Source organism: [Rhizobium] kunmingense (assembly GCF_977018605.1).
Map to the genome: position 1 here is coordinate 512,781 of NZ_CDRNXG010000002.1, position 455,854 is coordinate 968,634.

The 455,854-nt window shown below is 59.0% G+C and carries 432 protein-coding genes, 22 pseudogenes and 1 riboswitch (2 of these 455 only partly in view); of the genes and pseudogenes, 211 read left to right on the plus strand and 243 right to left on the minus strand.

What is annotated here, in order from left to right; genetic code table 11:
• Positions 1–90, minus strand: partial view of an aminotransferase class V-fold PLP-dependent enzyme gene (locus AC0JZ4_RS20715; protein ID WP_471888380.1) — the start only. 1,065 nt of this gene lie to the left of the window's left edge; the window shows 90 of its 1,155 coding nt (coding positions 1–90); its start codon is at positions 88–90; its stop codon lies beyond the left edge, outside the window.
• A gap of 14 nt (positions 91–104) precedes the next feature.
• Complete coding sequence (locus tag AC0JZ4_RS20720; protein ID WP_471888381.1) at positions 105–569, minus strand: RidA family protein; 465 nt, start codon at positions 567–569, stop codon at positions 105–107.
• Positions 570–657: 88 nt separating this feature from the next.
• Between AC0JZ4_RS20720 and AC0JZ4_RS20725 the strand changes: the two genes are divergently transcribed.
• Positions 658–1,503 (plus strand): LysR family transcriptional regulator, encoded by an 846-nt coding sequence (locus AC0JZ4_RS20725; protein WP_471888382.1) that lies wholly within the window; start codon positions 658–660, stop codon positions 1,501–1,503.
• 139 nt (positions 1,504–1,642) lie between these two features.
• Here AC0JZ4_RS20725 and AC0JZ4_RS20730 read toward each other — a convergent pair whose 3' ends face one another.
• Together AC0JZ4_RS20730 and AC0JZ4_RS20735 are read right to left on the minus strand one after the other, a co-directional pair.
• Complete coding sequence (locus AC0JZ4_RS20730) at positions 1,643–2,833, minus strand: IS481 family transposase (RefSeq protein WP_471885655.1); 1,191 nt, start codon at positions 2,831–2,833, stop codon at positions 1,643–1,645.
• Between the two features lie 246 nt (positions 2,834–3,079).
• The gene (locus AC0JZ4_RS20735; RefSeq protein ID WP_471888383.1) at positions 3,080–3,661 is read right to left on the minus strand and encodes a DUF1349 domain-containing protein; all 582 of its coding nucleotides are present in this window, start codon (positions 3,659–3,661) and stop codon (positions 3,080–3,082) included.
• A 394-nt stretch (positions 3,662–4,055) separates the two neighbouring features.
• Here AC0JZ4_RS20735 and AC0JZ4_RS20740 point away from each other — a divergent pair, with 394 nt between their 5' ends.
• Positions 4,056–5,279: an MFS transporter gene (locus AC0JZ4_RS20740; RefSeq protein ID WP_471888384.1), complete on the plus strand. Its 1,224-nt coding sequence runs from the start codon at positions 4,056–4,058 to the stop codon at positions 5,277–5,279.
• Between the two features lie 19 nt (positions 5,280–5,298).
• Here the strand turns inward: AC0JZ4_RS20740 and AC0JZ4_RS20745 are convergent.
• A pseudogene (locus AC0JZ4_RS20745) lies at positions 5,299–5,627 on the minus strand (transposase); the annotation flags it as partial.
• Positions 5,628–5,947: 320 nt separating this feature from the next.
• Here AC0JZ4_RS20745 and AC0JZ4_RS20750 point away from each other — a divergent pair.
• The 6 genes from AC0JZ4_RS20750 to AC0JZ4_RS20775 all read left to right on the plus strand — a co-directional run bounded on the left by AC0JZ4_RS20750 (position 5,948) and on the right by AC0JZ4_RS20775 (position 14,181).
• Positions 5,948–6,331 (plus strand): response regulator, encoded by a 384-nt coding sequence (locus AC0JZ4_RS20750; protein ID WP_471888385.1) that lies wholly within the window; start codon positions 5,948–5,950, stop codon positions 6,329–6,331.
• A gap of 134 nt (positions 6,332–6,465) precedes the next feature.
• Complete coding sequence (locus tag AC0JZ4_RS20755; protein ID WP_471888386.1) at positions 6,466–7,479, plus strand: sensor histidine kinase; 1,014 nt, start codon at positions 6,466–6,468, stop codon at positions 7,477–7,479.
• Between the two features lie 96 nt (positions 7,480–7,575).
• Complete coding sequence (locus tag AC0JZ4_RS20760) at positions 7,576–10,719, plus strand: type II toxin-antitoxin system ParD family antitoxin (protein ID WP_471888387.1); 3,144 nt, start codon at positions 7,576–7,578, stop codon at positions 10,717–10,719.
• A gap of 388 nt (positions 10,720–11,107) precedes the next feature.
• A complete protein-coding gene (locus AC0JZ4_RS20765) occupies positions 11,108–12,217 on the plus strand; it encodes a sensor histidine kinase (protein ID WP_471888388.1) in 1,110 nt (369 codons plus the stop codon).
• 219 nt (positions 12,218–12,436) lie between these two features.
• Positions 12,437–12,886, plus strand: a complete 450-nt coding sequence (locus AC0JZ4_RS20770; RefSeq protein ID WP_471888389.1) for a MarR family winged helix-turn-helix transcriptional regulator — start codon at positions 12,437–12,439, stop codon at positions 12,884–12,886.
• A 53-nt stretch (positions 12,887–12,939) separates the two neighbouring features.
• Positions 12,940–14,181, plus strand: a complete 1,242-nt coding sequence (locus AC0JZ4_RS20775; RefSeq protein WP_471888390.1) for an FAD-dependent monooxygenase — start codon at positions 12,940–12,942, stop codon at positions 14,179–14,181.
• 64 nt (positions 14,182–14,245) lie between these two features.
• On the opposite strand, the gene AC0JZ4_RS20780 is transcribed toward AC0JZ4_RS20775, so the two are convergent.
• From AC0JZ4_RS20780 to AC0JZ4_RS20790, 3 genes are all read right to left on the minus strand, one after another.
• On the minus strand, positions 14,246–14,683 hold the full coding sequence (locus tag AC0JZ4_RS20780; RefSeq protein ID WP_471888391.1) for a BLUF domain-containing protein: 438 nt from the start codon (positions 14,681–14,683) through the stop codon (positions 14,246–14,248).
• Between the two features lie 2 nt (positions 14,684–14,685).
• Positions 14,686–16,113, minus strand: a complete 1,428-nt coding sequence (locus tag AC0JZ4_RS20785) for a putative bifunctional diguanylate cyclase/phosphodiesterase (protein ID WP_471889053.1) — start codon at positions 16,111–16,113, stop codon at positions 14,686–14,688.
• 445 nt (positions 16,114–16,558) lie between these two features.
• Positions 16,559–16,795, minus strand: a complete 237-nt coding sequence (locus tag AC0JZ4_RS20790; RefSeq protein WP_471888392.1) for a hypothetical protein — start codon at positions 16,793–16,795, stop codon at positions 16,559–16,561.
• 219 nt (positions 16,796–17,014) lie between these two features.
• On the opposite strand from AC0JZ4_RS20790, the gene AC0JZ4_RS20795 reads away from it, so the two are divergent.
• From AC0JZ4_RS20795 to AC0JZ4_RS20815, 5 genes are all read left to right on the plus strand, one after another.
• Positions 17,015–18,832 carry a PAS domain S-box protein gene (locus tag AC0JZ4_RS20795; protein ID WP_471888393.1) on the plus strand — a complete coding sequence of 606 codons (1,818 nt, stop codon included), beginning with the start codon at positions 17,015–17,017 and terminating at the stop codon, positions 18,830–18,832.
• Between the two features lie 61 nt (positions 18,833–18,893).
• Positions 18,894–20,021, plus strand: a complete 1,128-nt coding sequence (locus AC0JZ4_RS20800) for a PAS domain-containing protein (protein ID WP_471888394.1) — start codon at positions 18,894–18,896, stop codon at positions 20,019–20,021.
• Complete coding sequence (locus AC0JZ4_RS20805; protein ID WP_471888395.1) at positions 20,018–20,443, plus strand: response regulator; 426 nt, start codon at positions 20,018–20,020, stop codon at positions 20,441–20,443. The genes AC0JZ4_RS20800 and AC0JZ4_RS20805 overlap by 4 nt, the downstream gene beginning before the upstream one ends.
• A gap of 883 nt (positions 20,444–21,326) precedes the next feature.
• Positions 21,327–21,797 (plus strand): Hsp20 family protein, encoded by a 471-nt coding sequence (locus AC0JZ4_RS20810; RefSeq protein WP_471889054.1) that lies wholly within the window; start codon positions 21,327–21,329, stop codon positions 21,795–21,797.
• A 98-nt stretch (positions 21,798–21,895) separates the two neighbouring features.
• Positions 21,896–22,192 carry a DUF982 domain-containing protein gene (locus AC0JZ4_RS20815; protein ID WP_471888396.1) on the plus strand — a complete coding sequence of 99 codons (297 nt, stop codon included), beginning with the start codon at positions 21,896–21,898 and terminating at the stop codon, positions 22,190–22,192.
• 29 nt (positions 22,193–22,221) lie between these two features.
• Here the strand turns inward: AC0JZ4_RS20815 and AC0JZ4_RS20820 are convergent, their stop codons facing one another.
• Positions 22,222–22,440 carry a hypothetical protein gene (locus tag AC0JZ4_RS20820; RefSeq protein WP_471888397.1) on the minus strand — a complete coding sequence of 73 codons (219 nt, stop codon included), beginning with the start codon at positions 22,438–22,440 and terminating at the stop codon, positions 22,222–22,224.
• 127 nt (positions 22,441–22,567) lie between these two features.
• Between AC0JZ4_RS20820 and AC0JZ4_RS20825 the strand changes: the two genes are divergently transcribed.
• Positions 22,568–23,935 carry a diguanylate cyclase gene (locus AC0JZ4_RS20825; RefSeq protein WP_471888398.1) on the plus strand — a complete coding sequence of 456 codons (1,368 nt, stop codon included), beginning with the start codon at positions 22,568–22,570 and terminating at the stop codon, positions 23,933–23,935.
• 300 nt (positions 23,936–24,235) lie between these two features.
• Here AC0JZ4_RS20825 and AC0JZ4_RS20830 read toward each other — a convergent pair whose 3' ends face one another.
• Both AC0JZ4_RS20830 and AC0JZ4_RS20835 read right to left on the minus strand, forming a co-directional pair.
• Positions 24,236–24,472: a hypothetical protein gene (locus AC0JZ4_RS20830; RefSeq protein ID WP_148148537.1), complete on the minus strand. Its 237-nt coding sequence runs from the start codon at positions 24,470–24,472 to the stop codon at positions 24,236–24,238.
• Positions 24,473–24,810: 338 nt separating this feature from the next.
• Positions 24,811–25,728, minus strand: a complete 918-nt coding sequence (locus AC0JZ4_RS20835; RefSeq protein ID WP_471888399.1) for a PhnA-like protein — start codon at positions 25,726–25,728, stop codon at positions 24,811–24,813.
• A gap of 370 nt (positions 25,729–26,098) precedes the next feature.
• Here AC0JZ4_RS20835 and AC0JZ4_RS20840 point away from each other — a divergent pair, with 370 nt between their 5' ends.
• Complete coding sequence (locus AC0JZ4_RS20840) at positions 26,099–27,262, plus strand: zinc-dependent alcohol dehydrogenase (RefSeq protein ID WP_148148539.1); 1,164 nt, start codon at positions 26,099–26,101, stop codon at positions 27,260–27,262.
• Positions 27,263–27,418: 156 nt separating this feature from the next.
• Here the strand turns inward: AC0JZ4_RS20840 and AC0JZ4_RS20845 are convergent, their stop codons facing one another.
• Positions 27,419–28,285, minus strand: a complete 867-nt coding sequence (locus AC0JZ4_RS20845; protein ID WP_471888400.1) for an SDR family oxidoreductase — start codon at positions 28,283–28,285, stop codon at positions 27,419–27,421.
• Between the two features lie 323 nt (positions 28,286–28,608).
• On the opposite strand from AC0JZ4_RS20845, the gene AC0JZ4_RS20850 reads away from it, so the two are divergent.
• Both AC0JZ4_RS20850 and AC0JZ4_RS20855 read left to right on the plus strand, forming a co-directional pair.
• Positions 28,609–28,845 carry a DUF6894 family protein gene (locus tag AC0JZ4_RS20850; RefSeq protein WP_471888401.1) on the plus strand — a complete coding sequence of 79 codons (237 nt, stop codon included), beginning with the start codon at positions 28,609–28,611 and terminating at the stop codon, positions 28,843–28,845.
• A gap of 101 nt (positions 28,846–28,946) precedes the next feature.
• Positions 28,947–29,873: a manganese catalase family protein gene (locus tag AC0JZ4_RS20855; RefSeq protein ID WP_132281129.1), complete on the plus strand. Its 927-nt coding sequence runs from the start codon at positions 28,947–28,949 to the stop codon at positions 29,871–29,873.
• A 183-nt stretch (positions 29,874–30,056) separates the two neighbouring features.
• Here AC0JZ4_RS20855 and AC0JZ4_RS20860 read toward each other — a convergent pair whose 3' ends face one another.
• The 5 genes from AC0JZ4_RS20860 to AC0JZ4_RS20880 all read right to left on the minus strand — a co-directional run bounded on the left by AC0JZ4_RS20860 (position 30,057) and on the right by AC0JZ4_RS20880 (position 31,929).
• On the minus strand, positions 30,057–30,224 hold the full coding sequence (locus tag AC0JZ4_RS20860; protein WP_471888402.1) for a DUF2934 domain-containing protein: 168 nt from the start codon (positions 30,222–30,224) through the stop codon (positions 30,057–30,059).
• Between the two features lie 54 nt (positions 30,225–30,278).
• Complete coding sequence (locus tag AC0JZ4_RS20865) at positions 30,279–30,782, minus strand: YciE/YciF ferroxidase family protein (protein ID WP_471889055.1); 504 nt, start codon at positions 30,780–30,782, stop codon at positions 30,279–30,281.
• Positions 30,783–31,004: 222 nt separating this feature from the next.
• Complete coding sequence (locus AC0JZ4_RS20870) at positions 31,005–31,148, minus strand: hypothetical protein (RefSeq protein ID WP_471888403.1); 144 nt, start codon at positions 31,146–31,148, stop codon at positions 31,005–31,007.
• 48 nt (positions 31,149–31,196) lie between these two features.
• On the minus strand, positions 31,197–31,406 hold the full coding sequence (locus tag AC0JZ4_RS20875; RefSeq protein WP_471888404.1) for a hypothetical protein: 210 nt from the start codon (positions 31,404–31,406) through the stop codon (positions 31,197–31,199).
• Between the two features lie 52 nt (positions 31,407–31,458).
• On the minus strand, positions 31,459–31,929 hold the full coding sequence (locus AC0JZ4_RS20880) for a hypothetical protein (protein ID WP_471888405.1): 471 nt from the start codon (positions 31,927–31,929) through the stop codon (positions 31,459–31,461).
• Between the two features lie 138 nt (positions 31,930–32,067).
• Between AC0JZ4_RS20880 and AC0JZ4_RS20885 the strand changes: the two genes are divergently transcribed.
• Positions 32,068–32,376: a hypothetical protein gene (locus AC0JZ4_RS20885; RefSeq protein WP_471888406.1), complete on the plus strand. Its 309-nt coding sequence runs from the start codon at positions 32,068–32,070 to the stop codon at positions 32,374–32,376.
• A 124-nt stretch (positions 32,377–32,500) separates the two neighbouring features.
• Here the strand turns inward: AC0JZ4_RS20885 and AC0JZ4_RS20890 are convergent, their stop codons facing one another.
• The 8 genes from AC0JZ4_RS20890 to AC0JZ4_RS20925 form a co-directional block, all read right to left on the minus strand.
• A complete protein-coding gene (locus AC0JZ4_RS20890; protein ID WP_471888407.1) occupies positions 32,501–32,737 on the minus strand; it encodes a hypothetical protein in 237 nt (78 codons plus the stop codon).
• Between the two features lie 344 nt (positions 32,738–33,081).
• Entirely contained in the window at positions 33,082–33,348 is a 267-nt protein-coding gene (locus AC0JZ4_RS20895) for a DUF1488 family protein (protein WP_471888408.1), read from the minus strand.
• Positions 33,348–33,638 (minus strand): hypothetical protein, encoded by a 291-nt coding sequence (locus AC0JZ4_RS20900; RefSeq protein ID WP_471888409.1) that lies wholly within the window; start codon positions 33,636–33,638, stop codon positions 33,348–33,350. The genes AC0JZ4_RS20895 and AC0JZ4_RS20900 overlap by 1 nt, the downstream gene beginning before the upstream one ends.
• A gap of 260 nt (positions 33,639–33,898) precedes the next feature.
• A complete protein-coding gene (locus AC0JZ4_RS20905; protein ID WP_471888410.1) occupies positions 33,899–34,402 on the minus strand; it encodes an SRPBCC family protein in 504 nt (167 codons plus the stop codon).
• 369 nt (positions 34,403–34,771) lie between these two features.
• Positions 34,772–34,960, minus strand: coding sequence for a CsbD family protein (locus AC0JZ4_RS20910; RefSeq protein WP_471888411.1), 189 nt, complete (start codon positions 34,958–34,960; stop codon positions 34,772–34,774).
• Between the two features lie 300 nt (positions 34,961–35,260).
• Positions 35,261–35,623, minus strand: coding sequence for a response regulator (locus AC0JZ4_RS20915; protein ID WP_471888412.1), 363 nt, complete (start codon positions 35,621–35,623; stop codon positions 35,261–35,263).
• Positions 35,624–35,887: 264 nt separating this feature from the next.
• Complete coding sequence (locus AC0JZ4_RS20920; RefSeq protein ID WP_471888413.1) at positions 35,888–36,199, minus strand: hypothetical protein; 312 nt, start codon at positions 36,197–36,199, stop codon at positions 35,888–35,890.
• Between the two features lie 22 nt (positions 36,200–36,221).
• A complete protein-coding gene (locus AC0JZ4_RS20925) occupies positions 36,222–36,668 on the minus strand; it encodes a hypothetical protein (protein WP_471888414.1) in 447 nt (148 codons plus the stop codon).
• A 495-nt stretch (positions 36,669–37,163) separates the two neighbouring features.
• On the opposite strand from AC0JZ4_RS20925, the gene AC0JZ4_RS20930 reads away from it, so the two are divergent.
• The 3 genes from AC0JZ4_RS20930 to AC0JZ4_RS20940 all read left to right on the plus strand — a co-directional run bounded on the left by AC0JZ4_RS20930 (position 37,164) and on the right by AC0JZ4_RS20940 (position 38,742).
• Complete coding sequence (locus AC0JZ4_RS20930; RefSeq protein WP_471888415.1) at positions 37,164–37,373, plus strand: cold-shock protein; 210 nt, start codon at positions 37,164–37,166, stop codon at positions 37,371–37,373.
• 131 nt (positions 37,374–37,504) lie between these two features.
• Complete coding sequence (locus AC0JZ4_RS20935; protein ID WP_471888416.1) at positions 37,505–37,720, plus strand: hypothetical protein; 216 nt, start codon at positions 37,505–37,507, stop codon at positions 37,718–37,720.
• Positions 37,721–37,743: 23 nt separating this feature from the next.
• Positions 37,744–38,742, plus strand: a complete 999-nt coding sequence (locus AC0JZ4_RS20940) for a sensor histidine kinase (RefSeq protein WP_471888417.1) — start codon at positions 37,744–37,746, stop codon at positions 38,740–38,742.
• A gap of 8 nt (positions 38,743–38,750) precedes the next feature.
• Here AC0JZ4_RS20940 and AC0JZ4_RS20945 read toward each other — a convergent pair whose 3' ends face one another.
• From AC0JZ4_RS20945 to AC0JZ4_RS20955, 3 genes and pseudogenes are all read right to left on the minus strand, one after another.
• On the minus strand, positions 38,751–38,951 hold the full coding sequence (locus tag AC0JZ4_RS20945; RefSeq protein ID WP_471888418.1) for a hypothetical protein: 201 nt from the start codon (positions 38,949–38,951) through the stop codon (positions 38,751–38,753).
• 546 nt (positions 38,952–39,497) lie between these two features.
• Positions 39,498–39,872 (minus strand): ArsR/SmtB family transcription factor, encoded by a 375-nt coding sequence (locus AC0JZ4_RS20950; protein ID WP_471888419.1) that lies wholly within the window; start codon positions 39,870–39,872, stop codon positions 39,498–39,500.
• Between the two features lie 467 nt (positions 39,873–40,339).
• Positions 40,340–41,372: pseudogene (locus AC0JZ4_RS20955) on the minus strand (IS110 family RNA-guided transposase).
• Between the two features lie 108 nt (positions 41,373–41,480).
• On the opposite strand from AC0JZ4_RS20955, the gene AC0JZ4_RS20960 reads away from it, so the two are divergent.
• Positions 41,481–42,253, plus strand: a protein-coding gene (locus AC0JZ4_RS20960; RefSeq protein ID WP_471888420.1) for an IS5 family transposase whose coding sequence is annotated in 2 segments (ribosomal slippage) — positions 41,481–41,817 and positions 41,817–42,253 — 774 coding nt in all. Because the reading frame shifts where the segments join, the coding sequence is not laid out codon by codon here.
• Between the two features lie 137 nt (positions 42,254–42,390).
• On the plus strand, positions 42,391–42,543 hold the full coding sequence (locus AC0JZ4_RS20965; RefSeq protein ID WP_471888421.1) for a hypothetical protein: 153 nt from the start codon (positions 42,391–42,393) through the stop codon (positions 42,541–42,543).
• Here the strand turns inward: AC0JZ4_RS20965 and AC0JZ4_RS20970 are convergent.
• The 6 genes and pseudogenes from AC0JZ4_RS20970 to AC0JZ4_RS20995 form a co-directional block, all read right to left on the minus strand.
• Positions 42,540–42,941: a PAS domain-containing protein gene (locus AC0JZ4_RS20970; RefSeq protein WP_471888422.1), complete on the minus strand. Its 402-nt coding sequence runs from the start codon at positions 42,939–42,941 to the stop codon at positions 42,540–42,542. The two genes, AC0JZ4_RS20965 and AC0JZ4_RS20970, sit on opposite strands and share 4 nt — an antisense overlap.
• 214 nt (positions 42,942–43,155) lie before the next feature.
• Positions 43,156–43,368: a hypothetical protein gene (locus tag AC0JZ4_RS20975; RefSeq protein WP_471888423.1), complete on the minus strand. Its 213-nt coding sequence runs from the start codon at positions 43,366–43,368 to the stop codon at positions 43,156–43,158.
• Between the two features lie 136 nt (positions 43,369–43,504).
• Complete coding sequence (locus AC0JZ4_RS20980; protein ID WP_471888424.1) at positions 43,505–44,146, minus strand: outer membrane protein; 642 nt, start codon at positions 44,144–44,146, stop codon at positions 43,505–43,507.
• 529 nt (positions 44,147–44,675) lie between these two features.
• On the minus strand, positions 44,676–44,918 hold the full coding sequence (locus tag AC0JZ4_RS20985) for a hypothetical protein (RefSeq protein ID WP_471888425.1): 243 nt from the start codon (positions 44,916–44,918) through the stop codon (positions 44,676–44,678).
• Positions 44,919–44,953: 35 nt separating this feature from the next.
• Positions 44,954–45,121, minus strand: coding sequence for a hypothetical protein (locus AC0JZ4_RS20990; RefSeq protein ID WP_471888426.1), 168 nt, complete (start codon positions 45,119–45,121; stop codon positions 44,954–44,956).
• A gap of 52 nt (positions 45,122–45,173) precedes the next feature.
• Positions 45,174–46,026: pseudogene (locus tag AC0JZ4_RS20995) on the minus strand (alpha/beta hydrolase).
• A gap of 275 nt (positions 46,027–46,301) precedes the next feature.
• Here AC0JZ4_RS20995 and AC0JZ4_RS21000 point away from each other — a divergent pair.
• From AC0JZ4_RS21000 to arsH, 6 genes and pseudogenes are all read left to right on the plus strand, one after another.
• Positions 46,302–46,655 (plus strand): ArsR/SmtB family transcription factor, encoded by a 354-nt coding sequence (locus tag AC0JZ4_RS21000; RefSeq protein WP_471888427.1) that lies wholly within the window; start codon positions 46,302–46,304, stop codon positions 46,653–46,655.
• Positions 46,649–47,086: an arsenic resistance N-acetyltransferase ArsN2 gene (arsN2, locus tag AC0JZ4_RS21005; protein ID WP_471888428.1), complete on the plus strand. Its 438-nt coding sequence runs from the start codon at positions 46,649–46,651 to the stop codon at positions 47,084–47,086. The genes AC0JZ4_RS21000 and arsN2 overlap by 7 nt, the downstream gene beginning before the upstream one ends.
• 14 nt (positions 47,087–47,100) lie before the next feature.
• Positions 47,101–47,628, plus strand: coding sequence for an arsenate reductase ArsC (locus tag AC0JZ4_RS21010; protein WP_471888429.1), 528 nt, complete (start codon positions 47,101–47,103; stop codon positions 47,626–47,628).
• Positions 47,628–48,680, plus strand: a pseudogene (arsB, locus tag AC0JZ4_RS21015) (ACR3 family arsenite efflux transporter); the annotation flags it as partial. The gene AC0JZ4_RS21010 and the pseudogene arsB, both read left to right, overlap by 1 nt.
• A 7-nt stretch (positions 48,681–48,687) precedes the next feature.
• A complete protein-coding gene (gene arsC, locus AC0JZ4_RS21020) occupies positions 48,688–49,113 on the plus strand; it encodes an arsenate reductase (glutaredoxin) (RefSeq protein ID WP_471888430.1) in 426 nt (141 codons plus the stop codon).
• A gap of 13 nt (positions 49,114–49,126) precedes the next feature.
• Positions 49,127–49,816: an arsenical resistance protein ArsH gene (gene arsH, locus AC0JZ4_RS21025; protein WP_471888431.1), complete on the plus strand. Its 690-nt coding sequence runs from the start codon at positions 49,127–49,129 to the stop codon at positions 49,814–49,816.
• A 4-nt stretch (positions 49,817–49,820) separates the two neighbouring features.
• Here arsH and arsK read toward each other — a convergent pair whose 3' ends face one another.
• On the minus strand, positions 49,821–51,059 hold the full coding sequence (gene arsK / locus AC0JZ4_RS21030) for an arsenite efflux MFS transporter ArsK (RefSeq protein WP_471888432.1): 1,239 nt from the start codon (positions 51,057–51,059) through the stop codon (positions 49,821–49,823).
• A complete protein-coding gene (locus tag AC0JZ4_RS21035) occupies positions 51,016–51,375 on the minus strand; it encodes an ArsR/SmtB family transcription factor (RefSeq protein ID WP_471888433.1) in 360 nt (119 codons plus the stop codon). The genes arsK and AC0JZ4_RS21035 overlap by 44 nt, the downstream gene beginning before the upstream one ends.
• A gap of 42 nt (positions 51,376–51,417) precedes the next feature.
• Here AC0JZ4_RS21035 and AC0JZ4_RS21040 point away from each other — a divergent pair.
• Positions 51,418–51,774 (plus strand): annotated as a pseudogene (locus AC0JZ4_RS21040) (DUF6428 family protein); the annotation flags it as partial.
• 56 nt (positions 51,775–51,830) lie between these two features.
• On the opposite strand, the gene istB reads toward AC0JZ4_RS21040, so the two are convergent.
• The 8 genes from istB to AC0JZ4_RS21080 form a co-directional block, all read right to left on the minus strand.
• Positions 51,831–52,643 carry an IS21-like element helper ATPase IstB gene (gene istB, locus AC0JZ4_RS21045; protein WP_471888434.1) on the minus strand — a complete coding sequence of 271 codons (813 nt, stop codon included), beginning with the start codon at positions 52,641–52,643 and terminating at the stop codon, positions 51,831–51,833.
• Positions 52,633–54,162 carry an IS21 family transposase gene (istA, locus tag AC0JZ4_RS21050; RefSeq protein ID WP_471888435.1) on the minus strand — a complete coding sequence of 510 codons (1,530 nt, stop codon included), beginning with the start codon at positions 54,160–54,162 and terminating at the stop codon, positions 52,633–52,635. Before istA ends, istB begins: the two co-directional genes overlap by 11 nt.
• A gap of 176 nt (positions 54,163–54,338) precedes the next feature.
• A complete protein-coding gene (locus AC0JZ4_RS21055; protein WP_471888436.1) occupies positions 54,339–55,487 on the minus strand; it encodes a glycosyltransferase family 4 protein in 1,149 nt (382 codons plus the stop codon).
• 535 nt (positions 55,488–56,022) lie between these two features.
• Positions 56,023–56,262, minus strand: coding sequence for a DUF4167 domain-containing protein (locus AC0JZ4_RS21060; RefSeq protein ID WP_471888437.1), 240 nt, complete (start codon positions 56,260–56,262; stop codon positions 56,023–56,025).
• Between the two features lie 479 nt (positions 56,263–56,741).
• Positions 56,742–56,915 (minus strand): hypothetical protein, encoded by a 174-nt coding sequence (locus tag AC0JZ4_RS21065; protein WP_471888438.1) that lies wholly within the window; start codon positions 56,913–56,915, stop codon positions 56,742–56,744.
• Between the two features lie 465 nt (positions 56,916–57,380).
• Positions 57,381–57,647 carry a DUF1488 family protein gene (locus AC0JZ4_RS21070; protein ID WP_471888439.1) on the minus strand — a complete coding sequence of 89 codons (267 nt, stop codon included), beginning with the start codon at positions 57,645–57,647 and terminating at the stop codon, positions 57,381–57,383.
• Entirely contained in the window at positions 57,647–57,937 is a 291-nt protein-coding gene (locus AC0JZ4_RS21075) for a hypothetical protein (RefSeq protein WP_471888440.1), read from the minus strand. Before AC0JZ4_RS21075 ends, AC0JZ4_RS21070 begins: the two co-directional genes overlap by 1 nt.
• A gap of 322 nt (positions 57,938–58,259) precedes the next feature.
• Positions 58,260–60,617: a hypothetical protein gene (locus AC0JZ4_RS21080; protein ID WP_471888441.1), complete on the minus strand. Its 2,358-nt coding sequence runs from the start codon at positions 60,615–60,617 to the stop codon at positions 58,260–58,262.
• Positions 60,618–60,869: 252 nt separating this feature from the next.
• Here AC0JZ4_RS21080 and AC0JZ4_RS21085 point away from each other — a divergent pair, with 252 nt between their 5' ends.
• A complete protein-coding gene (locus tag AC0JZ4_RS21085; protein ID WP_471888442.1) occupies positions 60,870–62,051 on the plus strand; it encodes a Fic family protein in 1,182 nt (393 codons plus the stop codon).
• Positions 62,052–62,152: 101 nt separating this feature from the next.
• On the opposite strand, the gene AC0JZ4_RS21090 is transcribed toward AC0JZ4_RS21085, so the two are convergent.
• The 5 genes from AC0JZ4_RS21090 to AC0JZ4_RS21110 form a co-directional block, all read right to left on the minus strand.
• On the minus strand, positions 62,153–63,007 hold the full coding sequence (locus AC0JZ4_RS21090; RefSeq protein ID WP_471888443.1) for a helix-turn-helix transcriptional regulator: 855 nt from the start codon (positions 63,005–63,007) through the stop codon (positions 62,153–62,155).
• Positions 63,004–63,153 carry a hypothetical protein gene (locus AC0JZ4_RS21095; protein ID WP_471888444.1) on the minus strand — a complete coding sequence of 50 codons (150 nt, stop codon included), beginning with the start codon at positions 63,151–63,153 and terminating at the stop codon, positions 63,004–63,006. Before AC0JZ4_RS21095 ends, AC0JZ4_RS21090 begins: the two co-directional genes overlap by 4 nt.
• A gap of 13 nt (positions 63,154–63,166) precedes the next feature.
• Positions 63,167–63,874 (minus strand): formylglycine-generating enzyme family protein, encoded by a 708-nt coding sequence (locus tag AC0JZ4_RS21100; RefSeq protein WP_471888445.1) that lies wholly within the window; start codon positions 63,872–63,874, stop codon positions 63,167–63,169.
• The gene (locus AC0JZ4_RS21105) at positions 63,844–64,740 is read right to left on the minus strand and encodes an aldo/keto reductase (RefSeq protein WP_471888446.1); all 897 of its coding nucleotides are present in this window, start codon (positions 64,738–64,740) and stop codon (positions 63,844–63,846) included. Before AC0JZ4_RS21105 ends, AC0JZ4_RS21100 begins: the two co-directional genes overlap by 31 nt.
• Positions 64,741–65,127: 387 nt before the next feature.
• A complete protein-coding gene (locus AC0JZ4_RS21110; protein ID WP_471888447.1) occupies positions 65,128–66,051 on the minus strand; it encodes a LysR family transcriptional regulator in 924 nt (307 codons plus the stop codon).
• Between the two features lie 110 nt (positions 66,052–66,161).
• Here AC0JZ4_RS21110 and AC0JZ4_RS21115 point away from each other — a divergent pair, with 110 nt between their 5' ends.
• Together AC0JZ4_RS21115 and AC0JZ4_RS21120 are read left to right on the plus strand one after the other, a co-directional pair.
• On the plus strand, positions 66,162–67,511 hold the full coding sequence (locus AC0JZ4_RS21115) for a carboxymuconolactone decarboxylase family protein (RefSeq protein WP_471888448.1): 1,350 nt from the start codon (positions 66,162–66,164) through the stop codon (positions 67,509–67,511).
• A gap of 22 nt (positions 67,512–67,533) precedes the next feature.
• Positions 67,534–67,956: a putative quinol monooxygenase gene (locus AC0JZ4_RS21120; protein ID WP_471888449.1), complete on the plus strand. Its 423-nt coding sequence runs from the start codon at positions 67,534–67,536 to the stop codon at positions 67,954–67,956.
• A 96-nt stretch (positions 67,957–68,052) separates the two neighbouring features.
• Here the strand turns inward: AC0JZ4_RS21120 and AC0JZ4_RS21125 are convergent, their stop codons facing one another.
• Positions 68,053–68,940, minus strand: a complete 888-nt coding sequence (locus AC0JZ4_RS21125; protein WP_471888450.1) for a LysR family transcriptional regulator — start codon at positions 68,938–68,940, stop codon at positions 68,053–68,055.
• 114 nt (positions 68,941–69,054) lie between these two features.
• Here AC0JZ4_RS21125 and AC0JZ4_RS21130 point away from each other — a divergent pair, with 114 nt between their 5' ends.
• A complete protein-coding gene (locus tag AC0JZ4_RS21130; protein WP_471888451.1) occupies positions 69,055–69,654 on the plus strand; it encodes a YncE family protein in 600 nt (199 codons plus the stop codon).
• Here AC0JZ4_RS21130 and AC0JZ4_RS21135 read toward each other — a convergent pair.
• Together AC0JZ4_RS21135 and AC0JZ4_RS21140 are read right to left on the minus strand one after the other, a co-directional pair.
• Entirely contained in the window at positions 69,640–70,401 is a 762-nt protein-coding gene (locus AC0JZ4_RS21135; protein ID WP_471888452.1) for an anti-sigma factor family protein, read from the minus strand. The genes AC0JZ4_RS21130 and AC0JZ4_RS21135 overlap by 15 nt on opposite strands.
• Positions 70,394–70,924, minus strand: a complete 531-nt coding sequence (locus AC0JZ4_RS21140) for a sigma-70 family RNA polymerase sigma factor (RefSeq protein ID WP_471888453.1) — start codon at positions 70,922–70,924, stop codon at positions 70,394–70,396. Before AC0JZ4_RS21140 ends, AC0JZ4_RS21135 begins: the two co-directional genes overlap by 8 nt.
• 578 nt (positions 70,925–71,502) lie before the next feature.
• On the opposite strand from AC0JZ4_RS21140, the gene AC0JZ4_RS21145 reads away from it, so the two are divergent.
• From AC0JZ4_RS21145 to AC0JZ4_RS21190, 10 genes are all read left to right on the plus strand, one after another.
• Entirely contained in the window at positions 71,503–72,021 is a 519-nt protein-coding gene (locus AC0JZ4_RS21145; RefSeq protein ID WP_471888454.1) for a DedA family protein, read from the plus strand.
• A gap of 259 nt (positions 72,022–72,280) precedes the next feature.
• Positions 72,281–72,955: a class I SAM-dependent methyltransferase gene (locus AC0JZ4_RS21150; protein ID WP_471888455.1), complete on the plus strand. Its 675-nt coding sequence runs from the start codon at positions 72,281–72,283 to the stop codon at positions 72,953–72,955.
• Positions 72,956–72,990: 35 nt separating this feature from the next.
• Positions 72,991–73,184, plus strand: a riboswitch (cobalamin riboswitch).
• A 145-nt stretch (positions 73,185–73,329) separates the two neighbouring features.
• Positions 73,330–74,346, plus strand: coding sequence for an ABC transporter substrate-binding protein (locus AC0JZ4_RS21155; RefSeq protein WP_471888456.1), 1,017 nt, complete (start codon positions 73,330–73,332; stop codon positions 74,344–74,346).
• 5 nt (positions 74,347–74,351) lie between these two features.
• Positions 74,352–75,404: a FecCD family ABC transporter permease gene (locus AC0JZ4_RS21160; RefSeq protein WP_471889056.1), complete on the plus strand. Its 1,053-nt coding sequence runs from the start codon at positions 74,352–74,354 to the stop codon at positions 75,402–75,404.
• The gene (locus AC0JZ4_RS21165; protein ID WP_471888457.1) at positions 75,401–76,162 is read left to right on the plus strand and encodes an ABC transporter ATP-binding protein; all 762 of its coding nucleotides are present in this window, start codon (positions 75,401–75,403) and stop codon (positions 76,160–76,162) included. The genes AC0JZ4_RS21160 and AC0JZ4_RS21165 overlap by 4 nt, the downstream gene beginning before the upstream one ends.
• 7 nt (positions 76,163–76,169) lie before the next feature.
• Positions 76,170–76,595 (plus strand): pseudoazurin, encoded by a 426-nt coding sequence (locus tag AC0JZ4_RS21170; protein ID WP_471888458.1) that lies wholly within the window; start codon positions 76,170–76,172, stop codon positions 76,593–76,595.
• Between the two features lie 141 nt (positions 76,596–76,736).
• Complete coding sequence (locus tag AC0JZ4_RS21175) at positions 76,737–76,991, plus strand: type II toxin-antitoxin system prevent-host-death family antitoxin (RefSeq protein WP_471888459.1); 255 nt, start codon at positions 76,737–76,739, stop codon at positions 76,989–76,991.
• A complete protein-coding gene (locus AC0JZ4_RS21180) occupies positions 76,988–77,410 on the plus strand; it encodes a PIN domain-containing protein (protein ID WP_471888460.1) in 423 nt (140 codons plus the stop codon). The genes AC0JZ4_RS21175 and AC0JZ4_RS21180 overlap by 4 nt, the downstream gene beginning before the upstream one ends.
• A 193-nt stretch (positions 77,411–77,603) precedes the next feature.
• The gene (locus AC0JZ4_RS21185) at positions 77,604–77,858 is read left to right on the plus strand and encodes a FitA-like ribbon-helix-helix domain-containing protein (RefSeq protein ID WP_471888461.1); all 255 of its coding nucleotides are present in this window, start codon (positions 77,604–77,606) and stop codon (positions 77,856–77,858) included.
• Complete coding sequence (locus tag AC0JZ4_RS21190; protein ID WP_471888462.1) at positions 77,855–78,274, plus strand: PIN domain-containing protein; 420 nt, start codon at positions 77,855–77,857, stop codon at positions 78,272–78,274. Before AC0JZ4_RS21185 ends, AC0JZ4_RS21190 begins: the two co-directional genes overlap by 4 nt.
• Before the next feature lie 61 nt (positions 78,275–78,335).
• Here AC0JZ4_RS21190 and AC0JZ4_RS21195 read toward each other — a convergent pair whose 3' ends face one another.
• The 3 genes from AC0JZ4_RS21195 to AC0JZ4_RS21205 all read right to left on the minus strand — a co-directional run bounded on the left by AC0JZ4_RS21195 (position 78,336) and on the right by AC0JZ4_RS21205 (position 80,099).
• Positions 78,336–78,767, minus strand: a complete 432-nt coding sequence (locus tag AC0JZ4_RS21195; RefSeq protein WP_471888463.1) for a PIN domain-containing protein — start codon at positions 78,765–78,767, stop codon at positions 78,336–78,338.
• Positions 78,767–79,066, minus strand: a complete 300-nt coding sequence (locus AC0JZ4_RS21200) for a hypothetical protein (protein ID WP_471888464.1) — start codon at positions 79,064–79,066, stop codon at positions 78,767–78,769. The genes AC0JZ4_RS21195 and AC0JZ4_RS21200 overlap by 1 nt, the downstream gene beginning before the upstream one ends.
• A gap of 214 nt (positions 79,067–79,280) precedes the next feature.
• Positions 79,281–80,099 carry an alpha/beta fold hydrolase gene (locus tag AC0JZ4_RS21205; protein ID WP_471888465.1) on the minus strand — a complete coding sequence of 273 codons (819 nt, stop codon included), beginning with the start codon at positions 80,097–80,099 and terminating at the stop codon, positions 79,281–79,283.
• Positions 80,100–80,264: 165 nt separating this feature from the next.
• Here AC0JZ4_RS21205 and AC0JZ4_RS21210 point away from each other — a divergent pair, with 165 nt between their 5' ends.
• From AC0JZ4_RS21210 to AC0JZ4_RS21240, 7 genes are all read left to right on the plus strand, one after another.
• On the plus strand, positions 80,265–80,561 hold the full coding sequence (locus tag AC0JZ4_RS21210; RefSeq protein ID WP_471888466.1) for a PRC-barrel domain-containing protein: 297 nt from the start codon (positions 80,265–80,267) through the stop codon (positions 80,559–80,561).
• A 79-nt stretch (positions 80,562–80,640) separates the two neighbouring features.
• Positions 80,641–81,519: an SDR family oxidoreductase gene (locus AC0JZ4_RS21215; protein ID WP_471888467.1), complete on the plus strand. Its 879-nt coding sequence runs from the start codon at positions 80,641–80,643 to the stop codon at positions 81,517–81,519.
• Positions 81,520–81,676: 157 nt separating this feature from the next.
• On the plus strand, positions 81,677–81,856 hold the full coding sequence (locus AC0JZ4_RS21220; RefSeq protein ID WP_471888468.1) for a hypothetical protein: 180 nt from the start codon (positions 81,677–81,679) through the stop codon (positions 81,854–81,856).
• A 12-nt stretch (positions 81,857–81,868) separates the two neighbouring features.
• Positions 81,869–82,504: a glutathione S-transferase family protein gene (locus AC0JZ4_RS21225; RefSeq protein ID WP_471888469.1), complete on the plus strand. Its 636-nt coding sequence runs from the start codon at positions 81,869–81,871 to the stop codon at positions 82,502–82,504.
• Between the two features lie 322 nt (positions 82,505–82,826).
• Positions 82,827–83,195, plus strand: coding sequence for a response regulator transcription factor (locus AC0JZ4_RS21230; protein ID WP_471888470.1), 369 nt, complete (start codon positions 82,827–82,829; stop codon positions 83,193–83,195).
• Between the two features lie 88 nt (positions 83,196–83,283).
• Positions 83,284–86,448 (plus strand): type II toxin-antitoxin system ParD family antitoxin, encoded by a 3,165-nt coding sequence (locus tag AC0JZ4_RS21235; protein ID WP_471888471.1) that lies wholly within the window; start codon positions 83,284–83,286, stop codon positions 86,446–86,448.
• Positions 86,449–86,509: 61 nt separating this feature from the next.
• A complete protein-coding gene (locus tag AC0JZ4_RS21240) occupies positions 86,510–87,814 on the plus strand; it encodes a GAF domain-containing sensor histidine kinase (protein ID WP_471888472.1) in 1,305 nt (434 codons plus the stop codon).
• 23 nt (positions 87,815–87,837) lie between these two features.
• On the opposite strand, the gene AC0JZ4_RS21245 is transcribed toward AC0JZ4_RS21240, so the two are convergent.
• Positions 87,838–90,027, minus strand: a complete 2,190-nt coding sequence (locus AC0JZ4_RS21245; RefSeq protein WP_471888473.1) for a GAF domain-containing protein — start codon at positions 90,025–90,027, stop codon at positions 87,838–87,840.
• Between the two features lie 149 nt (positions 90,028–90,176).
• On the opposite strand from AC0JZ4_RS21245, the gene AC0JZ4_RS21250 reads away from it, so the two are divergent.
• The 4 genes from AC0JZ4_RS21250 to AC0JZ4_RS21265 all read left to right on the plus strand — a co-directional run bounded on the left by AC0JZ4_RS21250 (position 90,177) and on the right by AC0JZ4_RS21265 (position 92,936).
• A complete protein-coding gene (locus tag AC0JZ4_RS21250; protein WP_471888474.1) occupies positions 90,177–90,791 on the plus strand; it encodes a flavodoxin family protein in 615 nt (204 codons plus the stop codon).
• Between the two features lie 209 nt (positions 90,792–91,000).
• Positions 91,001–91,990, plus strand: coding sequence for a PAS domain S-box protein (locus tag AC0JZ4_RS21255; RefSeq protein WP_471888475.1), 990 nt, complete (start codon positions 91,001–91,003; stop codon positions 91,988–91,990).
• Complete coding sequence (locus AC0JZ4_RS21260; RefSeq protein ID WP_471888476.1) at positions 91,942–92,388, plus strand: sensor histidine kinase; 447 nt, start codon at positions 91,942–91,944, stop codon at positions 92,386–92,388. The genes AC0JZ4_RS21255 and AC0JZ4_RS21260 overlap by 49 nt, the downstream gene beginning before the upstream one ends.
• Before the next feature lie 164 nt (positions 92,389–92,552).
• Positions 92,553–92,936, plus strand: a complete 384-nt coding sequence (locus AC0JZ4_RS21265; protein ID WP_471888477.1) for a response regulator — start codon at positions 92,553–92,555, stop codon at positions 92,934–92,936.
• Between the two features lie 99 nt (positions 92,937–93,035).
• Here the strand turns inward: AC0JZ4_RS21265 and AC0JZ4_RS21270 are convergent, their stop codons facing one another.
• The 5 genes from AC0JZ4_RS21270 to AC0JZ4_RS21290 all read right to left on the minus strand — a co-directional run bounded on the left by AC0JZ4_RS21270 (position 93,036) and on the right by AC0JZ4_RS21290 (position 100,420).
• The gene (locus tag AC0JZ4_RS21270) at positions 93,036–95,318 is read right to left on the minus strand and encodes a xanthine dehydrogenase family protein molybdopterin-binding subunit (protein ID WP_471889057.1); all 2,283 of its coding nucleotides are present in this window, start codon (positions 95,316–95,318) and stop codon (positions 93,036–93,038) included.
• Between the two features lie 50 nt (positions 95,319–95,368).
• Positions 95,369–96,355: an FAD binding domain-containing protein gene (locus AC0JZ4_RS21275; protein WP_471888478.1), complete on the minus strand. Its 987-nt coding sequence runs from the start codon at positions 96,353–96,355 to the stop codon at positions 95,369–95,371.
• Positions 96,352–96,858 (minus strand): (2Fe-2S)-binding protein, encoded by a 507-nt coding sequence (locus tag AC0JZ4_RS21280; RefSeq protein ID WP_471888479.1) that lies wholly within the window; start codon positions 96,856–96,858, stop codon positions 96,352–96,354. The genes AC0JZ4_RS21275 and AC0JZ4_RS21280 overlap by 4 nt, the downstream gene beginning before the upstream one ends.
• 127 nt (positions 96,859–96,985) lie before the next feature.
• Positions 96,986–99,262, minus strand: coding sequence for an FdhF/YdeP family oxidoreductase (locus AC0JZ4_RS21285; protein ID WP_471888480.1), 2,277 nt, complete (start codon positions 99,260–99,262; stop codon positions 96,986–96,988).
• An 81-nt stretch (positions 99,263–99,343) separates the two neighbouring features.
• The gene (locus tag AC0JZ4_RS21290) at positions 99,344–100,420 is read right to left on the minus strand and encodes a catalase family protein (protein WP_471888481.1); all 1,077 of its coding nucleotides are present in this window, start codon (positions 100,418–100,420) and stop codon (positions 99,344–99,346) included.
• A gap of 366 nt (positions 100,421–100,786) precedes the next feature.
• Between AC0JZ4_RS21290 and AC0JZ4_RS21295 the strand changes: the two genes are divergently transcribed.
• Positions 100,787–101,173: a hypothetical protein gene (locus tag AC0JZ4_RS21295; RefSeq protein WP_471888482.1), complete on the plus strand. Its 387-nt coding sequence runs from the start codon at positions 100,787–100,789 to the stop codon at positions 101,171–101,173.
• Between the two features lie 6 nt (positions 101,174–101,179).
• Here AC0JZ4_RS21295 and AC0JZ4_RS21300 read toward each other — a convergent pair whose 3' ends face one another.
• On the minus strand, positions 101,180–101,422 hold the full coding sequence (locus tag AC0JZ4_RS21300; protein ID WP_471888483.1) for a hypothetical protein: 243 nt from the start codon (positions 101,420–101,422) through the stop codon (positions 101,180–101,182).
• 297 nt (positions 101,423–101,719) lie between these two features.
• Here AC0JZ4_RS21300 and AC0JZ4_RS21305 point away from each other — a divergent pair, with 297 nt between their 5' ends.
• On the plus strand, positions 101,720–101,890 hold the full coding sequence (locus AC0JZ4_RS21305) for a hypothetical protein (protein ID WP_471888484.1): 171 nt from the start codon (positions 101,720–101,722) through the stop codon (positions 101,888–101,890).
• A gap of 12 nt (positions 101,891–101,902) precedes the next feature.
• Here AC0JZ4_RS21305 and rpsU read toward each other — a convergent pair whose 3' ends face one another.
• The 7 genes and pseudogenes from rpsU to AC0JZ4_RS21340 form a co-directional block, all read right to left on the minus strand.
• Positions 101,903–102,145: a 30S ribosomal protein S21 gene (rpsU, locus tag AC0JZ4_RS21310; protein WP_471888485.1), complete on the minus strand. Its 243-nt coding sequence runs from the start codon at positions 102,143–102,145 to the stop codon at positions 101,903–101,905.
• A gap of 121 nt (positions 102,146–102,266) precedes the next feature.
• Complete coding sequence (locus AC0JZ4_RS21315; RefSeq protein ID WP_471888486.1) at positions 102,267–102,563, minus strand: hypothetical protein; 297 nt, start codon at positions 102,561–102,563, stop codon at positions 102,267–102,269.
• An 11-nt stretch (positions 102,564–102,574) separates the two neighbouring features.
• Positions 102,575–103,033: an NUDIX hydrolase gene (locus tag AC0JZ4_RS21320; RefSeq protein WP_471888487.1), complete on the minus strand. Its 459-nt coding sequence runs from the start codon at positions 103,031–103,033 to the stop codon at positions 102,575–102,577.
• 74 nt (positions 103,034–103,107) lie between these two features.
• On the minus strand, positions 103,108–103,527 hold the full coding sequence (locus AC0JZ4_RS21325; protein WP_471888488.1) for a DUF4174 domain-containing protein: 420 nt from the start codon (positions 103,525–103,527) through the stop codon (positions 103,108–103,110).
• A gap of 354 nt (positions 103,528–103,881) precedes the next feature.
• A pseudogene (locus tag AC0JZ4_RS21330) lies at positions 103,882–104,550 on the minus strand (DinB/UmuC family translesion DNA polymerase); the annotation flags it as partial.
• 198 nt (positions 104,551–104,748) lie between these two features.
• Positions 104,749–105,522 (minus strand): SOS response-associated peptidase family protein, encoded by a 774-nt coding sequence (locus AC0JZ4_RS21335; RefSeq protein ID WP_471888489.1) that lies wholly within the window; start codon positions 105,520–105,522, stop codon positions 104,749–104,751.
• Between the two features lie 36 nt (positions 105,523–105,558).
• Entirely contained in the window at positions 105,559–106,125 is a 567-nt protein-coding gene (locus tag AC0JZ4_RS21340) for an ATP dependent DNA ligase (RefSeq protein WP_471888490.1), read from the minus strand.
• Positions 106,126–106,407: 282 nt separating this feature from the next.
• Between AC0JZ4_RS21340 and AC0JZ4_RS21345 the strand changes: the two genes are divergently transcribed.
• The 5 genes from AC0JZ4_RS21345 to AC0JZ4_RS21365 all read left to right on the plus strand — a co-directional run bounded on the left by AC0JZ4_RS21345 (position 106,408) and on the right by AC0JZ4_RS21365 (position 113,526).
• The gene (locus AC0JZ4_RS21345) at positions 106,408–107,184 is read left to right on the plus strand and encodes an ImuA family protein (protein WP_471888491.1); all 777 of its coding nucleotides are present in this window, start codon (positions 106,408–106,410) and stop codon (positions 107,182–107,184) included.
• Positions 107,105–108,616: a Y-family DNA polymerase gene (locus AC0JZ4_RS21350; protein ID WP_471888492.1), complete on the plus strand. Its 1,512-nt coding sequence runs from the start codon at positions 107,105–107,107 to the stop codon at positions 108,614–108,616. Before AC0JZ4_RS21345 ends, AC0JZ4_RS21350 begins: the two co-directional genes overlap by 80 nt.
• On the plus strand, positions 108,613–111,870 hold the full coding sequence (locus AC0JZ4_RS21355; protein WP_471888493.1) for an error-prone DNA polymerase: 3,258 nt from the start codon (positions 108,613–108,615) through the stop codon (positions 111,868–111,870). Before AC0JZ4_RS21350 ends, AC0JZ4_RS21355 begins: the two co-directional genes overlap by 4 nt.
• A gap of 327 nt (positions 111,871–112,197) precedes the next feature.
• Positions 112,198–112,887 carry a superoxide dismutase gene (locus AC0JZ4_RS21360; protein WP_471888494.1) on the plus strand — a complete coding sequence of 230 codons (690 nt, stop codon included), beginning with the start codon at positions 112,198–112,200 and terminating at the stop codon, positions 112,885–112,887.
• A gap of 18 nt (positions 112,888–112,905) precedes the next feature.
• Complete coding sequence (locus AC0JZ4_RS21365; RefSeq protein WP_471888495.1) at positions 112,906–113,526, plus strand: LysR substrate-binding domain-containing protein; 621 nt, start codon at positions 112,906–112,908, stop codon at positions 113,524–113,526.
• A gap of 156 nt (positions 113,527–113,682) precedes the next feature.
• Here AC0JZ4_RS21365 and AC0JZ4_RS21370 read toward each other — a convergent pair whose 3' ends face one another.
• Positions 113,683–114,621 carry a LysR family transcriptional regulator gene (locus tag AC0JZ4_RS21370; protein ID WP_471888496.1) on the minus strand — a complete coding sequence of 313 codons (939 nt, stop codon included), beginning with the start codon at positions 114,619–114,621 and terminating at the stop codon, positions 113,683–113,685.
• A gap of 151 nt (positions 114,622–114,772) precedes the next feature.
• On the opposite strand from AC0JZ4_RS21370, the gene AC0JZ4_RS21375 reads away from it, so the two are divergent.
• From AC0JZ4_RS21375 to AC0JZ4_RS21445, 15 genes are all read left to right on the plus strand, one after another.
• Positions 114,773–115,759, plus strand: coding sequence for a Bug family tripartite tricarboxylate transporter substrate binding protein (locus AC0JZ4_RS21375; protein WP_471888497.1), 987 nt, complete (start codon positions 114,773–114,775; stop codon positions 115,757–115,759).
• Between the two features lie 94 nt (positions 115,760–115,853).
• Positions 115,854–116,300: a tripartite tricarboxylate transporter TctB family protein gene (locus tag AC0JZ4_RS21380; protein ID WP_471888498.1), complete on the plus strand. Its 447-nt coding sequence runs from the start codon at positions 115,854–115,856 to the stop codon at positions 116,298–116,300.
• Between the two features lie 21 nt (positions 116,301–116,321).
• A complete protein-coding gene (locus AC0JZ4_RS21385; RefSeq protein ID WP_471888499.1) occupies positions 116,322–117,848 on the plus strand; it encodes a tripartite tricarboxylate transporter permease in 1,527 nt (508 codons plus the stop codon).
• A 143-nt stretch (positions 117,849–117,991) separates the two neighbouring features.
• On the plus strand, positions 117,992–119,404 hold the full coding sequence (locus tag AC0JZ4_RS21390; protein ID WP_471888500.1) for an NAD(P)H-dependent oxidoreductase: 1,413 nt from the start codon (positions 117,992–117,994) through the stop codon (positions 119,402–119,404).
• Positions 119,405–119,423: 19 nt separating this feature from the next.
• Positions 119,424–120,098, plus strand: coding sequence for an aspartate/glutamate racemase family protein (locus AC0JZ4_RS21395; RefSeq protein ID WP_471888501.1), 675 nt, complete (start codon positions 119,424–119,426; stop codon positions 120,096–120,098).
• A 4-nt stretch (positions 120,099–120,102) separates the two neighbouring features.
• Positions 120,103–121,380, plus strand: a complete 1,278-nt coding sequence (otnK, locus tag AC0JZ4_RS21400) for a 3-oxo-tetronate kinase (protein WP_471888502.1) — start codon at positions 120,103–120,105, stop codon at positions 121,378–121,380.
• Complete coding sequence (otnC, locus tag AC0JZ4_RS21405) at positions 121,377–122,012, plus strand: 3-oxo-tetronate 4-phosphate decarboxylase (protein WP_471888503.1); 636 nt, start codon at positions 121,377–121,379, stop codon at positions 122,010–122,012. The genes otnK and otnC overlap by 4 nt, the downstream gene beginning before the upstream one ends.
• Before the next feature lie 23 nt (positions 122,013–122,035).
• Positions 122,036–122,770: a TSUP family transporter gene (locus AC0JZ4_RS21410; RefSeq protein WP_471888504.1), complete on the plus strand. Its 735-nt coding sequence runs from the start codon at positions 122,036–122,038 to the stop codon at positions 122,768–122,770.
• 233 nt (positions 122,771–123,003) lie between these two features.
• Positions 123,004–123,507: an RNA polymerase sigma factor gene (locus AC0JZ4_RS21415; protein ID WP_471888505.1), complete on the plus strand. Its 504-nt coding sequence runs from the start codon at positions 123,004–123,006 to the stop codon at positions 123,505–123,507.
• A 32-nt stretch (positions 123,508–123,539) separates the two neighbouring features.
• Entirely contained in the window at positions 123,540–124,526 is a 987-nt protein-coding gene (locus tag AC0JZ4_RS21420) for a FecR family protein (RefSeq protein WP_471888506.1), read from the plus strand.
• A 162-nt stretch (positions 124,527–124,688) separates the two neighbouring features.
• Positions 124,689–127,082: a TonB-dependent siderophore receptor gene (locus tag AC0JZ4_RS21425; RefSeq protein ID WP_471888507.1), complete on the plus strand. Its 2,394-nt coding sequence runs from the start codon at positions 124,689–124,691 to the stop codon at positions 127,080–127,082.
• An 11-nt stretch (positions 127,083–127,093) separates the two neighbouring features.
• Positions 127,094–127,930, plus strand: coding sequence for an ABC transporter ATP-binding protein (locus tag AC0JZ4_RS21430; RefSeq protein ID WP_471888508.1), 837 nt, complete (start codon positions 127,094–127,096; stop codon positions 127,928–127,930).
• Entirely contained in the window at positions 127,923–128,951 is a 1,029-nt protein-coding gene (locus tag AC0JZ4_RS21435; protein WP_471888509.1) for a FecCD family ABC transporter permease, read from the plus strand. Before AC0JZ4_RS21430 ends, AC0JZ4_RS21435 begins: the two co-directional genes overlap by 8 nt.
• A complete protein-coding gene (locus AC0JZ4_RS21440; protein WP_471888510.1) occupies positions 128,948–129,997 on the plus strand; it encodes a FecCD family ABC transporter permease in 1,050 nt (349 codons plus the stop codon). The genes AC0JZ4_RS21435 and AC0JZ4_RS21440 overlap by 4 nt, the downstream gene beginning before the upstream one ends.
• Complete coding sequence (locus tag AC0JZ4_RS21445) at positions 129,994–130,950, plus strand: TroA family protein (RefSeq protein ID WP_471888511.1); 957 nt, start codon at positions 129,994–129,996, stop codon at positions 130,948–130,950. The genes AC0JZ4_RS21440 and AC0JZ4_RS21445 overlap by 4 nt, the downstream gene beginning before the upstream one ends.
• A 95-nt stretch (positions 130,951–131,045) precedes the next feature.
• On the opposite strand, the gene AC0JZ4_RS21450 is transcribed toward AC0JZ4_RS21445, so the two are convergent.
• Both AC0JZ4_RS21450 and AC0JZ4_RS21455 read right to left on the minus strand, forming a co-directional pair.
• The gene (locus tag AC0JZ4_RS21450; protein ID WP_471888512.1) at positions 131,046–131,867 is read right to left on the minus strand and encodes an alpha/beta fold hydrolase; all 822 of its coding nucleotides are present in this window, start codon (positions 131,865–131,867) and stop codon (positions 131,046–131,048) included.
• Between the two features lie 758 nt (positions 131,868–132,625).
• Positions 132,626–133,279, minus strand: coding sequence for a TetR/AcrR family transcriptional regulator (locus AC0JZ4_RS21455; protein WP_471888513.1), 654 nt, complete (start codon positions 133,277–133,279; stop codon positions 132,626–132,628).
• A 436-nt stretch (positions 133,280–133,715) separates the two neighbouring features.
• On the opposite strand from AC0JZ4_RS21455, the gene AC0JZ4_RS21460 reads away from it, so the two are divergent.
• From AC0JZ4_RS21460 to AC0JZ4_RS21470, 3 genes and pseudogenes are all read left to right on the plus strand, one after another.
• Positions 133,716–134,105, plus strand: a complete 390-nt coding sequence (locus AC0JZ4_RS21460; protein ID WP_471888514.1) for a limonene-1,2-epoxide hydrolase family protein — start codon at positions 133,716–133,718, stop codon at positions 134,103–134,105.
• Between the two features lie 227 nt (positions 134,106–134,332).
• Positions 134,333–135,472: an epoxide hydrolase family protein gene (locus AC0JZ4_RS21465; RefSeq protein ID WP_471888515.1), complete on the plus strand. Its 1,140-nt coding sequence runs from the start codon at positions 134,333–134,335 to the stop codon at positions 135,470–135,472.
• 129 nt (positions 135,473–135,601) lie between these two features.
• Positions 135,602–135,816, plus strand: a pseudogene (locus tag AC0JZ4_RS21470) (TetR family transcriptional regulator); the annotation flags it as partial.
• Positions 135,817–136,094: 278 nt separating this feature from the next.
• Here the strand turns inward: AC0JZ4_RS21470 and AC0JZ4_RS21475 are convergent.
• A complete protein-coding gene (locus tag AC0JZ4_RS21475; protein ID WP_471888516.1) occupies positions 136,095–137,237 on the minus strand; it encodes a Fic family protein in 1,143 nt (380 codons plus the stop codon).
• A gap of 410 nt (positions 137,238–137,647) precedes the next feature.
• On the opposite strand from AC0JZ4_RS21475, the gene vapB reads away from it, so the two are divergent.
• The 3 genes from vapB to AC0JZ4_RS21490 all read left to right on the plus strand — a co-directional run bounded on the left by vapB (position 137,648) and on the right by AC0JZ4_RS21490 (position 142,130).
• Entirely contained in the window at positions 137,648–137,878 is a 231-nt protein-coding gene (gene vapB / locus AC0JZ4_RS21480; protein WP_471888517.1) for a type II toxin-antitoxin system VapB family antitoxin, read from the plus strand.
• A complete protein-coding gene (vapC, locus tag AC0JZ4_RS21485; protein ID WP_471888518.1) occupies positions 137,878–138,279 on the plus strand; it encodes a type II toxin-antitoxin system tRNA(fMet)-specific endonuclease VapC in 402 nt (133 codons plus the stop codon). Before vapB ends, vapC begins: the two co-directional genes overlap by 1 nt.
• Before the next feature lie 368 nt (positions 138,280–138,647).
• Positions 138,648–142,130, plus strand: coding sequence for a GAF domain-containing protein (locus tag AC0JZ4_RS21490; RefSeq protein WP_471888519.1), 3,483 nt, complete (start codon positions 138,648–138,650; stop codon positions 142,128–142,130).
• 213 nt (positions 142,131–142,343) lie between these two features.
• Here the strand turns inward: AC0JZ4_RS21490 and AC0JZ4_RS21495 are convergent, their stop codons facing one another.
• The 3 genes from AC0JZ4_RS21495 to AC0JZ4_RS21505 form a co-directional block, all read right to left on the minus strand.
• The gene (locus AC0JZ4_RS21495) at positions 142,344–142,712 is read right to left on the minus strand and encodes a response regulator (RefSeq protein ID WP_471888520.1); all 369 of its coding nucleotides are present in this window, start codon (positions 142,710–142,712) and stop codon (positions 142,344–142,346) included.
• On the minus strand, positions 142,712–144,172 hold the full coding sequence (locus AC0JZ4_RS21500; protein WP_471888521.1) for a PAS domain-containing sensor histidine kinase: 1,461 nt from the start codon (positions 144,170–144,172) through the stop codon (positions 142,712–142,714). The genes AC0JZ4_RS21495 and AC0JZ4_RS21500 overlap by 1 nt, the downstream gene beginning before the upstream one ends.
• Before the next feature lie 86 nt (positions 144,173–144,258).
• A complete protein-coding gene (locus AC0JZ4_RS21505; protein ID WP_471888522.1) occupies positions 144,259–146,838 on the minus strand; it encodes an HWE histidine kinase domain-containing protein in 2,580 nt (859 codons plus the stop codon).
• A 314-nt stretch (positions 146,839–147,152) separates the two neighbouring features.
• Between AC0JZ4_RS21505 and AC0JZ4_RS21510 the strand changes: the two genes are divergently transcribed.
• A complete protein-coding gene (locus tag AC0JZ4_RS21510; protein ID WP_471888523.1) occupies positions 147,153–147,323 on the plus strand; it encodes a lipase family protein in 171 nt (56 codons plus the stop codon).
• Positions 147,324–147,334: 11 nt separating this feature from the next.
• Positions 147,335–147,952 carry an alpha/beta fold hydrolase gene (locus AC0JZ4_RS21515; RefSeq protein ID WP_471889058.1) on the plus strand — a complete coding sequence of 206 codons (618 nt, stop codon included), beginning with the start codon at positions 147,335–147,337 and terminating at the stop codon, positions 147,950–147,952.
• A 56-nt stretch (positions 147,953–148,008) separates the two neighbouring features.
• Here the strand turns inward: AC0JZ4_RS21515 and AC0JZ4_RS21520 are convergent, their stop codons facing one another.
• Positions 148,009–148,212 carry a cold-shock protein gene (locus AC0JZ4_RS21520; protein WP_471888524.1) on the minus strand — a complete coding sequence of 68 codons (204 nt, stop codon included), beginning with the start codon at positions 148,210–148,212 and terminating at the stop codon, positions 148,009–148,011.
• Between the two features lie 204 nt (positions 148,213–148,416).
• On the opposite strand from AC0JZ4_RS21520, the gene AC0JZ4_RS21525 reads away from it, so the two are divergent.
• Positions 148,417–149,580: a sensor histidine kinase gene (locus tag AC0JZ4_RS21525; RefSeq protein WP_471888525.1), complete on the plus strand. Its 1,164-nt coding sequence runs from the start codon at positions 148,417–148,419 to the stop codon at positions 149,578–149,580.
• 67 nt (positions 149,581–149,647) lie between these two features.
• On the opposite strand, the gene AC0JZ4_RS21530 is transcribed toward AC0JZ4_RS21525, so the two are convergent.
• From AC0JZ4_RS21530 to AC0JZ4_RS21545, 4 genes and pseudogenes are all read right to left on the minus strand, one after another.
• On the minus strand, positions 149,648–149,995 hold the full coding sequence (locus tag AC0JZ4_RS21530; RefSeq protein ID WP_471888526.1) for a response regulator: 348 nt from the start codon (positions 149,993–149,995) through the stop codon (positions 149,648–149,650).
• Positions 149,996–150,727 (minus strand): sensor histidine kinase, encoded by a 732-nt coding sequence (locus AC0JZ4_RS21535; RefSeq protein WP_471888527.1) that lies wholly within the window; start codon positions 150,725–150,727, stop codon positions 149,996–149,998.
• Positions 150,714–151,331: a PAS domain-containing protein gene (locus tag AC0JZ4_RS21540; protein WP_471888528.1), complete on the minus strand. Its 618-nt coding sequence runs from the start codon at positions 151,329–151,331 to the stop codon at positions 150,714–150,716. The genes AC0JZ4_RS21535 and AC0JZ4_RS21540 overlap by 14 nt, the downstream gene beginning before the upstream one ends.
• 421 nt (positions 151,332–151,752) lie before the next feature.
• Positions 151,753–152,016 (minus strand): annotated as a pseudogene (locus tag AC0JZ4_RS21545) (SDR family oxidoreductase); the annotation flags it as partial.
• Between the two features lie 256 nt (positions 152,017–152,272).
• Between AC0JZ4_RS21545 and AC0JZ4_RS21550 the strand changes: the two are divergent.
• Genes AC0JZ4_RS21550 through AC0JZ4_RS21565 form a run of 4 tightly spaced genes read left to right on the plus strand, consistent with a single transcriptional unit; the run spans position 152,273 to position 157,858 of the window.
• Positions 152,273–154,522, plus strand: coding sequence for a TonB-dependent hemoglobin/transferrin/lactoferrin family receptor (locus AC0JZ4_RS21550; RefSeq protein WP_471888529.1), 2,250 nt, complete (start codon positions 152,273–152,275; stop codon positions 154,520–154,522).
• A gap of 56 nt (positions 154,523–154,578) precedes the next feature.
• Complete coding sequence (locus tag AC0JZ4_RS21555) at positions 154,579–156,300, plus strand: ABC transporter ATP-binding protein/permease (RefSeq protein ID WP_471888530.1); 1,722 nt, start codon at positions 154,579–154,581, stop codon at positions 156,298–156,300.
• 11 nt (positions 156,301–156,311) lie between these two features.
• The gene (locus AC0JZ4_RS21560) at positions 156,312–157,049 is read left to right on the plus strand and encodes a hypothetical protein (RefSeq protein ID WP_471888531.1); all 738 of its coding nucleotides are present in this window, start codon (positions 156,312–156,314) and stop codon (positions 157,047–157,049) included.
• Positions 157,046–157,858, plus strand: coding sequence for a ChaN family lipoprotein (locus AC0JZ4_RS21565; protein WP_471888532.1), 813 nt, complete (start codon positions 157,046–157,048; stop codon positions 157,856–157,858). Before AC0JZ4_RS21560 ends, AC0JZ4_RS21565 begins: the two co-directional genes overlap by 4 nt.
• Positions 157,859–157,892: 34 nt before the next feature.
• On the opposite strand, the gene AC0JZ4_RS21570 is transcribed toward AC0JZ4_RS21565, so the two are convergent.
• Positions 157,893–158,819 carry a helix-turn-helix domain-containing protein gene (locus AC0JZ4_RS21570; protein WP_471888533.1) on the minus strand — a complete coding sequence of 309 codons (927 nt, stop codon included), beginning with the start codon at positions 158,817–158,819 and terminating at the stop codon, positions 157,893–157,895.
• A gap of 525 nt (positions 158,820–159,344) precedes the next feature.
• The gene (locus AC0JZ4_RS21575) at positions 159,345–160,691 is read right to left on the minus strand and encodes an FG-GAP repeat domain-containing protein (protein WP_471888534.1); all 1,347 of its coding nucleotides are present in this window, start codon (positions 160,689–160,691) and stop codon (positions 159,345–159,347) included.
• A gap of 177 nt (positions 160,692–160,868) precedes the next feature.
• On the opposite strand from AC0JZ4_RS21575, the gene AC0JZ4_RS21580 reads away from it, so the two are divergent.
• Positions 160,869–161,768, plus strand: coding sequence for a LysR family transcriptional regulator (locus AC0JZ4_RS21580; protein WP_471888535.1), 900 nt, complete (start codon positions 160,869–160,871; stop codon positions 161,766–161,768).
• 266 nt (positions 161,769–162,034) lie between these two features.
• Here the strand turns inward: AC0JZ4_RS21580 and AC0JZ4_RS21585 are convergent.
• Together AC0JZ4_RS21585 and AC0JZ4_RS21590 are read right to left on the minus strand one after the other, a co-directional pair.
• A pseudogene (locus tag AC0JZ4_RS21585) lies at positions 162,035–163,164 on the minus strand (efflux RND transporter permease subunit); the annotation flags it as partial.
• 206 nt (positions 163,165–163,370) lie between these two features.
• The gene (locus AC0JZ4_RS21590; RefSeq protein ID WP_471888536.1) at positions 163,371–165,797 is read right to left on the minus strand and encodes a membrane-bound PQQ-dependent dehydrogenase, glucose/quinate/shikimate family; all 2,427 of its coding nucleotides are present in this window, start codon (positions 165,795–165,797) and stop codon (positions 163,371–163,373) included.
• A gap of 132 nt (positions 165,798–165,929) precedes the next feature.
• Here AC0JZ4_RS21590 and AC0JZ4_RS21595 point away from each other — a divergent pair, with 132 nt between their 5' ends.
• On the plus strand, positions 165,930–166,865 hold the full coding sequence (locus AC0JZ4_RS21595) for a LysR family transcriptional regulator (protein ID WP_471888537.1): 936 nt from the start codon (positions 165,930–165,932) through the stop codon (positions 166,863–166,865).
• Positions 166,866–166,983: 118 nt separating this feature from the next.
• Here AC0JZ4_RS21595 and AC0JZ4_RS21600 read toward each other — a convergent pair.
• Both AC0JZ4_RS21600 and AC0JZ4_RS21605 read right to left on the minus strand, forming a co-directional pair.
• Positions 166,984–167,256, minus strand: a pseudogene (locus tag AC0JZ4_RS21600) (sulfate adenylyltransferase subunit CysN); the annotation flags it as partial.
• Between the two features lie 602 nt (positions 167,257–167,858).
• Complete coding sequence (locus AC0JZ4_RS21605) at positions 167,859–168,149, minus strand: Ldh family oxidoreductase (protein WP_471888538.1); 291 nt, start codon at positions 168,147–168,149, stop codon at positions 167,859–167,861.
• A 314-nt stretch (positions 168,150–168,463) separates the two neighbouring features.
• On the opposite strand from AC0JZ4_RS21605, the gene AC0JZ4_RS21610 reads away from it, so the two are divergent.
• From AC0JZ4_RS21610 to ku (AC0JZ4_RS21620), 3 genes are all read left to right on the plus strand, one after another.
• On the plus strand, positions 168,464–168,715 hold the full coding sequence (locus AC0JZ4_RS21610; protein WP_471888539.1) for a type II toxin-antitoxin system Phd/YefM family antitoxin: 252 nt from the start codon (positions 168,464–168,466) through the stop codon (positions 168,713–168,715).
• Positions 168,712–169,170: a PIN domain-containing protein gene (locus AC0JZ4_RS21615; RefSeq protein WP_471888540.1), complete on the plus strand. Its 459-nt coding sequence runs from the start codon at positions 168,712–168,714 to the stop codon at positions 169,168–169,170. The genes AC0JZ4_RS21610 and AC0JZ4_RS21615 overlap by 4 nt, the downstream gene beginning before the upstream one ends.
• Before the next feature lie 98 nt (positions 169,171–169,268).
• Positions 169,269–170,075 (plus strand): non-homologous end joining protein Ku, encoded by an 807-nt coding sequence (ku, locus tag AC0JZ4_RS21620; protein WP_471888541.1) that lies wholly within the window; start codon positions 169,269–169,271, stop codon positions 170,073–170,075.
• Positions 170,076–170,078: 3 nt separating this feature from the next.
• On the opposite strand, the gene ligD is transcribed toward ku (AC0JZ4_RS21620), so the two are convergent.
• Genes ligD through AC0JZ4_RS21635 form a run of 3 tightly spaced genes read right to left on the minus strand, consistent with a single transcriptional unit; the run spans position 170,079 to position 173,745 of the window.
• The gene (gene ligD / locus AC0JZ4_RS21625) at positions 170,079–172,610 is read right to left on the minus strand and encodes a DNA ligase D (RefSeq protein ID WP_471888542.1); all 2,532 of its coding nucleotides are present in this window, start codon (positions 172,608–172,610) and stop codon (positions 170,079–170,081) included.
• A 3-nt stretch (positions 172,611–172,613) separates the two neighbouring features.
• A complete protein-coding gene (gene ku, locus AC0JZ4_RS21630; RefSeq protein WP_471888543.1) occupies positions 172,614–173,462 on the minus strand; it encodes a non-homologous end joining protein Ku in 849 nt (282 codons plus the stop codon).
• Between the two features lies 1 nt (position 173,463).
• Positions 173,464–173,745, minus strand: coding sequence for a hypothetical protein (locus AC0JZ4_RS21635; RefSeq protein WP_471888544.1), 282 nt, complete (start codon positions 173,743–173,745; stop codon positions 173,464–173,466).
• Between the two features lie 292 nt (positions 173,746–174,037).
• Between AC0JZ4_RS21635 and AC0JZ4_RS21640 the strand changes: the two genes are divergently transcribed.
• Complete coding sequence (locus AC0JZ4_RS21640) at positions 174,038–174,916, plus strand: 3'-5' exonuclease (RefSeq protein ID WP_471889059.1); 879 nt, start codon at positions 174,038–174,040, stop codon at positions 174,914–174,916.
• 266 nt (positions 174,917–175,182) lie between these two features.
• Here the strand turns inward: AC0JZ4_RS21640 and AC0JZ4_RS21645 are convergent.
• Positions 175,183–175,504, minus strand: a pseudogene (locus AC0JZ4_RS21645) (DinB/UmuC family translesion DNA polymerase).
• Positions 175,505–175,536: 32 nt separating this feature from the next.
• Here AC0JZ4_RS21645 and AC0JZ4_RS21650 point away from each other — a divergent pair.
• A pseudogene (locus AC0JZ4_RS21650) lies at positions 175,537–176,139 on the plus strand (OB-fold nucleic acid binding domain-containing protein); the annotation flags it as partial.
• A gap of 947 nt (positions 176,140–177,086) precedes the next feature.
• Here AC0JZ4_RS21650 and AC0JZ4_RS21655 read toward each other — a convergent pair.
• Complete coding sequence (locus tag AC0JZ4_RS21655) at positions 177,087–179,045, minus strand: ABC transporter ATP-binding protein/permease (protein ID WP_471888545.1); 1,959 nt, start codon at positions 179,043–179,045, stop codon at positions 177,087–177,089.
• 162 nt (positions 179,046–179,207) lie between these two features.
• Between AC0JZ4_RS21655 and AC0JZ4_RS21660 the strand changes: the two genes are divergently transcribed.
• From AC0JZ4_RS21660 to AC0JZ4_RS21670, 3 genes are read left to right on the plus strand one after another with little or no spacing between them, the layout of a single operon-like run.
• Positions 179,208–180,443 carry an NAD(P)/FAD-dependent oxidoreductase gene (locus AC0JZ4_RS21660; RefSeq protein ID WP_471888546.1) on the plus strand — a complete coding sequence of 412 codons (1,236 nt, stop codon included), beginning with the start codon at positions 179,208–179,210 and terminating at the stop codon, positions 180,441–180,443.
• Positions 180,444–180,480: 37 nt separating this feature from the next.
• Entirely contained in the window at positions 180,481–181,362 is an 882-nt protein-coding gene (locus AC0JZ4_RS21665; protein WP_471888547.1) for a TIGR02587 family membrane protein, read from the plus strand.
• An 11-nt stretch (positions 181,363–181,373) separates the two neighbouring features.
• Complete coding sequence (locus AC0JZ4_RS21670; RefSeq protein ID WP_471888548.1) at positions 181,374–181,775, plus strand: TIGR02588 family protein; 402 nt, start codon at positions 181,374–181,376, stop codon at positions 181,773–181,775.
• A gap of 137 nt (positions 181,776–181,912) precedes the next feature.
• Here AC0JZ4_RS21670 and AC0JZ4_RS21675 read toward each other — a convergent pair whose 3' ends face one another.
• The 3 genes from AC0JZ4_RS21675 to AC0JZ4_RS21685 all read right to left on the minus strand — a co-directional run bounded on the left by AC0JZ4_RS21675 (position 181,913) and on the right by AC0JZ4_RS21685 (position 183,466).
• Positions 181,913–182,239 carry an antibiotic biosynthesis monooxygenase family protein gene (locus AC0JZ4_RS21675; protein WP_471888549.1) on the minus strand — a complete coding sequence of 109 codons (327 nt, stop codon included), beginning with the start codon at positions 182,237–182,239 and terminating at the stop codon, positions 181,913–181,915.
• Between the two features lie 49 nt (positions 182,240–182,288).
• Positions 182,289–182,540, minus strand: a complete 252-nt coding sequence (locus tag AC0JZ4_RS21680; RefSeq protein ID WP_471888550.1) for a glycine zipper family protein — start codon at positions 182,538–182,540, stop codon at positions 182,289–182,291.
• Between the two features lie 173 nt (positions 182,541–182,713).
• Positions 182,714–183,466 (minus strand): endonuclease/exonuclease/phosphatase family protein, encoded by a 753-nt coding sequence (locus AC0JZ4_RS21685; RefSeq protein ID WP_471889060.1) that lies wholly within the window; start codon positions 183,464–183,466, stop codon positions 182,714–182,716.
• A gap of 243 nt (positions 183,467–183,709) precedes the next feature.
• Here AC0JZ4_RS21685 and AC0JZ4_RS21690 point away from each other — a divergent pair, with 243 nt between their 5' ends.
• Entirely contained in the window at positions 183,710–184,462 is a 753-nt protein-coding gene (locus tag AC0JZ4_RS21690) for a UPF0104 family protein (RefSeq protein ID WP_471888551.1), read from the plus strand.
• On the opposite strand, the gene AC0JZ4_RS21695 is transcribed toward AC0JZ4_RS21690, so the two are convergent.
• Positions 184,400–185,890, minus strand: a complete 1,491-nt coding sequence (locus AC0JZ4_RS21695; protein WP_471888552.1) for a phospholipase D-like domain-containing protein — start codon at positions 185,888–185,890, stop codon at positions 184,400–184,402. The two genes, AC0JZ4_RS21690 and AC0JZ4_RS21695, sit on opposite strands and share 63 nt — an antisense overlap.
• Before the next feature lie 306 nt (positions 185,891–186,196).
• On the opposite strand from AC0JZ4_RS21695, the gene AC0JZ4_RS21700 reads away from it, so the two are divergent.
• A complete protein-coding gene (locus tag AC0JZ4_RS21700) occupies positions 186,197–186,430 on the plus strand; it encodes a hypothetical protein (protein WP_471888553.1) in 234 nt (77 codons plus the stop codon).
• 146 nt (positions 186,431–186,576) lie between these two features.
• On the opposite strand, the gene poxB is transcribed toward AC0JZ4_RS21700, so the two are convergent.
• Both poxB and AC0JZ4_RS21710 read right to left on the minus strand, forming a co-directional pair.
• Positions 186,577–188,304 (minus strand): ubiquinone-dependent pyruvate dehydrogenase, encoded by a 1,728-nt coding sequence (poxB, locus tag AC0JZ4_RS21705; protein ID WP_471888554.1) that lies wholly within the window; start codon positions 188,302–188,304, stop codon positions 186,577–186,579.
• A gap of 598 nt (positions 188,305–188,902) precedes the next feature.
• Positions 188,903–189,334, minus strand: a complete 432-nt coding sequence (locus tag AC0JZ4_RS21710) for an OsmC family protein (protein ID WP_471888555.1) — start codon at positions 189,332–189,334, stop codon at positions 188,903–188,905.
• 158 nt (positions 189,335–189,492) lie between these two features.
• Here AC0JZ4_RS21710 and AC0JZ4_RS21715 point away from each other — a divergent pair, with 158 nt between their 5' ends.
• Both AC0JZ4_RS21715 and AC0JZ4_RS21720 read left to right on the plus strand, forming a co-directional pair.
• Positions 189,493–190,095 (plus strand): DedA family protein, encoded by a 603-nt coding sequence (locus AC0JZ4_RS21715; protein WP_471888556.1) that lies wholly within the window; start codon positions 189,493–189,495, stop codon positions 190,093–190,095.
• Positions 190,092–190,553 carry an MgtC/SapB family protein gene (locus AC0JZ4_RS21720; RefSeq protein WP_471888557.1) on the plus strand — a complete coding sequence of 154 codons (462 nt, stop codon included), beginning with the start codon at positions 190,092–190,094 and terminating at the stop codon, positions 190,551–190,553. The genes AC0JZ4_RS21715 and AC0JZ4_RS21720 overlap by 4 nt, the downstream gene beginning before the upstream one ends.
• Before the next feature lie 99 nt (positions 190,554–190,652).
• Here AC0JZ4_RS21720 and AC0JZ4_RS21725 read toward each other — a convergent pair whose 3' ends face one another.
• From AC0JZ4_RS21725 to AC0JZ4_RS21735, 3 genes are all read right to left on the minus strand, one after another.
• Positions 190,653–190,949 carry a PRC-barrel domain-containing protein gene (locus AC0JZ4_RS21725; protein WP_471888558.1) on the minus strand — a complete coding sequence of 99 codons (297 nt, stop codon included), beginning with the start codon at positions 190,947–190,949 and terminating at the stop codon, positions 190,653–190,655.
• 102 nt (positions 190,950–191,051) lie between these two features.
• On the minus strand, positions 191,052–191,276 hold the full coding sequence (locus tag AC0JZ4_RS21730; RefSeq protein ID WP_471888559.1) for a hypothetical protein: 225 nt from the start codon (positions 191,274–191,276) through the stop codon (positions 191,052–191,054).
• A 1,160-nt stretch (positions 191,277–192,436) separates the two neighbouring features.
• Positions 192,437–192,619: a DUF2934 domain-containing protein gene (locus AC0JZ4_RS21735; RefSeq protein ID WP_471888560.1), complete on the minus strand. Its 183-nt coding sequence runs from the start codon at positions 192,617–192,619 to the stop codon at positions 192,437–192,439.
• Between the two features lie 317 nt (positions 192,620–192,936).
• Between AC0JZ4_RS21735 and AC0JZ4_RS21740 the strand changes: the two are divergent.
• From AC0JZ4_RS21740 to AC0JZ4_RS21760, 5 genes and pseudogenes are all read left to right on the plus strand, one after another.
• Positions 192,937–193,405, plus strand: a pseudogene (locus AC0JZ4_RS21740) (PAS domain-containing protein); the annotation flags it as partial.
• A 416-nt stretch (positions 193,406–193,821) separates the two neighbouring features.
• Positions 193,822–194,955: a PAS domain-containing protein gene (locus AC0JZ4_RS21745; RefSeq protein WP_471888561.1), complete on the plus strand. Its 1,134-nt coding sequence runs from the start codon at positions 193,822–193,824 to the stop codon at positions 194,953–194,955.
• Positions 194,952–195,395, plus strand: a complete 444-nt coding sequence (locus AC0JZ4_RS21750; RefSeq protein WP_471888562.1) for a response regulator — start codon at positions 194,952–194,954, stop codon at positions 195,393–195,395. The genes AC0JZ4_RS21745 and AC0JZ4_RS21750 overlap by 4 nt, the downstream gene beginning before the upstream one ends.
• 244 nt (positions 195,396–195,639) lie before the next feature.
• A complete protein-coding gene (locus AC0JZ4_RS21755) occupies positions 195,640–196,356 on the plus strand; it encodes a Crp/Fnr family transcriptional regulator (RefSeq protein ID WP_471888563.1) in 717 nt (238 codons plus the stop codon).
• 52 nt (positions 196,357–196,408) lie between these two features.
• Entirely contained in the window at positions 196,409–196,654 is a 246-nt protein-coding gene (locus AC0JZ4_RS21760; protein WP_471888564.1) for a DUF6894 family protein, read from the plus strand.
• 2 nt (positions 196,655–196,656) lie between these two features.
• Here AC0JZ4_RS21760 and AC0JZ4_RS21765 read toward each other — a convergent pair whose 3' ends face one another.
• A complete protein-coding gene (locus tag AC0JZ4_RS21765) occupies positions 196,657–197,370 on the minus strand; it encodes a Crp/Fnr family transcriptional regulator (RefSeq protein ID WP_471888565.1) in 714 nt (237 codons plus the stop codon).
• 179 nt (positions 197,371–197,549) lie between these two features.
• Here AC0JZ4_RS21765 and AC0JZ4_RS21770 point away from each other — a divergent pair, with 179 nt between their 5' ends.
• Positions 197,550–197,924 carry a response regulator gene (locus AC0JZ4_RS21770; protein ID WP_471888566.1) on the plus strand — a complete coding sequence of 125 codons (375 nt, stop codon included), beginning with the start codon at positions 197,550–197,552 and terminating at the stop codon, positions 197,922–197,924.
• A gap of 135 nt (positions 197,925–198,059) precedes the next feature.
• Here the strand turns inward: AC0JZ4_RS21770 and AC0JZ4_RS21775 are convergent, their stop codons facing one another.
• Both AC0JZ4_RS21775 and AC0JZ4_RS21780 read right to left on the minus strand, forming a co-directional pair.
• Entirely contained in the window at positions 198,060–198,560 is a 501-nt protein-coding gene (locus tag AC0JZ4_RS21775; protein ID WP_471888567.1) for a YciE/YciF ferroxidase family protein, read from the minus strand.
• A 572-nt stretch (positions 198,561–199,132) separates the two neighbouring features.
• Positions 199,133–200,230 (minus strand): annotated as a pseudogene (locus AC0JZ4_RS21780) (PQQ-dependent sugar dehydrogenase); the annotation flags it as partial.
• 668 nt (positions 200,231–200,898) lie between these two features.
• Between AC0JZ4_RS21780 and AC0JZ4_RS21785 the strand changes: the two are divergent.
• The 4 genes from AC0JZ4_RS21785 to AC0JZ4_RS21800 all read left to right on the plus strand — a co-directional run bounded on the left by AC0JZ4_RS21785 (position 200,899) and on the right by AC0JZ4_RS21800 (position 203,953).
• Positions 200,899–201,675 carry an SDR family oxidoreductase gene (locus AC0JZ4_RS21785; RefSeq protein WP_471888568.1) on the plus strand — a complete coding sequence of 259 codons (777 nt, stop codon included), beginning with the start codon at positions 200,899–200,901 and terminating at the stop codon, positions 201,673–201,675.
• Between the two features lie 37 nt (positions 201,676–201,712).
• Positions 201,713–202,003, plus strand: a complete 291-nt coding sequence (locus AC0JZ4_RS21790; RefSeq protein ID WP_471888569.1) for a DUF982 domain-containing protein — start codon at positions 201,713–201,715, stop codon at positions 202,001–202,003.
• Positions 202,004–202,025: 22 nt separating this feature from the next.
• Positions 202,026–202,682, plus strand: a complete 657-nt coding sequence (locus AC0JZ4_RS21795) for an MOSC domain-containing protein (RefSeq protein WP_471888570.1) — start codon at positions 202,026–202,028, stop codon at positions 202,680–202,682.
• A gap of 176 nt (positions 202,683–202,858) precedes the next feature.
• Positions 202,859–203,953, plus strand: a complete 1,095-nt coding sequence (locus AC0JZ4_RS21800) for an alpha/beta hydrolase (protein WP_471888571.1) — start codon at positions 202,859–202,861, stop codon at positions 203,951–203,953.
• A 73-nt stretch (positions 203,954–204,026) separates the two neighbouring features.
• Here AC0JZ4_RS21800 and AC0JZ4_RS21805 read toward each other — a convergent pair whose 3' ends face one another.
• From AC0JZ4_RS21805 to AC0JZ4_RS21875, 15 genes and pseudogenes are all read right to left on the minus strand, one after another.
• Entirely contained in the window at positions 204,027–204,233 is a 207-nt protein-coding gene (locus AC0JZ4_RS21805) for a hypothetical protein (protein WP_471888572.1), read from the minus strand.
• A 204-nt stretch (positions 204,234–204,437) separates the two neighbouring features.
• Positions 204,438–204,653 (minus strand): annotated as a pseudogene (locus AC0JZ4_RS21810) (IS630 family transposase); the annotation flags it as partial.
• Between the two features lie 214 nt (positions 204,654–204,867).
• Positions 204,868–206,283 (minus strand): acetyl-CoA carboxylase biotin carboxylase subunit, encoded by a 1,416-nt coding sequence (locus AC0JZ4_RS21815; protein ID WP_471888573.1) that lies wholly within the window; start codon positions 206,281–206,283, stop codon positions 204,868–204,870.
• Positions 206,284–206,303: 20 nt separating this feature from the next.
• Positions 206,304–206,735, minus strand: coding sequence for a biotin/lipoyl-containing protein (locus tag AC0JZ4_RS21820; RefSeq protein ID WP_471888574.1), 432 nt, complete (start codon positions 206,733–206,735; stop codon positions 206,304–206,306).
• 7 nt (positions 206,736–206,742) lie between these two features.
• Positions 206,743–207,756 carry a 5-oxoprolinase subunit C family protein gene (locus AC0JZ4_RS21825; RefSeq protein WP_471888575.1) on the minus strand — a complete coding sequence of 338 codons (1,014 nt, stop codon included), beginning with the start codon at positions 207,754–207,756 and terminating at the stop codon, positions 206,743–206,745.
• Positions 207,753–208,478: a 5-oxoprolinase subunit B family protein gene (locus AC0JZ4_RS21830; RefSeq protein ID WP_471888576.1), complete on the minus strand. Its 726-nt coding sequence runs from the start codon at positions 208,476–208,478 to the stop codon at positions 207,753–207,755. The genes AC0JZ4_RS21825 and AC0JZ4_RS21830 overlap by 4 nt, the downstream gene beginning before the upstream one ends.
• Before the next feature lies 1 nt (position 208,479).
• Positions 208,480–208,953, minus strand: a complete 474-nt coding sequence (locus AC0JZ4_RS21835) for an acetyl-CoA carboxylase biotin carboxyl carrier protein (protein WP_471888577.1) — start codon at positions 208,951–208,953, stop codon at positions 208,480–208,482.
• The gene (locus tag AC0JZ4_RS21840) at positions 208,950–210,167 is read right to left on the minus strand and encodes a pyridoxal phosphate-dependent aminotransferase (protein ID WP_471888578.1); all 1,218 of its coding nucleotides are present in this window, start codon (positions 210,165–210,167) and stop codon (positions 208,950–208,952) included. The genes AC0JZ4_RS21835 and AC0JZ4_RS21840 overlap by 4 nt, the downstream gene beginning before the upstream one ends.
• A 64-nt stretch (positions 210,168–210,231) precedes the next feature.
• Positions 210,232–211,203: an NAD(P)-dependent oxidoreductase gene (locus AC0JZ4_RS21845; protein ID WP_471888579.1), complete on the minus strand. Its 972-nt coding sequence runs from the start codon at positions 211,201–211,203 to the stop codon at positions 210,232–210,234.
• Between the two features lie 40 nt (positions 211,204–211,243).
• On the minus strand, positions 211,244–212,593 hold the full coding sequence (locus AC0JZ4_RS21850) for an MFS transporter (protein WP_471888580.1): 1,350 nt from the start codon (positions 212,591–212,593) through the stop codon (positions 211,244–211,246).
• A 39-nt stretch (positions 212,594–212,632) separates the two neighbouring features.
• Positions 212,633–213,730 (minus strand): ABC transporter ATP-binding protein, encoded by a 1,098-nt coding sequence (locus AC0JZ4_RS21855; protein WP_471888581.1) that lies wholly within the window; start codon positions 213,728–213,730, stop codon positions 212,633–212,635.
• A gap of 9 nt (positions 213,731–213,739) precedes the next feature.
• Positions 213,740–214,804, minus strand: a complete 1,065-nt coding sequence (locus AC0JZ4_RS21860; protein WP_471888582.1) for an ABC transporter substrate-binding protein — start codon at positions 214,802–214,804, stop codon at positions 213,740–213,742.
• Between the two features lie 67 nt (positions 214,805–214,871).
• The gene (locus tag AC0JZ4_RS21865; RefSeq protein ID WP_471888583.1) at positions 214,872–215,663 is read right to left on the minus strand and encodes an ABC transporter permease; all 792 of its coding nucleotides are present in this window, start codon (positions 215,661–215,663) and stop codon (positions 214,872–214,874) included.
• On the minus strand, positions 215,660–216,598 hold the full coding sequence (locus AC0JZ4_RS21870) for an ABC transporter permease (RefSeq protein WP_471888584.1): 939 nt from the start codon (positions 216,596–216,598) through the stop codon (positions 215,660–215,662). The genes AC0JZ4_RS21865 and AC0JZ4_RS21870 overlap by 4 nt, the downstream gene beginning before the upstream one ends.
• Positions 216,599–216,637: 39 nt before the next feature.
• Positions 216,638–217,465, minus strand: coding sequence for a LamB/YcsF family protein (locus AC0JZ4_RS21875; RefSeq protein ID WP_471888585.1), 828 nt, complete (start codon positions 217,463–217,465; stop codon positions 216,638–216,640).
• 272 nt (positions 217,466–217,737) lie between these two features.
• Between AC0JZ4_RS21875 and AC0JZ4_RS21880 the strand changes: the two genes are divergently transcribed.
• Both AC0JZ4_RS21880 and AC0JZ4_RS21885 read left to right on the plus strand, forming a co-directional pair.
• Positions 217,738–218,967 carry a LysR substrate-binding domain-containing protein gene (locus AC0JZ4_RS21880; RefSeq protein ID WP_471888586.1) on the plus strand — a complete coding sequence of 410 codons (1,230 nt, stop codon included), beginning with the start codon at positions 217,738–217,740 and terminating at the stop codon, positions 218,965–218,967.
• Entirely contained in the window at positions 218,964–219,146 is a 183-nt protein-coding gene (locus tag AC0JZ4_RS21885) for a hypothetical protein (RefSeq protein ID WP_471888587.1), read from the plus strand. The genes AC0JZ4_RS21880 and AC0JZ4_RS21885 overlap by 4 nt, the downstream gene beginning before the upstream one ends.
• On the opposite strand, the gene AC0JZ4_RS21890 is transcribed toward AC0JZ4_RS21885, so the two are convergent.
• The 6 genes from AC0JZ4_RS21890 to AC0JZ4_RS21915 form a co-directional block, all read right to left on the minus strand.
• Entirely contained in the window at positions 219,107–220,258 is a 1,152-nt protein-coding gene (locus AC0JZ4_RS21890) for an aldo/keto reductase (protein WP_471888588.1), read from the minus strand. The genes AC0JZ4_RS21885 and AC0JZ4_RS21890 overlap by 40 nt on opposite strands.
• A gap of 45 nt (positions 220,259–220,303) precedes the next feature.
• Positions 220,304–221,299, minus strand: a complete 996-nt coding sequence (locus AC0JZ4_RS21895) for an alpha/beta hydrolase (RefSeq protein WP_471888589.1) — start codon at positions 221,297–221,299, stop codon at positions 220,304–220,306.
• A gap of 96 nt (positions 221,300–221,395) precedes the next feature.
• Complete coding sequence (locus tag AC0JZ4_RS21900) at positions 221,396–222,289, minus strand: FAD:protein FMN transferase (protein ID WP_471888590.1); 894 nt, start codon at positions 222,287–222,289, stop codon at positions 221,396–221,398.
• Between the two features lies 1 nt (position 222,290).
• On the minus strand, positions 222,291–223,280 hold the full coding sequence (locus AC0JZ4_RS21905; protein WP_471888591.1) for an aldo/keto reductase: 990 nt from the start codon (positions 223,278–223,280) through the stop codon (positions 222,291–222,293).
• Between the two features lie 16 nt (positions 223,281–223,296).
• Positions 223,297–224,283, minus strand: coding sequence for an aldo/keto reductase (locus tag AC0JZ4_RS21910; RefSeq protein ID WP_471888592.1), 987 nt, complete (start codon positions 224,281–224,283; stop codon positions 223,297–223,299).
• 33 nt (positions 224,284–224,316) lie between these two features.
• Complete coding sequence (locus AC0JZ4_RS21915) at positions 224,317–225,735, minus strand: MFS transporter (protein WP_471888593.1); 1,419 nt, start codon at positions 225,733–225,735, stop codon at positions 224,317–224,319.
• Between the two features lie 134 nt (positions 225,736–225,869).
• Between AC0JZ4_RS21915 and AC0JZ4_RS21920 the strand changes: the two genes are divergently transcribed.
• The 10 genes and pseudogenes from AC0JZ4_RS21920 to AC0JZ4_RS21965 all read left to right on the plus strand — a co-directional run bounded on the left by AC0JZ4_RS21920 (position 225,870) and on the right by AC0JZ4_RS21965 (position 232,681).
• The gene (locus AC0JZ4_RS21920; protein WP_471888594.1) at positions 225,870–226,763 is read left to right on the plus strand and encodes a LysR family transcriptional regulator; all 894 of its coding nucleotides are present in this window, start codon (positions 225,870–225,872) and stop codon (positions 226,761–226,763) included.
• 121 nt (positions 226,764–226,884) lie between these two features.
• Entirely contained in the window at positions 226,885–227,964 is a 1,080-nt protein-coding gene (locus AC0JZ4_RS21925; RefSeq protein WP_471888595.1) for an alpha/beta hydrolase, read from the plus strand.
• A gap of 53 nt (positions 227,965–228,017) precedes the next feature.
• A complete protein-coding gene (locus AC0JZ4_RS21930; protein ID WP_471889061.1) occupies positions 228,018–229,121 on the plus strand; it encodes an alpha/beta hydrolase in 1,104 nt (367 codons plus the stop codon).
• A gap of 148 nt (positions 229,122–229,269) precedes the next feature.
• On the plus strand, positions 229,270–229,611 hold the full coding sequence (locus tag AC0JZ4_RS21935; protein WP_471889062.1) for a carboxymuconolactone decarboxylase family protein: 342 nt from the start codon (positions 229,270–229,272) through the stop codon (positions 229,609–229,611).
• A 40-nt stretch (positions 229,612–229,651) separates the two neighbouring features.
• On the plus strand, positions 229,652–230,122 hold the full coding sequence (locus AC0JZ4_RS21940) for a (R)-mandelonitrile lyase (RefSeq protein ID WP_471888596.1): 471 nt from the start codon (positions 229,652–229,654) through the stop codon (positions 230,120–230,122).
• A gap of 33 nt (positions 230,123–230,155) precedes the next feature.
• On the plus strand, positions 230,156–230,629 hold the full coding sequence (locus AC0JZ4_RS21945; RefSeq protein WP_471888597.1) for a cytochrome P460 family protein: 474 nt from the start codon (positions 230,156–230,158) through the stop codon (positions 230,627–230,629).
• The gene (locus tag AC0JZ4_RS21950; RefSeq protein ID WP_471888598.1) at positions 230,626–231,318 is read left to right on the plus strand and encodes a DUF4405 domain-containing protein; all 693 of its coding nucleotides are present in this window, start codon (positions 230,626–230,628) and stop codon (positions 231,316–231,318) included. Before AC0JZ4_RS21945 ends, AC0JZ4_RS21950 begins: the two co-directional genes overlap by 4 nt.
• Before the next feature lie 13 nt (positions 231,319–231,331).
• Positions 231,332–231,505: a hypothetical protein gene (locus tag AC0JZ4_RS21955; protein WP_471888599.1), complete on the plus strand. Its 174-nt coding sequence runs from the start codon at positions 231,332–231,334 to the stop codon at positions 231,503–231,505.
• A 12-nt stretch (positions 231,506–231,517) separates the two neighbouring features.
• Positions 231,518–231,811: pseudogene (locus AC0JZ4_RS21960) on the plus strand (cyclophilin-like fold protein); the annotation flags it as partial.
• Between the two features lie 90 nt (positions 231,812–231,901).
• Positions 231,902–232,681 (plus strand): SDR family oxidoreductase, encoded by a 780-nt coding sequence (locus AC0JZ4_RS21965; protein ID WP_471888600.1) that lies wholly within the window; start codon positions 231,902–231,904, stop codon positions 232,679–232,681.
• 123 nt (positions 232,682–232,804) lie between these two features.
• Here AC0JZ4_RS21965 and AC0JZ4_RS21970 read toward each other — a convergent pair whose 3' ends face one another.
• From AC0JZ4_RS21970 to AC0JZ4_RS21990, 5 genes are all read right to left on the minus strand, one after another.
• Complete coding sequence (locus AC0JZ4_RS21970) at positions 232,805–233,920, minus strand: c-type cytochrome (RefSeq protein WP_471888601.1); 1,116 nt, start codon at positions 233,918–233,920, stop codon at positions 232,805–232,807.
• Positions 233,921–234,276: 356 nt separating this feature from the next.
• The gene (locus AC0JZ4_RS21975) at positions 234,277–236,544 is read right to left on the minus strand and encodes a xanthine dehydrogenase family protein molybdopterin-binding subunit (protein ID WP_471888602.1); all 2,268 of its coding nucleotides are present in this window, start codon (positions 236,542–236,544) and stop codon (positions 234,277–234,279) included.
• Positions 236,541–236,963 carry a (2Fe-2S)-binding protein gene (locus tag AC0JZ4_RS21980; RefSeq protein WP_471889063.1) on the minus strand — a complete coding sequence of 141 codons (423 nt, stop codon included), beginning with the start codon at positions 236,961–236,963 and terminating at the stop codon, positions 236,541–236,543. Before AC0JZ4_RS21980 ends, AC0JZ4_RS21975 begins: the two co-directional genes overlap by 4 nt.
• A 377-nt stretch (positions 236,964–237,340) precedes the next feature.
• Positions 237,341–238,330 (minus strand): Gfo/Idh/MocA family protein, encoded by a 990-nt coding sequence (locus AC0JZ4_RS21985; RefSeq protein WP_471888603.1) that lies wholly within the window; start codon positions 238,328–238,330, stop codon positions 237,341–237,343.
• 65 nt (positions 238,331–238,395) lie between these two features.
• Positions 238,396–239,742, minus strand: a complete 1,347-nt coding sequence (locus AC0JZ4_RS21990; RefSeq protein WP_471888604.1) for an FG-GAP repeat domain-containing protein — start codon at positions 239,740–239,742, stop codon at positions 238,396–238,398.
• Between the two features lie 177 nt (positions 239,743–239,919).
• Here AC0JZ4_RS21990 and AC0JZ4_RS21995 point away from each other — a divergent pair, with 177 nt between their 5' ends.
• Positions 239,920–240,816, plus strand: a complete 897-nt coding sequence (locus AC0JZ4_RS21995; protein WP_471888605.1) for a LysR family transcriptional regulator — start codon at positions 239,920–239,922, stop codon at positions 240,814–240,816.
• A gap of 56 nt (positions 240,817–240,872) precedes the next feature.
• On the opposite strand, the gene AC0JZ4_RS22000 is transcribed toward AC0JZ4_RS21995, so the two are convergent.
• The 10 genes and pseudogenes from AC0JZ4_RS22000 to AC0JZ4_RS22045 form a co-directional block, all read right to left on the minus strand.
• On the minus strand, positions 240,873–241,301 hold the full coding sequence (locus tag AC0JZ4_RS22000; RefSeq protein ID WP_471888606.1) for a hypothetical protein: 429 nt from the start codon (positions 241,299–241,301) through the stop codon (positions 240,873–240,875).
• A 68-nt stretch (positions 241,302–241,369) separates the two neighbouring features.
• On the minus strand, positions 241,370–243,568 hold the full coding sequence (gene paoC, locus AC0JZ4_RS22005; protein WP_471888607.1) for an aldehyde oxidoreductase molybdenum-binding subunit PaoC: 2,199 nt from the start codon (positions 243,566–243,568) through the stop codon (positions 241,370–241,372).
• Positions 243,565–244,524: an FAD binding domain-containing protein gene (locus AC0JZ4_RS22010; RefSeq protein ID WP_471888608.1), complete on the minus strand. Its 960-nt coding sequence runs from the start codon at positions 244,522–244,524 to the stop codon at positions 243,565–243,567. The genes paoC (AC0JZ4_RS22005) and AC0JZ4_RS22010 overlap by 4 nt, the downstream gene beginning before the upstream one ends.
• Positions 244,521–245,162, minus strand: coding sequence for an aldehyde dehydrogenase iron-sulfur subunit PaoA (paoA, locus tag AC0JZ4_RS22015; protein ID WP_471888609.1), 642 nt, complete (start codon positions 245,160–245,162; stop codon positions 244,521–244,523). The genes AC0JZ4_RS22010 and paoA (AC0JZ4_RS22015) overlap by 4 nt, the downstream gene beginning before the upstream one ends.
• A 436-nt stretch (positions 245,163–245,598) precedes the next feature.
• The gene (locus tag AC0JZ4_RS22020) at positions 245,599–245,850 is read right to left on the minus strand and encodes a hypothetical protein (protein ID WP_471888610.1); all 252 of its coding nucleotides are present in this window, start codon (positions 245,848–245,850) and stop codon (positions 245,599–245,601) included.
• Positions 245,851–246,025: 175 nt separating this feature from the next.
• On the minus strand, positions 246,026–246,619 hold the full coding sequence (locus tag AC0JZ4_RS22025; RefSeq protein ID WP_471888611.1) for a hypothetical protein: 594 nt from the start codon (positions 246,617–246,619) through the stop codon (positions 246,026–246,028).
• 171 nt (positions 246,620–246,790) lie between these two features.
• Positions 246,791–247,036: pseudogene (locus tag AC0JZ4_RS22030) on the minus strand (SDR family oxidoreductase); the annotation flags it as partial.
• A gap of 151 nt (positions 247,037–247,187) precedes the next feature.
• Complete coding sequence (locus AC0JZ4_RS22035) at positions 247,188–247,370, minus strand: hypothetical protein (protein ID WP_471888612.1); 183 nt, start codon at positions 247,368–247,370, stop codon at positions 247,188–247,190.
• 180 nt (positions 247,371–247,550) lie between these two features.
• Positions 247,551–248,447, minus strand: coding sequence for a helix-turn-helix domain-containing protein (locus tag AC0JZ4_RS22040; RefSeq protein ID WP_471888613.1), 897 nt, complete (start codon positions 248,445–248,447; stop codon positions 247,551–247,553).
• The gene (locus AC0JZ4_RS22045) at positions 248,444–248,953 is read right to left on the minus strand and encodes a helix-turn-helix domain-containing protein (protein ID WP_471888614.1); all 510 of its coding nucleotides are present in this window, start codon (positions 248,951–248,953) and stop codon (positions 248,444–248,446) included. The genes AC0JZ4_RS22040 and AC0JZ4_RS22045 overlap by 4 nt, the downstream gene beginning before the upstream one ends.
• Positions 248,954–249,532: 579 nt before the next feature.
• On the opposite strand from AC0JZ4_RS22045, the gene AC0JZ4_RS22050 reads away from it, so the two are divergent.
• The 10 genes and pseudogenes from AC0JZ4_RS22050 to AC0JZ4_RS22095 all read left to right on the plus strand — a co-directional run bounded on the left by AC0JZ4_RS22050 (position 249,533) and on the right by AC0JZ4_RS22095 (position 259,244).
• On the plus strand, positions 249,533–250,762 hold the full coding sequence (locus AC0JZ4_RS22050) for an efflux RND transporter periplasmic adaptor subunit (RefSeq protein ID WP_471888615.1): 1,230 nt from the start codon (positions 249,533–249,535) through the stop codon (positions 250,760–250,762).
• A pseudogene (locus AC0JZ4_RS22055) lies at positions 250,759–251,049 on the plus strand (efflux RND transporter permease subunit); the annotation flags it as partial. The gene AC0JZ4_RS22050 and the pseudogene AC0JZ4_RS22055, both read left to right, overlap by 4 nt.
• A 37-nt stretch (positions 251,050–251,086) precedes the next feature.
• Positions 251,087–251,686, plus strand: a pseudogene (locus tag AC0JZ4_RS22060) (NAD(P)-dependent oxidoreductase); the annotation flags it as partial.
• A 59-nt stretch (positions 251,687–251,745) separates the two neighbouring features.
• Positions 251,746–252,612 (plus strand): D-amino-acid transaminase, encoded by an 867-nt coding sequence (locus AC0JZ4_RS22065; RefSeq protein WP_471888616.1) that lies wholly within the window; start codon positions 251,746–251,748, stop codon positions 252,610–252,612.
• A gap of 447 nt (positions 252,613–253,059) precedes the next feature.
• On the plus strand, positions 253,060–254,028 hold the full coding sequence (locus AC0JZ4_RS22070) for a LysR family transcriptional regulator (RefSeq protein ID WP_471888617.1): 969 nt from the start codon (positions 253,060–253,062) through the stop codon (positions 254,026–254,028).
• Between the two features lie 81 nt (positions 254,029–254,109).
• On the plus strand, positions 254,110–255,072 hold the full coding sequence (locus AC0JZ4_RS22075) for a Bug family tripartite tricarboxylate transporter substrate binding protein (protein ID WP_471888618.1): 963 nt from the start codon (positions 254,110–254,112) through the stop codon (positions 255,070–255,072).
• 2 nt (positions 255,073–255,074) lie between these two features.
• The gene (locus tag AC0JZ4_RS22080; protein WP_471888619.1) at positions 255,075–255,578 is read left to right on the plus strand and encodes a tripartite tricarboxylate transporter TctB family protein; all 504 of its coding nucleotides are present in this window, start codon (positions 255,075–255,077) and stop codon (positions 255,576–255,578) included.
• Positions 255,579–255,588: 10 nt separating this feature from the next.
• The gene (locus AC0JZ4_RS22085; RefSeq protein WP_471888620.1) at positions 255,589–257,088 is read left to right on the plus strand and encodes a tripartite tricarboxylate transporter permease; all 1,500 of its coding nucleotides are present in this window, start codon (positions 255,589–255,591) and stop codon (positions 257,086–257,088) included.
• Positions 257,089–257,116: 28 nt separating this feature from the next.
• Entirely contained in the window at positions 257,117–258,511 is a 1,395-nt protein-coding gene (locus AC0JZ4_RS22090; RefSeq protein WP_471888621.1) for a Rid family hydrolase, read from the plus strand.
• Positions 258,504–259,244: a sulfite exporter TauE/SafE family protein gene (locus AC0JZ4_RS22095; RefSeq protein ID WP_471888622.1), complete on the plus strand. Its 741-nt coding sequence runs from the start codon at positions 258,504–258,506 to the stop codon at positions 259,242–259,244. The genes AC0JZ4_RS22090 and AC0JZ4_RS22095 overlap by 8 nt, the downstream gene beginning before the upstream one ends.
• A 362-nt stretch (positions 259,245–259,606) precedes the next feature.
• Here the strand turns inward: AC0JZ4_RS22095 and AC0JZ4_RS22100 are convergent, their stop codons facing one another.
• From AC0JZ4_RS22100 to AC0JZ4_RS22155, 12 genes are all read right to left on the minus strand, one after another.
• Complete coding sequence (locus AC0JZ4_RS22100) at positions 259,607–259,825, minus strand: hypothetical protein (protein ID WP_471888623.1); 219 nt, start codon at positions 259,823–259,825, stop codon at positions 259,607–259,609.
• A 59-nt stretch (positions 259,826–259,884) separates the two neighbouring features.
• Positions 259,885–261,342, minus strand: a complete 1,458-nt coding sequence (gene cysG / locus AC0JZ4_RS22105; RefSeq protein WP_471888624.1) for a siroheme synthase CysG — start codon at positions 261,340–261,342, stop codon at positions 259,885–259,887.
• Complete coding sequence (locus AC0JZ4_RS22110) at positions 261,314–263,971, minus strand: nitrate reductase (RefSeq protein ID WP_471888625.1); 2,658 nt, start codon at positions 263,969–263,971, stop codon at positions 261,314–261,316. Before AC0JZ4_RS22110 ends, cysG begins: the two co-directional genes overlap by 29 nt.
• Positions 263,972–263,978: 7 nt before the next feature.
• A complete protein-coding gene (nirD, locus tag AC0JZ4_RS22115) occupies positions 263,979–264,317 on the minus strand; it encodes a nitrite reductase small subunit NirD (protein ID WP_471888626.1) in 339 nt (112 codons plus the stop codon).
• 5 nt (positions 264,318–264,322) lie between these two features.
• Positions 264,323–266,773 carry a nitrite reductase large subunit NirB gene (gene nirB, locus AC0JZ4_RS22120; RefSeq protein WP_471888627.1) on the minus strand — a complete coding sequence of 817 codons (2,451 nt, stop codon included), beginning with the start codon at positions 266,771–266,773 and terminating at the stop codon, positions 264,323–264,325.
• A 5-nt stretch (positions 266,774–266,778) separates the two neighbouring features.
• Positions 266,779–267,576, minus strand: coding sequence for an ABC transporter ATP-binding protein (locus AC0JZ4_RS22125; protein ID WP_471888628.1), 798 nt, complete (start codon positions 267,574–267,576; stop codon positions 266,779–266,781).
• Positions 267,577–267,587: 11 nt separating this feature from the next.
• A complete protein-coding gene (gene ntrB / locus AC0JZ4_RS22130; protein ID WP_471888629.1) occupies positions 267,588–268,484 on the minus strand; it encodes a nitrate ABC transporter permease in 897 nt (298 codons plus the stop codon).
• Between the two features lie 61 nt (positions 268,485–268,545).
• On the minus strand, positions 268,546–269,844 hold the full coding sequence (locus AC0JZ4_RS22135; RefSeq protein ID WP_471888630.1) for a CmpA/NrtA family ABC transporter substrate-binding protein: 1,299 nt from the start codon (positions 269,842–269,844) through the stop codon (positions 268,546–268,548).
• A 349-nt stretch (positions 269,845–270,193) separates the two neighbouring features.
• Entirely contained in the window at positions 270,194–271,483 is a 1,290-nt protein-coding gene (locus tag AC0JZ4_RS22140) for a CmpA/NrtA family ABC transporter substrate-binding protein (RefSeq protein WP_471888631.1), read from the minus strand.
• A gap of 37 nt (positions 271,484–271,520) precedes the next feature.
• Positions 271,521–272,108: an ANTAR domain-containing response regulator gene (locus AC0JZ4_RS22145; RefSeq protein WP_471888632.1), complete on the minus strand. Its 588-nt coding sequence runs from the start codon at positions 272,106–272,108 to the stop codon at positions 271,521–271,523.
• A gap of 12 nt (positions 272,109–272,120) precedes the next feature.
• Positions 272,121–272,420 carry a hypothetical protein gene (locus AC0JZ4_RS22150; RefSeq protein ID WP_471888633.1) on the minus strand — a complete coding sequence of 100 codons (300 nt, stop codon included), beginning with the start codon at positions 272,418–272,420 and terminating at the stop codon, positions 272,121–272,123.
• Positions 272,421–272,744: 324 nt separating this feature from the next.
• Positions 272,745–273,626, minus strand: coding sequence for a LysR substrate-binding domain-containing protein (locus AC0JZ4_RS22155; RefSeq protein ID WP_471888634.1), 882 nt, complete (start codon positions 273,624–273,626; stop codon positions 272,745–272,747).
• 217 nt (positions 273,627–273,843) lie between these two features.
• Here AC0JZ4_RS22155 and AC0JZ4_RS22160 point away from each other — a divergent pair, with 217 nt between their 5' ends.
• From AC0JZ4_RS22160 to AC0JZ4_RS22175, 4 genes are all read left to right on the plus strand, one after another.
• Positions 273,844–274,248 carry a GNAT family N-acetyltransferase gene (locus tag AC0JZ4_RS22160; RefSeq protein ID WP_471889064.1) on the plus strand — a complete coding sequence of 135 codons (405 nt, stop codon included), beginning with the start codon at positions 273,844–273,846 and terminating at the stop codon, positions 274,246–274,248.
• A gap of 7 nt (positions 274,249–274,255) precedes the next feature.
• Positions 274,256–274,909 carry a metallophosphoesterase gene (locus AC0JZ4_RS22165; protein WP_471888635.1) on the plus strand — a complete coding sequence of 218 codons (654 nt, stop codon included), beginning with the start codon at positions 274,256–274,258 and terminating at the stop codon, positions 274,907–274,909.
• 580 nt (positions 274,910–275,489) lie between these two features.
• Entirely contained in the window at positions 275,490–276,953 is a 1,464-nt protein-coding gene (locus AC0JZ4_RS22170; protein ID WP_471888636.1) for an aldehyde dehydrogenase family protein, read from the plus strand.
• 91 nt (positions 276,954–277,044) lie between these two features.
• Entirely contained in the window at positions 277,045–277,542 is a 498-nt protein-coding gene (locus tag AC0JZ4_RS22175; RefSeq protein ID WP_471889065.1) for a MarR family winged helix-turn-helix transcriptional regulator, read from the plus strand.
• A 10-nt stretch (positions 277,543–277,552) separates the two neighbouring features.
• Here AC0JZ4_RS22175 and AC0JZ4_RS22180 read toward each other — a convergent pair whose 3' ends face one another.
• The 16 genes from AC0JZ4_RS22180 to AC0JZ4_RS22255 all read right to left on the minus strand — a co-directional run bounded on the left by AC0JZ4_RS22180 (position 277,553) and on the right by AC0JZ4_RS22255 (position 294,168).
• A complete protein-coding gene (locus AC0JZ4_RS22180; RefSeq protein ID WP_471888637.1) occupies positions 277,553–278,677 on the minus strand; it encodes a zinc-binding dehydrogenase in 1,125 nt (374 codons plus the stop codon).
• A gap of 3 nt (positions 278,678–278,680) precedes the next feature.
• Positions 278,681–279,925: a fumarylacetoacetase gene (fahA, locus tag AC0JZ4_RS22185; RefSeq protein WP_471888638.1), complete on the minus strand. Its 1,245-nt coding sequence runs from the start codon at positions 279,923–279,925 to the stop codon at positions 278,681–278,683.
• 16 nt (positions 279,926–279,941) lie between these two features.
• Positions 279,942–280,571 (minus strand): maleylacetoacetate isomerase, encoded by a 630-nt coding sequence (gene maiA, locus AC0JZ4_RS22190; RefSeq protein WP_471888639.1) that lies wholly within the window; start codon positions 280,569–280,571, stop codon positions 279,942–279,944.
• Positions 280,571–281,929, minus strand: a complete 1,359-nt coding sequence (gene hmgA / locus AC0JZ4_RS22195) for a homogentisate 1,2-dioxygenase (protein WP_471888640.1) — start codon at positions 281,927–281,929, stop codon at positions 280,571–280,573. Before hmgA ends, maiA begins: the two co-directional genes overlap by 1 nt.
• Positions 281,930–282,091: 162 nt before the next feature.
• A complete protein-coding gene (locus tag AC0JZ4_RS22200) occupies positions 282,092–282,529 on the minus strand; it encodes a nuclear transport factor 2 family protein (protein WP_471888641.1) in 438 nt (145 codons plus the stop codon).
• Positions 282,526–283,461 (minus strand): NAD-dependent epimerase/dehydratase family protein, encoded by a 936-nt coding sequence (locus AC0JZ4_RS22205; RefSeq protein ID WP_471888642.1) that lies wholly within the window; start codon positions 283,459–283,461, stop codon positions 282,526–282,528. Before AC0JZ4_RS22205 ends, AC0JZ4_RS22200 begins: the two co-directional genes overlap by 4 nt.
• A 3-nt stretch (positions 283,462–283,464) precedes the next feature.
• Complete coding sequence (locus tag AC0JZ4_RS22210; protein WP_471888643.1) at positions 283,465–285,213, minus strand: FAD-dependent oxidoreductase; 1,749 nt, start codon at positions 285,211–285,213, stop codon at positions 283,465–283,467.
• Between the two features lie 37 nt (positions 285,214–285,250).
• A complete protein-coding gene (locus tag AC0JZ4_RS22215; protein ID WP_471888644.1) occupies positions 285,251–285,424 on the minus strand; it encodes a hypothetical protein in 174 nt (57 codons plus the stop codon).
• The gene (locus AC0JZ4_RS22220; protein ID WP_471888645.1) at positions 285,417–287,066 is read right to left on the minus strand and encodes an FAD-dependent oxidoreductase; all 1,650 of its coding nucleotides are present in this window, start codon (positions 287,064–287,066) and stop codon (positions 285,417–285,419) included. The genes AC0JZ4_RS22215 and AC0JZ4_RS22220 overlap by 8 nt, the downstream gene beginning before the upstream one ends.
• A gap of 112 nt (positions 287,067–287,178) precedes the next feature.
• Positions 287,179–288,093, minus strand: coding sequence for an NAD(P)-dependent oxidoreductase (locus AC0JZ4_RS22225; RefSeq protein ID WP_471888646.1), 915 nt, complete (start codon positions 288,091–288,093; stop codon positions 287,179–287,181).
• Positions 288,094–288,177: 84 nt separating this feature from the next.
• Positions 288,178–289,170: an ABC transporter substrate-binding protein gene (locus tag AC0JZ4_RS22230; RefSeq protein ID WP_471888647.1), complete on the minus strand. Its 993-nt coding sequence runs from the start codon at positions 289,168–289,170 to the stop codon at positions 288,178–288,180.
• A gap of 63 nt (positions 289,171–289,233) precedes the next feature.
• Positions 289,234–290,079 carry an ABC transporter permease gene (locus AC0JZ4_RS22235; protein WP_471888648.1) on the minus strand — a complete coding sequence of 282 codons (846 nt, stop codon included), beginning with the start codon at positions 290,077–290,079 and terminating at the stop codon, positions 289,234–289,236.
• A 12-nt stretch (positions 290,080–290,091) separates the two neighbouring features.
• Positions 290,092–290,895 carry an ABC transporter ATP-binding protein gene (locus AC0JZ4_RS22240; RefSeq protein ID WP_471888649.1) on the minus strand — a complete coding sequence of 268 codons (804 nt, stop codon included), beginning with the start codon at positions 290,893–290,895 and terminating at the stop codon, positions 290,092–290,094.
• Positions 290,896–291,523: 628 nt separating this feature from the next.
• Positions 291,524–292,705 (minus strand): acetyl-CoA C-acetyltransferase, encoded by a 1,182-nt coding sequence (locus tag AC0JZ4_RS22245; RefSeq protein ID WP_471888650.1) that lies wholly within the window; start codon positions 292,703–292,705, stop codon positions 291,524–291,526.
• An 85-nt stretch (positions 292,706–292,790) separates the two neighbouring features.
• Positions 292,791–293,456 (minus strand): 3-oxoacid CoA-transferase subunit B, encoded by a 666-nt coding sequence (locus AC0JZ4_RS22250; protein WP_471888651.1) that lies wholly within the window; start codon positions 293,454–293,456, stop codon positions 292,791–292,793.
• Position 293,457: 1 nt separating this feature from the next.
• Positions 293,458–294,168 (minus strand): CoA transferase subunit A, encoded by a 711-nt coding sequence (locus AC0JZ4_RS22255; RefSeq protein WP_471888652.1) that lies wholly within the window; start codon positions 294,166–294,168, stop codon positions 293,458–293,460.
• 151 nt (positions 294,169–294,319) lie between these two features.
• Between AC0JZ4_RS22255 and AC0JZ4_RS22260 the strand changes: the two genes are divergently transcribed.
• Positions 294,320–294,829 (plus strand): helix-turn-helix transcriptional regulator, encoded by a 510-nt coding sequence (locus AC0JZ4_RS22260; protein ID WP_471888653.1) that lies wholly within the window; start codon positions 294,320–294,322, stop codon positions 294,827–294,829.
• Positions 294,830–294,940: 111 nt separating this feature from the next.
• Here the strand turns inward: AC0JZ4_RS22260 and AC0JZ4_RS22265 are convergent, their stop codons facing one another.
• From AC0JZ4_RS22265 to AC0JZ4_RS22280, 4 genes are all read right to left on the minus strand, one after another.
• Positions 294,941–295,960, minus strand: a complete 1,020-nt coding sequence (locus AC0JZ4_RS22265) for a LacI family DNA-binding transcriptional regulator (protein WP_471889066.1) — start codon at positions 295,958–295,960, stop codon at positions 294,941–294,943.
• Positions 295,961–296,078: 118 nt separating this feature from the next.
• Positions 296,079–297,092, minus strand: coding sequence for a zinc-dependent alcohol dehydrogenase family protein (locus AC0JZ4_RS22270; RefSeq protein WP_471888654.1), 1,014 nt, complete (start codon positions 297,090–297,092; stop codon positions 296,079–296,081).
• 18 nt (positions 297,093–297,110) lie between these two features.
• A complete protein-coding gene (locus AC0JZ4_RS22275; RefSeq protein ID WP_471888655.1) occupies positions 297,111–297,881 on the minus strand; it encodes an L-iditol 2-dehydrogenase in 771 nt (256 codons plus the stop codon).
• 139 nt (positions 297,882–298,020) lie between these two features.
• Positions 298,021–299,334 carry an ABC transporter substrate-binding protein gene (locus tag AC0JZ4_RS22280; protein WP_471888656.1) on the minus strand — a complete coding sequence of 438 codons (1,314 nt, stop codon included), beginning with the start codon at positions 299,332–299,334 and terminating at the stop codon, positions 298,021–298,023.
• A gap of 323 nt (positions 299,335–299,657) precedes the next feature.
• Between AC0JZ4_RS22280 and AC0JZ4_RS22285 the strand changes: the two genes are divergently transcribed.
• From AC0JZ4_RS22285 to AC0JZ4_RS22305, 5 genes are all read left to right on the plus strand, one after another.
• Positions 299,658–300,641: a tagatose kinase gene (locus AC0JZ4_RS22285; protein WP_471888657.1), complete on the plus strand. Its 984-nt coding sequence runs from the start codon at positions 299,658–299,660 to the stop codon at positions 300,639–300,641.
• 1 nt (position 300,642) lies between these two features.
• On the plus strand, positions 300,643–301,914 hold the full coding sequence (locus tag AC0JZ4_RS22290; protein WP_471888658.1) for a D-tagatose-bisphosphate aldolase, class II, non-catalytic subunit: 1,272 nt from the start codon (positions 300,643–300,645) through the stop codon (positions 301,912–301,914).
• Between the two features lie 73 nt (positions 301,915–301,987).
• A complete protein-coding gene (locus AC0JZ4_RS22295; RefSeq protein WP_471886051.1) occupies positions 301,988–302,860 on the plus strand; it encodes a carbohydrate ABC transporter permease in 873 nt (290 codons plus the stop codon).
• An 11-nt stretch (positions 302,861–302,871) separates the two neighbouring features.
• A complete protein-coding gene (locus AC0JZ4_RS22300; protein WP_471886052.1) occupies positions 302,872–303,696 on the plus strand; it encodes a carbohydrate ABC transporter permease in 825 nt (274 codons plus the stop codon).
• 12 nt (positions 303,697–303,708) lie between these two features.
• Positions 303,709–304,713: an ABC transporter ATP-binding protein gene (locus AC0JZ4_RS22305; RefSeq protein WP_471888659.1), complete on the plus strand. Its 1,005-nt coding sequence runs from the start codon at positions 303,709–303,711 to the stop codon at positions 304,711–304,713.
• A 180-nt stretch (positions 304,714–304,893) separates the two neighbouring features.
• Here the strand turns inward: AC0JZ4_RS22305 and AC0JZ4_RS22310 are convergent, their stop codons facing one another.
• The 5 genes from AC0JZ4_RS22310 to AC0JZ4_RS22330 all read right to left on the minus strand — a co-directional run bounded on the left by AC0JZ4_RS22310 (position 304,894) and on the right by AC0JZ4_RS22330 (position 310,809).
• Complete coding sequence (locus AC0JZ4_RS22310; protein ID WP_471888660.1) at positions 304,894–305,196, minus strand: DUF2218 domain-containing protein; 303 nt, start codon at positions 305,194–305,196, stop codon at positions 304,894–304,896.
• A gap of 59 nt (positions 305,197–305,255) precedes the next feature.
• Positions 305,256–307,424: a TonB-dependent receptor gene (locus AC0JZ4_RS22315; protein WP_471888661.1), complete on the minus strand. Its 2,169-nt coding sequence runs from the start codon at positions 307,422–307,424 to the stop codon at positions 305,256–305,258.
• A 248-nt stretch (positions 307,425–307,672) separates the two neighbouring features.
• Positions 307,673–308,686, minus strand: a complete 1,014-nt coding sequence (locus tag AC0JZ4_RS22320) for a FecR family protein (RefSeq protein ID WP_471888662.1) — start codon at positions 308,684–308,686, stop codon at positions 307,673–307,675.
• A gap of 75 nt (positions 308,687–308,761) precedes the next feature.
• On the minus strand, positions 308,762–309,268 hold the full coding sequence (locus AC0JZ4_RS22325) for a sigma-70 family RNA polymerase sigma factor (RefSeq protein WP_471888663.1): 507 nt from the start codon (positions 309,266–309,268) through the stop codon (positions 308,762–308,764).
• 650 nt (positions 309,269–309,918) lie between these two features.
• Positions 309,919–310,809: a LysR family transcriptional regulator gene (locus tag AC0JZ4_RS22330; protein ID WP_471888664.1), complete on the minus strand. Its 891-nt coding sequence runs from the start codon at positions 310,807–310,809 to the stop codon at positions 309,919–309,921.
• 190 nt (positions 310,810–310,999) lie between these two features.
• Between AC0JZ4_RS22330 and AC0JZ4_RS22335 the strand changes: the two genes are divergently transcribed.
• The 16 genes from AC0JZ4_RS22335 to AC0JZ4_RS22410 all read left to right on the plus strand — a co-directional run bounded on the left by AC0JZ4_RS22335 (position 311,000) and on the right by AC0JZ4_RS22410 (position 325,266).
• Positions 311,000–312,187 carry a CaiB/BaiF CoA transferase family protein gene (locus AC0JZ4_RS22335; RefSeq protein ID WP_471888665.1) on the plus strand — a complete coding sequence of 396 codons (1,188 nt, stop codon included), beginning with the start codon at positions 311,000–311,002 and terminating at the stop codon, positions 312,185–312,187.
• The gene (locus AC0JZ4_RS22340) at positions 312,187–313,404 is read left to right on the plus strand and encodes a CaiB/BaiF CoA transferase family protein (protein WP_471888666.1); all 1,218 of its coding nucleotides are present in this window, start codon (positions 312,187–312,189) and stop codon (positions 313,402–313,404) included. The genes AC0JZ4_RS22335 and AC0JZ4_RS22340 overlap by 1 nt, the downstream gene beginning before the upstream one ends.
• Before the next feature lie 26 nt (positions 313,405–313,430).
• Positions 313,431–314,594, plus strand: coding sequence for an acyl-CoA dehydrogenase family protein (locus tag AC0JZ4_RS22345; protein ID WP_471888667.1), 1,164 nt, complete (start codon positions 313,431–313,433; stop codon positions 314,592–314,594).
• Positions 314,595–314,607: 13 nt separating this feature from the next.
• Positions 314,608–315,021 carry a MaoC/PaaZ C-terminal domain-containing protein gene (locus tag AC0JZ4_RS22350; protein ID WP_471888668.1) on the plus strand — a complete coding sequence of 138 codons (414 nt, stop codon included), beginning with the start codon at positions 314,608–314,610 and terminating at the stop codon, positions 315,019–315,021.
• Between the two features lie 4 nt (positions 315,022–315,025).
• Complete coding sequence (locus tag AC0JZ4_RS22355; protein WP_471888669.1) at positions 315,026–315,460, plus strand: MaoC family dehydratase; 435 nt, start codon at positions 315,026–315,028, stop codon at positions 315,458–315,460.
• A gap of 9 nt (positions 315,461–315,469) precedes the next feature.
• Positions 315,470–316,423 (plus strand): dihydrodipicolinate synthase family protein, encoded by a 954-nt coding sequence (locus AC0JZ4_RS22360; RefSeq protein ID WP_471888670.1) that lies wholly within the window; start codon positions 315,470–315,472, stop codon positions 316,421–316,423.
• 10 nt (positions 316,424–316,433) lie between these two features.
• Entirely contained in the window at positions 316,434–316,727 is a 294-nt protein-coding gene (locus AC0JZ4_RS22365; protein WP_471888671.1) for a hypothetical protein, read from the plus strand.
• Between the two features lie 115 nt (positions 316,728–316,842).
• Positions 316,843–317,682 carry an ABC transporter substrate-binding protein gene (locus AC0JZ4_RS22370; RefSeq protein WP_471888672.1) on the plus strand — a complete coding sequence of 280 codons (840 nt, stop codon included), beginning with the start codon at positions 316,843–316,845 and terminating at the stop codon, positions 317,680–317,682.
• A gap of 113 nt (positions 317,683–317,795) precedes the next feature.
• Positions 317,796–318,497, plus strand: coding sequence for an amino acid ABC transporter permease (locus AC0JZ4_RS22375; protein WP_471888673.1), 702 nt, complete (start codon positions 317,796–317,798; stop codon positions 318,495–318,497).
• Positions 318,498–318,518: 21 nt separating this feature from the next.
• The gene (locus AC0JZ4_RS22380) at positions 318,519–319,289 is read left to right on the plus strand and encodes an amino acid ABC transporter ATP-binding protein (protein WP_471888674.1); all 771 of its coding nucleotides are present in this window, start codon (positions 318,519–318,521) and stop codon (positions 319,287–319,289) included.
• Between the two features lie 44 nt (positions 319,290–319,333).
• A complete protein-coding gene (locus tag AC0JZ4_RS22385; protein ID WP_471888675.1) occupies positions 319,334–320,092 on the plus strand; it encodes an HpcH/HpaI aldolase family protein in 759 nt (252 codons plus the stop codon).
• Positions 320,089–320,502 carry a DUF3830 family protein gene (locus AC0JZ4_RS22390; protein ID WP_471888676.1) on the plus strand — a complete coding sequence of 138 codons (414 nt, stop codon included), beginning with the start codon at positions 320,089–320,091 and terminating at the stop codon, positions 320,500–320,502. The genes AC0JZ4_RS22385 and AC0JZ4_RS22390 overlap by 4 nt, the downstream gene beginning before the upstream one ends.
• A gap of 31 nt (positions 320,503–320,533) precedes the next feature.
• A complete protein-coding gene (gene hydA, locus AC0JZ4_RS22395; protein ID WP_471888677.1) occupies positions 320,534–321,943 on the plus strand; it encodes a dihydropyrimidinase in 1,410 nt (469 codons plus the stop codon).
• A 41-nt stretch (positions 321,944–321,984) separates the two neighbouring features.
• Entirely contained in the window at positions 321,985–322,932 is a 948-nt protein-coding gene (locus AC0JZ4_RS22400) for a dihydrodipicolinate synthase family protein (RefSeq protein WP_471888678.1), read from the plus strand.
• A gap of 589 nt (positions 322,933–323,521) precedes the next feature.
• A complete protein-coding gene (locus tag AC0JZ4_RS22405; RefSeq protein WP_471888679.1) occupies positions 323,522–324,412 on the plus strand; it encodes a DUF3991 and toprim domain-containing protein in 891 nt (296 codons plus the stop codon).
• Positions 324,413–324,954: 542 nt separating this feature from the next.
• Positions 324,955–325,266: a hypothetical protein gene (locus AC0JZ4_RS22410; protein ID WP_471888680.1), complete on the plus strand. Its 312-nt coding sequence runs from the start codon at positions 324,955–324,957 to the stop codon at positions 325,264–325,266.
• 31 nt (positions 325,267–325,297) lie between these two features.
• Here AC0JZ4_RS22410 and AC0JZ4_RS22415 read toward each other — a convergent pair whose 3' ends face one another.
• A complete protein-coding gene (locus tag AC0JZ4_RS22415; RefSeq protein WP_471888681.1) occupies positions 325,298–326,767 on the minus strand; it encodes a sensor domain-containing diguanylate cyclase in 1,470 nt (489 codons plus the stop codon).
• A gap of 414 nt (positions 326,768–327,181) precedes the next feature.
• Between AC0JZ4_RS22415 and AC0JZ4_RS22420 the strand changes: the two are divergent.
• The 5 genes and pseudogenes from AC0JZ4_RS22420 to AC0JZ4_RS22440 form a co-directional block, all read left to right on the plus strand.
• Positions 327,182–327,822 (plus strand): annotated as a pseudogene (locus tag AC0JZ4_RS22420) (plasmid partitioning protein); the annotation flags it as partial.
• 903 nt (positions 327,823–328,725) lie between these two features.
• Complete coding sequence (locus AC0JZ4_RS22425; protein ID WP_471888682.1) at positions 328,726–329,313, plus strand: hypothetical protein; 588 nt, start codon at positions 328,726–328,728, stop codon at positions 329,311–329,313.
• Between the two features lie 84 nt (positions 329,314–329,397).
• A complete protein-coding gene (locus AC0JZ4_RS22430) occupies positions 329,398–329,586 on the plus strand; it encodes a hypothetical protein (RefSeq protein WP_471888683.1) in 189 nt (62 codons plus the stop codon).
• A gap of 283 nt (positions 329,587–329,869) precedes the next feature.
• Positions 329,870–330,796: an ArdC family protein gene (locus AC0JZ4_RS22435; RefSeq protein ID WP_471889067.1), complete on the plus strand. Its 927-nt coding sequence runs from the start codon at positions 329,870–329,872 to the stop codon at positions 330,794–330,796.
• Between the two features lie 511 nt (positions 330,797–331,307).
• A complete protein-coding gene (locus tag AC0JZ4_RS22440) occupies positions 331,308–331,616 on the plus strand; it encodes a DUF736 domain-containing protein (protein WP_471888684.1) in 309 nt (102 codons plus the stop codon).
• A 61-nt stretch (positions 331,617–331,677) separates the two neighbouring features.
• Here AC0JZ4_RS22440 and AC0JZ4_RS22445 read toward each other — a convergent pair whose 3' ends face one another.
• Positions 331,678–332,292: a hypothetical protein gene (locus tag AC0JZ4_RS22445; protein ID WP_471888685.1), complete on the minus strand. Its 615-nt coding sequence runs from the start codon at positions 332,290–332,292 to the stop codon at positions 331,678–331,680.
• Between the two features lie 137 nt (positions 332,293–332,429).
• Entirely contained in the window at positions 332,430–332,825 is a 396-nt protein-coding gene (locus AC0JZ4_RS22450) for a transcriptional regulator (protein WP_471888686.1), read from the minus strand.
• 334 nt (positions 332,826–333,159) lie between these two features.
• On the opposite strand from AC0JZ4_RS22450, the gene AC0JZ4_RS22455 reads away from it, so the two are divergent.
• Entirely contained in the window at positions 333,160–333,381 is a 222-nt protein-coding gene (locus AC0JZ4_RS22455; RefSeq protein WP_471888687.1) for a hypothetical protein, read from the plus strand.
• Positions 333,382–333,395: 14 nt separating this feature from the next.
• Here the strand turns inward: AC0JZ4_RS22455 and AC0JZ4_RS22460 are convergent, their stop codons facing one another.
• Complete coding sequence (locus AC0JZ4_RS22460; RefSeq protein ID WP_471888688.1) at positions 333,396–334,598, minus strand: DUF1173 domain-containing protein; 1,203 nt, start codon at positions 334,596–334,598, stop codon at positions 333,396–333,398.
• A gap of 275 nt (positions 334,599–334,873) precedes the next feature.
• On the opposite strand from AC0JZ4_RS22460, the gene AC0JZ4_RS22465 reads away from it, so the two are divergent.
• Entirely contained in the window at positions 334,874–335,044 is a 171-nt protein-coding gene (locus AC0JZ4_RS22465; protein ID WP_471888689.1) for a hypothetical protein, read from the plus strand.
• A gap of 8 nt (positions 335,045–335,052) precedes the next feature.
• On the opposite strand, the gene AC0JZ4_RS22470 is transcribed toward AC0JZ4_RS22465, so the two are convergent.
• Positions 335,053–335,484, minus strand: coding sequence for a hypothetical protein (locus AC0JZ4_RS22470; RefSeq protein WP_471888690.1), 432 nt, complete (start codon positions 335,482–335,484; stop codon positions 335,053–335,055).
• Complete coding sequence (locus AC0JZ4_RS22475; protein ID WP_471888691.1) at positions 335,481–336,191, minus strand: ParA family protein; 711 nt, start codon at positions 336,189–336,191, stop codon at positions 335,481–335,483. The genes AC0JZ4_RS22470 and AC0JZ4_RS22475 overlap by 4 nt, the downstream gene beginning before the upstream one ends.
• A 471-nt stretch (positions 336,192–336,662) precedes the next feature.
• Between AC0JZ4_RS22475 and AC0JZ4_RS22480 the strand changes: the two genes are divergently transcribed.
• The 3 genes from AC0JZ4_RS22480 to AC0JZ4_RS22490 all read left to right on the plus strand — a co-directional run bounded on the left by AC0JZ4_RS22480 (position 336,663) and on the right by AC0JZ4_RS22490 (position 340,157).
• Positions 336,663–337,064 (plus strand): plasmid mobilization protein, encoded by a 402-nt coding sequence (locus tag AC0JZ4_RS22480; protein ID WP_471888692.1) that lies wholly within the window; start codon positions 336,663–336,665, stop codon positions 337,062–337,064.
• Positions 337,065–337,288: 224 nt separating this feature from the next.
• Positions 337,289–339,379, plus strand: a complete 2,091-nt coding sequence (locus AC0JZ4_RS22485) for a relaxase/mobilization nuclease domain-containing protein (protein ID WP_471888693.1) — start codon at positions 337,289–337,291, stop codon at positions 339,377–339,379.
• A gap of 328 nt (positions 339,380–339,707) precedes the next feature.
• Complete coding sequence (locus AC0JZ4_RS22490) at positions 339,708–340,157, plus strand: hypothetical protein (protein ID WP_471888694.1); 450 nt, start codon at positions 339,708–339,710, stop codon at positions 340,155–340,157.
• Positions 340,158–340,377: 220 nt separating this feature from the next.
• On the opposite strand, the gene AC0JZ4_RS22495 is transcribed toward AC0JZ4_RS22490, so the two are convergent.
• The 13 genes from AC0JZ4_RS22495 to AC0JZ4_RS22555 are packed head-to-tail and all read right to left on the minus strand — an operon-like array spanning position 340,378 to position 353,214.
• The gene (locus tag AC0JZ4_RS22495) at positions 340,378–342,375 is read right to left on the minus strand and encodes a type IV secretory system conjugative DNA transfer family protein (RefSeq protein ID WP_471888695.1); all 1,998 of its coding nucleotides are present in this window, start codon (positions 342,373–342,375) and stop codon (positions 340,378–340,380) included.
• On the minus strand, positions 342,372–343,412 hold the full coding sequence (gene virB11, locus AC0JZ4_RS22500; RefSeq protein ID WP_471888696.1) for a P-type DNA transfer ATPase VirB11: 1,041 nt from the start codon (positions 343,410–343,412) through the stop codon (positions 342,372–342,374). The genes AC0JZ4_RS22495 and virB11 overlap by 4 nt, the downstream gene beginning before the upstream one ends.
• The gene (gene virB10 / locus AC0JZ4_RS22505; protein ID WP_471888697.1) at positions 343,375–344,631 is read right to left on the minus strand and encodes a type IV secretion system protein VirB10; all 1,257 of its coding nucleotides are present in this window, start codon (positions 344,629–344,631) and stop codon (positions 343,375–343,377) included. The genes virB11 and virB10 overlap by 38 nt, the downstream gene beginning before the upstream one ends.
• A complete protein-coding gene (locus tag AC0JZ4_RS22510) occupies positions 344,631–345,422 on the minus strand; it encodes a TrbG/VirB9 family P-type conjugative transfer protein (protein WP_471889068.1) in 792 nt (263 codons plus the stop codon). Before AC0JZ4_RS22510 ends, virB10 begins: the two co-directional genes overlap by 1 nt.
• 32 nt (positions 345,423–345,454) lie before the next feature.
• Complete coding sequence (locus tag AC0JZ4_RS22515) at positions 345,455–346,147, minus strand: VirB8 family type IV secretion system protein (RefSeq protein ID WP_471888698.1); 693 nt, start codon at positions 346,145–346,147, stop codon at positions 345,455–345,457.
• 29 nt (positions 346,148–346,176) lie between these two features.
• The gene (locus AC0JZ4_RS22520; protein ID WP_471888699.1) at positions 346,177–347,199 is read right to left on the minus strand and encodes a TrbL/VirB6 family protein; all 1,023 of its coding nucleotides are present in this window, start codon (positions 347,197–347,199) and stop codon (positions 346,177–346,179) included.
• Positions 347,200–347,206: 7 nt separating this feature from the next.
• Positions 347,207–347,410 carry a hypothetical protein gene (locus tag AC0JZ4_RS22525; protein WP_471888700.1) on the minus strand — a complete coding sequence of 68 codons (204 nt, stop codon included), beginning with the start codon at positions 347,408–347,410 and terminating at the stop codon, positions 347,207–347,209.
• Position 347,411: 1 nt separating this feature from the next.
• Positions 347,412–348,119 carry a type IV secretion system protein gene (locus tag AC0JZ4_RS22530; protein WP_471888701.1) on the minus strand — a complete coding sequence of 236 codons (708 nt, stop codon included), beginning with the start codon at positions 348,117–348,119 and terminating at the stop codon, positions 347,412–347,414.
• A 14-nt stretch (positions 348,120–348,133) separates the two neighbouring features.
• The gene (locus AC0JZ4_RS22535; protein ID WP_471888702.1) at positions 348,134–349,240 is read right to left on the minus strand and encodes a lytic transglycosylase domain-containing protein; all 1,107 of its coding nucleotides are present in this window, start codon (positions 349,238–349,240) and stop codon (positions 348,134–348,136) included.
• The gene (locus tag AC0JZ4_RS22540; RefSeq protein ID WP_471888703.1) at positions 349,237–351,651 is read right to left on the minus strand and encodes a VirB4 family type IV secretion/conjugal transfer ATPase; all 2,415 of its coding nucleotides are present in this window, start codon (positions 351,649–351,651) and stop codon (positions 349,237–349,239) included. The genes AC0JZ4_RS22535 and AC0JZ4_RS22540 overlap by 4 nt, the downstream gene beginning before the upstream one ends.
• Before the next feature lie 2 nt (positions 351,652–351,653).
• A complete protein-coding gene (locus AC0JZ4_RS22545) occupies positions 351,654–351,953 on the minus strand; it encodes a VirB3 family type IV secretion system protein (RefSeq protein ID WP_471888704.1) in 300 nt (99 codons plus the stop codon).
• 3 nt (positions 351,954–351,956) lie between these two features.
• Entirely contained in the window at positions 351,957–352,310 is a 354-nt protein-coding gene (locus AC0JZ4_RS22550) for a TrbC/VirB2 family type IV secretion system protein (protein ID WP_471888705.1), read from the minus strand.
• A gap of 25 nt (positions 352,311–352,335) precedes the next feature.
• Positions 352,336–353,214, minus strand: a complete 879-nt coding sequence (locus AC0JZ4_RS22555; protein ID WP_471888706.1) for a lytic transglycosylase domain-containing protein — start codon at positions 353,212–353,214, stop codon at positions 352,336–352,338.
• A gap of 139 nt (positions 353,215–353,353) precedes the next feature.
• Here AC0JZ4_RS22555 and AC0JZ4_RS22560 point away from each other — a divergent pair, with 139 nt between their 5' ends.
• The 3 genes from AC0JZ4_RS22560 to AC0JZ4_RS22570 are packed head-to-tail and all read left to right on the plus strand — an operon-like array spanning position 353,354 to position 355,283.
• A complete protein-coding gene (locus AC0JZ4_RS22560) occupies positions 353,354–353,986 on the plus strand; it encodes a hypothetical protein (RefSeq protein WP_471888707.1) in 633 nt (210 codons plus the stop codon).
• Positions 353,983–354,759, plus strand: coding sequence for a thermonuclease family protein (locus AC0JZ4_RS22565; protein ID WP_471888708.1), 777 nt, complete (start codon positions 353,983–353,985; stop codon positions 354,757–354,759). The genes AC0JZ4_RS22560 and AC0JZ4_RS22565 overlap by 4 nt, the downstream gene beginning before the upstream one ends.
• Positions 354,760–354,782: 23 nt before the next feature.
• Complete coding sequence (locus AC0JZ4_RS22570) at positions 354,783–355,283, plus strand: hypothetical protein (RefSeq protein ID WP_471888709.1); 501 nt, start codon at positions 354,783–354,785, stop codon at positions 355,281–355,283.
• 50 nt (positions 355,284–355,333) lie between these two features.
• On the opposite strand, the gene AC0JZ4_RS22575 is transcribed toward AC0JZ4_RS22570, so the two are convergent.
• Together AC0JZ4_RS22575 and AC0JZ4_RS22580 are read right to left on the minus strand one after the other, a co-directional pair.
• Complete coding sequence (locus AC0JZ4_RS22575) at positions 355,334–355,666, minus strand: type II toxin-antitoxin system HicB family antitoxin (RefSeq protein ID WP_471888710.1); 333 nt, start codon at positions 355,664–355,666, stop codon at positions 355,334–355,336.
• Positions 355,667–356,355: 689 nt separating this feature from the next.
• Complete coding sequence (locus AC0JZ4_RS22580) at positions 356,356–356,661, minus strand: hypothetical protein (RefSeq protein ID WP_471888711.1); 306 nt, start codon at positions 356,659–356,661, stop codon at positions 356,356–356,358.
• A 136-nt stretch (positions 356,662–356,797) separates the two neighbouring features.
• Between AC0JZ4_RS22580 and AC0JZ4_RS22585 the strand changes: the two genes are divergently transcribed.
• Positions 356,798–357,268 carry a helix-turn-helix domain-containing protein gene (locus AC0JZ4_RS22585; RefSeq protein WP_471888712.1) on the plus strand — a complete coding sequence of 157 codons (471 nt, stop codon included), beginning with the start codon at positions 356,798–356,800 and terminating at the stop codon, positions 357,266–357,268.
• Between the two features lie 89 nt (positions 357,269–357,357).
• Here the strand turns inward: AC0JZ4_RS22585 and AC0JZ4_RS22590 are convergent, their stop codons facing one another.
• Positions 357,358–358,368 carry a class I SAM-dependent methyltransferase gene (locus AC0JZ4_RS22590; protein WP_471888713.1) on the minus strand — a complete coding sequence of 337 codons (1,011 nt, stop codon included), beginning with the start codon at positions 358,366–358,368 and terminating at the stop codon, positions 357,358–357,360.
• 270 nt (positions 358,369–358,638) lie between these two features.
• Between AC0JZ4_RS22590 and AC0JZ4_RS22595 the strand changes: the two genes are divergently transcribed.
• Entirely contained in the window at positions 358,639–359,520 is an 882-nt protein-coding gene (locus AC0JZ4_RS22595) for a helix-turn-helix domain-containing protein (RefSeq protein WP_471888714.1), read from the plus strand.
• 106 nt (positions 359,521–359,626) lie between these two features.
• On the plus strand, positions 359,627–360,838 hold the full coding sequence (locus AC0JZ4_RS22600) for an MFS transporter (RefSeq protein WP_471888715.1): 1,212 nt from the start codon (positions 359,627–359,629) through the stop codon (positions 360,836–360,838).
• 393 nt (positions 360,839–361,231) lie between these two features.
• Here AC0JZ4_RS22600 and AC0JZ4_RS22605 read toward each other — a convergent pair whose 3' ends face one another.
• Entirely contained in the window at positions 361,232–362,251 is a 1,020-nt protein-coding gene (locus tag AC0JZ4_RS22605) for a glycosyltransferase family 2 protein (RefSeq protein ID WP_471888716.1), read from the minus strand.
• Between the two features lie 300 nt (positions 362,252–362,551).
• Between AC0JZ4_RS22605 and AC0JZ4_RS22610 the strand changes: the two genes are divergently transcribed.
• Positions 362,552–363,709 (plus strand): glycosyltransferase, encoded by a 1,158-nt coding sequence (locus tag AC0JZ4_RS22610; RefSeq protein WP_471888717.1) that lies wholly within the window; start codon positions 362,552–362,554, stop codon positions 363,707–363,709.
• A gap of 23 nt (positions 363,710–363,732) precedes the next feature.
• Positions 363,733–364,653 carry a glycoside hydrolase family 16 protein gene (locus AC0JZ4_RS22615; RefSeq protein WP_471888718.1) on the plus strand — a complete coding sequence of 307 codons (921 nt, stop codon included), beginning with the start codon at positions 363,733–363,735 and terminating at the stop codon, positions 364,651–364,653.
• Between the two features lie 189 nt (positions 364,654–364,842).
• Here the strand turns inward: AC0JZ4_RS22615 and AC0JZ4_RS22620 are convergent, their stop codons facing one another.
• From AC0JZ4_RS22620 to AC0JZ4_RS22635, 4 genes are all read right to left on the minus strand, one after another.
• Positions 364,843–365,064 (minus strand): hypothetical protein, encoded by a 222-nt coding sequence (locus tag AC0JZ4_RS22620; RefSeq protein WP_471888719.1) that lies wholly within the window; start codon positions 365,062–365,064, stop codon positions 364,843–364,845.
• 274 nt (positions 365,065–365,338) lie between these two features.
• On the minus strand, positions 365,339–366,991 hold the full coding sequence (locus tag AC0JZ4_RS22625; RefSeq protein WP_471888720.1) for a Wzz/FepE/Etk N-terminal domain-containing protein: 1,653 nt from the start codon (positions 366,989–366,991) through the stop codon (positions 365,339–365,341).
• Positions 366,991–369,018 (minus strand): glycosyltransferase, encoded by a 2,028-nt coding sequence (locus tag AC0JZ4_RS22630; RefSeq protein WP_471888721.1) that lies wholly within the window; start codon positions 369,016–369,018, stop codon positions 366,991–366,993. The genes AC0JZ4_RS22625 and AC0JZ4_RS22630 overlap by 1 nt, the downstream gene beginning before the upstream one ends.
• A gap of 180 nt (positions 369,019–369,198) precedes the next feature.
• Positions 369,199–369,924, minus strand: coding sequence for a sugar transferase (locus AC0JZ4_RS22635; protein WP_471888722.1), 726 nt, complete (start codon positions 369,922–369,924; stop codon positions 369,199–369,201).
• Positions 369,925–370,250: 326 nt separating this feature from the next.
• Here AC0JZ4_RS22635 and AC0JZ4_RS22640 point away from each other — a divergent pair, with 326 nt between their 5' ends.
• Both AC0JZ4_RS22640 and AC0JZ4_RS22645 read left to right on the plus strand, forming a co-directional pair.
• Positions 370,251–371,321: a glycosyltransferase gene (locus AC0JZ4_RS22640; protein ID WP_471889069.1), complete on the plus strand. Its 1,071-nt coding sequence runs from the start codon at positions 370,251–370,253 to the stop codon at positions 371,319–371,321.
• 51 nt (positions 371,322–371,372) lie between these two features.
• Positions 371,373–372,674 carry a polysaccharide biosynthesis/export family protein gene (locus AC0JZ4_RS22645; protein ID WP_471888723.1) on the plus strand — a complete coding sequence of 434 codons (1,302 nt, stop codon included), beginning with the start codon at positions 371,373–371,375 and terminating at the stop codon, positions 372,672–372,674.
• Between the two features lie 523 nt (positions 372,675–373,197).
• On the opposite strand, the gene AC0JZ4_RS22650 is transcribed toward AC0JZ4_RS22645, so the two are convergent.
• Complete coding sequence (locus tag AC0JZ4_RS22650; protein ID WP_471888724.1) at positions 373,198–374,514, minus strand: UDP-glucose dehydrogenase family protein; 1,317 nt, start codon at positions 374,512–374,514, stop codon at positions 373,198–373,200.
• 256 nt (positions 374,515–374,770) lie between these two features.
• Here AC0JZ4_RS22650 and AC0JZ4_RS22655 point away from each other — a divergent pair, with 256 nt between their 5' ends.
• The gene (locus tag AC0JZ4_RS22655) at positions 374,771–375,064 is read left to right on the plus strand and encodes a hypothetical protein (protein WP_471888725.1); all 294 of its coding nucleotides are present in this window, start codon (positions 374,771–374,773) and stop codon (positions 375,062–375,064) included.
• Here the strand turns inward: AC0JZ4_RS22655 and AC0JZ4_RS22660 are convergent.
• The 3 genes from AC0JZ4_RS22660 to AC0JZ4_RS22670 are packed head-to-tail and all read right to left on the minus strand — an operon-like array spanning position 375,061 to position 379,254.
• Positions 375,061–376,074: an NAD-dependent epimerase/dehydratase family protein gene (locus AC0JZ4_RS22660; RefSeq protein ID WP_471888726.1), complete on the minus strand. Its 1,014-nt coding sequence runs from the start codon at positions 376,072–376,074 to the stop codon at positions 375,061–375,063. The genes AC0JZ4_RS22655 and AC0JZ4_RS22660 overlap by 4 nt on opposite strands.
• A complete protein-coding gene (locus AC0JZ4_RS22665) occupies positions 376,064–377,704 on the minus strand; it encodes a GMC oxidoreductase (protein WP_471888727.1) in 1,641 nt (546 codons plus the stop codon). The genes AC0JZ4_RS22660 and AC0JZ4_RS22665 overlap by 11 nt, the downstream gene beginning before the upstream one ends.
• A 38-nt stretch (positions 377,705–377,742) precedes the next feature.
• Complete coding sequence (locus AC0JZ4_RS22670; RefSeq protein ID WP_471888728.1) at positions 377,743–379,254, minus strand: hypothetical protein; 1,512 nt, start codon at positions 379,252–379,254, stop codon at positions 377,743–377,745.
• 519 nt (positions 379,255–379,773) lie between these two features.
• Here AC0JZ4_RS22670 and AC0JZ4_RS22675 point away from each other — a divergent pair.
• On the plus strand, positions 379,774–381,228 hold the full coding sequence (locus AC0JZ4_RS22675; protein ID WP_471889070.1) for a phosphohexomutase domain-containing protein: 1,455 nt from the start codon (positions 379,774–379,776) through the stop codon (positions 381,226–381,228).
• Positions 381,229–382,656 carry a mannose-1-phosphate guanylyltransferase/mannose-6-phosphate isomerase gene (locus AC0JZ4_RS22680; protein ID WP_471888729.1) on the plus strand — a complete coding sequence of 476 codons (1,428 nt, stop codon included), beginning with the start codon at positions 381,229–381,231 and terminating at the stop codon, positions 382,654–382,656.
• A gap of 259 nt (positions 382,657–382,915) precedes the next feature.
• Here AC0JZ4_RS22680 and AC0JZ4_RS22685 read toward each other — a convergent pair.
• A protein-coding gene (locus tag AC0JZ4_RS22685; RefSeq protein WP_471889071.1) for an IS5 family transposase occupies positions 382,916–383,688 on the minus strand; the annotation gives its coding sequence in 2 pieces (ribosomal slippage) (positions 382,916–383,365 and positions 383,368–383,688; 771 coding nt in all).
• A gap of 108 nt (positions 383,689–383,796) precedes the next feature.
• Here AC0JZ4_RS22685 and AC0JZ4_RS22690 point away from each other — a divergent pair.
• Positions 383,797–384,595, plus strand: a pseudogene (locus tag AC0JZ4_RS22690) (IS110 family RNA-guided transposase); the annotation flags it as partial.
• Between the two features lie 665 nt (positions 384,596–385,260).
• Here AC0JZ4_RS22690 and AC0JZ4_RS22695 read toward each other — a convergent pair.
• Genes AC0JZ4_RS22695 through AC0JZ4_RS22705 form a run of 3 tightly spaced genes read right to left on the minus strand, consistent with a single transcriptional unit; the run spans position 385,261 to position 388,876 of the window.
• Positions 385,261–386,406 carry an acyltransferase family protein gene (locus tag AC0JZ4_RS22695; protein ID WP_471888730.1) on the minus strand — a complete coding sequence of 382 codons (1,146 nt, stop codon included), beginning with the start codon at positions 386,404–386,406 and terminating at the stop codon, positions 385,261–385,263.
• Between the two features lie 30 nt (positions 386,407–386,436).
• Entirely contained in the window at positions 386,437–387,510 is a 1,074-nt protein-coding gene (locus AC0JZ4_RS22700) for a glycosyltransferase (RefSeq protein WP_471888731.1), read from the minus strand.
• Positions 387,511–387,550: 40 nt separating this feature from the next.
• On the minus strand, positions 387,551–388,876 hold the full coding sequence (locus AC0JZ4_RS22705) for an NAD(P)-binding protein (protein ID WP_471888732.1): 1,326 nt from the start codon (positions 388,874–388,876) through the stop codon (positions 387,551–387,553).
• A 238-nt stretch (positions 388,877–389,114) separates the two neighbouring features.
• Here AC0JZ4_RS22705 and AC0JZ4_RS22710 point away from each other — a divergent pair, with 238 nt between their 5' ends.
• A complete protein-coding gene (locus AC0JZ4_RS22710; RefSeq protein WP_471888733.1) occupies positions 389,115–391,091 on the plus strand; it encodes a hydrolase in 1,977 nt (658 codons plus the stop codon).
• A 109-nt stretch (positions 391,092–391,200) separates the two neighbouring features.
• Complete coding sequence (locus AC0JZ4_RS22715; RefSeq protein WP_471888734.1) at positions 391,201–392,637, plus strand: oligosaccharide flippase family protein; 1,437 nt, start codon at positions 391,201–391,203, stop codon at positions 392,635–392,637.
• Between the two features lie 183 nt (positions 392,638–392,820).
• Here AC0JZ4_RS22715 and AC0JZ4_RS22720 read toward each other — a convergent pair whose 3' ends face one another.
• Positions 392,821–393,945, minus strand: coding sequence for an acyltransferase family protein (locus tag AC0JZ4_RS22720; protein ID WP_471888735.1), 1,125 nt, complete (start codon positions 393,943–393,945; stop codon positions 392,821–392,823).
• A 574-nt stretch (positions 393,946–394,519) separates the two neighbouring features.
• On the opposite strand from AC0JZ4_RS22720, the gene AC0JZ4_RS22725 reads away from it, so the two are divergent.
• From AC0JZ4_RS22725 to AC0JZ4_RS22755, 7 genes are all read left to right on the plus strand, one after another.
• Entirely contained in the window at positions 394,520–395,029 is a 510-nt protein-coding gene (locus tag AC0JZ4_RS22725; RefSeq protein WP_471888736.1) for a helix-turn-helix domain-containing protein, read from the plus strand.
• Complete coding sequence (locus tag AC0JZ4_RS22730; protein ID WP_471888737.1) at positions 395,026–395,922, plus strand: helix-turn-helix domain-containing protein; 897 nt, start codon at positions 395,026–395,028, stop codon at positions 395,920–395,922. The genes AC0JZ4_RS22725 and AC0JZ4_RS22730 overlap by 4 nt, the downstream gene beginning before the upstream one ends.
• Before the next feature lie 88 nt (positions 395,923–396,010).
• The gene (locus AC0JZ4_RS22735) at positions 396,011–396,832 is read left to right on the plus strand and encodes an amino acid ABC transporter ATP-binding protein (protein ID WP_471888738.1); all 822 of its coding nucleotides are present in this window, start codon (positions 396,011–396,013) and stop codon (positions 396,830–396,832) included.
• Positions 396,829–397,506, plus strand: coding sequence for an ABC transporter permease (locus AC0JZ4_RS22740; RefSeq protein ID WP_471888739.1), 678 nt, complete (start codon positions 396,829–396,831; stop codon positions 397,504–397,506). Before AC0JZ4_RS22735 ends, AC0JZ4_RS22740 begins: the two co-directional genes overlap by 4 nt.
• Before the next feature lie 10 nt (positions 397,507–397,516).
• Positions 397,517–398,272: an ABC transporter permease gene (locus AC0JZ4_RS22745; RefSeq protein ID WP_471888740.1), complete on the plus strand. Its 756-nt coding sequence runs from the start codon at positions 397,517–397,519 to the stop codon at positions 398,270–398,272.
• Positions 398,269–399,417 carry an alanine racemase gene (gene alr, locus AC0JZ4_RS22750; protein WP_471888741.1) on the plus strand — a complete coding sequence of 383 codons (1,149 nt, stop codon included), beginning with the start codon at positions 398,269–398,271 and terminating at the stop codon, positions 399,415–399,417. The genes AC0JZ4_RS22745 and alr overlap by 4 nt, the downstream gene beginning before the upstream one ends.
• Positions 399,418–399,452: 35 nt before the next feature.
• On the plus strand, positions 399,453–400,283 hold the full coding sequence (locus AC0JZ4_RS22755; protein WP_471888742.1) for a transporter substrate-binding domain-containing protein: 831 nt from the start codon (positions 399,453–399,455) through the stop codon (positions 400,281–400,283).
• A gap of 69 nt (positions 400,284–400,352) precedes the next feature.
• Here AC0JZ4_RS22755 and AC0JZ4_RS22760 read toward each other — a convergent pair.
• The 12 genes and pseudogenes from AC0JZ4_RS22760 to mdoH form a co-directional block, all read right to left on the minus strand.
• Positions 400,353–400,672, minus strand: a pseudogene (locus AC0JZ4_RS22760) (integrase core domain-containing protein); the annotation flags it as partial.
• A gap of 48 nt (positions 400,673–400,720) precedes the next feature.
• Positions 400,721–401,722 (minus strand): IS30 family transposase, encoded by a 1,002-nt coding sequence (locus tag AC0JZ4_RS22765; protein WP_471888743.1) that lies wholly within the window; start codon positions 401,720–401,722, stop codon positions 400,721–400,723.
• Positions 401,723–401,844: 122 nt separating this feature from the next.
• Positions 401,845–402,870 carry a c-type cytochrome gene (locus AC0JZ4_RS22770; protein WP_471888744.1) on the minus strand — a complete coding sequence of 342 codons (1,026 nt, stop codon included), beginning with the start codon at positions 402,868–402,870 and terminating at the stop codon, positions 401,845–401,847.
• 26 nt (positions 402,871–402,896) lie between these two features.
• Positions 402,897–403,538, minus strand: a complete 642-nt coding sequence (locus tag AC0JZ4_RS22775) for a cytochrome c oxidase assembly protein (RefSeq protein WP_471888745.1) — start codon at positions 403,536–403,538, stop codon at positions 402,897–402,899.
• Positions 403,535–403,918 (minus strand): hypothetical protein, encoded by a 384-nt coding sequence (locus AC0JZ4_RS22780; protein WP_471888746.1) that lies wholly within the window; start codon positions 403,916–403,918, stop codon positions 403,535–403,537. Before AC0JZ4_RS22780 ends, AC0JZ4_RS22775 begins: the two co-directional genes overlap by 4 nt.
• The gene (gene ctaD, locus AC0JZ4_RS22785) at positions 403,915–406,428 is read right to left on the minus strand and encodes a cytochrome c oxidase subunit I (protein ID WP_471888747.1); all 2,514 of its coding nucleotides are present in this window, start codon (positions 406,426–406,428) and stop codon (positions 403,915–403,917) included. The genes AC0JZ4_RS22780 and ctaD overlap by 4 nt, the downstream gene beginning before the upstream one ends.
• Positions 406,428–407,444, minus strand: a complete 1,017-nt coding sequence (gene coxB / locus AC0JZ4_RS22790; protein WP_471888748.1) for a cytochrome c oxidase subunit II — start codon at positions 407,442–407,444, stop codon at positions 406,428–406,430. The genes ctaD and coxB overlap by 1 nt, the downstream gene beginning before the upstream one ends.
• A gap of 108 nt (positions 407,445–407,552) precedes the next feature.
• Positions 407,553–408,338, minus strand: a complete 786-nt coding sequence (locus AC0JZ4_RS22795; RefSeq protein ID WP_471888749.1) for a class I SAM-dependent methyltransferase — start codon at positions 408,336–408,338, stop codon at positions 407,553–407,555.
• Positions 408,335–409,372, minus strand: a complete 1,038-nt coding sequence (locus AC0JZ4_RS22800) for a glycosyltransferase family 4 protein (protein ID WP_471888750.1) — start codon at positions 409,370–409,372, stop codon at positions 408,335–408,337. Before AC0JZ4_RS22800 ends, AC0JZ4_RS22795 begins: the two co-directional genes overlap by 4 nt.
• Positions 409,373–409,394: 22 nt before the next feature.
• Complete coding sequence (locus AC0JZ4_RS22805; RefSeq protein WP_471888751.1) at positions 409,395–409,793, minus strand: 6-pyruvoyl trahydropterin synthase family protein; 399 nt, start codon at positions 409,791–409,793, stop codon at positions 409,395–409,397.
• Between the two features lie 21 nt (positions 409,794–409,814).
• Entirely contained in the window at positions 409,815–410,792 is a 978-nt protein-coding gene (locus AC0JZ4_RS22810) for a zinc-dependent alcohol dehydrogenase (protein WP_471888752.1), read from the minus strand.
• Entirely contained in the window at positions 410,789–412,675 is a 1,887-nt protein-coding gene (mdoH, locus tag AC0JZ4_RS22815; RefSeq protein ID WP_471888753.1) for a glucans biosynthesis glucosyltransferase MdoH, read from the minus strand. The genes AC0JZ4_RS22810 and mdoH overlap by 4 nt, the downstream gene beginning before the upstream one ends.
• Positions 412,676–412,855: 180 nt before the next feature.
• Between mdoH and AC0JZ4_RS22820 the strand changes: the two genes are divergently transcribed.
• Together AC0JZ4_RS22820 and AC0JZ4_RS22825 are read left to right on the plus strand one after the other, a co-directional pair.
• Positions 412,856–413,296 (plus strand): DUF2231 domain-containing protein, encoded by a 441-nt coding sequence (locus tag AC0JZ4_RS22820; protein WP_471888754.1) that lies wholly within the window; start codon positions 412,856–412,858, stop codon positions 413,294–413,296.
• A gap of 40 nt (positions 413,297–413,336) precedes the next feature.
• Positions 413,337–414,815 (plus strand): PQQ-dependent sugar dehydrogenase, encoded by a 1,479-nt coding sequence (locus tag AC0JZ4_RS22825; RefSeq protein WP_471889072.1) that lies wholly within the window; start codon positions 413,337–413,339, stop codon positions 414,813–414,815.
• 120 nt (positions 414,816–414,935) lie between these two features.
• Here AC0JZ4_RS22825 and paoC (AC0JZ4_RS22830) read toward each other — a convergent pair whose 3' ends face one another.
• From paoC (AC0JZ4_RS22830) to paoA (AC0JZ4_RS22840), 3 genes are read right to left on the minus strand one after another with little or no spacing between them, the layout of a single operon-like run.
• Positions 414,936–417,134 carry an aldehyde oxidoreductase molybdenum-binding subunit PaoC gene (gene paoC, locus AC0JZ4_RS22830; protein ID WP_471888755.1) on the minus strand — a complete coding sequence of 733 codons (2,199 nt, stop codon included), beginning with the start codon at positions 417,132–417,134 and terminating at the stop codon, positions 414,936–414,938.
• A 3-nt stretch (positions 417,135–417,137) separates the two neighbouring features.
• Entirely contained in the window at positions 417,138–418,088 is a 951-nt protein-coding gene (locus AC0JZ4_RS22835; RefSeq protein ID WP_471888756.1) for an FAD binding domain-containing protein, read from the minus strand.
• On the minus strand, positions 418,085–418,732 hold the full coding sequence (gene paoA / locus AC0JZ4_RS22840; protein WP_471889073.1) for an aldehyde dehydrogenase iron-sulfur subunit PaoA: 648 nt from the start codon (positions 418,730–418,732) through the stop codon (positions 418,085–418,087). Before paoA (AC0JZ4_RS22840) ends, AC0JZ4_RS22835 begins: the two co-directional genes overlap by 4 nt.
• A 532-nt stretch (positions 418,733–419,264) precedes the next feature.
• Here paoA (AC0JZ4_RS22840) and AC0JZ4_RS22845 point away from each other — a divergent pair.
• Both AC0JZ4_RS22845 and AC0JZ4_RS22850 read left to right on the plus strand, forming a co-directional pair.
• A complete protein-coding gene (locus tag AC0JZ4_RS22845; RefSeq protein WP_471888757.1) occupies positions 419,265–419,489 on the plus strand; it encodes a hypothetical protein in 225 nt (74 codons plus the stop codon).
• 127 nt (positions 419,490–419,616) lie between these two features.
• Positions 419,617–419,913, plus strand: a complete 297-nt coding sequence (locus tag AC0JZ4_RS22850) for a PRC-barrel domain-containing protein (RefSeq protein WP_471888758.1) — start codon at positions 419,617–419,619, stop codon at positions 419,911–419,913.
• A gap of 151 nt (positions 419,914–420,064) precedes the next feature.
• Here the strand turns inward: AC0JZ4_RS22850 and AC0JZ4_RS22855 are convergent, their stop codons facing one another.
• From AC0JZ4_RS22855 to AC0JZ4_RS22865, 3 genes are all read right to left on the minus strand, one after another.
• On the minus strand, positions 420,065–423,229 hold the full coding sequence (locus AC0JZ4_RS22855) for an efflux RND transporter permease subunit (RefSeq protein WP_471888759.1): 3,165 nt from the start codon (positions 423,227–423,229) through the stop codon (positions 420,065–420,067).
• Between the two features lie 12 nt (positions 423,230–423,241).
• The gene (locus AC0JZ4_RS22860; RefSeq protein WP_471888760.1) at positions 423,242–424,429 is read right to left on the minus strand and encodes an efflux RND transporter periplasmic adaptor subunit; all 1,188 of its coding nucleotides are present in this window, start codon (positions 424,427–424,429) and stop codon (positions 423,242–423,244) included.
• 211 nt (positions 424,430–424,640) lie between these two features.
• Positions 424,641–424,772, minus strand: a complete 132-nt coding sequence (locus AC0JZ4_RS22865; RefSeq protein ID WP_471888761.1) for a hypothetical protein — start codon at positions 424,770–424,772, stop codon at positions 424,641–424,643.
• A 384-nt stretch (positions 424,773–425,156) separates the two neighbouring features.
• Between AC0JZ4_RS22865 and AC0JZ4_RS22870 the strand changes: the two genes are divergently transcribed.
• Positions 425,157–425,390 (plus strand): cysteine rich repeat-containing protein, encoded by a 234-nt coding sequence (locus tag AC0JZ4_RS22870; RefSeq protein ID WP_471888762.1) that lies wholly within the window; start codon positions 425,157–425,159, stop codon positions 425,388–425,390.
• 93 nt (positions 425,391–425,483) lie between these two features.
• Complete coding sequence (locus AC0JZ4_RS22875) at positions 425,484–425,819, plus strand: hypothetical protein (protein WP_471888763.1); 336 nt, start codon at positions 425,484–425,486, stop codon at positions 425,817–425,819.
• 210 nt (positions 425,820–426,029) lie between these two features.
• Here the strand turns inward: AC0JZ4_RS22875 and AC0JZ4_RS22880 are convergent, their stop codons facing one another.
• Both AC0JZ4_RS22880 and AC0JZ4_RS22885 read right to left on the minus strand, forming a co-directional pair.
• A complete protein-coding gene (locus tag AC0JZ4_RS22880) occupies positions 426,030–427,394 on the minus strand; it encodes an ATP-binding protein (protein WP_471888764.1) in 1,365 nt (454 codons plus the stop codon).
• Between the two features lie 7 nt (positions 427,395–427,401).
• Positions 427,402–428,139, minus strand: a complete 738-nt coding sequence (locus AC0JZ4_RS22885; RefSeq protein ID WP_471888765.1) for a response regulator — start codon at positions 428,137–428,139, stop codon at positions 427,402–427,404.
• Between the two features lie 155 nt (positions 428,140–428,294).
• Between AC0JZ4_RS22885 and AC0JZ4_RS22890 the strand changes: the two genes are divergently transcribed.
• Positions 428,295–428,810 (plus strand): HdeD family acid-resistance protein, encoded by a 516-nt coding sequence (locus tag AC0JZ4_RS22890; protein WP_471888766.1) that lies wholly within the window; start codon positions 428,295–428,297, stop codon positions 428,808–428,810.
• Positions 428,811–428,827: 17 nt separating this feature from the next.
• Here the strand turns inward: AC0JZ4_RS22890 and AC0JZ4_RS22895 are convergent, their stop codons facing one another.
• Positions 428,828–429,532, minus strand: a complete 705-nt coding sequence (locus AC0JZ4_RS22895) for a DUF3313 domain-containing protein (protein WP_471888767.1) — start codon at positions 429,530–429,532, stop codon at positions 428,828–428,830.
• Positions 429,533–429,772: 240 nt separating this feature from the next.
• Between AC0JZ4_RS22895 and AC0JZ4_RS22900 the strand changes: the two genes are divergently transcribed.
• Positions 429,773–430,531, plus strand: a complete 759-nt coding sequence (locus AC0JZ4_RS22900) for an SH3 domain-containing protein (RefSeq protein WP_471888768.1) — start codon at positions 429,773–429,775, stop codon at positions 430,529–430,531.
• A gap of 325 nt (positions 430,532–430,856) precedes the next feature.
• On the opposite strand, the gene AC0JZ4_RS22905 is transcribed toward AC0JZ4_RS22900, so the two are convergent.
• Both AC0JZ4_RS22905 and AC0JZ4_RS22910 read right to left on the minus strand, forming a co-directional pair.
• Positions 430,857–431,888 (minus strand): alpha/beta hydrolase, encoded by a 1,032-nt coding sequence (locus AC0JZ4_RS22905; RefSeq protein ID WP_471888769.1) that lies wholly within the window; start codon positions 431,886–431,888, stop codon positions 430,857–430,859.
• Positions 431,889–432,061: 173 nt separating this feature from the next.
• On the minus strand, positions 432,062–432,955 hold the full coding sequence (locus AC0JZ4_RS22910) for a LysR family transcriptional regulator (RefSeq protein WP_471888770.1): 894 nt from the start codon (positions 432,953–432,955) through the stop codon (positions 432,062–432,064).
• Between the two features lie 130 nt (positions 432,956–433,085).
• Here AC0JZ4_RS22910 and AC0JZ4_RS22915 point away from each other — a divergent pair, with 130 nt between their 5' ends.
• Genes AC0JZ4_RS22915 through AC0JZ4_RS22940 form a run of 6 tightly spaced genes read left to right on the plus strand, consistent with a single transcriptional unit; the run spans position 433,086 to position 439,060 of the window.
• Positions 433,086–434,504 (plus strand): MFS transporter, encoded by a 1,419-nt coding sequence (locus AC0JZ4_RS22915; protein ID WP_471888771.1) that lies wholly within the window; start codon positions 433,086–433,088, stop codon positions 434,502–434,504.
• Between the two features lie 35 nt (positions 434,505–434,539).
• Positions 434,540–435,532: an aldo/keto reductase gene (locus tag AC0JZ4_RS22920; RefSeq protein ID WP_471888772.1), complete on the plus strand. Its 993-nt coding sequence runs from the start codon at positions 434,540–434,542 to the stop codon at positions 435,530–435,532.
• A gap of 1 nt (position 435,533) precedes the next feature.
• Positions 435,534–436,427, plus strand: a complete 894-nt coding sequence (locus AC0JZ4_RS22925) for an FAD:protein FMN transferase (RefSeq protein ID WP_471888773.1) — start codon at positions 435,534–435,536, stop codon at positions 436,425–436,427.
• 13 nt (positions 436,428–436,440) lie between these two features.
• The gene (locus tag AC0JZ4_RS22930) at positions 436,441–436,824 is read left to right on the plus strand and encodes an FMN-binding protein (RefSeq protein WP_471888774.1); all 384 of its coding nucleotides are present in this window, start codon (positions 436,441–436,443) and stop codon (positions 436,822–436,824) included.
• A gap of 38 nt (positions 436,825–436,862) precedes the next feature.
• Positions 436,863–437,858, plus strand: coding sequence for an alpha/beta hydrolase (locus AC0JZ4_RS22935; RefSeq protein ID WP_471888775.1), 996 nt, complete (start codon positions 436,863–436,865; stop codon positions 437,856–437,858).
• Between the two features lie 44 nt (positions 437,859–437,902).
• Positions 437,903–439,060 carry an aldo/keto reductase gene (locus tag AC0JZ4_RS22940; RefSeq protein WP_471888776.1) on the plus strand — a complete coding sequence of 386 codons (1,158 nt, stop codon included), beginning with the start codon at positions 437,903–437,905 and terminating at the stop codon, positions 439,058–439,060.
• A gap of 480 nt (positions 439,061–439,540) precedes the next feature.
• Here the strand turns inward: AC0JZ4_RS22940 and AC0JZ4_RS22945 are convergent, their stop codons facing one another.
• The 7 genes from AC0JZ4_RS22945 to AC0JZ4_RS22975 all read right to left on the minus strand — a co-directional run bounded on the left by AC0JZ4_RS22945 (position 439,541) and on the right by AC0JZ4_RS22975 (position 451,264).
• Positions 439,541–440,878, minus strand: a complete 1,338-nt coding sequence (locus AC0JZ4_RS22945; protein ID WP_471888777.1) for an HlyD family type I secretion periplasmic adaptor subunit — start codon at positions 440,876–440,878, stop codon at positions 439,541–439,543.
• A complete protein-coding gene (locus AC0JZ4_RS22950) occupies positions 440,859–442,673 on the minus strand; it encodes a type I secretion system permease/ATPase (protein WP_471888778.1) in 1,815 nt (604 codons plus the stop codon). Before AC0JZ4_RS22950 ends, AC0JZ4_RS22945 begins: the two co-directional genes overlap by 20 nt.
• Before the next feature lie 17 nt (positions 442,674–442,690).
• The gene (locus AC0JZ4_RS22955; protein WP_471888779.1) at positions 442,691–443,476 is read right to left on the minus strand and encodes a hemolysin; all 786 of its coding nucleotides are present in this window, start codon (positions 443,474–443,476) and stop codon (positions 442,691–442,693) included.
• A 118-nt stretch (positions 443,477–443,594) separates the two neighbouring features.
• Positions 443,595–446,381 carry a TonB-dependent receptor gene (locus AC0JZ4_RS22960; RefSeq protein WP_471888780.1) on the minus strand — a complete coding sequence of 929 codons (2,787 nt, stop codon included), beginning with the start codon at positions 446,379–446,381 and terminating at the stop codon, positions 443,595–443,597.
• Between the two features lie 126 nt (positions 446,382–446,507).
• Positions 446,508–447,509 carry a FecR family protein gene (locus tag AC0JZ4_RS22965; protein ID WP_471888781.1) on the minus strand — a complete coding sequence of 334 codons (1,002 nt, stop codon included), beginning with the start codon at positions 447,507–447,509 and terminating at the stop codon, positions 446,508–446,510.
• A gap of 75 nt (positions 447,510–447,584) precedes the next feature.
• Positions 447,585–448,094, minus strand: a complete 510-nt coding sequence (locus AC0JZ4_RS22970) for an RNA polymerase sigma factor (RefSeq protein ID WP_471888782.1) — start codon at positions 448,092–448,094, stop codon at positions 447,585–447,587.
• A gap of 380 nt (positions 448,095–448,474) precedes the next feature.
• Positions 448,475–451,264, minus strand: a complete 2,790-nt coding sequence (locus AC0JZ4_RS22975) for a bifunctional aconitate hydratase 2/2-methylisocitrate dehydratase (protein ID WP_471888783.1) — start codon at positions 451,262–451,264, stop codon at positions 448,475–448,477.
• 360 nt (positions 451,265–451,624) lie between these two features.
• Between AC0JZ4_RS22975 and AC0JZ4_RS22980 the strand changes: the two genes are divergently transcribed.
• A protein-coding gene (locus AC0JZ4_RS22980) for a glutamate synthase-related protein (protein WP_471888784.1) crosses the window boundary here: on the plus strand, positions 451,625–455,854 show its 5' portion. 1,263 nt of this gene lie beyond the right edge of the window; the window shows 4,230 of its 5,493 coding nt (coding positions 1–4,230); its start codon is at positions 451,625–451,627; its stop codon lies beyond the right edge, outside the window.

A 455,854-nucleotide genomic window follows, 5' to 3' on the forward strand; every position in this document is an offset into this window, starting at 1 on the left:
AGCCTCCAGTTGTAACTGCGCTATAATTGCCTGGAGCGTTTCTGTTGTGGGCATGCCGGCACCGGCGTGATTGAAGTGAATGCGTTGCATCTGCTTTGCTCCAATCATCGAATCTGGAAGACTGCTTCCACCTCAACCGGAACATTTGCAGGCAAGCCAGCGACGCCGATTGCCGAACGTGCATGCTCGCCGCGTTCACCGAAAAGGGCATTCATCACCTCGGAGGCTCCATTGCCGATCTGCGAGAAGGCACTGAAGCCCGCGGCGCCGTTCACGAATACGGTCAGTTTGGCCAATTCGACGACACGATCAAGGTCGCCATCCAAGGCATGATCTACCCAAAAAACGACATTCGCCGCACACAGTCGTGCGCTCTTAAGCGCGGTCTCGACGTCGATTTCTGCGCCCACCTTTCCGGCAAAAGCGATCTCACCGGCCACTTCAGGTATCTGGCCTGAGACATACAGTGTATCGCCGATGCGTTTGGCAGGGGTGAAGGGGAGATTAGGCCGTACGAGCTGAGGCCATGCAATGCCCTGGTGTTCAATAATGGTCCTGTAATCGGTCATGAGCTTTCCTTTTTGCGTGAAAGGACATTGCCAGAACGAGTATGACGCGCGTACCCTTATAATGCTTGCCTCACCATCAGGAAAATTTATGGCTACCAACATCGATATGCGTCTTCTCAGGATGTTCATCGAGGTCGCGGAGACCGGCTCAGTCAGCAAGGCCGCTGATCGCTTGGCGCGAACTCAGGCGGCCGTGAGCATGCAACTGCAACGCTTGGAGCAGGATTTGGGCGCGAAGCTTCTTGATCGCTCCTCAAAAGGCGTCACTCTCACCGAGGCGGGTCGCTCGTTTCTCGCCTATGCGCGCAAAACCCTGGCTATGACGGATGATATGCAGAGAGGCATAGCCGGTTCCCGGCTCTCCGGCAGAGTGAAGTTCGGAATGTTCGAGGATCTTGCATTCACCGATGTTCCGGCAGGTCTTGCCGAACTCCGACGTAGACATCCGCATCTCGAAATCCAGCTGACATCGTCGCACTCAGAGGATTTAGCCAGGATGTTGCGCGAGGGGCAAGCCGATATAGTCATCGCTGACCCTGCGAGATTTACCCAGCCACCAGTCAGCAGTAATTCGCAACGTTTGGTCTGGTCAGCGAGCAGCCTGCTCGACCTGGATGATACGCGTTCCGTACCCATCATCCTGTTTGAGACAAGTTGCTCTTGGCAGGATCGAATGCTCTCTTCGCTAGCGGACCATGGCACTGCGTGGCATGTCGGATGCAAGGTCAAGACCCTGCCTGCCATGATCTCAGCGTTGCGTGCGGGGTTAGGATTGAGCCTTCTTTTTCCGGCAGCAGTGCCACTGGATTGCGAAGTCATTGCCGGGCAGATGAGATTGCCAATCGCTCCAACTGCCGAGTTTGGCGTGTTTTTGACCGAAGGCGCTCCCCAACTGGTCCACGACTTGGCTTCCTTTATGAACCCCAGCTACTAGGCGATCGTTGAAACAACCGCATGATTTCTATGTCTGATCTCGATGAATGAACTCTGAACGTAGGGGTCGACGGTTCGAGTCTGTTCAAGGCGAAGGCGCCCGCCATGTCCAACCCGGACACATAGGTAACAATCTGTTCCTAAGACATAGGTAACAACCTCGTGCCGAACGGGTTGTCGATTGTTTGCAATGTCCTCTGTTCCAAGTCGATGTATCCGAGATCATAGCTCAAGAAGCTGACGAGCCAAATACCATCGTCGACTTCCTTGAGCCCGAGCCTCTGTCCTGCCAGCACCGTCGAGATATTGATCTTCTTGCGATGGATGCAAAGCCGCCCGCAGTTAGTGACGATGGCGTCGCGATCGTGGAAGGGGTAGTCGATGTCCGGTAGGCCCTGATAAGGTCTTGGCGATGTGGTGTAGAGCTCGGCCGGGACCTTCATGGACAGCGCCTCATGCGGCCGTTCTTCATTGAATTCACTGACGAAAGCGTCGAAACGCATCTGCTGCTGCAAGATATTGCGGCCCGGCGGCCTCGTCGCTTCCTTCTTGAGCGTTAGATGCATGCGCTCGTGACGGCCGTTCTCCTGCGGGTGACCGGGACGGATGCGCTCGATAGCGATGCCGAGCCTGAGCCACCAGACCGATAGCTTTGACAGATTGTAGAGCCCGTTGGGACTGGCGAAAGGCAGGCCGTTGTCGGAGCGGATCGCGGCCGGCAGGCCCCGCTCGGCAAAAACCCGCCGGAAGGCCTCGAAGACACCCTGTTCGCGCGTCGATTCGAAGGCCTCGCAACACAGAAGATAGCGCGAGAGCTGGTCGGTGATCGTCAGTGGGTAACAGTATTGGCCGTTGCCCAGCTTGAACTCCCCCTTGAAGTCGGCGCACCAGAGATCGTTGGGACCAGGTACTGCCGAAAGCGGCGTGCCGACGGCCTTGTTCGCAGGGTTCCTCTTGCGGGCCTGGCTTACAAGGCCGTAGCGGTCCAGCACGGCATGCACCGTACTTTTGGCCGGAATACGCACGTCGCCAGCCAGCCGCCGCACAAGCAGCTCGCGAATCTTGCGTGCGCCCCAGTGCGGCTTTTCCTTCTTGAACCGCACGATCATCGCCTCCACCGGCTCAGGCAACTGATTGGCATAGCGCACTGGCCGTCGAGACCGATCCGTAAGCGCCTCGAGCCCTTCATCCTTGTAGCGATTGAAGATCTTGTAGCCAGTCTTGCGCGAAATGCCGAACGAACGGCACACATCGCTCATGCTGTCGCCTTCCAGCAAGCGGGCGACAAATCGAAGACGCTCATCCATGACCGAAGTCTCTCTCCACGGCATCGACACCTCCCGATAAAGTCGAAAAGTGTAACCCATGTCTCCGGTACGATTTGTCACCTATCTCTCAGGTCGGGCACCGGCCAAATGGCTTTAACTTCTGTGGAGTTCCGCTGAACGGTGGCTTTCACCTCCGGAGCAGCTGTGCCGTCCTTTGCCGTTCCTGAGAGCCGTCATCATTCTCGGCGAAGTATCGTCGGTTTCGCACCATAAGTAGACGCTCTGCTTCTGTATAGAGCGCCCTGGTGGCTACGTCAGATCGTGGAGCTCTCTGCCCAAAGCCCGCCCCAATTGCCACTCACTAAATCTCACCTCCAAACCTGCACGTTCTGGAGTGCAGCACATTGGGCCAACCAGGTAATGATCCGCTTCTGGGAATGGGCAGAGGCGGACCAATGGCCAAGCTAGCCCATCGTATGAGGCTTGTATTCTCAAAACGCCGCTCTGGACTGTCACCCTAATCCAAAAATCTGATGGGTCGCCGTCATATCGCCCCGTTGCCCAGTCGGAGGTTTCATTAGTCAGCACACTGCCGAGTAAGCCATATCCGTCCGAGAACTCGATCCCGGTCTTGACCCAACGTCTTTCGTCGAGCCTGACCATGAGGCCAGCTTGGTCGTAAAGATGGTTGAAATGTGCCTGGATCCGAACCTGGGCGGTGAAATCGCGTTGAGCCTGGAATGCGTAGAAGTGGCCGCTGTCGCGCACAAAGCCATAGTGGGTCTCTCGCCAAAAGTCCGTGTTGGCGTCGGTCGTTACGGAAAGTTCGGTATTCGACGCTTCTGCTTTTGTGGGCTCATTGAGCCACCGACCATTTTCAAGACTCTGCAACGGTGTCTCCTTACGACGACTAGCGGACTTGCTCAGCGCACATCCCCTGCAAAGCGGTTAGTTCCTAGAGAGCCCAATTGCTGCCAACAGGCAAGCTCTGAAAAGGCGTATTACGCTCTGGGCGGCCGAGTCGGTCATTTAAGCCGCCGCGACCGACTTGAGAGCGGGCCTCGTGTTGACGGGAGTTTGTCCGGTTCGCGTAAGAGCGGACGGCTGAGTAGGTCGGCCTGCGCAACTTTGGAAGAGGGCACGCCAGACCATAACCTCGGATGTCGGTTAAGCGTCTTCATTCGTCATCGCGCCAATGGCGAATCAACGCGAACACTTCGATCATGACCGAAGCTTCTGGTCGTTGAGCCTGCGATAAGGGCTCAATAACCAATGGAACGCTTTCATGACATCTAAAGCCTCATCATTTTTCGGCTGGCATGTGGTCGCCGCCACTTTCCTCGTCGCCATGTTTGGCTGGGGTGTCGGTTTTTATGGACCGCCCATCTACTTGCTGATGGTGGTTCAGCGGACTGGATGGCCGGTCGCGTTCGTATCCGCCGCTGTCACGTTGCATTTTCTCATTGGAGCGGTCGTCGTCGCAAACCTGCCCCGACTTTATTGGCGTTGGGGCGTTCCAGTGACAACGTTTGCCGGAGCGGTTGTGTTTGCCATCGGTGTCGGCGGGTGGTCACTGGCCAGCCAGCCCTGGCACCTTTTTGCGGCCGCTCTCCTGAGTGGGTCAGGTTGGGTTGCCATGGGAGCTGCGGCGGTGAATGCAATTGTCGCTCCATGGTTTATCCGCAAACGTCCGGCAGCACTGTCCATGGCTTACAATGGAGCGAGCGTGGGTGGCGTAGTTTTTTCGCCCTTGTGGGTCGTTCTCATCGCTTGGAGCGGGTTTTCACAGGCTGCGATTATTATCGGGATTTCTATGACCGCCACAGTCGCCGTCCTGTCTGCTCTGGTGTTTTCCAAATCGCCTGAAGCCTTGGGGCAGTCTCCAGACGGAGCGAAGTCAAACCAAGTGGAGACGTTGGCAGCGTCTTCGCCGGCTCCATCCCTGCCACGCAGTTTACTGTGGCGCGATCGTCGCTTCATAACGCTCTCAGCGGGTATGGCCGCCGGACTGTTTGCGCAGATAGGACTGTTGGCACATCTGTTTTCGATCGTTGTTCCGGTCTTTGGTCCGCAAGGCGCGGGCGTACTGATGGGTGGCGCAACCGCTGCTGCAGTTGCGGGGCGCACTGGCATGGGCTGGTTTATGCCGGTTTCGGCGGACCGCCGTCTTATCGCTTCCGCAAGTTACGGCGTCCAGGTCATCGGCTCCGTCACGCTTCTGCTGGCAGGTGGAGACCATTCGGCTGCAATGATTGCCGGGGTCCTCCTTTTCGGACTGGGCATTGGCAACGCTACGTCGCTCCCGCCTCTCATCGCACAGCTGGAATTTGACAAGGCTGATGTTTCACGAGTCGTGCCGCTGATCGTGGCTCTTAGTCAAGCGACGTATGCCCTTGCACCCGCCGTGTTCGGCATCGTCAGGACAATCTCCGAACCTAGCGTTTTTATACTGGCGGCGGCGATCCAACTTGTTGCGGTAGCGACCTTTGTTCACGGCCGCCAGAAATGACCGCTTCGGGTCGAGTGGGCTTTGGAAGAACTTCGCGGGGAATATCGTTCTCCAATGTCTCGCGCCCGAGGATGCGCTCAAGCTCGAGCACTCGATCTTCCAGCTTCTTCACCTCGGAATTGCCGATCACTGGCTCGTCAGAATCCACGGCGACCGCACCTCCCTCGCTCAGGAGCCTACGCCAGCGATACAGAAGATTTGGCGCAACTCCATGTCGCCGAGCCGCAGAGGAAACGGTCTCCCCTTGGGCATAGCTTTCCTCGATGATTTGCAGTTTGGTTCCGTTGTCCAGCGTCGCCGCCGGACGTCACCGATCATCAGATCAACCTGTCGAAACTCGTTAGAGATAAGCTTATCCTCAAGCCTGTGCTTGAGCCCTGCTGCTTATGCTGGGTGTCCGGTCGAAAGTGGAGGCAGTTCACGGTATCCCTTTTTGCTCCTTGTCTAAATCGGCAAACGGGTCTGGTTTTGATGAAACTGCACGATGAGCTGACTATTTTGGGAGTGAGTTCGTCGTCCACCCCATCATGCTTGCTTCTTGGCTATGGACAACTGGAGGAAGCCTCCTAATTCAGCACGAACTAAGGCTCGCCGTTGGTGAGCCTTTTCTTTTTGATCTTTGACGCGCAGCTAGAAAGCTCACGGTCGGACACTGAGGAGCAGAGCGATTGCAGCAGACCACGCATGAAAAGCCAATCGTGGTCCTCATCGTCGAGGACGAGGCGCTGATACGCATGGACGTGGCGGATTATATCTCCAGGCCGGATATCACCACCTTGGAAGCTGCGAATGCTGATGAGGCGTGGCAGATCCTTTCCGAGCGAAGCGACGTCGACGTCATTTTCACAGACGTCAACATGCCCGGCTCCATGGATGGGTTGCAACTTGCCGAGCGGGTGAGAGAATTGAAGTCCGAGATCGGCATCATCATTGCCTCGGGCATGGTGCGGGTTGCGCGATCGAAGTTACCGAGCAACGCCGTTTTTTATGAGAAGCCTTACGATCTCGAAGCGGTCTCGGCGTCGATCAGAAAGCTGGCTCACGCCGCATAAGGTCTAAACCTGACCTGAAATCATCGTCGTGCCAAAGAAACATTCTTAACGATTATCAGTTCTTTGGAGTGGTACCTGCGTGGCAGATGCGATTCAGCGGGCAGGAAGCCGCTTACGGAGTGCGGGTCGAGTGAATGTCTGAGAGGAAGCTTTCCAAGCGTCGGCAGAAAAACCATAGCGCTGCACGGCTTGCGGCGATCGTCGACTCATCATTTGATGCTATCATCAGTAACGATCTTGACGGGACGATCGCCAGTTGGAACAAGGCGGCGGAACGCCTCTTCGGGCTGCCTGCTGATGAAGCGATCGGACGATCCATCTACGTTATCATCCCCGAAGACCGCCACATTGAGGAAGTTGATATTGTCCGGCGACTGAAGTTGGGAGAAAAAATCGACACCTTTGAAACCGTGAGGATGAAGAGCACCGGCGAACCCGTTCAGGTCTCCATCACGGTCTCGCCTATCTCCGATAAGCGCGGGAAAATCGTCGGTGCCTCGAAGATCGCCAGAGATCTTTCCGAGGCCAAGGAAAACGAACGCCGGCTGCGCCTGCTGATGCGCGAGATCAATCACCGGGTCAAAAACCAATACGCCGTGATCTTGTCAGTGATCTCTCAGACCGCGGCTCGGAGCCAGGATATCCAGGGGTTTGAGAGACGTGTGCGAGAGCGCATCATGGGACTTTCGCATTCCCACGACCTTTTGTCCTCCGTCGACTGGGCGGGTGTTGAGTTGCGGTCTCTGCTTTCCCATCAAGTGAAGCCGTTCAATGGTGCCGGCGAGTTCAGGCTGTCCGGGCCCGATATGCTTCTCGATGCCAACGCCGTGCTCAACATTGGGATGGCGCTTCACGAGCTGATCATCAACCGGGTTCAATTCGCAGATATTGATCGATCAAGCGTCGATGTGACTTGGGAAGCCTGTCAGGGCGACACACTCAACGAGCCGACCTTCCATCTAGCCTGGAGAGAATCAGCGATCCGAAATCCTGATCTCCTGGCGCAAGGCAATGGCTTCGGGTCGCTCGTGTTGAGACGGATCGTAGCCTCTTCTCTTGGGGGTGTCAGCGAGTGGAAGTTCATCGATGACGTTTTGACATGGACCTTGGCCGCTCCATTGTCGAAAGTACAGGTCAGAGGCGATTAAGCCTACTTCAATCGCTATAGAAGGCGGCTTTTACCGAGCCATCGGTCGCGTTGTGACACAGATTGACACAGGCCGAATTCTGTGGGACGAGCAGCCATGGCCAAACGTCTCACACGCAATTTTTCGCTGACCCCTGAACTCGAGGGTTTCATCTCCGACTGCCTGATCTCCGGGGACTATGGCAGTGCCAGCGAGGTCGTCCGTTCGGGGCTGCGCTTGCTACGGGAAGGCGGCAAGCCGGCCGCGACCTTGGCCCAGGCCTGGCCGATCGGCGGCGGAGAATGCGGAAGGATTATCCGCGAAAAGGATTGGTCGGAGACGGCGCTCGGATCGATGAGCGGATGGTCCGTCGAATTACGCACCACGGTCGCCAACATCGTCAATTCGCCCGTCGCGAAGGTGCTGATGTGGGGACCGGGCCATGTCATGGTTTACAACGATATCTATGCCAAGATCGCGGGAGAAAAACACCCAAGCGCTCTTGGCAGCAATGTTGCAGAAGTCTGGCCGGAGATCTGGGATTGGAACCGTGAGATGATCGAAGCCGCCCTCCGCGGCGAGCTTCGCTCATACCACGATCAAAGCATGACGCTCATCCGGGATGGTCGTTCCGAGGAGTTCATCTTCGATCTTTTCTACACGCCGGTATACGAGGCCGACGGAAAGATTGGCGGCGTGATGTGCACTGTCGTCGATAACAGCGACCGCGTCGCGATGGAAAAGCGTGTCAGCGACAGCGAGGGTGAACTCCGGCGGGTGACAGATGCCGTGCCGATGCTGATCTCGTATGTTGATCGCAGCCACGTCTACCGCTTTGCCAATGGCGCCTACGAGTCATGGTTTGGTATGAAGCCAGATGACATGATCGGTAAACACATCGCCGCGGTGATCGGTGATGGGCCGTACGAAAACCGCCGACCCGATATCGATCTTGCGCTGACCGGTGAGGTCGTTACCGCTGAGACCGATATGCCGGTGCTTGGTGGCGCGCCGAGGCGCCTGGAAATTCGTTACGTACCGCACGTCGAGGCAGATGGATCAGTGCCCGGTGTTTACATCCTTGGCATCGATATCGAAGAGCGAGCGGTGCGCGAAGCCGAGCTCGAAATGAGCAACAGTCGCTTTCACACTGCCATGAACGCGGTTCACGGCGTTCTCTGGACAAACAGTGCCGATGGACGAATGGTCGGTGACCAACCGGGCTGGGCCGCTTTGACCGGTCAGAGCTTCGATCAGTATCAAGGCTTTGGCTGGGCAGAAGCGGTGCATCCCGACGACATGGAAGCGTCTGTCGTAACCTGGAATGCTGCGGTCGAGGCAAAATCCATGTATGTGCATGAGCACCGGGTTCGTCGGGATGACGGTGTCTGGCGTCAGTTCGCCATCCGGGCATTGCCGATCATTGGCTCGAAGGGTGACATCGTCGAGTGGGTGGGTGTGCACACTGATATCACTCATCAGCGCGCGGCCGAGGCAGCCCTGCGTGAGCAGGCGGAGACCCTTTCGAGGCAGGTCCGCCATCGTGAACGCGCCGAAGAACAACTCAAGATGCTCAACGAGAACCTGGAGACGAGGGTTATCTCGGAAATCGCAGAGCGTCGCCAGGCCGAGATCAAATTGGCCCAGGCGCAGAAGATGGAAACCGTCGGCAAGTTGACCGGCGGGGTGGCGCACGACTTCAACAACCTGTTGCAGGTGGTATCCGGCAATCTCCAGCTTCTGTCGAAGGAAGTCGCTGGCAACCAACGCGCCGAGGCCAAGATCAACAATGCCATGGCAGGGGTGTCGCGCGGCTCCAAGCTCGCCAGCCAGCTCCTGGCATTCGGCCGGCGCCAGGCGCTGGAGCCGAAGGTGGTCAACATCAGTCGCTTTGTCCGTGACATGGACGAGATGATCCGCCGTGCGATTGGCGAAGCAATCGAGGTCGAGACCGTCGTCGGCGGGGGGCTGTGGAATACATTCATCGACCCGACGCAGATCGAGAATGCGTTGCTGAACCTTGCCATCAACGCCCGCGATGCGATGGAAGGGCAGGGCAAGCTGACGATCGAGCTGTCAAATGCCCATCTGGATGACGCCTACGCCCGCACGCATGACGAGGTGACCCCCGGTCAATATGTGATGATGGCGGTAACCGATACGGGGTCGGGGATGGCGCCAGAAATCATCGAAAAGGTATTCGAGCCGTTCTTCTCGACCAAGGCTGAAGGCAAGGGCTCCGGTCTTGGGCTGTCGATGGTCTACGGCTTCGTCAAACAATCTGGCGGCCACGTCAAAATCTACTCGGAAGTCGGCCATGGCACGACGATCAAGCTCTACCTCCCGCGAGCAATCGAAGCGGAAGACGTCGAAGTTGCCGTCGATAACGGTCCCATCGTCGGTGGCACGGAGACGGTTCTTGTCGTCGAGGACGATGCAGAGGTGCGCGAAACGGTTATCGCGCTGCTGACGGATCTGGGATATCGCACGCTGAAAGCCGTTGATGCGGGAAGCGCCCTGACTGTGATCGATAGTGGAATACCGATCGACATTCTGTTCACCGACGTTGTCATGCCGGGCACGCTGAAAAGCCCGGAGCTCGCCCGTAAGGCGAAAGAGCGGCTGCCGAACATTGCCGTACTATTCACGTCCGGCTACACGGAAAACTCGATCGTCCACGGCGGCAAGCTCGATGCCGGCGTCGAACTGCTGTCGAAGCCATACACGCGGGAAGCCCTGGCGCGGAAATTCCGTCACGTCCTCGGCAATCAGGCACAGCGTTCTAGTGCCAAAAGCCGGCGTCCGTCTATGGCTCCATCACCTGCCGAGCCGCGCTCAAACGACGTGTCGCTCCAAGTGACAGCGACACCTGTTACCGAGAAGGTCGGACGCCAGACCGTGCTACTGGTGGAAGACGACGCGCTCATCCGCTTGAGCACCGCTGAGATGCTGCAGGATGCAGGGCTGATTGTCGTGGAAGCGGGCAGTGCCGAGGAGGCCAAAGCTGCTCTCCAGACTATGGCAATCGATGTTCTTGTAACCGACCTCAACTTGCCCGGTGCGTCCGGCTCGGAGCTTGCTGCGGAGGCGAGAAAGCTTAGACCATCCACTCTGATCATCTACGCCACTGGTGATCCGTCCTCCGTTCGTGGTGAACAGGATGCGATTGTTGTTTCCAAGCCCTACGACGCGACTAACCTTGCGAAGGCTATCGCCGACGCGCAAGCCGATGATCGGATAAAGGTCCAGGGCCTGCAGTAAGAAGAATAACGAGGGCGAAGAGTGTAGCCGTTCGTCTATGTCATACTTGAGATCAAGCGATGCCCACCGTGATCCGATATCCGTTAAAAAGAAGTCAAAGGAAGTGCGTGAAAAAGCGAATTGGGCGTCGTTGGTCTCGATAATTCTGGGCGGCGGTCTGCCGAGAGAAAATGTGTTCTCGCTTGAGCGCAAGCCAGGAACGGTCAAGACACAATCGCGTTGCAATTTCTGGTCGACGGCGACTAGCTCGGAGAGCAGGGCCTTGACGTGAGCCCGCCGGAGACCGAGCATGGATTGCAAAAGGGCAATCAAGTACATGGTATGACCGCTAGCCGATCATATTAGAGATAGGTCAATAAGAAAGAACATTGTTGTTTTGAGTGAAGGATTGAACGAAGTCAGCCAACTACTGCCGCGAAGATCACTGATCGTCCGTCTGCAGGATCTCGTCACACGCGAGAGGTCTGCGCCGTTTCGGTGGACGCTCGCCCTGACCTTGTTCGCCGTGGCGCTCATCGTGAGACTGATCATAAACGACGACCTGCCCTCTGGGTTTCCTTATCTGACGTTTTTTCCAGCAGTCATTATCGCGACTCTCATTTGTGGATTGTGGCCCGGCATAATAAGCGCCATCCTCAGTGGTTTTGCGTCATGGTATTTCTTCATCGCGCCGGCCTACACCTTTGAACTTACCCCGGGGTCTGTATTGGCCCTGCTGTTTTATGCGTTCATCGTCAGCGTCGACATATTCATTATCCACACGATCAGCGTCACATCGATTTCGCTAAGGCAGGAGCGACAGGCGCTAGCAGCACTTGCGGCTACAAAGGAGCGCGAAAATGTCCAGCTGCTTGAAAACGATGCTTATCAGAAAGAGATGAGCCTCGAGCTCGCCCATCGCATGAAGAACCAGCTTGCACTGGTTCAGGCGATAGTGTCCCAGACACTGCGATCCGCGACCGACATGGAAACAATAGCGACGACCCTCAATGGCCGCATTGGTGCCTTGGGTAAGGCGCATGACATGTTGATCCATGGTGCCGCCGGACATGCATACGTTGAGGACATTGTCGGCGACACGCTCGCTCTTTATGACGATACTCGCTTAAAGTTTTCTGGTCCAAAAGTGGAGATCGCACCGCGCTCAGCACTGTCCCTTTCGCTTATCCTTCACGAGCTCGGAACGAATGCAGCCAAGTACGGTTCCTTATCAACCAGTGAAGGTATGATCGAAATCCAGTGGACTGTGTCGAATGACGCTGAGCCAGTTTTCGAAATAGTTTGGCAGGAAATCGGCGGGCCACAAGTGGCCGAGCCGAGCCGGCGGGGCGCAGGGTCTCGCCTGATCATGGCAGGCCTCGGCGGGGGAAGTCAGGTGAGCCTTAACTACGAACCGACGGGCCTTCGATGCACTGCTGCACTTCCTCTTGGCGAACTGCAGAACAAACATGACGCCAAAACCTGCTTAACAGGGGCAGATCGGCCTACTCTGATGTGACGGAGAGCGCTATTCTCCAGCGCCACGAGGGGACCGAAAAGAATCAGACACTTCGCCATGGATATACGTGCGTCCGGTTCAACTGTCATCAAGGCGAGCATCGGCGGCGCTACGAAAGGCCCATCGATCTGCCTGAAGCGATGACTTTTCGATTTGGCGAGGCGTTGCGTCGACCAACTTGCGCTGGCAACCTGGCTGTCCATGTCCTAGGAAATACCCATGCCAGAACAGGACGACCATATCCACCCGGAGGCAGCAGTTGCTCCCGGCTATCTAGCCAACCATGCCGCCCGCGTGTTCAACCGATTGGTGGATACGGCCCTTCGACCATACGGACTTTCGCTGGCTCTGATCGGTCCAATCATGCTTCTGTCATGGAAGGGACCGATGCTCCAGCGCGATCTTGTGCGTTCCTCGGCAGTCAAGCAGCCGGCAATGGTTGCGCTCCTCGACAAGCTGGAAGCAATGGCCCTGATCCGCCGATCACCTTCGTCTACCGATCGCAGGGCGGCGATGGTCGAGTTGACGAGCGAGGGGCAGGAGGCAGCCTTGCACGGGCGCGATGCGCTACTCGCTGCAAATGCCAAAGGCCTGGAGGGCTTTTCGTCCGACGAGGCAACGTCGATCGTTCAGCTTTTCCAGCGACTGATTGATAACTTCGAGCGCTGACAGCGGAACAAATATATCATCAGTGATGTTCTTTGCGAAAAGGAGATCATCGCATGTCCCGTCGCATCCTCATCACCGGCGCAAGCGTCGCCGGGAACACAGCCGCCTGGTGGCTAGGCCACTACGGCTTCGACGTGACAGTCGTCGAACGCACCCCGGAGTTTCGAGATGGCGGTCAGAACATTGACGTCAGAGGCGTCGGCCGTGAAGTGCTCCACCGGATGGGGCTTGAACAGACGGCGCTCGATCATGGGACGGGGGAAGAGGGAACCGTCTGGATCGATGAGCAAGGCGGAGAGGTTGCCAAATTTGTCACCGCCGAGCTCGGTGGTGACGGCCCAACGGCGGAGATGGAAATCCTGCGTGGAGATCTGGCTCGCCTGCTCTACGAGCCAGCCCGTGAACGCGCGACGTTTCGCTTCGGCGATTCCATCGATCGGGTTGAAGATGGCGCAGATGCTGTCTCGGTCACTTTTGCCAGTGGGCAGACTGAACAGTATGATGCGGTCGTCATTGCGGAGGGCGTAGGCTCATCGACACGCGAGCTCGTTTTCCCTCAAGAAAACGACCCGCGATGGATGGACCTCACGACCGCCTATTTCACCATACCGCGGCAGGTCGACGACGATCGGATGTGGCGCTGGTACCACGCGACTGATGGCCGGAGCATATCGCTGCGACCGGACACACACGGGACCACGCGGGCCATGCTGACGCTGCAGCAGCCACCGAATGGCGAACATGAATGGAGCGTTGAACGGCAGAAGGCCTATTTGCGTGAGCGCTTCGCGGACGCTGGCTGGGAGGCGCGTAGGGTGCTGGCGGCCATGGAGGAAACCAAAGACTTCTACTTCGACGTGCTGCGGCAGGTGCGAATGAAGCGATGGTCGAAGGGGCGCGTCGTTCTGACAGGCGACGCCGCCTGGTGCGCGACACCGCTTGCAGGCATTGGCGCTACGCTCGCGGTAACCGGCAGCTACGTGCTTGCCAGCGAATTGATGCGCAGCAGCGATATTGAGCAGTCTTTCTCGGCTTACGAGGAGGCCATGCGGCCGATGGTCGAAAAGGGGCAGGGCGTACCGAAGATTGCTCCTCGCCTAATGAACCCCCATACCAGACTTGGCATCAACCTGCTGCACAACGTCCTCGACATCGCAAGCAAGCCGGCTATCCGCGGCCTTGCTACGAAACTGTTTGCAAGCGAACCGGACGGACCTGATCTTTCGCGTTATGATGCACTATTGGTGGGCATCGATCAGATTGATCGAAACAATAAACGCAACGAAATCCGTTAATTTTCAGTTGAGCCGATCGTCGCTTCAAGCGCCTGATGGCTCTCCTTCATCGATAACCACCCAGTCAGGCTGCCTCCTCCTCGATCGCGAGGTCTCTCAGCAGGGCATGGATTTCGTCGCCACTCAGGTGGGAAGGGTCAAAACCACTGGAGACGCCGATGCCGGCAAAGCGCTTGGCGTGTATGTCCGACGTGCCGATGAAGCCCATTGCCCAGTTCGGAAAAGACCGGCGATCGATTGGATCCAAGGCGAGCAGCGACACATCTCCGTGCCGTTCGTCTTGCTGGATGCGCTCAAAGGCTGCCTCGACTTTATCGAGAGGGCCTTCCAAAACTTGGGCAAAGCACCCGGCGTTGAATAAGAGTGCTCCCGTAATTTCATCGCGCCGGTTGTTCACCTGGCTCTTCGCGAGGATTCCGTCCACTTGCGAGCCAAAGGTCGCTTCATTGTGGGCAATGTGATTGCGACTGTAATAAACGAGCCGGTACATCCCAGCAGCCATGGTTAAATCCTTTGTCGTTCTAAATCATTTTGCGCGAGGAACGCAGGGATCTGATCCATGCCCATTGGCCGGCCGGTAAGATATCCCTGCACATGCGTGCAACGCTCTCCGCGGATCCGAGCCAATTGTTCGGCGGTCTCCACGCCTTCGGCTGTGATGGCCATGCCAAGGCTGGTGCCGAGACCTGCGATGGAGCGAAGAATGGCTTCGCTGTCGGCGTCGTCACTGGCAACGAAGGACCGGTCGATCTTGATCTTGTTGAAGGGAAACTTCTGCAGATAGCTCAGTGACGAATAGCCGGTGCCAAAGTCGTCCATCGAGATCTTAACGCCGAGCTCGCGCAGGGAATTGAGCGTCTGAACGACGTTGTCGGTATCGTCGAGAAGCGCGCCTTCGGTGATCTCGATTTCCAGCCGGTGGGCTGGCAGTCCGGACCGTTTGAGCGCGGTAGCCACCATGTCGAGCAACGTGTCGGCTTTGAACTGCAGCGGCGAAACGTTAACAGCCACGATCATCTCGCCAGGCCATGACATGGCTTCAATACACGCGGTTCTCATTACCCACTCGCCGATCTTCACGATTAGGCCATTCTCCTCGGCAAGTGAGATGAAGGAGAGAGGAGGGATATTGCCCTTGACCGGGTGTTCCCAGCGCAGGAGCGCCTCAAACCCGTCTACTCTGTTGCTGGTGACATTGATAAACGGCTGGTAGTTCAGCTTGAACTGCTTCAGTGCCAGCGCACGGCGCAGATCGTTTTCCATCTCCCGGCGCGCGAAGAGAAGCGCGTCCATGCCGCTCTTGAACATGCTGTAACGGCCTCTTCCGGTCCTCTTCGCCTCATACAAGGCGAGGTCACCGTTGCGAAGGAGGTCGCGCGCCTGAACCGCATCTGTCCCGATCGCTACGCCGACGCTGGCGCCGATATTGATGGTGTGACCATCGATGACATACGTGCGGCCGATAAGGTCGACAATACGAGAAGCCAAGGTCTCTGCTGTTCCCTCCTCATCGAAGTTCCGCTGCAGCACGACAAATTCATCCCCACCTAGACGAGCGACAATATCACCCTTGCGGCAGGTAGCTGTAAGCCGGTCCGCAACCTTCTTCAGAAGAAGGTCGCCGACCGCATGTCCGAGCGTGTCGTTGATCATCTTGAAACGATCGAGATCAAGGCAGTGAACTGCGAGCGAAGACGCCGGTCCGCTGCATAACGCCGAAGATAGATGCTTCAGCAAGGCGTTGCGTTTGGTAAGGCCGGTCAGTTCATCCAGATCATCTGGCATGTCGGCGGTTCGTGCATCTAGGGAGGGCCGCAAATCGATGAGAAACTGCCCTGCACCTAATACTGCAGTGGCGGCATCGAACCTCTCGCCGTCCTTGGATATCAGGAGATAGGAGGGGGCGCCGGTCATGGTGGCGAGGCTCAACACGCATCCCGGAAAAAGGTCGTGCATTTGGCTCCCTACGACCGCTGCCAATGATAACATGCTGGCCCTATTCGCATATGTGACGACCCCGTTAGAGCCGACGACCAAAACTGAGCGCGGCAAGGACTCCAGGATCTGCTCGGCACTTGGCATACCAGCTGGATGGGCTTCGGTTATGTGCGGAAACGACGTTGCGACATTCATGGTGGCCTACCAATACGAGTTGGCCACAAGGTAAGCGTTGGAGGTTACTCAACAACGGATCGGTCCAATAAACGTGGATGTTTCACGCGAGACGGTTATCGATTGCTGAACATTGATAGTGCTGCAGGAGAAATTGGCGCCACGACAAGGGGCATGGTTGAAGAGTGCGACGTTCGATAGTCAGGCATCATCTGTCGACCCCATGGTCCAGTAGCGGCCCTTTGAGGTCTGCAACTTTTTTGCATTAAGAGCCTGATGGCAGATCGGTCAGGTCCTCGAGACCGCGATGTTGGGACATGGCAGTGTCCAATGCTTGTCTGGTAACGTGGCCCTCACGATAGAGGGTTATGATGATCGCAGCTCCAAGCTCAGCCTCAGGACTATCTTTGGTAAGACGGTGAGCTGCCAGCCAGTCGCTGAACGCCTGATCAACGACCGACAATTCGTTCGGTCCAAATGTCGTTTCCAGAAATGCCCGCATGCCCTTCCCCTTTCTCGCGGCGTCCATATGGGAGAGCACTATGATGCGGTCAAGGCCATAGAGGCTGGCTCCAGACCGGTCTGATCTTCACTTCCGGCAGCTTCGAAGCTGATTTCACTGCGAAAAGGCCTTGTTGAAGCCCGCTTCTGCTATAAGTTTGAGCCGGAACAAATGGGAACGATGTTTGCGACGTCGCAATAAGCAGTAGAATGGGCGCCGATGCAGGACGAAGGAGGGACAAAGTTCTGGGGGCAGGACGCGATTTCCCGGATGATGGAAGGCGGAGATTGGGACGATTCCATCCTCGGCCCGCCGTCGACATGGCCCCTCTGTCTCAGATCCGCCGTCGATATCATGCTGCCGGCAATGGCCCAGATCGTGATGTTCTGGGGCCCCGACCTGGTCGCGCTCTACAACGAACCCTATGCGCCGACGATCGGCCAACGGCACCCCAATGCGTTTGGCCGACCGGCGCGAGAGAACTGGGCCGAGCTCTGGGATGATCTCGAGCCGCTCCTGCGCCGGGTGATGGAGACCGGCGAGACGGTCGCGGCAAAGGATCGTCCCTTCTACATCGAGCGGCACGGCTATCCGGAAACCGTCTATTTCGACATATCCTATTCGGCCATTCATGATGAACATGGCGGGGTCCGCGGCGTCTTCTGCATCGTCAACGAGACGACCGATCGCGTCCGCGCCGATCAGGCATTGCAGGCAAGCGAGGAAAGGCTTCGGGCAGTCATATCCCAGTCGGCCGCCGGCATTGGCCAGGGAAGCCTGGAAGGCAAGATCCTGCACATCAACCGGCGGTTCTGCGAGATCGTCGGCTATGAGGAGGGCGAACTTCTCGGCAAAAACATCGCGGACATCACTTATGCCCATGACATGCCTGAGCAGGCCCGCCTGTTCAACCGTCTGGCCACGACCGGCGAAAGCTTCGACATGGAGAAGCGCTATGTGCGGAAGGACGGTAGCCTGGTCTGGGTGAACAATACGGTCTCTGCTCTGCGCGATGACGAAGGGCGGATCCACCAGGTTGCTGTCATCTCGGTCGATATCACCGAGCGCAAGCAGGCGCAGGAAGCCGAACGCAGACTGGCCTCGATCATCGCGTCCTCTAACGACGCCATCCTCGGCATCGATCTGGCCATGAACATCACGGCCTGGAACGGCGGGGCTGAACGCCTTTATGGCTACAAGGCTGAGGAGGTCCTCGGTCAATCCGTCCTGATGCTCGTGCCGGAAGACAGGCTCGATGAAGAGCCGGCACTTTTACAACAGATCAGGGCAGGGGCCCCGGTTGATGCGTATGAGACGAAGCGCCGGCGTAAGGACGGACGTTTGGTCGACGTTCTGCTCAGCGTCTCACCGATCTATGACTCCGCCGGCAGGATTGTTGGCGCCTCGAAAATCGCCCATGACATCTCCGCGAAGAAGGAGGCGGAGCGGCTTCAGGCTGTGCTGATTGGCGAGCTGCATCACCGGGTGAAAAACGTCTTTGCAACGGTCATCGCCATTGCTCGCCAGACATTGGCCAAGGCGACAGACACCCAGGATGCTGTCGCGGCGTACGAAGCACGCTTGTCGGCAATGGCGCACGCCCACGATCTGCTCGCCGAAGGGGACTGGCAGAGTGCCGATCTCAGGGCGGTGGTCGAGCAGGCCGTTGCGCCATACCCGCCGGAGCGCTTCGAGATTTCGGGGCCGCCGGCTCTCCTGCCACAAAAGGCTGTCGCCACACTGTCGCTCGCCCTTCACGAACTTGGAACCAATGCCGCTAAATACGGCGCGCTGTCCGTTCCAACGGGACGGGTGTCAATAATCTGGACCTATGACCCCAAAACCTCGGCTCTCAGCCTCCGCTGGCAGGAAAAGGGCGGGCCGACGGTCGCTCAACCGACCAGGAAGGGTTTTGGATCTCGCCTGGTCGAGCGCTTGCTGGCGGCGGAGCTCAACGGTACGTCGGCAATCGTCTATGACGCTGCCGGCGTCGTCTGCGAAATAGAGGCGGTTTTGCTTCCGCACCCCACGGAATGACCGGCAGGAACGAATTCTTCCGCCAAGACTTCTGTCGTGGGGCAACACAATCAGGATCATGATGCAGGAAAAGGATCAAAATCGACGTGACGCTCGCAGCGCCGGAGATCGCCTGGTCGCCGGGCATGTCAGCGAAGACCCGTTTGCGGCGGCGTTCAAAGCCACGCGCATGCCGATGATCGTCACGGATCCCGGCCAGGCCGATAATCCGATCATCTTCTGCAACGAGGCATTCAGAAAGCTGACCGGTTACAGCGACGAGGAAATCATCGGCCGGAACTGTCGCTTTCTGCAGGGGCCTGAAACGGACCGGGAGACCGTCGCCAAGATTCGCGACAGCATCGCGGCAGGGCGGGATGTGGCTGTCGACATTTTGAACTACCGCAAGGATGGCAGCACGTTCTGGAACGCCGTCTTCATCAGCCCCGTGAGGGACGAAGCGGACAAGATCATCTATTTCTTTGCCTCCCAGCTTGATTTCACGACGGTCAAGAGCCGGGAAGCGGACCTTGCCGCGGCTCGCCACCAAGCCGAGGCCGAGGTCGCAAAGCATACGGCCAACCTTCGTGCGGCGCTGGATGCTCGAACGATGCTGGTCCATGAGGTCGATCATCGGGTGAAGAACAACCTCTTGACGATGGCCTCGATCGTCAAAATGCAGGCGCGGATCACCAAAGACGATCGGCAAAGACACACACTGATGTCGGTCCTCAACAGAATTGAGGCTCTGAGCACGGTGCAGCGCAAGCTGTTCACGCTCGACGACGTCTCGAAATTCGACATGTCGGAGTTCACCCGCGAGTTGGTAACCGATCTGGTCGATGCCACCGGCCGCAAGGACATTCGCCTGTCTCTGGATCTCTCCCCGCTGCTCGTGCCGGCCGTCAAAGCGACGCCGCTGTCCTTGATCGTCAACGAGCTGGTCGGCGACGCCGTTCGACGCGGATTGAGCGACGGCGGCGGTGACATCCATGTTGTCGTCCGGCGGCTGAACGGTCACTTCCTGATCCGTGTCGAAGACACGTCGGAACCCGTCGAGCCCGATAGCGAGAGCGCCCAGCTCGGAAAAATGTTGCTTGAAGCATCGGCCTTGCAGCTGGGCGCCGAAATCGAACGGAAACAGCACGGCCGAAAGACGGTCGTCGATGTGGTGCTGCTTGTCGGCGACCATCAGGAGAATACGCATTGAAAGTCATGATCGTCGAAGATGAAATGCTACTCGCCATGGAGCTTGAAAGCGAAGTAGAGATGGCGGGCCATCAAGTCACAGGTGTTGCCATGAGCAGCACCCAGGCACGCGAGCAAATCGGTGCTTCAAAGCCGGACTTTGCATTTGTCGACATCCATCTCATGGACGGCCCGACCGGGATCGATGTCGGGCGCGAGCTGGCGGCCGCCGGCATCCCCTATGTCTTCGTCAGCGGAAACATCAAGCGGATCCCGCAGGATTTTGCCGGCGCGCTCGGTGCAATCGAAAAGCCCTACTCGATGAACGGCATGAAGAATGCGCTGGTCTATGTCTCGGCAATCATCCAGGGGGACGACAGCGGTACCCCGCCAGCGAGCCTTGTCTTGGCTGAAGATGCAAATGTTGGCCGACGTTCTGCCTGAACGCCGGGGACGCGGTTACGTCCTGGGCGTGCCCTTTAAGTGCTCCGAGAGCGAGAATGAGATGGGAACAATCCGATGACCACTCGGGTTACTGATGGGCCTGTCCCTGCGATCGAAAGATCGCTCGCTGTTAACAAACCTTTGCATTGGAAAACCGATGACTGAACTTTGGGGATACCCTGTCGAGATCGCAACCGGCGCAGCCGGCGGTTTGAAATGCGTCAGGATAAGCCGAGAGGCGGTTGCGTCCTTGGCAACAGACTTCCCAAAAGGTGGCCCGGATGCCAGCGAGGCCAAAAAAGCCTGCCTCAAGGCAGTGTCGGGTGTCATTCCAGGAGACAGCGCCGCGGCGGATTTCAACAGCTACAGGTCACTGAGTGCTTTCCATGAGAGCACGTAGCTCCAGCCAGCCGGAAATTCCTGCCGCTCTCCATTCTTTTTTTGCCAAGAACTGATTTGCCGCGACAAATGTCGCTTTGGTCTTTCTCGCAGGGTCAAGGCGCCAAGCATTCGTCACAAATGCCGCAGCCGTCTTCATCCATGGCGGAGTTGGGACGCTGGCGACAGCAACAAAGGCAAATACCCATCTCGTGTTGAGGGGCGTGCTGCGGAGGCAAAATCTCAGTATCGGCGTCCGAAAACATCTCGGTTAATCCCTCATCCATTCCGATGCTCCCAAAGCGAAGATCGCGACTCGAAATAGGACCGGATTTTCAGCGAACAAGATGATTTCAGGGAGGTGGAAAAATTTTCGAGCGGGGTCTTGAACGACAAAAACTCAAAAACCAAATCGGTCAACGCCGACGGCCCAACGAGGGGGTCGGCTGACCGAGGAGGCGGATTTGAACGCTTCCTTCCATGTTGCTTTACGGAGGATATGGTTATGAGAACTGAACTTGATTTTGCCCCGCTCTATCGTTCGAGCATCGGCTTCGACCGCGTGTTGAATCTGCTCAGCAGTACGCAGCGCCTCAACGCAATCGAGACCTGGCCGGCCTATGACATCGTCAAGACTGGTGAAGACGACTACCGCATCACGATGGCAGTGGCAGGCTTTGGCGAAGGCGATCTCGATATCACTCAGGAGCGCAATGTTCTGGTGATCAAAGGCGGGAAGGCTGAAGAGCTGCAGGGCGAATATCTTCACCGCGGCATCGCCGGTCGTTCCTTCGAGCGTAAGTTTGAGCTTGCGGATCATGTAAGGGTGGAAGGGGCCGATCTAAAGAATGGCCTGCTGACGATTGCCTTGAAGCGCGAGGTGCCCGAAGCCATGAAGCCGCGCAAGATCGAAATCGGCGTCGCTTCATCCGGCGGAGAGCCGCTCCGGCTTGGAGCTGACCGCAAGGTCGCTTGACCCGAACACCTAAGAAGAATTAGCGATTGCTATCAGCCGGCCCGATCCAGGGCCGGCTTCAGTTATCAGTCGGTATCGAGCAAACGAAGGAGGTTGCCATGTTGCTCGCTCAATTTGACAAGCCCGTCTACGCACAGCGCCGGTATTTCGTGCAGGAGATCACCGGACTGGATGACGTATTCGATTTTCTTGACGAGTGGCCCAAGGAGACGCGCAATCTCGCTTACGAGACCCTTGTTCGATACTGTCGTGAAGCGGCAAACGGGCATTGGCCGATCGACGCGGTCCGAGAGAACTTTCGAATTTTTCTGAAGCAGAACGGCAAGCTTGCCGAGCTGGAAGGCGTTCCGCCTCATCTACGGCGTGATACGAGCGCGAAGATCGGCGGGGCGTAACAGCCAGAAAAGCTGCGACAGTTTCAAAGCTAGCGGCCGGCGTAGATCCGGTGCATTGTCTCTGCGGCGGCCTGTTCAACTGGAATTTCGAAGAAAATCTCAGGGTTGCTCGCCAACTCCTGAAACGTTCGCTCGATCAAGTCGTCTTTCTCGGGGCCAGCGAGATGATAGCGTGCCGCATAGCGGCCCAGCAGCGTTCTCAGTATGTGCATGTCGCTCGTGGAAAGACGCCGGCTCTTGCTATCCATTTATTCCTCCCTGATCTTACCGGCCTCGAAGGTCGACCCTTATCGGGGCCTGCGATTATTCCGATAAGGCCCGAGATAATTTCGGAGGTGTCTGACATCAAGGAGCCAGCGCAGATGTGGCCTGCCGTTGGGCGGCAATGCTGACCGCCACCTTGATTATCATCCCCTAAAACACACCTATCGCCGTAAAGCTCTTGTCTTTGGAGGAAAGATGGTAGCGGAACCGTATACGGCCGACGACCCCGAAACCCGCCTAGCGTTGTTCGACTTTGCCTTCGAGAATGCTCCGATCGGGATCGCTCTGGTCGATCTTAAGGGACACATCATTCGTGGCAATGCTGCCTTTGCCAAGCTGCTGTCGCTTCCCCTCGAAAAGGTGTTGGGGACGCATTTCAGGGACTTTACCCATCCAGACGATATCGAGGCGGACCTCATCCTGTTTCAGCAGGTCTTGCAGGGAAGGCGGGACGGCTACACGATCGAGAAGCGTTATCTCCGCCCATTCGGCGAGATCGTTCACGTCCTGATCCATGTTGCCGCGATGCGCGATGCTGCGGGCAAGGTCGTGCGCTTCATATCGCAGATCGAGGATATCACCCGCCACAAGGAGCATGAGCGTCAGCTCGCCGAGCGAGCAGCGCAGCTCGAGCTGGCGCTTGAAGCCGTCCGTGGCGGCTTCTGGCAAATGGATATTGTCACAGGCAAATTCGAAACCTCGGATCGACTGGCTCAGTTCATAGGTGGGCCGACGGCTGCGCGGCTCGACCTTGAGCGCTACGTCAACAGGGTCAATGTGAATGACGGCGCCCAGGCCGATCTGACGCCGCTGATTGCCGGCACGCTCGATCAGAATGTTGCCGAGTATCGTCTCGACACCATTCACGGCGAACGTTGGATGCGTTGTGATCGGCGGCTGTTGCGTGATAGCGACGGCCGTCCGGTCAAGATCGTCGGAATGGCAATCGATTTTACCGAAGATCGACGCCGGATAGAGATGCTGGAAGAGACGGCGCGCACGGACGCGTTGACTGGGCTGCTGAACCGGCGTGGGCTGTCGATTGAATTCGCGGCTTTGCAGTCTGCCGATGGCTTTTCTGTCCTTGCGCTCGACCTCGACGGGTTCAAGGAGGTGAACGATGCTCATGGCCATGCGATGGGAGATCTCGTCCTGCAGACTGCAGCTGCGCGCTTGACCTCAGCCGTCAGGGACCATGATCTCGTTGCACGGACAGGTGGCGATGAATTCGTCGTGGTCGTCGCGGGCGATCGTTCCACAGGGGAGGCGGCCGCAGAGCGTATTCTTGCGCGGATGAGGGAGCCGATCGTGATTGCCAATGAAATCGCCGATGTCCGCGCGAGCATTGGGGGAATTTGGGCGGGCGAGAAGCGTGATATGTCCGAGCTTCTCAAGGAGGCCGACGCGCTTCTTTACGATGCGAAGGCGGCCGGCAAGGATGTCGTCAGATTTCAGTCTGCATCCGGGGCGATGCGTTGACGTGGATCAGCATCTTCCCCCGCGCCGCCAAACGTCTCCGCTTGATTGGGCGTCGTTTCCAATGCGTGACGGACAGACCTTGATCGCTGTGCTCTGCGGGCTGTAAGGTCGTTGTATCGAGACCTGAGCTCTGGCATCTCGTACTCGCCGCTGATCCAGAGATCGACCAAGGCTATAAATTCGGGGTCACTGTCGATAGGCATTCCCCGCAACAGTGCCGTAGTGCGCACCCGATCAAAAATCGTTCGCCGTCTGTCGCTGTCGATCGCCAACCTACATCTCCGGTGGTGTTGAAAGCGTCTAGAGGAAGACCGAGAGACCTTCCGTACTGACGACATAGATGAACTCTTCCCATGCCTCATGGGCAGAAGCGAAAGATTCATTCCATTCGGTGAGCTGGTCTTCTAGGCTGGTTACCTCCATCCGCCAATCGTCACTGCCTGAAGGGCGGAAGATTTCCACAACGACGGTGATGCCGTTCTCAGTATAGCGGCCGGAGAATTCTGAGCGTTCGGACAGCGGCTGATGTTGGTTCATTGGGTCACTGTAAATGTTGGCGCTTATCCAATATTACGTCTGCGCGTCGCGGCCGCAAGACGAATGCCCAGCTGAATCTCAATCTATCGATATACTGGAAGAGCCCCATGTCTCGGGTTCGTGCCCATACAATAGCTCAATGGTGGCCGCCGCAGAGACGTTGGCGGTCGAATGGATGAACACATCGCTCAAGCTGCCTGAGCGTCGCGCTTGCCTCAACCGCTATCCAGAGCGCAGGAGAGGAAGCTGCCTCATTGATGCCAATGATTCAAGCTGCTTGGTTTTAAACAAGGTTCGCCGGGAGCGTTTCGCTCCCGGCGATGTCGTAGACGGCTGCATCAGACGCGATGCGTAATGGTTTCTGAAACGACGACGTTGCGCTTCGTGCCATACGAACCCCCGAACCATCCCGCAACCGCACCGAGTGCGAGCGCAAGAAAGCCGAGGATCGCACCCGCAGATATGGCAGCAGTTGCGGTCTGGGCAGCCTCGATCGCCTGCTGCTTGGCGGCCTGCATGTTATCCCAATAGGACTTTTCATACTGCTCGACCTGGGTCCGGGCCTGATCGACCGGAATGCCCTGGGCTTTTGCGACGGCGTCGGCGGCGCGAGCGCGGGCCTCCTCGGCCTTCGCCTGATCTCCAGTCACCAGAGCCTGCACGGAGGACACAGCCGCAGTCTGTAATGCCTGGGGGTCATTACCAGTTGAAGACCTGATTTGCTGTTCGATCCCAGCCATCGGATTTGTCGAGTTGGCAAGTGAAGGCACCGCTGTCGTGGCGGCGGTGGCGGCGGTCTGACCAACGCCCCCGACGACACTTGCAAGACCGCTGAATGCACCGCCCACCAGCGCTCCGACAGAGGTCGTGAGCAGATAGAGCACGACAAGGGTCGTGACCGCCCAGGTGGTCAATCCATGATAGCCCCCCGTCGAGTTGCTTGGTCGGCCTGATAGTCGGCTCGAAACGTAGCCGCCGAGGAACGCTGCAATGATGCCCGCGAGCACGAACCAGATCCCGCCGCCGATGGAAAATGAACTTGCTGTCGGGTTGTCGGACGTCGCTGGGTCGAGGACAGCCGCGCCGATACCGACGCCGAGAAGATTGAGGAGGAACTGCGCCGCAAGCGCGATTGCCACACCTGCGAAGATCGCGCCCCAGCTCACCTTGTTATATGCCGCCGTCGCGGGTGCGCCGCCCCTTAACGTGTCGTGGAGGGTATCGTGGGGAAGATTGGTTGATACTGGGGTTGTCATGGTAGCCTCCGGCTAATTCATCACGGGTTCGTGAGTGTGGCCACAACTCGCCGGTGGACCACATGTTCCGGATGCGGGGAAATCGGAATGTTTCGGGTGACTTGTTACGATCTCTCCGCGCTTGGTGAGGCGGGGGCGCATAAGGCGGAGGCTCCCCGGACCGTCGAACTCCATATCCTTAGGGGACCCGCATCCTTGAAGACCCGCGCTATCGCTTGCCATTATTTTCCGCGCAGGCCGAATGCGGAATCCTCTGCCCGAACGGAGCTGGAACAGTTGATCACGCCGCGAGTTCCTGACGGGCTGACGGCGGCTGATTGCCCTGATGAGATTGAGGCAACGACCGACCGTAAATTGGGAGAGACCGCAGATGAAAGCTCTTACGTGGCATGGTAGCGGCGACATACGCTGCGAAACGGTAGACGACCCAGTAATCCAAGACGATCGCGACGCGATCATCAAGGTGACCAGCTGCGCGATTTGCGGCTCCGATCTGCATCTCTACGGCGGCTTCGTTCCCGGCATGCATGCGGGGGACGTCATGGGCCATGAGACGATGGGGGAGGTCGTTGAAGTCGGCCGCGGCAATTCCAAACTCAAGATCGGCGATCGCGTCGTAGTGCCCTTCACAATTTCCTGCGGTGAGTGCCGGCAGTGCAAATGGGGGCAGTTCTCTCTGTGCGAACGATCGAACCCCGCGGGCGCGGAGCAGGCAAAGCAGATCGGCTATCCGACCGCCGGCCTGTTCGGTTATTCCGAAATGTATGGTCGCTTCCCAGGCGGTCAGGCGCAGTATCTTCGCGTTCCTTATGCCGATGTTGGCCCAATCGTTGTGCCTGACGGCCTGAGCGACGAACAGGTCCTGTTCCTCTCCGATATCTTTCCAACCGGCTACATGGCCGCCGAAAACTGCGACATCAAGCAAGGGCAGACAGTCGCTGTATTCGGCTGCGGGCCGGTTGGCCTGTTTGCCATCAAATCGGCGTTCCTGTTAGGCGCGGAGCGAGTTATTGCAATCGACACCGTACCGGAGCGACTAGCCCTTGCCCGAGCATCCGGTGCAGAAACGCTCGATTATGCGGATGACGATCTGCAGGAGCGTATTCTCGCCATCACCAATGGGCTTGGACCGGACGCCGTCATCGAGGCAGTCGGGATGGAAAGCCACGGCGCGGGCGGTGTGTTGGAGACCCTCCAGACAAAGCTGACGTCAACCGAACGGCCTTACGCCCTCAGCCAAGCGATCCTCGCCTGCCGGCCTGGCGGGACCGTTTCGCTGCCCGGTGTCTTCGTGGGTCCAGCAGTTCCAGCACCTCTCGGAGCCGTCGTGGGCAAAGGTCTCACGCTGAAGACAGGCCAGACCCATGTGCAACGGTATCTCGAGCCGCTGTTGAACCTGATCGTCGAGGGCAAGATCGATCCGTCTTTCCTGATCACCCACCGCATAGGCCTCGAAGAGGGACCGGAGGCATACAAGACTTTCCGCGACAAAGCAGACGGCTGCGTCAAAGTTGTCATCCGGCCGAATGGATAAGTCGCGGCTTGGCTCAGGGCCTTTCACTTGGCTTACGCATCAAACCCCATTTCGAGAGGTGAGGATCTTGTAGCATCGACGAGATGCTGCCTCTGATGCAAAGAACCACCGAGGCTGGAGGAAACATGTTTCCGTCCGGCCTCGGAGTCAGAAGTATTAAATCATGATCTCGCCGCCGGTGACCGGAATGACAGCGCCTGTCATGTAGCTTCCAAGTTCAGAAGCCAAAAGGACATAGGCCCCTGCGAGTTCGGCAGGCTGGCCAGCGCGGCCGATCAGGGTCTGTTGCCCAAACTTGGCGGCTTTTTCTGCCGGCATGGTAGACGGGATAAGGGGCGTCCAGATCGGGCCGGGGGCGACCGCATTCACGCGAATGCCCTTTTCAGCGAGCATTTCGGCGAGGCCGGCCGTGAAATTGGAAACGGCACCCTTGGTGGATGCATAGGCCAGAAGCTGCGGCGATGGCTGCCGCGACTGAATGGAGGTCGTGTTGATGATTGCACTTCCAGGTTTCATATGCGGGGCGGCGGCCTTTGACAGAAAGAACGGCGCATAGATATTCGTTCGGAACGTCGTGTCCCACTCATCAGCAGATATATCGGCGATATCTCCGTAGGTGCGCTGAAAAGCAGCGTTGTTGACCAGAATGTCGATACCGCCGAGCTCATCGACCGCGCGCGCGACCAGCTCTTGGCAATGGTCTTCCGATGTGATGTCTCCGGCGATGACAAGCGCCTTACGGCCGGCGTCCTCGACCCATTTGGCGGTGTCGGCCGCATCATCGTCTTCGTTGAGATAGGAGATCAGAACATCGGCACCTTCACGCGCGAAAGCAATGGCCACGGCCTTGCCAATTCCCGAATCCGCGCCGGTAATCAGTGCGACCTTGCCTTCGAGTCTTCCATTGCCGCGATAGGATTTCTCGCCATGATCCGGGGCCGGTTGCATCGACGCGGTTTTGCCAGGCGGTTGTTGCTGCTGTTCTGGATAAGGCGGGGTCGGGCGGCGTTGTTCTTCGGTCATGATCTTCCTCCGTTGAGTGACGGAGGCTTAACCGGCTGGAAGGGTAAGCGTTCCGCGATGTGCCGCCGCCAATGCCGCAAACTGCGTGATTTCAATCCCCCTGGATCTATCGTCTACGTCAGGGCGAAGCTTTAGCCAATTGTGTCGGATACAGAATGCTCTGGGTAGGATATCAGCGGGCCGCCTCGATCGTCGATGGTCGCAGAGGCGCCGAACATCTCGGACTCGCTTAGCCGGGTCACGGCAAGGTTGCCGATATTTCCGCGATTGTCGAAACCTTAGGCGATTTCCAAAGTTGTCAGCTCGAACAAGGAGCACTTTGCATGCCGAAATATTATTTCCATATTCGAGACGGACAGGATCTGGCGCATGATCCCGAGGGTGCGCAATTCGAAACGCTTGAAGCTGCGCGGAAAGAAGCCACCAACTCCGCCCGAGAACTTCTCGCGCAACGGCTCCTGCGTGGCGATGTCATCGACGGACAGGCATTCGAGCTGACGACGGAAGATGGCGATATTGCTGACATAGTTCGGTTCAAGGACGTCATGCGCTTGGAGTGATGCGAATTAAAATCCAGCACGATATCGGACACTCACATAATCTGAGGAACTATCGCGATCGCCGTAGGTTGGGCGCTTGTCTCCAACCGAAAGGAATTCTCATGTTCATGAGAGTAGACCAGCTCCAGGCGGAGCTGCCCGCGCCGAAAGCCGCGGATCCGAATGCTGCAGCCGCCCTCCAGGAGTTGCTTGGCGGAAAATACGGGGAAATGTCGACGCTGGGGAACTACATGTTCCAGTCGTTCAACTTCCGCTCGAAGTCGAAGCTCAAGCCCTTCTACAGCCTGGTTGCCAGCATCACGGCAGAAGAGCTCGGGCATGTCGAGCTCGTCAGTAACGGCGTCGCGATGCTGAATAATGGGCCTGACATCCCCGACGGTGACGAGGGCGACGGTGGAGACATATCCGGTGCTCCGTTCAAGGATATGGCAGATATCCGTTTGGCCGCAAGTTTTCTGTCGGGCGGCGGCGGCGCGATGCCGATCAACAGCAACGGCCAATCCTGGAACAACGATTTCATCACCACGACTGGCAATGTCGTTCTCGATCTGCTGCACAACTTCCACCTAGAGTGCGGCGCTCGCCTTCATAAGCTGCGCGTCTATGAGACAGTGACCGACCCGACGGGTCGAGAAGTCTGCGGCTATCTTCTCGTTCGCGGTTCGGTGCATGCGCATGCCTACGCGCTGGCGCTGGAGAAGATCACGGGAGTGGACGTAAAGAAATTTCTGCCTACCCCCAACATCCCGCTTGCCAACATTCCCGAATGCCAAAAGTATCTCGACGAAGGGTCGCATCGGCGCCTCTACACTTGGAGCCCGAACGACTACAAGGAGATTGCGGGCATCTGGAGCAATGACGAAGTCGCGCTGCCGGGTGATCCTCCGGGCGAACTTGAGGTCGTCGATGGAATGCCGGATGGCGGCAAGATCCAGCAGCTTGTCGGCGTGCCGTCGGCCTTCACTCCGGACTATGCTCCCGAGGAAATGTTCGAGATCGCCGAAAAACTCTACAAGAAGTCTCGCTAAACGTTGACACGTATCACAGACTAAGGGAGCCCGCCTTGGCGGGCTTTTCTGTAACTAGGGTGTGGTAGCCGTGGTTGATTGCGACCAGGAAGCTGTTGGTACGCATAACAAAATCGGCCCTCCGAACAAAAACTCAGAGGGCCGATTTTCATGTCAGGTATGGTCATTCGGGACGTTCACGGCTTATTCGGCTTCGTCGTCCCAGGAGCCGCTCCGCGAGGTGGCACGTTTCTCGTCCCATTCAGCGCTTGCCTGCGCCCAGTGCTCGTGCTCCTGCCCATCTGGGTTTCCGGCCAGTTCCCAAAGTTCGTATGCCCTTCGGGCAACCCAGTCGTCGCGTTCGGTTTCCATGCTTCCTCCCTTAGCTGCAGCGGGACCGCGCTTTCCTGCGCGGCCCCGGTTACATTACGCGGCCTTCTTCGAACCCTTGGGGTTTGCCGATGTTTCGCCGAGCTGGGTCAAAAGCTGATCGGTCTCGAGCTCTTCCTGCAAGGTTGCATCTAGCAGCTCGACGACTTCGGTCAGGCCAAGCTGTTTCGCCCAGCTTTTCAACGTGCCGTAGCGGGCAATCTCATAGTGCTCGACGGCCTGCGCGGATGAAATTAGGCCGGCGTCCAGAGCAACAGACCCCTTGAACTCGTCCATGATCTCCTCGGCCTCCGAGATAATCCCTTGGATGGCTTCACAGGTCTTGCCGCGTGCTGGCTTGCCGATCAGTTCAAATACCTGCTGTAGGCGTTCGATTTGGCCTTCTGTCTGCTCCTTGTGCTTCAGAAAGGCCGCCTTGCCTTCCTCGGACTGTGAGGCGCGGGCCATTTTCGGCAATGCCTTCAGGATCTGCTTCTCGGCGTAGTAGATATCCTTGAGCGTGTCGAGAAACAGGTCGTCCAGTGTCTTCTCTGCCATGATAGTTCTCCTGAGTTACGGGAAGCCGGGCACTTCGATGCCCTGCCGTGTGCGGGCCGATAACGTGATCTCGCAGACGTTGTTCCGTCGTAATAGGGACGCTGTGTCTACGGTACGTTGTCGTACAAAACCCATTGCTTCTGGTCGTTGCTTAGTAGGATGGCGAAGGGCCGAGAGGCTGAGCTCGGCCTGTCAAAAGCAGACGCTTTCCGGTTCGGATGAGGCCTAGACTTCACTCTTTGGTAGCTTGCCTTTGGCGTCACGCAACCCATCCTCAGCCGCTTTCTCCAGCTTTTCGCGATCTTTGTCCGCGACTGCGGGATCGCTGCGGGCGGCGTCACTGGTCGGATCGGTCTTGTCTTCAGTCATAGTGGGCTCGTCCTTTCGGTCAGATCGTTTCGGAACCCCATTCGTATCCTAGCGCTTTGTATCCTTGCTGCTCTCCGATGGATTGAAATTGATGTCCCAATCCTTTTCGGGGCCTTTTTGACCCGGCGGGACCTTATGCTCCGTCGCGTCCTCGGATCCGGTGATTACAGTTGGCTTAGCGCTATGGACGCCTGATGCATGTGGATCCGCCTGGGACGGCGCGTATTGACCTTTTGCATCGTCTTCCGGATTGGCCATTTTTTCCTCCATTTGGGTTCACATTGAACGGTCTGGGCTACTTAAGGTCACATCAACGCGTCATGCCCCAGACGAAGCCGATGACGGCGGCGATACCAACCGCCGGCAATGGCTTGCGACGGATGCGCTCCTTCAGGTCAACGAGGACATCAGAGGCCTGCGCCTTCGCGACGCGCAATGTTGCCGAGCCGATCTCGCTGGCGCTCTCGCGCAGGCGCGCTACCTCCGCCTTCAGAGCTTCGAGCTCTTCGCGGGAAGATGCAAATGTGGTCCCATCAGTCTGCTCCGGCTCCCTTGTCGCGGCCAGAGCCTTATCGACGAGCGGCGCGTCCGAGCCAAAGCTAGCCTCCTGGGAAGGAGACGGCGCGATTCCGGTCGGAGTTGAGGCTGTTGTCGCCGAGACCGGGTCGGAAGCCGGGAATGTGGCCTTGAGACCATCCTCCAGTTCAGATCCAACTTCACGGGACTGCCGGGCTTGCTCTTGATCAAGAGCTTCGACTGCGGGGGATTTCGGCGGGGTCATTGGTGTTCCTCCTGGGTTGCATCCACGAACACTTGCTGAGGCGTAAGGTTCCGTTTGTTTCAATCATCGTCGGTCAACGAAACCAGCCGCTCTTCCCCGCGTTTGTAGCTGTGACCTCAGGAAACAGGAGCGAGCCTCATGGCTGACGATAGCACCACCACCATCCGCGCTACGTTTGATACGCGCGAAGCAGCAGACCTTGCCGTCGAGCACCTGGTGCAGCAACACGGGATTTCGCGCCCGGACATCTTAATCCAGTCTGCGACCGATCGAAACACAACGGGCTCCAAGCCTTCCGGTGGCGACGCGTCGCACGATTGCCGATCACGCAATGACGCCGCGCTCGAAGGGGAAATCGAGGTCTCGGCTGATATCGCTTCCGACCAGATTGCGGCTGTTCAACGCAGCCTCGGTGACGCGGGCCCGATCCGCGTGTCTGCACGCTGAAAAGTTTTGTGGGGCCGCCATAGTGCTGGCCCCACTCGTTTGCACATCAATGCGTTGAAGATGAAAAACCAGAAACCTCGGTAGTTTATTGCGATCCAACTATGGGTCGTCGGTTCGAATCCGCTCAAGGCGGCGAAATGACACCTGAAATTCTTTGAAGTACCTCGTCAGATATCGGCCACATTTCGGTCAGGCCATTCGAGCTCAAGACTAGCGTCATCGTCCGATGGTAGGCCTCCCACACAACATCGATCGGATATTCATCGATCTGCAGCTCGAACGTACCAGGCGCATGCGGTTCACGCATGCCTGCAAGCTGGAAAGGTTGAAGGATGGTGATGCTTTTCGTGGTGGTTTTCATGACCGTGATCCTTTTCGACAACACGGACAACCCATCGGGTCGGAGGGGCGATAACAGTAACGAGGCACTGTAGGGTCATCAAAGCCCACGGCTACCAGAGTGGACATGCGACCGATCCCGAAAGGGCGAAACCACCGCTCCTCGCCTATCGGCCTGCGTTTCTGAGGAGGTCAATTTCCTTGGCGATCGGACCGAGGAGCTTCCGCAATCTATTCTCCTCGACCCGATCGAGCCGAAACCGTCTGGCGAAGTCGCTGACGAGAACCATTTTTCCTGTGCTCGGTACTCTGGTTCCTGGAATGCTTGGCTGACGCATGATCATATCCTTTAGGAAGACACTCTGCTCAACGGAAATCCTGTAAGCTCAGGGAGATGGCACTTATTTGCGCTTTCGAGTAAGCACTCGCGGCCACTTTCAGAATTCTGGGCCGCAACGCGTCGAAGGAGGTCAGATAGTCGCTCTCGCTGGCATTCCGGTGCGATTTCTCACAGGCGAGTACCTCGGTCGCCAGATAGAACTTTACCTCGAACATTCCGTCATAGCCACTGAATCGGACGCATCGGTTCTTGTCATCAAAACTCCGAGCTTCATTTGGAAACCTGACGCCCATCAACGGCCACCTTCATCCCGCCACCGGTCGATGGCGTCTTCCTTCGACGAGCGTCCGAACCGGGCGCCGACCGTTGAAGGTCGGCTCCGCCGCGTGAGCGCTTCCAAAAGGCTGGCTTTGGTCCTGACCCCATCGCGAAATTCGGAGGTGAGAAAAATCAGTGCGTCGCGCTTCATGTCGGAACTCGCCTCGGCTTCCACACCCCGAAGGCCGGCGGTCCTCAAGACGTCCCGGATCAGCTTGAAGCCGGCTTTTTCGATCTGCGTGATTGCTGCTGGATTGGAAGACATGCTGTCCTCCTTTGTTGGGGCAAGGTTCTGCACCCTTGGCGACAGCGCCCTGAAGACATGCCGTCACTACACTGTAAGTCGTGCATTTATATTCGATTACAAGGCTGGGTCGTGGTAATTGATCGCCAGCGAAACCGCGATAAGAAGGAGGCTGGGTCGCTCGTCGCATTCGAATTGCAGCCTCACGCATCTGACCTGCCGGAGAGCAGGTGGGGCTGGGCTTTCAACAACATGGAATTCGCGGGCCTGTTTGTCGCCAGCTACCCGGCATTGATGGAAAGCAATGCTGCGAGTTGTTCGAGCTGTTCCGGTAGTGCTGAAGCAGAACCGAGCATGGCTTTCTCAAGCGTCTCTTTGGATGGGTAGACTTCGTGGAAGCTCAGTAGCGTCTTGTCGCCCTGGTCCGAGAAGGACACGGTGGTGACCGCACCTTCTTCGCCTTCGTCGTTGGTCCAGACGATGCGCTCATTCGGCGTCACTTCGAGATACTTGCCGTAGAAAGCCATGGTGTCCGAACCACCGGCGCCGAATTCCAGCCTGTACTTTCCGCCGGTGCGGACGTCCATGCCACACGATACAAGCGAAACGCCGGAAGCGGATTTCGGCACCCACCAGAGCTGGAAAAGATCAGGCTGGCTCCAAGCCCTGTAAACCAAGCTCGGCGGCGCGTTGAAAATCCAGGTTACGACAAGTTCGCAATCTCCTATGCGGCTAACATAGACGCGGTTCTGATTACTACCCGCAAGTTCCGCTTGTCCGTTCATGTCTCCCTTTCTTTTTATTTCCCGGATAATTTTTGCAGGTGCAATTCAGGCCTCGCGAGCCTTTAAAACCGTACAGTAGCCTTAGGTGCTCGGGAGCTTTCAACCGTCAAGTCCACTGACGCGGTATATATTCCTGCAAACTCAGACGCTTAGACTTTTCTAAAGGATAACAGTGGCCCGAATCTGTTCAAGAGCTTTCCTATTCGCACGCATCATATGCCGCCTCATGGAACACCGTTTTCGCACGGAACACCGCCCCTTGAACCACACTAATCTCTCTGCTGGATACTTCCAGCTTTACGTCATGTCGCAACTGCACGAAAAAGCCCGCCAAAGGCGGGCCGTTTTACTGTCTCAGCGAAGGCGAGGCTATTTGCCCACGGCTTTCTTTACCGCGTCTTTGGCATCGCCTTTGGCCTGCTGCATGTCGCCCTTGGCTTCCTGCGCAGCGCCTTTAGCCTGAAGCTTATGGCTGCCGGTTGCATCACCAACAGCCTGCTTCGCCTTGCCGGTGAGCTCGTTGGCTTTTCCAGAAACTTTATCAGCGGTAGAACCCATTTTTCGATCTCCTCTTAGGACGGAAACGCACAGACTACCGAGTCGCTATCCGGTCAGAACGCCGGGAAAGTCCACCAGTTGACCGCTTCACGATCCGCTTGAGTAGAGAACACTTTAGCCCGCTCTTCGTTCCAGATGCCAAGCCGGAGCAGGGCATCAATCTCAAATGGGAACGCGGCTAAGGCTGAACGTTAGCTGCTTTTTTCACGACCTCCTATGAGATGGCGCGCGATTCGCGGCCAAGGTCGCGCCTAAGCTCAATCATCGTAGCTTTTGGGGATGCCCATGTATATCCGTCCGTCAGACGAGGCATGATTTGATGCTGTCCAGCAGTGCTCCCGGCGCATGAGGCTTTGGGATGAAACGCTCAGCGAATGTCAGCTCTTGCTGCTCAAACGACCAGTTACCCGAGGTGAGGATGATCCTTATGGGCGGCCAACGGTCTCGAACCAATTTGGCAAGTTCAACACCTTCGGCCTCGGAAAACAGGTCAATGTCGGTGAGCATGAGACGAATATCAGGCTGTGTTTCCAGAACGCCGATCGCTTTTGCAGCATTGTCGGCTTCAAATACTTCGTATCCCGCCTCTTCAAGTTCCTCGACCAGCAGGAACCGTGAGACAGGATCGTCCTCAACGACAAGAATGGTCTCAGCACTCGGCATAAATGGTAACGCCCATCGGTTACTTCGTACGGTATCGTACGCTCAGAACTGGTCACGGCGATATCGGTTCCCTAGCTGGTCCACAGAGTTGTGGCGTAGTCGTCAGAACAGATCGTGGATGATGAGGCCCCTCCGGAGCCAACTCCACGGACCAGGTTGGGGAGGAGATGAGGGTGCCACTCAAAGCGAAGCGGCCGATCAGTGATAATCGGCCGCTCCGCATTTCGAACTCATATCGCTCCGGAGTTTGCTTTCCACAAACAATCACCGCTCAGGCGAGGGCTCGGCGGCTTCGGCCCCTGGTGAAGATCCTTTGGTGGTCGGCTCGGCCGTGACGGTTTCGGCGTGCGACTGTCCAGCCTTGTCTATTCGGGCGCGGTCACGTTCCACGGTTTCACGAGACCCTTCTGCTGGGTCTTGCTCAGGATGATCGTCGGAGCCGGTTGAGGCGTCGCCGCGCATCGCTTTTTCGATACCTCGTTCGGCTTGCCTCTTTAGTTGTTCGCGCGCGCTATCGGCCGTCTCGGGATCTGTCCGCGACGCATCGCTTCCAAGATCTTTGTGTTCGTCTGTCATATTCGGTCTCCTCTTTTCGGATTCAGCGGTCGCTGATGGAAGGAAGATGGAGGATGATCTCGCGCTGGGCTTTTTCATCCAGTGGCTCAACCTGCGCCTCCCAGAACTCCGCTGCTTCCGCAGGCTCGACCTCCCAGCTCCGGGTGCTGACGATATTGTCGTCCACTTTCGCAAGATGGCGCCCGCCCAGACGCAAATACTCCACGGCAATCTGGTGGGATAGGGTCTCCACGTCGTCTTCGCCGAGCTGATGCTCGACTTCATCCTGTGATTGACCGAGAACCTGCAGGAGCGCTGCGTGTTCGGGTTTTCCTGCTCGATCCTTCAGGAAATCGGCGAGCGGCGTCCTGCTCTCATGCCCTCCGGATGGTTCGTTCCCCATATGGAGGACAACTGTCTCGCCGCCGCTCATATCCAAAGACCAACGATCGCCGTTGGCGCTTACGGAAAACTCTTTGATTTCGCTCATATCTGGTGGTTCCTTCTGCTGCCGCAGGCAGCACTGGTCACGACCCTAACTGCGCAACTAAGATAAGAGTTGCGGAGACATCGGTCGAAAGTGGTTGGGCACTCGCGATACGCGGACATGCCAACAATTGCTGCGCGAACCGGTCTGTCGCGCAGGACGCCATAGCCCACCAAACCCCACCATGCAGGCTGCAAATATCCGCGACTGGAACGATTTGCGAAACCGAGGATCCTTAATAGTGATGCCGTAAGATCCGCTCGTATCGTTGATATGGCGCATCGCGCCCGGGCTTCAATGGCGCGCTGAAACTAAAGGTTGACTTTGTGCGCATTGTCTCTAGTTTTGGTTTTATCGATCTTTTGCTTGCTAAGCTTTGGTTACCGCGCGATTAGCACCGCGTTTTGAACGAACCTTCCTTTCAAAAACATCGCTATCTCCATCCGCGCAACGCAGGTTTCGCGGTCGATCAATCCTGCTTTGAAAGGGATCATCATCATGACCACAGGCACAGTAAAATGGTTCAACTCCACCAAGGGCTTTGGCTTCATTCAGCCTGACAACGGCGGCGCTGACGCTTTCGTCCATATCTCGGCCGTGGAACGCGCCGGAATGCGCGAGATCATTGAAGGTCAGAAACTCGGTTACGAACTCGAGCGCGACGTGAAGTCGGGCAAGATGTCGGCCTGCAACCTTCAGGCTGCCTGATTTTAAAGCGGTTTCGTTCTTGACCACGGATGTACTGGCACTGACGAGACCGAGTTAGCTAAGAGGCCAGGCGAATAGCCTGGCTTTTTTGTTGCTTACGCTGAGTGCGCACCCTCCACAGGATCCTATCCATGACAGAGACCTATTCCAAACCCCGGCAGCAGGCAGAAATCGCCTTCAGTCATACCCAATCGCAGTTTCTCGCTCGTAATCATGCAGTCGAGGGAGTGGACCCAGTTGTCCAGGCGCGCGAGGCGAAAACCACGCGCTTACGAGGGGCGCGCATGGCGAAGGAAGCACACAACATTTCAAAAGATTCCGACGGTATGATCTCGGGCGGCCGCTAGGACTGAGATGGAAGGTTTAGGCATTGCCGGATCACGACGAAAACGCAGAGTGGAATTCAAGTCAACTCCAGCGCGCCATAAAGGCTGCGGGGGTGGCTTTGTGGACATGGAATGTCGATACCGACGCGTTCGTGATGGATCGACGCGGGTACGAACTTTGGGACGTCAGGATTGATGGCACCCTGTCCTTTGAGGATCTGTCGGAAAAAATACACCCGGCTGACCGGGACCAAGTAAGAGCGGCATTCATCGCAACACGTGCGGTCGTTGGACTTTATGAGATCGATTTTCGAATACTATGTGGCCCCGATATCCGCTGGGTATCGGCGCGCGGACAAGGAAACGACGAAGACATCTTGGCCCGATCAATGACCGGGATTTTTCTCGACGTGACATCTCGTAAGCAGGCGGAAGAAGGACACGAGCTTCTTGCAGGTGAAATGAGCCACCGGGTGAAGAACCTGCTCGCCATCGCAACCGGCCTCACGCAGATTACCTCGCGGTCCGCAAGCTCGATAACGGATATGACCTCCCAGCTAACCCAGCGCCTGACCGCGCTAGGGCGCGCCCATGACCTTGTTCGACCATTACCTGGAGATCAGGGGAAGGCGGCGCTGCTTGGAGATCTAATTACGATCCTGCTTGCGCCATACGAGGAGACCGCTGCGTTTTCTGGGCGCATCAGAGTGGCGGTTCCGCGCATGGGCGTCGGTGAAGGCGCGGCAACAGGGCTGGCGTTGGTCATTCACGAGCTCGCGACCAATTCGCTGAAGTACGGTGCATTATCGTCAGCGACTGGGACGCTGGATCTCTCGGGCAAAAATGCCGGCGAGGACGTGGTTTTGACATGGACAGAGCAGGGCGGTCCGGAGGTCGTCGCTCCTGATGGGAACGGCGGGTATGGCAGCCGACTGCTCAAGCGAACGATGTCCGCTCATCTGGGTGGGACGATAGCATACAACTGGACACTGAGCGGAGCTCAAGTGACGCTGACCATCGATGGGAACCGTCTCTCCGTCTGACTGTTGATCTAATCGTCATTCATTCGTCTTGCATCGGCGTCTGCCGAGGACGGGAGCTCGATTTCCGTTGGTGGGATGCGGCCAGAAGCGCCGATGATGCCAGCCTCCAAAAATCGAGCGGCAACCTCATGGGCAAGAGCTACCGCGGTCGCCATAACCCGCATCTGGACGTTAGTGAACAGGAAGTGGATGGCTTGCTCGCCGAACATCTAGAGTTTCGTCCGCCGTCCTGGCCTACATGACTTCGAAGCCGGCGTCTTTCAGAGCATTGATCACCTTCGCGCCGCTGAGCGAATTCAGCGCGTTAGCGCTCCTCAAATAACCGGGTCGAAGGTTCTGATCCCTTCAAGAGCGGACCAATCCAGGAAGCTGCAAACATACGAGGTTGCAATTTCGCGTTACAAACCGTGTGCTCTTCGGGGCGATCCGACATCCTTCTCAACGACGTGGGTCAGTCTTCCTCTAGCCGTCTCGCATCTGCATCCGCGCAAGCGGCTATGAAATGAGACCGGGAGATTTCGGGATGAACACCGTTGGTGAGGGCGTGCTGACAGAGATCGAAAGCGCGCCAGTATATCGGACCGGACCTATGGCTCAGGGTTTTCATATGCCGCAGGGCGTCCGCGGGACCCGAGATTGTCTTGGTCAAAAGCGGGCCATCGCCGACATAGACGGGGGACTTCCAACGCACTGTGAAGTCGACTGCGACTAATCCCATCGCGTCCTCATGAGGTTGTAGACTGACTGATGGGAGGTCATGCAGGGAGCAACGATAAAGTGCTAGCCGATGAAAGTTTCCGGTCCGCGATGTCGACAATTTCGGATGTTCTTTGAGGTTTGCCGAAGATGCACGAAAGCGTTCCAAGCACTTGTATGACCCCTACCGAGTCGCATCTGTAGAAGATTGTTTGTGCGTCCCGTCTGGTCTGTACCAGGCTCGCACCCCTGAGCTTCCCGAGATGTTGCGAAAGGGCCGATTGGCTGAGCTCCGTCATGACGGCAAGCGAGCCGACTGAAACCTCCTCCTTGCTGATGATATCCAGTATCAGCATTCGCTTGTGGTTGGCCATGGCGGACAGCAGTTCGGCCGCCTTCGCCAGGAAGGTCTCCGAGTGTATGGTTGTCGGCATTGGTAGCTCCGGGCGCACAACATCCTCCCCATCATGGGACAGGCACGTCTGCGGGATATACGAAAGCGCCATCGAGAACCGCTGTTCTCGAGAATGGCCGCAGCTGAGCGGCGAGGCATACACAGTCTCACCTATCGTGAGCATATGCAACATAAGTGTTTTAGGCAGTGTCCCCATAAACGGGGTTCATCTTATTGACGGTGTGTGATTCATATGTGGAACGGCCCGGTTAGCAAGGTGTTTTCCTCGTAAGTCTCCATCGGACGGTGCATTCATATGTTCGGCCTGTTGATGCGGTATAGACCGCTGGCCACGATGAAGTCCGCAATGTCGATCGCCTAATCAATCTCACGCGCACTACGGCGCCCTGAATCACACGGTCTGATCGATATTGAGGTTGCGTTCCGTTGGTTCATCACGCTGTTGTACCTTGCCGCTATCCCGACGCCTGACGCCGAGAATCCCGTCTACGCTTTCATCATGATCGCCGGAGTCTGATATGTCCCACCTTTCACGAGAAGCGCCCATATCGTACGCGCTATTTTGTTAGCCAGCGCTACTGCTGCGACCTTATAGGGCCTCCGCTCCAGCACAGAGGCGATCCAGGCTGGTAGTTTCGCTCCTCGTCGAGCCTGCTTCAGGATCGACGTCGCGCCAACAACTAACAATGTCCTCAACTGTTTGTTGCCACGTTTCGATATTTTACCAAGCCGCTCTTTTCCCCCCGCTGGAGTTCGCTCTTGGCGTGATGCCAATCCAGGCAGCCAAGTCGCGCCCTGTCCGAAAGCCTGCGGGGTCGGGAACTGAAGCCCGGACAGTCGCTGCAATGATGGGCCCGACGCCTGGGATCGTTGTCAGACGGCGAGCGGCATCATCTGCTTTCACTGCGGCGACAATCTTGCTGTCGAGCTTTTCGATCCTCTCCGTCAAGATTTCGATTTGCTCAGCCATTTCCAAAAGCGCCACCCGAGCTGAAGGGGGAAGTCGATGATCCTCTTCGTCACGTACGATGACAACGAGCTTGGCGATGCTGGGCATCCCGGTTGCGGCAATGATGCCAAGTTCGGCCATGTGGGAGCGCATGGCATTTGACATCTGGCTGCGCTGCCGGACTAGCAACTCTCGCGTCTTCAAAACCATACCGGCGGCTTGTTCTTCTGCGGATTTAACGGGTACGAAGCGCATTGTCGGACGCGTCACCGCCTCACATATGGCCTCTGCATCTGCGGCGTCCGTTTTATTTCTTTTCACGTAAGCTTTCACATAGGCAGGTGGCATCAGACGAACCGTATGACCGAATGCTCCGATCGCGTTCGCCCAATAGTGGGCGGTGCCGCAAGCTTCGATACCGATCAGGCAAGGCTCGATGGAGCGGAAAAAATCAAGCACCTGCGAACGCCTCAAGGAACGGCGAACCGCGACTTTTCCATCTCCAGTCACGGCATGGACCTGAAAGATCGACTTGGCTAAGTCAAAACCGATTGTGGTAATCTTCTCCATGGAACGGTTCCTTCAAAAGTGTGGTGATTAGCGTCCCCACAATAGGCATCCTTGATGCCGGTTCGAAGGGCCGTTCCACACCATCAATCTCCCAGAAAGGAGATTGCCATGCGCCGTCACGAATTGAGCGACGAAGAATGGGCCGTCATCGCACCACTGCTGCCGAGCAATAGCCGTGGTGTTGAACGCGTCGATGACCGCCGGGTGATCGACGGCATCCTTTGGCGTTTCAGGACTGGTTCGTCCTGGCGAGATGTGCCGGAGCGTTATGGCCCACGCACGACGCTTTACAATCGGTTTTCCCGCTGGCGCAAGGCGGGCGTCTGGGATCGTCTTCTGGACGCGGTTTCAAAGCGTTACGATGGAGACATCGTGATGATCGACAGTTCTTGTGTTCGCGTTCACCAGCATGGTGCCAACGCTAAAAAGGGGGCTCTGCCGATCCTTGCATGGGACGTTCTCGTGGCGGCCTGACGACAAAAATACATGCTCTTGTCGATGCAGGCGGCAGACCGGTTCGGCTGGAACTCACCGCTGGCCAAGCTGCCGATTCACCCATGGCTGAAAAACTGTTGAGCGACCTACAACCCGGCGCGACGATCCTTGCCGACAAGGCATACGACACCGATGCAATTCGAAACTTTGCCAAGCAACACAAATGCTGGGCGAATATCCCCGCAAAGGCCAATCGAAAGCAGACATTCAGCTTCAGCCGCTGGGTCTACCGTCAGCGCAATCTCGTGGAACGGTTCTTCAACCGTATCAAGCAGATGCGGGGCCTTGCGACGAGATATGACCGGCGCGCTGACAATTACCTCGCCGCCCTCAAACTTGCGGCGACGAGGATATGGATTGCATCAGCTAATGAGTCCGTGTCCTAAGTCCAGCATTGCACATCCATTCGACTTGCCTTTCATTTGTGCACATACCTTTGCCAGATTGTTCCGCGATATGTATACATCTCGCATTCTGTGCCGACATTAAGGGGAGCGGCATTCTGTTGGAAAGGTGTTGCTCCGTGGGTGAGGTGCAGGCGTTACAAAAACTTATCGCCGGGCTGAAGCGCACCGGCGGTAAAGTAGAGATGACACCCGATCAGAGACGAGCGAACGTAGAAAGCGTTCTTTCGAAGCTTTCAAAGTTCATCCGGCACCACGAAGATAAAATCTAGTGGTCGCGATTAATCGCAGGAATGTTGTTGTCGGCTCGAAACGAATGATTGACTGCAACGCCGCCGGTGAAAAACGATGGGACTCCGTCAGGATCACGTAGACATCTACCATACGCTGACACCTGCTTCAGGCGTCCATTGACCGTCACCCTATAATCAATTGTGCCAAAGCGACCATTCAATATCGATGCATGTGTAGCGCGAGCGGCGCGCTCTTTGTCTTCATTCAAAAGACAGGCGATTATGCGCTCGATCTCCATGCCTTTCGTTAGTTCATCGGGGTCAAGATCGTATATCTCAGCATATGTTTCGTCAGCAAAAAGCAAGTTGTCAGGCACTACCCAAGTGAACAGTCCAATCTTCGGCAAGATCAAATTGCTTTGAACGGCAGACCGCATTACATCAACCCCTTCGTTTATGAAGAATTGAAGCTTAAGTCCTTAAACTTTGACACGTTCCAAGCGGTGATTCGCAAGTCTTTGTGATCAGTTTTACGTCCTGAAAATGAGTTGAATGCTCATGGCTGAGTGCTATCTGAGTGAGTTAGCTTGGCACCTTCGCCGCAAACTATGAGCTGCTGACAAACGCCCGATTGAAGTCGCGGGTTTCGCACTAGATTAGGTGGCTATCCAGCGGCTTCAGCATAGCTTTCAGCTCGTCTGTGCCGCGAAAACCAGCCAGCCATAAATCGAATAGTTCTCGCGCCAAGTCTTGCAGTCGTGGATCGGCGTTATCGATGCCGCGATCGAGTCGCGTTTCTTCAAGCACATTTTTTAGTGTTGCTAAGTGTGACGGCTCGATCGCTTCAAAAGCTATAGAGTACATTTTTCGCCCCATTTTCGCCATTAGTAGCAGAACAGGCGCTACCTGAAACGTGCGAGAAGTTGTAATCGCTCGTTGGCACGGGACATAAAAAAGGGCCTCTCTATGGAGGCCCTTTCGCTCGACTGGAGATCGAGTATTAGAACTTGATCGCGATACCAGCCTTTACGACGTGCTGGTCGAGGTCGATGTTGAGGACGTCGACGTCCTTGTCCCCGAAGTCGTTGTAACGATATTCGCCACGCAGGATAACGTTGTCGGTGACTGCGAAGTCTACACCAGCGCCGACGGTCCAACCATGGAAGGTGTCTTCATCGTCGCCGACCGGGGTCTCGACGTAAGCGTTCGTTGCAGTCCAGCCGCCAGCAGCGTAAACGAGCGTGCGATCGAATGCGTAACCGACGCGACCACGAACCGAGCCTGCCCAATCCGAGCCAGCGTCGAGGTCAGTAACGCCGAGCACGTTCTTCTCTTCGTTCCAGTTGTAGTCAACGTCGCCTTCGATACCGAGAACGAAGCCGTTGCTGAGCTGCCAGTTGTAGCCAATGTAAGCGCCAGCAATGCCGCCGTTGAAGTCTTCGTCGATGCTTCCACCGCCTGCGCTGAAGTCAGCCTGACCCCAACCGAAGCCCCCAGCGATACCGACATACGCGCCGTCCCACGAGAACACAGACGTCTCAACCGCAGCCGGGGCATCCGGGATCATCTCAACAGCATCGGCAGCGTAAGCTGCGGTAGAGGCGCTGAGCGCAAACGCGGTGATTGTAAGAACCTTGAACATTTTTAGTCTACTCCATGACTTTACAACCGATAGGTAGAGTAGGGGTAGACATTAGTCTGTAGTATTTCGGCAACAATCTCAGTTGTTTAAAGATAGTGCGAATGAGACCATAGGCTCAGTTCACGAAGCGTCTGCGGATAAGGGCTTCGTCCTCCGACCCGTCGAATTCGTCAATCAGTCTATCGACGATCTCAAGAGCATCTTCTGAGGTTGGGTCAATGCCCCGTGCTGCGCACAGTAACTGGTGCACTCTCACGAGCTTCATAAGCTTATTGAGCGGACTCACTGTAATCTTGGTCATGGCTGTCGATGCAGATCGCGCCGATCATTACTCTAACGATCATCGCACGTTTTTGTAGGAAAGGGGAGGCCCGGTGGTCGACGGGGGACGGGGCGGCGCACCGGGCCTTATTGGCTGCGGGGACAAGCAGCGTGGATAGAATGCAGTGGGGAGGAGTTGGTTCCGGCGAAACGAATAGGGTTCGGAAGCCGAAGCCGCCGAACGCCAAGTATGCAGGAGCCGCTTGATTTATGCCGCCAGCGCAGCAGATGCTTTTTCAAGCGCCTCGGAGCTAGCGCGAAACAGTTCGTCGCCCTTGTCGATTTCGCCTCGCAGGTAATTTTTAATAGCCTCTTCAGCTAGGAATTCGACTCTGTTCACCCATTCGAGGGCGGTCGCATTGCTATCACTAGCCATGGCTTGAGTCCGCAAATCGATGGCAGATGCTTTGTGTTTGGTCGCGGTTGAGACGCGGAATTCAATATCAGTCATTGTGTGTTCTCTCCTATTTTTATGTCATTTATCTATCAATCGAGCGCGCTGACGTATTCCAGTAGCCGCTTCTTGTTCTGGGCGTGGTCCATCGCGGCTTTCAGAAAGCCGTACTCTTTGCACCACTTGATGATTTTGTCGTAGTTGGCAAAAAACTCGTCACGGGCTTTGCGGTCGTAGACGAGGGTTTCTGTATGAGTCATTTTCATTTCCTTCAGAAGGAAACGATGACGCTTCATAATGTAAGGGTGGCTCTCAGAGCCTCGCGTTGGTCATGGTTACGGCTGGGCCGATGACCGTCATGTGCGTCTCTCCGGCATAAACTTCAAACTCCGTGCGAATGCCGTCATGAGAGCCGTCGAGGCGGTCGGCCATCTCGTTTGCGAGCGCCGCCGTTCTGGCCGCTTTCATCTGCTCGCGGCGAGATGCGGCATCCTTGTTGCGCTGTTGGAATGGCGCAAGCGTATCGCCTTCATATTCTCCGGCGCTGAGGTGGAGAAACGGTGCGTTCCCCGGTACCGTCCGGCGACGTGACTCGTTGTTGAGAATTTCGCTGTTTTCCCAGAATGGACGGGCTTGCTGCTATCCAGTTGGCAAACAGCGCAGGGCGTTCGAAAAGGGAATAGAGGGTGAAAAGCCCTCCAAACGAGTGGCCGAACAGCGAGCGTCGCGCCGGATCGAGGCGAACCATGCTGGACAGCCGCGGGATGACTTCATGTTCGATGAAGTCCAGCAGTTCCCTGGTTCCACCGATACGGACCGGCGGCCCACCCTCGACATAAGGTGGATAGGATTTCACCGGCGGTGGTCCGAGATCCCACGCGCGCCGCATTGCATTGTACGGCTCATCCGAGGGATATCCGATCGCAGCAATGACGCCCCAGCCGACATTCGTGCCGCCGGGATATGGGGCCTGTGTCATAAGGCTGGCCACGGCGAAGGGGAAGGTGGCGTTGCCATCGGTTGTCATTAGAAGTGGCCAGCCTTGCGAGGGTGGCTCCCCTGACGGCACGTAAAGGAAAATGCGATAGGGTTCACCCCCACGAGAAGGCGCGATATCGAATTGAACCGTCCCCGGCATTACATAGGATTTTGGGGTGTCAGACATTTAGCCTCCAGCCAGACTTTGGCTGTTGCTAGACCAGCGGTTGGTGTGGCGCAAGGCCAGTGCTCACTTGTTCAATGCAAGCTAGGCGAAGTATCGCGCACCGGTTCATTTCATATCAAGAGCTTTGCTTAAGTGCCCCAGTCTGAGCAAATATTTGGTTTCCCTTTTCTACATATCGATATCGGCTTAGGTCGACAGTTCGAATCTACTCAAGAGCGAATAACAGTCCGGTGTTGGAGGATTGACAACTTCAATATATCCATTATTCTGGATACATGGAAAATATCAGCGCGATAGCGGCCCTCGCGGCCTTGGCACAAAACACCCGCCTCGAGACATTTCGGTTGCTCGTGCGGCACGAACCGGATGGAATTCCGGCTGGCGAGCTCGCCCGGCTCCTCGATGTCCCGCAGAACACGATGTCGGCGCATCTTGCGACTTTGTCCCGTGCCGGACTGGTTAAGAGCGAGCGCCAGAGCCGATCGATCATATATCGGGCTGATCTTGATGGTTTTCGCGACCTGACGCTGTTCCTACTCAAGGACTGCTGCGGCGGTTCGACGGAGCTTTGCGCTCCCCTGATCGCAGAACTGACGCCATGTTGCGCGCCGGGAGCAAAGCCATGTTGAGCGCGATCGCATTGCACGAAGTGGCCGGTAGCGACGCTCGTCTTCGCGAAGCGCTTCGTGCCGCAGATCTCCCGACCGATGATATTGAAGACGAGGACCGCGCCTTCTTCGAAGCAGTCTCAGGCGACGGCCAAACGATCGGATATGCCGGCCTCGAGCGCTGCGCCGGCGATTACCTGCTGCGGTCTGTTGTCGTTCTGCCGGCACATCGGAGTCATGGGTTCGGCCGAGCCATCGTCGAGGCAACGCTGCGAGACGTCGATGGCGATGTCTTCCTCGCTACGACGAGCGCCACGTCGTTCTTCTCGAGCCTCGGGTTTTCAGAGGTGCCGCGGACCGAAGTGCCGGCCGCCGTGCTCGCGACCCGTCAGCTTTCCTCCATCTGCCCATCGTCGGCGACCATCATGAAGCTCAACAGGCCTCCGACCTAACACGGACCACGACCATGACTGACAAGACTTACAACGTGCTGTTCCTCTGCACGGGCAATTCCGCGCGCTCCATTCTCGCCGAATCCATCCTAAACAAGGAGGGCGGCGGCCGGTTCAAGGCCTATTCCGCCGGCAGCCAGCCGAGGGGCGAGGTCAACCCTTATGCCCTGAAGGAATTGGCAACGCTCGGCTATCAATCGACCGGCTTATCTTCGAAAAGCTGGGACGTGTTCGCGGCACCTGCCGCGCCGGAGATGGATTTCATCTTCACGGTTTGCGACAGCGCCGCCGGCGAGGCCTGCCCCGTGTGGATTGGACATCCTATGACCGCCCACTGGGGCGTCGAAGATCCGGCCGCGGTTTCCGGCCTGGATATCGACAAGCAGCGCGCCTTCGCGCAGGCGGCCCGCTTCCTCAAGAACCGGGTCCTCGCATTCGTTAACCTGCCGCTCGCGTCCATCGATCGACTGGCGCTGGAGACAAAACTCCGCCAGATCGGCGCGATGGAGGGTTCGACGTCACCACGCGGAAAGTCAGCCTGATGTCCACCTTCGAACGATACCTGACCATCTGGGTCTTCCTCTGTATAGCCGTCGGCGTTGCCCTTGGCCACCTGATGCCCGGCGTCTTCCAGATCATCGGCAGCGCCGAGATCGCCAAGGTCAATATCCCCGTCGCGATCCTGATCTGGCTGATGATCATTCCGATGCTGCTGAAGATCGATTTCCGGTCGCTGGCGCAGGTCGGCTCCTATTGGCGCGGGATCGGGGTCACGCTGATCATCAACTGGGCGATCAAGCCGTTTTCGATGGCTTTGCTGGGATGGCTGTTCGTTGGCTGGCTTTTCCGGCCCTATCTGCCGGCGGACCAGATCGACTCCTATATCGCAGGCCTGATCATTCTGGCTGCAGCCCCCTGCACAGCTATGGTCTTCGTCTGGTCGAACCTGACACGGGGCGAGCCGCTGTTCACGCTCTCGCAGGTGGCTTTGAACGACGCGATCATGGTCGTCGCCTTTGCGCCGATCGTCGGCCTGCTGCTCGGCCTATCGGCCATCACCGTGCCCTGGGCGACGCTTGCCCTGTCGGTCGCGCTCTACATCGTGGTTCCCGTCATCGTCGCCCAGATGCTGCGGAGCTACCTGACGGCCGACGGCACGATGGGCGCACTCGACCGCTTGCTTGCGAAGCTCCAGCCGATGTCGCTCATCGCGCTCCTCGCCACGCTAGTGCTCCTGTTCGCCTTCCAAGGCGAGCAGATCATCGCCCAGCCGGCCATCATCGCCTTGCTGGCCGTGCCGATCCTGATCCAGGTCTATCTGAACTCTGGACTGGCCTATCTTTTGAATCGCATGGCAGGCGAGCGCCATTGCGTCGCCGGGCCGTCAGCGCTCATCGGTGCCAGCAACTTCTTCGAACTTGCGGTTGCCGCCGCCATTAGCCTTTTCGGATTTCAGTCGGGCGCGGCACTCGCCACCGTCGTCGGTGTCCTGATTGAGGTGCCTGTGATGCTGTCGGTCGTCTGGATCGTGAACCGCTCGAAGGGTTGGTATGAGGCATCCCCGGCCGTCTCCCGCAACACCATCACGGAAAGACCTGACCATGGACGCCACCATCTATCACAATCCGGCCTGCGGCACGTCTCGGAACACGTTGGCGCTGATCCGCGCCGCCGGAATCGAGCCCACCGTCATCGAATACCTGCAAAACCCGCCATCGCGCGAGCAGCTCACGAAGATGATCGCAGATGCCGGCCTTACGGTCCGCAAAGCGATCCGCGAGAAGGGCACGCCCTATGCGGAACTCGGCCTCGACAAGCCGGGCCTGACGGATGAGCAGTTGCTGGACGCGATGATCGCTACCCCGATCCTGATCAACCGGCCGCTCGTCGTCACGCCGCTTGGCACCAGGCTTGCCCGCCCCTCGGAGGTCGTGCTCGACATCCTGCCGGCAGACGCCTTCAAGGGACCGTTCACCAAGGAAGACGGCGAGCAGGTCCTCGACCAGGAAGGAAAGCGCATTGTCTGACACATTTCCCGCAATGCACGACGACCATCTTCAGCCGATCGCGCCAGAATCGCTGCGGCCAGCATTCTCGACGCATAAACCGAGAATCCTGATCCTCTATGGATCTCTTCGGGAAGTGTCTTATAGCCGTCACCTTGCTTTTGAAGTCCGTCGGCTGCTCGAACGCCTCGGATGCGAGGTGCGGATATTCGATCCGGCCGGGCTGCCGCTTCCAGATGAAGCACCCGTCAGCCATCCCAAGGTTCAGGAGCTGCGCGAAGCAACCCAGTGGTCGGAGGGCCAAGTCTGGATCAGCCCGGAGCGCCACGGCGCGATGACAGGCATCATGAAAGCGCAGATCGACTGGATTCCACTGTCGCTCGGCTCCGTCCGCCCCACCCAGGGCAAAACGCTGGCGGTGATGGAGGTTTCCGGCGGCAGCCAGTCTTTTAACGCCGTGAACCAGTTGCGCATTCTCGGCCGCTGGATGCGGATGATCACTATTCCCAATCAGAGCAGCGTTGCGAAGGCGTTTCAGGAATTCGATGCCGATGGCCGGATGAAGCCGTCATCCTATTACGACCGCGTCGTCGACGTCTGCGAGGAACTGGTGAAGTTCACCATCATGACCCGCGATGCCTCGTCCTACCTGACCGACCGCTATAGCGAGCGGAAGGAAGAGGCGGCCGAGTTGGAGAAGCGGGTCTCGCTCAAGTCGGTCTGACGGATCAAACCGTCGCGGTGGCAGTCTGCCGGCAGGATGCTGCCACCGCGACGAATGCCGCGATGCTGATCGCCCCGAGGCATGCGTTTGCCACGAGGGCAACGCTCAGTCCGATATTTTCCATGGCCGCAGCAAACACAAAGGGCGCGCCGGCGCCGACCGCCAGACGGGCCGCCGCCATATTGCCGGTGATTGCGCCATATCCGTCCGATCCGAACAGATAAAGCGGCAGGCTCCCCTGCGCGATGCTGTTGATGCCGGAACCGAGTCCAAGGCAAATGGCGAAGGCAACTGCGCCTGGCAGCCAGTTGCCTGTCATCAGCAGGATCAGGACGCCGAAGACGATGAGCACGGCCGACAGGACGGCAAGCCCAGGCGGCGCCAGGTTCTTCCCAAAAACCATGTTGATCAGACGGCTCAGAACCTGCGCCGGGCCGAACAGCGAGCCGGTCACAACGGCTGCAGCGCCCAACCCGATCGAGCCGAGCATCGGCACCATATGGGCAAGGATCGCGGCGAGCGTGAAACCGAGGAGCGCGAAGGCAGTGGAGACGATCACCATCGCGCGGCGACGGGCGTGCGGGGGGATCGCGCCGATCACCGTCTCGCGCGGTCGTGTCGTCGTGTCGCCCGTCCTTTTTCCAAGGCTTCGGATCCAGAAGTGCAGCGGCATGCAGAGAAACAGGTTCAGCGCCGCAAAGACGAGATAGATCTCCCGCCAGGACAGATAGCCGGTGAGCGTCGCGGAGATCGGCCAAAAGATCGTCGAGGCAAAACCGCCGATCAGCGTCAGATAGGTGATGCTGCGGGAAGCCGTGCGGGGATCGCTTTCAACCAGCGCTGCGAATGCCGCCTGATACTGGACCATGCCGGACGACACCTCGAGCAGGATGATAGCGATGGCGAAGGTCGCGATCGAGGGTGACCAGGCGCAAAGGGCAAGCGTCAGCGCTGCGAGGGCAGAGCCGATGGTCATGATCGTGGCGGCGCCGATCCGGTCCATCTGCTTGCCGATATAGGTGGCCGACAGGCCGCCAATGAACAGGGACACGGAGAACACCCCGAACACTTCGGCCAACGACAAGCCGAGATCCGCCGCCATTCCGGGGGCGAGGATGCTGAAGCTGTAATAAAGGGTGCCGTAGCCGATGATTTGCGTCAGGCCGAGCGCCGAGACGAGCCCAGCCGAGACTTTCGAATTAGGCAACGACGTCACCCTTGTCGGCCGGGATGCAGCAGTCATCGGCACGCTCGACGTTCTCCCTGATCGCCGGATGACCGGCGCAGCAGTCTTCCATCAGGAATTTGACGAGATCGGCAAGCGCCTCGTAGCTGGCGCTGTAGATGATCGAACGGGATTCTCTTCGCTGGGAGATCAACCCCGACCGTTCCAGCTCCTTCAGATGGAAGGACACGTTCGTGGCGGAAACGCCCATGCGCTCGGCGATCACGCCGGCGGCCAATCCTTCAGGCCCTGCCACGACCAGCGATCGGACGATGGCGAGGCGCGTTTTCTGGGACAGCGCGGCGAACGATGAAAGGGCTTGACGTTCATCCATGTTTCAACAATCCTTGAATTATTGGATAGAGGCATAACCCACATGAACGCGATCGACAAGTCAGTTTCGACCGACATCGGTCTCGGCCATCTTCTGGATGTGCTCGCGGTGGCGCCGGATGCCCCGCTGGTGTTCAGTTATGATGGCAGTCCCGTCAAGCCTGGCTATCATGTCTCCGAGGTGAAGGCCGGGATGTTTTCGGCGCTCGATTGCGGTGCCAACCCGGAAGCATGGGCAGAGATCTTCGTCCAACTGTGGGATTTCGACGAAGATGGTCGGACCCACATGCTGGCCGGCAAGTTCTCGGCGATCATCCGCAAGGTAGCAGACCATGTGCGGCTCGAGCCGACGGCAAAGCTGACGTTCGAGGTCAGCGACGGAGAGCGGCCGATGGCCCTATTGTTGATTTTCACTGAGAACTGACCCGGTATTTCCACCGAGATTTGACCCGCCTTTTAGATATGTTTCGGGTCCGGTGTAGTGGTCAAGCTCCGGTTTTTCTCCTTCGTGTTTTTCGGTTCATGAGCTGAGCTATTCTTGAAGCGGAAGCTGTCGTTTCCGGTTTCGAGGATGTGGCAATGATGCGTCAGGCGGTCGAGCAGCGCCGTGGTCATCTTGGCATCACCAAAGACGCTGGCCCATTCGCTGAAGCTCAGGTTGGTGGTAATGACGACACTGGTACGTTCGTAGAGCCTGCTCAGGAGGTGGAAGAGCAACGCGCCACCTGACGCGCTGAACGGCAGGTAGCCCAACTCGTCGAGGATGACGAGATCGGAATGGACAAGCCGATTGGCGATCTGGCCTGAGCGACCTTGCGTCTTCTCCTGCTCAAGCGCGTTGACCAGCTCAACTGTCGAGAAGAACCGGACCCGCTTGTGATGATGCTCGATCGCCTGGATACCGAGGGCGGTGGCAATATGGGTTTTGCCTGTGCCGGGTCCGCCGACCAGCACGATTTTGTTGGCCTCGTCGAGGAAGTCGCAGCGATGGAGCTGGCGCACGAGCGCCTCGTTGATCTCGCTGCTGGAGAAGTCGAAGCCGTTGAGATCGCGATAGGCTGGGAAGCGGGCAATCTTGAGCTGATAGGCGGTTGATCTAACCTCCCGCTCTGCCGTTTCCGCTTTGAGCAGTTGCGACAGAATAGGAATGGCAGCCTCAAAAGCTGGCGATCCCTGCTCGGTGAGTTCACCGATTGCCTCCGCCATGCCGTGCATCTTCAGTTGGCGCAGCATGATGACAATCGCGCCGCTGGCTGGGTTATGACGCATGGCGAACCTCCGCAGTCTTTCTCAAAGAATCGTAGCGTTCGACATTGGCCCTGGGCTCGTTGGCAAGTGTGAGAGCTTGTGGAGCGTCGATCGTCGGTGGTGTCGAGGATTTGCCATCGACCAGGCGATGCAGCAGGTTCAGTACATGGGTCTTTGTCGGAACTCCGGATGTCAAAGCCATATCGACTGCGGATAGCACTGCCTGCTCGTCGTGCTGGAGAACGAGCGCAAGGATATCGACCATCTCACGATCACCGCCCGGCTTCTTGAGCAGGTGCTGCTGCAACGTTCTGAAGGCTTCGGGAAGCTCGACGAACGGTGCACCATTGCGAAGAGCACCGGGCTTGCGCTGCACGACCGCGAGATAATGCCGCCAATCGTAAATTGTTTGCCCAGGTCCGTCATGCGAACGGCTGATGATGCGCCGGTGCTCGCATATGATCAGACCCTCCGCTGCAACAACGATACGGTCTGGATATACCCGAACGCTGACGGGTCGATTGGCGAAGGATGCCGGAACGCTGTAGCGATTGCGATCGAAGTGCACGAGGCAGGTCGGGGAGACCCGCTTGGTATGCTCGACAAAACCATCGAAGACACGCGCCGTTGGCATCAGAGTTTTTGTTTCCTCGGCCAGGAGGTCAGCGATCGTGCCACGCATCTTTCCATGCGGGGTCTGTTGCCAAACTTCCTTGCATCGAAGCTCCAGCCAGTCGTTCAGGGCTTCCAACGATGGAAAGCGTGGTGTCGGTTGGAAGAACCGATGGCGCGAATCCTGAACGTTCTTTTCGACTTGGCCTTTCTCCCAGCCAGACGCCGGATTGCAGAACTCCGGTTCATAGAGGTAGTGGCTGGCCATTGCCATGAAGCGAATGTTGACGTCGCGTTCCTTGCCGCGTCCAATCTTATCGATTGCCGTGCGCATGTTGTCGTAGATGCCGCGCCGTGGCACCCCGCCGAAGACACGGAACGCGTGGTTATGGGCATCGAACAGCATCTCGTGCGTCTGCAGAAGATACGCCCGGACGATGAACGCCCTGGAGTAGCTGAGCTTCGTATGGGCCACCTGCAATTTGGTGCGTTCATTGCCGATTATTGCCCAGTCTTCCGACCAGTCGAACTGGAAGGCCTCACCCGGATCGAATGCCAAGGGCACGAACGTCCCACGCCCCGAGGTCTGCAACTCTCTCTGCAGATCGGCTTTCCATTCCCGAGCAAAAGCCGCAACGCGATTGTAGGAACCCTCGTAGCCAAGGCTCATCAGATCGCAATGCAACTGCTTCATCGTCCGCTTCTGCTTCCGGTTCTTTTTGGCTTCCGTCCGCAGCCACGCTGACAGCCGGTCGGCAAAAGGATCAAGCTTGCTCGGCCGCTCTGGCACCTTGAACGTTGGTTGCACGCCATCAAGACGAAGATATTTGCGGATGGTATTCCGGGACAGGCCAGTCCTGCGGCCAATCTCCCGGATCGATAGTTGGTCTCGAAAATGCCAGCGTCGGATCACGCTCAGTAACGCCATGTCGATCACTCCGTAGCCCCCGCTGAAAACACGCAGGGCAAGGTTCAAACATGGGTCAATTCTCGATGGAAATATCCTGGGCTACCGGGTCAGTTCTCAGTGGCAATCAACAACGAGATCGTACCTTGCGGTGTCGAGCTCCTCCGCTAAATTCTTCGATGCTTCACTATCCATCGTCATGAGACGGACCGGTAAATAGAAGCCAAGCTAGCGCCGGCGGAAGGATTTGTCGCGGCAGTCAGTGGCCCTACGGGTGTCGAAAGACCATATTCCGGTGGACGGTGATTTGGAAACATTGTGGGCGACGGTTTCGACAGGCGTTCGTATTCGGCGACGTAGTTCGATGCCATCCGGGTAGATGTGAACCGCTGTTCAAACTGCTGCCGCACCGCCATCCGGTCAAGAGTTATGGACATATGAACTGCTGTGACAGCATCTTCAATCGTTTCGACGATAAACCCAGTCACACCCTCATCCATAACCTCTGGAACTGACCCTCGCCGCCAAGCGATGGTCGGCGTGCCTTCTCTCATTGCCTCGATCATGACCAAGCCGAATGGCTCAGGCCAATCAATTGGGAAAAGAAGGGCGATGGCGTTTCCAAGGAAATCACGTTTCTCATGGTCGCCGATCTCGCCGATAAACTCGATCAGCGGGTGGTCGAGCTGCGGACGAATGACGTGATCGAAGTAGTCTTGGTCCGTTGGATCGACCTTTGCAGCAATCTTCAGCGGAATTCCGGTTCGCTTTGCAATCTCGATTGCGCGGTCCGGCCGTTTCTCAGGCGCTACTCTGCCCAGAAAGGCGAGATAATCACGCTTTGGCATATTTTTCGGCGCAGGTCCTTGTGGAAGTCCATGCTGAATGGTGGCAAGCCAGTTTGCGTTTGGCAGCGGCAAACGCTGATCATTCGAGATGGAGACCAGCGGCATCTCCGGAAAAGCGCGGTAGACCGGATGAAAATCCGGCAGATCAAGCCTCCCGTGTAACGTCGTCAAACACCGTGTCGAAGAATCTCGAAAGCTGGGAAACTGAAGCAGATCGACATGGAAGTGGATGACGTCGAATGACGAAGCCCGGCGGCGAACCTCTTCCAGCATCACCAGGAGACTTGCGGTGTGATCCCGTATGCCCGCCAGGCGCAAGCCCTGAGGCACGGCCCGTACGAGTTCAGCAGAGGTTTCTGAGTCTGCGCTGGCAAACAAGGTAACATCGTGACCCTGCTCGACAAGTTCTTCCGTGAGCCAGGAGACGACGCGCTCGGTGCCGCCATAGAGTTTGGGCGGAACTGATTCCGCCAGTGGTGCGACTTGCGCTATACGCATTGGATTGTTCTCTGTTGTGCTAAGCACCAGTCCAGCAAGATATTTCGTAGGACCGCCAGCATCCGCTCACGAGGGCGTTGCTAATGCACAAGAACAGCGTAAACGGTATATGGAGCGACAAGCAATTTTGACTAGGCTTGTGGGCTGAAATACCTGACTTTACAGTCTAATACTCGCGTTTCTTGCCACCATAAGCATCCTTGACTCTCAACCCGTAGTCATAAAGCGTGAGAGTGACGATACCGAGAACTTATCCTGTTCAATCATTCACGCGCCGGCGATCGAAGAAGGCGCAGTGGTCGCAGTTGGATCATGAGTAGCCGAAGCAGAAACCCCGCCGCCGGAATGATCAAAGTCATGCCCCACCAGAAGACGAAATCAACCGTCAGCTAAGTCAGCGTCCAGGGGCTGACGAAAGGGGCAGCTGTAACAATTAACTCGTGTATGCCGTTGCCAGCTTAAGGATTGCGATATCTCGTGAGGATCTGTAGCCAAGCTTTTTCTTGAAAATCCTGCGGGCCGGTTTCAGCTGACTTCACGTTAATTGTTGCTTACGCGCTTTCTGGAGGGCTGCCGTCCGATAGAAGTGCTCTGCGTGCTGATAGAGATTCTCCGCCTCGATTCTGTCTCCCGCCTGGGCAGTTTCCCGCGCCAGAGCGAGGTATTGCTCATATCGCTTGGTCAGGCTCTGCCAGTTAGGAGTTTCGGTTGCGGTCAGGCGAGCCTTTGCAGGCCTGATTGTCGATGGGCGGGGATTTCGGTGTGATGAATTCAAAAGAACACTTCAAGCCTCACAAGGCTTGCCTCTTAAACGGAATTATTTCTGAGAATGATTGAGTGCCACGAATGCCGGCGAACGCGCCAATGACACAGCCGCATCGGCGCGGCGTCATGAGCTGAAGAGACTAAGCTCTCATTGCGGCTTAATGTTGTGGCCGCCCAACGACACTAAACTCGCACGGCAGATGATTATCTGTTGCGCTTAACTCATTCGCGACGAGTTTAAGAAAATGACTGCCAGCGCCCGTCAGAGCGCTGTCGGAATGCCCGACATATTTCCCTCCAGGTTCGGCTTGTATTGTTTGCAGAGTGCACCGGGCGCAGATTCAACGCCTCGCCCCATTAATTCACCTGAACGGCGTGGATGCCTTCCAGAGTTTCAGAGACGGTTCGCGACCCCAGACGCGCAGCTTGCCGAGTTCGGTCTGCCGACCGGAAGGTCTCGTGTGAGGCGGCCAAAACAGAGGGTCAGAATCAATGCGACGCCATCGCCTTGTCGAGTTCTTCTTCAGACACCGGCCATGCCTCGGTCAGGCCATCCGAGGTCAGGAACAGCGTCATCGTTCGGTGATAGCCTTCCCACACCACATCGAGAGGTTCCTCATCGATCTGAAGCTCGAACGTCGCTGGCGGATGTGGTTCGGCCATCCGAGGCAGTTGGAACGGTCGATCGATGGTGACCGTTTTATAGTGGTCTTCATATCTGAGATCCGTTTCTTGAGATGGAACTGTCTAGTGAAGCCGTGATCCGCATCGCGCCTTCATGGTTTGCAAGGCGCCCGGCTTGTTGGAGCTATTTCCAGCCCGATGCGCTGTGACAATCACGAAGTCCTGCAAGGTCATCGCAGTCGCCGCTGTCGAAGTGAAAATGCGATCCGTCCTGTAACGGCAAACCAATCCATCACAATCCGCGCCTATCGGCCCGCGTTTCTGAGAAGATCTGTCTCTCTGGCGATTGGTCCGAGAAGCTTCCGTAATCTGTTCTCCTCAACCCGATCAAGTCGAAACCGTCTTGCGAAGTTGCTGACCAGAACCATTTTCGCTGTGCCGGGTGAGCTGGTTCCTGGAATGGTTGGCTGGCGCATGATCATATCCTTTAAGAAGACAGTCTGCTCAACTGAAATCCCGCAAACTCAGGGAGATAGAACTCGATTGCGCTTTCAAGTAAGCATTTGTGGCCACTTTTAGAATTCTCGGTCGTAACGCATCGAACGAGGTCAGGTAGTCGCTCTCGCTGGCGTGTCTGTGCGATTTCCCACAGGCGAGTACGTCGGTGGCGAGATAGAATTTGACCTCGAACATCCCGTCGTACCCAATAAATCGAACACAGCGGTTCTTGTCATCGAAACTTCGAGCTTCATTGGGAAACCTGATACCCATCAATGCCCACCTTCGTCCCGCCACCGGTCGATGCCATCTTCTTTCGAAAATCGACCAAACGGGGCGCCGTCCGTTGAAGACCGGCTGCGCCGAGTGAGCGCTTCCAATAGGCTGGCTTTGGTCCTGACCCCGTCGCGAAATTCGGAGGTGAGAAAGATCAGTGCGTCGCGCTTCATATCGGAACTCGCATCGGTTGCGACTCCACGAAGACCGGCGGTCCTCAAGACGTCCCGGATCAGCTTGAAGCCGTCGTTGTCGATCTGTGCTGCTGCCAGTGTATTGGAAGACATGCTGTCCTCCTTTAGTTGGGGCAAGGATTTGCGCCCTCGGCGACAGCGCCCTGAAGACAAGCCGTCGCTGCACTATAGGTCGTACTTATATATTCGATTACAAGGCTGGGTCGTGGTAATTGATCGCCACGAAACCGCGAATGAGAAGTAGGCCCGGTTGCTCGGCGCAACTCAAATCATAGTCGGCAGTTTCTTGTATGCAATTCAGTTGCTTAGTTATTTCTAAGTCAGCGCAACGGTTCGATTCCCATCAAGAGCGAAACGACGAGATCGGCTCGGATGTAGGCTGAGCCAACACCCAAGCCGAGCATATCTGTCGAGCTTACGCAGCCTCCCAGACCTGATTCAGGATTTTGGCAGCAAGAGCTGCCTTGTCTTGCGGCAGGAAGCGACCATAGTGCTGCTGGACGACATCGGGCGTATCCTGAATGGCGTAGCTTGCCTGCTCATAGGATCCGGTCTGCTTCAGGATATGTGTCGCAAGAATGTCCCGCAGGTTATGCGGTCCATGCGGCAGCAAGCCCTTGATCGCACCGCGTTTGGTATAGGGGTTGTAGATCCCATAGCGCTGAATGACGGTCCGCCACGCCTCGTAGAACGTAGTCGAATTGTAAGCCGCATCGATGCTGGTTGTCTTCACCGTCTTGACGAACAAGATTCCGGGATCAGAGGCACCACCAAGTAGAACACCGCGGTGTCGATCGATATAGGCATCAAGATATTTGTAGAGATCAAGCAAGTCCGGCAGGATCAGTCGAAACGGCTTTTGGCCGAAAAAGGATGATCCAGAGTTTTTGAATGCGACCGATGGGATGAGGACCTCCCATCCATGATCGCGGTCGCTCCAGCGCAACTCCCCGCATTTCATGTCCGCCAGCCGGCGTTCCGATGTCGGATAATGTCCGCGCGGGCAGACGCGCAATTGGCGAAGGTTCTTTTGTCGTAGCCCGAGGTGCAGGCCAATTCGGAGTAACAGGAACGACCTGACGGCCTCTGCCGCCGACCGCGGATATCTGTGCTCATCCGGGATGCGTGCAAGTATCTCGTCCGTGATCTTACGATATTCCGCCAATGGGCTCTCGGCCTCGAGGACGCACATGATTGGCTCGAACGGGTCACGATGGACGCGCATGACGCGCTGGATTTCCTTGGAACGATTGGCGGCGTGCCGATGAAACGCATCGCAGGCGCCATGCCAGTCGCGAGCTGCGAAGTCGATTTCTTCCTGTTCAATCAAACCCGCAATAGGCCTGACGTTTTGAAGCAACTCCGGGTGCTGTCGGATCCAGCCAACATCAGCACGGGAAAGGGCCTGAGCAACCATCAACATGTCTTCTTCCCATTTTGTATAGAAGCCGCGGCGTTGTTCCCGCCACAGAAGGTACCAGTCCCAAACGCCGGGGAAGATGAGAAGGCTAAAGCTCAACCGGCTGAGTGGAACGCCGTAACCCTTCACGGCGCTATTCGGTGACGCGGCCAGTGCGCCGAACATCAGACCAAGATGCTCAATTTTCTGAGAAGCCGTTTCTTCTCCCCAAACACCATTCCGCTGAAATCCAATCGCCGTCAGTGTCGAGGTTTTGAAGCGGATGAGATCTGCCATTTCCATGGCAAGCCGCGGCGGCGCGTCGACAACGCCGGACAGCAGATCAGGATCATCGAACTCGGCCTCAATATTCTGATTTGCTCGAACTGCGGATGCCAAGGATCTGGCCGACAGTGCGCTCCCGCCATAAGTGACACCGGGAAAGCGGATGGCATAACGTTGCTTGCTGGCCGCCGCCTGGTATCGACGATACTCCGTCGATCCGGAAATGATCACACGGCGCACCCAATCAAGGATTTCTTCGCGCTTGGTGAAGGGCAGACTGCTGAAGTCATCTGGAAGATGCAGCGAGATCCTGCGCCGCTCGGCCGGGCTAATATCACCGAGTTCGTGACCATAAAGCGAACGTGCCTGATGCGGCAGCTTCTCTTTGAAATATCCCTCCGGAAGTCGGTAGCGTCGCTCAATGCGGCGGAGGATATCGAAACTCGCAACAGATCGGGGTACGCGCTCGCCTTGGATCCAGGATAGAAGCGTCTTGTGGTCGAAGGTCTCATTGAGATGAACAACGGCTCGGTAGAGCTGCCAATAGCTGTCGCCGAACCGGCGCATATGATAGACCAACGCATCCTGAAAGCTTGCCGGATCCTCTGTCGCTTCGAATAGCGGTTCTGGGAATGGGCTAATCGGCTTCGGTGCAGGACCTCGTGGTGTGGACCCAGACCGCGCAAATGTACCGTCGGTTGTCGCGCGTTGAGGCTTTCTGGTCGAGGATGTGGAAGCTACCGTCTTTGCAGACACTATTTTGTTCGGGCGGGTCTTTGGCTTTGGGGACCGTCGCTCTTCGGCTGCCGGTGGTGCCCCGAGCCATCGGATGATTGCATCCAAGCCTGGCCGGAGTTGCTTTTTCAGTTCCGCCGTCAACTCCGCTTCGATCCCACAGGACTGACCAATCGTCGTCCAATCGATATGGCCATTCAGGAGGGGTGGCGATTTCCGGTAGATGATCAGGCTTATGAGATAATGGCGGACGTTCTCCAGCACTCGTTTGGATGTGATCGGTGCGATACGTAGTTCGCAGAATTCGGATATCTTTCGCTGAAAATGCCGTGATGAAAGGTCTTTTTGGGTCATGCTTATTCCGTTTCTTTCGGCGCTAATGCCGAGGGCGAGCGGGAATAGGAGGCGAGCTTTAAGAAAGGATTTATCGGACGAGGCACTTTATAGGCTGCTTGATCATCGTATTTCTGCCCCTACGCAAGTCACCCTGGATCTGCGCCAGAAACCTCAATGTCAGGGCGTTAATTAAATGCGCTTATCTAAGTTTGGCGCTTAATTAAATGAAGCCCGCCTTGTTTAAATAAGGCGCAACGTTGATACTGGGACATGTCTGATTCCCAATCCAACCATCGCATGGGTCGTTTCGTCGAGACGATCGCCGCCAGTGAAACAGTGCGGGCATTCGTGCCCCCGCCATTGCCGCCCGAGCCGGCGATTGATGTGCTTTCATTGCTGGAGCGTCTAAGCCTAGCAGAGCGCGCGCTGGGACGCCTGGATGGTATCACAATGCTGCTGCCGCGACAGGAGTTGTTTCTATACATGTATGTGAGAAAGGAGGCTGTTCTCTCCTCACAGATTGAAGGCACGCAGTCGACGCTTTCCGATCTATTGCGGTTCGAGACAGAAGCTCAAGCCGGGCAGCCCGTCGATGATATCCGTGAAGTCTCCAACTATGTTGACGCCATGATGTATGGTTTGGAGCGGCTGGAAACGCTGCCCATGTCATTGCGTCTGATCCGCGAGATGCACGCCAGACTACTACACAGTGGGCGAGGAGGCACCAAGGACCCAGGAGAGTTCCGCCGTTCGCAAAATTGGATTGGTGGCACGCGGCCCGGTAACGCACTCTTCGTGCCGCCGCCCGTCACGGAAATGGCCGATTGCCTCGATGCATTCGAACGCTTCATGCACGATGAGCAATCTCGGTTGCCGGCACTGATCAAAGCTGGCCTGCTGCATGTGCAGTTCGAAACGATCCATCCGTTTCTCGATGGCAATGGTCGTATCGGCCGCCTGCTTGTAACCCTATATCTTTGCATGAACGGCGTTTTGCGAAAGCCGCTGCTCTACCTCAGCCTCTATCTGAAGTCCCATCGAAGAGAATATTATCGGTTGCTGCAGGAGGTCCGCGAAAACGGAAACTGGGAAGCCTGGTTGGACTTTTTCCTCGCCGGCGTCGCCGACACTGCCAATCAGGCGTTTGAGGCTGCCACCCAGATCGTCGATCTTTTCAAGGAAGATCGGGAGCGGATCACGATGGAGAGCGATAGAGCAGGGTCTGCCCTTCGCATTCACGAGCTTTTCCAGCAGAATCCTTTTCACACGGCGAACCAGATCGTTCAGATCACAGGTCTGTCCGCACCAACGGTTAACGCTGCACTCGCAGATCTGGAGCGATTGGGCATCGTTGATGAGGTGACCGGCCGCAAGCGTGGCCGTGTGTTCAGTTATCGACGATACCTTGCAATTCTAAGCGAAGGCACTGATCCCCTGCCGCTCAGTTCATGACGAATAAGAGGGCCAAAGGTTCGATCTGCATCAAGATCTATGCATCGGAAGGGATTGGTGGTTGCCGCGGCAGTTTCTATTCGACGCCCGGCAGTCGACCCCTACGCTTTTCGCCAGCGCGATGGTGACATTCCCTTGTGGGCCCTGAAGACGCGGGCGAAATGGCTGGGGCTTTCGATGCCGCAGCGGGCGGCGATCTCAGTGATGTCGAGTTCGGGCTGCCTGAGCATGTGGGCGGCGGCTTCCATGCGGTGGGCCGAGATGGCCTGGAGCGGTGTGAGGCCGGTTGCGCCGCGAAATGCCCGAAAGAAATGCCCCTCCGAAATTCCGAGCGGCGTTGCCAAGTCCGCGATGGTGATCTGGCCGCCGAGAGATGCGTCGATCCTGCCATAGGTATCGTGAAGCTGACGTGTCGTCAGGGCGTGGGACGGTCTGGCTCTTGCGCGCGGTGCGACATTTACCCTGTGCGCCAGATATTCGGTAAGCGCCAATGCCATTGTCGAGCAATAGGTTGCGTCCAGCTGACCATCACGGTGGAAGAGGCGCGCCATCTCTGCGGTCATCGTGTAAATGAAGTCGTCGCGACCGATAAGCGATGGCGGCAAGGTCCCAAGCTTGGATCCCGTTGTCGCGGGATCGATGGCGATGGCGCCCCATTCCCAAGATACGTCGCGCAGGGCGAGATCGCGATTGCAGCCGGCTGGCAGGAAGGAGACGGTTCGCTTCACATCCGCGCCGGCATAGCGAAAACCGTCGTCGGTGCGAAATTCATGGGGGGCAGCGCCACCATTCAGCGTTACCATGACGAGGTGGAAATCGGGCGTTATCCGGCCTTCGACCTCGGCCGTCCGCACCCGCCTGGCGGTTTCGAAACGTCCGCCGCTCCAGGTCACCCGGGCGTGGTCGTTCGGCTGTTGCGTCAGATGCCAGCTTTGCCTTTCAAGCTCGTCAATCATGCAGAAGCCTCGGCCTGCACCCCGGTCATGTCCGCGGTGCGCAATGGCCGAGGATAGAGCGACTTGGTGACACTTGCATGCAGGAAATAGGCCGGGGCCTGCCGCCCATCTTCAATTGGACGTGAGCGGCAGGTGATCTTCGGCATGGATTGTCGTGGTTCAGCCGGGGTCGTAGGCACAACGGAAGCCGATATACACGACATAGAAGTCGGCCGGCTTCCACTGCATCGCATCGGCACGCAACTTGTCGGGTCCGTACCACCAGGAGCCGCCCGCCGTCAGCGCGTCAGCACCCTGGCGATCAGCGAGCCATTCCCAGACATTGCCGCCCATGTCGAAAAGACCGTTGACACCCGCGCGGGTCGTGCCAACGGGAGCATGACGGGGCCAAGCGTCATCAACACTAGTGTTGGTGCCCTCGTTGGTTTCTCCGGTCGGATAGATGTAGGTGCGGCCCGCGATGAAGCCATTGACAGTGCCGGGGCCATGTTCCTGATACGCTGCACGTTCCCATTCAGATCGGCTCGGCAGGCGGCCGCCGACCGAGGCGCAATATTCGCTCGCCTCGTGCCAGCTGACATGAACAGCCGGTTCGTCGGCACTGTACGGCGTGTCGCCGAAGGGCGTACGGACAGTCCAGCCGGGCCTCCGCTCCCAGCCGCCGCCCCATTCGTGACCGCCACCCTCGCGTTCGGCGGCCGTCTTGATACCGGAGCGATCGGCGAAGGCTACGAAATCCGAAAGACGGACCTCGGTCCGATCAATAGAAAATCCGTCGATCTCGACCCTTTCGGATGCCGATGCCGGCGTGCCGACGAGAAATGCTGCAAGCAGCGTCAGGTACGCTGCACCTGCGGGAACGGCCATGTGACGATACCACCATAGTTCTTGCCGGGATAGGGAGGTTGTTTTAGCGCATCCGCGACGCCTGTCAGCCCCGTGTAATGTTCCGCCATGCGCTTGCGCATCGCTGCATCGGGAAGGTCGCCGTAGAGCGCTCCCATGTTGTCGAGCACGTGCTGCGGCTGGCTGGTGGCCGGTATGACATTGGTCACGGCCGGATGCGAGATGATCCATTTCAGGAAATACTGGGCCCAGCTTTCAATGCCGACCTCTCTGGCAAAATCGGGCACGGGCTGGCCTGCGACAGGCGTGAAAAGGCGCGCTTTCTCGAATGGGATGTTGACCTGCACTGCGACGCCGTTTGCGGCACAAGCGTCCAGCAATCGCCGCTCGGCGGCCGGGGTCAGGATGGTATAAGCGATCTGGACAAAGTCCAGCGTGCCGGTATTCACCAGCCGTTCCATCGTGTCGTAATATTCCGGGCTCCATTGTGTGATGCCGACATAGCGGACGGAACCTTCGGCCTTTTTCTGGGCAAGCCAGTGCCTCACCTGATCGTGGTTCTCCAAGCTATGGACCTGCAGAACGTCGATCTGCCTTCTCCAGAGCCTTTCCTGCGATTGCCGCACCTGCCGTTCCGAATGGCTGTTGTCGGAAAGATAATCGCCGGTGGTCCATGTCTTGTTGGTGATGAAGATCTCGCCACCAATGCCGAGGGACGTGATGGCATCGCCCGTGCAGACTTCCGCCATGCCATAGAGCGGCGAGGTGTCGATCACCTTGCCGCCGTTCTCGTGGAACAGCTTGACGATCTCCTCGACGTTTTCTCGGGCCTCGCCCGGGCGAATGTCGAAGGTCTCGAACGTACCGAGGCCGACGGCCGGTAACATTTCCCCTGTCTTCGGTATCGGCCGCATGATCGGCGCACCGCGTGGCGAAGAACTTGCTTGCTGGGCCATTGCGGGGCGAAGAACTGCGGACGTGGGTAAAAGCGATGCTGCAAGGCCTGCCCCCGTGGCGGCAAGGAGCTTGCGTCCGTAGGCTGAAAATCCTGATGTCATCGTGGGATCCCTTGTGCTGAGGATGGCGACGATGACATCTATCCGCCGCACAGGCGCGTCAGATCCTGACCGGAGCGCTCGATCCTGACCAATTATCGGTCTGCAGTCGATCCGGAAGCGGTTGTGGGGCGCGAATGTGCCTCCGGCGACGCCGTTTTCATACAGCCTGGAAGTGAGTGGTTTTCTGTCTAGCTGTGGCCGAGAGTGAGATACATTTCAGCCGTTTCGGTCCCATGGCGGTGTTCCGTAAAATCGCTCCAACAGAAAATCGACAAGTGCTCGAACCTTGCGCGGCACGTGTCGGGCATTCTGGTAAACGATCGAAACCGTGCTCTCGAGAGGATGATAGTCCTGGAAAACCGGGACCAGCCGTCCCTTGGCAAAATCCTCCCCTGCAACGAAAGTCGCTAGAACCGTTATACCTTGGCCAGAGAGTGCCGCATGACGCAAGGCGTCGATATTGTCTGCGGTAAGGACCGGGTCGACGGGTACTTCCACAATACCGCCAGCACCTCGTAGCCGCCACATCCTGCCGCTGAGGAGGGGCGCAAAATGTAGAATACGGTGGTTTTGGAGATCGGATGGCTGCGTCGGCGTTCCGTATTTTTCCAGATAAGCCGGCGTAGCGCAGATAAGCCGTCTGTTCGGTGCCAGCTTGCGCACGACCACATCTCCACCGGCATCCAGCGCACCGATACGGATCGCCGCATCGAACTGGTTGGCCGCCATGTCGATGAAGTCGTCTCTGAAACTGAGTTCCAGGCGAAGTGCTGGATGGCGCGCCATGAAGTCCGGCAGTAGCGGCGCGATCTGGTATTGGCCGAACACATTGGGTAAAGCCAGCCGCAGCAAGCCGGTGGGCTCCGATGCATATCGAGAGATTTCCGCTTCGGCGTCATCGATACGAGCGAGGATTTCCAAAGCATGCGCCATGAATGCCGTGCCCGCTTCGGTGAGCGTGACACGGCGGGTGTTCCGCTCGAACAGGCGCGCGCCCAGCCGATGTTCAAGCTCCTGTATACGGCGACTGAGCACGGACCTGTGCAGATCGAGATCGCGTGCCGCATTCACGAAGCTCAGGCGTCTGGCCACGGCCATGAACTCGGTCAAGGCCGCCGTTTCGATCGGGGAGGTCGGCATCAGCATTCCATTGTTGCTCTGGCTGCAACTATAGTTGTCTCGCCCCGATATTAAAGTATGTCGCAGGGATAACGATCTCCGATGTCGTTCGACAGAAGAGGAGATTGACCATGCTTCTACAGACGAATGCCTTTCTTAACGAGGCCGAGAGCACCGTGATCGGACGTCGTGCCATGTTGAGCGGCGCCGGGGTGTTGGCCTTGGGCGGAGCACTTTTGCCCCGATCTGCATCCGCTCATCAGTCGCCTGCGGCGGATGCGCTTTATCGCCAAGGCATTGCCCTTCTGGAGCGGCTAGGGGATCGCGAGGCGCGGCTTGCCGGCAGCTATGACCGGCTTTCTGCAGATCTGGTGAGCATGAATGTGCGAGGTCCTTATGGAGAAATCCTGTCGCGCCCTGGTCTTGACTTGCGGCAACGGATGATCATCGGTGTCGCGGCTACTGCCGCACAAGCGAATGTCATGGATGGTCTGGGGCGTCAGATTTGCGGCGCGCTCGAGGTCAGTGTTTCGCCACGAGAAATTGTCGAGACACTCATCCAGCTTGGCCCCGAACTGGGATTTCCGGTTGCCCAGGACGCCCTGTTCCTCGCCCGTGACATATTCGGACAGCGCGGTGTCACTCTGGGCCTGGATAGTTCCAACCGGCCCAATGGCGATGTCTATGATCTGGGGCTTGCAACGATCGCGGATATCGGCCCACCGGAGCATGCCGGCGGCCTCGATGGGCTCGGAGAACTTGGCGTTGAACTCGACAGGATCACCGCCGAATTCGTCTATGGCGAGATCTACAATCGCCCCGGACTGGACCGCTCAACCCGGGCGCTGGTTTGCGTGGTGACTATGATCGCTCGCGGCAACCGTCGGGATGCGTTGGCTGCACGAATCGACAGGGCGCGCCGGGCGGGCGTTACCACCGAACAGATATCCGAACTCCTGATCCAGATGACGATCCATGCCGGCTGGTCGGAAGTGCTATCTGCCGCGGCGGTGGCGCAAGAGGTGCTCTCGCGGCCGGTACCCGCTGTCGCGACAGCCGACTTTACGCCGGAGCGCCTGCCACGTCAGGACGAGGTCGAGAAAAGAGCACTCGACGAGCGCGGCTTGGAGACGCTCAGGACGTTGACGGGGCTTGGTCGTGACGGTGCGCGCGAACTGTTTTCCGGTATCGCTCCCGATGTGGGCGATTACTTCGTCGATTTCTCCTATGCGGCAGTATTTTCCCGACCTGGCCTCGATCTGAAAACGCGGGAGCTGGCGACTATCTCGGCGATGGTGGCGCTGGGAACTGGCGTCAGCGAATTGCCGCTCAGGCTTCATGTGGCCGGTGCGCTCAAGGCCGGAGCGAGCCGCCGGGAGATCGGCGAAACCATTTTCCACATGCTTCCCTATGTCGGCTTTCCCGCTGTGCGGCATGCACTGGTCATCACTGGTCGTGTCTTCGACGAGACCCCCGAATAATCAACCCACGAAGGAATTTCACATGGCTAAGAACAATCAGCTTTTCCCGCGTCGCGCAGTCATTCAGCTTACTACCGCCGGTGCTGCTGTGTTGGCGAGTGCTCCCTTTACCGTTGCCTTGGCACAGGGCGATGTGTCAGCCGGAATGGCGGTGGATGCTATAACGATCATGGCCCAGTTGCGTGCAAGGCCCGGCCAGGAGAAGGCACTGCGGGAGGCACTTATTGAGGTTGCCACGGCAAGTCGAAAGGAGGAGGGCTGTATTGCCTTTGACATGCATGTCTCACGCGAAGAACCGGCAGTCTTCCTTGCCTTCGAGCGCTGGTCCGACGATGCGGCGATCAAGGCGCATTTCGAGACGCCCCATTTCAAGGCGATCGTAGCACGCAGCGAAGAACTGCTGGCGGAGCCGATGGAAGCACATTTTGCGCGACAGATCGTGTGAAATGATTATTTCGAATGGCACGGCGGCCACTAATCAATTGTTCGGTCGCCGTGTCCAGTTGTCATGTCGGTCACCGAACGCCAGGGCCATCAAGGCTTACGGTTTGGCGTAAAGCGCGATGACTTCTTCCAGAAAGAGTTTGCCCGTCACCGGTAACCCGGGCTTCAGCCACGCAGCGGCGATCGGTAACGGTGGTGGCGCTGGCGTCACAGGGCGGTAGGAGATGCCGGAGCGCGGTTGCCGGGACAATCCTTCCGTAACAAAGCCCAGACCGGCGCCCGCCGCGACAAGGCCGGAAAGCGTGGTCATCGGGGTCACTTCCTGAACGATCCGCGGTGTCACGCCATGCGAGTGAAAGAGCGCGATCATCCGATCGTAGATGCTGGGGCCGATACGGCGCGGTGCGATCAGCATGGGTTCGCCGTCGAGCGCGGCAATCTCGATCACATCCGTCGCTGCGAGTGGATGGCTTTCCGGCAATGCCAGCACAAGCGCTTCGCCCGGTAGCGCGTGTGTCTCAAGATCGGGATGCTCGAGCGGCGGGTGCAGAATGGCGAGATCGATGCTACCCGTGGCCAATGCCGTTTCAAGCGACGGCGAATTCATTTCGGCAAGCTCGACATCCACATGGGGATGACGGCGGCGAAATGCCTGCAGAGCCTGCGGAAGCAGTCCATAAAAGGCTATCACCGTAAAACCGAGTCGCAATCGTCCGACATCGCCACGCGCTGCCCGGAGCGCCTGTTCCCTGGCAACGCGCGCATTCTCGATTGCCCTGCGGGCCGGCTCCAGAAAGGCTTGCCCGGCGGGCGTCAGCGCCACGCTGCGACGGTCCCTTGCGAAAAGATCCGTCCCGATCTCGTGTTCAAGCACGCGGATACGCTGACTGAGCGATGGTTGCGTGAGATGCAGTCGCTCTGCGGCGCGACGGAAATGAAGCTCCTCCGCCACCGCGACGAAACAGGCCATGGCTCTGATATCCATATAGCTCCCTGATGCGAAACGCCTATCACAGAACATTATATTCCAATTGGATGCCGATCAATGAGGCGACTATCTCTTTTCGCAACGAACCTTGAACACACAGGAGAGTGCATCATGGCGATCTCGCAATTTTTCCCGACCACAGCTATCGCCGCTGCGTCGATGACGTTGGCAGCGCAGGTGTCCGCTCAATCGGTGGATGTTTTGGCTGGCATCTCGGCGGGCCGGGTCGCGGTGATCTCAGATGGAGACTATGTGGCCAAGACCTACGCCGACACCATCCTTGCGCCACCAGACGCCGGATACAAGGATACTCTGACCATTCTCTCCATCACCGATGGCAAACTGACGCAAAGCGCCTTGCCCGTTTCGAACTCGGTGACAGCAGCCCCGGAAATTCTGGAACTGACACCGGATGGCAGGACCGCTTTTGTGGCCGAGCGTCTTGGCGAACGTCCCACCGGCGCGACGACAGTAAAGGAACTACCGGCGGGCAATCGGATTTTCGCCGTCGATCTCGGCGATCCAGCCCATCCAAGGCTTGCGGATACGGCCGAAATCGACGTCAATCCGGAGGGGCTGGCGGTCAGCCCGGATGGCCGCCGGGTCGCCGTGGTCGCCAACTCGGCCGATGAAAGCCTACTGCATATTCTGGAATTCATGGACGGCGCCTTCGGGGAGGCCGCGCGCTTTCCGCTTTCAGTAGAGCGATGACCTGAGGACTTCGGCCTCATCGATAAGGCCGATCTCGGGGGTGCTGGAAACGACCGCATATGCGACCTCGCCGAGTTGCCACCACGCTGCTTCCGCATCGGAAAGATTGACGCCGGTGATCGCTTCGACCGAGAAACTGCCAGGCCTGCCTGCGAATACAGAGATGAGCGTGCCTTCCGCTGTCCGCACAGCTGCCTCGACGCTTGGGCCAAACTCTGACGGGAACACCTGGACATCGACGACCTGCCAATCGTCCGGGAGCTCTGGCATGGCTATTGCGGTTGCGGCGCGAATTTCGTCGCGATCGTAGGCCTTCACCTCTGGCTGGGATTGCATGCCGGCGCGAACCAAGGATGTCCGATGCGCGCGGATGGCCTGCTCGACGAAGGCGGGGGGATGCGCAGACGCGTTTACCTCACGGGTTCCGAGAGATGTGTTGGCAAACCAGCCCACCGAGACAAGCAGACCGACGGCCGCGATCTTCTGGAAGGTCGCCCACATGCGCGCATCCGAAAGCCCGGTCTCAAGCCGGCGAGCAGCATGCCGGGTCTGCGGTGTGCAACTGGCATTTTCCATCGACATGGCAAGCTTCAGGGTCGATCGAACGGTGAGGTCCGTCATGACACGGGTGGCTGCGTCCGGATTTTTCGACAGGAAGGATTCGACACGCACGCGCCCAGCCGGATCGATTTGGCCATCGACATAGGCGTCCAGATCGGCTTCGGAAATAGGTACGGTCTCAGTCATTGCCGCCTCCAACGATGTGTAGATGGATGGGATTTCTCGGAGTATTCTCAAAATCGCGCAGCGCCGCCCGTGCTCGCGAGACCCGAGACATCAAGGTGCCGACAGGAACATCGAGAAGCTCTGCAGCCTGCTGATAGGACATGTCCTCGATCGCGATCAGGTGAAGCGCTTCGCGTTGATCTTCCGGCGGAGTGTCGAATGCGGACCGAATTTGTGCGAGGCGAACACCATGCTCCTGATGGGCAGGATGGGATGTTTCAATCTCGGCGTTTACGGCCATCTCCCGCCGTGTGCGGGATAAAGAGCTTCTGACACGATCGATATGGGTGTTGTGAAGGATAGACAGAAGCCAATTGCGCAGGTTGGCGCCGCGGCGGAAGCTCGAGCGCCGCTCATACGCGCGTATCAAAGTGTCGTGGACGAGGTCCTCGGCATCAGCCGGATTGCGCGCAAGCGAACGCGCATAGCGCTTCAATGCGCTGAGTTGGCCTAGAACGTCGAACATGCGTCTCCTGTCATCCATGATCAGATATACGGAGCCAATTTTCTTTTGCTTGCATGGTGCGACGAAAAAAATCGACTGCGGTTGATAGGAGCCTGCTCAGAACCGTGAAATCGACTGCCACCTGGAAATTTTTCGATTGGCGTTGCAATTTTTTCCGGGTGGGCTCCGTATACTCCAGCATGAGACACATTCACCAGCTAGCCCGGCCGCATTTATTGGCTCCAAAAATATGCCACAAGCTCGATGGCGCGGTTCAACGCACTCGATCAGCCCGGACCCATTGAGCCTTGGCCGGCACCAACGCCGATCCCTTTCCCCTACGAAGCGAGACCGTCGATGACAGCGACCAAGGATAACTTTTTCAAGCCGGGTAGAGACGAAGATGAGCCTGCCTCGAATAGAGCGCCCGGAGCACTGGATATCGTGGAAGCAGAGGCGGCGGCGCGGGCGGAGAAGACCAAGCGTCTGCGCGAAGCCCGACTACAGTCCGCGTCATCGAGTTCAGGCCGTCCCTAAACGACTTGCGGATTTTGCTCATCAGCCTCGCGATTGATATTTTCACGCTCTTCAGTGCTTAGCACCCTCGGATGTTTTTAATGCAGGAAATCACTGCCCCGATCGTCAATTTTCTGAACGAATACCCCGAGTGGGCCGCAATCGTGGTTGGGCTGACAGCCTTCTGCGAGTCTCTGTTCATTGTCGGCGTGCTCTTCCCGGCTACTCCTATTCTGCTCGTCGTCGGTGGGATGCTTGCGGCGGGTACTGCCGATCCAGCTCCCGTGCTCGCTGCTGCCATATTCGGGGCCGTCACGGGTGACATCGTTTCCTATCTGATCGGCAAAAAATCAGGCCGGCGCATCACGTTCAGCCCGGCAGCGAAGCGGCATAGGACAAGCATTGCGAAGGCCCGTGTTTTCTTTCGGAAGCATGGGATGCTCGCAGTGTTCATGGGGCGGTTCTTCGGGCCGCTGAGAGCGACTGTACCGTTTGTTGCTGGTATGATGCATATGAAACAAGCGAAGTTCCAAGCGGCCAACATCGCCTCGGCCGTTATTTGGGCGCTCGTCATGCTGATGCCCGGGTGGATGGCGGTTGAAGGATATCAATCCCTGTAGCGAGGTGACCACTCTGTTCACGCAGCGAGTTACGCGCACATAATGCAACGATGTCGCGTAATTAGCCCTACGTCATGAAGATAGAGCGTTGATAAGCGTAAGCACATTTAACGGACTTGAGGGGCGATACCCATCAGGAGCTGCGAAAAACGCAGGCTTGGGCGTAGCGCGGAGTAACTTCCGCCGATAGCATGGCCGGATCATAAGTACCTATTACCCAAGTCGAGTAATCGAGCGATAATGATATTGGAAGTGACGTATGAAAGCTGCCCCCAACACTGCCAAAGCCATGTCCGAACATTGGAATGGGCGGGCAAACCGCTTCAACAGTGCGGCATCGCACAAGCGTAACTATGACGATTGGAAAAGCGTGTTTTCGGCGGCGCTTGAGGGAGATGCCCGGACCGCAATCGATCTTGGAAGCGGCACGGGTGCGTGCGCATTGTTGCTCGCGGAGCTGGGCCATCGGGTCATCGCAGTGGATGGTTCAGAGGGGATGTTGTCTCACGCCCGTCAGGATGCCGAGGCCCGTGGCCTCGACCTGACCTTTGTTCATTCGACGATGGACGATGCCGAAATTCCTGACGCAAGCGTTGATATCGTTACTTTGCGCAATGTTCTCTGGACGCTTGAGAACCCCGCGGGTGCGCTGTCCCTGGCTAACCGCATCCTGAAACCGGGTGGCAAGCTTCTGGTTTCAGACGGCCTATGGTTCCTACATCGCGACAACGACAGCGCGGCCGAGTTCGGCAACGAACTGCCCTTTTTCAATGGCCTGACGGATATTGATGCGCGTGCACTGCTGCACGAGACCGGTTTCGGCGAGGTGCAGTCCTGGAAGCATCTCTTTGAGACGCATCCCTATGGTGCCGTCTATGACGACAGCAGCCGCATGATCGACTATTTCGTGCTGACCGCGACAAAGCCGTCCTGATCCGCGACGCAGGCTTGCGCAACGGTCTCAAGCCTGTATAGCTTGCCGCCGTCGGTTCCCGAAAGGGACGAACAGGGAATTCGGGACGGAGCAATCCGTCAAACGAAACTGCCCCCGCAACTGTAGGCGGCGAGCATCCTTTCATCGGCCACTGGGCGATTGTGCCCGGGAAGGCGAGAGGAGGCGTTGACCCGTCAGTCAGGAGACCTGCCGACATCGAGTAACGTAACGCCGGCGGGGTGTCCGGAGGAGGAAGCGGATGTTTGCAGCGTCTTTGCGTGCTGTTCCGAATGGCGGTGAAAACCGGCAGGCGGATTTTCCGTGCCATCTTGATGATCCCCGATCGGGTCCATTTCACTGACCGGAGATTGATCATGACGAAACTCAAGGCAGCTCTTGCCTTCTCGGCCCTCCTGTTCGCCAGTTCCGGCGCCTATGCCGGCTCAACCACATATCCGCTCAAGATCAGCAATTGCGGTCAGGAACTGACCTTCAACGCTGCGCCGAAGAGCGTCGCTGCCGTTGGCCAGTCGACGACGGAAATGCTGTATGCACTTGGCCTTGGCGACAAGGTTGTTGGCACGTCGGTCTGGTTCAACGAGGTTTTGCCGGAGTTCAAGGACGTCAATGCCAAGGCTCCGCGTCTGGCAGACAACCATCCGGGCTTCGAGGCCGTGGCGGCCAAGAAGCCGGAATTGGTGACGACCCAGTTCGAGGTTCATGTCGGCCCGCAGGGCGTGGTCGGCACGCGCCAGCAGTTCAACGAGCTTGGTATCAACGTCTACGCCATGCCGGCGGATTGCGTCGGCAAGGACAACCTTTCGGGCGGTGACGGCGCACGTAAGACGCCATTCTCGATCGATACAGTTTACCGCGCCGTCGATGAACTCTCGACGATTTTCGATGTGCAGGACCGCGGCAACAAGGTTGAAGAGCAGCTTCGTTCACGGGTCGACGCGGCTGCGGCCAAAGCCAAGGCACTCGATCTGAAAAACGTCTCCGCGGTCTTCTGGTTCTCGAGCGCCGACATCGAACTCGATCCCTTCGTTGCCGGTCAAAAGGGCATTCCGGGCTTCATCATGAACACGCTCGGCGTGAAGAACGTGGTAGAGAGCGATGAGGAATATCCATCCGTTGGTTGGGAAACTATCGCCAAGGCCAACCCGGATGTCATCATCATCGCACGTATGGATCGCCGCCGCTATCCGGCCGATGACTATCAGGTGAAGCTCGATTACCTCAAGAGTGACCCGGTGACCCGCGAAATGAAGGCCGTCAAGGAGGGCAGCATTGTCGTGGTCGATGCTCATGCCGTCCATGCGGGCATTCGAATTCCAGCCGGTATCGAGGCTGTCGCCGACGCGCTTGAAGACATCAAGGGCAAGCAGTGACGGATATCGTGGTCGAGCGGAACGGACAGATTCCCATACGCCGGATCGGTTATCTGATTGGCTCCGTTCTCCTGCTCCTCATTGCCATCGCGTTGGGCGTCTCCGTCGGGGAGACGTCCATGCCGATCCATCTTGTCGGCCAGACATTGGTCAACAAGATGTTTGGCGCAACCTATCTCGTTGATCCGATCGATGCGGGTATCATCTGGAACTATCGGCTGACGCGCGCCATCGTGGCGGCCTGCTGCGGTGCGTCGCTGGCCGTGTCCGGCGTGGTTCTGCAGGCCATGCTGCGCAATGCGCTGGCCGACCCCTATATTCTCGGCATCTCCGCCGGTGCTTCAACGGGTGCGGTCACCATTCTGATCCTCGGCATCGGCGGTGGGCTTCTTTCTCTGCCCATCGGTGCCTTTGCCGGCTCGCTGATTGCCTTTCTGCTGGTCATCATGCTGGCGCGCGCCGCAGGTGGCGGTGTCGGCATCCAAGCGACCGGACTTGTCATTCTCGCCGGCATTGCCGGTTCGCAGCTCTTCAACGCACTGACCTCGTTCATCATCACTCGTTCCGCTAATGCCGAGCAGGTGCGCGGTGTGATGTTCTGGCTGATGGGGAACCTCAGCGGCGTGCGCTGGAACGATGTATTTCTTGCTGTCCCGATCGCCATTCTGGGTGTCTGCGTCTGCATATGGCATCGCCGGGCACTCGATGCCTTCACTTTCGGCGCAGACTCTGCGGCCTCACTCGGCGTGCCGGTTCGCAAGGTACAGGCGATCGTCATCGGAACGGCGGCGATGATAACCGCAGTCATGGTCAGCATCGTCGGTTCGATCGGTTTCGTCGGCATCGTCATACCCCATGCCGCCCGCTTCCTCGTCGGGCCACGCCACGCCCGGCTCCTGCCGGTCTCGGCACTGATGGGAGCCGTGTTTCTCGTGCTGGCCGATATCGGCTCGCGGGTGCTCGTGCCCAATCAGGTCCTGCCGATCGGCGTCATCACCGCCCTTGTCGGCGCACCGGGGTTTGCCCTCATCCTCATTCGCGGAAGGCGCATTCGATGATCCTGGCGGCTGAAGATTTAAGCTGGAAGGTGCGAGGCAGCAGCATCGTGGAAGATGTTTCTTTTGACGTACGGGAGGGAGAGACGCTTGGACTTATCGGTCCCAACGGTTCCGGCAAATCGACGCTGCTGAAACTGCTGGCCGGCATCCTCACACCCTCTTCCGGAACAGTCATTCTGCAGAAGCAGCCCATGGCGCGGATGAACCGGCAGCAGGTTGGCCAGACCCTGGCATTTGTTGAGCAGCAAAGCGATACGCTTGAGCGCTTGACTGTCCGGGACGCTGTCGAACTTGGCCGGACGGCGTGGTTGTCGGCACTGCAGCCGTGGTCAGCAAGGGATGACAAGATCGTCGCCGAGGCCTTGCGACAGGTCGATATGGCCGACATGGAAAAGCGGTCGTGGCATACGCTGTCAGGTGGCGAAAAACAGCGCGTTCATATCGCCCGCGCGCTCGCGCAGCAGCCAAAAATCTTGCTGCTCGACGAGCCGACCAACCATCTCGACATCCAGCATCAACTGTCGATCCTCGGCTTGGTTAGAGCGCTTTCCATTACGTCGGTGATCGCGCTCCACGATCTCAATCAGGCGATGTCTTGTGACCGTATCGGTGTGATGTCGAAAGGATCGCTGCTGGCGGTTGGGACGCCTGCCGAGATTTTGACGCTCGATCTGATCCGTGACGTCTTTGGTGTCATGGCTCGTTTTTTCGAAGACACGGACGGCTCTCGCCTGATCCGTTTCCGATCCATTCAATGAGGTTTCCATGCGTTCCATCCTTCTTGCTACTCTTCTGATTTTGCTGCCAATCGCTGCCCATGCCGAGACTTTTGAAGTAAAAATGTTGAACGGTAACGCGACCGGCGGCATGGCTTTTGAGCCGGATTTCCTGTCATTGAAGCCCGGCGACAAGGTGAAGTTCCTGGCGACGCAGCGGGGACACAATGCAGCGACGATCAAGGATTTTCTGCCGGAAGGAGCAACTCCGTTCAAGGGAAAGATCAACCAGGAGATTGAAGTCACTTTCAATGAAGAGGGCTTCTACGGGATCATGTGTACGCCGCATTACGACATGGGGATGGTCATGATTGTCCGAGTTGGCGACGCTCCATTATCCGACATGAAGCTTCCGGATGACGTTCGTCCGGGGGCGGTGAAGCGTTTCAAGCATATAGTTGAAAGAAATCAGTGATACCGCATTTGAATTGACGAGGTCGGCGGTTCATGCCTTTCAAGAGCTCAAAAATAGGACACAGAAGCAGCTTGCCTTGAGAGCATTGCACATCGCGACCTATAGCGTTATATGTAGGTACGTTCCTACAGGGAGGCGCATATGGGCACCATCAGGTTGACCAGCCGCGAATTGAATCACGATGTCGGCAGAGCAAAGAAGGCTGCGGAGGCTGGACCTGTCGTTATTACTGATCGAGGCAGACCGTCGCACGTGTTGATGACTTACGGCGAGTTTGAGCGCCTGACAGGTAAACGTCACAATCTTGTCGATGCTCTATCGATGCCTGGCTTATCGGTAATCGATTTCGATCCACCGCGATCGATCATAGCAATTCGCGAAGTTGATTTGTCTTGAAATATTTGCTCGATACGAACGTTGTCTCCGAGCTCCGGAAGGTCGGCGATGGTAAAGCTGATCCGAACGTAACGGCTTGGATAAGTGCGCAGGACTCCCGTGATCTGTACATTTCTGCGATAACAATTTTAGAGCTTGAACGGGGGATACTCAGCATCCAGCGCCGCGATATCGAGCAGGGCTCTCGCTTACGAAAGTGGATGGATAGCCGTGTGCGACCCGAGTTTGCTGCGCGTACCATATCAATCGATGATGAGGTTGCGACGCGATGTGCCCATCTACACATTCCAGATCGCCGCAATGAAGCTGATGCAATCATTGCGGCCACGGCGCTTGTTCATGGACTAGGGGTCGTGACGCGCAATGTCCAGGATTTCCAAGGAACAGGCGTTGTCCTCGTGAATCCCTGGCGTATTTAAGGTCAGAGCTGCAGGAGCCTTGAAATCATCCGTGCGAGGTGGACTGGAAAATGCGCGGGTCCATGGTTCATATCTCTTCAAGACCGAGAAGGCGCGCTACAAAGTTCCGCTTCTTGCTCACGGCACGGGTTGAGAAGTGCAATCATTTCTGTCAAATTGATATCACGAGAAGAATAAAGGTAGGATCGGATTTATGGCGGCGGTGACCATTCGAAACATCTCTGATGAAACGCATCGGGCGCTACGCGCAAGAGCAGCTTACCACGGTCGCAGTACCGAGGCCGAAATTCGGGACATTCTTGAAGCCGCTGTTCGTCCAACTGGACGTGTGAAACTCGGATCATTGCTCGCTGCTATTGGCCGTGATGCCGAATTGTCAAACAGTGACGTTGAAGCGCTGCAACAACAGCGCGATAGGGCGCCGGCAGAACCGATAACTTTCGAATGATCTTACTGGACACTAATGTAATATCTGAACCTTGGAAGCCGGCTCCTGATCCTGCTGTGCTGACTTGGCTGGATGCACAAGCCATCGAGACGTTGTTCATTTCCGCGATTTCAATTGCCGAACTGCGTTTCGGGATTGCCTCAATGCCCTCAGGGAAGCGTCAGGCAATTCTCGACGAACGCCTTGAAGGTGAGGTTCTTCCGCTCTTTGACGGGCGCATTCTGCCCTTTAGCATAGGTACCTCGCAATTCTACGCGGAGTTGATGGCGGGCGGTCGAACATCCGGAAAGGCGATCGGGAAGGCTGATGGATACATTGCTGCTACAGCAGCAGAAAACCGTCTCGCGGTGGCAACTCGAGATACAAGCCCATTCGAGGCAGCCGGATTGAGAATCATCAATCCTTGGGCCGTTTAAGCCGTCAGAATTGCAAGTCGCTCGTCCGAGTCTCATCAAGAGCTTAACTTTTGCGAGTGGTTTAGATCGTGGTCGTACGAAGGGGATTGATAATTTCGATTCCCTGAAAATCTCTCTCATTATCGGTGACAACGATGCAGCTGTTGGATTTCGCAATGGCAGCAACGATTGTGTCCAAGGCACTCCGAGGGCGGCCCGTCGCCTTTCCGTGTGCCATTAGCTCGCCCCAGATCAGAGCTGCCTTTTCGTCGAACGCAAGGATGCGACCAGCAAAGAGCGATTGCAGCCCTTCATTGCCGGCAAACCAGGCTTCGAGAGCGGCTCGTTTCTTTCCCGCTGGCTTTTCCAAAATTCCTCGGTGTATCTCCGCGACAGTAGGCGAAGCGATGAACAAATCATCGTCGGATTGCTCGGCCATCCATGCCATCAGTGACGTCAAAGGCCCTGGTTTGGTGATATTGCTGAGAATGTTGGTGTCGAGCAAATAGCGCATCACAAATCTATCTCGCGACCTTCCTCGCGTGAACGGGCGGTGTCGAGATCGGCTCCAACCATCGGCGATCGGCGGAGAGCTGCGAGAATACCACCCTTTTTAGGCGGCTCACCAGCAAGCGTTTCGTTGACGACGGCACGGAGATTAGCTGCTTCCGGGCCATCTTCGGCCAATTTGCGAGCCAGTGATCTAATTAAGCTGCGATCGCTGTCGCGCCCAAGTACCTCAAAACGAGCGAGGCCGCGGTCGCCCAAGCGGCTTCTGTAGTTCTGAATTGCGCGTGTCTGAGAGCTGGCCATCGGATCCTCCAGATATTTCCAGTGATATAGCCAGACGCGTTGGTCTCTGCAAGGCATCTGGAGATAGGATGGTTGGGCCCGGCTGTTTCGCCGCATAATCACAATCGTGGGCCGTCGGTTCGAATCCTATCAAGACCTTGGTCTCCCTGCCGGAACGCATCTGTTGTGGTGACACCCAGCCACAGACAAGTCAGCGCGGCTGGGTGTTACTGGCTTATGCCAGAAATTCGATCAGATCTTTGTTCAGGCGCTCGGGCGCCGTCGCGAACAGGCCGTGCGGCTCGCCATCGTACTCGATAATCGTCGCACCGGAGATGCCACCGGCGGCAGCACGGCCGGACGGATCAATTGGAACGGTCTTGTCGGACGTTCCGTGAATGACGAGGGTCGGGATTGTGAACGCCGGCAGGTCTGGCCTGAAGTCGGTCCGGCCGAAGGTGTCGATGCAGTCGATCGTCGCTTTCGGACTGGCCATGACGCCGAGAACGAATGACCAGTCGAGTATACCCTGACTGACTGGCTTGCTGACGAGACCAACGCCATAGAACGTCTTGGCGAAGCTTTGCAGGAAAGCAAACCGGTCCTCGCGGACCTGTTTCTTCATCTCGGCGAATACGCTCGCATCGACGCCATCCGGATTGGACGTATCCTTCAGCAGATACGGCACGACAGAGGAGACCAAGACGGCCTTTGATACCCGGCCCGCTCCGTGGCGCGACAGATATCGGGCGATTTCGCCACCGCCCATGGAAAAGCCGACCAGGTGGGCCTTATCAATCTTAAGGTCTTCGAGCACGGCACTCAAGTCGTCTGCGAATACGTCGTAGTCGTAACCATCGGCCGGATGGCCCGACTGGCCAAAACCGCGGCGATCATAGGTGATCACCCGATACCCGGCCTCCAGAAGCGCCAGCGTCTGGTATTCGAACATGTCGCCGGTCAACGGCCAGCCGTGGATGAGTACGACAGGGTGACCCTTCCCCATATCTTTGACGTGGATCTGGGTGCCGTCCTTCGCTTCGATAAATGCCATGGTGGTCTCCTCGGTTTCTCGACGCAGACTAACCGGGCACGGCGGCAATGGTTCCGACTCCAAACCCTTGCCTACTTTATCGCGGAGCGCCGGAAATCAGCGACCGGAACAATATTGCCTGTGAAGCGGTTTGCCCTGTCCAACCCATAAGAAGGAGGAAACACAATGGACCATACCAATCACGTTCGCCTTGCCCCGACCGAACTCACTCCAGCCATCCTTGAAGGTGCCACGATCTACGGCGCTGACGACCACAAGGTCGGAAAGCTGGATCATGTCCACGGCGTAGGCGCCGCGGAACAGGCGGTCATCGATGTCGGCGGCTTCCTCGGCATCGGCGCCAAGCCGGTGGCTGTGCCTTTGTCTGACCTGCAGTTCATGCGCGACGAGGACGGCGACGTCCATGCCGTGACGAGCTGGACGAAGGATCAGCTAAAGGACATGCCCGAACACAAACACTGACATAAGATAGCCCGGCGTTCGTGCCGGGCTTTTCACATGCCGCGCAAGCGGCGTGCCGGCAGCAGCAGAGGAACGAGCCATGACGACCGACCCGACCACCACCTATCCCAAGCCGCCCTTCAACAGGCAGACGCAGCCGTTTCCGGGCCTTGCAGGTGAGATGAACCCAACGCCCGATCATGGCGAGGAATCCTACGTCGGCTCCGGCCGGCTGACAGGCAGGAAGGCGCTGATCACCGGCGGGGATTCAGGGATGGGCCGGGCCGCGGCGATCGCCTTTGCCCGAGAGGGGGCGGATGTCGCCATCAACTATCTGCCAGTCGAAGAGGCCGACGCCCAGGAAGTCATCGCTCTCATCAAGAAGGAAGGGCGCATTGGCGTAGCGCTGCCGGGAGACCTGCGTGACGAGGCTTTTTGCCAGAAGCTGATCGAGGATGCGGCCGCAGCTCTCGGTGGTTTGGATACTCTGGTCAACAATGCCGGCCGGCAGCAACAGGCTCAGTCGATCGCAGACATCACCTCCGACGCGTTCGATGCAAAGATGAAAACGAACATCTACGCACTGTTCTGGCTGACCAAGGCGGCGGTAAAACAGATGAATCCCGGATCGGTGATTATCCAGACCACGTCCGAACAGGCCTATGACCCCTCGGCCAACCTCGTGGACTATGCGATGACCAAGGCGGCCGGGATGAATTTTACGAAATCGATGGCGAAACAGCTCGGCCCGAAAGGCATCCGGGTGAACGGCGTCGCACCGGGCCCAATCTGGACGCCGTTGCAGGTGGCCGGTGGCGCGACCATGGAAAAACTGCAGGGCTTTGGAGGCGACACTCCGATGGGCCGCCCCGGTCAGCCGGCAGAGCTGGCTTCGATCTATGTTCAGCTCGCCGATCCGAAGGCAAGTTATGCCAACGGACAGGTCTATGGCGCCGCCGGCGGTGGCGGCCAACCGTGATAGAAAACTGTCGTCGAGAACGCTTAGCCTCGTGCGTGTAAAACAATAGATCAATCACGGCCTGGTGACGCGAGGCGCATGGGAACGTTGGGTCCTTTGCCTCGTTACTCCCGCTCATTGGCCGCTGGTTATGGCGGCGTAGCTGTGGAGTCATCGAATGACCGACAAGAATGGTGAGACAGGTCGCGACCTGCCGAAAACGTGGTCTGCCAATCACTCCGGGGGTGTCGCCGGGTCTGCGAAGCAAGCAAAAGACGATAAGGGATCGACGGCGCCTCGGGATGAAGGGATTCGTCCAGAGAACCTCGATACAGAAAATGACCAAGGCGCCGCATGAGAGCGCCGTGAAATGCTAATTGTCCATCACCTCAACAACAGCCGCTCGCAACGTGTTCTCTGGATGCTTGAGGAGCTCGGCCTCGGCTACGAGATCCATTCTTACAAACGCCGGCCGGACATGAGCGCTCCAGACGAGCTGAGGCGGATCCATCCACTCGGCAAGTCACCGATTGTCGAACATCTCGATGCCAACGGCCATCGCGTCGTTCTCGTCGAGACTGGTGCGATCTGCGAGTATCTCGTCGACCTTTCTGCGGGAAGGCTTGGCCCTGCTGGCAGGGATAACCTGCTTCGCTACCGACAATTCTCGCACTACGCCGAGGGGTCGGTGATGCCCGTCCTTTTTGCCCTGCTTGTCGTGTCGAAGGTTCCGCTGCTCGGGAGATTAGCGGTCAAAAAGGTTCGCCCGATGCTCGACGTTCACTTGGACTATATCGAGTCAGAACTTGCGGCCAGGCAGTGGTTTGCCGGCGATGAGTTCACGGCAGCCGATGTCATGATGAGCTTCCCGCTCGAAGCGGCGCGGTCACGGGCGGGCCTTGATGCATCCCGCCCTGCGACGATCGCCTGGCTTGAACGAATTCATGCTCGGCCAGCCTATAGGAGGGCCCTGGGAATGGGCGGTGCCTACCGTTTCGCAACCTGAAAACGTCACGACGGCGGGATGACCAATCTCGTCGGCATATGTTCTCCTCGTCTGGTGCGGTTTGGATTGCCGCGGGAATGCCACAGTGCCAGAGGATCGACCTACTCGGAATTCACGTGCGGTTCTTCGAAACGGCAAAATCCATTTATCGGTCCATAAATTTGCATTACCTTGTGGAACGCAAACAGACCTTGGTCGTTATTGCGTCCGGGCTAGCCGACAGGTCTGCAGGTGACCCGTCCGGGTTGTTGGTTTGAGGTTGAACAGCGCAATCCCAAACGGAGCGGGCTGGAGCGCAAGAATGACGGAACCAGGTGTCTAATTGGAATCACGCAGAATACTGAATGTCCTAATCGTCGAGGATGAGGCACTCATCCGCATGGATGTCGCCGATTTCGTCTCCGAGGAAGATATTTGCCCCATTGAGGCTGGAAGCGCTGACGAAGCGCTCAAGATCCTTGAGGATCGAAATGACATCGATGTGGTCTTCACCGACGTCAATATGCCCGGTTCGATGACCGGTCTTGAGCTCGCCGGCATCATCAACAACCGCTGGCCCAAGATCGGGATCATCGTGACATCCGGCATGGTTCGTCCCACCCGCGCTGCACTCGGGCAGGCCGGGTTTATCGAAAAGCCTTACGACATTTCCCGCGTGAGTGCGTTCTTCAAGCTGTTTGCAACTGCTTGATCTCTATCCGCGCGAATGCCCTGATACTCAGGGGCTCCAAAGCTGTGTCAGTTATTGACACAGCTCGCGGGATTTGCGACGAGATGGTATGATTACACGGCTGTCGCGCAACGTCTCGCTCACCTCGGAACTCGAAGGTTTCATCAACGATCAGCTGGAATCTGGTGACTACGCCAATGCCAGCGAGGTGGTTCGCGCGGCGCTGCGTCAGCTGCGCGACGGTGGGCAGGAATCCGCACGATATCCAGCGGTCTGGCCGATCGGCGGCGGCGAATGTGGTCAATTGATCAGAGGTATCGACTGGGCATCGACCGACCTCGGTGCGATCGAGACCTGGTCAGTGGAGCTGAGAACCACTGTCGCCAACGTCGTCAATTCTCCCGTTGCCAAAGTCCTGATGTGGGACAAGAGCAATGTGATGATCTACAATGATCGTTACAGCGAAATCGCCGGAAGCAAGCACCCCGCGGCGATGGGTACAAAGGTCTCCGAGACCTGGTCCGAGATCTGGGACTGGAACCGCGACATGCTCGAAGCGGGCTTTCGCGGTGAGCTTCGGGCATATCACGACCAGCCGATGACTCTCTTTCGCGATGGCGTTGCAAAAGAGTTCATGTTCGATCTCTTCTATACGCCGGTCTATGAGGCCGACGGGAAGATTGCCGGCGTGCTTTGCACGGTTGTCGATAACAGTGATCGCGTGGCGATGAAGCAGAAGGTTGCGGCGCGCGAAGCGGAGCTTCGGCGCGTCACCGATGCTATCCCAATGCTGATTTCCTATGTCGACCAGGATCATGTCTATGGTTTCGCCAACGCGGCCTACCAGGACTGGTTCGGCATGGCGCCTGAGATGATGATCGGGCGCCCCGTCCGCGATGTGATCGGCGAAGCAGCCTATGAGGATCGCCGACAATCGATTGCGCGCGGCCTCGCCGGCGAGACATTCTCCTCAGAAACAACACTGCCGCACAAGGATGGTCGGCCGCGCCGTATGGAAATCCGCTACGTTCCGAGCGTCGAGCCGGACGGGTCGATACCAGGCGTTTACATCCTCGGCATCGATGTCGGTGAGCGAGCCGAGCGTGAGGCAGCTGTTTCCCTGAGCAATGGCCGTTTCCGCACCGCTATGGATGCCGTCCATGGTGTTTTGTGGACTAACAGCGCCGATGGGCAGATGTTGGGTGAACAGCATGGCTGGGAAGCCCTGACTGGTCAGACCGCGGCAGAGTATCAAGGCTACGGTTGGGCAACGGCCGTGCATCCCGACGATGTCGCTGGCACAATCGATGCCTGGAAAGAAGCGGTAGCCTACAAATCTATGTTCGTTCACGAGCACCGCGTGCGTCGCCATGATGGCGAATGGCGCCACTTCGCGATCAAGGGGTTGCCGACCCTGGGAGCGGACGGCGAAATCCTGGAATGGGTCGGCGTTCACACCGATATTACCCATCAGCGCGCCGCGGAAGAAGCGCTGCGCGAGCATGCCGAAGCCCTGTCACGGCAGGTGCGCCACCGCGAGCGCGCCGAAGAGCAGCTCCGGCATCTGAATGAAAACCTCGAGGCCAGGGTAATTTCCGAAATCGGTGAGCGCCGCCAAGCGGAAGCCAAGCTTGCGCAGGCGCAAAAGCTCGAAACCGTCGGCAAGCTGACTGGCGGCGTGGCCCACGACTTCAACAATCTGCTGCAGGTCGTCTCGGGCAACCTGCAGCTCCTCGCGCGTGAAACGGAAGGCAACGACCGTGCGCAAACGAGGATCAAGAATGCCATGGCCGGCGTGTCGCGGGGCTCGAAGCTTGCCAGCCAGTTGCTGGCCTTTGGCCGTCGCCAGGCGCTTGCCCCGAAAGTCGTTAATGCCAGTCGGTTCGTTCGCGACATGGACGATATGATCCGCCGGGCAATCGGTGAGGCGATCGAGGTCGAGACGATCGTCGGCGGTGGTCTTTGGAACACGTTCATCGATCCGACCCAGGTCGAAAACGCGCTTCTCAACCTTGCCATCAATGCCCGCGACGCGATGGACGGCCGCGGCAAGCTGACGATCGAGCTTGCCAATACCTATCTCGATGACGCCTATGCCCGCAATCATGATGAGGTGACGGCCGGTCAGTATGTCATGCTGGCGGTCACCGATACCGGATCCGGTATGGATCCCGAGATCATCGACAAGGTGTTCGAGCCGTTCTTCTCGACCAAGGGAGAGGGGAAGGGATCGGGCCTTGGCCTGTCGATGGTCTACGGCTTCGTCAAGCAGTCCGGCGGCCATGTGAAGATTTATTCCGAGGTCGGCCACGGCACGACGATCAAGCTTTATCTGCCGCGTGCCCATGAGGCCGAAGATGTCGAGGTCGAGATCGACAACGGCCCGATCACCGGTGGTACTGAAACCGTTCTCGTCGTCGAGGATGATGCTGAGGTTCGTGAAACCGTGATCGCGCTTCTGGCGGACCTCGGATACCGCACCCTGAAAGCTGTTGATGCGGCAAGTGCTCTGACGGTGATCGATAGCGGCATCCCGATCGATCTGCTCTTCACCGACGTCGTGATGCCGGGCACGTTGAAAAGCCCGGAGCTCGCCCGAAAAGCAAAAGAGCGCCTGCCGGACATCGCGGTGCTGTTCACGTCTGGTTATACGGAAAATTCGATCGTGCATGGCGGCAAGCTGGATGCAGGCGTCGAGCTCCTGTCAAAACCCTATACACGCGAGGCTCTGGCCCGGAAATTCCGGCACGTGCTCGCCAACCAGAAGCAGCGAAACACGGCGAAAGCATCAAAGCCCAGTTCTGCTTCAATTGAGCAGACGCAGAGATTGCCGATCACACCAGACGGCACAATCCGGGCCGAAGACCTGGTCGCCAATGAACGGCACACGGTCCTGCTGGTCGAAGACGATCAACTGATCCGGATGAACACGGCCGACATGCTGCAGGATGCGGGCTTCATTGTCATCGAGGCGGGAAGCGCCGAGGAGGCGATGGCGGCACTCCAGACAGCGCCTGTCGATATTCTGCTGACGGACCTTAATCTTCCAGGTGCCTCAGGCGCGGATCTCGCTGCAGAAGCAAGGACGCTGCGCCCATCAGCGCTGATCGTCTATGCAACCGGCGACCCGAGTGCAGTCAAGTCAGAGCAGGATGTGATCATCCTGTCCAAACCCTATGATGGTGATGCGCTCGCCGCCCTGCTGTCCGAGAAGCTCGGCCTGACGCGTCAGGCTGGCGCAGTCGCGCAGAAGAATAGAAGCGAAAGTTCTTGAAATGCCGGATTACAGTTCGCCCCGTTGTCGGTCAGGGACCGATCAGTCTGGATAACGCGCTATGAAATTTGAAGATAGTGAGCAGGACCCTTCGCAATCCTCTGATATGGAGATAGGGCAACCTGTTGCCGCTGATGAGCCGGACAATGCCGCAATCGTTCCGCAACCGGCAGAGATCGTCGGCCGACAAGCGGCGGTGGTGCACGAGTTTCAGGCGGATATCGATGCGATCAACAGCATTGGCTCCGTTCCAATCATCTTGAACGTGATCAGCCAGTCGACTGGAATGCGGTTCGTGGCAATTGCTCGAGTGACCGAAGGACGATGGATTGCCTGCCGGACACTGGATGGCATCGAATTTGGTCTTGAGGCCGGCGGCGAGCTTGAGGTCGAGACCACGATTTGTCATGAAATCCAGCAATCGAGAACACCTGTTGCCATCGATGAGGTCGGTGCAGACGACCAGTGGCGGACACACCACACGCCTTTGAAATATGGCTTCCAAAGCTACATCTCCATGCCGATCATCCTGAGAGACGGCAGCTTTTTCGGCACGCTTTGCGCGCTCGACCCAGAACCGGCAAAGGTCGACAACGACCGTGTGCTCGGCATGTTCAGGCTGTTTTCTGAACTCATTGCACACAATCTTGGTGCCCGCGGCGATCTTGTCGAGACTCAAGCCAAGCTGAAGGACGAGCTTGAAACCTCCGAACTTCGCGATCAGTTTGTCGCCGTACTCGGCCACGATCTCAGAAACCCGCTGGCTTCGGTGAAAGCCGGTATCCGTCAGCTTGCCAAGAATGCCGACACCCGGACAAAAACCATCGTCGATCTGATGAATGCCAGCGCGGACCGGATGGGAAACATCATCGACAACGTCCTCGATTTCGCACGCGGACGTCTGGGTGGAGGGCTTGGACTCGACATCGATACGAGGGATCTGGTGCCGACGCTTGCTCAGATCATCGACGAGCATCGGATGTCCTGGCCCAATCGCGAAATCGTCGCAAATTTGCAGGGGCCGATCGAGCTGGCCGTCGATCACGCGCGGATCGGGCAGATGTTCTCCAACCTGCTGGGCAATGCAATGACCCATGGCGATCCGGCCGGCGCGGTTATCATAACAGCCAAGGAAACACCGGAGGGGTTTTTGCTTTCGACTGCAAATGGCGGCGAGCCGATCCCGCAAGATGCGATGTCACAGCTGTTTCGCCCGTTTAAACGACGAGGCGGTACCAATGCGGAGGGCTTGGGTCTTGGCCTTTACATCGCAGCGCAGATCGCTGAGGCACACCACGGAAAGCTTGAGGTCACGTCGACACAGGAAAAGACGAGGTTCATCTTCTCATTGCCGATGTGCAAATGAAGGCGCCGCGCTTGTCCTGACCCCTATCTGGCAGAGCTTCCGATGAGTTGCTTCGCCATTTCGACGACCATTTCCGGTCCGCAGGGCTTGCTCAAGATAGCGATATGCCGGAACCCTTCCGGCAGGCCTTCCTTGTCGTAACCGGTCGCGAAAGCAAACGGAATGCGACGGTCGGTCAACGCAACTGCGATCGGCCCCACTGGCCGCCCGTGAAGGTTGGCATCCACCAAGGCTGCTTCAAAATTCCCGGTGGCGATGAGATGACAGGCATCCTCGATTGATGCGACTGGTCCTTCAACATGCGCGCCCGCCTCCTCAAGCGCCGAGACGATGTCGAGGCCAATCAGCGGCTCATCTTCAATGATGAGAATTCGCTTGCCTTTGAGATCCGTAAATGCTTCGGGTGCAATGCTTTTTGGTTCGGTGGAGGTCGGTGCCATCGCATCGCTCCTTCTCGATGAGTTGCAGCTGTATGGCAATTTGACGGTCCAGCGGACCCCATCAACTTCGGGTAACATGTTGGCTTCGCCACCCTGTCCTCTGGCACTTTGTGTAATCAGGGTCGTTCCAAATCCCTGCGCCGACGACGGCTCGACGATGGGCCCGCCTAATTCCTTCCAATCGATGGAAAGCGCGCCATCCGCGGTCGACCAGTTGACAGTAACCATACCTGTCGGGGTCGACAGTGCGCCATATTTTGTGGCGTTGGTTCCCAGTTCATGGGCGATGAGCGCAACGTGAAGCGCCATTTGGGGATCGAGCCGGACGGCGGGGCCAGAGAGGCCGAGGCGCGCGTCGTCGGCACCACCGGTGGAGACTTGAGCGACGATGAGATCACGGAGATCGGCGCCCTCCCAGCTTTTTGCGCTGAGCAGATCGTGAATGCGAGCAAGCGCCTGCACGCGACCGCCAAATTTTCTGGAAAACTCCTTGGGATCGCTCGTCGAGGCTAGTGTACGGCTCGCCATCGCCTGCACCACGGCGAGCGTGTTCTTGACCCGGTGATTGAGCTCGTTGAGCAGCAGTTTCTGGGTCGCAGCGGCGCGCTTGCGCTCGATCAGGTCCGCGGCTGGTCGCGCAATCAGATCGAGCATGCGAAGCTCGCGTTCGGTCGGCCGATGCGGTCTGCCCCAGTGCGTCGAGATCATACCCACGAGCTTACCGCTGCGCGTAATCAGCGGCGTGCTCTGGCCAGCCTGGATACCTCCGCGAAGAAGGATGTCGCGGTCCGGGGTGCCGGCCATGAATGAACAGGTCGCGACTTCTTCTGCAATAGCCCGCTTTCCAGTCCGCAACACCTGACCGCAGGTGCAACCGGAATCACCGCGCACCCATTTCCAATAGGCCTTGCCGTTTTCGTCCAGTCCGACGGAGGCAAGCATTTCGAGTTCGCCCGCCGCGCCGCGCTCTGGGTGGAAAAACTGGACGGTGCAGACATCCGAATGCATGATTTTGGCGGCCGCCGAGACCAGCTTCTCGTAAATAGCAGCCTCGTTGTCCTCATCCGTCAATGCGACGCTGACTTCTCGGAGAAGCTCGCTATCTCTGAGCTCGCGTTCTAGTTTTGACTGCGTCTCCAGCAAGGCTTTCTCTACATGCCTGCGCTCTTCCGTTTCCAGATGTCGCGACATGATGATCGCGGCGGTTTGGGTCATCAGGCCGATCCGCTCGACATCGTTGGCAGTGGCTAAACGCGGCTCTGTCCAGTAGATCGCCAAGGCACCAATACAATTCCCGCTTCTTGCGCGGATGGGAAAACTCCAACAGGCGCGGTAGCTCCATTTATCTGCGAGTGCGATCCACGGCTGCCACCGCGGTTCTATCCGCACATCAGTTGTCAGCACCGGTTCTCCGATGTGAATGGCCAAGCCGCAAGCGAGCGTCTCCGGGCCGATGCGGACACCATCGACTTCACGCGCATACTCGTTTGGCATTCCAACCACGTGGTGAAGCGTCTTGCCGCTGGCATCGGCAAGATAGAAAGCGCCTCTCGCACTCGATCCCAACGCGGTTGTCGTGATCTCCACGAGTACGCCGAGGGAAACCGCGATCGGGGCATCGCCTAGTGCCAGCTCGAAGGCTTGCCGCTGTCCGGATATCCAGGTTTCACGGTCGAGCATCTCTTCGAGGCTGCGCTGAGCACCTGGAAGAAAGGTGACGTTTGAGGCAGATGAAACGGTAACGGACGGGTCCGAGAGATTTTGCTGTAACAACTGGGCGCCTCGACAACGCGAAGCGTTGCCCGTTGGAGTATTACTGGATCTTAAAATAGAGCGTTGCCGTGGGTTTGGCAAATCACGTTGGAATAGGAACCCGGCCAGGTCTCGCGGGTTCAACTCCTAAGACAAAAAAGGAGATCGTCATGACCCTCAAGGCAGTCGCATTCAACGGAACGCTCAAATCGTCCGGTGGCGAGCCTTCCTCCACCGATCGTCTGCTTGGGCTGATCGCCGATGGTCTGAAAGGGCATGATGTTGAAATCGAGGTCATCCGGCTGGCCGACCACAATATTCTGCCGGGCGTCAGTTCGGACGAAGGGGCGGGGGACGCTTGGCCGCGTATCCGCCAGAAGGTGCTGGAGGCGGACATTCTAATAGTCGGTACGCCGATCTGGATGGGCCAAACTTCATCGATCACCAAGCGTGCGCTTGAGCGTATGGATGCATTCCTTTCGGAAACCGACGATCAGGGGAGGATGTTATCTTACGGCCGGGTAGCGGCAGTGGCAGTTGTCGGAAACGAGGACGGCGCCCACAATGTTTCTGCGGACGTCTATCAGGCGCTGAATGACGTTGGCTTTACAATCCCCGCCAATGCTGTTGCGTATTGGGTCGGGGAGGCAATGGGCAGCACGAACTTTGTCGATCTGAAAACCGTCCCAGATGCCGTTACTACCATGGTCGATATGCTTGTCAGGAACACGGTCCATCTGGCAGGTCTATTGAAGGAGAATGCCTATCCAAGCGACAAATCGTGAATTCGACTTCTGCTTTTGCCCGGCCATGCATCAAGGTGGCAACCGCTTGTTCCGCGTGGGCAAACTGCGTGACACTCCCTATATATTCCGAGATCAGTCCGTTGAGGTCGATCGGAGTGCAGCAATACTGCAGCCCATGGCGACAAGGATGAGATTTTGAATTTCTACACGCACATTCACTTCATGACTTTGTCGCCGCGAGATTCGACATGACGCAGAGTGCTTTAGGAATGACCAAAGAGCGCTTGCTCGCCGCCATCGTCGATAGCGCCATCGACTACGCCATCATATCGATGGACCGCAAAGGTTTCGTAGTGACGTGGAACGAGGGCGCGAGGCTCATCCTTGGCTGGTCCGAAAAGGAGATGAGCGGCAAGCCAGCCGACATCTTTTTCACGCCTGAGGACAGGGCGGCAGAGATACCGGCCAAGGAGATGGCCTCTGCATTGTCCAACGGCCGGGGCAACGACGAACGATGGCATCTGAGAAAAGATGGGACACGGTTCTGGGCCTCGGGCGAGATGATGACCCTCCGCGACGAGGACGGCGAGTTCCGCGGCTTCATCAAGGTTTTGCGCGATCGCACCAAGCAACGGCAGGAGGAGGAGCGCCGCCGTGCCGATGCGGACTTCATGCAGAAGGTGCTTTACGCCTCCGACGACTGCATCAAGGTCCTCGATCTCGATGCAAACCTGACTTTCATGTCTGAAGGTGGCATGCGGGTGATGGAGGTTGACGATTTCAACAAGATTGCCGGCTGTCCCTGGCCGGATTTTTGGCAGCTTGAGGGCAATACAGCCGCGAAAGCGGCTGTAGCGGCGGCCAGGTTAGGCGAGAGCGCTCGTTTTGTCGGTTTCGCCAATACGCTCAAAGGGACGGGCAAGTGTTGGGACGTTCAAGTGTCCCCGATGTTCGGACCGGACGGCAAGCCCGAACGCATTCTTTCGGTTTCCAGGGACATCACCGCTACGAAGACTGCCGAAGAGACCCAGCGGCTGTTGATGCACGAGCTGGCCCATCGCGTTAAAAACACGCTGGCCGTGGTGCAGGCGATCGCCGTGCAATCGATGCGGGGAGCTGCCAACGTTCAGGAGGCAGGTGAGAAGCTGCAGGCGCGCTTGGCGCTTTGTCGAAGGCACATGACGTCCTCATGCAGTCGGACTGGGTCAGCGCCTCGATCCGCGACCTCGTCGAGATAACAGTCAGCAATGTCGGAATGGACGGTAGTGACCGCATCGTCGTTTCGGGACCGACTGTAACGCTGTCGCCGCAAGCTGCGCTGTCGTTCGGTCTCGTCATCCATGAACTCCTGACAAACGCTTTGAAATACGGCGCCTTGTCCGACGCGGCAGGTCGAGTCTCGATTGACTGGCAATTGACTGTGCCGGGCAGCGGAGAGCCGGAACTTAAATTCAATTGGCGCGAGATTGATGGTCCAACCGTGACGCAGCCCAAGCATATTGGCTTCGGTTCGAAGCTGATTAGGTCAAGCCTCGCTGGATTGGGCCAAGTAGAACTAGACTATGATCCTGCCGGCCTGACGATGACCTTCAAAACACCTCTTTCGCGGATCGAGACCGAAGCGGTAGTAAATTAGAAACCCAGTCGGTTAAGTTGTTCCGGAGCCAGACCGGTTGCGGAAGCTACGGGATCGCCGGCAGCGCGGTTGGTTCAATTAGGTCAGATGATGGGCGAGGCCGCTTTCATTCAGCGAAATCCTTCAACGATCGGAACCAAAGATCGCGATGTCTGTTCATTGGCATGGATGCCACCGAATATGCAAAACTCAAAGAACCGATCGCCCTTGTCGTTGACGACGAGCCGCTGATCCTCATGGATACCGCCGACATTGTCTCGGAGGCTGGATATCACGTCATCGAGGCTCGCACAGCTGACGAAGCTTTCGAGTTTCTGAAAAAACATCACACACTTAAATTGCTGTTCACCGATGTGCAGATGCCGGGCAGGCTGAACGGCATAGAGCTTGCTCAGTACGTGGGCGAGCACTGGCCGCACATTTGTATCGTGGTTGCCTCCGGGGCTGTCACTCCCGCTGATGGTGTGTTGCCTCTGAACTCGCGGTTCCTGAGCAAACCTCTTGACCAAGCTCTCGTCCTCGAAGCGCTGAACGAGATTTGCGGGTAAGCAGGGATAGAGAAGAAGCGTTGTGTTGCGCCCCGTCTAGCAATCACCCCGGGGGAGAGGTGCCGCGATCGCATTTCCGGCGCCCTCAACGATCTTTATTCATGTAAACAGCTTGTCCAATGTGATCGGAAGGTCCCGGACACGCTTTCCCGTCGCGTTATACACCGCATTGGCGATCGCCGCGCCTGTTCCAGTGATGCCGATTTCTCCCACTCCATGCGCGCCCATTGGCGTATGCGGATCGGGAATATCCGTCCACATGATCTCGATCTCTGGCACGTCCATATGGACGGGGATATGATAATCGGCAAGGCTCGGGTTCATGATCCGGCCGTTGCGCTCGTCAAACTGCGTCTCCTCGGTCAGCGCCAGCCCTATGCCCATGATGATGCCGCCACGGAACTGGCTCGCGGCGGTCTTCGGGTTGAGAATCTTTCCGCAGTCGAACGAACCGAGGAAACGGCTGACACGCGGCTCGCCGGTAATCGCGTTGACCCGAACCTCGCAGAACATTGCACCATAGGAATGCATTGACCAGTGCTGCAGTTCGAACGGCATGGGCGGGGTGCCATGGGCGACGAGTTCGTTTTGATTGGCACGGGTCAGGATGGACGCATAGCTCTCGAAGCGCTCAGTCCTCTCACGGTGAGCGAGACCGCCATTGATCCCGATAACCTCGTCCGGCTTCAAGCCTGCCAGCGGCGAGGCATTGCCGGCAAGCTTCAGGAGTTCGGCGACCATTTCATTGTAAGCCGACATAACCGCCATGCCGATTGCGGCCGTCTGTTGCGAACCACCGGCAAGAATGACGCCGGGCAGGGTCGAGTCGCCGTAGCGAACAGTGACCTTGTCCATGGTCAGACCGAGCCGGTCCGCCGTCACCTGCGTCTGAACCGTCGAGGTTCCCATTCCCATTTCATGTGCGGCAAAATCGACCGTTGCGTGGCCATCGGCAGACAGCGTGATGCGGGCAGCGGCACCCGGCATGCGATAATAGGGATAGGTGGCAGTGGCGCAGCCCATGCCGATCAGCCATTCGCCTTCGCGCCGGCTGCCGGGCACGGGATTACGCTTGTCCCAGCCGAAGCGCTCCGCCCCGATGCGATAAGCTTCGACAATATTGCGCGATGAGAACGGAACGCCGCCGATCGGATCCCTGTCAGGTTCGTTGCGGACGCGGAGCTCGATCGGATCGATGCCCAGCTTGTCGGCCAGTTCGTCCATGGCACTTTCCAACGCGAAGGTTCCGACGGCTTCGCCCGGAGCTCGCATGAAAGTGTTGGCCATCATGTCGAGCATGCAGACCTGCACGTCTAGCGTCATGTTATCGACGGCATAAGCGCTGCGGGTCGGCACGATAAAGGGTTCCGGCAGAGCGCTGTGGGGAGATTTCGGCGTCGTCCCGCTATGAATCAGCGCCGTCAGCTTGCCGTCGCGGTCCGCACCCAGCGCCACGCGCTGCTTGGTCTCGCTGCGGCCGCCGATGATGCGGTAGACGCCTTCGCGCGACAGGGCGATCCGCACCGGCCGCCCGGACAGCCGTGCCGCTGCTGCGGCCAGGATCTGGTGCTGCCAAAGGGTCTTGCCGCCGAAGCCGCCGCCGACATAGGGCGAGGTGACATGTACATCGGTCTCATCAAGATCGAACACCTGCGCCATCGACCAGGCGGTATGAGCCACCGCCTGCGTGGCATCGTGAATGATCAGCCGGTCGCCTTCCCACAGGATGGTTGCCGCATGCGGTTCCATCGCATTGTGATTGTGCCGGGGCGAATGATAGACGCTATCAACCTTGAAGGCAGCATCGACAAACGCCTTGTCAGCATTACCGATTTCGTTGTGAAGCGGCTCGCCCATGAAGCCACCGGTCTCGGTGCCCTTGCCGACCGCATCCGAAAGAGAGGTCGCCGCAGGCTCTGCGGCATAGCTCACCTCGATCAGCGATATGGCGTGATCGGCTTGTTCTTGGGTTTCGGCAAGGACCAGCGCCACCGGTTGGCCGTTCCAGTGAATACGCTCGTCCTGCATGACTGGAAGATCGTCGCCGCCTGCGGCCTTGTTCTGCGACAGGAATTTTGGCGGCGGGTTGAGGCGCGGCGCATTGCGGTGGGTCATGACCAGCACAACGCCGGGCGCCGCCTGCGCGGCGGCCGTGTCTATATCGGTGATACCACCCTTGGCGATCGTACTGTAGGACAGCGCTGCGTAGACCATCCCTTCGGGATGAAATTCCGCGGCAAAGCGTGCGGCACCTTTCACCTTCAACGGCCCGTCGACGCGTGAGACGGGACGGCCGATATGACCGTGTTTCGCGGCGATCAGCGGATCGGGCACGCCGCCCGGCATCCAACTGTCGGGTGCCGCCTCGACGGCCTTCTTCATCACGGTCTGCACCACGCCCTGAGCGGTTTCCTTGGCCTTTTCGAACATGCTCATGCGGCGTCTCCCGAAAGATCGGCAAGAACGGCAGCAATCGTACGCTTGGCCAGCTCTACCTTGAATGCGTTATGCGTCAGCGGTTTTGCATCGGCGAGTTCCGCCTCTGCGGCCGCGCGGAAGGATGCTTCGGTGGCCGGCTGACCGCGCAGGGCGGCCTCTGCCTTCAAAGCTCGCCATGGTTTGTGGGCGACTCCTCCCAGCGCGATGCGGACGTCGCCGACCAAACCGGCCTCAATCTTGATCGTCGCCGCCACTGAAACGAGCGCGAACGCGTAGCTCGCACGGTCGCGCACCTTGCGATAGGTAGAGTTGACCGCCATCGGCTGCGGCGGGAGTTCGATGGCAGTGATGAGTTCGCCTGGGTTTATCACGGTCTCGATATCCGGCCGGTCGCCGGGAAGTCGGTGGAAGTCGCTGAGCGGTATGGTCCGCTCACCGTCCGCGCCCTGGAGATATACGACGGCATCGAGCGCCGCCAGCGCGACGCACATGTCGGACGGATGGGTGGCGACACAGGCTGATGAGGCGCCGAGGATCGCGTGATAGCGATTGAAGCCTTCAATTGCGTCGCATCCCTGACCCGGCTCGCGTTTGTTGCAGCGGGCCGCGTCATTGTCGTAGAAATACGCGCAACGCGTGCGCTGGAGGACGTTTCCAGCGGCCGTCGCCATGTTGCGGATCTGCGGCGAGGCCCCGGCAACGATGGCGCGCGACAAAAGCGGAAACCGCGTGCGGATCAGCCGATCCTCGGCGATGGCCGTGTTGCGAGCCGCGCCACCGATCAGGATGCCACCATCCGGCGTTTCCTCGATCGTGTCTGATAGGCTTGTCACATCGATCAGCTGCGCCGGACGCTCGATGGTTTCGCGCATGAGATCGACGAGATTTGTGCCGCCGCCGAGATATTTGCCGGCGCCGTCTGCGGAAAACTGAAGCGCTGTCGCTGGGTCAGTCGCGCGAGTATAGGAGAACGGGATCATTCGGCGGCCTCCCGGAAAGCATCCTTGATCGCATCGATAATGCCGTTATGAGCGCCGCATCGACAGAGATTGCCGCTCATGCGCTCGCGCAGCTCGTCACGATCAAAAGCGACCACATCCACGGAGAGATCGCCGGTCAACTGGCTCGGAACGCCGCGACGCATTTCTTCCACCATGCCGATGGCGGAACAGATCTGGCCCGGCGTGCAGTAGCCGCACTGAAATCCGTCATGTTCGATGAACGCCTGCTGCAACGGATGAAGGGCGCCGTCGTTCGAAAGGCCCTCGATCGTGGTGATGTCCCGCTCGCCGCACTGAACGGCGAGCGTCAGACAGGAAAGCACTCTCTGCCCATCAATGAGAACGGTGCAGGCTCCGCAGGCACCCTGGTTGCAGCCCTTCTTGGTGCCGGACAGGTGGAGATGTTCGCGCAGGAGATCGAGAAGCGAAACGCGCGGGTCGTCGGGCATCGATACGGTGTTGCCGTTCACGGTCATGGTCATTCTGGTGTCTCCCCGTCTTGTCGGTTCAGTGATCCGGAATCGCGATAAATGACGTAACGCGGTGGTGTGCCATTTGTGCCGAGCGGTCGTGGAAATGCCGTCAGGCATACTTGGTGCGACGCTGGCGTCAGGCTTCGATCCGGACAGGGATAGCCTTTGACGCCGGCGTCTTCGACAGCTCGTCGTGATGGTCGATCGCGTTGAGGACATTGGCTTCGGGATAATAGGCGCCGATCGTGCCGCTCGGGAGATTGTGCGCCGTCACCTTGAGCCCGCCCAGCTCGCGGCGGATGCCGTCGCCGAAATCGCTGACCAGCTTGACGACCTGGCCTTCGACGAGACCGGCCGCGTCGATATCGGACCGGCTCATCAGCACGACATCGCGGGTGCCCTCTATCCCGCGGAAACGGTCGGAATAGCCGTAGATCGTCGTATTGAACTGATCGTTGGAACGCATGGTCAAAAGCCGGAAACGACCATCGGCATCGCCAAACGACAGGGCATTCAACTGCTTCGGTGCGGTAAACACCGCCTTTTTCTCTTCGGTGTTCCAGACACGCTCATGCGCATCGTTGCCGCGGTAGAAACCGCCCGGCTGGAACAGGCTTGCGTTGTAGTCCTTGAAATCCTTCGGGTAGGTAAATTCAATCAGGTCTCGCACAAGGCTGTAATCGCCCGTCCATTCGTCCCATTTGAGTTTGGGGTTCGGATCGAGGGCCGCCTTTGCGATCCCGGTGACGATGGCCAGCTCGCTCTTCAGATGTTTCGACGCGGGCGCGCGTTTCCCGGTCGAACCCGAGATATGCGAGAAACTGTCTTCGGTGGAAACCGATTGGTTGCCGCCTGCCTGGACGTCCATTTCGAAGCGTGACAGGCAGGGCAGGATGTAGGCCTGTTTGGCCGGAAACAGATGCGTGCGGTTGAGCTTGGTCGACACGACGACGGTGAGGTCCTGGCTTGCCCAGACGTTTTCCATTGCCTTCTGGTCCGGCACAGCGCGAACCAGATTACCGCCGAGCGAGATGAACGCCTTGATCTCTCCAGCCATCAGTCCCTTTACGGCGTCGACAATGGTCGTGCCGTCCTTGGTCGGTGGATCGAAGTCGAACAGCTGTTTCAGCTTGTCCATCGGGATCAGCTTTGTCTTTTCGGCGATCCCGACCGTGCGCTGCCCCTGGACATTGGAATGGCCGCGCACCGGACAGCAGCCGGCGCCCTCGCGACCGATATTGCCACGCAGAAGAAGGAGATTGACGACCATGGCGACGTTGAACGCGCCTTGGGAATGCTGGGTCAGACCCATGCCATAGACGCCGATCACACGTTCGGAAGCAATGTAGATTTCGCCGGCGCGGCGGAGGGCGGCTTCGGTTAATCCGCTCTCGCGTTCGATTTCCGCCCAGCCCGTCTGTCGGACGAGGGCGATGAATTTATCGAAGCCGGTCGTGTGCTCTTCGATGAAGGCGATGTCGATTACCCGCGCGGATCCGGCTGCCACCGCGCGATCATCTGCCTCGATCACGACCTTGCAGAGCCCGAGGATAGCGGCGATATCGCCACCAGCCTGGACCTGCAGATATTCGTCGGAAATCTGCGTCTCATGGCCGGTCAGCATATCGACAGGGCTTTGCGGGTTGACGAATGAGACGAGGCCCTGCTCGACAACCGGATTGAAAGTGACGATGCGCGCGCGGCGCTTCTTCGCCTCCTGCAAAGGGTGCAGGAAACGCGGGCTGTTCGATCCCGGATTCTGCCCGAAAAAGAAGAAAGCATCGGCCTTTTCCAGATCTTCCCAGACAACCGTGCCAACCGGTGAGCCGATCACTTTATTGAGGCCAACGGAGGTGGTCTCATGGCACATGTTGGAGCTTTGCGGCAGGTTGTTATTGCCATAGGCGCGCGCAAGCAACGCATAGAGGTAGGATGCTTCGAGCCCGGCATGGCCGGACGAATAAAAGACGACGCTCTCCTTCGGCAGGCTTTTCAGAGTTGCCCCGATCTTTTCGAACGCCTCGTCCCAGGTGACTTCAACATAACGATCCGTCCCGGCGTCATAGCGCAGAGGGTGTGTCAGCCGCCCGGTTTGCTCCAGATCGTAGTCTTTCCAGTTGCGCAACTCTGCGACGGTATGTTCGTTCCAGAAATCCGGGGTGCAGCGAGCACTGGTCAGATCCGATAGGGTCGCCTTGGCGCCGTTCTCGCAGAACTCGAAGGGATGGTAGTTGACGGGCTTCGGCCAAGCGCAGGACACGCACATAACGCCGCCCGGTTTGTTCTGGTGCGTCAGCGCCTCCAGAACCGCGGGCGACGGTTTTGTGTCCCCATAAATGCGCGCCATCGATCTGACCGAACCCCAGCCGCCGGAAGGGCCTTCGGATTCGGGATTGGAAATAATGTCGGCCATTGGGACCTCGCAACAAGACTATGGGAATGAGCGGACCGACACTGGTGGCTTCACCGCTGTCGGTTCGCTTGCTTACCGCGATTACTCTTGCGGCTCATGGAACGGACAGCCGTTGAATTTCGCGCGGAAGTCCGCCGAGTGTCGATAGGTGTCTTTCCGCGCGCGGTTGATACTGCCCAATGGCTGATGGTCCGCAAGGCCTGTCCAGACGCTGAAGCGCATCTCCTCGTCGACCTTCTGAACCTTTGCATCGCTCCAGCTGTCCTGCGGCGCAGCAGTGACCCTCGCGACGGTGACGAAAGGCGCCTCGTCCTCCTTCCATTCCACGGTCGGGTCCTCGATCGGCTGTGCCTCGATGTCACGACAGAGCTGAACCTGGAATTCCCATTCGCCGACGGTCGTCTGCATCTCGGCCTGCACGGTTTCGCGGATCGCATCTTCGCGCACGCTGGCGTCAATCTCGTTGCCTGTTCGCTTCGTCAGGTCCGGTGAGACCGGCTTCAACCGGAATTTCGCGACATAGTCGCCATAGCGAAACGGGGTAACGCTGAAATAGGTCTCGCCGAGCGGGTCGACATTCGGCGCGCCGCCCAGTCCCTGCACGGTGGGACTGGCGACACCGACGGCCTCCAGTCCCTTGTTGACCGTCTGCAGGACACTCGACAGGACGGTTTTCGTCCCCTCCATTCTGTCGGTCGTGCGGGCAAGCAGCTTCAGGCTGGACAGGAATTTTTCCGGATTGGGAGCCTGGAAGATCGGCCCGTTCACCATCACGAAATCCTGGGTGCTGCCTTCGGCGTCCGGCAGCCGCGACCCCTCCACGTCGACGACCTTCATTGCGAGACCGCGAGGCAGGGCGATCGCATCCGGCAGAATGTCGCCGGCATTGGTGGAAAGCCGCATATAGACGCCATGTTCACCGGGTGTTGCAAACATCCCCTGGGCAAGCTCGGTGGCCAACCCTTCAAACACCGTGAGCTTGCCTTCGATGATCCCGTGAGCCTTGGCATGTACGGACCGCACCGCATGCCCATAATCCTCGGAGGTTTTCTCCAGAATGATATCGAACTGCTTGTTCAGTCCGGATACGGTTTCATGCTCGTCGGCCGTTATGGTCTCGAGGTCGGGTGAAAATCTGACGGGTGAGGATTGGGTCATAGGAGCCTCCGTGCGGCGGACCTGAAAATGGCCGGCCATCGCGGGGAGTAAGGTGCGGAGCACCAAAAGGTTTCACAGAAAAACCGGTTGCGCAAAAAGAAATATCCAATCGCTTTTTTGGCGCGCAAATAACCTGATTTGGAGGCCGTAGAAGTGTCAAACACAATCAGCTCTGGCCCTTCGTCGAGTTGCTTTCAGACTTTCGGGGACCGTTCACAAACAATCACTCGACTGAACTAAAGTGGTGCGACGGGCATTTGGTGGGGTAGCACAAACCCTGAGCCTGTCGCTTTCTGGAGGTTGAGCTGCATCTAAGCAATGGTCGGGCACGACTTTGGGTCCGATCCAACAAAGGAGACCTGCCCAATGGGTAAGAAGCTCAACAAGGTTTACGACGCTTTGCTTGATGGTGCATCGCAAGGTTTGAAGGACAAAGCCCTCTATGACTTCGTGGTGGACGAGTGTCCAAAGGCGTCGAGCAAGCGCATCGTCAAGGCGTCTTTGTTCGCGCTGAGCGATCCGGACGTGCGCGACCGCGATGTGCTGGAGACGATTTATGCGCTGGCGATTTCGTATCGGCTATCCTCGCTCGGTGTCGAAGAAGATGCCCATGACGCAGATGACGATGAGGGGAAGGCGCCGACAGTCTCCGCCGGCCTCAAGGCCAAGCTCGAAAATTCGACATCGAAGCTTGCCGCGATCCCGGCGGGTGATGATCCGGCTGTTGTGCCACCCGATCAGCCTGTCCACTGACGGTTTTCAAGCTGTATCATCATCGCGCGTATCCATGGCAAGGTCATGGAGCGCTTGCGTGTCTTCGGGTGAAAATTCGGCCGAAAGGATCACGCTGAGGAAGGCTGCGCGGGCGATTTCCTTCTTCGATGCCTCTGGATGACGTTCTCTGACGGCCTGAACCAGAGCCTTGGGCGTCATTCCCGGGCTCGCGAGATGACGGATCGTTTCGGCGATTTTCCCGAGATCTTTGAGCTTTTTCTCCTTCATTGTTCCTCCAACGCAGTTGACTGCTGGATACATACCACGCGTTGAAAATGCTTTTATGATCCCGCCCGCGGTCGGGTTTGGTTCATGTGGCGTCTGGTCGGCTTGCCAAAATGGTTCTTGCCGCGACAAATCGCGCACCGCCGTGTCACAAACCTGCAATGGATCTAAAATAGCGGTCTTAGCATTGTTCAGGTCTGAGCTGTTTGCTCGGTAAGGGACCGGTACCTGGAGGCGTGATCCTTGAAGCCACGACATGAAGTCGTAAACGCAGTGTCAGATCTGCTGAGAAGGTTGCGCGTGAAGCCACCATCCCAGATTCATTTCCGCACGATCGCGAATACCCCCGCCACCGCGAAATTCTCCAGACATGAGCTGCTCAGTGCCCTCTATGCCTTGGAGTACGAAGGCACCATCGCCCTGCATCACGACGATAGCTTCAGTGTTCTGAAGCCGGCGTCAGCGATCTAGCCGGCGGGTAACTTACTTCGCGCGGGTCGACTTGCTTTTCTTCACCGGGACGATGCCCAATTCCCGGTTCAGCTTTTTCTGAGCGAGCTTGCGGGTGCGGCGAATGCCTTCCGCCTTCTCGCGGGCGCGTTTTACAGACGGTTTCTCAAAACTCTCGCGAAGCCGCATCTCGCGCAGGACGCCTTCCTGCTGAAGCTTCTTTTTCAAGACGCGGAGCGCCTGATCAACATTGTTGTCGCGGACAAGTATCAGCACAAATCGCTCCTGAGGCTGCGATCGTTTCGGGCGAAGGCCTTTAACCTCAAGGCTACATGAATTTCAATGCCATTTTGCGAAACGGGGAGGGAAGTTTCGCGCTTTGCTCATCGTGGGCTGTTCAGCTTTGGCGTCGGGCTGTTTCCAACCGCGCTTCGATGTCCTGCTCGAGGCGGTCGACCCTGGTGCGGATATCTTCGATCGCTCGATCACGTGCGTCAGGCGACATGGCGCAGATCGTCTCCGTCTGTGTTTGGAGGTGCGGAATCCGCAGGAGCCTTTCCTCCATGTCGATCGCTCCGATCCTCTCCTGCAGATCTGCCTCACGATCAAGCAGGTCGAAGATCTGGCGGATCCGCTGGCCAATGGGATCGACTGAGGAATGGATGCGACCGGGGATCGCGTCGTTATTGGTCATGATGATCGGGATCAGCCAAGTGTGCGAAGCAGGCCGCGCAACCCGTCGTGGTCGGCAACCATCGCGGCTTCCGGGAGCGCAAACCACTGTCTGGTCCTAAGGCCCAGTTCCGGGTAGGTCTCGTCAATCGCGCTCACCATAAGACAGTGGACGACTACCCGATACTGATTGAAGCTGCTGTCTTTCGAATAGATGAAGCACCCAACGATCACATCCGAAATTTCCCCGCGGACACCCGCTTCCTCATACGCTTCGCGTGCAGCAGCGGCATGTGACTGTTCGCCTGGGTCGATATGGCCTTTTGGGAGGGCCCGGTGTCCATTCCGTCGGCTCCCGACAAGGAGGATCTGTCTCTCGCCGTCTGGCGACAAGCGAAGGCAGAGGGCGCCTGCCTGATCGATGACAGCATCACCGCCATTTGGGCTGTTTTGTCGCTTTACAGGGCGTCTCATCTTCATTTCCAAATTCATCGGATCGAACGGGCTTTGCTACAGGCGCAGCCATTACAGGAAGATGAACTGTACCGATCTGATACTGACGGACGTCAGCTTTGCCCGTTCTTGCGCATGGGCATCCGGTCAATGAGACCGAACATGTCGACATCGCTGATAACGGTCGAGCTGCGCAGCTTGACGCCGCCATCCTTGCCGATCAGAACCGCCTGAAAACCGTCATTGCCGATCCCGGCTTCTTTACGAAGCTGACGGGCGTTTACACCGGACGCGTCGCCAAAAACCGGTCTGACGTCCCCGCCCACGACCGTGAATACCACCATGTCCCGCTCGGCCAGACCCTGCTTTTGACCCTTCAAGATTTCCACCTGTCGCGCGAGATCTGGATCACCCGAAGGTCCGAACAGCACGAGGACCCGGCTTTTCCATTCGTATTGCGAAACGCTATCCATTGCCGAAGCCTGCGTGATGGTTGTGAGCGCGATAGCCGCTGCTGCGATAATCGTCTTCATGATCGATCTCCTTTTCGATCAAACGCGTTGCCGCGCATTATGTTCGCACGATAGGTCAGCACCAGAGCAGGGTCGCAAAAGGCAATGCCGCCAAAATGGGCATGCCGTCAGATGGCTCTGCGTTTCTCGCATAGATGCAGTGCGATGTCGGATCTAATCGGCCGCCGGGATTGCTGTGTAAAGGATCTCAACGAAGCGATGCTCATCCTTCCGCAGAGCTTCGTGTTTCAGGCGGCCCACTCCTCCTCTCAAGGGTAGCCCGTGCGGACAGCGGCACTCCTCCTCCCAGCCGTTGTTCAATTCTTTCGGAAAGCCTGCCGCACCTCCTCCCGCGGCAGGCTTTTTCGGTTCTGCCTACATCCCGAAATCCAATTGCGACTGGTCCTCATCGCCATCTTCGCCCCGATCGTTCGTCAGCGAGGATAGGGTCACGCCAAGCAATCGCACCGACTGCTTGAACGGATAGACGGTCGCAAGAAGCCCCGTTGCTGCTTCGAGGATCTCGTTGCCGTTGGCAAAGGGAAGGGCGGTGGTCTTGCTGCGCGTCGCCTGGGTGAAGTCGGAATATTTGATCTTCACGGTGACGGTCTTGCCGCTGAAGCCTTTGCCCTCGCAATAACCCCAGACCTTCTCTGCGAGCGGCCTCAATTCGCTCGTCGCCAGATCCAGGTCGTCGATATCTTGGCTGAACGTATCTTCGGCGCCAACGGATTTTCGCACGCGGTCCGGCTGGACGTGACGATTGTCGATGCCTCGGGCGATGCGGTAGAAATAAGGACCGGACTTTCCAAAATACTGCGTCAGGAAAGGCAGCGACTGCGCCTTAAGATCCGCGCCGGTCTCAATCCCGAGCCGATGCATCTTCTCGGCGGTCGCCGGCCCGACGCCATGGAATTTCTTGACGGCCAGTGCCTCGACAAAGGCCGGCCCGTTCTTCGGCGTGATCACCGCTTGGCCATTCGGCTTGTTGAGGTCGGATGCCATCTTGGCCAGGAATTTGTTGTAGGAAATCCCGGCTGACGCTACCGAGGCGTAAAATGCATCCATGTCCACATGGATGATCTTGCGGACGATGTCAGTTGGCGGGAGAATGTTGGTCATGGCGCTGCGAGAGACCCGCGTAAGGTTCGATTAGCGTGAACAAAAAGCGAACATATCACCGTTTCCGCCGATCGCCAACTGCTGCCTCAGTGCACCTTCAAGTGCGATGGGTTTGCCAATCTACAGCAGGCTTCCCTGCTCCACGGGTTCGCCGGATCTCGAGACGATCGAGGAGCCATAGGGCTCGCGCGACGAAATGATCAGTGCATCGTCGGGCCGGGGCCGGGCGAGATCCTTGGCCTCATCCCAAGGCGCCCGCATCCATGTCTCGGTTTCCTCTTTGGTCAACAGTAGGACCGGCATTGCCTTTTCATGGATCGGCTTCACCAGCCCGTTCGGGTCCGTTGTCAGAAAACCGTAGAGATCATCGGTAGTCAACCCATCTTTGACCTTTCGGACACTTTGCCAGCCGGGCACATGGATGCCGGCGAAAAACATCAAGGACTTTTGCTCGTCGCGCGCAAACCAAGCGTTCGGGACTTTGCCGCTGGGCTCCTGGGCTTCAGGATCAGGCTCGGCAAAGCTGGTGACTGGCACGATGCAGCGGTGCTCTACGCCGAACCAGCGCGTCCAATGAGGAAGGGTGAGCTTTCGGACATTGGTCACACCGCGGTCGGGCTCCATGCGCATCAGCGCGTCCATATCGACGGCCTGGCCTTTCGCTCTCATCTTGTCGGCGCGCGTTTCAGTCGCCTTCTTCTGGACGAAGATCGGCGAGGGCAGGCCCCAGCGTGCATTTGCGAGCTGCCGGCGACCATCGGCCGTATTGCGGATGATCGGCCCGGTCTGGTCCGGGTTCATCTGATAGGCTGGCATCAGGTTGATCAGTCTTTCGGCATCCTTGGCCCAGGACGAGACCCAGTCCTTGTCTTCCATGCGATAAAGGTTGCACATGCCAGGCAGTCCTCCCTCAGACCGTATAGGGACAATCTATCGCCTGGCGCTCGTTTCGCCAGTCTTGCTGGTCTGCTCACGCCTGAACACGTCAGCATTGTCCTGCCGTTTAGCCAGCCCTTCATAAGTGGCTTGCTCGATCAAGCCGCCGTCACTCCAGCCGCGAAATGCGATCGCCGCGATCAATGTCGGATACGCCCAGACGATATAGGCTGCACCGAGTTTGTTGATCTCGCAGTGGATCGGCGGCGTCTTATGCTTCCAGCGTAACGTATCCAGCATCTTTCTGAGCTTGCGGGCGTCGGCATCATTCAGGTCGGCGCGAACGCTTCCGATGTGGACGATCTCATAATTCAGATAGCCAGCCAGCAGCAGTGATCCGATCTGGCCGGGCTTGCCGGGTGCGACCTCTTGACCGACGATAAAGAAAGCACCTCGACAGGACGCCGGCTGCGTCGATGGCTCCGCAATCCCTTCGCCCTGATGGCCTCCGGGATCATAGGCGAGTTTCGGCGCCTCGATCTTAAGCGCCTTGCGCGGCCGCGGGCGGGCCGGCGCGTCGGTTTTGTGCGTGAGGGGCTGCGATCTCAGACCTTTCGTCATGGTGCCAACTCAACAAGCAAACATATGAACACTGTGACGGAGTGCCATCTGTCCCCGATATCCACCAAACGTGGTGATATTCGGCAGAAAAGCCAAAAATATTTCTGCCGTTTCTACGCGCCTGATTCCCAAGAGATATTTCATCGCCTGCTGATTCTAGGAGCATATTCCCATCTAGAGGCCCGCTTGACTCTTTCGCAGCAACGGAACAATTAGTGAACATAAAGCCTAATACGACATGACGTCGAGGTGCCAACACGACCTTGCAGGGAGCTGTGAACGATGACTGCTGCCCGCACCACAAGGGTGTCCGACGGTGTTTCCGATGTGATTGCCGATCTGCGCGAGCGGATTTCTGCGCTTGAAGGGACTTCAGCCCGCAAAGCCGGCTGTCTCGCCTTCGGTGTGCCCGAGATCGACGACAAGCTTCCCGGTGGCGGGCTCGCTTATGGTGCCCTGCATGAATTCGCCGGTGGTGGTGCCGGCACGGTCGATGGTGCCGCTGTAGCGCTGTGTGCCGCCGGCATTGCAGCCAGGACGAAGGGACCGATTGTCTGGTGTCTGACGCGGCCGGATCTATTTTTCCCGGCACTGGCACAGGTTGGTCTCCAATCAGACCGGGTGATCTTCGTCGAGTCCGACAGGGATGAGGATGTGCTCGCCAATATGGAGGAGGGGCTGTCGTTCGGCGGGCTCGGTGCTGTGGTCGGTGAGCTGGTGCGCCTGCCCATGGCTTGTTCGCGCCGGCTGCAGCTGGCGGCAGAACGCACCGGGACGATGGCGCTTGCCGTGCGCCGATGGCGGCGGCAGACCGAAGCCAATGACTTTGGCCAGCCGACGGCCTCGACCACGCGCTGGCGGGTCAGTGTCATGCCTTCGGAAGAATTGCCGGTACCGGGCATCGGGCGAGCTCAATGGTTCCTGGAGTTGATGCGGTCGCGTGCGGGCGAGTGTGCTGAGTTTCTTGTGAGGGCATGTGATGACCAGGGTCGTCTCGATCTATCTTCCGGATCTGCCGACGGATCGCATTCGTCGCGCCGATCCGTCCATTCCCCCTGAACAGGCGATTGCTGTGGTCGCCAAGAGCGGCGCCAAGCGCTGGGTGTCGGCCGCCGATAGCGCCGCTCGTAAAGCGGGCGTTCATGTCGGCATGCCGGCAGCAAAAGCGCAGGCGCTGTTTCGAGGCCTGATGCTGGTCGACGCCGAGCCGCTGACCGATGCGGCAGCACTTGAGCGCATCACCTTATGGGCGCTGACCAAATATTCACCGATCGTCGCCGTCGATGGGATCGACGGCATTGTCATGGACACGGAGGGCGCCGATCATCTTCAAGGCGGCGAGCTGCCGATGGTGACGATGATCGCCAATCAGTTCCTGGCCAAGAAGCTGATGGCGCGGGTCGCCGTCGCGGATACCTGGGGCGCGGCACATGCCTGCGCCCGCGCCATTAGCCGTGAGACGGTGATCGTGCCGATCGGCCAGACCGTCCGAGCTGTCGAAAAGCTTCCAATCTCCCTGCTGCGCCTGCCACCCAAGATCGTCGGCGATCTGCGGACGCTCGGCTTCCAGACAATCGGCGAGCTCGCCAACACGCCACGTGCGCCACTCACCCTTCGTTTCGGTCCTGAGATCGGCCGCCGGCTCGACCAGATGGTCGGGCGTGCCGGCGAGCCGATCGATCCGATCCGCTCGCCGGAGCTGATCGAGGTGTCTCGCGCCTTCGCCGAACCGATCGGCGCGGCCGAGACCATCAACAAATATGTCGGCCGGCTCATCGTCCAGTTGATCGACGAACTGCAGAAACGTGGTCTTGGCGTGCGCCGCGCCGATCTGATCGTCGAAAAGGTCGATGGCACGCGGCAGGCAATCCGGGCTGGCACGGCCAAGCCGGCGCGCGACGTTGCCTGGCTGACGAAACTCTATCGCGACCGGACGGAAAAGATCGAGCCAGGCTTTGGCATCGAGAAGCTGACATTGGTCGCCGTCATCGCCGAGCCGCTTGCGGAAAGCCAGAAGGTTTCGTCGCTTGTCGAGGACGAGGTCACCGACGTCACGCCGCTGATCGACATCTATGGCAATCGCGGCCAGCGCGTCTATCGCTGGGCGCCGGTTGCTTCGGATGTCCCGGAGCGGTCTGTCCAGCGCATCGCTGCTGCGGCCGATCCGATCACGGTCGCCTGGGTCGGACATTGGCGCCGGCCGGTTCGGCTTCTGGCACGGCCGGAGCCGATTACCGCGATCGCACTCCTCCCCGACCGACCGCCGGCATCGATCGTCTGGCGCGGCAAGCGTCGCAAGGTGGTGCGCGCCGACGGACCCGAGCGCATCTTTGGCGAATGGTGGCAACGGGACGCCGAGATGGAGGCTGTTCGAGACTATTTTGTCATCGAGGATGAGGCTGGCGAGCGGCTGTGGGTTTACCGCGCTGGCGATGGTGTCGATCCCGAAACCGGCGATCGACGCTGGTTCTGCCATGGTATCTTCGCATGATCTACGCTGAGCTGCAGGTGACGACCCATTTTTCTTTCCTGCGCGGCGCCTCGTCAGCGCAGGAACTGTTCGAGACGGCAGTGGCACTGGGTATCGAGGCTATCGGGGTCGTCGACCGCAATTCGCTGGCCGGGATCGTCCGGGCGCTGGAAGCTTCTCGCGCCACCGGTCTGCGGCTGGTCGTCGGCTGCCGGCTCGATCTGGCCGACGGCATGTCGATCCTCGTCTATCCGACCGATCGCGCCGCCTATTCCCGACTGACGCGGTTGATCACGCTCGGCAAGAGCCGCGGCGGCAAGAACAATTGCATCCTGCATTGGGATGACGTCATCGCCTACTCAGCCGACATGATCGGCATGCTCGTTCCAGATCTGGCCGATGAAACCTCAGCGGTCCAGCTCCGAAAGATGGCCGAGATATTTGGCGACCGCGCCTATGTCTCGCTATGCCTGCGCCGGCGGCCGAACGACCAGATGCGGCTCTATGAGCTCGACAATCTCGCTGCTCGCTTCAAGGTGAAGACGGTCGTCACCAATGACGTCCTGTTCCACGAGCCGGGCCGTCGGCGGCTACAGGACATCGTCACCTGCATCCGCCGCAACACGACCATCGATAGCGTCGGTTTCGACCGCGAGCGCCATGCCGACCGGTTTTTGAAGCCACCGGAGGAGATGGATCGTCTGTTTCCGCGCTATCCGGAGGCATTGACGCGGACAATGGAAATCGTCCGACGATGCACCTTCTCGCTGGACGAACTGAGCTACCAATATCCCGAGGAAGCGATTGTACCGGGCAAGGATGCTCAGGCCTCGCTCGAGCATTATGTGTGGGAATGCATCCCGGACCGCTATCCGGAAGGCCTGCCGCAGGATGTGCTCAAAACCGTGCGCCACGAGCTCAATCTCATCCGCACCATGAAATACGCCCCCTATTTTCTGACGGTGTTTTCGATCGTCCGGTTCGCCCGAAGCCAAGGCATCCTTTGCCAGGGGCGAGGCTCGGCGGCCAACAGTGCCGTCTGTTACATCCTCGGCGTTACCTCGATCGATCCCTCGACCAACGATCTCCTGTTCGAACGCTTTGTTTCGCAGGAGCGTGATGAGCCACCCGATATCGATGTGGATTTCGAACACGAGCGACGGGAGGAGGTGATCCAGTGGATCTACAAAACCTACGGCCGGGAAAAGGCCGCGCTTTGCGCCACCGTCACGCGTTACCGGGCCCGCGGCGCCATCCGCGATGTCGGAAAGGCACTCGGCCTGCCTGAGGACGTCATCAAGGCGCTGTCTTCGGGCATGTGGTCATGGTCCGAAGAGGTCTGCGATCGCAATATCCGTGAACTCAACCTCAATCCCGATGACCGTCGCCTTGTCCTGACGCTCAAACTTGCCCAGCAACTGATGGGAGCTCCACGTCATCTCGGCCAGCATCCGGGCGGCTTCGTCCTGACCCATGACCGGCTCGACGATCTCGTGCCGATCGAGCCTGCGACCATGAAGGACCGGCAGATCATCGAATGGGACAAGGACGACGTTGAGGCGCTCAAATTCATGAAAGTCGATGTGCTGGCGCTCGGCATGCTCACCTGCATGGCCAAGGCCTTCGAGCTGATCCGCGAGCAGAAGGGCGAGCCGATCGATCTGGCATCAATCCCGCAAGAGGATCCGGCGACCTATGCGATGATCCGCAAGGCAGACACACTCGGCACCTTCCAGATCGAAAGCCGGGCACAGATGGCGATGTTGCCGCGTCTCAAACCGCGGACGTTCTACGATCTGGTCGTGCAGGTGGCGATCGTCCGGCCCGGCCCGATCCAGGGCGACATGGTCCATCCCTATCTGCGCCGTCGTGAGGGCAAGGAGCCGGTCGAATATCCAACGCCGGAACTGGAGGCGGTTCTTGGCAAGACGCTCGGCGTGCCGCTTTTCCAGGAAAGCGCTATGCGAGTGGCGATGGTCTGCGCCGGCTTCACCGGCGGCGAGGCCGACCAGCTGCGCAAATCCATGGCGACATTCAAGTTCACCGGCGGCGTCAGCAAGTTCAAGGACAAGCTGGTTTCCGGCATGGTGAAAAACGGCTATACGCCGGAATTCGCCGAAAAGACCTTTTCGCAGCTGGAAGGGTTCGGCTCCTACGGGTTTCCGGAAAGCCATGCCGCTTCGTTCGCTCTGATCGCCTATGCCTCCAACTACATCAAGCGCCACTACCCGGAGGCCTTCTGTGCAGCCCTGATCAATTCCCAGCCGATGGGCTTTTATGCGCCGGCTCAGATCGTCGGTGACGCCCGCGGCCATGGTGTCGAGGTAAGGCCGGTCTGCATCAATCGATCCAGGTGGGATTGCACTCTGGAACCTATTAGCAATTCTGATCGGCATGCTGTCCGGCTTGGCTTCCGCCGGGTGATGGGCCTTGCAGTTGCCGATGCTGCCCGGATTGTGGCGGCGAGAGGCGGCGAAGAATTCAGCTCGGTTGATGATATGTGGCGGCGCTCAGGGGTGCCATCGGAAGCGCTTGTCCAGCTTGCCAACGCCGATGCGTATCGACCATCCTTGAAACTCGAACGGCGCGATGCTCTGTGGGCGATCAAGGCTCTGCGGGATGAACCCCTTCCGCTATTTGCCGCCGCAGCCGAACGTGAGATGGCGACGGTTGCCGAACAACAGGAGCCGGACGTCGTGCTTCGGCAGATGACAGACGGACACAATGTCATCGAGGACTATAGCCATACCGGGCTGACACTGCGGCAGCATCCGGTTGCCTTCCTGCGCAAAGATTTGACGGCTCGCAACATCATCACCTGTGCCGATGCAATGGGCGCGCGAAACGGGCGCTGGGTCTATACGGCCGGCTTGGTTCTGGTCCGGCAGAAGCCCGGTTCGGCCAAGGGCGTGATGTTCATCACCATAGAGGATGAAACAGGACCCGCCAATCTCGTGGTCTGGCCGACGCTGTTCGAAAAGAGCCGCCGTGTCGTGCTCGGTTCTTCGATGCTGGCTATTCAGGGAAAGATCCAGCGGGAAGGAGAAGTCGTGCACCTCATCGCACGGCAGCTGTTCGATTTGACGGGTGATCTGTCTGGGTTGGCGGATCGGGATGCCGAATTCAAGCTGCCGGCGGGCAGGGGCGATGAGTTCGCTCATGGTGGTGGGCCGGATCCGCGCGATAGCTCCCGGCCAGTCCCCCGGCCGAAAGAGATGTTCGACCCAGATTTGAGGATCGAGACGCTGAAGGTGAAGGCGCGGAATTTTCAGTGATATTCAGTTGGCAAAATAACGGAACGTTGCTCCTAATTTCATCAATAGCGCGGAATGACTTTAGCTCTCCGCTGAGATGACATTATTCTGATCGTCACGGGAGGCCTTGATAACGCATTAAGTATATCGCGTTTTTCTACCAAATTAGTCGGGCCTCGCGGGGCATGCCGGAATGAGGCGGAGCGATACATTCAGAAGTCGGACTGGCCAACTCGGCATTAATGAATGGTTTGTGATGGAACATAAACTTTGGCGGCGCGCTTCATGCAGGTCCGCATTCCATCGAAGTGGATATGAAACATCATTCGGTGATTCACGGAGGAACAAATGAACCTGACTCGTAGATCCGTCATGGTGGCAGGCGCTGCAACGGTCGGAGCGACAGTGCTGGGAGCGCCGCACATGGCGCGAGCAGCATCGGCTCTGAAACAGCCGGCGCTCCCGTTCGGTGAGGATGCACTTGCCCCCGCGATTTCAGCAAAGACCATTTCGCTACACTACGGCAAGCACCACAAGGCCTATTTCGACAAGTTAAACACCTTGGTCACGGGCACCAGCTACGCGGAGATGGAATTGCAGGCGATCATGGTCGAGGCGGCCAAAAGCGACTCCGATACGCCAATATTCAATAACGCAGCTCAGGCGTGGAACCACGTGATCTATTGGGAGCAGTTCAAGCCGGGTGGCGCCAACCGGCCGGAAGGAGAGCTGGCCACCCAGATTAGCGATACATTTGGAGGCTACGCAGGCTTCGTGAAAAAAGCTGTCGACGCGTCCGACCAGGTCTTCGGAACTGGGTGGGTATGGCTGACACGAGACGATCAGAACGGATTGGTGTTGGTCGGTTATGAGGACGGCAACAATCCTGCGGCGCTCGGCCGTCCGGCATATCTTGGTATCGACGTGTGGGAACACGCCTACTATATGGATTACGAAAACCGGAAAGCTGAGCACATCCGTGCAGTCCTCGACAAGCTGATCAACTGGAATGTGGTCGGTGAGCGAGTCGCTGCGTAGTCAGCGCGAGCTGCGGCGGTGAATGGCAACAGCCGCAGCACCGAGCACAAGCGAACCATTGCAAACAGCTGTCACGAAACGGGCGCTGCAGGCAATCTCGCGAACGAAATGAAGCGTCTCCTGATCTTCCATAAGCTCGGTCGAGCTGACAAGCCTGACCGGAATGAAGAAGGCATCGCCTCGCGCAGGCAATGCATCAACGTCGTCGTGGCGGCCACAGGGATGCCAACGTCGGTCGAGACGCGGAAGGATCCTTCCAGACGAGATGGACCTTGCCGCGGGATTCTGCAGGATCGGCTAGCCGTTATCGCTCCCGAGGGTTCACAACTGGAATCGCCGCTTGCCCATACGAGCAGTCTTGACTGTCCGATCGTCGCGCTCAACGAAAGTGTGACCTTGTCGCAATTCCTGCGGCGGCTTGCGACCAAACTCGGTCGGCGCGCAGTAATTCGGATGCGCGTCGAAAATTCCGAGGCAATGTGCCGCGTTGTCGAGAGCGGTGTGGGAATCGGTATTGTTCCGGAAACCGCTGCACTGCGTTATTGCTGTATGATGAACTTCCGCGTGCTGCCGATTGCGGATACATGGGCAGAAAGGGAGCTTCACCTTTGCGTCAAAAGGCGCGAGCAGCTGCCTTGAGACGGTCAGGCGCTGCTTGCCCATATGATTGATTATGTCGATGCAATTCGCACTCCGATGGTCGGTGAGCATATCTGAGCCTGCGCTGCTTCATCGACATCACTGCGTCGTGTGCCCTGCTGCCTGCCACTGCGATGTCTCAACCCCCGGCACACTTCAATAGACCGAGAAGCTCTCGCCCTGCTGGTAACCCGTCACGGTGCGGACCTCGGCAATGATCTTCTCCGCAAGGTGCCGCGCTGCCGGGGAAAGGGCACGATCCCTCAGTCGGATCAGCGACATAGCGCGCCTTATGTGTGGCTCTGTAAGCGTCATGACGCGAGCGTTGACTGGTGGGTGTTTCTCCAGCCTCGTGCTCGGCTGAACTGCGATTCCCAGCCCCGCCTCTGCCATCGCAATGATCGTTTCGGCCTGGATGAACTGGTAGCGGCTTGGCCCCTCCAGTCCATTGCTTCGCAACACCTCGTCGACGATCCTGCGCATCGCGGTCTGGGGGGCGGGCAGAAGCATTGGAAACTGAGCGATCTCCTGCCAAGTTATGCTGTCTCTCGATGGATCGACGAAGCGCGGATGGACGACTGCATGAAGTGGCTCGACCAGAATGGGGCTGAATTCGAAAGCGGGGTCCGTACCATGTGGACCGATGGCGAAATCAACTTCCTGCTGGCGCAATGCCGCATATAGATCCGTCGACGTCAGCTCCCGGATCGTGACTGCCACGTCCGGAAACTGGCTGACAAATTCCGTGAGAATTGGGGGGAGGTGGACCGAGGCCAAGTGGGATGAGCTGGCTAGCGACAATTGTCCGCGTTTGAGATCCGCGGCTTCGCGAATATCACGTAGGCCATGAAGGATCTCGAAATGTGCCTTCCGCAAGCTTTCCTGCAGCCTGGCGCCTTCTTCAGTCAATTTGACGCTACGTGTGGTTCGCTCGAAAAGCTTCACTTGAAGCTGTTCCTCGAGTTGGCGGATCTGAACGCTGACGGCTGAATGGGCACGCTTCAGCTTCTCGCCGGCTAGACGGAAGCTTCCTTCGCTGGCGACGACGAGAAAGGTTTGAAACAGTCGCAGATTGATGTCGTTGATCGTTTCCAATGGGGCTCCAATTGGTCTGCAAAGGGAACCAATCGGTATCATTATTATACTTGCTTCGCCACTGTCGCCGAGGTCTAGTTATCAAACCGCAATCGGGAAGGGATTGTCGGTATCGGCTGGAGGGCCGAATTTCAAATCGGGAGGAAATACCTTGGACACTTACGAAGCCCACCAGGGCATGAAACGGCGTACACTTCTCGGATGCGGAGCAGCCTTCGTCGCTGCATCGTCGCTCACGCTTACTTCGGCCAGAGCTAACGCCTATCCGAGCGAGACCATCAACTACATCGTCGCTTTCGGCGTCGGCGGCGGCAGCGACATCGTTGCCCGCACCATGGCCAAGGTGATCAACGAGAAGAACCTCATTCCGGTGAAGATGCTGGTCGAAAACCGGCCGGGCGGTTCCGGTGCGGTCGGTTATTCCTATATCAGCTCCCGCAAGGGCAATCCCTATTATCTGGGCGGCGTCGGCGTCAGCTTCTTCACCACCCCGCTGCTCGGCAAGATGCCCTTGAGCTACAAGGATTTCACGCCGCTCGCAGCGATTGCCCGCTCGCCCTACATCCTCGCTGTGCTGGCCGATTCCGATATCAAGACGATTGACGACATCAAGACCGCTAAGGGGCTGACAATCGGCTCCGCCGGCGCGGTCTCCGACCCGGCGCTCCTGTCCCATCTCCTCAACAAGCAGCTCGGCGCCACGATCAAGGTCGTGCCCTATGACGGCGAAGGCGAGGTCATGGCTGCGGTTCTGGGCAAGCACCTCAACCTTCTGTTCGGCAACCCGAACGAAATCCTCGAGCAGGTGAATGCCGGCAAGATGCGGGCGCTGGCCGTCACTTCGGCAGAGCGGATGGCATCGCTTCCCGACGTGCCGAGCTTCAAGGAACTGGGACACGATATAGTCCATACCCAGCTACGCGGCATCATCATGCCCAAGGACGTGCCGGCCGACGCCGTTGCCTATTGGGAAGGCGTGATGAAGACGGTCGCCGACAGCCCCGAATGGCGCAGCCAGTACGTCGATCGTTTCAACGAGATACCGCTGTTCCTCGACAGTAAGCAATTTGGCGAGGAGATCGTCGCGACATCGCAGCGATACGAGACCCTGATGCGCGAACTTGGCCTGATCAAGTAAGACTCGTCGCCCCCGGTCAGCTCCGGGGCGCCGACGCTCAAAGACAGGCACCGAAACACAGGCTCCATGGCCTCAGGCTCAGGAGAAACAGCAGATGATACCTCTACGTTCATTCGATCTCGGCCTTTCGGCCGTCCTCGCCCTGCTCGGCATCTATATCGCCTGGCAGGGAACCAAGTTCGGCTACCAGGACGGCGCCGTGCCGGCCGCCGGCTTCTTCCCGGTGTGGATCGGGGCAGGCCTGACGCTGTTCTCGGCGCTCAACCTCATCAAGGCGCTTCGGCAGTCGGGCCTACTCGGGACCATCGATAGAATGGAAGTGGTCAGAGTACTGCTCGTCAGCCTGGCACTTGTCGGCTTCGTCCTCGTCTCGGACGCCATCGGCATGCTGACTGCCTCAGTGCCGCTGATGATCGCTGTCGGGTGCATCTTCGGCGCCCGCGATCGCCGGTCGCTCGCTGCGATCAGCGCCATCTCGGTCGGGATGGCCGTCATTCTTTATCTCGTCTTTGGCGTGGTCCTGACCATTCCGCTGCTCTGATCCCCGAAAAGAGATGCCATCATGTTTGAATCATGGAACCTGCTTGCCGAGGGATTGATTGCTGCGTCGCAGCCTTCCGTCCTCATTGCGATCATGATCGGTGCGGTCATCGGCCTGTTCATCGGTGCGCTTCCCGGCCTGGGACCGACCGCCGGCGTGGCGATCCTGCTCCCGGTCGCGGTCAGCTTCGACGGGACGGCCGCGATCGCGGCACTCGGCGCCGTCTATTACGGTGCGCAATATGGCGGCGCGGTGACCGCGATCCTGCTCGGGATTCCCGGCGACGCCTCCGCGACGATGACCGTCATCGACGGCCACAAGCTTGCCCGCAGCGGCAAGGCCGGGGCAGCCCTTGGCCTCAGCATCGCGGCCTCCTTTATCGGCGGCCTGATCGGCCTCATTCTTCTGACCGCCTTTGCGACGACGATCGCCCAGGCCGCCATCGCCTTCGGGCCGATCGAGATGACCGCGCTAATGATCTTCTCGCTGTCGCTGGTCAGTGTGCTCGGTGGGAAGGATCTCAACAAGGCGATGATGTCGCTGTTCGTTGGGCTTTTCATAGGCACGATCGGTCTCGACCCGATGGTGGGGCTGCCGCGGTTTGATTTCGGCGAAGTGCGGCTGTTTGACGGCATCGAATTCTCGATCATCGCGGTCGGCCTGTTTGGCCTGGCGGAAATGTATGGGACGCCCCCTTCGATCGGAAAGCCGGAGGAAAACAACCGCTTCCGCTTCCGTGAACTGCTGCCGGACGTTCGCGGAACGCTGCGCTGCTGGCGGGAACTGGGTTCCGGCTCGCTGATCGGCTTTTTCATCGGCATCCTTCCGGGCGCAGGCGCCACCGCTGCAACGATGATCGCCTATGCCTTCGCCAAGCGCACCTCCAAACATCCGGAGCGTTTCGGCAATGGCGCGATGGAAGGCGTCGCCGCGCCGGAGGCCGCCAACAACAGCGCCGCATATGGAAACATGATCCCGATGTTCGCGCTCGGCATACCCGGATCCGGCACGACGGCGGTCCTGATGGGCGGTCTTCTGATGATCGGGCTGCAGCCGGGCCCGATGCTGTTCCAGACCCAGTCCGCCTTCGTTTGGACGATCTTCGGCAGCTTCTACATCGGCAACTTGGCGCTGGTGGCAATCACCATCGCGCTGACGCCGGTGCTGGCCACCTGCGCCTTCGTCCGACCCAGCTATCTGTTTCCGGCGGTCATTGCGATCATCGCTTTCGGCATATTCGGCATCAACAACTCGATGTTCGAAGTGCTTCTGGTGATCGGCTTCGGCATTCTCGGCTACCTGATGATGAAGCTGGACTACCCGCCCGTGCCGCTGGTGCTGGGCATGATCCTGGGCCCGATCCTGGAACGCGGCATCCGCCGCACGCTGGTCGCATCTGATGGCGATTTGTCGGTCTTCTTCAAGAGCCCGATCGCGCTCGTCATCCTGCTCATCACCGTCGTCCTGCTCGTGGCTCCCTGGTTCTTTCAGAAATCACCGCCCAAGCCGGAGGCGACGATCGAACCGGACGCTAGCAAGGTCCACTGAAGACGAAAGCGCACGGCGATCTCGCCAAATACCCGGCGCGCAAGGCCGAAACCTTGCGCGTTCGATCGGAAACTCGGCCTCGTTCAGGCCCTGCACATAGAAAGAAGCGCCTTCGAGCGCTGACGAAAAGGAATTAGGATACAATGGTTTATCATCATCTCTATGCACGGTTCGCAAAGGCGGACGAGGTGAAAGTCGGCATTATCGGCGCTGGTAACTACGGCACGGCCATCGTGACCCAGGCTCCCTATACACCGCGCCTCAATGTCGTGGCGGTTGCCGACATCTCGCTTGCGTCTGCTCGCGGCGCCTATGAAAAGGGCGGCTACGACATGGCGCTTGTCGTCCAGGTGGAGACGGCGGAAGAGGCAGAAGCTCGGATTGCCGAAGGCAAGTCGGTCTATACCGACAGGCCGGACATCATCGGGGCAATCCCTGCCGTCGACATTGTCTGCGAAAGCAGTGGCGTTCCCGAGGCAAGCGTTCGTTATGCCAGCCAGGCCATCGATGCCGGCAAGCATGTCGCCATGGTCACCAAGGATTGCGACGTCGCGGTCGGCCCAATGCTGAAGCGGCTCGCCAAGGATGCCGGCGTCATCTACACGCCCGTCGACGGCGATCAGCACGGGCTTTTGATACAGTTCTACGAATGGGCGAAGTCGGTGGGCCTGACAGTGCTGTCCGGCGGCAAGGCGACGGACGGCGAATTCGTCTATGACGAGGCGGCCGGCACGGTGACGATCAAGACCGACAAGAAGATCCACGATCCTTACGTCGAGACGATCACGGTCGCTGAGGAAGACCGCAAATGGCTGGCAATGATCCCGGAGGGCCAGGCAGCAGAGTTCGTCGCCCGCCGCAAGCAAATCCTTTCCCGCCTGCCGCAGCCGGGCGCCTACGACCTCTGCGAGATCACTGTTGCGGCAAACTACACGGGCATGGCGCCGGCCGTCGATACGCTCATACACGCGGCGTTGCGCATCACCGAAATCCCGGTTGCTTATGCGGAAATCGAAAATGGCGGCCTGTTCGAGCGCGGCGACACGATCGATCTTGCCACCTGCCTCAGGCGGCCGGATGAATCCGGGCTCGGTGGCGGTGTGTTCCTGGTCGTCCGCTGCGACAACGCCTATTCGAACCATGTCCTGGTCACCAAGGGCCAGATCCCGAATTACGACGAGACGGCCGCCGTCATCTATCGGCCCTATCATCTGTGCGGCGTCGAGACATCGACCTCGCTGCTGATGGCGGGACTGCTGGGGATCGATACCGGTTCGGACGATTACCGGCCGCGTTACGACCTCGTGAAGGTTGCGGCACGCGACATCAAGGCGGGCGAGATCTTCGGCAACGACCATAGCCCGATGCTCACCGCCCGCATCATTCCAGCAGTGCCCGTCATGGCCGGCAATCCCGCCTGCGCCCACTTGCTGACCGGAAACCCGGCGGCGGTGGATATTCCGGCCGGAACGCTGCTCACCTACGACATGGTGGAGGAACCGCAGGGATCGGCGCTGTGGGCGATGCGGCGTCTTCAGGACCGGACGTTTCTCTGACCGCAGGCAGGACTGACCCATGACCGATGCTCCCCGCATATTCCTGTTCCACGCCACGCCGGTTGCGATGGAACCGGTCTGCATCGCGATGAAAAGCCTTTGGCAGCAAGCGGAGGCCATCAACATCCTTGACGAAAGCTTGTCGTTCGACCGGGCGCGGGAGGGCGCCGAGCTTTCCGAACCTTTGACGCGGCGGTTCATGTCCCTCGGGCATCAGGCAATCGAAGGGGCCGCCGACGGTATCCTGATCACCTGTTCCGCATTCGGCCCGGCGGTCGAACGTCTGTCAGCCGAGGTTGCTGTCCCGGTGCTGATGCCAAACGAGGCGATGTTTCTCGCCGCCATCGCCGCGGGCCGTGACATCGGGATGGTTGCGACCTTCGAACCAGCGATTGCGACAATGGAGCAGGAATTCCGCGACTTCGCGGCCCAGGCCGGCAGCAGGGCGCGGCTGACGACCATCCTTGCACAGGGCGCAATCGAATGCCTGCGCCGTGGTGATGTCGCCGATCACAACCGCCGCGTTGTCGAGGCGGCCAAAAGCCTCGTCCACTGCGACGCAATCATGCTTGCGCATTTTTCGACGTCGCGGGCTGCAGAAGCGGTTCGCGCTGCAGTTAAAACGAGTGTGCTGACCGCGCCGGAAAGCGCCGTAGTGAGACTGAAACAGCTCGTCGAAGCCATGGAGACATGAACCGATGCTACTGGGCGTGATCGCAGACGATTTTACAGGTGCCGGCGACATTGCAAATACGCTGGCGAAGGGGGTGCCCGGCCAGGGCGGGCTGGCTGTGACACAATACCTAGGCATCCCGTCAACTCCGGCCGCACCCGGTGTCGAGGCCGGAGTGATCTCGCTGAAGACACGGTCGTCACCTGTCGACGAGGCCATCAACCAATCGCTGGCAGCCCTTAAATGGCTGCAGGCGCAAGGCTGCGTGCAGTTCATCTTCAAATATTGCTCGACATTCGATTCCACGCCGGACGGCAATATCGGCCCGGTGGGCGAGGCAATCGCCGGCGTGCTCGGCGTCAGGGGCGTGATTGCCTGCCCGGCATTTCCGACGGTCGGACGCACGGTGCATCAGGGACATCTCTTCGTCCATGACCGGTTGCTGAGCGAATCCAGCATGCGTCACCATCCCCTGACGCCGATGATTGACCCGGATATTCGCCGCTGGCTTGCCCGCCAGACGCAGGATCCCGTCGGCCTCGTCACGGTTGCGACTGTCAGGGCCGGCAGCGCTGCCGTTCGCGACGCGCTCGATGCCGCAGCCGGCGACGGCCAGACCCTGGTGATCTGCGACGCGGCGGTCGACGAGGATCTCGTCACGCTCGGCTCGGCTGCAGCCGGCCTGCCGTTTCTGACCGGCGGGTCAGGCATCGCCATCGGCCTGCCGGCCAATTTCATCCGCAGCGGACTGGCGAGTGGCGGCGCATCGCATTTTGCCGGCGTCGACGGACCGGAAGCGATACTCGCTGGAAGCTGCTCAACAGCTACCCGTGAGCAGATTGCGACACATGCGAAAAACCATCCAGTTCTGGCGCTCGACGTGGACGCCATCATGGCCGGCCGGCTCGGCGTCGCGGAGATCCTGGACTTCGTGACTGCACGTCACGGGCAGGCGCCGCTCGTCTATTCCTCCGACGATCCGTCGGATGTCGCGGAACTACAAAGCCATTACGGCCGTGAGACGCTTGCCCGAACGCTCGACGAGCTGTTTGCCGATACGGCGCGGGCTCTGGTCGGAAATGGGGTCCGCAGGCTGGTCGTAGCCGGTGGGGAGACGTCGGGAGCGGTCGCTCAGGCACTTGACCTGAAAGCCCTAGACATCGGCCCCGAAATCGATCCGGGTGTGCCTATCCTCGCTGGGCCGAATGGAGATATTGCTCTTGCGCTCAAATCCGGCAATTTCGGTGCGCCGGACTTTTTTGAAAAGGCGCTCAAGTTTCTGAAAGGCGATATTCACTTATGAACGAAGACAGTCTTCGATCAGAAATCGTGAAATTCGGATCCCTGCTCTACATGCGCGGGCTTGCCCATGGCAGCGCCGGCAATCTGTCGGCGCGACTCCAAGACGGCTCGATCCTTGTCACGCCGACCAATTCCTCGCTCGGTTTTCTCGCGCCGCAGCAGATCTCGAAGGTGTCGCCTGACGGCACCCATATCGCCGGCGATCCACCGTCCAAGGAGGCGTTCTTCCACCTTGCCGTCTATGACGAAAGGCCGGCCGCAAAGGCGATCGTGCATCTGCATTCCACCCATGCGGTTGCTATATCCTGTCTCTGCCACGATGACAGCGCCGATGTCCTGCCGCCACTGACGGCCTATCAGGTGATGCGGGTCGGCCGTCTGCCGCTCGTCCCCTATTACAGGCCCGGAGACCGGAAGCTTGCGGACGCGGTGCGCGGCCTTGCGGGTCAACACAAGGCGATGCTGCTTGCCAATCACGGTCCCATCGTGTCGGGAAAGTCCCTGCAGGACGCCGTGCACGCCTATGAGGAACTGGAGGAAACGGCAAAGCTCTTCTTCCTGGTCGGCAATCGCCCCGTCTCGCTGCTGACCTGCGAGGCGATCACCGAACTAAACGACGTCTTCCCCAGCTGAAGCGATCGGAAAAGGAAATCCTGTTGGATCAATGGCTAGTGCTTCTGAGCGTCGCTCTGGCCGCCGGGGCGCTAAGCGGGCTGGTCGGCACCGGGGCCAGCCTTCTGCTCCTGCCGGTCCTGGTGCCGATGTTCGGCGCGGTTGAGGCGATCCCGATCATGGCGGTGGCCGGCTTTCTTGCCAATCTGTCGCGGGCACTGGCCTGGTGGCGGTTGATCGCCTGGAACGCGGTGGCAGCCTACGCGCTGCCCGGCATGCCGGCCGCAGCGCTCGGTGCCTATACGCTCATCCACCTTCCGGCTGGATGGCCGGAAGCGATGCTCGGCCTGTTCATCATGGCGCTGGTGCCGATCCGCCGCATGGCAACGGCCAGGCTTTCGACGGCTGGTATCGGCCATCTGGTGCTGACCGGCGCCCTGGTTGGCTTCCTGACCGGGATATTCCTTTCAACCGGTCCGCTGAGCGTTCCGGCATTCCTGGCGTTCGGCCTCGTACGCGGCGCTTTCATTGCAACGGAAGCCGCCGCGTCGCTTCTCGTCCAGGCTGCCAAAATCGTCAGCTTCCGGGAATTCGGCGCCATGACAATGACAAGCATGCTGCGGGGCGTCGTCATCGGCGGTGCGCTGATGGCAGGGACGTTGGTGATCCGCCCTGTCGTGGCGCGCCTTGGCGATCATCAGTTCAGGACAATGATGGATGCCGTGACGCTCGTGTCAGGTGCCTGGCTTCTGGTATTCGGTTTTGGCCATCTGCTTTGAAACGTGTCGCATCTTCGCAACGGTGACGCAAAAGCATGATCTTCCACGAGCCTGTGAAAGCGATTGGAAAACGTGCAACCGGACAAATTCGGCTGCAAAAACATGACAGTAGCATGAAGGTTTTTGCGCTCTGCGATTGGCGTCGTAGAATTGATCTAAACTATTGAGGTTGAAAGGCTTCTACGACTTTCGTAGCAAGGAGGTCTCCTGTGCAAGCGAGCCAGCCTTTTCACATGACTATAGCATCCGAAAAAATTGCCGAATTATATGCTGCCGAACATGACAGGCTTGAGCGCCAGATTTTCAGGCGTATTGGCTGCAGGGCAACCGCCGGGGATCTCGTTCATGACATCTTCCTTCGGCTGTGGGAAAAGGCGACGCAACGGAGCGGCAGCGATGCCGCCTATCTGACCAGATGCGCGCGCAACGCAACGATCGACCATGTCCGCTCCGAGCGACGGCGCGGTGAATATTTCGCGCGGATTTTGCCGGAGCAGTATGCTTGGCAATATGCCTGCGAAACTGCATCCCCACATGACGTGATGTCGGCACGTCAATCGCTCGGCAGTATCGATGATGCACTGTCCGCGCTGCCGAAGCAGACGCGGCATATCTTTCTGCTCAACCGGATTCATGGTCGCAGCTTTTCCGAAATTGCCGGCGTCTTCGGCATCTCGCAACGGGCCGTGGCAAAGCATATGGCGCGCGCGGTCGCCGCATGCGAAAAGGTCGTCTGATCACTGACGACCGCCAAGTTTTCCGGACCCCCATGACATCGCCCGAGGCCCACGAGTTTACCGAACTGCGAGAGACGGCCAGGCAATGGTTCGTCTCCCTGCTCGCCGATCCGACAGCAGCACGTCGGGCCGAGTTCGAGAAATGGGTGAATGCCGATCCAGCTCACCTGGAGGCCTATCAGGCGATCGAGGCTACCTGGTACGCCATGGAAAATCCCGGCAAGCGGCTGGCCGACAAGGAGGCGGACGAATTGTCGGTCTATCTTGATGCCATGGACCGGGCCAGGCGTAATCGCAAGACAGGCAGGCGGCTCGGAACCCTGGGCATCGTCCTCGCAGCCCTGGTGGCAGGCGCCATATGGCTGGAACGTCCCGGTCTTATTCAAGACCTGCGAGCAGACTACGTGACGGCGCGCGGTGAAAGACGGACCGTCGCGCTCGCGGATGGCTCCTCGGTTCTGCTCGATGCCGATAGTGCCTTGGTTGATGTTTCCACGGCCGGAGAACGGCGGATCAGGCTGCTCCGCGGCGGCGCATTCTTCGAAGTTGTCCCTTCCACGATCCCCTTCGTCGTTGAGGCGGCGGGTGGCCGTGTGGAGGTCCTGGGAACGGGCTTCGACGTCCGGCTGGTCGCGGATGGCGGATCGGTGACGCTTGCGCATGGGCGGGTCTCCGTCAGAACCGATGCACATGCGGACGCGACTACGCTCGAACCTGGCCAGCAGGTGAATTTCGGACCACAGGGCGTGGCCGCCGCACAATTCGTTGAACTCGATGATGCGCTGGCATGGCGGGGAGGGCGATACACCTTTTATCGCGCGCGGCTGGCCGATGTGATTCAGGAGATCGCGCGGTATCGGCGTGGACGTATCGTGATCGCGACATCCACCCTTGCCGACGAACGGGTGACTGGAAGCTTTTCGCTCGACGATACGGACGCGGCGCTGGCCTCGCTTCAGGCAAGCGTCGGGTTTGGCGTGCATCATCTGACCAGCCGCTTCACCGTAGTCGCTCCCTGATTTTTCCTGATTAATAGCAGTTATTTATCACATTCTCGTAAAATATACACCATGCCGGGTTCAGTGATCGGCCGCCTCGTACGTGAATGTATCAGGAGAGCAAGGACAGCGGCATGAACGCCGCCCGCGCTTTCGGGGACAAATGCGTAGGGGATAGTGGGCATGTCGGGATATGGAATGCGTGGGGTGCGGCTGGTTCTGACCGCGGTTTTGTGGACGACGGTCAGCGGTGTTTCGCTGGTGCAGGCACAACAAGCAGCGGCACGCCAGTTCAGCTTCGACATTCCGGCGAAGTCGGTCCCGCAGGCCGTCAACGATATCGGCCGCGTGACCGGTCTTGCGGTGGTTTTCCGGGAAAACCGGAACATGGCGGTCTCGGCGAACCCCGTACGGGGTTCCATGACGGCCGAGCAGGCGCTGTCCACGCTTCTCGATGGCACGGGGCTGTCTTACCGTTTCAGCAACGACCGGACGATCCAGATCTACGATCCGGCAGCTGCCCCCGACAGCGGAAATGCGGCAGCCGATGCCTCCACGCTCGAGCCGATTGTGGTTCAGGCGGCTACTGCGACGACGGAGGGAACCGGTTCTTACCGGGCCGAGACGGTAACGATCGGCAAGATGGCGCGGAGCCTGCGCGAGATCCCGAACTCGGTCATCGTCGTGACGCGCCAGCAGATCGATGATCAGGATCTCAACAGCGTCCAGGATGTCGTCGGTGCCACCAATGGCGCGACGCTGATCAAGAATGACGACGTGAACGAGCGCACTGAACTGCAGTTCCGCGGGTTCGTCGCCAGCAGCCTGCAGGTCGACGGAAGCTCGATGTCGGCCAATAACGATGTGACCACATTCGATACGGCGATCTATGACCGCGTCGAAGTCCTTAAAGGACCGGCGGGCATCTTGCAGGGCGCGCGCGAGCCGGGCGGCACCATCAATCTCGTGCGCAAGAAGCCGACCGACGAGCGCCAGATCAAGATTGATGGCGAAGTCGGCTCGTGGAACCAGCGCCGGGTGGATGCGGATATCAGTGGCCCGCTGACCGATGACGGAGCCATTCGCGGTCGCATCGTGGGCGCCTGGGACAAGGGCGATTCCTTCATTGATCTGGTCAACTACGATCGCAGGCTGCTCTACGGAGCACTCGATTTCGACATTACCGACCGGACCACGCTGACGCTCGGCGGGACATGGCAGGAAGGCGACGGACGCAACTCCCGTGGTTTGCCAGCCTATGCCGACGGTATCCTGCTCGATGTCCCCCGGTCCACCTATGCAGGCGCCGACTGGGATAGAAGCCGCACCAGATCGACGGATGTCTTCGCCAAGGTGGAGCACGAGTTCGATGCTGGCGCGATCTGGGATTTCAGCGCCAACTATCTTGATCGGAAGCGCGATGGGAAGGTCGCCTTTGCCAATGCGGCGGTCGACCCGGTAACGGGCATGAGCGAGCTTCTGCCGGAGCACCGGATCGACCGGGAAGACAACCTCAATCTAGATACGTCGGTCAGCATTCCTTTCGACGTCGGCGGGCTGGAGCAGAAAGTCCTGCTCGGCGCCGATTACCACAAGGCAACCGAACAGATGGACCGCGCCCGCGGCGACGAGGTTCCGTTCGATATCTTTGACCGGGATTACGCGACCCCCGAGCCGGATTTCGAATTCGACCGCTTCGAGCAGGTCAAGAGCCGGCAGTACGGCATGTATGGGCAGGCCCAGATCAAGCCGGTGGAATGGGGTACGATCATCGCCGGCGGCCGCGTTAGTTGGTGGAGTACGCAGTCGTCGGACCGGCAGACCGGCGAGGAGACGTCGCGAGCCTCGGTCGATGCCGAGTTCACACCCTATATCGCGGGCATAATCGACATTACCGACACGACGTCGATTTACGCGTCCTATGCCTCGATCTTCGTGCCGCAGGATGCGGTGACCAGGGACAATCAGGTCATCGATCCGCGTGAGGGCAAGCAATACGAGGTCGGGGTCAAGACCGAACTCTTCGATGGCGCGGCGTATGCCAGCTTTGCGCTGTTCCAGATCGAGGATCGCAATCGCGCCGTTACCGACCCCGCCGACGAAGACTACTCACTTCCCTCGGGCAAGGCGCGCAGCCGCGGCTTCGAGGTGGATGTCAGCGGTGAGCTGCTGCCGTCATGGGACGTGACGGCCGGTTACACCTACCTGACGAGCAAGTTTCTGGAGGATCCCGAAAATTCCGGCGGCGTCTTCGAACCGCGGGCGCCGAGGCATTCCTTCCGCCTGTGGAACAAATACACCGTGCCGACAGGCCGGCTTGAAGGGCTCAGCATCGGCGGCGGCATCCGGGCCTTCACCGATGTCTACCGCATCGACGAGGGTGCGCGTTTCAGCCAGCCGGGATACGCGGTCGTCGACCTCCAACTGGGCTACAGGTTTAACGAGGACCTGAAGGGCAGCCTGACCGTCACCAATGTCTTCGACAAGACCTATTACCAGTCGGTCGGATACGGCGAGCGCCAGAATTATTACGGGGAGCCACGTGCGGTGACGTTCAAGCTTTCCTCGACCTTCTGAGACTGCGGAACGTGACGCCTCACCCGCAGGAGCCGACCGGAACCGCGACACTGACCGCCCGAGACGTGACGTTTTCCTATGGGAAGACCGAAATCCTCAAGCGGGTCAGTGCCGCCATCGTCCCGGGTCGTTTGACGGCGCTTGTCGGGCCGAATGGATCGGGCAAGTCGACGCTTCTGGGAGCACTTGCGCGGTTTCTCACTCCGTCATCCGGCACGGTCGAGCTGGATGGCCGGCCAATCCTGAGCCAGCCGACCAAGGCCGTTGCCCGCCGGCTGGCAATCCTGCCGCAATCTCCTCCCATGCCGGAAGGGATCACCGTCTTCGAACTGGTATCGCGCGGCCGCTACCCGCATAGCGGCCTCCTTGGCTTGTGGAGTGCAGCCGATCTTGCGGCAATCGATGACGCCATGGGCATGACAGGCGTTGGCGGTTTCGCGGATCGTCCGGTCAGCGGACTGTCGGGTGGCCAGCGGCAGCGCTGCTGGATTGCCATGGCGCTGGCACAGGAAACACCCATCTTGTTGCTCGACGAGCCGACGTCGGCGCTTGACCTGCGTTACCAACTCGAAATCCTGGCGCTTCTGCAAAACCTCAGCTGCTGCCATGGCCGGACAATCGTGATCGCCATGCACGACCTCAATCTCGCCGCTGCCCATGCCGACCAAATGGTTTTCTTCAGGCAAGGTGTCGTGCATGGAGCGGGTGCAACCGCTGACGTGTGTACGGCCACGGCGATAGAAGCAGTCTTCGACGTGGCCGTCGATGTGCTGGTCGATCCGAGAACGGCAAGGCCAGTTTTCGTGCCGAGACTGCCGGTTGCGGCAGAGGGAGGCCGGGATGACTGAGGGTGCGGTTGCGGGGATCAATCAAGGGAGGTTTCCGACCGGCAGGCTTCTTGTGCTGGCCAGCCTTCCATGCGCTGTCGCCTGTGCCGCCCTCTTTTCGATCGCCATCGGTGCGCGGCCGATGGCCACCGAGACGATCCTGTCGGCGCTGACCGCCTACGATGCCTCGAATTTCGATCATCAGGCGCTGTTCCTGTTTCGCATGCCGAGGCTGGTTGCAGCCATCCTCGTAGGGGGCGCGCTGGCGCTGACCGGCGCACTGATGCAGGCGGTGATCCGCAACCCGCTGGCGGAGCCGCAGCTGCTCGGCCTCAATTCCGGCGCGGCGTTGGCGGTGGTCGCGACATCGGTAGCCGGTCTCGATGCGGCCGGCCTGATCCGCCCGGCGATTGCCGCCGCCGGTGCCTTTACAGCCTTTGCGGTCGTGCTGGCGCTTTCAGGCATCGGCCGCACCGGTGCGACACCCCTCAAGGTGACGCTGAGCGGCGTTATCGTATCCGCCTTCGCATCGTCGGTCACGTCGGCGCTTCTGCTCGTGGATGATCAGGCGTTGCAGGATCTGAGGCTGTGGCTGGCCGGTGATCTCGCCGTGCAGTCGTCGGACAATATCGCCATCGCCGTCCCGGTGATCGCAGCCGGGGTGCTGACCGCCTTTCTGCTCGCGCCAAGGCTTGCGGCGCTGGCGCTGGGTGACGAGGTGGCGCGGGGTCTGGGCATCAATGTCAAGACGACGCGTATTTCAGCGCTTCTAGTGGCGGCCGTCCTGAGCGGCACCGCGGTGACGCTGGCCGGCCCGATCGGCTTCATTGGCCTGATCGTGCCGCATCTGGTGCGCCGCGTCATGGGAGAGAATATCCGGCTCCAGTTCCTGGCCTGCCTGTTCGGCGGGCCGTTGCTGCTGTTGGTGGCCGACATGCTGGCGCGTCGACTGATCGCGCCGGCGGAGATCGCCACGGGCGTCGTCACCGGCGCCGTCGGGGCGTTGTTCTTCATTATCCTCGTCGCGCGGCATGTCCGATGAGCAGATCTCGCCTTGCCTCTGGATATCGAAAAACCGGTGGGGACAAGTCCTTCCTCATTTACCGGCCCATGGTGCTGGTGGCACTGCTGGGCCTTGCCGCACATCTGGTTGCCGGCGCGATTGCTGCCACGGTGATCGGCAGTGCGCCGACATCGGTGCAGTCCGTGCTGACCTGGCTCGTCGGTTCGGGGCAGGATGAGCTGCTCTCCGTCGTCATCGGCCAGTTGCGCCTGCCGCGCATCCTCCTCGCTTTGCTTTGCGGCGCAGCACTCGGTATGGCGGGCGCTGCGATGCAATCGACGACACGCAACGGCTTGGCCGATCCCGGCTTGATAGGCGTCAAGGAAGGCACCGTCATCACCGTCGTTGCGATGCTGCTGTTCTTCCCGCAGATACAGGCCTTCTGGCGCCCATTTCTGGGCCTTGCCGGAGGGGCTGCCGCCGCGATCGTCGTTATCGGCATTGCCCGTTCGCTCTCAGGCCTGCGTTTCGTGCTGATCGGCATCGGCGTCTCCTGGCTGCTGTCATCGGCCATCGCCCTGTTCATGACGATGGCGGCCATCAACGAGGTGCAGACGGCGATGATCTGGCTTGGGGGCAGTTTGCACGCCGCGTCGTGGCTCGACCTCCGGCTGGCGCTGCCTTGGGTAATCGCGGGATTTGCAATTCTGCTCGCCACGACCCGATCCGCCGATGCCGCGATGCTGGGCGACATGGCATCCGTCGGCCTCGGCATTCGCACGCGACACCTGAATGCGGCGCGGCTTTCGGCCTCAGTCCTGCTGACATCCGCCTGCGCTTCGGTCGTTGGCGGACTGGGCTTTGTCGGGCTCATCGCGCCGCATCTGGCACGGCTGTGCTTCGGCTCGTCGCAGATGCCGCTTCTGCTCGGAAGCGCCGTGATCGGAAGCCTTCTGGTACTTGCCGCCGATACGGTCGGCCGGACGGCGTTCGCGCCCGTCCAGATCCCGGCAGGCATCCTGATGGCCGTGCTCGGCCTGCCGTTTTTTCTGGGGCTCATGTGGCAAAGAAGGGATACGTTATGAATTCGACAAGGTATCGCGCCGCCGCTTGCGCCCTTCTGCTTTCCTTCGGCCTGATCCTGCCGGTAGCGCCCGCGCTCGGCCGAGTGATGACTGATGACGAGGGACGAACCGTCGAGGTTCCGGACAGGCCGCTGCGGATCATTTCGCTGGACGACGCCGACCTGACCGTGCCGCTGCTCGAACTGGGCGTGGTTCCGGTCGCCAGTCCCGGCCGGTTGGGGCGCGACGGTCAGCGTTTCTTACGATCCAGCCTGACGTTGACCGGGTTGGATTTCGACAATACCGGCATGGCCTTTCTCGGATTGCAGCCGATCGACGTGGAAAACGTCGCGGTGCTCAAGCCTGATCTGATCGTGACGTTGAAGGGACGGCCGACACCGGCGGAGCAACTGCAGGCGATCGCGCCAGTTGTCGTCATCGACGATATTCTGCGTGGACCGGACGGTGTCTACGATCTTCTGGCCGAGCTGACGGGACGCCAGGAGATGCTCGCCGTCCTGCGCCGACGCTACCGGGCTCAGGTCGAGCAGTTGCGCATGCTGGCGGGCGAAAATCCGCCGGTGGTCTCTGTGATTTCCGCGACATCCGATCGAAAGATCAGCGTCGAGCGAAGTTTCGGCAGCATAGGTCTGGTGCTGCGAGAGGCAGGCTTTCCGTCACCGAAGCTGACCGAGGCGATCGCTGAGAATTCCGGCGCCATGTTCAGCCCGGAGGCACTACCCGAGTTCGATGCCGACGTCATTTTCGATACGTTTCGCAACGATCGCAAGGAGACGGCGAGAGATGCGAAAAAGCGGATGGAGGCACTGATGCCGGACTACTGTCGGTTCCTGCGCGCCTGCCGCGAGGGCCGTTATTATTTCCTGCCGCGAGATGAAGCGAAGTCGACAACCTATGCCGCACGCATGATGGCCATCGCGGTTCTCACCGGCATCATCTCGTCCCTTCGCTAACCTGACGGCCTGCCTGAAAAAGAATGATAGTAAAGTAGCAGGATAGGTTTGCATCCCATCAAGACCTTAGTCGTAACGGATCGCCTGGCGGCTGTTTAGTTAAGCTGTTTTAAAAGAGCCGCAACTATGGCTTCTGGTCGATCTTCCTGAACGAGGTGACCGCAGGCAGCTAGCATCTCGATCAAGCCATCAGAAATCAAGTCGGCAAGGTCAGCGCCTTTTTGGCTCGGGATCCATTGGTCGTCTTCACCCCAGAGTATACTGACGGGGCAGTCCATTTTCCGGTACATCAGTTCTATCTCGTCCGTATACTGCTGATCCATTTGTGCAATCTGCCGATAGAAAGCAGCCTGCCCAACCACGCCGATCCATGGTTTCGAGTAGACAAGCAAGGCTTCTTCCGAGAGCGGATGATGCGCGGATGTCTGAAGATAAGCCTTCAACAACGCGCGGTGCATGTAGTCAGGCATACCTGCAAACGCAGCCTGATGAAGCTTTACATGCTGAACGAAAGGCGATCCCCATGGAGCAAGGGCGACCGCATCGAAGATTGTCAGGGATGAGTACCGCAGTCCATCAAGGAAATAGGCCCTGAGGGCCGTGGCGCCGCCGAAGTCGTGTGCCAGGATATCAGGTCTTTCCAATCCCCATTCCTTGAACAAAGCACATAGGACCTTGTTTTGCACCGCAAGAGACACGTCCTGACCTTCCCGCATTTCCGAGTGTCCATAGCCGACGAGATCGAAATAAAAGACGGTCCGCCGATCAGCTACGTGAGGAATGATCTTGCGCCAGACTTGCGAAGAAAATGGCGTTCCATGAATGGCGACCAAGGCCGGACCGCTGCCAATTCTTCCCCATTTCACGGCGTTGCCATCTATTGTCGTGCTGTAAGGTAGTTGGAGCATCTCGGTCATTCGTTATCCGCTTCATTCGGGATTTGGGGCCAAGCCGGTGGCCGTTGGGAAGAACGCGATGTAGGCAATTGCGATTTCCGGTTTGAAGAGGATGCTTGCGCTACACACCCAAGCTTAAGAACCATGGCCGAGATTGATCGGCGAGTCCTGCCAAAAGCATTGAATCTTTGATTCAGTTTTCGGAACTGTCCGTCGTATTAGGACCTTTGCCCCTGTCAGCGGCGCGATCCCCGAGGGATAGGCGACTTAAGAACGCCTCGACTACGCGTATCGTTACGCCCTGAACCAAGCCCCCGAGATCACTGTCAACGACATCGTTGTCCATCCGACCAAGCAGGATCGGGAAATCTTGGGCCGCAGGTGTCGTCGGCACTTGCGGCCTCAGTCAAAAGCTATCCCGCTGAAAAGTCTACAACCCTTTCTCGATCGGTGAAACCGGCCGTGAGTGCGATCCCTTTCAAGAGCTTGACCGCGTGTATATCTCTTGCCTGCTCTTGGCACTACGAGATAGATCACCTTCCAACCCGACGATAGTTCCAGCATGAGGAGCAAACGTTTGGTCGATTTGGGATAACATTGCAAAAATTAGCCAGCGAACGGCGGGGCAGTGGTTCGTATCGGTTTAAGGCGTTAGAACACATTAGATTCTAAGCGCAGCTACAAGGGCTCGCAATGCTGGGGGGGGCGTCGCCGGCTTGAATGGTAGATATGGAAGCCTGCGAACTTAGGCACCAGTCGACCTCGCCACGAAGGTACAATCAGTTGTTGGTGATATTGTCCCAGCAGGAAAGCGCAATTTCCGCCACATCGTGCAGCTCGGCCCGGTCCGCTCCATCCCGGGCACGGATCGCCATCCCACTTTGGACTGTCTGCACGAACCTCGCCAGTTTGGTCGTGTCCGCCGTAGCCTTAAGATCACCATCGTTTTTCGCTTGATCGAAGCGCGCTTTGAGCAGATCGAAACCGCCTGCACGAGTCGCTCGCATGAGTTCGCCCAATTCGGAGTGCCCTTCGCTGCCCACGGTCGCGAGCGTTGACATGCACCCATGGGGTAGATCGAGATCCCCACCGGTCATGGCGATCGCCTCGTCCTGGAGAAAGAACAGCGCGGCCTGCCTCCCTGTTAAAGCAGCCCTGAAGCGGGTCCAAACCAACCCCTCGTAGGTCGTATAATAGTATCGGAGGGCCTCGGTATAGAGCGCATCCTTTGAACCGAAGGCCGCATAAAGACTTTTGGTTCCGATCCCCATTGCCTCCGTCAGGTCGGCGATCGAGGTCGCCTCGTATCCCCTCACCCAGAAGAGCCGTGTCGCCGCGGCAAGCGCAGCCTGGCGATCAAACTCTCGCGGTCGCCCGCGTGGAGGACGCGTTGACGGTGAGTTCGCTTGAGGTATCGAAACATTATTCTGCATCGATCGCTGTATAAATCAGTTGACGGTAGTTTGCAATGCCGCTACCTATTTGTGCATCGATCACTGCATAAAAGGAAAAGTCATGGATCTGTGTGGGAGACGCGCACTTGTGAACTGCGGTTCGAGGGGAACGCAGGAGGCACAGAGCCTGAGGTCAGCGACAAGATGGACGCGGCTAGTACGGGCTACCAAGCCTGTTATGGCAGCCCATCGCAATTCAGTCGCGACTACGTGCGCATCTTTGGGCGTCCACCGGCACGTGACGCCAGCCAACTGCGCAACTCAGCCTGAGCTGCCCTGCCTCTAGGACGCTCTGTGTTTTCGGCGTGGAATATTGAACCCATTACAATGGGTGGCCGGCTCACGCAGCTTCCTGGCCGCCCATCACAGGCAGACAATTTCGTCAAGTTTCCCTAAACTTCTCTGGAGAGCAACCATGTCCACCAACCCTATCGATATCGCCACCACTTTCTTCGGCCACTGGACTGCAAATCGCATTAAGGACGCCCTTGCGATGCTGTCGGATGACGTCCTCTATGACAACGTGCCGCTGCCCAACATCATAGGGAGGGACAACGTTCGCGAATTCCATGAGGACTTCGGGATTGGAACGGCATTCAGTGTGGACTGGGCTGTGACCAACATGGCGGCATCGGGGAATCTCGTTCTCAACGAGCGGATCGATGTGTTCACCCATGAAAGTGGCGCGACGATCACATTGCCGGTTATGGGTACGGTCACCGTGGAAAACGGGGAAATCACTGTCTGGCGCGACTATTTCGATCTGGCCGACTTCGAGAGGCAGGTCTCACTTCTCAAGAAATAGCCAGATCGCAAACCCGCCGCCTTGGAGCTGCGGCGGCGTTGTTCTCGCCGGCATGCCGCGATCGAAGGCAAGGTGTTTTGGTGACTAAGGGAGCCGTACCTGTCTTCCCGACGATCGCCGGGGCAGGTCTGCGGCTCCCGTAACACAGATATCAATAGAAATGACGCGGTGTTTCTAGGAATTCGCCGCAAGAGAGCGGTTTCCTCTCAGTCTGGGCGGAGAACATCATGATTTCACCCTACACGATCAACATCCCTGACGCACGGCTCGCTGCGATCAGAGCCAAGGTCGAGGCTTATGACTGGAGCCAGCTGCCGGATGCGGGGGGATGGTCAGCGGGGGTCGGAGTTGATGACCTCAAGCAGCTCACCGCTTATTGGCGGGACAGCTACGACTGGCGTGCGGTAGAACGACGCCTCAACGCACTCCCCAACTTCACGGCCGACGTGGAGGGCGAGCACCTCCACTTCGTTCATGTGAAGAGCGACGGCTCCAAGCCTCCCATCCTGCTTCTCCACGGCTGGCCGGGCTCGTATCTCGAATTCGAGCGGCTCTTGGAGCCGCTCGCCGCGGACGGGCACGATGTTGTTGTCCCCTCGCTTCCTGGCTTCGCGTTCTCCAACCCGATCACGGGCCCGATCGGCCCGCGGCAAGCCGCTGCCCTCGTACATGGGCTGATGATCCAGCTGTTCGGCGACGCGCGGTATTTCATTCAAGGGGGCGATTGGGGCCACGCCCTCGCGGTCTGGGCAGCGCATGATCGACCGGACGCTCTGCTCGGCATCCACATCAACATGATTACCGTGCGTGCGGAGGATGCCACTCCGACGACCGACGAGGAGAAGTCCTTCGCCACCAAGCGGGCCGCGATTGCAGATCGGGAGGGCGCCTACTTTCACGAGCAGGCAACCCGGCCGCAAACGCTCGGCGTCGCGATGGCCGACAGCCCGGTCGGAGCGGCGGGCTGGATACTCGAAAAGTTCGGCAAGTGGGCCGATCTTCCGACAACCGCCGATGGCGACCCGGACATCTGGAGCAAGTTTTCCGAGGAGGAGCTCCTCACCAACATCATGCTCTACATCGCGCCGGCATCGTTCGTGACTGCAACCTGGATTTACTACGGCAGCCGGCTTGAGGAGTCGCGGATGCTTCCGGCTGGCACCCGCATCCAAGTGCCGACCGGCTTTGCGGCCTTCCCCGATCCGGTGTTCCTGCCGCCGCCGCGCTCATTGGCGGAGAAGACCTACAACATCGTGCATTGGACCGACATGCCGCGGGGCGGTCATTTCGCCGCGCTGGAAGAGCCGGAACTGATGCTGGCCGACCTGCGCGCCTTTATCGCGACGGTGTCGGGAGCGCGCTCTTGAAGGTGCGCTGCCGCTCGACCTGCTTGACCACCGAATAGGCCTTGTATTTGAGGATCGCCGCTTTGAATTCGGCGCCGAGCATGAAGATCACGCCGACCATGTAGAGAGGCAGGATGGTGTAGTGCGCGGATCCAGACAGCAGTGCACGGCGCCGTGCAGGAACTTCTAACGGCGATGGATCGCGCCGAATTGACAGTGCCGATGATCGCCGAAAAGCCGGCGTGATCCCGTCAACCATTTACCGCCGTTGGGGCGACCTTGCTGATCTTCTGGCCGACGTCGCAGCCGCGCGCATGCGATCGCAGCCGCCCTTGCTACCTCGTGGTCGGGCAAGCATGGCGGCTTTACATCGGGCGCTCGTGTCACACATACGAGAGCGCAACCGGTCCGTAGCCTTCCGGCGCAGTTGGTCCCGATCATTTATAGCCCGTGGCGCTTATGGCGCTGATTCCGCTCTCGAAATCGCGGCCTCAAAGACGGGGTCGACAGTTCGTTTCTCTTCAAGAGCGGTTGACCATAGGCTGGCAATCTGCCCCATTCAAGGGCCACAGTCCTCCTGATAAGACCGCGGAGCGGGTTACCCGGAAGATATGGTCTTGCGACCATCTCCGACGGCTGGATGTTATCCGGATCGAGGAGGGGTGCTCGCAGAAAAGTTTAAAACCAACTCGTAGGCCGTGCTGCGTCCGCCAGCTTCGCCTTTTTGCAGTACGCCTTTCGCCATCAGGTCTGCAATGTCGCGAGATGCAGTGTCCTGGGATGCGTTCGTCAATTTTGCCCACTTTGTAGATGTAAGCTTGCCTTGGAAATTTCCCTCTAGAAGCCGGTTGAGGACCTTCGCTTGTCGCGGATTAAGGTCGCTTGCAGCATGCGTCTGCCAGAAATCATTCTTCAGCATGACGTTGTCGAGGGTCAGCAGCGCCTCGCCAACAGCGTTGCCCAGACGATCGAGGAACCACTCGATCCAACTTGTGATGTCGAGGCCTTCCTTGCTGGTGATTGATTGTAGAGCTTCATAATATCCGATGCGGGATCGCTCGATTGCTGCGGACATAGAGTAGAGCCGCTGCGCGCCGCCACCACCGCGTGCAAGCGTCATGTCAGCTATTGCACGAGTTATTCGGCCGTTGCCATCGCCGAAAGGGTGGATCGCAACAAACCAGAGGTGGGCAATCGCTGCTTTGATGAGGGGATCCAGTTCGTGCGATCCGTTAAACCACTCAAGAAAGGCCGACATCTCAGCTTCCACGCGGTCTGCCGGCGGAGCAATATAGTGGACTTTCTCAAGCCCAAACGCACCAGAAACGATTTCCATACGACCGCCAGCGTCGTCACGCCAATCGCCGACACGAAGCTTATGTCCCCATTCGTTGCGGCCAGTCGGGAACAGGGCCGCATGCCATTGGAACAATCGCTCTGCCGTAAGTGGCTCCGCGCAATTGATCGTGGCATCGAGCGTGATATGCACGATGCCCTCGATTGAACGGTTTGGAGTAACAAATCCATCGATGTCGATACCAAGACGCCTGGCGAGTGAGGATCGAACCTGTTGCTCGTCCAGTTGTTCTCCCTCGATCGCTGACGACTTCACGACGTCATCCGTCAATGCTCGGAGAAATGTCGCCTCGCGCGTACGAAAACCCAAGCTCTCGACGCGGCCAATAAGTCGCCCTTGATCAAGGCGGACGGTCGCAATCCTCGATGTGAGGCGGTGAATTTTCCACTCGAACTTGGGCCATAGTGTGGACTGCCAAATGTAAGTCATATCCCACGATAGAGCTCATCTGCGGAGAATAGCAAGACCAATCTCCGCATGATTGCGGAGATTGTTATCCGTAATCTCCGCACTCGTCTTAACTTGGGCGCGCCAAACCGCGCCGGCTCAGCCACACGTGATTGATGTCTCAAGCTTTGAGGAATGCAACTCGTTGACTGAGCCTTACTTCGAGGCAGCCGAACTCACAACGGTCCGTGGGGATGAAGATGACGGCGGATCAATAATGTAAGTAGCCTACTGTGGGCTATGCTCCAGAAACATTACGATTTTCTATTAGCATGTCGCGGGCTCGGTTCCCATCAAGAGCTCAACGCAAGCCTTTGTATATCCCATTGACATATCCTTGGCTGCGCATTAACTTTGGCATATCCCATCTGTAGATCCCAGAGGAGTATGTCATGGAGCAGGGTGCAATATTCCAGAGTAATCGTAGCCAAGCTATCCGGCTTCCGAAGGCAGTCGCTCTTCCGGACGATGTGAAGCGTGTGGATATCGTCGCGGTTGGGCGTACTCGAATTATAGCCCCCGCCGGCGAAGTCTGGGATAGTTGGTTTGACGGCGACGGCGCGACTTCCGACTTCATGAGCGAACGTGATCAGCCTGCGTTGCAGGAGCGTGAGGCATTCTGATGTTGAAATACATGTTGGACACCAACATCTGTATCTCCACCATCAAGAATAAACCGGAGCACGTGCGAGATGCGTTCAATCGCCACCACGGTCAGCTTTGCATTAGTTCAGTCAGCCTGATGGAGCTGATATATGGAGCAGAGAAGTCTGCTAGCCCAGAACGCAACTTGGCCGTCGTTGAGGGGTTCGCTGCCCGTCTGGAAGTGCTATCTTATGACGAGATAGCGGCGACCCATACTGGCCAGCTGCGTGCTGAACTTGCACGAAACGGAACGTCCATTGGTCCATATGATCAACTTATAGCTGGACACGCTCGGTCGCGCGGGTTGATCGTCGTCACAAACAACTGCCGCGAGTTTGATCGCGTGGTAGGCTTACGCGTCGAAGACTGGACCGTCTAACCCACTGAGATGTTCCTGACTGATTGTCCAATCTGACTGTGCTAGACAGAAATCTACCGGGTTAGCGGTTCCGATCCCATCAAGACCTAAGTATCCAGCAGCCTCCGGTAGCTTCGCTCATCCTGATCGATCTTTTGGGCATGCGTCGGCGGTACTAAGAGGCAGAGCAAGCGACTGGTCAGTGCGCAGCAGTGAAGGAATGTTTTTCGTAGTCGCCGCGCTTACCTCTGGTAATAGCTGAACCCAGCGCCTAACGTTGTGTTTGAACAAGACCATCGGCCCATCGACTATTGAATAGCTTTCTACCGTCTGCTGCAGCATTGTCCACAAGCGCATATTAGAATGGCAGAACCGGAGAACGTCTTCCCATGAACGACCTGAAATCCGGCCTCGACACGGCGCCTCCCGTGCCGCATTGGGATGAGGCGGATCGTCTGGCCGCTATCGAGCGCTACGCCATACTCGACAGCGGCCGGGAAGACGCTTTCGATGATGTGGCAGAGCTGGCTGCGGACATACTTGAAGCCCCCATTGCCGTGGTTAACTTCATCGCTGCCGATCGCCAGTGGTTTAAGGCGGAGGTCGGTATCGGCACGGATACCCTTCCGCTCGACGTTTCCATTTGCCGGCACGCGATTCTGCAGCCAGGCGTTCTCGTCGTGCCGGACCTTACCCAGGACAATCGTTTTGTCGGCAATCCGCTGGTCCATGTCGCCGACGGCCTGCGCTTCTACGCAGGCGCGGTCCTGGAGACACTCGAAGGCCTTCCACTTGGTACGGTCTGCGTCCTGGATCATAAGATCCGGCCGCAGGGTATTACCGAGCGGCAGGAACGTGCGCTCGAGGTGCTTGCCAAACAGACCATGGCGCGGCTTGAACTCAAGCGATCGGAAATCCTCGCGCGGGCCGAGCGAGCACGGGCCGAACAGCATGCCCGTCGCTTTTCGCTTGTCGCCAAGGCCTCGACATTCCTGCTCGGTGCAGCCGATCAGGTCGAGGCTGTGCGAGCGTTTTTCTTGCTCGTTGCTAAAGAGTTCGGCCTCGACGTAGCCTTTCACTACCAGTGCGGCGACGGTGCGCTCAAGCTGATCGCAGCCGCGGGGCTTACGCCGGAGCAGGAGCGAGCCGCAGCTCGGATTGAGTTCGGCCAGACCGTGTGCGGGATTGTCGCCGTCAAGCGCGCAGCAATGCACGTGACTGACATCCAGACATCCGGCGATGCCCATGCTGTGATCTTGAAGAGGTTTGGCCTCGATACGTATTTCAGCGCGCCGCTGCTGGCCGGCGCCGACTTGCTGGGCACCGTTTCGTTTGGCCGTAAAGGTGAACCCTTTTCGCCGGAAGAACTCGACGCGCTGAGCGCGCTGGCCGCCCAGCTTGCAACGGCGATCGAGCGCGGACATGCGGAAGCAACCCTGCGCGAGAGCGAGGCGCGGCAGACATTCCTGCTCGCGCTATCGGATGCAATGCGGTTGCTAAAGACGCCAAACGAAATCGCCTCGCTGGCTGCCGAGCGACTTGGCGAGCGGTTCGACCTCAGTCGGGTGTTTTACGCAGAGTATTTCGGCAGCATCATGAAGATCGAGCGCGATTACACGCGCGGCGTGAACACGATCGTGGGTGAACACGATCTTACGGCGTTCGGACCGGAGCTGCTGCGCGCTTATCATGAGTGTCCGGTCGTCAAGGTCGACGATGTTCAGGCAGATCCAAGATTCAATGATGACGCGCGTACCGGGCTCCAGGAAAGGCAGGTCGGTGCTTACCTTGATGTTGTCCTTTTCGAGGACGAGCATTGGGTCAGCTTGTTGGCCTTGCAGAGCGCCAGGCCCCGAGCATGGACGACGTCGGAGGAAGGACTGTTTCGCGAGGTTGCTGAGCGCGTCAGAGCGGCAATCGAACGCGCGCGCGCTGAGGATCGACTCCGCGAACTGAACGACACACTAGAGCGGCGGGTCGCCGAAACAAGCGCAGAGCGCGACCAGATCTGGCGACACAGCCTTGACTTGCTGTCTGTGATCGACTTGGCCGACGGGACGTTCCACACGGTCAACCCCGCCTGGACAGCGGCGCTCGGCTGGTCGGCGGACGAGATTGAGGGCAAGGCCTACGGACAGTTTGTCCATCCAGACGACGCAAACGCAAGCACCGCCGCCTTCGAATGCGTTCGCAAGGGAGAGCCAGTCAAGCGGTTCCAAAATCGCTATCGGAACCGGGATGGCGGCTGGCGGTGGCTATCGTGGGTCGCGGTGCCAGAAGGGGGCAAGCTCTATTCGATCACACGCGACGTGACCGAGGAGAGTGCCCGCCAAGCGGCGCTCGAAGACGCGCTCGCCGAACGCAAGGTGTTTGCCGACGTCGTCGAGAGCTCTCCGGCATCCATTCTTGTGATGGATCGGGACTACAATATCCTCGCACTGAACAGCGCCAACGCCGACGCTGTCGAGCGCGTTTACGGCCTCAGAGTCAGGGTCGGCGACAATCTCATGCAAAGGCTGGCAGGCATGCCCGCGTATCAGGAGCAGGTGCGTAACCATTGGTCGCGCGCTCTCGCTGGCGAAGAATTTTTCTTGAACGCCACGTTTGGCGACGAGGCCTTGGAGAAAGGTACCTTCGAGGTGCGTTTCAACGCGCTTCGCGACCGCGACGGTCGGCTGATCGGTGCCGTCAATACCTCATATGACATCACCGACCGGGTTCGTGCCCAGGCTGAGCTGGAGGCAGCGCAGGACGCGCTCCGGCAATCGCAGAAGATGGAGGCGATGGGCCAGCTCACCGGCGGCGTGGCCCACGACTTCAACAACCTGCTGACGCCTATCGTCGGTAGTCTTGACATGCTCCAGCGTAGGGGACTGGGGAATGAGCGCGAGCAACGTTTGATCGCTGGTGCGGTGCAATCAGCTGAACGGGCCAAGACGCTCGTTCAGAGGCTGCTCGCATTCGCCCGCCGTCAACCGCTCCAGTCAGTGCCGGTGGATATCGCGAAGCTCGTCGCCGGAATGGGTGACCTCATTGCGAGCACCACGGGCCCACAGATCAGGGTTCTTGTGGAGGCGCCCGAAGACCTGCCCCAGGCAAACGCCGATCCGAACCAGGTCGAGATGGCGCTCCTGAACCTGGCGGTAAACGCGCGGGACGCAATGGCGGAAGGCGGTGGAACGCTGCGGATTTCAACCAGAGTGGAAAGTGTCACACCGGGCCATCGCACCAAGCTTCGGCCTGGTAGATATATTTGCCTGTCCGTCGCCGACACCGGAGCGGGCATGGACGAGGCAACGCTTGAGCGCGCAATCGAGCCATTTTTCTCGACCAAAGGCGTCGGGAAGGGGACAGGCCTCGGTCTCTCGATGGTGCATGGGCTTGCGTCCCAGCTTGGCGGCGGACTCACCATCCAGAGCAGGCCAGGACTGGGAACCAATGTCGAGCTGTGGTTGCCGCTGAGCGTCGCGAATCCAGAAGCCGCCGCCATCACCACCGGATCGCTTGAATTACCACAGACATCCGGGACCGCACTTCTAGTCGACGACGAGGATCTGGTGCGGATGGTCACAGCGGATATGCTGAGCGACCTAGGCTACGCGGTCATCGAGGTCACCTCCGGCGACGAAGCACTTCGTCTGATCAAGTCGGGCGAGCACTTCGACCTTCTCGTAACCGACCATCTGATGCCTGGCATCAGCGGTACCGACCTGGCTCGCGAAGTGCGGGGCGCAAAGCCTGATATTCCCGTTCTTCTCGTTTCCGGCTATGCCGAGAGCAGGGGGGTTGATCCAGATCTTCCACGTCTGACAAAACCATTTCGCAAAGACGAGCTTGCGGCGAGCCTCGCGCAACTGAAGAACTCAGCCTAATCTCCGTTCTTCACTGAAATGATTGCTGCGTCAGGTCTCTAGCTTGAAATCCGTGAACGGTGAGTGACCCTCATGGCTACCATCTCGGGCGTGAGACTGTTGCGGGCACTACAATATCGCGCAAATCCAAGCCGCTTGAACCGGACGAGGTGGGTTCGTATCCGAGAAGGTCCAGAGGATGACTTTCGATTATTAGGAAGAGGCGCTACCCAGTCAGACCGCGCTTACCCCAAGCTCAGCCAAGGCGGACCTCAGCTGGCGTTCCGAGATTGGCTTGGATAGAAAACGGGCCCCCTCGGGAAGCTTGCCCTGCTCCGGCGAGTACCGGCCAGATATGACGATGATCTTGCATTCGGGCCAGCGGGATGACGTAAGGTTCGCAAGTTTAATACCGTTCATCGAGCCGGGCATGTCGATATCCGTCAGCAGGGCTTTTACGGAGATTTCGGACTCGAGTACCTCCAGCGCCTGATCGGCGTTTCCCGCCTCAAGAACGTCGAAGCCATAGTCGCTGAGGATATCGGCGAGATCCAATCGGATCAATCCGTCGTCTTCGACCACAAGGATAGGATGCTGGTACATCAGTGCTCCCTCTGAAACCCTTCCAGATCAGCATCGATCTTGAAGACGAGCCCCTGCGGTTCGAATGAAAACCTAACATGGCTGTCGGCGGTCCCGTTAAGGCCAGCTTTGATCAGCTTCATACCCGATCCGGCGCTCTCGGGCTTTATGGTCGGCGGGCCGCCCATTTCCATCCACACGAGCTGGAAGCGATCTGACTTGCTCCCGGCCACCTCCCAATCGATCGCAACCTGACCATCCGGCGTTGACAACGCGCCATACTTGACCGCATTCGTTGCCAGTTCGTGGAGTATCAGGGCCAGGGACAGGGACGGGCGAGTGCCGACCTTGATATCGGTGCCCGATACGGAAATTCGCGGAGCTGCTGCATCGTCATGGAGCGACCTCATCTGCTCGACAAGCTGGGTCACAGTCGAAGCGCCAATTCCGCCAAGAAGAACGACGTCATGGGCGGCACTCAGGACCGCGATCCGATCCGAAAGCCTGGCGCGTGCGCTTGCGAGATCGACAGAATTCCGCAGCGTCTGGGAGGCAATGGCCTGAACCATGGCAAGCTGGTTTTTCAGCCGATGCCCCAACTCATGCGACAACAAATCCTGTTTTGCCTGTTCGGCCCGCAGTTCCGTCACGTCCAGGGCTTGGACGAGAATACCGCTGACCCGAGCATCATCCTCGATCATCGGCTGGTAGACCAGATCGATCACGCGGTTCTGCTTCTCGCCCGCGGCTCCGCGATTTAGTTCAATTTCCAGGTTTTTCGCCACGAAAGGGACGCCTGTTCGATAAACGCCATCCAAAATGTCGATGTAACCTTGCCGAACCACCTCCGAAACGGCTTCGGCGACCGACTTCCCGATGATCTCGCGGCCAGTTCCGATAATCGAGTAGTAAACCTCGTTGGCATATTGAAAGACGTGATCCGGTCCCGAAAGGATCGCTATTCCTCCGGGGTTTAATTCGAAAACCCGTTCGAACCGCTCGCGCAGGCTGCGTTCGGCCTTTCTGTCGGCAACGATCGCTGTCTGCTCTGTGCAGGCGCAGAACATGCCGAGCACGGTGCCCCAGGGATCACGGACAGGCGTGTAGGAAAAGGCGAAATGCGTTTCTTCGGGGTATCCGTTGCGATGCATGACGAACTCGATGTCATCCATCGATGTGCCCTGTCCGGCGTAGGCTGCAGAGATAATCGGCTCCACCTGTTCCCAGATGTCGTGCCAAAGAGCATGGAACGGATGACCGAAAGCTTGGGGATGGCGTTGCCCGCACATAGCCGCATAGCCGTCGTTGTAGAGCGTGATCTGCGCGGGTCCCCAGACGATGAGCATAGGTTGCAGGGATCCGAGCATGACGTTGGTAAGCGTTCTCAGCTCCACGCTCCAGGTCTCTGGCGCTCCAAGCGGTGTCGCGGACCAATCGAGATTGCGGAAAAGCTTACCGCAATCCGGGTTAGCCAGAGACATGTGTGATCCTTCGTTTCGTTTTTTCTGCCGGTAGTTTTTTTCGATCCGGCTTAAACCACTGACACAGCGATGTTGTTCCGCACGTACTAATCTATCTTTGGATCCGCGGACGACGATCGGGAAGCTGAGCCTATTGCAAGGCCCAACGCCGCCGAAAGGGATCTTTCCGACACCGGTTTGCGGACAACCGGGATGGCTTCAAATCCCTCGGGGATCGTGCTGCTGTCCCGGTATCCGGTTGCAAAAATATACGGGATTGCGAGCCGCGACAGTTCGCGAGCCGCATCTTCCGATGTCGAGATTCCAAGGTTGAGATCGAGGACCGCGCATTCCGGAGGAGCGACGGAGATCTGACGGAGTGCCGCTGCGACATTTGCGGCGACCGCCACGTCATCAGCCCCTAGTGATCGCAAGAGCTCCTCGGTGTCCATTGCGATCAATGACTGATCCTCGACAAGGAGAACCCGAAGCCCCTCCAGTGGTCGCTCCATCGCCTCGATGGTCTCTCCAGAAACCTTGTGCTGCTCTAAAACCGTGCGGAGGTGATCTCCCGGCAAGACAATCGAAGCCTTCAAACCCTCAGGCGCGAAAGTCATCACCACCGAGCCGCCGAGGTCATGGGAAATCGTCTTCTCGATCAGGTTGGAGCCGAAGCCCCGTCTGGTAGGGGGCACGACTTCAGGACCGCCGCTCTCGACCCAGGTAAGGTGACAATCACCGTCTTCGATTTGCCAGGAGATTTCGAGCTTACCGGAAGGGACCGAAAGGCTGCCATACTTGGCAGCGTTTGTCATCATCTCGTGCAAAAGAAGGGCGACGACACCGAACGCGCGTTCGGTCAGCCCGACGGGCTTGCCCTCTGCAACGATGCGATCGGGCATTTTGCTGAAACGATGCATGCCCGCTTCGGCCTCGATCAGACCGCGGAGTTCGCCTCCCTCAGTTCCAGCGAAGGACTGGTCGTGCGCGAAGGAAAGCGCCCGCAGGCGTCCCTCGAACGACTGGGTATAGTCATCGACCGATTCCGCGTTCGCGCCCGTCTGGATCGCGATCGATTTGACCAGCGCGAGGATATTCTTCACTCGGTGGGTCATTTCCGAGTTCAAAAGATTGCGCTGTTTTTCGTTCTTTTCGCGCTGCTCTTCGGTCGCGTCATTATGAGAGAGCATGACGTCCCTGACATAGCTGCGGATTGCATCCGCGACCACGAGGTCGGCATTGGTCCACGGCAGGGATTTATGACGGACATCTTCGCGCCAGGTGTCGAAACTGCCGCGGGGCGATAGACGTATGCCTGTCTCGGTCAGCTCCTCTGTCTTCCTCGGTTCGCCTGCCCATTCAATCTGATGGGCCTCTTCGCTTCGGAAAAAGACGAGATAGTCCGGAGATGACACGGAAATCGGAATAGCAAGCAGCCCGGCGACACGTGTCCCGTATTCCTGCTGGTCTCCGGCCTCCGTCTGGAGATCCTGTGTGTCCCAGATGGTCTTTCCCGCCTTCCCGGCAACCATCTCCATCAGATGAGGCACGGCAGCCTCCGAGGGCGCTACGCCGAACGAAGACCAGTGACCACGCGACCAAAGCCCGGCTCCATCGCTGGCAATCAGCGAGGAAAATTCACGGAGGCGAGTTTGGAGCGTTAATTCTACGGGATCGTTTGCATCGACGCCCGAGATGATCGCATCAAGACGGCTGCGGGTGGCAACAGCGGCAGCCTTCTGCTGGCGGTGCTCAATGGAGGCGACGTGAAGCGAAAAATACTGGGCAAACAGTTCGGTCGCCACTCGAAGGGGAATGGAGAGCAGTTTCGGCGTGTTGTGGTGACAGGCAATCAGTCCCCAGAGTTCACCGTCGACAACGATCGAGATTGACATAGACGCCGTCACACCCATATTGCGAAGATATTCGCAATGGATGGGCGAGACGCTGCGCAGGTGGGCATGCGACAGGTCGACCGGGGGCTCGCCATCGGCGATCATTGGCTTCAGGGGCACTGGGACGAAGGATGCGTCACCGATCACTCTGACCCAATTCTTCACATAGAGCTTGCGTGCCTGGACCGGAATGTCCGAGACCGGAAAGTGCTGGCCGAGAAAGCTGGTCAGTGAAGGATCGCGGGCTTCGGCGACAACGCGGCCGGCGCCATTGTGCAGGAACCGATAAACCATCACACGGTCGTAGCCGAGCATGGCGCGCACAAGACGCGCAACGGCTCGGAAAAGGCTGTCGAAATCCTTTAGCCCGTCAACACGGCGCACAAGCGACTGAGTGAGGTGCAAGGCGACTTCCGTGTCGTAGGCAGACGCGGGTGTCTCGAACTCCAGGAATGTCCGCCCTTCGTAGCGATGCGCCGTGATGTCAGCGGCGTGCCGGTCGTCCGCAAGCTTTGCTTTCAGCACGACCCCGCCGATATGTCCCGGCCCTGCCTGCGTGACCGCGTTGGCGATATCATGCGAAACCTTGGCTCCGACGACATCCGCAAGCTCGGCGCCAACGTAGTCGCGGTTGGTGTCTCCAAGGAACGTATCAAGATTGTCAGAAACGAATGAAACCAGTCCGTCTTCGCCCAGCACGATCATCGCGCCATGCGGCTGGATCGTTCCCGGAATGTGGATGGGTTCGCGATCGCAATTTGTCAGGTCGATTGTGGATCGATCGTAACTCAACGGCAGATTCCTGTTGTCTAAATGGCTTGCAAAATGCCGTTGCTGTTTGTCACGATCGATCGTTCAGGGCAACGACCGACCACGCTGTATACGTATCCTCGAAGACTTCGGATTGGACCGGACGGCTAGCTTGCCCAAGATAGAAGACCGCAGGTAACTACCATCCTGCCGCTTTTGTTCCTTAGCGCGAGAGGCCGTCACCAAGTTTCGGTCAAGATGTTCCCGATCCGGTTTGTATAACCCGCGTGGTCGCCCACCCGGAACAAGTGTGCGCCGGGCAGATTCATCTTCAAGTGAGCCGAGAAGGGAAATCAATGACAACGATCGTCTTCGTGCACGGGATGTTCCAGAACCCGCAGAGCTGGCAGCACTGGGTTCAATATTTCAGCGCCAAGGGATACGACTGTGTGACGCCAGCATGGCCGCTTCACGATGGTGATCCGAAGTCGCTCCGGGACAACCCGCCGGCGGGGCTCGGAAACTAAGCCTCGACGACATCTATGCGAGCATCAAGATCGCCGTCGGCGGCGACAGGCCCGTGGTTATTGGCCATTCTGTTGGCGGTCTGATCGCTCAGAAGCTCCTTGCCGAAGGACTGGTCTCCGGCGCTGTCGCCATCTCGTCCGTTGCCCCGAATGGAATGCTCGATTTCGACTGGGGTTTCATCAAGAATAGCGCCATCATCGCGAACCCCTTAAAGGGCCACGATCCGGTCTTCATGGATGCCAAAACCTTCCATGGCGCCTTTGCCAATACCTTGCCAGGTGATCAGGCGGCGGCTGAATTCGAAAAGACCGCGACCCACGGCAGCCGAAACGTCCTGCGCGACTGCATGGGCGCCTCGGGTAAGATCGATCTCTATAGGCCGCACGCACCGCTTCTTCTGGTAGGCGGCGAGAAAGACGAGATTATTCCGGCCGATCTCAACGAGAAGAATTTCAAGGCGTACAGGGATGCAGCAAGCATCACCGAGTTCCGCGAGTTCCCGAACCGCAGCCACTACATCTGCGGCGAGCCGGGCTGGGAAGAGGTGGCAAGCTTCATCGAAATCTGGCTGGCGAAGCAGCAATTCGGCGCACGCGCGGAAGTGACTGGTTATCGCCAAGCCATCTAACTCAGGTTAATCGCCAGCCTTTCCTTCGTGGAAGGCTGGCGATAGCCATTCCGGGTTCACAGAACGGAAACGTTCTCGGCCTTCGACTTACCGGTTTTCCGATCCTGACCAATCTCAAAGCTGACCTTGTCACCTTCGCGCAGAGAACTACCACGCTGCAAGGCGGACACGTGGACGAAGACATCCTGTCCGCCGTTCTCAGGCGTGATGAAGCCAAAGCCCATGTCGTCGTTGAAAAATTTGACTGTACCGGTTGCCATCTGTCTCTGTTCCTGTTCGATCTGCGAAAAGCTGTACAAAGCCAGGGCCCACAACCACTTTCATCAACCAGAATGACCTTTTTAGCCGGGAATTGACCAATCTCTTTGGAAAAAGCGTGCTTTTCCCACGCATTAGCCTATGTTGATATGCAGTAGGATGGCCATGCCCGGTCAGCCAGTCGGCTACCCAAAGTATGAATGGCTTTGACCTATCTCAACATGCCCTCCGTTTCATCGGAGCTACTGGTCGCAGAGCGGGACATTCTTACCCGCGTCGCCGCCGGTGGCGCGCTTTCCGATGTTCTCCGCGACATCATCCTGATGGTCGAACAGCCGTCGAATGGCGAGATGCTGGCGTCGATCCTGCTCACCTCCGAAGACGGTAAGCGATTGATAGAGGGCGCGGCCCCAAGCCTTCCGCGGGAATATAACGACGCGATCAACGGGATTCCAGTCGGCCATGGTATCGGATCCTGTGGCACCGCGGCCTCCACCGGCAGCCCGGTCATGGTCAGCGACATTGCGACGGATCCTTTGTGGAAAGATTTCAAGGACCTCGCGCTCAGCCATGACCTGCGAGCATGCTGGTCGATGCCGATCCTGGCCGGCGATAGTCGGGTGCTGGGAACATTCGCAAATTATTACCACGAACCCCGTGAGCCGACTGAGCGTGACCTCGAACTGATCGGCATGGTCACCCGCACAACCGCTATCGCAATCGAGAAGCATCGCAACGAGCAGGCCAGGGTCCGAGAGGAAGAACAGCGGCAATTGCTTCTCCACGAGCTCAATCACCGTGTGAAGAACGTCTTTGCTCTGGTGGATTCTCTGCTGGTCATGAGTGCGCGCACGGCCGGGTCGGCACAGGAGCTTTCAGATTCTGTCCGGGGTCGGCTGGGTGCTCTCACCCGCGCACACGAACTCGTGCAGCCGGGTTTGTCGCAAATCGGGGTCACAGATCCGACAGATATTTCCTTGCGGCATCTCCTCGGAGAAATTCTGGCGCCTTACGCCCAGGCAAGTCTGGCAAAGGTCGTCCTAGAGGGAAGTGACGCGGTTCGGGTGTCATCGAATGCGACAACCGGCATGGCTTTGGTTCTTCATGAGTTGGCGACGAACGCTGCAAAATATGGGCCGCTCGGCCAATCGGACGGTCAACTCGTGGTAACCTGGTCTTTGACCGATATGCTCGAAATCGTCTGGAAAGAAGAGGGTGGTCCGGCCGTCGTCGCGCCGACGCGGACCGGGTTCGGCTCAAAGCTCACCAAGCGGACAGTCGAAGGTCAGTTCCACGGGACCATTGCCTATGAGTGGGACCCAACCGGCCTCAAGGTGGTGATGACGCTTCCGGCTGCAAAGCTTCTCTGAGCGCGGCCACCGAACCATCTCAAGACTGATTTCCGGCTGCGGTTGTGCGCCGTTGAGGCCAGCTTTTTCACACAAGAAGCCGCTGGCCCAAAGCTTTTTCAATCTGCTCCGGCGAGAACGGCTTCTGAAGCACGGGTGCTTCTTCATACGGCTCGACAAGACCTGCCGCCCCGTAGCCGCTTGCGAACATAAATGGTATCCCGCGGGCGGTCAGACGATCGGCAACCGGGAAAGATTGTTTGCCGGCCAGATTGATGTCGAGGATTGCGAAGTCGAAGTCCTCGCGGTCTGCGATTGCTAAAGCCGTTTCAAGGCGCATGGCCGGGCCGACGACCTGGTGGCCAAGATCGCTGATCGTATCCTCGATTAGCATGGCGACAAGCATCTCGTCCTCGACGATCAGAATCCGTGCCATTCAGACGTCACCCAGGGATGGGCGGTCGCTGATCGCCTCGATGCTTGTTTTCAGCGTGAACACGACGCCGGTAGGCTGATAGTCGATGTCCGCCGTACCTTGGAGTTCCAACGGGAGAACTCGCAGGATAAGCCGCGATCCAAATCCCTTCCGCTCGTTCGCAACGACGACAGGGCCACCGGTTTCCTGCCAGGTCAGACAGAATACGTCATCCGCCACAGACCAGCCGATATCGACAATTCCGGTCTCGACAGAAAGGGCACCGTACTTTGTGGCGTTGGTCGCAAGCTCATGGAGTGCCAGCGCAATCGAAAGGGCGGCGTGGGGCCCAAGACGCAGAGCCGGCCCGGAGATGCGGATCGAATCGCGACCAGCAGTCTGGAAGCCCTCCAGCGCGTCGGTGACCATGGTGTTGAGGTCGGCGCCGTCCCAGTTTTCATCGGTCAGGACGTTGTGGGCACGAGAAAGAGCTAGGATGCGCGATGTGATCGCGGCCGACGCCTCTTCCTTTGTCTGCGGCCCACGCAAGGTCTGGGACACGATCGATTGGATCGAGGCCAGCGTGTTTTTCACGCGGTGGTTCAACTCGTTGATCAGAAGCTTCTGGTGGTTTTCGGCGCGGACGCGCTCGGTAACGTCTGAACCCTGGATGAAAATGCTGGTGACCGCGCCGCCCGCGTCGCGAATGGGCTGATAAACGAAATCGACGAAGCGTTCCTCAAGGGGGGGCATTGTCCGACCATCGGAAGAGTACGCGCTCAGACATCCGGTTCAAGGTCTCTCCGGATTCGAGAACATGGTCAAGGAGCTCGATATACCCCTGCTCGGCGATTTCCGGCAGAGCCTGCGCCATCGGTAGACCTTCGACCTGTCGGTTGCCGATCAGCTTTCGGTATTCCGGATTGATCATGGCGAAGCGGTGGTCTTTACCGCTGACCATCGCCATGAAGGTCGGCGCCTGCTCGAACAAAGCCTGCAGACGTTGCGATTCCTCCCGGTTGTGCCGCTCGGCGAGAACGCGCTCGGTCGTTTCGACGACGATGGCGATCACGCCGGCAGGCTGGCCGCGTTCGTCAATGACCGGGGAATAGTCGAGATCCATCCAGACCTGCTCGGGAACGCCCTTGCGATGCAGGGTCAGTTCCTGATCGCGATAGGCGAGCGTGCCACCTGCAAGGCCAACTTTCATGACATTATCGTTGAAATCGGCAATTTCGGCCCAGCCTTCGCGGACATTTGAGCCTAGTAGTGCCGGATGTCGGCGCCCAGCGAAGACTGAATACGCGTCGTTGTAAATCATGACGCCCTGTTCGCCCCACAGCATGACGATCGGCACGGGCGATTGAAGCAGAAGAGCAGTGGCGGTCTTCAGCGAAGATGGCCAAGTCTCGACAGCGCCTAGAGGCGTTGCAGACCAGTCGAACGTTCTGATGATACGGCCGGCTTCGCCGTCATGTCCCAGAAATTGGAATGGGTCACTCTGGGAGCTGTCGTCCTGTATCATCAAAACCCTGCAAGATTGTCATTGGCTCCCGACGATTTATTGCAAGCTAATGAATAAACAAGTGGCCGGAGTGCTCGACAACCTCGCCCGATGCGATTGGTTCCATGCCGCTGCTGCATGGCAGCTACCCGATAGGCCCGATGCCTGCTTTTTCCTATGGATTCGTGAGGTGAGACAACTTGGGACCTGGTTTCCGTTTGGTTGAATGTCCCGAAGAAACGGGGCGATGAACTCGTCATCGCCCCGGCTGGATTTACGCGATGCCCGCGCCGCCTGTGACGCCGTAGACCTCGCCGATGATATAGCTCCCCTCCTGGCTTGCCAGCAGAACGTAAATCGGTGCGATTTCGACAGGCTGACCAGGGCGACCGAACTGGCCTTGCTCGCCGAATTTTGTCACCTTCTCCTGTGGCTGGCCACCGGACGATTGCAGCACGGTCCAGAAGGGGCCTGGTGCAACGACATTGGCGCGAATGCCTTTCTCGATCAGCTGAGCGGCCAGCGACTTGGTATATGCGGACCATGCGGCAGCAAGCCCATCTCGACACTCGTTGGATATGGAACGACCACCGTGACGGGATGAGCGGCGCCCTGTGTCTCCCGCTCCCCCAATGGCGCATCACTGTGCCAATTTCGCCACTCGTAAAAAACATGACAAAATACATCATGTTCGAAGTTGATTCATTTAGTCATGTTTTGTAATCGAACCTCCTGAGCATTTTGGGGGTTACATGGAAATTGATAGATTACGAGCGTGCCGTGTGGCGCGGATGATGCACGCTGCCTTGTTGGCGTCTGCCGCGACCTTCGTGCTTCCGGTAGCCGCTCAGGAACAGTCCCAGCCGGTCGCTATAGAAGAGGAGACGACGCTCGAACCTATCGTTCTTCTCTCCACACGTGGTGCGACGCGGGTTCTCGATGTATCGCAGACCATTTCGGTTATCGACCGCGAGGAACTCGACGACCATAACGTTCGCGATATCCAGGATCTCGTGAGACACGAACCCGGTATCTCCGTCTCCCGCCAGACCTCGACCACCAATGCCTGGGGCCAGCTTTCCGGTTTCTCGATCCGTGGCATGTCGGGCAATCGCGTCCAGCTAACCGTTGATGGATCGCGCGTGCAGGAATCGATCACGGACGGTAGCCGTGATTTCTTCGATCTGAGCAATGTCCAGGCCGTCGAAATCGTGCGTGGCCCTAACTCTGTCCTGTGGGGCGCTGACGCTCTTGGTGGTTCCGTCATGTTCAGGACGCGCGACCCCTCCGACCTTCTTGCCGATGATCCGACCAAGCCCTGGGCGCTCGAATTGAAGTCCAGTTATGACAGCTTTGACCGCTCCTGGAAAAAGCAGATCATCGGTGCCTATGATTTCGGTGACCTCGAAATCCTCGGCAGCTACGGTCACACTTCCGCCCACGAGCCTCGCTTGCGCAATGCCCGCGCCGATGGCGGCATCTGGGGCTGCTCGCGCCTGTATCTTGGATGCGATGAACTCTTCCCGGCCGACACGGATGTCGACAATGCCCTTCTGAAGGCTGTCTGGACACCGACCGCCGATCATACGATCAAGCTGACAGGCGAACTCTTCGGCCGCGATACCGAAGTCCTGCAGCTCTATGAGATGTTTGAAACGACGGCCACCTACGTCAACGATCCTTATGTCCGCGATCTCGACATGAGCCGCAAGCGCGTCGCGCTCGAACATCAGTGGGATGTTGATACCGGCTGGCTGGATACGGTGAATTGGCGCGTTTCATACTCGCCGCAGAGCCGGACGACCGATAGCAACCAGCGCCGGGTCTATGCCGACCGTATCGAGCTTCGCAACCAGTATCGCGACTATAGCGAGGATTTCCTCGAAGCTGATATCCAGCTCCAATCGAGCTTCGATCTTGGTGCCACCAGCCACAAGCTCACCTATGGTTTCGACGGGGACCTCACCAAGGGCGATTATCAGGGCATCAACACAACTTATAATTCTCTGACAGGTACAACGACTGTCCTGGAGAACCAGGGCTTTAGCTTCCCGCGTGTCGATACGACCCGAGCCGATTTTTATATCCAGGACGAGATTACCATGCTGGATGACCGGCTGACGATCACGCCCGGTCTGCGCCTCGCCCATTACTCGATCGACCCGACAGGCGACGGCAGCTATCCGGGCCTGCCCGGCTATGAGCCGGCAGAACAGGACAAGACGGAGCTGCTCAAACGGATCGGCGCGATCTACAAGCTGGACGAGGCCTATTTAGTTTATGCCTCCTATGGCGAAGGTTTCAAAATGCCGACGTCACAGCAACTGTTCCAGTCGAGCATGGATCCGTTCTCCGGGTCGTCGATCATCCCAAACCCGGACCTGAAGCCCGAGTCCGTTCAGAGTTACGAGGTCGGCCTTCGCGGCGAATATGATCGCGGTTTCTTCTCGCTCGGCGCATTCTATGCCGATTACGAGGATTTCATTCGATCCTTCCAACCGGTCACCATTTCGGGCCCAGGTGGCGTGCCCGTCACAGCCTACACATTCGACAACGTCGAGAATGTCAGGCTGTGGGGCATCGAATTCGGCGGTGAGTACGAGGTGCTCGATTACACGACACTGTCCGCCAATTTCAGCTGGTCCAAGGGACGCCAGCGCGTTTCGGCAGGATCGGCAAAGACCGCGTTCGACGGGGCGGTTCCATTCACGGCCGTGCTTGGCGTCAAGCATGTGCTTCCGGAATACAATCTCCAGTTTGAAGCCTTCGGCACGTTTGCCGCAGGACGTACCGAGAATGCCAGCCCGACGGCGTACCTAGCCTCCGGTTACGCCCTGTTCGACGCCTATGCAAAATGGACACCGCGGAAGAATTTCGAGCTGACTTTCGGTGTCGAGAACATCTTCGACCGTCGCTACTTCCCGAACACGCTGACGAGTCACGAGCAGGTTCCTCCTTCGTCAGATTCGGCCAATGTCAACCCCCTTGAGCTGCAGACCGGTCCCGGCCGCGTGTTCAAGGTCGGTGCCACGATCAAGTTCTGATTTTCCTCCCAGCCTGATGGGCGAGCGCAAGCTCGCCCTCTTTTTTGGTGAACGCCATGATAAAACTCATTGCTCGCTTCGGACGCCTCCTCGTCCCTTGCATCAAGGCGCCGGGTGGTAAGTTCAGCCTCGGACTTTTCATCGCTGCCGTAGCGCTGAACCTCGGTGCTGTCTACGCCAGTATCCGCCTCACACGTTGGACCGGCGAATTCTATTCAGCAGTGGAAAAGGTCGATGCAGCCCAAGTCTATCACCAGATCGGCATCTTCGCGCTGATCGTCGGGCTGAATTCCGCCCGCGGGCTGGCGCATGAATATATCCGCAAGGTCATCGAGATCCGCTGGCGGCGGGCGCTGACGGACCATGCGATCAACCTCTGGACCACCAACAAGGCCTACTGGTTTCTCGCCAATGGCAGCGAGCAGCGGATAGACAATCCCGACCAGCGGATAGCCGATGACTGTCGGCTGTTCACCAAAGGCCTGCTTGGCGAGGCGCTCGATCTCATCGGTGAGGTCGTCGGCCTGTTTTCCTACGTCGCGCTGTTGTGGAGCCTGGCCAACTTTCCCCTGTCACTCGCCTTCGCCGGTATCGACTACGAGATCCCACGCTACATGGTCTGGTCCGCCTTCCTCTATGTCGCGATCTGCAGCGTCATCACGCATCTGCTCGGCTATCCGCTGAAAGGCCTTTTGACCGAACAGCAAAAGCGCGAGGCGAGCTTCCGTTTCGCCATGGCGAGATGGCGCGGCGCCTTCGACGAGGTCGCACTCGCGGGCGGGGAGGCCGTCGAGAAGGAAGGGTTCCGTCGACGTTTTGACGCCGTCGCCAGCAACTGGCGGCACCTGATCCGCCGGGAACTGATCCTCGGATTGTTCACCTATCCGTTCCGCCATTCGGTGCTGCGCATCCCGCTCTTCGTGGCACTCCCCGGTTATCTCGCAGGCCATGTCGCCTTTGGCGGCCTGATGCAGCTCGGCATGGCGTTCTCGAATGTCGTGACGACCCTTTCCTGGTTCATCTTCTCCTATCGCAATCTTGCCGATCTGGTTGCGACGACGGCGCGTCTCGACAACTTCCTGATTGCGGTACAGGCGGCCGGGCAGCAGGGCGCAGGCCTGGCCATACCAGAACAGGATCGCGACACCCGGTTGCCGCGTGTGGAAAATCTGACGCTCTATACGCCGGACAGGCGCAAACTCGTCACGCTTGCCGGGATGGCCCTCGCGCCAGGTGGTGCGGTCTGGCTCAACGGACGATCGGGCATCGGCAAGACGACGCTGGTGAAGGCGCTCGCGGGCCTCTGGCAGCATCGCGACGGCATAGCGGAATGGCCGAGGGAACGATCGATGTTTCTGTCGCAGAAACCCCATCTTCCGACCGGAACGCTGCTGGATGCCGCGGCCTATCCGGCACCCGCCGGCGGGATCGATGAAGTGAGGGCCATCGCCGCGCTCAATGCGGTTGGGCTCGGCCATCGCCCGCCATCCCTGCTCGTCGGCCAGGATGATGCGCCGGACGGCCTTTCGGGTGGTGAGGTGCAGCGACTGGCGCTTGCCCGTCTCCTGTTTCACAAGCCCGACTGGGTCGTCATCGACGAGGCGACCAGCGCGCTTGATGGAGATGCAGAGCGCTACCTGCTCGCCCTCATTCGCGAAAGACTGCCCGAGACCGGCTTCTTCATTGTCTCACACCGCAAACCGGATGGCATTGGCGCATTCTCGACGATCGACCTGTCCGACACCACCAATTCGCCGTTAGTTGCGGCACCAGCCTGAGGATATCTACCATGACACAAAGCCCGACACCCGCGCTCCTGAGCATCGACGCACAACCGGACGACGTTCTTCTGCGCCTGCCTGAACTCGGATCCCTAATGATGATCGGCAAGGGGAGGGGTGCCACGCACGAGCGGATCGGCACGGTTGCCGAAGTAACCCGCAATGCCGACCGGCTGGCCTGTACCGGCCAGTTCCACGACAGCCTGCTCGAGCATGGACGTGTCGAGAGTATTCAGCTCAATGCATCGCGGCTCATTCAGGGCAAGGCCTATCCGCGCATGGAGTTTCATGATGGCACTGGCGAAACACTGTTTGCTGTCGTCGGCTTCGAGGGGGCCGAGATCTTTCACGACAAGCTGGCGCATTTCCCCTGCACCGAACTTGGACCGGCCGAGGCTTTGCCTTTCCCGAAGAGGCCTGATGTCGCTGACGACGACATCGGTGCGCATCCCCTGAAGGCGGCGCTGAAGTCGCAGCAGCCTATTTCCATCGAGTTCGAGACGCCGACATTCCGGCAGGGCTGGACCGGGGTCGTCGAGCGGGTCAATCCCGGAATGGGCTTCATCAACGTGACTCGGGACGATTTTCACCTGCATCTTCTCGGTGGAACCGTCGGCTCCTGGGTCGAGAGCGCAGGGAGGGACGGAGTGGTTCTTGTCGCCCTCGACCATCAGGGCGTGGAGACAGGCCTTCGCCTTTACGCCGCATCACCGGCTGCCTGGTCGGGCTGGGATGACCGCGCATGAGCTTGGCGGCAGGACGGTGGTTCGATCCAGATGTCGGGAAGGAGATCGCCCATCGCGAGATGATGGCGCGCATGTCGCAGATGCAGGCCGTGCTTTTGGGCGAAACCCATGACCGTTACGATATCCATCGATGGCAATTGCATGTGACCGCCGGCCTTTTCGCCCATCGCGAAAGGATGGCCGTCGCATTCGAGATGTTTCCGCGCGCCGTTCAGCCGGTGCTCGACCGCTGGGTCGCCGGCGAGATCGATCTGGATGCGCTTATGGACCAGTCGCGATGGGCGGAAATCTGGCGGTTCGATCCGGCACTATACACGCCGCTTTTCCATTTTTGCCGACAGTTCCGCGTACCGATGCTGGCCGTCAATTGCAGGCGTGCATTGGTAAGTGAGGTCGGAAAGCTAGGCTGGGATGCGATACCCTTGGAGGAGCGGGATGGAGTAACTCCAGCGGCTCTCGCGACGCCGGAACATCGGCAATACCTCTTCGACCTGACCGGCGGTGTGCGCCCCGAGCGGGATGCGCAGTCAGCACAGGCGCCCGAGTTCGACCGTTTCGTCCGCGCTCAGCAGACCTGGGATAGGGCGTTCGCCTGCGGTATAGCAGACAGTCTCAAAGTCGATCCGGAGCTGCTGGTGGTCGGCATCATTGGGCGCGGCCATCTCGAGTTCGGTCATGGCACACCTTACCAGCTGAGGGATCTCGGGGTGCGGAATGTCGGCATATTGCTACCGCATGACATCGGTCAGGGTGCGCCCGACCCCGGGATTGCCGATGGCGTCTTCGCGCTCGACGATGCCGCCCGCTGAGGGCGGCATCGGCTGCCGCTCAAACCCACTCCGTTCAGACATTGGCCAGGCGGATCGACACCGCCTGATCTATCCACGAGAACGCCTCGTCGGCCCTGGGGCGGGGCTGCCCCTTGAGAATGTGCACAAGCTCCCAGTAGCGTTGCATATTCGGCTTGTGCTCAAGAGTCTTGCGGCCCATGCGGCGCAGGTTTTCCGCGTCGGGCTCGGCACCCTGCGCGCGGGCCCAGCCTTCAAGATAGTCGATAGCAAGGGACTGCCCTTCTGCTGAACCGGGCTCGACACCGCGCGACATGGCGTCTTTCGACCTTGCCAGAACGGACTGCCAAGTCTCCCGGAGGACGTAGCCCTTCAGCTTTACAACACTGTCTTCGGCGTTGCGGCGCATCTTCTCGACGAAAGACGGATCGGCCAGAAGTGCGGACAACTCTATCCAGGCATCGATCTGCTCGTCGGTCGGCTCATTGGGGAGTTCGGGCCTGCTCATTTCGAGCATCCATCCCTTCCATGTCGCATCGACCGTTGCTCCGGACACGACATGGTCCAGAAAGCGTCGCAGGACATCGACACGTTCGGCGTTCGAAACGGTGGTCATTTCCGAGATTCTCCTCAAGTCGTTGACGGTTGGTTCACCCGCACGCAACGCGGCCCGAATGACGGCGGCGACACGTCTCTGTGCATCGATCTGGCTTTCGATTTCCGCAAGTTGAAGCGCAAGGATCTGGCCTATGGAGCGCTCTTGAGAAAGCACGGCACGGATCGGCTCAAGACCGATGCCTGCCGTTCTCAGTGTCCTGATCAGCTCAAGCCTAGCGAGGTCGGTCTGATCGAAGAGCCTGTATCCGCTTGTCGTCCGATCCACTCTCGGCAAGAGACCCTCATCCGCATAGAAACGGATACGGCGCACAGGGATTCCTGTTAGTTTGGACACCTGCCCGATGGTGAAGCTGCGATTTTTCATGACGCATCAATCGGGCCTCCAGTCGATGGAAGGTCAAGAAGATATTACGATGGCTGTCATTAAAGTTCGGCATCGCGTCAGATGATCCACAAACGACAGAGACGGGGTCAGGATTATTACACTGGGGCTTTGAAGTGTGTAGCGTTCCGTGGTCGAGTCCGGCAGATCGATTTTCAGGCTAGCCTGTGCTGCGTTGACTTTGCCTTCGGTGATCGAGAATATCGGCTTCAGCAGCGGTTGCAAAATTGATCTATGCATATTGGGTAGAGGTCTGTCTTTTCCTGCTAAACAGGTATGGGCATCATTGCCCGACCGTGCTTGAGAACGAGATTTCACGCCAACCAATCGAAATTAAACACCTATTGGAAGCTTTGTGACGAATGGGCCAAAGGTTCATATTGGATCAGGAGCTTAGGTCTCATCGGCTCGTCCGTCCAAACCCCTCCGAATTCTCTATGCGTCGATATCTCCTCCTCCGCTTTCGCGGTGGGCCGAAAGCCTAGTCTTTGGGCCCACCGTATCTTGCTAGCGCGACGCCGGGGTGATTTCCTGCAACGGCGGCAGGCCCTTATTGTATCCTTCGACATCCGTGAGCAGCAGCCTTGCCTGCGTACCCCAGCCGCCGATCAGAATATCGTCCTTTCCGTCGCCGTCGAGGTCTCCTTTACCGGCACTCCAACTCCTGCCGACAGTGATCCCCGGAACAATGTCTGCGGTCACATCGGTGAACTTGCCTGTACCGTCATTCTGCCATGCCCGCGGCTGCAGAGGAACGAAGCCCGGAACCTGGATTGCGCCGACGAGAAGATCCGGTGCGCCGTCGTCGTTCCAATCAAGGACGGTGCCCGCCCAGCTCGAAAACGTGTTCTTCGGCAGCCGCGCTTCGGTCTCGTCCTTGAAGCGACCCTTGCCATCGTTGATGAGAAGCCTTGTCTGCGGATCCTTGTCGAAGCCCATGTTGTTGCTGGTGATGTTGAAGAACAAGATGTCCGGGTGACCATCCTTGTTCACATCCGCGACCTTCACGTCGCGTGTCTCCATGGGAACCAGTAGCTCGATGCGTTCGGATTCGTCGGTGAATTTTCCGATGCCGTCATTGATCAGGAGACGATTGTCATGTGCCGGGCTTGCCAGAACCATGTCGAGATCGCCGTCGCCGTCGATATCGGCCAAAACGACACCCTCCGTCTGGTAGTCGCCTTCCGGCATGTTCGTCTCTGACGCATCGGTGAAATGCCCGGGCCGATCTTTGTCATTGAGGAAAAGGAGCGTCCTGGCCGGGCGTAGCTTCATGTCCGGTCCGTGTCCGATCTCTCCCGTGCTGCCGACGACGATGTCCGGCAGTCCGTCGCCGTTCACGTCATCGATCGCAAGTCCGTTGCCCTGGCTTCCGGCCGGAAGGCGGTCGCTTGCATCTGTGAAGCCGCCCTTGCCATCGCCGAGGTATAGCTGATGCAGCTCGTCGGATTCGGTGATGAAGACGACATCCATGTTTCCATCGCCATCGAAGTCTGCGGCGCGCACGTGCTCGCTGTCATGGATGCCGGTGCCGAACACGCCGGGCTTGTAGGTGAGCTTCCCCTTGCCGTCATTCAGATAGAGGCGGTTCTGGCCGTATTCGACGGAGACGATCACATCGAGATCGCCATCCGTGTCCACGTCGATGAAGACCGAGTCCGTGGCATGGAGCGAGGCAAGTTGGGGGACATGCGTGGCCGTCGCATCGGCATAGACGGCCGAGGGGCGTTCCGGAATGAGGACATAGTCGCCTTCCATGACGGTGTTTTTCACATCCTGTGCGAAAGACGGGATCGCGGTCATTGTTGCGAGAGCGGCAATGGCAAGTCCTGCAGGCAGGCGGTGTCGTGTCATGTCGTTCCTTTCATGAATTCATCGAGCAGTCGTTCGACAGGCTCAATGCAGATTTCGGAACAAAGGTCCGCGATCGCAAGCAATCCGGGTTGCATAGACCCATGACGCTGCGTCATGAATGGCGCGCATGCGAGACACTCCGTCATGAGTGTCGACCCATCATTGACGAGGTAGACGATGGTCCGTGACGAACTAGGGAGCCTGGCGGCATTCGTCGCAGTTGCCGAGGCGCGCAGCTTCACGCGGGCCGCAGGTCGCCTCGGCACATCGCAGTCCGCTCTCAGTCACCGCATCCGGCGGCTGGAGGTCCGGCTGGGCGTGACATTATTGTCGCGCAACACACGCAGCGTATCCGTGACCGAGGCAGGCGCGAGACTGCTGGAAACGCTTGGCCCGGCCCTCGACGACATCGAGGGCAAGCTCAACGCCTTGAAAGGCGACGGCACGCGGATCGCGGGGACCTTGCGGATCACCTCGGCCGACCACGCGGCCGAAACCATTCTTTGGCCAGCCCTCAGAAAGCTTCTGCCTGGACACCCGGACATTTCCGTGGAAGTCAGTGTGGAGAACCGGTTTGTCGACATCGTTGCCGAGCGCTTTGATGCCGGAATTCGAATGGGCGCCAATGTTGCCCAGGACATGGTCGCGGTGCCGATCGGCCCACCTGAGGCACTGGCACTCGTCGCATCACCAGGCTATTTCTCAAAGTATGGTATTCCTCAGAGCCCGCAGGATCTTTCTGGTCATCGGTGCATCGGCAGAAGGATGCCGTCTCTCGACGGCATCTCGAAATGGGAATTCGCAAAAGAAGGCCAGACACAACGGATACGGGTGGCAGGCGCGCTCGCCTTCGACAGGCCAGAGATGATCATGCAGGCGGCAGTCGATGGTTTCGGGATCTGCTATGTCCTAGAATCGCAGGCCCGTCCGTTACTAGACGCCGGTCGACTGACCCGCGTCATGGAGGATTGGTGTCCGGGTGTTCCGGGATATCACCTCTATTTCTCAAATAGGAAGCAAAAGTCTCCCGCGCTGAACCTGCTGGTCGGTGCAATACGCTTACACAAGATTCGCTGACGAGCCTGAGGTGCGCCTTCGACCGGGAGACGATGGCGAGTGCATCTGATCGAATGACAGCGCGGTGACAGTATGATGTCTCAAACAGCAAACTGGACCAGGGCACATTGCCCATGCGTCCCGTCACGCTACCCCGCTTGCCGCCAGAGCTCAAACCTCATTAATCGGGGCTTGCATTGTATTACTGGCTGACCGGAGTGGGACGCGGGAGCCATCCGGGGGCGCGTGTGACATTTCCCAAAACCTTTGACGGGAAACTGCTTCACTTATTCCACTATGGCCTTGGCAGGCGAGCTCTGTTGCCTTGAGCCAGACGCTTCGTCTCTCTCCGGGCGCCGTTTTTTCAGAAGTGTCAGGACGAACACGAAGAACGCTGGCACGAAGAACACTGCCAGGACTGTTGCCGATATCATCCCCCCAAGGACACCGGTGCCGATTGCATTCTGACTAGCGGCACTGGGACTGGTGGCGATCGCCAGTGGCACGACGCCAAAAGTGAAGGCGAGTGACGTCATGATGATGGGGCGAAACCGCACGAGGGCGGCATCTACCGCCGAGTCCATCAGGGATCTGCCCTCGGCATAATAGTCCTTGGCGAACTCGATGATCAGAATGGCATTCTTCACCGAAGGTCGATGATCGCGATCAATCCCACCTTGAAATAGATATCATTGGGCATGCCGCGCAATGTGACCGCCATTACGCACCCGATGATGCCAAGCGGTACGACCAACATGACAGACAGCGGGATCGTCCAGCTTTCGTAGAGACCGGCAAGCAATAGAAAAACGAAGAGGATGCTGAGACCGAACAGGATCGGAGCCTGATTACCTGAGATGATTTCCTCGCGTGACTGACCCGACCACTCGAAGCCAAATCCTTCTGACAGTTCGGCAGCCAGACGCTCCATCTCGGGGATCGCTGCGCCGGAGGATTGGCCAGCAACCGGTTCGCCCGTAATGCGAACAGCTGGATAGCCGTTGTAACCGATGATTTGCGGAGACCCTTTCCTCCACTCGGCGATAGCGAAAGATGAAAGAGGCACCATGCCGCCACTGGAGTTGCCTACATTCAACTTCAAAAGGCTTTCCGCGTCCATACGAGCACGGCCCTCTGCCTGCACGATAACGCGCTGCATTCTCCCGGAATTTGGGAAGTCATTGATGTAAGAGGAGCCGAGATTGGCCGTTATCGTGTTGTTGATGTCGGCAAAGGACAGGCCGAAGGTATTGGCTTTTTCTCGGTCGATGACCAGGACAATTTGTGCCGCCTCCGGAAGCCCTTCGGTTCTCACACGGGTGACGACGCCACTTTTTGATGCGCCATCGATTAACTCGGCTGCCGCAGCCGCGAGTGCCGCCTGTCTCCGACAACGGGGCTGCGACCGCCAACGGAAAGGCCTACTTCCTTGCTGGTGGCCCAGCTTGTGGCGACAGCACGACCGGAGAAATCCTCGCCGTTAGCATTCGCTGATCGATTACAACTCGAACATCGCTTGCGGGTGGCGTCCGCCTTTCGTTTTCCCCACGCGCATGAAAAAAAGGCCCCGGTCAGCGAACTGCCGGGGCCTTCTCTTCCTATCGATCGATCAAATGGCGCTGATCAGTTCGCCTCGCCGGGCAGGGCGTATCCGATCACATAGTCGCCGCGCTCTGCGGAGTTGCGGCCGCCACCGGCAGAAATGACCACATACTGCTTGCCGTCACGCGCGACATAGCTGATCGGCGTGCCCTGGCTGCCGACCGGAAGGCGGGCCTTCCAAACTTCCTCGCCCGTTCCACTGTCCAGCGCGCGCAGATAGAAGTCCTGGCTGGCCGCGAAGAAGACGAGACCGCCCTGTGTTGCCAGCGAGCCGCCGATCGTTGGCATGCCGATCGGCATGGCTGCGTACATCTTGATGCCAAGTGGGCCGGTATCTTGCACGGTTCCCATCGGGATCTGCCAGGCGATCTTCTGGGTCTTCATGTCAACCGCAGTCATCGTCCCGAAGGGCGGCTTCTGGCACGGAATACCGAGCGGCGACATGAAGCGGTTCTTCGCAGTGATCGCGTAAGGCGTGCCGACCAACGGCTGGGCGTTGGACGCGGTAACGGAGGCGTTTTCGTCACCGTTGCTGGCGCCTGCATTGCCTTCGTAAGGCACGAGCTGAACTTCCAGACCGAGGCGCATGTCGTTGAAGAAGGCGTAGCCGGTGACCGGATCGTAGGACGCTCCGCCCCAGTTCAGACCGCCAAGCGAGCCCGGCAGGTTCAACGACGGGTCCAGGCCTGGAGGCGTGAACAGGCCCGTATAGCGCATCGACTTGAACTTCACCCGGCAAACCAGCTGGTCAAAAGGTGTCGCCCCCCACATGTCGGACTCGGTCAGCGTATCCGTGCCGATCTGAGGCATGCCTACGGAGATCGGCTGTGTCGGCGAATAGGTCTCGCCAGGCATGGTGCCGGCGGCGAAGGCGCGTTCCTCGACCTTGGTAAGCGGCTGGCCCGTCAGGCGATCGAGAACGAAGATCTGGCCGGCCTTCGTACCGAAGACCATGGCCGGTCGGCCCTGGAATTCGAGGAAGCTCGGCTGCATCGGCACGTCGAAGTCCCACAGATCGTCATGCACGGTCTGGTAACGCCATTTTTCCTGACCTGTGGTTGCGTCCACGGCCAGCATGGTTGCCCCATAGGCGCGGTCCAGCGGACGGCGCTTGACACCCCAAAGATCGATGGCAGCCGAGCCGACCGGCATGTAGACCGTGTTCGACAGCGGATCCCAGGACATAGGCGCCCATACATTCGGGGTCGAGCGGGTCCAGACCTGGCCTTCAGGCAGCTGCTTCATCCCCGGTGCGCCCGGATCGAAGGCCCAACGAAGCGCGCCGCTCATTACGTCGAAGCCGCGCACCACGCCACCCGGCATGTCGATCGACACGTTGTCACCAACGCGGCCGCCGACAACAATGGTCGTGCCGGCAAGCGTGGGTGCCGAGGTCGGGTAATAATCGCCCGTTGCGGCGCCCGGGCCCATTCCGGCATTCAGGTCAACCGAACCATTGGTGCCGAAATCGGAGCAGGCGAGGCCGGTATCGGCGTCGATCGCCACCAACGCACCCTTGGTCGAGTTCATCAGCACGCGACGGGTGCAGGCACCGTTGGTGGGCAGGGAAGCCTGGATCACCGGGGTGGAGCCATCGGCCGTCGGTTCGACGACCGGCTTGGAAGCGTCGAAATAGGCAAGGCCGCGGCAACGCTGCCAGTCGTCATTGGCGACGCCGGACTTGAATTCCCACTTCTTGGCGCCGGTCACCGGAGAGATGGCGACGACGTTGTTGTGCGGGGTGCAGACATAAACGGAATCATTGACCATCAGCGGTGTGGTCTGGTCCTCCGAGCCGCCGCCATCGCTTGCCGGCACGTCGCCGGTATGGAAGGTCCAGGCAACGTCGAGCGTGTTCACCGTGTCGCGGGTGATCTGGTCGGCAGGCGAGAAACGGTCGTGATTGTCGTTGCCGCCGTAGCTGCCCCAGTTCGCCACGCCCTGATTGTTCTCGGCCGCCTGACGTTCCGGCGCCTGCGCGGTGTTGCGGATGATGCCATGCGGCTGGAACATGCCCCAGACGCTGGCAATGAAACCGAGCGCGATGACTGCAGCAGCCCCCATATAGGGCCGGCTTGCGCGCTGCTTGCCGGCGGCGCGGTTCATCAGCGGCATGCTGAGCAGCACGACGATGGCACCGACGGAGATGGCCGAGAGGCGCGAAACGAGCGGCCAGAATTCGAGGCCAGCGTCGATAACCGACCAAGGCAATGTTGCAGCCCATACGAGAAGGAAAAGGATGCCGCCGAGCGGACGGGCCAGGAGTGTCAGAACGCCCGAAATGATCAGGGCGATACCGGCGATAATGAAGTACCAGCTGCCGCCCAGAAGGGCCAGCTGGCTGCCGTAATATGCAAAGAACAGACCGGCTGCACCGATCACGGATCCTAGAAGGACTAGAAAGGACCGGCCGATCGGGCTGATCGCCGGGAGTGTGGAATTTTTCATAGGTAATGCCTCAATGCGTCAAGAAGACGCGCCTGATTGGTCTTGCCTGCGCGCTCTTGCCGCAGGACTTATGTTGGGAAGCTCGTTAAGACAAATCGATTTAATTTCGTTATCGATAAGAGAATCGAAATAATGAACCTTCCGCCGATCCGGCATCTCGAAGCATTCATGGCGGTCGCCCAGGCGCGATCTTTTCGCGTTGCGGCCGAACGGCTGGCTCTTTCCCAGCCCGCGCTCAGCCAGAATATCGCGTTGCTGGAAGCCAATCTCGGGGTCAGCCTGTTCACCAGAAGCACACGAACGGTACGTCTTACGGCCGAAGGTCTCGGACTGCAGTCGCGCCTGGCCCCGATCCTCCCAGCGCTCCACGATGCCGTTGACCAGGTGCGGCACGGCGCGGATGCGGAAGCCAATCTCAGGCTGGGTATCCTTGCTTCGGCAGCGGTAAAATACCTGCCGGCGGCTCTCGCCCGGTTTCGTGAAGAATGCCCGGAGGTTCAGGTATTCGTTCAGGATGGCAGCGCCGATGGCCTGTTCGATCTCGTGCATCGCGGCAAGCTCGATCTGGCCGTCGCCAGCTTTCTGCCCCACGATGACAAGGACGTTCATTTCGAAAAGGTCATCGCTGACCCGTTCATGGCGGTCCTGCGCCGGGATCACCCACTTGCGGAACGCCATGAGGTAAGCTGGTCCGAACTTCTGGCTTATGATTTCATCGGCGCGAATACCGGAAGCGGCACTCGCCACGCGGTCGAGGAGGCGATGAAGACACGCAAGACCCCTATGCGGACGGTGATGGACTTCGGCCATTTTTCTGCGGTCGTCGGCATGGTCGAAGCCTGCATGGGTGTCACCGCCCTGCCGCGCATGAATTGCCCGTCAGACGATCATCCGCTTTTATGCGCGATCCGGCTGGTCGATCCCCCGGTTTTTCGCGATCTTGGTATTCTGACAAACAGTCGTGATGGCGGCGTCTCCCGGCAGGCCGGTCTTTTTCGCAACCATGTGATCGATGCGGCCCGCGTCTTGACGCTGGCGCTGGACGGCGGACCGGACGCCAGCCGCTAACGGCCATCGCAGCAGCTGCCAGATAGATCCATAGCCCCATCGACGTAGAGGCGAAGCCTGCAGAAAGTCGGAGCAATCCGAAGGCGGCTTGACGCTCCCCCGGATTGCAGGTGTTTGGGATATCGCTGCCGGCACTGGTAAAAATGTCGGGGGCTTCCGCGGCCGTCAGTCTGCGGATCTCCGCCTCGTTACGAAGTTAGGCGAAAAGCTCTCTCGCCAGCTGTTCGGCGAGATCGGACGGAAGCGACGAGACGACACGCTGTTCGCCATTGTTGCCCTTGTGGATGCCGCCGATACCGTCGCGCTTGGCGGTGATCATGCGGCCGACCACCGTATTCAGCGTATCCGGGTCGATCAGGATGAAGGCGCCGGTCGCACGGTTCTGCTCATAGGCGCCGGCATTGACCCTGAACATTAAAAGGGGGCACACATACAACAATCACGGTGATGATCGTCATGCGTACACGAACCATCCTCTTGGCCCAGTTCGCACGGTCGAAATTTCATCTAATATCAGCGGCTAAATTGACCGGTCGATATGGCTCAAGACCTTAGTTACGCTGGATTGTTCCTCTTGAAATCCCGCGAGCCCCATCTCCTGGACCGCAAACACCCTGTCTTTGGCGAGACAGGGCAGTCAGGACTATGCGTGTTGATCAGGCCGTTGACTATACCGGGGCGGAACGGTGCACCGAGCCGTCACTCACTCCATGATTTCGGTCTAAGACCCTCATGATCCTTGCTGCACAGTTCATGAGGGCATTGCCAAATCCAGCGCGCCGGTGTCTAAGCCCTCGGGCGTCGGCATAGGCAGACAAGGTATCCGAGATGTCGCGCGGTACCTTATGCCCTGTTCTTCGCGGGTCAACTCTGATCTCGCCTCTATTTCGCCCGGCAGAAATACTTCTCCGCCATCGGCTGACGACATCGCCTTGATCCCCGCGATCACCGCATCGACGCGAGCCTTGAACTGTTCGATCGGCAGGAAGCGGGTCACATCCAGAGCGATAATAGATGGCCGGTCCTAGAGGGCCCGGAAATATCGGTGATATCTCTAACTTCGCCGGTCAGCCCTGTTCCCGTCAGCACGCCGGTGAGGAGGTCGATGACCAATGACAGGCCCGCACCCTTCGCCCCGCCGATCGGGGCCAGGCTGCCCTTCAACGCTGCATGCGGATCCTCCGTCGGCTGACCGTCAGCGTCGACTGCCCAGCCGAGCGGAATTTTTTGTCCGGTAAGGGACGCCAGCCGTATTTTTCCGCGCGCGACGACTGAGGTCGACATGTCGAGAACGATTGGTGCTGGTTGCCGGCCGGAACGCCGAAGGCGATGGGATTGGTACCGACGAGAGGTACGCGCGTGTTCCACGGTGTTCGGTTTCACGCCGGCCTTTTTTGTTGCGGCTTCGCCGATGCGTTTTGGTGGGTAGGGGGGAGCTTAAGCAACTGATTTCGCGTTGTTTCGAGAGCCCGGGTCGATTGTTTGAACCCCGACAAGAGCTAAATGCAAACGTTGATTCAGCCATGCAAGTTTCATGCATATTGATTGTCCCGTCATATGGCTGTATGACTATATATGGTCATTGTTTTGGAGGTCAGATGTCAAGCATCAGTGTTGCCGAGGCAAAAGCCGGATTCGCTGCCCTTGTGGATAAAGCTGCGAAGGGTGAATTTGTTACGATCACGAGGCACGGAAAACCTGCTGCTGTGATCGTGAGTGTGGAAGCCGCAGAGGTCGCAAAGAAAGCACTGAAGAGGCCCCGGGCAAACTTCGGGGATTTCTTGTTGACCTTTCCGGGCGGAGCAGATCTCGAACGTGATCATTCCGAACCGCGCGATGTAGATCTGTGAACGGTTATCTGCTCGATACGAACATCATAAGCAAATTTGCGCCTGATAAGATCTCTCCCTCAGCTGAAGTTCGCGATTGGTTTCACCAACAAGGCATGGCGGACGCGCTGTTCTTGTCCGCAATGACAGTTGCTGAGATTGAGCGGGGTCTTCGATCACTTCATCGCCGTGGTGGTTTTGAAAGGGCGAAAAGGCTTTCGCTCTGGCTGGATTTTATTACTGGCGCCTTTGATGATCGTATCTTGCCGATGGATACTGTTGTCGCTCGCATCGCTGGATCTATGGAGGATGAAGCCAAAGGGAGAGGCCAAAACCCGGGCCATGGCGATATCATCATTGCTGCGACAGCTCGAGCATACGATCTGACGGTAATTACCGTGAATATGCGGCACTTTGAACCTTTGAACGTCGCGGTAGATCTCCCAGTTTTCTTCAATACCGATCGATCGAGCTAGAGAAATCTCTGAAACTGCGGGTCGAAGATTCGGGTCTGCTCAAGAGCGCAACACGGACGGAGTCAGGAACTTGAGTGACGCTGTTGCGTTCCTGAGGCATGGCGCAAAATACGTTCTGGAAGGGCTATCTCAAACTTTCGCTAGTCACGGCGGCGGTGACCCTGACGCCGGCGACGACCGAGAGCAAAAAGGTGCGGTTTCATGTGCTGAACCGCAAGACGAAGAACCGTGTCGAAAGTCGCTATCTCGACAGCGTGACCCACAGACAAGTGGCCGACAAGGACCAGGTCAAGGGCTTTCCAAAAGACGATGGCGACTACGTCCTGCTGGACGACGACGAGATCGATGCGGTTGGGCTCGAAAGCACCCGTTCAATCGACATCGACACTTTTGTCCCCCGCGCATCGATCGACTGGATCTGGTACGAAAAGCCGCACTTTCTGAACCCTGCCGACAAGGTCGGGACGGAAGCCTTCTGCGTCATTCGAGAGGCGATGGAAGCAAGCGGTGTTGTCGGCATCGCGAGACTGGTGCTTTATCGCCGCGAACGGGCAGTCCTTCTGGAGCCGAGCGGCAAGGGCATCTTGCTCTGGACGCTCCGCTATGGCGACGAGGTGCGCGAGCCAACCGAGACGATCGATATCAAGGCAAGGATCGATCGCAAGCTGCTGACGCTGATGACCGGCATGGTGGAAAAGCGCACCGAAACTTGGTCGCTGAAGCTGGTACAGGATCCAGTTCAGAAGCGGATGAAGGCGCTGATTGGCAAAAAAGAGAAGACAACAAAGCCAGCAAAGCGATCGAAGAGCCCGGCACCGGTGAAGTCGGAAGGCAACGTCATCAACATCATGGACGCGCTGAAGCAGAGCCTTGCCAAAGAAGGGGGAACGCGCGGTCCAAAATAACCCCTACCGCTTGCGAGCGGTCAGCGGCCTGGCTGAAGCAAAGAAGCCATCCCACGGATCTTTCGATAGCGCATCAAGCCGTGCCGGCGAATTGTCGATCGTAAAGTGAGCAGGACCGATATCTCTACCCAGCTCATCCCAGGCAAGCGGCATGGAGACAGCGCCCCCCGGTCGGGCCCGTGTCGAGTATGCCGCGACTGCCGTATTGCCCCGGCCGTTGCGCAGATAGTCGATGAAGATGCGGCCCTTGCGTTTCACCTTCGTCGCGGTTGCAAGATACAGGCTGGGGTCGTCAGCCGACAAGCTGTCAGCAAGTCCTTTCGCGAAAGCTTTCATCTGCGCCCAAGTTGCCTTCGGTTCGAGCGGCGAGACGACATGCAGGCCCTTGCCGCCGGATGTCTTGACGAAGGCTGCGAGCCCCGCAGCCTCGATCCGCTGCTTCAACTCGTATGCGGCGGCAATGACGTTTTCCCAAGGGACGTCCTCACCTGGATCGAGATCCATCGTCAGCATGTCAGGCTTCTCCCAATGATCTACCGTCGTTCCCCAAGGATGGATTTCTAGGGTCGCCGACTGGACGAGTGCTGCAAGGCCGTCGAAATCGACGACTCTAAGCAGCTTCTTGCCCGTCTTGTCCTTCGGATCGGAGACTTCGCGGACGTGAGCGTTCATGCCCTTCCAGCCATGTTTCTGGAAGAAGCGTTGGCGACCGGTGATACCATCCGGCGCACGCAGGAGAGACAACGGGCGATTGACGACGAAAGGCGCCATAAAGCGCCAGACCTGAGCGTAATAGTCTACGAGGCCTTGCTTGGTAACCCCGTCGTCAGGCCAGTAAATACGATCGGGATGCGTGAGCTTGACGGACGAGGTTGGGGTTCTCCGCTTCGGCGCGGCACCTTTCATCTCGCGCACAACGTCTTTCGGCACCTTGTCGTCTCGTAGCCCGCGGAACGAGGCGTGCCGGAGATTGCCGTTTGCGGACCAGGCCCTGAACTCCACCTCCGCGACCAGTTCGGGCCTGACGAAGACAAGATCGCGACGCGCCAGCGCGCTCAGCCTGTCATCGAAGGGGCTCGTTTTCTGCTGCAGCTTTTTGAGTTTGCCGCAGAGGTCCTGCGCCATGGCCGCGCTGTAGCCGGTCCCGACACGTCCGACATGGATGAACTTGCCATTCTCGTAGACGCCCATAGCCAGCGAACCGATCGCGTCAGGCGTCGCGGTCGAGGGCGCATAGCCGCCGATAACCAGTTCCTGGCGCTCGGAGCATTTCGACTTGATCCACTGGCCCTTGCGGCCCGAGACATATTTCCCGTCACGTTTCTTCGACACCACGCCTTCAAGGCTCAGCCGGCAGGCATGGGTCAGCACCAGCCCGCCGCTTTCACCGAAATGCGCGCTGTAGCGCAGGATAGAACCGTCCTTCTGATTGCCAAGCAACTGCTCCAGAAGCGCCTTGCGGTCAATCAAGGCCGCGTTGACCAGATTGTGGCCATCGAGATGGAGCAGATCGAAGGCGTAGTAAGCGAAGCGATCGCTACGTCCGTCGCTCAGGTCGCTTTGCAAGGCGGAGAAATCCGATGCGCCATTGTCGCGCTCGACGACGATTTCCCCGTCGATGATTGCCGTCGAAGCGGGCAGGGCTGCGAACGCTCCGCTGATCTTCACGCCGAACCGCTCGGTCCAGTCGAGACCGCTGCGGGTCAGCAGCGTCACTTGGCCATCTGCGATGTGAGCCTGCAGACGGTATCCGTCGAACTTGATTTCGTGGAGCCAGCCATCACCTGCCGGCGGTTTTGGTTTAAGCTTGGCCAAAGCCGGTTCGATGAAGTCGGGCATTTTCGCCTTGCTAGCGCCGGTTGGCCATTCGATGTCGTCAGAAGCCTGTGTAGAGCGGCTGGATCGGCGCTTGGCAACCGGCTTCGGCCGCTTCGCTTTTCCGTTATTTTCCCAGACTGCATCGGGATTTTTCGCAACGGCCTCGATCTTGCGACCGGTCTTGGCAGATTTAGGAAGCTGGTCGAGAATGTCCCTGGCGCCACGTCGGGCTTCGTCATCGTCGGCCTTGATGAGCAGCCAGTTCTCGCGCTTTTCCTCCGGTTTGCCCTGCATGCGCACCAGATGCCAGCATCCCCTTAGCTTCTCGCCGTCCAGTTCGAATTCGAGATGGCCTTTTCGATAGCCTTTCCTGGCATCGCCGACGGGCGCCCATGTGCCCCGATCCCAGACTATGACCGTGCCGCCACCATACTGGCCTTTCGGAATGATACCTTCGAAATCGCCATAGTCGAGCGGGTGATCCTCCACATGGACCGCAAGCCGCTTTTCCTCCGGATCGAGGCTCGGCCCGCGCGTGACAGCCCAGCTCTTGAGGACGCCGTCCATCTCCAGGCGAAAATCGTAGTGAAGCCGGGTGGCGTCATGTTTCTGGATGACGAAGCTGTTGCCCTTCGAAGCGCCCTTGACCGCCCGACGACCACGCGGTTCGGATGTCTCCTTGAATTTCCGTTTGGAATTGTAGGTTTGCAGCGCCATGGATCAGCTCGCCTTGCGCTGTTTCGTATTGGACTTCCTGGCGGTTGCCGCCTTGCGTTTGCCACCCGATTTCCCGCCCATCATGGCGCTTTCGCGAAGCGCATCCATGAGATCGATGACCTTGCCTTTCGGTTCGGCCTTGCGCTTCGGCGGTTTGCGGCCCTCCATCTTGGCATTGACCAGTTCGACCAGCGCCGCGTCATAGCGGTCATGATAATCCTCCGGCTTGAAACTGCCGGACTTGGTCGAGATAATGTGCTTGGCGAGCGTCAACATTTCTTTGTCGAACTTGATGTCCGGGATGTTCTTGAACGTCGTGGCCGCCGAGCGCACCTCGTAGTCGAAGTTCAGCGTCGTGGCGATGATGGCGCCATGTCCGTCGGGGCGGATCAGCAGCGTCCGGTTCCGTCGAAACAGAACGCCCTCGGCGATCGCCGCGACATTCTCGTCCGCCATCGCCCTTGCCAGCAACCGCAATGCTTCTGCGTCTTCCGGTTCGACGGGTGCAAGATAGTAGGGTCGATCGAAATAGAGTTTGTCGATCTCACCGCATTCGATAAAGCGCGACACCGTTAGAAGCTTGTCGCTCTCCGGCATCAGGTCGGCGATCTCATCGGGTTCGAGCACGATGTGACGACCACCTTCGGTCTCATAACCCTTGACCTGGTCGTCGCGATCGACTGGCTTTCCGGTTTTGCTGTCGACGAATTGCCGCTCGACACGGTTTCCGGTCTTCCTGTTGACGATGTTAAAGGATAATTTTTCGCTGGTGGAGACCGCAGTATAGAGCGCAACAGCGCAGCCGATTTCGCCGATCTTCAGGTGGCCTTTCCAGCTTGCCCGCGTCGCCATCTCAGTGCCTGTCTGTTGAGCCGGCTGTGCGATCCAGAGCAAGTGCCTGTTCTATCGCCGCGAGATCCTCGCTGGTAACCCCATCGTCCGTCATGGCTGGGACCGGGTCGCCGACAATCGCCTCCAGAACCTCACTGGAGGTGGCACCGTTGCGGATCGCCAGCTCGATGGCCTCACGGATCTCGCGTTCGGCTTTAAGCTGCGCAAACAGCGCTGCGATGACACGGTCGCGCGGATCAATGGGCTTTGTCGGGGTCGGATTACGCACTTGATGGAACGCCATAACAGCCACCGGCTCCAGTGATTAAATCAGCGGGATTAACAGGGGAAGACGGCTATTGGTTCCCCGCCATGCAGTGACCTGTGGGATATTGCTGGCTCGAGCTCACCCGGCAAAGACGGGATGGAGGCGCTGTGATAGGTCTTCGATGAACAGGCAGCAGAGATTTGATGCGATGAAGGCTCAATACGACATGTTCCCGAGCGACAACGCGCCGGCGGCAAATCCTGGCGGCGAACAGCTATCGCCGGCGAACTCCGGAAAGCTGGCAGACAGGGTGCCTACGGTCCCTCGCATGGACGAAGAGCAGATGGCTGCGCATCTGGCCGGGACCGGGCGCTACCGCATCCTGCGGAAACTCGAACCTCGGCCTGTCGCCACATCGATCAGGCCTGGATTTCCGCTGAGGGGTGTGATCCTCGATACGGAAACGACGGGGCTCAGTCACCGCAAGGACGAGATCATCGAGATTGGCGCCATCACCTTCACCTTCAACGAGCAAGGTGCGATCGGCGATGTCACGGGCATCTATGGTGGGCTTCAGCAGCCGACGGTATCGATCCCCGCCGAGATCACCAGACTGACCGGCATCACCGACGCGATGGTGGCGGGGCAGGTCATCGACATTGCTGCACTGCGAGCTCTGATCGATCCCGCCGATCTCATCATCGCTCATAATGCCGGTTTCGATCGGCCGTTCTGCGAGGCATTTTCACCGATCTTTTCGGATAAGGCCTGGGCCTGCTCGAACGCCGAGATCGAATGGTCGGCACGCGGCTTCGAGGGGACAAAGCTTGGCTATTTGATCGGGCAGGCGGGCTTTTTCCACGACGGGCATCGTGCGGTTGATGACTGTTTCGCGCTGCTTGAAGTCTTGGCTCGCCAGGACGAAGCCCAATTGTCGACGGCGTTTGCCGAGCTGCATCTTGCAAGTCAGCAATCACGGGTGCGGATCTTTGCCGAAAACAGCCCCTTCGATCTCAAGGACCATCTGAAGGCGAGGGGTTATCGCTGGTCCGACGGAAGTGAGGGGCGGCCGAAATCCTGGTGGATCGAAGTTGATGAGTCAGCGCTCGCCGACGAGCTCCATTATTTGCGCACGGATATCTATCGCTATCCGGAAGCTGATCCGCCGACGCGGCAATTGACGGCCTTCGATCGGTTTCGGGCCTGATGATTCAAACTTAGGCGTCTTCGCCATGCGGCATGCAAAATGTGCATGGCTGGACTGCGGCGAGGGGCCTTACTCGATTCAATAGGTCGTGTATAGCTAATCCCAACGAAGCGATGCACCTCCTCCCGCAAAGCTTCGTCAATCAGGTAGCCCACTCCTCCTCCCAAGGGTAGCCTGAATGGACAACGGCACTCCTCCTCCCAGCTGTTGTTCGATCAATTTGAAAAGCCTGCGCACTCCTCCAGCGCAGGCTTTTTCATTTCTGATTACATCCCAAAATCCAGCAGCGATTGGTCATCTTGACCATCTTCGCCCTGATCATTGGTGAGCGACGACAACGTCACGCCAAGCAGGCGCACCAAGCGTTTGAACGGAAAGACAGTCGCGGGTAGCCCGATTGCCGCCTCGAATATTTCGTTGCCATTGGCAAATGCGAGGCTGGTGGCCTTGCTGCGCGTCGCTTGGGTGAAGTCGGAATACTTAATCTTCAGGGTGACGGTCTTGCCGCGAAAACCTGGTCTCGCAATAGCTCCAGACCTTCTCTGCCAGCGGCTTCAGTTCGCTCGTCGCCAGCTCGAGATCATCGATGTCCTCACTAAACGTATCTTCAGCGCCGACGGATTGCCGAGCGGCAGGAGCCGGAAGTGTCGCTGCGGCAGACCGACAGACACAATGTCATCGAGGACTACAGCCATACCGGACTGACACTGCGGCAGCGTCCGGTAGCGTTTTTGCGCGAGGATCTGGCGGCTCGCAATATCATCACCTGTGCCGATGCGATGAGCGCACGCGACAGGCGCTGGGTCTACACGGGCGGTCTGGTTGTGGTCCGGCAGAAACCCGGCTCGGCCAAGGGTGTGATGTTCATCACCATCGGGGATGAGCCCGGCCCCGCCAATCTCGTCGTCTGGCCGACGTTGTTTGAAAAGCGCCGGCGGATCGTGCTGGGATCGTCGATGCTGGCAATCAACGGTCGGATCCAGCGGGAAGGGGAAGTGGTCCATCTGGTTGCCCAGCAACTCTTCGCTCTGAAACCGGATCTATCGGGCCTGGCGGATCGGGATGCGGAGTTCAGACTACCGGCGGGAAGGGGTGATGAGTTCGCTCATGGCGGAGGGCCGGACCCGCGAGATGCGTCGCGCTCAGTTCCCCGGCCCAAGGAGATGTACGATCCCGACCTCCATGTCGACACGCTAAAGGTCAAGGCACGGAACTTCCATTAAAATAAGCCCTTATCGTCGGTCGGAGGTTTGAATTGGTTCAAGACCAGGTAAAATCGTCGCGTTCACTATCACTATTCATGGTACCCGAAACGCAAGAAAGTCAGAAAGAGGATGCTGTCGCTCGTCGAGTTTGTGAAGCAGCAAAAAATCAAACCCGACGTTTTCTGCGAAAATCGGGGCTATTCACCCTTAGCCGTAGGGACAGCGGTTCGGCGACGTTCCGGTTGGAAGTCCGCGTCACTTACGGCCAGGCTAAAAGCTCAATTGTGGCTGCGGTCACGGGGCAAAAGTAACTATGAAGACGCATGGCCGATTTCTGAAATGAAACCAAAGCGGTCCCTGCTGGTTTGAACTGCCATCAGGGGGCCATCCGAATTCCGGCAGACGCCTCTTGGAACATCTGTTCGTCTTAGCCACTCGAAACTCAATGTCTATAGGGTGCCGGGCTTTCAAGAGACAGATGAAACACCGATCGCAGACGAAAATTCCCCAAGCGGTGGGAGAGGGAGGAACCGTGGTTCTAAAATGTTTCGAAGCCAGTTACGAGCCCGAGTGGATTTTGCTGATAGCAGGGCGCGATCCCGCTATGCGGCAAAGCCAAGTCACAGAACTCGAGCCTCATATGAACGAAATGCGGCTCCGCTCAATCATTGTTGCCGAGGTTTCCCCGACGGAGGCAATTGGTCTTTATGGCGCCTGCCGCTGCATTGTGTCTGCGCACACAGTGGCAAAAGCCTACCGTATCTCATTCGAACGCTTCACGCTCTCTATTGTGGAACGCAGTGGTTGCGTCAAATGGGTTGGACCGGCATTCACGAGCTTCCCAGCACTGATGTCTGTTATCGACGAGTTGCCCCTCCATGAAGCAGAAAACGCAACGAGAGGCCCCTCTCGATAATTCAAAGATGACGGAGAAATTGATACCGCTGACGACGACGTGTAACGGATCAGCGCGGTCTGCGTAGTCTTCTCCAGAGCATCGACCGCATAGCGCGTCTGCCCTTTGTAGGAATGAGATTCACGTCGCTCACAAGCCGTGCACCGCCTTCGCGTTTTTCAAGCGTAATCTTTCTGCTGTGGAATGCCTCCAGTTCCGCCCTGTGGCCCACGCTCAGGATGGTAACTTGCGGCATTTCGTCGATCACCGTCTCCATGATCTGGTCCTGGCTCTTGTCATCAAGCGCCGAGGTGGCTTCGTCCAGCACGACGATGTCGGGATTGTTGAGGAGCAGGCGAGCAAAGGCCAGCCTCTGTTTTTCCCCGCCAGAGAGCGTGTGATCCCAAGGGGCGTCCTCCTCGATCTTATCTGTCAAGTGGCCGAGGCCCACCTTGTCGAGGGCTGCGCCAATCTCGTCAGCATTCCACCGGTCGGCATCCTGCGGATAGGCGACGGCCCGGCGTAATGTTCCGGTCGGGATATAGGGCTTCTGCGGAAGCATGAACAAACGGCTATCGGCACGGAACGTCACGCTTCCTTCACCCCAGGGCCAGAGGCCGGAGATCGCCCGCACAAGCGTACTCTTTCCGGATCCGGATTCACCGGCGACGAGCACACGTTCTCCTGGTTCGATATCAACTTCGGTTTCTTTCACGACTGCCTTTCCATTGCCCAGAGATACTGAAAGGTCATGGAGGCTCAACATCGTCTCCCCGTGTGCCTCCCCTCGCGTTATGCGGCCCAAACGGTTGCTAGTCTCGGCACGTTCAAGACCGTCAAGCGACATCATAAGCGACGCAACGCGGCGCGCGCATGCATTCCAGTCCGCCAGGCGCGGGTAATTGTCCACCAGCCAGCCAAAAGCGGTCTGGACGATCGTGAACGCTGAGGCCGCTTGCATGACTTCCCCAAGCGACATGCTCCCATCGAGAAATTTCGGCGCGCAGAGCAGGACCGGCACAACGGGCGCAATCAGCATGGAACCATGCGACACGAGCGTCGTGCGCATATACTGCTGTGCGAGCTTGCGCCATTGGTGGCGAACCTTCTTGAACGTCCGGTCGAGATCGTTGCGCTCTTCTTCTTCGCCTCCCAGCAGTGCTATGCTTTCTCCATTCTCACGAACACGCGTCAGCGTGTAGCGAAATTCGGCCTCCACCTGGTTCTTGACCTCGGATACCTGGACGAAATTGCGTGCGATATAGGCTATAGATCCCGAGGTTACAAAGGCATAGATAACGGCGGCAACGACGAGAAAGCCGGGGATCGTTATATATGATCCGCCTATCGGCAGGGTCAGGGCGCCACCGATTGTCCAAAGGACGAATATGAAGGTTGATGCAGACAGGAATGCGGAGATGACACCGGATACGAAATCGACCGGCGATTCCGTCGCGATCCGCATGTCCTCGGATATCCTCGCTTCGGGATTTTGATGATCTCCGCCGATAAGGTTCAACTGATAGTAACGGCCATTGGCAAGCCAGCGCGCGATCAATGTCTTTGTAAGCCAAGAGCGCCAGCGCCTTTGAATGAGCATTCGGACAAGGACCTGGAGGGTGACTAGCGTAACGCTGCCAAGGACCAGGGGCGGGAACAGGGCACCGAGATAGTAGACAGTGGACGCGTTACGCTGCTCGATCGCGTCGAAGATTTCGCGGTTCCAGACATTTATACCGTACTGGAAACCCACGTTGAGACCGATCAAGGCAAAGAGCCCGATCGAAACAGGCCACGCGATCTTGTCCCCGCGGCGGCTCCAGTATCCGCGCGCACTGATCCAGAAGCGTTTCAGGAGGTAGGCCTTGCGGGCCTGCTCCGCGTCCTCTTCGGATAACTGAGGCTCCAGCTCGATGGCATCTGGCACGGGCTCGGTTTCGCCGGCCCGGTCATCTTTGCGCACCTGGCCATCAGAACGAGGCTCTCTGGTACGCTCTTTGGAAACAGGCGCTATTTTCCCATCACTCATGAGCGCCACAACGGATGATGGTATAAAAGGTTTCACACGCATCCAACGGCTAGAAAAAAGCGCCGGCCTCGCGCACGCAACGGTCGCCATAGCGCGAGGAACCATGCCCAATGAGAAGGCGTTAAGGGCGTCAAAGCAGCAGTATGCGAGGGGTTCCGGTTCATGCGCGCGTCTCAGGATGGCCCACTCACACATCGTCAGAAGCTGCGTCGCGACCAACCGTTGTGGCTCGCCACCGCCCGAACTTCCTTACGGGCACGGCAAACTCCGACATCCGATCGATTTGACGTAGTCATTGTCGGGGCGGGTATCAGCGGAGCGCTGATGGCACACGCACTTTGCGGCAAGGGATTGCGGATCATGGTGATCGATCGACGTGATCCGGTGCGTGGCAGTAGTGCCGCAAGCACCGCAATGATACAACACGAAATCGATGTACCGCTTCATCGTCTGACCAGAAGCATCGGGCGAGAGAAGGCGTCTCGGGTCTGGCGCAGGTCGGCTCGTGCGGTCGAGGATCTGAAGAACCTTAATCGGGACCTCGATCTGAGATGCGCCTTCCAGCCGCGTCGGGCTCTTTTCCTTTCCGGTAGCCAGTATGGTGAACGTGCCTTAAAGGTCGAGGTAAACGCGCGCAAAAGCGCCGGGATCGACGCGGAATTTCTGGATGAAGCCACGTTGCTGGACAAGCACGGTATCGGGCGGAGCGCTGCGATCGACAGTGCGGTTTCCGCCTCCGCAAATCCCGTCCAGATGACCACGGCTATTCTTCGGGCGGCCCAAAAGCAGGGGGTCGAGATCGTGTCCGGATTGGAGATCACCGATCTTCGTGAGGCAGGCGACCTTGTTTTCCTTGCAACAGGGCAGGGCAAGATTATTGCCTCACGACATGTTGTCTTCTGCACTGGTTACGAATTTCTCGAATGCCTGAAAAGTAAGAGGCACAGGCTTGTCTCGACATGGGCGCTGGCAAGCAAGCCGCGATTGAAACGACCGGAGTGGCTCGACGAGTATCTCGTCTGGGAAGGCTCTGATCCCTACCTGTATTTTAGATCGACCGCTGATGGTCGGGTCATCGTCGGCGGGGAGGATGAGGAGGGTGACCATGCATACCAGAGCCCGACGAAAGCCAGGCAGAAGGCGGAAATCCTTCGAGAAAAGCTGCTCGATCTCACCGGTATCGCCTTGGGCACGCCGGATTTCGCATGGTCAGCTGCATTCGGGGTTACGCCAAACGGGTTGCCGATGATCGGCCCTGCACCCGGAATGCAAAACGTGTTCGTTTCGATGGGTTTCGGCGGCAACGGCATCACCTTTTCCAAGATAGCGGCTGACCTGATATCCGCGCATGTCCTTGGGCATCAGGATCCGGACTGGTGTCTGTTTCCGGTGACTTAGCCGGGAAAAATTGCTGCACAATGGGGAGGAGGCCCAAGTGGCGCATCATTCGAAGGCAGATGAATTCAGCGAGATCCACAGGTTTTCGGTGGGCATAGGGCGCGGCGCGGCCGGGGCACTCCTGTTCGGATTGCCGATGCTCATGACGATGGAGCTATGGCAGCTTGGCTTTTCCATGGATCGCCATCGGCTCCTCATACTCGTTACCATCAACTGCCCTTTGCTGGTGGCATTAGCCCATATCGTTGGCTTCGAGAAAACCCGTACTTTCTTGCAGGCCTGTCGGGATGCCATGGTTGCATATGCGCTTGGCATCTTGATAAGCGCCTTCATCCTGTTCCTGTTCGGCGATCTCAAATCGACCATGCCGGTTTCGGAAATCCTCGGAAAAACAGCTTTGCAGGCGGTGGCGGCAAGTATCGGTGCGCTGCTGGCACGATCACAGCTTGCCGATACGTCCGGGGCCGAAGCTGCCGGCGAGGAAGAGCAGGGCAATTCTGAGGGTGCCTTGAAGGATCGGATGTCTGGCAGTTATGGCCACGAACTCTTCCTGATGGCTGTAGGTGCCCTGTTTCTCAATCTCAATGTCGCGCCCACGGAGGAGATCATCCTGATTTCCTACAAAATGAGTGCTGGGCACGCGATTTTAATGATTTTGGCCTCAATCGCGATCATGCACGCATTTGTCTATAGCGTGTCGTTCAAGGGTGCACATTCTATGCCCGCATGTGTTCCCTGGTGGCACGTCATTGTTCGGTTCACATTGCCCGGCTACATTGTTGCTATGGCCGTCAGTCTCCTGGTGCTCTGGCTGTTCGGTCGGCTTGACGGCAAGGCGATGAGCCAGATCTTGCTTTCGTCCGTAGTTCTGAGCGTCCCCGGCGCCGTAGGGGCCGCCGCCGCCCGGCTCATTCTTTAATGGAGGTCATAATGGGAAATGGGACAAGTATCGAGCAGCGAAACGCCCATTGGATCGAGTGGGCCACCGGAAGTGCCTGTGCATTACTCGTGCTCTCGATGATAGCTTTCTTTTGCTGGGAAGCTCTTACGGACAAGGCATTGCCGCCGGAATTGGGAATCCAGCAGACGAGCGGCGCTCCGATCTCGGGTGGATACCGCGTGACATTCGACGTAACCAACGGATCGACAACAACGGCCGCGGACGTTGTCGTAAGAGGCGAGATCATCGATGCAGGCCAGCCTGTCGAGTTCGCCGATATCGTCTTTGATTATGTTGCAGCCGAATCCCGTTCTTCCGGTGCCATGTTTTTTTCGCAAGATCCCGGCAATCGTGAGGTGCGAATTCGTCCGCTCGGCTACACCAATCCGTAATGTCCTCACCCGGTGGCGGACCTGTAGTAAAGGGCGCGGCCGAGAAGCCTTGACGATGACCTGCGGCTCATGGGTCTGCCGGACTTGCGGAACAAGTTCAGTCGAGGCACGGGCTGCACTGCAGCCGGTTGAAAAGGTCAACCATTCTCCTTGCGACTGACGACAATCCGATGAATCTGTATCCTGTCAGGAAGCTCAATGAGCAATTCCCGATCGCGCTCAAGGTGATGCAATGTCTCAGGATCGCCTTTGGTGAAAGCAGTCATAGCTTCAACATCTGCCCAATAGGAGATTGTCGTAAACCATGTCTCGGTCTGGCGGTCCTCACGCAGAAGCTGAACACCAAGTGCGGACTTTTCGAGTGGGGGTACCCCTTCCGCACGATTGTAGGCCTCGTACTCATCCGCAAGCTCGGGGCGGGTCCGACCACGCCATATGCGCGCGATGGTGGGATGCGTGGTCATGGCTATATCGGCCTCCCGGCCCTGGTTTCGAAAACTAGTGGAATAACCGCTAGCAGCGGTCGACGTAACGGTTGCCATTTCGGTCGCGATAGTAGCACTGACCGGGCTGGCCCGCGACGTTGCCGATTAGCGCTCCAGACACGCCGCCGATAGCAGCACCAACTGCCGCTCCTCGTACGTTTCCTGTGGCAACCCCGCCAATCACGGCACCGCTGGCAGCCCCGATACCGGCTCCTCGCTCGGTCGACGAACATGCCGTCAGCGACAGTGCTGCGAGCAGCGGTATGATCAATCTGGCCATGTAACCCTCCTGTGATATCAGGTGCCAACGGGTATAGGATGGATGGGTTGCACCGCATGGCGCGAGAGTCGCAAAACGTCTGGCGGAGCAGCTAAAAAAAAAGGAGCTTGGCCGTTGGACGTCTTCTGTGCGCGACGCCATCGGCGGCCTGCCGGTATAAATGCCTTCCCGAGCTAAGCTTCGACCACCGAGGCGAAGCAAAACCGCGCGACCAACGGCAGATGATCGGATGCGATCCTTGCGCGTGCCATTCTAATTGGAGACATACTCGTCATTTCCAGATGTGCCGAGTGGAAGATGTGGTCCAGCCGTAGGATCGGAAAGCGGGAAGGAAAGGTCGCAGGCAGACGCTGCCATCTCATCCCGGCTCGAACCTCCGTCTTCATCGTGATGCTTCTGAATAAGGCCGATGAAGGGATGGCATTCAGATCACCACCGAAGATCGTGGGACGCCGCCGGCAGCGTTCGCTTCCCATCCAGTCGGGTCCAAGCAGTTCGGCTACCTGCGCCATACGCTCCGCGGATCGCAAGCCGAGGTGGGTGTTGATGACGTTGACCGTTTGATCGCCCACCGTCACCTCGGCCCAGATCGCGCCGCGTGGCTCCCCGACTGAGGGCAAGGGTCCGGAACGAACAAGCTGAATGGGATGAGGGGTGAGGATTGCATCGCCATAACGCTCGTTTTCGACATGCATTGCGGCGTTGAAGTGGTGAGACATCTCAAGGAGAGACGCGAGTTCGTGTGCCTGGTCGATATTACCGGTTCGCAGACGTCCCACATCCAGCTCCTGCAACATGACGATATCGGCGTCCAACGCCCTGATGACGTCGGCAACACGGCCGACATCGAGCTTGCGGTCGGTGCCGACACAACTGTGGACATTGTAGGTCAGGACGGAGAAGGATTGCCGTGGATGTTCGCTCATGGTCGAGGGAACCCACCGGCCATGATTTTCGTTCCAGCACGCTAAACGAGCTTTGGAATGATGATCCTGCGATACGCCTTCAAAATAGTCATAGTCCTTGCCATCGCCGGCGCCTGCTATCTCCTGTGGCAAACGCTGAGCAAATACACATTCGATGAGATATACGAGGCGTTGCTTGAGATACCAGGCGACCACCTGGCGCTCGGGCTCTTCTTCGCGTTCGCGTCCTACGGATGCCTGTCGATGTTTGACGCGTTGGCAATCCGCTATGTGGGAAAGAAGCTGCCGATATGGCAGACGACACTAACCTCATTCGTTGCGCTTTCGCTCGGTCACAATATAGGCGTTGCGGCGCTCAGTAGCGGTGCGATACGCTATCGCTATTACTCCCGTTGGGGTCTGACAGCCGCAGAGGTCGGTCTCGTTGTTACCTTCTGCGGGGTCACGGTCGCACTCGGACTGGCAACGCTTGGAAGTGCATCGCTGTTCTTGCGAACACAAGACGCTTCTGACCTTACCGGTATTGGCCGCCAAGGCATCCTGATCCTAGCCTGGATCGCAGCAATCATCCCCGTGCTTTATCTCGGTGCTGCTGCGTTTTCACGACGCTCTGTGACGGTTCGTGGACAGGTCTTGAAGCTGCCGAATGCGAAGCTTGCGATCATGCAGATACTGGTCGGAACGACGAATTTCGCACTCGTTGCCGCAAGCCTGCACCAGATGCTTTCTGCTCTGTCGGACGCGAACTATCTGAAGGTTGCCGCGGCATCCATCATTGCAAACATAGCGGCAATCATCAGCCATATCCCGGGCGGGGTCGGCGTACTCGAGGCAACCGTCGCCGCTATCCTGCCAGGCGCTCAGTCGATTGCGGCGGTTATCGCTTTCCGGGTCATCTACTACTTCCTGCCTCTCGCCGCAGGGCTTAGCCTTCTAGCGGTCAGCGAAATCGCGCTTCCGGCCAAAAAGGCGGAGGAAGTTTCGAGCACGGGTTGAGGCAAGGCGTTTCGCGACCATGACGGCACCGGCAAATATCGATGTCCCCGACGGATCAACTATAGGTGTGGCGAGAGCAGGGGACGTCGATCCTTCTTTCAGGTCGACGTCGAAATGTCTGAAGCCGCGAGACGTAGGCGGGTTGTTGGCTCGGATTGTCTCCTGCAGCGAGCAGGTCCTCACAAACGTCGAGCTGACCGCATCCGCGGACACCCCCATATGCTCCGCCATCAGTCTGTTGCGTAGACTTGCGATCGCTTGGCGCTCCTCGACATTTCTGGCGACAAACGAGAGATCGGCTTCCGTGTCAAAGTGCTCCGAACGGTGGTTCAGGTTCGACGACCCGATTCGAACGAATTCGTCGTCAACGATCATCAGCTTGGAGTGGATAAGGACTTCCTGCTCGTTGCCGGTCACTTCGTCCGGAACGACCGCGTACATGACCCATAGTCGATCATGTGCGTCCTGTCGTTTGAGCTTACGAATGATGCGGCTTCGGTTGCGTCCCATGATCTGGCGTTCGATCCAGCCATGGGAGATGCGCGTGACGATTACGACGATTTCTGGCGCATCAGAGGATCTCAGCCGCGCGGCCAGAGCCTCGGCAATGCGAAAAGAGGCAAGATACTGGGCCTCGATGTAGATGTGCGACCTGGCTGCGGCAATAGCTTCGATAGCCAGCTTCACAGACTGACTTTCCGCGCCCTTTAATCGTCTATCGGTCACGGAGAGTGCGACCGCGATGTCGGTCAAGTCTGCAATTCCAGAAGTTCGCTCCTCACTCGACATATCTGTCTCGCGGACATCCGCAACGTCCTCGCCCGTCGTCCGGCACCAGCGGGCTCGAGCAAGATCCTGGATTGCCCTCGCTACTTTCCCTTCCACCATCGCCTGGATGTCGTGCACCGGCTCGTATCGGGTTCCATCCAGCTTGACGCGAAGAGGGTTCTCGGGAAGGTGTCGACTGTCGTCCCAGCGTCCTTCGGTCAGGTCAATCCCACCAATGAATGCGCGATCTCCGTCGATTACGACCATTTTCTGATGATGGGATGCCATGAATGGATGGGCAAAGTCGAAGCGAATATCGACACGAGGGTGACTGAGGAGCCCAGTCCGACGGAATATCTTCAGCGACTTTCCAGAATAGATCGGCCCCATACCCCAGACAAGGATCCTGATCGTAAGGTCGGGCGCGTTCTCGAGTTGCGATAACAAGAGTTCGTCCAGCCATGTCGGCTCAACGCATTGTGGTGTCAATCGGATACGGGCGTTGAAGTCCCAGCCGACGATCCATATCTGCCGCCTTGCCTGGCGGATTGAACCGGCCAACTCAGAAAAATATTCACATCCATCGACAAGAAACTTCAGACTGTCTGCTTGTTCGACGTGGCACACGTTGTGCCCGATCCGGAATAAATGCTTGTCCATGCCTGTGCGCAGATGCCCCTGAAACAACCTCTACAATTCCGATGGTGGCCAAAAGTTCCGCATTTATAGGGACATACCGATGTTTTGGCGCTGCTAAGCCGATGTGCAAAAAGAGCTTTGGAGGCCAAGTCCCAATCAGCGCGAAAGCCCGTTTTAACATAATGTTCGCCTTGGAGACGTTATCACAGCAACTGCCGGCGATATCGCCCGTCACCTGATTAATCCTCCAGTGCCACTTGTCGTTACGTTTAGAAATACTAATGTTCCGTTTAGGCAATTTGTTTGCCGGCAAGGAAAGAGTGAATTATGCCGCGGTACAACCTGCATATAAAAGACGGCAAGGAGGCCAAGGTCGCGATTGACGCGGGTAGCTCCCACGAGGCAATCGACAATGGTGTAACAGCACTCGCAAAGTTCGCCTTCAGGCACTTCCCGCCGCCTGAAAATCTCTCAATCGCAATTACCGATCACCATGAGAAGCCTGTTGCGACCGTCAGTTTCAAATTTAAAATCGACTACGCCCCTGGCATCCTCGGATGAATTTGCGCAAGGGCTGTAGAGCATAGTCCAACTCGACGCATCTTCCGCATTGGTCTTCGAAAAAGTCGCTTCAAGCCGAAATCCTGTTGGCAAAGATGGCATCGCGATCCTCCGGTTCGACGAGACATCCGCACGCCAAAAACTTGTTATCGCGAAAAGAAGTTCGACTTCGCCACGTCAATCAGCTCGTCTCCACGGCCGTTCATTACCGTCTTGGCAGCCCACAGGCTCATGCCCATAACTTGCGCGGCCTTGATCTTTGGCGGGATGGACAGTTCTTGGGAATTGATGGCAACGTCGAGAAGCGCCGGTCCCGGATAGCGGAGGAGAGCCTCCACGCTTTGTTCAAGTTCAGCCGGATCCTCTACCCGGACCGCATGTATGCCGGCTGCGCGCGCGACTGCGGCGAAGTCAGGATTTTCAAGGTCCGTGCCGGTTTCAAGATAGCCAGCCGCTTTCATCTCCATGGCCACAAACCCTAGCGAGGAATTGTTAAAGACGACAATTTTGACCGGGAGATCTTCCTGCTTGAGGGTCAAAAGGTCACCCATCAGCATGGTAAAGCCGCCATCACCGGACATGCTGATAACCTGCCGGCTTCTATTTGTCGCTTGAGCTCCGATCGCCTGTGGCAGTGCATTGGCCATGGATCCATGAACAAGAGAGCCGATCATGCGGCGTTTGCCGTTCATCTTGAGATAGCGTGCGGCCCAGACGGTTGGCGTGCCCACGTCGAATGTGAAGACCGCATCCTGCGCTGCCTGTTCACTCAGCAGTCGGGCAACGTGTTGTGGATGGATTTTTCCTCCCGCCTCACCTGTCGCAAGCTCATCCAGGCCATCACGCGCCTTTTCGTAGGCGGCCAGGCAGCGTTCCAGGTGCTTGATCTTGGTTCGCTCTTCAAGTTGTGGCAGGAGTAGGTTGAGCGTTGACTTCACATCCCCGACTATCGCGAGATCCAGCGGGGTTCTGCGACCGAGGTTTTCTGGCCGGATGTCGACTTGCGCGATTTTTGCGTCCGAGGGATAGAACTGGCGGTAGGGGAAGTCGGTGCCGAGCATCAGCAGCGTGTCGCATTCCAGCATTGCCTTGTAGCCGGATGAAAAGCCGATCAAACCTGTCATCCCGACATCGTACGGATTATCCCATTCCACATGCTCCTTGCCGCCGAGCGCATGAACGATCGGAGCCTTGAGGCGGGATGCAAGTTCGACGCCTTCATCATGAGCGTTTTCGCAGCCGCGGCCGCACAGGAGGGTGACCTTTGAACTTTCGCGCAAGAAGGCGACCAATTCGTCGATCTGCTCTTCTTCCGGAACGACACGCGGAAGGGCGGGCTTGAGCGCTGCGGTTGACGAGATCTTGGCTGCAAAGTCAGCCAGAGCGATATCGCCCGGCACGACCACCACGGCTACGCCGCGTTTTCCAACCGCGGTCCGGATCGCCGTTTCCAGCACGCCCGGTAATTGTTCTGGCTGGCTGACTAATTCGCAGTAATGGCTACATTCCCGAAAGAGCTGGTCAGGATGTGTTTCCTGAAAATAGCCGCGACCAATCTCCTCTGACGGAATCTGTGCTGCGATAGCTAGGACCGGGACGCCTGATCGATGGCAATCGAAAAGACCGTTGATCAAGTGAAGATTGCCGGGGCCGCAGCTTCCTGCACAAACTGCAAGATCGCCCGTTATATGCGCCTCGGCACCGGCTGCGAAGGCTGCAGTCTCTTCGTGGCGAACGTGGACCCAATCGATGTCGCCACGCTTGCGCAGGGATTCCGTCAGGCCGTTCAGGCTGTCGCCGACCACACCGTAGATTCGCTTGACCCCGGCAGCATGCAGGATTTCGGTCATGATATCGGCAACCTTGGACTTCATCGGCTGACTCCATTGGCAAAGTGTTTAGACGCGTTCGCGTCAAAGCTTGGGGGAGCAACGAGTTCCCTATGGCGGCTTACCTACCGTACAAGGCGGCGGCCGTCTCGAGACCCAGAGCCTTTGGGCTAACGCCCTGCAGACCAGTCTTGATAAATGTTCTGCCACCGATTGGTAACATTCGACATGGAAACGAACGGATGACAGTCTTGAAACCGCTTGAACTCCCTTCATACCGCTCAGAGAAACCGACGGTTCACCTCGGTTGTGATCATGGGTATTGCCACGGCGGTGGCGGTAGGCAGTCGCAGCACGCGAATGATCTTTCCAAGCGCAAAGGTTATTCCGACTGTAGCGGCAATCTTCAGCCAGGGATCGGTTGATGCCGGTCGATGAGCGATGTCAGACTGATCGTGTATCTCCGCCAATCTCAATCTAAGGTGTGAAACTTCCTGCCGAAGTATGGCTAACTCCTGCAGAAGGTCTTTCTCTTCGCTCGGGCGAACTTTTGGTTTGGGGACGCTTGGAGTGGCCATGGGGTCCTGCGTTCGTTTGTACGATAAGGCTTGCGACCGGGATGGCTCCCGGCCACGGTTTGGTCTTATCCGAAGGTAAGATTAAGGCTGATCGGAACGGCCGATAGTGCCTTCGACACAGGGCAGGCGGATTTCACCTCTTCGGCAATCCCGGCAAATGTCGCTTCATCCGTTCTCGGTACCGATCCGCGCAGGTTGAGTTCGATGCCAGTGATTTCGAACCCGTCACCCACCTTGTCGAGCGTGACCACGGCTTTGGTATCGAGGCTGTCTGCGATCAGGCCGGCTTCGCCAAGCGACTTAGAGAGCGCCATGGTGAAGCAGGCAGCGTGCGCCGCGCCGATCAGTTCTTCCGGATTGGTGCCTGGCACGCCTTCGAACCGGGTGTTGAAGCCATAGGGCTGCGACTGCAAGGCGCCGCTTTCCGTCGAAACATGTCCCTTGCCGTCTTTTAGTCCGCCGACCCAGTGTGCAGAGCCATTCTTGTTGATAGCCATCGTGTGTCTCCTCGTCTTTTCGTTGCGAGGGATCAACGGACTATCGACGAGCTACGTTCCGGGCAGACCGACAAAATCTCCACGCCCGTGCGTGGTCGATGACTGTAACTTTTTGATCCTTCGCGCGTTGGGCAGCACGCCAATGCGAGAGAAGCACAATGGAAAGACTGGTTCACACGGTGATGCAGACGCTTGGACCTTTCGGCATCGCGCTTCTCATGTTTCTGGAAAACATCTTTCCGCCCATCCCGTCCGAACTGATCATGCCGCTTGCCGGTTACCTCGCGACGCGCGGTGAAATGAATATCCTGATCGTCATCGCGTCGGGCACTGTCGGCTCCCTGCTCGGGATTTGGCCTTGGTACTTCCTTGGGCGAAAGCTCGGGCATGAAGGGGTAAGGAGGTTCGCTTCGCGGCACGGTCGATGGCTTACAATGTCGTCATCGGATGTCGATGCAGCGGCGGAGCGGTTCAAGCGCCACGGCAAAGTCTCTGTCCTCGTCGGACGGCTTGTTCCGACCATACGCACGTTGATATCCGTGCCTGCAGGCGTTGAGGCAATGTCGCTCGGACAATTCCTCGCACTGTCGGCCATTGGGACATTCATCTGGACCACAGCGCTGGCGACGGCGGGATATTTGCTGGGTCAAGCCTATGGCGTCGTCGCGGACTATGTCGATCCGGTCTCGACCGCTGTGCTTGTCCTCCTCATCACCATCTACATCTACCGGGCCGCAACCTACAGGGATGAGCGCGCATGAATGATTGGACCACCGCCTTGGGCATCCAGCTCGACTTCGTGCCGCATCTGGTGGCACTCCTCTTCGCCTATGTTCTTGCTCTGCCGATCGGCTGGGACAGGGAGCGCAACGAGCGCAGTGCAGGACTGCGTACCTTTCCGCTCGTCGCAATTGCAGCCTGCGGTTTCATCCAGGCAGCCGAAACCGTAACTGCCGGCAATGCCGAGGCAACTGCGCGCGTTGTCGAGGGGTTGATCAATGGTGTCGGATTCATCGGCGGCGGTGCTATTCTCGTCGGCAAGGCAAGCACACGCGGGACCGCTACAGCGGCCAGCCTGTGGGCCACGGGCGCGATCGGCGCCGCGGTCGGACTGGGTGCCTACGATATCGCCAGCGTCCTTTCCATCGTTACCTTTGCCACGCTGAGAGTGATGGGGAATTTCAAATCGACCAAGAGCGACGAAGATGTTTCTTCTTGAAGAATGCTTATATTCACATCTGCATCCCACGCCCCGTCCATGAAAAAAGGGCAGAAAAGCCCGGCGCGTGTACCGGGCTCCAAACATGTCGCTGCCATCTTAGTGGCGATGTTCGGGCATCTGCTTGAGTCGATCCTTCGTCCAGGATGTAACGGCTTGAACATCGCCGTCCTCGTCACGCATGAATTGCAGATCGCTCAATTGAACGGCCACGGGCTTGGCCCCGATCCCGAGAAATCCGCCGACATCGATGATCGCCGTACTGCCTGCGCCTGATCCGTGGATATGGTCGACCGTGCCGACCTTGTGATCATCGGCGCCATAAATCGTCGCGCCCTCCAGAACGGTAGGCGTCAGTTCCGTTGTGCTCAGTCGAACATGATTGGTGTGGTCCATGGTGCTTCCCCCTTGCTGTTATCGACAGGAAACGAACCTCATGGATATGCTTTTGTTCCGCTCGCGATCGTCACGCCACGGCTTTGGAGCGGAGGATACTTCTCAGATCCGGTGCAAATCGTTGAGACCACGGTGGGCAGCTATCGCCTGGCGCATTGCCGGTATGGTGTCATTGCCTTCACGAAACAGATTGATAACGATCGCTGCTGCCAGTTCAGCTTCAGTGCTGTCCTTGGTAATATTTGCGAGAGCGATCCATTCGGTGAAGGCGGTGTCAACGATATGGAGTTCGGTCGGTCCAAATCGGGTCTCTAGGAATTTTTTCATGGGATGCGCCTGTGGTGATCGCGGCGGCAAGTGGGGCGCAAATTACGGATAGTCAAGGAGGTGAGCAGCCTTCTGTCATTGGCAGGCAGGGTCCAACTTTTGTCTTTTATAATGCGTCGGATCGGCCGATTTCGACCGAGACACCCAGAAGCCAGCCACCCGTGGTCAATACGGCCAGTAGTAATGCAAGCGACGGACCGAAGTCTGCGGCTGCAATATGTGTAATTCTGGCGAGATTGCTGACTGAGAGAAATTCGTTGAGCATCGTATGCACACACTTTCTGATTGAATTTTGCATCCACAGAACGTCAATGATGACCAGACGTTCCGAGCCCTTTTAAAACTCGCACTTTGAGGGCGTTCACAAATTCGTATGAGAAGCGGCGCCCGAATTACGCTGAGCTAAAAACGTGAGATATTGCCCGAATTGGAAGAGAACTTACTGCCTTGTCGTGCTGCCCGCCGGTTGGTTGGTCTGCGTTTCGCCACCGGTTCCACCGCTTGCATGCGGTGTTTCATCGGCCTTAGCCGGAACCGCAGGTTGGTGTGACTGGATAGAGCCTGGAGGCGTGGCTTCTCCAGCGGTTGAGTGTTTCTCCGAAGGCGAATCTGTAGACTCGCCCCATATTTCCGTGCCGAGCCACACGATCAGGGCCAGCGCAAGCCCTATGACCAACACCGCCAAAACTGGGCGTCCGCAGCTGCCTTGGCGCGCTTGAGTGGCATTCTCCACAACCTTTCGATCCTGCATTTCGATTTCCCTGTTAGTATCGACCGAACGCAGTTTGCTCGTCCAGCCGAGAGATGGATCACGACGGAGGCGCTGTCACACTCGACTTCTCATCGACATGTCCAAATCGGTCGGTCATCCACCATTGCAATGTGAAAACGGCTGCCACAAAGGCTGCTGACACAATCAGAGTTGCGAGATTTGGGCGGAACTTGATTGGCTTCATTGCCTGAAAACGGGTGGCGAGCTGCCAAGTTCCACATAGTGTCTGGACATGCTTGGAAATGTCTTCTGCCATTTCCATCAAGCGACGAGCGATATCGAGGTATCTATAGCCTATCAATCGCATAGGCATCGTTACGGGATATCCATAAAGCGGATCATAGATTCAAACTGGAGTGAGGTGTATCTGCCTCTGATCGCGATCGCATCAGTCCTCACTCTCCTCGTCCCAACTGGATTGATTGTGCTGAATGGTGCGGGCTTTCTGGTTTTCCGCCTGCCAATGATCGCTGGCGTCCTGCCAATGTTTCCGATCCTGTCCATCAGGGCGATCAGCCTTTTCCCACAGCTCATAGGCCTTCCGGGCGATCCAGTCATTTCGTTCAAGCATTGCTTCCTCCTCATTTGAGCAGAAGGGAAACTGGAATGCCTTCAAGGACAATCAATGTCCGCTACCGTACTGACTTGGGTGGGATGACCGGCGCTTAGCTGTATTCTTCGAAAAAATAAGTGCTCCCGCCTCCATCCTCCGTCGTTGCATAACTCCGAATTCATTGCGCAAAGACCTTGCTGCCGGCCTCGGCCGCCATAAGTTTGCTAGCAATCGATCGTGAACAAGATGCGTGGCATCGCAGTGGAAGTGTAGAGCGGATACCAATGCGAAGCGATATGGGAGCGACTTTTAGGGGAAAAGATAAAATCTCCCGGATGCTCGAAGGCGGGGTGTGGGACAGTTCGATACTCGGCTCGCCGTCTGACTGGCCCCAATGTCTCAAGTCAGCTGTCGATCTCATGCTGCCGTCTATGGCGCAGATCGTCATGTTCTGGGGGGGCGGACCTTGTGACACTTTACAACGAACCGTATGCGCCGACCATTGGCCAGCGGCACCCGCGAGCTTTCGGCCGACCGGCACGGGAAAATTGGGCAGAGCTCTGGGATGATCTTGAACCACTTTTGCGTAGGGTTATGGATACTGGCGAGACAGTCGCCGCCAAGGATAGGCCATTCTATATAGAGCGGCATGGCTATCCAGAGACCGTCTACTTCGACATCTCCTATTCGGCCATCCATGACAATGATGGCACGGTCCGAGGTGTATTTTGCATTGTGAACGAAACGACGAACCGCGTTCGCGCTGACCAGGCACTGCAGCAGAGCGAGGAACGGTTACCCGCCTGAGCGTTTTAGCATCTCCGGCCCGTCGGTCCTGCTCTCGCAAAAAGCCGTCGCAGCGATTTCGCTTGCATTGCATGAACTCGGAACAAACGCTGCGAAATATGGAGCGCTCTCGGTTTCAACGGGGAAGGTATCGGTCAATTGGCGTTATGATCCTGAAGCGTCGGCGCTCAGCCTCCGTTGGGAGGAAGCAGGCGGGCCAGATGTTGTTCCACCCAATAGGAAGGGCTTTGGCTCACGGCTTGTCGAACGCCTGCTGGCAGCCGAATTGAAAGGTAGATCGGCAATCCAATTCGAACCTTCTGGGGTCGTCTGTCGGATTGAGGCGATATTACTGACGCACGGCTGAACGTGATCAGAAGGAACGATTTTACCCGCGACGACTTTTGTCGAGACGCAACGAAAACAGGGCCGATATGCAAGAAAAGGATCGAGATCGCTACAACGCACGCAGTGCCGGGGACCGTTTGGTGGCCGGGCATGTCAGCGAGGACCCGTTCGCGGCGGCCTTCAAAGCCACGCGCATGCCCATGATCGTGACTGATCCGAGCCAGACTGATAACCCGATCATCTTCTGCAATGAAGCATTCAGGAAATTGACGGGCTATAGCGATCAGGAGGTCATTGGGCGGAACTGTCGCTTTTTACAGGGACCAGAGACGGACCGAAATACAGTCGCGAAAGTGCGGGACAGGATTGCCGCTGGCCAGGATGTGGCCGTAGATATTCTCAACTATCGCAAAGATGGCAGCAGGTTTTGGAATGCGGTCTTTATTAGCCCTGTCCGTGACGAAGCCGACGAGATCATTTACTTTTTTGCGTCGCAACTCGACTTCACGACCGTCAAAAGTCGGGAAGCGGATCTGGCCTCCGCACGCCACCAGGCGGAGGCGGAAGTCGCGAGGCACACTGCAAATCTACGCTCGGCGTTGGACGCTCGCACGCTTCTTGTTCACGAGGTGGACCATCGCGTTAAGAACAATCTTTTGACCATGGCTTCAATCGTCAAGATGCAGGCGCGCGTTACCAAGGATGAACGACAGAGACGCACGTTGATGTCTGTCCTCAACAGGATTGAAGCTCTCAGCACTGTTCAACGAAAACTGTTCACTTTGGACGATGTGTCGAAATTCGACATGTCGGACTTTACACGAGAACTTGTTACCGACTTGGTCGATGCGACAGGCCGCAAGGATATTCGCCTTTCGCTGGATCTTTCGCCTCTGTTGGTGCCGGCGGTCAAGGCGACCCCGCTGTCTCTGATCGTCAATGAACTCGTCGGTGACGCGGTTCGGCGTGGCCTGAGTGATGGCGGGGGCGACATCCATGTGGTCGTCAAGCGCCTCAATGGCCACTTTCTGATCCGAGTCGAAGATACATCGGAGCCGGTGGAGCCGGACGGCGAGAGCGCGGAGCTGGGACGGATGCTGTTTGAGGCGGCCGCTTCACAGCTAGATGCCAAAATTGAGCGCAAACATGATGGGCACAAGACCGTCGTCGATGTCGTACTTCTTGTCGGCGACGGCGACCACACGGAGCATAAACATTGAAAGTTATGATCGTAGAAGATGAAATGCTACTAGCCATGGAGCTCGAAAACGAGGTCGAAATGGCGGGGCATGTCGTCACGGGGCTCGCGATGAGCAGGGACCAGGCACGCCAACAGCTAAGCCTTTCCAAGCCGGACTTTGCATTCGTTGACATCCACCTCATGGATGGGCCAACGGGCATTGAGGTGGGGCGCGACCTTGCTGCCGCTGGCATCCCCTACGTATTTGTCAGTGGCAACATCAAGAAAATCCCCGCTGATTTCGCTGGTGCGCTCGGGGCGATCGAAAAGCCATACACCATGAACGGAATGAATAACGCGCTTGCCTATGTTTCAGCGATCATAGGGGGGGATGACAGTGACTCCCCCCCGGCTAGTCTCGTTCTGGCGGAAGATGCGAGTGCGGGTAGAAGGCATTCTGTCGGAAAACCCGCGGGTTAGGTGATATCGCTCCTTCGCGGTTGGGGAGAGAACAGAAATTGCAGCGTGTCTGTTTGATGTTCCAGATTTCCTTCTATCTTCCGTCTGGCCGTGAGTAAGGTCGAAATCTTTAAGGCCTTTTGGTCGACTGCGGATCGGCTGAGCTTGGAATATGCTGGTGCCAGCTCCAAGGGCCGGCGAGATTTTCCCACGGGCAGCTCTTTCCTACGTTCTTCCTATTCTCCCAAAAGTCGGAGGCGAGTACATGTTCCCTTCTCAGCAGTCACCCACACGAAACAAGCTCCTAGCTCTGCTACCTGAACCGGATTTCGAGTGTATTGCTGATGAACTCGAATATATCGAGCTTCCCCGAGGCACGACCCTGGCCCGGATCGGGGAACCCATTGAACAGGTGTATTTCCTGACCTCTGGGATAGGATCACTCGTGACTACTATGCCTGATGGCCGACGGGCGGAGGCTGGTATCTTCGGTTTCGATGGCTATGTCCCGACGACGGCAATCGCGGAAGTCGAGACAAGCTCCCATGATGTCTGGATGCAGGTCGCGGGCGATGCCTATCGCATGAACTATCGAAGCTTCCGTGCTGCCATGGAGACGAAGAATTTTTCCAGACTGATCATCCGCTGCATCGAGGCATTCTCGGTGCAGCTGTCTCATACAGCAGTTTCCAATGCAGTCCACGACATCAACAACCGCCTCGCGCGCTGGTTGCTCATGTGTCATGACCGCGTTACCGGGAATGAAATCGGACTTACGCATGAGTTCATTGCCACAATGCTGGCTGTTCGTCGACCAAGCGTCACCACGTCACTTCACATCTTGGAAGGCCATGGTTTTATCAAGGCGGAACGTGGTATGATAACGATCAGGAACAGGGCAGCGCTTGAAGAGTTTGCTCAAGATGCATACGGAAAGCCTGAAGCCGAATATCGGCGTCTTATGAAGGACCTTTTCCTGTGACAGTGTTGTACCATGCCAGAATTGGCGAGAGTTTTGGACCGATATAGACGCCATGAGCCGATACTTCTTTAACCTGCGCCGGGACGGTGAAACTATCTCGGATGTTGAAGGCGACGAGTTTTCAAACGTGGATGCCGCGCGATCAAGCGCCATAAACGCCGTGCGGGAAATGGCTGCTGCATTGATCAAAAACGGGAAGGATGTCGCGGACGAGTATATGGACGTGTCTGACGAAGAAGGTAACCTAATGTACACCGTTTCCTTCCACGATGTTGTTCAAAATCACCTGAAAAAGTGATTTTAGAGCGGTCCGATCAGACTTCGGTATTCGTGCTCCGGCTCCCCGTAAGTGCTGCCCGCAAAATCCTCCAATCCTTTCCGGTCACGAATAGTTACCCTTCCGCGTTCCGCCAATACGAGTTTCATGCCTTCCAAAATGTGGAAGGCATTCGTAATGCTCGGCCTACGGACAGCTAGCATCGATGATACGAAATCGTGGGTAAGGGAGATCTCTTCTCCGCCGAGACGATCATGACACATCAGAAGCCACCGGGCGAGGCGCTGATCTACCTGATAATTCGCGTTGCTTAGCGCGGTGTAGGAGATTTGCGTTGCAAAAGTCTGGATGAAGCGTGCAAGCAGGTTGGCCAAGGCGGGCTTATCACTAAGCGTGACTTTCATCGCGTCCAGATGGATCCTGTAGGCGTCTCCCGGCATTTGGATCAGCACTTCGTGGATGCTGATGGATCCACCAACGCCCGCCGATGTAGGACAGAAGCCCTCTCGGCCTACCATTCCGGCCTCGGCGCGCTGACCATCCTTTGCCGCAGTCACGACCGAGCCAATGCCGCTGCAAAGAAAGTAGATATAGCCTATCGGGGCGCTCGCATTCGCAATGACTTCTCCTCGTGAGAGCGGCACCGCCTCCCATATTGTCGACAGGCCTTCGAACTCGGTCGCTGGCAAGAGGGAAAGGAGTCGATTTCGGGAGGCGGGATGATCCGAGACGTTCATGGCTTTCAATGGCGGGCGCGAGCCGCAGCCCCCAGCCGCCAAGCCCTAAGCTATTTCAAGCGGTTGGTGCGTCTATAACACTCCGTATATTCGACGGATTTTATGTACGCTGGCATACCTTCTGCCACTCCGCCATAAAGTCTGCTACTGTCCGTTCTTATGCTCAGTGGGAGTTTGCGATGCCGAACCGCAGCGGATTGACGGTAGTGGTGTTGGAAGACCAGCCACTGATTGCATTAGATATCGAGGAGCATCTTAATCAGGCCGGCATCGAAAAGGTTGTGACCTGGTCTTCTTGTCTGGAGGCAGAACAATGGCTTGAGACGCACGCACCGGATTTCGCGGTGATGGAAACATGTCTGCGGGACGGATCAACCGACGGGATCGTTGAACTACTGGGCGCCCGCAATATCCCGATAATTATTCACTCGGGTGCCGAATTCCCGCCTTATCTTATCGAAAAGCTAGGAAGTGCCGAACGTGTTTGGGTCGATAAGCCTTGCCCACCGGACATGTTACTTCAAGCGATCAAGAATTTGGGTGTCATCGAGTAAAGGCCGAAAAAGTCAACTGAAGCTACCTCTCATCAAGGTCGCGCCGCCTGCTTGAGCGTGCTCTAAGTTGAGATGCTGAGGGGCCGCCTTGACGGAGGCCACTCACGGCATTTCAGGCGCCAGGGGCGTTGGTTGTCAAGCAGCTTTCTTGCCCTTGTCATTGGCTGACGTTTTAGCAAGCGCTGTCAGCTTTTTGTCGGTCGCTTCTTCTTCCGATAGATTTTGCTGCAGAAGCGGCACGGCATCCTTCAGGCCGAGCTGCTTGGCCCATTCGACGAGCGTACCGTAACGGGCAATCTCGTAGTGCTCGACAGCCTGAGCGGAAGAGATGAGGCCGGCATCAAGCGCGGGCGAGCCCTTAAATTCCTCGATGATTTCCTCGCCCTCGGCAATGATGCCCTGAATGGCCTCGCAGGTCTTGCCGCGTGCCGATTTGCCGAGGATTTCGAACACCTGTTCCAGACGATCGATCTGGCCTTGCGTTTCTTCGCGATGCTGAAGAAATCCCTTCCGGCCTTCCTCCGATTGCGATGCGCGGGCCATTTTTGGCAGTGCTTTGAGGATCTGCTTCTCGGCGAAATAAATGTCTTTCAAAGTATCCAGAAACAGGTCGTCGAGCGTTTTGGCGGTAGCCATAGTCGTCCTCCATCGGTTTGAGATACTGTCCGAGATACGGCCGTTCGGCCGCCCGGTAGCATCAGACAGAATGACGGGCGTGAGAAACGGTTCCCGTACGGCAGCGTACGTTCGGCGCTTAAAAGCACGGCTTTGAGACCAGCCAGTCCATTTCTCGGACGCGATCTACCTAGTGCCTTCGAAATTGTGAAGCCGGCTCCGAGCAACGTTTTCCGCATGCCGATCTCGCATGAAAGACTTAGGTGCGCGGTTTTGCAATTCATTGAAACATCGATAAAGTAGGATATTTCCGTGCATTGAGTCGTTAAGGCGCGATTTATGGTGTCGTTACTGAAGCGCCGCGCCGCAAAGCCTTATCGATATCGCCGTACCGCATTGGTCATGGCCCGCTGCGGCACGGACAGGCTGTCTTACGGGGTTGTTGCCGGTGCGACCTGCATCTGAAGTGGCTGCAGGCCTTCAGTTTCGGTGGAAAGGTGCTGCTGTGCCGTAAGGTGGCTCTGCTTCGCGGCGTCGGTCGCTGCCGAGCCGCCTTCCGCATTCGTCATACGAGGAGATCCGGCTGGCGCTTAGTCGGTGCCGATCGGCTGCGGGATCGTGGTGCCATCGGCGGCGGTAACACGCCAGACCGTATTGCCTGCATCATCGGCCACGAGTAGCGCGCCGGTGCCGTCGATGCCGAGGGGGCGGCCGCGTGCCTGCTCGCCGTCGATGAAGCTTGTGACTACGTCCTGCGTCTTGCCCGAAGGCTTGCCGTTCTCGAAGGGAATGTAGGCGGCCTTGTCGCCGTTGAAGCTGTCGCGGTTCCAGCTACCCCGGTTGCGGAAAAATGCTCCGTTCGCATAGGCTTGCGGCATGGCCGAGTCTTCGGTGAAGGCCATGCCGAGTGCAGCCACATGGCTCGACAGTGCATAATCCGGATTGATTGCTTTTTCGACCATGTCGGGACGCGGCGGATCAACGTGATCGCCGTAATAGCTCCAGGGCCAGCCGTAGAAGCCTCCATCTGTCACCGATGTCATATAGTCCGGCACGTGGTTGGGCCGCGCTCGTCGCGCTCGTTGACCACCGTCCAGAGCTCGCCGGTCTGCGGATGGAATGCCAGTCCGTTGGGATTGCGCAGGCCGGAGGCGAACGCGCGTGCCGCCCCGGTCTGTGGGTCGACCTGCCGGATGGCGGCCCGGCCTTCCTCGGCCTCAAGTCCGTTCTCGGCGACGTTCGAATTGGAGCTGACGGAAGCATAGAGCATACGGCCATAGGGGCTCAGCGGCATATCTTTCGTCAAGTGATGGTTCAACGGATCACCGGGAAGCCACGTCAGAGTTCTCGGCTCCTCGCCGATCTAGTTCTGGCCGAGTTCGCAAGGATAGGCGAGGACGTCGCTGGTGGACGCCACGTAGAGCGTGTCGTCGACCCAGGCGAGACCAAACGGAGAATCGAGCCCGCTCAGAAGGTCATGACGCTCGTCTACTTCTCAATCGCGATTGGTATCGCGCAGCGGTTATGAGGGTTGGTCTCCTTCTGCTCCCCACCACCGCCGGAAGCCATCGCCATGATCCAGTTTCGGATGAAGTCTTCCGGCGGCTGACAGGCTTTCCTTCCGGCGCCTTCGACTGCACCACACGTACGTCGCCGTTGGGCAGCGTCTGGACCGTGCGGGGGGTCGCCACTGCCCCGGGACGGCCTGCGTGAACTGGCAGCCTATTACGCTACCCAGAGGCCTGTAGCCCGGGAGGATGCGGCTCACGATCCGGATCTGATCGAGAAAGGGCGGATGCTGGCAGAGCAAGGCCGCGCTGCCGACAAGATTCCGGCTTGTCTAGCTGCTACGACAGGGCGGATGCCAATCCAGCCTACCCAAAACTGTCCGGTCAGAACTCGGCCTATCTTCAGAAACAATTTGCTTTGTTTCAAGCCGGTGGGCGCGGCGGCTCTGCGTACAGACACCTGATGACGGGGTGGCCAAGGAGCTCGCGAAGGATGATATCTCAGCGCTCTCGGCCTACTTCAGCGCCAGGCAGAGCGGCGGGTAGTTTGCTGAGTTTGAAATGGGAATCGAGCATGAAAGCTGGAAGCCTGCTCCTTCTTTCAAAGGCAGATCAGCAGCTTCCGGGGACCTGTCGGCGACAGGCGACCGTAAGGCCAATTCACGCTACCAACCAGGCACGGTTACGAGTTCGCACAGTCATTCCACCAAACGGGCCGGTTCAGACTGACGGCGCAACTCTGCGGAACCTTATTCGAAATCATGTCTTTCAGGCTTGCGAGCGGTTGGTGAACAATCGTTGATGCGCGGGCATATAACAGGATCCCAGCAAAGCTATTGCGAAAGGACGCCATGACCGTAAGGGTTGCAATCGTATCGGGCGCAGGATCAGGCATCGGTCGGGCCACCGCCCTGCAACTGGCAGCAAAGGGGTATCACGTCGGGGTCCTTGGTCGCACGAGAAGCGAGCTGGATGAGACCTGTCACTTGATCTCGAAGGCGGGAGGCGGTTCGTCGGTCCTTGTCGCCGATGTATCGGATAGCGCCGAGATGCATCAGGCGGTCGGCAACTTCGTTGCATCAAAAGGTAGGCTTGATGCGGTCGTCGCGAACGCAGGCATAAACGGCGTGTGGGCGCCGATCGATGACCTCACGCCTGATGAGTGGAACAGGACGATCGCAGTCAACCTGACAGGAACCTATCTGACCATCCATCACTGCGTGCCTCATCTGAAGACCTCCGGCGGCGGTTCGATCGTGGTCGTGTCCTCGATCAATGGCACGAGGACGTTCACCACTCCCGGTGCTACGGCCTACACCGCCACCAAGTCCGCGCAGGTCGCAATGGTGAAGCAACTGGCTCTCGAACTTGCAAGACACCACATTCGCATAAACGCCGTCTGCCCCGGCGAGATCGAAACGAGTATAGATGAGAATACGGATCTCAGGCATGAGGAGGAGACTGCCATACCCGTTGTCTGGCCGGATGGCCAAGTGCCTATCACGGGCGGAAAACCTGGGCGCGCGCACGACGTTGCCTCCGTGATCTGCTTCGTCGTCTCGGATGAGGCAAGGCACATGACCGGATCTCCCGTATGGGTCGATGGCGGCCAGGGGCTGTTACGATAAGTTTCGGTCCGAGGCTGGAGCATCAGGAACAACCTGATTGGAAATCCGTTTTTCATTCAGGGCTGAAATCAACAGGAACTGGATTGCAATGACTGATCTTTGGGAGCGACCCGTCGAGATAGAAACGCCCGCCCGGGGCGGACCAAGATGCGTCCGAAACAGCCGTGATGCCATAGCGGCCCTAGCCTATGATTTCCCGAAGGGCTGCGAGAAGGCCGGCATGGCGCGGAAAATATGCCTGAATGCAATTGAGGGCATGGCGACGACGGAAGCCGCAGCGGTGGCATTCAGAGATGCTGCAAAACAGGCGGGTATCCTTCGTGCATGATGTCGCCACAGATGGCGTGGATTTGACTGACAGGGCAACGCGAGAGCTACAACTCGTCGCCGTCTGTATCGGGCGAGCAGAGAAGATTGCCGGCAAGTCATACAAGACCGGCATCAACAAGATCGCGGTGCGCCACCCGGTGATGATCGGTCAGGACGGGGTCTTCGGTGACGCCATCTGCAACGGCAAATACCACGGTGGGTTCGATCAGGCGGTTCTTCTTGAAGGCGAAAAGACGCTCGATTGGTGGGCCGAGGAACTCTACAGGCCGGTTGCACCGGGCCTGTTCGGTGAAAACCTCGTGATCAGAGATCTGGACAACCGCGATGTCTCCGCGGGGGATACCTTTCTCATCGGCAGTGAGCTTATCCTGCAAGCAACGTCGCCCCGAACACCATGCGGCACACTATCTGCGCACATGGGTGACCCGGAATTTACCCATGCCTATCGCAAGGCCGCACGTCCGGGTATCTACTGTCGTGTTCTGATACCGGGTGTCGTCACGGCCGGCGACCGTGTCGAGCATGTGCGGTTCGACGGCGAAGGAATACCAATCCCGGAAATGCTGGAGAAGTTCGGAAAGCGGCTCAGCGAAGACGATGCCGCGCGATACCTGAACATTCCTATCCACGCTCGCATGAGGGCCTCTATCCTCGCAGGCGGCAGGGCCAAGTTCTAGCATGCGTTGATGGGGGCGAGGTCTACCGCGCCGAGCGGTCAGCAACACGACCTGCACCTCTAATCTAGTTGCTGCCCGGCAACACAACTCATAAATGCATGGCACCCATGGAACGCGGTCTGGCCCCGCCCGCAATCGAGACTAGGTTTCATCATCCGAGTCACGAGTCTCAGCTCTTGCGCCAGTTTCGCTTCATTCTTATGGTCGCAACCATATTGTCGTCATGCGCGAGGCCCGGCCCCGAAACCATCGCCGTGGTGGCTGCCGTGCCTCGGATACAAACCGTCGAAATCCTTGTCGCTACCAATCGTGTCCCGGACGCGGGCACAAGTGGCTCATACACCGCGGGCAGAGGCGACCGGCTGCACTATTCCGAAGTCACCATATCCATTCCTCCGGGGCATCGCCCATCGAAGATCGAGTGGCCGACTGCCAAACCTGATCCCAAGACCTCCTTTGCTGTGGTCGGGCGGCGCGAAGTGACGGCGCGGGAGTTTTCTATTCTGGCTCGCGGGCAGGCGAAGTCGCCCGCCTATGGCCGCGCCGGCATCTTCATTCATGGCTACAATTACAGCCACGAGGAGGCCCTGTTCAGGAGCGCACAGATGGCGGCGGACTCCAAAGTGCAAGACCGCGCCATCCTGTTTGACTGGCCTTCACAGGCGGAGGTTACGGGTTACGTGGCGGACAAGGATTCGGCCGCCTTCGCTCGCGACGACCTGGCGGCGGTGCTCACCGAACTATCTCGGAGCGGAGTGCGGCCGACAATCCTCGCCCACAGCATGGGAGCATGGCTGGCGGTCGAATCTGTTCGGCAACTCTCCTTGATGGGGAGGCGAGATGTCGTCCGATCGATCGACCAGCTGGTTCTTGCGGCACCAGACATCGATATCGACCTGCTTCGAAAGCAGCTATCGGTCACCGGCAGGCTGTCGAAGCCGATCGTCGTCCTTGCCTCCAAGGACGACATCGCACTGGCCCTTTCAAAGAGGTTGGCGGGCTCCGCGGCGACGGCCGGTTCACTGGATATAGACGATCCAAGAACCCGTGAGCTCGCATTGAAGGAAAATCTCGACATCGTCGACATCTCCACCGTTCCATCGCTAAACGGCACCAATCACGACCGTTTCGCCTCGCTCGCTGCTGTCTACCCACAGCTGCGCCAAGGGTTCAGCAACCCGGTGGCAGGAACAGGTGCTCTGGTGTTGAACGGTGTGGGCGGAGCAGTCTCAGCTCCTTTCCGACTGGGGGGCTCGTTGCTGGCGCGATAGGGACGGGCGCTTCTCTGTTCAACGCGCTCACTGAAGTGGGAAAAGCCGATCAAGGCGGATCAGCGTTATCTTTTCAGCGCAAGAGGCCATCAGCGCCGAACTTTTCCCATCCATCCAGCGGGTTCTGATCATCGGATGGCGAGCTTTTCACCTTCTCCTGTCTCGCCAAAGTTCTGGTCAGCTTCCGCTTGTAGGCTGCACGCCGCCGGTTCTCGGCCGCCTCCTCCTTGTCATGCTCACGCCACTCATCCACGCCGCTGTCGAAAGCCTCTATTACCATCTCGGGCTCAAAGACATGGAAAGTGATTGCCTTGGCACGCCCCCGCAACCAAATAAGTTCTTGATAATATTCGTGGTTAGCACGGTTGCTTTATTGGTTTCCGATGAAGATAGGGAACAACATTGCATCAACAAGCCCGTTACAGGGCCAAATCTCCCGAAAAATTCCCGAACACACCTCATAGATTTATACCAACGGATGAACGAGCCGCTCTACAATGAAGCCGCGATGTGACACCAGGATGTGCTTGTGGTAACCCCCATCTTGTCTGGACGAACAGATCCGGTCGCACGATGGCGCTGAGACCACTTCACCACCGAAGACGCGGCCACCTCGAAGCGCGTCAGCTCGGACACTCTCGCCGCTCGATACGGCTGCTATAACACGGTCACGAGGATCATTCGATATCGCTGCGGTCATGTGATGCTGGCCTCCATCCAGCCAGCATCAGTGAATCAGAACAGAGCTGATCCGGAAGCTAGAAAGGCGCGGAAACACTCTAGTGACTGGTGCCAAGGCACCATACGACAATCTCAAGCTGACCTTTATAGCCACCATAGCCGCCATCTTTACTTGGTGGATAATGGAGCCTAAATCATGAGGCAGTGCTGCTTGTCTACGCCGCGAGTGGGAGTCAGACTGCTGTTGGCGTAAAAGAGGTGTTCCCATCAGCTTGGCTCACCGAGTTCTCGTGTGTCTCTTTCCAGAGGGCCAGCTTGTTCCCAACGAAGTGAACGTTGACATCCCCCGCGGCGAAGTCTGCGTCGCCAAGAATGCTGAGATGGATGGCGATATTGTTGGCCACACCGTAAATCCGTGTTTCCCCCAAGGCCGACTGCATGCGGTGAAGCGCTTCCTCGCGGCTCCGCCCGTGCGTGATGATCTTCATCATGAGAGAGTCGTAGTTCGGGGGCAGGGTCGATCCGTTTGTGATATGCGTATCGACGCGCACGCCCGGTCCTCCGGGTAAGTGGAGACCATGGACGGTGCCGGGGCCGGGAAAGGCGTCGAACGGCGTCTCGGCATTAATCCGGCACTCTATCGAAGCGCCGACTTCCGAAATGTCGTGCTGCCGGAACGAAAGCGGTTCTCCGAAAGCGATCCGGATCTGTTCGGCGACGATATCGATGCCGGTGACAGCCTCGGTAACGGGATGCTCGACCTGAATGCGCGTGTTCATCTCGATAAAGAAGAACTCGCCGCCCTCGTAGAGGAATTCGAACGTCCCTGCGCCGCGATAACCCGTGGCACGGCACGCCCTGACGCATTTTTCGCCCAGATCGGCAATCGCTGCGGGGGATATGCCCGGCGGCGGCGCTTCCTCGACCAGCTTCTGGTGCCGTCTCTGCATCGAGCAGTCGCGAGCGCCGAGATAGACGGCGCCACCCTGTTCGTCGCAAAGGACCTGTATCTCTACATGCCGCGGCTTTTTCAGATACCGCTCGAAATAGACGGTGCCGTCGCCGAACGCCCGACGGGCTTCCTCGGAGGCGTCTGCGATCGCCGCAAGGAGCATCGTGGCGTCGTCGACGACCCGCATTCCCCTGCCGCCGCCGCCCGCCGCCGCCTTGACGAGAAGGGGATAGCCGACGCCGGCGGCCGCCTGCTGCCGTTGATCCGGATCGTCCGGAAGAGCGCCCTGCGTCCCCGGAACGCAGGGAATGCCGGCCGCCTGCATGGCCACTTTCGCGGCAATCTTGTCGCCCATCGTGCGGATGCTCTCGGGCCTTGGACCGATGAAGATCAGGCCGGCATTTTCAACCTCCTCGGCAAATGCGGCGTTCTCGGCCAGGAATCCGTATCCGGGATGCACGGCCCGCGCGCCGGTCGACAGGGCAGCCAGCAGGATTGCCTTTCCATCCAGATAGCTTTCGCGCGCGGGGCTTGCGCCGATGCAGACGGCCTTGTCGGCGAGTTTGACGTGGCCGGCACCGGCATCCGCTTCGGAATACACGGCGATCGTCGGAAGGCCGAGGCGCTTGCAGGCCCTTATGATCCTCAGAGCGATCTCGCCGCGATTGGCGATCAGTACTGCCGGCTTCGTATCCATGATCTCTTCCATCATTGTCATCAGCGTCCGTTGTCGTGGTCGCACAGCGAAAAGACAGGCGTCCCGTAATGGACATCGCTGCCATCGGTCAGCAGCACGGCATCGACCACGCCGGAAACCGGCGAGACGACGGGCCTCAGCAGCAGGTCGACACGGACAAGGGCAAGGATCGCCCCGGCCTCGACACGATCCCCGGGGCTTACGAAGGCCTTGCCGCTCGCCGGGTCGTTGAGGACGAGCAGACCCACCGCCTTTGCGGTTACGTTGGATGTTCCGGTTGTCGTGGTGCCGGTGGTTTCGATATCGACCGGGATAACGACCTCATCGCCTGACCGTTTCAGTCTCAGCGTTTCGCCACCGGGCAGCGTGATCTCGAGGTTTGTCAGGGCTTCGCGCCGCATCTCGGCGGCCAAGGCCGAGACGAAGCCTTGCTCGAACAGTTTTGTTTTCATGGTGCCCTTATCCTCTGCGGCATATGGCGGAGAGCATCCGCACGCGTTCGAGATAGGTGGTGACGGCGCGCGTTGCCGCGCGGGCCTGCTCGAAAGTGACCCGTTCGAATTGCAGCCGCTGCTTCGGGGAAAGCTGGGCAAGCCTCCAGAGATCGGCCCGGATGACGACCGCAGCCTTCGGGTATCCGCCGGCCGTGTTGCCGTCGCGCAGCTGGATGATCGGCTTGCCGGACGGCGGTACCTGGATGACGCCCGGCACGATGCCATGCGATCGCAGGTCCGTCTTGTGAATGCGTCTCAGGCTTGTCTCGCCGTCGAGACGCAGGCCCATCCGGTTGCTCTGCAGCGAGACCGACCAGGGTGTGGTCCACAGATCCTGTTGCGAGGCTTCATCGAACTCCTCCAGTTCGGCTGCCGGTATCGCCCTGATGACGGTCGTCCCGTCGGCGGCGGCCGGATTGTCCAGAGACGTGCCGGGCGGCACGGCACCGAATCCTTGGCGGTCCATGAAGAGCGGTGCATCGTCGAACGCGGCGTCAAGGGTGTCGCCGGCGACAAGCTGCCGCCCGTCACAGCCGCCAAAGCCCTGGCGGATATGCGTGCTGCGCGAACCGAGCACGAGCGGCACGTCGACCCCGCCCGGAACTGCCAGACAGGCGCGATACCCGGTAATGCCCGCGCCTTCGATGCGCGGGATCGAGCGGAGCTCCAGCACCTGGCCGGCGCGCACCGGCATCGCCCAGTGGGAAGGAATGAGCTGACCGTCGAGGAACGCGACGCCACCGATGCCGCTCAGCGCCACCGCGCCATCGCGTGTGAACCGTACCACGAAGGGAAACATCTGCACTTCGATGGCCGCGGCACCGGGCTCGTTGCCCAGCATCGCATTCGCCACCTGAAGCCCGAGATCGTCGAGCATTCCCGAAACGCTGACGCCGCTGTTGCGGTAACCGGTGCGACCAAGATCCTGTACCGTGTTGAGCGGCGGCGTCGCCAGAACTTCGATAAACGTGCGGCTCATGGCTCGACCCCCGCATTGACGAATTTGATCCTGTCGCCCGGTCTGAACAGACCGGGTGGCTCGGCTGTGAGATCGAAGGGCATCGGCGGGTCGATCAGCTGCCCGATCATGTACCAACCGGTCGGAGCTGTCTTGGCGCCATGGGCTCCCGGCGGGCCGGCGATACTGCATTGCAGGCCGGCAATGAGAACGTTCAAGGTTCTCGGACGGGTGACCGGAGCCTCCCGGCGTGGAATGAATAGGCGCTCGGGAAGGCCGAACAGATACCCGAAGCCCGGCATGGTGCCCGGGGCGAAGATCACATACTCGGCGGAGGAATGGATGTCCGCGACGTCGTGCGCCGACAGGCCCAGATGGTCGCAGACGTAGCCGAGATCTGGCCCACCTTCGCCGCCGTAGATCATCGGTATCTCGACGGTCTTGTCGGCGGTGTGGTCGTCGGGCGCAGCCGACCAGATCGTGAGAATCCTCGCCTGAAGCTCTTTCGGATCGAGCCTGTCGGGATCGAAGACAATCAGCAGATTGTTCATCCCGGGCTGGCAATCGACGACGCCGGCGGTTGCCGCAAGCGCCTCGCTGCAGGACCAGATCCGCTTCTGCGTTGCAAGTGTCATCGGACCCGCCGCCTCGAACAGCAGCGCGGCATCGCCCATCGCTGTGATCCGCGGGGCATCGAGTTGCCTTATGGCAGCCGTCGTCTCTCGGCTTTCATGAGCCATCATCTTACCTTCCGACGTTCGGAGCGATCTCGAACAGGATGTCCCCGGGCGCAATTTCCTGACCGTTGGACGGGCTGATCGCGACGACCGTTCCGTTGAACTCCGCGGCAAGTTTCGTAAAGACCTTCATCGCCTCGATCACGCAGAGGACCTGTCCTTCAACAACGGCATCGCCCACCGCAACGAAGGGCGACGCCGCCTGGTCGGGCGCGGCGTAGAATATCCCGTGCATGGGAGAGCGGACCATAACGCGGTGGCCGGGCGCAGCGCCTGTGGCGACATCCGCCGGCGCCTCGCGTCTCTCGACGCGCGCAGCAGATCGATCCGCGGTATCCCCGCGCGTCGCGGCGCCGGTGACCTGGCGTTCGATCTTCAGGCTGAAACCGCCTGCCGTCCACTCGGCCTGCGTGATATCGGCGCCGCGGGTCTCGGCAATCAGCGCCCGCGTCAGCGCGATCAGATCATCGGCCTCTTTCATGCTGCAACCTCCATCTTCAGCGAAGCAACCAGCCTGGCGATCCGCCCACAGGCCTCTTCAAGCACCGGAAGCGATACCGCGATCGAAATCCGGAAATATGGCGACAGTCCATATGCGGCGCCCGGAACGCAGACGATCATCGCTTCCTCCAGCAACCAGTTGGTCACATCGACATCGGAAAGCAGCGTTTTGCCGCCTGCGGTCGTCGCGCCCAGCAGGGCGCCGCATTCGACGAACAGGTAGAAGGCACCCGATGGTTTCTGCACATTGAGGCCCGGCACGTCGGCCAGCAGCGTCATGACGCGATCGCGGCGCTGCTGATAGGCCTCGGCGCGTTCCGCCAGATAGTCGGTCGGGCCGTCGAGGGCTGCAACGGTCGCGGCCTGGCTGATCGACGACATGGGGCCGACCATCTGGCCGGCGACCTTGGTCATGGCCTTTATCAGGGGGAGCGGGCCGGCGGCATAGCCGATACGCCAGCCGGTCATCGCATAGGCCTTCGATGCGCCGTTGAGCGTCAGCGTCCGCTCCTTCATCTCGGGATTGGCTTCCACAAATGAGACGAATTTCGCTTCGTCGAAGAGCAGGTGCTCGTAGATCTCGTCCGTCATCACGAGGATATCCGGATATCGCTTCAGCACGTCGCCGAGCGCCCGCAATTCGTCGAGACTGTAGACGGATCCCGTCGGATTGCCCGGCGAATTGAGAATGAGCCAGCGGCTTTTGGGCGTGATCGCCGCTTCGAGCGTCGCGGGATCGAGCTTCAGGCAGAACTCGGCCTTCGTCTGAATGACTACCGGGATGCCGCCGACGAGCTTGGCGATATCGACATAGGACACCCAGGCGGGCACCGGAATGATGATTTCGTCGCCGGGATCGACGGAGGCTGACAAGGCTGTCGCGATCAGGCTCTTGGCGCCCGGGCCAGCCATGATATTGTCCAGCCCGTAGTCGAGATTGTTCTCGCGCTTGAACTTGCGCTGCACGGCCTTTCGCAGTTCCGGCGTGCCGCGAACATCGGTATAGGTGGTGATGCCGCTGCTGATGGCAGCGATCCCGGCGTCGGCTACATGCGCCGGCGTCGGGAAATCCGGTTCGCCCGATGACAGCGACACCACGTCCAGACCGGCGGCCTTCATGTCACGCGCCTTCTGCGAGGCCTCCACGGAGGCGGACGCACCCACGGTCGACAGTTTGTCACTCACATATTTCATCGTCGTATCCTCATGCATTGGTTGATTTTGATTTTCCGCTGCCGGTCGCCCTGGTCTCCGGCTTTCAGGGGAGAGCGGCATCGCGGCCGGTGGGAAAGCTGGCAGGCATTCCGGGTACTGGGGTCGACACCGGCTGGCCCTGCAAGAAGGCATTGATGTTGCGCGCCATGAGAGCGGCGCTGATATCCTGCATTTCCGGTGCCCTTGCGCCGGTATGAAGGGTCAACACCGTGCGCTCGATCTTGCGCAAAGGCTCGGGGATTACCGGCTCGGTTTCATAGACGTCGAGAGCGGCGCCGGCGATTTTCCGCCCGGAAAGCGCGGCCACGAGATCATCCGTAGACACGACGCTGCCGCGCCCGACATTCACCAGGAAGCCTTTGGGTCCAAGTGCCTCCAGGATCTCGGCATTGACCGCGTGAAACGTCTCGGGTCCGCCCGGCACGGAGCAGACCAGAAAATCACAGTCCGCGGCCAGTTCCTTCAGGGACGGCTTGAACGCGTAGGGAAGGCGCGGCTTGGGCGTTCGGCTGCAATAGCTAACCGGCATGTCGAAGGCTTCGGCCCGGCGGGCGATAGCCTCGCCGATCCTTCCGAGCCCGTATATGCCGATCGATTTGCCGGAGACGAGGGGGGCGGGTTCCCAGCCGTCGCTCCAGCCGCCCGACCGGGCGATCCGATCCTGCTGGGGTATGCCCCTGACGAGGGACAGGAGCAGGGCGAATGCCTGGTCCGCTACCGCTGCGGCATTGATGCCGGCTCCATGGGTGACCAGGATACCGCGTTTACGGGCGGCCTCGATATCGACGCTCTCGAAACCGGTGCCGACGCAGCTGATGATCCCCAGATTGGGGAAACGATCCATGTCCTCTGCGCTGGCGCCATAGACGCCGGAGGTGATGATCACACGAATTTTGTCGGCTTTCGCCGGATCGATCGCATCGAACCCCTTGCTGCAGTCGATCGGCTCGAAGCCGAGCCTGCCGAGCCGGTCGCGATAGCCGGAGTTGAAGAACTTCATCGCAAGCGCAGTCATGTCTTTTTCTTTCTGGTCGATATTTCCGGAGGGCCACCCGTTACCGATTGGCACTGGCGACCGCCGCGGCGATGGCGAAAAGGATGGCCAGTGGAGCCGCGATATGCAGCGCCGTGCCGGGCGTGAAGGCGAGGGCCATTGCGGCACCGGCGGAACCGAGAGACTGGCCGATCATTCTTGCGGTTCCGAGGCTGCCGCTTGCCGAACCGGCGCGGTGATAGGGGGCTGCGGACAACATCATCGTGTTGTTGGGCGTCTGGAAAAGTCCGAACCCGAGGCCGCACAAGATCATCGCGATGGCAATGGCCAGATAGGACGTGTCCGGGCCGACGAAGACGAGGATGGCAAGTCCGGCACCGAAGATGACCATGCCGGCGACGCCCAGCCGACGGGCGGAGAGGCGCTCGACCAGTGCGCCCGAGGCCAGCGCTGCCAGCATCGACATGGCGGGCCAGAGGCTCAGAAGATAGCCGATTTCGCCCTGCGAGGCGCCCATGGCCTGCTCGAGCCAGAAGGGCACCACGGTCAAGGCGATGATCTGCGCGGCAAATGCCAGAACCGAGGCGCTGACCGAAAGGCTGAACGCCTTGATGCGCAGAAGATCGATCGGAAACAGCGGCACCGCGCGTTTGCGCTCTTTGGCGATATAGACGGTGAAAGCCGACGCCCCGACAAGGCCGAGCGCCACGGTTGCAACGGAGGGTCCCTGGATCGCGATCAGCTGGATGGCGGCAAGCAGGGTGATCATGGCAAACAGATGCTGGATCAGGCTTCCCGCATTGAGGCGCCGAACGGCTCTGGGCGTTTCCGGAACGATGATGATGCCGATGACGAAGGCGACGATGCAGATCGGAACATTGATCAGGAAAAGCCAATGCCAGCTGGCGACGGACAGAACCGCGGCTGCCACCGAAGGCCCGAGCGCCGTGGACGAACCCGCTACGAAGGCGTTCAACCCCAGGCCTCTGGCGAATTTCGCCTTGGGATAGACGAAGCGCAGAATGGCGGTATTAACGCTCAGCACACCGGCTGCGCCGAACCCCTGGATGAAACGCCACAGCAGCGCCGTCTCGAACGCGGTGGACATCGAGACCATTGCCGAAGCAAGGCCGAAAACCGCCAGACCGGCAAGATAGACCTTGCGATAGCCGATGATTTCGCCGAGTGCCGCGAGAGGGATTAGCGTCGCCACCATCGAGACCTGAAAGCAGCCGACCAGGGCTACGACCTGCTGCGGCGACACGTTCAGCGCCGCCGACATGACCGGCAGCACCGCGTTGACGATGCTGAACGTCATGGAGCAGGCGCAGACGGCGCAGACCATGACGAAGACAGCAAGAAACCGTGGCCACGGCGGGAGGCCGTCTCCATTTAACGTCCGAGTGTTCATGTTTCGATACCGCAGGCTATCTTGTTCTAACGGCGTGGATTACGCCGGTAGCAGATGATTTGCGCCTTCCTGCCATGTGGCGATGACCCGATCCCCCCTGGAGACACCGGTGACGCTGCTGGCCCCGCCCTTGTTCGGGACATAGGCCAGAAAAGGCTCGCCATTGTCGCGCGTCATCAGGACATGCGTCGTCGATCCGCGATAGATAACGTCGTCGACGACGGCCGGAGTCCAGTTGGGCTCGGCGATCTGGTCGGCATCCGCCGGTAACGGCTTCACCTCGATCGCCTCCGGCCGCACCGTCAGCTGGATGTCGTCGGAGGTAAGCCCGTCGGCAATGACGGCGCGGCCGCCGCCCTCCAGCGACAAGACGCGCCCGCCGCCCTGCGACATATCACGTCTGGCCTTGATGAAGTTCGAGATGCCGATGAAGCCGGCGACAAAGCGGGTCGAGGGCCGTGAATAGATTTCGCTCGGCGATCCGATCTGCTCGATCTTGCCCTTGTTCATGATGACGATCTGATCGGCCATGGTCATGGCCTCGTCCTGATCGTGGGTGACCAGAACGGTGGTGATGCCGAGCCTGCGCTGGATCTGCCGCAGCTCGATCTGCATCGCTTCGCGAAGGTTCTTGTCGAGTGCGCCCAGGGGCTCGTCGAGAAGCAGCAGCGCCGGCTCGATGACGATCGCCCTTGCCAGCGCGATGCGCTGCTGCTGACCGCCGGACAGCGATTTCGGATAGCGGTCGGCAAGATGCGATAGCTGCACAAGTTCGAGTGCTGCGCGCACCTTCTTGTCACGCTCGCTTCTGGAAAGCTTGCGCATCCGCAAGCCGAAGCCGACATTCTCGCCAATGCTCATATGCGGAAACAACGCGTAGTTCTGAAACAGCATACCGATATTCCGGCGCTGTGGGGGGAGGCGCGTGATGCGCTCCCCTCCGATCAGGATGTCCCCCGAACTCGGCTCGGTCAGACCGGCCACCATTCTCAATGTCGTGGTCTTCCCGCATCCGGAAGGACCGAGAAAGGCAACAAGTTCACCCTGTTTGATGCGCATCGTGACCTGGTCGACAGCAGCAAAATCGTCGTACTTTTTCGTCAGTCCCGACAGGGCAAGATCCGAATTCGTGGTCATTCACAAGCCTTACGAGAAAATCTGGTTGAACATGTCGATGATGCCGGCCCGCTGCGGATTGATGATGTTCCAATCCAGCATATGCAGCTGCGCCAGTTCGTCCTCGGTCGTCGGGATCATAGTCCGGATCTTCTCGGAAACATCGACGCCACGGACCGGCGGGGCCGCATAGGTGGTTTCGGCAAGGCCCGCCTGCACGTCGGATGCCAGCATCCTGTCGAGGAAGGCGGCCGCCAGATCGGGTTCCGGTGCATTTTCGGTGATGGTCATGGCATTGATGCCGGCGAAGGATCCTTCCGTCGGCGAGGTCATGGCGATAGTCGCGCCGCGATCGATATAGGCCATCATCGACTTGGCAAGGTCGGGGCCGGCCACGTCGGCCTGTCCCTGGGAGACCTGAAGAACGGCGGTACCGGTCGAGTCATACATCGTCTGGACGTTCGGGCGAAGCGCCTTCATCCGTTCCCAGCCAACGGAGAGGTCGTTCTGTACCTCGGCAACCGGCTTGCCCGTCGCATGCGAAGCGGCAATCGCCAGCAGCATGACGCTCTGCGTCAGTCTGGAGGACGGAAGCAGCACGCGGCCGACGAACTTTTCGTCCCAGAGGTCGTTCCAGCTGGTCAGGGGAGCGTCGACGGCTGCGGTATTGTACCACGGGCTCGCCTTGCAGACCGCAAAGGCGACGCCGAAGCCGTCTTCGTAGATGTAACGCGAATAGGCGTTCTGCAGATTGGGCATCTTGTCGGCAGGCAGTTTCGCGATGAGGCCTTCGGCCTTTGCGATCGGGATGCCCACGTCATCCATCATGGCGACGGACAGGGTCGGGCTGGCCTTCTCGGTTCTCAAGAGGGAGATGGTCGGCAGCGTCGTGCTCTGGCGCTGGACGACCTTGCAGCCGAATTTCTGCTCGAAGGCGGGAATGACCTGCTTGGCAATATACTCGCCCTGAACGCCGGTATAGGTGCTGATGTTCAGCGTCTTGTCCTGGGCCCAGGCCGAGCCCTTGCCGATGAACGGAGATGCGACGACCGCAGCACCGGCTGCTGTCAGGAATTGACGTCTGCTGCTGATCATCGAGCGCACGCCTTTTGGAGAGTTCTGCATAAGTTCGGTTCCCGTTTTTGTTGTGATGTGGTTGAATTCAGACGCCCATCGCCTTGCGCAGACCCACGACGCGTTCGAGCAGCAGGACGACGATAATGCCGACCGCGATCATGATGCTGGCCATGGTTGCGATCGATGGATCGAACACGCTCGCCATCTTGTGGTGAAGGAACACGGGCAGGGGCTCGGTCTGGGTATTGCTGATCCAGAAGGACAGCGAGAAATCGTCGAAGGAAATCATGAAGGAGAAGATGCAGCCGGCGATCAGGCCAGGCGTAATCTGCGGCAGAGTTATGAACCAGAAGATTGATATCGGTGAGGCACCCAGCGTGCTGGCGGCTTCTTCGAGGCTATGATCCAGCTGCTTGAGGCTGGCGGTGACGGTGCGCATCACATAGGGCAGGGTGATCAGCGTATGGCCGATGAACAGGTTGAGTGGCACGGAGTGCAGTCCAACGGATGCGGTCAGCTGGATTAGCGCCAGGCCGGCGATCAGAATCGGCAGGATCATCGGCGACAGAAGGACGGTCTCGATGACCGCGGCGCCTGGGATCGAGCCGCGGTTAAGGGCGATCGCCGCCGGAGTTGCCAGGAGCAGCGACAGCAGGGTCGAGCAGACCGCAAGGATTGTCGAGGTATTGAAGGATCGCTGGAAATCGCCGTCGGACAGAACGCTGGCATACCAGTCCAGCGTAAAACCTCTGGGCGGGAAGGTAGCGAGCAGCCCTTGCGAGAACGACAGGGAGACGACGACGACGAGAGGAGCGATCATGAAGACCAGGATGATCGACGTCGCGACCATGACGAATGTGTTGGAGAAACGGCTCATCGGCTGCCTGCTCCCTTGTTTCCCTTGATGACGCCCGACCGGTTCATGAGATATCCGGTCAGGATGTGTGCAGTCAGCGTCAGTCCCACCATGATCGCCGCGATGGCAGCGCCCATCGGCCAGTCGTAGACGGTATTGATCTGCTGCTCGAGAAGGACGCCGAGCATGGTGCCGCCCGCGCCGCCGATCATCTGCGGCGTGACATAGGAGGCCGATGTCAGCGTGAAGACGATTGCCGCACCGGTGATCAGGCCGGGCATACTGAGCGGCAGTGTAATGCTCACGAAAGCGCGCCAGTCCGATGCGCCGAGCATGCGGGCGGCCTCGGACAGGTTCTCGGGAATACGCGCCAGCGACGCGGCCAGCGGCAATACGAGGAGTGGCAGGAACACATGCGTCGATGCGATCACTACCGCCCACTGGGTGTAGAGGATTCGCGGCAGCATCGGCGCCCCGATCGCGGTCAGAATATAGTTCACGACGCCCTGTGGACCGTTTGCCAGCAAAAGCTGCCATCCGTAGGTGCGCACGACGACTGACATTACCATAGGCGCCACGACGAGGATCAGCGTCAGGCGGCTGAAGAAGGCATTGCCGCGCGCCACCGTCAGCGCCAGCGGATAGGCCAGCACAGCTGAAGCGAGCGTCGTCCAAAGCGAGATCTCGATCGTGTTGTAGAAGATGCCGCGATAGGTCGCGCTCTCCAGAAGCCTGCCGAAATTCGCGAAGGTGACGGGCAGCCCGATGCCACCGGCGCCGGACTGGGTGCCGATGCTATAGGTCAGAAGCATCAGCGATGGCATCACCAGGAAGAGCGCCAGAAACAGGACCGCCGGAAGCGTCATGGCGAACTGTGTCAATGTCTTGCGATTGACCGATGGAGAGCGGCCGGCGGCCACCGGCTCGATGGCCTGTTGGATGTTCGAACCTGTCATTGCTGTCCCCTGTCGCCCGCTGCGCCCAGCCGTGCCCCGTCACGCATCCGCGCGAACCGTCGCCAGCTCATCGAGGGGGGTGATCTCCGCGCCGTATTGTTCGACCGTATTGCGCACGGTCTCGGCAATTTTCACGGCGCCGTCGGTGTCCGAATGTATGAGGATGCAGTTGGCCTTGACCGGCAGTTTCTTGCCGGACATGCTGATGATCACGCCATCCTGCAGGAACGCCTTGATCCGCTCCTTGATGTCTGCCGTGTCGTGGAGAACCGAACCCGCCACCTTGCGATTGACGAGCAGGCCGTCGTCGTCATAGGCGCGGTCGGCGAAAATCTTGCCGACGCGGCGCAAGCCGATCTTTTGCGCATGACGATCCGCCGCGCTGTTGACGCCGGTGGCGACGATGATCTCGGGGTCAAACGCCTTGAAGACATCGAAGATCAGTTCGACATAGGCGGGATTGCGCTTCTGCATCATCGCAAAGGCGCCATGCGTGCTGGCATGGGAAACCCTGCTGCCGCCCACCTTGGCGATGGCCGCGAGCGCTCCCAGCTGGTAGAGCGCGCATTTCTGCATGTCGCCCGGATCGATGTCCATCGCCACCCGGCCGAAGCCGAAAAGGTCCGGAAGGCCGACATGAGCCCCTAGCGCCACCTTGTTTTCCAGCGCCAGCTCGACGCAACGGTTCATGATGACAGGATCGCCGGCGTGATATCCGCAGGCCACGTTGGCGGATGAGATGATCGACATCATCGCCCGGTCGTCGCCGAGCTTCCAGCGGCCGAAGCCTTCACCAAGATCCGCATTGATATCGATCTGCAACGCCATCGTACGCCGTTCCTTCATGGCCTTCGAACCGGAAACCATCCGGCTCCAGTGATTAGTTTTGATGCGAGGCATTCGGCCTCACGTCACCAAAGCCCGACTTGCTCCAGCCTCTGGCCTTCCGTCAAGAAAACCGCCCGTCTGGGGATTGCTGTGCTATGAGTTCAGTTATCTAATGAAAACCGGCGACATTCGATAGCTTTGAAAAAAGTCCTGAGTGATTTATTTTAGGAAATCAAAATCTCTTTAGACTGTTTGTCGCCTATAAAATAGGCATGGATATAAAGTGTGCGGCATCTGTATGTGGGTTTGCTATGAGAGATGATCTGCCGAACCTTCGGCACCTTCGGCTGGCGCTGGCAATCATTGAGGGTGACAGCCTGCGGTCGGCGGCGAAAAAGTTGAACCTGACGCAACCTGCCGCGTCGCTGGCCATCGCGGCGCTTGAAAACTTCTATTCGAGGCCGCTGTTCGAGAGACGTGCGAATGGACTGGCCAATACCGAGGCGGGTCAGGCCTTGGCGCGTCGTATCCTGCGTTGCCTGTTTTTTCTCGGAAAGGCGATCAGCGAAGTCCGCAATGACAAGGACGACGACGGGGTTTCGAAAACTCTGTCGAGCATCACGACCGCGCAACTGACCGCCATCGCCGGGATGCTCCAGCATGACAGTTTTCGGGCCGCCGCAGAATTTGCGGGTGTGCGGGCGGCGACGCTGCAGAAAGCCATCGGCGCCTTGGAAGCCGTGGTCGAACATCCCCTGACCGACAGGCACCGGTCCGGCGCGCAGCTGAATGTCGCAGGAAGGATCTTCAGCTTCTGGGCAGGTCGCGCCGTCGCCGAGCTTTCCGCGATCGCGGCCGACATTCAGGATGTAGACGGTCACGTCACGGGGACGGTTTCGATCGGGGCAATCCGCGTTTCCGCCGCACAGATCGTACCGCATGTCATTGCCGAAGTGACGAAAATCGCCCCGAGAGCCAAGTTCCATGTCATGCAGTCGAACTATCAGGTCCTGATGGAAGCTCTGAGGGGTGGAAAGATCGACTACCTCTGCAGTACCGTGCGCGACACCATCCCGCCCGATGTCGAAGGCGAAATCATCGGCCATGCACAACTGCGCATCTTTTGCAGTTCCAGTCACCCGCTGGCCCGAAAGGAGCGTATCGATCTCAAGGACCTGACGGAATGCAAATGGGTCGGTCCATCGCCCCAGACCGGCGCGGTGAAGGCTTTCCGCCAGATGTTTGAAGACAGAGGAACGCTCCCACCCGATATGACGGTCGAGACGACTTCCTCCGACGTGACGGAACAGCTCGTCAGGACTGCATTCTTCCTCGCGATCGGAAATACGATGAAACACGCGGCAACGTCGTCCGTCGGCATAAGCATCCTCGATGTCGGCGAACTCGACCTCAAACGCTCGATGTGGCTTCTATATCGGCGCGGCTGGCAGCCGACGACGCTGCAGGCGAAAATGCGCGACGCTTTCATTAGGTTTCGTCGGCATGAGGTCGCCGTGGCAGAGGATGTTTCAGAGCGATGATCGGCAAACCGCAGCATGGCGAAGGTTCGATCCTTCTCGTCGCGCTTGTCGATGAGGTCGCGGGAATTCCCAACAATGGAGAGCCGAATACGATTTTCGAGCGGCAACGCGAACATGCGCTGCCGCTCGGCAGTAGACGTTATGATCTGACCGGTGCCTCCACATCGGAAAACACCTGAACCGCATCCGGCAGTCTTGCTCCCTGAATGCCGATCGCCGAAACCGCAACATTGAGCTCCGCGATTTCCGACCGATCGAATTCAATCGCATCTGCGCCGATGTTTTCCCGCATATGTGCCATTTGCGTGGTTCCCGGAATTGGAACGATGAACGGTTTCTGCGCCAGAAGCCAGGCGAGTGCGATCTGTCCGAGGCGCGCCTGTTTGCGTTCTGCCCATGTCTTCAGCAGTTCCACGAGCGCGAGGTTGTTCGGCAGGTTTTCAGGCGCGAAGCGACCTTCGATTCCGCGGATGTCACCCTGGGCAAAGCGGGTCCGTGCATCGATTGCACCATTGAGGAAGCCGACGCCGAGCGGGCTCCAGGGCACGAAGCCGATGCCAAGTTCCTCGCAGACGGGGATCGCCCCGGTGGCGGGGCCGCGCCACAGCATCGAATATTCGCTCTGGACGGCGGTAACGGGGACAGCGGCATGCGCCCGACGCAGGGTGTTCAGACCCATTTCGCAAAGTCCCCAGTGCAGCACCTTGCCTTCATCCATAAGGTCTTTGATCGCCCCTGCAACATCCTCGATCGGAACCTGCGGGTCGACGCGGTGCTGATAGAGAAGGTCGATGCGGTCGGTCCGCAACCGCGTCAGCATGCCTTCGACAGCGCGCTTGATATGGTGGGGACGGCTGATGAGACCCGGCTTGCGTTCACCGGTAACGGGATCGATATTCCAGCCGAACTTCGTGGCGATGACGATCTGGTTGCGGAATGGCTCGACACCTTCGCCGAGAATGCGCTCGACTTCCAAAGGGCCATAGGCCTCTGCCGCATCGTAGAACGTCATGCCGTTGTCGAAGGCCGTGCGGATGATGGCGTGCATCTCGGCGCGTGTGGGGATTGTCTGCTGATAGGTACGGCTCATGTTCTGGACGCCGAGGCCAATGCTGGAAACTTCCAGCGCGCCGAGCATCCTTTTGCCGATCGGCGAGGCGCCAGGGGAGGCGGCAGGCTGTGCCGTGGTCGTCTGGGCGACCGCCGTGTCCGTAGCGGCGGCCGCGGCCAGTCCGCCAGCCGTCAGAAGCAGCCCGCGTCTGTTCAGTTCAGGTCCGTGTTTCGCTGTCATTGCGTTCCCTTTCGATGATGGAAGATGGGCCGAATTATGCAGAAGCTATCGCGACTGTTCCCAGAACCGGGCGGCATGTGTTATCCAGCCTTCCGCAGTCGTGCCGGTGCCTGTCCCGAAGCCATGGCCGACATCGGGAAACTTCCGGTACTCGACGCGAGTGCCGATCTGCCGGAGCTTGGCGATCCTGGTCTCCATGGAGGAGGGCGGAGCGATGCCGTCATCCGCTCCCACGACGGCGAATGTCGGCGGCTCGCTTCCTGAATGATCCGGATGCGCGGTATAGGCCATGACGACCGCGGCCGGCTTCGGGAGGATATCACCGCCGAACGCAGCCGTGCCATGCGATCCGATGAAGGCCGCCATCCGCGCTCCCGCGGAGCTTCCCCAGACCGAGTAGCCCTCGATGGACACATCAAATGTCCTGCGGTTCCTGAAAACATGGGAAATGGCAGCGGCGAGATCCTCCGTCGCGACCCTGCCACCCCGGCCGACGCGATACTTGAGGACGAAGACGTTGTAGCCCTGCCGGTTGATCTCCACCGCGTAGGGAAATCCCTCGTGTAACGATCCGACATAGGCAAAACCGCCGCCCGGAGAAACGATGGCGAAAGGTGCTCCGGGCCTGCCGCGAAAGTAGAACAGACCCGTGTTCTCCTTGCCCGGATCGGCGCGCTTCTCCTCGCCTGTGTAGATGTCGTAAAACACCTGCCTGCCTGCGGCGACGTCGCCGATCATTCGATTGAGCCCGCCGAGAACTGTCGCGGTATCGACGGCGCTGTGATACGGGAGCAGGCGGCCCATGTCCGTCAGGCTGCTCCCCTCGTCATAGCGCCGATCGTCCCAGGGCAGGACCTGACGAGCGTATCCAGAGAAGGCAGGATGATGCAGGATATCCCGTAGCGTGCCGTTTGCGGAAAGCTGCCGGAATTTGACGCTGTCGGCGGGTGCGGATTGCTGCCGCCCGGATCCGGCGCCCGAGGCCGCGGGATCGACGAGGAGAGGCAACGAAGCGAGCAGGGCGGTCTTCAGGCGGTTCATCGATACGCTCCCTTCGAACGGGTTCCTGCGGGCCTGACGATCGGCGCACCGGCGGGGAGAATTGTCCTTGTTCGATATCGCATCCTGTTTCCTGTCTCAGGTGAACACTTCGCCGTCGAAATTGTCCGAGACCTCGGCACGCCCATCGGCGAATATGCGGACAAACGAGAAATCGAAGCTTTCCATCAGCCGCGAGGACGAGGCGAAGAAGAGGGCGGTTGCCAGACCGTCGGCTGTCGCGGTGTCCGCCGCGATGGCCCAGGTCGCGATCACATCCCTGGCCGGGCGGCCGGTGCGTCCATCGAGGACGTGATGCAGTCCGTCGTTCCAGCACCGCCTGTTGGATGCGGACGCGCAGATGGAACGGTTCGTCAGGTTGGCAATCCCGATCACCATGCCCGCATCCAGCGGGTGTTCGAGACCCACGGACAGGGCGGCATCGCCGCAGTGCCGGATGTCGCCGCTACCGTCGACGACGAAGGCGGCGTGACCATCGGCTTCCAGCCGTGCGGCGATCCGGTCGACGAGAGCCCCCTTGCCGACCGCGCCGAAGTCGATGACCAGCGGCTTTCGCACCGTTACCGATCTCCCGTCCCTCGCCACATCCCGCCGCCAACCCGGACGTTGCCGCGCGAGGGACGCCATTGCCTCCTCGTCCGGAACCAGCGAGTAGCCGCTGTCATATCCCATCAGCTCGAGATCGCGTCCGACGAGCGGGTCGATGGCGCCGTCCGTCGCCATGTGAAGCCGGTCGTAGAGATCGAATATCGGGATCGCATCGGAGGGGAAGCCGAACGTGCCGCCACGGCTGGCCGTCGCGATCCGCGTCACGACCGAGTCGTGACGGAACCTCGAATAGACACTGTCGAAGCCTTCGACGAGATCGAGGATGTGCTCCCGCATCCTGGCATCGAGCGGAGCAGGCGTGTCGATCTCCCAGGACGTGCCTATGGCATCGAACTTGAACCGGGAAGGTGACACGCCGTCCATGTCAGAGGCCTGTCATTTTGAGCACGGCTTCGGGGAGCCGTTCGCCAATGACTTCGAAGTTATCCAGAACCGCCTTGATTTCCGCCATATCGACGGGGTTCAGTTCGACATCGACGCTTCCGATGTTCTCTTCAAGACGACGCTGCTTCGTCGTGCCGGGGATCGGCACGATCCAGGGTTTCTGCGCCAGCAACCAGGCGAGCGCGATCTGAGCGGGCGTGGCGCGCTTCCCATCCGCAATCGACGTGATCGCTGCCACCAGCGCGAGATTAGCCTCGCGGGCGTCTGCGTTGAAGCGCGGGACGAGATTTCTGAAATCCGTTGCATCGAATTTCGTGCTCGCGTCGATCTTGCCCGTCAGCAGTCCGGCGCCGAGCGGCGTGAACGGCACGAAACCGATCCCGAGTTCTTCGAGAACGGGCAGCAGTTCGGCCTCCGGATCGCGCGTGAACAATGAATATTCGCTCTGAAGCGCGGTCACCGGCTGGACGGCATGCGCCTTACGGATCGTTGCGACACCCGCTTCAGACATGCCGAAATGCTTTACTTTGCCTTGCGCGATCAGGTCCTTCACCGCACCCGCGACGTCCTCGATCGGAACTGCCGGATCGACGCGGTGCTGATAGAGGAGATCGATGCGGTCGGTCTTCAGCCGCTTCAGGCTCGCCTCTGCGACCGCCCGGATGTGCTCCGGACGGCTGTTGGTGCCGCCACGTCGCTCGCCCGTTTCGAGATCGATGTCGAAGCCGAACTTGGTTGCGATCACAACCGTGTCGCGGATCGGGGCGAGCGCCTCGCCAACGAGCTCTTCGTTCGCAAACGGGCCGTAGGCTTCCGCCGTGTCGAACAACGTGATGCCCTGATCATGGGCAAAGCGCATCAGCTTGATCATCTCGCCCTTGTCGGCAGCAGGGCCATAGGCGGAGCTCATGCCCATGCAGCCGAGGCCAAGAGCGGAGACTTCAAGATTTCCGAGCTTTCTGGTTTTCATAGTCATACTCCTGATGTCACTTGCCCACGCGGGACTGGAGGTGCGCGGGGTATCTTTCGCCGACGATGTCGATCTTCGCGAGTGCGGTGGCGATGTCCGCAGCGTCCTCCGAAGACAATTCGACAGCCGCAGCGCCAAGGTTTTCCTCAAGGCGGTGAAGTTTCGTGGTTCCGGGGATCGGGACGATCCAGGGCTTCTGTGCCAGCAGCCATGCGAGTGCGATCTGCGCCGGTGTCACACCCTTGGCTTCCGCAATCTGGGTAAGGGCGGCTACCAGGGCCTTGTTGGCCTTGAGGTTCTCGGACTGGAAGCGAGGGACGACGCTACGGAAGTCGCCGGGACCGAATGTCGCCGTCTCGTCGATCTTTCCCGTCAGGAACCCCTTGCCGAGCGGGCTGAACGGCACGAAGCCGATGCCCAGTTCCTCAAGCGTCGGAATGATCTCGTTCTCCGGCTCGCGCCAGAACAGCGAATACTCGCTCTGAAGTGCCGTGACGGGTTGTACGGCATGCGCCTTGCGGATTGTCTGTGCTCCGGCTTCTGATAGGCCGAAGTGCTTCACTTTTCCCTCCGCTATCAAGTCCTTGATGGTTCCGGCGACATCCTCGATCGGCACGTTCGGATCAACGCGGTGCTGGTAGAGAAGATCGATCACGTCGGTGCGCAGCCGCTTCAACGAAGCTTCGACCGACTGGCGTACATAGTCCGGACGGCTGTTCATGTGCTGTGCGCCATCGGGGCGCGGAAGTTCGAAGCCGAACTTGGTTGCGATAAGGACCTTGTCGCGGATCGGCTCCAGTGCCTCGCCGACCACCTCCTCGTTGGTGAACGGGCCATAGACCTGTGCAGTGTCGAAAAAGGTTACGCCACGATCATGGGCCGCACGTATCAATGCGATCGCATCCCGGGTATCCGTTGCAGCACCGTAGCCGTGGCTCAAACCCATACAGCCAAGGCCGAGAGCCGAGACTTCCAAGTCTTTTCCGAGAACACGCTTTTCCATCATTTTTCCTTTCGAATTTCATTCAGGATCCGATCAGGCCGCAGTCCTTGCTGTCTCCGGGCGAGTGCGGGGACGAGCGATGAAGACGACAGCAAGAATTAGGGTGGCGGCGATGAGTGCCGATCCGGTCTCCATCGCAACGCTTGCGCGCTGAGCCAGGCGTTCAACACCCTCGAGGCCCTGCGATCCCATTGCCGCCGCCGCGACAAGAACACCGAGGCCGAGCGAACTGCCGAGCTGGTGGGCGACGTTGACGACACCGGAGGCCGCGCCCGCCCGCTCCGAGGGCACGCGGACGATACCCGATGCCGTGAGTGGGCCTAGAGCACCGCCCTGACCAGCGCCGATCAGCATCATCGGGATGGCGAGGCCGAGGAGCGATGCCTGCTGTATGGCAAGGCTCAGCCAGATCATGCCAACGAGACCCGCCACAACACTGGTTATGAGGACGCGTCCCGCGCCGTATCTCGCAATCAGACGCGGTGCGGACATGGCGGTGATGAAGTTGACCACCGTGGTCGGTAGAAAGGCGATGCCTGCTTCGGCCGAACTCAGGCCCATGACGCTTTGAAGGAACTGCGCCACGAAGAAGTAGAACCCGACGTTTGCTCCAAGGAACAGGGCCCGGGCACCGTATGCGGCCGAGCGCTCTCTGTCGGCGAAGAGGGACAGTGGCATGATCGGCTGGCTTGCGCGGTGCTCGATGAATGCAAACACGATCAGCATGACGACACCAAAACCAACCCATGCTTCGGTCATCGCGTCGGACCATCCCGTCGATGCCGATCGAATCACACCGTAGACAAGCGCGACGATGCCGAGTGTCGAGGCGACCGCGCCACCGATATCGAAGGTTCCGGGATTGCGATCCGTCTCATGGATGAACCGTTTCGCGGCGATCATCATCGCGATGCCGATTGGCAGGTTGATGAAGAATCCTACGCGCCATGACAGCCAGTCGGCGAGAAGCCCGCCGATCACCAGGCCGAATGCGGCGGACACACCTGCGGCGGCGGCGTAGTAGGATACGGCGCGCGTCCGTTCAGGTCCGGCGTCGAAATTGGTCTGCAGAAGTGCAAGCGTCGACGGCGCGAGGATCGCCGAACCCAGGCCTTGCACGGCTCTTGCGGCGATCATGACCGCAGGGGTCTGCGAAATGCCGATTGCGAGCGACGCGAGGGAGAAGATCGTCAGCCCGATGAAGAACATCCGCCTGCGGCCGAATATGTCTCCAGCTCGTGCCCCAAGCAGCAGGCATCCACCGAAAGCCAGAGTGTAGGCGGTCGAGACCCATGAGAGACCCGCATCGCTGAACCCAAGCTCAGCGTGGATCTTTGGCAGTCCCGTCAGCACGATAGAGATGTCGAGCACGATCATTACGTAGCTGATCAGGATGATCGCAAGGATCGCGCTCTTGTTGGGTGAAGTGGAAGTGTGTTGCTGGTTCGGCATGTCGTTTTCCGTTCGAGGATCGGCAGCGCCGTCCTCCACGGCAAAGCGTCTGTTTCGATGGGATCAAGATATTCCTTGCTGACCATTCCGATTAGGGGCAGTAATCGGGATGAAGCTATAAGGATGCCTAATGAATGCCGCAGGAGAATTTCAACGATCTGGTCGCTTTCGTCATGGTGGCGCGCGAGGAAAGCTTTACGAAAGCCGCTGTCAAACTCGGCGTATCGCAGTCGGCGCTCAGCCAGACGGTGCGGGGGCTGGAGGAACGGCTCGGTATCCGGCTCCTAACGAGGACAACGCGGCGGGTCTCGCCAACGGCGGCAGGTGAGCGTCTTCTCCTGACGGCAGGTCCGAGATTCGAGGAAATCCAGGCCGAACTGACATCGCTGACTGAGATGCGGGACAAGCCTGCTGGAACAGTGCGGATTACGGCCGGCGAGCACGCCGCAATCTCCGTTCTCGCTCCGGCGCTGGACAAGTTCCTGCCGGACAATCCGGACGTGAAGGTCGAGATCACCGTCGACTACGGCCTGACCGATATCGTCGCTGAGAGATTCGACGCAGGCGTGCGCCTTGGCGAGCAGGTCGCCAAGGACATGATCGCAGTCAGGATCGGACCCGAAATGAGGATGGCCGTGGTCGGATCACCAACCTACTTCCAGCGCAATCCATGGCCCGAAGTCCCCCAGGATCTGACGGCGCATAACTGTATCCAGATCCGCATGCCGACGCATGGGAACATCCTGCAATGGGAGTTCGAGAGAGACGGGCGCGAACTCAACGTCCGGGTCGATGGACAGCTCGTGTTCAATAACGTCGCCATGCGGATGGATGCCGTCCTGAGGGGCCTCGGCCTTGCCTACATGCCGGAGGATCTGGTCGAGCAGCATATCCGGGAAGGAAGGCTCGTGCGCGTCCTTGAGGACTGGTGCCTGCCGTTTCCGGGCTACCACCTCTACTACCCAAATCGTCGGCACGCGTCGCCCGCATTCAGCCTGGTTCTTGAAGCGTTGCGGTACCGCGGATAACGCTCTAATGAACTGAATGTGATTAATAAGCTCGCCTAATGACTTCAATCGGGAATAGGCGACTAATCCGCTAGAAGGTCTTCGACTACCATTTCTCCCAACTTAATGTTGTGAGATCCAGATGCACCAAGCCTTCTTCAGAACTGCTTCCGCCTTCACATTCTCGACCCTGATTGCGGGCGCTGCTTTCGCCCAGACCGGATCGAAGCCCGAGCCGCTCGTCATTCAGGAGCAGGGCAGCTTCGCAGTCGGCGGCACGGTCAAGAAGACGGCAGGCACGTACAACAACAACGCGCCGACTGCCGAGGGTCAGTCGATCCACGGCGACCACGCATACGTCTCCTATCAGGTTCCGGAGAACGCGAAGACATTGCCGATCGTCATGCTCCACGGAGCATTCCAGTCTGCCCGGAGCTGGGAGACGACCCCTGATGGCCGCGAGGGCTTCCAGACAATCTTCCTGCGTCGCGGTTTTTCGACCTATCTCGTCGACCAGCCCCGCCGTGGCCGCGCGGGTAACAGTACCGTCGCCACGACGATCGAGCCGACGCCCTATGACCAGCTCTTCTTCGACCAGTTCCGCCTCGGCAAGTGGCCGGACTATTACCAGAACGTCCAGTTCGACAAGGGAGCGGCCGCACTCGATCAGTTCTTCCGCTCGGTCACGCCGAACACCGGGCCTTATGATGCGGGGGTGATTTCCGATGCCATGTCCGCCTTGTTCGATAAGACTGGGCCAGGAATCCTTTTCACGCATTCTCAATCCGGTGGCCCAGGCTGGCTGACGGCGATCAAGAACCCGAACGTCAAGGGCATCGTCGCGCTCGAGCCAGGGAGTGGTTTCATCTTCCCGGAAGGCGAGGTTCCCGCCGACATGCCGAGCGCCGCTGGCACGCTCAAGGGCGAGGCTGTTTCCAAGGCCGATTTCGAGAAGCTGACGAAACTGCCGATCATCATCTACTACGGCGACAACTTCCCCGTCGAACCGACGACCGAGCGCGGCCAGGACAACTGGCGCGTCCGCCTCGCCATGGCGAAGCTCTGGGTGGCGGCCGTCAACAAGCACGCCGGTGATGCAACGCTCGTCCATCTGCCGGAGATCGGCATCAAGGGCGGCACGCACTTCCTGATGTCCGACCTGAACAATGTCGAGATCGCCGATCAGGTGTCCAAGTTCCTGGCCGACAAGAAGCTCGATTGATCCGTCGCGACGTGACCGCGGCTGCGCATTCCAAAACAGACAGGAGCCAGCCAATGGCTAATGAAATCATCAATACCAGACGTCGTGAGTTTCTCGGAGCATCCGCCCTTGTGATCTCCGGCGCAATGTTGGGAGTGTCATCCATGACGACCAAAGCCGTCGCCGCCGACTACAAACAGAACCCTTTCACCCTCGTCTATGACGGTGCACTCACCAAGAACGAGCCCGGCAAAGTCAACATCCACCCGGTAAAGTACAAGCTCAACGGCCTCGATATCGTCGCCAACGTTTATACGCCGGCCGACTACGATCCAGCGAGGAAATACCCGACCCTGGTTCTGGCCCATCCGAATGGTGGCGTGAAGGAACAGACGACTGGTCTCTATGCCCAGCGTCTTGCGGAACGTGGCTTCATCACGATCACGGCCGATGCTGCCTATCAGGGCGGAAGCGGTGGCACGCCGCGCAGCACGGACAAACCACAGTTCCGCATCGAAGACATTCATGGGATGGCTGACTTCATCAGCCAATTCCCTGGTGTGGATAAGGCGCGTCTCGGTTTGTTCGGTATCTGCGGCGGCGGCGGCTATTCGTTGGCGGCCGCCAAGTCCGACAAGCGCTTCAAGGCGGTGGCGACACTCAGCATGTTCAACTCGGGGCGTGTCCGCCGCAACGGCTTCCAGGATAGTCAGATAGAGACGATCCAGCAGCGCCTGCAGCAAGCATCAGCCGCCCGTGCTCAGGAGGCTGCCGGCGGTGAGGTCCTCTATTCCGGGGATGCGAATATGACGGACGCACAGATCGCCGCATTGCCGTTCGATCTCTATCGTCAGGGCTACGAATATTACTGGCGCACAAACGCTCATCCCGGTTCGACTTTCCGATACACGACGAGCAGCCTGATGGACCTGATGCGCTGGGACGCGACCGATGAGATCGCGCTCATCGACGTGCCTTTGTTGATGATCGCGGGCGGTGCCGCCGACACTCTCTACATGACGGAGGACGCGTTGGCCAAGGCAACCGGGACCAAGAACAAGGAACTCTTCAAGATCGAGGGTGCCAAGCACATCGAGACCTACTGGGTTCCTGAATATGTCAATGCCGCTCTCGGCAAATTGAAGCCGTTCTTCGACCGCCACCTCGTCTCCGCATGACGACACGTAGGGACGGGCATACGTCAGCCCGCCCTTCGGCATATGCGCACGCCATCGCCCAAACCATTAAGAGGAAACAGACTTGACGAAACTCATCCCAGGAACACTTGCCGCAGCGATCGTTCTGGCAACCGGATTCCAACCCAGCATGGCGCAGGCACCAGTGTCGAACCTCGATTCCGCAAAGTCGCGGACACAGCAACTGATGGGCGATATCGCGCCGAAGCTGGCCGAACTGACTGACGATGTTCTCTACGCCGATGTGTGGGAGCGGCCGCAGCTTTCCCAGCGGGATCGCAGTCTGGTAACAGTCTCGGCGCTGATTGCCCTCAATCGTCCTGACCAGCTCCGATCCCATCTGATCCGCGCCAAGGCCAACGGCCTGACAGAGGAACAGCTCGTAGAGACCATCACCCACATGGCGTTCTATTCCGGCTGGCCAAGCGCAGTGTCGGCCGTGGCGATCGCCAAGGAAGTCTTTGCCGAGTAGTCCGACCAGCGCCCATCGGGCTTACGATGACAGGTGACCCATGAACATGAAGACTGTGATGACCGTCGCTTTCTCCCTTGGCGCTTTCGCCGCGCTCGCCGAACCTGACAAGGAAGTTTCGGTAACGCGGGCAGGCACGCATGCATCGACGGCCGGTCCGTCGAGCAACTTCACCGGAGCCGTCCGGGTCGACTCCCGCTTCGCCGCGACGGCACCTGCTACGGTCGGTGGCGGGACCGTGACTTTCGAACCGGGCGCGCGGACAGCGTGGCACACCCATCCTCTCGGCCAGACGCTGATCGTCACGGCGGGTGTCGGTCTCGTCCAGCACTGGGAGGGCGAAGTCCAGGAAATCCGGCCGGGCGATATCGCATGGATTCCGCCGGGCGTGAAGCACTGGCACGGAGCAACCGCCACGAATGGCATGTCCCACATCGCCATCTCCGAGTCCCTCGACGGCAAGTCGGTCGAGTGGCTGGAACACGTCACCGACGCACAATACACGCGCTGACTTGAAAGTCGTGCACCGAACGAAGAGGTTTCAATGAAGAAGATAATCGGCGGCATTGGCGGTGCGGTGATCGCAGGGCTGACGGTCCTGTTCGTTGGCATGCAGGTCCACGCGGAACCGACGCGTGCAACGATGCCCGACATAGACAAGCTCGTTCACTACACCACCGTCACACGCGGTGAGGTGACAGAGCACATCATGACGACGCGCGAGGCGATCGAGGCTGTAAAAGCTGGAATGCCTATCCCGAACGGCACCCATGTTGCCTTGGTCGATTACCGCGACGGCAAGGTGTTCCGCTACTTCATCATGGAAAAGGGGGAGAACTGGGGGCAGGACTACGACGAGAGCAGACGCACCGCGGACTGGCAGTTCCAGTGGTTCAAACCGGACGGCACTATCAACATGGATGAGAACACCGCCCGCTGTCAGCGCTGTCACACCTCACGGGCTGACAGGGACTTTCTCTATACGTTCAACGACATGCGGCGATTCGAAATCGAATGATCGTTCTCCGCCTCCGTCTTCTGCTCGATTTCCTGGCTGTCGCACTCGTCATCGCGTGCCTGGCATACTGGTGGCTGGACAACTTGTCCCACGAACTGTTCGGAACCGCACTGTTCTTGCTCGTCATCCTACACAACGTCTTCAACAGGCGGTGGTATGGTGGTTTGGCCAAGCGAAGTATGGACGCCAGCCGCATTATCAACATTTTGACGATCGCCTGTCTCGCCGCCGGCATGACGGTCATGCTGATCACAAGCTTCTTGGTTTCCCGGGATCTGTTTCCATTCACGGCTCTCAGCGGCGCCTTCGCCGTTCGGGAGATCCATATGTTCGTCGGATACTGGGTCTTGCTGATTATCTCCGTTCATCTGGGCACCCGATGGGGCGTGGTGATGAACGTGTTCCGCTCGACAGTCGGAATACAGCAATCGAACGTCGTGCGGGCATGGGCGGCACGGATCCTGACGCTGCTCGTTGTTGTCTGGGGCGTGAAAAGCTTTTCCGAGATGGCGTTCGGCTCGAAGCTGATGCTGACCTATTCGCTCGACATGTGGGATTTCAGCGAGTCCGTGATCGGTTTTTTCCTGAACTATGGATCGATTGTCGGGTTGGTTGCGGCGCTGACACACTACGCCCTGGTCGCCGTTCAGTGCTTCAGCAGCTCGGTGAATCGCCACAAGAGGGCATGACCTGATGATCGCTATGAAATCGAGATCTTCGATGGCCTTGGCGCTGCTCGCCTTGCAAACCGTTACCATGGCTTCGCCGAGCTTTGCACAGGATGCGACGACAGGCGCAGCCACGAAGCTCGCCGCGATCCGGATCACCGCAGGCGACAAGGTGATCACGGGCGAGCTGATCGACACGCAGACCTAGCGCGATCTTCTCGCGCAACTGCCAATGACCTTGCCGATGAGCCGTCTGCGCGAGCGCGAATATTACGGCCGTCCGACATCACCCCTGTCGACCGAGGCCAGAAAGCGCGAAGGTTTCGACAATGGCGATATCGGGTACACGGCGCGCAGTGGCTATCTCGCGTTGTTTTTCGACAACAGCAAGGATCCCGAGATCTCGGACCTGATCGTTATCGGGAAGGTCACCTCTGATCTCTCCGAGTTCGATGCTCTCGGCCAGTCGGTCGACATGAAGATCGAACGATCGACGGCGACGACAAATCAGTAATGCCTCGGTCGAAGGCGGTGGCGAGCCTGCAGTGCTACCGGCGCAATCGGCTGTTTCAGATATCACGAAATCAGCAATTTCAGGGACGTAATGACAGACGCAAAAATGACGGAACTTGCCGTGGGAGCCACAGGCAGTGTCGGGAACCTGGTTATCGATGAAGCAATCAAGCACGGTCACACTGTCCGGGCGCTTACTCGCAACCCGGACCGATTGTGTCCGCGTGCCGGGCTCGAGATAGTCTCAGCTGACCTGACGCGGCCTCATACTCTGGTCGGCTCGGTGAATGGTGTCGATGCCATCGTCTTTACCCATGGCACCTACGGAAGCGTCAGGGATGCGCAGGCAACGGATTATGGCGGCGTTCTGAACGTGCTCACGGCGCTCGGTGCCAGAGAAGTCCGTATCGCTCTCATGACTGCGATTGCCGTGACCGATCGCAAAGTGGCACACGACTGGAAACGCCGGGCCGAGCGGCTGGTCCGTGCTACCGGAAATCCCTACACGATCGTCCGGCCCGGCTGGTTCGACTACAACGACCGCAACCAGCAGAAACCGCTCTTCCTCCAGGGCGATAGGAGACAGTCAGGAACTCCGCGGGATGGCGTGATCTCCCGCCGGCAGATTGCCCAAGTACTGGTGAGCAGCCTGACCTTGCCCTCTGCCGCTCGAAAGTCCTTCGAACTGGTTGCGGAGCACGGTCCAGAACCTGAAGACCTGGAAGATCTGTTTGCCGCAATCGATCCGGATGCGGTCGGCGCGATCGACGGTGTCCATGATGCAGACAACATGCCTCTGAACGAGGAGCCAACGAGTTTCATTGAGGCGTTGCGTGATCTGAAAGATGCGCGGATATCAGCCGGTCACTAATGCAGACCTCAGACCACCTGCGGTTCTGACGGGGCGGAAGGCAGTACCAGTTGAGCTGCCTTCCGCCTTTATTTTCCATGGCCTGTTTCATCCAAGCGGCCTGCCTCTGACATGCAGAGGCGGTCAGCGCATCTGCAGGATCATGACCTCACTGCTTGCCGGATTGGTGTGCTCCCGCATCGCTCCGACCGTTTCGGTTGTCACCGGGCCGCTGTCATTGCCCCATGCACCACGAATATAGGTGAGAAGATCGGCAATCTCCTGGTCGGACAGATGCTCGCGGAACGGCGGCATCCGGTAGGAGTCGGGGGCTCCATTGGTGACGACACGCATGGAGCCGTTCAAGGTGATGTTGACCATGGAGCTAGCGTCGTTCGCAAGGACTGAGCTTGAACCGGCCAGAGGAGAGATCCAGATCCCTTTGCCGAGACCATCGCTGTCATGGCAGAATGCGCATCGCGTAGCGTAGGTCTGCTGACCGGGGGTACGCGATGCCGAAGATGAAACACTCAATGGCTCCGGCTTCCAGGGGGCTCCGTCGCGCTGTCGATCTCCTGGCAGGCTCTTCAGATATTTCGCGATCGCCGCGAGATCTTCTTGAGAGGTGAATGTCGTCGAATTGTTGACAACCTCGGCCATCGGGCCAAAAACGACACCGTGCCTGTTTCGACCGTTTCTGAGGTAGGCGACGATATCCTCCTCACTCCATCGGCCGAGGCCTGTATTGTAGTCGTTTCGGAGGCTCGGGACGAACCATCCGTCCAGATTGGCACCGGATAGGAAACGACTGTCGCCTTCATCAAGCGCGACTTCCTGCATGGCGGGGCCGCGGGGCGTGTGACAGGCACCACAGTGGCCCGGACCCTCGACGAGATAGGCGCCGCGGTTCCATGCCGCATCCCGAGAGGGATCGGGAGCATAGGTTTTACCGCCTGTGAACACCGTGTTCCAGAATGCCAGGGGCCAGCGCATGTTCAGCGGACTTGGAATGGAACTTGGCCTGTTCGGGGCCTCTACAGGCGAAACCTGCGTCATGAAATAATCGTAGAGCGCCTCGACATCCACGTCGCTCAGCTTTTCGTAGGAAGGGTATGGCATCGCCGGATAGAGGCGGCTGCCGTCAGGGGCAACCCCGCGGCGCACGGCGTTGTCGAATTGCGCCAGTGTATATTTGCCGATCCCGGTCTCCTTGTCCGGCGTGATGTTGGTCGCGAAGATCGACCCGAGCGGCGTGCCCATCTCGAGACCACCGGAAAACGGCGCACCTTTCGGCGTGCTGTGACAGGCAACACAATCGGCCAGTCTGGCAATGTATTCGCCTCGCTCCGCCGATACGCGTGACCGATCCGAGGCAGGTTCATCAAACGGCGTGGCAGGGATCCGTGTCGCAAACCAGAAGCCGGAGGTTCCGACAACGATAGCGCCTGCGGCGAGGCTCCATAGGATACGTTTCAATGGTCTTTTCCGGATGCTCGGGATGCCATCGACCATCTTCCACAAGTCGACCGCACCACCGGGTGGGCTTCGGGCTCAAGGGAGATACCGATAGATCTATCTGGTTGAGGCTGATGGTTGTTGTGACAGTCGGACGTCGCCTATCGGAAGGCCTGCTCGGAACCCGGCGGTCGACCGAGACGATGGTTCGACAGGGGCAGACTACGGATGCGTTCTCCGGTGAGGGTGGAGACCGCATTGGCGATCGCCGCAGGAACACCCGGAAGACCAGGTTCGCCCACACCGCCCATCTTTTCTCCACTCTCGACGATGCGAACATGGACGTTCGGCATGTCCGCAAGCCCGAGAATGGGATAAAGATCGTAATTGCGTGCCCTGGGCATCCCGTTTTCGTAGACTACCTCTTCCATCAGCGCTGTCGAGACACCGAGCGCCGCCGCAGACCTGACCTGTGCCTCGACAATCGCCGGATTGACAACGCTTCCGGGGTCGATCGCAATCCAGATGTCATGGACCACGGCCTTTTCGTTGCGCACGCTTACCTCGGAGATCGTCGCGACCTCTGACCCGAATGGCGAGGCCATTGCAACACCGCGTGCGCGTCGGGATCCGTCCTCATGGTCATAGGGACCTCTCCGCCAGCCTCCGGACAGATCCCCGACGGCCTTCAGGAGGGTGGTCAGTCGATTCTGTCCGACGAGCATCTGCATACGCCATTCGTAGGGATCCTGCCCACCGGCATCTGCCATCTCGTCGAAGAACCCTTCCGAGATGAAGTCCAGCATGGAGTGACCGACGGAACGGAAATGCCCGAGCGACACCGCGTGAGGTACAATGACATGCGCGACACGTTTGTGCGGAATAGCGTAGGCCTTCTCAACAAGCCCTTCGACGATCGTCGGATCGAAAGCTCCGGGTTTCATTCCGTTTAAGTGACCGCGGGACCCCATCCCCATCGACTCTGCCTCATAGGCCAAGGGGGAGCCGTCCTGATTGATGGCCGCTCGCATCCGGACAACAGCCATCGGGCGCATGGCATCCCGCAGGAATTCGTCCTCGCGCGTCCAAATAACCTTCACAGGCCTCTGCACCGCCTTTGCCAAAAGAATCGTCTGCTCGAACGGATTTCCGGTATTGTAAAGGAAATGGCGCCCGAAAAAGCCGCCAAGCATGGGTGAATGGACATTGACTTTCGCCGGATCAATGCCGGCTACCTTGGCCGCCGCAGTCTGGAAAGCGTCGGGAACTTGGTTCGGTGCCCAGAGATCCAGGCTTCCGTCCGCATTGAAGCGGGCGATCGTCGATGACGGCTCAAGCTGGCCATGGACCACATAAGGCGCGGTGTAGGTGGCGCTGATGACCTTGTTCGCACTGGCAAGCATGCTCGTCGCATTCCCGACGTTTTCAGCATCGATGCCAGGACCCGGTGTTGCGGCAAGTTGTGCCCTGAACCCATCCGTGGAGAAATCCGCCGGCATCGCGTTGGCCATGCCCACGGGCGCTTCTTCCCATTCGATCTGAAGCGTTTCGGCGGCCCTACGGGCGCGCCACCAGCGATCGGCGACGACACCGACACCGTTGGGCAGCGTGTGAATGGAATGAACACCGCGCATTTCCAGCACCTGTTCCTCATTGAGGATAGTGCGTGGCTGCTGACCCAGTCGCGGCGCATGGTGGATCGCCGCCAGCAGCATGCCATCGACCTTGGTATCGATCGTGTAGATGGCCTTCCCTGTCGACTTATCGCGAACATCCAGTCGCGGAATACGCTTGCTGATCCAACGGAAATTCTTCGGGTCCTTGAGTGGTGCGTCATCCGGGATCGGAAGCAACGCCGCCTCGGCGGCAAGCGCGCCATACCCTATCCGCTGGCTGCTGGCCGCATGCAAAACTTCTCCAGGTTCGGTCGTCAGTTCCGAGATCGGGACACCCAGGCGAGTGGCGGCGGCCTGAAGGAACATCTGGCGGGCGAGAGCCCCCAGCCGACGCATCGTCGCATAGCTTGATCGGACAGACAGGCTTCCTCCCGTCAGGCGAGCGCCGTTGACGACCCTGTAGTCGGGACCTGGCTGAGGGGATTCAACAGTGAAACGCGCTGGATCGAGATCGAGTTCTTCGCCGACGATCTGTGCCATCGCCGTGAAGATTCCCTGGCCGCCTTCGACGAACGGGCTCTGAAGGATTGCCGTGCCATCTGCGTTGACGGTGAGGAATGCGGGGACCCGCGTGCCCGGAGCAATCTTGGGCGCGGGTGCAGGGAGGCCCTGAGCCTTGGCGATCGACGGAGACAGCATGACACCAAGGGCGAAAGCGCTGGTTATACCGCCAAGCAGTCCGCGTCGCGTCAGGTTCAAGCCTCGGTCACCAGTATCGCCAACGGCGGGATTGAAGATCTCGGCATGGCTCATGTTGCGCTCTCCTCGCGGCCGGCGACCTGGAAAACGGCGGCGCGGATGGCGTTGTAGGTTCCGCACCGACAGAGGTTGACCATCGCATCGGCGATATCCTGATCGGACGGGTGCGGGTTGTTCGAGAGGAGGGCAGTTGCGGCCATGACCTGGCCGGACTGACAGTATCCGCACTGAGGGACTTGATTTGCCACCCATGCTTCGACCACCCGACGACCGAGATCAGTCTCCGTGATGGCCTCGATCGTGGTGATGTTTTGCCCTGCGACGGTTTCCACAGGCGTTACACATGAACGGACGGGCTGACCGTTAATCAGGACTGTACATGCCCCGCATTGCGCCAGTCCGCAGCCGAACTTGGTTCCGGTCAGACCAGCCTCTTCGCGGATGACCCACAGCAGAGGTGTGTCGGGTTCTATATCGAGGTCTTAGTCGACGGAGTTCAGTTTGAGTTGCATCGTCACCATCCTCGATTCCTGCGATTTCCGATAAGCGTCTGAGTATGTCCGACCCAAAGGGAGCGAACGTTGAGACCATCGATCGCTGAAAACTAGCAGTGTTAGGTCGGAGGCATTAGTTGGCCACTGCTGATTGAGCCTATTAGCTGGACTAATTAATCACGCTTATTTGATTAAACTCGAACTGTTGTTGTGATGAGCAGTGGATGGACGGCTTGCCACTCGATGGAATCATCAGAGAGGCGGCTCGATACGGTTCTGTAAGAAGGTGCGAGTTGGTCGGTCGCGGATGCGAAGCGTTGGTTGCAGCCGCCAGGCCGCGAGACCTTGCGCCAATCTCATCCGCGTGATTCCCCGGGGTAGGCGAGCCCGATCTGCCTTCTGATGTCGTCGAGAACCCCCATGATAGTGACACTTTCGTCCGGGGGCATCAGTATCGAAGATCCGGACGTGGCCACGAGTTGCTCCATCTCGAATGCCTGATACTGCATCCCGCGTCCGACAACATGGCTCTCGAATTCTTCTACAAGACCTCCCTGAGTGTCGATCACGCGGAAGGTTGTCGGTGCGTACCAGACATCGTCGATATCGATCCGCGCCTTTGAGCCGAATATGTGCGCGGTGTTGGACTTGCCGATATCCAGTGCCGAAACGTTCGACGAGATCGCGCCATTTGCGTGCGTCATGATCGTTACCACTTCAGCATCCACGCCTGTGTCCTTGAAGCGCGCGATTGCAGAGGTGGTCGTGGGCGGGCCGAGGATGTCGATGGCGAACGAGATCGGATAGATCCCAAGGTCAAGGAGCGCGCCGCCGCCTAGTTCGAGTGCGTTCAGGCGGTGTGCCGGGTCGTCGGGGAGCCGCTGCCTATGCGCGGCCGAAAGGGATTTCAGATCGCCGAGCGCGCCTGACGCAATAACTTCCCGGATCCGCTTCATGTGAGGCAGAAAGCGTGTCCACATAGCCTCGAGCACGATCACGTTTTTATCCTGCGCCCGGCTAACGACCTCGCGTGCTTCCTTAGCGTTCAACGTGAACGGCTTCTCGATCAGGACGTGCTTGCCCGCTTTGATCGCCAGGAGTGCCGCGGCTGCGTGATGAGGGTGTGGAGTGGCGATGTAGACAATATCTACCTGCGGGTCGGCCACTAAATTCTTGTAGGTTCCATGGGCCGATGGAATGCCGAAACGGGAAGCGAAAGCCTGCGCCTTGTCGAGAGACCTCGATCCGACGGCGCTGACGTGCAAGCCTGCCATCTTTAGGTCAGTCGTGAACAACTCGGCGATCCATCCGGTCGCTAAAATACCCCAGCCAAGCTTATTCTCCATCTCATCTCTCCTGATGTTGTCTGCAGCGAGGCCGACTCTGGCGAAATCGGCCTCGCATGTCCTGATCAGCGCGAAACTGGCTTGATCTCTTCGAACGGCGGAAGCTGCGCCTGATAGCCCTTGATATCGGTGAGAAGCAGCCTTGCCTGCGTTCCCCAGCCACCGATGAAGGCATCATCCTTGCCGTCACCGTCCAGATCGCCCTTGCCCGCACTCCAGTTGCGGCCGGTGGTGATGCCCGGCACGACGTCGGCCGTCACGTCCGTGAACTTGCCTGTGCCGTCATTCTGCCATGCCCGCGGCTGCAGAGGAACGAAGCCCGGAACCTGGATTGCGCCGACGAGAATATCCGGTGCGCCGTCGTCGTTCCAATCAAGAACGGTGCCCGCCCAGCTCGAAAACGTGTTCTTCGGCAGGCGCGCTTCGGTCTCGTCCTTGAAGCGACCCTTGCCATCGTTGATGAGAAGCCTTGTCTGCGGATCCTTGTCGAAGCCCATGTTGTTGCTGGTGATGTTGAAGAACAAGATGTCCGGGTGACCATCCTTGTTCACATCCGCGACCTTCACGTCGCGTGTCTCCATGGGAACCAGTAGCTCGATGCGTTCGGATTCGTCGGTGAATTTCCCGTCGCCGTCGTTAATCAGGAGACGGTTATCATGTGCCGGGCTTGCCAGAACCATGTCGAGATCGCCGTCGCCGTCGATATCGGCCAAAACGACACCCTCCGTCTGGTAGTCGCCTTCCGGCATGTTCGTCTCTGACGCATCGGTGAAATGCCCGGGCCGATCTTTGTCATTGAGGAAAAGGAGCGTCCTGGCCGGGCGTAGCTTCATGTCCGGTCCGTGTCCGATCTCTCCCGTGCTGCCGACGACGATGTCCGGCAGTCCGTCGCCGTTCACGTCATCGATCGCAAGTCCGTTGCCCTGGCTTCCGGCCGGAAGGCGGTCGCTTGCATCTGTGAAGCCGCCCTTGCCATCGCCGAGGTATAGCTGATGCAGCTCGTCGGATTCGGTGATGAAGACGACATCCATGTTTCCATCGCCATCGAAGTCTGCGGCGCGCACGTGCTCGCTGTCATGGATGCCGGTGCCGAACACGCCGGGCTTGTAGGTAAGCTTTCCCTTGCCGTCATTCAGATAGAGGCGGTTCTGGCCGTATTCGACGGAGACGATCACATCGAGATCGCCATCCGTATCCACGTCGATGAAGACCGAGTCCGTGGCATGGAGCGAGGCAAGTTGGGGGACATGCGTGGCCGTCGCATCGGCATAGACGGCCGAAGGGCGTTCCGGAATGAGGACATAGTCTCCTTCCATGACGGTATTGTTCGCGTTCTGTGCGAAAGATGGGATCGCGGTCATCGTTGCGAGAGCGGCAATGGCAAGTCCTGCAGGCAGGCGGTGTCGTGTCATGTCGTTCCTTTCATGAATTCATCGAGCAGTTGTTCGACAGGCTCAATGCAGATTTCGGAACAAAGGTCCGCGATCGCAAGCAATCCGGGTTGCATAGACCCATGACGTTGCGTCATGAATGGCGTACATGCGAGACACTCCGTCATGAGTGTCGACCCATCATTGAAGAGGTAGACGATGGTCCGTGACGAACTAGGGAGCCTGGCGGCATTCGTCGCAGTTGCCGAGGCGCGCAGCTTCACGCGGGCTGCAGGTCGCCTCGGCACATCGCAGTCCGCGCTCAGTCACCGCATCCGGCGGCTGGAGGTCCGGCTGGGCGTGACATTATTGTCGCGCAACACACGCAGCGTATCCGTGACCGAGGCAGGCGCGAGACTGCTGGAAACGCTTGGCCCGGCCCTCGACGACATCGAGGGCAAGCTCAACGCCTTGAAAGGCGACGGCACGCGGATCGCGGGGACCTTGCGGATCACCTCGGCCGACCACGCGGCCGAAACCATTCTTTGGCCAGCCATCAGAAAGCTTCTGCCTGGACATCCCGACATCCATATCGATGTCAGCGTGGACAACCGCTTCGTCGATATTGTCGCGGAGCGATACGACGCAGGAATTCGACTTGGCCACAACCTTGCGCAGGACATGGTCGCGGTACCGATTGGGCCGAGAGAGAAGCTGGCGCTCGTCGCTTCGCCCGCATATCTGTCCCGTCACGGTCTTCCCGAGACGCCGGAAGACCTGTCGCAGCATCGCTGCATCAACCGGCGCATGCCATCGCTCGACGGTTACCCGTCCTGGGAATTCTCCAAGGACGGCCGGCAGCATCGAATACGGGTGAGAGGTGCTCTTGCCTTCGACAGGCCCGAAATGATGATGGAGGCCGCGATCGATGGCTTCGGCCTCTGTTACGTCCTGCGATCCCAAGCCCAGCTATTTATCGATCGCGGGCAGTTGACGCAGGTCATGCAGGACTGGACACCTGAAATTCCGGGCTATCATCTGTATTATCCGAACGGGAGGCACAGGGCTCCGGCGCTCGCCCTTCTTGTAAAGGCGATCAGCCATGGCCGGGGCTGAACGTGTACGACCATTCTTCCGACACAGTAGAAACGTCCCCCCATGCCTCACGGTCGTCAGCGCGCGCGTGCTTGTTCCCTTATTTGCCGGATCGCCGCATTGAAGCCATTTGGTGTATTGCTTGACCCGGCTAATTTCCCAACGTTGACTTCATCAAGGCGCCGGCCAACAACGACTGTTGGTACAGCGGCGGCGAAACTGCGCTGCAGTTGCAGTGATCGCGGCACTGTAGCGTGTGGCATGACCTCTACGGACGTAACAGTGCCTTCCTTCAAACCAAGAGTAACCGTGACAAAGGATGGGCCTCCTCCATATTGCCCAGTCGCGGTGTAAGTCCCGTCCACATAGCGGTTTCGCTGGGAGGACGCGCTCGTCTGATCCTGTGCATTCGCTTCATCGCCGCCGAGCTGGAAAGCGAAGATCGCTGCGACGAACGCGGCAGTCGCCAAATGGTTCTTCAGTGGATTGCTTCTTCTCAGGTTCATCGGTCGTCTCCATTCTCTGCTTTAATTATCGACCAATTCGGTCGCATCTTCAGGGGCATCGACACCGGTCATACATCCTTCGGCAGACGTGCGAGAATTTTCTCGATCGTCAGCGGATAGTTGCGCACGCGAACCCCGGTAGCGTTGTAGACGGCATTGGCGATGGCCGCGGCGACGCCAGTATGACCAAGCTCACTCACGCCCTTGGCCTTCATCGGCGATGACATCGGATCCGGATGATCGAGGAAAATAACGTCCTGATGCGGGATGTCCGCGTGGACCGGCACTTCGTAACCAGCGAGATCATGATTGACGAAAAATCCACGTCGTTTGTCCACGGCAAGCTCTTCCGTCAGTGCGGCACCCACCCCCATCGTCATGGCTCCGATGACTTGGCTGCGCGCTGTCTTCGGATTTAGGATTCGTCCCGCATCGCATACGGCAAGCATGCGTCTGACACGGATCTCGGCAGTATCCGGATCGACCGCAACCTCAACGAATTGTGCTCCGAAGGTCTGCTGCTCGTATTTCGTCGCGAGGTCGCCCCATTCCATCGTGTCTTCCACGACGATAGCGCCATCCCGCGCCGCCTCCGTGAGAGCGATACGGCGGTCGCCGGAGTGTACGTAGCCGTCTAAGAATTCTGCGCCTGTTGCGTTAAAGCCGAGTTTGGCGGCGATAGCTTCTCGCAGCTTGATACAGGCGGCATAGACTCCAGATGTCGAGGAGTTCGCACCGCGCTGCCCGGCTGAACCGGAAGCTCTTGGAAAACTTGAATCACCAAGCGAGACCGCAACCCTCGTTAACGGCAGCCCGAGCATCTCTGCTGCCGTTTGCGCCACGATCGTGTAGGTTCCTGTTCCGATATCGGTCATATCCGTCTCGACAGTCACGATGCCATCGGTGCCAAGTCTGACGCGCGCCCCGGATTCGCGCGTTTTGTTCGCACGGATCGCAGACGCGACACCCATCCCGATCATCTTCCCGCCTTCTCTGACCTGTCCGGGTGTCCGAACGCGGTCTTGCCAGCCAAAACGCTCTGCGCCGACTGTCAGACATTCGATGAAATTGCGCGCGGAGAACGGCCGTGCCGGGTTTTCAGGATCCACCTGGGTATCGTTGAGAACGCGAAACTCGACCGGGTCCATGCCGAGCCGTTCAGCCATCTCGTCCATGGCGATTTCGAGCGCCATCATGCCAGAGGCCTCTCCAGGCGCCCGCATGGCGTTGGCCTCCGGGAGATCGAGCGTGGCAAGGCGCATGGCGGTGTGGCGGTGTTCACCCGCATAAAGGAACCGCGTGGGAATCACGGCCGTCTCAAGCGTGCCGCCGGCAAGATTGCCCGACCAGCTTTCATGCGAAATCGCCGTAAGCTTGCCGCTGGGCTCTGCACCCAGGCGAATGCGCTGTATGGTCGCTGCGCGATGCGTCGTGTTGTTGAACATCATGGGCCGCGTGTGGGCGACCTTTACCGGGCGGCCTGAAACGCGCGCGCCGAGAGCGGCAAGAACAGCATCCGCTCCCACAGTCGCCTTCCCGCCAAAACCGCCACCGACATAGGGCGATGCCAGCTGGAAATTCTCCTCCGGCATGTCGAAGATGAGGGCGAGGTCGCGCATCCCCCAGTTGATCATCTGCTGGGATGACCATAGGGAAAGCTTGTCGCCCTCCCATATCGCCAGGGTCGCATGCGGTTCCATCATCGCATGGCTCTGGTCGGGGGTCGTGTAGGTTTCTTCCAGCTTGACAGGCGCTTCGGCATAAGCACGGTCGAAATCCCCGACGCGCGTATCGGCATTTGCCTTATCAAGTTCGCGCGCAGCCTCGCGCGCTTGCTCCAGGTCGAAGCTACCTTTGTTCTCGATATAATCGATCTTGACGAGGCTAGAGGCGGCACGTGCCTCTTCGAAGGTATTAGCAACGATCAGCGCGACAGCTTGGTGGTAATGCTGGACCTCGGGGCCGGCCAGTGGTTTTGCGGCCAGAAACTGGCCTTGGCCGATATTCCCGGCGCTTTCGGCCGTGACAATCGCAACCACGCCCGGCGCCGCGCGCGCTGCGCCAAGGTCCATCGACGAAATCCGCCCCTTGGCGATGGCCGCGCCGACAATATAGCCATATGCAGCTTCAAGCGACGGATCATGCCATTCGTAAGCGTAAGTAGCCGTACCTGTGACCTTGAGCGGCCCGTCGATACGCTCGATCGGCTGGCCAACCACCTTCATCCGGTCAATCGGGTTGTTGGTGGCGGGTGTGTCGAATCTCATTGGTTCAACCTCTTTGCTTCGTTCAGGACGGCTCTCAAGGTGCGTTCCACCAGTCCGACTTTGAATTCATTTTCGTGCGTAGGCGTAGCGCCCTCCATCAGGAGACCGGCGACTGCGCGCGCGCCGCTCGTCATCTCGCCTTCCGCTGCCTCGACACGCCATGGTTTGGGAGCGACGCCGCCGACCGCGACGCGACCGGTCCCGTCGCTTTGCACGATCGCGCCGATCGAGATCAATGCGAAGGCATAGGACGCGCGGTCGCGCACTTTGCGGTAGACATGGGTGCCGCCGACGGGTGCAGGCAGGGTGACCGAAGTAATCAGTTCACCGGCCTCCAGTGCCGTTTCGATATGCGGCGTGCCGCCTGGAAGACGATGGAAATCCGCGATCGGGATCGTGCGGGCCGCACCATCCGGCCTGACCGTTTCGACCGTGGCATCGAGTGTGCGCATGGCGATTGCCATGTCGCTGGGATGGGTGGCGATACAGGCATCCGACACGCCGATCACGCCGAGCTGACGGGTAAAGCCGCCGAATGCCGAGCAGCCGCTGCCAGGCTGGCGTTTGTTGCAGGGCTGATTGGTGTCGTAGAAGTAGGGACAGCGTGTGCGTTGCATCAGGTTTCCGGCGGTGGTCGCCTTGTTGCGGAGCTGGCCGGATGCACCGGCGAGCAGGGCGCGAGACAGCAAACCGTAATCGCGCCGAACTCTATGGTCTGCCGCAAGATCGGTGTTGCGCACCAGAGCGCCAATCCGCAACCCGCCTTCTGGGGTGTCCTCAATGGTGTCAAGTGCAAGGCCGTTGACATCGATCAGATGCTCAGGCGTCTCGATTTCCAGCTTCATCAGGTCGAGGAGATTGGTGCCGCCGGCGATGAAGCGGGCGTTGGCGTTGGCGACGACGGATGCGGCCGCCTGCGCGGGTGTGGTAGCGCGCTCATAGGTAAATCCTCTCATGCTGGCCTCCCCGCAACTTCGCTTATTGCATCGACGATATTGGGGTAAGCGCCGCATCGACAGATATTGCCGCTCATGCGTTCGCGCAGTTCCATGTTGGTGATTTCTATCTCGGCATTCAGGTCGCCGCTGGTATGACTGGGGATGCCGGCCCTGATTTCCTCAAGGACGGCAACGGCGGAACAGATCTGTCCGGGCGTACAGTAACCGCACTGGAAACCATCATGCCTGACGAAGGCCGCTTGCATCGGATGCATATCATCCGGAGTACCAAGTCCTTCGATCGTTGTGATGTCATCGCCTTCATGCATGATGGCAAGCGTCAGACAGGAATTGATACGCCGGCCTTCGACGATGACAGTGCAGGCGCCACACTGGCCATGGTCACAGCCTTTCTTGGTTCCGCTCAGATGCAAATGCTCGCGCAGCGCATCGAGAAGCGTGGTCCGATTGTCGAGTTCCAACTCCCTGGGCGTTCCGTTGATCGTGAACCCGACGTAAGTCGAGGGCCTCCGGGCGGCATTAGCGGCCACCTGTGCACTAGTGGTAGAAGTGACTGCGTCCATTCCGACACAGGCCACCGTCGTTCCTACCATGAGGTCGCGTCGGGATATTTCCAGATGTTTCGGATTCTGCATTACGGCTCCTTCCAGATCGTGGCCAAAGGTCGGCTCTGTCTCGATCTAGGGGGCGCCACGTTCTGGATTAGTGGCGGCTAACAGGATGCCCCCATAAGCGGTGCTAATTAATCAAAAATATGTGAGAGCGGTTTTACCATAATGCCCCGCTACCCGAAGCCGCCTCGCCAAGTCTGCACCATTCAATAACCTATTGCGAAAGCTTCTGCGTGAGCCAATGGCTTGCTCGTGGAATAATTTGCGAGCCTTGGGAGCGCGACGGCCATCGGGCTGCCGTCACGGGCCAACGAACCATGGAGCTCCGATTTCGTCAGCGATGCATGCACTAATGGGCAGCAGTGTCCGCCCAAGGTGTCGAGCTAGTGGGCAAACACCCCGTCGAAATCCTAACCGATGCCGTCGGTCCGCAGTAAGAACAGCAGCACGAGGTAAGCGGTCAGCAGCCAGGACGTGATCTTGTGGCCGAGAGCTTCGGGCGAGCAACCGGACGTCGCCAGACAGCAAGCAGCGCCAGGACAAGCAGCAGGAAATCGACCGGCACGGCGAGCGCGAGCATATCATCACCCGAGAGACCGAACTGCCGACGAAGAGACGTGGTCGCGGTGGCAATGGCGACGACTGCCGAAAGGATAACGATCCATCGATACCAGTGATCGGCTCGGCCATCGTCGATATTGAAGGTGCGCACCGCGCGCGCATGGGAGACACGTAGAGGAAGGGAGAAGTGCGACCCGGGCTACAATGGAGATCGCCCATATTGTGATGACGGCCGTCAGATAGGCGAGGACGATTTCGCGCAGAAGCCCCGGCCATTCGAACAGTAAGGAAAGCGCCTGCGCTGCCGAGGATAAAGCCGCCGAGCATCAGCAGCCCGACCAGCAGACGTCCGCAAACCTGCCGACGCGACCTTGCGGCGTTTCCTTGTCCAAAGAGATCGTCCAGAGTCGCAGGGACCTCGTCAGCCTGTAGGCCAGCCAGGACAGGCCGGCACCGATGCCGACGAAGAGCGCCATGAGGGTCACGATGGTGAGCCCACCCGTTCCGCCGACCTCCGCCGTGAACACGCCACGCATTTCGTCGAAGCGATGCGGCATGAGCAGCCAGCTCTGCGCGAGCCGCGTCAGATGCCCATGCACGCTTTGAAGCACCGAAGACATCATCCCGCGGTCGATGCGCGCGGACGCAGTCGCCTCCGCTTCGCCGGCAGCTGCAATCGGCCGGCTCTCCGTGATCCTGGCCCCGGGAGGCGCGTTGCCGGACGGCTCCTGCGATTGCTCGATCCTGGTGGGAGCGACCGGTGCAAGCTGCGCATCGACCGGTGTTGCGGCGAGGTGGACCATGATCAGCGCCGCCAGCAGCGCGAGCATGGTTCGCGTCGCCAGCACTCGCCGGATCGAGGTCGAGCCGGATTTCGCCATCGGGTGATGGATTGCAATACCGCTGGGGAAGAAGCTCATGATGTGCTCTCAAACGACGATTGTGGATGGGGTGGGTCGCGACAGGACTTTTCCGCTGACGAGAAGGAATGTCCTTTCGGCTCTTTCTTGAAGTCGACCGGCGGCCTGCATGGTCTGGCCACCGGCCGGCTTCGCGAAAACATGTCCCTTCGCTTGTCGCTCTGACCTTGCTCAGCGCGCGATGAAACCGCCGTTGATGAAGACGGTCTGCGCCGTTACCCAGCTGCCGCCCGGGCTGACCAGGAATTCAATCAGCGGCGTGATCTCGTCGACCTCGCCAAGCCGGTTCTGCGGGCTCATGCCCGAGAGAAAAGCCTTCGAGTCGCTGGTTTCGACAGGATAGAAGAAGGACGTGTTGAGCGGCCCCGGCGCGACGGTGTTCACTGTAACGCCGCGGTGGCCAATCTCCTTGGCGAGCGAACGGGTGCACCTTGCCCTTTGCTACAGCGATCTGACCTTCTTTGTCGCCGGCGGACGTCTACGGCATCGGGACGCTGGTAAGGAGACCGCCGAAAGCATTGCCATTTGCTGCATCCTGTTGTTGTTTGGAGACAGCTTTGAGACCTGACTACTCTTTCAGATAGTCATTAGCCAACTGGTCACAAGACAGATTGGCGTAGGCCGCCATTGGAAAATCTGCATGTGCAAGTACGATTGCTACAGTGTCTTTCGGCTTCCCGCCTGCGGCTTGTGCCGGATTGGTGGTTGACAGAACTAGCGCAACGGCTGTAGCAAAATAAAAAGGCTTCATTGTCAGCTTCCTGAACCAAATTGGAGGTCGACGGCCTGCGCTGGCAGCCTTTGATTTGTCCGGCCCATGCTAACTGTCGAATGGATGTTTATGCACCACTCATAGTTTTGATCAGGGTGCAGGGTCACGGGGCTTCGTGCTCGCCCTTGATTGATCAGCTTGAGAGATCCAATCAGGAAATCAGGCCGGAGATCTCAACGACCAGCCCTCCCTGTAGGCAAGTGGTGTCGTACCAATTACACGTCGGAACGTGTTCGAAAAGTGGCTTGAATTCCCAAAGCCGCCCATCAGGGCGATTTCGGTCAGCGGCAAGTCTGTATCACGCAGATAGGTTTGGGCCCGCTCGATCCTGCGACGAATGACATAGGCGTGGGGTGGACATCCGACGGATTGTCGAAACGCCCTGCAAAGGTGCGGCACACTCAAACCGATCTCTTGCGCCATTTGCGCCAGGGTCAGCTCGGCACTGATATCCGCATCGATGCGTTCGATGATCCGGCTGAGCTTCAAGGCGGATAGCCCGCCCTTGTGAAGCGTGCGCACTCTTTGGGTCCTTCGCATCAGTTGGGCAAAGATTGTCGTCATATACCCATCGACGAACATGCCGCCAAATGCGCTGCCCTGATCAACCTCCGCCCCAATCGCGCGCGCAGCATGCAGGATGATGTCATCCTCGAAGCCGAGATCCGGCCCAACAGAAGAAACCATATCCTCGCTCGCATGTCCTTTGCCGACGAAAGCAGGATCGATGGATATGGAAAGATAGGCGGCACGTGATGCGCCGACCTCCCAGCCGCGCCACGCGCAGCCAGCGGGGATGAATAGAAGCGCCCCCGGCTTGCGCCGGGTGAAGTCGGCTCGCCGGCCATCGAGCCAATACTGTCCCTCTTCACTATCCCCCTTGAGATTGAGCAGCAGCAAATGCCGTTCGGACACGATGGAAGTTTCTTCCCGTTGAAGACCTGTCCGCTGCACGATTTGTGCCTGGACGAAGTCCCATGTGCGGGTCCTTCTCGACACCGTTTGGCAAACTCCCTCTTTGAAGGTCGTTGGATGCGTCGTCACCATGTGCGTCATCGGTCGCGCTCCCCTTCGATGGGTAGAACGGACATTGGTGCGCCACGAAGTTCACGCGTTTTGTATAGATAGTCACCCAAGCCAGACACGAAGGATGTCAATCGCTGGCGCAGATGTGGCGGCAGAGCCAGATAAGCGTTGGTGAGCCGCTGTCCCTCGACGCTTGAGGCAAATGTGACATGATCGTTCGGTGGCGCCTGCACTTGCACTGGGCCACTATCGTTTCCGGGTAGGCCCTCGTAAAAGCGGCTGACTGGAACATGAAAGAAGCGCCCGATTTCAAAGAGCATCGACGCACTGATGCGGTTCTTCGCGCTTTCATATTTTTGCAATTGCTGGACACTGATCCCAAGTCCCGCGGCAAGCTTCTGCTGCGTGGTGTGGGCCTGCAGGCGCATGAACGCCACTTGCCGTCCGACATGCCGATCGGCATGATGGGGCGGTTCCGGTGAATGTCCTGCCGAATGAGAATGCTGTTCGTACTGCTGAACCTTGCGGTGCTGCATCTTGCGCTCCCCGTCGAGAGAGTTTGTCGCGGTCCGTCCCCGCGAGAACTCACTAAACCTCCGAGTGATCGGGGAGTTCGAAACTGTACGAGACAGCCCTATGGCCTTTAGTTCCGGAGAACCTGGACATACGCCACAGGCTCCCCGACCCGAAAGGTCAGAGAGTGTGATGCTGTACCGACCAGCATCAGTCGCTCGTAGGGGTTTCGACGCCCCAAGGCAGCACGTACTGCCTCAACTTGAAAATAGCTCATGGCTGCGGTGAGCGCCAGCGCTATCATGACGAAAGACAATGAAATCTCGTGGTTTAGCGTGTGTTTAAATAGGCTTCCAACTGTTCATGTGAGCGATTTTATCGCTATCGCCTACGGGAGACTGCAGTTCAATTAGCCGCGTTTTAGCCATGGATACATCAGCCGCTTTGCCGGCGATGAATTCGCATTGAGCCGGCCTCCGTACGTGTCCTTCTAGGAAACTCCAGAAACTTTTCTTAATGCGATAACACACCTCTCCTCCCACTGATCGCTAGCCTTCCTTCACATCCACCGCGATGTCTGCGGTAAAATGGAAGGTCATTTCATGCGCTGGTTATCCCAATCAACATCGTCGCATATCCGATTGGGCATCGGCGCTCTCATGCTCTGGCATGTCTTCGTCTCCGCGTCACAGGCTGCCGAGCAGATGCCGGTGACCGTCGTCATTGCCAGGGAGCGCGCATTAACGGAAGCGATCCCGGTGGTCGGCTCACTTGCCGCTCGCGAAGAAGTTCAGGTCCATGCCCTCATCCGGGGGCAGGTGATCGATCATATACTAGCCGAAGTCGGGCAAATGGTCGAAAAGGGTCAGCCTCTCGCCTTGCTCGACACCACCGAAGCGCGCATGCTGCTGGACAAGAATTCCGTCAGTATGATGCGTGCACGTGCCGCGGCGGCGGTTGAGCAAAGCCGACTGAACGTAGCCGAGGTCAGGCTGAAAGAGGCGGCGAAAGTGTTGGAGCGGAGCAGGGCGCTTCAACCGAAAGGCGCGGTTTCGCAACAGCTTCTCGATGAACATGAGAACGCTTATGCACGCGCGGTTGCCGAGTTCTCACTTGCGAAGCAATCATTGACGTTGATCGAAGCCGACGCGGCAATTATCGCGCATGAGCGAGCCGCTATCGAGCTGACAATCGAACGCGGCACGGTGCGGGCGCCCAAGGGCGGGTTGATTTTAAGGCGCACGGCAAAGGTTGGGGCTGTTCCGGAAAGTCTGGCGAACCCGTTGTTCGTGATTGCCGAGGACGCTTCCATTGAATTTGTCGCGCAAGTCACCGAAACCAGTTTCGTCAAATTGAGCGAAGGCATGCAATCCGAGATAAAGCTGGTGGGCTATGACGGGATGCTTCATGGCGAACTGCGATTGAATGCCGCCGAGATAGATCCGGTGACGCGCAACGGCGAAGTCCGCATCGAGTTCGCACAGGCCGAAGGGCTGAGGCCCGGCATGTTCGCCCGTGGCGCCATCCGCGCCGCGATACGCCGCAACATCATCCTGCCCGGCAGCGCGGTAAAGACCGCTGGCGGTGCCAGCAACGTATTCATCGTCGATGATGGCGTTGTCGATGTGCGCCCGGTGATCGTCGGCACAAGGCAGGACGGCTTCGTCGAGATAGTTGACGGAGTACGCGATGGCGAAATGGTGGTGCTCAAATCCGGTAGCTTCCTGAAGCAGGACGAAAGGGTCCGTCCAGTCCTAGCCCAGGTCGAGCCGATGGCGTCAGATGGACTGGCGGCCGCATTTGCGATCACGGCAATGGAGACTGCGCAATGAACGGCAACATCTCCGCGTGGGCGGTTCGTAACCCGCTTCCCTCGATCCTCATCTTCGTTATCCTGACCGTGATCGGCCTCTACAGTTTTATGAGACTGCCAATTACCTATTTCCCGGCCATCATAACTCCATCCGTCAAGGTGACGATCGAACAATCCGGTGCCACGGCGGTGGAACTCGAGACCGAGGTTGCCCGGCTGGTCGAGAACGCCATCGCGTCCCTACCGGCCGTCAAGGAATTGTCATCGACGCTCGGCGACGGACGCTCGGTCACAAAGGTGGAATTCGAACTCGGCCTTGTCTCGCCAGAACGAGCCATGGCCGATGCCCGCCTACGCGCAGTTCCAGCGGCAGCGTGTCTGGCGGCAGCTCGCCTATCGGCGACCCGAGCAGGTCACGGTCGGTCTCCTGGGTCTCGGCGCGCTCGGCGCCGCGTCCGCAGCCCGTCTGAAGGAAGCCGGCTTCAACGTGATCGGCTGGAGCCGTGCTGCCAAATCTTTGGACGGTGTCGAAACATTCCATGGGGAACAGGGTCTCGACCAGCTTCTGAGCCGGTCGGAAATTCTGGTCTGCCTGCTGCCGCTGACCGGCGAAACGAAGGGGCTGCTCGATGGCACCCGGCTTTCCATGCTGCCGAAGGGTGCTTCCCTGATCAACTTCGCCCGCGGTCCGATCGTCGTCACCGACGCGCTGATCGCGGCGCTCGGTTCAGGTGCTATGAAACATGCGGTACTCGATGTTTTCGACGTCGAGCCGCTGCCTGCCGACAATGCAGTGTGGGATCATCCTGCGATCACCGTCCTGCCGCATATCTCGGCTCCGACGGATCGGGAGACGGCCGCCGCGATCGTCGCCGGCAATATCCTGACCTATCGCGAAACCGGCGCACTTCCACCCACCGTCGATCTGGCGCGCGGCTATTGAAGCCTGCCGCGCCATGATCCGACCATCATCACGACATCTCTTTTGGGAACTGAACGGACATGACCTCTTCTGAACGCATCGTCTATGTCGACGGACATTATGGCCCGGAATCGCAGGGCAAGGTTTCGATCTTCGACCGTGGTTATCTCTTCGCGGATGCCATCTACGAAGTGACCTGCATCATCGGCGGCAAGCTGGTCGATTTCGACGGCCACATGGTCCGCCTTGTGCGCTCCCTGAAGGAACTCGACATGCCGATGCCGATGAGCCCGCAGGAACTGCTGGCCATCCATCGCAAGCTGGTTGCCGACAACAATGTCGACGAAGGCCTGATCTACATGCAGATCTCGCGCGGCAATGCCGATCGCGACTTCAACTTCCCGTCCAAGGACACGCGGCCGGTCGTGGTCATGTTCACCCAGGCCCGTCCGGTTCTGGAAAGCCCGCTTGCCAAGCGCGGCCTCAAGATCATCACGCTCCCCGATATCCGCTGGGGGCGCCGTGACATCAAGACCGTGCAGCTTCTATACCCCTCGATGGCGAAGAATGCCGCCTATGAAGCCGGTGCAGACGATGCCTGGCTCGTGCAGGACGGTTTCGTCACGGAAGCCTCCTCCGCCAATGCCTATATCGTCACGGCCGACGGCAAGATCGTTACGCGCGGTCTGACCTCCGACATTCTCCACGGCATAACCCGTGCAGCCGTTCTTGGTTTTGCACAGGAAGCGGGCTACGTTCTGGAAGAGCGCCCGTTCAGCGTTGTGGAAGCGCTTGCGGCAAAGGAAGCTTTCATCACCTCAGCCACATCTTTCGTCATGTCGGTCCTGTCGATCGATGGTCAGATGATCGGTGATGGCAAGATCGGTCCGGTCAGTGGGCGCTTGCGGGAAATCTATATCGATAAGGCCGTCGGCGCGCGGAGATAAGTCAAGCCGCAATTCGGCTGAATAGGCCGCGCGCTCTGAAAATCGCGCGGCCTATTCGGTTCCCGTCTAGAGCCATTTTCAAAACGAAAGTAACGCGCCAGATTTCAGGGCGTTAAGAGATCTAAGGTTCGATTCCCTTAAAGACCGAACTATATCCTTAGCGTGAGCTCTACCGGCTATGCACGCCGGTTCAGCAGCAACATGAAAAAACAGCGCGCCGATCAGCGTCGCGATCAAGCCGGCCGGGATTTGATAGGAGGCGGTACTTTATTGGTGCGTCCGACGAATTAGGCAATCACATTAACGCACCGCCGATCAGGGCCGAGCCGATGAACATCGCGAGGTCAAGATTTGTGACATTAGCCGTGCCATCGGTTGAGCACCTCATGTCAACCCGCGCGGGATGGCACGGCGTTTGCGTCTTTAGTTTCATCGAAAGGAATTTCAGTGGAACTCAAGCACATCCGATATTTCGTCAGTGTTGCCCGCCACCAGAGCTTCAGCAAGGCGGCAGCGGAATTGAAAATCGCCCAGCCGGCGATTAGCCGGCAAATACAGCTGCTAGAGGAGGAGCTGGGGGTCAAGGTTCTCTTCAGAACGACCCGCGGTGTCGAACTGACTGCGGCAGGCGAAGAGCTCTATCGGAAGGGCACCGAGGTGCTGGAGAGCATGGAGCAACTGTCCCGATCGCTCCGCTCACGCGCCGGCCGGACGCATGGAAAGGTCTCGATCGGTATCCCGCCGTCCTGCTCCGAACTGCTGGCACCGCTCATCATCAATCACTGCCGCACGGAACTTCCCGATGTAGAGCTCAGCATCATCGAAGGCATGACGGTCTTCCTCGACGAATGGCTGGGATCGGGGCGGATCGATCTCGCCATTCTCTCCGGCGTACCTTCCAAGACGTCGACGCTCTATTCGCCGTTCGCAGAGGAAGAACTCGTCCTGGCGGGCTCGAAAGATCTGATCGGTCTGATTGCCGGAGAGATAAGCCGCGAGGAACTAGGCTCACTGGACTTGATCCTGACCAAGGCCTTTCGCATGGGGGTCGCCCAGCAGATGGGGATCGACGTTCAGCTGCTGCGCTGTGCCATCGAGATCGACAGCGTCCCGGCGATCAAGAAGATCGTCTCATCCGGCCACTACGCAACGGTTCTGCCGCGTTCGCTGATCACCCAGGTCGATCAGGATAGTGGCCTCGTGGTCAGAAGCCTCGCCTCCAAGCCGCGCCGCACGTTATTCATCGGCGCCCATCCCCGATTGGCGACGTCCTCGGCGATCAAGGCAGTCAGGGATGTGCTGCTGGGCTCGGTGCGAAGCGCCCTCGTGGTGCCGGACCTCAGCCAGAAGGATCGCCCGTTCGACTTCTATCCCGGCCGGCAACCCTCCAAAGCCAGCGAAGAGCTTCCGGCATAAGACTTATAACAGGAAAGTCTTAGCCAGGTCCCGCAGAAGCCACTAGCCTGCCTGTCAATCAAAGAAACAAAGGGGATCACAATGAAGGCTCGCAAGTTCATCGCCGCCGCCACGGCCTTTCTCGCACTATCCTGCTCCGCTGCTTACGCTTTCCCCGATAAGCCGGTCGTCGTCAACGGATGTCAGCCTGCTGGCGGCGGCAATGACCGCAACATGCAGGCGATCATTCCCTTCGCCAACAAGTATCTCGGCGAAACGATGATTGCCCAATATCGCCCGGGTGCCGGCGGCACGCTGGCGATGCAGGAATTGAAGGGATTCGAGCCGGACGGCTATACGCTGGTTGTCTGCGATCCTGGCGGTGCGATCTTCGGACCGATTGCACAGAGCCTCAAGTTCGACGCCGATTCCGCGATACCCGTCGCACGCATCGCTTTCGTGCCGTGGATCCTGACCGTCAGCGGTGACACACCCTACAGGACGCTTGCCGATTTCGTCACGGCGGCCAAGGCCGATCCGGGCAAGATCGACGGCGCCATCGCCGATATCGCGTCCGCCGATCATTATGCGTGGCTGCGCTTCACGCGGGTGACGGGCCTCGGGCCGCAGGGCCTGCGCTGGGTGCCCTATGGTGGCGGTGCGGCAAAGCTGCGCGCCATGCTGGCAGGCGAGAGCAAGGCGGATATGCTGCTTCCGTCACTGATCAAGGACCCGACCAAGGAAGGCACGATGCGTCCGCTGGCCGTCGCTTCCGAAACGCGGCTGGCCGACTTTCCTGACGTGCCGACCTTCAAGGAACTCGGCTACGATCTCGTCGAGGGGCTGAGCATCTCGATCTTCGCGCCTCCCGGCACCTCGAAGGAGAATGTCGACATCCTGCGCAAGGGGCTTTCCGACATCAGTAAGGATCCGGAATATCGCGAAATCTACGCACGGTTCGGGCAGGACATCAGCGGTTTTATCACTGGTGCCGATGTCGAGGCCGATTGGGCTTCGACCTGGAAAACGGCCCCGGAACTGCTGCGCTCTGTCGCGAGCAAGTAAGAATGACAAGCTATCGTGGAGTGACTGCCTCGGCCGAGGCACTTTGCGCGGCGCTGGTTCTGGTGCTTGGCGCCGCTGCCTATATGGCGGTGCCGAGCCTCGTTTCCGGCTGGGCTTTCGCCATGCCGGGAACGACAGATACCGCACTTTCCCCCACTTTCTTTCCGCGCATTCTGCTCGTCGTGATGATGATTTCGGCTGCGATCGTCATTATCTCGGCGCCGCGCAGGAAGGAAGAAATCCCGCTCGCGACCACAAGCGGATGGGAGTTAGGGCGCACTGCGATCATTGCCGCGTTGCTGATCGCTTACTTTCTTGGGCTCAGCGTCTTTGGGTTCATCATCAGTTCTATCGCCTTCATGGTCGCGGTCACATTCCTGCTCGGTTACAAAAGTCCTGCACTGTCGTTCGGCTTTGCGGTCTCAATCTCCGTCATAACCGCGCTCGTGTTTCGCTACGGCATGAACGTTCTTCTGCCTGCGGGCATGTTCAATTTCGGCTTCTAGGAATGAGATGATGCTTGATTCTCTTGCCAGCGCCTTCGCCAGCGCAATGCATATCGACGTTCTGCTTGCGGTCTTCGCCGGCACTGTGATCGGCGTGGTCATCGGCGCCTTGCCGGGCCTGACCGCCACGATGGGCATGGCGCTGCTGTCGCCTTTTACCTTCTTCCTGAGCCCCGTTGTCGGCATCGGCTTCCTGATCGGGCTCTACAAGGGAGGTACTTTCGGCGGCACCATTTCGGCCGTGCTGATCGGCACGCCGGGTACGGCATCGAATGCCGCCACGATGCTCGACGGCTATGCTTTGGCGCGTAAAGGCGAGGCGGGCAGGGCGCTCGGCCTGTCGCTCTGGGGATCGGTTGCCGGCGATATCTTCGGCTCCGCCTGCTTGATTATCGGCGCGCCATTAATCGGTGCCGTTGCACTCAAATTCGGCAATCCGGAATTCTTCGCGCTGACAGTCTTCTCCTTGACCATGGTCGCCTATGTGTCCGGCAATTCATTGGCCAAGGGCATCATGGCGGCGTCCATCGGCCTGGTTCTCGCGCTTGTGGGCGGCGATCCGATCGGCGGCTCGCCCCGTTTCACCTTCGGCATTCAGGATCTCGGCGCCGGTATTGGTGTCATTCCGCTGGCGATCGGCCTGTTCGGCATGGCCGAGGTGCTGATCCAGCTCGGCTCCTATATCCATGGAACGGCGGAAAAGCCGCATCCGGTGCGTCATACTCCATTTCCCGCGCTGATCCGCGAACTCAAGGGCTACTGGCGAACGATTCTGCAGAGCTCGTTCATCGGAGCCGTCATCGGTGCGCTTCCGGGTGTCGGCGCGGAAACTTCGAACTGGGTGGCTTACGGACTGGCAAAACGTTTCGCCAAGGCCCCTGAGAGCTTCGGAAAGGGCAATGTCGAGGGCGTGATCGCGCCGGAGGTCGCCGCCAATTCCGTCTGCGGCGCCTCCTTCATCCCGACGCTTCTGTTCGGCATTCCCGGCGATATCGTCACTGCCATCCTGATGGGGGCGCTGATCGCCCAGGGGCTTGAGCCCGGACCGACGCTGATCTCGGAACATGCGGATGTCTTCTACGCGCTCTACATCACCATGTTCACCTCCATGGTTTTCCTTGCGATCGTCGGCCTGTTCGCCATCCGTTGGGGCAGCCATATCCTGCGGGTCCCGCGCCCGCTGCTGTTCGCTGCCATCACCGTTCTCTGCTTTGCGGGCACCTATGCCATCAATGCGAGCCTGTTTGATGTCGGCATGATGATCGCCTTCGGCATTCTTGGCTGGGGTATGCGCAAACTCGACATTCCGGTAGCACCGCTCATCCTCGCCTTCATTCTCTGCGGCACGATCGAGAATTCCATCCGGCGCATGCTGGTCCAGAGCGGCGGCAGCCTTGCGCCGCTTGTCGAGCGACCGATCGCGCTGACCTTTCTGGTCCTGACGGCCCTCGTCGTGATCAGCATCATTCATCGGCAGGTGCGCGGGGTTCCTTCGCCAAGCCACCACTGAACGTTTCAAAAAAGCAGGAGTACAGATCATGGCAAAGCGAGCAATCGCTGTGGGAGACGTGTTGCCTTCATTCGAGGCATATCCGATCGCGGTGGAGGCAGACGGGCTTCTTTATATCAGCGGCCTGCGCGGCGGCCGGCCGGACGCGACGCCGACCCGGTTCGATGAGCTTCCGGCCTCGTTCCACGAACAAGCCCAGGGCTTCACCATGGCGGACTCCATGGAAGGTGCTTTCTCTGCCGACGCCTGGACCGTGCATGAGAACCTCGAAAAGGTGATGGTCGCGGCCGGCAGCGATGGCAGCCAGGTGCTTCGCCAGCACGTCTGGCAGAAGGACAAGCGCTTCTTCCCGCAATATGAGCGCGTGCGGATCGAATGGCAGAAGGTTCCGTCACCGAGCTCCGGCCTCGGCGTAGCCGACATCGCCGGCCGCTTCGGCCGCTACTATGGGATCGATGCCCTCGGCGTCGTGCCGGGCAAGAACGAGCGCTATCCGGAGCGTGCCACGGTGCGCACTTTCGACAACAAGGACCTGCCGAGCGCATCCTATTATTCGCAGGCCGTGCGTTGCGGCCCACTGATCTTCCTTGCCGGCCATATTCCGATCCAAACCGACAAGCCGGGCAAGCCGTTGGTACGCTCCTACGATGACGTGCCGGAAGAGGGCCGCATCCTGATGACTGGCCGTAGCCACCCGGACAGCCGTCACGGCCCGATAGCGGCGCAGACCTGGTACACCTATGACCAGATCCGCAAGAATCTCGCTGCCCAGGGGCTGACGATGGACGACATCATCCAGGTCACGATCTTCCTGCAGGATATCCGCGACTTCGGCGCATTCCACAGGGTTCACCGCCACTTCTTCCCGGAAGGCGGCCCGGCGATGACGGTGACGGGATTCGACGAGGTAGGCCATCGCGGCACGCTGATCGAGATCGAGCCGACTGCACTCGACCCACAGTCCAAGCTCGAGCCGAAGGCGCTCGCATGGCCGATCCCCGCACCCTTCGCAGGGCCGGCGGCCGTGGTGGGCGGTGACGTCGCTTTCTTCGCCGGCATGCTCGGCCTTGATGCCCAGGGCCATCTGGTTCGCGACGCGCGCGATATCACCGATGCGGACGGACACCATGTGGTCGCAGACCTCGAGGCGCGCGAGCGCGTACCGGGCCTCGCCGCCCAATGCTGGGCTGCATGGGCCCTGCTACGCGACACGATGACGAATGCCGGCATGCCGCTCGATGCACTCACCAAGACGACGGTATATCTGCGGCATGCGGAAGATCTGGGAATCTACGAGGCGATCCGCTCCTGCTTCATCCGCGACAACCTGCCGGCATTCGACTGCGTCGTCGTGCATGGACCGGGGCCGGTTGCAGAGGCGCTGGTGCAGATTGAAGCGATAGCATCAACATCTGATGTTTGACCTCAGCCTGTTTGCGAACTGGGGTTTCGTGCTTGCCAGCGTGGTCGTCTTCGCAGGCTCGATGCTGCAGGCCGTGACGGGTTTCGGATTTGCGATGTTCGCCGCGCCAATGCTGGCGGCGATCTCGCCCGACCTCGTTCCCGGTCCCGTCCTACTGCTGACCCTCATCTTCACGATGGGGGTCATCCGCCGAGAGTGGAAGAATGTCGACTGGCCTGGCCTCGGCTGGATCCTCGCCGGCCGGTTGCCGCTGACGCTGGTGGCGGTGCTGGTCATGGGATATATTTCGCGTGACGCGACGACGGTTATTTTTGCACTCTTCGTGCTTGCCGGCGTGGCGCTGAGCCTGACGCGGCTGCGTGTCGCGCCGAGCGCGCCCGCGCTGGTGATCACCGGCGGGCTCGCCGGATTCTTCGGTACGGTGACGTCGATCGGCGCCCCGCCGCTGGCGCTGATCTACCAGCACCAGAAAAGCAGCACCGTACGCGGCACGCTGGCCGTCAATATCGTGGTCGGCTGTACCTTCTCGCTCGTCATGCTGTTCCTTTTCGGCAGTATCGGGACACGGGATCTGGTGCAGGCATCCGCGCTTGTGCCGGCTTCGATGGCCGGCCTCATCTGCTCATCCCTGATCGTGAATAAGATCAATGATCAGATCCTGCGCCGCCTGCTGCTCGGCATCGTCGCGATCGCTGCCGTCTTCGTGCTGTTTCGAACGATGGTCTCGGCATGACAAGGTGGTTGCCTGATCTCCAAGGTGCAGAGGACATTCGACCGGCGCTCGACAGTCTGACATCTCTCTAGGTGGAGGTCGGCGACTGCATGTGGCTGTACGAATAGGGCCCGCAGGTCCGCCATTGCCCGCCGCCTTCTTCGCTTCCGCCATATGCTTTAAGAAGACATCGGCATACCTACGGATCTGTGCACGTTCATTCTATCAGAGGGGTAGGGGGAACCCTGAACTTGTCTTGGGGTTCGGATGTTTTCAGAAGCTGCAGAGCGCGCCCATTATCGGTTTGACAAACTTCGCCATCGGTCCACGTGGAAGAGGATCTCGTTTCCATAGCAGAAGAAGAAGGCAGCCGCATGTTTGGATCACTGGTTGTCAAACGGTATCATGGCGAGCTCTTCGCGTTGCTCGAACGCATCGCCGTAAACCCACTGATGGCGGGCTAACGCCTTCAGATTTATCCACCTGTCAGGATCCACCCCTTCAAAGCGCACCTCGTAATCCATAGCATCGACGGGGACAGAAGCACTTTTGTGATCCGTGTCCGGCAAGATCACGAAGACTGGGCAGGGGATGCCTTCCAATCAATCCGTCCTCCGGCTTTATCATTTTTCTGGTCGTGAGTTCGATTATGCTCCAAAGCTCATGGCAAGGCGGCCAGAAAATCCGCGGCTCTCATCCGACTGTGGAACACGGCGCCTACGCCGACAAGAACGGGCTGATCAAATCCGACATCACACATTGCTTCGCCCAGTTTGCTCAAGCTGCCTGACCATCGCCTTTCTCCTCTTCGCGTCAGGGACTGGACGATTGTCGCCGGTGTGTCCGGGGGGAGCCCCGCAGCGATCAGCCTGCCCGAAAGTATTCCGGCCGTGCGCCCTGCCATGTAGTAGATCGTTGTTGTCTTCGGGTCGGCGAGGCCCGTCCAGTCGAGATTGTCGGGCAATGTGCCCTGGCGTGAATGTCCGGTGACGAACCGAACCGACTGCGCATGATCGCGATGGGTCAGCGATATGCCGAGCTGGGAGGCCATTGCGCTTGCGGCGGTAATGCCCGGCACCACGTCTACTGCGATCCCGGCTTCTTCGAGACAGGCGATTTCCTCGCCGGCACGGCCGAATATCATCGGGTCGCCGGATTTGAGCCGCACCACACGCTTGCCGGCTTTTGCCAGCGTCAGCATCATCGAATTGATGTCCTCCTGTCGGCAGCTTTCGCGACCGCCCCGTTTACCCACCAGCATGCGCTTGGCTTCGCGGCGCGAAAGTTCCAGCACCTCGTCTGAGACAAGGTCGTCGAACAGAATGACATCGGCAGCCTGCAGGGCGCGGACGGCCTTCAGCGTCAGCAGTTCAGCGTCACCCGGGCCGGCGCCGACAAGCGTCACACGGCCGTGGTCCTGCGCGGATGTCGCAACGTGCGCGGCTTCTTCAAGAAGGATGGCCTCGCTTTCCGCATCAGCCGGCGCCTGGAAGGCGCGGTCCACAAACCGTTCCCAGAAGGTCCGCCGCTGCGTACCAGCCGCAAGCCGATCGTTGATCGTTTCACGCAGTCGTTGAGCCAACTCCGCCCAACCTTTCAGGGAAAGCGGCAGCAGCGTTTCGATCTTTCTCCGGATAGTCTGGGCCAGGATCGGTGCTGCGCCGTCCGTCGAGATCGACACGACGACGGGCGAGCGGTTGACGATCGAGCCGAACTGGAACTGGCAGAAAGCCGGTTTGTCGATGACGTTCACCGGCACGCCGGCCGCGCGCGCCGCGTCGAAGAAGGCTTGCGCTTCGGCATCGTCTTCACAGTCGCCGATGGCCAGTGTTGCGCCCGTGAAGGCTCCGGTCGTCCAGAGTGCGTCGTGGTGCACGAAGCAGCCCTGCGGATGGTCCGTGCCCCGCGATATCAGTCTTTGGAACGTATCGGAGAGCTCGTCCGAATAGACGTTCACTTGCGCCCCACAGGCTGCGAGCAGTTCGGCTTTCCAGGCGGCGGCATCCGATCCGCCGGCAATGATGACGCGCCGGCCTTCCAGCGCCCAGAAGACGGGCAGTTTCGCCAGCGGCGCTATTCTGGCCGGCGCATCATTCCGCGGCTGCTGCAAGACATCCATCGATGATCCCCCTGATTTCAGCGCGGCAGGAGCCGCAATTGGTTCCGGCATTGGTCTCTTTGCCGACGGCTTCGACGCTGTGGCAACCGCCTCGAATGGCGGCGACGATGCGATTGACGCCGATCGAATAACAGGAACAGACGGTGGCACCGGGATCGGGCTGATCCGCGCCGGGCCGACCGGCGATAATGGCAAAGCGTTTGCGCAGGTCGGAATGGGGAGCCTGCAGCTGACCGATCGCCCAGTTGCGTGCAACCGCCACGGGCTGGCGGGCGAGGAAAATGGCGGCCACCAGCTTGTCGCCGTCGAAGAAGGCAAGCCGCTGCTCCCCGGACTGTCCGTCGGCATAACCGAGCGGCTCGACATCGGTGGAAATACCGAAAGTATCGCGGCACCAGTCTGTCCAGTCCTCGACCATCTCCCGAAATGCCAGCTCGGTGCGCCATCCGCCATCTGCTTTCGCGATCGCCCAGTAATCGATCGCGGGCATGGAGGGCTTTGCGGCTGACACGACAAAGCCGTAAACACTCGCCGGAAACCGACGTGCTGCAATCGCCACGTTTTTTGCAGCCGGCTGGCCTGAGACCGGGTCGGTCAGCGGCGGCACGAGTGCGTCGATCCGCGCCTTGGCGGCGAACTGGTCGTTCCAGTGCATCGGCACGAAAACACTTCCGGATGCCTGCCGCTCGCTGATCAGTACACGGGTGATCACCGTGCCGGAAGGACTTTCGAGTTCGACCAGATCAGCCGGAGAAAGGCCGAGCTCCATGGCGTCGCGGGGATGAAATTCGGCGAAAGGTTCGGCGATATGGCTTGAGAGCCGGGCGCTTTTGCCGGTTCGCGTCATCGTATGCCAATGGTCACGGATGCGACCGGTATTGAGCGTCAACGGATATCGGGCGCTGGTGCGCGCGGTCGTTGCGGGAGCTTCTATGGCGATGAAGCGCGCCTTGCTGTCGGGATGGTAGAAGCCGCCGTCGGCAAAAAAGCGGCTCACTTGCCTGACCGCGCCGACAGGCTGGGGCCATTGAAACGGTACAAGCCTGTTGTAGGCGGTATCATCGATATCGCTATAGGCGCCGATATCGAAATCGCGACGACCGTCGTTTTCGAAAGCCGAAAGAGCTGCGTGTTCGGCAAAAATCTGGGCTGGCGAGGCGTAGTCGAACCCTCCGAAACCCATTCGGCGGGCGACCTCCGCCATCTGCCACCAGTCCGCGCGGGCTTCGCCGGGTGGCGGCAGAAAGCCGCGTTGCCGGGAAATCCGCCGCTCTGAATTGGTGACCGTCCCGTCCTTTTCACCCCATCCGAGCGAAGGCAGAAGCACGTGCGCATGGCGCGTCGTGTCGGTGTGGCGCAGGACGTCGGAAACGACAACGAAAGGGCAGGCCTTGATCGCAGCCTCGACGAAATCGGCATCCGGCATGGAGACGACCGGGTTGGTCGCCATGATCCACAGCGCCTTGATGCGTCCGTCTGCAACCGCCTTGAACATGTCGACCGCTTTAGGGCCGGGTTTCGCCGCCATGATCGGCGAGGTCCAGAAGCGTTGCACGCACTCTCGGTCGCTTTCGCTCTCTATTGCCATATGGGCAGCGAGCATGTTGGCGAGCCCGCCCACTTCGCGGCCGCCCATGGCGTTCGGCTGGCCGGTCAGCGAGAACGGCCCCATGCCCGGCCGGCCGATGCGACCGGTGGCAAGATGGCAGTTGATGATGGCATTGACCTTGTCCGTGCCGGAAGACGACTGATTGACGCCCTGACTGTAGCAGGTGACGGTTTTTGGCGTTTCCTCGAACATGCGGAAAAAACGCTGCAGCTCATGGGCCGAAAGGCCTGTGCGCATCGTCAGTACCGTTTCCGATACCCCGGCGGCCACGGCGACAGCCTCATCGAAACCCTGCGTATGGGCAGCCACATAAGCGGCGTCGACCGCGCCTGTTCCGGCGAGATGAGCAAGCAGCCCCATGAACAGCGCCACATCGCCATCCGGCTTTATCGCCAGATGCAGGTCGGCAATGTCGCAGGCCATCGTCCGGCGCGGATCGATGACGACGATCTTCATCTCCGGCCGCTCGGCCTTTGCTGCGGCCAGCCGCTGGTAGAGAACCGGGTGACACCATGCGAGGTTCGATCCGGTCAGGATAACGAGATCGGCGAGTTCCAGGTCCTCATAGGTACCCGGCACCGTGTCGGCACCGAAGGCGCGGCGATGACCTGCAACAGAAGAGGCCATGCAGAGCCGGGAATTGGTGTCGATATTGGCCGAGCCGATAAATCCCTTCATCAGCTTGTTGGCGACGTAATAGTCTTCGGTGAGCAACTGGCCGGAGACATAAAATGCAACGGAATCCAGCCCATGCTCGGCGATTGCTTGCGAGAAGCGTTGCGCCACGAGGTCTAGAGCCCGGTCCCAACCATCCCGCTGGCCGCCGATTTCCGGGTAAAGCACCCGCCCGTCGAGGTCGATCGTCTCAGCCAGAGCCGAGCCCTTGGAACAGAGCCGACCATAATTGGCCGGATGTTCCGGATCGCCCTTCACCGTTACAGCACCGGTGTCCGCCACTGCAGCAACGACGCCGCAGCCGACGCCGCAATAGGGACAGGTGGTTTTCGTCTCGACGGACATGGGCGCCTTACTCCGCGGCTTCCAGCATCACGTTTTCCAACGCGATGAACAGCTGGCCGTCCTCGTTGCGGATTGGGATCACCCGCACCTCACCCTCATCGGCACCAAGCGCCCTGCCGGTCTCTAGCGATATGACCCAGCTATGCATGGGGCAGGTCACGGCCGTGCCGTGCACGATGCCTTCCGACAACGGTCCTCCCTTGTGGGGGCAGCGGTTCTCGATCGCATGCACCGTATGCTCATCGGTGCGAAAGACCGCGATCTTCATATGCGGCGTCTTCACGCAACGCGCACCGAGAAGTGGAATGTCGGAAATATCGCCGATCGGATACCAGTTCATGTCCATCTCCTCTACTCGGCCGCCTGATTGAAACCGACCGTCGCCATCGGCTTGAACTCGTGCTTGTCCTTGCCGGACACACGTTCGGACCAAGGATCGACCTGGGCAAATTTCTGGCTGAAAACGAAGCGCTCGTAATAACCCCGGCGCTTTTCCTCATCCGTCATGATCTGCCGGCGGATCTCGTCGAGGCCGATGCGTTTGGCCCATTTGTAGATGCGTTCCAGATAACGGCCCTGTTCGCGGTACATCTGGGCCAGCGCCACGATATGTTCGAGCGCTTCATCCTCGGTCTTCACCAGCCCCAGAACCTCGGTACCCTTGATGTCGAGACCGGCAGCCCCGGCGAAATGGATCTCGAAACCGCTGTCGACGCAGATCACGCCGATATCCTTGCAGGTTGCTTCGGCGCAGTTGCGCGGACAGCCTGAGACTGCGAGTTTCAGCTTCGCCGGCGTCCACGAACCCCACATGAATTTCTCCAGCCGGATACCCAGCCCGGTGGAATCCTGCGTGCCGAACCGGCACCAGTCGGAGCCGACGCAGGTCTTGACCGTGCGCAAGCCCTTGGCATAGGCCTGTCCCGACACGAAGCCAGCCTTGCCGAGATCGGCCCAGACGGCCGGCAGGTCTTCCTTCTCGATGCCCAAAAGATCGATGCGCTGGCCGCCGGTCACCTTGACCATCGGGATTTCGAACTTATCGACAACGTCGGCAATGGCGCGCAGCTCGGCGGCATTGGTGACGCCGCCCCACATGCGTGGCACGACCGAATAGGTGCCGTCCTTCTGGATATTGGCGTGCACACGCTCGTTGATGAAACGCGACTGGTAATCGTCGGCATATTCGTCCGGCCAGTCGCAGACGAGATAATAGTTGAGCGCCGGTCGGCACTTGGCACAGCCGCAGGAGGTCTTCCATTCCAGTTCCTGCATCACTGCCGGGATGGTCTTCAGACCCATGGCCTTGATAAGGCGGCGTACGTCATCGTGACCGAGTTCGGTGCAGGGGCACATCGGCTGCACCGCCTTCGGGTTATAGGCATCCCCCAGTGTCAGGCCCATCAGCTGCTCGACAAGGCCGGTGCAGGTGCCGCAGGAGGCGGACGCCTTGGTATGGGCACGCACCTCGTCCAGCGAGGTCAGGCCCTTGGCCGTGATCGTCGAGGTGATCTTGCCCTTGCATACGCCGTTGCAGCCGCAGATTTCCGCATCATCCGGCAATGCTGCAACGGCCGCCATAGGGTCCAGTGGGGCGCCCCCCTGATAGGCCTGGCCGAAGATCAGCGTGTCGCGCATGTCGGAAATGTCGACGGCCTTTTTTTTCAGGTCGTTGAACCATGCGCCATCGCCGGTTTCACCATAAAGCACGGTGCCGATGATGCGGTTGTCCTTCAGCACAAGGCGCTTGTAGATGCCGGCCGTGGCATCGCGCAGCACGATTTCCTGCCGGTCGTCGGCATCGGCAAAATCGCCGAGCGAATAAAGATCGATGCCGGTTACCTTGAGTTTCGTCGGCGTGTCGGAATGCACGAAGGCGGGTTTGCTGTCGCCTGCCAGATGTGCGGCGGCGACACGCGCCATCTCATAAAGCGGCGCGACAAGGCCATAGACCATCCCGTCCACCTCGGCGCATTCGCCGACCGAATAGATGTCACCGTCCGACGTCTGCATGCCGGCATCGACGACGATGCCGCGATTGACGGCGAGACCCGCCTCTTTCGCAAGCCCGATATTCGGGCGAATGCCGACCGCCATGACCACCAGCGTCGCCGGAATGATACGGCCGTCGTCCAGCTCGACGCCCTCTACCTTTCCGTCGCCGATCACGGCCTTGGTATTGGCCTTGCAGATAACCTTGATGCCGCGGTCTTCCACTGCCCTTTGCAGTAGATAACCGGCTGCGGGATCAAGCTGCCGCTCCATTAGCGTCGGATTGACATGCAACACCGTCACATCCATGCCGCGCTGGGCAAGACCAGCCGCTGCTTCCAGCCCCAGCAAGCCGCCACCGATGACCACTGCCTTCTCGCGGGACTGCGCGGCCAGCAGCATGGCCTCGACATCATCGAGATCGCGGTAGCTGATGACGCCCGGAAGGTTCTTGCCGGGAACAGGGATAATGAAGGGCGCGGAGCCGGTGGCAATCACCAGCTTGTCGTAGCTTTCCGTGATGCCCTGATCCGAGGTCACGGTTTTGGCGGCGCGATCAATCGCAACAATGCGATGCCCCTTGTAGAGCGTGATGCCGTTTTCGATGTACCATCCATCGCCGTGGATGACGATCTGCTCATAGGTCTTTTCGCCCGAAAGCACGGGGGAGAGCATGATGCGGTCGTAATTGACGCGCGGTTCCGCGTTGAAGATGGTGACTTGGTATTGTCCGGGAGCCTGTTCGAACAGGTGTTCAAGCATGCGTCCCGGTGCCATGCCATTGCCGATGATGACGAGTTTCTGAGTCATGGTCGTTACTCCGCGGCTTCGACGAAGCGGTGGCGTTCGTAGAGGAATTTCAGGACGGCCTCGCGGCATTTCAGATAAGTTCGGTCGGAGGCAAGCTCGATGCGGTTGCGTGGCCTTGTTATCGGCACGTCGAGCACCTCGCCGATATGGGCGGCGGGACCGTTGGTCATCATCACAATACGCTCGGACAGAAGCACGGCTTCGTCGACGTCATGCGTAATCATCACCATCGTGTTGCCGAGGCGCGAATGGATCTCCATTACCGCGTCCTGCAGATGTGCACGCGTCAGTGCGTCGAGTGCGCCGAATGGTTCATCGAGCAGCAGGATCTTCGGTTCCATCGACAGCGCACGGGCGATACCGACACGCTGCTTCATGCCGCCGGAAATTTCCGACGGCCTTTTATCCTTGGCATGCGCCATCTGCACGAGATCGAGATTGGCCATTACCCAGTCGTGGCGTTCGGCCCTGCTTTTGGTCGAGCTGAAAACCTTGGAAACGGCGAGATTGACGTTTTCGTAGACCGTCAGCCAGGGAAGCAGCGAGTGGTTCTGGAAGACGACGGCACGCTCCGGCCCCGGCGCGTTGACTTCTCGGTTCTCCAGAAGCACGGCGCCCGTCGAGACCGGCGTCAGCCCGGCGATCAGGTTCAACAGCGTCGATTTTCCGCAGCCGGAATGGCCGATGATCGAGACGAATTCGCCCTTGGTGATCGTCAGGTTTATCCCTTTGAGGACTTCGGTGCGCACTCCTCCGCGGTCGAAATTCTTGTCGACATGGTCGAGTTTCAGATAGGCGTTCATGGAAACTCTCCTCAGTTCGCAGCCGCGCCGCGGGTGATCAGTTTGCCAAGCGCTGCCACCAGCTTGTCGAGGGCGAAGCCGACGACGCCGATATAGACGAGCGCAACGATGATGTCGGAGAGGCGCGACGAGTTCCACGCATCCCAGATGAAGAAGCCGATACCGACGCCGCCGGTCAGCATTTCGGCGGCGACGATGGCAAGCCAGGACAGGCCGACGCCGATGCGGAGGCCGGTGAAGATGTAAGGTGCGGCCGAAGGCAGCATGATCTTGAAGAAGAACTCGAACTGGTTGAGCCTGAGCACCTGAGCGACGTTGCGGTAATCCTGCGGGATGTTGCGCACGCCAACGGCGGTGTTGATGATGATCGGCCAGATCGAGGTGATGAAGATCACGAAAATCGCCGACGGATTGGCGTTCTGGAAGGCGGCAAGCGACAGTGGCAACCAGGCGAGCGGCGGTACGGTTCGCAACACCTGAAAGATCGGATCAAGCCCGCGCATCGCCCATACGGACTGGCCGATGATGGCGCCGACAATCACACCGGCAATCGCCGCCAGACCGAAGCCGTAGGCGACGCGCTCCAGCGAGACGAGAACCCGCCAGCCGAGACCGATATCCTGCGAACCGTTGTGGAAGAACGGATCGACGATCAGATCGCGGGCGTCGGTCCAGACCTGAACAGGCGAGGGCAGCGAGGCATCGGGCGACGAACAGAGGACCTGCCAGACGCCAAGCATGATCACCAGTACGACGAGTGGTGGCAAAACGCTGCGGGTTATAGCTGCGGCGATGCGTCCGACATCGTATTTAGCAGTCTGCCTGCCGGAAAACGGCACGACGTTGGCTTGCGGTATGGCGGTCTGGACCACCGCGGAAAGCTTCTCTTGTTTTGCTAGGGCGGACATTGGCGCGCTCCATAAGACGTGAAGAAAAAGCCGGCGCGTCAACGCGCCGGAGGTGGGGAAATCAGCTCGCGGCCTTGATGGTCAGGCTCTTGAGGTACGCGGACGGGTCTTCCGGGTCGAAAACCTTGCCGTCGAAGAAAGTCTCCTTGCCGCGCGAACTGGAGGCCGGAATATCGGTTGCAGCCACACCCAGATCCTTTGCCGCCTCGCGCCAGAGATCCTCGCGGTTGACCTGATCGACGATCGCCTTGATGTCGGTATCGGGAGCAAACGTGCCCCAGCGGATATTCTCGGCCATGAACCAGCTGTCGTGACTTTTGAACGGATAGGAGGCTCCGTCCTTCCAGAACTTCATTTGAAGTCCGGTCGCCTTCACGTCACGGCCATTGCCGTAGTTGATGTCGCCTTTCAGACGGCCGAGCACGTCCTTTGCCGGCGCGTTCAGCCACTGGCGCTTGCCGAGCAGTTCGGACATCTCCTCCTTGTTGGCCATGTCCTCGCACCATTGCTGCGCTTCCATGACCGCCATCAGGATGGCCTTGGCGGCATTCGGGTTCTTTTCCACCCAGTCGGCGCGCATGCCGAGCGCCTTTTCCGGATGACCCTTCCACAGTTCCCCGGTGGTACAGGCGGTGAAGCCGATGCCCTGGTTGACGAGTTGTTCGTTCCACGGCTCGCCGACACAGAAGGCGTCCATGTTGCCGACCTTCATGTTGGCGACCATCTGCGGCGGCGGCACTACAATGGTCGAGACGTCGGTGTTGGGATCGATGCCGCCGGCGGCAAGCCAGTAGCGCAGCCACAGGTCATGCGTACCGCCGGGGAAGGTCATCGCAACCTTCACCTCGTTGCCGGCCGCCTTCTTTTTCGCAAAGGCCTCCTTCAGCTTCGATGCGTCGAGCTGAACGCCGGTCTCCGCATATTCCTTCGCAACCGAGATGCCCTGACTGTCGAGGTTGAGGCGGGCAATCAGCGCCATCGGTACCGGCTTGCTGTTCTGCGTCACCTTGCCCGTGTGCATGAGATACGGCATCGGCGAAAGGATATGCGCGCCGTCGATGCCATTGGCCGCGCCGCCGAGTACGAGATTGTCGCGTGTCGCACCCCAGGATGCCTGTTTTCCGACCTCGACATCCGGCATGCCGTGTTTGGCAAACAGACCTTTTTCAGCGGCGATGATCAACGGCGCCGCATCGGTGAGCGCAATGAAGCCCAACTTGGCGCCCGGAACTTCGGGACCGGCTGCGGCAGCAAAAGCGCCGGATGGGAATGCTGTCTTGACTGCTGCAACCAGCGCCGTCGTGGCACTGGTTTTGAGAAGCATTCGACGGCTGAAGCCCGGTGTCGAAATCTTGGTCATGTGCGTTCCCCTTGGTTTTATCGGTTCGTGATCTTGGATTTCGGGCACAAAAAAACGCCGCTCGGAGTTTGCGTCTGCCGGAAGAAATTCCGGACAGCAAAAACCTTGCGACGTCGGTGTCTATTGCGAGCGCCTATCGCGCGCTCATCCGCAGCGGTCGCCGTTGACCGGTGCGGAACTTAAGAAGCAATCAGCGTGCCATTTTAAGTTTTCAGGCAAGAGCAATTGAATTGCTTCAATAAAATCTATCAACGGCCATTTCCAACGAAGCGGCTGCTCGATTTGGCTCTGCGCATCTTTTGTGCGATTGCCAAATTTAAGGCAGAGCAATCAGGCACACATATGGAATTCAGGACAAGGTGTCGTCGATTTGCGGCTTGTCGACTGAATGTGGCTGCGCTCCGCGAACCGAGAAACTTTCTACATAGGTCTGGATATCATCAGGATCGAAAACCACACCGTCCATGAAGCGATTGTCCGAGGATCGCCCCTCGACAGTAATGTCGTCTCCGGCCGGCCCGGTGCCCAGTGCCGCGCGATAAAGATCCGGGCGGTAGGCGCTGGCGGCGGCCTGTAGATTTTCGCTGCTGAAGCCCGTCTGGTTCCAGCGCAGCATCTGGCTATAGATCCAGAGCGCGTGTCCGGGTTTCGGATAGTTGGCAAAGTCGCGATGGAACTGGAAGTAATCGGGGATCACGCGCCTGTTGCCCTTGTTGTCGAGACCGAATTCCCCGGCAAGCACATGACGGATGATCGATACAGGAGCGGCGATATAGCGTGTGTCTGCCAGGGCCTCAGCAAGAGCGTCATGGTTTTCCGGACGGTCGCACCAGCGCGCCGCGGCATCGAGCGCAACAATCAGGCGTGAGACGGTATCTGCGTTTTCTTGCGCCCATTCGGGTCGCATGGCGATGACCTTTTCCGGCGCGGCCGGCCAGATATCCTGCTTGGCTGCGACGATGCGGCCGACGCCACGTTCAGACGCGACCATGTTCCACGGCGCTCCGACGCAAAAACCATCTATGGCGCCGGCTTCCAGCGCGTCGGATGTCAGCGGTGGCGGGACGACAACGAGACGCACATCGTGGTCGGGATCTATGCCGCCTGCAGCAAGCCAGTATCGGAATTCGTAATTATGGGATGAGAACGGGTAGGTCATCCCGAAGGTCGGGAGCTGCTCTCCTCGTTCCTTCATCCATTGCAGTGTTTTTGCCAGGGCATTGGCATTGTCGAGCGCGTTGGCATTCTCTGCGATGCCGCTGATCTGACGCATACGATCGAACAGTCGCGTGGAAAGCGTGATGGCGTTTCCGCCACGCCCCAGAGAGAAAGGCGTTATCGTCGGCGATGGATTGGAACCGAGACCAAGCATGGAAGCGACCGGCATCGGCGACAGCATATGGGCGATATCGAATTGGCGAAAGGCGAGCCGATCGCGCACATTGGCCCAGGATACATCCTTGACCAGATCGATCGCCAATCCCTCCTTCGCTGCGAAACCGAATTCTGCAGCTGCAATCAGAACGGATGCGTCAACGAGCGGGATGAAGCCTGCGCGCAGCGTCTTCGGCCCTTCGCCTGTCACATGGCTGGGGGCGGCTAACTTGTTTTCGGTTTGGCCGGTCGTCATCATGTTCACTCCGGTTTCCTCCGGATCCTGCTCCGGATTAAACCCCTCACATCAACAGCCCTGCTGCCGTCACGACGCTTTGGGCGATTTCGGATATCTTCTTCTTTTCATTCATGGCGGTCTGGCGCAGCAGGGTGAAAGCGTCTTCTTCCGAAAGTCCGCGCATCTTCATGAGAATGCCTTTGGCGCGCTCGATGACCTTGCGCTCTTCCAGTGCGGATTTCGCTTCCGCCAGTTCCCCCCGTAGCCGGCTGAAGGCGTTAAAGCGGCTGACCGCCATGTCGAGAATGGATTTGACGCGCTCCTTCTTGAGGCCGTCGACGACATAAGCGGAGACGCCGGCCTCCATGGCAGACTCGATCAAGGCGGTGTCGGAGCGATCCACGAACATCGCGATCGGCCGACTGACGGTGCGGGTCAGCTGGAAGAGATGTTCCATCATATCCCGGTTCGGGTTTTCGATGTCGATGATGATGACGTCAGGCTGTTGCGTCTCGATGATGCGGGCAACGCCATTGACCTCATGAATGACCGTGACATTGCGGTGGCCAGCGTCGTTCAGGCCTTCCTCGATGATCGAGGCGCGGATGGCGTTTTCATCTATAACCAGAATTGTCAGATCGGATTTTGCCATTGCCGTCTTTTACTACAACGCGCCGTTCAGATGCGCGGCAAAGCATGCAGCAGCAATCAACGTTGACCAAGCCGGGGAAAGGCGCTGGTGCAGCAGAAATGCGATTGCCATTCCACTACACGCCAGCGTGATGCCTATCGGTATACTGCGGTCAACAAACGCGAAGCCAAGCGAGCCCAGGAAAATACTTGTCGCGACTGTCGACTGCACCGCATACGATGGACGCATGCTCGGTTCGGTCGCAAAGATCAGCACGAAGCCCGGCCAACTGAAGCCGATGGCAATGCAGATAAATAGCAAGTGCGGCTGCAAGTTCGTCCCCTCTTTTATCGTAGAGAAGACGCAATCGGTGTGCCAAACCGTTCTACCGCTAGTCCTTCAAGTCAATGGCCCGTCCGCAACGAACTAGTCGTAGGCGCTTGCCCGTTCTGTAGGCAGACTATAGGCGGGATGACGGTTCAACTGTCATCAAGAGCGGAAAAATGAAGCTAACTCGAAATGTCGCTCGGTATTAGCCGCGGTCCATGCCCCACAAACATTTCGATCCCCATTCTAGGTACACACAGCGTCGTCGAGCATTCCTAAAGGGGATCTGTTCGGGGAAGCGTCAGAGAAAAATGTAACAGACCCGGTGCGTCACTTCGTGTGCGCTCCTTCATTTTCGATCCATCTTCGAAACGCCTGCCTTCGCCGCCCCGGATCATGGCCTGGCACGGTCAGAAGATAAAAATCCGTCATCGTAAGCGGGGTGGCCGGGAACAGCGGGACCAACCTTCCAGCAGCGACGTCGGCTGCCACCAGCGCGCTTGGACCCATGGCAATTCCAACACCGTCGATCGCTGCCTGGAGTGAGTGGTAAAGGGGTTCGAACCGCAGTTGAGCACGACTGCGCAAGTCAGGGTACCCAGCCAGTTTAAGCCAGTCAGACCAGAGATGGGCGACGGACTCTGCATGAAGGAGTGTGTGCGCTTCGAAATCACGAACCGCCCTGACCGGATGTCGAGCGAGAAGAGACGGGCTTGCCACCGGAACGCAGGTCTCAGTCAGAAAGGGTGTACTGTTGGCGCTGATCGAACCCCGCCGGATCACTATGTCGAAGGGATCCGCGATCGTCTCGACTGGAGCAATGGAGGCAGATAGACGAACCTCAATCTCCGGGTGGAGCGCGGAAAAAGCTGGTAGACGCGGGATAAGCCATCGCATGGCAAAGGTCTGCGGTGCATTTACCCTAAGCAAGAACGGTCCGTTCCGCTTGGTAAGATTTTCGGCCGCGACGCTCAGCCCTTCCATAAGTTTCGTTGCCTCGGCCAGAAATAGCCGACCTTCCGTCGTCAACGCTACTCCTCGACCGTTCTTTGTAAACAGCCGTACCCCAAGCCATTTTTCGAGAATGCCGATCTGGCGGCTGATCGCGCCGTGTGTCACGCCGAGCTCGATTGCAGCACCGCCGAACGCCCCCAATCTCCCGGCGCATTCGAACGCCTTGACCGCGTTTAAGGGAGGGACGTCGCGTCTCATTCGTGAGTTTTCCTGACAGATTGTGGAGACTAATTCGATTGTCCCCCGACGTAAAGAGCGGCACCACGAGGAGACATAACGAATAATTTTGGTGCATCTCTTGTCTGCAACTGAACAACCTCTCATTCGCGTCCTGCAACCGTCCGACTCCCTGTCGGACCTCACGACGCTGCTTCACGCCGCTTACAGTCGCCTTGCGCATATGGGGTTGCGCTACATGGCAACCCATCAATCTGAAGCCGTGACCCGTGAACGTGTGGGGCAGGGTACGTGTCTTGTCGCCGAGCTTGATGGCAGGATATGCGGCACAATCCTTTTCCGTGATCCAGCCGGCACGCATGGTTGCCGATGGTATGACCGAGCTGAGGTCGCATCGATTGGACAATTTGCTGTCGATCCAGAAATTCAGGCGCGAGGGATCGGCTTGCAGCTTCTCCGCAGGGTCGAGGGACTGGCGATTGCTCGGGGAGCGATGGAGCTCGCACTCGATACCGCCGAGCCTGCCATACACCTCGTGGAATGGTACCAGCGTCTAGGATATCGGTTCATCGAACACGCACAGTGGTCGCATACGAACTATCGGAGCGTCATCTTGAGCAAACGACTGCCGAGCGCTCCGTAGGTGTCAGATGCTGAAATTCATACATCTGTCCGATCTTCACCTTGTTCCATCTGGTCAGAATCTGCACGGTCTACGACCCGATGAACGCTTGGCCTCGTGCGTCTCCCATATCGCACGCGAGCATGGTGACGCAGCCTTCTGCATCGTCAGCGGTGACCTCACTCATGATGGTGATCCGCTGAGCTACACCGAAGCAGCGCGTATCCTTTCCCACCTCCCAATGCCGGTCCACTTGATGATCGGCAACCACGATGACCGTGGCACTTTTCGGGAGGCTTTCCCTTCTGCTCCAGCCGACCAACACGGTTTCGTCCAGCAGGTAATCGATACGTCAATGGGTAGGCTGGTCCTGCTCGATACACATGACGTTGGCAAACCGGAGGGCCGCCTGTGCGAACGGCGACTGGAGTGGCTTGGCGAAAAGATCGCAGATTGCTCCGGAGCAGTCTTCCTGTTCCTGCATCATCCGCCACTTTCAGTTGGATTAGGTCGAATGGATCGCATTCGCCTGCAGAATGTCGATGCGCTTGCTGCTGTGCTGGAGCGATCGAATGCCACCATTCGTCACCTTTTTTTGGCCACTTGCATCGCAATATCGCGGGGTCGTGGCGGAAATGGCCGTTCTCTGGGGTCCGGGGGACAAGCCATCAGATCGCGCTAGACTTCACGACACAAGGATATGCGCCCGTCAGCTTCGAAGCATCCGGTTACGCAGTCGTGCGAGTACAGGCTGAGAGCGTCGTCGTTCATTTTGCGGAGGTCGACAACACGTGATCAGGCCGAAGCGCCGGCTGTTGGCGGCTGGGGTCCGCTATTGCCCCATATTTCGTAGTTTATCCGTGCGCAATCGGTCGCGCGGAGGAGGGTAGCTCCGGTGGCGGCCATATCGCTCAGGAATGCTGCAGTGAACATGGCTGTTGCCGCCGATCGCGTGGCTGGGACGCCTCGCAATCATCGATGTTCGCAATCTTCCCGAGTTCTGGGCGGCTCTGTTCATTGCGGCCTATCGTCTGCCGGGCGGAGTTGCCGCAACCTTGGTGCGATCCAACTGCTGTTAGTGCTCTTTCTGGTCCGCGCCGTGCTCGCAACGCCACTGGCCGCGACAGGACTGCTGAACGCGTGGGCAACGCCTGCGGATGATATGAAAATCGCGATTTGATAGTTACAAATGTGACCGTTACGATGGAGACAGTTGCATGCTGGCGTGCGCAATGCTGGCGAAAGACCACAGGAGGACACTAATGACGATTTCCGACCGGAGCAGCTTTACTTACAGGAACGAGATCTTCATCGATGGCGGTTTCCTCAGCGCGGGAAGCTGCGGGGAAATCGAGCATTTCGACCCGGCAACCGGTGCCGTCAACGGCTCCGTCGTGCTGGGCGGGAAGAGCGAAATCGATGACGCGGTGGCCGCGGCGCAGCGGGCGCAGCATGTCTGGGAGGCACTGGGGCCGATCGAGCGCCGCCAGCGCCTTGCGCGCCTTGCCGACCTTATCGAGGAATGGGAGCCGCAGTTCCGTGCGCTGGCCGCGGCGGAGATGGGCATGCCGTGGCAGGGGTTCGATGTGCGGCACCGGTTCGCCGTCGAGTGGATCCGCACCTATCAGGGCTGGGCGGACAAGGTGGGCGGAGACATAACGGCCAGCAGCGATGCCGGCCGCCTGGAATATACGCGGCTCGAACCCTACGGCGTGGTCGGCATCATCCTTACCTGGAATTCGCCGCTGCTGTCGCTGACCATGAAGGTGCCGGCAGCACTGGCCGCTGGGAACACGGTCGTGGTAAAGCCTTCCGAACTCACCCCGTACACACCTCAGCTTTTTGCCCGTGCCTGCCTCGAAGCGGGCATTCCGCCGGGCGTCGTGAATATCGTGCAGGGCGCGATCGAGGCGGGTGAGGCGCTGGTCGCCCATCCCGGCGTGGAGAAGATATCGTTCACCGGCGGTCTGAAGGCTGCCACCGCAATGATGCGCACAGGCGCTCTGCTGGTCAAACCCTTCTGCTTTGAGTTGGGCGGAAAATCGTCACATCTCGTCTTCGAGGATGCGGATATCGCAAGTGCGGTGAAGGTGGCCATGGGCGGGCTGGCCAATGCCGGACAGTCCTGCACCTTCGGTTCGCGGATATATGTCCACGAGAATGTCTACGAGACTTATCGCACCGCCATTATGGAGGCCGTTGGAAAGGTCGTTGTCGGCCATCCCGTCGAACGCAATACGACAATGGGGCCCCTTGTCACCGGGGCGGCCCGCGACCGCGTCCTCGGCTTCGTCGATCGGGTGGTCGAGGACGGTGCGGGCAGGCTGCTGGCGGGAGGAGGCGTTCCACCGCTCTCCGATACGCTTGCCGGCGGCTATTACGTGGAGCCGACCCTGTTCGAAGAGGCGCCCGCCGGCAGTCCGCTGCTCACGGAAGAGATCTTCGGCCCGGTCATGACGCTCTGCCGCTTTTCTGACGAGGATGCGGCAATCGCTGCCGCCAACGATACGGACTTCGGCCTGTCGAACTACGTGCATACCGAGGACTTGCGCCGCGCGCTGCGTGTCACCGCACAGCTGAAAAGCGGCACCGTCTACGTCAACGATTCAAGCCGCCGCAATGCAGGGGCTCCTTTTGGCGGATACAAGCGCAGCGGTATTGGCTATGAGGGCGGGCGACCGGGTCTGGACGAGTATCTGCGGCGCAAGACGGTTGGCCTGGCCTGAGCCGGTCATCACTGCAGCCTCCCTGTTGATTTGGGGAGTGCTGCCGCCTATCATTGGTTACGTTTATAACTATCTGGAGGGCGGCATATCAATGCTGCACAGGAACGAGCAGATTGCCTTCAACCTCGAGGACTTTCTTCCCTACCGTATCAATCGGGCGGCGGAATGGGTCAGCCTGAGCTTTGCGCGCGAGTATCGGGAGCGGTATGGCATGACGCGGCCCGAATGGCGGGCACTTGCCGCACTCGGCGCGCTCGGGCGAATAACGGCCACCGAAATCGGTCAGCATTCGGGCATGCACAAGACCAAGGTCAGTCGGGCCGTCAAAGCGCTTGAGGACCGGCGCTGGCTGAACCGCGCCCAGAGTGGCGACGACCGGCGGCTGGAGTATCTGCAACTGACGCAATCAGGGCTTTCGAGCTACCGCGAACTTGCAAAGATCGCGCTCGCCTACGACGGAGCACTGCGGGAGCTTTTGACCAAGAAGGGCCTGGCCAGTCTCGAACAGGGGCTCGCCGCAATCGAAACCATCGCGTCGTCCAAAGCCAGCGAGACTTTGCTCACTCGGATGGTGAAGAACGCCCGATAGCCGGATTTTTTCACGGAATGATGACCTGGCGCAAGGCGTTTCCGCCTTTCAAGCGATCCAGTGCGGCGTTGATCTCAATGAGAGGGATGCGGTCGCTGATAAGGCGATCGACCGGAAGCCGGCCGTCGCCATAGAGGCGCAGATATTCGGGAATATCCGTCTGCGGATTGCCGCTGCCGAGCAGCGATCCCCTCAATACCTTCTCGTCGCCTACGAGAGAGCCATGGGGATATTGATAGCGGGTGCCGTAGCCCGCGATGCCGACGCAGACGATTTCGCCACCCCGGCGGGTCAACTTGAACGCCCTGTCTATCCCCGCCTGCCTGCCCGACAGCTCGATCACGATGTCGACGCCACCCCCGGTCAGGTCCCTGACTGCCGGAACACACTCGGCATCGCTTGCATCGAACACGTGGGTACATCCAACCTGACGGGCGATCGCGAGCTTGTCCGGATTGATGTCGAGACCAATGATGACGGAGCAGCCGATCGACTTGGCCGCCATCACCGCGTTTAGGCCGACGCCGCCGAGGCCGATGACGGCGATCCGCGAGCCGACCTTCGATTGTGCGGCATTGAGAACCGCGCCTGCACCGGTTATCACGGCGCATCCGAAAAGAGCCGCCACATCGAGCGGGTAGACCTTGTCTATCTTGACTGCACTTTGCGCTCCCACCACCGTGTATTGCGAAAAGGAAGAGACACCGCTGTAGTGGTAGAGAGGCTCCCCATTGCGCCGGAAGCGGCGCGCTCCTGTCGGAAGCTCTCCCTGCAACCGGGTCCGCGGGATTTCCTCGCAAAGGATCGGCCGGCCTCCGTCACAGGTCGGACAGGCGCCGCATCCGGCCGCGGCCGTCAGAACCACGTGGTCGCCCGGCATGAGACCCGTCACGCGGGTCCCGATCTCGACCACGACGCCGGCGCCTTCGTGGCCGCCGACGACGGGAAGCCGCCGGGGCCGCATGCCCTCGACGGTGGTCAGGTCGGAATGGCAAAGGCCGGCCGCCTTGATTTCGACGAGAACCTCGCCGACGCCCGGCGGGTCAAGATCGATCTCCTCTATCGAAAAGGGCCTGCTCGTTGTAAACGGCGCCTGCTTGCCCTGAATGTCCATGACGGCAGCCTGGAAACCCATGGGTCATTCTCCCCAGGGCCTGGCAGGCAGCACCGTGCCGCAGCATTCCCCGAAGCCGATACGGTATCCTTCGCCCCGCGCCTCTCCACGCAGGACCAGCAGGTCGCCGTCTTCGATGAAACTTCTCGTCGAGCCGTCGTCGAGTGTGATCGGTTCCTTGCCGCCCCAGGACATTTCCAGTAGCGATCCGCGGTTTTCCCTGTTGGGGCCGGAAATCGTTCCCGAGCCAAGAAGGTCTCCCGTGCGCATCGGGCATCCGCAGGTGGTGTGATGCGCCAGTTGCTGTGCCGACGAATAATACATTTCGCGATAGTTCGTCCGGCAGATGACGGTTTCCCGCCCGCTCGCCGGCGTAATGCCGACTTCGAGGTCGATATCGTAAAGCGTCGGCGTCCGCTCCCGCAGGTGCGGGAGAAGCGGAAATTCGGGCGCAGAAACGGGAATGAGGAACGGTTCGAGCGCGAGCGCCGTGACGATCCATGGGCTGATGGTCGTCGCCGTTGCCTTGGACTGGAAAGGGCCAAGAGGCTGGTATTCCCACGCCTGGATGTCGCGCGCGCTCCAGTCGTTCAGAAGGACATAACCGAAGATCGCCTCATGTGCGGCCTCGACGGAGAGAGGCGCCTTCGATGGGGTGCCGACCACGGCTCCAAGTTCCAGCTCGATGTCGAATCGTGCCGAAGGCGCCAGACGTGGCATTGTCTCGTTTGGCGACTTGATCTGCCCCCAAGGGCGGCTGATGCCGGTTCCCGACACGACGACGGACGATGCCCGGCCATTGTAGCCGATGGGGATGTGCTGCCAATTCGGGGGAAGGGCGTTTTCGGCGCCGCGGAACATCGTGCCGACATTCGTGGCGTGATGGCGGCTGGCATAGAAATCGGTGTACTCGGCCACGTCAAACGGCATGTGCAACGTCACATCCGAAAGGCGGAACAGGTGTCGGGCAACGGCTTCATTGCGGGTTGCCTCGCCGAGGCAAGACAGCAGCCAGGTTCGCAGTTGTCGCCATGCCGATGGCCCGAGTGCCATGAACCCGTTCCACTTGCCGCTGAGCAGAGAGCCGCCGAAATCCAGCTCTCCGGCGGCTTCAAGCGCTGCGACATCCAGTACGAAGGAGCCGATGGCAACGCCACAGCGGGGTGGCTCGCCGGCGATCGAGAAAACGCCGCAGGGCAGGTTGTTGAGCGGGAACGGGCAAAGCGGGTCGTTTGCCGTTTCCACCCACGACTTGATGATCTTTGTCATGGATTCGTGTGATCCCTCAGGCTGCGTCGATCTGCTGCTCGGGTGCCGCATCGCGAAACGCCGGCAGTTCGAGGCAGCGTTGCTCGATGTCCCGCAGTCTCGGGAAATCGGCAAGGTCGAGGTTGAAGCGATGGGCGTTGTAGAGCTGCGGCACGAGGCAGATGTCTGCAAGCCCCGGTCGGTCACCGAAGCAGAAATCGCAATCCTGCCGGATGAGGGCGTCGAAAGAGGCCAGGCCGCGTCTCATCCAAAGGCGCATCCAGTCTACCGTCTTTTCCTGCGTGAAGCCGGACTGCTTGAGCTCGTCGATCACCCTCATGTTGTTTACCGGATGAATGTCCGTCGCAATCGCGAGTGCGGCCGCTCGCACCCTGGCTCTCGCCAGCGCCGCCTGCGGCAGGATCGGCGGATCCGGCCAGCCTTCCTCCAGCCACTCCAGGATCGCCATGGACTGCGTGATCACCTCACCATCGTCGCACACAAGCGCCGGAACGCCGAGCGAAGGGTTGATCTGCGCATAGGCGGAGCTGGTCTGTTCGCCCTTGAGAAGATTTACCGGCACGCTTTGCCATGACAGGCCCTTGATTCCGAGTGCGATGCGGACGCGGTAGGATGTCGTCGACCGCCAGTAGCCATAGAGTTTCATCACTTGATCCCAGGCGTGCCGTCGAACTTCTTCTCGAGGCTTTGCCAGCATTCGACGTAGTCGTCCTGAATGGGGGCAGAAAGCGCCGCCCATTCGGTGAGGTGCTGCGGAAAACGGGTCTCGAACATGAAACTCATCGTCTCTTCGAGCTTTTCCGCTTTCAGCTCGCTGTTGGACGCGCCCTCGAAGGCGTCGCGATCCGGGCCGTGCGGCAGCATGCAGTTGTGCAACGACATTCCGCCCGGCACGAAACCCTGCGGCTTGGCATCGTATATGCCGTAGATGTTGCCCATCATCTCGGACATGACGTTCTTGTGGTACCAGGGCGGTCGAAAACTGTGCTCCGCCACCATCCAGCGATCGCGAAACAGCACGAAATCGATGTTTGCCGTGCCTTCCTGGCCGGAGGGCGCGGTCAATACCGTGAAGATGGAAGGATCTGGATGATCGAACAGGATCGCGCCGACCGGGCTGTAGGTGCGAAGGTCATACTTGAAAGGATGGTAGTTTCCGTGCCAGGCCACGACATCGAGGGGGCTATGGCCGATGCGGGTGCGGTGAAACTGGCCGCACCATTTGAGCGTCACGGTCGATGGAGCATCCCGATCTTCGAAGGCCGCCACCGGCGTCTTGAAGTCGCGGGAGTTCGCCAGGCAGTTTGCGCCGATCGGTCCGCGATTGGGAAGCTCGAATTTCTGGCCGTAGTTTTCACAGACAAAGCCACGGCAGGGGCCTTCAAGAACCTCGACGCGGTAGACCAGGCCGCGCGGCAGAAGGGCGATCTCCTTCGGCTCGACGTCGATGATACCGAGTTCGGTGAAGAAACGCAGCCGCCCCTCCTGCGGCACGACGAGAAGCTCGCCATCGGCCGAATAGAAATACTCGTCCTCCATCGACTTGGTCACGAGATAGATGTGGGTCGCCATGCCCGACTGGGTGTTGACGTCGCCAGCGGTCGTCACCGTCCGCATGCCGGTGATCCAGGTCAGTTCCTCGGTCGTGTGGGGCACCGGATCCCAGCGATACTGGCCGAGGCTTATGACGTCCTTCAGGATGTGCGGCGCCGACTTCCAGAAAGGCACCTCGATCTTCTCGAAATTCGTCGCATGCTTGACGCTCGGGCGGATGCGGTAACACCAGGTCCGTTCGTTCTGGGCGCGCGGCGCAGTGAAGGCGGTGCCGGAAAGCTGTTCGGCATAGAGGCCGTAATTGCATTTCTGCGGCGAGTTCTGTCCTTGCGGCAGAGCGCCCGCAAGAGCTTCCGTTTCGAAATCGTTGCCGAAGCCTGGCATGTAACCGGGGTGACTGGTTCGCGTGTCCGGCTGAACCTGAACGGTGCGCGTCGTCTGAATGTTCATTTCCACCTCCCTGAAAGAGCCATTCGTCACCGGGGCAGGGCTGATTTTCCGCCGGGAAGGGCGGTGCCCCCCGTGACTTGTCGCCTTAGATGGTTGCGATCATGACGGTTGCATTTGTAACCAACAAGCTGAAATTGCCATAACCGTTCGTTTCCCGTCCGCTTACGGAAGCGGCCGCTCCATGTCAGGTGCAAAGACCGGCCAATAGGGATAAAAGCTGCGCTTGCGGAAGAGCCATCCGCCGTGGCTGCGCACGAAGCTGTCCACATAGTGGCCGCAGAAAGGCTCGTTCCCCGCAGACATCATGACGCAGGTGCCTTCGGCGACATCGCCGTCTATGTGAACAACTTCGTTGGTGACCATCGGCAGACGGCGGCCGGGCGCCATCCTGGCGAAATAGGCGACTAGCCCTTCCTCGCCCTCGGCTATGGCCGGCGAGCTCCCCTCAGATCGATGATTTTCAAAAATGCCGTCCGGCGTAAACAGGCCGACGACCTCGTTTCGCTGGCCGCGGGCGGTGAACCATCCGTATTTCGAGCGTAGCTCGCTGATCGCAAAACGGTCTTCCAGTATACGCAACCGATCCTCGACAGTCGTCATGCCGCGGCTCCTTCAGCCTGTGGCAGAGCGGCGGTCGACCTGATCTGGTCGATCATTTCGCCGATACGGAGCTCGTAGGACGGATAAGTGGTGCCGAACTCTGCGACCAGGCGGCTGTTATCGAACCGGTAAGCGGTGGAAAGCGCTTCGCCGCCTGTCGCCTTGTCGAAGCGGATATCCGCTGTCGGCAACTTGCGGCGCACCATGTCGGCGATCTGACGCAGACTGAGCGTTTCGCCGCCCGAATTATAGATCGCGTGCTGTGTCGTTTTCGACAGTGCCAGGGTCGCGAACACGTCGGCTATGTCATCGACATGCACGACGCAGCGCATCCTGTCCTCATGCTCGAAAACGACCGGCTCGTTCAGGGCTGCCTTGACGACGCAGAGCACATGATCCACCGAACCGATCAGCTTGTCAGAGCCGGCGATATGGGCTGCCCTCAGTCCGGTGATCCGCACGCCATGTTTCTCGCGGTACTCCCTGGCCTGGAATTCGTTGAAGACCTTGTGGTTGGCATATTGCGTGACCGGATAGGGCGGGTCCGTTTCATGGATGGCCTTGTTGCCATAGGGCGCCTGCCGGCCATTGAGCGCGATGGAGCTTGAATAGACGACGTGAGCAACCCCGCACAGGCGCGCGGCCTCAAAACAGTTGTCCATGCCCAGAACATTGACCCTGAATGCCGCCCGTGGCGTCGTTTCGCGCATATAGCTGAGATTGATCACGGCCGATGGCTTGCACTCCGACATGCAGGTGACGACCTGCTCGAAGTCCGCCAGATCCAGGCGAACGGATCTTGCCCGGCCCCCGAGATCGTCGAAGCTTGCATTGGCAAGATCAGCCGCCACGACGTCATGCCCCCTGTTTGCCAGGGACTTCACCACGCGACGGCCGATAAAGCCGGCGCCGCCAATTACCAATATCGTCACGCATCAACTCCCGCTTGCTGCAATCGCAAGGCGTGGCTGCTTTCCGGTGGCGCCTGCCTGCGAAATATGTTGGACCGCCACATAGGCGAAGACGATGGCCGGGCCGATATTGATGCCGCCACCTGGATAATAGCCGCGCATCACCGGCGAAAAATCCTGTCCACCCGCATAAAGCCCCTCTATCGGGCGATCGCCTGCGTCCAAGACCTGAGCATCGGCGTTGATCTTCAAGCCGATCGAGGTTCCGAGCGTCGATGGATAGATGCGGAGCGCGACATAGGGTGGCTTCGAGATCGGGCCGAGATTGGGGTTCGGTTTTACGGTCGGATCGCCGAGAAGCATCGAGTTGAACGGGTTCTCACCACGATGGAAGTCGGGATCGACGCCGGTGACGGCGTTGTCGTTGTTGCGCCTGACGGTCTCGGCGAGCGATTGCGCATCGATGCCGATCTTTTCCGCCAGCGCCTCGATCGTGTCGGCGACGGTGATGTAGCCGGAGCGCTCGAACGGCTTGAGCGACGGGCGGAACGGCCTGATCAGGCCAAGTCCGCGCTTCCAGACGAAGGCCCTGTCGCAGATGAAGTAGAACCGATTTCCCGTCGCCACGCCGTTGCGGAACATGGCCTCGCCGATGTCGTGATAGGAATTCGACTCGTTGACGAAGCGCCGGCCCGAACCGTCGACGGCGATGACGCCGGGTTTGCCGCGATCGAGATAGCCATAAAGGATCGTCTCGACCGAGCCATCCTTGTGCTTGAGCAGCGACGAGGGCTGCCAGAGGCCCGGACCGACCACGTCTCGGTCGATCACGGCGCCGATCTTTCTGCCGGCATTGATCCCTTCGCCGACATTGGCCTGCCAGCCGACGGATAGGTCATGGGGATGATCCGGGCCGAGTTCCCGACGCATGTCGGCATTGTGCGGAAAGCCGCCCGTGGCAAGCAGAACCGCCTTGCGTGCTCGGACCCGCAGCCTCCTGCCGTTCTTGAGGACGATGGCGCCCAGGACCTTGTCTCCCTCCCGCAGCAGTTCGACCAAGGGAGCGTTGGTCCATATTCCGGCATTCTGGCGACGCAGCGTCAGGAGCATACGGGCCATCATTGCATTGCCGGCGCCGATATCCGTGCCGCGGGAATAGGTGAGGCGATCAACGGCAAAACGCGCAAAGGTCTTCAGGACGCGGCCAAAGCCACCAACCGACTTGAACGGGTTGAGGAAATCGTCGATTTTTCGCTTGTCGATCGACATGCCGCCTAGAAGCATCAGCCGCTTGATCGGCGGACGAAGAAGTTCGAAATCCTTGCCGAGCTTACGTCCATCAAAGCGGCGCGTCTCAAGCGTCCGGCCAGACCGGACGCCGGATACCTGGCTTGCGTGATAGTCCGGCCAGTGGACGAAATCGAACACGACGTCGGTTCCATCCTGAAGCTCTGCCATCGCGGTCGGTCCCGACTGCAGAAACGCGTCGACCAGGTCGGCACGGTAGTGATTACCGAGTTCGTGCCTGAGATAGTTTCGCGCGTTCTCGACGGAATCCTCGGTTCCCGCGGCTTTCGCCTGCAATGTGTTGGGAACCCAGGCAAAACCGCCGGACGTGGCCGACGTGCCGCCGACCACCGCTTCCTTCTCACAGACAACGACATCCAGCCCCTTCTTGCGGGCAAAGATTGCCGCTGAAAATCCGGCCACGCCGCTGCCAAAAATCAGCAGGTCGGTCTCGTGATCCCAGTCGTTGCGCTTGCCTTCAGTCATGTTTCCTCCCGCGGCCCTCAATCGCGATGTCGGTCGATCACCGCATCGCACGCGCTACCGCATCCTCGAATTCTGCTTCGTTGCGCAGCTTGTCGGCCAGCAGAACGGCAAGCTTCGCCAGGAAGATCTCGGTCTTGTCGTCACCGACAGAGTCGATGGCCTTTGCGAGAAGGCGAAAGGCCGCTTTCACTTCAGGCGTCGAGTCAGACATTTTCAAGCTCCCTCATCTTGCCGACGGCACCATGGTGGCCGAGGCAGTCCTCCAGCCAGTGCTCGATCAGCAGCGTTTCATGGTTCTCAGTCCGCGCGGCGACATAGCCATCCGGCCGGATCAGGAAGATCGTACCGCTTGCGGCGGAAAGTTCCCGAGCCGCAGGCGTACCGGCATCGACGACGACCGGTGACGCCAATCCCTTGCCAGTGAGACGGTCGATGACCGTCTTCGGTGCGGTGCCGCCGTCAGTCACCACGACTGCACCGAAGCCGTCCGGCAGGAGGTCACAGAGATAAGCGGTCTTCCCCTCGCTCGACAGCGCGACATTGGGGATGGGATTGCCTGGAAAGGCGCCTTTGGGAGGGTCGTCGTTCCAGTGTCCGGTCTGGCTGTAGCCTTCCCGCTTCGGGGCGCGGTGGGCATCGAAGAGGTCGCGCACGAAAGGTTCTGTCGGGACGAGGTCGAGGATCGCGTTGCACATCAGGGTGACACCCTTTGACGGACGCGCCATGAACACCGCCGCCTGCGACAGGTCGTTCAGCGTTTTGCGCACCATCTGCTGCCGCTCGATCTCGTAACCGTCGAGCAGGCCGCCATCCGCGCCATCCCTCAAGACCGCCGTAAGGCGCCAGGCCAGATTGAAGGCATCGCCGAATCCCATATTGAGGCCCCGGCCGCCGAAGATCGGCGACAGATGGGCAGCGTCTCCGGCGAGGAAGATGCGGCCGCTGCGGTAGCGAGCTGCCGTCAGGGCGCGTGGCCGATAGACGGAGGTCCACAGAATTTCATAGGTTCCGTGCTCACCGATCATCGCGAGATGCGCATCGAGCCGTTTGCGGACCTGTTCCAGTTTGGCCTCCTCGTCGGCGTCCTCATCGGCTTCGATCGAGTAGTCCAGTCTCCAGGTATCGAAAGGCTGAGCATGCAGCAGCACCGTCGCGCCGGGTTTGTAGGGCGGATCGAGGTAGAAGCGACGCGCCTTCGACATGGTTGTGTCGAGTTTGAAGTCGCAGATGATGAAGGCGCGATCGCCGATATCCTCCTCGGTTACGCTTTCATAGGGAATATCGAGTTGCAGGCGCGTAGTGCCGCGCCCTCCATCGGTCGCGACGGCATAGTCGCACCGGATCGCGTAACGGCCTTCCGGCGTGCCGACTTCAAGCACCACGCCGGCTCCGCTTTCGCTGACGCTTTCGACGCGGCTGTGCCAGCGAAGGTCTATGGCAGGGCATGCCTCCACGGCGTCAAGCAGCAGCTTTTCCATCCAGCACTGTTGCAGGATGTTGAACTGGTCGTGCTTCTGTCCGCCGGGCTTGTCGTACTTCATCTCGTAGACGAGATTGTCGCGATAATAGACGATATTCTCCTCCCGACCGATGCACATCGCGGCAAAGGCGTCGCCGACGCCCAGCCTGTCGAGCATGCGCATGGACAGTCCGTCCAGCGACAATGCGCGGCTTCCGTCCGAGACCTGGTCGCGTGCCTCGAGCAGCACGACACGGATGCCCTGGCGGCCGAGGGCCAGCGCCAAGGCAAGCCCGACAGGCCCGGCGCCGACGATCGCCACCTGATGAGAGGCGCCTAGACCGTCCAGTTCCGGTGGCCGCTTGAAGGGATATTTTGTCCAGGTGAAATACATGTCTGTCCTCCCGACAGGAGACTGAAACTTGCCCCCGACACTGCGCGCCAAGGATGCGGTGAATGCTTGATGGTTACCAATGTAATGGTTTCATTTGTAACCATCAAACCCATCAAGCAGCACCTGAGTGTTTTTTCTGCGCCGATCCGACGATTCCGGTCCCGCTCCAGCGGTCGACGTTTTGCGCCACGCGATTGACCTGTTCACCGCCGCCAAGCTCACCGATGTGGATACGGTAAAGCTCTTGGACCAGGTTGGCGAGGGGCATGGGAACATCTGAAGCGGTCGCGAGCTGCGTCGCCAGACTGACGTCCTTGAACAGCAGGTCGAGGGTGAACCCCGACTGCATCTCGCCGGCCAGAATGCGCGGGTGCATGTTGTGCTCCAGAAAGTAGTTTCGGCCGGAGCTTGCAAGCATGATATCGACGGCACGGGCCGGTTCGATCCCGTTCTTGGCGGCAAGCGCGATGATCTCAAGGCTCAGCAGCCGTTGCGAGTGATGCAGGAGATTGTTCGCCAGCTTGATGACCTGTCCGGCACCGACCGTCCCTGCGTGGAAGACATGCGGGCTGATGGCCTTCAGCAGCGGCGATATCCTCGCGAACTGGGCCTCTGTCGCTCCCACCATCATCGAAAGCGTGCCGGCAGCCGCGCCGTTCGGGCCGCCGCTGACCGGAGCATCGCAGATCTCCACATTCGTTTCGGCAAGCGTTGCGGCCATCTGCCTCGTTACGGCGGGATCGCCGGTGGTCTGATCGACGATCAGGAGATGTCTGCCCGTGACCGAGGCGAGGCCCTGTGCGCCGAAGATCACGGTTCGCACATGGTCGCTCTTTGGCAGGCAGAGAAAGACGATATCCGCGCGGTCCGCGACGTCCGCCGCCGAGTGGCAGGCTGTCGCCCCTTGCGCCACCAGCCTGCCGACGGCGTCCGGATTGACATCGAAGACATGAAGCAGGTGTGATTGCTGGAGGCGGCTAGCAACAGCGCCGCCCATGTTTCCCAGGCCGATATAGCCGATATGCATGAGACAGTTCCGATTGATGGGGCGGAGCGCAAGCGCTCCGCCGTGGGAAGAGGCCGCAGGCCAGTTGAAGCCCTAATCCGATGATCAGTTGTAGACCATCGTTGCAGGGTCCAGTTCCTTGACTGTCTTCGGGATCTGGCTGTTGCTGCCGACTGCAAGATCCACCTCGTGGGCGATTTCCTCCGGCTTGATCGCACCACCCTTCCAGGCATTCGCCTCGGAATCGAATATCAGCCCGATGCTTTCGGCGGAAAGATTGGGGAATTCCTTCCGCATGGCGTCCTTCACCTTGTCGGGCGACGTGTCGATCGCGCCGATGAAATCGTTGAAGGCTGCATTGACCGCATCGATCGTCTTTTTGTTCTCGTCGACATAGGCGCGTGTCGTAAGGGTCACTGCGGTATGAGCGGGCGAGAACTGGCTGGGCAGTTCTCCCTTCGGACCCGAGATCCAGCTGACGCCGGAACCATCGAGCAACGGGGCAAGCCAGTAGGGCGCACTGGCCACGAAGCCATCAATCGCGCCGTTGGTCAGGGCGGCGGGCATTGTCGAGATCGACATATAGGTGAAGTTGGCCTTTACCCCTTCGGATTTCGTCGCCGCGTCGAAGGTCAGCGTATAGGTGGATGTCGCACTCGGTGTTGCGATATTGAGCCCGTTGAGCGCCTTCAGGCGTTCCGCCAGCGGCGCCTCGGCAGTGATGCCGGCGGCCTCCGCAGCCTTCTTGGACAGGACCAGCGTGCCACCCAGACCGCGGAAGGTCGAGTTGATGGCCACCAGATCCTGGCCGCGGGCCTGGGCCGCGACCAGCGAACCCGGGCCGGAAAAGGCCAGCGACACGGAACCGGACATCAGTGCGGTCGCTGCCGCGCTTGAACTGTCCATCATGATGAAATTCGGCTCTATCCCATGGGCTTCGAAAAATCCCATATCGCGCACCATGAGCGGGATCGCGGCAACCAAGCTTCCTCCGGCCAGAGCCATGTCCACTTTTTGGCTTTCCGCCAGGGCCGCGGTTGCGCCCAGCCCGATCGCCGTCGTCGCGACAACGATCGCCTTCAAACAATGTTTCAGCATTCGGTTCTCCTCCACAGCTGTATTTTCAAGATGCACCGCCTCCACGCAATGCATCGGTTCATGTCAATGGCCGTCGTTCATGGTGATCTCGCCCTTTGCCGTCTGCCAGCCGAGAGCCCGACGTTCGATCAGTTTCAGGCCGGCCAGCAGGACGAGGCTGATCGCCATAAGGACGACCAATCCGGCAAAGACCCCGGCGGTGTTCATGTACTGCGTCGCTTCCTTGATGCGGAACCCGACGCCTGCGGTCGAGGCGACGAATTCGCCGACGATCGCGCCGATCAGGGCGTAGGGCAGGCCGATACGAACCCCTGCAAGCATCCAGACAGCCGAATAGGGGATCGCGATTTTCGTCCAGATGCTGAAGCGACGCGCGCCTAGAAGACGTGCATTCTCCACGAGGTCGCGATCGACCTGCCGGGTGCCCTGATAGGTCGTCACAAACACCATGAAGAAGACCAGCAATCCCGCAAACATGATCTTGTTGGTCAGGCCTATTCCGAACCAGAGGACGAAAAGCGGCGCCAGCGCAATCTTGGGGATGGTGTAGAGTGCGAGCACGAAGGGTTCAAAAAGGTCTCCCAGTCTCTTCACCCAGCCCAGCATGAAACCGATGATCGACCCGGTGACGCTGCCGATAAGGAAGCCCAGACCCGCTCCGGTGAGCGTGACGCTCATGTCGCGATAAAGCTCACCGGTCGAGGCCCAATTGCGGATTTCGGCAATGATCGCGCTGGGGCTTGAGATCCAGAACAATAGCCTGAAATACTGCGAGCAGAACTCCCACAGTGCCACCATGACGACGACGACCGTCACCTGAATGATGGCGTTTGAGTGGATGAGAACATTGAACAGTGCGCTGCCGGATGATGCCGGGCGCGGCTGCGCTTCGGATTCGATTGTAGCCATTTTTGCTCCTCCTCAGGAAATGTCGAGCGCCGACCACAGTTCGCGCACATAGGCGCCAAAGGCGGGGTCGGCATGGATGTCGATCACGTCGCGCGGTCGCGGCAGCGAGATATCGACCACAAGCTTCGGACGGCCAGGACGCTTCGACATGACGACGACGCGGTCGGCGAGGGTGATCGCTTCCTGAAGGTCATGGGTAACGAAGACGAATGTCGCGCCGGTTTCCTCCCAGAGCTTGAGAAGCTCACCATGCATGCGCGTGCGAAGTTGCGCATCGAGGCTGCCGAAAGGCTCATCCATCAGGTAGATGTCCGGACGGTAGGCGAGGGTGCGGGCGATCATCACGCGCTGCAGCATGCCGCCGGACAGCTGCTTGGGATATGCCTTCTCGAACCCTTGCAGCCCGACTTTCCTGATCGACGTGGAAACTCGCTCCGCCATCTCGGCTTTGGAGAACTTTCTGAACTCCAGCGGCAGGCGAACATTCGCCTCCACGGTGCGCCAGGGTAGACAATAATTCTTCTGCGTGAGGTAGCCGACGTCGTAGTTGATGCCCTCGACGGCCGCGCCCTTGTACTTGACCGTTCCTTCCGCCGGCTTCAGCGTTCCGGCGACCATGTTGAGAAGCGTGGACTTGCCGCAGCCGCTGGGGCCGACGATAGCGAGAAATTCTCCCTTGGCGACCTTAAGTGATGTCGGGCCCATTGCATGAAGCGCGCCGAAACGGGCGACGACGCCGTCGAATTCGATAGCCGCCGGGCGCTCCGCTGGAGCATGGCGAACCGTTCGTTCGATCTGATTGGCTACGATGTTCATGCCGGTTCCACCCTTGTCTTGTGATTGCAATCTTCACCTTCAGGCAAGGCACCAGTCGATCGGTGGCCCCGCAAATCCTCCAGGCCCGCAACGCAGCAATGCGACGCGGACGACGTGATCGAGAACCCGATACTGCCGCGAAGTTCGCGCAGGTCAGGCATTTGACGACTTTGCATTGATCCTCCCAACGGCGCTGAATGTCTCCTCCTCAGACGCCCATGGCTTCATTCAAGTCACAAAAGTAACCGTCTCGAATGTAACTATCAACAGTGTTCCTGCGGCAGCTGCGGTGCCGCCTTTGCGTCTGTTTGGCAGCCGGATTTATACGGGGAATGGCGCGGCCAAGGTGTCCGATTGGCCGCCATCAATGATTTCGGCCGGCTGGCGCAGGTTTGCGGGTGATCGTCGTAACATGCGATAGAATTTGCCATAGTCGGGACGTGTGGATCGCCCCAAGATCTGTCGATACTTACATTCCTGATAGTGAGGTAGGCGGCCTTCACGAGCAAGGCCAATCTGGCGACCGTTTTGAACGCGCCGATGCATCGGATGGCCACATCAGGCCATCCGGTCTTGGGATTTAGGGTTCTGTTTTCTGCATGTCGTTGCGCCTGAACTGAACGCCAGGTCATGCCTCAAGGCACATGGCAACACCCATACCGCCACCGATACACAAGGTCGCCAGCCCCTTGCCCGATCCGCGCCGTTTCATCTCGAACAGAAGTGTGTTGAGAATGCGGGCACCGGACGCGCCGATCGGATGGCCGATGGCGATCGCCCCGCCATTGACGTTGACGAACGACGGATCAAGGTCAAGGTCTCGCACGACGGCACAGGATTGCGCCGCGAACGCCTCGTTGGCCTCGACGAGATCGAGATCTCCGACGGTCCAGCCGGCCTTTGCCAATGCCTTGCGCGATGCCGGGATAGGCCCCGTGCCCATGACCTGCGGATCGACGCCGGCCGTTGCCCAGGAGGCGATGCGCGCCAGTGGCTCCAGACCTCGGCGCGCAGCCTCCGCCTCGGTCATCAGCACGACGGCCGCCGCACCGTCATTGAGGCCGGACGCATTGGCGGCGGTCACCGTGCCGTCCTTGTCGAAGGCGGGCCTCAGTTTCGCCATCGCCTCGATCGTTGCGCCCGTGCGGATATACTCGTCCTGATCGACGGTCACATCGCCCTTGCGGGTCTGGATGACGAAAGGCAGGATTTCGTCGCGGAAACGGCCGGCGGCCTGCGCCGCTTCCGCCTTGTTCTGCGAGGCGACCGCATAGCGGTCCTGCTCGTCACGCGAAAGCTGCCACTGGCGGGCGATGTTTTCGGCTGTGACGCCCATGTGGTAGCCATAGAAGGCGTCGGTCAGGCCGTCCTTGATCATCGTGTCGATCATATTGAAGTCGCCCATCTTCACGCCGCCGCGCAGATGGGCGCAATGCGGCGCCATCGACATCGATTCCTGCCCGCCGGCGACGATGATCTGCGCGTCACCGAGCGCGATCTGCTGCATGCCGAGCGCAACTGCACGCAGGCCCGAGCCGCAGAGCTGGTTGACGCCCCAGCCCGTCGCTTCCTTCGGCACACCGGCCTTCATCGCCGCCTGCCGCGCCGGGTTCTGTCCCTCACCGGCCGGCAGCACCTGGCCGAGGATCACCTCATCGACTTCCGCCCCGTCCACGCCGGCACGCTCAAGCGCACCACGGATTGCAGCCGCACCGAGTTCATGCGCTGCAACACCGGCAAAGGCACCGTTGAAAGAACCGACGGCAGTGCGTCCCGCGGATGCAATCACCACGGATCTGATGTTCCCCATGTTCCTCTCCACTTCGAACGATGATGCGTGAGGATTGCCGCCTCGCGGCAATCCGTTCTCGAAAGGCTTGCCGGCCGCAGTGCCATCAGATCGATGTCCGGCTTTCCATCTCCTTCGACAATTCGAAAGCAGCGTCCGTCTTTGCCCGGATCTCGTCGAGCGACACTCCGTCAGCCATTTCGACAAGCGTCAGTTTCGGTTCTCCATGTCGCGCGACGTTGAAAACGCCAAGATCCGTGATGACAAGGTCCGCGACCCGCGTGCCGGTTAGCGGCAAGCTGCATTCCTTCAGCAGCTTGGCTTCGCCCTTGGCCTCATGTTCCATGACGACGACGACGCGCTTGACGCCGGCGACGAGATCCATGGCGCCGCCCATCCCCTTCACCATCTTGCCGGGGATCATCCAATTGGCGAGATCCCCGTTCTGGGAAACCTGCATGGCACCGAGGATGGACAGGTCTATATGCCCACCGCGGATCATGGCGAAACTGTCGGCCGAGGAAAAGTAACTCGTCTTCCTGAGTTCGGTGATCGTCTGCTTTCCCGCATTGATCAGGTCCGCATCCTCCTCGCCTTCGAACGGAAATTCGCCCATGCCGAGCATTCCGTTTTCGCTCTGCAGCGTGACCTCGATGCCGTCGGGAATGTAATTGGCGACCAAGGTGGGGATGCCGATGCCGAGATTGACGTAAAAGCCGTCCTGCAATTCTCTGGCCGCCCGTGCCGCCATCTGTTCACGTGTCCAGGGCATATCAGGCGACCTCCGCTTTCTGACGCACCGTGCGTTTCTCGATGCGTTTGTCGGATCTTTCGACCTGAAAGATCTTTTGCACGAAAATGCCGGGAGTGTGGATCATGTCCGGTTCGATCTCGCCGACCGGCACCAGATGCTCGACTTCAGCGACCGTCAGCCTTGCAGCCGTCGCCATCATCGGATTGAAGTTGCGCGCGGTCTTGCGGTAGACGAGATTGCCTTCCGTATCCCCCTTGTAGGCATGGACGATGGCGATGTCGGCGAAGAGGCCGGTTTCCATCAGATAGTCATCCTCCCCGAAGCGGCGTACTTCCTTGCCCTCCGCGATCAGCGTGCCGATGCCGGTCTTCGTGTAGAAGGCCGGGATACCGGCGCCGCCGGCGCGGATTCGTTCGGCCAGCGTCCCCTGCGGGTTGAACTCCAAGGCAAGTTCGCCGGACAGAAACTGCTCGGCAAACAGCTTGTTCTCGCCGACATAGGAGGAGATCATCTTGCTGATCTGACGGGTCTCGAGGAGAATTCCAAGCCCATATCCGTCTACGCCTGCATTGTTGGAAATAACCGTGAGGTTCTTCACGCCCGACAACCTGATGGCCTCGATCAGGCTCATCGGAATGCCGCAAAGGCCGAAACCGCCCGACATTATCGTCATGCCGTCCGCAAGCCGGCCGGCAAGCGCTTGCACGGCGCTCGATACAACTTTCCTCATTGTCTCCTCCCTGATGCACTGAGGTGCAAGAAGAAGCTAGTCATGATCGACGATGTCGGTTAGCAGTATTTATACTGCACCAGTCGAGGAGGACATGATGGGGGAGGAGCGTCGAAGCCTGACTTTTCGGTTGGCGGAAATGCCTGTTCCAATGGTTTTCGCCACCCATCGCATCATCCGGGACTGCAATCAGGAGTTCGTGGACCTCTTCGGCTATTCCCGCGCCGACCTTATCGATCGGAGCTTTGCACTGCTCTATCCGACGCATGCCGACTTCGTCCGGGCCGGGCACATGTGGAGAGCGCATCTGTCGGGTGGTGCCGTCTATTTCGACGAACGGATCATGACCGCCAATGACGGCCGGCGCTTCTGGTGCCAGGTGCATGGCCGCAGTTTCGTCACAACCGATTCCATGGCACAGGTGGTATATTGCTTCCAGCCGCTGGCACGTCCCGTCGCCCGTGAATGGCTGGCATTGACGCAACGTCAGGCGCAGATCGTTGCTTTGGTGGCGCAGGGCAAGACAAGCGAGGTCATTGCTCAGGAACTCGGCCTGTCGAAGCGTACCATCGAGTCCCACCGCGCACGCCTGCTGAAAGCGGCCGGATTGAAGAATTCAGGTGAACTGATCGCCCGGTTTCTCAGCGCGGAGAAGCGTTAGTACCCGGTACGCGCTATCTCCTTTGGGCGCGGCGCGGATGCGCAACTCAGATCCATTCAAGATCGTACGGCTCATCTCTCAAGATGACATCGCGGTTTCCTCGATGGCTGGTCAGGCCGACGCTCTGAGCATGAGTTCCGATTTGAGCAGGATCTGATCCCGACCATTCTGGATTTCACTGTCCTCGACCTTCTCGCCCAGCATCTTGAACAGCAGTCCGATGGCGAGCCTTCCGATGTCGTTGTAGTTCTGTTTCACGGTCGTCAGCGGAGGACACGCATATTGGGACAGCGGATGGTCGTCGTGGCCGGCAATTCGAATATCGCAATCCGGCCCGTGGCCGACCTTCAAACCCTTCTGCCAGGCGGCGGCGATGACTCCGAAGGCGAGACGATCGTTGGCACAGACGATCGTCCTAGTGGGGAGGCGGGCAACGTTCTCGAAAAGCCGCATCGCCTCCTCGAATGCAAACCGCTCGAAGTCCCATGTCGCGGCATCGGAAAGCGTGAGGATTTGCGGAGCCAAGTGCCTCGCCGTCATGGCCTCGTTATACGCGTTGCGCCGCTCGATCGCATTCGTGTTCACTTCAGGCATGCCGAAAAAGCAGGGCGGCTCGCCGGACCGGCAGAGATAGTCGACGATGAGACCGAAACTCTGACGGTTGTCGGTGCCGACATAGGCGGCTCCGGTGTCGGGTGGAGTGTCGACGTAGACGGTCGGGATGTTCTTGCCGAGATGGTCGAGGGATGAGCTGCCGCCGCGTCTGAAGACCGGGGCCACGATGGCCCCCGCGACGTTCATCGATCGGAACGTCTTCACGGCCTCGTCCTCGATGTCGGCGCGACCATCCGAAGACAGAAGCAAGGCCAGAAAGCCCGCCTCGCTGGCGATGATCTCTATGCGTCGCGTGAGCGCCATGAAGAACGGGTCCAGCGTGCTCGGCACGACGATCCCGATGATGTTGCTCCGGCGGCGGTTCAGGTTGACCGCGAACATGTTCGGCTTGAAACCGGATTTCTTCAAAGCCTCCTCGATCGTTTCGCGCGTCTTCTTGCGGACCGACGAAGGATCGTTGAAGTACTTCGAAACCGTGGGGCGCGAGAGCCCAACGAACTCGGAGAAGTCTTCCATCGTCTTGATCGGTCTTGGCACGTCACGCTCCGTGGTAGGTAGGCCCGCTTCTTTTAACATCGGGCGGCCACGATGGAAGCCCGGTGTCCCGTCGCAACGGCCAGCAGCGAAAAGGGCCTCACACTGATACGAATTGCACCTTCATGGTCGCAGGATCGGACGGCTTGGCCAGGAAGAACGGCAACATCTCTTCGAGGGGCAGCTTGTGGCTTACGAGCCGAGCGATGCTGCCATCATCGGCGTTGAGGATTTCTAGCGCCTCCGGAATGTTTCGGTTCAGGGAATGCGAGCCGACAATCTTCAATTGCCGCCGGAAGACCTCGAATGGGTGGACCGCGACGGTGGCCGAGGGCGGGCAGACCCCGAACAGAAGGGCTGTTCCACCGTCGGCCACCAAATCGATCATGCTCTCGACAACAGCCGGAACTCCGGTTGCGTCGGCGACGAAATCGAAGCCATGCCGCTGCGATGATAGGGTATCCGAACCGGAGACGGCGGCGCCGAGACCAAGCGAGGATGCGAACGCAAGCCTGCTCTCGTTGACATCGGCCATGGTGACGCTTCCCACACCCCGAGCCCTGAGTGACAGACCCAGCAGAAGACCGATGGGGCCGGCGCCGAAGATGACTGCTTGCTCAGGTGGCCGTTCACCAGGTCCGACGCCCGCGGCTCCCAAACCGTTAAGGGCGCAGGCGAGAGGTTCAGCAAGGGCCGCGACTTCGAACGGCAGGTCGCCGATGTCGTGGATCTGATCGCATCGGACGACGCTGTATTCTCCGAACCCGCCATCATGGGTCACGCCGTAGGCCTTCAGATCCGAGCAGAGATTGCTTAGGCCCTTGTGGCAGGAGGCGCAGACACCGCACGGAAGATTGGGGTCGACCACGACACGGGCTCCGACGTCGAAGCCCGACGTGCCTGATCCGAGCGCGACGATCTCGCCGGCATATTCATGTCCAGGGATCACCGGGAAACCGCCCGGACCATACCGCGCGTGGAGGACGTCGATATCCGTGTGGCAAAGGCCAGAGGCCCGCACCCGTATCAGCGCATGTCCTTCTGGAACAGTTTCGCGGGCAGGGAGGTCGACTAGGGCCGCTTCGCCCTTGTCCAGGAATTGAATGGCCTTCATTGTTCCGGCGCTCCCGTGTCAGTTCATCCAGTTTCCGCCGTCGACGTTGTACGTCTGGGCGAGAATGTAGTCGCTGTCGGAGGAGGCGAGGAAAAGAGCCAGTCCCTTGATGTCGTCCGGCGTGGCGAAGCGACCGATGGGCACTGACTTGGCGACCTGAGCCTTCTTCTCGCCCGGCTTCAGGCCTTCCCATTCCGCAAACTTGGCGTCGACGACATCCCAGTGTTCGCCATCCACCACGCCCGGCGCAATCGCGTTGACGTTGATGCCGTGCTTGACGAGGGCAAGCGCTGCCGACTGGGTGGCGGATATGATTGCTGCCTTCGATGCACAATAGAGGGTAACCAGAGCTTCGCCGCGGCGCCCGGCCTGGCTTGCCATGTTGATGATTTTGCCGCCACGCTTACGGTCGATCATGACATTGGAGACCGCACGCATGACGAAGAGCGGTCCCTTGAGGTTCACGTCCATGACCTTCTGGTAGCTTTCCTCGGTGATGCCGTTGATCGGAGCCATGTCGAAGATCGCGGCATTGTTGACCAGGATGTCGATGCCACCGAACTCCTCGTCGATCGCCTTCACAACGCGGTCGATATCGGCGACATCAGTCACGTCGAGCTTGACCGCCTTGGCGGCTGGGCCGATGCCGGAGGCAGCTTCCGTCGCGCGTTCGATATTGATGTCGGCGATGACGATTTTCGCGCCTTCGGCTGCGAATGCTTCGGCGAAGCCAAGCCCGATGCCTCTCGCGCCGCCAGTGATGAGGGCGACCTTGTCTTTCAGTCTCATGTCTTTGATCTCCGACACGCCGATCCACTCATGGGAACCCGGCTGTTCACGGTTACGAACTCAGAAGCCCGGGTCAGAGCCCGGCGGCTTGCCGCCGGGCTCCCCTCGGGAGGACCTGCCACGAAGGCAGGCTGACGTCTTACTTGATGTAGCCTGCGCGCGTCATGTCGCGGGTCACCTGGCTCTGGGCTGCCTCCAGCGTGGCATCAACGGACTGCTGTCCGGCAAGTGCTGCGCTGATCTGCTGACCGACAAACGTGCCGATCGCCTGGAACTCAGGAATGGCGACGAACTGGACGCCGGTGTAAGGCACCGGATCCTTGGTGGGCTTCGACGGGTCTGCAGACATGATCGCCTCGAGAACGGTTGCCGCGAACGGGGCTGCCTTCTGGTATTCAGGCAGGGCGTAGGTCGACTTGCGGGTTCCCGGAGGAACGGCAACCCAACCTTCGGATTCGCCGACCAGCTTCACGTAGTCCTTCGAGGTCGCCCACTTCAGGAACGACCGCGCAGTTTCACCCTTCTTGGTGGTTGCAGGGATGGCGAGGTTCCACGACCACGACCAGCTTGAACCAGCAGGCGTGACCGCGACCGGGGAACGTGTGAATGCCACCTTGTCCGCGACCTGGCTCTGCTTGGGATCGTACACGCGGCCTGCCGCCGAGGTGGCGTCGATCCACATCGCGCAACGTCCGGAGGCGAAGAGTGTCTGGTTCTCGTTGAAGCCGTTGGCGGTGGCACCCTGCGGGCCGTATTTGCTCAGCAGTTCCACGTAATCGGTGGTCGCCTTCTTCCACGGTTCTGTATTGAGCTGCGGCTTCCAGTCCATGTCGAACCAGCGGCCACCATAGGTGTTCACCATCGTGCCGAAGAAAGCCATGTTCTCGCCCCAGCCCGGCTTGCCGCGCAAGCAGATGCCGCTTTGTCCCTTGGACTTGTCGGTGAGCTTGGCAGCATATTCCTTGATCTGCTCGTATGTCGGCTGCTCAGGCATCTTGATGCCGGCAGCTTCGAACAGGTCCTTGCGGTATAGCGTGAACGAGCTCTCGGTATAGAAGGGCACCGCATAGAGCTTGCCATCGACGGTGAGGCCCTTCTTGATAGGATCGAGAAGGTCGTCGTAGTCGTAATCGTCGCCCAGATCATCAACTGCGGACAGCCATCCGGACTTGCCCCAGATCGGAGCCTCGTATCCGCCGATTGTCATGATGTCGAACTGGCCGCTGCCCGTCGCGATGTCGGTCGTGACGCGCTCGCGCAGGACGTTCTCCTCAAGGACGACCCAGTTGATCTTATTCCCCGTTTCCTGCTCCCATTTGGTGGAGAGCTTCTGCATGATGATCATGTCGCCGTTGTTAACGGTAGCGACGGTGATTTCCTCGGCTTGCGCCATGCCGGCGATAAGGCCGAATCCGACGACTGACGACAAAAGAATGCTGGCCTTCACACTCATGACAATCTCCTCCATTGCGAGTGTTGGTGCGTAAAGCTTACGCATGTAAACTTTTATTTCGTCGAAGGGGTTCTTTGTCAAGTCGGACGAAATGCGAAAATTGCCTGCAGAAAATTCATTATGCGCCGAAAATAGGCAATGTCGCTCGTGCAGCAATATTCAAGGCGCTGATTTCACTTGCTGTTTATTCGGTCTCCACTCTCTTTCTATTGCGCTGCAAAAGTTTACGCGTGTTAAATTATGTTGACTGATGATCGGCTCGATTCTATTGCTGCATCAGTTTTGGGGCATTGCCCACGGACGGCGAGCATCTGGGAGGAACCATGAAAATAGCATCCCCTCTGGCCCCGGAGGCGCTTGGGCCCACGATCACCGCAGGCGAGATACTGGTGGAGATCATGTCGACTTCCATCGGGGCCGGCTTCATGGAGCCGCAGCCGCTGATCGGCCCGTTCCCGAGCGGCGCTCCCGCTATCTTCATCGATCAGGTTGCAAGGCTTGGAAGCCCCGCCGGGATCATTTCAGCCGTCGGAGAGGACGACTTCGGTCGCCTCAACATCGATCGCCTTGAGAGGGACGGAGCGGATGTTACTGCCATCGAGATCCTGCCCGACATGCCCACCGGAAGCGCATTTGTGCGCTACCGCCAGGACGGTGCCCGGGACTTCGTCTTCAATATCGCCAAGTCTGCGTCAGGCATGATCCGCATGACCGACAATGCCAGGAGGCTGATCGCACGGGCAGGGCACGTACATGTCATGGGATCGGCCTTCGCCATTCCGGGGATCGCGGAAATACTGATGGAGGCGGTCGCGGTCGTGAAGTCGCGCGGCGGCTCGGTGTCCTTCGATCCCAACATCCGCAAGGAACTGCTCTCCGGACAGGGCGATGCCCGTAGGCGGCTGGACCAGATCCTTGCGGTCACCGATCTCCTTCTCCCGTCGGGTGAGGAGCTCGCGATTGCCGCAGGTGCCGACGACGAGGCGGAAGCAGTCGGCGCGCTCCTTTCATCCGGCGTCTCGGAGATCGTTCTCAAGCGCGGTGCACAGGGTTCATCCTGTTTCGTGTCGGGGCAGAGTTTGGACTGCCCGGCTTTCATCGTCGAAGAGGTCGATCCGACCGGAGCCGGCGACTGTTTCGGCGCGACCTACGTCACCTGCCGCCGCCAGGGGAGAACTCCCGAAGATGCGCTCCGCTACGCCAACGCCGCCGGAGCACGGACGGTCACGCGCCGGGGGCCGATGGAAGGCGTCTCAAGCTTCGCGGAACTCGATCAATTCATCCAAGCCAACCGATCGGACAACTGACATGAGCAAGCATCTTCTGAAACTGGCATCAGCTCGCGTCGAAGGTACGCCATTCGGGATAACGTCGGTGTGCTCGGCCCATCCGGTCGTGTTGCGTGCGGCTGTACGCCGTGCCCGTATCACCGAAAGGCATGTCCTGATCGAGGCCACCTGTAACCAGGTGAACCATCTCGGTGGCTATACCGGGATGACACCGGCCGACTTCGTGGATCTCGTCGGGAAGATTGCGGACGAGGAGGGGCTGCGCCGGGATCTGGTGATTTTCGGTGGCGATCACCTCGGTCCGAATCCATGGCGCAAGGAGCCGGCCGAGGAGGCGCTGGGCAAGGCGCGCGACATGGTGCGAGCCTATGTTTTGGCAGGATTCAGCAAGCTCCACATCGATACTTCGATGGGATGCGCAGGCGAACCGATCGCGCTCGACGACCGGACAATTGCCGGGCGCGCTGCTGCTCTTTGCGCTGTCGCGGAGGAGGCTGCGAAGACGGCAGGCCTTCCGATGCCCGTCTATGTCCTCGGGACCGAAGTCCCGGTACCCGGTGGTGCCGACCACGTGCTTGACACAGTGGAGCCCACGTCGCCGGATGCCGCCCGGGCCACGATTGCGATACACCGCGAAATCTTCGAAGCGGCGGGACTTGCCGACGCGTTCAATCGTGTCCTTGCGTTCGTCGTTCAGCCCGGCGTCGAATTCGGCAGCGAGAACGTCATTGTCTACGATCCACCGAGAGCACAGACCCTGGCCGCGGTCCTGCGCGACGATGATCGGCTTGTCTTCGAGGCGCACTCGACGGACTACCAGCCCGAGGAGGCGCTCGCCTCCCTGGTGAAAAATGGGTTCGCGATCCTGAAGGTCGGCCCCGGTCTGACGTTTGCCTACCGCGAGGCACTCTACGCGCTCGACATGATCGCTTCGGAGCTGGAGCCGTCCTATGGAAATCGACCGCTGGCGATGACGATGGAGAAGCTCATGGCCGAGCATCCGGGCGACTGGCAGGGCCACTATCATGGCGACGACCCATCGCTTCGCCTCCAGCGACACTACAGCTACAGCGACCGTATCCGCTATTATTGGAACAGGCCTGAGGCCAGTGCAGCCGTGGACGCATTGTCCAAGGCCCTCAACGGCAGGCGTATCCCCGAGCCTCTTCTGCGCCAGTATCTGCCACAGCACGCACTGACTGATGATTCCGGGATGGAGCAGATTCTCATCGCCGCCGTCGATGGAGTGCTGGGCACCTATGATCGTGCGGCTCGGCCGAAAGCCGCCTGAACCTTACCGCAACCGCACAAATGTTTCGATCTCTGCTCATGTGCAGAGATCTCCGTCTTCTTTGGGGGAGTGTATGGCAACGCAGAATACCAAGACGTTGGCACGCCTGATGATGGCGCCCTCCGTCATCGTTCTTCTGATCTGGATGATCGTGCCGCTCGCAATGACGCTGTACTATTCGTTCCAGAACTACAATCTCCTGACGCCGATGAATGTCTCGTTCGCCGGCTTCTTCAATTACCAGTATTTCTACACCGACCCCGCCTTCTTCCAGTCGATCTGGAACACGCTGGTTCTGGTGCTCGGCGTGCTCGCCATCACCGTCATCGGCGGAACCGCGATCGCTCTGCTGCTCGACCAGCCGATCTTCGGCCAGGGCATCGTGCGCATCCTCGTCATCTCGCCGTTCTTCGTCATGCCGCCGGTGGCCGCATTGATCTGGAAGAACATGATCATGCATCCGGGCTACGGCGTGTTTGCCGACATCGCCAAGTTTTTTGGCGCACAGCCGGTGGACTGGTTTGCGCAGTACCCGTTGTTTTCCGTGATCATCATCGTCGCCTGGCAGTGGCTGCCATTCGCGACGCTGATCCTGCTCACCGCGCTCCAGTCGCTCGACAGCGAGCAGAGGGAAGCAGCGGAGATGGACGGCGCGAACTTCTTCAACCGCTTCATCTACCTGACGGTGCCGCATCTTTCACGCGCCGTTACCGTCGTCATCCTGATCCAGACGATCTTCCTGCTCGGCATCTATGCGGAAATCCTCGTCACCACCAATGGCGGACCGGGCTACGCTTCGACCAACCTCACCTTCCTCATCTATCGTACTGCACGTCTAGGCTATGACGTCGGCGGCGGTGCGGCAGGTGGTATCATCGCGGTCGTTCTCGCCAATATCGTCGCCATCTTCCTGATGCGCGCCGTCGGCAAGAACCTGGACAAGTAGGGGAGAAGATCATGGCACGCAAAGTAACAACCGGAGCCAAGATCGGCTGGACCATCGCCGCATGGGTCGTGGCACTCGTCATCTTCTTTCCGATCCTCTACGCATTCGTCACCAGCCTGAAGACGGAACAGGAAGCCATTGCCGGCTTCTCGCTCATCCCGTCCGGCACGTTCGAGAACTATGTCACGGTGCAGACGCAGCGTGATTACTTCAAGCCGTTCATGAACTCGGTCATCCTGTCGGTCGGCTCCACCATCCTGGCGCTGATCATCGCGATCCCGGCCGCGTGGGCGATGGCGTTCTCGCCGACCAAGCGGACGAAGGACATCCTGATGTGGATGCTGTCGACCAAGATGATGCCGGCGGTCGCGGTGCTGCTGCCGATCTTCATCCTGTTCCGCAATTTCGGCCTGCTCGACAGCCGCATCGGCCTCACCGTCATGCTGACGCTGATCAACCTGCCGATCGTGGTGTGGATGCTCTACACCTACTTCCGCGAAATTCCCGGCGAGATCCTGGAAGCCGCCAGGATGGACGGTGCGAGCCTGTGGAAAGAGATCGTCTACGTGCTGACGCCGATGGCCGTGCCGGGCATCGCCTCGACGCTGCTCCTGAACATCATCCTTGCCTGGAACGAAGCGTTCTGGACGATCCAGCTGACGACGACCAATGCGGCGCCGCTGACGGCCTTCATCGCCTCGTTCTCGTCACCGCAGGGCCTGTTCTGGGCAAAGCTTTCGGCCGCCTCGACCATGGCGATCGCACCCATCCTCATCCTCGGCTGGTTCAGCCAGAAGCAACTCGTTCGCGGCCTCACGTTTGGCGCGGTTAAGTAAGGAATACCTCTCATGGGAAGCATTACTCTCAAAGGCGTTCAGAAACATTTCGGCGAAGCCAAGGTCATCCCGTCGGTCGATCTGGAAATCAAGGATGGCGAGTTCGTCGTCTTCGTCGGCCCGTCGGGTAGCGGCAAGTCGACGCTCTTGCGCCTGATCGCCGGCCTGGAAGACGTCACCGGCGGCACGATCACCATCGACGGCAAGGATGTGACGGAAGCGGCCCCGGCCGCCCGCGGGCTTGCCATGGTGTTCCAGTCCTACGCGCTCTATCCGCATATGACGGTCAGGAAGAACATCGCCTTCCCGCTGAAGATGGCGAAGATGGATCAGGCGAAGATCGACAAAAAAGTCGAGGATGCCGCCAAGGTTCTGAACCTCACCGACTATCTGGAGCGCCGTCCGTCGCAGCTTTCCGGCGGCCAGCGTCAGCGCGTGGCGATCGGCCGGGCGATCGTGCGCGAACCGTCGGCCTTCCTTTTCGACGAGCCGCTGTCCAACCTCGATGCGGCGCTGCGCGGGACGATGCGTCTGGAAATCAGCGATCTGCACAACCAGCTGAAGACGACGATGATCTACGTCACCCACGACCAGATCGAAGCCATGACCATGGCCGACAAGATCGTCGTTCTCAACCGCGGCAATATCGAGCAGGTCGGTTCGCCGATGGACCTCTACAACACGCCGCGCAACCTGTTCGTGGCGGGCTTCATCGGCTCGCCGCGGATGAACATGATCACCGGCGACTATGCCAAGGCGAAGGGTGCCGTCACCGCCGGTATCCGCCCCGAGCACATGACGCTGTCGAAGGAGAGCGGTACCTGGAAGGGCACCGTCTCGGTTGCCGAACATCTGGGCGCCGACACCTTCCTGCATCTCGACGTCGATGGCATCGGCCAGATGACGGCGCGTGCCGGCGGCGAGTTCGGCGCAAAGCACGGCGATACAGTCTACCTGACGCCGGATGAAACAAGACTGCACCGTTTCGACGACAAGGGCCTGGCAATCAAGCCCTGATTGATCCTGACAACTTAACGGATACCCGTGCGTGAAGGGATCACTGTGCCATTCATCGCCAGCATCTGACAAAGGTTCTGTCCGAAAGGCCGACTGCTGGAGTTTGGAAACAGCCAGCCAAGGTCCCCGGCATTGCGTTTGCTTCCCCGATACAGATGTCGGTGTATGACTAACATTGCCCTATTCGTCGGTATTCGCGCTCAGCAATTTCCATTGCAAGGGACCGATCGCCTCCCTAAAGGCGAAGCGGACGAGATGCCGCTCCACGACTGCCTTGGTCTCGATCAACTGCATTTCGTCAGGGGAGGTGGCCGTTATCTGCAGCCTGTCGTCCCTCGCTTCGATAACTGCGGTGCCGCAGGAAAAGCGGCATTCACCGCGGTCACCTTCACAGGTAACGTCGATCTTGTGGGCAAAATGCCTGCAGAGCTGCGTCAGATATTTTGCCGCGTGCTCGGTTTTCAGGATTGCCAGGGTTTCCATCACGTACCACCTCCTGGCTGGCGCTGAAGGGTACCACCCGTAGGCGCCAGCGTTTACGCCTAGAACGTCGCCTTCGCCGTGATCAGGAAACTGCGTCCCGGCTCATAGAGTGGCGTGACATTGCCGAATTCCTGACCGTATGTTGCACGATCCGAATAGGTCTTGTCGAACAGGTTCCTTACCTCGGCCCGGAAGGTGAAGTGGTTCAACTGCTCCGGCTTCCATTCGGCGAACATGTTGACGACTTCGTAGGCAGCATAGGGGATCTTCTCACCTTCGTCATTTGCCGCGACGTGATCGTATTCCGGTGCGATCTCGATGTCGCCGCCGATCGTCAGGTTCCAGTCTTCGAATATATGGGCAGCAGTAATCGTAATGATATCGCCGACCGGAGAGGCCAGATAGTTGCCGCTGTCCGAGCTTGCGGGAAGGCCGTCGACGTCCACATCGATGTGCACGTATTTGACCTTCACATAACCGCTCGTCCACTCATAACCCGCGCCGATCTCGAAGCCCTTGGACTTAAGGTCACGATTGCGTAACGCACCGCCGGCAGCCAGATTGTAAAGCGGCACGCGGGCATTGGAGATGTCCGTTCTGAACAGGCTGGCCTCGGCAGTGAAGCCCTCATATTCGGCCTCCAATCCGATCATGTAATTCTTGGCGGTTACTGGTCGCGGGCCATCGTCGCCGTAGTCCCATGCGGGATTTATGATGAAGTTCTCGGTCAGAGGCACACCTGCCCAGACGCGGGAGAAACCTGCCTTGGCAGTGAAAATGTCAGTGAGATCGTACTCGCCGGAAATATTCGCGCTGATGCCGGAATTGGTGAAGTCGCTATTATCGATACCGGTGAACCATTGGTGGTCGGCGCGTCCACCGAAGGATAAGCGGGTTCGGTCCCACGGTTCAAGACGAGCCTGGGCATATAGTCCGACATTCTGCGCCTTCTCAGTGCCGGGCTCGAAGGGGTCATCAAGCGTTGCCCTGTCGTTATAAAAATCAATGCCGGCGACCACGTTGCCGATGTCGAAGGAGAATTTGTTTTCGAACTTGCCGTTGAAGGTCGAGGTCTTGCCCGTATCGTCATAGATTGGATCAAGACCGCGGAAAATCGGAACCGTGACTTCGGTCGCACCATAGGCAAGTTTGACGGTTGGATCCCACCAACCTTCAGGCGTCTCGTCCGTGTAGGTGAAAACGGTGTTCTGTCGATCGAGCGTGTAGTCCCGGATAACGGGTTCCAGTCGCGGGACGACTACGAAACCCGCATTCGCGCGATAAGGTCGCGGCGCGTCGTCAACGACCCGGTCATGGCTGATCTCGATACGATCACCGCTCTCGAACTCGTAGCCGATCTTGCCAAGGCCACTCAGAAGATTGGTCTCGGTTCCCGCGATCCTGTTTCCGTTTCCGTTGTTGAACTCATTCCCCTTGCCGAAGGTGAAGTAGCCGAGGAAATCAAAACCGTCCTTTTGCCCGTAGGCCGAAATGCCGGTTACGGAGGTATCGCTGTTGAAATTATAAGTGGATGTAACGAAACCGCCGAATGACTTTCCATCTTCCAGAAGATCGGCAGCATCCTTGGTTTCGTAATTGATCGCACCGGCAAGTGCGCCGGGGCCGGCGTCTGCCGGTGCGATTCCGGCATCCACGTCGACGGCTTTCAGGATCGAAGGATCGATCAGGTTGGTTGCATTGTGATGGAAGACCTTGTTGTTCTGGCGCGCACCATCGATACTGACGGCGAGATTGGTTTCCTCGACACCGTGAACATAGACCTTCTGCGACATGGGCAGGGAGCTTCCGACCTGCACGCCCGCGTCCTCGCGAAACACGTCCGCGATGCTTACGGGATTGAGCCGCTCTAATTGCTCGGCGCCGATGATCGTTTCACCGATGTCGCCCTGCCCAACCCGCTGTGCCTCGATAACGATAGGTGCAAGGGAGGTGGTTTCTGCTCCGCCGGCGCCCGATGTTGCGGAGCCCGCCTGCCGGCCAATCACGGCCGTGCCGTTCGAGATACTGTAGGAAATGCCCGTACCCTCAAGCAATTGCGCGAGCGCGGCTTCCGTCGAGAGTGTGCCGGAAACCGCGCGCGAGGTCACGCCTTGGGAGGTCGAGGCCGCGAGTGTTACCTGGATACCCGATTGACGCCCGAATGCTCTCAGCGCCGATGCGAGCGGTTGAGCCGGAATGCTGAAACTCCGTTGCGCGGTCTGTGCCATTGCTGAAGGCGCATGCGGTGTCGCGACCGTCGCTATCGCCACCGATGCTGCGAGCCTCAATGCGAATGCGCGTCCGCACGTCTCATTCTTCGGTATTTCCCCATTCCGCAGAAGCGCCATGCCGCCCCGTCTCCTATTACACCTTTACAGCAAGCCCCCTGCTTGCATTCAGGGTAAAGACGACCAGCGCTGATGCTTTTTTCACGGTGATGCGGAAAATTTTGCGATAATTTACCGGGGCGTCATTGCTAAAAAAGGGTGAGGATCCGCAGATAGCGCGAGACGTGATGAACCTTGCCGCCATAGGGACTGACGAGAGCCTCAAGCGCACGGTCAGGGTCGGACAGATCATAGAGACCCGTGATACGCCGCTTTCCGAGTTCGATACTCGCCATCGTGATCCAGGATGGATGGTAGCGCTGTAGTTCCGCGATGACGGTCGAGATCGGAACGTCCTGGACGAACAACTTGCGGTCCCGCCATGAAGCTATTGTATCGACGTCAGTGGTCCCACGGGACAGATGGCCGCTGTCACGATCGAGCGTGACTGTGTCGCCGGCGATCATGCGTAGCCTGTCCACGCCGGCGGTCATTGAAAGATCGACGATGCCATGCGCCAATTGCACCGTCTCGATTTCAGGCATGATGTTCACGTCGAAAGCTGTGCCGACGACCGTGACATCCAGTTCGCTCGTCTTGACTGTGAACGGACGCGTGGCATCCGGGCGGATATCGAAGAACGCCTGGCCCGAGAGGAGACGGACCTGACGCCGGCCGGTGTCGAAGTGGATCGAGATCGCGCTGGAAGGCGAAAGGTCTACCGTCGATCCGTCTTGCAGCGTGATCCGTCGGACCTCTGCCGTGACCGTTGTATAGTCTGCCTCGAAGCGCGTGAGGAATGTGGGCGCTGCGAACGTGGCAACAAGACAGGCAGCGAGCACCGTAGTCCCAATCGTAAGCATCCTTCTCCGGCCGACCCGCCGATGGCCGACCGCAGCAGCACCACGTCTGGCGTGTTTCGCTGGAGACAGGTTGAAAGGTGCGAGGGTCGGTGCCGTTGCGCCCATTATTTCCCAGCTTCGACAGGCTTTCGCCCAGGCTTCACGGTTTTGGGCAGACCTATTCATCCAGCGGGTGAAGGCTTCCTCATCGTCAGACGTGCGCGCGGGTTCGTTCAGGCGCAAAAACCAGTCCGCCGCCTCCTCAATCCGCTCTTCATTTGTCTGGTCGCGCCGCGTCATCATACTCACTTCGGATTTCAAGACGGTTTATCCGAATTTGCCTGCCCGGAGTAGAAACGATTATCGCGGATAGATTTTTTGCCGTGAATCATGATTTCAGGTATTTTTTCTATCGATAGCGATTGCGATCTTCACCATCGCGGTCCTGACATGTCGATGTGCAGTGGATACCGACACGCCGAGATGCTTCGCCACGGCTTCAAGGGTCTGGCCGCCGTGACGGTGCATCTCGACCGCGATCTGCGTGTCCTCGGGGAGCGATGCCAAGATTTGCTGGGCGATACGCACCTCGTCACAGAACATCGCCGTCTGCTCAGGGGTTTCAGATGGATGTGGCATGATCCAGAAAGGCGGGTCTTGAGCCTGCGCCCGCTGCTCGATCTTGCGTCGCTTGACCATGTCGAGTGAGAGATTTCGGACAATGCGGTAAAGGTAGGCGAGGCCCTGACGTGCTGTATCCGGTGCCGGGAAGTCGGGTGCGAACCGCAAGTAAGCTTCTTGAACCACGTCTTCTGCGGCGTCACGCGATCCCAGGATCCGGGCGGAGTAGCTGATCAGCGCCGCCCGGTGGCCCATGAATATGCTGTCGGCGTCAAGGCTCATGTCGAGACGGTCCTGCTGCTTGGTATACTGTTCGTGCACGCCGTCTTCCGAGACGTCGTCAATCGACTGAACTGACCCGGGATTTGCGAAAACTTAGGCTGCGTTCTTCTAGCAATAAAAACATGAATTAGATAGTCATATTAAATTCGCGGCAGCGAAATCCGTGATGTCCGCGTGCGCTGTCGGCACATACAAGTTGATGTTCCGGGCGTTTATCACGCGAAGTCTACCGCAATATCTTTGTAGCTAAGAGATTGCTGAGAACGAACTGCGCCGTATCTGCCGCAGGCCATTTCGTTCAACTCAAGTCGCCATGGCCGATGCTTTCAGCATGGCGCCATGCCGACTTTGACTTTAGGCCGGCAATACGGTTCCGATCCGCTCCGGAAATCGTCGGTCGAGCCGGTTCACTTATTCCAAGCTGGCTCGCCTCGGTGCGGCACCGTCTGCCATGTCGATGAATGGCTGGGCGAGGGCATTGTTACGGCTGTCGTTCATACCCCTTTGACGGTAAGCGAATGTTTGTCTCTGCCGGCTCCCGGCAGTGGGAATGGACACGTATCAGGCAGCTTACCCGACGTCCGATCAAGCCTTGACTGCTCGCTCGTGTGTCGGCTCCGTCTTGGAAGCCAAAAGGCCATTTTGCGGGCCTATCGAAGCCTTTTGGCAACTTCGTCGCGAGCGTATTTCACGAGAGATTTAACGAGACGCTGCTGCGGGCGGGATCCTGAGCTTACCGCTGCAAGGGTGATCTGTACGCGCGGCCTGAAAGGGAGAACCCGCATCGTACCGTGTTGCCGGCAGGAAGCTGTCAATTCATCGATAATGGCCACGCCAACACCCTGCTCGACGCAATAGCCAGCCACGTTCATGAACCGGACATCGACGGTCGGATTGAAGATGATCCGGCTCTTTTGAAAAGCCTCCTCAATAAGTTTGTTGATCCTGCTGCCCGAGCCGGCCTTTATCACCGGCGTGCCGTCGAGGTCCACCGGCGTCACAAATTGCAGTTTGCCCAGTTCGCTGTCCGGGGAAAATGCGCAGACCATATCAAGGGCGGCGAGCGGTGTTTGTTCAAGTGACGGCCTAGGATAAGGCTCCATCGCAAAGCCGATGTCAGAGACGCCTGTCTCCACGTAGTTCAGCACGGTATCCAGCCGATGCGTTTCCAGCGCGACTTCGACGCCTAAATGGTTCGCCAGGAAGCGGGAAATGACTTGCGGCATCAGCGATTCCGAAAGTTCGGCAGTCGCAGCTATCCGGATACGTCCCTTGCGCCCGGCCTTCAGATAAGCCGCGGTCTGCATGACGGTGTCGCGCATCAGGAAAAGCGGTTCCGCCTCACCGAGAAGAATCTGTGCTTCGGGTGTCGGGATCAGGCGATTGTTCACTCTCTCGAATAGCAGAAAACCCAGCGAGGCCTCGGCGCTCTTGATCGCGTTGGAGACCGCAGGCTGCGACATCCCCAGATCCTGGGCCGCCGCGATCGTCGAATGGGTTCTGATTACCGCCGCCAGAATTTCCAACTGCCGTAGATTCATGACTGACCGATCCTCCGTAAAAAATCAGTATATTCAATAAAAACCATTCAATGAAGATATGAAATTGATGGTTAAAATAATTGAAGCGCATATTGCCATTTGCAAATTCGCCGACCTATCATTGCCTCATTCGGCGGCACCTTGTGGCGCTGAATAAAAAAACAGCAAAGTCGGAAAGTGGCATTCCTCGATGAGCCTTTTGAGCGGCGTTAAGATCCTCAGCTTCAATCACTTCCTGGCCGGCCCGCTTGCCGCGCAGACGCTGGCTGATCTCGGTGCGGATGTTATTGCGGTCGAGCCGATCGAGGGCGCTTTCCAGCGCAACTGGGCTGTTGCAAACCGTTTCGTCGAGGGAGACAGCGTCAATCATCTGGCGACCGGCCGCAACAAGCGCAGCATCGCCGTCGATCTGAAGAACCCGCAGGGTGTTGCGGCCGTCAAGAAGCTGGTCGAGACGTCCGATGTGGTGATGGAGAATTTCCGGCCCGGCACGATGGCGAAACTCGGCCTCGGCTACGAGCAATTGAAGGCCGTCAATCCGGGTCTGATCTATGCCGTCGCGACCGGTTTCGGCGGCGACGGGCCCTATCGTGACCGGCCGGGTCAGGATCTGCTTCTGCAGGCGATGTCAGGTCTTGCCGCCAGAACGGGCACTGCCGAAGGCGCACCGACACCGGTAGGCGCGGTCATCGTAGACCAGCACGCGGCTTCGCTTTATGCGATGGCAATCCTTGCGGCGCTGTTTGCCAAGGCCAGGACCGGTGAAGGGCGTCTTGTCGAGGTCAATCTCTATCAGGCTGCGATCGACCTTCAGGTCGAGCCGCTGACGGCGTGGCTGAACGGGGCGACATCGCCGACCTCGCGCGGCCCGGCCGGCATCGCTTCATGGTTTTCTCCCGGCCCTTACGGCATTCACGCGACATCAGACGGGCATCTCGCCGTCTCGATGGCGGCGCCGAAGGCGCTCGCCGGTGTGCTCGGCATTGCCGCTCTGGCGGACTTCACCGATGCCGACAGTTTTGCCCGGCGTGAGGAGATTACCCGCCTCGTAACCGAAAAGCTGAAGGAAAAGACCACGGCCGAATGGCTGCCTCTGCTTGAGGCCGGCAAGATCTGGCATGCACCGGTTCAGGATTACGAGGATCTGCAGGCCGATCCCCAGCTTTCGCATATGCAGGCCTTCAAGACCGTCGAGGGTGCTTATGGCAAGAACGTGACGATGGTCATGCATCCGGCCCGCTATGACGGCAAGTCGCCGGAGGTGCGTCTTGTGCCGCAGCGGCTCGGCGCCCAGACCCGCGAAGTTCTCGGTGAGATCGGCTATGACACCGCCGAAATCGATGCGCTTTTTGCTTCCTCCGCCGTTGGAGCGAAATGATGGCAGGCGCGATGAACATCGGCATGAAGGTCATCAGCCTCTGTCATTATCTGCAGGGTCCGGCCTGCAGCCAGTATCTTGCCGATATGGGCGCCGATGTCATTAAGATCGAACCGCTCAGGGGCGCTTTCGAGCGCCACTGGTCGGGTGGCAATTCCTGGGTCAGCGATGTCAGTGCCTTCTCGCTGGCGGTCAATCGTAACAAGCGCTCGATTGCCATCGACCTAAAGTCCGAAGAAGGCCTTGCATTAGCCCACGAGCTGATCGCCGGCGCCGATGTGCTGGTGGAAAATTATCGCCCTGGCGTGCTCGACAGGCTCGGTCTCGGTTATGAGGAGGTCCGCGGAATCAACCCGGCGATTATCTATGCCTCGGCCTCCGGGCTTGGTGCTACCGGGCCTGCCGCCAAGCGGCCGGGTCAGGACCTGTTGATGCAGGCACGGTCGGGTCTGGTTGCAGCCACCGGCGGTGGCGAGGATGGCCCCTCGGTCGTCGGCGCTGCCGTGGTCGACCAGCATGGCGGTTCGCTTCTCGCCATGGGCATTCTCGGCGCCTATGTGCGTCGCCTGCAGACGGGTGAGGGGGCTCGGGTCGAATCGAGCCTGTTTGCCGCCGCGATCGACCTGCAGGTAGAAGCGCTTACGAAATATTATGCGGCCCCGGATCGCGCCAGCCGCCTGAAGCGTGGCCGCAATTGCGGTAGCTGGTATCACGATGCCCCTTATGGCCTTTATACGCTGACCGATGCCCGCATCGTGCTTTCTATGAATGATGCCGGAAAACTTGCCGAAGCGTTGGACAGCGAAGAACTGCGCGCGCTGCGCTCGATCGACCGTTATGCCGAGCGTGATCGTTATGCCGCAGTCATGGCGGGCATTCTTGCGAAACGCGGCTTTGCCGAGATCGAAAATCTCTTCAACGCGCATGGCGTCTGGTTCGAGCGCGTCCAGTCCTACGAGGATCTCCTGGAAGACCCGCAGGCGAAACATATGGGCCTGTTCGGCGAGATCGACGTCAATGGAAAGACGGCGACGCTGATCAACCATCCGCTGCGCTATGACGGCGAGACGCCCGCCATGCAGCGCATGCCGCTTTATCCCGGCACGGACAGCCGGGACATAATGACGGAACTGGGCATGTCGGCTGAAAGGCAGGACGCGCTGATTGGAATGGGTGTGATCGGGCAGGCTGAGCCGGCCGGGACACATCAGGGATAACGCCTTCGGGCCAATTGGAAGACAAGATGATAGACTTTTCACTGACGGATGACAGCCGGCTGCTGGTCGAGACTGTCCGGAAATTCGTGGAGACAGAGGTTCAGCCGCTGGAAGAAGCGACCGAGCACGACGCCCGTATTCCCCCCGAAGAGCTGAAACGCGTCAAGGCAAAGGCCCAGCAGCTCGGCCTTTATGCGATGAACATGCCGGAAGATGTCGGTGGCGGTGGTCTCTCCTGCGTCGACCACTGCCTCGTCGAGGAAGAACTCGGCAAGACCTCCGACGCGCTGATCCGCCGCGTATTCGGCCAGGTCTATCCTATGCTTCTCGCCTGCGAAGGTGACCAGCGCGACAATTACCTCCTGCCGACCGTCCGTGGCGACAAGATCTGCGCCATGGCGATCACCGAGCCGGGCGCCGGGTCGGACGCGGCTTCGATCAGCACGACGGCGCATCTCGATGGCGACGAATGGGTGCTGAACGGCACCAAGCATTTCATCAGCGATGGCGATATAGCCGACTACGTGATCGTCATGGCGCTGACCGAGAAGGAAAAGCGCGCCCGCGGAGGCATCACTCTCTTCCTCGTTGATAAAGGCACGGCAGGCTTCAAGGTTGCTCGCAACCAGCCGATGATGGGGCACCGCGGCTACGGTCATGCCGAACTGGTATTCGACAATTGCCGCATCCCGGCATCTGCAGTGCTCGGCGAACTCGGCAATGGCTTCAAGCTGATCATGAAAAGCGTTCTTGAAATTCGCCTGGCTCATATCGGTGCCCGTGCCGTGGGCATGGCGAGCCGTGCGCTCGAAATGATGCGCACCTATGCCGGTGAGCGCAAGCAGTTCGGCCAGGCGATCGGCGATTTCCAGATGGTGCAGAAGCTGATCGCCGACAGCGCCATCGAGATCTTTGGCGTCAAGATGATGGTCCTGAACGCTGCCTGGGAAATCGACCAGGGCATGGAGCCGCGCGATAAGGTCTCGATGATCAAGGTTGCAGCATCCGAAATGCAGGGCCGTGTCGTCGACCGCGCCATCCAGGTTTTTGGCGGCATGGGCTTCACCAAGGAAGTTCCGCTGGAGCGGATGTATCGCGATGCCCGCGTCACGCGCATCTATGACGGCACGTCGGAAATCCACCGCATGCTGATCGCCCGCAGCGCGATCAAGAACGGCCTCAATCTCTAAGGAAAACCTCTCAATGACGACGCAATCCACTCTGACGGTCGGCGCGACCTTTTCCTTCCGCAAGACGATGACGGTCGCGGAACAGGCGATGTTTACCGGCATCAGCGGCAATCTTGGCCCGCTTTATGTTGATGCGCGTGCGGCTGCCAAGGCCGGTGCGGCCGGCATGGTTTCCTTCGAGCTTGCCGTCAGCGCGCTCGCGACCACCTGCCTCAATCGCCTCGGTGGTCCTGACCGGCGCATCGGCGCACTCGCGCTCACCTTCCTGGCTCCCGTCATCGTCGGAGAGTCCGTACAGGCGAGTGCGGAGATCACCGCAATCGAGGGCGACGACGTGGTCTGCAAGGTCACCTGCACCAACAGCGGCACCGGCGAAGAGATCATCGCAGGGACCGCCCGCCTCGTTCCCTTCACAGCCAAGGGATAATCGGATGTACGACTTCAAATCCTTCGATGACCTGAATTTCGGAGACAGGGTGGCGATCTCCAAGACGATCACCGAGGCCGATGGCGCGCTTTACATCGCGGCCACGGGAGATTTCGGGCCGGTTCACGTCGATGAAGTCTATGCCGGCGCTACCCGCTTCGGCAAACGGCTGGCACCGGGCATCATGGTCGCCGGTCTTTGCACCAGCATCCTGACCAGCGAACTCGTCGGTGTCGTCGGCATATCGATCGAGGATCGCTTCTGGTTCACTGGCCCGGTCGTCTACGGCGACACCATTACGTTCGAAGTCTGGATTGCCGAAAAGCGCGAGGAAAACCGCACGATCATCTGGCACGCGAGCGCCCGCAATGAAGACGGCCTGGAAGTACTCAAGGCCGAGGCGACACTGAAATTTCCCCGCAAGAAGCCGGCGGCCTGAGAAAGCGACATGAGTACGACGATGAAGACACCGGATCTGAAGGGCCTGACGGTCGCAACACTTCTCCCGTATCGCGAGGATTTCTCAATCGACTGGGACGATTACGCCCGTGTGCTCGACTATTGCGTCGCGCCGGACGGTGTCACCGCCGCCCTCGTCAACGGCCATGCGGGCGAAGGGGGGCTGCTGACCGTTGCCGAGCGCCGCGAAGTGATCGAGCGCACTCGCACCCATATCCCGAACAAGCCGGTTCTTGCCGGCGTTATCGCCACGTCCACAGTGGAAGCGATTGCTGAAGCGAAGATGGCGGAGGCGGCAGGTGCCGACTGCGCCGTCCTCTTCCCGCCGGGCCCCCTTGGCGGCGGAGCCTCGGCGACATCGCGTGCGCCGGTCGCCTATGTCCGGGCGGTTTCCGAGGCGATCGGCATTCCGGTCTCACTCTTCCAGTATCCGCTGACATCCGGTTACGGCTATTCGACCGAAACGCTGTGCGAACTTGCAGCGATCAAGGGCGTGATCGCCATCAAGGAGGGCAGCGATACGATGCTGGCCTACGACGAGAACTGGCGCGCCGTGAAAAAGGCGAACCCACATGTGTCGATCCTTGCCTCGAACTATAACTGGTTCCTTCCACAGATGGCGGTTGGTGCCGATGGCATCCTATCGGGTCTGGGCAGCCTTGCACCGCATCTGTTTGCCGAGCTTTGGCAAGCGAGTGCCGCTTGCGATCTTGCCGCCATGCGTGCCGTCAACGATCGGCTCTATCCGATCGTCCGGGCGATCTACGGACCGTCGCCGCTGATCGATATGCACACCCGCATGAAGTCCGGCCTCAAGGCGCTCGGAATCATCCGCAACGCATCTCCGCGGGCGCCGATGATGCCGACCGAAGAGAGTATTGCCGCCAATATCGCAACAGCTGTCGAAGCCGCCCGCAAGGCCGGCGACATCCGGCTGGCTTAAGGAGATCGCGATGCAGGACAAGGCTTTCACCCATATCGTGCGTGTCGATATCGACCCGGAACATGAGGATGCGTTCAACAGATGGTATGTCGAGACGCATTTTCCGGACCTGCTTGCCTGCCCGGGCTGGCTTTCCGCCAAACGCTTCGTTTCGGTCGGAGACGGGCCGCGTTATGCCGCCATGTACGAGGTGGCCGGCGGCTGGGCCTTCGAGACGCCCGAGTTTTCCAGGGTCAAGGGTTTTGGTCCCTTCGAGCCTTACGTCAGGAATTTCACCCGGATCCAGCTTCGTCCGATCGACTGAGCCGTTGGGTGTCATGCGCTTAGGCCGTCGCCATTTCTAAAGCTTTGGCGGCTGAACAAGGATAAGAAAAAGAAAAGACGTGAATTCAAAATTTCACCACTCCGGAGAGAACAACATGATGAAATTCCTTATGAAAGCGAGCGCCGTCGCGGCCCTCGTATTTTCGCCTGCCGCTGCTTTCGCTGCCTGCACCGCACCGGTGATCAGCGACGAGAACCTGGTCGAAAAAGGCAAGCTGCAGCTTTCCATCAACCCCACCAACCCGCCGCAGCAATTCATTGACAAGGATGGCAAGCTGCAGGGTCTCAACGTCGAGATGGCTGCGGAACTGTCCAAGCGCCTGTGCCTGCCAATCGAACTCGTCCGCATGGACTTTCCGGCGATGATCCCGGCCATGAGCGCCGGGCGTATCGACGGCATGAACACCGGCATGTTCTGGACCGAAGAACGCTCGAAGCTGATGTATCTCGTGCCGAACGGCCGCCAGTCGGTTTCCGTTGTCGTCGCACCCGACAGCAAGGAGACCTATTCAAAGCCGGAAGAACTACTCGGCAAGACCTCGGCCGTCGAAGTCAGCACCTATCAGATGAACTGGCTGAAGAAGTTTAGCGACGACAGCGCTGCCAAGGGTGCGACTGCTGTCGAGATGCGCACCTTCCCGACCGCGACCAACGTGGTTGCTGCGCTCCTTGCCGGACAGGCGGATAACGCGCTGTTGGTCGACAGCGTCGCACGCGATCTGGTTAGCAAAGACAGGGTCAAGGAAGTTTTGTCGGGTCTCGGTGCAGCACGCACCGCCATGTCCTTCCGCAGCAAGACGGTTGCCGAAGCGATCGTCAAGGCGACAGAAGAAATGCGGGCCGACGGCTCCTACAAGGCCTTGTTCGCAAAGTTCGGTCTGACACCGCTCAACGATGATGAGCCGGTCGAAATTGCTGGTCCCGGTCCGGCCTGATTGCAAGCAGTCCCTGCGCGCCCGATCATCGCTAAGCGATATCCGGCGCGCAGGCCTGGTGGTACCGCTCAAGGCGCCGGGATCCCGCGCCGCACGCCAAACAGGAGATGAACGTGCGTTATTTCGATCCGGCTGCTTTCGTCGATTATCTTTTCAACCATTTCCTGATGGGCGGCGTTCTCGTCACCATCGGGCTGACCCTAGCGAGTGTCGCCGGCGGGCTTCTTCTCGGCATGATCATCGCGCTGATGAGGATGTCGCAGAACCTCATGCTCTACGGTTTTGCGCGGACCTATATCTGGTTCTTCCGCGGCACACCGCTTTTGATCCAGCTCGTGGTCATCTATACCGGCCTGCCACAGCTCGGCATCAAGCTGGGTGTCATCGGCTCGGCGCTGATCGGCCTGATCCTGCACGAAGCTTCCTATCTGGCCGAAATCATCCGCAGCGGTTTCATGTCGGTGCCGCAGGGACAGCGTGAGGCTGCCTGGGCGCTGAGCGTTCCCCGGCGAACGATATTCTGGCGCGTGACGCTGCCGCAGGCCTTTAGGCTGATGATCCCGCCGTTTGGCAATTCGGTCAATTCGCTGCTCAAGGCGACCTCACTCGCTTCGGTCATCTCCGTCGAGGAAATCATGCGGCGCAGCGATATGCTGATGCAGGAGCACTTTCAGATTCTAGAAGTCTATGCCGCGGCAGCCGTCTATTACCTGCTGCTCGTGTCGATCTGGGATCTGATACAACAGCGCCTCGAAGTCCATTTTGGCCGTTCCCTCGATCGTAATGCCAAATCCACCCCTGCCAAGCGGCGCTAATCTCCAGAAAGGCAGGTTTCAATGACAAACGATACAAATCAGAGCCCGATCGAGACGGAGCGCTACGCGCTTCGAATGGAAGCGGTCTACAAGCGGTATGGCGATTTCACCGCGTTGACCGAGGTTGACCTGAAGGTTGAGAAGGGCGAGCGCATCGTCATCTGCGGCCCCTCCGGTTCCGGAAAATCGACGCTGATCCGCTGCATCAACCATATCGAAAAGCATGACGACGGCCTGATCTTCGTCAATGGAATCGAATTGCAGCACGATGCGAAATCGATCGACCGCGTGCGCCGTGAAACGGGCATGGTCTTCCAGAACTTCAACCTCTTCCCCCACATGACCATTCTGGAAAACTGTGTGCTTGCTCCGATGTCGGCACATGGCCTGTCTCGCAGGCAAGCTGAGGATCGCGCCAAGTCACTTCTCGAACGCGTCCATATCGGCGATCAGGCAAATAAATTCCCGGCACAGCTCTCCGGTGGCCAGCAGCAACGCGTGGCGATTGCCCGCGCACTCTGCATGCAGCCGAAGGTGATGCTGTTCGACGAACCGACCTCAGCGCTTGATCCGGAAATGGTCAAGGAAGTGCTGGAAACGATGAAGAGCCTCGTCGGTGATGGTATGACGATGATCTGCGTGACCCATGAAATGGGCTTTGCCCGCGAGGTCGCGGACCGGGTCGTGTTCATGGACAAGGGCCGCATCGTCGAGCAGGCGCCGCCGGACCAGTTCTTCACCGCGCCGCAGACCGAACGGGCCCGTTACTTCCTCGACCAGGTCATTCACTGAGCCCAGATGCTTCAGCCTGCCAATACTTCGATGAGGAAATGAAAATGAGCGTTGAACTCGGCATGGCCGCGTGCGTGTTCAGAAGTGTCGAGATCCTGCCGGTCGCGCGCCATGCCGGCTTCGATTTTCTGGTGGCGGACATGGAGCACGGCGCCATGTCGCTCGGAGAGGCCGCGGCGCTGTGTGTCGCCGGACGCATGGCAGGTTTTCCGGTCTATGTGCGGGTGCCCAAGGCATCGTCCGATCACCTGACACGGGCGGCCGACTGCGGTGCCCGCGCGATAATCGTACCGCATGTGGACAGCCTCGTTGAGGCGCAGAGCATTGTCGACAAACTGCGTTTCCCTCCCAAAGGGAACCGTTCGCTGCCAAGCCCCATAGCTGCAGCCTCGTTCTGGCCAGTCCCGGCGACGGAACTGATTTCGGCGTCCGAAGACGGTTTCCGCATCTTCGCAATGATCGAAAGCGCAGAGGCGCTCGCGGCCGTTGGGGACATCGCGGCCGTCGATGGTCTGGATGGCGTGCTGATCGGCTCACAGGATCTGGCCCAGTCGCTGGGCCGTGCCGGCAATCTCACTCATCCGGATGTGATCGCCGGTTTTTCCCGCATCGCCGCTGCGGCGCGAGAGAACAGCAAGGTGTTCGGCGTAATGGGCGTGCCGCCGGCACTGCTGGAAACCCATGCCGTTGCGCTCGGTGCAGGCCTGATCGTCGTGACCAACGAGATCAATCTTCTCGCCGAAGCGGCGATGGCGTGCGCGGTGGGAACAAGGCAATCGATTGAAGGAGGAAAAGCTAAGTGAGCAACTTGAGGATCACGATTGCCGGAGAGGTTTTTCCGGCGCGGCTGGAAATGGAAAAGGCACCTGCCACATGCGCCAGCCTTCTGGCCCGGCTGCCCTTCATCGAACGGGTCATTCACGTTCGCTGGAGCGGGCAGGGGGTCTGGATGCCACTGGGCGAGATGAAATTCGACGTTCCTTATGAGAACGCGACGAGTTATCCCGCGCCGGGCGAGATCATTCTTTATCCGGGTGGCGTCAGCGAGACGGAAATCCTTATCGCCTATGGCCGGGTCAACTTCGCCAGCATGGCGGGCCAGCTTGCCGGCAATCATTTCCTGACGATTACCGAGGGCCATGACCGTCTGGCCGCCATCGGCAACAAGGTTCTGTGGGAAGGTGCACAGTCCATCGCATTCGAGCGGGTCTGATCATCGAGAAATCGGCAAAGAGGAGTTTGTCATGAGCCAACTGGATCTTGCGATCCGCGGCGGGACGATCGTCACCGCAAGCGACATGTACAAGGGCGATGTCGGCATCGTCGATGGCCGGATCGTAGCTATCTCGAACGAGATCACCGGTGCGCGGCAGGAAGTCGATGCTTCCGGCCTCTGGGTCATGCCCGGCGGGATCGACAGCCATGTGCATATAGCGCAGGATTCAGGGCCTGGCATTGTAATGGCGGACGATTTTGCCTCCGCGACGGCTTCTGCCGCGGCAGGCGGCAATTCGACGGTGATGTCCTTTGCGCTACAGAAGCGCGGTCACTCACTCAGGCAATCGGTAGAGGATTATCGCAAACTGGCCGACGGCCAGTGTTTCGTCGACACAAGCTTCCACCTGATCATCTCCGACCCGACGCCGGCCGTACTTGGCCAGGAACTACCCGCGCTGGTGAAGGATGGTTACACGTCCTTCAAGGTCTTCATGACCTACGACGATCTCGTTCTCAACGATCGCGAACTGCTTGCCGTCTTCGACGTCGCGCGGAGGGAAAAGGCTCTCGTCATGGTGCATTGCGAGGGCTACGACACGATCCGCTTCCTTGCCGAACGTCTCGAGCAGGAAGGCAAGGTTGCGCCTTATTATCATGCCGTGTCACGTCCAGAAGTGGTCGAACGAGAGGCCGCGCACCGGGCGATCAGCCATGCGCAACTGGTCGATGTGCCGATCATGATCGTGCATGTCTCGGGCGCCGAGGCTATGGAACAGGTGCGCTGGGCACAGCAGCGTGGCCTCAAGGTCTATGCCGAGACCTGCCCGCAATATATCACGCTAACCGCCGAGGATCTCGACGGGCTCGATATGGAAGGCGCCAAGTATGTATGCTCTCCGCCCCCTCGCGATGCGGAGAGCCACAAGGCGATCTGGGAAGGCCTCTCCCAGGGTGTGTTCCAGACCTTCTCTTCTGACCATTGCCCGTTCCGCTACGACTCGCCTCAGGGCAAGCTGAACCCGAAGGCACGCTCCTCATTTCGTTGGGTGCCAAACGGAATTCCGGGTGTCGAGACGCGTCTGCCTATCCTGTTTTCCGAAGGTGTATCAAAGGCCCGGATCACGCCGCAGGCCTTTGTCGCGCTTTCGGCTACCAACCATGCGCGGATGTACGGGCTCTATCCGAAGAAGGGATCGATCGGCATCGGCTTTGACGCCGATATCTGCCTCTGGGACCCGAACCGCAAGGAAACGCTGCGTCAGGAGATCCTGCATCACGGTTCCGATTACACACCGTGGGAAGGTTTTGAAGTCACAGGCTGGCCGGTCGCGACCTTCGTCCGCGGCAAGCTCGTCTACCGCGACGGAGAGGTCCTCGGTGAGCGGGGTCACGGCCAGATCCTGGCGCGCGGTATCAGCGAATATGTCGGCGCCTGAACGGTTCTGACATGCAAGAACAGAAAAATGAAAGGCATGCCATGGCGCAGACAAAAGACCGAAACCATGCATTCGCCGGTATCTTCGCATCGACGATATGCCCGATGACCGGCAGCGGTGCGATCGATATCGACAATCTCGCCGCCCATCTTTCGTCCGTCGCCGGTACCGATGGCATGAGGGGCCTGCTAATCAACGGGCACGCGGGCGAGAATTTTGCGTTGGATCGTGCTGAAAGCGCCGAGGTTGTCAGGACCGCCAAAGCCGCATGCGGCAAGAGCCTGATCGTAGCCGGGATCAATTCCGAACGCACGGACATAGCGGTAGCGTTGGCCGAGGACGCCGCGGCGGCCGGTGCGGATGCCGTTATGGTTTTCCCACCATTCTCCTGGGCGCTGGGTGCCGATGAGCGGCTAATTGTCAAGCATCATCGGGCCGTGGCCGCGGCTTCCGGCCTGCCTCTCTTCCTGTTCCAGGGCTCGGTCGGTTCCGGGAAGACCCCATTCTCGGCAAGCGCTCTGACAAAACTTCTGGAAATCGAAAGTATCGTCGGCATCAAGGAAGGCAGCTGGGAAACTGCGGCTTATGATGCGACGCGCAGGCTGTCGAGGCAGCTGCGCCCGGATGTTGCCGTCATGGCGTCAGGTGACGAGCATCTCTTTACCTGTTTTGCGATCGGTAGCGACGGCAGCCTCGTCAGTCTTGCCGCGGTCGTGCCGGAACTGATTGTGGCGCTTGATCGGGCCATGCTGCGGGGCGACCTTGCTGAGGGAAGAGAGATCCATGAAAGGCTCTACGCTCTTGCTCGAGCGGTCTACGGGGCACCCGGCCATCTCGCTACGTTGCGACTGAAGACATGCCTCAAGCTCCTGGGCCGTATCCCCACCGCAGCGTCCCGCTCGCCGATTTGTGAGCTTGATAGCACGGAAGTGCGTGAACTCGCCGCCGCGCTCACAACGGCTGGTTTATCGGCAAGTTTGAAGATATAGAGATCAAGCTAGTAACACCGTCGGGAAAGTCTCAAAAAGGTGCTTTCTAACGTCAATACCGTGCTTTATCTTATCACATATTTCGTCGGTTTGTGCGGCTCAGGTGATTGCTAGAAGATGGCAACTAGAGGTTTGATACCGACACGAGCTCGTCGTTCTAACCACGTTCCGACAGCCCGCAACTTCCATGGAAGGACATTCCGCTTCTCTGGATGGAGTACTGGGCCAGGTCTGGGTCTGCGTCGATCAACCCATTGAGCGTCGCAAGAGCGCTGCGCCAGTTCTGCCTGCGGCTTCACGGTGATCGCCACCACCCCTCGTCCCTGGAGAAGCTACTGGTCGGAAATTGTCCCGCTTGTGATTAAGCAATCGAGCATCGAACACCACCTTTCTCCCCGGGATCTCATTGCGACTGGCCGATCTCAGCCGCTGGCGACCTGTCGGCCGCAAGGGAAGCTTCCGCCGCGGCCGGTGCAATTTTGCACCTTGATCGCCGCGCCCTTGCCCCCTCCGCTCTTCGCGGCGGACTGACATGTGACCGCAATTTGCGGAAAGCAAGAAGGGGCGGCCGCGCTGCGGCCGAAGAAAAATGAAGCGAGAAGAATTAGAGGCGCTCCGCGCCAAGGTTACCTGCGAAGCGGTGCTGGAGCAGGCCGGCTATGAAATCGACATCAGAGAAAGCTCCGGTCGAGCGGTCAAGTACCGACAAGGCAGCAACATCGTCATCGTGACGCATGCCGGGCGCGGGTGGTTTGATCCGCTCAGCGACAAAAAAGGTGACGTCTTCGGGCTTGCCATGTTCCTCGACGATATTTCCTTCCCATCTGCGGCGGAGGCGGTTGCGTCACTCGTCGGTTTCCGATCGTCACGGCCGGAATGGAGATCCTCGCCGAGGTCAGAGCCAACCAAAGGGATCGGCGAGCGGTGGCGGAGCCGTCGCGTGCCCTCTCCCGGATCCGGGGCCTGGCGCTACCTGTGCTGGGCGCGCTGGATTCCGATCGCTATAGTCCGGCAAGCAATTCGGGAGGGGGTACTTAGAGAAGGCCCCTTTGCCAGCATGTGGGGGGCACATCTCGACAACGACGGCCGCGTTGTCGGTTGGGAAGAGCGTGGTCCTGACTGGCGCGGTTTCGCAACCGGTGGGTCGAAGGCTCTTTTCCGTATGGGACCGAGCGATGCCACCCGCCTTTGTGTCACGGAGGCTGTGATCGATGCAATGAGCCTGGCGGCCCTAGAGGGGCCTCGCGAACAGACGCTTTATCTCAGCACCGGCGGTGGCTGGTCACCGGCGACAGATGCTGCTCTTGTGACCCTGGCGAGGCAGCCAGCACTTACGCTGGTTGCTGCCACGGATGCCAATTCCCAAGGGGATGTCTATGCCGATCGGCTGCGGATGATCGCCGAAAGGACAAGCTGTAATTGGCGGCGCTTGCGACCCACGGCAGACGATTGGAACGAAGTACTGCAGAAGAGGAAGTAAGGAGAATAAGAGGAGTAATGCCGAGAGGATAAGCGAGCCGTACCGCCTACGCGCTGGCCGTGCCAAAGTGCGCTTGAAGGCTTCGACAATGAGAAGCGCGATATCTTCGGCGGTTGCAGAAATCGCAGCGGAGGCCGGCGTCTTATTGGACGCGGACTGGTGGCCTGTTCCAGTTCGCCACCCGCTACCGGATTGGATGCCAGGCGCGAACAGCTGCGAGAAGTTTCGGATTTCCAAATCAGGGCTTCTGCTGACTTGCCATGGCATTGCTGATGGGCGGCGAGATCTATCAGCGGCGTATTCAGCTTGGGACTTGAAATTGATCTTCCTCAACAAGATCTCAGGATCACTTCCCGATGAGGCGATGTCCTGTTCGCTGCAATCGTCGCGGCGTTGGACGTTGTCCCGGGATAAAGAAGAAGGCGCTCCCCTTACGGGTCGAGCGCCTTTTTTGCATCGGAAGCGCGTGCAAACGAGGCTCGGCATCTTGACCGGAACAGCTTCGCAGTTGAGATTTGTATCAAAGTATACCGCAGGAACACATGCCATTTTTTCTGGTGACGCAGACATCGCTGGTCGAAGCTCAAGATAAGCATGAGGCCGCTGAAATCGGGGTCGACCGGCTCCGCTCCGGCAGAGAGGTCACCGTAACGGTGAAATCGGATGAAACAACGATCACGAACATCGTTGTCGCGGCTTTGGTGGAAGAGCCGATCGCCGTGTCGACCGACAACGCTACCAATCTATTGTCTGCTGCTATCCCTGAAGTGGCTCTCGCCGCACCGGCCAACAGAATACTTATCCTGAAACGTATGATGGCCGACGGGTTGGCTCTTCTGGGGCGGCGAACCTAGCCGCTTTCTCGAAATTTGGCTTGCCGCCATTCTATCGCGTGCGAGCATTGGCTCGCGCCACGCCAGTGCTAACATCTGACGTTGCGTAATGCGCTTTCTTATCCTCGTACATCAGAGCATCGGCACGCCTGACGACAGATTCCATCGTCTCCCCGGCCTCGCTCGTCGCTACACCATACGACATGCTGAGCGGTGCGGTAGAATAGAACTGATTGTTGATCTTCAGGAGTTCAACGATCGTCTCGACAATCGTGGCCGCCGCCTTGGTGTCGGCGCCGGGTAGAAGCACTGCGAACTCGTCGCCGCCGATCCGGCAGGCGTGGTTTGGCGCAGACACCGCGCCGTTTAGGATCTCGCCGAAGCGGCGCAAGAGGCCATCGCCGGCATCATGACCGAGCTGGTCATTGGCTTCCTTCAATCCGTTGAGATCGATGATCACCGCCGAGACCGGGCGCAGCGACTTGCGCTCCAGCCGATTCATCTCGTCGGCATAGAAGGCGCGATTGTAAAGCTTGGTGAGCACATCATGCTTGCCGAGATATTCGAGATAGGCTTCCGCCTTCTTGCGTGCGGTGATGTCGGCAAGCGCCACCTGAACCCGTGACCAATCTCGCTCGTGGCCGGGAAACACGGAAAAATGTAACAGAATATGTCGCTCGGAGCCGTCGAGCGCGTAGTTGATCACCTCGCGATGGTGAAACAAATTGCCGTTCCACAGTTCCATCAGCTGTTCGCGGAACGGTTTCTCCATATCGTCGCGGAAGACGTCGCCTAGGCGCTGCAGGAGATCGAACCTGTCTTTGGCGCAGAACAGGTCGAGCGTCGCCTGGTTGACGTCTATGACACGGATCTCGCTCATGCATTGACGCACAAATTCCGGATGGACGTCCATGAAGGTGCGGAAATCGGTAATGCCGCGATCGCGGATATTCTCGATCAGCACGCGGATGCGGCTGAAATCCTCGATCCACAGCGATACGGGCGAGTGCTCGAAGACACCTTCCGCTTGCTGTCGCTGTTCAGCTTCGGCGCGGCGGGCATCCTCGCGGTCGGTAATGTCTTCGGTGGTGAGTAACAGTCTACCAAGCGTCTGCTCGTAACCCGGCAGCACGGCACCGCGCAGCTGGATATCCAGCCGCCGACCGCCGATCGCGTAATTGACCGTTGTGCTGGAAAACGTGCGGTCACCATCAAACAGCGCCGCCAATTCGTTGATATGAGTGTCCAGCATGTCGTCGCGGAAGACGGTGCCGATGTTGGCGGTCAGATGTTCGAGGCTACCAGCCTCGAACAATTCCAGAGTCTTGGCATTGACCTCAAGCACGCGGATGCGCGTCGAGCAGGCAATGACGCGTCTGCGATCCTGCTGCAGAAAGGCCCTGATATCGGTGACGCCCTCTGTGCGCCAATTATCGAACAACGCCTTTACCCCGCTGAAATCCTCGATCCACATAGCGATCGGCGCGAGGTTGAAAATATCGGAATCGAAGGTCGTGGTCATTGGAAACGCCTGAATAAGAATTTGAAGCAGCCGGCACCATGCGCCCCGGAAAAGGTAACTTTATGTGGAAGAGGTAAACCGCTGCTTGCAGGTCGCTCCCTAAGTGAAAAATATAAAGGAGAGCGGCAGGAGGGAACCTGTCGGAGATCGGTTCTCCTGCCGGTGCTATTGCTCAACCGCCGCCTGCGTCATCCCCGCCGCTTGCTCCTCGCAGGACTTGAAGCCCCGCTTGTCCGGCTCGGCAAAGATGCTTGGCTCCAGTTCGGCTGCTCGGCGGCCACGGTCCGTGTCTTCGAGAAAAAAACAAAGCCGGGAAGGGGTGCGAAGCGCCGATCTAGTCTCCCCTAGACAAGGAAAAATCCCGTGTAGATCATCAAGGTTGACCCGCGCGCGCTGAAGGAGAACTGCGACCGGATGCGCCAGTCGAAGTCGTCGCCGCAGGCCGATACGCTGATACTGGCCACAATCACCGTCGGCATCGTCCATCTGCCGGGGAGCGCCCCGGCGACGGGCGGCGGCGACGGCTACATCATCGCCGCCGATCTCGAAGAAAACGAGATCATCGTGGCCGACGCTGCCAACGACAACGGTGCGATGCGCTCGATGGTCGAGAACAGCGTTCGTGAACCCTCAATCCGGTTGACCAGTGGCGTGGTATTGAACGGCTCGTTGCCCTCGGCTGGACCGAGGGCGCAATCGCGGTCGCTCCAACCCTTCCTGTCCGCCAGATCCGCAAACTGCGCCTGCTTGCAAATGTCTGCCCGGCATGCGCGAACAGATGGCGCTGGGTGACAGGCCGTCGGAATAGCAGTTGCGGGTGATCGTAGCCGCCGTCCAGGTCGACGAGAAGGAGGTCTGGAAAGCGCACAAGCCGAAAGAAGGGCGACGCGGCTCCATAGTGGCAGGTCGCCAATGCCCTGACCAAGAATAGCATGTATCCCCGCGAGACAAGCTTCGGCGACGATCTGGCACACGTCTACGGGATCGAGTGGGTGGAGGATCTCTTCGCTCCGATCGACGTCCTGCGCCGGACTACGTTGTCATGTCGGCAATTCTGTCTGAGCAGCAGCCCGCCATGACCGAGGTTGTAACAGTCGTCGGCGGCGACCGAAGGTCAGGCGAACACGAGCATCGCTTCCTTGGGCCGAGTGAAGGGTATGCGGAGCGCGGCCGGTTCGGCTCATCGATTTCGCTCATCACGCTGCGTATCATGTGCCTTCCTCCTTCGTCGGCTGACGAAGTCGAGGGGAAGCGGCATAATCCATATCCGCCGTCGCTATCACGGGCGGAGGCATTGACACCTAGCGCAGGGCCGAGCGGCATTGCGAGTGTCTGACGCGGCAGATTGCGGCGCCCCCGGACGGTGGCCGACAACGCTGAAAGACCCGACCCGGACGTGAAGCCTATCTGGTGCCGCCTCTATCATCAGGAGCCTGTCGACCGCCTCACCTTCGAATGGTGAGGAGAACTCGACAGGTCTGCTTGCAGACCGGCGGCGCAAGAGCACGCCGTCGGTGAACTCGCACCTCGTGATCACGCACCGGCGCGCTAGCTGCCGGGTAGGGGGAGCCGGAACAAGGTGTCGGCTGGGCGTCGTCTCGCCATCATGCAGCGATCGTGTCTGCAAGTGTGGCGGGCTTGGCCATGTTACTCCCTTTCGGATTGGACCTCATATCGGCCCTGTGCGGGACTGCCCTTCTTGTCTCTGCGGCCTGAACCGGCGGCCGGTCGTTTCAAGGCCGCTGGCGCGCCGTAGAACGGCCGACCCACCCTCTCTGCGCGAGGGGAATCTCGCAGTCCCAAGCAGGCCAAGTCCTGCTGGCCTGCAATCCTCCCCTGCTTGCTCAGTCGGATCGGACCTGTGAAGCCGACCGCCCTGTGCCGGTTCCTGGTCGTCCGCATCGAAGGGCATACCGGCACGGGCCGGAACCGCTTCGGCAGCCACGGAAGGAACAGACATGGCCAAGCCCACCACACCCAATCGCGCTTACGCCAGACCGGCGAAATCGCGCCGCGGCACCACCCTCGAAATGGTCCGCCACTGCTGCCCCGACGTCATTCAGGCGCTGAGGATCGCCGAAAGCTTTGGCACGGCAGTCGTCGACAGCGATGGTATCCGTAGCCTCCACGAGCGGCTGATACTCGAGACCGCCGACAGCCTCACCGAAGGTATCGGCGACAAGGCGATGCAGATCCACCTGCAGCGGATCGTCGGCGCTTTCGTCGGATCAGCTCATGGTGCCGGCCAGTTCTACTCACGGGCCGTCACCGAGGCGCGCGACGCAACTGCCAAGGCATCTAACGATGCCCGCGATGAGGATCTCGACGGGCCGGTCGGCTACGATAGCGCCGCTCAGCGCAAGCGGGAATTCGCGGCCGACATGGGTGTCCAGTCCCACGCGCTGCGCATGGCAGCCGAGGGCGCGGTGGCGGCCTACGAACAGGTTGTCGGCGAGGCCTGGAAGCCCTTCGACCGGCCGGTCGAGAACCCGGGCGCATCGCTCGACCGTAAGGCGGCCGAAGCTCAAATGGCCACCTTTGGCTGATCGGTGCCGCGGGGCGTCAGCCCCACATCCCTCTCTTCAACGCGACGGCCTGTATCCAGGGCCATGTTATCGGAGAAATTCGAAATGCTTGTTTCCATCCAGCTCATTTGCATCGCGATCTCGCTCATCTTCGCCGCTGCGCTATCGATCGGTAGCTACTTCAACGCCGCCTGGCTTAATTTCCGTGACGGCATCATACGCGACCTGATGTTCGAATTCGTCATTTTCACCTTCCTGCTGACAGTCCTGGTTACGGTGGTGCGGCCGCAGTGATGGTATCGTGGCGGACCGTGGCCCTGCACCTCACTTTTCTTCTGCTTAAAGGTCGGCACACGCGGTGCCGGCTTTTTCGTTTCGGTCTTAATCGAGGAGGGGGAGCGTGCCGCTCGCGACCCGTCCCGTTTAGCGGTCCTGCCGGAGCCGGTATGCCGATGCAACGGCTCTGCCGTCCTCCACGTTGTTGCGGCCGTTCCGGTGCATCGCCATCCTGTCGGCCCCAGCTTTGGACCTCCGTGACGGATCGCGAGTACCGCGCTCCTGGAAACGGAGAAAAGATATGAGCAGAAACATAGGAACGGATCGCAAGGGCATTTACGCGCGGATCACTGACCGGATCGTCGAGGATCTCGAACGCGGCGTGCGTCCCTGGATGAAGCCCTGGAGCGCTGCCAATACAAATGGCCCGATAACGCGGCCGTTGCGCCACAACGGCCTTCCATATTCAGGCATGAACGTGCTGCTCCTCTGGTCGGAGCAGACTTCGCGCGGCTTCGCCTCGTCGATGTGGATGACATTCAGACAGGCGCTCGAACTGGGCGCGGCCGTGCGGAAGGGCGAAACCGGCTCGACGGTCGTGTTCGCGAGCCACTTCACCAAGGCGCAAGCGGATGCAAAAGACAACGAGGTTGATCGAGACATTCCATTTCTGAAAGCGTATTCTGTGTTCAATATCGAGCAAATCGACGGGTTGCCGGATAGCTATTACGCGCCGGTGACGGAGGTGATCGATCCGGTGCAGCGGATCGAAAGTGCTGATCGCTTCTTCCGCAACACTGGCTCACATGTTCGCCGCGGTGGCAATCAGGCCTATTACTCTCCCGCTACAGACCATATCCAGCTCCCGCCGTCAAAGGCATTCCGGGATGCGGAATCCGAGGCGGCTGTAGCGGCGCATGAGCATGTGCATTGGACAGCGGCGAAAGGCCGCGTCGGACGCGACCTCTCGCGCTATGCTAAGGATCGGAGGGACCGTGCGAGGGAAGAACTCATCGCCGAGCTCGGCAGTTGCTTTCTTTGCGCCGATCTTGGGATCGTGCCGGAACTGGAACCGCGGCCGGATCATGCATCCTACGTGAACACGTGGTTGTCGGTGCTCTCGGGCGATCGGCGGGCCATTTTCCAGGCGGCAGCACATGCACAGCGGGCTGTGACGTTTCTGCATTCGTTGCAGCCGGACATGGAACCGCTCCATCGGGCGGAATGATCAGGCGAAGCAGACTTGATCAAAAGTGGGCGTCACAACCGGTGGCGGCCCGGTGATCCCGTCCTCCTGGGTGACGAACCGTGTCGAGACGATACCCCAGGGTTCGGGTTGCAACCTGCCCTGTTCCGGTTGGCAATCGTGCTGGATGCAACCCCGAAGCGGCGGTAGCAACAGTCGAGGACGCCACGCGATGACTTCGGTTCATCTGGCCACTGTTGGCGAAAGCACCTTTGTCACATTCTTCTCCCCGTGTCTCAAGCCACTCCAGAAGCGCGCTCGATGGGGCATGTCTGACCGGAAAGCGGCTTAGCCTCGATCGGCTCCCGCAACGGCAGTGGTCGGATTTCGTGCCCCGGGCGGCGAGCCGCCCTCCTCTCCCTCCAAGAAATCCGGCCCCTGCCGCCTTCCACTGCGTTTCAGCCCGATTGGGTGCGAGCCGATCGTCCCCGGTCTTGTCGACAACCATCGAGGCCGCACTGGAGCGGCTCGAAACAGCGAAAGGAACTTTGACATGGCTACCATCGGCACCTTTACCTCTGAAAGGAATGGCTTCATCGGCTCGATCCGCACTCTTGCCCTCAACGTCAAGGCCCGCATCACCCGCGTCGAAAATCCTTCGGAAAAGGGCCCGCAGTTCCGCGTCTACGCGGGAACTGTCGAATTCGGCGCCGCCTGGCAGAAGACCTCTGAACAGGGCCGTGACTACCTCTCGGTCAAGCTCGACGATCCGAGCTTCCCGTCTCCGATCTACGCAACGCTTGCCGAGGTCGAAGGTGAGGATGGCCTCCATCTCATCTGGTCCCGCCCAAACCGGGACTAATTGACATCATGAGGCTTCGCCGCTGGCGGAGCCTTATCTCCGTATCGCGCTTACAGCGCGGCTAGCGCGCGCCAAACCTGGCAAGCATCTTGCGCAATTGCGCATTCTGCTCAGCGAGCTTCTTTGCAAGCTGGCGCCGTAGTTCGGCGACATCGGCATCAAGCTCCGCCATCTCGTCCAGGAAGGATTTGGGGCCGGTAGCAATTGCGGGAGCGTCCTCGTCAGACCCGCCGGCGGACACCGAAGGCTTCGCGTCCGCCCCATTCTTTTTTCGACGTGTCGGTGATGGCTGCACCGATGTTTCGCTAGCGCCAGCCACCTGGGGCGCAGGCTCAATAGGGGCAGGTGACGCGCCTTTGGGTCTCGATAAGGTAGGGAGTTCTTCTGGCTCCGCGACCCCGATTGGATCCCCAGAAGCTCTTCCTTTCGTATCATCAAAGATAAGCGCCGCTTCCTTATCAGCATCCATAGCAGGAAAGGCTTCCTCAGCTTGCGCCTCCATCGGCTCAACGGAGCGAGCAGCCACGGTTGCCTCGCCAACCGGGCGAGGCCCTTCCGCGCCGGGCTTGTCTTCTAGAGCGATGGCGTCGGCGGCGACGGCCGGGGTGTCGTCATGACTTTCAGCCTTCGGATTACGCGACACCAGATCAGCTACAAATTTCCATGGTGTTCTCATCGCGTCAAACCCTTCAAGTATTGCGGCGGACTGTTACCGCAGTCATCATCTCGCCGGTTCCGTTCGGTGCCGGCACCGTAGAGCGAAAGATTGGCGGCACCTGACCCATTGTCCAAGGCGCCGCAGGCGACCCCACGTCAGGCCTTGCCAAGGCGCTTCCGCAGATCGGCGTTTTCGGAGCGAAGCTTGTCGGAGAGTTCCTTGCGCAACTGCTTGTTCTCCTCCTCGAGCTTGATCAGGTCGGCTATATCGTCGATCGACGCTGCAGGAACGGAAGCTGCAGCCTTTTTGCCAGGAGCGCGCGCGACGACCTTCTTCGGTTCAGCGGTCTTTTCAGCCTTGACCGGAACAGTCCTGGAGCCGCGCTTAGCACGGGTCTTCTTGGTCGGCTTTTCAGCCGCCACTGTCGCTGCATCTGCTATGCCAGCGCCAGCAGCCTTCGGTGCACGTGGCTTGCGGGGCTTCTTTTCAACGCGGGGCGCGGCCGGTGTGTCGGGCGTGGCAGTCGTTTGGATCGTAGTTTCGTCGGCCATCAGTGTTCTCCTCTGTCAGGCGAACAAGCATTTGTTTCCCCTCTGTCTTGGAGTCAATGCTGCAAGCCGCCGTTTCGGCCGCCATCAGCGCGTTTTGCGTCGCTAGATACTGAATTCTTTCAATGCGGCACGTAGCGCCGGTTCAGAAGCTTCTATGAGACATGCCTGATCGGATACCGGCTGCGCCTCGATCTTATTGGCAACGGATTGAGTATGGCGCAGGTCCCAAGGCAGGTTTTATCGACCCGATCTGCATTTCAACACGGTACAATCAAACGCTGGCTATTCGATCATGGAAGGGCTAGATCGTCGCCGACGTGATAGGGAGCCCGGTATGGAAAACGCAATCAAGATCGAAAATCGCGGCGATTTTGGGCAATGGGCGATCGAGGCCGCCAAGCATATCGTCAGCGAACATGGGTTCGAACTGGCAAGAGCTGCTCGCGACGGCGAAGACCATGATGTTCGCGCTGCCGGCAATGCGCTCGGACAGGCAATCACCAACGCTCTGCTTGAGGTTTACGATGGTCTGCTCGACGACGCGAACGAGCCGTAGAAACAGCAAAGCCGTCACCGCAGCGGCGGCAGATATGGCATGTCGTCTTCGGCGACATGCCATATCCAAGATGCAAGATCCGGTCGAGCCTCGATCATCTCCCGCATCGTTTCCTCGAAACTGTCTGTGGCATCCGGCGGGACGATGTAGATACCCAGTGGCAGAGGTCGTGCCTCAGGCAGGATGACATTGGCCATAGGAACACCACGGGCAAGATTGAACCGCAGCCCCTTCACCGACTTCATATGCAGCCGCACCACGCATTCGACAAGCTTTTGTTCATAGGCGCTCTCGATCGGCAGCCAATGCTCCGTGACCGTCATTACGGCCATCTCGTTTACCGTGACGATACCGGTCGCCGTCCCGCCGATCGTCATGATCGACATCAAGTGTGACGTTTCGGAACTGTGCCACAACATGAGTTCGGTCGCAAAGCGACGCTGCAGGGATCGCCAGGCCGGGTCTTCGAGGAAAAGCCGAAAACCGGGCATGTGTTTTATGACGATCTGTCGACCATTGCGTGCTTCGGCAAACTCCTTGATCTCCGCGACCAGCACCATCAGCTTCTTCGGACCGGGAGGCGTATGGAACAGACGTGCGAATTTCTGCGCCCTACGCTTCTCGATCGCTTCCTTGTCGTTTGCGCGAAACGGCTCCGGGATGAACAGGCGTTCGGCGAGCGTTTCTCCGCGAACTTCCATCAGCCCGGCTGCTTCGCTCAGGTGATGATAGACGTGCCACCAGTGACGCTTGCCAGACCAGTGCGCCGTCCATTCCGTCATCCCGCTTTCGTGCCACAGAAAATGCAGCAGGGCGCGCAGCGAAAGCTTTTTGGCCTCGCTGCGAACACTGTCGGCAGGTGTCGCCGTCCCGTTTGACCCAATCATCGCGCCGCGCTTCGACAGCGAGAAATCGAGTTTCAAGGCGGCTGTTCCCGCGATGGGATCAAGCTTGATGGCACCACCCATCAGGGGGCCAAGGCCGGACAGTTCGTAAGGCGGCTCGTAGGAAGGGCAGGCCGCATCGTGTTTGCCGCCGGTGAGCGGCATCCGCTTGATCACCAATTGATCGCCGATATCGGCAATGTACATCGCCACTGCCGGCTCGCAGCACAGGCAGAGCGGTCGAACCTTTTTGCGATACGCTTGTGTCATATGGTCCGTGAAGTTCTTCTCGCCCTCATTGCACACAACGCCGTCGAACAGGAAGCGCCTCATAGAGCACACTCCCGCCGGGTTCGTGGCAAGGGCGGCAAGGGGTGCCACACGAGAGGTAAACCTGTCTGTTCAGATCGGCCGATTGTGCCGGACGGGCAAAGCCAGCTCAAGGCCGCGCGGCCCCGCCAATTTTGCCTCCGCTCCGTTCCACTCTGCTGCAACAAAATCGGTTCCTCCGCGCGCCGGCTCCGCCGGTCGTGTTCCACGAGCCTTGACCTGGCTTTCCCCGCCCTGCGCGCCCGCCGTCATCTCTCACACACGTCAAGGAGACGACGATGACGATAGCAATCGAAGACCATATCGAAGAACTTCGCCTTGAAGCTGCAAACGCACCCACGATCGAGGAGTGCCGGCAGATCCAAGCCGAGCTCGAAATCGCCCGCGCGGAACTCATCGTCCTGATGGCCGAGATCGACGGCACGATAGACCCCGAGCCGCCCTTTTGAGGCGGCCATCAATAGCCATTGTCCTTCAGGTAGGTATCGATTGCCGCCTGCATGATTACCGTCATGTGCACTTCGTTTTCGTGAGCGGCACGCTGCAGCCGCATCTTCGCTTCCTGTTCGAGCGGCACGTTGACGTAGAAGCGGAGGCTGCGTTCCTTCGCCCGTTTGAGGTTCTTCAGTTTTCGTCGCGCATCCTGGCGCTCGCCGGCGCGTCTTGCGGAGTTCCGACGACGCTCATCGTCAGGCGAACGTTGAAGAAGTGGCTCATTCGTCTGCGCCGTGAAATCGTCCGATCCGGCCTGTGCAGGCTCGGCGGCCGAGTTCGTTCGAACGCCGGCCGTGGGAGCGTCCGCATGTGTGATCACGGTGCCTACAGGGTCAGCCGTTACGCGGCGAGGCGCGAGCGAGAACTGCGCGAATTCGATATTGCCCTTGGTCATGCTGCAACCCCGACATCACCATCGACGCGGCGAAGTTCAATCTCCTCGACAAGCGCCTTGACCTCAGATCTCGCCTTGCGGACAGGCTCCGACAGGTGCTGCATCTGCAGCGTGCCGAGCCCATTTTGAATCTCTCGGTAGACGTTTCGCTCGAACAGTTCGGTATTCAGTAACATCGTCCGATAGTTCGCATCTCGAAGCCCCGCCACGAATGGCCGGATGTATCGATAGGCTTCCAGGTTTCGGCCCGGCAGGGTGATGCGGGTGCGGACATTCATGTGAACGATGGACGTGCCGAACTGATCGTTGATTGCGTTGACTTCGGCGACTGTCTGACCAGCGGCTTCGATCTCCTTGATGCCTGGCTGCAGTGGCGAGATCACGACGTCCGATGACCGTATGATGGTTGCTTGTAGAACGCTGTCGACACCAGGCGCGTCGATTATGATCAGATCGAAATTGCTCCGCCACTTCCTCAGCACATCAACGATGGCGCGCTGAGTGGCTGCAGTGGTTACCTCGATATTGACCGGGATATTCTTCTTGACATGGCAAAGCTTCCACCAGCCTGCCAGGTTCTGGCGCGCGTCTGCGTCGACCATCAGCACGTGAAGGCCGCTCAAGGCGTATTCACCGCCAAGGAGCGTCGCCAGAGTGGTTTTGCCAGCGCCGCCTTTGTTGCTTACCACCGCATAGGTTCTCGTCATCCTTGCCTCTCAGTGGGCGACCATGCCGCCGCGCTCAATGAATATGGACCATAATAGTCTGTATTTTCGATGTGTCCAGTCTTTCGATTTCGGTTGGTGGCGTGTGGCAGATCGCCCGAGCGAAAGGTGTGTGCCGAGCTGGAGTGTCGCACTCCTGCACGTGACGGCAGATGGCCCGCACGATATGTAACGATGGCCAATCGGATTATAAATATGATACTTCGGAGCGGTGTGCTTCTATGGAGGTGGGCTAGCGGGAGGTCATGTGACGGATCGATAGGTGCGCCGCCTACGATGGTGGAGTGGATGCGAATTTTCCGAACTGGAGAGAGGATGGCTTGCGAATATGGACTGAAACGGTCTATCTTGTGGTTGGCAGGATACGCAATTTTGTAAGACAAATTTGCTGACGATCGACGGACAAGCCGTCGATGGCGCCTGCGGCGAGTTTCACAGAAGGCGGTGACGCACATGGCAGATTTATCATGGAAGGGCATGGGTGTTCGTCGAGAGGCAAGATCGTGCGTCGTCAATGCCCGGTTCTCGCCAAGTGAGATTGCGGCCGTCAGCAAGGCTGCCAAGGCCGCCGGGGTCACGGTCTCTGCTTTCATCCGGTCGCTGTCGATGGAAGGCGCCGGGGTCGAGCCGTTCCTCAATGAAGGCGACCGGATCGTGTTCGACCGCTTGCGTGAAGAAATCCGGCGCGTCGGTGTGAACCTCAATGGTCTGTTGCGCTCTGTCCACCGGGGCATCATTCGGGAGCCAGAAATCGCTGAAGATCTCAAAGAGCTCCGTCCAGTCGTCGCGGCGCTGATGATCGAACTTGGCAAGCTAGGAACGCTTGGCGCCAGCAGGCATAGCGGTATCGGCTGATGGAATTCTTTCTGGGCGCATTCACGCAGGATTGGGAACGACGGCGTGCTGCGATCCTCCACGAGCGATCGATGGGTGCAGGTCGCCGGGACGATGAAGAGGAATGGCGTAAACGGGGAGGTGGGGCCTCAGCGGACGCGGGTAGTCTCCCCGGAAGGATGCATCCACGTGGCAAGGCCGTCAAAACTGGGATCGGTTATGGCCGGAAGCGGGCGGAGCGCTCGATGGCGAAACGCTTCCATGCGCTCGCGCGCGGGAGCCAGCCCGCCGTCGTAAAGATGGCCTCCTTTGGGGGCGGGTCCCGGCTGGGGGCTCTGGCAAGTTATGTGTCCCGTGACGGCGAGGTCGCTCTGGAAAACGAGATCGGACAGCAACTGCGCGGCCGTGGTGAGGTACTGGCGCTGAAGGAAAGCTGGGCTCATGTGATGAGCGGCCGAGCGGAGAGCCGCGATATCGGAGTGTTTCGTGTTGACATCGCGTCCGGAATGATCGTCGACACGCCGAAAGCCCGACAAATCCTGGCCGCGGCCTTCGGCGATCGGCCGTTCGTTTTCACCTTGACCGACGCCAAGGATGAGCAGAGCCAGATCAATGGTGTCGTGGTCTTGCGCGACAGCAAAGGCGAGCGCCTGACAGCGGACTCGAAGGCGGCAAAGATCATTCAGGCGCGGATCGATGCTGCCTTGCAGGCGAGTGGCGGGGAAGTCGGACTGCACTTCGTCGGACATGGGAATGGCGTGCGGTATGGGACAAGCCGTGTTCGTCACCTTGTGGAAACGGCGTCGGGGTTAGTGCAGGACGAGCTCGGACGTAGGATCGGCGATGCCAAGCAGGCAGGCGATCTGGTACAGCTGGAATGGCGCGAGAAGCTGCACAGCCGCAGGCCAAGAGACGTGATGCACCTCGTAATGTCGGCCAGGGCCGGGACAGATTCCGAGAAATTCCATGAGGCTGCGAGACAGTTTCTGGCAGCCGAATTTGCCGGCCATCGTTACGTGTTCGCTCTTCATGATCCCACCGATGATCCAAAGGACCGCAGTGCCGGGGGCAAGCGACCGCACGTCCATCTGCACGCGATCGTCGCGATGCGCTCCGACGCGGGCGCCCGCGTTGAAACGAACATCGCGTCGTTTCGGCGCTGGCGCGAGGGCCTGGCTAAATCTGCGCGCGAAAACGGTATTGCGATGGAAATGACGGACAGGCGCGAACTCTCCGCGGCGCCGGCATTCACGCGAAAACAGGTTCGACCGACAGACCGGAGCGCGCGCACGCAGTTCGAAGGAACGAGCGAGTTTGCTCAGCGGCGCTATGAAAGAAAGAGCCATGAAGCGCGCTCGATCGCCAGCACGGAATCCGCCAAGGACTATACCGAAATTGCTCGGATTGAGTGGGAGAACCTTAGACGCGACACGCGGTCTGATGCCGTTGGAAACTTCGCGAAAGCGCGCGCTAAGCAAATGGAAACAGCGATCTATGACCGCGGCCTCACATTTTCAGGGTGGCCGGATAGGGTGAATATGGGCTCGCATTTCCGGACTGAAATGGTTACCCTTCGAAGTCTCATGGAGATCGATGATATGAGCGCTATGACACGATTGGAGTTCGAAGCCTACGAGAAGCGCGTCGAAACAGCGCTGGTCGCGGCTCAAAAGACAGCGTCGATAGGCGAACAAGATAGTCTTGCCGACATAACTGCCGCGGTCAGGGCCCATATCGATGTTCGACGTGAATTGATGGAGCGGGCGGAAATACCGCGCGAGCGCGCGCAAGATCAACGAAGCGGTCGCGCCGACGTCGCAGACGATGCGAGAGAACAGTGGGGCGCCGCAGTTGCGCGCCATGGTCCGGAAACCGTCAAAATTGCCAACGAGGCTATGCTGAAGGTCGAGGAGTACCGCGAGGCTATCCAGCGGCTAGAGGCCGATGACGTCCAGGCGGATAAGCGCTCGCTCCAAGCAGGACTACAACGAGAACTGGCCCGGACAGCGGAGTTGGGAGTGGCTGGCAACACCATGATCAAGGCGATCGGCGAGTTCGATGCCGAGCTTCAACGGGCGTTGGTCGTCGCTGAGCGGGCACGAGATCAATCGCGTGCAACGTCGACCAAGAGTGAAAGTCAGATCGACCGGAGCGATGGCTCTGGTGACCCTGGTCAAACTGACCGACAGGGCAGAGGGCTGGATGCCTCACAGAAAGGCCAGCGCGGTGACGCACTTCCAAGCGGATCGAAAGCGCAGAACGCCACGAGGGATTGGCAGGTGCGCGAGAACAGTGCCGATGCTATAAGGCGGGATCGCGACGACATAGAGCGATAGGGTAGCGATGCGGGATGATGCGCGCGCATTCATTCCCGAGTTAATACAGAGGCGAGCGGAGGATTGGAGCCCTTAGCGTCCTCGGTGTTTGGCTGTCTCATAACGCCAGCGCCAGTCGATCATGGGGCCGGTTATTGCCTTTGCTTCAACGTATCAAGCGCCCGGGTCATCTGATGGCACCTTTGGGCTTGGCTAGGTCGAATGCGTTTGGAAGACTTACGGGTGTGGGGTGCGCTTTCAGCGCATTTGCAGGCCGGCCAAGAGCTACTATTGCAGTTAGCGTTCCGGGCAGTTGATAGAAGATGGGCTAAACCGCAGGAGGGATTGGATGGATCGACAGGAATTTCTTGCCGCGGCTGCGGCCTGCGATATCCACACATCCTATTACACACTATGCGACAGCCATCCGGTTCGTTCCTCTCTTCCTAGTATTTCTACATCGGGCAAAGACTTGCTTGCAGCGATCTCAGGTGAGATTTCCGTCGAAAAATTGCGCGGGCCTGGATCGGTCTACAGGCTCCTGTCTCTGCCCGAAGGGGTGGAGCTCAACGTCATCATCCAACAGCGGACGACTGTGGAGACGCATTTCAGTGTCTCGTCTGGCGAGACGATGGAGACAGGGACCTTTGCCATTTTGAGCAGGGAGATAGTCGAGAGCCGCGGTGAGCCGACCCGCTCCCCAGCCTATCCGCGTCCAACGTTTCATTCGGTCGAGGAATTGATCGCAATTCTTGGCAGTTTCGAACGGCTGATGCGAAAGATCGCAGCAGTGGCGTAGACGGTGCCGAGAACCAGACTGGTTCTGCCGGTGGCGGCTTGGAAATGGTCCAAACAACACTCACAACGTCGCGCTTGAACAAGACCAACCCCACCTCAGCCTATAGGCATAAGGCATGGCTCCTAGGCCGTCACTTTCAACGTAGGTAGTAATTCAGCGAGGACCTGCCAGTGCCCTGCTGAACATATTGCTTCATGCAGGCTTGATGCAGCCTCTTGGATCATTCCAGACCAAGTTCACCGGGATCGGGTATCGTCTTTGCAAGAATGTCCTGGACGCTAAGCCGATGCTGACTTGAGGCTGCTGCCGAGGTCAAAGTCGCCGTGACTTTCGATTTGAGATGTCTTGCACTGTCCACCAGTCGCGCCTCAGTCGCGCCCGCATCGTTTTCAAGTGTAGGCCGGATTGCTGTCTCCAAGAAAGTTTTACGGATTGCCTTCGCCACCGCTTCAGGCATGCCGTCCAACTCTACAGTGGCAAGACTGGTCATGGCCTTCATCGCGTCCATCTCGATCGACTTTTCGCTTGCCGCGTAGCTCGGTAATGTCGCAGGCACTGCCTGCAGCATGCCAAGTTCGACCTCGGGAATGTCCACCGAAATTCCGGCTGATGTAACGGCGGCACCCTTAAACGGCTGCATCGCGTGGTACCGGACCTTCCCGCTGATTATCGGCCGTTGGCCTTCGACCAGCAATATTGCTCTGTCCTGCGACATCTGCCGCACTTCCTGCGGCATCATCAGGTCGCGCTCGCGGATTTGTTCGACCCTGGTTCGGCGTGGAATGCCCAGTATTTCAAGCGTCCTGGATTCCGAGTGATATCGGACCGTCCGCTTGCCAAGTGCGCGCGAGGTGTAGTCGGCTGTCGCCTGATCGTTGGCGCCGAGGATCAGCTGAAGACCGCAATTGCCAAGCAGGGAATGGCGAGCTGTTTCGCCGTAGATCTCATCAAGATTTTTCAGATCCTGAATGATGAAGGCCATCTTGATGTTGTAGCCTGCGACGTAAGGAAGCTTGTTGAGAATTTCGTCCATCTTCTTCAGCTGCCGAAACTCATCGAGCAGGAAGTAGACCTGCAGGGCGTTGGGATCGTGCTGACGTGTCAGGAGATCCATGACCTGCTGCACGAACAGGGTCAGCAGCGGCCTCAGGATCGTCATGTCAGTGATATTCGGTGCCAGATAGATTGTGACTGGTCGGCGCTGCATCGATGCAACATCCATGTCGGTGACGGCAGTTGCCGCGACAATCCGCTCGTTGCGAAATGGCGCAAGCGCCTTTTGGATGTCGAGAAGGGCCGAGCGGGCGGCGCGTTCGTTCAGCGAGATATAGGCATTGAAGCTGTCGACCGTAAAACGGGAGAGATCACTTTCGGTCTCCTTCACCAATTTCATCATTGCCTGGAGGTCCATACCCGCATTGAAGAAGGCATTGACCTCTCCAAGGGTGCGTCGGTTACGGTAATGCCGGCTCTCAAGCACATAACTGATGACACCGCCAATGACCTGCTGTGCCGTTCCCTGCCAGACCGAATTGTCTGAACCGAGTGTCTCCGGGATCAAAATTGCAGCCATGTTCTGGATGTCGATCGTTCTGCTGCCGCGATCCGACCGAACGAAATCAAGGGGGTTCCATCGATGCGTGTTGGCGGCACCTGGCGAGAACCGAAAAACCAGGTGCCCCTGCGATTTTCGATGGCCCGCGGTCAGGTCGAAGATTTCTCCCTTCAAGTCGGTGACGATCATTGATCCGGGAAAGGTCAAAGCATTGGGAATGACGTAGCCGACGCCCTTGCCGGACCTGGTCGGCCCGATCACGAGATGATGGCGGTCGTCCTTCCGACGCAGGATCCTTCGACCGATCCTGCCGAAGACATGCCCGTCTTTCCGAAACCAACCGCCGCGTCTCATTAAGGCTGTGTCCTGAAAAGCCGCGTCGCCGAGTGGGCTCTGCGGCCGGCGAAGCGCGAAAGCCGCGGTCGCGGCCGCTGCGGTCAGTGCCGGCACCAACGACGCCAGCGCCACGAGTTGAAGTGACCGGTTCGATGGGTAGGCCGCAAATTGCAGGATCGGCGCCAGTAGGTTGACGGTAGTCATCATCGTCAGGATGCGTCCATCGTTCCAGACGAATTGCAGGATAAGGCTGTAGGCGAGCATCCACACCGCGACCGCGAAAAGGCTGCATAACAGAAGATAGACGACAAACATGCTTCTGTTCATTGTGCGCGTCGAGCGTAGAGGATTTCCGAGACGCCACGTCGCCCCCCGTCACGGCGGAGCTGAATGACGATCGGGATGACCATGCGGATATAGGACATGAGATCATGCTTCGAGTATCCGGAGGTCATGCCGCCTTGCATCATCATCATGGCAAGCTGCTCATAGGCACCCATGGGTGTATCTGCGTGCACTGTAGACATGCTGCCGGGATGGCCGGTATTGATTGCTCTGAGGAAGGAGAAGGCCTCCGTGCCACGGACCTCGCCGACGAAAAGCCGATCCGGCCGCATGCGTAGCGATGCTTCCAACAGCGATTGGATTGAGACTTGCGCCGTGCCCTGATCGCCGCGAGAGGCCACAAGATGGACGCTGTTGCGATGTGGCGGGAACAGTTCGCGCGTGTCTTCCAAAGTGACGATTCGCTCATGCGGGTCTATGCTTTTCAGGCAGGCATTGAGAAATGTGGTCTTGCCAGTGGAGGTGCCGCCGCTGATCAGTATCGAAATCCGCTCCCTGACGGCCGTTTCGATGAAGTCGTGGATTCGATTGGCCCTCAGCAATTCGGCGAGCGTCGCCTCGACATCGCTCAATCCATCGATCGCGACGTCCACGCGATCAAAGGCACCGCTATCCCTGTACTGTGCCAGCGTGTAATCGCTAATCACCTGTTTGCGGATCGAGAGCGAACCTCCATCCGGGGCCGCCGGAGGCAACACAATCTGAATCCGCTCACCGGAGGGCAAGGCGGTGCTTAAGAGAGGATTGATGCGGCTGATGAACTGGTTGCTGGCGGACGCGACGCGCTCGCCGATATGCTCGATCTCGGACGCGGTTATTGCCGGAATCTCGTACAGTTCCATGCGATCGGAACCCAACCGCTCGACGAACACCTCCCCTGGCCGATTGACCGAGATTTCGACGACCGTGGGGTCATCGAGAAAGGCCGCCAGTGGCGATAGGGCGCGCCGCAAGAAATAGTGCGGGTCCTTGCCGCTTATTCTATCGTCGGTCACGATCCTGATCGAGGCCTCGCTCATGCCTGATCTCCTTGAGAGCTTCCTCGACAGGGTCCTGATACATGGCGGAGAAGTCGAGGTCCTGGCGGACATAGACGAAAATGCGCTCACCCTGGTGCACAGTGATCGTCGGCGGAATCCTCAGATTTTCCGAAAGGACCTGATTGGCCATGTCGGAAAAGGTCTGGGCGATGGTCTGTCGGGCCAGATCGGCGGCGCGGTCGGAGTTCGAGCCTCCCTCGTTGGCGTCGTCGCTCCCGGCGCTGCTGTATCGGTCACTGCCATAGCCTGTCAGGTAGGACGATCCTGCGCCGACGATCGAAAGCAGGACGGCCGACCCGAAGCGTTCCCGCCATTTGTTGTCGACAAGGCCAGTCAGGCCGGAGCGGCCCAGACCGTCGGTGCCGATGCTGTTCAGCCGGACCGTGACGCCGTCGTCGCGCAGCAGCCGGGTCCAGATGACGAAGATGCGTTTCTGACCCCGCGTCACGTCCGATTGATACTCGCCGATCAGACGCGTTCCGGTCGGGATCAGGATCCTGCGGCCATCGAAGGAGTAGACGTCCTGCGAGGTGACTGCGCGGATCTGGCCGGGAAGGTCGCTGTTGATCGCGGTTTCGATGATACCCGGTATCAACGTGCCTTCAGGGACCATCGCGTCGATCCGTTCGATCTTGCGGGCGACAGCGGATCGATCCCCCATGGAGGCTGCTGCTGCCAGATATCTGCTGTTGCGGTCCTCGCCCGCGACGGAGGGTCCGCCATCCGCGGCGTTTGCGTCCCCGGACCCGTTTGGCTCCCCACCAGTGGCCGAATCGACAACGACCTGCCGCGAGCGATAGCGTTCGGGAAACACGTCCGGCGCGGGCTCATCGGGTTCTTCAGGGGATGCGACCATGGGTGGCGGCGGTACGTCGAACTCGGTCGTATCCGATGTCTCGGGCTCTGTTTCCGGCGGGGGCTCCGGGATCTGTATGATTTCGCTGGGCGGTGTCGCCGCGGGGCTTGGCTCTTCGCGAAGGAAGGACGGTGGTCTAAACGTCGTAGTCGAGAACTCCTCCTCGGTCTGCAGTACGTCCGTCGGCTCCTGATCCTGGGCGAAGGCGACAATGTAGGCGAGTGCGGCGCCACCCAAAAGAAGCGTCGCCAGCCCGGCAAGCTGTTTGGGGCGGGCCCGCGTGTCGCGAACCTTCACTTCGTCTGCCGCCAGTATGGCTTGCAGTTGCGGGGACCGCTGCATCAGTTGCCGCTCCTTCTCCGTCTGGTCGCATCGGTAGCAGGGGCCGGCCCCATGACGTCGGGATCCGGCTGGCCGAAGTCCGGCTTTCGAATGTTGAAGATGCAGGTCCATTGATCCCCGTCACGTAGCGTGAACTGGGTAGCCGTCCCGTCGACGACGATATACTCGCCTTCACGCCGGAAATTTCGTAGCGTTTCGCTGAAGTCGGCGTTGACGGTAAAGATCGCCGGCACGATTGGTCCGAATTTGAAAAAGGTTTTGCGGCCATCGTCGAACACCATCTGGGGTTTCAGACCCGTGTCGCCCGAAAACGAGTAATCGAGGTTGACGTTCGTCTTGTCGATACCGGAAATATTCGGATAGCCGGCGCGAGCCTCTGCCTCTTTGCGCAGCGAGGCGTTCAGGTCCCGATCCGGGTAGACGAAACGGATGCCGAACACCTGTCTAGCGTCTTGCGGCGCGAAATCGTTGAGCTCGAGGTAGTAGATCCGCCTGGTGGTGACGATGTTCAGATTGGTGGAGACGTTCCTCGCCTTTGGCTTGACGAAAAGGATGTTGCCTTTCTCGGTCGGTACCACGTCCCAGCTTTCGGAATCGCCAACTGCGATTGTCTCAAACGTCTCCTCTTCATCGAAGATGATCATGGTCGAGATGCCGTAGGTGGCAGCCACGCGAACGACGTTGTTCGGCTGATAGACGATGCTCGTTACACGGGCGTCGAGGCGTCCGGCGTTCGGCGTCGCCGCTGCCAGTCCGTCGCAGACGGATGCAAACCAGACGGCGAACGCCAGGACGACCGGGACGATGGTGATCTGACGGCGGGTCACGGATTGCCTCCCGTTACGGTTTCCTGATCGCGGCGATAGTCATAGACCTGAAACCCCAGCGGATTTTCGAAGCGCCATTCGTTGGTGGTCGGCGTGTCGGTGTAGCGAAATCGGACGACAGCGATCCAGTGCCGGGTCACGGTATCGGTTTCGGAAGCTTTGGCAGTCGAGAACCGGACGATCCCGGTCGAGCTGTTTGGAAAGGTGACGGAGGCTATCTCGGTCGTCACCCGCGTGGTGCGGCCATAGACCTTTGCGGGATTGCGCGTGTTCGCCGAGCTGAAAAGCTCCTGCAGTTCACGCGCGGCGCTCCCGGTCGACAAAAGCGCTGCAATCGCGAAATTGTCCGATATCGCGAAGGGATCATACCCTTCGCGCGCACGAATATAGCGAACGATATTGGCCTGGGTGATCGCCTGGTTCTCGGTCAGGTTCGAAGGTCTGGTGAGGCCGCTCTTGACCTCGAGATAGCCGGTGTTCTTGTCGACGACGACGATATAGGGCTCGAAACTCTTGAGGGGAACGAGCATGACAAGGGTGAGCAAGGCGAGCAGGGTGACCCCGCCAAAAATCGTTGTGACGAACCAGGCAAGTGCTCGCGATCGTTTCGACTGCTTGACGATTTCGCGTTCCCATAGGTCGCCGCTTTGGTAATAGCTGCGCAAATCCAGGTCTTTGGTCTCGGCCATGGGGCTTGTGTCTCTCTTAATTGGTTCCGTCAGGTCGGCTCACCCTGTCTCGAAATCTTGTCTTGCATCGCAGAGCGGGTGCCACGCGCCGCGTCCCCGTACGCTTGAAACCTGTTGCGTGGCGCCCCGCCCGCACGTCTGGCAGCCTGTCCGGCTTTCAGTCCGCCACGTGCTAGGGCGCCAGGTAGCTCGATGCCGAAGCGGCGAGCCATGCCTTGCGCGGCATTGCCCAGGCCGCTCGCGACGCCGCCGGCGATCCCCTGTCCGATCGACTGGATGTAGATCAGGACGAAGCCGCCAGCGACGCACAAAAGGAGGAAGCCGGCGATATCGGCCATGGTCAGCGTCCGGCTACCGCTCGCCGCGTCGATCTTGGAAAGCTCGGGATCCATGGCCGCGATAAGGAACGCGGCGATGACGTAGATGAAAAGCGGAATCAGGGCATAGGTAAGGACCTGATTGAACCAGCCGATACCATAGCCACGGGTGCGCTCGAACAGCATGCAGGCTATGAAGATTGGTGCCGTGCCGATGAGCACCCAAAGCATGACCTTGGCAAGGATCAGCACCGCCAGTGCAATGGCGATGAACGCACCGGCCCCGATCATGATCAGGACACCGATCATGCTGGGCAGGATCGAGAAATAGCCCGACTGCTCGGCGAAGGCGGACGCGGCCTGGTTGGCGGTTTCCCAGATCTGCGACATGCCGTTCGTCGGCTCCGTGATGCCGGTCCCGGAGGCAGCCAGGATAGCCCGCCCGACGTCCTCGGGTGTATCGTTGATCCACCGGTAAAAGAGATCGTTGAAATTCGCCCAGGAACTGACCAGTGCGAGGATCAGCATCATGCGAACGGTCCGGCCGATAATCTCGCCGACGCCGAGCCGTGATGTTCCCATGGTGAGCTGCAATCCATACCATGCGGCATAGACGATGAACATGATCCTGAGCAGCGGCATCAGCTCGTTGCCGACGACAGTATAGGCCTGTTCGGAAAAGCTCGAGCCGGAGCTGTCTATGCGCTGCAGTAGATCGCCGAGAAAGTTATCCATGCCGGGCCTATGGCGCCAGTCCGATAGCGGCAAAAGCCGCGGCCGGATCGTTGACCGCCCTCATCGCCACGCATTCGGTTCTGGGATCAGCAGCAAAGGATGAGAGGTTGGCCGGCCGTTTGCACGGTGCCGTCTTTTCCTTCACCGTCCCACAGGCGGAAAGCAGCGCGCCGCCAAGGGCAAGCATGCCGAGCGTCATCGGTCTGCGCATCTCAATTCCCATAGGCGAGCGTCTTCTTGGTGTTCGAAATATCGGTGAGGCGGCGCTGGTTTTCTGCCTGCAACGACGTCACCGCGCCATTCATGACGCCGATCATTTCGTTGAGCGTAAGGCCCGACTGGACCTGGAGCTGGGTGTTCTGGTCGATCGACCCCTTGATGTCCTCGGCCGTCCCGATCTGGCGACCGGCCTGTTCAAACGCGCCCTTGCGGGTCTCAATTGCGCGCTGGGAGCCATTGATCATGGCCGAGACACCGAGCACGGTATTGACCAGCTGCTCGTATGATTTGTCGTTTGCAAGCGTGCTGTTTTCCCGGCCTGACAAGGATTTGACCAGTTGCAAGCCGTTGATGAAGACGGAAGCTGCCTGCGCGACATCGCCGTTCATCGCCCCGAAATCCGGAACGCCTTGCTTGAGGATGCTGTCGAACGAGGGCATGGAGGAAACGCTGAACCCGTTGCCGACCGCTATGTCCTTTAAGGGCTCGGCCGTGCTTGCTCGGTCGCCCGTCACGGCCTTTAGAGTGTCCTCGACCGTAGTCAGGATGCTCCTGTTGGTGTCGAGGATCTTGTCGGTCGTGTCGGCCGTCTGCTTGGCAACCGCATAATTGCTCCTATCGATGACGGGGACATCGGCCAGAGCGGGGGAGGCAAGGAGCAGCCCTGCGGCGAATGCGAGTTCAGTTCCCTTCAAGTTCATCTTCCTGTTCCTTTTCAGTTGGCTTCAAACATGAGCCGGACGTCGGCTTCCTCTTCACGCCGCTCGATGCAGATCTGGCGCTCTTCGTCCCAGACGAGATTGCGGCGAGGCTCGCATAGTCTTGGTGGATCGCGCGGCGGTCTGCTGCGTATCGGCGACTGGGTTGTCTGCGACGAAGAAGAGAGGTTTGCCGAGGCAACGGCGCTGCGGGAATTGAGGAGATCCGCCATGACCGTTGTCAGCTTGATGACGTTGTTGGCCATTTCCAGATTGGCGTTACGGGCGGTCGAATTGTGGTCCCAGCTGTCCTGGATCGTGCCCGTGTGCATCTGTGCAAGCTGCTGATACCAGCTTGTGACATTGCCGAGGCTGTCGCCAGCGGCTTTCGTCGTGGCCATCGCCTTGAGAGTTGAGGACCGCATGGCGGTATAGGCCGTCTCGCCACCTCCGTAGTTGAGCGGTATGCCGGACTTGCCGGAGCCGCCAAAGGCCGGCAGCCAATCTCGCGTGATGGCGGCGACATAGCCCTGGGTTTCCTTGAACGGCGGAATGCCGCCGTATTTGGAGACTGCACCGGGTCCCGCATTATAGGCGGCAAGGGCAAGATTGACGTCGCCGCCGAAATTGCACAACTGGCGCCGATAATAGCGGGCGCCGCCGCGTAGGTTGTCCTCGATATTGTTTTCGTCGACACCGAGATCGGAGGCGGTGCCCGGCATGAGCTGGGCAAGTCCGGTGGCGCCGGCACTCGACTTTGCGCAAGGGTTGAAGCGGCTTTCCTGGTAGACAAGGGCGAGAAACTGGCTTTCGTCGACGCCTTCCTCCCGGGCAATCCGCCGCACAAGGCCGGATATCTCGGGATTTGCCGTGGCCGCGCCGACCGGATCATTGCGCCGGCCGCCCCGATAGAGCGAGCAGCTGACGGACGTGTCGATAGCGTAGCGATCGTTATCGGTCTCTTCGATCTTGCCGGCCGTCTCTTCGCGCAGCGTGCGCGGATGGAGATTGGTACCGTCGGCCACTGGAACGTCTGCAAGCGCGATGCCGGCTCCCAGAAGAACGGCTCCCAGGGAAACGGCACTGAGGGATAGCGGCAGGGCGGATCGCAGCAGTGCGCTCATCGGGCCGCCTCCCATCCGCAGAACTGCACCAGCCAGCCGGCCGGATCATCACCGTGTTGCTCGCGCAAACGCGCGCATTCCTCGATCGTTTCCTTGCGCCCTGCCAGAACCTTGATGAGGTCCGGCATGCCGCCAAGATCGAGCCGGGCGATGACACTGTCATTCCCGTGCTTGATCAGAAACGCGCGCTTTTCCGGCGCAGTGTTGCGAATGAAGTTGAACTCCTTGACCGTCAGCCCGAACCGCTGGATGTAGCTCTCCTCATCCGCCCGGGGATTGGGAAAGTGGATGTTGGTCGCCGACTGCTCTATCAGCGTGTGGGACGCTGGCGACCTTGCGATATCGGCTGCCGATTGGGTGCCGAACCCGATGATCCCGTTCAGCTTGCGAATGGTCTTCATTTTGTCGACGATGAAGTCGCTGAAGGTCGCGTCACGCAGAAGCCGCCAACCTTCGTCCATGAAGATCATCACGGGAGTTCCGTCGAAGAGTTCGTCGAGCCGATGGTAGATGTACATGAGCGCCGGGGTGCGAACCTCGTCGTTGTCGAGGATGCTGGTCATGTCAAAACCGAAGATACTGCGGTTGGAAAAGGAAAGATCATCGTTCGGGGCGTTGAACAGCCAGGCCTTTTCGCCCTCGATCCACGGCCTGAGCCTGGCATTCAGGTCGTTGGGGCCGGCGCGGGATCGGCCCGTCAAAAGCCCGGAGAGGTTGACGAGCGTGCGCTCTGCTGCCGGTTCCTGCATCAGGCGTACGATCGCCCGCTCCAGCGTATCTTCGTCTTCCTGATCGAAGGTCGAGGAAGGATCGCGACGCAACATGGCCTTCAGCAGCCGGAGGAGGAATTCCCGGTTCTCGCCCGTATTGTCGATTTGCAGAGGATTGAAACCAGCCGGTGTTCCGGGCGAGAGGATTTCGTAGGATCCGCCCATGGCGCGAATGAAGATTTCTGCGCCGCGGTCCTTGTCGAAGAATATCGCCTGAGGCGCAGGCTTGACCCTGAAGGCCTGGGCAAGAAGGAAGCTCATGGCGACCGTCTTGCCGGAGCCTGTTGGCCCGGTCACGAGGAAGTGGCCGATGTCGCGCCGATGGAAGTTGAACCAGTAAGGCGTCTGGCTGGTCGTCTGCAGGATTGTGATCGGACTTCCCCAATGGGCACCATCCTGCTGCCCGGATGCAAAATTGTGCATCGACGAAAGCCCGGAGAAGTTAGCGCTCGAGAGCATGGCCTTACGCGCGATATAGGCATGGTTGCCAGGAAGCTGTGCCCAGAACGCCGCCTCGAGGTTCAAGTCTTCGCGCAGCCAATTGATATTCATGTCGGTCAGGCAGGCGCCAAGATCCGAGACAGCCTTGTTGACGCCATCGAGATCGCGCGAGAGGCACAGGAGCGTCAAATGGTGAAAGCCGAATACCGCTTCCTGATTGAGGAGGCTGTTCAATGCGAAATCGATATCGTTCTCGACATCGCTTCCGGCTTCGTCGGAGGCGCCGATCTGTCGTCTCAGCCGACTGATACGCTCTTGTGCGATAGGCTTGTCCGCGAGCGTGAAGGATTGCGTGAGAATGAACTCGTGGTTCACCTGCAGCAAGCCGTCCAGCATGCCGGGCCCGGTGAAAGGCGGATATTCCTTGATCGACAGCATGGCGCCAAATCGGTCTTCCTGGCTGACCGGGCCCTGCGCCTGCATGGTGCGGCGTGAAAAGTGCAGCCGTGAGGTACCAAGGTAGGACGCAAGACCCATCCGAGGCAGTCGCATCCGACGCTGGACACCGCATGTCAGGATCGAATTGAGGAAGGCGCACGGCTCGGAATAGGGCTCTTTATCGCGCGACACGATGGTCAGGACGCGCGCTCCATATCGGTTGAGGTCGCGCGTCATCGTGCCGGTTAGCTCTTCCATCTCGTCGATCGCGCTTTTCATCTGATCCGCCTTGACCTGCGCGCCGGCGGTGGTGTCGACGAAGCGACGCGCGTGATCTCCGATCGCAAGCGCCCCGCGCATGCCCGATCTCAGGATCGTCAGATAGATTTCGTTCGTGAACATGCGCTTGCTGCCGAGCGAGGCCATGTAGCGGGCGTCAAGTTCGGCGCAGAACGGATTGTCGAATTCGCCGGCAAGGCCAGCGTCGACCTGCCGACGCACAACGGTCGACCATAGCGAGAAGCGGCTTGAGCCGAGCGCGCGGATCAGCGTGTTCTGAACCAAGGAGCGCATGTTGATCTCGGCTTGATCCTCCGTCTGGAAGAACAGGCCATCGAGCTTGACCACGCTCATCAGCGCACCGTCTTCAAGCCTGACAATGCTATCGGATACGTGACGGAGATAGGGGATGTGACGGGCCATCGGCCGCTCTCGGTGGCGTGCAATGCCGAAGCCGAGTTCATCCCGGATTACATTCAACATGGTCATGGTCCGTAGGAGTTAGCGCCCCAGAACGTCTTGTTCGGTGTTCTGGGCGTTTGCCGGGTGGTCACCTGCAGGACGTCGAGAATCCGGACGTCCCAACTGCACAATGTGAACAGGAGCGTGTAGGCGGCCGGCGCGGTCAGGAGAGACAGTAGGCTGGCGGTGACCAACCAGGCGATGATGGTGAGGCCGACCACTATGACGCCGGCCATATAGGGAACGCCCCACAGCGTCGGTGGTCTGGTCAGGCCGATGACCAGTGGCGTGAGAAGCGGTTTGTCGTCTTCGAGCCTGGCCATCGCTCAGTTCCCGACGACCGAGATCATCTGGTCGACAATGGCGGGCGCGCCGAAGACCAGGCCGATGCCAAGTACGACGCCGCCGGCGAAGAACCAGCTCAGGCGGCCCGCGAAGGCCAAAAATCCCATGCTGATGACGGCGATGATGGCGCATAGTCGCCCGAACGGTCCCGTGATGAAATCGACGATGGCCTGCACGGCGGTCTCGATTGGCGCGAATGCCTGGTTTGTCGCTTGCGCCCATGCAACGTCTGCCCCGATCGTCTGGCAAAGGCCGAGGAGGCAGACCACTATTGTCACATGCGCGAGCGGGCGCGCCTTCGTGCCGGTGTTCGGTTGTGGAGATTGAACGTCCATTCTAGCTTCCCTTTCGCTCAAAAGTTCAGGACGCCACCGATGAAGGTGACGGGGCTTGAGTCCAAGACGCTGCTGGCCGCGGGAGGAGCGTCCTCGGCACGGTCTCGGATTGTTGCCCATCTCGTCCGCTGGAGAGATCGACATGCATCTGCCTGTTGAGGACAGCGGCGACGTAGCGCACCGTTTCGGGATAGGGCGGAACTCCATCATGATCGTAGATGGCCTGTTCCCCCGCATTGTAGCCGGCGATTGCAAGGAGAGGATTTTTGAAGCGCGCAAGCAGGATCCGCAGATAGCGGATCCCGGCCTCGATGTTTGACGCGGGATCGCACGGGTCCGACACGCCGAACCGCGTCGCGGTTGCCGGCATCAGCTGCATTGGCCCACGGGCACCTTTTGGGCTGTTGCGAACACGATCGTACCGGCTCTCGGTCCAGACGACCGCGCGCGCGAGATCCGCATTGACCCCGTGTCGCATGGCAGCATTTTCGACGAGGTGGACGATTTCCTCCGGCGTATTGGGAGAGGCGCCGCAACGTGTCAGCCGCGGTCTGCTGGGGTCGTTATGGCGGACTGTATTGGTCCGTCCAGATTCATCGCTGTGCGTGCCACCCGATGACGACACGAAGGAGAGGTTCAGGGCAGCGGATAGACCGGAGCGACCTCTATCGGCCGCCGTGTCAACTGCACTGCTCGTCCTCGTCACAACGCCGTTAGAACCGAGCGTGAAAAGGCTCGAGGCTCCAGGTAATTGCAGCCCGTTCGTCGGGACTGTGCCCGCAGGAGTGAATGAAGCTGAGGAAAAGTGGGAGTTGTCGAATGCAGTCGGCTCGGCTGCAAGGCCTTGGCCGGTCCCGACGCCGATCAGAAATGACGCTGCCACCAGACGATATATCGTATACATCAGGCGCTCCATTTGGTGTTCGATGACTGCAGGCTCGATCAAAAATAACATGTTGTCAAATAAAAAATGGACCATTATGGTCTGGATTGATAGTTAGGTATTGCTGCGGCGTCGCGGCGCAAGCTGTCAGGAGAGTGTGATGAGATGGACCAAAATAGTTCGACGTTTCGCCCTGCCGTCGCTCCTGGTGGCTCTCTGCGCCGGCATGGCGACCGGACCCTCGATGGCTGCGGGGGAGGTCGACAGGACCTATATCCGGTCCTTGGTCTCGCCTGGAAAAATCGTGCTTGTGCTGGAATATTACGATGGGACCGGACACGTCGCATCGCGCAAGGGGTTCGCGACCGAAACCGTGTTTCGCGTCGTCTCGCCGACGGAGATTGGCGTCAATGGCAGCATTCAGCTTCGGCTGTACGGCATCGAGACCTGCGATGGCGACATGGTCAATCAGAGGGAGGACTTCGCCGGTTCATGCGCGGATTTCGCCCGGAAAAATCTCGAGAGCTTGCTCAAAACCGTCAAGGTCATCCTATGCCGTGCATATCTGTCAGAGGAAGGTGCGGCCAGGCAGGATGTGACATGCTTCGGTCACTACTACTATCCTGGATCCCTGGACAGCGTCGATAATTTTGAGGAGATGCTGTTGTCGCTTGGTGCGGTGCGACTGTCGCGCAATGCGGATGGAACCCCGATGCGCCAGGACCTGGTTTCCGCAGAAAGGATCGGCCGGCTGGGTTATGGCATGTGGGCCGATCCGAGAGTGCCGCAATGATCCCCTCAGTGTTTTCAAGAGCCTTTGCGATCACCGCCCTCCCACAGTCGGGCGATCGAAAGACGCAGACTGCCATGACATCGGTCATTGGGCGCGCGATGATCTTGCTCGCTCTTGTAGTGGATCTGGGGACCCATGCGTCTGCAGCCGACATAAATCCTGGGGCGGCCGTCGTTGCTCCTGCTGGGAAGGCCCTCGCCGAACAAGGGCGCGTGATCCGTAGCATTGCCGGGCGAGCCTCGGTGGTCGACGGAAAGACGTTGTGGTTTCCACAGCTCGGGATCCACATGCGCCTGAGCGGGATTGACGCATGCGCGCTCTCACAATGGAGCTTCGATCCGATCCTGCGCTCGAGTATCGACGCACTCAAGCCTGTCCCATGTGGTGCGTTCGCCAAGGCCTGGCTGAAACGATCTCTCGGCGGACACCGGGTCGTCTGCCAGGTCGTGTCACAGGCAGAACATCTGTCGGGGCGCTGCGTTTCGCGTGGCAGAGACCTTGGCATCGAACTGCTGAAAGCCGGATGGGCGCGTGCAGATGCATCGGGCGCGCAGGATCCCGCCTATGCGAGCGCTCAAAGATATGCCGTCTCGGCGCGCCACGGCATGTGGGCAACGTACGTCCTCGACATGGATGAATGGCGTGCGAAAGCCGTTGATCGCAAAAGCACACGCCGGCCGATCGCCGACGAGAACCTTCTGCGTGAGCGAACAATCGAGATTTCGCCTCCGTTCGCTGATGCCAGGCGCAATCCCCGCCGAACAGATCGGTAATCAAGCAAGAAAGGGAAGATAGGATGAAAAGCATCGCACTTGCAGGCATCGCGCTCGTTGCGGGTTTGTGCGGCCAGCCAGCTTCTGCCAGTGAATGGGGCTGCGAGGTGCTTCTGTGCGCCGCCTCATCCAACCCTTCCTGGCGCGGCGTGCAGGCATGCCATCCGCCGATGAACCAGCTGATTGCTGCCATGAAACGCCCCGGCTTTTCCTGGCCAACCTGCGCGCAGGCTGGGACCGGCAAGCCGGGTTATGAGGAATATGCGGAATGTCCGGCGGACTGGACACCGACATCGGGTGGAGACGCAGATACCGGTTTCGGTTCCCGGCAGTCACGCTGCATGCGGATGATCCAGAAGTGCAATGGATCTGAACAGGGTTGGATGGCCCGGCGCCTTCACGACGATCGGCGCTGCAATCGGACCGAATACATGGCGCGACCACGGCGCGACGCGCCATACTACTTCGATATCAAAGATACCGTAGAGGGCACGGAGCGCAGGTACTATTTCGAACTCCGGTAACGCCCGCTCGCCAAAAAAGAGAGTAAGCCTGGTCGGATGAAACGAGGCAGCTATTCAGCGGCTTCCCTGATAGTCCCCGCGATCCATTCATTAAGGCTCTTGCCCGATGCTGCTGCGGCAATGAATGCGGCGGCATGCTCGCGAGCGGTGAGGCGGACATTGAACTTGCCGGAGAACTTCCGACGCGGCTCGATGCCTTTCTCCCGGCACATTTCGAGATAGACGGCCAACGACTTGTGGCCTTCCTCGATCAGCTCGTGAACGCTCTCGGCATAGAAGTCGGCCCCGCCATTCAGGCCGACGAACTCGCCGCGCAGCATCTGAATTTCGTGATCGAAAGTGATGACCGCCTTCTCGCCATTGATTTCAGCGACATTATTCATGGCCTTACTCCGTGTTCGTCCAGCCATTTACGGATGCTGGCAACCGCACCTTTGTCCGTATCCGGTAACGGATGTGGACGGTGAAAGACGCGCACTTCGCCGAGCAGGACCACGCCTATCCGCGAACCTCCCCGCTCCGAACCTCCGCCGTGAGGGCTATGTTGGCGTGGCGGACCGGATCGTTGACCGGGCGGGAGAAGATCAGTTCCAGCGCGGCTGTGTGATGCCTGTCATAGGTGATCAAGTATCATCGTCTAGTCTCGTTTTCAAAGCCACCTTCAGCCTGGTCATCAAACGATCCAGTATCGGCGTCAACGAGTTCATCAACCAGGTCGTCCAAATCAACGCTCGAACACGTCGACACGGGCTTGCGTGCTCGGACCGGGATCGGGTCGGTCGTCGGTTACTGCAGCTGATGGTCCGGTCAGCCAAGTGTTCGATTGAGTTACTTGGCAGGCTGGCTTGAAAGATTACTGGTCCGGTGATGAGCACGGGGCCGTATTCGGGTAGTTCCGCATCTTCGAGAAAGAGGTGCTGTACAAAACTTTGGACGTATCATGTGCCGATGATCGAGCATGACTGCCCAACCTCCAAGGAGGCCATCTGCGTGGTGTCTGAGGGGGTGAATACGGGCGGTGTGCCGCTCGATGCCTTAGAGTTGGCCATGGGGTGGGCGTCGCAGTTGTCAGTCATGATCCGAACCGCTGATGATCACGAAAGAGATGGGCGAGCTCGTCTTCGTTGAGCGACGCTTTCAACAGCAGGATGACCCCAAACAGGTGTCGGAATTTTGCCAGCGCAGTCTTGCGGCTTGGCGGTTGGCATTCGACAACACGGCGTCTGATGACCCGCTCCATGTCTCGCAGGGATCGTAGCTCCGGGATGCGACTGACATCCCATACGACATCGATTTCAAGCTGACGAATGTCCCGAATTGCTTCGCTGTGTCTTCCAATCATGTCGGAAAGCTCATCACTCGACTGATTATCCCTCATTATGGCGACCCCCTATGCATCCAGGCTCCGATCTCTGTATTCGGAGCACGTGCCAGCTGAAAAAGCGTCGTAGCGCGCGTAGCCAACCACCCTGAGCCTGTTATAAAGTCGCCGTTGCAAGGGAAGGCGGGTCTTCATGACGACTAAGACGGACAATTACATTGCCGGGGAGGGCCTTGAAGCGGCCTCGGATGCGAAGGACGATCGCCCGGTGCATCGAAAACCCAGTTTTGACGGTCTGATTTCATTTTCGGAAATGGAGCAGACGATATCCGAAAACCTGAAACGAATTCGTATCGAGAAGAAGCTCTCACGAGCAGAAGTTGCGCGGCTTCTCGGCTCGGTCGAGTCCGTGTATGGGCGGTACGAGCGCACGCGCCTGAAGCTGCATGCAACGCAGGTCCTCCATCTCTGTGAGTTGCTCGGCATCTATCCTGATGACCTCCTATTTGAAGCCGCGCCGCATCTGTGGGGGAAAACCGCTGACGAGGCGTTGGAGCGCCGTCGCATCATCAAGATCATCCAGGATCTCCCGCAAGACAGCTTGAAGACGTTGGGGTCGGTTCTCGACGGCATACTGGCGCTGCAGAACACGTCGGAGAGATAATCAGCTGCCCAAAGTGTTATTGCCGGCCTGAACCTGCGTGGCGTCGGGTCGGGTATTGTCTTTTGCCAACGGTCCTCGTTTCCTCGTCCTCAAGCAATTCTGAGATTTCCTTTCTGCCTATCCAGCCAGCTTGCCAGATCGTCGAACGGCCTCGGCTCGTACACATATTCTGCAGGTATGGCCGGCTGCACCATTGCGGAAAGATAGCGCCCGAGATTGCTGGCGTCATTGCTGGCGGCAAGCCCATAGAAGTTGCCGCTATTCCAGGTGATGACGCAATGTTTGAAATGCCGATAGATCGCATCAGCCATATCGCCAAGCGTCACCTCGCACTCATGCATCGTGTTGAGGACCAGTTCGGTTTTGCGGGCAATCTCATCCGTACCGAAATAGTGAGATTTGAAGCCGAGGTTCTTCTGCTCTTCTCTGCTTTGATAGTCATCTGCATCATCGCTACGGAACTTCTCGACAAAGAGAAAAATGCCATCCCCCTTGAGGTGTTGCCGGACGAAGTCGATCTGGTCCCGACGGTTTGGGGAATACATCTGAAAGGTCGTGTCCTCGAGGATCATATCGAAGCCGTGTGTGAAGCGGTCAAAGCCCGGTTGCGTCTGAAGGTGCTCCTTTGTCAGCCTGTGGAACGGCCCGACGAAAAAGCTGGCGCCAATCGGTTCGCCAAAAGCCATGAAGCAGTCGTAATTCTCCGTGTTCGGGCTGCAGCAAAGCGACTGGATTTTGCCGCCGCTCAGTTCCGAGACGACCCGCGCCATCGTGCCTTCAGCTGTTCCGAGGCTGTAGAAAAGCACTTCATTGGGGATGGTCTGGCTGTAGCGAAGAAGCGCATGTCCCATGCGGCATTCCTCCTCGATCCGATAGGGAATGCTGGCGTGATAATGCTGGTCGAAATGCCCCTGGCGGCGAGTGTGGAGATCGATGAATTGATTGAGGAGCATGTCGTTGGGCAAAAGTCGCTTGTCGACGATCGGTCGCTTGCGCGGCATGCCACTCCTGCCGGCGGCGGTTTCCATAAAGAAGCCTGCCAGCTGGTTCAGCCTGGGGCCTTCATCACATTCGCGAGAAAAATCAGCGGAAGCGTGCATTGGACATCACCCTGATTGAACGGCGTTGCGGTGCCACGTTGAAATTGGCGGATGAGAGGCAGCCTTGCGGTCTGAACCAGATCCGCTCCGGCTATCAGCGTGAGGCCTGAAGATAGGGGAGGGAAGAAATCGGGCGCTTTCATCTCGCTGCCCTTTTGTCACAAAAGTGCCACCATCACCCAACCGGAGGTTAAATGTGAATTGTAGGCCAACTCACGATCGGGTTTCATGTCTCTGATATATTGACGTAATTTTAGAGGCGCTCTGATTTTGACCAGCAAGGATAATTTCGAACCAGACGAGATGCGCCGTTCGGACCGTCGGACACTCGTTCATCACCACATGGATTGGGGAGGCATCAAGGCGGATCTGGTGAAACGCACCGGCTTGTCGCGCCAGGAAACGCGGCTTGCTCCGCAGCATCATGCTTTTCTGATTAATCTGCATGGCGAGGCACGCATCGGTGAAGATTTCATCGAAGGCAAGCGGATCGCCTTCAGGCCGCGGCGCCGCGGTTCCGTCGTCTTCGTGCCGGCGAAAAGCGAATGGACGGGCTGGGACGAGGGGGACCGGACCGGATCCTATCTCCTGGTGACGATCGATAGGGATTTCATCGGGGAGATATTGGGCTATGAACATCTGGTGGGGCTCAAGCCGATCATCGGGTTTCGCGATGCGGCGATCGAGATGGCGCTGCAACGGATCGGCTCGGAGCTTTTGAGGCCAGACGATGTCAGCATGCTCATGGTCAGGGGGCAGGCAATCGAGTTATTCGTGCGTCTTTTGCGGATGCAGCTGCTTGATCTGGGCCCGGCAAGAGGTGGCTTGTCGGCCTTCGATCTCAAACGTGTCATCGCGATGATGGAGGCGCGGCCTGCGGACCCGCTGGCCCTCCACGACCTGGCCCGAGAGATCGGGCTGAGCGAGCGGCATTTCTTCCGTGCCTTCAAGCAATCGACCGGCAAGACGCCCCATGCCTACATCCTGACGCAACGTGTAGAGCGCGCTGCCGATCTATTGCGCACTACGGACAAGACGGCAACCGAGATTGCGTTTGAAAGCGGCTTCAGCAGCTCCAGCCATTTTACCAGGAGCTTCAAGACAGCATTCGGAACTGGCCCTGTGGACTACCGGCGCAACTGGCGGCGTTGAGGCAGGGTCGGTTTTGGCACGAGAGTGCCATGATGGCAGTATATTGAAAGCAGCGATAGCGAAGGATCGCTAAGGCTTCGAGCCACCTTAGTTCGAGGCGTTGTCGATGACGTCCCTGTCTTGTTTTCGTGCCCGCATGGGCCGGCATCTTGGATCCCCATCCTTCAACTGGTTTGTCGCCAGCACATTCGCCCTGGCGATGGGGCGCAATGGCTATGCTGTTGCATGCGCCTGGATCCTCGTGGCTTCAGGTGACGGCAGTGCCAGCGTTGCGGCGTTCTTTGCCATTCTCAGTCTCACCGAATTACTGGCAAGTCCAATTGCCGGGTCGATATCTGATCGCGTCGATCGACGGAGGTTGGTCATCACCGCCGACAGCGTCCGGTGTCTTTCCGCAGCGGTGCTGGCGTTCACCAATGCGCCCCTGTTGATTTTCTGGTCCGCGGTCCTATTTGGCTGCTGCGACCGTATCGCTCTGACGGCATCGCAGGCGATGATCCCGAGTGTCGGCCGACATCTGGCGCCGAGCACATCGAACTCCGTGACCTTTTTCGTGATGCAGATCGGTGGGCTGGCTGCCGCAGCCTGTGTCGGCGTCCTTCTGCATGCCGCCTCGGCGTGTGCGGCCTTCATCGTCATAGCGAGTTCATTCGCACTGTCTGTGGCCGCGACGTGGATGGTTACGCCTGAAGCCGGGCATTCTTTCGTGGTTCAAAGCGAGGCTCGTCGAAAATGGCCCGCTGATCCGAATCTTGTCCGGCTTGGTCTTATCTATGCCATCCTCTATGGCGGTGGCCTTTTGGTCAGCATCATGGGGCCGGGCTATATCTTCGACGAACTGTCAGGCGATGCACTCGACTTCGGCGCGCTCGAAAGCGCCTGGTCGGCCGGCTCCATCATCGGCGCCGTTCTCCTCATCCCGCTCGCGCGGTTCTCCAGAAAGGCCCAGCTACTGGTTGCCGTCCTGTTTTTGACTGCGCTCTTCTTTGCCTGCATCAAGGTCGCGACACTGGCATGGTCGCTTCTTATCTTCGCCGCACTCGGCGCGGTCTACAATTTCGGCCGGGTCGCCGTCGAAGTCACCCTCCAGGCGATCACGCCGACGGCCGCATTGGGGCGCGTTAAGGGCATTTTTCACTGTGCAGGCGTCTCTATGGGGATGATCATGTTCGGGCTTGTCTCTTTGAGCGCCGACCGTCTCCTCCCCTCGACAGTCTTTCTGGTTTTCTCCGCCATAGTGTCGATGTTTGCAATCCTGCTGTTGACCTGTTGCCGAATGCAATCCTCTGGGGGCGATGACGAAAGTGTGGGTGGGTAGGCTAGGGAGCTTCTATCCGAGCACCCGCTAAACCACGAGTAATGATCGGCTTTCTGTCATAATAGCGATTACGGCATGGTGGTCACTCCAATCGAGTCGGAATGCTTGGCCTGAGTGGAGAGGCAGCGAAAGGACTATGCCTCGGCCGGTTGCCTGCTGCTCAAATTTCCAATCTGTCCGCCGATCACGGGCGAAGGCGGTAACCCCGGCCAAAACCCTATGAAGCCAAATGCCACCAGATCGACATCGACCTGCTTAAGTGCACGCCGCAATTTAGCGAGACTTCATGGAGCCTTGATGTAACATTGAAACGAAGAACGTGTCCGCCTGAAACTGAGGTCACACACAATACGGTGCCGCTAAGGAACGCCCCTTGGAAATATACAGGAGGCGCTAAGAGAAGGCCGACTTCATCCTCGCCCGTAGACGGCTGGAACGTGACGGATTGAGCCGTACAGCCGTCAGTTCCTTAGCTGCGGCGTTCGGCAAGATGAACAGCGCAACGCCGAACACTGCGAGCATGATTTTCTTGGCTCCGGCGTTTTCCCGCCAAACCGATCGGATGTATCGCCCGACAGTGGCCGGCTTCGGCCGACGTCCCTCGAGTACGGCTACCATGAGCTGCATCTCGGTCAGATAGGCGTAATCGTTGCGAATAGTGATTGTTTGAACGCTGGCACTGCGTTCCCGAAGTAGCTCCGTCAGGTGCTGAAGCCGACTTGTGAAACGCTGAATATATCCCTGCACCCGCGTCGCACTGAGTGAAGAGAATGAAGAAAGGTTCGCGTTGTGCCTGCGGTATCGCCCGAGTGGCCTGTCGATCGATATGACGTTTCCAACAAACGGTGCAAGCAAGTAAGGGACCCCATCAATCGCGCGCTCGTAGCTCATTTCGCCAAGGTTTTCGTAGACGTCGCGTCGATAGATGTTTCCCGAGGTCGGCGGCGTGTCATACGTGCCGCGTACCCGTATGGATTCGATGAGTGATTGCGATGTGTTTTCGGTGTCGAGGTTCGGAAAGGGTGTTCCGATAACCTGGCCGTCCTTATCGACGGGGAGAAGCATGAACTGGATTTTTGACACATCCGGCGTCAGGTGCGGGCCGATCTGTGACAATGCGCCCTGCGCCAATGCATCATCGGCGTCGAGAAAGTAAACGAACGAACCGCTTGAGAGGGCAAATCCGGTCAGAGAGGTTTTAAGCGCTCCGCTGTTTTCCGTCCTCACGGAGACAATCCGGTCGCCAAATTTTTTAATCACTTCCCAAGAGTTGTCGGTCGATCCATCGTCCACGACGACGACCTCAAGGTTATCGAAATTCTGCGAAAGAGCGCTCTCTATACACTCTTCAACGTAGTTTTCGTAGTTGTAGCAGGTAATGATAATACTGAGAGACGATTGTCCTGTTTTCATATTGCACACACTCTCTTTGCAGTCTATGCTGCATAGCAACATAGCAAGGATACGACGTCCCGTCTACATGGGTTGGCGCGCATTTTATGCCGATGTCATTGTATAATAAGTCGCAAAGACAAAGTAATACGTTCGATCACAAGCCGTAACGTTTCTCATCCATGCGAATATATTTCGCATGGATATTTTTCAGCAAAATGAATGACGAGAGTGCCTTCGCACAAAGAAATCTGCCCACGCACTGACGCTCTATCCAGGCAAGCCATGTTGCCCATTATTTTTGCGAGAAGGAACCGATAGATGGATATTGGGTCAGCAAGGCAACCGGCTCTCGAAGTCGGGGACGGTTCACGGTTGAGGATACTTTACATTCAGCCGGGCACCAAATCCTTTGCAGGCATCGAGCGCGTCGTCGATAGTATCTGCACGCATCTGGCAGACAGTTACGCGCAACTTTTCGACGTTGATGTCTTGTATACGTCGATCCACACGAACCGGCCCGCTTCGCCGCGAAAATACACCGTTATCGAGAAAGTCGCGGGCAGCAAAATCGGACTACTTCGAATTTTTCGCAGCGTCATCAAGCAGCGGAAGTATGATCTCGTCGTCATCCCCCAGATCGAGCCTGCCGTTATGCTGATGACCGCATGTCTGGGGCTCGACCTTCGGCTTGCCATTCATCTCCACGGCGACCCGCGACGGGAGCGCAGTCATCTCAAAGCCAAGATCCTTTTTTCTTTGATGCGGCACTACTTCCTGCGACGCGTAGCCTGTGTGTTTGGCACGTCCCCACGACAACTCGATGCATTCAAGCTCATGTTCGCAAGCAATGTCCCGCAGCTATGGCTTCCTAACCCGGTGCGCCATTTTGGCGCAACGCTTCCAAGAGTCCCCGCGGACACCACGGTTACATTCGTCAATGTCGGCCGCTTCGCCTTCCAGAAAGGCCAGGATATTCTGGTCAATGCCTTTGCCCAGACACTCAAGGCCCGGCCTCAAGCCCGCCTAAAGCTCGTTGGGCACGGCGCAGGGGAAGCAGCGTTGCGCGAACAAATAGCGGCCCTTGGACTCAGTGACACCGCTACGATCGAGCACCATCCTACCGACCCTCTGCCGGCATTGTCCACGAGCGACGTTTTCGTCGCGACCTCAAGGTGGGAAGGCTGGTCTCTCGCGATTTGTGAAGCTTTGCGGCTCGGCCTTCCGGTTGTGTCGACGGATTGCGACTTCGGCCCAAGCGATATTCTCATCGATGGCAGGCTCGGACGCCTTGTCGAACCAAATGATAGCGAGGCGCTGGTGCAGGCGATGATCTACTATTGCGATAATCTTGCTCTCGAGCGCGACCATTCGGAGTTTCGCAAGCAGTATGTTGATCGGTTCAGTCCCGAACAGGTGATCGAGACGCACGTCGCGGGACTCCTCAATGCGGCTTTGTGCGCAGCTCGGCTGAGATGACCGCTGCGGGAGGCGAGGATATCATGGATAGATCACGACGAAATCTCATCAAGAGCTCGGCCGGGTTTATCGTGGCCACGGCAGCATCCTTGCGTTCCAGGCAAGCGCAAGCCAGTGAAGACCCGACGGCGCAGCGTAAGCTCGTATTCGAGGACAACTTTCAGTCGCTGGATTGGGAGGTTTGGGATGCGGGGCCCAAGGCAACCACGTCAGATGTTGGCTTTTACGGACGCTCTGCCTTCGCCGGTCGGTACGGGGAAGAGGGTTTCAACCCGTACTCGATTGTTAATGACGCCTTGGCGGAAGATGGAAAATCATTGCAGATCGCGGCCAAATACATTGGCAGGCAAATGCACGTCCGGAAGTATTACGGCAATGGCCTTGCCGAGTACCAGTGGATCTCCGGCAATCTGCAGATGGCCAGAAAGGACGGAACCGTCTTAAGTGGCTGGCGTAAAGGATATTTCGAGGCTCGAATGATCTTCCCGGAACATCCATTGACCTGGCCCGCTTTCTGGATGTTGAACGCCCGCAGTATTTTGCAGTCTAAAAGTAGCGTCGAGCTCGATATCGTCGAACATAAAGGATGGGAGCCGACGGTTTACGGTACCTACATGCACGAATGGGGCGAACCCGTTGCCAATCATGAAAGTACGGGCGTTACGACACCAGTCGACATGACGAAAGACTACCACCGCTATGGGATGCTCGTCGACGGCGATCGCTGCGTGCCGTATTTTGAGCGCCGTCCAGTCATTGATCAGCGGACGGGCAGACCGGCAGACTGGAAAATCACGCGAGCCGATCAGCTTGATATTGATCTCGACGTTTTCTGGCCGCTACTGACCCTTGCTCTACGTACGGACGTCGAATTCCCTCAACCTCTCGCCGAAAGCGACATGCTCACCCAAATGCGTGTCGATTACTTCAAAGTGTACATTTAAAGCTGGGATTGGCTAAGAGATGCCGTCGCGGCCATGGCCATGGCCAACGGGCTTTAGGCCCGGACTAGCTATTAGCTTCCGTAGACCAAAGAAACACGGCCTTTACACGGGACGCTTTGGCGTCGTGAGACGTTTGCCAGCAAGCCCGAATTGTCTTGCTGGCAAACGATGTGGTGGCAAAAGCCACCATCAGTAAGGAATGTTCAAATAGGGCGCCGATTGACGCGCGGATGCCGGCACGTCCGCGGCCGCGATCTCGTTGATCATCAATGACACTGTCGTGCGATCGGTAATCAATCCGAGGACACTTCCGTTTCTGTCTCTCAAGGTAAGATAAATCGCGCCGTCGGCCTGCACCGTTACGTTGTCGACTGCCACAGCCTTGAATGGCCCAATAAACGCCTTAACCATGCTCCCTCCGATGGCGCTACAAGCGCCGCACTGATTAGTTAATTCTGTATTAATACCATTGTCTTTGTTCATAAACAATAGAATAGGTAAAAACATAATTATATGAGCTAGTATAAAGTTAATATTGCTGGCCCGATAGGAAGAGGAGATCCCAGGTTGATCTTGGACATCCGATCTTGTCGCACTGGTTTCTGTTCGGTCAATGCTCACAAAGAATAAAAGAAGCGGCCGCGTTCTCCCGTCGCGCAACCGCCTCAAGGCCCAGATCTATGCCTTAGCGATAAATCACCGCTCCGATCGTGACGGGACTTGCGCGACGCAACAGGATTGCCGCCTCCGCGACTTCGTCAATTGTAGTTTCCTTGGAGTCCGCGATTATGATGATTGCGTCGGCATAGCCGGCGAGAGCCAGTCCGTCCATGGATAGGCCGAGAGCCGGCAGAGCGATCAGGACGTCTCCACGGTTTCTTGCCATCGCCACAACCTTCTCGATGCGCGGATGCGTATAGTCAGTGAAAAGATTGGCTTCTGCACTAGACGACTGGACTGGAACAATCAAAGAACCGGGCGTGTCCAAGCCCAGATTATTGCTGTCGGTATCTGTGAACGGAATGTCTGCGAGTGACATGCTTGCCCTTGTCACCTGTTCATCCACGGACCCAAGAGACCCGAAATCGCTCGAGGCGAAAAGCGTCACGCTCTTGTTTGTTTTGCCGATCAAGTCCGCCAATCCTTCGCAGATTGCGGCCACCCCAGTGGTTGGCTTGTATGACACCACGGCGATCACCGTATTGGCCTGGCCGGCAGCGCCCGCGGAGGCGACCTCGATAGATGTCCGGATATCCCGCACTGCGGACAGGAACTTGTGATGATGGGCCGCAGTGACGCGCCACTGCGGCCCTCCCACGCTCGGCGGCTTGGGGAGTGTACCGAAACATGGGATTCTCAATTCCCGCGAGAGCTCCTTCCCGTCCTTGACACGCCTGTCGAGTGCCAGTCGCAAGGCGACAAGTGTGCAGCCCCCGATCAACCCGAGTACACCGCCGAGAGCAACGATCAGGGACTTCCGCGGAGCGGATGGACCAAGCGGTGGCAAGGCTGCGCCGATTACCCTCGCATCGGCATCAGGTGTGGGTATCGATGGCAAAGTGCCGGATTGCATTGCTTCTCGTGCCGCGTCGACCTGTCGCGAAAGGCTATCAAGGCGCCCTTGCAGCGCCTCAGTGCCAGCTCTGGCGATCTGTTCCTTGAATGCGATCACTTGAAAAATGTAAGCGGAGGCTGTTGCGTTTGCGACTCGGGCTGGCAATGCCGGATCCGACGAGGAGTATTCTATCTCGAGAACGAACGACTGCCCCACCCGGCGAGCCGTCAACCGGTTTGTAAATTTCAAGAATGCCGCGATGTCACCGTCCTGCGACAGAAGCGGGCTCGGATTTTCCGGAATGCGGCCTCCTCTCGGGTCTTCAAACTCGAAAAAGGACGCCAGGACAGACGATGCATACTCCAGAACCTGTTGAAACCAGCTAGGCGGCTGGGGTCCGAGTTCCTTACTTTCGCGAAGGTTCAAGCCGTCGAAGACAGAGGACAAAAGGCGTTCGGATCGAATGGTCTGGAGCTCACCGTCGGCCCGATTGAGATCGAGTATTTGTTGGCCTCCCGTTTCCCCCAGCGATGTCGCCGCGCGTCTGGGCTCCAGAAGCAACGTCGTAGTAGCGTTGTAGGTTGGCGGCAGCGACAGGGCATAAAGCAACGATATCGTAATTCCGGCGACCATGCAGGCAAGTACGATTGCCTTATAGCGCGCCGCGAGTGACAGGAGGCCACGCAAAAGTGCGATCGGTCCATCGCGGCCGCTATCGTCATTGGGTTCGCTGGGTCGCCAGATGGGCAGGGCAACTTCGGATTGACGAGGCCAATTGAACATTATGCGCCTTCCTTACACTGACTTGACTTGATCACGATCGCTGGAGCGAAGTTCGCAACGGCAGCACGCTCCGGCTCAATGACGCCGCGCAATGCATGTGCGATGCCGACGAGATTGCCAGCAAGTCTGCCCCTGCGATCAATGTAGGTCTCCGGCCATGCGGCACGGCCCACATTGCTGGCCAAATTACGAAATATTTGTCCGGCGACCTGACTGACGGTCATCGTCCCCTTGCGCAACATGTACAGCGGATTGATCACTTGGGAATAGCCGAGGCGCTGTCCGCTGACGCGGCCGCTCTTAACCCCCATATGCACCCCGAAGATCATCGCCGATTTGACCAGCCTTCCGCCGTGGCGCGCCAGGGTTGCGCCGAAGTCACGGTCCTCCAGCCAACCATAAAGGACGAGCCGTTCGTCAAATCGTGCATTTCCGATGGCGGAAAAGCGGAATGCCATATTGCAACCGTATGGACTGTAGGACGCGTCCCAATCCGGAGCGGACGTGCCCGTAAGTAAGAGTTCCTGGGCTTGCGGAAATGACATTCCCGGCCCTTTGATGCCATCGGCAATGACGTTGCCGGTAATCCCGACAACCTGGCTTTCATCGCGGAATATCTGCAGGGCGGATGCTAGCCAATTATGTCCAGGGAGAAAATCATCGTCGAAGAAGACCACAATTTCCGTGCCTTCCGTCACATGGGCAAGGGCCGTGTTTCGTTGAGCGGCAAGGCCGGCGGGGCCGCTAACTACGCTTACACCCGGTTCGTTGACAAGCTCTCCGGCATCCTTGAGATCGCAACAAGAGATGATCACGGCTTCGGGCCTGAGTGTTTGGTTGGCTAGAAGGTGGCGGGCGACTGCTGTGACAATCTCGGGCCGACCGCGCGTCGCGAATACAACGGTGACGCCGCTCCCATCTTGGCCAGTCACCGGAGGCGCGAAGCCGACCGCCGCTTTCGGTTCGCTCAAGAGCTCCATGTAGCCCGCGGTCGTTGCCTTCCACGAGAAACGCCGGACCTGCTCGCAACCGCGACCCACGAGGTCGTCTCGCATTTGCGTAGAATGATGAAGCTGCCTGATTGCCTCCACCCACGCACGACGATCGGTTGGTGAAACAAGCACGGCGGCGTCTCCGCAGACTTCAGGCATGCTTGCGGTGTCTGATGATACGACCGGACATTTTCGTGCCATCGCCTCGACGATAGGTAGCCCGAAGCCTTCGGTCAGCGATGGAAAAGCAAGGCAAAGCGCCTCGTCCAGCAGATAGGCAAGGTCATCATCAGTAACGCGGCCCGCAATGCGAATATTCGGCATGACGTCGCGGACCTGAGACGTGAAGATCGCGTCGCCTCCACCGGCAACCACGATGTCTAGCCCCATCGCATCAAGCTCGGCGGCAATGGAGGTCAATAGCCCGAGATTCTTGTGACGTGCATTTGAACCGAGTGCCAAAACGAAAGCACGTCGCGAGCCCGGCTGCGACCACAATCTGGAAGCAATGGTTGAGCGAGACGGATCCCACAGAAGTGCATGCTCATGGCCGTTGGGCAAGACCGCGATGTCATTCAATCCAACAGGCAGGTATCGCGCTAGCTGACGGGCCGCGGCATGTGACACCGTGGTGATTCGCGCCGACCTCGATGACAAAGCTGGTTGCAGGGCTGTATAGATCGCTCTGAATGACCGACTATAGCTGTCGGGGGTTATGAAAACATTCGCGTCGTGGATACAGACGATCTGATCTCGCTTGGCAAGCGGTGCGGTGTTGCACAGATTAAGCAGCCGTCTCCCGCGGCTTTGAACAGGCAGCACAAGCTGCTCCCAGGGATGGCCAGCAAATGGTCCTTCAACCCGCACGTCGATCATCGGCGCAAAAGAGGTATCGACGGCTGCCGGCGATAATACAACCGGTCGGGATCGATGCGGAAGATCGTTCATTTCAGCTATGATGTTGCGAGCGTATCGCTGAACGCCGGTAACGTTCTGTGTTAGAAAGCGGCCGTTGACCGCGACATTCGCACTCATTGTGACGCGGCCCCCACCGTGAATTCGCTGATGATCGTAACGTGTCCGAGACATGCCCTCTTCAACACGCCCCATAAGCTCCCGCACTGATTAAATGCGGCGCTATCCGCATGGATATCCCGCTGTTGAGATCGGTTTGATCGATCGCGTCCATCGACGCGCCGCATTGCGACGGCAGGCTCAGTAACTGCCGCGCGTGCGTAAAACGGCAGGAATTGTCTTGAGCATTATTGCGATATCGCCTCGCACCGTCTGGCGGTGAACATAGTCCACGTCGAGCTGTACGCGCTCACTGTAACTCGTATCACTGCGTCCGCTGACCTGCCAAAGGCCGGTAAGCCCGGGCCGCACTCGAATGTAATCAGCGAAATGCACCCCATAAAGCTCTGCCTCGGCGGTGACGATCGGACGAGGTCCAACCACGCTCATCTCGCCACGAAGTATGTTGAACAGCTGCGGGACCTCGTCCAGGCTGCTTTTGCGGAGAAGCGCGCCGAATGGGGTAATCCGAGGATCATCGCGCAACTTACGGGTCGCTTCCCACTCGCTTCGCAGTGCGGGATTAGCCGCAAGGTGATCACGCAATACCGCATCCGCGTCCTTCACCATGCTGCGAAACTTCAAGCACGGAAACATCACTCCGTCGCGTCCTATGCGACGATGTGCGATGAAGATCGGTCTGCCCTGCAGTAACAAGAGTACCGCCGCAAGTATAAGGATCATCGGTGAAAGAACGATGATGCCTATCGTGGCTATTGCGGCGTCGATGCAATGCTTAGCTGCAAGCGAGTTCGCTCGGTTTCGGTCTCGTGGCAGTCGTCCATGCGCCTCTGTTGCACCGGCGAAAGACGAGCCCGAGATCTCGTCGAATTTTTCGATCTTATGGCTGATATTCGTAGCGGACATCTGCGTAAACCCCTCTCAACTTAATACTTCAGAGCATGTGCAGAAATTTCGCAGTATCGCGAAATGCATAACAACGTTAGCAAACGGTAAATCGATTGACAATAAAAATAATGCAGCGCAACATGAAATGAATATCGAGTTAAATCGCTCGACTGCATGTATAGATAATCGGCAAGCACGCCTATTACTCGTTGATAATTCGATGAATTCTGACGCCAGAGTATCATCGTTCTATCGCCGTCTAATAGCGGAATAACCAGCCTTTCTTTCGTTTATTGTGGGGGTGCAGCGTGAAAGTGGCGATCATTCATTACTGGCTCGTTGGAATGCGGGGCGGGGAAAAGGTGCTCGAAGCGCTCTGCGATCTGTTTCCTCAGGCAGACATATTCACACATGTCTGCGACCAGGCCTCGCTATCCCCCAAGTTGAAGCGGCACACTATCAAGACGACGTTCATCAACCGGCTCCCTTATCCCAAGTCGATGTACAAGCGTTACCTTCCGCTCATGCCAATGGCATTGGAGCAGCTTGATCTGAGCGAATACGATCTTGTGATCAGCAGCGAGTCCGGACCTGCAAAGGGGATTATCCCATCCTCTCCAGCACTCCATCTTTGTTACTGCCACTCACCAATGCGGTACATCTGGAATATGTACAAGGAATACTATGACCGGTCGGGATTGATGACACGCCTGATGATGCCGCCAATGGCGCACTATCTGCGGAATTGGGACGTTGCGACTGCGAACCGCGTCGACAATTTCATCGCAAATTCGAAAAATGTATCCAGTCGGATCACCAGCTATTATCGCCGCGACGCGACGGTCATCTATCCCCCGGTCGATACTATGGCTTTCTCGCCGGTGCCGAGAACCGACCTCGAGGACTATTATCTTATGGTCGGCGAGCTGGTCAGCTACAAACGGCCCGATCTGGCCGTTGAGGCGTTCAACCGCATGAAGAAGAAGCTTGTTGTTATTGGAGGCGGAGAGATGCTCTCCGCGTTGAAACGTCTGGCTGGGCCAACGGTTTCCATTCTCGGGCCACAGCCATTCAACGTTCTGAAACAAAGCTATGCGCGCTGCCAAGGCCTTGTATTCCCCGGTGAAGAAGACTTTGGAATCGTGCCAGTCGAGGCGATGGCGAGCGGACGCCCGGTAATTGCCTATGGGCGCGGAGGCGCTCTCGAGACTGTCGTCGACAACAAGACGGGGCTTTTCTTTAGGCAGCAGACCGTTGACGACCTCATAGACGCCGTCCAGCGCGCCGACCGCATGAGCTTCAATCCCGCGGACGCGGTTTCGCGCGCTGCCGATTTCCGGCGCGATGTGTTCCTCGATCGTTTCCGTTCCTTCGTCGCCGACGCGACGGGCGTGACCCTCGCTGCGTCGGCTTGAAGCCTGCGCCGCTGAATTTACGCAGTTTTTCTGATCATGGATGGCAGGCTGATGAGCTATAATCGACTGGCACTAAGCAGATACACACAACAGCTGGCCAAGCGCCTGATAATGCTTCTGGCAGTGTCGGCAGGCTGCAACGCTGCGTGGGCCATAGAGCCTTACCAACTCGGCCCACAGGATATCCTGAGAATTCGCGTCTACGAGTGGCGCCCGAGTACGGCGACCACGTTTGAATGGGTCCCTCTCACCGGCGAATTTACCATCTCGTCCGCCGGCAATCTTTCGCTTCCTATTGTTGGTTCGGTCTCGGCTTCGGGAAAGACCTTGGAAGAGCTTGCCGATGACATAAGTGCAAGACTTCAAAGCGAGGTAGGACTGCAGAAGCGGCCGAACGCATCGGTCGAAGTATCTACCTATCGTCCGGTCTTCGTCGCTGGCCTCGTCACGACGCCGGGCAAATACAGCTTCTCCCCGGGCCTGACCGTCATCCAGGCTCTCAGCATGGCAGGTGGCGTCGGCCCCGCCGACGCCAGCGTCGTTGGCCTGCAGAAGGATGCACTGGTCAGCCGCGGGGACATAAGATCTCTCGAAGACGAAAGGCTGGGGCTGCTGGCAAGGCAGGCACGGGTCGATGCGCTTTTGAACCAGACGCAGGGTGTAACATTCCCAGATGAACTGATGGGGCGCTCGATGGAGCAGAATGTCAAACGCATGATGGACGAGGAAGGTTCGCTGTTTAAAGCACGTCAGCATGCTATGACCGTGGAGATTGAAGCTCTGGATCGCGCGAAGGAACTCGCGCTCAATCAGATCGAGGCGTTGAATGCGAAGGCCGCGTCCCTGACCAGGCAACTTGAATTGGCGACGAATGATCTCGCCTCGGTCAACAAGCTTGTGTCGCAAGGCCTGACAGTGTCCGCACGTCAGTTGGGGGCTAGCCAGAACGTGGCAGAACTTGAAAGTCGAAGCCTCGATGTGTCGTTAGCGCTTTTTCGAACACAGCAGGATCTTGCCCGTGTGGACCAGGACATATCCGGCGTCCACAATCGTTATCAGGTCAGTGCGCTGTCGGAATCGGCGGAGCTGCGCGATCGCATGGGGTCCAACACGCAGAAGCTGGCGACAACCAAAAGCATCTTGAAGAACCTCGAGATCAGAGCGCCTGCCGCAATGGCATCGCTTTCTGATGCGGGGGAAACATACAGTTATCATTTCTCCGTCAACCGCGTCGTTGACGGGGCCCTCAGAAGCGTGATGGTCGGTGAAAATGATCCGCTTCTTCCAGGAGATGTTTTGCGTGTCGCGCGTCGTGGAACGACGGACCAGCAGGGGCTAGTCAATAGCAATTGATCAGACCAACGCTATTGTCGACCGATCAAGTGGTTTTCTGATGCGGGCGGACCCGCTTCACGCCGCCCCGATGTCGACATTCATCCGTGTATGTCAACGTGTGAGCGATGAACTATCTCCATCTGTGACCTATTGCGACGTCCGTCATATTCCTGCGCGTCAAAAGTCGACCCTGATACAGTCCTTTTGCCCACCTGTATGGCAATGAGGGCGGCGTCTGCCTTTTGCACCGAACTCTCGTCGTGAACGATCGTCGTCGTTCGCCGCGTCACCGCACCGTCCGTTGAGACGGTCAGACAGGTCGAGAATGTGATCGCGACGCCGCCAGGGTTGGTGGCCGTGTCCCTCCCGACGTACTAACGGTATGCGCACTTGAGATCGTGCGCCGCTTCCCGCGCACGCGCATTGCGGGTCTTTGGTGTCGCACGCTCTGAAGCAATCTCGACCTGAGGCGTCGTTCGAACGCTGTAAGCCTCTCGACTGCTTTGAAATGAGGGTCTGCTTCTTGCCAACCTATTGAGAGCTATGTGAGATTTATGCCTCGTCCAACGCCGGTGTAGCGGAAGCCGTGTCTGGCCACCTCGGAATGCGGATAGATGTTGCGAAGATCAATGAGGACCGGCTCCTTCATCAACAGCCGCAACCGATCGAAATCGAGCGCACGGAACTCGTCCCACTCCGTTACGAGGACCAAAGCCTCCGCGTCCCTGGCGATACTGTAAGCATCCGTGCCGTAGACAACGGGGCCAAGCAGTTCCTGGGACGCTTCCATTCCCTCCGGATCGAAGACATGGACGATTGCTCCATTGTCGTGCAATGCACGCGCAATCGAAATCGAGGGTGCGTCACGCATATCGTCGGTGTTGGGTTTGAATGTAAGTCCAAGCAGTGCGATCTTTTTGCCGCGCACTGTACCATCGCATGCGGCTATGATCTTGCGCGCCATCGCCCGCTTCCTGTTGTCATTTATGGACACGGTCGTCTCAATCAGCCGGAGGGGACTTTCATGGTCCTGAGCTGTCTTCATCAAGGCCAACGTATCCTTCGGAAAGCAAGATCCCCCATAGCCAGGGCCGGCATGAAGGAACTTTTCACCGATGCGCCCATCCTGTCCGATACCACTCGCAACCTTTTGGACATCTGCGCCCACCTTTTCACAAAGATCCGCAATCTCATTGATAAATGTGATCTTCATGGCGAGAAACGCGTTCGCTGCGTATTTTATCAGTTCGGAGGTTCTGCGCTCGCAAAAGAATAGCGGTACGACGTTGAGCGACAACGGTCGGTAAACCTCTCTCATCACCTCAATTGCCCTTGGGTCGGTAGTGCCCACGACGATCCGGTCGGGCCGCTTGAAATCATTGATAGCGGCGCCCTCGCGTAGAAATTCGGGATTGGACACAACAGCAATGTCGACACCAGGCTGTGCCTCCTTGATGATGCGCTCGACCTCATCGCCTGTGCCGACGGGTACGGTCGATTTCGTCACCACGACTGTAAAGCGCTTCACCGCCTTCGCAATTTCGCGAGCAGCAGCGAATACGTAACTCAGATCGGCATGCCCGTCGCCGCGGCGAGATGGTGTTCCGACCGCAATGAACACAACATCCGCTTGGGCCACTGCGTCGTGCAGATCGAGTGTGAAGCTTAAACGACCGGCCTGCCGGTTGGCTTCCACAAGTGCCTCGAGCCCCGGTTCGAAAATTGGAATTTCGCCCGAGTTCAGCGCATCGATCTTGGCTGCGTCAGTGTCGACGCAGATGACCTCGTGCCCGAAATCGGCAAAACAAACACCTGAGACGAGCCCCACATATCCGGAACCGATCATCGCAATACGCATGTATACCTCGTTCGATTTGCCTCACGCATGGGAAGTCATTTGTTCGTAGGCCTCTTCACTCAATGTATGTTCTGCTGGCCGCTGCTGACCAGGTTGAAGGGGTTGGTGAACAAGCGTCAGGGTTTGTTAAGAATGTTCATTTACGTTCCGTATCACGCTGGCGCATCAAATGGACGGAAGGCGAGATACTCGGTCCTGCGTTCTCGACAGATCGACTGTCTTTGATGTGTCAGGCGTTAAAGTCTGGAGTGCTTCAATGGGGTGGATCATCGGCCTTTGCTTTGCATTGGGTGCTGTTTGCGCCTTGCGCGTTCCCATTCTCGTGTTCGCGCTTTTCGTCATCGGCGTCCTCTTGACCACGTTTGGCATTGAGATCTCAAGTGAGACATCCATGTGGAGCGCAATAGGTTCAGCTGCACTTGTTGCGATTACGCTGGAGGCCGGCTACATCGCCGGTCATGTTGTTCTCCACCTCTGCTTGTCGGGACGTAGCAAGCGCTCTGATGATCCGCGGACGAAGATCGATCGCACCGACAGGTTCCAGGATTAGATGGCATTTTCAGTCGGCGGCAAGGCCGGCTCGTATCCCGTGTTTTCCTTTTTCAGAATGTCCAGTGCACAAGCCTCCGCATGCGCCATTCCGTAGCGAAACCGGTAGCCAGTATCCATCAGCTTCTGGTTCGAGAACCGCATTCGCCACAGCGGATTGCGTAGGGGTAAAGACCTAAATCTGAGGAAATCATGCAGCCAGTCAAAAACCGCCGGTGCGCTGATCGGCAGGTAGCGTCGATCACTGCTCACCCGGTATGCTCGCTTCATGAAGTCGACGTGACGTGCTTGCGGTCTTTCGTCTTCGGAAATGTTGAATATCTCGACTTGTCCCGGCGCAGACTTTCCAGTCAAGCCTTGCTCCATGAACCAAATCATTGTGTCGGAGACGTCGAGATCGAAAACATGGTGTGAATGTCGATGGGACCCGAGAACACGTTTGACGGGGTTCCAGTCCCGTATCCCGATGATTTGCGCCAGCGACACGACCACCGCCGGGCGGAATATGTAGAAGCGCGTCTTACATGCCAGGCTGCGCAAGCTCATCTCACCCTGCAGCTTGGTTCGACCATAGGCACGTACATAGTCCAGTGCCCAGTATTGAGACGAGACATCGTGCGTCTCGGTCAACACCGGTGAACTTTCATTCACGTGCCGCGACAATGCGCTTCCATAGACGGACACGGTACTGGCATAGCAGAAAACCTTGACGCCGGCCTGCTCTGCAGCCCTGGCGAGCTCCTCGGTGGCGCGCGCATTGACGCGCTCCATCCGGTCCTTATTTCCCAGCTCTGCGGCCAGGTGGATAATGGCGGCACAACCGCCCACGAGCCCCTGATAATCAATCTCGGCGTTGAAGTCGGCATGTCGCCATTCAACCTTTTCGGAGCCTGGCGGTATCGACTTGGAGGTTGTCGCGCGGACGTGATATCCCCGCTCAATAAGATCTGCGACAACGACACGTCCGATCCGACCGGTCGCGCCGGTCACGAGGATTGTGTCAGCCTGCATTGGCGAAGAACCTTTCGTCACTTGCCAGACGAATCCGCTGTTTGATGTGGTCTGACAGCCTTATGGACATTGCCACGATCATTTGTGTCGGGTTGCAGTGACCCGCTGTGGGAAAGACCGAGCTTCCTGTGACGAAGAGGCCGGGAATGCCGAAAACCTGGCAGTTCAAATCCACCACGCCATGTGACGCCGTCGATGCCATCCGGGTAGTTCCGGTAGGATGCGCCACATCAACGAATGTGTCCGGGATGGGAGCCTTGTCCTTAACCCACTCTTCGAGCTTGGGAATGGGATGCCCGACTTTGGCGAACTCCGAGACGCAAAGCTCTCCTGTACGGTGCATCGTGCGTGCCTCGTCTGGATGGCTCCGCCAATCAACTTTGGGCAGACGACCGCCGAAACTGTCCAGCTTGTCTGATAACGTGATGCGGCTTTCTCTGTCGGGCACCTGCTCGCACATGCATTCGAGACTCAATTTGTCCACCTTGCGCGGCAGCCCCTGGCCGCTCGCAAAATAGCCGAACGCGGCGCGGAGCATAAAGAGGCTGTTGCGGGCAAGTAGCATCGCATCGGTGCCGATCCGAGCCTTTCTCGCGGCAACCCGACGCAATGCGTCCCAGGGATCCTCAGAGGACAGAACTTCACCAAGCCATACCGCGCTGTTCAGTAGCTGCTCGTGTTTCTGCACTTCAGGGCTCAGGCGTAGGCCGGCTCGGAAAAAGCGACCCTGGAGGTTATATCTGCCGAAGCGCCGCTGCAATTGAGCTGTACCTTTTGCATCGAAATGGGCTACGGGGCCACGCAAGTGATCCATGAGGTGGCGACCGACCTGATCATGGTCGTTGCCCAAGCCCTTCCGTGAGGCATCACCTGAGGCCAGAAGCAGACGGGCGTTCTCGATGCCCCCAGCAGCAAGCACAACCATCGACGCATTCAGTGTATGACGTACGCCATCGAACGTGGCAAACTCGACGCCTTGCACACAGTCCTGGCCTGCGCCGCACAGCACCCGCGTCACTGTTGCGCCGGCGAGAAGGGTAGTGTTTTCGCCAAGGACTGAAGGCAAATGACGCCCGAAGCGCATATACTCAAATGGATAACTCTCCTTGCCGTCACGGCTGAACTGCCAGAAAAATGGCAGAAGCCGTGTCGGATCGACTTCGTGCTTGGGATGTTTCTGGCCGGCAAGGTCCCAGAAACTCTCGTCGGAAAATCCACCTCCCATTGCCAGACCGAGATGCGGCGCAGATCTCTCGAGGTAGGGTTGGACGTCACGTGCCGTGATCGGCCATCCTGAATTTTCCACCCAGTCACGATACTGGAAATCGATTTCGTCGAAGCCGGCGCATCGCCCACCCCAGGTGTGCGAACTTCCACCGACTATACGATTACGAACAGACCACTGATCCTTGGCTCGGGCTCGCCCGACGTTCTCGATAGTGTTCAAGGCATCTGCTCGCGGGTCGCGTTCCATTCCACCGCTTTCCACGAGAACGACAGTGAGCCCTGATCCGGACATCTCTTTTGCAATCGTTGCCCCTGCAGGTCCGGAGCCTACAATGCAGATGTCACATGTGAGCCTCGGCAAGGGTGAGACTGCCGACGGCCTGCTCAGATCAATCATTGCCATGTCGCAACATCCCCGATCGCCTCGTGTTAGAACTGGCTTCAGTCACCGGCGATACCTCCCAGTGTCCGACGCCCGGGATACTCGCCCTGTTCGACAGGAAAAGAGCGACTTGGGCTTCGGCCTCGCCGGCGCGTCCATATGCCATCGTCCGCGAAACCCTTGCTCCGCAAATGGAGGAAGGGGACGCGAGCCTCCGTTTGGGACGGGACTGCGGCCGCCAGCCCCGCCAGAATGAAGAAAAGCAGGCCGAGATCCACCGTCGGGCCGGCGACCAAAGTTCCGACGAGCAGGCACAGGCACCCGTTTCGTGCCGCTGCACGGACATCGCGGACGTAAGTCGCAGCTCCGTTCTTTCTGAAGGCAAAGACGCTGGCGGCAAAAAGCAAAAAAAACAGTGTCCCCGGCACGCCTACATTGGATAGGAGCGCAACCGGAAAGCTCGAAGTGCGTGATGTTCCAAGCCCGGCGCCCAGTCCGTATGTGTCCATAAAGTTCTGAATGCCGTGGGCATTCCACGACGCACGCGTCATTCCGGAATCGGATGACGCCTTACTGAGAAGTGCCATATCGACATAGTCATAAAGCCGATCAAAGATCTCGCCCTGGACAATGACCGCAAGAACGACAGCCACCGAGATGAGCGGCGCAACGATAACAAAAAATGAGCTGTTCTGGTGTGAGCGCCCGGCACCACAACGAGATAATGCCGTAGCATACAGGATAACTAGACAAATGGGGGCCGCAAAAAGTCCGGTAGACGATGTGGAAAGAATAATGGCAAACAACGAGCCAACGGCAAGCAGCCCGCTCCATTGAGCCCTCCGTCCACATATCCACATCGTTGCCGTGAACCCGAATACGCCAAGTGTCGTTCCCGCAAACGCGGATGCTTCGGGCCAGGACCCGACTATGCGCTTGACGCCGTTGATCGTGTCCTCGTTTCGCAACGTGTAATCCGCGTTGCGGAAGAAATGCATAAGGTCTCCAAGGCCAACCGCAGACGTGACAACGTCAAGCACGGCAAACAGGAGATTGACCCCTGCATAGGCAAGCAATCCTGTGATGATGCTTTCAAAACCGCGCTGCGTCGATGCGATGGCCGCAACCATCGTGAAGCACACAAGGTCCGCGGCCAGATACACGCTCTGGGTGAGGTTGCTGGATACGGGGCCAAGCCTTGCCACCCCGCCCGTTATGGGAAAATCAGACAGACCAAGCGGAACGATCAGGCTGGCATCGGCAAAGACTCTCGGTGCAAAGTATGCGCTCAGCCAGCCATATACGACAAGGCACGCGAGCCAGAACCCCGCGCGACCGAACGTCAGTCCTTTCACAGTACGCCGCCAGATCAGCGGATCGCGAAATGCCGTAATGACAACAAAAAAAAGAAAAAGATGCGCCGGTTGTATACTTGCAGAGCCGAGCGATACCGCAGCGGCGGCGCCCAGAACGCTCGCCACGATGAACACCTTGGTTGCCGCTCTGTAACCCACCGCAAGGCAGTACAGACCAACAAGTAGCGTCACGATCCCTATGGGCTCAATTCCCATCGTCACCCGCCGAACAGCTCTAGTGCCGCCATCTTGAAAAAAAGACGGCATCGTAACCCTTAATGGAGATGCCATCTCATGCTGCACCGCATCAGTCGGTTACGTCAACTATAAAGTTCGCCATGACTGTTATATGGACGCATAAATCTTGATGTGGGGCGTATAGCACGGCAATGATGAACATCATTGCCCAATAAAATCATTGTCATATGTCGATTGGATTCTTTGTTACTATTGTCAATGCGCACGTGAAATGCACAATAGTATTCACTGTCAACGCGGTGCAATAGAGATATTGTAGTGATTTCGCACTTGCAAAAAACAATTCCGCATGGAAATTTGTTCTCGGCAGTAACCCACTCCTTTGGAGTTGGCATTTATAACAAATCAGTATGCGCAGGTGCCTAGTGCGATTGTGTGATCTGCGCCCGTTATGTCTGCGAAAGCAAGCAGGCGGTTGACCTGAAGTCTCGTAATGGGCGTTGCCTTCGTATCCGCCCCATCTGGAGAAGAATGCTGATGCAGTTTGGGACCAGCGGTCTGCGGGGTTTGGCGTCTGAGCTCGATGGGCACATGGCAGCGCTTTACGCTCAGGCATTCGCCGCCTACCTCCTTGAGACAGGCCAAAGCAAGCGCGGTGATTATCTATTGGTCGGGCAAGATCTCCGCCCTACGAGTGCGAGCATTAGCGGCCGTCTGATCGGTGCGGTGAAACGCTGTGGGTTTGACCCGATCGACTGTGGAAAGGTACCCACACCCGCGCTTGCTCATTACGGCTCCAGCCTCGGCGTGGCATCCATGATGGTCACAGGCTCTCATATTCCGGCTGATCGAAACGGCATAAAGTTCTACCTGCCCGATGGCGAGATCACTAAGAGCGATGAGCGACGTATCAGTGAGATAGCGTCCAATTTGGCCAAAGGCCAGATAAGTGCCGAAGCCGCCGTCGCGCCGTCTAATGAGGCAGCGGCTCGCACGCTTTTCATGGAACGCAACCTGCAAATTCTCCCCACCTCGGCGCTTGAGGGAATGAGTGTCGGAATATATCAACACTCATCAGTGGCGCGCGACTTCCTTCCCGAGCTGCTTGAGCGATACGGCGCTCGTATCGTTGCATTTGGTTTCTCGGATCAATTTATTCCGATCGACACGGAGGCCCTTCCGCCGGAGATTTTGCAGCAGCTCGGCGAATGGTCGCAACAGCACAAACTGGACGCTATCGTCTCAACGGACGGCGACGGAGACAGGCCGCTCGTTGCTGACGAAAATGGCATGCCGTTGCGAGGCGACTTGCTCGGCCTCATCACCGCGCGGGTTGTCGGAGCATCCACGGTTGTCACTCCTGTAACGTCGAATTCCGGATTGGAGAATGCAGGTGACTTCTCCGTCGTCCGCACCAAAGTCGGGTCACCCTACGTCATCGAGGCGATGAATAGCGCGATTAAAGATGGACATTTCAGGGTGCTGGGGTTTGAGGCGAATGGCGGTACTTTGACGGCATCGCCGTTCGAGTGCGGGAACATGCCGATCTCGCCGCTGCCGACCAGGGACAGCTTCCTGCCGATACTTGCATCCCTTTATCTTTCAGTATCGTCCAGCCGCAAGCTGTCATCAGTCCACGAAAGCTTTGCCTTGCCAAAGACGGCAGCCGATCGTCTCGAGAATTTCCCTTTCACGACGAGCGCAAGTCTGATGGAATTTCTACGGGCAACCCCAGCTGATCTTGAAGAGTTCATCGAACCGATGGGGAGCATCGCTTCGGTCTGCGAAATCGATGGACTTCGCATCACGATGGATAATGGACAGATCATTCATCTTCGGCCGTCCGGAAACGCACCGGAGATGCGCTGTTATGTCGAGGCGCAAACCCACGAGGAAGCCGAAGACCTTCTGAAAACCTGTTTGCACCGAGTGAAACACTGGACGCCGCAGCTTGCTATTCATAGCGCCAAGACGGCATTGGGAGACATCTGAGTGAGCAGCAAGATTATTCCGGTGATATTGGCGGGCGGATCAGGAACGCGACTTTGGCCTCTCTCACGGGCCTTGGCGCCCAAACAGTTTATCCGGCTTTTGGGCGACGAAACTCTCTTCCACGCGACGTTGAAGAGGGTGGCAGACCCGGCAATCTACGAAGCGCCTATCATTATAACGAATGAGGAGTTCCGCTTTCTTGTTGCAGAACAGGCGCGGGAGACAGGAACCGTACTCTCAGCCATTTTGCTTGAGCCAATTGCGCGCAACACCGCGCCCGCGATCGCTGCGTCGGCGGCCTATGTAGCCGAGCGATTCGGCCCCGATGCGCTCATGCAGGTCCTGCCGGCCGACCATCAGATTGAAGAAGGCGAAAGGTACGCCGAGGCAGTGCGCCTCGCGACAAAAGCTGCAGGCAGAGGAGCGCTTGTCACATTCGGAATCACGCCAACAGAACCGGCGACCGGCTATGGTTACATAGAGATCGGGGACACTTTGGAGTGCGGGGCGAACGCAGTCAGGCGCTTTGTCGAAAAGCCGTCATTACCGGCTGCCCAATCGATGATTTCCAATTCCGACTTCGTGTGGAATTCGGGCATGCTCATGTTCAAGGCCGGACAGGTCCTCGAGGAAGTCAAGCGCCACGCTCCCGACGTCGAGAGGGCTGCGCGCAGCGCTGTTGCCGAAGCGACCAGAGACCTCGACTTCCTTCGATTGAAGGCGGGCGCATTCGCTAGCAGTCCCAACATCTCGATTGACTACGCGGTCATGGAAAAGACGTCGAATGTGGCCGTTGTCAAAGCCACGTTTGCGTGGTCCGACCTTGGAAGTTGGGATGCGATATGGAAGTTCACGGATCGCGACGCCGACGGCAATGTCGTTTCCGGGAATGCGACTATCTTGGACACGAGCAATTGCCTTGTACTCTCCAACACCAGTCATCTCGCGGTCCAGGGCATGAGTGGGGTTGCGATCGTCGCCAGCGAGGACGCCGTCTATGTCGGTAAGCTTGAAGGGAGCCAGACCGTGAGTACGCTCGTCAAGCATCTTGCGGCCGTAAAAAAGACGGCAGGATTGACGCAAAGTCATCCTACCTCATACCGACCGTGGGGCGGTTACACTTCCGTTCTCAACGGCGATCGGTTTCAGGTGAAGCGGCTCTTCGTGACGCCTGGAAAGACGCTCTCGTTGCAAAAGCATCATCACCGATCCGAGCACTGGATCTGCGTAACGGGAACGGCCGAGGTGACTATCGGGGACGAGATAAGGATCGTTCGCGAGAATGAGTCGGTCTACATACCCCAGGGTGAGATTCATCGCCTCTCCAATCCTGGGAAAATAATGCTTGAGATGATCGAAGTGCAGACAGGGTCATATCTCGGTGAAGACGACATCATTCGTATCGTCGATGAGTTTGGACGACAATGAGCTTTGCACATTGAAGGTGTGACCTGAGTGACACCTTCACTTTTAACGCCCTGACCGGATACCAACTGTCATGTGCTTTTGACAGGAATTGGTGGCGTCAGGATAGATTTTTGGGCGTCGCGGGACGTCTCTGGCATGGCCTTAAAGCGATCATCACTGCTGATGCAACGTACACCAGAAATTCGTCCCGGCACCAAGGGCGGCGCGGTTCGCGCAGCCCCGACATCTAGGGGTCCGCAGAATACTCCTCGACCGGGTTTTAGGCCACGGTCTCATTAGCTGAGGCGATCCATATCCTCGTCGCCGCAAGTTTGAGGGCGGCGAGGTAATTGTCAGCGCGCCGGTCATATCTCGTCGCAAGGCCCCGCATCTGCTTGATACGGTTGAAGAACCGTTCCACGAGATTGCGCTGACGGTAGACCCAGCGGCTGAAGCTGAATGTCTGCTTTCGATTGGCCTTTGCGGGGATATTCGCCCAGCATTTGTGTTGCTTGGCAAAGTTTCGAATTGCATCGGTGTCGTATGCCTTGTCGGCAAGGATCGTCGCGCCGGGTTGTAGGTCGCTCAACAGTTTTTCAGCCATGGGTGAATCGGCAGCTTGGCCAGCGGTGAGTTCCAGCCGAACCGGTCTGCCGCCTGCATCGACAAGAGCATGTATTTTTGTCGTCAGGCCGCCACGAGAACGTCCCATGCAAGGATCGGCAGAGCCCCCTTTTTAGCGTTGGCACCATGCTGGTGAACGCGAACACAAGAACTGTCGATCATCACGATGTCTCCATCGTAACGCTTTGAAACCGCGTCCAGAAGACGATCCCAGACGCCCGCCTTGCGCCAGCGGGAAAACCGATTGTAAAGCGTCGTGCGTGGGCCATAACGCTCCGGCACATCTCGCCAGGACGAACCAGTCCTGAAACGCCAAAGGATGCCGTCGATCACCCGGCGGTCATCGACGCGTTCAACACCACGGCTATTGCTCGGCAGCAGTGGTGCGATGACGGCCCATTCTTCGTCGCTCAATTCGTGACGGCGCATGGCAATCTCCTTTCTGGGAGATTGATGGTGTGGAACGGCCCTTCGAACCGGCATCAAGGATGCCTATTGTGGGGACGCTAATCACCACACTTTTGAAGGAACCGTTCCATGGAGAAGATTACCACAATCGGTTTTGACTTAGCCAAGTCGATCTTTCAGGTCCATGCCGTGACTGGAGATGGAAAAGTCGCGGTTCGCCGTTCCTTGAGGCGTTCGCAGGTGCTTGATTTTTTCCGCTCCATCGAGCCTTGCCTGATCGGTATCGAAGCTTGCGGCACCGCCCACTATTGGGCGAACGCGATCGGAGCATTCGGTCATACGGTTCGTCTGATGCCACCTGCCTATGTGAAAGCTTACGTGAAAAGAAATAAAACGGACGCCGCAGATGCAGAGGCCATATGTGAGGCGGTGACGCGTCCGACAATGCGCTTCGTACCCGTTAAATCCGCAGAAGAACAAGCCGCCGGTATGGTTTTGAAGACGCGAGAGTTGCTAGTCCGGCAGCGCAGCCAGATGTCAAATGCCATGCGCTCCCACATGGCCGAACTTGGCATCATTGCCGCAACCGGGATGCCCAGCATCGCCAAGCTCGTTGTCATCGTACGTGACGAAGAGGATCATCGACTTCCCCCTTCAGCTCGGGTGGCGCTTTTGGAAATGGCTGAGCAAATCGAAATCTTGACGGAGAGGATCGAAAAGCTCGACAGCAAGATTGTCGCCGCAGTGAAAGCAGATGATGCCGCTCGCCGTCTGACAACGATCCCAGGCGTCGGGCCCATCATTGCAGCGACTGTCCGGGCTTCAGTTCCCGACCCCGCAGGCTTTCGGACAGGGCGCGACTTGGCTGCCTGGATTGGCATCACGCCAAGAGCGAACTCCAGCGGGGGGAAAAGAGCGGCTTGGTAAAATATCGAAACGTGGCAACAAACAGTTGAGGACATTGTTAGTTGTTGGCGCGACGTCGATCCTGAAGCAGGCTCGACGAGGAGCGAAACTACCAGCCTGGATCGCCTCTGTGCTGGAGCGGAGGCCCTATAAGGTCGCAGCAGTAGCGCTGGCTAACAAAATAGCGCGTACGATATGGGCGCTTCTCGTGAAAGGTGGGACATATCAGACTCCGGCGATCATGATGAAAGCGTAGACGGGATTCTCGGCGTCAGGCGTCGGGATAGCGGCAAGGTACAACAGCGTGATGAACCAACGGAACGCAACCTCAATATCGATCAGACCGTGTGATTCAGGGCGCCGTAGTGCGCGTGAGATTGATTAGGCGATCGACATTGCGGACTTCATCGTGGCCAGCGGTCTATACCGCATCAACAGGCCGAACATATGAATGCACCGTCCGATGGAGACTTACGAGGAAAACACCTTGCTAACCGGGCCGTTCCACATATGAATCACACACCGTCAACAAGATGAACCCCGTTTATAGGGACACTGCCTAGAACGGAAGCTGGTCCGGCGGTCGGTTCAACCGCCGGCGCGATCGCAAACTAGTCTATCGACCACTTAGAAAGCTGACGCGAGATAGCAAAGACTCCGATTTTTTCACACTATTCGAGAATCAGCCTACCCTACAGAGCGCCGGCCAAAGCCGCGAGAATATGCGTTCAATAACATTTGGTTGGATTTGTGCAGAATGGTTATTACCGGTTCGTCAACGATTCGCGTGAACAGGTATGCTACGGTCACGGATAAAGCTAGATAAAGCACGAAAAGCGAAGTTAGCGCGCTGAAGCTAGTGCTCTCATTTTCAAGATAGACGTAACCTACAGCCGAATAGATTAACGGCACGTGCAGCAGATAAAGACCGAAGGATATGCGCCCTAGAAAACGTGGGATTCGGGCAGCCAATAGGTTCATGAGTGGCTCATACGTCAACGCCGCATACACCATCGAGACGGCTGCTAACGTGTGCAAGATTTTATGCGGCTCACCCAAGGCAATGCTCGCTGGCAAAGACAGTCCGATACGATCTCCGAAACCCTTCGTCCAGGCGCCGACAACCACCGCAAAGAACGTAGCGACAATAGGCCATGCCGGATCTCTTGTGTGCCCATTAAACTCGCACAACAGTGCTCCAAGCATAAATGCCGCATACTCCGGTCGGCCGGCTATCATCAGCGCTCCAGCCATTGACGATAAAAGGACAATCTTGGGTATGCCGCGCGTGAGGCTGAAGATCAGAATAATTGTAAACGATCCAATCAGCTCGATTTTCATTGTCCATAAGACATTGTTGATGAGCGAGTTGCCGCTGCCAAACACACCAACGGCACCCTCGAAAAGAGCATCAGTTAGCCTTGGGAAAGGTGGCGTGACCACATAGGTGAGCCAAGCGTGTTGCAGTATCGCCTGAAGTCGGACCGCGACCGTTGGCGCCATCATCAAGGCCAGCAACGCGATGGCCGTACTGAATGCGCTGGGTACGGCAAGGCGCAGGTAACGCCGGCAAAGCGCCAGCAGAATGAATATCGGCGGGTTGTCCGTACGAACTGCGTTTGACACAACAAATCCGGAAAGGACAAAAAATACGGATACCGCGAAGCCGCCATTACATACTATTCCGATTGGCGTATCCGATATCCGGAGCCGGTTTGGGCTCTGCTCGGAAATCAGCTCTGGGACGAACGCTGAGAAGAAGTGAAAAATGACGACGGAAAGGCAGGCGAGGCCTCGCAACCCGTCCAATGTCTCGAACCGCTCACGTCTCATTACGCCTCTGGTATTGTACGGGCGGCCTGGTCAACTTACGGCACGGGTTCCCGCCGGCATGGCGGACAGATAGACCTCCATCGTCTCCCGCATCACGCGATCTATCGAAAGATACTCGATACGGATCTGGCTGCGCGCCTTCCACTCCAGAATTTCCTCGGGCGATTGCAATAATTGCAGGAGCCGCCTAGCCAGTTCCTGCGGGTCGCTGCGCGGGACAAGTATCCCGGCCTCACCATTTTCCAGCAGCTGCGGTATTCCGTCCACCGAAGTCGCCAGTACTGCACAGCCAGCCTCCCGCGCTTCGGACAAGACCAGAGGTGCGGGATCCGCGTAGGACGGTAGGACGAAAATGTCTGCGGCGAGCATATAGGGGTACGGGTCCGGAATTGACCCTAGGAACGAGACCGCGGCTGCGCAGTTTAACGATGAAACCAGGGCCTGGTATTCGTCACGATGTGGACCGTTGCCCACGATATAAAGATGGGCTGCCTTGTGGCTGGCATGCACGATTTCGAAGGCACTGAAAAGGTCAGTGAGGCCCTTGCGCGGATGAAGGCCTCCCACAAACAGGATGCTGGGGCTGATCAATTCCATTGGAAGGTTAGAGCGTCCGGCAACTCTGCTTGACCCAATCGTGCCATTCAAGACGACACGGAGTTTCGAGGCGGCAACGCCTCTGCGCTGCATTGATTGCGCCACGACATCACTGACGGCGATGACGCGGGTCCCGAGCCCCATCAAGGTTGCACTTTTCTCAAATTCGTTATGGACGGTCGTAACGAGAGGCGTTCTGGAGAGCTTGCAGACCGGAAAGGAAATCGCTGCACTGGCCATCATGTGCGCGTGTACCACATCAATCTTGTGCAGCATGATGTGCCGTCGCAGAGCGATCATCGAAGCAGCCAATTTCGTTACTTTGCGGCTTGGGTCGAATGCAAGAGGGGTAACGCCGTTCTTGATCAAAAGCGGGTCGAAATCACCACCGCCATTCGCCATGAATACGGTATGGCCCGCATGCGCTTGGGCACAGGCGAGATCGACGGCGGCATGCACATTGCCGTTTTGACGCCGTGTGTGATTGAGAGCGTGCAGAATTCGCATATCTACCGTCCACCTTTATCTTGAATATCGCACGACGTCGTCAGCGAGTGCCCAGACCGGCCTCGACATCAAGTGTCGAAACGCGTGCGGTTGGCTGATAGTTAAAGCCCCCCTGACGCCCGAGTGTTTCTACCCCAAGCTCGTTAAGCCCTGCCATCGCGGCTGCTGCATCCTGAGAGGCGCCCTTGCTATAGATGGGGTAGGCGTTGGTCAGTATGTGACTGCCTTCAAGCCGGAGGTCACCAAGGAACAACCGGTTCACTTGGCAATGCTGCCGAAAGTCGGCTTCAGCCGTATCCGGTTGATCAACACCGCCGGCGACAACTTCGACCGCAAAATACTCTCGGTCGGCTGCCCTACCGTAGAAATCGGAATATACGGTGAGCCGCTTCCAGCATCCATCATACGAAAAATTGTAGATAATGGACTGATGAAAGCCGCGGTCTCCGGAAAAACTGAAGTAAAGCGTTATCAGTGTAATAGTGCGCAGCTGCGAGTTGGGCAAAAGTCCACAGAGCCTCTGGGCAACCGCGATAGGAATGGTCGAGACGATACGCCCGGCTGTGAGTGACCGATCCGCGAGCGTAACCTCAAAACCCTGTGTGGATTTGTGAATGCTGCGAGGTGATGCCGACAGAATGAATGTCACGCCGCATTCTTGCAGCCGCTTGACAGCTGGATGGTAGAGAGCTGCAAAGCCTTCACGCGGTCTGGCCAACTGCCTATTCTTGGGGCCTGTCGCGCGCCGACGTCTCAGCGTGCGCTTTAAGACCTTCATGATGGAAGCGGATTCTGCGATCCACAACATGCGCTTTTGAGCAAGGTCCAGGTCGATAAACTCGGGTTCAATGCCGTAGAACCGGCGCATATACGTCTCAAGTCCGGAACGTCGCAGAAGGTGCGCTCCGACCCAGTAGCGTGCAAAGTCCCGCGCATTCTCCATTTTGGACTGGAATGCGCGCGCGTAGAGAAGTGAACCCACCATGCGGGCCATCCCGAAAAAACCCGCGGCGACAATATCATCGCGGATTGAAATCGGATACTTGGTGATCTTTCGCTGTGGGTTTAATCGACCCCATGTCGGCTTGATTGGCACGTAATTCGGCAGGATTTCTGGGAAGTGTCGCAGCAACGGCGAGTCATCCTGGAAGATGAGGCTGCCGACATCGAACGTGTATCCTTCAGGGCTTGATCGATCGATGTGGTTGCCGCCGACATGGCCATACTCGTCGACGACCGCAACGCGCAAGCCTTGACCGCTTAATATAGACGCAGTGACCAATCCGGATATGCCGGCTCCAAGAACGACAACATCGAAGAGCTCGTTTCCATCGGGAGATATACTTATATCAAGCGCGCTATTCATTGCCGCCCCCAGCTGCACGCTGTTAAATGTGCAAATACGCTACATACGTTTACTAAATGTGTCGATAGGGAATAAATAATATTAATGCCTGTATGGACACATGCGGGAGACATACTCTACCCTATGTTCAAAATCTGTAATGCATGGCAGAACTAAACGATATTTCTGATGTGACCGTCATCGCCGTTTCATATAGCGCCTGAATTCTGCTATGCGGCAACATCGCAGGGATCCGCTGATGCAACAAGGGCTCAACGATCTTCTTGGTTCGCTTCGTGGAATCAAGGTTGTCTCCACCGATGTCTTCGACACTTTGCTTTTGAGGTTGCCGGTCTCGCAACGCTCCAGATTGGTTACGGGCGAGAAGCGTTTCGCAAAGGATCTCCAGACACGCGGCCTGCATGTCGAGGTGGAGCATCTTATCAAAACAAGGCAGCGAGCAGAAACTTTCGCCTACCGAGCCCTCAATCTCGCGGAGGGATCAGGTGAAGTGAAGTTCGAAGATATCGTCGCTAGACAGTTGGCGATACTCGGGCTTCCGCAAGACTTTATCGAGCGTCGGGCTGCGATCGAACTTGAGATAGAAAAATCGTGCCTGACTGCAAATCGCCGTTTGGCATCGCAACTGCGCGCACTGCGTGGCCAGGGTGTTCGCGTCGTCGCAGTTTCGGATACCGCGTTGTCTGAAAGCAGCCTTCGGGAGCTGATCGGCCATTTTCACGGGCCCGGACTGATCGACCGGATATACTCGAGTGCCGAGCTGGCTGAGACAAAGCGTTTTGGGGGGCTCTTCGATAAGATGCTTCAAAGTGAGGGTATCGCCAGCACAGAGGTTCTGCATATCGGCGATGACCGTATCGCAGATTACACCGTTCCCCGACGCATGGGCCTTCATGCGCTCCATCTCCCCAAAGGTGACCTGGCGCGCTGGGCAACGCGGGCGGACGGTGCCGGAACTGAAGCAATGCGAAGATTGCAGCGCGGTGCCGTTGCCCCTGCATCCAAAATACCGCAACTCGAGGATCCGACTGCCTTCGCTCGAGAAATATTCGGGCCTATCGTCGCCCAGTTTTGCCTCAATATCTGGCTTTACGCGTCGCAGGCGCAAGACGATGCCGTGCTTCTTTTCTGCGCTAGAGGCGGTATTGGGATCAGGGAGGCCTTCGAACGGCTCATGGCGAAGTTGGCGCTTCCACTGGCCAACCGTCGTGAAAACGTCTTGATATCGCGTTTGATTGCCGCTAGGTCCGCTCTTATCGAACAAAGCCCGGCCGTCTTGGACGAGCTCGGCCGGGAGTTTGCCAATTCGAGTTTTGCGGACGTGGCGCAGGCCTTGGGCAGCAAGCCCTACATATTGAGCGGCGCCTGGGAGCAGCGTTTCGAGCCGGGTACCTGCTTCAGCATGTTCCAGACCGCCGAGGGTCGGCAAATTCTCGCAGACGTCCATGAGCAGAATGAGCTCTTCAAGCAGCATCTCAACGAGATCGCAGGCGATGCGAGGCGAATTATCCTATGCGATACAGGGCTTTATGGAAGCACCCAGAGACTTCTGGAAAAAGGCGTAAAAGAGCGGCGGTTTGAGACAATCCAGCTCGCACGCTGCAATTATAAAGGCCTGAGCGAAGATCACTTTCCAAGGGTAAGTGGTCTTCTGGTAGAGGCGAACGCGTACGATCCAATGAAGGTCGAGACCGTGATACTCCGCTATTGGCAAATAATCGAAAGTCTTTTTGAGCCGAAGATCCCATCGGTTCGTCGGTTCACCAGGAGCGAGCACGGGGGAACGGTAAGCAATGCCGGTATCACCGCATTTGGAGAGTTCAACGCCGCGGAAGGAAACCCTCTTTTGACCGGCGTACTGGAATATATTGATCGTGTCGAAACCGGTGTCAGTATCCTTCGTGACTGCGAGCGAGCTTGGCCGCGGCTGAAGCAGGCTATCACCAATCCTGATCTTGCCGACATGCAGGCACTGGGCGTTGGCGCGCGCTCGGTAGATTTCGGTCGCCAGGATTTTGTCCATGTGCTGCATGTGGACGGCAAGAATGGCTTTAGAAAAAGGCTGCAGTCCGTCAAGTCACAGCTATGGCGGGAAGGCGCGATCGCGCGCGATTTCCCCATGCTGAAATCTGCACTTCTGCCCGCGCTTGAAGTCGCGCATTTCGTCCGTGGAATAACGACGAAGCGATCGCGAACGCGAGAATCGATACGATGAGAGACGGCTTCACGTTGTCGGCGCGTGCAGGCAAAGCCCGTCGATATGAGGCTGCCGCGGCGCGCGATTGTTTGCGGTCGAGTGGTATTTACCCCCTGCAGGAATTCAGATGCTGACGGCTAAGGCACTCAAAGGTGCGAGCTGGCTGATCTTCTCGCGTGTACTTGGTCGTGCGATCGACTTCTTCACGCTGCTTGTACTCGCACGCATGCTAACGCCTGCAGATTTTGGTATCGCTGCGCTTGCGATCTCATTGGTTGCAGTCGTCGACATGGTGCTCGAGGTGCCGGTGACGCAGGCTCTTGTCCGACTACCAACGATAGACAAGGGCGATCTCGATACCGGTTTCACCATAGGACTGGTTCGCGGGCTGATCGTGGGCGCTTTGGTCCTTGTTATATCATGGCCCTATTCTCTCATCAGCCAGGAGCCGATCTTGCTGCCGCTGCTGATCGTGCTCTCCTTGGGTCCCGTCAGTCGAGGGCTCGCCAGCCCAGCCATGGTGAATTACGCGAGGGAGCTCGGCTTCCACAAGACGTTCATACTGGAGCTCTCGAGCAAGGTGTGCGCAACGGTAATCGTGTTTCTCGTTGTGCTTTCTGGCGGAGAATACTGGGCAATCATCGCGAACTTCGTGGTCGTCTCGATCGCTTCTACCCTCTCATCATACATCCTGGCGCCTTACCGACCCGCACTCTCACTTAAGAAGGTCTCGAGCTTCTCCAGCTTCATTGGGTGGTTCAGCCTTGCTCAGCTCGTGGCAGCTCTGAACTGGCAGTTCGATCGCCTCATTGTTGGCGGAATGACGAGCCGTGAAATTTTCGGCAGATATGCGGTGGCAAGCGACGTCGCCGTATTTCCTACGCAGACCCTGATCGGACCGGCCATGCAAGCGGCCATGTCCGCTTTTTCAAAGATAATTTCCGAGCCGGATCGGGTGCGTCACGCCTTCCTCAAGGCAGTGCAGCTGGTCATGCTTGTCTCGGCACCTCTGTGTGTCGGGATTTCCTTGACTGCCGATCTGGCCACGACGTTGCTGCTCGGGCCAAAATGGAACGAGGCAGCTCCGCTTCTGGCTCTTCTGGCAATTTCGGTGCTGCCGGTTCCGTATTATCAGGTGCTGAACTCTGTCAGTCTGGCCCTTGACCGTGTGCAAATCACGTTTCGGCTCAACGTCATCGACCTCTTATTCCGGCTCCTTCTTATTAGTTTCGGCGTGTATTTTGGCTCCGCCTTAGGCGCGAGTTGGGGGCGTGTAAGCCTGGCCATTGTCATGGGGTACTTCTATCTGGATGCGGCTCGCCGAACCCTGGACATTGGCATATTTGCCCAGTTAAAGAATTTGTGGAGAATTGGCGTCGCGATTGTCGGCATGATCACGGTTGTGGAAACTCTTCGGGGGCAATTGGCCCCATATGAGGTGCAGGCAATCGTGGAGCTGCTAATCGTCTCCGCAGCCGGCTCATTGACGTATGTCGCTGTATTGACGGCGCTAGGGATCCGTCCGTCCTGGAAGAATGGTCGTTTTCAACTGCTTGGTCGCTGAATTCTGATCCAGTGACCCGGAAGCGCGAGCATAGGCTCTGATCTCCTGGCAACCCAACCTTTGTGCATGACGGTAATGTCTCCGCAGCTCGGCATTAAGTGATCCGTCGCACAGTGCGGCGTACAAAGTTCGACAACCAAAATGTCTTCCCAGTTATTTGTTAAAATTGGGGTTGAGCCAAGTCTATTGCTCTCTCGCTGGGACGGAAGGACGTCTTGTCCGTGCGGCAAGAAGCCGTGTGAGATACGATCTCAAGGGTGCATCATAGAACCTATAGGCGAACCAGGAGACGACAACGATTAGGATTGTACCAAGTATCACCAGCAGTAATTGTACGACCATGCCAGTTTCAAGGTTTCGGATCATCACGCCGATAGCTCGTACGATTGGGTAGTGCAGCGCGTAGATTGGGTATGACAGCTCTCCGGCCAGTGTGCACAAGCCGCAAGAGCCGCTCGCAGGCCTGAATGATGCGACATGCGCCACAATCAATGGGAAGGCGATCAGCACTGCAATCAGGTCGAAAACGCCATTGAGCACACCGTCGAGGCGCGGAACCGCCAGAATGGAAGCAAAGAGCATTGCCGAAATATACGGTGGTATCCGACGGAGCCTAATGCCGCTGAAGTAAATCAGTGCACCGGCGAAGAACGAGAAAAATACGCGGGCGAACCCGTACCAGAAAGTCCTGATGGAATATCCGACATCGAGTGTATGAAATGTCACACCCACCCAGATCAACACTCCAGCGCTCAAGGTAATAAACAACGCTGCAGGTATGAGCATATTGCGCCGCTGTGCCATCGGGGCAGCCACGCCATTGGCCACAGCCTCAAAGAACAATGACCAGACGGGAAGGTTTAATGGGAAAAGCAGCATCTCAAGGGTTGTCGTCCACCAGATCGGCAAAAGAAGCGTACCCATTACGAACGCAGCAATAATTTCGCGCCAATGCAGACCTTGGTCTACGATACCCGGGCGCTGGGTCTCGATTGCAACGGCTATCAATGTTCCTAGAGCAACCAGGGGGAGCAGCCGGATCGCACGAAGCAGGAATAGGCCTCCCAATCCAATCGCGCCTTCGCGCAGCCGGTTATGATAGGCATAGGCCAGAACGAACCCGCTAAGAACAAAGAAGAAATCAACTGCGAGGTAGCCATGCGCGAACAGGCCGCTAAGGTCCGTTCGGGAAGCAAAATGGCATAGTACAACGGCTATAGCTGCAACGCCCCTCACGCCATCTAAATATATGTAAGGCCTTGAACCTTGCGAAGCGCCGGATTGATTGTACTGAAAGATGGCATTCATTGTTGATGTCTCTCCTAATGGTGAGCTAATGAATGGACGAGTGCAACAATACGATATGTGTATTTATTAAATCTGCAACGATTAAGTGATGAATAATAATAACGTATTTCCTAATGTAGTATTGCCTGCTCGAGGCTGCGCCTAAGAACGGATGGTTTTCTATCAGGAAAAGAGTATTTCACGTGTCGGAAGGGGTCGCGAGATGACCAGCCGGCGGCGAGCTCTGGAGTTCGCCGTGAGCGAGGCTCTATCCAGGCATCCGCTAAATCACGAGATTTGATCGGTTTTTTGTCACAATCGCGCTGGCGGTCATCGCCACCATGCGCTATTTTCGAGTTGAGGCAGTACGTGCTGCCTTGGGGTGTGGAAACCCCTCCGAGCGACTGATGCTGGTCGATACAGCATCATCCTCTCTGACCTTTCGGGTCGGGGAGCCTGTGGCGTATGTCCAGGTTCCTCGGAACTAAAGGCCATAGGACTGTCTCGGACAGTTTCCAACTCCCCGATCATTCGGAGGTTTAGTGAGTTCTCGCGGGGACGGACCGCGAATAACTCTCTCGACGGGGAGCGCAAGATGCAGCACCGCAAGGTTCAGCAGTTCGCACAGCATTCTCATCCACCAAAGTACACAGCGGAAGCGCCTCATCACGCCGACCGCCATGTGGGACGGCAAATCGCGTTCATGCGCCTGCAGGCCCGCATCACGCAGCAGGCGCTTGCCGCGGGGCTGGGCATCAGTGTCCAGCAATTGCAGAAATACGAAAAGGCGAAGAACCGTATCAGCGCCTCAATGCTTTTTGAAATCGGTCGCTTCTTCAATGTTCCTGTCAGCCGATTTTACGAGGGCTTGCCCGGCAATGACAGCGGCATAGGCCACTTTCCGGCGCCACCGGACGATCATGTGGCTTTTGCCGCAAGTGCCGAAGGTCAGCGGCTCACCAATGCCTATCTCGTTCTGCCGCCACATTTGCGTCAGCGCCTGACGTCCTTCGTGTCGGGCCTGGGCGACGATATCTGCAAGACCCGCGAACCGCGTGGTGCGCCATCATCCGCTCTTTCCATTGACGGGGAGGGCGACCGATGACCAACGCGGTGATGACGCATCGCCCAGCCTTCAAGGAGGGAATTTGCCAAACGGTGTCGAGACGAACCCGCGATTGGGGCTTCATCCAGGCGCAGATCGTAGAGCGTACCGGCTTGCAAAAGGAAGAAACCGCCATCGTGTCCAAGCAACATCTGCTGCTGCTCAATCTCAAGGGCGATAGCGAAGAGGGACAGTATTGGCTGGACGGCCGGCGTGCCGAGTTCAGCCGGCGCAAGCCGGGGGCGCTTCTATTCATCCCCGCTGGCTGCGCGTGGCGCGGCTGGGAGGTCGGCGCGTCGCGCGCCGCCTATCTTTCCATCTCCATCGATCCTGCTTTCGTCGGCAAAGGACATGCGAGCGAGGATATGGTTTCCTCCGTCGGGCCGGATCTCGGCTTCGAGGATGACATCATCCTGCATGCTGCGCGCGCAATTGGGGCGGAGGTTGATCAGGGCAGCGCTTTTGGCGGCATGTTCGTCGATGGGTATATGACGACAATCTTTGCCCAACTGATGCGAAGGACCCAAAGAGTGCGCACGCTTCACAAGGGCGGGCTATCCGCCTCGAAGCTCAGCCGGATTATCGAACGCATCGATGCGGATATTGGCGCCGAGTTGAGCCTGGCGCAAATGGCGCAGGAGATCGGTTTGAGTGTGCCGCATCTTTGCCGGGCGTTTCGCCAGTCGGTCGGGTGCCCGCCTCATACCTTCGTCATTCGCCGCAGAATAGAGCGGGCACAGCTTTGTCTGCGCGACACGAAGCTGCCCCTCACCGAAATAGCGCTGAACTGCGGGTTCGGCAATTCAAGCCACTTTTCCAATACGTTCCGCCGTATCGTTGGCACCACGCCCACGGCCTACCGGGAACGCTGGGCTATTCGCTCCACTCTTTGATTTGCTGATATGATTTCGCAACCGGGGCAAACAAGCGCAAGCAAGAAGCTCCACCATGTCGCACCATCATCAAAACGATGAGGGGTGCATGAATATCCATTCGACACATATCTGTTCGACAACTGGCGTGGACCGAGCAGAAACACGCGACGATACCGCGGCGCTTCGTGTTGTTGATCTCAAAAAGCGCTTCGGCCCGGTCGATGTGCTCAAGGGTATTTCGCTATCGGTCGGGCACGGCGAAGTCCTTTCCATTCTTGGTGGAAGCGGATCAGGCAAGAGCACGTTTCTGCGCTGCCTGAATTTCCTTGAAACGCCGTCCTTTGGCGAAATCTGGGTCGCCGGAAAATGCATATCGGCGGAGAAGGTCGCCATCAGCCGCCGTCGGGTGAATGCCTTGCGCCAGTCACTCGGGATGGTCTTCCAGAGTTTCAACCTCTGGCCCCACAAGACGGTGATCGACAATCTCGTCGAGGCGCCCGTCCATGTTCTCGGTCTGACCAGGGACGATGCGCGGGACCGCGCAATGGTTCGGCTCGAAGAGGTCGGGTTGGCAGCCCATCGCGACGCTTACCCGCTCCATCTGTCGGGCGGCCAGCAGCAGCGTGTCGCAATCGCGCGCGCCCTTGTCATGGAGCCGGACATCCTCCTCTTCGACGAACCGACGTCGGCGCTTGATCCGGAACTGGTCGGTGATGTCTTGAAAGTCATCCGTAGACTGGCGGATCAAGGGCATACGATGCTGGTCGTCACGCATGAACTCGGCTTTGCTCGTAATGTGTCCGACCGTGTAGCGTTCTTTCATCAGGGAAGGGTGGAGGAACTCGGGCCCCCGGAGCGAGTCTTCGGTCACCCTGCGTCCTCGCACCTCAAACACTTCCTGTCTGCCCATCAAGGATCAGTGCGATGAGCATGTTGCAGGATTTCTCGCTTCAGATCGCCAGCGGAGCAGCGACGACACTGCAGACCGGACTGACAAGTCTCGTACTCGGCATTGGCGTTGGCCTGGCTGGTGCGATCGCAAAGGTCAGCCGGATTTCACCACTTGTCCGGCTTGCGTCGATCTATACCACTGTCATTCGCGGCATTCCCGAACTTCTGATCATTCTGATCCTCTATTTCGGCGGGACCGTCGCCTTGAGTGCGTTGTTCGGGCGCTACGTCGAGGTCAACGCGTTCGCCGCCGGAGTCTTCTCGCTGACGATTGTCTTCGGTGCTTTTGCGACCGAAGTGTTCCGGGCGGCAATCAGCGCGGTCCCTAGGGGGCAGCTTGAGGCTGCTTCCGCTCTCGGCCTTTCAAAATTCTGCATTTGGCGCTTTGTCATCCTTCCCCAAATGTGGCGTATCGCTCTGCCGGGGCTTGGGAACCTGTGGCTGACTTTGCTCAAGGACACGGCATTGGTCTCGGTGGTGGGTCTCGAAGATCTGATGCGCAAGACGCATATCGCAGCAGGCGTGAGCCATGATCCCCTGACATTCTATAGCGCAGCCGCATGCATCTATCTGCTGTTTACGTCGGTCTCATTGGTTGCACTGTCACTCATCGAGCAGCGCGTGACCCGCGGCATTCGGCTCGTTAGGTGAGGATCTTCACATGAACATTTCCCTTATTCTGGACGTTTTACCGCTTCTGGCAAATGGCATGGTGCTCACTGCCGCCCTGACACTCGGCTCGGTCGTCTTCGGTGCGCTCATGGCCATTCCATTGGGAATGATGCGAGCATCTTCATACGCGGTGCTATCCCTCCCGGTTCTTTTTTACACCTTCCTATTCCGCGGGACCCCGCTCCTGGTACAGCTGTTCCTGCTCTACTACGGAGCGAGCCAGATTGACTGGGTGCGCTCGGGCGTCGCATGGCATGTCCTGAGGGAGCCGTTCTGGTGCGCGTTGATCGTATTCTCATTGAACCATGCAGCCTACTCGACTGAGATCCTGCGCGGTGGGATCCGGGCGGTTCCGGCGGGCGAAATTGAGGCGGCTCAGGCGCTCGGCATGTCCTATGCGTTGAGGATGAGGCGGATTGTCCTGCCCTCCGCTCTACGCCTCGTGCTCCCCGCTTATGGCAATGAAGTCATCATGATGCTCAAGGCGAGCTCGCTTGCCAGTACCATCACGATCATGGAACTGACGGGCACGGCGCGAAAGATCGTGGCCCAGACGTTCGCGCCCTATGAAGTCTTCATCGCCGCCGCCATCATCTATCTTGTCATGGCAGTGCTGCTGACGCAGGCCTTCCGCGCACTAGAAGTTGGCGGGACCAAGCATCGGGAGCGGCCTGTACGGTCACCGAGAAAAATCGCGCGCAGATCACTCCATGCCGCCGCCCTTCGTACGGAGACCAACCAATGAGTATCTCTCCTCTCCCCCAGCCTGCGCCCGTCGGAAACTATGCCCAAGGCTACACAAGCTTTTACGAGATCGATCTCGACGCCATCGCACACAACTATCGCCAGCTCCGCAAGCAGTTGCCGCCGACAGTCTCGATCTATGCATGCCTCAAGCGTAATGCTTATGGATGCGGTGCGGGGCCGGTCGCCAAAAAATTGGCGGGCGAGGGGGCCGACGCGTTCGCCGTCGCGTCGATCGCGGATGCGATTGCGATCCGTCAGCGCGGCGTGTCACTTCCTATCCTGCTCTATCCAGGAGCAGGCACCGACCATGCTCCGATAATCGCGGCGCTCGATTTGACGATCAGCATCTCTTCACGGGACGAGCTGCAGCAATGGCGCGCGCATTTGCACACGGTAAAAGCCTTCATCAAGGCGGACCTGGGCTTTCTCCGTGCCGGTGCGACGCCGGCAGGGGTGCGCCCACTTCTGTTAGCCGCCCTGACTGACAATCGGCTTGAGGTTCGAGGCGTTTACGCCCATCTGAGCGAGCTGCCAGGGGCCGGGCCGGAGGATGCCCACGCACAATTCGAGCGGATGATTGCGATTGTCAGTATGGCCAGGTCACTGTCGCCGCGGCCACTTCTAGCGATGATGTCGAGCACCGACGGCGTTCTCAACCATACAGAAATGGATTTTGATGCGGTTGATCCAGGCGCGCTCCTGTTCGGTATAGCGCCAGGCGACGGTCATGTGCGTCGGATGTTTTTCAAGCCAGCGCTGAAAAGCATCACCACGCGACTGGTTAGCGTGAAGCGTATCGATGCGTCTTTGGATCCGATTGCCGAGCACTTGGGGATAACAGCCGGGATGAGAATCGGCGTCATCGCCATGGGATGGGGTGATGGCTTGCCCCGCATCTTGCCGCAAGGCGCCGCCGCTCTCGTCCGAGGTAAAAGAGTAGCCCTGCTGCCGCCAGCCCATCTGGAGCATATACGTGTCGATTTGACAGACGTGCCAGAGGCCTGCTTCGGCGACGAGGTCAAGCTATTGGGTTGCCAGGGCGAAGACTCCATCACGCACGAAGAACTCATCGCGAGTTGGGGAACTGACCCGATCGGCCTCTATGCGGGACTTCGGGATCATATCCCGCGCATATGCACCTGAGCATCACAACTAGAAGGGGAATCTTTATGAGCATAATGCTGAAAGCACTGACGATCGTCGCGATAACGCTTTTCTCTATCGCAGCTCACGCCGAGGAGCGTCTGAAGCTTAAGATAGCTACTGAAGGGGCGTTTCCACCCTGGAATTCCGTCGATCCCTCCGGTCATGTTGTTGGTTTCGACATCGATGTTGGCAAGGCATTGTGCGAACGAGCCAATGCTGACTGCGAATTCGTGACCCAGGCCTGGGATGGAATTATCCCTGCGCTCAATGTCGGCAAATACGATGCGATCATGGCCGGAATGTCCATCACTGAGAAGAGGAAAGAGGTCATCGCTTTCTCCGAGCCATATGCCTTGACGTCGAACTATTTCGTTATCTCCAAGGTTACTGGCATTCCGGCCCTGGCTCACGGTGATAAAGTAAATCTCTCGGATCCGGCGGGCATTGAAGCCGGACCGCTGCAAATCGTGAAAAAGAACCTCCAGGGCAAAATCATCGGAGTGCAGGGCTCAACGAATGCCGAGCTGTTTGTCCGGGAGTTTCTGGGTGCAACCGTCGAGGTCAGAACATATGACACGCAGGACAACTTGAACCTGGATCTAGCCGCCGGCCGGGTAGACGCCGGAATTGCTGACTATTCCGCGTGGCAAGCGTTGCTTGAAAGCGACGGTGGCCGCACGGTTGAGTTATACGGTCCAGGCATTTCCGGAGGTGGGTTCGGGCCCGGCGTCGGGATCGGAGTGCAAAAAGAGAATTCGCGTCTCGTTGAAGTGCTGAATGAAGCACTTGACTCGATAAGTGGAGACGGAACGCTCAAGAAACTTGGTTTCCGCTGGTTTGGTGCCGACGTTACGCCGGAGTGACGCAAAATACTTCGAGGGCTCTGCTACGGCAGACATGAACCGCGCCGGGTTTGCCGTAGGCCATTTCGTTTAAGTTATGCGGCCACGGCCGGTGCGTCCTTCATGGCGGGCGTAATATCGTTCTTCGGCTTCGGCTGGCGGTATGTTGCCGATGGGCTCCAGAAGGCGCCGGTTGTTGAACCAGTCGACCCATTCCAAAGTGGCGAACTCCACGGCTTCAAAGTTCCGCCACGGCCCTCGCCGATGGATGACCTCGGACTTGTAAAGACCATTGATCGTGTCGGCGAGAGCGTGCAATAGGAGTCGCCGACACTCCCGACAGACGGCTCGATGCACGCTTCCGCCAGCCGTTCGGAATAGCGAATGGACACATATTGCGATCCGCGGTTTGGACATCCTACCCCAAGTGCATCATGCCTATTTTTGAGGGTAGGGGATCAGGCCTCCTCCTGCAAATGGGCCATAAATGCTTCGGCTGGTGTCCGGTATCCAAGGCACTTTCTGGGTTGGTCGTTGAGGATGCGTGCGACTTGGTTCAGGGTTGCTTGCGACATCTGGCTGAGGTCGGTGTTCGACGGCAAAAAGCGGCGGATGCGCTTGTTGGCGTTTTCGACGGCGCCTTTCTGCCAGGGCGCGCTTGGATCACAGAACCAGCTTCGTGCACCGATACCATCTTCCAAAGCCCGGAATGCCGCAAACTCTGTGCCGCGATCAAACGTGAAGCTCTGACGTGCAAAGGCGGGCAGGCGGGAGAATGCCCGTACGATCTTGTCCATGATTGGTCGCGAATGCCGGCTCGGGTTCTTGATCAGCACAGTGTAGCGGCTTTTGCGTTCGACGAGGGACGTCACATTTGCATGGCCAAACGGTCGCTCGAAGATGATAAGGTCACCCTCCCAGTGCCCAAACCGTGATCTATTTCCAATGAAATCAGGCCTTAGCGAAATGCGGTGGCTTGCCGGGAATGCACCGTCGCGAGGCTTTCTTGACCGCAGTGGCCGACGTTTGCGGCGTGCTTCCGGTAGATAGTGATAGAGACCGAGCTGATAATCTTCCTTGCTGTAGATAAACCGGTAAATGGTCTCGGCGCAGACACGGACAAGGCTCAATCTCTCCGATACCAGACGCCCGGCGATCTGTTCGGGTGACCACCGGGCCTCCAACTGACGAATAACTTCGGCACGAAGATCTGGATGGCGCCGAAGCTTGCGCAGACGCCGCCGCCGCTCGCGCCTCAGTTCATCAGCGATCGTACCAAAGTAGCCAGTGTACTCGGGCAGTTCATTGTCATGGAAGGTGTTGCGACGGATTTCACGATAGATGGTTGAACGATGGCGTCCCAGCCGCCGGGCCATTTCGTTGACGGTGACTTTCTGATCAACCAGACGGTGAAGGAGGCGGCGATCGGCGAGGGTCAATTGCGTGTAGCATCCGGCCATGCAAAAATCTCCAAAGTGAAGCCATTGAAATTACTGGCATGTCGCACTTGGAAATAGAATGTACCCGGCTACAAACAAAGATCGCATAATACACATTATGGAACATGTGTGTTGTCGCCGCTTTATCGCTGGCTGAAATACGCTGCGAGCGCGTCGATATCCTCAGGCTTCAATTCTTTGACGGCGGGAGTCATCAGATGTGCGAAGGATGATCCTCCACGGGTATCTGCCTGAAAAAGCTTCAACTGCTGTCGCAGATAAGCGCCGTTTTGACCGGATAGTTTCGGGTAAGACACATTGCCCCCCGTTTTGTCATGACAACTTAGGCATGCGGGGATCCTGGCGGCTGGACGGCCTTGCTCCGCAAGAACTCGCCCTCTTTCCATCAGGGCGGGATCGCGATGGGTATCCGCGCGCGCAATGGGTGTCTGATTGGCGTAATAGGCTGCCAGTTCGGGCAGCGCTTCATCGGACAATGTGCCGACAGCGACCTGCATGACGCCGCTTGGACGTTCCCTGTCCGCATAGGCTTTCAGCGCGTTAATAAGATACGTTTCCGACTGTCCGGCAAGCCTCGGAATGTAGCTTTCGTCACTCAGTTTGGCTTCTGCATGGCAGCTTTCACAGGTGATCGGCAAAGGCGAAACCTCGCCTGCATGACCGACACCGTGCAGGCCGGATGCCTTGATGTAGGCTTGCGCGTCCATTTCCGGCAGATTGCGGAGGAAGGCCACCATCGACCAGACCTCGTCATCGCGAGACTGGACGGGCCATGCCGGCATGCCGGTAAAACGTACGCCATGCTTGACGATCTCGAAGAGTTCGGCGTCCGACCATTCCGGCACCACAGTCTTCAGGTCCGGCGGCGGAGGCAGCATGGCAAGCACGGAATCAGGTCGCGGTTGCGCGGGCGAGCCGTGGCAGATTGCACAGCCGGTTTCGAAATGGCCGGCAGCGCCCGGCAGGAGCGCCGGATCGTCGAGTGGCGGGACATCGTCGGCTGCCACCGTTCGGGCAGAGACGGATTTGCGCATCACCCAATGCAGAAACCAGTCCGTGGCGGCCCAGTGGCCGGTCGAGGCGCGTACGCTCATCAAGCCGGACCAACCGATGGCAAGCCCGAACAGGGGCGCAAGGATGGCAAGCACGATCAGGTGTTTCCAGCGAATGGTCATCAGCCTCTCCTGCGCGATGCTTCGGGAATGCCGGAATTCAGCGTCGTGGCCAGAAGGGATACGCCGCCGGCGAGATAGACGGCCGCTCCCACCAGAAGCATGATGACACCGCCCGTCTGCTGATCAACGACAGCGCTGAGCGGAATGCCGAAGCAGCTCACCTCGCCTTCGCCGTAAAGCACCCGCGGCGAGAGCGCCAGAAGTGCACCGAGCAGCGTCATGTGCATTGAGGTGAACAGCAGGCCGACGGCACCGGCGATGCGCCGACCATCCCTGCCCGTTTCAAGCCCGCCGAGACAGGAGAGCCACAGCGCCAGACCTGCCGCGAGAAAGGTGAGTTGCTCGATCGCGGCCATCGGCGGAGAGTTTTCCGACAGCGCCCGAAGGGCCGGAATGTGCCAGACCCATACGGCAATGAGTTCCGCAAGCGAGGCGACGATCGGCGAGAACCATGCCCAGCGCGCCGGGATGTCAAAGCGTGTGCCCGAAACACCGATGGCGATGAGCGGTGCCGCTCCGGCAACCACACCCATGTGCGCGATCATGTGGATGGTGAACGAGGCCCGGTCGGCAAAGGGCAGAAGCATTCCCCAGAGCGCCGCAAGCAAGATGATGCCGAGAACGAACGATGCTCGCTTCATCGCTGGCACTCCGCGATGAAGATCAGAGGGATCGCCACATAGACAACGGCGACGAAACTGAGACCGGAAAGAAGAAGCGTGGCAAAGCCCTGAAACAGTGTACGATCCCTCCGGGTCGGCTCGTCATGCGGCGGATCGCCGGAGCCGAATCCCCATTGACGCCAGGCGAGCCAGGCAGAAAGAACGATGGCTGCGAGCGCCACGATGGTGAACCCGCCGAGCGCCAGCCGCACCGTGTTGAAACTAAAATCGAGGGATGTCGCCTTGGCGCAGTAGACCGCGACTGTCGCATAGCAGCCGACGAAATGGATCGCCCAGACGGTCGGGGCGGTGAACAGGGTCCAGAGGCTTTCCACCTCGCGCGGAATGACGCTCTTCATGTGCTTACCATCGGAAACAGGCCCAGCACCGCGAAGGTGACGACGGCGGTAAAGGCCATGAAATGCCAGTATAGCGCCACATTGCGGATATCCTGATCATACGCCGCCGTGACACGGCCCGTCAGGCTTCCGACAAGGCAATAGGCCTGCATGATCACCCCGACAGCACCATGGGTGACCGTCCAGATGGCGATGATCCAGACGGTTGCGGGATAGACGTTGATGGTCGGATCCATGCCGTAGAAATAGGGGCCGGCAAGCCCAGCGAGACAGGCGGCGATGGTGACGAACATGCCGGCAACGAGTGCGATGCGGCAGCCCGCCGGCCCTTTTCCGTTCAATTCCCGGGCCGCGATCGTCAGAAGCCACGCGATGACGAACAGGGTGAGCGCCGCCATCGGCCACAGTGGGCCGGGACCGGCCGCACCGGCGGTGAAATCGTCATGCACCGTCCAGTAGAAGAAATAGCCGAAGATCAGGCTGGCGAAGGCGGTGCCGTCGCCGACCATGGTGATGAACATCGCCCACCAGCCGACCGAGGCCGGACCGGACACATAGACCGGCAATTTCCGTCCCAGTCCGACATCCACCTCTTCCGCCTCCGGGACCTGCGCTGTGCCGGTCCATAGCCAGACCATGATCGCGATGAAGGTTATGATGGCGCAGATAAGTGTCGGCACCCACCAGTGGAAGGTCAGCGCGATGAACACGCCGCCGAGCGCCAATGCGGCGACCATCGGCACGTAGGAGACGCCTCCGACCCTAAGACACTGGATCGGCTCGGCGTCGAGCACGGAGGTGACGAGAGTCTCGCGTTTGCCCGATTTCGCGTCCGGCAGATAGTAACGCCCTGCCTCGATATCGGCCTGCAGGTTCGGTTGTTCCCACAGCGGATAGCGGCTGGTGATGATCGGCACCGAGCGCATGCCCCAGCTCTCGGCAGGATCGTTGGTCCATTCCAGAGTGCCGGCATTCCAGGGGTTGAGATTGCGCGCCTCCGGCTTAGGCTTGGGGCGGAAAATGTCGATGACGAAGGTTGCGACACCGGCGGCGAAGACGAAGGCGCCGATTGTCGAAATCATGTTGAACAGGTCCCAGCCGAAATCCTCCGGATAGGTGAAGACGCGCCGCGGCATACCGCGCAGGCCGGAAAAATGCATGGGGAAAAAGCCGACGTTGAAGCCGACGAACATCAGCCAGAAGGCCACCTTGCCCCAGGCATCGGAAAGCCTCTTTCCGGTGACGAAGGGGAAGTAATAATAGATGCCGGCGACGATCGGGAAGAACATCCCGCCGATGATCACGTAATGAAGATGGGCGACGATGAAATAGGTGTCATGCGCCTGCCAGTCGAAGGGGGCGAGTGCCACCATGACGCCGGTCAACCCGCCGATGGTGAAGATCGCGAGCCCCCCTGCACCGAACAGCATCGGCACCGAAAATATTACCCTGCCCGCCAGCATCGTGGCGATGAAGACGAAGATTTGCACCCCGGTCGGGATCGCCACCGCTTCTGATGCCGCCGAGAAGAAGGCGAGCGAGATCTGCGGCAGGCCGGTGGTGAACATGTGGTGTACCCACAGGCCGAAACTGAGGAAGCCGGTGCCGACGGCGGCAAGCACGATCCATGAATAGCCGACGATCGGCCGCTGCGAGAAGGTCGGCACGATCATCGCCATCAGCGCGATCGCCGGCAGGAAGATGATGTAGACTTCCGGGTGGCCGAAGATCCAGAACAGGTGCTGCCATAGAAGCGGATCGCCGCCGCGCGAGACATCGAAGAACGGCCAGTCGAACATCCGTTCCATCTCGAACAGGATGTCGCCGGCGATCAGCGGCGGGAAGGCGAAGAGAATCATGCCGGCGACGATCAAGAGATACCAGGCGAACATCGGCATCATGTTGATGCGCATGCCCGGCGCGCGGCATTTCATGATGCCGACGATGATCTCCACGGCGGCGGCGATCGAGGCCACCTCGATGAAGGAGAGGCCGAGCAGCCAGATATCGGCGCCGATTCCGGCATATTCCTTGTCGGTGGCGAGTGGCGGATACATGAACCAGCCGGCATTGGGCGCCGCATTGAAGAAGATCGAGCCGCAGACGAAAATGCCGCCGAGCAGAAAGCTCCAGTAGCCGAAGGCGGAAAGCCTCGGGAACGGAAGTTCGCGGGCCCCGAGCATGGAGGGCAGAAGGAAGATCGCGATGGCCTCGAAGATCGGCACCGCGAAGAGGAACATCATCACCGTGCCATGCAGGGTGAAGGCCTGGTTGAACAGGTCGGCGGAGATGAGATCGTTGTTGGGCACCGAGAGCTGCGCGCGCATGAGCAGGCCCAGCAGGCCGGCAAACAGCATGAAGGCGAAGGCTGTCACGCCATACCAGAGGCCGATCTCGCTATTGTTGACCGAGGTCCAGTAGCGCCAGCCGCTCGGTGTTTTCCAGACCTTGCGAAGCCGCTCTTCCTGCGCTGCCCGCTCTTCGGGCGAAAAATTGCCGAGCTCCACCATTACTTGAGCTCCTTCAGAAATACCGCAATCTTCTTGATGTCCTCGTCGGGCAGCATGCCGAAATGCGGCATCTTTACACCCGGCTTAACGGCGCCGGGATAAGCCACGAAGCGGGCGATATCCTCGGCCGTATGCGGCAATGATCCGGCGGCAAGTGTAGCTCGTTCGCCGAAAGCCGTGAGGTCCGGCCCGATGCGGCCATTTGCGGCCGTGCCGGAAATGGCGTGGCAGGCGCCGCAGCCGTTGTTGATGAAGACGGCCAGCCCTTCCGCATCATTCGGTGGCAAGGCCATGCGTTCGGCAAGCCACGCCTCGTGTTCTGCGGGCGTTACGGCGCGCACGGTAAAGGCCATCAATGCGTGGGATTCGCCGCAGAACTCGGCGCAGACGCCGCGATAGGTCCCTTCCCTGTCGGCTGTCAGCGTCAGCGGATTGGTGCGGCCGGGGATCATGTCCATCTTGCCGCCGAGCGACGGCACCCAGAAGGAATGAATGACGTCTGCTGCCTTGAGCGAGAAATGCGCCGGTTCGCCGACCGGAATGCGCACCTCGTTGGCGGTTTCGAACATCACACCACCCGCCTCGTCCAGATAGCGCACCCGCCACCAGAACTGTTCTCCGGTCACTTCGATGCGCCGCACCGGCTGGTCGTCCGGCACCCATGGCCGGATCGCCGGCATCAGCCACATGCCATAGGAGAGAAGCGCGAAAAGAATGACGGTCGGGATGATCGCGCCACCCCACAGAATGACACGGCCGGCGTTCTCCTCGCTATGCGCCCGTGTCTTGCGCGCAGCGTAAACGAGGGCGCCCACAAGCCCGATCCAGATGACAGTCCCGCCGATAAGCATGACGAAGAAAAGCTGCGCGACATTTGCCGCCTCCGGCCCGGCCGGGTCGAGTGCTGAATGGTTTCCGGAACAGGATGCGAGAGCGGAGACGAACGGAACGATGAAGCTGGGACAGAGCCGCGAAGTATATGTCTTCGATCCTGTTGGCCGACATCCGCCGGTCAAGCGCTCATCCCTCATCCAGAACCGCCCCTCTGCGATACCGTTATGACCGGTATCCGGTCATTCAAGGCCAAACGACCCCGGCGGCGCTTGGTTCCGGTCGGCTCAGTTTTATTTTGGAAGAGCCAGAAGATCCCAATGCCCAACCTCGCAGCGTGCGTCGCCTATCAGGGCGATGCGGCTGCGGCGCCAATCCTCGATTGCAGAAACCTCGAGGCTCCCCGTTTCACCGACGGCCTTTGCCATCCCGTCTATGAGTTGCCTCTGCAGCTCTGCCTCACGGGGGCCGAGCTTCCATGGGCTAGAGGCGGAGAACACGGCGAAATCCTTCTGCCGCAGCAGGGTCTGCAACACCTGCCCCGCGGATGGCCCGAGCGCTGCGCCAAACCCCTTGTCGCCGCGCTGATGGGCATTGAAGGCAGCAATGATCGCGCGGTCCATGGGCAAAGGAACATCCCATTCGCAGTTGCCGTCATAGTTCAGTGCGCAATAGAGGCCGACCTTTTCTGCGGCCAAAACCGAAACGAGTTGGGTCAGAAACGCCTCGGAGACGAGATCGAAAAGCGCCGACGCCGTCACCATGCGTGAACCGTCAAACAGCTCACCTGCAAGATGGGCGAGATCCGTTTCCAGGCATTCGATCCGCCCCGAAGATCCGTGCCGGGCCATCGCTTCGGCCAGAAGCGCGGGATCGTTGTCGACCAGAAGCCATTGCCAGCTGTCCGAATGCGGCAGCATATCCCGGAAGGTCGAACCGGTGCCGCAACCCAGATCGACAACACGTGCATCGCCTCCTGCCTGCAGATAGTCGACCGCCCGCGCCTTCAGTCCGGCATCCCGCGCCGCTTGATCGGGCCTCTCGCGCAGATCGAGCCATCGCACTTCGAAGCCGGTCATAGTATGCGCTCCAGATAATCGGAAAGGATGGCGGCACTCGCCGGCCAATCGGGCAGTGCAAGGCCGGCCTTGAACGATCCGTCAGCATGATCTCGCCGCACCTGCGGATCGTCGAGCAGCCTCGCAAGAGCCGTCGAGAACCCTTCGACATCGCCTGGTGCAACAAGCATCCCCGCCGCCTCAGGCACCAGATCCGGTACCGCACCGCCGCGACATCCGACAATCGGCAATCCGCGTACCATCGCCTCCGCAAACACCATGCCGAATCCCTCGTACCGGCTGGCCAGAGCAAAAATGTCGGCCCGATCATATTCCGCCGAAAGGTCCTCCACCACACCGGTAATCTCGATCCGGTCGACCAGGCCGGCGTGTTCTACATGCCGGCGTAACGCGTCTGCACATGCGGCATCCATCCGGTCGCTGCCGACGATACGGCACCGCCATGGCCGATCGGCTATTTGTGCGAGCGCCGAAACCAGCGTTCGGTGATCCTTGCGCGGCGTCAGGGAACCGACGGCGAGGATCATCGGCGGCTCGCCAGAGGCAGACCCCGCGGCCTTTTTACCTCGCGCCGTTCCGGGCATGGCGATGAAGACATCCTCCTTCGCCACCGCGAAATCCGTCTCAAGCAGCCGCGCCGTCTCCGGGCTCGTCACCACGATACCACGCGCAGCAGCCAATGCCGCAACCTCGCTGTCGCGCAGTCTTGCGGCCTCCTGTTCCGTCAGCCCCGTTTCCATCGCCAGCGGATGATGAACGAGAGCGACGAGCCTTAATCGGCGGGTCTCGCGATGTGCGATGTCCGGCATGGCGCCGAACGCCAGGCCATCGACAAGGACGAGGCTTTCATCCGGCAGGGCGTCGAGTTGCGCCGCTGTTGCCTTGAGATCTGCAGAACTCGGCATGGGAAAGCCGCTCGGCAAACGCAGATGCGCGACCGTCCAGCCGAGTGAATAGAGAGCCGCAATCATCTCACGGTCATAGCCATAGCCGCCACTGCGGGTCTGAATGTCGCCCGGAATAGCAAAGACCAAGTGCTTCCTCTGCTTCTCCACTTCAGATCGCCGCCTCGTACCAGGCGCGCGCCACATGGCTTTCATGCAGGGTGATTTTCAGCCGGCAAATGCGCGTGCCGCCCGGTCCAAGCTCTCCTGCCAGGATACGCCTGCGAAGATCGTCGAACACGTGCTTGGCCAGCACCTCGGTCGTCGTGACCTTGCCGCGAAAGACCTCCAGCTCATCAAGATTCTGATAGTTGAGCGGTGCGACTGCCGCCTTCAGGATCTCTGTCGCAAGGCCGATATCGACACCGAGCCCATTCTCATCGACATCTTCCGTCATGAAGGCCGCATCGACCACGAACGTGGCGCCATGCATCCCCTGCGCCGGTCCGAAAACCTCGCGCGGCAGGCTGTGGGCGATCATCATGTGGTCACGCACTTCAACAGCAAACATATTCGATCTGGTCCTTTCAGTTTAACGATAGCGAATCCGGTGGCATAGCGTGTCCGGGTCCGACAGGATGTCCATGTAGCGCGCCGCCAGGTCATCGAAAGCGGTCTCGCCCGAAACGAGGATGTCGAGGCGTTCATCGGCTAGAAGATGGAGTGCGGTCTGCAGGCGCCGCGACAGCGGCCAGCGGGCGCGATGTGATGCCGGCACGTGCCCGACCTGCGAGCCGACGATCGACAGCCGTTTGCTGTGAAAGCGTCCGCCCAAGGGGACGGCAGATGTCCCCTCGCCGAACCACGACATCTCGACGATCCTGGCCTCGAAACCGGCGAGTGCGATGGCCGTCACCAAGCCTTCCGAAGCGCCCGAGGTGTGAATGACGACATCGCTTTCCGCAGCGGCGGCCTCAGCCTCTTCAACTGTCGCGAACCGACAGCCGAGGGCCATGGCGAGTTCGGCGCGGGCAGCATTGATATCGACCATCGTGACCTGCGTACCGGGGATCTTGGCGGCCAGATAGGAGACGAGAGACCCGACTAGCCCGCCGCCGACCACCGCCACCCGGTCTCCCGGCAGGATACGCGCATCCCAGATCCCGTTCAGCGCCGTTTCCATATTGGCCGCAAGGACAGCGCGCGCAGCTGGTACCCCTTCGGGCACAGGAATTGCCATATGGGAGGGGATGAGGAAAATATCCTGATGCGGATGCAGGCAGAAGACGGTCTTGCCCGCCGTCAGGCCCGATGCCGCCTTTACCTGCCCCACGACCGCGTAGCCATACTTGACGGGGAAGGGAAATTCCCCTTCCTGCAGCGGTGCACGCATGGTCTGCTCTTCTTCCTTCGGAACGCAGCCCTGTGCGACCAGCCTCTCGGTCCCCCGGCTGATTGAGCCGTAGAGGCTTTCGACCAGAAGTTCGTCCGCGCCGGCATTGGCAAGCTCCGCCGATCGCAGTTCGGCATGTCCCTTATCCGTCAGCCAAAGTGCATGAGACCGGGTCATATATCGGCCCTGACGAGTTTATGGATCGGACGCCGCCAGCGTCGCGCCGAATGTGGCACGATCGGGCTCAATATTCGCGGCATGCGGCCCTCCTCCGGGATCGCGAAAAGACCGAGCCTCGTTGTCCATCGGCTGAACCATTCGGATGCCGTCAACATGGTGAAGGGAATGGACAGGCATAGGCCGGCGATCATCGGCAGCGTCCAGAAAACGGCGATCGGTCCGGCGCCCATCAGGAGAAAGCCGGCAAGGGTCAGACCGATAACCGTCTGCAACCCCATGCTGCGCAGCGCCGAGGGGAAGGAGACGCCGAGCCCGTCACGGTTCTGGCCGCTCCACGTTACGCAACGTCCGAACGGCAGGCCGAGGAGAAAGGTCGAGACATAGACGGCGATGATCGGCGCCATCAGCATCGAGGCGAAGACTTCGACGAAGGCCGAAATTCCGAAACGCAACGGGCCGCCATAACGGCGCACCGCATGCCTGGTCAGACAGACGTCCAGCATGCCTGCAAGTTTTGGTGTGATCGACATCAGGAAAATGACGGCAAACAGCATCAGGCCCAGCTGCAGATAGGCAGGATCGAAGCCTGTCGAGCTTGCCCGCCACGCCGCAGCAAAGGTCGCCGCGATCCAGGCCGGTGGTGCGACATACATCAGAATGGCCTGAAGGATCTGGAAGCGGCTGATCGGCAACAGCCCCCTTTGAAACAGAAACCGCCAGTATTGCATGTTGCCCTGGCACCAGCGCAGATCACGCTTGGCGAAATCCGGAAATGTCGGCGGGTTGGCCTCATAGCTTTGGGTCTCGATCGGCAGCACGCGCACCTCGTAGCCGCCACGGCGCATATACGCCGCCTCCAGCTGATCGTGGCTCAGCACCGGTCCGCCGAGTGGCGGCGCGCCAGGCAGCTCCGGGAGGCGGCAATGCTCACGGAATGCCTGCGTCCGAATGATCGCATTATGCCCCCAGTACGGGCCGCAGTCCGCATTCCACCAGGCCGATCCCATGGTGAATGCACGCATTCCATGCCGCATGCCGAACTGGAACATGCGGGCGAACCCGCTTTTTGCTGGCATGCCGACGACCAGCGATTGCAGAACGCCGATTTCGGGCCTCTGCTCCATGGCGGCAACGAGACGAACGATCGTATCGCCGGACATCACGCTGTCGGAATCGAGCGGCAGGAAGAAGTCGTAAGCGTCTCCATGCGCATCGAGGAAATCATGCACGTTGCCGGCCTTGTAGCCCGTGTTCAGCGGCCGGCGCCGATAGATGGGGCGCGACGCAAGCGGCACGTCCTGTCGATCGGAAAACCGGCGGAATGCGTCGATCTCCTGTTCCGCCACATCATCGCGTGACGTATCGCTCAGAATGAAGAACCGGAAATGATCGTCAAACCCCGTCGACCTCAGGCTCGCGGCCATTGCGTCCAGCCGCTCGAATGCGGCCGACGGATCTTCGTTTCTCAAGAACAGGGTGAGCGCGGTGCGGGATGAAAGCGACCCGACCCTACCCTCCCCGTAAAACGGATAGACACTGCGCGCCGGTTCTCCCGGTCCGTGCAGAAGGAGCACGCCAAGGATCGCATTCCAGAAGCCCAGCACCGTCCACGGCATCGCCAGCAGAAATCCAAGCAGCATGACCGCCTCGGAAACATCGATGCCGCCGGCTGACAGCATCCGGTACAGGCCCGTACCGAGCGCGGCGATCGTTACGATGTTCAATACGAGAACGATTGCGCGACGATACCCGACTGGAAGGCCCGCATAACCAGCCGGGATCTCTTCCACTGCCATCCTACCGCCGACGGAACCCTCTGCGCCGCGACCACCCTGTGTTTTGATGGTCCCCGGTTCCTGGCGGCATTCATGCAGATCCATTCAGATATACTTTCGGTGTGGCTGACAGAAGAAAATAGGCTTGTCTTGACGTTCAGCAAGGCTGGAGATCGTACGCCCGCTTCGCCGGCCCTCACTTATGGGTGATCCGCGCCGTTCGGGAACAAATCACCAGCTTCTCCGGTTGACGATAAAATTCTCGCCTGTGCCATGGAGTGACGGATGGCTATTTTCTCCTCGACCAATCGGGATGCTGCTGCGTATCCTTTGCAATCGCTGTTTGTCCCGTTCCCGCTCGTCTGCTTCACCCTCACACTCGTGGCTGACATCGCCTATTGGCAGAGTGATGGCAACCTTATCTGGCTTACCTTTGCGTCGTGGTTGCTTTTTGCCGGGCTGGTGTTCGGTGCAATCGGCCTGTTGGCCGGCGTTATAGATTTCCTCCGTCGACGCACCCGGCCACTTCGGCCCGGCTTTTTGGCCATCCTGCTCTATGTCGCGATCCTTCTGCTCGCTTTCGTCAACAGCTTCGTTCATGCCCGCGACGGCTGGACGGCGGTCATTCCGTTCGGCCTGACGATCTCGGCCGCGACATTCGTGCTCGCAGTATTCGCTGCGATTGTGTCCGCCCGCAAATACGCAAGACTGGCCTGGAGGGTCTGAAATGAAGTCGTTCGTCAAAAGCGTTTCCATCATAGCCCTGATGGCCGGGTTTGCAGGCTCCGCAATGGCGCAAAGCGGCGGGTTTGATACATCCCAGCAGATCGGCCCCGATCCGGTCTTGCCGGAACCGCAGCAGGAACTGCTGCCGGATCTTAAGGTGGCGCCGGTCGTCGGCTGGCAGGATGGCGAAACGCCGGCTGTACCGGAAGGCCTCAGAGTGACGGCCTATGCGAGGGATCTTGCCAATCCGCGTACCGTCCACACACTGCCCAATGGCGATGTGCTGGTTGTGCAATCCAAGGCACCGGAGGGAAAGCCACTGAGCCGTCCGAAGGATTTCATTCGCGGCTGGATCATGTCGATGGCAGCGGGCGATAGTGGCGAGCAAAAGGAGACCAATCTCATTACCCTGCTGCGCGACACCAATCGCGACGGCGAGGTAGACGAACGTCACGACCTTCTCACCAACCTCGATTCTCCGTTCGGCCTCGCCTGGGTGGACAATACGCTCTATGTGGCATCCGCGAGCGCCGTTCTCGCCTACCCTTACGAACTCGGCCAGAACCAGATCAGTGAGGCGCCGAGAACCCTGACGCCATTGCCCGGCGGTCCGTTGAACCATCACTGGACCAAGGATTTGGCGCTCAGCCCGGATGGCCGCATGCTCTACGTCTCAGTCGGCTCGAATTCGAACGCTGCCGAAAACGGACTGGAGGCCGAAAAAGGCCGGGCCGCCATCTGGCAGGTGGACCGGCAAACAGGCGCCGCGCGTGTATTCGCCTCCGGCCTGCGCAATCCCAACGGGCTGACCTTTCATCCCGAGACCGGCGAGTTGTGGACCGTGGTCAACGAGCGCGACGAACTCGGGCCCGACCTCGTGCCGGACTATATGACATCCGTGAAGGATGGCGGCTTCTATGGTTGGCCGTGGAGCTATTACGGCAACCATGTGGATCCCCGCGTTCATCCCCCGCGCCCCGACATGGTGGAAAAGGCAATCAAGCCCGATTATGCGCTATCGAGCCATGTGGCGGCGTTGGGCATGGCCTTCACCGCTGGCTCGGCCATGCCGCAGGCTTTCGCGAACGGTGCATTTGTCGGCAATCGCGGCAGTTGGAACCGTGACAGCTTCAACGGCTACAAGGTGGTCTATATCCCGTTCGAGAACGGCAAACCGTCAGGCAAGACGCAGGATGTCGTTACCGGTTTTCTTGATGGAGAACAGGCCCGCGGGCGACCCGTCGGCCTTGGTATCGATGGCACAGGTGCTCTCCTTGTCGCCGACGACGCTGGCAACACCGTCTGGCGTATATCTTCCTCCGATGGAAACACGGTCTCGCAACCTGTGGGCACTGACCGCAACAGCACCGGATTGCCCACCCTGACGGATGTTCGAAACGGACAGCCAGGCGTAGACACCACGACGCAGGATCGCCCCGCAGGACAGGAACCGCTCTCCGCCGAACCGGACGGGTCGCAGCCGGCGCCGATGCAAGTCGCACCCGCAACCGGTCCCTGAGCATCCCTTGGTCGCTAATGCCAGCCAGCTCAATCTGAGAGTAAGTGAGCCAGGCGCCTGAAATCTTGATGGAGTTTTTCGACGGGGCGCAGTGTCAAAGCACTGCGCCCCGTCTTTTGATTATGAAGTCCGCGGCAACCCGTTGATGATCTTGTCCAGGGTCACCGGATAGTTGCGGACACGCACGCCGGTTGCGTTGTGGACAGCGTTGGCAAGCGCTGCGGCAACGCCGCAGAGGCCCAACTCTCCGACGCCCTTCGCCTTCATCGGCGAAGAATAGGGGTCGGTCTCGTCCAGAAAGATCACATCCTGATCATGGATATCCGCATGAACGGGCACCTCGTAGCCTGCAAGGTCGTGATTGACGAAGAACCCTCTGCGCTTGTCGACCGCCAGTTCCTCCATGAAGGCGCCGCCAACACCCATCGTCATTGCGCCGATCATCTGGCTGCGTGCCGTGATCGGATTGAGAATCCGGCCAGCGGCCGCCACCGCGAGCATGCGGCGGACACGAATCTCCGCCGTATAGGCATCAATGCCGACCTCGACGAAATGGGCGCCGAAGGTCGATTGCTGCTTCTCCTCCGAGATGTCGCCGTATTCGATCGTGTCCTCGGCGATGAGGCCGTCCTCGCCCGCCGCTTCGGCAAGCGGGATGGACCGGTTGCCCGATCGGATTTCACCATCGGCAAACGTGACGTCGGCGGAGTTGAAGCCGACCTTTTGGGATACGGCCTCACGCAATGCTACACAGGCGGCGTAAACGCCGGCGGTTGAGCTGTTTGCACCCCATTGCCCGCCCGAACCGGCAGAGACCGGAAAGCGTGTGTCACCGAGATTGACCGCTACCTTTTCGATTGGCAGGCCCATCATCTCGGCAGCCGTCTGCGCGATGATCGTATAGCTGCCGGTGCCGATATCGGTCATGTCCGTCTCGACCGTCACAACGCCCTGCCGGTCGAGACGGACGCGCGCGCCGGATTTCATGACGAGATTGTTGCGGAATGCCGAAGCAACCCCCATGCCGATCAGCCAGCGCCCGTCACGGACGCTGCCGGGATTTGGATTGCGGTTCTGCCAGCCGAACCGTTCCGATCCGACCCGCAGGCACTCGACGAGCTGGCGCTGCGAGAACTGCTTCTCCGGGTTTTCCGGATCGACCTGGGTATCGTTGAGAATGCGGAACTCTACAGGGTCGATGTTCAGTTTCTCCGCCATCTCGTCCATGGCGATTTCGAGCGCCATCAGACCCGGTGCTTCTCCCGGTGCGCGCATGGCATTGCCCTCCGGCAAGTCGAGCGTCGCAAGTCGCATCGCCGTCATGCGATGCTGGCCCGCATAGAGAAACCGTGTCTGTTGCACGGCGGCCTCGACACCGCCACCGGGCAGATCGCCGGACCAGCTTTCATGACCGATAGCCGTGATCCTTCCATCCTCGCCTGCCCCGATTCGAATGCGCTGGATGGTGGCGGGGCGATGCGTCGTGTTGTTCATCAGGAACGGACGCGGCAGCGCCAGCTTGACCGGCCGACCGGCGGCCCTGGCGCCAAGTGCTGCGAGAAGCGCATCGGATCGCAGGAAGAGTTTCGATCCGAAACCACCGCCGATGAAGGGAGACATGATGTGGATCTTGTCTTCATCGATGCCAAGCGTGGTGGCCAGCTGTGTCCTGTTCCAGGCGATCATCTGGTTCGAGGTCCACAGCGTCAGCTCGTCGTTATTCCACACCGCAAGCGAGGCGTGGGGTTCCATCATCGCGTGGGACTGGTCGGGGGTCGTGTAGCGCTCGTCCAGTTTGACTGCGGCCGCCTCGAAAGCGGGCGAAAAATCACCGGCGGCGCTATCCGGGTCGCCGCTTTCGGGCTTCACGGCAGCTTCCGTCTCTGCAGACAAATCGAACGAACCGGGAGCTTCGACGTAATCGACCTTGATCAACTGCGCGGCGGCTCGGGCCTGCTCGAAACTCTCGGCCACCACGACGGCAATGGCCTGATGATAGTGCTGGATCTCCGGCCCGCCGAACAGGACGGCAGTGTTCAAGCTGCCTTTGCCAAGCTTTCCCGCACTCTCGGCAGTCACCACCGCAAGTACGCCGGGCGCCCTTTGTGCTGCCTGCACGTCCATCGACGAAATCCGTCCCTTGGCGATGGCGGCGCCAACCGGGTATCCATAGGCGGCATTCAGGCTCGCATCTTGCCATTCGTAGGCATAGGTTGCGGTACCCGTGACCTTGCGCGGACCGTCGATGCGGGTGATCGCCTGACCGACGACCTTCAACTGGTCGATCGGATTTTCTTTTGCTGGTGTATCGAACAGCATGGCTTATCCCTTCGTGTCTTCGAGGATGCCCGCGAGCGTGCGCTCGGCCAGGGTCACCTTGAATTCGTTTTCTTCGGTGGTGCGGGCACCCGCGAGTACGCGGTCCATCACCGCAGCTGCCCCTCTCGGCAACTCGGCCTCGGCGGCTTCCACGCGCCATGGTTTGTGGGCAACGCCGCCGAGCGCCACGCGGCCGGTACCGTCCTCCCGTATGATGGCCGCCACCGAGACCAGCGCGAAGGCGTATGAGGCACGGTCACGCACCTTGCGATAGACGTGTCGTCCGACCACGGGTGCCGGCAGCGTAACGGCGGTAATGATTTCTCCCTGGTCCAGCGCCGTCTCCACATGCGGCGTGTCGCCGGGCAACCGGTGGAAATCGGCAATGGGGATGGAGCGTGTTGCACCGTCCGCCTTTACCGTTTCGACCGCCGCATCGAGAGCACGCATGGCGACCGCCATGTCGCTCGGATGGGTGGCGATACACTGGTCGCTCACGCCGACGATGCCTAGCTGGCGCGTAACGCCGCCGATCGCAGAGCAGCCACTGCCCGGCTGGCGCTTGTTGCAGGGCTGGTTCGTGTCGTAGAAATAGGGACAGCGCGTACGCTGCAGGAGATTTCCCGCCGTCGTGGCCTTGTTGCGCAACTGGCCCGAAGCCCCGGCCACGAGCGCCCTCGTGAGAAGACCGTAATCACGACGCACGCGTTCGTCTGCCGCCAGATCGGTGTTGCGCACCAGCGCCCCGACCCGAAGGCCGCCCTCGTCCGTCGCCTGGATCGTGTCGAGGCCGAGGCCGTTGACGTCGATCAGGTGGGTCGGCGTCTCGATTTCCAGCTTCATCAGATCGAGCAGATTGGTACCGCCCGCAATGAACTTGGCATTGCCGTTCTGCGACGCCGCGACTGCAGCAGATTGCGCCGAGGTGGCGCGCTCATAGGTGAACTCTCTCATGCGGGCCTCCCTGCAACTTCGTTGATTGCGGCAACGATGTTGGGATAGGCCCCGCATCGACAGATATTGCCGCTCATGCGCTCGCGCAATTCCATATCCGATACAACCGTCGGTGCCGTTAGGTCATCTGTGACGTGACTTGGGATGCCGGCGCTGATTTCCTCAAGCACGGCAACGGAGGAACAGATTTGTCCCGGCGTGCAATAGCCGCACTGGAAGCCGTCATGCTTGACGAAGGCGGCTTGCATCGGATGCATGTTCGAAGTCGTGCCAAGGCCCTCGATCGTGGTGATTTCGTCATCCTGATGCATGACGGCAAGTGTCAGGCAGGAGTTGATGCGGCGCCCATCGACCATCACGGTGCAAGCTCCGCATTGACCATGGTCGCAACCTTTTTTTGTACCGGTGAGCGCCAGCTGTTCGCGCAGCGCGTCGAGCAAGGTCGTTCGGTTATCGACGGTCAGTTGGCGGGGAATGCCATTGACGGTGAAAGCGATCTCGCTTGCATGACGGCCGCCATCGATAGCAGAAGGGCCGGACTGTATCTGGGCGTTAGCTGCCAATGTTGAGGCAGCGACGGAAATGGCGGCAGTACCGACCATGAGATCCCTCCGTGATATATCAAGGACGTTTGAGCTTTGCATATCGGCTCCATTGTTTCGGCGATCCCGCAAGTTGCGGCGATCAAACGGGTCAATCTCCAACCGGCGGACCGGTTCCATTCGAGACTCGTCGAGCTAGTGCCGTCACACAGCCGAACTACCCCAGAAAAAACGAATACACTTATACTCGTCAGTCATGAGTGCTAGAACGCGAACGCCCCGCCTGCATTTGAAATGCTGCCCCTGACCATTCAACGCACTGGGTTCTCATCGCTTTTTCGAAGCAATCGATCGTGCTGGTTATCGCCGTATGCGTTAATCAGGTACTTTCGAGACTGCGCCGGCGCCGGTTCACAATGTCGTAAGCGAAAAAGTAAGTGCACCATCATGAATTTCCGCGGGCCGGATTAACGACCGTAAGCCGCCCTTTCCCGAATTCCGATCGAAGTCGGTCGCGCCGGAGAGGTCTGACACCTCCCGTGAGACGCGGCCGACATGCTGTGGGCCTCGACACTCTCTTGACTGACGGTGACCGCCGCCCCACATCCCGCCGCGATTGTCACAGGCGCACCATATGAAAAAATTCTTCGAAACCACGTTCGGACCGACCGAGCTCGACATTGTCGAGACAGCCCTGACCGAGTGGATAGCTCTTGCGAATGTTGCCAAGGGCAGCCCGGAAGCCGAACTGGCGGCGGCTATCGTGATCAACCTGTTCCGGGAAGGAAACGACACGATGCCCGCGATGCGCCAGGCGATGGCCGCGCACCGCAGCCTTGGCGAACTGCGGCACATCTGACGCATGATCGCGGCGTCGTTACGATTTCATGGTTTGCGTGGCTGGGTTTGCGTGAATGGCAGGCGGCAGGAACAAAAGCGATGCTCCCCGGTTTCCTCCTCGCAGATAACTGCAAGGAGGAGACATCATGGACCACACCAATCATGTTCGCCTGAGCACGACGGAACTGACGCCGACAATCTTGGAAGGCGCCACGATTTACGGCGCTGATGATCACAAGGTCGGCAAGGTCGATCATATCCACGGATCCGGTGCAGGCAGCAGCGCGATCATCGATGTCGGCGGATTTCTCGGCATTGGTGCCAAGCCCGTCGCCGTACCGTTGACCGATCTGGAATTCATGCGCGACGAGGACGGCGATGTGCATGCCGTCACGGCCTGGACGAAGGACCAGCTCAAGCAGATGCCCGAGCACCGCCACTAGATGGCGGTAGAGCGTCCGAGACCGGCGATCGAGGCAGCGGATCCATCCGGGTTCGCTGCCCCGACATATTGGACCCACCAGCTTGGATCGGGTCTTTGCATGCCGGCTGCGCCGATGATTACGAGTGGCAACCGCTGCTGCTTTGGCGCTTCTAGCAACTCTTCGGATTCTCATGGCGGGCCGCCGATTTTGCCTCATCCACTGGCTTCCATCGCTCTTCGACAGCCCTAAAGATCATGTAGAGCGCGGGTACGACGAAGATTGAAAGGACGGTCGAAATCAGCATGCCGCTAACGACGGAAATGCCGATCGACTTGCTCGCGCTGGCACCGGCACCGCTGGCCAGAACCAGCGGTATCATCCCGGCGATAAAGGCGATCGATGTCATCAGGATCGGCCGGAAACGCAGCTTGCCTGCAATGACGGCGGAATCCAGTAGCGATTTGTTCTCCTTGATCCTGAGTTCGCGGGCGAACTCTACGATCAGGATTGCATTCTTGGCTGCCAAGGCGACCAAAAGAACCAGCCCGATCTGGGTATAGAGCGTGTTCTGCAGGCCGAGCGCCAGAAGCATCGCAACGGTACCTGCCAATGCCAATGGCACGGAAAGGATCACCGGCATCGGTCCGAGCCAGCTTTCGTATTGGCCGGCGAGCACGAAATAGACGAGCACCAGTGCGAGACCGAAAGCGATGTAGATCTGGTTTCCAGCGAGCTTTTCCTGATAGGAAATCGCCGTCCAGTCGGTCGTCGCCCCCATCGGAAGCACCTTAGCCGCCGCCGTCTCCATGATCCGCATGGCGTCGCCGGAACTGATATCGGCTTGAGGCCGGCCGGCAATCGCAGTCGCCGGACGCATGTTGTAGAGCGAGATCAGCGAAGGACCGACGGTCTCGGACACGTCGACAATGCTCTTGATCGGCACAAGGGAACCCGCCGCGTTCGGAACCTTAAGGCGGTCGATCCCCTCGGCGACGCTGCGATAGGAACCTTCCGCCTGGACATAGACCTGGAATGTCTTTCCGAACCTGGTGAACTGGTTGACATAGGCTGAGCCCAGATAGCCGGAGAGGCTGTTGAACACGTCACCGACGGCAACACCCAGTGTGGCAGCCTTTATCCGGTCGACATTGATGGCGAGCTGCGGCGTGTTGAAGTTGGCATTAACTTGAACGCCCCGGAGCGCCGGATCCTTCATCGCCTCGCCGGCGACACCATTGGCAATCTCGGCCAGCCGGTTGAAGTCACCGCTGCCGTCGGTCAGTCCGACGATCATGCTGAAGCCGGCCGTGTTGCCGATGCCCTGGATGGAGGGCGGCGGAACCGCGATAGCCATTCCGTCGTCCAGATCGGCCAGCCTCTTTGAAATCGACTGATAGATCGGTAGCAGATTTTCCGACGGTCCGCGCTCGTTCCAAGGCTTCAGCACGATATAGGCGAGGCCAGCGCTGGGAAGCGGCGCATTGTTGTCGAGCAGCGAAACACCCGCCACGGTAATGACGTTGTCGATCCCCGGCTGGTCTTTCAGCCGTTCCTGTACCTGTTTCAATGACCGGTCGGTGCGCTCGATCGATGCACCGGGCGGCAGCTGGACCGAGGCCACGAGATACCCCTGGTCCTCCAGCGGCAGAAACCCTGTCGGCACTTTCGACAGGCCGACGAAAGCCAGTGCCACGATCACCGCGGTGAAGGCTGCGACCATGTAGCGAAAGTGCATGAGCCAGCCGAGGAATGCGGTATATCCGTCTTCCAGCCGGGTGAAGCCTCGGTCGAACCAGCGGAAGATGACGTTGCGCTCGCCGACCGGCTTGATCGGCCGCATCCACAGCGCCGCCTGGACCGGCTTCAGCGTGATTGCATTGATCGCGCTGATGATGGCGGTCGCGGCGATCACCAGGGCGAATTGCTGGTAGAGCTTGCCGGTGAGCCCGGGCAGGAATGCGGCTGGCAAAAACACGGCGACCAGAACCAGCGTGATGCCGATAATGGGGCCGAACAGTTCGTCCATCGCCTTTTCGGCGGCCTGCGGCCCTTTGAGGCCATCGGACATGTGGCGCGCCGCCCCCTCGACGATGACGATCGCGTCGTCGACGACGATGCCGATGGCCAGCACCAGCGCGAACAGCGTCGACATGTTGATTGAAAACCCGAGCATCGCCATGGCCGCGAACGCACCGACCAGTGTCACCGGCACCGTCGTCGCCGGCACGAGCATGGCCCGCCAGTCCTGCAGAAACAGGAGGATGACGACGAGAACGATGACACAGGCCTCGATCAGGGTCATGTAGACGGATTGAACGGCAGCGTTGACAAACGCGGTGGTGTTGAACGGCACCGAGTAGCTCAGGCCCTGCGGGAAGGCCTTCGCCAGCTCGCTCATGCGGCTATCGACGGCCTGTGCGACATCCAGCGCATTGGCTTCCGGCAACTGGCTGATTGCAAGCGATGCCGAGGCTTTGCCGTTGACCCGGAATACCTGGCCGTAGGATCTGGAGCCGAGTTCGACGCGGGCGACATCACGCAATGCGGTGATCGCGCCGGTCTCCGTATCGGTCTTGAGGATCACGTCCTCGAATTGCTCCACCTGATCGAGGCGCCCGGAAATCTCGATCGGCGTCTGGAACGCCTGGCCGGAACTCACCGGTGGCATGCCGATCTGACCGCCCGATACGGTCTGGCTCTGAGATTGGACAGCGCTGACCACATCGGATGGTTTCAGTCCCCTTGCCTGCAGCCGGTCGGCATCGAGCCAGATGCGCATCGCATAATCGCCGGCGCCATAGACCGTCACGTCACCGACGCCCGGTACCCGCGCAATCTCATCTTTCAGGTTGATCGTCGCATAGTTGGCAAGAAAGAGACTGCCGTAGCTTGGATCGGCAGCATCAAGCGTCACGAAGGCCAGGATCGAGGTCGACCGCTTACGCACAGTGACACCCTGGGACTGCACCGAGCTTGGCAGTTGCGCGTTCGCCGCATCGACGCGGTTCTGCACCAGGATCTGCGCTTCGTCTGGATCGGTTCCGATATCGAACGTCACCGTGAGCGAGTACGAGCCGTCGCTGGCGCTGTTCGACTGCATGTAAAGCATGCCCGGCACGCCGTTCACCTGCTGCTCGATCGGCAGCGCCACAGTGTCCATGAGGGTCTTGGCGCTCGCTCCCGGATAGCGGGCCTGGACCTGGACGGTCGGCGGCACGATGTCTGGATATTGCGCGATGGGAAGCCGCAGAAACGCAAGTATCCCGATCAGAATCGTCAAGAGCGCGATGACATTGGCCAACACCGGCCGTTCGATGAAGAAACGTGAAAACATGAAATCACCCGATCATTTGGCGGCTGGCGCAGCGTCATTGCCAGACGCGGGGTTCTTCTCGACCTGTTCTCCGGCCCGGACACCGGAAGCGGCGTTCGTCACGATCCAGTCGGTGGCGCTCACGTCCCCCTCGACCTGCTGCAAGGCAACGCTGCGCTCGAGAAGCGTAACCGAACGCCGCTCGACATAGCCCTGATCGTTGACCGCCAGGATGTAGCGCCCCTGCTGGTCGGTGCCGATCGAGGTTGGCGGCACGAGAACGGCGTCCGGAACGCGGCCGGCGGGAATGCGAAGTCGCAAGAAAAGATTGGGGACGATGTCGCGGCTCTCGTTGTCGAAGATCGCGCGAACCGAAAGCGTTCCCGTTCCCGCATCGGTTTGCGGCGCGATGTAGTCGAGCCTGCCGCGATAGGGAAAACCGTCATCCGCCGCGGTTGCGGCTTCGACCGAGATCTTGCCAAGATCCTGCGCGGTCAGGCCACGAACACGGGCCTGCTTGCGTAACCGCAGCATATCGGTGTCGGAAATCGAGAAGGTGACATGGATGGGATCGAGCTTGACGATGGTCGCCAGTGCCGTGGGGCCGCCGCTTCCGACCAATGCGCCCACATCCACCTGGTGTGCGGTGACGAAGCCGTCGAACGGGGCCAGAATGCGCGTGTAGGCGAGATTGATCTCCGCCTCCTTGAGCGAAGCTCTGGCTGAATCGAGCTGTGCCCTCGCCTCATTGCGGCTCGATCGGGCATTGTCGACGTTCGCCTGGGTCGTGGTCGAGGAGCGCAGGAGCTCCTCCTGCCGCGACAGCTGCAGCTGAGCATTGTCGAGACCGGCTTGCGCTTGTTCGACGGCCGCCCTGGCCTGCTGCATCTGGGCTTCATACTGATCTGGTTCGATCAGAAAGAGAGGCTGCCCGGCCTTGACCTCGGAACCGTCCCTGTAATCGATGGATTTCAGATATCCGGGGACGCGTGCAGTCAATTCGACACTCTCCAGAGCCTCGGCCGTGCCGGCCTGGTAAAGGTATCTCGTTATCTCTGCGGTCTGCGGCTGGACGACGTTTACGCGCCTCAAAGGCGCTTCGGCACCGGCCTGATCTTCCGTGTCGCCGGTGCAGGCGGCCAGCAGGAACGCAACGGCTAAAAGCGCTCCCGTTCGCCTGGGATGGAAATTGTCCTTGGTGCAACCGAATGCACTGATCATCTTGCATCGCATCGGCGTGCCTTTTCGTACCGGATCAAACAGGGGCTAATTTTCACGAAGCCAAACTCGCAGCACCGTCTGTGGGTGCCTGATCGCCTGAGCGGTCGCGAGCCATGCACTGAGGTCTAGAGCACGCCCGTTGCGCCAGCTTTGCAATATTGTTGCGCTTTGTTGCACGCGGGCCGTCGCCGCCGTGTCTGGAGCCGGAATATCAGCCGTGCCGATCGTCAGCACCGCCACTGCGCAGGCCTTCAAGTGTCAGGTAGACATAGAACGCAAGGATGATGACGACGAGAACGCCGATTGCCGCGTTGTTGAGGAAATCCAGGTAGCGATAGTCCATGTTGCGCGCTCCGATGCCGAATGTTGACGTCGAGCCATGCTGGCAGCGAAGAGCGCTGCCACGATTTCAATCCTGTTGCGAAGTGTTTCAGGGGCGGCGTCTGCCTTGGCCACTTTATAGTTGCTCATGCGCCGAACGTTTGTCGTCGGCAAAGACCGATTTCCACGCGCTTGCGGCCGGGGGGCCGCATTCTGCAACAAATCGAAATCATTCCGACATCAACGGCCAAATTAAGCGTGTGAAGGTCTGTTCAGCGGGCAACCACCGCCAGCAGGACTGGCGATGGCCTGCCCGCGAACCTCGTGAGCGAGACGCGTCCCGGTGGCGATCTCGCGGCATGTCAAAGCCTGGAACGGTCCGGGCCAGACCAAAAGGACCCCTAAAATGATCAGGTATGTTTCCGTATTCCTGTTCGCCTCGGCCGGCCTTGCATCGGCGCAGCAGATGTCGATGTCAGACAGAGCGGCTCTTCGCGACAACTGCAAACAGGATATCCAGAAGCTTTGCGCGGATGTGAAGCCGGGGAATGGCGGCCTGATGCAATGCGTCAAGCAGAACCAGGACAAGCTATCGGCGCAGTGCTCTGCAACGATCGCCGCTCTGGCACAGAAGCAGTAACGAAACCCGAGATGTATCGCACCGCCCGTTCGAGCCAGACAACCTCTCGAACGGGTGGATTCACGCGAACATTGCCAAAGCGAGCTGACACTCATGTATCTTATCACCACGACCGCTTTCGGAGGGTTTTTCCTCGGAGCCATGACTGCCTTCGCCGCATCGCCTTACGCGAGCGATGTCGGGAAGGCTTCGGAGAGGCAGGCAATCGCATCGGAATGCGAGGTGGAGGCTGTCGCATTCATCGAGGTCTCGGACCTTGCCTATAAGTTCGGACGTGCGGGGGATGTCTTCGAGGACGCCCTGCTCGAACTGCGTGAACAGCTGCTCGACTGCCTGCTGATCGCCGAGGACGACCTGAAAGAAAGCACGCCCTCATTGAGGGGGAACGCGGGAGGGCTTTCTGAAATGGACGAGCAGAGAAGGATATGAGCGCAATCGTCTGCGTCGCGGCAAGCTGCCCGGACGTCTGCACCGCTCTTGCCGGAACGCATGGCACCGTCAGAATGCATGAGTGGTCGGATCGGTGGATCACGAAGTATGTCCGCCTTCGATAGTTTCGGTGAATGTGCCACAAGACCGTTGCTCCATCGATGAGTTACGAGGATAAGATCGCCGCCTTGTCCAAGTGGTTGGCGTATCTCATTTTTTGGCCGGCGCTGCGGAAGCCGTTATCTTGGTTCCAACGCCTTCCGAGAGCGGCAGGAGAACCGTGGCGCGAAGTCCGTGCTTGTCCTGCCGGTTCGTCAGGATGATCGTCCCGCCATGGGCATCGAGGATCTGCCGGACAATCGACAGGCCAAGCCCTGTTCCACCATGGGCCCGGTTTCGTGAGGGTTCGCCGCGGAAGAAAGGTTCGAAGACCAGACCGATATCGGCCTCGGGAATTCCGGGGCCTTCGTCTTCGATCACGATGCAGGCCATGGCCTGCCTGCGCTCCACCGTGACCGTCGCCTGCCTGCCATAGCGTAGAGCGTTCGACAGAAGATTGTCGATCACTCGGTATAATGATCGCTCCGCGATGCGCACGTTGAGCGCACCGGGCACCGACACGAGACGAATCTTGGCATGAGGATGATTTGCTTCAGCCACGCAACGGCTCACGACGGCTGCGAGATCGAGGTTTTCACCTCGAGCGTTGAACGACGCATCGCCGGCAAACAGCAGCACATCGTCAAGGATCTGCTCCATGGCCTCGACATCGTGCACCGCGCGGTCTCGGTGCGTGCCGGCGGGCATCATTTCCAGCCGCAGGCGAAAACGGGTGAGATAGGTCTTGAGATCGTGCGAGATCGCACCCAGAAACAGGGTTCGATTGCCAACGACCAACAGTATTCGCTGCTGCATGTTGTTGACGGCGCGGATCAGGGTCCGAAGCTCCCGTGCGCCCTTTTCCGCGACTTCGATGGGCTCGATCCGGTTGCCAAGTTCATCGATGTTCTCTGCAAGCCGGGCGAGCGGCCGCGTCTCGCGCGCCACGGCCAGAACGGCGATCATCGCCACCGCCAACCCGAAAAATCCGGCGATGAAGCCGACAGGCAGATTGAAGACCCGCAGTGTCGTATTGTCTGAAACTGTGAAAATCGCCACTTCCCCGGTCTGAAGCGCTACAGCGAAACTTATGGCGAGACCATCGGAAGCTGCATGAGCCGGGTCCAGATAACCTGTCCGCACGGACCGGCCTGGGGCGTAGTCATCGATTGCCGTTTGCGCCACAAGCCGCATCCGAGAAAATCCGAGGTTATCTTCGAAGGATGCAGGAACAGTCGGGAGTATCCCCACCTGAAACCCTTCGACGCTTGCGACGGCCAGAGTATCCGGTCTGTCCTCGCTGGCCGTTCTGTCGAGCAGCCGGACGACGGCAACAATTCTCTCGGCAATGGCGTAGGGAGGTAGAGGCGTTCTCTGGGCCTGCCATACGTAGGAGATGATGACCGCCAGCTGGCTGATGAACAGCGCGGCTGTGACGATCATCGCGATCCGCGCAACGATACCGATCTGGCTCATGGTTGTTTCATCCGTCCGTGACAAGCGGGTTGAACAGATAGCCCGCATTGCGCACCGTGGTGATGACCTGGGTATTCGGTGGCAGCACTGCCGAGAGCTTCGTCCTCAGCCGCGACACTGCGACATCGATCGTCCTGTCGTATGTCTCAGTGGTAGCACCGCGCGTCAGATCAAGGAGTTGGTCACGCGTTAGCACACGCCTCGGGCGTTCGAGGAAGCATGCCAGGAGATCAAACTCGGTGGTCGTCAGTGGCACGGAACGATTGTCCTCGGTGTAGATCGTCCGCGCCTCCGGGTCCACGACAAGCCCCGAAAATCGTTTGATCCTGCTCGACGCAACCGTCTGTGAGACCGACCCGTTGGTTCGTCGCAGCACGGCTCTTACTCTGGCCAACAGCTCACGCGGATTAAACGGCTTGGCGACATAGTCGTCCGCGCCGAATTCCAGGCCGACGATCCGGTCGATATCGGTCGTCTTTGCGGTCAGCATGATGATCGGAACCTGCGAGCGGGCCCGGATGCGGCGGCAGAAGGATAGGCCGTCCTCCCTCGGCATCATCACGTCGAGTATGATGAGGTCGGGCCACCGGCGTTCGACCAGCGGGTCGGCAGCCGCCGCGCCCTCGGACGTTCGAACTTCGTACCCTTCCTGCGTCAGGAACTCGTCAAGCAGATCGCGAATCTCGGGATCGTCTTCGACAATCAGGATTTTTACCGGATCTTCCATCACCACCATACCCTTCATTGACCGTGCCTGACGGCAACATTCTGTAACTGTTACGGAATAGTCGGGAAAAAACCGGGCTTCATCATCGACGTCTTCACCTTATCCGGGAGATCGTCATGATACACACAGCTCATCATCGATACGCCATCACTTTGAGGCGGCGACAGGGGACCATGCTTGTCGTCGGCATCATGAGTTTCGCCTGCGGGTGTATTTTCCTCTGCAACATCGCGGCGCTCGCATCGATCAGCTGGTCCGTGATCGGATTGATGCTGTGCGCGACCAGCGCGATACAGTTCGCCGCCGCATGGCAGACCCGAGAACGCTTGCGACTTCTCGTATGGCTTCCCGCCCTTATTTTCTATGCCGTCTTCGGCACACTTGCTTTGACCGAGCCATCCCGGCAGCTGGGCGTCCTCGCTCTCGTCTTTTTCGCCGGCATGATCGCAACCGGGGCGCTGAGGAGTTACTGTGGCTTTCGTCTGCGGCACCTCAATGGCTGGATCTGGCTGGTCGCCTCCGGGCTTGCAACAATCTGCGCGGGCGCCTTCCTGATGTCCAGATGGCCCGATAACGGCCTGATGATTGCCGGCATCCTGATCGCCTTGGACCTCGTGATCTATGGCGCAGGGTTCATAAGCTTTTCCCTGAAGGTCAATTTTCCGCGCTTGAATGACGACCTGCATTAGGTTGTACGCCTCCATATTCAGCCTCCCGATGTGCTCTTCGTGGTGCCCATCAGCTGCTGAAGGGCGGTGGCCGTGGTCGAGGCGCCGCGCTCGAGGCCGGCCTTCGCCGCATCAAGCGGCCGGATCGTCGCTGGAATGTTCAGTGCATTGGGATATTGCCGCGTCACGAAGGCATGGACGAGCTTTCCGTCGGCTGGATCGAACAGCTCGACGGCAAAGATCACCGCGCCGGAGAAATTCCCTTCCCTTCCGCCGACCGAACGCAGACCGTTCATGGCAAAGCCGACCGGCGTGAGTTTCGTCGCGGTGCTGAGGATCGGAACACTGCTTTCTGCGCCCGTAATCGTCACCCGCATCCTCAAGGCGCCCGATCGAGGCGCCGCGACGAGCAATCGCCGGCGGACCAGTTCGCGTTTGAAATGCAGTTCGGCGTGGCGCGCCAGCTCGATCCTGGACTGCTCGGAAAGGGCACCGAATTGATGATCGTCGCCCCGATAGACCTGAACCGGTTCGACGACGATCGAACTGAAACCCTTGAGGCGGGCGGCATCGATATAGGTATTGTACGCAACGCGTTTGTCCGCCTTTCCGTTACTTTGGCGCAATTGGGCGCTCGACGACAGATCTCGATACAATGCGGGCTTGGTCGCGCAGGCGGTGCACAGGGCGCAGAGGCCGAAAGCGATCGTCATCCGGTGGCGGGAATGCGTGTTTCGTGACATGGCGGCTGTCCAGTCTCCTCGCTCTTGCGACACCAACCGGTGCGACCGTCGCTTGACGGGACACGGGCGCAGAAAGAGCGACATAAAAGCGGCCAGAGGCTTTTCGGGCGTATTTCATGATTGTTACGGTTTGTTGCAGCAGCAGCCTGCGCAGCTGCAACATTCGGCAGCAAACCTGAAATTCCGCTTCAAAGAAGTGGGGCGAATATCGGCGCGTAAATCCTCAAAGGAGAAGCCCCGATGATCTGTGAACACGGCATCGAAATTCAGAACACAAGACGATCGATACGCGGTGAAGGCCTGCCATCCCGGTCTGCCTCGGCATGCAAGAAGCCCCTCGCGTACACGATCGCGGCCTTTCTGGTCGCGGTCTGCGCCGGTGGACCGACGGCTGCGTTTGCAGCAACCAGCGGCGTCGCGGTCACCTCGGTCAACATGCGCGCCGGGCCGAGTACCAGATACCCGGTGGTGACCGTGATGCCCGGCAATGCGTCACTCGCGGTCTATGGCTGCATGGCCGATAATTCCTGGTGCGATGTAAGCTGGGGCGGCGCTCGTGGCTGGGTTTCCGCGACCTACATTCACGTTGTCTACAAGGGCCAACCGACGGTCCTGACAGCATCGATCGTTCCCGTGGTCGGTATTGCCACAGTGGCATTCAGCGTCGCCTATTGGGACGCACATTACCATTCCAGATCCTGGTACGGGCACTGGGACCGATATCATCACGATGCATCGCGCAGGGTTGTCGCCGGATGTAACGGCAATGGTTGCGGGGCCGCTTCCGTTACCCGTGGCCCGCATGGAGGCGGACGCGCCGCCGTGGTTGGCGCAGATGGCGATGGAAATTTCGGCGGGGCGGCAGTCACCCGTGGGCCAAATGGCGGCGGCCGCGCGGCTGTCGGCGGCTGCGGTCCCGAAAAATGCGCAGGTGCGTCGGTAACCCGCGGACCTCGCGGAAACACGGCCATCCGGCATGGTTCGTTCGATCGCCGCTGATCATATTGTATGCAACATTGCGGCGGTTCTGATGGCGCAAATCCGGCATGCTCCTGATCGATGCAATTCCTGCCTGGCCAATCCGGGATCAATCGCCAGACGAGCCGGTCAAAGCAGGTGAGATCGCAGGTGGGTGGGAGAATTTCTCCCATCCACCTGCGATAGTTTCAGGCGCGTCGAGCACGATGAGGGCGGCTCTTTCACGAGAAAATCGATCGGATGAGCAACTCGTGCCTTCTTGTCTTGATGATTTCGTTTGCCATTGGCTGGCCCCTTGCTGTTCGGGATGGCACATCTCGGGCCTGTGTGCCGGCGTGACTATGGATCAGTCCAGATTCTTGTCCGCCAAGAATTTGGACACCTGGTCGGCGATCTCGACATTGTTCAGGTCCGACATCAGGAAATGGGTCCCGCCCTTGATGCCGATATCGGGCAGATGAACAAGCGTCGCGTCGCCGCCGTGCTTGTTGACGGTCTCTACCCAGAGCTTTGCCATCGCGAGACAAACCCGCCAGTTGTCCTGACCGCGCTCGGAGGTCGGTTCGATCGGGAAATTGTCGCCGTAGTAGATGACGATCGGCAGTCTGGTGAGCTTCTCGAAGTCGGAGACCGGAACGGCCTCGCCCTTGAGCGTGCCGGCGGCGCTGGGCATGTCGGCCGGCACCTCGCTCTCCGGGAAAATGAAACCGCTGCCGGGTTCGAACGCGATAATGCCCTTCACATTCGGGTTCTTGATCGCGCTGAGCCAGCCTGGACCGCCAGCCTGTGAATGTGTGAACAGGATACCCGGACCGGTCTTGTCGAACAGTGCCGATATCGCGTCGGAGATCACGTTGGCATCATATGGTCCCGTATTCGGCGTGACGGAGCGAAAGAACTGGTCGAGAGCGGCGGGATCGCGGTCAAACTGGACGTTCTGGTAATAGTCGGGCCACTTGCCGAGGCGGAACTGGTCGAAGAAGAGCTGGTCGTAGGGCGTCGGCTCGATCGTCGTGGCGACCGTGCTGTTTCCTGCACGTCCGCGGCGCGGCTGATCGACGAGATAAACGGGGTAGCCACGACGCAAGAAGATAGTCTGAAAACCTTCGCGGCCGTCAGGGGTCGTCTCCCAGCTCCGCGCAGACTGATAGGCCCCGTGCAGCATGATGATCGGCAACGGCTTCGAATTCTGAGGAACCTGATAGGAGACGTAGGCATGGTCTCCGTGGATCGACTGGCCTTCAACGGTCGGAGCGTTGTTGTTGTAGGTCCCCGGCGTCGCCACCACAGTGCCTCCGACCGCGAAGCTGCCCTGCTCCTGGATGACCAGCGGTTCCGGCCTGACTTTCGTTTGGGCGCTTGCTGTCGTTGCGGCCATAACGGCCGTCGATAGGACAAGGGGGACAAGTATTCTGGACAGGATGCTCGGCATGGGATCTCACAACATGAAGTTGGAAGAAGGCTAGCTGACACGCATTCTACCGATTAGATAGCGATTTGTGATTGAAGGCATTAGTCCTCCTTATTAATCACATTCAGTTTATTTGAGCGCTACCCGCGGTATCGCAGTGCTTCCAGAACCAGACTGAACGCCGGCGATGCATGCCGCCGATTTGGATAATAGAGGTGATAGCCTGGAAATGGCAGACACCAGTCCTCGAGGACGCGAACGAGCCTTCCCGCACGGATATGGTGCTCGACCAGATCTTCCGGCATGTAGGCCAGTCCCAGGCCGCGCAGGGCAGCGTCCATCCGCATGGCGACGTTGTTGAAGACGACTTGCCCATCGACGCGCACGTTCAGTTCATGGCCGTCCTTCTCGAATTCCCACTGAAGAATATTGCCATGGGTCGGCATGCGAATCTGGATGCAGTTGTGGCGGGTGAGATCCTGTGGAATTTCCGGCCACGGATTTCGTCGAAAATAGGACGGCGATCCGACTACCGCCATACGCATCTCAGGGCCGATCTTGACGGCGATCATATCCTTGGCAAGCTGCTCACCGAGGCGCACACCCGCATCATAGCGCTCCGAAACGATGTCGGTCAGGCCATAGTCGACCGTGATCTCTACCTTGACATCCGGATTGTCCGGAAGAAACTTATCGAGTGCCGGGGCCAACAGTGAAATTGCGGCGTGCTCACCCGCCGTGATGCGGATCGTGCCCGCGGGCTTGTCGCGCATCTCGCTCAAGGCGGACAGTTCTGCCTGGATTTCCTCGAACCGCGGCCCGGCCGTGCGCAGAAGACGTTCTCCCGCATCGGTGGGTGAAACGCTTCTTGTCGTGCGGGTCAGAAGCCGGAGTCCCAGGCGTTCCTCAAGGCTCCGCACGGTCTGGCTCAACGCCGACTGCGAGACACCGAGCTTTACCGCCGCCTTGGTGAAACTCCCCTCCCGCGCAACGGTAACGAAGGCGACGAGATCGTTGAAGTTCTCCTGCGGCATTTATTAGCTCCTCTTATGAAGTCATGCCGATTACTGCCTCTAATCCAAAGGGTCAGCAAGCGATATCTTCATCTATGGAAACGACGCATTGCCGCGGGGGATGGCACTGCCGACATGAACGGATGACGAAATGCCAAACACACCCCGGGCGACCGAGCCTGCAAACAAGACCGCCATCCTTGCGATCATCCTGATCAGCTACGTGATGATCGTCCTCGACATCTCCATTGTGCTGACGGGTCTGCCAAGGATCCATGCCGAGTTGAACTTCACTGATGCCGGGCTGTCGTGGGTCTCTACCGCATACACGCTTGCCTTTGGCGGGTGTCTTCTTCTGGGTGCAAGGGCCGGCGACATTCTCGGTCGGCGACGGATGCTTTTTGTCGGATTGACGATTTTCGCCTTCGCCTCCCTTGTAATCGGCCTGTCCCAGTCTCCGGCGGTGATGATTGCCGCGAGAGCCTTGCAGGGCATAGGCTCTGCTATCCTTGCCCCCTCCACGCTGGCGCTTCTGCAAACCAATTTCGAGGCGGGGCCGGAGCGCACCCGCGCCGTCTCCTACTATGCCGCCGCCGCCGGAGTGTCTGCGGCACTGGGACTGGTTATCGGTGGGCTTCTCGCCGACGGGTTGTCCTGGCGCGTGGGCTTCTTCATCAACCTGCCCATCAGCATCGCCATGATGATTGCCGCGAAACGCTACATCCATGAGACGGATCGAAACTCCGGAACCTTCGACATCGCGGGTGCGATCACCTCGACGTTGGGTATCGTTGCACTTGTCTATGGTGTGATCCGATCGGCCTCTACGGGGTGGTCCGACGTGATGACACAGGCCTGGACGGCTTTTGGCTTCGCCATGCTGATCGTATTCGTCTTTGTCGAAAGCCGCGCAGGCCAGCCGATCATGCCTCTGTCCCTATTTGTCGATCGGGAGCGTTCCGCCGCCTATGGCGCCCGCGCGCTGTTCCTAGGGGCAAATGTCGGGTTCTATTTCTTCGTCGCCCAATTCCTCCAGAGTGTCATGGGAATGAGTTCCGCCGAGGCAGGCATCGCATTTCTCCCGACGACGGTCGTCAACTTCATCGTCGCGATGTCAGCACCCCGCCTGATTGCAAGATACGGGGCGGGGAACGTGCTGGTTTCGAGCCTTGTTGCCGGTTTGATCGGTATGTTCTGGCTAAGTTTCGCCATGGATCAGGCAACACTCCTTGGTCTCGTCATCCCGATGATGCTGATCGGGGCCAGCCAGGGCGGCGCGCTGGGACCTTTGACCGCCTCCGGCATCGTCCGCGTGCCTTCCGAGCGGGCGGGTGCGGCATCTGGTGTCGTCAATGTCGCCCACCAGCTTGGCAGCTCACTCGGTCTCGGTGTTCTCGTTGCGGTGGCCGCCTTTGCGTCATCGGGGCTTCAGGGAGCCGACCTCCTTGCCCGACGTGCAAGCGTGGCGATGGAGACCGGATCGGGACTTATCGCCGCAACCCTGATCCTGGCCATCGTGTTCATGGCACGTCCGAGACCCCGGCTCGAAAGCGCGTCGACGCCGACCTGATCTAGACTGGAATGAGCATTTCGAAAGGAAGACAGATGGATAAGCGCACACTCGGAAAAGACCTCGAAGTCTCGGCTCTCGGCCTCGGTTGCATGGGCATGAGCTCGGCTTACGGGCCTGCTGCCGACAAGGGCGAAATGATCAGGCTGATGCGCTTCGCCCATGATCAGGGCGTGACCCTGTTCGATACGGCAGAAGCCTACGGCCCGTTCTTCAACGAGGAACTCGTCGGCGAGGCACTCGCCCCGATCCGCGACAAGGTTGTCATCGCCACCAAATTCGGCTTCGACATTGATCTTGAAACGGGCGAGCGGCGTGGCGGCACCAACAGCCGTCCGGAGCATATCAGGGCGGTCGCGGAGGCAAGTCTGAAGCGGCTCAGGACCGGCTGCATCGATCTCCTGTATCAGCATCGCGTCGATCCGGCCGTGCCGATCGAGGATGTCGCAGGGGCTGTGAAGGATCTGATCGCCGAAGGCAAGGTCAGGCATTTCGGTCTCTCCGAAGCGGGAGTTGGAACGATCCGCAAGGCGCATGCTATCCAGCCAGTTGCCGCAGTCCAGAGCGAGTACTCACTGTTCTGGCGCGGCCCTGAGACCGAGCTGCTGCCGGTACTCGAAGAACTCGGCATCGGCTTCGTGCCGTTTACGCCACTTGGTGCCGGCCTGCTCACGGGCAAGATCGGCGAAAACACCACGTTCGATGCCGCCGATTTCCGCAACGCCGTGCCGCGTTTCAATCCCGAGGCGCGCAAGGCCAATCTTTCGTTGGTCGCGGCCATCACATCGATCGCCGCCGGAAAAGGCGCCACACCCGCACAGGTCGCCCTGGCGTGGCTCCTGGCACAAAACCCATGGATCGTGCCGATCCCCGGTACGACCAAGCAGCATCGCCTGGAAGAGAACCTCGGCAGCGTCGATCTGGAACTGAACGCTGCCGACATGGCGGAAATCAAGGCGGTTCTAGGCAGGTTTGAAGTCGTCGGCGCGAGGCTTCCTGAAGCGGTCCTGAAGATGACGGGTCTCTGACATGGACGGCGTGTTGACCTCCCGGTTCGACTTTGATGCCATAGGTACGTCCTGGGAGATCGACACGCCTGCCCCGCTTTCGATTGAGGCCAGAGCACGCATTCTCGATATGGTCGAGCACTTCGACAGCGTATACTCGCGTTTCCGTCCGGACACGCTCATCTCACAGATCGCGAAGGCCTCGCAGGGAGGAACTTTCAGCTTTCCTTCCGAGTCGATCCCGATGTTCGATCTCTACGACCGCCTTCATGCGGCAACGGACGGGGCAGTCGATCCGCTTGTCGGCCGTGCCCTCGAACTGCTCGGATATGACCCCGACTATTCGTTGCAGCCCAGCGGGCAAGCCTTCGCCTCGCTGTCGCGGTGTCGTCCAATCTGGTCTCGAGACGTCCGCCGCGAAGGTGAGATGCTGACAACACGGGCGCCATTGGTCATCGATCTCGGAGCTGTCGGAAAAGGCAGGCTCATTGATCTCGTTAGCGACGTCCTGACCGCAGACGGGATCTATGAGTTCGTCATCGACGCAAGCGGTGACTTGCGCCACCGCGGCGATACCGCGCTCGCCATTGGTCTCGAACACCCTGTCGATCCGGGCATGGTGATCGGGGTCGCAAATCTGATGAGCGCCTCCATCTGTGCATCGGCATCCAATCGGCGGCGATGGGGCGATGGCCTGCACCATGTGCTTGATGGACGCACGGGATTGCCGACGGGCGATGTGATCGCCACCTGGGCGATCGCCGACGACGCGGCGACGGCCGACGGTCTGGCAACCGCGCTCTTCTTCGGTCCGACACAGCGACTGACCAACGCCTTCGACTTCTCCTTTGTTCGCATGTTTGCCGACGGGCGTGTCGAAGTCTCCGATAATTTCGACGGCGACGTCTTCACCTGAGAAAGGAATCATGATGCGAAACCAGACGAAGAAAATGTTTCTCGCGACCGCGCTCACACTTGTCCTCGCCGGAGCAGTCGAGGCGCAGGACGTGAGGAAGAGCTCCTATGCCGATGGTGTGTACACGGCGACGGGAGAATATGGTGGCCAGCCTTCGCACATCACGGTCCGGGCAACGCTGCGGGACGGCATCATCACCGCCGTCGCGGTGACCCCGCATGCCTATGTCCGGCGTTCCCTCGAACTGCAACGTGCCTTCGCGGCGGCCGTGCCCAAGGTCGTGGTCGGGAAGCGCATCGACGAGGTTCGGGTGCGCAAGCTTGCAGGCTCCAGCAATACGCCGAAAGGCTTCAACGATGCCCTACGTCAGATCAGGCAACAGGCTGCGCGCGGATGAATGGTGTTGAAAGCAGATCCGATTGAAGGAGCTCATCATTGACCAGTCTCAAGACCATCCTGCTGGCCTCGTTACCGTTCCTGATCGATCCTTCCGTTGGCACTACGGAAACCGTAATGCCGGCATCCGGGCAAGCTGACAGTGTCGAGCGGCGGCAGTTAACTGCAGCCAGCACTGTCGGTGATATCCTGCGCCATCCGGCATTTTCGGGATATGCCCGCCGGACCCTTCCCTGGGATGATCGCGCCTATGATGAGGGAATGAAGCTGAGCCGGATCGGAACCCTGCTTCCCTATCATAGCGCCGTCGACGTGACGACAGTACTGGGCGGCCTCAATCGCATGATCGACGACGCCGCTGCCGGACGAAAGATCTTCTACGACATCTATTCCGATGAGGAGAAGCGCGTGGACCCAACGAAGGAGAACACCGGCCTGTTCTTCTTCAGGGGAACACCCGGAGCACCGTTTGCGATTGTCTCGCCGGGAGGCGGTTTCGCCTATGTTGGCTCGGTTCACGAAGGCTTCCCCTACGCCGTCGAAATCAACCGTCAGGGTTACAACGTCTTTGTCCTTAAATATCGCGTCGGCCAGGGTGGCAGGATCGCGACCCAGGACCTCGCGGCGGCAATCTCGTTTGTCTTCAGGAACGGCGGGACGCTTGACGTCGCTGTCGAGGATTACTCACTCTGGGGTAGCTCGGCTGGCGCGCGCATGGCGGCGTTCATCGGATCACATGGCGTCGCCGCGTTCGGAGGCGATGATTTGCCCAAGCCAGCCGCCGTCATCCTCGCCTACACCGCGCATTCCGATCATTCCACCAGCGAACCACCGACTTTTGTCGTCGTGGGCGAAGATGACGGGATTGCGCCTCCCTCGTCGATGGAAGGTCGAGTTGCTGAACTCCGGCGGATCGGCGGGCCCGTCGAGTACAGGACGTTTCCGTCCGTCGGCCATGGCTTTGGCACAGGGGCAGGTACGAGCGCCGAAGGCTGGATCACGGTCGCTGCCCGGTTCTGGGAGCAGTTCAGATGAAGACGGGACGGTATCTCGTTCACTATCAATAAAGGGAAACGAAAATGACAACCATGCAGGGACCAAAGCTGAACAGGCGAGGAATTCTATTGGCGGCTGGCGGATTGGCCGCCGCAACGGCAACGACTGAAATTGCTGTTGCCCAGACGGCGGCGTCTCCGACGAACGCCGCCGGCGCGTCCGGAGCGGCGATAGGCCGACGCAGGCTCGGCACGCTGGACGTGTCGAGCGTTGGCCTCGGTGTCCAGAACATGAGCCGGACCTATCAGCAGACGATCCCAACCCGCGCCGAGATGCATAACATCATCCGCGCGGCCTTCGACAATGGCCTGACCTTCTACGACGCAGCCGAGGCGTACGGCCCGCACGAGGTCGAGCGCATTCTCGGAGAGGGTGTCGAGCCGTTCCGCGACCAGATCGTCATCGCGACAAAATTCGGCTGGAACATCGACCTGGAGACAGGTGAGCGCAAGCCGGGTCTGATCAGCCGCCCGGACCACATCAAACAAGCGGTGGAAGGAATGCTCAAGCGGTTGCGCACGGACCGCATCGATCTTCTCTACCAGCACCGTGTCGACCCGCAGGTTCCGATCGAAGACGTCGCGGGTGCGATCAAGGACCTGATGGATCAGGGTAAGGTATTGCATTGGGGCCTGTGCGAGATGGGCCTGAACACGTTGCGGCGCGCACATGCCGCCGTTCCCCTGGCCGCTGTACAGAGTGAATACTCGATGCTGTGGCGTGGCCCGGAAACCGGAGCCATTCCCGTCTGCGAGGAACTGGGCATCGGCTTCGTGCCGTGGAGCCCGCTCGGTGTCGGCTTCCTGAACGGAGCCATCGATGCGCGAACTCGGTTCGCCCCAGGCGACATCCGCGGTATCGAAGGCCGCTTTTCGCCCGAAAACCTGCCGAACAACCTCGCTCTCGTGGAACTGCTGCGGACCTGGGCCGAACGGAAGCAGGCCCGCCTTGGGCAGATCGCACTCGCCTGGCTTCTGGCACAGAAGCCGTTCATCGTCCCAATCCCCGGCACGACGCAGATGGCGCATATGATTGAGAACATCGGGGCACCGTCGGTCAGGCTCACGCCCGCGGAAATAAACGAACTCAACGGGGCGGTCGCCGCTATAGAGATCAAGGGGGCGAGACTTCCGGATGCGGTTCTGGCCTTTTCAGACGTTGAAGCGCCTGAAAGATCATAACACCGAAGAAATGGGCAGCTCGTGGTACCGGGCTGCCCTCAGGTCTTGACGGGATTTGAAGTGCCACGCGCATGGCTGAAGAGTCTGAAGTTTGAAATTCGGACTTCTAGTCATGTCATCGGTCACTTAGGTCACGGACCGCTGACGGTTTTCTGGTCTGCCTGAACAGTCGGAACCCTGACCAAGCGCCTGTAGATGTTACAGTTTTTGAAGCAGATGGCGCTGTTCTTGAAGATCGAGGTCACTCAGACATATGTAACCTTCCGTCTCGCCGGAAAACTCCGCCACAACCGCTTGTCCTTCGTCAGACAATGAGAGCGCGAGGAAGCTTTTCAGTGCAGGGGAAAGCCGCCCGTCGGGAGCGCGATCGACATGAAGGCTCAAGAAGGACGAAATCGGACAAGCGGCAAGCTATTCCACTGGCTTCGATGGCGCTTGAACCGGCGATTTTTGCTTCGCTGCCATAGTGAAACAACCAGCTCATTCCTCCCTGAACGCTTGGCTGATCTGATCATTCAGCGGCTTCAGCAGAAATGATAGTGCCGTGCGTGTGCCCGTCTGGATCAGCGCCTCGGCCGGCATGCCGGGAACAAGCCTCAGTTCCCCCAGCCGTGCAATTTCGGCGGCCGGCACCGAGAGCCGGATCAGGTAATAGGACACGCCCGAACGCTGGTCTGTCGTCAGGTCAGCGGCCACACGCGTCACATGGGCGTTGAGTTCAGGGGTCGTGCGCAGGCTGAAGGCCGACATGCGCAAGACAGACGATTGGCCAAGGTGAATCTGGTCGATATCCTTCGGCAGAACCTGGACCTCCAGCGCCAGATCATCGTCTTCCGGTACGATCAGCATGATCGGATCGGCAGGTGTGACGACGCCACCCACAGTATGAACCGACATCTGATGCACGATGCCGGATTGTGGAGCGACGATATCTATCCGCTTCAACTCGTCTTCTGCCGCAACCCGGCGTTCGATGAATTCTCCGAGCTGGGCCTGAACTTCGCGTAACTCACGCCCGACCTCCGCCTTCAGATCCTGGTCTATCTGCAGGATTTGCAGCTTCGTCTCGGAAATCCGACCCGACGCTTGTGCCTGATAGGCAATTTTCTCGCCGCGCTCGCCGCCGAAGGTCGCCACCTGGGTTTTGAGGGCATTGAGCCGCTGGTCTGAAACGATGCCCTGTACGCGCAGCGATGACAGGGCTGCAATCTCCTTGTCCAGCACCTCGATACCCGTCTGGAAAGCGTCCTCCTGCGCTTTCAAACCACGGATCTCGTGTTCGAATTGGGTGATACGCTCGTTAAGCTGTGCCTTATGTCCCGCCCTCGACTGACGCCGAAACTCAAACAAGCGGGTTTCGCTACGCAAAGCGGCCTCGACGTCCGGGTGGTCGCGTCGATCGACAAGCCAGTCGGGAAAGCCGATGGCGTCCAGATCGTCGCGTTCCGCCTCCAGGCGTGCCAGGCGGGCGGTCAGTTCATCGATCCTCCGCGTGACGATTGCAAGGCTGGCGCGGGTCTGGGTGGCGTCGAGCCGCATCACGACATCGCCGGCATGCACCGTATCGCCCTCTCGGACGGTGATCTCACCAACCACGCCGCCGGTCGGATGCTGTACCTTCTTCACATAGCTGTCGACGACGAAATGCCCGCTGGCGACGACCGCGCCAGCGAGGCTGGTCGTGGCAGCCCATGTCGCTCCGCCGCCGACCAGAAGCACGCAGGAAAACAGTCCTGCAATCAAATGCCGCCGAATGGACCGGGAAATCCCGCCCTCGAGGTTCGGGTCCGGCATGCCGTTATTCCGATCGTAGGTCATCGCCTGCTCCCTGCTTGCCTGTGTCCAGATTGGCGACGACGCGCAATGGAACGACGCCCTGCCCCGTTACGCTGAAGCCTGATGAGGCCTGGGGCGCATCCTTCTTCAAGACCTTCGACAACACGGCATCCCGTCGGCCGAAAGCCTTCATCTGTCCGCCATCCATCATCAGCACCATGTCGCAGGCGGCAATCGCGCTCGGCCGATGTGCGACGATGACGGCGATGCCGCCGCGCTCACGCACCGAGGCGATGGCCTTCACAACGGCCGCTTCGCCTTCCGTATCGAGATTGGCGTTCGGTTCGTCGAGGACAACGAGGAAAGGATCGCGGTAGAGCGCGCGGGCAAGCCCGATTCTCTGTCGCTGTCCGGCGGAAAGCGCCGATCCCGCCTCGCCGATCTGTGTATCGTAACCCTGTTCGAAACGGAGTATCAGGTCGTGGGCGCCAGCTGCACGCGCCGCCGCGACGATGGCCTCCGCATCGACATCATCCTCGAACCTGGCAATGTTCTGGGCGATGCTGCCGTCAAACAGTTCAACGCCTTGCGGCAGGTAGCCGATGTGACGACCCAGCTGTTCGCGATTCCACTGTTCGAGGCTCGCGCCATCAAGCCGGACCTTTCCGGCAGCGGGAGACCAGGCTCCGACAAGAACGCGCGACAGTGTGGATTTTCCGGAGCCCGAAGGACCTATGACGCCGAGCGCGCTACCCGCGGATACGGAAAACTGAACGCCGAGAACGGATGGCCGCGCCCCTCCGGGCGGCACGATCGTTGCACTTTCGACCCGCAACTCCTGCTTGGGCGCCGGCAGTTGCATCGAAGGTGTGGGAGGCGGCATCTTGGCCAGCAGCGCGTCCAGGCGATGCATACTCAGCCGCGCCATCAAGAACGGCTTCCAGCTGGAAATCGCAAGGTCGACGGGGGCTAGCGCACGCCCCATCATGATCGAGCTTGCAATCATCACGCCCGCTGTCACTTCCTGGCGGATGACGAGCCAGGCACCTACACCGAGCATGGTGGACTGGATGACGAGCCGCATCGAGCGGGAGATGCCGCCGAGAACTGCGGTGACATCACCGGCCCGTCGATTGGCGCCGAGATAGGTGGAATTGGACACTTGCCACTGCGCCGCCAGCCGTCTGCCCAGCCCCATTGCGGCGATGACTTCGGCATTGCGGCGCGCGGCCTCCAGTCTGCCGTTGCGGGCGGCGTTCGACTGAACGATGTCGCGCGCCGGCGTCTGCGAAAGCGCATTGGTGATGACCGTCAACGCGATCAGGATCATTGCCCCGGCGAGCGCAGTAACGCCGATCCAGACGTGAAACAGAAAGCAAATGCCAAGATAAAGCGGCATCCATGGCAGATCGAAGAAGGCGGTCGGTCCCTGGCCTGCAAGAAAGCCGCGAGCGTTGTCGAGATCGCGCAGTGGCTGCAATCCGTCTCCCGGCATCTGCGTTACGAGAGGCAGCCGCACCACGGCCTGATAGACATTGCCCGAAAGACGGCAGTCCAGACGCTCGCCGATGCGCAAAAGCACCCGCGCACGAATGACATCCAGAACGCATTGCACGCCAAACAGGCCGCCGGCGAGGACCGCCAGACCGACCAGCGTCGGCACGCTGCCGCTGGCCAGAACGCGATCATAGATCTGAATCATGAACAGCGGCGAGGTCAGTGCCAGTACGTTTACAACGCCGCTGATCAGGGCTATCCCGAGGATTGCCAGTCTGGAAGCCGGGACGACCGTCGCAGCAGTGAGCTGCGACGACGCCTGTTGGGAAAATCCGAACAAGTTTCGAGTCCGTGGGTTCAAGCGACGAATTCGAAGTTGCCGGCGACCAGATTGGCCCTGGTCACGTTGGCGAGCGTGATTTCGCCGATCGAGCCGAGATCGATGACCGTATCGGCGCCAACTTGGCTGGAAGCGGCATAGACTTCGGCGAACGTATCGAAGGCCGTGCTCTGCAGTGCAAAGCGCAGGTAATCGCCGTTTGCGCCGGCGGTGAAGCCGGTGACCGTGTCCTCGCCGATCGTGGCGGAGAGAGCACCATCGATGTCGCGGTCGAAGACAAAGCGATCCCGGCCGGCACCGCCGTTCAGCGTATCGTTGCCGTCGAAGCTGTAGAGCGTATCGGCTGCGGCCGTTCCGTTCTGAACAGTGCCGACTTCACCGAAATAATCGTAAAGGCCGGGCTGTGTGTTGCCGCTGGCTGCCGTCAGGCCGGTAAAATTACCGCCGTGAGACAGCGAGTAGATTGCGCCGGTGAATGTGGCGTTGGGAGCGTCGCCGAGCTGAACGGTGAGGCCGGTGGAGGCCAGGCTGTAGCCGGTCAGGGCGGAGCCGTTGAGGTCCGTGCCAAACTGCAGGTTGTTTACGGAACCTGTGAAGCCGCCCGGCGGAACGTAGGCGAAGTTGCCGTTCAGAATGACGCCGGTATTGGTTGTACCGCTCGTATTGCCAGCGGACCATTGGGTCGCGGCGGCAAAGGTCGGGCTAAACGCTCCGTTGCCATCATAGCCGAAATTGCTCGACCAGCTATTCAGGTAGCCTACGAGATCGCGGCTCGTTCCTGTCAGATTGATAGTCGCAACCATGTTTATCTCCTTGGTTTCTGTTATGCGTTCGCCTTTTCGCGAACCTCGTTTTCGCGGTTCCCTGCGCATTTCCGCGAATGTCTTTGCGGCGTCGGCTGGAGTGCCGACGCCAATCTCGTCAGAACCGCATTTTCAGCGATGCCGTGTAGGTCCGGCCCGGTGCGGGATAGGATTCGATGCCCAGCGAAGGTACGTAGAACTCATCGGTCAGGTTCGAGATGCCAAAGCGAAGCCTCGCCTGCGGTGTCACGTCGAAGGAACCGTAGAGATCGTAGGTCGTGTAGGTCGGGTTCGTATAGCCGCTCAGCTGGCCAAAGCCGGTCTCGGTCTCGCTGGTATGGTTGAGGCGCGCCCCGATCACCAACCGTTCATCGAACAGGCGCACGCCTGCATCGATCGTCAATTTCTCTTTCGGTGGCAGATAAAGAATGGTCGGATCCGGCGTGTTATCGATACCGTCCGACGAACCCGGGGTCTGTATAGGTGTGTAGCTGTCGGCCCAGTCGCTATCGATATAGGTATAGGAGCCACCGACGTAGAAGGAGCCGGCATCATAGCTGGCTTCCAGCTCGAGCCCCCGCATCTTGGTCGTTCCGTCCAGATTGACTGACGTTAGATAGGCTTGTTCTCGGCCAACAGGATCGAAGTAGTTGTAGCCGAGTGAAATGTAATCCTTGATATCGCGGCGGAAATAGACCGCTTTCATGCGAAAGGCATCGCCGGCCGTGAAGACGCCGTCCTGGGCGATGTTGACACCAATTTCCCATGTCTCACCCCGCTCGGGACGAATGTAGGGGTTCGGGGCGTTCTCGAAAGGCAATCCCGGATGACCGCCGGAAAGCAGTGCCTCGAAGACGGCCGGTGGCCTGTAGCTACGCGAATAGGAGATGAACGGCTGCAGCCATTCAAAGGGTTTTACCGCAATCGTTGCGGAAGGAAGCCAGGCCCCGTCCGATTGATCTACATCCACCGGGACGGCATCTATGACCTCCTGGTCGACACCCGGCGCACTCCAGAGTTCACAGGCTGCCGGATAGAAATCAAAGCCAGGGCCGGGATTGGGGGCCAGGCCATCGTACACGATACTTCCGTCAATATTTGCCCATTGGCCGTTCGGATCCGGCACGCCATCACCGAAGATATCCTGCCACTGAAGGCAGGTGCTGGGCGGCGCGCTGATCGTTCTGCTGCCATGGACGACGGTCGAGCCCCACAGCCGGTAGTGGTCGTAACGAAGCCCGCCGGTCAACGTCAACCAGTCCTCATGCTGCAGGGTGGCGCTGGTGAAAGCACTTGCGACCCATCGCTTTCCCGGCGCGTTGGCCCCTCGCAGTCCCCAGCCGCCATCGTAGCCCTGGTCAACCGCCGCCGGCGTCAGGCTTTTCGTTTCACCTTTGTCTTGATAGGCTTCCACCCCATAATGCCAGGCGAGATCGCCGATCGGCAGTGTAAACCGGCTGGTGTTCTCCAAGCTGCCACCAAAGCTCTTCATCCCGTAGGCATAGTTCTCGAAATAGCTGGTGCCGTCGTCGCCGTTGACATATTCGCGGGATTCGTCGTTCGCGGTGTCGTTGTACCAGAGCTTCAGCCGTGCATCGACGAGCTCGGATTCCGGATCGAATTCAAACGTCATACTGAACGTGTCGTTGAGATAGCCTTGAGCATTGGTTCGCAGGCCATCACTGCTACTTCCCGCGCCGAAACCGCCGGTCGCTCCATCTCCCTTGTAATGCATCCAGGAGCCGGTGACGCTCAGGTCATCGGTAATGTCCCACTCTGCCTTGAAAAGCGTGTTCAACGTTTCTCGCGACGAGAACACGACGCTGTCGTCAACAACAGTCTGCCCCGGAAGAGCGGGAGGCGGGCCGCCTGGGGTCTGTTTCCCTGCAAGGTACTCGGCAAGCCCGTTCTGCCCGATATCGTAATCCCCGATATTGCGCTTGGCGATGCCGCCAACGAGCGAGAACGTGTCGGACAAGCGTATCGCGCCGACAGCCGAGCCGACGAAATTATAGGCGTTGGTGCCCACTTCCGCCTGTATCTCGCCGCCGAAATCCTTGCCGTCCTGCAGCAGGTCGTTCGCGCCGACGGTGCGGAAATCGACCGCGCCACCGAGCGACCCCGCGCCGCCCACGCCATTGACGCCACCCTTTTCGATGTCGATTTCGCGGATGAAGGCGGTATCGACCAGGATCTGCTGATAACCGCCGTGGCCGGAGCGCTGGAAGTTCTGACGGGCACCATCGATGCTGGTGGTCACGCGTCCCATATCCTGCAGGCCGCGCAGGTTGACGGCGATTCCCGGCTTCTGGCCTTCTGCCCGGTTGGTGATCAGGCCCGACACGGTATCGAGCACGTCCGCGGCGCTGCGCGCTGCCGGCGTGTTCTCGATTGCCTGACGGGTGACGACGCTGACGGCGGCCGGCGTCTCGTAGACCTCGTCCGGCGTCCCCTGGTAGCCGCGCCCAAGGCGGCCGCCGCGAAGGACGATCGGGTCCAGTGTTGTTTCGTCGCCATCGACCGCGGCGCCGCCTGAATTGAGGATAGCCTCACCGGACTGACCGAACCGGTAGATAACGCCGGTGCCCTGCAACATCAGCCGCAACGCGTCGGCTGGCGTATAGCTGCCGCGAACCGCCCGCGTCATAACGTTCGCGCCGGCCCCGGCTGGAAGGCTGACCTGAATGCCGGACTGCCTGTTGAATGCGCTGATTGCGCTTGCCACAGGCAGCGCCGGAATATCGAAAGCCATTGCCTCGCGCATGGCCGCACCCTGCGCAGCAGGCGCCTGTTGAGCATATGCGTAGTCCAGACCGGCAAACTGAAGGGCGACCAGCGCCGTCGTCGCACACAGACTTCTTGCGATGCGCCCCCGGCGCCTCGCCCCCGATACCAACACTGTCATCGTGTCCCTTTGTCCCCAATTTCCGGGCTTGTGTGGAAGCCCTGAAATCTAGACAAATGCAGTCATGATTTTTTCCGGATTTTTCCGCGCATCGTCTGAAAAAATATCGCGCGTGCCAGAAGCCTGTCAGAAGCGCGAGATGATCCGCCCCAGGCCGCCCACGCGGCGGACCTTGCCGCCAAACGGGCTGACCAGCGCGGCCAGCGCCTGATCGGGATCACTCAGATCGTAGATGCCCGTCACGCGAGTCTGGGCGAGATCGGGGTCGGGTATCGTTATCCAGGCGGTATGATAGCGCCGGAGGTTCTCGACGACCTCGCCGACACTCGCGTCGATGACCAAGAGGCGCCCGTCACGCCAGGTGCCGATGTCATCGGCGGGAATCCTGTCGATGCGCATCCGGCCCGTCTGCCGCTCGACTGTTAGTCTTTCTCCCGGAGCGAGTGACTGCGGGCGGTCGTTTTCGCCATCGCTCAGCGAGGCTTTTACCGCGCCACCGGCAAGCGAGACCTGCGTCGCAAAGTCATCGAGTTTCACATCGAATTCCGTACCAACGACCGTAATGTCCACGCCCTGGGCATCGACGACAAACGGACGCTCGGTGTTGTGGGTGACCGTGAAGAAGGCTTCCCCCTTCAGGAGTGACACATCGCGCCGGTCCGCGGTAAATTCCACCTTGAGCGCACTGTCGGCGGCGAGTTGGACGATGCTCCCATCCTCCAGCACCACGCTTCGGCTTTCCGCAACAGACGTACTGTAGTCCGCTTGCCACCTGATTATGGCGTTCGGCAGAATTGCGAAAGCTGCGAGCCCGAACATGGCAGCGAGTGCCGAGCCAGCAGCGATCCGAAAGGTCTTTTTCTGCCAGCTATGCCGGCGCGGCGCTTTCTGCTTCGAAACAGCAGCGCCTGCGACAGGAGGTGCCGTCAAACGTTGATAACCGGGGCCTATCGTTCCCAGTAACTGCCACGTCGATTGGACGTCGCTCCAGGCATCCATATGCTGCGGCGATGTCATCAGCCATTGTTCGAATTCGTCATCGCGACAGTGCGAACTGTCAAGCTCAAGCAACCAGGCGGCTGCCTCCTCGCGCAACGTGTCCTCGATTTCGGGGGTGTCTGAGGTCATGCGCCGCCGTCCAGGCTTTCGAGAGAAATCAAAACTTTAGAAACATAGACAAACAACGACGTGATTTTTTCCATATTACTTCAGGCCCGCGTTCATTTGTTTGGCCAGGCTTGCGATTGCAGATGTGAGTACCCGATGAACGCTGGTCACAGACATGTCCAGCCTGTTGGCTATTTCCTGCAACGTGTAACCGTCGAACCTGTGCATCTCGACGATGATCCGTGTCCTGTCGGGCAGCGCGCGCAACGCCGCAGCGAGCAAGCGCATCTGGTCGTTGTCGACCGTTTCCTGCTCCGGGGACGGGGGCTTTAGCGGCTGAATCCAATCCGGTGCATGCTCGGTCGCTTGTGTAAGTTCATAACGCCGACGCCTGCGCCGATTGATCGCAAGGTTCCGCACCATCGTGCGAAGATAGGCGAGCGGAGTATCGATGTGTTTCAGGCTGTCCGGGCTAAGCTTGGCAAAAGCCTCTTGCACCACTTCCTCGGCTTCATCCCGCGAACCGAGGAACGACGCGGCGTAAGACACCAGGGTTGAACGATGTTCTGCGTACACCACCGTCCTGATGTCGTCGTCGGCGCTCATTCGAAAATACCACTAATAGATGTCTTTCGCGCTATAAACCAGGCCGTCGATCTTTGATAGATATCATGATTAAAAATGTCATGTTTTGATGTTTGTTGTTTCCGTGTTCCGGTCTCACGCCATCGGCGCTTCGCGACTTTCGGAAGCCTGCCTCTTGAATACACGGCGGAAACAGAGGCGACCGCTACAGATCGCCGGCAGAATTTGAGATCCAATTCGCCCAGCAGGCGATTTGCTCTGGAGCGCCTGCCTGGTTAAGCGATAGGGGTTTGCTCCACCTGATACTGGAAAGCGTTCTCCCGCAACATCCTGGTGTCTCCGGGGCGGAGGCTTTCCTCGCCCCGGAGATCTTCATTCGTGTGTTTGCGTCGGCCTAACGGTCAGTAGTGAACCGAAAGCGCATCGATCGGCGTCGTCTTCGGCGGAGCGAATTTCGTCAGGTTGATGCCTTCGACCGCAGAGCGGTACTCTTCGATGCTCGGCGTGCGGCCAAGGATCGCCGACAGAACCACCAGCGGTGTGGAGGCCAGCAGCGATTCACCCTTCTTCTCGGCCGTGTCTTCGACAACGCGGCCCTGGAACAGACGGGTGGAGGTAGCAAGGACGGTATCGCCCTTCTCCGCCTTTTCCTGGTTGCCCATGCAAAGGTTGCAGCCCGGACGCTCGAGATAGAGGATGTTCTCGTATTCGGTGCGGTTGGAAGTCTTCGGCTTCAGGTCGTCGAATTCGAAGCCCGAATACTTCTGCAGGATTTCCCAGTCACCTTCGGCCTTCAGCTCATCGATGATGTTGTAGGTCGGCGCGGCAACGACGAGCGGTGCCTTGAACTCGACCTTGCCTTCAGCCTTCTCGATATTCTTCAGCATCTGGGCGACGATTTTCATGTCGCCCTTGTGCACCATGCACGAGCCGACGAAGCCGAGATCGACCTTCTTGCTGCCGCCGTAATAGGAAACCGGGCGGATCGTGTCGTGGGTGTAACGGCGTGATACGTCGGCGTTGTTGACGTCCGGGTCGGCGATCATCGGCTCGTCGATCAGGTCCAGATCGACGACGACTTCGGCGAAATATTTCGCATTGGCATCGGGGGTCAGGGCCGGCTTCTCACCCGAGCGGATTTCGGCAATGCGGGCATCCGCCTTGTCGATCAGGCCCTTGAGCGTCTGCGCGGCATTGTCCATGCCCTTGTCGATCATGATCTGGATACGCGACTTGGCGATTTCGAGCGACTCGATCAGCGTCGCGTCCTCGGAGATACAGATCGATGCCTTGGCCTTCATTTCGGCCGTCCAGTCGGTGAAGGTGAAGGCCTGGTCGGCCAGCAGCGTGCCGATATGCACTTCGATGATGCGGCCCTGGAAGACGTTGTCGCCGTGCTGCTTGAGCATCTGCGCCTGGGTGGCGTGCACGACGTCGCGGAAGTCCATGTAGGGCTGCATCGTACCCTTGAAGGTCACCTTGACCGACTGCGGTATCGGCATGGTGGCTTCGCCAGTGGCAAGCGCCAGCGCCACGGTGCCCGAGTCGGCGCCGAAAGCGACGCCCTTGGACATGCGGGTATGGCTGTCGCCGCCGATGATGATCGCCCAGTCATCGACCGTGATATCGTTCAGCACCTTGTGGATGACGTCGGTCATCGAATGGTAGACGCCCTTCGGGTCACGCGCGGTGATTACGCCGAAATTGTTCATGAAGGACATCAGCTTCGGGATGTTCACCTGGGCCTTCTTGTCCCAGACCGAGGCCGTGTGGCAGCCCGACTGATAGGCGCCGTCGACCAGCGGAGAAATGACGGTTGCCGCCATCGCTTCCAGTTCCTGCGCCGTCATCAGGCCGGTCGTGTCCTGCGAGCCGACGATGTTGACGGTGACGCGAACGTCGGAACCGGCATGCAGAACCTTGCCCGGCGTGACACCGACAGCATTACGGTTGAAGATCTTTTCGACAGCGGTCAGGCCCTGGCCTTCGACCGAGAGTTCCTTGTTCGGAGCGAAGACCGGGGTTGCCTCGACGCCCAGCGTCTGGGCCGCAAAGGTCTGCAGCTTCTTGCCGAAGACGATGGCATAGGAGGAACCCGCCTTCATGAACTCCGTCTTCTGCGGCGTGAAGGAGGACGCGATGTCGACCAGCTCTTCGCCGTTCTCGTCGCGCAGCTTCCGGTTCTTCGCATCGATCTTCAGAACCGTGCCGGTCTCGACCGAGTATTTTTGCTCGAGGATCGGGTTGCCGTCGTTGTTGAGGATCGGCTTGCCGTTCTCGTCGAGCTTCTTGACCCAGTTCTTCAGGTTGATGCCGATACCGCCGGTCACGTCGACAGTGGTCGCGAAGATCGGCGAAATGCCGTTGGTGCCGGCGACGACCGGAGCGAAGTTGACGAACGGCACGTAAGGGCTGGACTGCTTGCCGGTCCACAAAGCGACGTTGTTGACGCCGGACATGCGCGACGAGCCGACGCCCATCGTGCCCTTTTCGGCAATCATCATCACCCGCTTGTCGGGATGCTGCTGCTGAAGCGCGACGATTTCCGCCTGGGCTTCAGGCGTGATCATACACTGGCCGTGCAATTCTCGGTCGGAGCGCGAATGGGCCTGGTTGCCAGGCGACAGGAGGTCGGTGGAGATATCGCCCTCGGCGGCGATGAAGGTCACGACCTTGATCTCGTCCTCGACATCCGGAAGTTTCGTGAAGAATTCTGCCTTGGCGTAGCTTTCCAGCACATCCCTGGCGATCGCGTTGCCGGCCTTGTAGGCGTCGCGAAGGCGGAACATGTCGGCGTCGTAGAGGAAGACCTGTGTCTTCAGCACGTCGCCGGCCTGGCTGGCGATCGAGACGTCATCGCCAAGTGCTACGTCGAGCAGCACTTCGACGGAGGGGCCGCCCTTCATGTGCGACAGGAGTTCGAGTGCGAAGGTCGGGGTGATCTCCGGGACGATCGTTTCGCCGAGGATGATCTTTTTCAGGAAGGCGGCCTTGATACCCGCGGCGCTCGTCGTGCCAGGCAGGGTATTGTAGATGAAGAATTTCAGCGCGTCCGCACGGTGCTCGCTGCCGGTATCTTCGATCAGGCTGATGATTTCGCCGGTCAGCCCGCCGTCATCGATCGGCTTGGGTGCAAGCCCTTGAGTTTCTCTGCTTTTGATTTCAGCCAGGTAATCCAGGTAAAGGGTCATCGCAGTTCCAACGTCATGATGTCTTCGGTGCTGAAACGCAGCACCACCAAGCAGTGTTTGTTTATAGGCCTTCGGCCTTGAGGGCTTGGAGTACTGCAACCGAGCCCATGTGACAAGATGGCGCACCCCGGTAAATGAAATGCTTCCGGCCCGTATCGATGCGGCTGAAGACCTGTCCTGGTGCGACATTCCGCGGCGCGTTTTCGAGAGCCCGCTCCGAGCCGATTTTCGCCCCTTCGCGCCAGTACCTTTTCGCATGTGAAGATTGCATCGCTGCGCCGCACAATCTTTTAAACTTGACTCTTTAAATCTTGTTATTTAGGTCAGTACAACTGACTTAATTTCGGCAGGAGTCGCGCCATGCAACCGAATGAATCGCCTTTCGGCCTCTACGATCCTGCGCAGGAGAAAAGCAGCTGTGGCGTCGGCTTCATAACGCGAAAGGACGGGGTGCAAACCCATGACGTCTTGCTCAAAGGCCACGAAGCGCTGTGTGCGGTGCCGCATCGTGGCGGCATGTCGGCAGAAGGGGTCGGTGACGGTGCCGGCATTTCCGTGGACCTATCTCTCGGCTTCTTTCGCAAGCTGACCGGCAGGCCGGATCTTGAGCCGCGCCGGTTCGGTGTCGGCAACTTCTTCCTGCCCGCCGATCCGGCCTTTCATGAAGAGGCTGAGCGCGTCGTGGAGATGATGCTTGCCGAGCAGGGTTTCGAAACCTTTCTGAAGCGTGATGTGCCTGTCGAGAACGATGCGATCCGCCCGGTCGCCATTCGTCACCAGTTGACCATCCGTCAATGGGTTTTCGGCTGTCACGGCGAGACTGCGTCGCAGGCGGAATTCGATTTCCGCATCCACAAGGCGCTGCTGGCGATCGAAGCTGAGGCCTATACGCGGCCGGAACTCGCCGGCCTGTACCCGATATCGCTCAGTGCCCGTACGCAGGTGTTGAAGGGGCGCCTCAACTCCAACGAGGTCATCCCCTATTTCCGCGACCTGGTGGACCCGGATCACACGATCCACACCATGTATTTCCACACGCGGTTTTCCACCAACACCGATCCGCATCCGTCGATGGCGCAGCCTTTCCGCCAGATGGCGCATAACGGCGAGTTGAATACCGATCGCAAGAACCGCTTGTCGGAAGCCGCGATCGCGGCCGCCAAGAACGCTTCGATCATCCGCCCCAAGGGCCAGTCGGACAGTTGCCGTCTCGACCAGACTCTGCAGTCGCGCGTACTGGAGGATGGCCTCGACCTCGTCACTGCCGTGGTTTCGATGATGCCGCCGGCCTGGGAGAATGACGACACGCTATCGGCCGATGTCGCCGCCATGCTCGAATATTTCTCGCTTTATGAGGAGAAGAATGACGGCCCGGCCGCCCTGATCTTCGGCAATGGGGATGTCATTGGTGCCCGCCTCGACCGCCTCGGGCTCAGGCCGCTTCGTACCGTCGAGACGGAAGATTATCTCTGCGTCATGTCTGAGGCGGGCCAGATCGCCTTTTCGCCTGAGACCGTCCTGAGCCGCGGTCGCATCGAGGCCGGCGGAATGCTGGTCTACGACCATGTCGAAAAGCGTGCTTTCGGCACTGTCGAGGCGCTGGAAATGCTGGCAGCCCGCAAGCCCTATCGCGATCTGGTGGTCGATGCCCGCGTACGGCTTTCCGACCTGCCGGAAATTCCCGCCGAAGCGCAGGGCTCGCCTTTGCGCTACAATGGCGACATGGAGCGTCACCAGCGTTACGTCGCCTATTCCCATAATCAGGAAAGCTTCAAGTTCCTGATGGATCCCATGCTGGCAACCGGCGCAGAGAAGATCTCCGCCATGGGTTATGGCAATGCCATCAACGCGCTGTCTGACCAGGAGGGGGGCGTCGCGAAGTATTTCTCGCAGCGTTTCGCCCAGGTGACGAACCCACCGCTCGACAGCATTCGCGAGGCCGACGGCATGACGCTGAGGATCGCGCTCGGCGCCAAGCCGAATATCGGCGCGAAGGCCGCCCGCCAGATCGTCGTACCCTCCCCCATTCTGACCCATCTAGACATGCTGAAGCTGCGCGAGCAGACGGAGACGCCGCTCCGCCGTTTCGAGATGCTGTACACACCGGTTCTCGACAATGCGGAGGCAAACGCCCAGGCGCTCGAAGCTGGTATCGGCAGGCTTTGCGATGCCGTCGCCGCCTTTGCCCGCGAGGAAGGCGGCATTGCGGTCGTCACCGACCGGCATGTGGCGCGCGACCGCGCCGCCCTGCCGATGATCCTCGTCGTTTCGGCGATCAACCAGAAGCTCATCGAGGAAGGCGCGCGCCTGCGTGTCTCGCTCGTGGTCGAAAGCGGCCAGATCTCATCCTCTCACCATGTCGCCGCCGCCCTCGGTTTCGGCGCTTCCGCCGTCTATCCGCTCGGCGTGCAGTTTCGCGCCGAGGAGAAGTTCGGGGCAGAAGCCGACAAGGCATTCAAGCGCTTCGCCAAGGCGGCTGAAAAGTCGTTGATGAAGACCATGGGCAAGGTCGGCCTATGCACTGCCGAAAGTTATGTGGGCGGCGAGTTCTTCGAACCCAACTTCCTCGACACCAGCGATCCGGTGCTCAATCGCTACTTCCCCAACGTCAAGACGCCGGTCGGCGGCGTCGATTTCAAGGTGATCGCCCAGGCGGTCGCCGACTGGCACGCCAAGGCGCTGACTGTGAAGAACGAGAACGATATTCCGTTGCTCGGCCTGTTCAAGGAACGCGCCGAGGGGGCCGGCCATTCGTTCGGCACGACAGCCGTACGCGGTTTCGTCGACATGACCGAGGAGAAGGTCGCCTTCTCTGAGCCGGATGGCGAGGAGGACCCCTTCCTGCGGCTGCTGACGCTCAACCGCCTGGGCGACGCCTTCGGCATCGATGATGCAGCCTATGCCAACAACAGCTACGATCGCCTTTCGCCCGAAGCGATCAATCGCTTCGCAATCACGCCCGGATATCGTGCATTCGCCCGGATGATGACGGAAGAGCGATCGCGTCGACCGGCGGCCCTGCGCGACGTTCTGGCCTTCCCGGCGGACGTTACCTATGCCAGCTCGCCGGATGATTTTCGCAAGGAAATGAAGCGTTTTTCCCGCAGGGGCAACAACAGTTTTCTGGTGCGCGGACTGACCTGCGAGGCGATGCCCGAGGATATGTTCCGCCTCACACTGACCGGCCCCCAGGGTGGCGACCTTGCGCGGCTGGCGGCGCTTGGCCAGTCGTTCGTTGCCCGTTTCGGAACCGATATTCTCGGCCATTGGCTGGAAGGCGGCGCGCTTGCCGTTCACGCGGCGGGACAGGCCCTCAACTACCTTAAGCTTTTAGGCTCCGCGCCCGCCGGCGTTTCGCTCGACGAGGTGCAGCCGGCCAGCGAGATCACCCCCCTTCTAGCCTCCGGTGCCATGAGCCATGGCGCGCTGGTGTCCAATGCCCATGAAGCGGTCGCGCATGGCACCAATATGGTCGGCGGGATGTCGAACTCCGGGGAAGGCGGCGAGCACATTTCTCGCTATGGCACGATCCGCGCCTCGCGCATCAAGCAGTTCGCCTCCGGGCGTTTCGGCATCTGGGCAGGCTATCTCGCCGATCCGATGCTGGAGGAGCTGGAAATCAAGATCGGCCAGGGCGCAAAGCCCGGTGAAGGCGGTCAGTTGCCGGCTGCCAAGGTGACGGTCGAGATCGCCGCCGCCCGCGGCGGCACGCCTGGCGTCGAACTGGTCTCCCCTCCCCCGCATCACGACACCTATTCGATCGAGGACCTGGCGCAGCTCATCCATGACTGCAAGGCGGCGCGCGTGCGCGTCATCGTCAAGCTCGTCTCGTCGGAAGGGATCGGCACGATCGCCGTCGGCGTGGCCAAGGCGGGTGCGGATGTCATCAATGTCGCAGGAAATACCGGCGGCACGGGTGCAGCTGCGGTCACCAGCCTCAAATATACCGGCCGCGCCGCCGAAATCGGCATTGCCGAAGTGCATCAGGCGCTCTGCGCCAACGGCCTGCGGCAGAAGGTGCTGTTGCGCTGCTCCGGCGCGCATCAGACGGCGAGCGACGTGGTCAAGTCGGCGCTTCTCGGCGGCGACAGCTTCGAATTCGGCACGACGGCGCTGATGATGCTGAAATGCGTCATGGCGAAGAACTGCAATATCAAGTGCCCGGCCGGCCTCACCACCAATGCCGAGGTCTTTGACGGCGATCCCCGCGCTCTGGCGCAATACCTGCTCAACATCGCGCACGAAACGCGGGAAATCCTTGCGTCTCTCGGCTTCAGATCGCTCCGCGAAGCACGCGGGCGCAGCGACCTTCTTCATCTTCTCGATCACCCGTCCAGCGTCGGGCAGCTTGACCTCCGCGCGATGCTGCAGGTGGTCGAGGAGGTGAAGATTACCGATCCCGTCTACATGGACAAGGATTACGCGGTCGACGATGCCTTCATCGACATGGTGCGCTCGGCACTGATCGACGGCGGCCTGCCGGTGGTCGAACTCGGCGGCAACTATCATCTCAACAACTGCAACAAGAGCGTCGGCGGCCAGCTTTCGGTCGATATCGAACGGATGCTGAATTACGAACTCAGCGATGCT

Coding starts and splice junctions, on each gene's coding strand:
- AC0JZ4_RS20720 (WP_471888381.1), bottom strand. CDS start 569: ATGACCGATTACAGGACCATTATTGAACACCAGGGCATTGCATGGCCT.
- AC0JZ4_RS20725 (WP_471888382.1), top strand. CDS start 658: ATGGCTACCAACATCGATATGCGTCTTCTCAGGATGTTCATCGAGGTC.
- AC0JZ4_RS20730 (WP_471885655.1), bottom strand. CDS start 2,833: ATGCCGTGGAGAGAGACTTCGGTCATGGATGAGCGTCTTCGATTTGTC.
- AC0JZ4_RS20740 (WP_471888384.1), top strand. CDS start 4,056: ATGACATCTAAAGCCTCATCATTTTTCGGCTGGCATGTGGTCGCCGCC.
- AC0JZ4_RS20755 (WP_471888386.1), top strand. CDS start 6,466: ATGTCTGAGAGGAAGCTTTCCAAGCGTCGGCAGAAAAACCATAGCGCT.
- AC0JZ4_RS20760 (WP_471888387.1), top strand. CDS start 7,576: ATGGCCAAACGTCTCACACGCAATTTTTCGCTGACCCCTGAACTCGAG.
- AC0JZ4_RS20770 (WP_471888389.1), top strand. CDS start 12,437: ATGCCAGAACAGGACGACCATATCCACCCGGAGGCAGCAGTTGCTCCC.
- AC0JZ4_RS20775 (WP_471888390.1), top strand. CDS start 12,940: ATGTCCCGTCGCATCCTCATCACCGGCGCAAGCGTCGCCGGGAACACA.
- AC0JZ4_RS20780 (WP_471888391.1), bottom strand. CDS start 14,683: ATGGCTGCTGGGATGTACCGGCTCGTTTATTACAGTCGCAATCACATT.
- AC0JZ4_RS20790 (WP_471888392.1), bottom strand. CDS start 16,795: ATGCGGGCATTTCTGGAAACGACATTTGGACCGAACGAATTGTCGGTC.
- AC0JZ4_RS20795 (WP_471888393.1), top strand. CDS start 17,015: ATGCAGGACGAAGGAGGGACAAAGTTCTGGGGGCAGGACGCGATTTCC.
- AC0JZ4_RS20800 (WP_471888394.1), top strand. CDS start 18,894: ATGCAGGAAAAGGATCAAAATCGACGTGACGCTCGCAGCGCCGGAGAT.
- AC0JZ4_RS20810 (WP_471889054.1), top strand. CDS start 21,327: ATGAGAACTGAACTTGATTTTGCCCCGCTCTATCGTTCGAGCATCGGC.
- AC0JZ4_RS20815 (WP_471888396.1), top strand. CDS start 21,896: ATGTTGCTCGCTCAATTTGACAAGCCCGTCTACGCACAGCGCCGGTAT.
- AC0JZ4_RS20820 (WP_471888397.1), bottom strand. CDS start 22,440: ATGGATAGCAAGAGCCGGCGTCTTTCCACGAGCGACATGCACATACTG.
- AC0JZ4_RS20830 (WP_148148537.1), bottom strand. CDS start 24,472: ATGAACCAACATCAGCCGCTGTCCGAACGCTCAGAATTCTCCGGCCGC.
- AC0JZ4_RS20835 (WP_471888399.1), bottom strand. CDS start 25,728: ATGACAACCCCAGTATCAACCAATCTTCCCCACGATACCCTCCACGAC.
- AC0JZ4_RS20840 (WP_148148539.1), top strand. CDS start 26,099: ATGAAAGCTCTTACGTGGCATGGTAGCGGCGACATACGCTGCGAAACG.
- AC0JZ4_RS20845 (WP_471888400.1), bottom strand. CDS start 28,285: ATGACCGAAGAACAACGCCGCCCGACCCCGCCTTATCCAGAACAGCAG.
- AC0JZ4_RS20850 (WP_471888401.1), top strand. CDS start 28,609: ATGCCGAAATATTATTTCCATATTCGAGACGGACAGGATCTGGCGCAT.
- AC0JZ4_RS20855 (WP_132281129.1), top strand. CDS start 28,947: ATGTTCATGAGAGTAGACCAGCTCCAGGCGGAGCTGCCCGCGCCGAAA.
- AC0JZ4_RS20860 (WP_471888402.1), bottom strand. CDS start 30,224: ATGGAAACCGAACGCGACGACTGGGTTGCCCGAAGGGCATACGAACTT.
- AC0JZ4_RS20870 (WP_471888403.1), bottom strand. CDS start 31,148: ATGACTGAAGACAAGACCGATCCGACCAGTGACGCCGCCCGCAGCGAT.
- AC0JZ4_RS20875 (WP_471888404.1), bottom strand. CDS start 31,406: ATGGCCAATCCGGAAGACGATGCAAAAGGTCAATACGCGCCGTCCCAG.
- AC0JZ4_RS20880 (WP_471888405.1), bottom strand. CDS start 31,929: ATGACCCCGCCGAAATCCCCCGCAGTCGAAGCTCTTGATCAAGAGCAA.
- AC0JZ4_RS20885 (WP_471888406.1), top strand. CDS start 32,068: ATGGCTGACGATAGCACCACCACCATCCGCGCTACGTTTGATACGCGC.
- AC0JZ4_RS20890 (WP_471888407.1), bottom strand. CDS start 32,737: ATGAAAACCACCACGAAAAGCATCACCATCCTTCAACCTTTCCAGCTT.
- AC0JZ4_RS20895 (WP_471888408.1), bottom strand. CDS start 33,348: ATGGGCGTCAGGTTTCCAAATGAAGCTCGGAGTTTTGATGACAAGAAC.
- AC0JZ4_RS20900 (WP_471888409.1), bottom strand. CDS start 33,638: ATGTCTTCCAATCCAGCAGCAATCACGCAGATCGAAAAAGCCGGCTTC.
- AC0JZ4_RS20905 (WP_471888410.1), bottom strand. CDS start 34,402: ATGAACGGACAAGCGGAACTTGCGGGTAGTAATCAGAACCGCGTCTAT.
- AC0JZ4_RS20910 (WP_471888411.1), bottom strand. CDS start 34,960: ATGGGTTCTACCGCTGATAAAGTTTCTGGAAAAGCCAACGAGCTCACC.
- AC0JZ4_RS20915 (WP_471888412.1), bottom strand. CDS start 35,623: ATGCCGAGTGCTGAGACCATTCTTGTCGTTGAGGACGATCCTGTCTCA.
- AC0JZ4_RS20920 (WP_471888413.1), bottom strand. CDS start 36,199: ATGACAGACGAACACAAAGATCTTGGAAGCGATGCGTCGCGGACAGAT.
- AC0JZ4_RS20925 (WP_471888414.1), bottom strand. CDS start 36,668: ATGAGCGAAATCAAAGAGTTTTCCGTAAGCGCCAACGGCGATCGTTGG.
- AC0JZ4_RS20930 (WP_471888415.1), top strand. CDS start 37,164: ATGACCACAGGCACAGTAAAATGGTTCAACTCCACCAAGGGCTTTGGC.
- AC0JZ4_RS20935 (WP_471888416.1), top strand. CDS start 37,505: ATGACAGAGACCTATTCCAAACCCCGGCAGCAGGCAGAAATCGCCTTC.
- AC0JZ4_RS20945 (WP_471888418.1), bottom strand. CDS start 38,951: ATGTTCGGCGAGCAAGCCATCCACTTCCTGTTCACTAACGTCCAGATG.
- AC0JZ4_RS20950 (WP_471888419.1), bottom strand. CDS start 39,872: ATGCCGACAACCATACACTCGGAGACCTTCCTGGCGAAGGCGGCCGAA.
- AC0JZ4_RS20970 (WP_471888422.1), bottom strand. CDS start 42,941: ATGCGGTCTGCCGTTCAAAGCAATTTGATCTTGCCGAAGATTGGACTG.
- AC0JZ4_RS20975 (WP_471888423.1), bottom strand. CDS start 43,368: ATGTACTCTATAGCTTTTGAAGCGATCGAGCCGTCACACTTAGCAACA.
- AC0JZ4_RS20980 (WP_471888424.1), bottom strand. CDS start 44,146: ATGTTCAAGGTTCTTACAATCACCGCGTTTGCGCTCAGCGCCTCTACC.
- AC0JZ4_RS20985 (WP_471888425.1), bottom strand. CDS start 44,918: ATGACTGATATTGAATTCCGCGTCTCAACCGCGACCAAACACAAAGCA.
- AC0JZ4_RS20990 (WP_471888426.1), bottom strand. CDS start 45,121: ATGACTCATACAGAAACCCTCGTCTACGACCGCAAAGCCCGTGACGAG.
- AC0JZ4_RS21000 (WP_471888427.1), top strand. CDS start 46,302: ATGGAAAATATCAGCGCGATAGCGGCCCTCGCGGCCTTGGCACAAAAC.
- arsN2 (WP_471888428.1), top strand. CDS start 46,649: ATGTTGAGCGCGATCGCATTGCACGAAGTGGCCGGTAGCGACGCTCGT.
- AC0JZ4_RS21010 (WP_471888429.1), top strand. CDS start 47,101: ATGACTGACAAGACTTACAACGTGCTGTTCCTCTGCACGGGCAATTCC.
- arsC (WP_471888430.1), top strand. CDS start 48,688: ATGGACGCCACCATCTATCACAATCCGGCCTGCGGCACGTCTCGGAAC.
- arsH (WP_471888431.1), top strand. CDS start 49,127: ATGCACGACGACCATCTTCAGCCGATCGCGCCAGAATCGCTGCGGCCA.
- arsK (WP_471888432.1), bottom strand. CDS start 51,059: ATGACTGCTGCATCCCGGCCGACAAGGGTGACGTCGTTGCCTAATTCG.
- AC0JZ4_RS21035 (WP_471888433.1), bottom strand. CDS start 51,375: ATGGATGAACGTCAAGCCCTTTCATCGTTCGCCGCGCTGTCCCAGAAA.
- istB (WP_471888434.1), bottom strand. CDS start 52,643: ATGCGTCATAACCCAGCCAGCGGCGCGATTGTCATCATGCTGCGCCAA.
- istA (WP_471888435.1), bottom strand. CDS start 54,162: ATGGCGTTACTGAGCGTGATCCGACGCTGGCATTTTCGAGACCAACTA.
- AC0JZ4_RS21055 (WP_471888436.1), bottom strand. CDS start 55,487: ATGCGTATAGCGCAAGTCGCACCACTGGCGGAATCAGTTCCGCCCAAA.
- AC0JZ4_RS21065 (WP_471888438.1), bottom strand. CDS start 56,915: ATGGCCGAACCACATCCGCCAGCGACGTTCGAGCTTCAGATCGATGAG.
- AC0JZ4_RS21070 (WP_471888439.1), bottom strand. CDS start 57,647: ATGGGTATCAGGTTTCCCAATGAAGCTCGAAGTTTCGATGACAAGAAC.
- AC0JZ4_RS21075 (WP_471888440.1), bottom strand. CDS start 57,937: ATGTCTTCCAATACACTGGCAGCAGCACAGATCGACAACGACGGCTTC.
- AC0JZ4_RS21080 (WP_471888441.1), bottom strand. CDS start 60,617: ATGACCCAAAAAGACCTTTCATCACGGCATTTTCAGCGAAAGATATCC.
- AC0JZ4_RS21085 (WP_471888442.1), top strand. CDS start 60,870: ATGTCTGATTCCCAATCCAACCATCGCATGGGTCGTTTCGTCGAGACG.
- AC0JZ4_RS21090 (WP_471888443.1), bottom strand. CDS start 63,007: ATGATTGACGAGCTTGAAAGGCAAAGCTGGCATCTGACGCAACAGCCG.
- AC0JZ4_RS21095 (WP_471888444.1), bottom strand. CDS start 63,153: ATGCCGAAGATCACCTGCCGCTCACGTCCAATTGAAGATGGGCGGCAG.
- AC0JZ4_RS21100 (WP_471888445.1), bottom strand. CDS start 63,874: ATGGCCGTTCCCGCAGGTGCAGCGTACCTGACGCTGCTTGCAGCATTT.
- AC0JZ4_RS21105 (WP_471888446.1), bottom strand. CDS start 64,740: ATGTTACCGGCCGTCGGCCTCGGTACGTTCGAGACCTTCGACATTCGC.
- AC0JZ4_RS21110 (WP_471888447.1), bottom strand. CDS start 66,051: ATGCCGACCTCCCCGATCGAAACGGCGGCCTTGACCGAGTTCATGGCC.
- AC0JZ4_RS21115 (WP_471888448.1), top strand. CDS start 66,162: ATGCTTCTACAGACGAATGCCTTTCTTAACGAGGCCGAGAGCACCGTG.
- AC0JZ4_RS21120 (WP_471888449.1), top strand. CDS start 67,534: ATGGCTAAGAACAATCAGCTTTTCCCGCGTCGCGCAGTCATTCAGCTT.
- AC0JZ4_RS21125 (WP_471888450.1), bottom strand. CDS start 68,940: ATGGATATCAGAGCCATGGCCTGTTTCGTCGCGGTGGCGGAGGAGCTT.
- AC0JZ4_RS21130 (WP_471888451.1), top strand. CDS start 69,055: ATGGCGATCTCGCAATTTTTCCCGACCACAGCTATCGCCGCTGCGTCG.
- AC0JZ4_RS21135 (WP_471888452.1), bottom strand. CDS start 70,401: ATGACTGAGACCGTACCTATTTCCGAAGCCGATCTGGACGCCTATGTC.
- AC0JZ4_RS21140 (WP_471888453.1), bottom strand. CDS start 70,924: ATGGATGACAGGAGACGCATGTTCGACGTTCTAGGCCAACTCAGCGCA.
- AC0JZ4_RS21145 (WP_471888454.1), top strand. CDS start 71,503: ATGCAGGAAATCACTGCCCCGATCGTCAATTTTCTGAACGAATACCCC.
- AC0JZ4_RS21150 (WP_471888455.1), top strand. CDS start 72,281: ATGAAAGCTGCCCCCAACACTGCCAAAGCCATGTCCGAACATTGGAAT.
- AC0JZ4_RS21155 (WP_471888456.1), top strand. CDS start 73,330: ATGACGAAACTCAAGGCAGCTCTTGCCTTCTCGGCCCTCCTGTTCGCC.
- AC0JZ4_RS21165 (WP_471888457.1), top strand. CDS start 75,401: ATGATCCTGGCGGCTGAAGATTTAAGCTGGAAGGTGCGAGGCAGCAGC.
- AC0JZ4_RS21170 (WP_471888458.1), top strand. CDS start 76,170: ATGCGTTCCATCCTTCTTGCTACTCTTCTGATTTTGCTGCCAATCGCT.
- AC0JZ4_RS21175 (WP_471888459.1), top strand. CDS start 76,737: ATGGGCACCATCAGGTTGACCAGCCGCGAATTGAATCACGATGTCGGC.
- AC0JZ4_RS21185 (WP_471888461.1), top strand. CDS start 77,604: ATGGCGGCGGTGACCATTCGAAACATCTCTGATGAAACGCATCGGGCG.
- AC0JZ4_RS21190 (WP_471888462.1), top strand. CDS start 77,855: ATGATCTTACTGGACACTAATGTAATATCTGAACCTTGGAAGCCGGCT.
- AC0JZ4_RS21195 (WP_471888463.1), bottom strand. CDS start 78,767: ATGCGCTATTTGCTCGACACCAACATTCTCAGCAATATCACCAAACCA.
- AC0JZ4_RS21200 (WP_471888464.1), bottom strand. CDS start 79,066: ATGGCCAGCTCTCAGACACGCGCAATTCAGAACTACAGAAGCCGCTTG.
- AC0JZ4_RS21205 (WP_471888465.1), bottom strand. CDS start 80,099: ATGGCATTTATCGAAGCGAAGGACGGCACCCAGATCCACGTCAAAGAT.
- AC0JZ4_RS21210 (WP_471888466.1), top strand. CDS start 80,265: ATGGACCATACCAATCACGTTCGCCTTGCCCCGACCGAACTCACTCCA.
- AC0JZ4_RS21215 (WP_471888467.1), top strand. CDS start 80,641: ATGACGACCGACCCGACCACCACCTATCCCAAGCCGCCCTTCAACAGG.
- AC0JZ4_RS21220 (WP_471888468.1), top strand. CDS start 81,677: ATGACCGACAAGAATGGTGAGACAGGTCGCGACCTGCCGAAAACGTGG.
- AC0JZ4_RS21225 (WP_471888469.1), top strand. CDS start 81,869: ATGCTAATTGTCCATCACCTCAACAACAGCCGCTCGCAACGTGTTCTC.
- AC0JZ4_RS21235 (WP_471888471.1), top strand. CDS start 83,284: ATGATTACACGGCTGTCGCGCAACGTCTCGCTCACCTCGGAACTCGAA.
- AC0JZ4_RS21240 (WP_471888472.1), top strand. CDS start 86,510: ATGAAATTTGAAGATAGTGAGCAGGACCCTTCGCAATCCTCTGATATG.
- AC0JZ4_RS21250 (WP_471888474.1), top strand. CDS start 90,177: ATGACCCTCAAGGCAGTCGCATTCAACGGAACGCTCAAATCGTCCGGT.
- AC0JZ4_RS21255 (WP_471888475.1), top strand. CDS start 91,001: ATGACGCAGAGTGCTTTAGGAATGACCAAAGAGCGCTTGCTCGCCGCC.
- AC0JZ4_RS21260 (WP_471888476.1), top strand. CDS start 91,942: ATGCAGTCGGACTGGGTCAGCGCCTCGATCCGCGACCTCGTCGAGATA.
- AC0JZ4_RS21265 (WP_471888477.1), top strand. CDS start 92,553: ATGGATGCCACCGAATATGCAAAACTCAAAGAACCGATCGCCCTTGTC.
- AC0JZ4_RS21270 (WP_471889057.1), bottom strand. CDS start 95,318: ATGAAGAAGGCCGTCGAGGCGGCACCCGACAGTTGGATGCCGGGCGGC.
- AC0JZ4_RS21275 (WP_471888478.1), bottom strand. CDS start 96,355: ATGATCCCGTTCTCCTATACTCGCGCGACTGACCCAGCGACAGCGCTT.
- AC0JZ4_RS21280 (WP_471888479.1), bottom strand. CDS start 96,858: ATGACCATGACCGTGAACGGCAACACCGTATCGATGCCCGACGACCCG.
- AC0JZ4_RS21285 (WP_471888480.1), bottom strand. CDS start 99,262: ATGGCCGACATTATTTCCAATCCCGAATCCGAAGGCCCTTCCGGCGGC.
- AC0JZ4_RS21290 (WP_471888481.1), bottom strand. CDS start 100,420: ATGACCCAATCCTCACCCGTCAGATTTTCACCCGACCTCGAGACCATA.
- AC0JZ4_RS21295 (WP_471888482.1), top strand. CDS start 100,787: ATGGGTAAGAAGCTCAACAAGGTTTACGACGCTTTGCTTGATGGTGCA.
- AC0JZ4_RS21300 (WP_471888483.1), bottom strand. CDS start 101,422: ATGAAGGAGAAAAAGCTCAAAGATCTCGGGAAAATCGCCGAAACGATC.
- AC0JZ4_RS21315 (WP_471888486.1), bottom strand. CDS start 102,563: ATGACCAATAACGACGCGATCCCCGGTCGCATCCATTCCTCAGTCGAT.
- AC0JZ4_RS21320 (WP_471888487.1), bottom strand. CDS start 103,033: ATGAATTTGGAAATGAAGATGAGACGCCCTGTAAAGCGACAAAACAGC.
- AC0JZ4_RS21325 (WP_471888488.1), bottom strand. CDS start 103,527: ATGAAGACGATTATCGCAGCAGCGGCTATCGCGCTCACAACCATCACG.
- AC0JZ4_RS21335 (WP_471888489.1), bottom strand. CDS start 105,522: ATGTGCAACCTTTATCGCATGGAAGACAAGGACTGGGTCTCGTCCTGG.
- AC0JZ4_RS21340 (WP_471888490.1), bottom strand. CDS start 106,125: ATGACGAAAGGTCTGAGATCGCAGCCCCTCACGCACAAAACCGACGCG.
- AC0JZ4_RS21345 (WP_471888491.1), top strand. CDS start 106,408: ATGACTGCTGCCCGCACCACAAGGGTGTCCGACGGTGTTTCCGATGTG.
- AC0JZ4_RS21350 (WP_471888492.1), top strand. CDS start 107,105: ATGACCAGGGTCGTCTCGATCTATCTTCCGGATCTGCCGACGGATCGC.
- AC0JZ4_RS21355 (WP_471888493.1), top strand. CDS start 108,613: ATGATCTACGCTGAGCTGCAGGTGACGACCCATTTTTCTTTCCTGCGC.
- AC0JZ4_RS21360 (WP_471888494.1), top strand. CDS start 112,198: ATGAACCTGACTCGTAGATCCGTCATGGTGGCAGGCGCTGCAACGGTC.
- AC0JZ4_RS21380 (WP_471888498.1), top strand. CDS start 115,854: ATGATACCTCTACGTTCATTCGATCTCGGCCTTTCGGCCGTCCTCGCC.
- AC0JZ4_RS21385 (WP_471888499.1), top strand. CDS start 116,322: ATGTTTGAATCATGGAACCTGCTTGCCGAGGGATTGATTGCTGCGTCG.
- AC0JZ4_RS21390 (WP_471888500.1), top strand. CDS start 117,992: ATGGTTTATCATCATCTCTATGCACGGTTCGCAAAGGCGGACGAGGTG.
- AC0JZ4_RS21395 (WP_471888501.1), top strand. CDS start 119,424: ATGACCGATGCTCCCCGCATATTCCTGTTCCACGCCACGCCGGTTGCG.
- otnK (WP_471888502.1), top strand. CDS start 120,103: ATGCTACTGGGCGTGATCGCAGACGATTTTACAGGTGCCGGCGACATT.
- otnC (WP_471888503.1), top strand. CDS start 121,377: ATGAACGAAGACAGTCTTCGATCAGAAATCGTGAAATTCGGATCCCTG.
- AC0JZ4_RS21415 (WP_471888505.1), top strand. CDS start 123,004: ATGACTATAGCATCCGAAAAAATTGCCGAATTATATGCTGCCGAACAT.
- AC0JZ4_RS21420 (WP_471888506.1), top strand. CDS start 123,540: ATGACATCGCCCGAGGCCCACGAGTTTACCGAACTGCGAGAGACGGCC.
- AC0JZ4_RS21425 (WP_471888507.1), top strand. CDS start 124,689: ATGTCGGGATATGGAATGCGTGGGGTGCGGCTGGTTCTGACCGCGGTT.
- AC0JZ4_RS21435 (WP_471888509.1), top strand. CDS start 127,923: ATGACTGAGGGTGCGGTTGCGGGGATCAATCAAGGGAGGTTTCCGACC.
- AC0JZ4_RS21440 (WP_471888510.1), top strand. CDS start 128,948: ATGAGCAGATCTCGCCTTGCCTCTGGATATCGAAAAACCGGTGGGGAC.
- AC0JZ4_RS21445 (WP_471888511.1), top strand. CDS start 129,994: ATGAATTCGACAAGGTATCGCGCCGCCGCTTGCGCCCTTCTGCTTTCC.
- AC0JZ4_RS21450 (WP_471888512.1), bottom strand. CDS start 131,867: ATGACCGAGATGCTCCAACTACCTTACAGCACGACAATAGATGGCAAC.
- AC0JZ4_RS21455 (WP_471888513.1), bottom strand. CDS start 133,279: ATGCAGAATAATGTTTCGATACCTCAAGCGAACTCACCGTCAACGCGT.
- AC0JZ4_RS21460 (WP_471888514.1), top strand. CDS start 133,716: ATGTCCACCAACCCTATCGATATCGCCACCACTTTCTTCGGCCACTGG.
- AC0JZ4_RS21465 (WP_471888515.1), top strand. CDS start 134,333: ATGATTTCACCCTACACGATCAACATCCCTGACGCACGGCTCGCTGCG.
- AC0JZ4_RS21475 (WP_471888516.1), bottom strand. CDS start 137,237: ATGACTTACATTTGGCAGTCCACACTATGGCCCAAGTTCGAGTGGAAA.
- vapB (WP_471888517.1), top strand. CDS start 137,648: ATGGAGCAGGGTGCAATATTCCAGAGTAATCGTAGCCAAGCTATCCGG.
- vapC (WP_471888518.1), top strand. CDS start 137,878: ATGTTGAAATACATGTTGGACACCAACATCTGTATCTCCACCATCAAG.
- AC0JZ4_RS21490 (WP_471888519.1), top strand. CDS start 138,648: ATGAACGACCTGAAATCCGGCCTCGACACGGCGCCTCCCGTGCCGCAT.
- AC0JZ4_RS21495 (WP_471888520.1), bottom strand. CDS start 142,712: ATGTACCAGCATCCTATCCTTGTGGTCGAAGACGACGGATTGATCCGA.
- AC0JZ4_RS21500 (WP_471888521.1), bottom strand. CDS start 144,172: ATGTCTCTGGCTAACCCGGATTGCGGTAAGCTTTTCCGCAATCTCGAT.
- AC0JZ4_RS21510 (WP_471888523.1), top strand. CDS start 147,153: ATGACAACGATCGTCTTCGTGCACGGGATGTTCCAGAACCCGCAGAGC.
- AC0JZ4_RS21520 (WP_471888524.1), bottom strand. CDS start 148,212: ATGGCAACCGGTACAGTCAAATTTTTCAACGACGACATGGGCTTTGGC.
- AC0JZ4_RS21530 (WP_471888526.1), bottom strand. CDS start 149,995: ATGGCACGGATTCTGATCGTCGAGGACGAGATGCTTGTCGCCATGCTA.
- AC0JZ4_RS21535 (WP_471888527.1), bottom strand. CDS start 150,727: ATGCCCCCCCTTGAGGAACGCTTCGTCGATTTCGTTTATCAGCCCATT.
- AC0JZ4_RS21550 (WP_471888529.1), top strand. CDS start 152,273: ATGCACGCTGCCTTGTTGGCGTCTGCCGCGACCTTCGTGCTTCCGGTA.
- AC0JZ4_RS21555 (WP_471888530.1), top strand. CDS start 154,579: ATGATAAAACTCATTGCTCGCTTCGGACGCCTCCTCGTCCCTTGCATC.
- AC0JZ4_RS21560 (WP_471888531.1), top strand. CDS start 156,312: ATGACACAAAGCCCGACACCCGCGCTCCTGAGCATCGACGCACAACCG.
- AC0JZ4_RS21565 (WP_471888532.1), top strand. CDS start 157,046: ATGAGCTTGGCGGCAGGACGGTGGTTCGATCCAGATGTCGGGAAGGAG.
- AC0JZ4_RS21570 (WP_471888533.1), bottom strand. CDS start 158,819: ATGAAAAATCGCAGCTTCACCATCGGGCAGGTGTCCAAACTAACAGGA.
- AC0JZ4_RS21575 (WP_471888534.1), bottom strand. CDS start 160,691: ATGACACGACACCGCCTGCCTGCAGGACTTGCCATTGCCGCTCTCGCA.
- AC0JZ4_RS21580 (WP_471888535.1), top strand. CDS start 160,869: ATGGTCCGTGACGAACTAGGGAGCCTGGCGGCATTCGTCGCAGTTGCC.
- AC0JZ4_RS21590 (WP_471888536.1), bottom strand. CDS start 165,797: ATGAAAAATTCCACACTCCCGGCGATCAGCCCGATCGGCCGGTCCTTT.
- AC0JZ4_RS21595 (WP_471888537.1), top strand. CDS start 165,930: ATGAACCTTCCGCCGATCCGGCATCTCGAAGCATTCATGGCGGTCGCC.
- AC0JZ4_RS21605 (WP_471888538.1), bottom strand. CDS start 168,149: ATGTCGACCTCAGTCGTCGCGCGCGGAAAAATACGGCTGGCGTCCCTT.
- AC0JZ4_RS21610 (WP_471888539.1), top strand. CDS start 168,464: ATGTCAAGCATCAGTGTTGCCGAGGCAAAAGCCGGATTCGCTGCCCTT.
- ku (WP_471888541.1), top strand. CDS start 169,269: ATGGCGCAAAATACGTTCTGGAAGGGCTATCTCAAACTTTCGCTAGTC.
- ligD (WP_471888542.1), bottom strand. CDS start 172,610: ATGGCGCTGCAAACCTACAATTCCAAACGGAAATTCAAGGAGACATCC.
- ku (WP_471888543.1), bottom strand. CDS start 173,462: ATGGCGACGCGGGCAAGCTGGAAAGGCCACCTGAAGATCGGCGAAATC.
- AC0JZ4_RS21635 (WP_471888544.1), bottom strand. CDS start 173,745: ATGGCGTTCCATCAAGTGCGTAATCCGACCCCGACAAAGCCCATTGAT.
- AC0JZ4_RS21640 (WP_471889059.1), top strand. CDS start 174,038: ATGGACGAAGAGCAGATGGCTGCGCATCTGGCCGGGACCGGGCGCTAC.
- AC0JZ4_RS21655 (WP_471888545.1), bottom strand. CDS start 179,045: ATGAGTGATGGGAAAATAGCGCCTGTTTCCAAAGAGCGTACCAGAGAG.
- AC0JZ4_RS21660 (WP_471888546.1), top strand. CDS start 179,208: ATGCGCGCGTCTCAGGATGGCCCACTCACACATCGTCAGAAGCTGCGT.
- AC0JZ4_RS21670 (WP_471888548.1), top strand. CDS start 181,374: ATGGGAAATGGGACAAGTATCGAGCAGCGAAACGCCCATTGGATCGAG.
- AC0JZ4_RS21675 (WP_471888549.1), bottom strand. CDS start 182,239: ATGACCACGCATCCCACCATCGCGCGCATATGGCGTGGTCGGACCCGC.
- AC0JZ4_RS21680 (WP_471888550.1), bottom strand. CDS start 182,540: ATGGCCAGATTGATCATACCGCTGCTCGCAGCACTGTCGCTGACGGCA.
- AC0JZ4_RS21685 (WP_471889060.1), bottom strand. CDS start 183,466: ATGAGCGAACATCCACGGCAATCCTTCTCCGTCCTGACCTACAATGTC.
- AC0JZ4_RS21690 (WP_471888551.1), top strand. CDS start 183,710: ATGTTTGACGCGTTGGCAATCCGCTATGTGGGAAAGAAGCTGCCGATA.
- AC0JZ4_RS21695 (WP_471888552.1), bottom strand. CDS start 185,890: ATGGACAAGCATTTATTCCGGATCGGGCACAACGTGTGCCACGTCGAA.
- AC0JZ4_RS21700 (WP_471888553.1), top strand. CDS start 186,197: ATGCCGCGGTACAACCTGCATATAAAAGACGGCAAGGAGGCCAAGGTC.
- poxB (WP_471888554.1), bottom strand. CDS start 188,304: ATGAAGTCCAAGGTTGCCGATATCATGACCGAAATCCTGCATGCTGCC.
- AC0JZ4_RS21710 (WP_471888555.1), bottom strand. CDS start 189,334: ATGGCTATCAACAAGAATGGCTCTGCACACTGGGTCGGCGGACTAAAA.
- AC0JZ4_RS21715 (WP_471888556.1), top strand. CDS start 189,493: ATGGAAAGACTGGTTCACACGGTGATGCAGACGCTTGGACCTTTCGGC.
- AC0JZ4_RS21720 (WP_471888557.1), top strand. CDS start 190,092: ATGAATGATTGGACCACCGCCTTGGGCATCCAGCTCGACTTCGTGCCG.
- AC0JZ4_RS21725 (WP_471888558.1), bottom strand. CDS start 190,949: ATGGACCACACCAATCATGTTCGACTGAGCACAACGGAACTGACGCCT.
- AC0JZ4_RS21730 (WP_471888559.1), bottom strand. CDS start 191,276: ATGAAAAAATTCCTAGAGACCCGATTTGGACCGACCGAACTCCATATC.
- AC0JZ4_RS21735 (WP_471888560.1), bottom strand. CDS start 192,619: ATGCTTGAACGAAATGACTGGATCGCCCGGAAGGCCTATGAGCTGTGG.
- AC0JZ4_RS21745 (WP_471888561.1), top strand. CDS start 193,822: ATGCAAGAAAAGGATCGAGATCGCTACAACGCACGCAGTGCCGGGGAC.
- AC0JZ4_RS21755 (WP_471888563.1), top strand. CDS start 195,640: ATGTTCCCTTCTCAGCAGTCACCCACACGAAACAAGCTCCTAGCTCTG.
- AC0JZ4_RS21760 (WP_471888564.1), top strand. CDS start 196,409: ATGAGCCGATACTTCTTTAACCTGCGCCGGGACGGTGAAACTATCTCG.
- AC0JZ4_RS21765 (WP_471888565.1), bottom strand. CDS start 197,370: ATGAACGTCTCGGATCATCCCGCCTCCCGAAATCGACTCCTTTCCCTC.
- AC0JZ4_RS21770 (WP_471888566.1), top strand. CDS start 197,550: ATGCCGAACCGCAGCGGATTGACGGTAGTGGTGTTGGAAGACCAGCCA.
- AC0JZ4_RS21775 (WP_471888567.1), bottom strand. CDS start 198,560: ATGGCTACCGCCAAAACGCTCGACGACCTGTTTCTGGATACTTTGAAA.
- AC0JZ4_RS21785 (WP_471888568.1), top strand. CDS start 200,899: ATGACCGTAAGGGTTGCAATCGTATCGGGCGCAGGATCAGGCATCGGT.
- AC0JZ4_RS21805 (WP_471888572.1), bottom strand. CDS start 204,233: ATGGTAATAGAGGCTTTCGACAGCGGCGTGGATGAGTGGCGTGAGCAT.
- AC0JZ4_RS21815 (WP_471888573.1), bottom strand. CDS start 206,283: ATGGATACGAAGCCGGCAGTACTGATCGCCAATCGCGGCGAGATCGCT.
- AC0JZ4_RS21820 (WP_471888574.1), bottom strand. CDS start 206,735: ATGAAAACAAAACTGTTCGAGCAAGGCTTCGTCTCGGCCTTGGCCGCC.
- AC0JZ4_RS21825 (WP_471888575.1), bottom strand. CDS start 207,756: ATGAGCCGCACGTTTATCGAAGTTCTGGCGACGCCGCCGCTCAACACG.
- AC0JZ4_RS21830 (WP_471888576.1), bottom strand. CDS start 208,478: ATGATGGCTCATGAAAGCCGAGAGACGACGGCTGCCATAAGGCAACTC.
- AC0JZ4_RS21835 (WP_471888577.1), bottom strand. CDS start 208,953: ATGAAAGAGGCCGATGATCTGATCGCGCTGACGCGGGCGCTGATTGCC.
- AC0JZ4_RS21840 (WP_471888578.1), bottom strand. CDS start 210,167: ATGAAATATGTGAGTGACAAACTGTCGACCGTGGGTGCGTCCGCCTCC.
- AC0JZ4_RS21845 (WP_471888579.1), bottom strand. CDS start 211,203: ATGACTGCGCTTGCGATGAAGTTCTTCAACTCCGGCTATCGCGACCGG.
- AC0JZ4_RS21850 (WP_471888580.1), bottom strand. CDS start 212,593: ATGAACACTCGGACGTTAAATGGAGACGGCCTCCCGCCGTGGCCACGG.
- AC0JZ4_RS21855 (WP_471888581.1), bottom strand. CDS start 213,730: ATGACCACGAATTCGGATCTTGCCCTGTCGGGACTGACGAAAAAGTAC.
- AC0JZ4_RS21860 (WP_471888582.1), bottom strand. CDS start 214,804: ATGATCAGCAGCAGACGTCAATTCCTGACAGCAGCCGGTGCTGCGGTC.
- AC0JZ4_RS21865 (WP_471888583.1), bottom strand. CDS start 215,663: ATGAGCCGTTTCTCCAACACATTCGTCATGGTCGCGACGTCGATCATC.
- AC0JZ4_RS21870 (WP_471888584.1), bottom strand. CDS start 216,598: ATGACAGGTTCGAACATCCAACAGGCCATCGAGCCGGTGGCCGCCGGC.
- AC0JZ4_RS21875 (WP_471888585.1), bottom strand. CDS start 217,465: ATGGTTTCCGGTTCGAAGGCCATGAAGGAACGGCGTACGATGGCGTTG.
- AC0JZ4_RS21880 (WP_471888586.1), top strand. CDS start 217,738: ATGAGAGATGATCTGCCGAACCTTCGGCACCTTCGGCTGGCGCTGGCA.
- AC0JZ4_RS21885 (WP_471888587.1), top strand. CDS start 218,964: ATGATCGGCAAACCGCAGCATGGCGAAGGTTCGATCCTTCTCGTCGCG.
- AC0JZ4_RS21890 (WP_471888588.1), bottom strand. CDS start 220,258: ATGACAGCGAAACACGGACCTGAACTGAACAGACGCGGGCTGCTTCTG.
- AC0JZ4_RS21895 (WP_471888589.1), bottom strand. CDS start 221,299: ATGAACCGCCTGAAGACCGCCCTGCTCGCTTCGTTGCCTCTCCTCGTC.
- AC0JZ4_RS21900 (WP_471888590.1), bottom strand. CDS start 222,289: ATGGACGGCGTGTCACCTTCCCGGTTCAAGTTCGATGCCATAGGCACG.
- AC0JZ4_RS21905 (WP_471888591.1), bottom strand. CDS start 223,280: ATGAAAACCAGAAAGCTCGGAAATCTTGAAGTCTCCGCTCTTGGCCTC.
- AC0JZ4_RS21910 (WP_471888592.1), bottom strand. CDS start 224,283: ATGGAAAAGCGTGTTCTCGGAAAAGACTTGGAAGTCTCGGCTCTCGGC.
- AC0JZ4_RS21915 (WP_471888593.1), bottom strand. CDS start 225,735: ATGCCGAACCAGCAACACACTTCCACTTCACCCAACAAGAGCGCGATC.
- AC0JZ4_RS21920 (WP_471888594.1), top strand. CDS start 225,870: ATGCCGCAGGAGAATTTCAACGATCTGGTCGCTTTCGTCATGGTGGCG.
- AC0JZ4_RS21925 (WP_471888595.1), top strand. CDS start 226,885: ATGCACCAAGCCTTCTTCAGAACTGCTTCCGCCTTCACATTCTCGACC.
- AC0JZ4_RS21930 (WP_471889061.1), top strand. CDS start 228,018: ATGGCTAATGAAATCATCAATACCAGACGTCGTGAGTTTCTCGGAGCA.
- AC0JZ4_RS21935 (WP_471889062.1), top strand. CDS start 229,270: ATGGCGCAGGCACCAGTGTCGAACCTCGATTCCGCAAAGTCGCGGACA.
- AC0JZ4_RS21940 (WP_471888596.1), top strand. CDS start 229,652: ATGAACATGAAGACTGTGATGACCGTCGCTTTCTCCCTTGGCGCTTTC.
- AC0JZ4_RS21945 (WP_471888597.1), top strand. CDS start 230,156: ATGAAGAAGATAATCGGCGGCATTGGCGGTGCGGTGATCGCAGGGCTG.
- AC0JZ4_RS21950 (WP_471888598.1), top strand. CDS start 230,626: ATGATCGTTCTCCGCCTCCGTCTTCTGCTCGATTTCCTGGCTGTCGCA.
- AC0JZ4_RS21955 (WP_471888599.1), top strand. CDS start 231,332: ATGAAATCGAGATCTTCGATGGCCTTGGCGCTGCTCGCCTTGCAAACC.
- AC0JZ4_RS21965 (WP_471888600.1), top strand. CDS start 231,902: ATGACAGACGCAAAAATGACGGAACTTGCCGTGGGAGCCACAGGCAGT.
- AC0JZ4_RS21970 (WP_471888601.1), bottom strand. CDS start 233,920: ATGGGCACGCCGCTCGGGTCGATCTTCGCGACCAACATCACGCCGGAC.
- AC0JZ4_RS21975 (WP_471888602.1), bottom strand. CDS start 236,544: ATGAGCCATGCCGAGATCTTCAATCCCGCCGTTGGCGATACTGGTGAC.
- AC0JZ4_RS21985 (WP_471888603.1), bottom strand. CDS start 238,330: ATGGAGAATAAGCTTGGCTGGGGTATTTTAGCGACCGGATGGATCGCC.
- AC0JZ4_RS21990 (WP_471888604.1), bottom strand. CDS start 239,742: ATGACACGACACCGCCTGCCTGCAGGACTTGCCATTGCCGCTCTCGCA.
- AC0JZ4_RS21995 (WP_471888605.1), top strand. CDS start 239,920: ATGGTCCGTGACGAACTAGGGAGCCTGGCGGCATTCGTCGCAGTTGCC.
- AC0JZ4_RS22000 (WP_471888606.1), bottom strand. CDS start 241,301: ATGAACCTGAGAAGAAGCAATCCACTGAAGAACCATTTGGCGACTGCC.
- paoC (WP_471888607.1), bottom strand. CDS start 243,568: ATGAGATTCGACACACCCGCCACCAACAACCCGATTGACCGGATGAAG.
- AC0JZ4_RS22010 (WP_471888608.1), bottom strand. CDS start 244,524: ATGAGAGGATTTACCTATGAGCGCGCTACCACACCCGCGCAGGCGGCC.
- paoA (WP_471888609.1), bottom strand. CDS start 245,162: ATGCAGAATCCGAAACATCTGGAAATATCCCGACGCGACCTCATGGTA.
- AC0JZ4_RS22025 (WP_471888611.1), bottom strand. CDS start 246,619: ATGAGCTTCTTCCCCAGCGGTATTGCAATCCATCACCCGATGGCGAAA.
- AC0JZ4_RS22035 (WP_471888612.1), bottom strand. CDS start 247,370: ATGAAGCCTTTTTATTTTGCTACAGCCGTTGCGCTAGTTCTGTCAACC.
- AC0JZ4_RS22040 (WP_471888613.1), bottom strand. CDS start 248,447: ATGACGCACATGGTGACGACGCATCCAACGACCTTCAAAGAGGGAGTT.
- AC0JZ4_RS22045 (WP_471888614.1), bottom strand. CDS start 248,953: ATGCAGCACCGCAAGGTTCAGCAGTACGAACAGCATTCTCATTCGGCA.
- AC0JZ4_RS22050 (WP_471888615.1), top strand. CDS start 249,533: ATGCGCTGGTTATCCCAATCAACATCGTCGCATATCCGATTGGGCATC.
- AC0JZ4_RS22065 (WP_471888616.1), top strand. CDS start 251,746: ATGACCTCTTCTGAACGCATCGTCTATGTCGACGGACATTATGGCCCG.
- AC0JZ4_RS22075 (WP_471888618.1), top strand. CDS start 254,110: ATGAAGGCTCGCAAGTTCATCGCCGCCGCCACGGCCTTTCTCGCACTA.
- AC0JZ4_RS22080 (WP_471888619.1), top strand. CDS start 255,075: ATGACAAGCTATCGTGGAGTGACTGCCTCGGCCGAGGCACTTTGCGCG.
- AC0JZ4_RS22085 (WP_471888620.1), top strand. CDS start 255,589: ATGCTTGATTCTCTTGCCAGCGCCTTCGCCAGCGCAATGCATATCGAC.
- AC0JZ4_RS22090 (WP_471888621.1), top strand. CDS start 257,117: ATGGCAAAGCGAGCAATCGCTGTGGGAGACGTGTTGCCTTCATTCGAG.
- AC0JZ4_RS22095 (WP_471888622.1), top strand. CDS start 258,504: ATGTTTGACCTCAGCCTGTTTGCGAACTGGGGTTTCGTGCTTGCCAGC.
- cysG (WP_471888624.1), bottom strand. CDS start 261,342: ATGGATGTCTTGCAGCAGCCGCGGAATGATGCGCCGGCCAGAATAGCG.
- AC0JZ4_RS22110 (WP_471888625.1), bottom strand. CDS start 263,971: ATGTCCGTCGAGACGAAAACCACCTGTCCCTATTGCGGCGTCGGCTGC.
- nirD (WP_471888626.1), bottom strand. CDS start 264,317: ATGGACATGAACTGGTATCCGATCGGCGATATTTCCGACATTCCACTT.
- nirB (WP_471888627.1), bottom strand. CDS start 266,773: ATGACTCAGAAACTCGTCATCATCGGCAATGGCATGGCACCGGGACGC.
- AC0JZ4_RS22125 (WP_471888628.1), bottom strand. CDS start 267,576: ATGAACGCCTATCTGAAACTCGACCATGTCGACAAGAATTTCGACCGC.
- ntrB (WP_471888629.1), bottom strand. CDS start 268,484: ATGTCCGCCCTAGCAAAACAAGAGAAGCTTTCCGCGGTGGTCCAGACC.
- AC0JZ4_RS22135 (WP_471888630.1), bottom strand. CDS start 269,844: ATGACCAAGATTTCGACACCGGGCTTCAGCCGTCGAATGCTTCTCAAA.
- AC0JZ4_RS22145 (WP_471888632.1), bottom strand. CDS start 272,108: ATGGCAAAATCCGATCTGACAATTCTGGTTATAGATGAAAACGCCATC.
- AC0JZ4_RS22155 (WP_471888634.1), bottom strand. CDS start 273,626: ATGAGACGCGACGTCCCTCCCTTAAACGCGGTCAAGGCGTTCGAATGC.
- AC0JZ4_RS22160 (WP_471889064.1), top strand. CDS start 273,844: ATGGCAACCCATCAATCTGAAGCCGTGACCCGTGAACGTGTGGGGCAG.
- AC0JZ4_RS22165 (WP_471888635.1), top strand. CDS start 274,256: ATGCTGAAATTCATACATCTGTCCGATCTTCACCTTGTTCCATCTGGT.
- AC0JZ4_RS22170 (WP_471888636.1), top strand. CDS start 275,490: ATGACGATTTCCGACCGGAGCAGCTTTACTTACAGGAACGAGATCTTC.
- AC0JZ4_RS22175 (WP_471889065.1), top strand. CDS start 277,045: ATGCTGCACAGGAACGAGCAGATTGCCTTCAACCTCGAGGACTTTCTT.
- AC0JZ4_RS22180 (WP_471888637.1), bottom strand. CDS start 278,677: ATGGGTTTCCAGGCTGCCGTCATGGACATTCAGGGCAAGCAGGCGCCG.
- fahA (WP_471888638.1), bottom strand. CDS start 279,925: ATGACAAAGATCATCAAGTCGTGGGTGGAAACGGCAAACGACCCGCTT.
- maiA (WP_471888639.1), bottom strand. CDS start 280,571: ATGAAACTCTATGGCTACTGGCGGTCGACGACATCCTACCGCGTCCGC.
- hmgA (WP_471888640.1), bottom strand. CDS start 281,929: ATGAACATTCAGACGACGCGCACCGTTCAGGTTCAGCCGGACACGCGA.
- AC0JZ4_RS22200 (WP_471888641.1), bottom strand. CDS start 282,529: ATGACGACTGTCGAGGATCGGTTGCGTATACTGGAAGACCGTTTTGCG.
- AC0JZ4_RS22210 (WP_471888643.1), bottom strand. CDS start 285,213: ATGACTGAAGGCAAGCGCAACGACTGGGATCACGAGACCGACCTGCTG.
- AC0JZ4_RS22215 (WP_471888644.1), bottom strand. CDS start 285,424: ATGTCTGACTCGACGCCTGAAGTGAAAGCGGCCTTTCGCCTTCTCGCA.
- AC0JZ4_RS22220 (WP_471888645.1), bottom strand. CDS start 287,066: ATGTATTTCACCTGGACAAAATATCCCTTCAAGCGGCCACCGGAACTG.
- AC0JZ4_RS22225 (WP_471888646.1), bottom strand. CDS start 288,093: ATGCATATCGGCTATATCGGCCTGGGAAACATGGGCGGCGCTGTTGCT.
- AC0JZ4_RS22230 (WP_471888647.1), bottom strand. CDS start 289,170: ATGCTGAAACATTGTTTGAAGGCGATCGTTGTCGCGACGACGGCGATC.
- AC0JZ4_RS22235 (WP_471888648.1), bottom strand. CDS start 290,079: ATGGCTACAATCGAATCCGAAGCGCAGCCGCGCCCGGCATCATCCGGC.
- AC0JZ4_RS22240 (WP_471888649.1), bottom strand. CDS start 290,895: ATGAACATCGTAGCCAATCAGATCGAACGAACGGTTCGCCATGCTCCA.
- AC0JZ4_RS22245 (WP_471888650.1), bottom strand. CDS start 292,705: ATGGGGAACATCAGATCCGTGGTGATTGCATCCGCGGGACGCACTGCC.
- AC0JZ4_RS22250 (WP_471888651.1), bottom strand. CDS start 293,456: ATGCCCTGGACACGTGAACAGATGGCGGCACGGGCGGCCAGAGAATTG.
- AC0JZ4_RS22255 (WP_471888652.1), bottom strand. CDS start 294,168: ATGAGGAAAGTTGTATCGAGCGCCGTGCAAGCGCTTGCCGGCCGGCTT.
- AC0JZ4_RS22260 (WP_471888653.1), top strand. CDS start 294,320: ATGGTTTTCGCCACCCATCGCATCATCCGGGACTGCAATCAGGAGTTC.
- AC0JZ4_RS22265 (WP_471889066.1), bottom strand. CDS start 295,960: ATGGAAGACTTCTCCGAGTTCGTTGGGCTCTCGCGCCCCACGGTTTCG.
- AC0JZ4_RS22270 (WP_471888654.1), bottom strand. CDS start 297,092: ATGAAGGCCATTCAATTCCTGGACAAGGGCGAAGCGGCCCTAGTCGAC.
- AC0JZ4_RS22275 (WP_471888655.1), bottom strand. CDS start 297,881: ATGAGACTGAAAGACAAGGTCGCCCTCATCACTGGCGGCGCGAGAGGC.
- AC0JZ4_RS22280 (WP_471888656.1), bottom strand. CDS start 299,334: ATGAGTGTGAAGGCCAGCATTCTTTTGTCGTCAGTCGTCGGATTCGGC.
- AC0JZ4_RS22285 (WP_471888657.1), top strand. CDS start 299,658: ATGAAAATAGCATCCCCTCTGGCCCCGGAGGCGCTTGGGCCCACGATC.
- AC0JZ4_RS22290 (WP_471888658.1), top strand. CDS start 300,643: ATGAGCAAGCATCTTCTGAAACTGGCATCAGCTCGCGTCGAAGGTACG.
- AC0JZ4_RS22295 (WP_471886051.1), top strand. CDS start 301,988: ATGGCAACGCAGAATACCAAGACGTTGGCACGCCTGATGATGGCGCCC.
- AC0JZ4_RS22300 (WP_471886052.1), top strand. CDS start 302,872: ATGGCACGCAAAGTAACAACCGGAGCCAAGATCGGCTGGACCATCGCC.
- AC0JZ4_RS22305 (WP_471888659.1), top strand. CDS start 303,709: ATGGGAAGCATTACTCTCAAAGGCGTTCAGAAACATTTCGGCGAAGCC.
- AC0JZ4_RS22310 (WP_471888660.1), bottom strand. CDS start 305,196: ATGGAAACCCTGGCAATCCTGAAAACCGAGCACGCGGCAAAATATCTG.
- AC0JZ4_RS22315 (WP_471888661.1), bottom strand. CDS start 307,424: ATGGCACAGACCGCGCAACGGAGTTTCAGCATTCCGGCTCAACCGCTC.
- AC0JZ4_RS22325 (WP_471888663.1), bottom strand. CDS start 309,268: ATGAGCCTTGACGCCGACAGCATATTCATGGGCCACCGGGCGGCGCTG.
- AC0JZ4_RS22330 (WP_471888664.1), bottom strand. CDS start 310,809: ATGAATCTACGGCAGTTGGAAATTCTGGCGGCGGTAATCAGAACCCAT.
- AC0JZ4_RS22335 (WP_471888665.1), top strand. CDS start 311,000: ATGAGCCTTTTGAGCGGCGTTAAGATCCTCAGCTTCAATCACTTCCTG.
- AC0JZ4_RS22340 (WP_471888666.1), top strand. CDS start 312,187: ATGGCAGGCGCGATGAACATCGGCATGAAGGTCATCAGCCTCTGTCAT.
- AC0JZ4_RS22345 (WP_471888667.1), top strand. CDS start 313,431: ATGATAGACTTTTCACTGACGGATGACAGCCGGCTGCTGGTCGAGACT.
- AC0JZ4_RS22350 (WP_471888668.1), top strand. CDS start 314,608: ATGACGACGCAATCCACTCTGACGGTCGGCGCGACCTTTTCCTTCCGC.
- AC0JZ4_RS22355 (WP_471888669.1), top strand. CDS start 315,026: ATGTACGACTTCAAATCCTTCGATGACCTGAATTTCGGAGACAGGGTG.
- AC0JZ4_RS22360 (WP_471888670.1), top strand. CDS start 315,470: ATGAGTACGACGATGAAGACACCGGATCTGAAGGGCCTGACGGTCGCA.
- AC0JZ4_RS22365 (WP_471888671.1), top strand. CDS start 316,434: ATGCAGGACAAGGCTTTCACCCATATCGTGCGTGTCGATATCGACCCG.
- AC0JZ4_RS22370 (WP_471888672.1), top strand. CDS start 316,843: ATGATGAAATTCCTTATGAAAGCGAGCGCCGTCGCGGCCCTCGTATTT.
- AC0JZ4_RS22380 (WP_471888674.1), top strand. CDS start 318,519: ATGACAAACGATACAAATCAGAGCCCGATCGAGACGGAGCGCTACGCG.
- AC0JZ4_RS22385 (WP_471888675.1), top strand. CDS start 319,334: ATGAGCGTTGAACTCGGCATGGCCGCGTGCGTGTTCAGAAGTGTCGAG.
- hydA (WP_471888677.1), top strand. CDS start 320,534: ATGAGCCAACTGGATCTTGCGATCCGCGGCGGGACGATCGTCACCGCA.
- AC0JZ4_RS22400 (WP_471888678.1), top strand. CDS start 321,985: ATGGCGCAGACAAAAGACCGAAACCATGCATTCGCCGGTATCTTCGCA.
- AC0JZ4_RS22405 (WP_471888679.1), top strand. CDS start 323,522: ATGAAGCGAGAAGAATTAGAGGCGCTCCGCGCCAAGGTTACCTGCGAA.
- AC0JZ4_RS22410 (WP_471888680.1), top strand. CDS start 324,955: ATGCCATTTTTTCTGGTGACGCAGACATCGCTGGTCGAAGCTCAAGAT.
- AC0JZ4_RS22415 (WP_471888681.1), bottom strand. CDS start 326,767: ATGACCACGACCTTCGATTCCGATATTTTCAACCTCGCGCCGATCGCT.
- AC0JZ4_RS22425 (WP_471888682.1), top strand. CDS start 328,726: ATGGCCAAGCCCACCACACCCAATCGCGCTTACGCCAGACCGGCGAAA.
- AC0JZ4_RS22430 (WP_471888683.1), top strand. CDS start 329,398: ATGCTTGTTTCCATCCAGCTCATTTGCATCGCGATCTCGCTCATCTTC.
- AC0JZ4_RS22435 (WP_471889067.1), top strand. CDS start 329,870: ATGAGCAGAAACATAGGAACGGATCGCAAGGGCATTTACGCGCGGATC.
- AC0JZ4_RS22440 (WP_471888684.1), top strand. CDS start 331,308: ATGGCTACCATCGGCACCTTTACCTCTGAAAGGAATGGCTTCATCGGC.
- AC0JZ4_RS22445 (WP_471888685.1), bottom strand. CDS start 332,292: ATGAGAACACCATGGAAATTTGTAGCTGATCTGGTGTCGCGTAATCCG.
- AC0JZ4_RS22450 (WP_471888686.1), bottom strand. CDS start 332,825: ATGGCCGACGAAACTACGATCCAAACGACTGCCACGCCCGACACACCG.
- AC0JZ4_RS22455 (WP_471888687.1), top strand. CDS start 333,160: ATGGAAAACGCAATCAAGATCGAAAATCGCGGCGATTTTGGGCAATGG.
- AC0JZ4_RS22460 (WP_471888688.1), bottom strand. CDS start 334,598: ATGAGGCGCTTCCTGTTCGACGGCGTTGTGTGCAATGAGGGCGAGAAG.
- AC0JZ4_RS22465 (WP_471888689.1), top strand. CDS start 334,874: ATGACGATAGCAATCGAAGACCATATCGAAGAACTTCGCCTTGAAGCT.
- AC0JZ4_RS22470 (WP_471888690.1), bottom strand. CDS start 335,484: ATGACCAAGGGCAATATCGAATTCGCGCAGTTCTCGCTCGCGCCTCGC.
- AC0JZ4_RS22475 (WP_471888691.1), bottom strand. CDS start 336,191: ATGACGAGAACCTATGCGGTGGTAAGCAACAAAGGCGGCGCTGGCAAA.
- AC0JZ4_RS22480 (WP_471888692.1), top strand. CDS start 336,663: ATGGCAGATTTATCATGGAAGGGCATGGGTGTTCGTCGAGAGGCAAGA.
- AC0JZ4_RS22485 (WP_471888693.1), top strand. CDS start 337,289: ATGGCGAAACGCTTCCATGCGCTCGCGCGCGGGAGCCAGCCCGCCGTC.
- AC0JZ4_RS22490 (WP_471888694.1), top strand. CDS start 339,708: ATGGATCGACAGGAATTTCTTGCCGCGGCTGCGGCCTGCGATATCCAC.
- AC0JZ4_RS22495 (WP_471888695.1), bottom strand. CDS start 342,375: ATGAACAGAAGCATGTTTGTCGTCTATCTTCTGTTATGCAGCCTTTTC.
- virB11 (WP_471888696.1), bottom strand. CDS start 343,412: ATGAGCGAGGCCTCGATCAGGATCGTGACCGACGATAGAATAAGCGGC.
- virB10 (WP_471888697.1), bottom strand. CDS start 344,631: ATGCAGCGGTCCCCGCAACTGCAAGCCATACTGGCGGCAGACGAAGTG.
- AC0JZ4_RS22515 (WP_471888698.1), bottom strand. CDS start 346,147: ATGGCCGAGACCAAAGACCTGGATTTGCGCAGCTATTACCAAAGCGGC.
- AC0JZ4_RS22520 (WP_471888699.1), bottom strand. CDS start 347,199: ATGGATAACTTTCTCGGCGATCTACTGCAGCGCATAGACAGCTCCGGC.
- AC0JZ4_RS22525 (WP_471888700.1), bottom strand. CDS start 347,410: ATGCGCAGACCGATGACGCTCGGCATGCTTGCCCTTGGCGGCGCGCTG.
- AC0JZ4_RS22530 (WP_471888701.1), bottom strand. CDS start 348,119: ATGAACTTGAAGGGAACTGAACTCGCATTCGCCGCAGGGCTGCTCCTT.
- AC0JZ4_RS22535 (WP_471888702.1), bottom strand. CDS start 349,240: ATGAGCGCACTGCTGCGATCCGCCCTGCCGCTATCCCTCAGTGCCGTT.
- AC0JZ4_RS22540 (WP_471888703.1), bottom strand. CDS start 351,651: ATGTTGAATGTAATCCGGGATGAACTCGGCTTCGGCATTGCACGCCAC.
- AC0JZ4_RS22545 (WP_471888704.1), bottom strand. CDS start 351,953: ATGGCCAGGCTCGAAGACGACAAACCGCTTCTCACGCCACTGGTCATC.
- AC0JZ4_RS22550 (WP_471888705.1), bottom strand. CDS start 352,310: ATGGACGTTCAATCTCCACAACCGAACACCGGCACGAAGGCGCGCCCG.
- AC0JZ4_RS22555 (WP_471888706.1), bottom strand. CDS start 353,214: ATGTATACGATATATCGTCTGGTGGCAGCGTCATTTCTGATCGGCGTC.
- AC0JZ4_RS22560 (WP_471888707.1), top strand. CDS start 353,354: ATGAGATGGACCAAAATAGTTCGACGTTTCGCCCTGCCGTCGCTCCTG.
- AC0JZ4_RS22565 (WP_471888708.1), top strand. CDS start 353,983: ATGATCCCCTCAGTGTTTTCAAGAGCCTTTGCGATCACCGCCCTCCCA.
- AC0JZ4_RS22570 (WP_471888709.1), top strand. CDS start 354,783: ATGAAAAGCATCGCACTTGCAGGCATCGCGCTCGTTGCGGGTTTGTGC.
- AC0JZ4_RS22575 (WP_471888710.1), bottom strand. CDS start 355,666: ATGAATAATGTCGCTGAAATCAATGGCGAGAAGGCGGTCATCACTTTC.
- AC0JZ4_RS22580 (WP_471888711.1), bottom strand. CDS start 356,661: ATGAGGGATAATCAGTCGAGTGATGAGCTTTCCGACATGATTGGAAGA.
- AC0JZ4_RS22585 (WP_471888712.1), top strand. CDS start 356,798: ATGACGACTAAGACGGACAATTACATTGCCGGGGAGGGCCTTGAAGCG.
- AC0JZ4_RS22590 (WP_471888713.1), bottom strand. CDS start 358,368: ATGCACGCTTCCGCTGATTTTTCTCGCGAATGTGATGAAGGCCCCAGG.
- AC0JZ4_RS22600 (WP_471888715.1), top strand. CDS start 359,627: ATGACGTCCCTGTCTTGTTTTCGTGCCCGCATGGGCCGGCATCTTGGA.
- AC0JZ4_RS22605 (WP_471888716.1), bottom strand. CDS start 362,251: ATGAAAACAGGACAATCGTCTCTCAGTATTATCATTACCTGCTACAAC.
- AC0JZ4_RS22610 (WP_471888717.1), top strand. CDS start 362,552: ATGGATATTGGGTCAGCAAGGCAACCGGCTCTCGAAGTCGGGGACGGT.
- AC0JZ4_RS22615 (WP_471888718.1), top strand. CDS start 363,733: ATGGATAGATCACGACGAAATCTCATCAAGAGCTCGGCCGGGTTTATC.
- AC0JZ4_RS22620 (WP_471888719.1), bottom strand. CDS start 365,064: ATGGTTAAGGCGTTTATTGGGCCATTCAAGGCTGTGGCAGTCGACAAC.
- AC0JZ4_RS22625 (WP_471888720.1), bottom strand. CDS start 366,991: ATGTTCAATTGGCCTCGTCAATCCGAAGTTGCCCTGCCCATCTGGCGA.
- AC0JZ4_RS22630 (WP_471888721.1), bottom strand. CDS start 369,018: ATGAGTGCGAATGTCGCGGTCAACGGCCGCTTTCTAACACAGAACGTT.
- AC0JZ4_RS22635 (WP_471888722.1), bottom strand. CDS start 369,924: ATGTCCGCTACGAATATCAGCCATAAGATCGAAAAATTCGACGAGATC.
- AC0JZ4_RS22640 (WP_471889069.1), top strand. CDS start 370,251: ATGCGGGGCGGGGAAAAGGTGCTCGAAGCGCTCTGCGATCTGTTTCCT.
- AC0JZ4_RS22645 (WP_471888723.1), top strand. CDS start 371,373: ATGAGCTATAATCGACTGGCACTAAGCAGATACACACAACAGCTGGCC.
- AC0JZ4_RS22650 (WP_471888724.1), bottom strand. CDS start 374,514: ATGCGTATTGCGATGATCGGTTCCGGATATGTGGGGCTCGTCTCAGGT.
- AC0JZ4_RS22655 (WP_471888725.1), top strand. CDS start 374,771: ATGGGGTGGATCATCGGCCTTTGCTTTGCATTGGGTGCTGTTTGCGCC.
- AC0JZ4_RS22660 (WP_471888726.1), bottom strand. CDS start 376,074: ATGCAGGCTGACACAATCCTCGTGACCGGCGCGACCGGTCGGATCGGA.
- AC0JZ4_RS22665 (WP_471888727.1), bottom strand. CDS start 377,704: ATGGCAATGATTGATCTGAGCAGGCCGTCGGCAGTCTCACCCTTGCCG.
- AC0JZ4_RS22670 (WP_471888728.1), bottom strand. CDS start 379,254: ATGGGAATTGAGCCCATAGGGATCGTGACGCTACTTGTTGGTCTGTAC.
- AC0JZ4_RS22675 (WP_471889070.1), top strand. CDS start 379,774: ATGCAGTTTGGGACCAGCGGTCTGCGGGGTTTGGCGTCTGAGCTCGAT.
- AC0JZ4_RS22695 (WP_471888730.1), bottom strand. CDS start 386,406: ATGAGACGTGAGCGGTTCGAGACATTGGACGGGTTGCGAGGCCTCGCC.
- AC0JZ4_RS22700 (WP_471888731.1), bottom strand. CDS start 387,510: ATGCGAATTCTGCACGCTCTCAATCACACACGGCGTCAAAACGGCAAT.
- AC0JZ4_RS22705 (WP_471888732.1), bottom strand. CDS start 388,876: ATGAATAGCGCGCTTGATATAAGTATATCTCCCGATGGAAACGAGCTC.
- AC0JZ4_RS22710 (WP_471888733.1), top strand. CDS start 389,115: ATGCAACAAGGGCTCAACGATCTTCTTGGTTCGCTTCGTGGAATCAAG.
- AC0JZ4_RS22715 (WP_471888734.1), top strand. CDS start 391,201: ATGCTGACGGCTAAGGCACTCAAAGGTGCGAGCTGGCTGATCTTCTCG.
- AC0JZ4_RS22720 (WP_471888735.1), bottom strand. CDS start 393,945: ATGAATGCCATCTTTCAGTACAATCAATCCGGCGCTTCGCAAGGTTCA.
- AC0JZ4_RS22725 (WP_471888736.1), top strand. CDS start 394,520: ATGCAGCACCGCAAGGTTCAGCAGTTCGCACAGCATTCTCATCCACCA.
- AC0JZ4_RS22730 (WP_471888737.1), top strand. CDS start 395,026: ATGACCAACGCGGTGATGACGCATCGCCCAGCCTTCAAGGAGGGAATT.
- AC0JZ4_RS22735 (WP_471888738.1), top strand. CDS start 396,011: ATGAATATCCATTCGACACATATCTGTTCGACAACTGGCGTGGACCGA.
- AC0JZ4_RS22740 (WP_471888739.1), top strand. CDS start 396,829: ATGAGCATGTTGCAGGATTTCTCGCTTCAGATCGCCAGCGGAGCAGCG.
- AC0JZ4_RS22745 (WP_471888740.1), top strand. CDS start 397,517: ATGAACATTTCCCTTATTCTGGACGTTTTACCGCTTCTGGCAAATGGC.
- alr (WP_471888741.1), top strand. CDS start 398,269: ATGAGTATCTCTCCTCTCCCCCAGCCTGCGCCCGTCGGAAACTATGCC.
- AC0JZ4_RS22755 (WP_471888742.1), top strand. CDS start 399,453: ATGCTGAAAGCACTGACGATCGTCGCGATAACGCTTTTCTCTATCGCA.
- AC0JZ4_RS22765 (WP_471888743.1), bottom strand. CDS start 401,722: ATGGCCGGATGCTACACGCAATTGACCCTCGCCGATCGCCGCCTCCTT.
- AC0JZ4_RS22775 (WP_471888745.1), bottom strand. CDS start 403,538: ATGAAGCGAGCATCGTTCGTTCTCGGCATCATCTTGCTTGCGGCGCTC.
- AC0JZ4_RS22780 (WP_471888746.1), bottom strand. CDS start 403,918: ATGAAGAGCGTCATTCCGCGCGAGGTGGAAAGCCTCTGGACCCTGTTC.
- ctaD (WP_471888747.1), bottom strand. CDS start 406,428: ATGGTGGAGCTCGGCAATTTTTCGCCCGAAGAGCGGGCAGCGCAGGAA.
- AC0JZ4_RS22795 (WP_471888749.1), bottom strand. CDS start 408,338: ATGACCGGCTTCGAAGTGCGATGGCTCGATCTGCGCGAGAGGCCCGAT.
- AC0JZ4_RS22805 (WP_471888751.1), bottom strand. CDS start 409,793: ATGTTTGCTGTTGAAGTGCGTGACCACATGATGATCGCCCACAGCCTG.
- AC0JZ4_RS22810 (WP_471888752.1), bottom strand. CDS start 410,792: ATGACCCGGTCTCATGCACTTTGGCTGACGGATAAGGGACATGCCGAA.
- mdoH (WP_471888753.1), bottom strand. CDS start 412,675: ATGGATCTGCATGAATGCCGCCAGGAACCGGGGACCATCAAAACACAG.
- AC0JZ4_RS22820 (WP_471888754.1), top strand. CDS start 412,856: ATGGCTATTTTCTCCTCGACCAATCGGGATGCTGCTGCGTATCCTTTG.
- AC0JZ4_RS22825 (WP_471889072.1), top strand. CDS start 413,337: ATGGCCGGGTTTGCAGGCTCCGCAATGGCGCAAAGCGGCGGGTTTGAT.
- paoC (WP_471888755.1), bottom strand. CDS start 417,134: ATGCTGTTCGATACACCAGCAAAAGAAAATCCGATCGACCAGTTGAAG.
- AC0JZ4_RS22835 (WP_471888756.1), bottom strand. CDS start 418,088: ATGAGAGAGTTCACCTATGAGCGCGCCACCTCGGCGCAATCTGCTGCA.
- paoA (WP_471889073.1), bottom strand. CDS start 418,732: ATGCAAAGCTCAAACGTCCTTGATATATCACGGAGGGATCTCATGGTC.
- AC0JZ4_RS22845 (WP_471888757.1), top strand. CDS start 419,265: ATGAAAAAATTCTTCGAAACCACGTTCGGACCGACCGAGCTCGACATT.
- AC0JZ4_RS22850 (WP_471888758.1), top strand. CDS start 419,617: ATGGACCACACCAATCATGTTCGCCTGAGCACGACGGAACTGACGCCG.
- AC0JZ4_RS22855 (WP_471888759.1), bottom strand. CDS start 423,229: ATGTTTTCACGTTTCTTCATCGAACGGCCGGTGTTGGCCAATGTCATC.
- AC0JZ4_RS22860 (WP_471888760.1), bottom strand. CDS start 424,429: ATGATCAGTGCATTCGGTTGCACCAAGGACAATTTCCATCCCAGGCGA.
- AC0JZ4_RS22865 (WP_471888761.1), bottom strand. CDS start 424,772: ATGGACTATCGCTACCTGGATTTCCTCAACAACGCGGCAATCGGCGTT.
- AC0JZ4_RS22870 (WP_471888762.1), top strand. CDS start 425,157: ATGATCAGGTATGTTTCCGTATTCCTGTTCGCCTCGGCCGGCCTTGCA.
- AC0JZ4_RS22875 (WP_471888763.1), top strand. CDS start 425,484: ATGTATCTTATCACCACGACCGCTTTCGGAGGGTTTTTCCTCGGAGCC.
- AC0JZ4_RS22880 (WP_471888764.1), bottom strand. CDS start 427,394: ATGAGCCAGATCGGTATCGTTGCGCGGATCGCGATGATCGTCACAGCC.
- AC0JZ4_RS22885 (WP_471888765.1), bottom strand. CDS start 428,139: ATGAAGGGTATGGTGGTGATGGAAGATCCGGTAAAAATCCTGATTGTC.
- AC0JZ4_RS22890 (WP_471888766.1), top strand. CDS start 428,295: ATGCTTGTCGTCGGCATCATGAGTTTCGCCTGCGGGTGTATTTTCCTC.
- AC0JZ4_RS22895 (WP_471888767.1), bottom strand. CDS start 429,532: ATGTCACGAAACACGCATTCCCGCCACCGGATGACGATCGCTTTCGGC.
- AC0JZ4_RS22900 (WP_471888768.1), top strand. CDS start 429,773: ATGATCTGTGAACACGGCATCGAAATTCAGAACACAAGACGATCGATA.
- AC0JZ4_RS22905 (WP_471888769.1), bottom strand. CDS start 431,888: ATGGCCGCAACGACAGCAAGCGCCCAAACGAAAGTCAGGCCGGAACCG.
- AC0JZ4_RS22910 (WP_471888770.1), bottom strand. CDS start 432,955: ATGCCGCAGGAGAACTTCAACGATCTCGTCGCCTTCGTTACCGTTGCG.
- AC0JZ4_RS22915 (WP_471888771.1), top strand. CDS start 433,086: ATGCCAAACACACCCCGGGCGACCGAGCCTGCAAACAAGACCGCCATC.
- AC0JZ4_RS22920 (WP_471888772.1), top strand. CDS start 434,540: ATGGATAAGCGCACACTCGGAAAAGACCTCGAAGTCTCGGCTCTCGGC.
- AC0JZ4_RS22925 (WP_471888773.1), top strand. CDS start 435,534: ATGGACGGCGTGTTGACCTCCCGGTTCGACTTTGATGCCATAGGTACG.
- AC0JZ4_RS22930 (WP_471888774.1), top strand. CDS start 436,441: ATGCGAAACCAGACGAAGAAAATGTTTCTCGCGACCGCGCTCACACTT.
- AC0JZ4_RS22940 (WP_471888776.1), top strand. CDS start 437,903: ATGACAACCATGCAGGGACCAAAGCTGAACAGGCGAGGAATTCTATTG.
- AC0JZ4_RS22945 (WP_471888777.1), bottom strand. CDS start 440,878: ATGACCTACGATCGGAATAACGGCATGCCGGACCCGAACCTCGAGGGC.
- AC0JZ4_RS22955 (WP_471888779.1), bottom strand. CDS start 443,476: ATGGTTGCGACTATCAATCTGACAGGAACGAGCCGCGATCTCGTAGGC.
- AC0JZ4_RS22960 (WP_471888780.1), bottom strand. CDS start 446,381: ATGACAGTGTTGGTATCGGGGGCGAGGCGCCGGGGGCGCATCGCAAGA.
- AC0JZ4_RS22965 (WP_471888781.1), bottom strand. CDS start 447,509: ATGACCTCAGACACCCCCGAAATCGAGGACACGTTGCGCGAGGAGGCA.
- AC0JZ4_RS22970 (WP_471888782.1), bottom strand. CDS start 448,094: ATGAGCGCCGACGACGACATCAGGACGGTGGTGTACGCAGAACATCGT.
- AC0JZ4_RS22975 (WP_471888783.1), bottom strand. CDS start 451,264: ATGACCCTTTACCTGGATTACCTGGCTGAAATCAAAAGCAGAGAAACT.